This is a genomic window from Clostridium sp. (genome assembly GCF_050717515.1).
In the GTDB taxonomy this organism is placed as follows: Bacteria; Bacillota; Clostridia; order Clostridiales; family Clostridiaceae; genus Clostridium_AD.
The window spans coordinates 57,672-437,478 of record NZ_JBOITL010000032.1 but is presented as its reverse complement, the minus strand read 5'-3'; the positions used below and the strand labels follow the sequence as shown (position 1 = coordinate 437,478).

Below are 379,807 nucleotides of genomic sequence, written 5' to 3'. Positions count from 1 at the left end.
GTTCTCTGTGTACGCTTCGTATTGCTGTTACCAGCTTCAACGCAACACTCGATATGAGTGGTTGGTTAGACCTTCCTCAATAGGGACTTTCACCCTACAAGTAGATGCCAAGCTTTCTTGGCGCACTGTAAATAATCTTTTGTTGTCGGGTAGGTAAGGAGCCTTACGGCTCCTTTCCCCCCTAAGAACCGGACTTGTATGTTTCCACACATCACGGCTCAAGCCATCTTTTTACCTCAAACAAGTTGGTATATACCAACTTGTTCGGCACGAAAAATCCGTTGGTGTAATTTCCTCACATATTTTCATATTAGCAGAGGAGTATCCGACTGATAGCAATATCAGTTTTCATAACTGAACCTCTCTTTCACGAAGAAATTGCTTTCCGTTTTCTTTCGTGTTAATGACCATGTGGAAGTCTGCCCTCTTTCGAGTGAGTTATAAAACTCTATCTAGCGGGTTATGTTTTCCCCTGGACTTTCGTCCTACTGGCATTCGCTTTCTCCACTATCCCTTACCCTCTGGTATTGTAGTTCTCTTTCAATTACCCTACCTCTGTCGAGGAACTCAAAGGGCTTGCCAAGTTCCACTAATAGTAGATTCAAATGGTTAAGCATCATTCTATACTCCGATGGATATATGGGTTACTGCACGATTGGAAAACGATTCAATCTTTCCTATCCATATTAAGCTTGTTACTCCGTAGTACGCTTATCGTAAATGACGAAGATTACAAAGGTTCAACTTTCGTTTATACTTTCCATTTTTCCCCTAACCAAGTCTTGCTTCTACGTAAAACAATGACCTTAGGTACTTAACTCTCATGCAACCTACAATCCAATTACTCGGAGTGCAGTTTCAAGCGGGGATATGCTTAGTAACTAACGCAATTTCTTAAGAAACACTACTAATTAGCGACTTCTTGTCGCACCGTCATATTTTACCATTGTGACACAGTTTAAGGATATTCCGTCTTAAATAATAGACATAACCACTAATTTATAAGTGTTATAATTTGTACTCCAATTGAACATCAAAAGGCTCATGGTTAGCAATGTCATCATTAATTTCTTTTGCATCCACACATCCAACATCTTCATAAAATTGTTGGGTTTCCTCTGCTGAATGCCCTGATATGTAAAGTTTTTTTGCACCCCATTCTTTAGCTTTCTTAACACATAAGGCAAACATTTTTTTTCCAAGCCCTAATCGCCTATACTCAATCGAAATGTGTAACTGCATTAATTGTACGTATTGCTTTTGACTCCCAAAAAAGTTATGTAGTAATGATGAAAATGCTATAAGTTGGTTGCCATTATAAAACACGCCAAAAACAATTCCTCCACTATTTATACAATCGTTAAAATCTTCATAAACAATTTCTCGTTTTAATTCATTATCCCAATTTTCAATAAATGGGTTTTCTATCAATAACTTTTTACCATCAATTATCCTCCAAACATTTGAAATTTTCTGATAACGATTGAAATGTTCTAATAAATCTGGAACTAAATCAACATCTTTCAATTCCCTAATCACTATATTCATTGATTATTTTCTCCTTTTACATCAAATAATTTTCTTTATCATACAGTTGTATCGGAAATATCTATTTTAGTTGTAGCAGCGCATTAAATTACTAGGACGTCATATACCCATTATCCTATAACTTTCATTTTTTGAACTTCTCATTATAGACATTATAAGAATATTGGGAATTTGCAATTGTACTAACGTCTGCAATTTATGATACCTTTGATCTGTAGGGCGACTGCCCTTAGCCAAAAGTGGTTGGAAATTGCCTTATTAGTCCACATATCAAGTATTGTCACTCATTTCACCTATTTTCTTAGCATAAATAATTGTGCAGTATAACTGACTATATAGATAATACCAGTTTGTTTCCTACAAAAAATTATAGATTTTTACAAGATTTTTGCCATAAGTAATTCATTAAAGTAGCAATCTCCCACTTTTAATGCATGAACCTTTGTTCCTTCAATATCAAATCCCATTTTTTTATACAAGGAAATCGCATTATTATCAGACCTTACATAAAGTTCAATACGGTGAATATCATTATTTTTGCACCATTCAATAGCTTGGTCAAGTAACTGTGTTCCAAAGCCTTGACCTCTATACTTTTCTAATAATCCTATTATAAGAAATCCAGTGTGCTTAATTTGATTTGCCCAACCTCTTTCGATACTCAGGTGCCCAACAATACTAGTGCCCTCTTCAATGATAAGTTCAAGTGAATTACTCGATTTTATGAAGTCTATATAGCCCTCTCGTTCTTCAACACTATTAGGTCTTTCACCAGCCTCGAGCATCATTTTTTCACTTTCCTTATCGAGCTGTAATAACATATTTAAATATTCTGCTGCATCTAATTTTTCAATGTTTCTTATTATCATTTTATTTCCCCCTTGTTACTTTAATATATAATCATTTTTTTCCTGTTTTTAATCCTCACTAAGTCAACTACGGTATTCCCGACATTCATAGATTAACTGTTATTTTTTTTGTGTTTACATTATAGACATACTGTCAATATGGAATTTACATTCTTAGCAGCACTTACAAATTCCACTCCATTTTATCTACTATACAGTTATTCTACAAATATCTTGAATTACCTTCAAATATTTACAATTCTATGGCAAAGTACGGGTGTAAAATTGTTGAATAATCCTGGCTTCTGTCTTCGGAAAATAAATAAACACCCACAACAAAGTGAGTGTTTTAAACTAATATGCCACGGTATTGTCATTTATTTATTTTTCTCTCTTTTACACCCCAGATAACAACTAACCTTCTCCCTTATCTCTTCCCACACAACCACTTCATCCTCAATCCTAACCTTCTTACCATTCAATGTCTCAATCTTGACACCACCAACTAAAAAATACTCCGTTCTTCTAATAATCTTAGTTTTTTTCTCTGCACATATTTCTTTTAACACCTTATATAATTCAATTTCTAGCCTATTTTTAAAACTAAGTTCATGTATTGTTTCTGCATTTTTTAAAAGATATAATGTAGTATAAGTAATAAGTTCTACCCCATATTCAACAGTTTTTATAGGTCCTACAGAATATATTTCTTCTAGTTCAAATCTTAAATAGTCTTGTTCATCGTTTCCTCTTAAAACTGGAAGCTCAGAGCAATCCTTTCTTTTATATTTTCTTAATTGTTTTATTTTTGCATAATAGTATATACCAGCTGTATCTCCAAAAGAATTTTTCGACTGATAAAATGCTCCTTATTACTTATGTTAGCAATCATAACATTTGTATTCTTAAATCTTGGGTAGTCATCTTCTACTTCATAAGTCGGAAGCTTTGTTGTAGATTCAATATAGGATTCACTTACTATTTTACTAAGATGATTTTTTATCAAGCTAGTGCTTCCTGGTAACATAGGGAATGCACCAATATTCACTTTTTCTATACTTTTATAATACCGATGTTTTATAAATTCACTTTCATTACTATAAGGAAACATTACATATGCACCAAAGGTATCGTATTTAAATTGAAGACTATCATCCAATTCGCTTACTATAGCATCCCTATATCTATGCATTACATTTATATCTTCTTCCATTGGACCAATAACATTATTTGTATCTACTGATAATCGATATTTTGCATCAAAAATATATATTCTATCGCTTCTATCCATATTTCTAAGACATAAAACTGTGTCTAGTCTCTGATTAGTTGTTGGCAAATGAGAATAAGCCTTATTATACCAGAGCTCAAGATTCTTTCCTGTCTTATTACAGTAAGTAATCTTTGATTCTTTATTTCTTGTAAGCGATAAGGTTATTCCGTTATCCTTTGCTTCTATAATTCCGTTTTTCAAGGTGGTAAAACCTAATTCTTTTAATATCAATGTAGCTTTAAATAACACCATATTTCATATAGATTCCAATGCTGTTCGCTGGCAAGGAACTCATGAACGAGGATAAAGATGAGTTTTTTAGAATGATTTCAAAGCTTTATTTTGATGCCAAAAAGAAAAACAAGAAGAAGTACGGTAGAAATAAGAACAATGAATAGTTTTCTACTAAACAATTAAAATTCAACGTTTCAAATAATTTAAATCTAATTATTTCCATAACCCTCCCCCTTCCTCCATATATATAAGATAAAACCCCAAAGGAGGAATCACCACATGAACAAAACCCAAATAATAAAAGACCTCATCCCAGGAGCTTTACAATCCTATAACAAATACAACATCCTTCCCTCATTAACCATAGCCCACGCCATACTAGAAACAGGCTGGATGCAGCATGTTAAAGGTAATAACATCTTCGGAATCAAGTGGACAAAAGACTGTGGCTATGAAGTTCAAGAGCTTAATACTCTTGAATTTATAAATGGAGTTAAAACTCCCATGGTGTGCAAATTTAGAAAATATGTCTCGTTAGAAGATAGTTTACTAGACCATGGAAAGCTTTTAAGCCTTAGTAGGTACAAATCTGTAATGACCTCTAAAAATTACAAGCAGGCCTGCCTTAACATTTATAAATCTGGTTACTGCACTGACCATGAGTACCCTGAAAAACTAATATCTATAATTGAAGAAAATAAGCTTTATGTTTATGATGCTGCTCCTAGATCTGAAATCTCTAAAAACATTTCTGTAGAGGATATTAAATATGTACAGAAATGCTTAAACCCTATGAAAATAAGAGATGTAAATAATAATGCTTTAATTATAGATACCTACTTCTTTTATATCCTTCCTATAGGCACCATTATAATATGCTAGTCTTTTTATTTTACTTATTTGTTAATTTAACATTTACAAAAAACTTAAAATATTCTTCTTTCTCTGAAGTATGTTTATATGTAAATTCAAGAACTTCACTGCCTTCACTTTTGGCATCAAAATAAAAATATTGTCTTGCTTTAGAAACTCCTGTTGCTTTCTCGTTATTATTCTCATTTAGCTCTATCCAATTCATTTTTTCAAGCTTTAAAACATTTAAATCATCTTTCAACTCCCATTTAGCAGCCATTGTTTTATTTGCATGTAAAGATATTATGAATCCTTTATTTTTTAAAACAGGTATTTCTATTGTTTCATTTTCTTTCACTACATATTTTTTAAAATTATAATCAGTTTTATCTGATGTTATTAAATATATAACATTAACATTTGAATCAGTAGAAGTTTCGTAATCATATGTTATAATTGGATTTTCTTTTGTACTAGTTGTATAGTTAGTCTTACTAGTTGTATAGTGAGTCCTTTTGTAATAGATACTAACACTTAGAATTATTACGATTAATAAAATAACAGTTATTTTTGTTTTCATTTTACTTTAGTCTCCTATTTATGTATTTTTTTTATAATTGTACCATTATATTTAATTAAAATAAAGCACTACTTAATAATTATATATCTTTATTTATATTAAACTACATTCCAGAAATATATATCTTGTAGCTTATGGAAGACTAATATCTTAACGTTACTTTTACTTGAATTGCACTCAGCACCACACACACTTTAGATAGAATTTGATACACTTACCAGTCCACTAATAATAGCTTCTTATTGGCTACCTTGTCCTTAAGAGAGTCCTTCATAAACTCATATTCTTCAGCGTCATTTCCCTTCTGAATATAGTAGAATATCTCAGATTCCTTAACTACCGTTCCGTAAATTTTCTCTCCAGTATATAATTTAGATCCTATTTTGATATAAGCAAGCGGGTAACTTCGTGACCCACTAAGGTAACTGTGAAAGCTCCGAAAAAATATGCCTATTTTCGGAGCTTTCACTGTGACTTGGAAAAAATAGCAAATAAATTCTAGTCTAATGGACATAATATGACCAATATTGTAATAAGCACATCAAAAATACAGTGATCACCTGTTAATTCTTATCCCCTCAATTATTTCACCAACTCTATTCACAATTCTCTCAACTTCCCTCTGAGGACTTGTCCACCAATCCTTGCTCCAAATTCTAATAATATTCCAACCTCTACTTTCAAGATACCGCTGCCTATAAATATCCCGCTCTCTGGCAGACTTAGATGAATGGAAGGCTGCACCATCGCATTCAATCCCTAGAATATACTTAGAACTTAACCTGTCATATACTGCTAAGTCTATCTTATAACCAGATACCCCTATTTGAGTATCTACAATTAAGCCTTCTTTCTTAAGTGCATCACAAACTTGGTTTTCAAAATCTGAATCAAAATGATTTTCTTCATTTCTTGAAGTTCCAAAATCACATACGCTATAAAGTATCCCCTGTGCTTGTTTTTCATTACTTTCTGAAACTGCTTTTACATATTGAAGGTACTTTTTAAATAATTTAGGTCCATTTTTCTTTGATGAATCAACATTTAAATCCTCTGGTTCTATGGAAGTAACAAGATAAACCTTTTTCTTAGCTCTACTGATAGCAACATTTAATCTATTTTCTCCGCCATCTTGAGATAAGGTAGCAATACCTCAGAGGTTTTTATTGAAAATTTGAAAAACAAAGAATTTAAAGAAATGGTTGAAGATCTAATTCAGTTTGGTATAGATAGATATAAAAAGTTTTATAGTGCCCATTATATGAATACAAGCTTTGAATTATATCAAAAATATACATAATGGTGTTGAAATGAATTTATTTGTAAGAAAAGATAAGAATGATAAAACCTCTAAAGAATTTTATTATCTAGGGAAAATTAAGGCTATAGGAACCCCTAAACCTATTATTATGGGAAATACTAATAAGACTGCTGTGGAAATTAAATATCAATTATATACACCTGTAAGAGAAGATATTTATGAGTATATTATTTCATAATCTATAGTTATATCAATGTATTATCAATATTAATTTAAATTGTAATATTGTATAACTGGGTACTATTTTTTATTTGTAGTACCCAACAATAAAATTTGAACTTAAAACAAAAACACTTGTTAATAACCAGTACAAACTTCCGACCCTCAGATTCGAAAGAACTAGTTCTTATCAAGTTTAAAAGTCACCGAACCTTTATATATAGTCATTTTTCCTTTTAACTAAGTTTAAGTAATACCTGTTTAATTCTATTTATTTATATTTTATAAAGCGGTGGCAAACGATAAATTTGCCACCGCTTTTATTTAATTCTGTCTTTTTATTACTAATAGAACATTATCAAATAATCCTGAATATGAATATACAGGAATGTTTGCAGCGATTATGCTTAACTTGAGTCCAGAACTGGTCAAGTTAGAATAGCCGGTACCGAATTTATACCTCCAAGAACTGAAGAGCTAGAATGTATTTTTAAAAATGAATTACCTCAATTAATAAAAATATGTGAAAGTAAAACAGATTTAGCTTTTGAAATTTTTCTATGGGGAGCTTTAAATCAATTTTTCTATGATGGGAATAAAAGAACCTCTAGGTTAGTATCTAACATGGTTTTAATATCAGAAGGTCAAGGTATATTTAATATAAAAGCAAAAGATAGATTGCAGTTTAATACTTTAATGGTTGAGTTTTATAATACAAAAGAAGCTGACAATATCTTTGAGTTTTTATATACTAGTTGTTTGGAAATATATTAAGATATCTGAGGAGAGAACAGATATCTCTTGCCATGTAGAAATGTGTTAGGAGCTGTGAAAGGATGTTTCAATTATGAAATCAAAAACATCTAAATAATCTCTAGTTTCATTAACATCATTCAAAGTATGGATACCTGAAACTATGTTTTTATCTGCCAACTGATTGAATGCCTCTATAAAAAGTACTATTCTCTAATTTATTAGAATGAAGAAAAATCAATCCTTAAAATATAGTAACAAAGTTCGTATAAGTTTTAATGAGTGCTTGAATTTGTATAACCCAATAAACATGTAAAATATTGAATATTGGAACAACTTAAATTAATTGTCGAAAAAAGTTGAAATATGTTGGAATTAGTGATACAATATAAACATAATATTCTAAGTTTTCCGCAAATTTAAATTTGTGTAGTATTAGACGTAAAATTTAGGTATTAACGCCTTTTTTAAAAAAATACTTTATAAAGGAGTGATATTTATGGGATTCTTACGTTGGTTAGCAGGAATATTAATAATTTTCTGGTTATTGGGGCTTGTGCTTAATATTGGTGGTGGCCTGATACACACATTAATTGTGATAGCTGTTATATTATTCGTTTTTGATGTTATTGGTAGAAGAGGACGATAATAGAAAGTGTTATTTTAAATATAACACAAAGCCATTTTACGAAAAAATAAAATATGAAAGGGATGTTATTATGTTAAACAAGGCCAAAACACTAAAGAATTACAAATTAAGCTGTATAGACGGAGAAATAGGTAAGGTCAAAGAATTCTATTTTGATGACCACTTTTGGGCAATTCGCTATTTGATTGTAAACACAGGAAATTGGTTAACTGGTAGACAAGTAATAATCTCACCGTATGCTTTGGCCGGGGTTAATAAAGAAGAACAATCCATCACCATTAATCTCACCAAGAATCAGATTGAAAACAGTCCGTCTTTGTATAATGATGAACCTATATCACGACAATATGAAGAAGATTACTATAGATATTATGAATGGCCAAGATATTGGGGTGGACCAACCATGTGGGGAACAAATGGACTTTATCCTAGCATAGAGAGTAGTCAAGACCAAGAAAAATTAATGGGATCACCTCAAGTTAACGAACAGTGGGAAAACCATTTACACATAGCTAGTGATGTAATTGGATATGACATTCAAGCTACAGATGACACGATTGGACATGTTGATGATTTTATCATTGATGATAAAACATTGGCGATTCGTTACCTAATCATTGATACAAAGAATTGGTTGCCGGGTAAAAAGGTTCTTATTTCACCAAAATGGATAGAACGCGTTAGTTGGGATGAATCTAAAGTATTCATCACTCTTCTTCGTGATGACATAAAGCAGTCACCGGAATACACAGATGAAGTTCTGTTAACCCGAGATTACGAGAATGGACTGTATCAACATTATAATCAACAGGGATACTGGATCGATGAAGAGAATTTCAATGAACATTTACGCTAAAACCAGTGAGCGAGAATCTACATTTTTTTAATATAACTATATGTCGGTGTGAATGTGTATGTTGATAAGGAACTAATTAATTAAACGGCAATGGTATAAATTGTATTTACCATTGCCGTTTTTGTTTCATTGCTACAGAGACCTAAATATAGCTGAAATAGTATGGTATTAAAATGAGTAAGGTACAAAGCAAAGCCGTGAAATGCTCATTTCGCGGCTTTTGTTGTTTGCAGATTTATTATGTTGTATGGCACTTAATTCTTTTACCCTTAACTATATAATTACTTGTACTACTATGGTAAAGTTTATGGAAAGTTGAGCAATAAAAACCAAGACATGGATATATTCTTGAAAAGGGCGAACAAATTAGAATGTATAAATTAAAAGACGCTAGAGCAATGCACAATAATGATACAGGAGTAAAAAACATTTTATTTGATGGAATAATAATAGGCAACATATCTTTTGAGATTAATGATAATAGCATGCATGTAAATGATATAAACATAGACGTTAAATATACACATAAGAAGCATGCAACAAATTTATTAATACAATTAGTAAAAGAATTTAACATTGATATTATTGACGGTACTGGAACATATGATGAAGGAGAATACTTCTGGGAAAGGTTAGGAGCCAAAATGTCAGCGTATATATATACTAAAAATATTGTAGACGTCCAAGGTAACACTCCACACTGTTGTTGTTTAGGTAGGATTTTCAAATTAACAAGAGAACAGTTAATAAAATATAGTAAATTAAAATAGTAGATTTCGTCAATTAAGGATAAAAAGGAGTGTGAATTATATGCTAGGAATAATTGGTGGCGTGGTTGTTATAATTGTAATACTTAAAATACTCGGCGTTATGTAGTAAGATTAAAGGTAATTCATAAAAACTACATTTGTACATATGTTCAATTAAAATTGAGTATATCATTTAGTCTGGTGTATCAGTTAAAAATATTAAATGTGTATTTATAATGTAAAGGCGGTATTAAAAAAAATGAAAATAAAAGAAAAATTAAAAAAGTTACTTAGAATTTTAGGCCCGGGGTTTATATCAGGAGCATCAGATGATGACCCTTCTGGCATTGCAACATACTCTCAGACTGGAGCACAGTTTGGTTTCGGTCAATTAACAAGTGGGCCACTTCATGACCCACTACACTAAGGTAACTGTGACTTGTAAAAAATAGTAAATAGCTTCTAGTCTAATGGACATAAGATGACCAGTATTGCTAATAAGCCCATCAAAAATAGAAGTATCATCTATTATAGTAATACCATTACTTACTTTCACGTTTTGCTAATGTCACCTGATGGTTATTATGCTCTTTTCTTCTTCCTCATCATATTTGCCCCTAATTGTTGATGATGGTCTTAGCTGCCTATCATCTCCTGCAACTACTACTTTTTTACCTCTATATACTGTGGGCACTGCAGATTCAATGAATATTTGAGAAGCTTCATCAAATATAACTATATCGAATAAACCATTTACTAAAGGTAATACCTCTGAAACTGACTCAGGTGATAATAACCAGCAGGGATACAGCTCAAAGATCGATCAATCTAAGTGGAAGGTATATTCGGAGTTTTGAAGGAAAATTACGGATTTCGAAGATTTTTAACAAGAGGGAAACAAAGTGTGAAGGTTAAGTTTCTGCTTCTGTGTTTTGGCTATAACCTGAACAAACTTCACAAAAGTATCCAAACTCAAAGTTTAGGTGTCACCCTCTATAAAAATTCAATCGCATAGATTCGCAAGCTAACCCAGTTTTTTTTGTTATGCCGGAAACTAAAAAAGCATCAAGATTTCTGCCATAATCGGCTAAAATCTCGTTGCTTTTTCATCTGTGCTGTTAAAAAACGGAAGCTGTCTCAATTTTCATTTGAGATAGCCCCCTTTTATGATTAGGGTATGCGATTTCGCATTCACCGTCGGCATTAACAAGTAACTTTGATAGTTACTGTATTTACAAACAAATGCCTGTTATGCTTTTGGAGGTGTTCCTTCAGCGTTTGATACAACTACATCGATTTGGACTAAAGCATCTTTAAGTAAATCTGATACGCCAACTGTTCTCCGTGCAGGAACACCGCTTGGGAAGAATGTTGTGTAAACTTCGTCTACAGCATCAATATCTGCGATATTTTTAAGGAAGATATTTACTTTAACCACATCCTCCATAACGTGATCCACACTTTCTACAATTGCCTTGATATTTTTCAAACACTGTCCAGCCTGCTCTTTTACACCACCAGCTACCATTTCACCAGTTTGGGGGTCTAAAGGTAATTGAGCTGAAATATGATTGTAATGAGAAAAAGCTACAGTTTGTGTATATAGAGAACTTTTTGGTGCATTTTCCGTATTGTTTGCCTCTATGATGAGTCCATGCCTGTCTTCAACAAGTTGTGGAGGTGTACCATCTCCGTGTGACACCACTGCTTCAATTTGTACCAAAGCATCCATAGGCAGCGCTGAAGCTGCAACTATTGTCCGTGCAGGTACATAGGCTACGGCCCTGGCGATAGCCGAGTCTGGGAAAAATGTTGTATAAACTTCATTTACGGCTTCAATATCCAAGAGGTTTTTAAGGAATATATTAATTTTAACAATATCGTCAAAAGGAACATCGATACTTTCTAAAATTGCTTTGATATTCTTTAAGCACTGTCCAGCCTGCTCTTTTATACCACCAGCTACCACTCTACCAGATTTTGGATCGATAGGTAATTGAGCTGAAAGATTATTGTAATGAGAAAAAGCTACAGCTTGCGTAGATAGGGGGCTTGTTGGCGCATTTGCCGTGTTATTTGTAAGCTTTATGAGGTCGCCTGCTTGTGGTGCGTTTGGAATTGTACCTTCACCGTTTGAAAGAAGTGCTTCAATTTGCACCAAAGCATCCATAGGCAAAGCTGCAACTGCGACTATAGTCCGTGTAGGAAGATAGCTTGGGAAGAATGTTTTGTAAACTTCGTCTACAGCGTCAATATCTTTGATATTCTTAACGAATACAGTGATTCTAACAACATCGCTCATAACATGGTCGATGCTGTCTACAATTGCCTTGATATTTTCAAAGCACTGCTTCGCCTGCTCTTTTACACCACCAGCTACCAATTTACCAGATTTCGGATCGATAGGTAATTGAGCTGAAAGATTATTGTAATGAGAGTAAGCTACAGTTTGTGAATATGGACCGATACCTTTTGGAGCATTTTCCGTATTTCTTGCTAATACTGCGTTATAACCACTCATGATAGTATTCCCCTTTTGTAATATTTATTGATAGAATCATTAAAATTCATCTAAGTAAATCATAAACCTTTGACTAGCTCTAATGTCAATAGGTATTATTATTATTTTAAAAATAAAGAGAAATCACGAGAAAAACTTAAAGATACATTAAGAAATTTGATTTTGATAAATGATATGAGCAGGTCTAATGTCAATATGTTACATTCATATTTTTTAATAGCTTTAATGTTACTTAGTGGTTTATAATAATAGTGATAAATAGTTTAATATTTATCGAATGGAAGTGACATAATTGTGAAGGATACTTTTTTAATTGGAGAATTAGCCAAGCTTTTTAATATAAGCACAGATACCTTAAGGCATTATGACAAAATCGATCTTTTAAAACCTAATTGTGATGTTGAAAATAAATACAGATTCTATAGTGTTCGGAATTTTTTCAAACTAAGCAGAATCCTATTTTTTAAAAATCTTGATATTTCATTAAAGGATATTAAAAAATATATGAATAATAAAAATACAAATAACTTAATGACCTTACTAAAAAATAAGGAAGAGGAAATTGATGTAAAAATAAATAAGTTAGTCAATTTAAAAAACAAAATAAATACAAAACTTGAGCTACTTGGAAATATAAAACATGAGCTGAATATTGTAAAGATAAAGCGCTTGCCTCAAAGAATTGGAGTTGTTTTAGACATTAAAGATAGTAAAAACGAGTACGAACTTAAAGAATGCGTTAAAAAAAACGAAAAATATTTAAAGCTCAGTTCCTGGCTTATTGAAGGTCAAATATACACTTCTCTTTCAAGAGAAAACATGACAAGTGGAAATTTTAATAAATTTAAATATTTCATCGAAATCTTGTCAACTGAAAATATAATAGAGTTGGATTTGATAACGATTCCAGAAAATGAGTTTGCTTATGTTGTTTTTTTAGGACCCTATAAAGATATCGAAAATCACTATACCGTTCTTATTGAATGGATTGAAGAAAACGGATACGAAATATTGGGAGACTCTATCGAAAAAAATATAGTAGATTATGACTTTTCAGATTCTGAAAATGAATATATATCTGAAATACAAATACCTATTAGAAAACTGTTATAACTAGAAGTTAGATTCTTGCTAATAGCAAGTGGGCCACTTCATAACCCACTAAGGTAACTGAAGGTAACTGTGACTTGGAAAAAATATCAATTCCAATTAAGTTCTGTGATATTTACAAATCAGTAGCAAATTTGTTTCGCTAACGATAATTGAATTATTTCTTATATTACATAACTTTTTAGTGATTTCTCCTAGAATTTATTATTAATGTATACTTCTTTAATCTTATCTAATTTGGGAATTATTATATTAGCATACACATCTGCATGTGCATGAACATCACTAGTTTGTAATATTAGCAATCTTTCAAAATTCATTTTCCCAATGCTATCTACAACTAATTTTATACCATTAATTGTAGGTTTAATTTTTTCATCATGAATTTTTACTAAACTACATACATCATTTATTCTACTTTCATCATAACCAAGTCTGTTAAGCACAAGGTTAGTAATTACAACACTGATATCTCCATGTCCCCAATAGCTAACCTTTTCATTGACCTTTTTCTTAGCATAAGGTTTACCAATATCATGAAATAATGCTGCAAGCTTAAGTGTTAAATCACTATTTACTCCTGCAACTACGTGAAGAATATGCATATAAACATTATATTTATGTGCTCTATGTTCATGTTCGCATCTACTACAAACTATTAATTCAGGCACCAATTCTAAGATTTTATCTGCATAAGATAAAATCTCTTCTCCATTGTTATTAAGAAGTATATTAGTAAGTTCTTCTCTATCAATCATATAAACCATATGAATTCCCCCTTTGTCCGTACTGACATTGTATTTTTATAATATTACCTTCTCGTATTTTGCAGTTTCTAAATTTACAACCCAGCCTCTTGTTGTAATTTCATCACAATCAACGCTTAAAAACAAATGTATTATATGATTTTTTAAAACCAAAAGCATCATACACGTGTCCACAGAAAAAATATGCAGGCTTTTTTTTCTTTATCATATCTCTAATAGCTCCGCTGCCACAATATAACGGTCTGGAGCATTCCCAATAAAATAGAATGGATAGCAGGTAGTTAAAGTGAGAATAGCATTTTTCGTAGGTACAATCACTGTTTTGTGATCTTTATGAACAATTAGAGTGCTACTAACCTCATAGGTAAAGGTACCTGCTGATGTTGGGTCAAATTCCTCTTATACTTACTTATTCATATAATCCGTACAATCTTGAAACAAGCAGTATAACATATTCACGCATTTTTCAATGTATAAATCCACATCTTTTATTTCATCATCGTATATAATTTTATGGCATAGGTCATCAATTATAAAAAATGAGTAATGAAAAAATATCTTTTCTTCCCCTTCACCTTTAAAAGGTATAGATAAAACTCTGAAAATATCTCTCACGTTTTCATCTCTAAACCTCTCTTGTTCCTTTCTTATCATAGCTACATCCTCATCTAAAAGTGTTAATGCCTCCATTTCATCATGAAAGGTTTTAGAAAAGTCATGATGCTTTATCATCATTTTTATAAATATCCTAAAAAGACCTTTTGCCTCATCGGCATTATTAAGCTCTTTGTCGACATTCTCCAACCAAAAATTATGAGTTGGATGTATAAATTTTTCATTAATCCTTTCAATCACTCTAATATAAATATCCTTCTTATCTTCAAAATAGGCATATACAGAGCCAGTAGCAACACCCGCTTCTTTAGATATATCTGCTGTAGTGGTATTATAATAACCTTTTTCATTAAATAATTTATAAGCTGCTTCTAAGATTCTATTATACTTTTCTAAAGCTCTTTTTTGAGTTGGTATCCTTATTTTTCTTTCCATTTTCATCACCTACTCTAATAATAAAAGCTAAAAAAGCAAAAGTCAATAAAATATGAATTTCATTTCATGTATTGACATTCAATTTTTTTCAACGTATTATATGAACATGACGTTGGTTTCACATTCTAATAATAATAATTTTGGAGGTTATCATGAATAAAAAAGAAAAAGTATTAGCATTTATATCTCTATCAATAGCTTGCTTCTTAACAGTCTTAGACTCAACTATAGTTAATGTGTCTTTGCCATCTATGGCCAATTACTTTAAAACCGACATAACGGGAATATCCTGGGTAAGTACAGCTTATTTAATTCCTTTCTCTGCTCTATTAATAACTTTCTCTAAGATTGCAGATATTTTTGGGAGGAAGAAACTATTTATAATAGGTCTTTTAGTCTTTGGTTCTTCATCAATATTTTGTGGACTTTCAACTTCTCTTTCTATGATTATAATTTTTAGAATTATGCAAGGTATAGGAGCTGCGATTCTTACCCCACTATCCATTCCTTTAGGTATAGAATTATTCGGCAAAGATGCCATGTCAAAGCTAGGTATTTCCATAGGTATGATAATCTCTATTGCTGCAGCTTCTGGTCCTGTTTTAGGTGGAATTTTAAATGAAGTCTTTGGGTTTAAGGCAATATTTTATGTGAATATTCCTTTTATTCTTATTGCCTTACTCTTTGGAATAAGACATGTTAAGGAATGCTATGACAGAACAATAGAAAAGAAAATAGATTTTATTGGCTCTATATTACTAGCTTATGGAATTGGATCACTAATCTTTCTACTTGTTAAAGGAAATTACTACGGTTGGGCAAGTACAAGAATACTTATTTTAATAGTAACCTCAACAATTTCAATTACTACTTTCTTAATACACGAGGCTAAGTCAAAAAATCCAATGATAGAATTTAAGCTGTTTAAAATAAAAAGCTTTACTTCTTCTATAACTATAATTGGAGTAGTATTCTTTGCTTATATGCCTAGCTCATATTTGATGAATTTTTATCTAGAAAACCAATTAGGTTATTCAGTATTAAAATCTGGAATCATACTAGGTATAGTAAGCTGCATCTCCTTTATTACTTGCCCTATCTTTGGAATTATATCTGAAAAATATGGTGCTAGAGTTATTTCCCTATCAGCTGTAATTTTTGCATCTCTTGGTAACCTTATGTTTGTGTTTATGAATAATTCAAGCAATATCAAGATAATTTATAGTGCATTTATTCTATTAGGACTTGGACTTGGTTCAACTTCTCCTTTATATCGAAGTGCTTTTGAAGAGATCTCCCCAGATAAGAATGGTATTGCTTCAGGAATATTAAACAGCTTTAGACAATTAACTGCATGTTTGGCAATAGCTTTAGTTTCAACCCTAAGTAGTCATTACACTGCTCAAGCTATAGACAATACAAAAATCAGAATCATAGATACTGTTACTAATAATGTGGTGCTTGATCAACAAGTTAAATCTACTATATGTGATAAAATAAAGACTTCAAACACTAGCAAAAACACTGCCTTTACACGAGATATGGTTGATAAGTTAATTGAAGCTCAGGAAAAAACAGTATTAGCAACTGTTCCTAATAATATGAACCCATCTTTAAAAGAAAAGTTCAATATACAAGCAAAAGAGGTATATAATATCCTAGATGAATCAACTGTAATAAAAAATGATGAAACCAATAAAGTTTATAATAAGTGCTTCCTTTTCACAGCAATCATTGCAGCCTTAGGTCTAATAGCAGTACCTTTTAATAAAAAAAGTGAAACTGAATTAGAAAAAGTTAAAACAGAAATAGTAGCCTAGATAAAAAATAAGAGGTTGTTGCACTAAGTATAATTGTGCAGCAGCATCTTAACAAGTGGGCCACTTCATGACCCACTAAGGTAATTAAATCCCTTTGAGTAATATTAAAAGTAATTACACCAATAGTTTCATTTTCTTTTCTATTATTAAGAATATCCTTAACTAATCTAACAACTTCCATTGCCTCTTCAGCATTTGTTCTACTACACTTTGTGTTAATATATAAGTGTAGATTTTTTTTACTCAACTTCAGAATATGAGCCTATTCAAACTCTGTCTTAACTTTATAATACATCTTCTTCAATAATAATCATAACAGAATATTGAGTTGAAAACATAAGACTGCCTCCATTTGAACTATATTGAATGTCACTAATTTTCACTTTATTATTTTTGATAAAATCATTTACTTCTGTTACTAAACAAAATTTATTAGTATTATTAAATATCCTTATTTGCTTCAAATTTGTCATCACCTTTCTATTTTATCAAACTTTAATTTGCCAGTTGGCAAGAACACATCTTCGTTTTGAGTTACTTTTATGACACGAATGATTCCTCTTACCACTCCAGCTACATAACCTATAAAAAGCCCTAAGAAAGCTCCAATTAGAAGAACTATTTTAGGAGATAATTCAAAAAATGAAGGAGTACTTTCGCCAAGTAAATATCCACTAATCACCCCTAATAAAACTATTGAACCAATTATTAATGAACGCTTAAAAACAGATTTAAGCATAATATCACTTATCTTATTACCCATACTTATAATCACCTCCACTAAATTTAAAAGTCGTGCATCCATTGCATTAACAAATACATCAATTATTTCTTTAAATGAGAGCTTCCTTTTCTCTAAAATATATAAAAACTCATCTTCATAACGTTCTCGCCACTTTTTAGGATATAAATGAATAATCCATTTCATATCATACCCAACCTCTTAAAACCTAAGTTAGTAACATTCTCCATTTCTCTCAATTTTTCCTGTAGATATTCTCTGCCTTCAGGAGTAATTTGATAAGGTTTTCTCCTATCTTTAGAGGGAACACTCTCAATGTACTTTAGTTTTTCTATGCGACTAATAGCACCATATAGTGTACCGGGTCCAATTTTAATATCGTATGAACTTTCTATATCTTCCATGATCGCATAACCATGTTTGTTACTCTCTGCTAAACTAATTAAAATAAATAATGTGGGTTCTGAAAATCGTTCAATTGAGCTCATTATTCTTTGTTCATCTCCTCTAATTTATTACGTTGCATGATATATCACACAACGTAATAGTAAACCGCAAAAACCTATTTGTCAATGTTTATCATCAATCTTTAAAAAAGAAAAAAGGCATTACTGCCTTTGAGATTGTTAAACAATATATGAAATTTCCAAAATTATAATTATGTTGTTACTCTTAAATCAGTATTTTATTATTTGTCATTAGATGTTCAAATAATATATTTATATAAGTTTTCATTTTCCTCTTCATCAAAAATAGTCCCTAATAATTTACCATTATTCTTTTCAATAATTTTTCTTGAAAATTTATTATCTATGTTACAAGTAACCATTACCTCTTTTATACCAATTTTTTCTGCTTCAACTAATGCTAATTTTAAAATTTGAGTACCATAACCTTTATTTCTATACCCTGGTGATATATCATAACCTATATGCCCATCTGTACCTTCATCTTGATGCCTAACTCTTACTACTCCTACAACTTCATTATTATCAATTAACCAAAATGTTGAGGTTATAACCCATCCTTGCGGTAAATCTATTCCTTTAGAATAATTGTGTAAGTCGTTTAAATATTCATCAAAATTCTCCATTCCTTTTTTATATTTAGTAAAATAATAATTATCATCTGCATTTTTATATGCTATAACATAATCTTCAAAACTCTTTTTATATTCTTTGCTTGGCATAGATAAAAACAAATCTTTCATAAGATACACTCCTTTTTTACATATACTGATTCGCCATAAGTTACCAATTCGATTTAACTCATAAGAAAAGTATAAATTTAAATTTAAGTAGACACAATGGAAAGAAAAATTATAACTATTCTTTCCACTGGGGCCACTAAGGTAACTGTGACTTGGTAAAAACAGTAATCATATGTTATCATATGGAGGAAAGTTCTTATTGTCTCAAAAAAATCATACTTTAGTTATGGATTTTTCAAGATATTTTACTCGTACATCTCAAATTGTGTATGATGTTTTGTGAAAAAGTCTACTTTAGGTTCTAAAAACTTTAGGTTATGGTTATCAACATCTTCTATGAATGCATTATAATCCTCAAAGATGTAGGTCCAATCCCAAATTTTTTCATTTAAATTCATAAACTCCCTTATCTTTTCACAACCTATAGGTGCAAATGAATGCAATAAGGTTATTGCTACTCTTATGGCATAGAAACTATCCATCAATAGTTGACTTCTTAATTCTTCATTTTGGTCTTTATCCACAAGCTTACTACTATTCACCCAATTTTTATTAGCAGTTCTAATATAATCATCTAATATATCCGTTAGTCTATGAAAATCATGCTTATACATCTTACTCTCAAAATCAAGTATTGCCTCTTTAGATTTTTCTATAACAGAAAGGCTAATTGTTCCCTTAGGTATCTTACTTTCATAATATTTTTGCGCTGTATAAAAACAGGAACGAACTAACTTGTTTAAAATATTAGTCAATAAATTGCCTTCCTTTAGAACCATATCTATACCCTCATAAAAGGTATTGTCTCCCATTTTCTTTGGTTTAAAGCTTGCACCTTTATTTGCGAGTCCTAAACTTATAAAATGCATTCTAAGTTGTTCAGGAGTATAATAATCTAGTAGTTCAAAGGCACTAGGAGGTTTAATATTACTGCTGCTACTTGCCTTTTTATCCATAAATAAAAGATGATTGTTAGCTATAATATGTGGCAACTGAAATTCACCTTCCTTTGGATCTATTACTGGATCATTGTTTTGCAGAGCCATAAATAAGGCTGATTCTGCTATGCTATAAAAATAAATATTGTCTTCTCCTATAAACTGAAACACTTTACTATCTTTAGACTTCCACCAGGATTCCCATTGATTTTCAGGATTAGGCACAGTTTCTAAATAAGTTTTAGTAAAGGAAATTGGTGCCCACAAGGACTCAGGCCATACCCAAAAGGTTGCCCCTGACATTCCTTCCGCCTCAGGAACTGGAACTCCCCATTCAATATTACCTGAAATTCGAAAGGGAACTAAGGCTTTTCCCGTTCTAAACTTTAAGCCATTTTGTGATAATATAGTTCTTGATTTCTCTCTTAATTCAAAGTTCTCAAAAACTATAACTATGGAATTTTTGCCTTCATCCACTACAGTATGCTTTGGCAATTTACTTTTCATGCCTTCAAATATATCCATCTGATTTCTAGTTATATAAATTACCGGTTTCTTTAAAAATTCACTTATTGTATTAATTAAATATTTTCTACTCTCACCCTTATCTTTTAAAAGCTCCAAATAATTTTTTAATTTTTCCGTCCAATTTTCCAACCTAAAATACCAATTTTCAATGGACTTTAATTTTGGGGTTTCTCCTGACAAAGCACTAATTGGATCAATTAATTCATTGGGCATATATTGATGACCTAATCCACACTCATCTGCATAAGCCTTTTCTGAGGAACAACCCTGCACAGGACATTTTCCTACAACTTGACGCCCATTTAGCAAAACATCAAATTTTTCATCATAAAATTGCTCCGAAAACATCTTATTTATATAACCTTTATTATATAAATCTTCAAACACCATTTTCGATACTTCTTTGTGTACTTCCCCAACTTTTCCAAGTGCTGAAGCCCCATATAAATCCAAACTTATTTGGTAGGCATCCAATACTTCCTTTTGCTTTTCATGATAAAAACTCACAAACTCCTCTATGTCCCCACTAAATAAATTCCCTTGTTTTGCTTTACGGTAACTTTCTAAAATAGGTGAACCATAACAATCAGTTCCCGATACAAAAATAACATTTTCACTACCTATTCTATCCCTCATAAATCTAGCAAATATATCAGCATGGACAAACACCCCACCAATATGACCAAAATGCAATGCCTTATTACTGTAAGGCATACCTGCTGTTATAACAGCTCTCTTTGGAAAGGTTGGCCTTTCTGTACCCTTCTTATATTTCATTGAATCATTGTTAATCATTTAGACACCATCCTTTAATTATTAGTAAAAATAAAAAAAACTCCCACCCCCAAGATTCTACAATCTTAGGGACGAGAGCAATATTCGTGGTGCCACCCTAGTTTATTAATACGTTACCATATTAACCTTTTCGAGTACGGTACAATTAATACATATACTCTAGTTCTATAACGTGAACATACGTCACTTCCTCCCCTTAAGAAAGATTCGGAGTGAAGCTCAAAGGCTTGTTTCAATAAACAATTCTTTGCTCCGTTTCAGCTACAGGAGCTCTCTTTAAAAGAACTTATCTACTTACTCTTCTTATCACAGCAATTTCTATATTATTTTTACATTATATTACTTCACGAGATTAAAATCAATAGGAAAATTTTTGATTTTCGCTCCTCTAGGTAGAGCCCTCATAACCACCTTTTCCCATGGGGTTCCTATTACTTGGTCCATGACAGCTATTGCTCCACGGTCATCCTTAGTTCTAATTAATCTGCCACAACCTTGTTTTAACTTCAATCCCATTTCAGGGTAATCAACGGTTATAAGTGGATTAATCCCCTCTTCTTCCGCTTCCTTTCGCCTCATTTCAATCAAAGGGTCTAGGGAAGGAAAGGGAAGCTGCCAAACTACAACGAGAGATAAAGACTCCCCGGGCACATCAATTCCCTCCCAAAAGGTAAAACCTACTAATACAGATGTAACTTCCGCACGAAACTTTTGGACAAGGTATCCTCGCTCACCTTTATCCTCCCATAAAACTTCAAAAGGTAGCGCGTATCCACTAATTTCTTTTCTTATTTTCTTTACTTCCTTCAAAGAGCTCGCAAGTATCAACGCTCTTCCTCCATTTTCTTTCAGCAAACCTAGTAATTGTTTAATTTTGCGTGAAAACTTGGCACTGTCAGTTTCCTCAAAGGATGGCTGTTGTAAATAAACCACCACCTGCTGCTCAATATCAAAGGGACTTCCAACCGTTGATATTGCTGGATCTTTTAAACCAAGAGTCCTCTTAAGATAACCAAAATCCCCCTCATCACTTAAAGTTCCTGAAGTAAACACCACAGGCAATTTTTTCGAAAATAAATGTTTATCTAGCATATTGCTTAAATTCCGAGGAACTACCCAAAAGCTGCCGTCTGCCCTATCTACCCAAGTAATAACCTCTCTACCTTTATTCCTACCAAACCTAGCTAAGGCTGTAATTGCTAGTTCTATTTGAATTTCAAATGTATGTAACGTGCTTTCTGGTAGCGCGTCTATGTATAGCTCTTCCTCAATTTGTATCTCTAAGAGCAAACTATCTAGTGCCTTATGAAAAGTATCAGCTGCTTTCAGAAGTATATCATCGGTGCGAACCGCCAGACGCTCTGATTGCTCATCATCTATTAGGTTTTGATTAAGTTTTCCGAAAAAGTTAGAAGTGGCCTGGTCCACGGCATTTGCAATTACAACCAGTGAAGTTCTTGATCCCTGGATTTCCTCTATGGAAAGGATAATATTATCAATATCCTCTTTATGAATTTGTCTTCCAGCACCCATGGCTGCCGGCAGTATGACTTTATGCCCTTCATCAAAAATCACCATGGAGTAATCTGGAAGCATAGGCATTTTACCGTCTGCAATTCTTTCATCCCTTGTCCACAGGTCCTGAAAAAAGATACTATGATCTGCAATAATTAAATCCTTGGAAGATCTGTAATGTTCCCTTACCTTAACAAGCTTACAAAAGCCCCTTCTGGGACAGGCATCACAGGGCATAGTATCATCCCATCCAATCTGTCTCCATACACTATCGGATATATTCGGCATTTCTGAGCGTTCACCTTTTGTAGTCCTGGCTAACCATTGATTAATCTCATCAGAGGCTGTGGCATCGCCAAACAATCCCCCTATTCCACTAACTTTCTCATCACAAACATACTGACGAGGATCCTTTGCCATTGGCGCATCTATTTCTAATCCCAGTATTCGGGAAAGTGTTTGAATATCTCCCTTTGGCCCTGCCAGCTGTTCCTGAAGTGCTGCTTGGGCACATGCAATTACTACAGGTTTTCCACTAAATCTAGCGTAGGCAATTGCAGTGAGTAAGTAGGCGAAGGTCTTTCCAGTACCTACCTCAGCCTCAGCCAGATGAATTTTTTTATTACAAACTGCATCAGCAAGCTGAAAAGCAGTATATATTTGCTCATCACGTATCTCATATCCGTGTTTCGGAAGAATATCGTAAAAAACATCGCCAATCCAATCCATCAACTTACTTGGAAACTCTTTTTTTGTTTTATAATAAAAAGGGACCCCTATTTTCTTATACAAAATTTTATCCTCCTGTTAGCCTATGGAATACCATAGAAAATATTATTCGAAAAGGTACTGTAAGTTATGTACATGCACATAGTTTTTCTTTATATACTAAAGATAAACACCCTTACATTCTAAACTTTTTCAATAAGTATTATAACATAAAAAAATAAGGTAACTGTGACTTGGTAAAAATAGTAACTAGTTTCTATGTTGCTAAATACGTTCACAAGTTATTCTATTTGCTGCAATCTTTAGCAAATTTGCTTCGCTCATAAAGGTCCCTTGAAAACGCGAACAAATTGTAAACACAATTTATTTTGCTATTTTCCACTTATAACTCATTTCCAATAAACTCAACTGACTTATCCATATAAATTTTATCCACCAATTTATAAATATATCTATCTTGAAAATTCAAGTCATATTCTAGGTATCTATATTTAACATTTCCTTAGCAGCAAAAATTGGAACAGTTTTTGTTGCTATTGCTACAGAATATAATTTATTGACTTAAAATAATATTCTTAAAATAATTTTCCTTATCTACAATTACCTTATAGCCATCAGATAAAACTCTAAAAGTACCTACATCCAGAGGGCTTTCAATCCAAATAGGTGTAGTTATTCCAAACTCAACTTCTAATGCATTATTATCATACCAAACTCTAATTGAAGTAACTCTACCCCAATTTTCCTTTTGAGAATTTATTACTTTTCCAAAATTATCTGCAAAACAATTATTAATATATAAATCAGGATTTGTGGTTATCATCACTAAATCAACATCTGAATCTACTCTTGATTCTCCTCTTACATATGAACCAACTAAAATCAGTGATTTTATATCTTCATTATGGTTCACCCACTCTTCCACACTATTTAAAAAATACGAAATATCCATTTAACCCTCCACAGCTAATATATATTTTTTATTATTGTTTTAGTTAGCATTATTTTAGATTATTTAATTCTTGGTAAATTTCTTCTCTTGAAAAATTATTATTATTTAAATCTAAATCACTTTTTGGGAGCAAGGAATTATAAAACTCAAGTGATATATCATATACTTCTTGAGAATTATTTTCTTCTAATTCTTTAAAAATAAGATTTTCAGCTTTATTGTAATCGCTTGAATGAAATAGTTTGTTAAAAACTATTTTAAATAGATCAGTAGATGTCATTTGTTCAATATTAATTTTTTCACTAGATTTTTCTTGCTTATTAAAAAGACACATAATAAAGAAATCTTATTATGTGTCTTAATACGTGTACCCGCTATTGACGTTTCTCTTTAATAAGTAGTATTATTCCTAATATTATCACTATTCCAAATAGAATACTAATAATTAATAAAGTAAATAACGTAGTATTATCATTTAAAATATTTTGGTTAAATAAAGTACGTAATACAAATAATGATGCCATAAGTATTAATACTAATACAAGAAAAATATTTTTATTAGTACTTAATTTTTTATAATTAAATATGTTATCATCTGTGCTTTGTTTTTCATTAATGATACCTCGCAATTCAAACAAATTTAGACTAATATATATGTAGCCCCGATCTATTTAAAATTTTTAAGGCATATATGGCAACATACATTCTTGAACAATATCCTTTTCAGTAACAATCCTAGCAACAGAGCGGCTTTCATTGCAACGTTCTGAAAAATTATAAAAATCTAGTTCTATTGAATTAGTATAATTTATTTCTTCTGAATTAACTGAACGGTAATCTTGAAAATAAGCAAAGTCAGAAATTTGAAAAGTTTTTACTTCATGCGTTTCTTTTAGATAATAATCATCATCTACACTATTTTCAGATTCATCTATATAACCATCTTCTTTTGCTACTTTTATAGCCTCATCACCAACAAAAATTTTCACAAGCTCTACTTCTAAAAACTTTTTTCCATCAGCTTCATAAACCTTATTTATATATCCATCCTGTTCTAATACATTTCCTACTTTAACTTCTTTTGTTTGTATATCAACTATATTTTTATCTGCGTATTCACCATCAATAATATACTGTCTATTATATGTTTTTATAGAAGTAATATTATATTCTTTCATACAATTATATTTTTCAATTACATTTACCTTATATAAGTTTCTTTTCGCATTATAAGAATAATCAAGCACCATACAACTACGAAATTCTTCATTATCTGTGTTGAGAAAATTTCCGACTAAATTATTTTGTTTATTATATAAATTGCTATCTTTATTAAAGTAATCTTGTATAATTGAAAAATCTTTGTTCTTTACAGCTTCTGATAAACTTTTATTATAATTAAATATGGTAGAATTAATATTGTAATATGCATAATAGCTTCTTTTTATTTCTTTACTTTGTCCATCAAAATAACTGTCCGCTTTTATGCCTGTATATCTTATACCATTACTAAAATTTTTATCAGTATTTACATACTGTTGAACATAACTATCTTTAATAGTAACAATTACTGGTTTCTTTTTAGCAACAATTACTGGTTTCTTTTTAGTAACACCCCAAACATTTACACTACTTGTTAAACACATAGTTATTATTAATAAACTTGATACTAATTTTTTATTCATTCAATTATCCCCCTCGTTTTTAAATACTTACTCATTCGTTAATATTCTAAATACTTCATTTTATTTCAAGATATACTTTAACATTAAAATACATTTTAAGCGTACTCCGTTTATAACACAATAGTATTATACTATATTTAGGACTATATGTATAAATTTTATTTTAATGGTTATTTAATCCCTATTTACTTTTCACTTGTTTAAAATCATTATTTTATTTATTAATTTAGCAGCAAATATTGAAAGCTTCACTTACAAAAAAAGGACCCACTAAGGTAACTGTGACTTGGTAAAAACAGTAACTAGTTTCTAGTCTAAAGATCATAGGATCACCATTAATGGTAATAATCCCATCAAGAATAGGAAACAAGTTTTTCACTTCCAACCGTTGATATTGAGGGCTCTTTTAAACCAAGAGTTCTCATCAGATAACTAAAATCCCCCTCATCACTTAAAGTTCCTGAAGTAAACACCACAGGCAATTTTTTCAAAAATAAATGTTTATCTAGCATATTGCTTAAATTCCGAGGAACTACCCAAAAGCTGCCATCTGCCCTATCTACCCAAGTAATAACCTCTCTACCTTTATTCCTACCAAACCTAGCTAAGGCTGTAATTGCTAGTTCTATTTGAATTTCAAAGGTATGTAACGTGCTTTCTGGTAGCGCGTCTATGTATAGCTCTTCCTCAATTTGTATCTCTAAGAGTAGCCGTTCTAGTGCCTTATGAAAATTATCAGCTGCTTTCAGAAGTATATCATCGGTGCGAACCGCCAGACGCTCTGATTGCTCATCATCTATTAGGTTTTGATTAAGTTTTTCGAAAAAGTTAGAAGTGGACTGGTCCACGGCATTTGCAATTACAACCAGTGAAGTTCTTGATCCCTGGATTTCCTCTATGGAAAGGATAATATTATCAATATCCTCTTTATGAATTTGTCTTCCAGCACCCATGGCTGCCGGCAGTATGACTTTATGCCCTTCATCAAAAATCACCATGGAGTAATCTGGAAGCATAGGCATTTTACCGTCTGCAATTCTTTCATCCCTTGTCCACAGGTCCTGAAAAAAGATACTATGATCTGCAATAATTAAATCCTTGGAAGATCTGTAATGTTCCCTTACCTTAACAAGCTTACAAAAGCCCCTTCTGGGACAGGCATCACAGGGCATAGTATCATCCCATCCAATCTGTCTCCATACACTATCGGATATATTCGGCATTTCTGAGCGTTCACCTTTTGTAGTCCTGGCTAACCATTGATTAATCTCATCAGAGGCTGTCGCATCGCCAAACACTCCCCCTATTCCACTAACTCTCTCATCACAAACATACTGACGAGGATCCTTTGCCATTGGCGCATCTATTTCTAATCCCAGTATTCGGGAAAGTGTTTGAATATCTCCCTTTGCCCCTGCCAGCTGTTCCTGAAGTGCTGCTCGGGCACATGCAATTACTACAGGTTTTCCGCTAAAACCAGAATAGGCAATTGCAGAAAATAAGGTAACTGTGACTTGGAAAAAATATCAATTCCAATTCCAATTAAGTTCTGTTATATGTACAAATCAGTAGCACATAACTTTTCAGTAATTTCTCCTAGAATTTATTATTAATGTATACCTCTTTAACCTTATCTAATTTGGGAATTATTATATTAGCATAAAAAAGGCATGTTTTTTTAATCTTATATCAGCAGCATGAAAAAAGCACCCTATGTTAGGCTGCTTTTATAACACTATACTTTACTAAATAGAATAACAAATAAAAAATGAAAGCTTTGCAACAATTACTTGTAGAAAGTTCAGTCATACAATCTCTTAATTTTAACGACTTTCCTTCTGAAATGTCGTTAAAAAGGTGTATACAAATTTTATAATTTCCTATAAAGTAAAAAATACTAGATAATCTAGTATTAACATTTTTCTATTCTATAGCATACATGTAGCACGCTATCATATTTTTAATTAAAGTTTATACTATTACTATATCCAAAAAACTCTGACTTGTCAAGATAAATTTAGCATTTTTACAAAATAATGAGATTATATAACCTCTATAGGTTTTAGAGTTCTATACCTTCTTACAGTGATTTTACATTTTCACTCTAATCTAATAAAATTATATTTACCGGAATCTGTCTTGGATTAAAAATCAAACAAAACTTTAGGAGGTGAGGCTCCCATGCCTGCATACAATCATGCTAATTATAATGAAGAGCTTGAAAAACTAGACTATACCAAGAATTATTTAAGAAACTATAACGAGGAAATATCGGGCCATAAACTAAAAATTGATAAAGAGGTAGATTATGGTAAAAGTCATTATAACTCAGATAACGCAGAACAGTTTAATGAATTAATAATAAACACATCACTTCAAGATAGTATGAATAAAAAGCTCAAAGATGTTACAAAAGGTCTTTCTAAACCTTACTTTGCAAGGGTAGACTTTAATGAAGAAAATAGCAATAAACAAGGAAAATATTATATAGGGAAGATGTCCCTTATGAGAGAAGAGGACCACGAACTTATAATATTAGATTGGAGAGCTCCTCTTGCTTCTTTATATTATGAAGGTAGGCTTGGAAATGCATCATATACCTGTCTTGATGGCGAAATAAAAGGAGATATAAAATTAAAAAGACAGTACACCATAGAAAAAGGTGAACTTAAAGAAATTTTTGATGTAGATATAACAACAAATGATGATTTCCTTCAAGCAGCCCTGGGCTCGAATAAGGATAACAGATTAAAAGACATAGTATCCACAATACAATCAGAGCAAAACAGAGTAATAAGAGCTGATATGTGGAACCCACTTATAGTTCAAGGTGCAGCTGGAGGAGGAAAAACCACTATCGCACTACACAGAATAGCCTATCTAATGTATACTCACGAAAAAACTATAAGGCCCAAGGATTTCATGATAATAGCTCCAAATAGATTCTTTCTAAGCTACATTTCCGATGTTTTACCAGAGCTCGGAGTTGAAAATGCAACTCAAACTACCTTTGAGGATTTAGCCTTTGAAGTAATAGGTAAAAAACTAAAGTTAAATGAGCCTTATGAAAAACTCTCAACAATAATAGAAAACTATTCATCAAAGGATTCAAAACGCTCTAATAATTTAATTAAATCCTCCACTTTTAAATCCTCTTTAGAGTTTAAAGATATGCTTGAAAAATATATAAACCTTTTAGAAAATAATTTTATCCCTAAAATAGATTTTAAAATTCATGATTTCGTACTCTTTTCTTATAAAGAGCTTAACAGACAATTTTTGTATGAGTACAGTAATTTACCATTTATGAAGCGCATCAATGAGATAAAGAAAAGCTTAGTAAATAAAGTTAAATATGAAAAAAATAAAATACTCGATCATGTTGAATATCAATATGATATAAAATTAAATACTGTGCGAGACCAAATGCCTGATTGTCCTAAAAGGCGCGAAAAAATAATATTTCTTGCGGATGAACGTGATAATTTGCTTTTGAATATAAAAAAAGGTCTTAAAACCATGATAAGAGATTACATCTCTAAAATAACCACAAGTTCCGTACTAGACTACTATACTGATTTCTTAAGCTCCTTAGAAAAGTTCACTGAAAATACTTCTTTCAATGAAACTATGAAATATTTAAAAGATTACTCTCTTAATAACCTTTTAGATAAAACTGTAGAAATGGAGGATTTATCCCCCCTAATGTACCTTAAGCTTTCCATCTTCGGACTTGAGGATAAGATCTCTTTAAAACATGTAGTTATAGATGAAGCTCAAGATTTCAGCTTATTTCAGCTTTTCATGCTTAAAAAAATAATAAACAGCGGCTCTTTTACAATCCTCGGCGACTTATGTCAAGGAATATACAGTTACCGTGGAATAAATGACTGGAATGATATATCAAAATATATATTTGCACAGAACTCTTCAACTCATCTTTCCTTAGAACAAAGTTACAGAACTACCGTAGAAATAATGAATGCAGCAAGCTCAGTTATTGGAAGTCTTAATGACCCTCGTCTTCCAAAAGCTAAACCTGTGATACGTCATGGTGATGAAGTAACAGTTTATGAAAAAAACTCTTTAAAAGAAATTGCTGCTGATATAGAAAATAGAATCATTGAAATGAAGGAGGAAAACTATAAATCAATGGCTATAATTTGTAAAACACTAAAGGAATGTCTTGAACTGAAAAAATTATTAAAACAAGACAAAAATATATCAGTAATAACAGGTAAAGAAAAAGATTATTCTGGAGGAGTTGTAATTATTCCTTCTTACCTAGTAAAGGGACTTGAATTTGACATAGTAATAGTGTCTAATGCTTCAAAAGAAAATTATACCGAAAGGGATTTAGACGTAAAACTTCTATATGTAGCTATGACAAGACCACTTCACAAGCTTTATATTTATTCTGTGGGAGATAAATCAAAAATGCTATCCTTTTGACGCTCCTTGATGTACTAACAAAAGTTCATGAGGAAGAAAAGTAAGTAGAAAGAGGATAATCCGCTAGAATGCATTATTTAGGGCATTTTAGCGGATTATTTTCTTTATAGTGCTAATAATTTTTGACTAGGAACGAACTCTCCTATATCATTTCAACTATCTCCCTTAAAACCTCACATCCACTATAATCAAGCTTCTTTGCTTCCATTATACATTTAGCTAATTCTTTTCTCACAGAAGGTTCTCCTAGATTTCTTGCTTGTGTTTCTCTGGGCTGATTTTCTTCTATCAACTCTCCCATTTTTCTTGCTACAGTAAATTCCTGTTTAAAGTACTTGGCTGCTTTATAACACTTTTCTTTAATGGCTTCATTGTTATCTCCAAGCCACTCTAAAAATGCTGCTCCATAGTATCTTCCCTCGCCTATCATGCAGGTAGCATCACACTGACACATAATTCTTTCAAATAACATTGGCATTACAGCATTCCTTGGAAACTGTGTTTCATCAAGAAGTGAATTTGCCCAATGGTCATAGGCAGCCTGACCTCCTGCATAAACACCTATCTGTTCTTTTGTAAGTATATCAATGGCATTTTCAACAATCTCCTTTATAGGGGTTTGCTCGCCCTGTTCTTCACCTATGGACATTAGACCAATTGTGCATGGATTCTCCCACCAATTTTCACTTATAAAGTAGCCTGATTTATCTATCTCAATATCCTTTGCTACTTCATTATATTCCTGAAAAAAGTTCCATCCTAGAAGTGTATGTCCATTATTCCTATAACCTGTAACAATACATGCTTCTGGCGGTCCTATAATTCCTAGGGCTATAACTGGACGTCCCTCATCTATTTCAGCTTTTATAAAGCTTATAAAATCCTCTTTAGTTACTTTTTCAGTTCTTTCAAGAATATCATAAGCTCTTCCTGCTGCTTTAAAGGATTTTTTAAAGACTTGCGTAGCCTTTTCATAGATACACATTATATCAACATTACCGCCATCCCACTCTCTAGTATTCCATCTTAAACGGAAAGCACCACCAGATACCGCCATTAAATAGGAGTAGCTTATATCTTGTCCCATGTAATTAAGACATGCTTTTAAAGCTGATGGAAAGGGTGTACACTCTTCATAACAATATTTTACCCTTGGAACTCCATAAAGAATACAACTTTCTTCTGATTTTTTAATATCTTTCATCATATTAAATTCCCCCCAAAAATCAGGTGGATTATACAGTGAGTTAACATTTTTTATAACACCTGGTCCATAAACACCTGCCCCAAGCCTGATTCTCCCTATAGCAATTCTTTTTTTACGAAAGTCTTTAGGTGTCATCAGCATGTATCTCTTAAAAGCCCGCGTAAAAGTATCATAACTCTCAAAACCATATTCAGCTGCTATCTCTAGTATGGTTCTTTTTTTATCATGAGCAATTTCAAAGGCTGCATTGCATATTTTTCTATAAAGAATATATCTTGAAAGAGATATTTTTGTATTGACCCTAAAGATTTCTCTTATATGAGCAATAGAATATCCTAAATATTTCTCAAGCTCGGTATGATCAATATCATCAGTAAGCCTATTTTCCACAAAAGCAACCATAGATGTTATAACATTAAAATAATCCACTATATCCCACCTTAATATACATTTTCTTCCGGAATTAATTTAATTATAGCTTAGTTTTGTAATACATTCTCGACTTTTTTGAGGAACTAATAAATAAAAATAGGAAACCTGAAACCTAATCACTAATCTATAGGAGAAAATGTATAGACATCTGACAAACTTTAAATTCTATAGTAAAATAAATATGAAACTTAAAATTGAAATAATTTATATGCAAAGGAAGTATACAATGAGAGAAAATGTAGAAATACGATATCCAAGATATCTTAAAGAATTTAAATGTATAGGTGGAAAATGCACGGATAGCTGTTGTATTGGATGGGATATAGATATTGATAAGGTCACCTTCAGGCAGTATTATAAAGTTCAAGACAAAGAAATGAAGCTCATGTTACAGAAAAATGTACATATTAACGATTATTACCTAAGCCCTGATATAGATTATGGAAAAATAAAATTAAAAAGTGGAAAACGGTGTGCCTTTTTAGATGAAGAAAATTACTGTATAATTTATTCTAAAATTGGAGAGAAATATCTATCAAATGTTTGCACATCTTTTCCTAGAATAACAAATAAAGTAGATAGGCATTATGAAATATCCCTTGATGTAGCATGTCCCGAAGCTGCAAGAATTCTTTTATTAAAAGAAGAAGGAATTGAATTTACAGAAAGTTACGATCCACTCGGAAAACATATATTATCAAGTGATATTGAAACTACATCTACAGAATATAATAACTCACCCGTTAAATATTTTAAAGAAATTAGAGATTTAAGTATTAAAATAATACAAAACAGAGAATTTAATTTAAGTGAAAGAATGTACATATTAGGTGATTTTATAAACACATTAGAAAAAGAACTTAAACATAAGTATAATGATGTACCTACATTTATTAAACAATATAATATTAATTCAGTTAATGATTCTTACGAAAAAAATCAATGGAGTTATATTATGCAGATGGATTTTTTCAAAAAGATGATGGGTTTCTTAAATGTATCTAAAGAAGTAGACAGTCCTTCTTTTAAGGAATATACTAAGCAAATTATAAGCGGATTCAAGTTTGATGAAGGAGAAGACATTAACAAATATTCTGAATTGTATGTAAAAGCCTTTGAATATTATACTGAAAATTTTATAAATAATAATAGCTATATTTTCGAAAATTATTTAGTGAATTTTATGTATAACTATATATTCCCATTTACTGAATCGGAATCAATGTTTGATGGATATATTTTGCTTTTAGTAAGATATTCATTTATTAGATTTTATTTAGTCGGGAAATATCTATGTACTAAGCAAGATAACAAAGAAGATATGGTTGAATTTATCCAGTCTTTCTCAAAGACCATAGAACATCATAGAACATATTTAGATGATTCGCTAAATTATATAAAAGAAAATAAATTGGATAATATGGAATTTGCTAAGAAACTTCTATAAAAAAAGACTAGTGAACAGCAAATTCGCTTCACTCATAAAAATAGAGTAAGTATTGCTAGCAACAAATATTGTCCGTTTCACCCCCATTTTAAAGTCAATCGTGGAAATTATTCTATTGTCAAAACAGTTATGCAATATTTCATACCTTCTTTGCAACATGTAATATACATATGAAAATAACAACTAATGAAATGATTAACGTAGTTATAATTCCAGGATACTTACCTGCAAACCCACTTGAGGAAACATGTTTGATGAGTATACCTAAATAAGCCCAAAATATAACTATGCCATATGGGATATCTTTATTTTTTAATGTTGTAGTCATACCAATAATAAGCCCCACAAATAAAATAACTATTGTCCAAATTTGTTCAAATATGCTCCAACCATTCCAGCCTAAACTAACAAGCAGTGTGGAGGCATTAGCTATTGTTGCTACAGTAATCCACCCAAAATAAACACTAAAAGGAAGTTTTACAAATAATTTTTCCTTCAATGTTAGTTGTGTGGAGTTTATTTTGATATTAATTTTAATTAAGGAAACCAGTATTACAATCATTAAAATCATAGAAAGTGGAATGATTTTATACTGCCAACTGAATATCCAGGCTATATTGGCTATTGAAGATATAATAAAATAACCGCCAATAAGCTTAACTATAGCTTTAGTATCAGCCCTCTTAAAAAGGCCCAGTTGATAAACTACAAATCCAGCAAGCAATAGGTATATTAGTCCCCATATTGCAAAGGTAATTCCAGCAGGTGCAAATAGATTAGAATATGAATCTGAAACTCCACCAGTTGTTATACCATTAATGGGTAAAATGTTTGCTAATGCATTAACAGTAACCATGAGAATAAAACTAAGCACCGTGAAAATTTTTAGAACTTTTACGTATGTTTCTTGTGACATTATTAATTCACCTTCCAATTTTGTTATTATCTATAATAATACTCTTATTTTACTTAAATATACTATAAATATCATTCTTGCTTTTTAGCTTTTGGAATAACTGTTACACAACTTGAAGTAGTGAATATTATATAAAAGGGAAATATATGTAGGAGGAGGTATACAATATGAAAATCTTTATAAAGAAAAAATGGAAATATTGTCTATTTATTATTTCAATAATAATAGTTACAATAATTGCAATATATACAAGCAATTATTATAGAGCTATGCCTGAAGCTAAAAGTATGTTGCGTTCAACTGATAAGGTTGAATATAAAGATTCACCTTGGATTGAATATACCGCTAAAAACAAAACAATTACCAAAGGTTTAATTATATATCCAGGTGGCAAAGTTTCACCTGAGGCTTATGCACCACTAGCCGCGAAAGTAGCGGAGTCTGGTTTTGTAGTTGTAATTGTACCAATGCCCTTGAATCTCGCTGTACTTTCTCCTAATAAAGCTGAAAAGGTAATAGAAAAACATCCAAAAATTAAGCAGTGGTATATAGCTGGTCATTCCCTTGGCGGGGTTATGGCAGCTCAATTTACATACAAAAACCAAGATAAAATTAATGGTTTAATACTCTTAGCATCATATCCCCAGAAGAGTAACAATCTATCCTCAAGTGGAGTAAAGGTTTTATCAATGTATGGAACTAAAGATGGATTCGTCGGAAAAGATAAGATTGATGAATCTAAAAAATTATTGCCAACAAGTACAAAATGGATTCCTATCAGTGGAGGTAATCACTCTCAAAATGGTTGGTATGGATTCCAAAAGGGTGACAATACAGCAACTATAACAAGAGATCAGCAGCAAAATATTATAGGAAAATCTATAGTTCAATTTATGAGTGGAAATTAGGAAGTGCAAACTCAGGAATAAATCCCTCGGTATGTAATCTGCTATCTGCGGGTTTGTACCCAGGGATAATTGTGTATTTCTTTTACTTGCTGTAATTCCACCTTGAAGGGCTATCTACCCTTTTTCTATATGACTATCCCATCACAATGGTCTACTTCATGTTGAATAATTTGAGCAATCCATCCTGAGTATTTTCCCCTTTGCTTCTTAAATCTCGAATCAAAATACTCTACTTCTATCTCTTTGAATCTATTAGTTTTTCTAACACCTATAAGTGAAAGACATCCTTCTTCTGTTTCATATTGACCCGATTTCTTCACTATCCTAGGATTAATCATCGGAACATCCATATCGCCCATACTGATCACAATAATTCTTTTTTTAACACCAATCATATTAGCTGCCATTCCTACACAGCCTTCTTTATTTGCTTTAAGCGTATCAAGCAAATCCTGTATCACCTGAGCATCTGCTTTTGTAGCAAGTTCAGATTTTTGGTTAAGAAAGAATATGTCTTTCATAATTGATCTAACCATATGTTATCTCCTTTAATATTTGTCTTTTTTATTATGTTCTATTCTATACTAGAATCCACCATTCTTCACCTTCATTAAATAACTCAATTTCTTTTTCGTCAATAATGCATTTATATCTAACTGCATTGTTAAAAAGCTTCATACTTCTAATTGGATCTTTTATTTCAAACTCTTCATCGTTGTAAGTCAATTCAAAAGGGATATCCCATCCATTATTATCAAGCTTACTCTGAACCACAACTAACATTTTTTCATTCTTATTTCCCCAAGTCATAATATCAAACTCCTTTGTAAATTTTATATTCCCTTAATACTATTATAATACGCTTTAAATAAACTTAGAGCAAATAATAACTTCCAGTTATTGTTTGCTCTCCTAATATCGTTACATAAACTGGAAGTTTATATTTACTAATGTTAATTTAATAGTTACTACAGTTGACCGCCAGATAAAAGCGACTTATCTGGAGTTACAAGTATTTTTACATGTTTCTTCTTTTCTGCTCCGGTTAATGTTCCAAAACCTTCTTCTACTATATCATCGAGAGCTATTTTTTTAGTAATATATCCTTCTGCCTTAATCCTTCCATCACTCATTAATGCAATTGTTGCTGGAAATTCATGCCTATAAGCTAAGGTTCCTACTATTTTCTTTTCAGTAAATACTAGAACATTTGGGTTAAAGTTTATATCACCTTCCCAAATACTTGTTATAACCATGGTACCTGCATATTTTAAACTATCAATACCTATATCAAAACCTATTTTTGCTCCAGTAGTTTCAAAAGCTACATCTACCCCTACACCACCTGTAAGTTTTTTAACTTCCGCAGCTATATCAACTTCATTTGGATCAAGAACAACATTTGCCCCTGCTCTCTTAGCATATTCTTGTCTTATTGATTTTCTTTGTAATACTACAATAAGTCTTGCTCCTGCAGCTTTTAAACATTCGATTGTTGCAAGTCCTATTGGGCCTGAACCAAGTACAATTGCAGTATCTCCTGCATTAAAATCAGCCATTCTAATAGAGTGAAGAGCAACTGCTATTGGCTCTATTAATGCTGCTTGTTCATAAGACATGTTATCAGGTATTTTATGTACATATTCTTCTGGGAATACAGTATATTCAGCAAGTCCACCGCCACTTCCACAAAGTCCGTGAAATCCTAATGATGAACAAAGATTATATTTTCCTTCTTTGCAAGCTGGACATTTACCACAGGCTAAAATAGGTTCTACTGTAACTCTATCACCAATTTTAACATTAGTTACGCCTTCTCCAGTTTCTACAACTTCACCAGAAAATTCATGACCTAAAACAACTGGTGCAACGTTACCACTTAGAGGATGAGGTTGTCCAACTGGTATGAAAATCGGTCCTGCTAAATATTCATGTAAATCTGATCCACATATTCCACACCATTTCACTTTAATTTTAACATTTCCACTAGTAACCTTTGGTTCATCTATTTCCTCAACTCTAACATCGTTTTTATCGTACCATAATGCTGCTTTCATAATAAAATCTACCCCTTTATAATAAAATTATATTTTGATTGTTAATTCTCTCACATACTTATATAGCAATTAATATGCCAAAATATTAATTTTTGAAAACATTACTTAAAAAACATTTTTATCACTGCTTAAGGTCTCTTAAATCATTGATGACTTAGGGTTATCCTAGTAGAATACGCTTATAGGACATTAGTAACCCTTAGTTATAATGTAAAATCAATTATTTTTATATTTCTTCTAAAAAAAATTCTATAAAATTAAAAAAGCATCTCCAATGTCAAAATGACACACTAGTTAGTGTGTCATTTTGACATTTTACAAATATTCACTGTCTTTTTGATACATTATATAGCTAGTTACTCCTGATTTAAAAGTAAAATATAGTATATTTTCTTAAACATTGTTAATATTATATTTTTTAATTTTTCTATACATAGTAGATCTACTTATTTTTAACATTTGAGCAGCTTTAACTAGGTTTCCGTCACAAAATTTAAGAGCATTTATTATACTTTCAATCTCTAAAATACCTATAGGAATAATGCTACTTCCTTTATTTTCTTCTACATATTCACTTATTTCTCCTGTATTTAAGTATTCTACTCCAGTTATACTATCTTCACTTGAATAATAATCTCTTTCTATAACATTTCTAAGCTCTTTCACATTACCTGGCCATTCATATTTCTTAAGATTTCTAATATAAGATTTACTCATGACTTTGATTTTATCATTATTTTTTATATTTAGTATCTCTACAAAATGTTTTGTTAATACTTCTATGTCCTCTTTTCTTTCTACCAGTGGAATAGTTTTTATGTTCATTACATTTAACCTATAATAAAGGTCTTCTCTAAAGGTTTTCTTTTTAACTTCTTCCTTTAGCCTTTTGTTGGTTGCACATATAATCCTAACATTTAATTTTTTCTCATAGGTTCCGCCAACTCTAACTATTTTATTGTTATCTAATACTCTTAATAGTTTTGATTGAATATCTAGAGGAAGTTCTCCTAATTCGTCTAAAAAAATGGTTCCTCCATTTGCAAGCTCAAATTTTCCAGGGTGGCCCTCTTTAATAGCTCCCGTAAATGCACCCTTATCATATCCAAATAGTTCACTTTCAACCAATTCTCTTGGTATAGAGGCGCAATTTATAGCTACAAAAGGACCCTGTGCCCTTTTACTATAATTATGTATTGATTGAGCTATTAACTCTTTACCTGTACCACTTGCGCCTTCAATTAGTATATTACAATCACTTTTTGCAGCTTTCTTTGAAAATTCTATCAAACTTTTCATCTTTTCATTATTACTTATAATATCTTCAAATTTATAGGTAGCCTTATAGCCCACTACTTTATTAACCAATTTATGTACATATTCTGCTTCCCTAAAAGTTATAACCACACCTGAAAATTTATTATTACCCTTCATAGCAACTACATTTATTATACATTTTATCCTCTTATTTTTTATGTTGAAATCACATTCTATATTATTATAAGCTTGTAGAGAATTTGACAACATATAATTAAAATTTACATCTTTTAGTGTCTCTATTATATTCATTTTAAATATTTCACTTTGTGTTATGCCTAAAATATTTTTAGCCTTGTCATTTATCTTTTTTACATGAAAATTCTCATCAATTACTATCATACCTTCCACAATTGAATCAAATGTTATATTTAATAAATTATAAGAACTAATAAGCGCTAGCTGCTTTTTTATGGACTCCGCCGCCGCTGTAACAATTCCCAAGGTATGCAAGTGTGCATCATAATAAATTCCCGACATATTTATACACCCTATTATATTTCCCTCTTCATCATGAATAGGTGCTGAGGAACACGTCCAAGAATGTTGATTTTTTCCATAATGCTCAGCTCCTATAGTCTGCATAGGTTTATCTAAATAAAGTGCTGTTCCTATAGCATTAGTTCCCACCGCTTTTTCTGTCCAAAGAGCTCCTTTTACAAAATTTAGCTCATTTGCCTTTTGCATAATATTACTATCTCCAATAACCTCAAGTATATATCCATCTCTATCTGAAAGAAACAGTGCAAATCCAGAACCCGCTATTATATTATATATATCTTCCATTATAGAGCGGGATATGGAAACAAATTCTGCATTATCTTTGATTTTAGCTTCTAAGGGTACAAGGTAGTCATCATTACCACGCCCATCCATGAAATCTACACCATATTCCTTGCACCTTTTCCAGGAATCTGCTATTTCTAATTTTACCTCATTATTCATATATCCTTGTTCCACAAACTCTTTCCAAGCCTTTGAAATAAACTCCATATAACCTACCATAATCTTCATCTCCTTGCACCCTTAGCACTCTTAGTGGCATTTTATTATATTATACTATTTTATTGTAAAAATTAATACTCACTACTCACTGGTAACTGTGACTTGGTAAAAACAGTAAATAGCTTCTAGTCTAATGGAGATAGGATCACCATCAATTGTAATAAGCACATTAAACATAAAAATATCATCTAATATTGCATTAATGGAAATACCCTATTTTCCAATCTACATCATACTGATATAGCATTTTGCGTGGAAAGTTTCTCTCCCACAAATCTCTGTATTTAACATCAAGTCTACACATTTTCTATTTTCTTATAGTGAATCGTAAATCCATAAGGGCAATTCAAAACGTACCGTTTTAAGTGGGTCAACAATTTGCGATATTTGTACATTCCCGCTTAAACTAAGTAATGATATAGCTTCAGCTTCAGCCATACCTTTTGAAACTAAGATATTTACCATGTTTTTAGTTGCAGTTACGGCAGCACTATCCAAGGACACATCGGAAGCTATGGTATAAACAGCATCCTTTGTGAAAACTACTGGAAGACTAAATGGACGACCTTTAATAACTTCTACGGTAACAGTTACCTCTCCTGGAACTTCAGCACCACATACAGAAACCTCACCATCTCCCATAACAGCGTGCAGATCCCCCATTGCTAAAAGCGCTCCTGGTACCTCTACTGGTAAGTAAATTGTTGAACCAATTCCAATTATTTTGGAATCCATATTCCCACCATGCATTCCAGGTGTGCCACAGGATATGGTTTCTGTTTTTGGAGCAGTTCCGATTACTCCAATCATAGGGCATATTGGGAGCTTAATCTTATCAGAGAACTCAACCTGACCATTGACTATTGGTAGGATTTTAATAAAGTTTTCTTTTAAGCTACTACCTAAAACTCCTAGATTAGGACCAGTAAGCATAACTGCCTGGGAACCAACCTTAATGCTCTCAATTCTAACAATTAAGGTGTCTCCTGGCATTGCCTCATTTATAAATATTGGCCCAGTAGCTGGGTTTATCCTATTCCAGTCAAGGTTGTTCATAATAGTATTTTGTGATTGTATTTGATTTTCAAAGCAATCACATGTTTCAAATACTATTTGACTTCCTGCCGGAACCTCAGCAACTGGTGTATTGTATTTATTCATGGCAAAGACTACATTTTTACTTGATATTCTGTACATCTGACATTACTCCTTCTTTATAATTTTTTTTGTAAATGATGTTCTTTTAGCAAGTGGGCCACTTCATGACCCACTAAGGTAACTGTGACTTGGTAAAAACAGTAAATAAGTTCTAGCCTAACGAACATAGGCTCACCATCAAGGATAGAGGTATCATCTTATTGCAGTAATAGAAATACCATACCACTTACTTTCACGTTTTGCTAATGTTACCTGATTATTTATAGCAAATTCACTTCACTACCTCCTCTATAAACTTTTTCAGTTTTTTGTTAGCTAAAGTCCGTAGGCATTCCACTCTAAATTTCCACTACATAAAACCATTTCCATAAACAAAAACATTGGAATTTTTAATAACCAATCTTATTGAATGCTTTACTTAATCCTTCTAATTATAAATAAGGTTAATCAAATCGTTTTTCAAATGCATTGTTCTTTTTTAATAAGCTATTCCAAAAAAAGTTACTTATATTTAAATGTTTCATGAAAAACAAAGCAGTTTTTGAAAGGTTCTCTGGTTTTGAAATGATTATTTTATCAACTGTTTCATTTTTTTTGTATTTAGATATACTTAACGAACTTCCGGGAACCCTGAATGTATTATAAAAGAAATCGGTTTTCCAGTTAGAAATCCTTTATTTCTCTCCATATGTTCAAAAAAATCTTTAGTGATTCCTGGCATACTATCGATGTATAGTGGGAAAATAACGAGGATATATTCTGCAGTTTTTAGAACATCCATCTGCTTTACACTTCCTTACTGCCTTCATATTTTAAATATCTCTCAATATTTTCTTGATTAACTATACATATTTTATGATTAGGTTTGAAAAATTTCAGCCCTTTAAGATCTTCTTCTTTATCAATTAAATTATCCTGATATAATTCAATTGTATTGTACACCCTATCATCAGCTATGCCACCTATAATTGCATCATATTTCAAATAACCTTTACTAGCATTTCTAGAATCTAAAATAAAATATCTAACCACTCCCTATCATAACTCAAGAATTCTTTAATCTTATAATTTTTACTTATATCTTCTAAAGATAGGCTATAGATATTCAACTGCGCCTTATTCCCTCTTCTTTTAAATCTATTTGTCCAGTTAAAACCTATCAATTATGCTAGGATAAAACATTACCACCGCTCCGATTAGTGATAATGGCATTTATTAATATAAATTTTAAATGGTTCAACTGTTGACACCGTTTACTAAAATATAGTAAACTGAAAACAAACGAAATCAAGTGAAATAAAAACAAACATAAACAAACATAAATAAACGTTGGTTAAAAGATGCTTTTGTATTTCTATTAATTTTATGTTTTGTATTCTCACATCGAATAAATAGGTTGCACATTAAGCAACTATAAAATATAAAGAAAGGGATGAAAATATGACTAAAAAAATAAATCTAATTAAAAGACTAATTATATTTTTTGTAGGAATGAGTATTATACAGATTGGAGTAGCCTTGTTTTTAAAAACTAATATTGGTTCCGATCCATTTACTTTATTCACTCAAGGATTATCATTTTTATTAAATAAAACACCTGGAAATGCTAATATGATTATTTTATCTGTATTGTTTTGCATAATACTTGTAGTTGATAGACATCGTATAAAGATAGGAACAATTATATGCGTTGTTGGAGTAGGACCCATTATTGACCTTGGAGTAAAGGCTGTTTCATTTTTCCCAATTGCATCTTTAAATATTGGTATAAAAATACTTTTAGTTATAATCGGTTGTGCTTTAATTGCAATTGGATTTTCTATACTTAAAGCAAGTGATCTAGGTGTTGCCCCAAATGATATTATTCCATTTATTATTAAAGATAAAACCAATTTAGAATATCGTTGGATTCGTATGGCATTAGATATTAGTTTTTTAATAATGGGATTTGCCCTGGGCGGAATATTGGGAATAGGTACAATAATATCTGCATTGTTAATAGGTCCATTCATACAATTTTGTCTTCCCTATGGAGAAAAGTTCGTAAATGTTATTGTTAAAAATCAAACTGAAGATGAAGTTGAAAATGAAGAAAGGATATCTTTAAGGGCTTAAATTTAAAAGCTAACGTATCAGTAGCTATACCAAAGTTAAGAGGAAACTACTAGCAACATTGGATTCAATTAAACCATTGTGCTTTATAAAACAATATATAAAATCTATAATTAGCTTATAATTATGGGAAAAATAAGTTGGTATGTTTTATTGTATGCTCTGAGGCAGCTGGAAATAGTAATGCTGAAATTGATATAGATTTACTCTTAAAAGATGACGATTATAATTTTGAATAGATATATTATGTATATCTATAAGTATTAGTAAAGAGGGACTACTGAAATATATTTTAGTAGTTTTTTAATTGTTAAAAAATAATCTATAATAATGGAGCTGAAAATAATGATTTTACAAGATAGAATTAAAGTTTTAAACAACAAAAAAATAATTGATAATCCCTATGTGGTTTACTGGATGCAATGCTCTCAAAGAACAGAATATAACCATGCCCTAGAGTATGCCATAATGAAGGCCAACGAGCTTAATAAGCCATTAATTGTGTATTTTGGATTAACTGATAATTTCCCAGAGGCAAATGAAAGACACTATTATTTTATGCTAGAGGGATTAAAAGAAGTAAAAACAGAATTAGCTATAAGAAATATTAAAATGATTATCAGAAAAATATCTCCTGAAAATGGAGCTTTAGAAATATCATCTTTTGCAGCATTAATGGTAGTAGATAGAGGATATTTAAGGATAGAAAGAAAGTGGAGAACGCTTTTAGCCCAAAATGCGAAATGCTCTGTGGTACAGGTAGAAACTAATGTCATTGTACCCGTAGAAGTAGCTTCTATAAAAGAAGAATATTCTGCATATACCCTTAGAAATAAGATAAGCAAAAGATTAGAGGAGTTTGCATTGCCTCTTAATGAGAGAGTATGTAATGAAGTTTCTACTGATTTGGAGCTTCTACTTGATGAATATGATATAGACGATATTGATAAGGCTATTTCACAACTTAAAATTGATAAAACAGTTAAGAGGGTTCTCTACTATAGGGGTGGTACTAGTAATGCTAAGCTATTACTAGAAGAATTTATTTCCAATAAATTATCACATTATAGTGAACTTAAAAATGAACCCTCAAAGGCTTATTCTTCTAATTTAAGTCCATATCTTCATTTTGGTCAGATTTCTCCCTTGTACATATATATTAAATTAATGGATGTGTATATAGAAGATAAAAAAGCTTTTTTAGAAGAATTAATAATTAGAAGAGAATTAAGTATGAATTTTGTGTTTTATAATGATAAATATGATTGTTATGAATCACTTCCATCTTGGGCTCTGAATACTCTTGAAAAACATTTGGTAGACCAGCGAGAGTTTATTTATTCCCTGCGAGAACTAGAAACAGCCCAAACCCATGATAATTATTGGAATGCTGCGCAAAATGAAATGCTTATTACTGGCAAAATGCATGGCTATATGAGGATGTATTGGGGAAAGAAAATATTAGAATGGAGTAAAACTCCAGAAGAGGCTTATAATGCCGCTATTTATTTAAATAACAAGTATCTTTTAGATGGTAGGGACGCAAATGGATTTGCGGGTATAGCTTGGTGCTTTGGAAAGCATGATAGACCTTGGGGTGAGAGGGCTATCTTTGGATTAGTTAGATTTATGAATGATAAAGGATTAAAAAGAAAATTCGATATGGAAAGATATATGCATAAGATTGAATCAATGGTTTACAATTCTGTGATTATAAGTGATAATGAGAAAACTGAACAAACATCCTTATTTTAAATTAGAACTCATATAAATATATGAAAGGGTTTTACTTAAAACCAAATAAAAAGTCATGTCAAATGAGAGTTATAAATTACTCTTTTGACATGACTATAATTTTTTTACAATTATCGAACTATTCATAAAATTTAAACTTTTTCATAAATCCACGGTCAATAAAGTCCTTAAGTTTCCAGCTTAGACTTCCCATAGTAGCCATGCTCTTGTACTGCATAATTCCCTTTTTATTACCAGCGGATATAATAGCCAAATAATCTGTTTGAGGTATATATTCCTGTAATCCTTCATTCTTAATAAATTTCAGTATGTTATTAAGCAAGTATGGTGCTTCCCTTATAGCATAAACACCAACCTTCTTTACATATGTGAATTCAGAAAAAGAGATACAATCTCCTGCTCCGAAAATAAAAGGATAATCAACGGACTGAAGATAGCTATTTACCACCATATAACCAGCCTTGTCAACTGTAAGCCCTGAATCCTTGTATATTGGATTTGATGCTGGACCTGCAGCCCATACTAAAAAATCAAAATTTATTTGTTTTCCAAATTCCATGGAGAGATTATTTTCTAAAACCACTAATATTTTATGCTGGGATAAAACTTTGATTTTATCTTTCTTAAGCTTTCTTAGGGTCTTATCTCTTACATTTTCATGGTACCCCTTTAATATTAAATTTCCACTGTGCACTAAAGTTATTTTTACATTTCTCTTCATTTTGTCAGCCAAGGCTTTTAACGCAAATGCAATTTCAATCCCTGCAGCTCCCGCACCTGCTATTACAACATTTCTCACTTCAAATGTCTCATCCATAAAATTTTCACGTAGCTTAAATAAGTTTTCTAATGGCTTAACACAGCATGCATGTTCAATCACTCCTTCAACCTTTTTCCCTGCCATTTCAGACCCTGTATCAAGAGAAATCACATCAAAAGATACTGTTTCCTGATTTCCCAGTTTAACACATTTATTTTGCGCATCAATTCCCGTTACCCTACCCTCTATATATTTTACCCCACTCTTTTGGCACATTTTCTTTAAGTCAAAAGACATCTCTTCCCCTTTATAATTTCCTTCCACATATCCAGCAGCCATTCCTGAATAATACTGATATTGGCAGGCAGTTACAAGAACAACTTCAAGTCCTGGAATGTTTTTTAAACAAAACTGCTTTATAAGGAATACATGGGCATGCCCACCACCTACCAGCAGCAATTTTTTAGGTTTTTGCATAATATTGCCTCTCTTTCTACACTACACTAGGGTGACTGTCACTACTCGAAATTTGTCATAATAAAAATATCCTATAGAATAGACTTTTCAAATTATCTATTATATAGAATATAGTTTGATATTTTTATTGTGGCCATTTTATTATTTATATATATACTGAAAAATATTTTGTACTATTAATATTATTTTTGTTTATTATCTCTCTCAAATATAACTTTCCCTGCACAAACCGAAGACTGGCCAAACCACATACATTTTGCACAATTCAAGCATTTTCCTGTATCTTTGCCTTCTTTGGCATCATTTGCCCAATTGGGATTTATAAGAAATCCTTTAGCAACATCTACAATGTCTACATTTGTTTGATTTAATATTTCTTCTGCAATCTCCGCGGAATTAATTCCGTTAACTGCAAATACTGGAATTGAAATTTCTTCTTTAATTTTTTGCGCTGCATAAACAGCATTAGAGTATTTATACTCTTCATTTACATGCATTTCCTGTTCGCTCATAAATCCATAAGAAATATCAAGGAAATCTATTCCGTTTTTTTCTAATACTTTAGCATAATGTATTCCATCTTCTATGGTGGGTTCAAATCCTCCCAATCGGATTCCAACAATGAATTCTTTTGGCGTTACTTTTCTAATCCCATCTATTATTTCTATAACAAATTTTTCAGGATTTTTGCCATATTCATCAGTTCTCTTATTTACTTTTTTGTTTAAAAACTGGCTTATTAAATATGCATGGCATCCATGAAGTTCAACCCCATCATAGCCTGCTTCATATGCTCTTCTAGTAGCGGAAATATAATCATTTTGTATATGTTTTATATCTTCCCTAGTCATTTCATGTGAAGCGACGCTTCCATTATAATTTTTGTATTCATATGTACTTGGACACATTGGGTCTTTTGATATTCCAACAACTCCTGCATGATGAATTTGAATAAATATTGGACAGCCTTCTTCATGAACAACATCAACTATACTTTTTAGTCCTTCAATTTGATCATCTTTCCATATTCCAAGTTGCTTTTCTGATAGTTTTCCATCATCATTAACACAGGTAGCTTCTTGAATTATGAGTCCTGCTCCACCTTTAGCTAATTCTTTATAACGTTCTACATTTTCAGGTGCTACATATCCATCTTCTCTAAATCCAACAACCATGGGAGGAACACAAATACGATTCTTCATTTTTACATTTTTAATAGTAAAGTCTGTAAATAATTTTTTCAAAATACCACACTCCTATTTCATATACTCTTAAATTTTTATAAATGTTTGTCCAATAGTATTATTTTAATTTTAATGTTATCTTAATACAAGTACGCACTTTTTTTATTCTTAGTTTCAAAAATGATACTAATAGAAAAATCTCATGGTACCATTCACGTGGTAAGTAGCAATTTAGCAAATTAGCTGCTAATTTATAGGGTGAATAGTGATAAAGGACCATACTGCAAGAAGAAATATGCTTTAACAAGAAATGGTAAAGAACTTATTAACTCCGATAGTATTTTTAATAACTAGAAAAAGAAGGAAATATAAAAATTCTCCTTCTTTTTCTGAATAGTTAATATCTCTTATTTGTCGCTTAAAGCTTTTTTAAGGGCTTTAATTTCATCTTGGTGTATTTGCTTACTTTTCTTATCACTTTTCTTATCATCTATAGGTAATAGGCTCTGTAAGGCTTTAATTTGCCGCTTTATTTCATCTTTATCTTTGGGAATTTCAAATTTTGACATTTATTTGACCTCCTTAAAATATTCTTTAACAATATCTATTCTGCATTTGAGAGTTATTTCCTTCTAAATAATTGTTTTTTATTAGATAAATATAATAAGCAACTAATTTATTACCGCCTTCACACCTGTGATTAGCAAATTCGATTCGCTCATCCCCCCAATTACTGATATAGCATCTCGCGTGGAAAGTTTCTCTCCCACAAATCTCTGTATTTAACATCCAGCAGCTTTACTACCTTACCCTCCTTCATAAGATCAAAGTCAGATCTTAACAGAAATTAGAAGTTTATGTTTGCTATTTATTTTTGCATTTATATAAAATAAGATAATTAGGAGTTCTTATTTAGATTTCTTTTATAATCTTTGTAATTATCTCTTTGCAAGAAATACCGCTACAATTAATGTTAATATTTCTGATAGCGGAAAACTCAGCCATATGCCAATCATTCCAAAGAAATTTGATAGCAATAAAGCTAAGGGAACAATAATACAACCACTACGTAGAATTGAAATGGTAAATGCATGCTTTGGTTGGTTTATAGAACTTAATACACCTGAAATAATAATATTAACTCCTGCAAAGAAGAAACCGGCAAAATAAATTATCAAGCCCTTCGATGCGGTTTTTGAAAGAATTTCAATATGATCTCTATTGAATATTTCCACAAACTGATAATTAAAAATAACAATGAGAACATATAAAATAGTTGAAATTCCAAGTGATGCAAGTATTTCGTATTTAAGTAAATGTCGAATATTTTCATTGTTACCTTGTCCAAAATTTTTACTAAGTAAAGGCTGTGTTCCATAAGCAATGCCTGCAAAGATAGAAGTTGCCACCAATGCTAAATTAGCTACAATACCATATGCTGCCACGCCTATATTTCCAGCAATACTTAGGATACGTAAATTGAATACAATAAGAATAATACCAGAAGCAATCTCTGCGATGAAGTATGATCCACCTAAACCACAAACACGAGTTACTTGCTTTATTGTTAATTTTGATTTATGAAAGTGGAAACAATTTTTCTTTTTAATATAATGTATCATTAGAATACACATACTAATGATAGGTGCTAGCCCTGTTGCAAAAGCTGCTCCAAACATTCCCCACTGAAAGATGAAGATAAAAACATAGTCTAAAATAATGTTTGATAAACTTCCAATTAGCATTCCTGCCATTGACAACTTAGGGTTTCCATCATTTTTAATAAAAGCAATGAAAATATTATTAAGAATAAAAAATGGGGCAAAACATAAGATGGTTTTTAAATAAGTATTTGTCATATCAAAGGTGTTTTTATTTGCTCCAAGTAAGCTACTAAGCGCTGAGGAACCAAACAAGCCAATTAGTAAAAAAAGTATACCTGCTAAAACGCCCATTTTAATTGAGTTCGTAAAAGTAGTATTTGCTTTGTTATGCTTATTTTGCGCCTGATAAATAGAATATTTTGTAGCGGAGCCTATACCAATCATGAGTCCAGTTGCGTTAATAAAACTATAAATAGAAATAGCTAAATTCAGAGATGCTAATCCATCTGCCCCAAATCTTTTAGAGACAAAAAAAGTGTCTGCTAAAATATAGCATGAAAGTCCAATCATCCCTATAATATTTGTGTATACGTAACGTAAAAATGTTTTTTTAATACTCACTTCCATAACTCCTCTCAAAATAAACATAAAAAAATACCTAACATTTATTCCTACAAAGACCTAAAGGAATAAAGTTAAGTACCGTAAATGAGCTGCCCGGTGGCAACACACTAGTATTTAATATGAACTTTTTTTAATGCTATCATAGTGTGTTAATCATTGTCAAGAATAACTATTTTTTTATTAGAAGTTAATTTAATAAGAGAAATTAATTTTCCACCATTAATCTTCTCCATGGGTTAGCTCCCCCTTGGCTGCTATTAGCGAGCCTCCCGTGACTACTAATGTTTCAGCAACTCGCATTGCAGTAGGTCCAGTTGCACTGAATCATTGCTTCCCAAATCTTAGCCTACAAATTTATATGCTTATATTTTATAACTTTTGAGCCTTCGTTGCTATCCAAGTATCAATATATGTATCCAATATGTTTCCACTTGCCTTGTCCTCATAAAAACCCGAGATGATAAATCCAGCCTCTATTTGTCCTTGTATTTGATCTGTTAAAGAGTGTCCAAAACATATGCCCTCATTCTGGTCTATAATCAATTCTTTTAGCTCTTGTTCAGATAAATCTTTAATGTCTGAATATGGTATTTTATGCTTAACTATTAAATTTCCGTTATTAAACTCTTTTAAATCAAAAATATATTGAATTGGATTCGCAAATCCAGATATCAATGTACCACCTTTTTTTAAAACACGGTAAGCCTCTCTCCAAACTGGTAAAACAGTATCAACAAAGCAGTTTGATACTGGATGAACAATAAAATCAAAATAATTTTCCTCAAAAACAGATAAATCTCTCATATCTCCTTGAACTATATGTATTATCAATCCGTCTCTATCTGCAACATATCTATCTAGTGCTAATTGGCTAGGTGAGTTATCAAAAACAGTTACATCTGCTCCTGCAGCCGCCAATATAGGCCCTTGTTGTCCTCCTCCTGATGCAAGACATAAAACTTTTTTACCAGTAAGTGTTGATGGAAACCATTCTTTTGGTACAGGTTTAGTTGGAGTTAATACAATTTCCCAACTTCCCTCTCTAACCTTTTGAATTACATCTTTATTTACTACTCTTGTCCATATATTTTCAGCTTCAACCTCTCTATTCCAAAACTCTCTATTATGACTTAAAAAATCCATGATATCCCCCTTTGTAATTCATTTATTATTGAATTTTTTTTATTAACCGCTACTACCTTCTAATGTACTTTTCTTTATTATTATTATTATTATTATTATTATTATTATTATTATAGCAAGTTACATTTATAATAAACTATCTAATATTATTATAAAAGATAAATAACTGCTATAGTTGTTTTATGCACAAAACCTCTGCAAGTCTAAAACTTACAGAGGTCTTATTTATTACAATTTTCTTATATATACAATCTTTTTAATTGTATCATAAGAAAGATTGTACTTCAGCATAAGTTCATCAATGGTTTTACCATTTTCTTTTTCAAATCTAATTTGTTTATTTCTATTAATAATTTCTTGTTTTGTACCAGTTTTACTTCCCCACGAATTCTTTTGACCATTTGATTGTGGGATATATAGTAACTCACCAGCAATATATGTCTGAATCTCATTAAGTAAATCCGGAGGTAACACTTCTGTAGCATTTATATATTTCATTCTAATTTGCTCCTTCACTTCTTAAATGATTAAGGATGCAAAATCAGACTTATTAACGCTTCAAAATTAGAATGAATCCGGCGATTTGAATGATTCTCTATGCAGTTATCGCCATTGTCTATAAGACTGATTCTGCATAGAGTTTTGTTGCTACTTTTACCTTATTTCCATAAAAAATCACATTCAAACGAACCATTATTATTTTTCCACCTCCCCTAAATAAGTAATTTGTGCTATTCTATTTATTTCTCCTGGCGGTGAATAGTTTTGACGATTTATCTTATCTTTTGTTACCATTTTACCCTTTCCGCAGCAAGAACAAATATTTATATCTATTCCTGTGAATTTAAGAAGAAGCTCTGATGCATTTAATTTAACCTCTGAATCTTGCTTTTTACTTTGCACTGCACCTGTAAGTTCTTTGCATTTCTGAAGCTTAGTTGACCAATTTCTGTTACTCAATATCCCATAGTGTCTAATTTAAACAAACTTTCTTGGTAGAACGTGTATGATAAATCTTCCAATAAATTCATCTACTGTAAGTGTCATAAATTTTTCTTTATTATGATCTACTGTTTTTTAAACACCACCCTTTTTATTTCATATATATATTATACATGTTTTGTAATATTTGTTAAATGTTTTTTTTAATTGTTTTAAAACTGATGTTTGAAATATAACAATAGATAGAAAATACCATTAAAAAGGCATTCCCAAATAATGTAATTACATACGTTACCATAAAATCATCTTTGAGCAATACAATTCTAATCTGACATATGACTATTTTTCAAATATTGTATAATATAAAAACTGGGAATTCTAATTTACCCGAAGCAAATTTTGTTCCAGATCCTGTAACGTCTAATACATATAGTGATAGTATGAAGGTTTGCATTTCAGATCCTATAACAGATACAAAACCGCCTAAAACTAAAAGTACAAAGTTTTTTTGCTTTAATAATTTAATATTCATCTTCGTTTATAGCACATGCTAATTCAGACGAAACCACTGTTATTTCTTCATTACTAATAGAGGATTCATTATCTGCATTATTAGCATTTTCACTTAAATTCTCCATACCAGTAGTTTTATCATCACCACATAGAATTTTTTTGGAAATTATGCTAACTAAGAAGAATATTAATGAAGTTATTGCTACACACATCCATGCATCTATTTTATCAAATAAAAACCCAAATAACATAAGTCCTAGAGGCATAGCAGCCATTGATAATGAAGACATTACAGTTCCTACTCTTCCCATAATCTCTAAAGGAACTTCTTGCTGAAACATAGTACTTAATGCTATATTTCCAATAGAAATTATTAATCCAATCATAAAAGTAATTACTATTAAGCTTATATATGGTATTAGATTACTATTAAATAAATTTAAGTAAAAGGATGATGGGATTAAAGCCATAATCGCAGTTAATATTGATGTAATAAAAATATCCAGGAAGAATATTTTACCTATACTAAATTTTTTAGAAACTTTACTCATTATAAAAGGAGCAATAATCATAGAAGTTACAAGAATACATTCTAAAGCTCCATACTGATAATCAGTTACTTTCAGTATTTTTTTTGAAATAAAGGCTAATCCTATAGAACCTATAGGTGCAAAAGCAAAATTTAGTATACATGCAAAGGAAATTATAGTTACCATGATTTTTTTGCTCTTTATAAATCTGATACCTTCCGAAAAATCATTAAAAAACACATGTATATTTACTTTTTCAGGTTTTTTATTTAATTTAGGCACATGTATAAACATCTCACTTATTGAAGATAAAATAAAGCTTATTGAGTTTATAATTAATATTGTAAGCATACCGTAAATCCCGAATAAAACTCCTGCTACTGCTGGTGCTATTAAACTGCCTACACTCATTATAAGAGAGTTTATTCCATTTGCATCTATTAGATCTTCCTTTTTTATAATACTTGGTATAATAGTGCTAATAGCAGGCTGGAATAATAATGATATAAATGAAAGTAAAATTGAAAGTACATATATACTACCCATAGATAAGCTACCATTAATTATAAACAATATTGCATAGATACCAATTAATATTCCATTAAGCATATCTAAATAAACTACTATTTTTTTTCTATCAAACCAATCTACAAGAACACCAGCTATTGGTCCTAAAATAAGTTTAGGAATTATTGTTATAGCTAAAACAGATGCGAATTTAGCTGCTGAACCTGTGATTTTTAAGACGTATAAAGATAATGCAAATCCCTGCATTTCACTTCCGATAAGAGATACTAGTTTTCCTATCATTAATAGTGAAAAATCCTTTTGTTTTAAAAGACTTACTTTCATATTATATGTCTCTCCTCTATAATGTTATGTTTTATATAACCGTAATAATGCAATTTTATTTTTTCGTGTAAACTTAGTCCATCAGGTACAAGTCCGTTGAATATCTCTGGATTTTTATATCTTGAATATGTACATCCTCCCATACACATGGGCAATTGCACGCAATTTTTACATTTCTCACTATTCAATGGCGAAGTATTTTTAAATTTAAAATATGCTTCTTTATTTTCAAATTTTATATTTCCACATTCATCTAATTCACCAAATTGAAGACCATCTTCACTGGCACTTGAACATGGCGAAACTACTCCATTTGGTTCAATAATAAATGAATTCTTAAATGCTGCTTCACATGAACATGTAGCTGTAGAAAAATTTCTAAAAACTTTAAATCCTTTCTCTATACCAATTTTATAGAGTTCAAATAAATTTATCTTATTTTTATCTTGCATTAAATTACTTAATTGTAGGGCCACATTCTTTCTTTGATCCTCTGGTATAATATCAAATACTTTATGAAATTCGTCCATCATAATTTTTACTACTTCGTTTACTGACTCACTTGCACAAACTGCTGTAAATCCAAGAGTTCCCCTTTTTTCATAAAAACTCGTAAATGCACCTATGTTATAAGCAAGTCCTCTTTTCATTCTTATTTCTTGAACTAATCTTGATTCTAGGCTAGTGTCCCCAAGTATTTTAGCTATACTATCTATATTTGATTTTTCTGCATCCATATAAGATGGTGCTCTAAAGCCTATAGATATTACAGTACTTTTACCACTTCCACCAGAGTTAAAATAGATACCAGGCTCACTGTCTACTGTTTCTTTATAACTCCTAGTTTGTGTGTCTTCCCATCTTGAAAAGTTTTCTTCAATTATGTCTAATGTTTTTTGATAGTCTATGCCCCCTACAACTACAAGCGTTGCATTTTCAGGGGTATAAGATTTTTTTATAATATTTTCTATATCAGAAGCTTTAGCATTATTTATATTTTCTACATTACCTACAATTATTCTACCCACTGAAACATTTCCCCAAAGAGCTTGACTGGTTCTTTCTTTTATTTGATTAAATGAAGAGTAAAAAGATATAGTTTCTTGAGATACAACCTTTTTTTCATTTTCTATAAGCTCATTAGTAAAAGTTTTATTGTCTATGACTATGGTAGATAATGTTTCAATACATTTTTCTAACATATTTGATAACCCAGTAAAATAATAAGAAGTAGTTTCTTTTGTAGTTCCTGCATTATATACAATTCCTTCTGAAGACACTTCATTTATTAATTTTTCAAATCTTGGATTATTGTCATTTTCTATATTTATCATTAGATGTTCTACTAAGTGCGATAATCCATTATCATCATCCTCCTCATGCTTGCTTCCTTGTTTAATCCAAACTCCGCAAGACATAGTTCTTACATGAGGAATTTTATGCATTATAACCCTAAGTCCATTTTCTAGATAAACGTTTAATATATCATACAATTATCATCACCTACTTCTATATATTATATTTTTAAATGTGATGTGTTTTGTTTACAATTTTACAATAACACGCAATTTTAAAATTGTAAACATTTACTATTACTTTTTTGTACCTTTGGTTCAATAATAGTTGAACCACCTTCACTTAATAAATACGATTCAATATTTTGATTAGTTGTATTCCTAAATTTTATATCTTTTTTTGACACTCCTAAACCTACTGATAAAAGCAATCCAGCTATTATTGATAAACATATAATTTTTTTTCTCATAATAAATATCTCCTTTTAAACTGTAGTTTGTTTTTTTAGAAAAAGTAATAACCCTTTAGTATTGTTATTTAATTTACTTACATTTTTATAATAGCATTTAATTTTTAATTTGTAAATAAAAGCTTTAACTTTTTTTATATTATGTTATAATATATATATTGAAATAAATATTTCAAAGTAAATCTTTGAAATTTAACAGACTAAAGATAAAAATCTTTTTAACAATAAAGGAGAATTATATGGATAGTGAAATTTTATCACCAGGAAAGAAATTAAAGAAAATTAGAAAAGGATTTAAAATTAGGCAACATGAAATAACAGGATGCGAGATAAGCAGAGAGCTTATAAGCGTAATAGAAAATGATAAATGTGGACTTTCTCAAAAGGTAGCAGAAATACTTGCTGAAAACATAAATAAGATCTGTAAAGAAAGAAACATAGACTTTCACTTGACCGCAGCCTACCTATTAGAAGACGTAACAACTCAAGCCAATAGAGTTGCTGATGAATATATTAATTTCTTAAATAATAATGATGTTTCAAAAGATTTTACCGAAGACATTAGAAAAATAGATTTATTTTTAATGAATCAAGATATACCTGAGAAAAAAAGTTTGATTTTCGAGAAAATTGGGGATATACTAAAAAATCAAAAAGAATATTATAAGAGCCACACATACTATATAAAAGCTTTTGAACATCATAATAGATTATTTAATGATATTAGAATTTTTAATCTCCTTCAAAAGATAGGAAATGTATGCATAAGACTTACTAATTATAAAGAAGCTTTGGATTTCAATAGTTTAGCTCTTATTTATAACAATAATGTACCAGAAGATTTAAAATATAAGATATTATTCAATAATGCTCTATGCTATATTTATCTTGAAGATTACCGTAGTGCTTTAAATGAAATTAATCATATTGATAAGAACTTCAAAAATTTAACTAAACAAGATATATTCGAGCTTAATTCATTAAAAGTATCATGTTATAGATATAAGAAGTTTTTTAGTGATGCGTTAGAAATTAGTAATGTATTGTCAGATACTTTAAATGAAAATGAATACGAAAATACATTAATTGTTGTAGGTAATACTCTCGATATATACTCCATGTTAAAAGATACTAAGAACATTAAAATATATATAGATAAACAAATATACTTATTAAATAAAAACAATAAACTAGAAAGCCCTTATTTCTGTAATGTATACAAACAAATAGCTGTAGCCTGCAATCTAATTAATAACACTGAGCTATCAAAAGAATACTACAAAAAAGCTATTAAAGCATGTAAACAATATAGAAACAAGCAAATATTAGAATATTCATTGGATGAGTTTTTAGACATACTTATAAAAGAGCAAAATTCATCTGAAATAAATGATTTTAAAAATGAAATTCTAGAATTAATATCATTAGATATTATGCCACGCAACGATATGTCCGTATATAAGCTTATTAATTTTTATAACAGCATTAAAGACACTGAAGGTATCAGCAGTCTATTAGATTTTATATTGGATGAAAATAAAAAATAACAATACCAACTATATGTAACGTTGTTTAGCAATAAAATAAAAGCCACCGAAATCGAAGTAAAAGCCTTCACAACAGACATTAGAAACAAATTTTTCGATTACTTAAGGTGCCAGGATCTTCGGGATAAATGTAACAAATCAAACAAAAATAAACGGGGTGGAATAGAAAAAGAGTGGACTCCTTGTCTTTTTCTATTTCATATAGCGAACCTTTTCATTGACCTTTTTCTTAGCATAAGGCTTACCAATATCATGAAATAATGTTTAATACTGAAAGTATTCTAAAGTACGTATTGTTAAATATAATTTTTAGGAGGAAATGTACAATGCTTACAGATAAATTTTTTGATGTATTAAAAAATGAAGGCGTAGTTACAATAGTATCATAGGGGATAGATGAACCACATGTGGTTAACACCTGGAACTCATTTTTAGTTATAACATCTGATGAAAGAATTTTAGTTCCTGCATATGCAATGCGTAAAACAGAAAAAAATGTAAATCAAAATAATAAAATAAAGATCGCTTTAGGTAGTAAGGAAGTTTTGGGTTATAAAGATTACCCGGGAACAGGCTTCGTAATTGAAGGTACTGCAAAATACCTTGAGTCAGGTTCAGAATTTGATATGATGAAAGAAAAATTCTCTTTTTTAACTAGAGTGCTCGAGATAACAGTTAAATCAGCAAAGCAAACGCTTTAATTTTTATATATTCTTAACTAATTTAACCCATTTGAAATTTCAAGTGTTCATTAATGGAGGTCACTTTAATGAACACTTATTAGCTGCCATTTACAAGTACCTTGCAGTAATGGATTCACTACAGTTCTTCAGGTCAGCTGGTGTCCCTTCAAAAATAATTTGTCCACCACGGCTGCCTCCCTCAACACCCATATCAATGACCCAATCAGCGTTCCGAATGACATCAAGGTTGTGCTCAACAACAATAACCGTGTTACCCTTATCCACTAGGCGGTCAATGATTTTCAAAATACTCGTAATATCAGACATATGGAGACCCGTTGTAGGCTCATCCATTATATAAATATTACCCTTTTTACTCAACTCTCTAGCAAGCTTTAAGCGTTGAGATTCGCCACCTGACAGCGTATCCAACGGCTGACCCAATGTCATATAGTGAAGACCAACATCTGCGATATGCTTCAGCTTATTGATGACTTCTTTTTGCGTAAAGAATTCTACGGCCTCTGCTATTGTCATGTCAAGAACCTCAACTATGGACTTTTTATTACACTTGTAGTCTAAAACCTCTCTCTTAAACCTTTTGCCACCGCATTCTTCACAAATAGTTTCCACTGAATTCATAAATGAAAGATCTGTTTCGATAAAACCGCGTCCTTTACATGCCTCACAAGCACCTTCCGAATTATAACTAAACAATCCCGCACTAACTTTGTTTTCATCAGCAAATGATTTACGAATCATATCCATAATCCCTGTGAAAGTGGCTGGATTAGAACGTAGGTTAGCGCTTACTGCTGACTGATCAACAATAATCGCATCTTTATATTCATTCGCAAAGACACCATTAACCAGTGTTGATTTGCCAGAACCTGCAACACCTGATACAACCGAGAATATCCCTTTAGGTATCCTTAGACTAACGTTTTTCAAATTGTGTAGGTTACTCTTTTTTGTTTCATAAAAATCAGTACTAATTCTTGGCTTACTCTTAATCTGCAAGCTTCTTCCGATGTATTCACCCGTTAATGTATTTGAACTCAAAAGTTCATTGTATGAGCCTTCAAACATAACCCTTCCACCGTTAATACCTGCCTTTGGACCAACATCTACAATATGATCTGCTATCTTTATAACGTCTGGGTCATGCTCAACTACAATCACTGTATTGTCTTTATCCCTTAACTTGACTAATAATTCATTCAACCTATGGACATCTCTAGCATGTAAGCCTATGCTTGGTTCATCAAATATATACATAACATTAATCAGGCTGCCGGTAAGGTGCTTAACCATTTTAACACGTTGTGACTCACCACCCGATAAAGTGGATGTTTCTCTGTTCAAACTTACATAATCCAGCCCAATCTGAATCAAATCATTCAATCGCTCTGACAAATTATCAATTATAGGTTTTACTTTTTTGTCCTCAATCTTTTGTACCTGTTCTAAAAGTGAATCTACTTGCATTGCAGTAAAATCTGCGATTGTATAACCCATTATCTTTGATGATAATACCGTTTTATTATATCTTTTTCCACAACAATCATCGCATTGTCCTTCCGTTGTAAAAGGCGCAATTTTCTTTTTGGATGCCTCTGATTTCTCAAATTCAGTTTTAATGTTTGACCTGATAAATCGCTCAACTAGTCCTAAATATGTAGTATTAATGTCCTCCATTAATGGGGATTTTATTTTTTCTTCTTTGCAAAATACGAGCTTGTCGTATTCCTCTTTTGTATAATCCTTAATTTTTTTATCACAATCAAAAAAGCCTGTTGCTGCATAGGATTTCCAAATCCAATTTCCTACTTTAAAACCTGGAAGTAAAATTGCACCCTGGTTTAATGATTTTTCTTTATCCAAAGCCTTGTCAAGATCCAATGTAACTATCTTTCCAATGCCTTCGCAGGTCTTACACATTCCATTTGGATCATTAAAAGAAAAATAACTGGAAGGACCTATATGAGGCTGCCCAATGCGTGAAAATAATAATCGTATTATTGGATCAATATCTGTAATTGTACCCAATGTTGAACGGGAATTTCCGCCAATTCTCTTTTGCTGCACAATAATCGCCAATGATAAGTTTTTAATAGCATCAACATCAGGATGTCTATATTTGGGCATAAACACTTGAACGAATTTACTGAAGGTTTCATTTAACTGCCTTCCAGCTTCCTGCGCAATCGTATCAAAAACGATGGATGATTTACCAGAACCTGATACCCCGGTAAAAATTGTTATCTGCCCTTTTGGTACATTTAAATTGATGTTTTTCAGGTTATTTTCCCTTGCCCCTATAATTTCAATATATTCATATCCCATATTATCCTCCTGTTCAAATACATCCAAACTACTTCATATAAATTTCAACTAATTCATAGCATCTCTTTTTTGTGGTATCCGACGGTTTTTCTGTTGGTACTAATAACTGGATAACTTCGGTGCTTGTCACCATACTTTAACATCTTACATGTTTACGTTTAAATCCTAGTTTTCCTTTATCAACTCCATTTTGAATATATTCTATTGCAACGTTCGTCTGACAGAGTTTTTTGCCTATAAAGACATCTACCTTTCCTACCTCACGCGCAATTTTCTTTGCTTCTTCATGAAGCGGCAAATACGAAATGCCAACGGACATAATAAAATTGTTCATAGCAATTTTAGCACGGTTTGGCTGGTTGTGTATCGTGTCACGCACCCTATTAAGCATTGCCAAAAGCTTATCCTTGTCGAACTCACTGTCTTTACGAGTGCCTAACAACCAATCGTAGCAACTCCAGCCAGCCGCCACTTCTAATTCTTTTCCGCTATCAATCCAGCGGTCGGCGACGGAAAAGGCAATATCTGTTTCGGCAAGGGTTACTGCTACAATGAATTCCGAAATCATATAAAAATAAGCGCCATCTATCCATCTGTTAAAATCTTCTTCCACCATTTTTTTTGGCTCAGCTATCATACCGGCTAAATACATGGCATCATAATTTCTTGTTGCATATAGCTGCTCTGCCAAAGACTGATTGTATTTTATTTTCTTGAAAATCGGCTTCATATCTTTTATGGCTACGCCAAAAACAGGTTCTTTCGCTCCATTGCTCATGTAAATTTTTTTCATACGTTCTTTACCAAGGGACTTCAGTTCATCCATGATTTCGTTTAGTTGCATTTGTAACATCTCCTTCATATATCTAGTAAAATTCATAAATTAATAATGTCAACGACATCAGTTATTAATGACTATTATAGTACTATTGCAAATTTTAAACTATCAAAAACTTATCAATCAGTTTGCTTTTCATCCACTATCACCTAATTCTCTCTTATATAAATAACAATATGTGGTAAAAATCTCCTCACAAGTGCTTAACTGTTAACTATGAACTTTATCTGTCTTTAACCCCGTGTTTTTCATTAATTTCAAATATATTAATAGCGTAAATCATGGCTTTATTCTTAATATGAGTGAACCACATCTCACCATCACCAACCATAACTCCTTGATAATTTACAAAAGTTTTTGTAACCTCTTGATTTAACAATGCTTTTTTTACATCTTCAGTAATAATTGTATTGTAGCTTTTTATAAAATCTTCTTTGGATTTTATTTTTATCTTTTTATCTTTCTTGTTAACATTTAAAGGATAGCTAACATAATTAGCAACTTTTGATATTTCCTTATTCTGAACTAAAGATTTTATAATATTAAAAGACTTTTCGAATTCTTTCACATTAGTAATTCCTATAACTTCATATCTGTTTTTAACTTTTACATTTTGTTCAATGTTTTTACTATTTTCAGGTTGTATGCTCTTAGTTGCATATGAACTGGTAGTTGATCCTATAGCATATAAAGCCGTTAATGTTAAAACTATTATTTTTTTATTCATTTTAATCCCTCCTGAGTTTAGGTGATTTATTTTATTAGTTTCCCTCAACTAATAAGTTAATTATGCAACAATAGATAAAGATTTAAAATGCACTACATTTGATATAACTCCATTTAAGGACTTTTTTCTAATTGTCTTATCTTCAATCATTAATGACATTGCCCCGGGGGGCATGATCAAATTGTAAACACAATTTGATTTGCTGATGGTTAGATGCAAAAAGGGTATAGAACTTTTTCTTTATAAGAAAGTTCTATACCCTTTTTATTTTTTTTTGCTTTTACATTTCTTTACTGTCGTAGCTAAATTGCCATCCAATATCAAACTTATCTGTTAGACTACCGTAACACTTGCTCCAGAATGTTTCTTGAAGCTCCATGTCTACAGTGCCTCCCTCTTTTAGGTTATTAAATAAAGATTTAATTTCATCTATATTCTTACTACCTACTACAAGAGTTATGTTATTTCCGCTAGTAAAAGGAGTACCCGGAAAAACATCTGAAAACATAATATTGCTTCCAGTAATATTAAGCAGTGCATGCAACACAAGATTCTTTGCTTCTTCTGGGATAACAAATTTTGGGTCAGGTGGAGTCTGACCGTAAGTCATAATTTGTGGTTTTTCCGTTCCAAAAGCCTGTGCATAACATTTTATTAGTGTAGTCTATTTGCTTTGGCCTCTAACAAAATTAGAAACAACCGTTGTAAGTGGAACTGGTTCTACCTTAAATACACCATCATTATTTATTGTTATTAGAGTCCCACCTCTTTGGGTATATCTTTTACTAATACCTGAATATCCTAAAAAATCAATTGACATACCATATGTCATCATAACGCCCTGATAAGTTAATGAAAGAGTATTTAAATGATCATGACCAGTGAAAATCCCTTTGACTATTCCATTTTCTACTACCTTTTCAAAAAAATCAGGTTTATATTTTGATATTCCAAAATAATCATTATTTTCTGCAATACTACCAAAATTATATTCAACACTTTTATCTCCAAGTTTCATTTTCTCATAAGCTTGTTTAAATTCTGGTAACGGCATATGGAAAAAAGCTAAAGCGTTTAAATTGTGATTTTGTTCCTTAAGTTTAGATAGTTCTTCCATACACCATGCTGTTTGATCTTCACGAATGCAATCAAATCCACTGTAGAACCATCCATCTCTGTACATATTTGAATCTAAAATTACAAGTGCCATTATTAACTGCTCTTTATTGTGGAGTAACTTTATTATGTAATTACCTACACCCGTAACATTTTTATCACCTTTATCAAAAATACTATACTTCCCCTCTAAAATTATATCTGAAATTTGATTTTTATTACCTTTTGACCCCATTTCAACATCATGATTACCAAATAAGAATGCATAAGGAATCTTAAAGGAATCCATAAAATCAACTAATTTTTTAGCCTGTCTGATGTTATTTCTTGTGCCAGATTTTAATATGTAAGGAAAGATACTATCTCCTGTTAGCATAATTAAATCTGGTTTTGTTTCTTTTACTAATTTTGTTACAGCCGCCATACCTAATGCATCTTGCTTTTTAGATAATATACCAAATCCAAAATGCAAATCAGTTAATTGTAATATTTTATATGGTCTATCACCTATTTTTAAAACAAAATGATTATCTTTATCTTTGTAAAACATGGAATTATTGTACATACTCTAGTTCCTCCAATTTATTATGTTAATGGTATCATGGCTCCAACTGCACATATTATAGTAGATATTACCAATATAACTTGAAATGGTATTGTTCCAATAATACCACATATTGGACTAGCTCCAGCTTTTTTCCTTGATTTATTATATGTGAATATAAGCATAATCGCAACAAGTACTACTACTCCAGACATTATTCTTGTGAGAACAATAAAACTATTCACACCAAATATGGCAAATAATAAGGATGGGATTGTAGCTAATAACCAACAAGCCTTATTATTTTCTCCAATTTGTTCATGGACCACATCTCGAAGAGCTAGTGTATTTGACCAGAATGTGGTTAGAAGCGCAAATAATGAAAACATTCCCGCAAGAATGCCTGCCCAGCGTCCAATACTATCCCCTAATTGTACATAAGCGAGTTCTTTATCTAATATACCTTTTCCCCCTACCAAAACAGTTGTTGTTACAATTAACACAAGAATTGATGATATGGCAAAACCTAAGAAAATTGAAGTCCTAATTTTCGGTACATTACCATTTAATCCTTTTACAACCTGTATAACAGCTTGGTTCGCAGAAGTTGCGAACACAATTATACTGTATAGCCCTAGAAGATTATTTATGTGCATTTTAGACACTTGTAATTCATTTAGTGGCTGCATTAATGTTCCCACAGTCATAGCTACAACAATTACCATCAAAACAATTACTGCATATTTTTGGGCAATTCCTACAGCCTTCATTCCCATAAAAACAACGATGCCAGCTAAAAAATAATATATTAACTGAGCCACAGAAAATGGTACATGCATCCAATTCTCAATAATTTGAGCTCCACCATTAATGTTACCGCTGACACCAACAACAATTGCTAATCCATAAACCGTAAACATAGTCCAACTAAAGATTTTTTTAGCTTTACCATTAAACAATTCACCTTCAAAACTTTTAACAAGCTGAACACCACCATTATTATAGGATAGTTCAGCAATAATTAAATGTAAAATAACATTAATAAAATATGCTAATATCACCATCCAAACAACACTTTTAAGACTGTTTTTAGTTGCTAAATAAGGGACTGCAATAATACCCGTACCAATACTATTCCCAACAATCATACTAATTGCTTCAAACAGTGTAAAGTTAGCTTCACTTTGTATTTTCATATATATCCCCCCTGTAGTATGATTATTTCAATTGATTTATGGCCTTTTTCTTTATTATCAATATGAGAGTGTAAAGTCTACAAATTAACTTTTTTCGCCTTAATTTACAATATTCTACTTAATATTATAGCATTTTATATATTTTATTTCCATAATTAATAAATATATACAGAGCTGAACCACTAAGGTAACTGTGACTTGGTAAAAACAGTAACTAGTTTCTAGTCTAAAGACCATAGGATCATCAATGGTTATTCCATTTGATTCTATTTGCTGCAATCTTTATTATACTGGTCTTGACATGGGTACCCGTTTCTTTTTTTTGTCATTAATAGCAAGATTGTCACTTAGTCCCCTCTATCACCTCCGAGGTTTAGAAAGTTTTAAAGTATTCTGCCCTAGCAAAACCATAGCACTATTTTTAATATTAATTCATATACTAATGTTGAAAGTATTTAAAGGAGCTACTAAATGAACCGTTCAAGTCGTACTATAACAATTATTTTTTCAATTATGCTTGTGACTACACTTATTGGCTGCTCAAAATCTAAACAAACACCAGTTAATACCAATCCCCCCAAGGATACTGTAACAGTTAAGCAACCTCAACAGCAAGAACAGCAAAACCAACAAGAAGAAGCTCAAAAACCTGAACAAAAACCCCACTCACCTAAACTACAATTTAACAAAGCATTAGGAATAGAAGCACAAAAAATCACTAATGAAAATCCTGATATTGTAGTAAACAAGCTACTAGTGGATGATGTACCTTTCTATGAGATTTATAAAAAAGATAATTCTGTTAAACCACTTATAATTATGATTCATTTTGCAACTGGTAGTAAAGAATCAGTAGTTTGGAATGCTTTAGATTTTGCCTATAAGGGTTTTTATTGCGTAGTTCCAGATGCTTATGCTCATGGAGAACGTGTAAATAATCCAGCCATTAGAATGACACAAATCGAAGTGTTTACTTCAGATGAATGTAATAGTTTAATAGACTTCTATTCTAGCAACAAAAAGGTTGATATAAGCAAATTGGGCATAATAGGTTATTCTTTAGGTGGAAGTTCTGCATACCACTATGCAGCTTATGGAAAATATAAACCAAAAGCAATAGCCTCTTACGGTTCCACCCCCTATTGGGAACAGCTTGTAGATATTGGAGGAATCCCCATGATGACCTATAGTGTTGTTTCTGGTAATGGTCAAACCACTGATTCCCAAGATACAGTAAACAAGTACTTAATAAACAATTCTCCTTTTAAAAATTATGCAAATATGAAAAATATGACTGTTGTTATGTTTAATGGAGAAAAGGATACTGTAATTCCACCAGAGGGTGCTAAAAAATTATACGATGCATTAAAGTCACTTGGTTCTAAAAATGTTCACCTAATCTTATCAAAAGAAGGAGACCATGGTGAAGCCACTTCTGAAAATTATCTAAAAACTGCAAATGAATTGTTTTTAAAGGCTTTAAAATAGCTAGCAAATTCGCTTCGCTCATAAAAAAAACAGGGGTCATGAACAAATTGTGAACACAATTTGTTTTACTACACTTTATGTTAATATATAAGTGTAGGCTTTTTTGCTCAACTTCAAAATACGTGCCTATTCAAAATCAGCTAATTCCTGTTCATTTATATAACAGTAAAACCCTGGGCTTATTAATTAGTCCAGGGTTTTACTGTTATATAAATAATTCGAGATTAAATACTTTTCTTGTACATAAAGTTTCCTAACATTTGAATTACCTGCACCATAATTAGCAAAATAAAAACTGATGTATAAAGTACTGAGTTATTAAAGCTTTGATATCCGTAATTAAGAGCCACTGCGCCAATACCTCCTGCTCCTACTGCACCAGCTAAAGTTGTTGCGGTTAAAAAGGTAATTGTAGATAGTGTTGTACCAGCAATAATAGAGGGAATAGCCTCTTTTATCATAACTTTAAATATAATTTGCATATCTGACAAACCAAATGAGCGTGCAGCTTCAATTAGCTGATAATCAACAGCAAGTAGGCTGTTTTCTATAATACGCGCCATAAAGGGTGCAGCTGAAATAGTTAAGGGTAAAATAGCAGCCTTTTCACCTATTGAAGTTCCAACTACCATCCGTGTTATAGGTGAAATAGCTACAATCAATATAATAATGGGAAAAGAACGAATAGCATTTATTATGAAATCCATCACCACATAACCTCTTTTATTAGGTTTTAGTCCCCTTGGCCCCCATATAATGAGTAGTATAGCTAAACCAAATCCAATTATAAATGCAAAAATCATAGAAGCTGATAGCATTCGCAGTGTTGACCAAATAGCAGGCATAATTATCCCATTAAAATAGCGTAGCCATTCTGACCAAAAATCACTATTAAACATTGGCTTCTCCTCCTTCACTTGGTGATACCATATTCCAAACCACTTGTCTACTGCTTAAATAGTGTTGCACACTTTGGAGGCTTTCGCTTGAAACATTAATCATTACTGACCCAAAAACACGATCACGGAATCTGTCTGTTTTCCCGCCCAAAATGATAAAGTTAGTTTGTAAATCTATAGCCATTTGAGTGATAATTGGCATCTCAGAGTGTTGACTAGAGAGCATAATATTTAGAGTGACCCCCTTACTTGGAATTAAAAAATCTTTTTCGCCAATAAGACTCTTTAATGCAGGTGGCTGTTGTATAAATATTTGTTCCACAGAACCTTCTTCTGCAACCTTACCATCCTCAAGTATAACCATTTGCTCACAAGATGCTTGCAATACTGATATTTGATGGGTAACAATTATAACTGTTATTCCTAGCTCCCTGTTTATTTGAGTTAAAAGGTCGATAATAGACTTAGCAGTTTTAGGATCAAGGGCACTGGTTGCTTCATCACATAGGAGTATTTTAGGATCCATAGTCAATGCACGTGCAATAGCAACTCTCTGTTTTTGTCCACCTGAAAGCTCACCAGGTCGAGAATTAATTTTATCAGAAATACCAACCATTTCTAATAGGGATTTAACCTTAGTCTCTATATAACTTTTATCATATTTCCAAGCTTTAAGAGGTAGTGCAACATTTTCATAAACTGTTAGCCGTGAAAGTAAAGAAAATTGTTGAAAAATCATTCCAATTTCTTTTCTAAACTGCCTTAAATGCTTACCCGAAAGTGTCTGAACCTCTATTCCATCTACAACCAAGCTACCAGATTGATATGTCTCTAACCCGTTGATACATCTTAAAAGTGTAGACTTTCCCGTGCCACTGCGACCAATAATGCCACAAATCTTCCCTTTAGGAATATTCATACTAATGCCCTTTAGCACCTGCAGATTATCATAGGATTTAACCAAATTTTTAATTTCTATCATATAATTTTTCCCTTACTTTCATTTAAGATAGGCTCCTGTGTAGTAGTTTTTGTCGTACTCAATTGTAAAATCATCTCTTCCGGCTTGTTTAAGCTTTTCCTCTATTATAGCTTTGTCCTCATTAGGCTCCATAATATTTATGGTGCTGTACAGTCCCTCAATCATACCAACAAACTTATTATATGGAATTCCAAGAGCCATTTCATCCTTGCCCCAGCCAGCCATATGCCTAGTTCCAGCACACAATGTTGAAATATTTATATTATCACTTACAAATGGATACGCAGTACACTCTGAGCAAAAAGCCTGATTACCTATTAGCTTGAAATTGTTATATGTCCCGTAGGTGTACGTGTATCCTTGAATAAGCCTCATAATATTGTATGGATTTGTAACCATAATAACAACATCAGGTGAAGTGGAATATTCATCTAATGGTTTTAGTATTACACCATATACCTTTTGTTTAATATTGGTAGTATTATCAACAACCTTCTTCGATGTAATCAAATCATTATACATACCTTTATCATGATATTGGCAACCTGATAACCATTTCTCATCTGATTCTATAAAACCTAATGCCCGTGCAGATGAAAGACAAGCAAAATTATCAAGATTTGCTTTTATAGAATGTCCATGCATAGCAAGTTTAGCTAACACACAGTAAGTCATTTTGTTGTTAAGTGTTTGTTCATCACTACTGTTAAATTCCTCTTCAGAATAAAGAAATTTAACACCAATTATTTTACTCTTAAGTTCTAAAGAACAATTAGCCTTTGTTACCATTTCTGGTATCTTATTATAATTCATAGTTGCCTCCTTATTTGTAGCATGTTTGAACATATTCATAAATCATTTACATTGTATGAAATCAAAAACAATACCCTTACTCATGTATTCCACTCTTTAGTATAAAGAATGAAAAACCTTATAAAGAACTTTATTTATTACATTAATAAAATTCTTTATAAGGTTATGCAAATCCTATTCTTGAAAATAAAACTTCTTTTACACTAAATATCTACATTAATATAATCTAATTAAATAGTGTAAATGCACCTTTAAATGTTTCATTGAACTTTGCTTTATTTTCATCAGTCTTAAGAAGCTTCATAGCATCAACTGCCCATTTTTCATCTACATCTTTAGCTTTCACAAGAAGCCCCATTGGATAGTTTGATGATTGAGTATCTTCATAAAGATATACCTTAGGGTCAATTTTTCCAGCTTTTTGAGCAATGAATGCCATAGAGAATGCTGCATCAACATCTCTAACATTACGTGCTGTACTTGTTACTTCTACTTCAGTAAATTGTATTTTTTTTGGATTTTCAACAATATCTAATTTTGTATAGAAATTGCCCTTCTTTTCTCCAAGCTTAACTAGCTTACACTCAGACATCATTCGAATACTTCTGTCTTGATTAGCAGGGTCATTGGGTAAAATGATTTTTGCATTGTTGGGAAGCTCCTCTATCGATTTATATTTTGTAGAATATATTCTGAATGGTGAGTAATAAAAATAGGGTTGAACCATTCCTATGTCAGCATTATTTTCTTTATTGAAAGTTTTAATCCATGGAAGGTGATTAGCAAATACTGCATCAATACTGCCATCCTTAAGCGCTATTGCCGGCAAGTTATTGCCATCAAACATAACTAATTCTGCGGTGTTACTACCTTTTTCAATAGCCTCTTTGATTAATTGCGCAGCTGGCTGGGTTGTCGAAACACAGCCAATTTTAATATGGCGCGTCTCAGTTTTATTTGCGGTTTTTGTGTCTTCCTTAGGAGTTGTTTTTTGTGAGCATGCAATTAATGAAAATGAAAGAACCAGAATAATAGCTAAACAAATATTTTTTAATAATTTTTTCATATGTGTGTCCCCTCCTGAAAATATAATAATTTTAATCAATAGTACCTTTGTATATAGCCTACAAACATTAGCTAAATATCATGATTATTTCAACTATAATTGTTTGCAACATACGTTGTGAATCATACCATTATTTTATTCATCTTTCATCTATTATTAATATTTTCTATAAGATAGCGTTTATATATAATTTTTCCTGATACACTAGCAAACATAAACTTCCAGTTTATCTCACGACTTCGGGGGACGTAACAATTAACCTTTCTATTTTATCAAACTTTAATTTGCTTTAACCGCAATTCTTTTATTCTATTTTTCATAGAGTTCTCCTTATTAAAGAAAATGGCTATAATATTTTTTAGCAGTTAGAATAAATTTAGTAAGTGCTCAATGGCTAGTTGTTTAAAATACAATTCTTGGTTATAATATAGTATAAAGAAGTAAGAACTTGGTTATATAGGAGATTTTTTGAACGTTACTTTTATGGTCGCATTATGCTATAACATAGATAGACATACATTTAACTTTGGAATATGAAGAAGATGACATTTAGATTCAAAAGCAGTATTTTACTGCTTTTTTTTGCATAAAAATAAAACGCAAAATTTTATAGTGAAGTGGATAGGTTAACAGTAAGAACTTGCCACTTGCCACGTGGGTGGCACTTAAAATCAATCAGTGTACAAGCATGTACACTAGATATATAGAGGAAGAGGATAATATGGTAAAAATTTTATTTTTAGAAGATGAACCTACAATATCAGAGGTAACCACCGAATATATGAAAATGCAGAATTACGAAGTAGTTTGTGCAAGAGATGGAGCAGAGGCTCTAGAATTTTTGAAAAGCAATTATTTTGATTTAGCAATACTCGACATAATGGTGCCTAAGGTAAGTGGACTAGTTGTTCTTGAACATATAAAGAAAACAAATCCCCAAATGGCTACAATAATGCTAACGGCCCTTGAAGACGAACAAACACAGTTAAAAGCCTTTAATCTTTATGCTGATGATTATGTAGTAAAGCCATTTTCCCCCTTGTTATTACTTAAACGTATAGAAACAATATTGCGTAGGACCATGGGTAGTAGCACAAAAATGTCAGAAGTAAAAGGCTTATATATAAATGATGAAGCATATCAAGCCTACTACAATAACCAATCTTTAGAGTTAACATTAAGTGAATTTTTACTTTTACAAACACTGGAAAAAGAACCGAACCGAGTATTTACTCGTGAACAATTAATAATGAATGTTTTCAATGAGGAATATTTCGGAAGCGACAGAATAATAGATGCACATGTGAAAAACATGAGAAAAAAGCTGCCTAAAAAATACATAAAAACAGTAACCGGGGTAGGTTATAAGTTTGATAAGGAGGGTGACTTTTGAATTTATCAAAGAAGACCTTTGTGTATAGTGCAATTATATCAGGGACAATAGTAACCTTAATGATAGCATATTTTGTCCTAATGCTTCCTTCATTATATGTGGATTATATGAAAAAGAGTAATTTTAAATCAATAAAATCCATACAAGAAAGCTATATAAATGATGGGAATTATAAAAATATATCCTCAAGTAACCCAGCAGGAACAGCAACTATTAAAATACCAGCCACTGGCAATGAAGTTTTTATCGCAAATAAAATGTGTTCTATAAAAGTTACTATTAATGATAATGGGATATTTAAGGTTATTGAAAAAGTAAGATACTATGGTACTCACAGGGAAGAAATGGAAAATATAGATAAAGAGGATTTTGATTTTACGAGTAGTATAGGGGATGTTTTTAAGAATAAGTTATTTAAGGATAATTTGCCACTAACCTTTGAGTTCTTAGGAAATGATTATAAGAACATTTATAAAAAAATATCATCAAAGTTTAATGTAGTAGATGAGGATACGGTTATTTATGAAACCAACGTATCTGATGGAAATAATTATTACACTAACTATATGGCTATGAGTATTCATAATAGTGATATTATTGTATCAGTATTTACAGCAATGACTCCTAAAATAGGAGAGATACGTCCAATAATCCTTCAAAGTCTACCCATGATTATTGCCACAGCTATTTTATTAATATTGGTATCAACTATTTTATTTTCAAGAAAAATAGTGAATCCAATAGAAAAACTGGTAAATCATGCTGTGTTTATGAAAGAAAATACCAATAGGGATGTTGAACTAATGAAAATAGAAGGACGAGATGAAATTGCAGTTTTAGGTGAGACCCTTAATGATTTATACCTAAAATTAAATGAAAATTTTGTGGAGCTAGAAAAAAAGAACAGCTATCTTTCGGGCCAAAATAAAAGACAAGAGGTATTTATTCGCGCATCCTCCCACCAACTAAAAACCCCCGTTGCAGCAGCACTACTGCTGGTGGAGGGTATGATAAATGAAATAGGAAAATATAAGGATACAAAAGAGCATTTACCAAAAGTAAAGCTTCAATTACAATCCATGAGAAAAATAATAGATGATATTTTAAATCTTAACAATAGTATTGAAGCCATTAAAAAAGAAAACATAAATATTATTGAAATAATTGATGAAAGCCTGGTTTGCCATGAGGTGCAAGTGAAATCAAAGCGGCTGAATATAGAAAAGGAAATTAATTTTACGAATATAAATACAGATAGGAAGCTTATTTTTAAAATAATAGACAATCTAATAAATAACGCTATAACCTATACACCAAAAGAGGGGCATATAAAAATAACATTAACGCAGAAAGCATTAACTATTATTAATTATGGATCATTTATAGAGAAAGAATTATTACCACACATATTTGATCCCTTTGTTTCAAGTAATAGTGGAAATAGGGGGCATGGCTTAGGTCTTTATATTGTAGCCTATTATGCAAATCTATTAAACTATCAGGTAGATATTAGAAATATTAATGATGGAGTAGAAGGCAGCGTGCTTTTTGCAAATACTAAGGATTCTAAAACGATAAAATAAGAAACGGCATTCTTCACATTAATTTACATAGTTAGCACAATATTCACATGCAATCTTCACACGAAATTCACAGGGGTTTGGTATAATTTAACTATGATAAATTGTTAATCGAGGAGAGAAATTATGATAACTATAAAAAATTTACAAGTAAAATATGGCAAGCAAATTGCATTATCAATCCTATCACCAATAACCTTTGAGATTGGTGATAGGATTGGAATAATAGGCTCAAATGGAGCAGGAAAGTCTACCCTAGTTAAATCAATTTTAGGACTTACAAATTATAATGGAACCATTCACACAAGTTTAAAGCCAGAGGAAATGTCAGCACATATGCAGGAAAATAATTATGTGGATACCATGGCGATTAAACATATAATCGAGGCTATTTTGAATACAAAGATAAAAAGTAATAAGGTACTACAGGAACTAATTAGTTTCTTTAATTTTGAGCAGTGTCTTAACAAAAAATTCAGTACATTATCAGGGGGACAAAAGCAGCGTTTAACAATAATATTAGTTTTAATTCAAGATGCTCCTTTGGTATTCTTTGATGAAGTTACTTCAGGACTAGATTTTGAAACCCGCCAGCAATTAATGAGTAAAATAACTGAGTGGTATGAGAATAAAAGTGCCACCATTTGCATTGTATCTCATTATTATGAAGAGTTAGACAAACTAGCAAATAAGATATTAATTTTAGACAAGGGGCAAGTAGTTGACTTTGGCAGTAAGAAAGAGCTTTTCCAAAAATATTGTGGGAAATCAATAATAACCATTGAAAATAATAAAAGAAATGAAGAATTGACGAGGCCTTTTCCCAAAATAATGGCACCTAAGCATTTAATAGCTATCTCTTGCACAAGCGAGAAGAATGAATTAGAAATAGTAAAGCTATTAATAGATGAGAATATAAATTTTAAAAGAAGCAACAATGATATTGAAATCATGTCTATTAACGCTAAAGCAAGGTTTAAGGTCGAACTTGAGGGAGGGGCTAATGATGAATACAAAGCTGTTTAATTTGAGCTTAATAAAATATGAATTCAGAAATTTAATAGGGAATATTTTCACAATAATTTTCGGAGTATTCTTTCCCATTGGTATGACATTATTCTTTGGAACAGCAATGGTAGGTAAAGTTCCAGTGGATATGAAAGATATTTTTATAACAAGTATAGTTATCACTAACAGCTTAATTATTCCATTAGCAACTATTCTTATAGGGTATGCCGCTGTATTTTCACAGGAACTAGAAAAAAATATCCCCTTACGTTTTCGTTTGTTTGGCTATAGTGAGAAAACTGCATTAATGTCTAAAATATGTGCTAATTTAATTTTAATAACCTTGTCATTGGGTTTATATACAGTAGTAGTTTGCTCTGTGTTAAAAGTGCAGATGCCAAGCCTAAGCTCAGCACTTATTTTAATAGGTTCCTTATATTTATTATCTACATTTTTGTTTATATTAGCTCATGGAATAGCATTATTTTTTAAAAAATTTGGGCCAACTAATTCCATAACTATGACATTATATTTTGCAATAATGATTTTAAGTGGAATGTTTGGTGTGCAAGCAAAGGATTTTCCAGATGCAGTAAAGGCTGTGGCATATGTCCTTCCAACCACTTATATCAGTGGAGAATTTATAGATTTTTGGCAAGGTGGTAGTTATAATTTTGTGCCATATATTCAGTCCTTTATATTCTTTGCCGCAGTTTCATGTATTATATTATTTCTGTCAATACACCATAATAGTAGAAGAGTAAAGTAAAAACAGATTATTATAATATTAAGTCTCTAATTCAAGAAGGTAGTTCATGGGAAAAGATAAAATAAATACGGAGAATTTTTGACACTTACCTTATTTTATGCTTTTCCCAAACTTATCTATAAAATCTAAATCTTTATAACCTTCCTCTATATAATAACTTTTTTTCTTATTTTTACTGATTATCTCAATAACAGGTTCTTTCTTAGAAATATAGATTTCTACTTTATCTCCATCTAATTCATAAAGTGTAATTTCATATGCATCTTGATCTATAAAGCTATATTGGATGTCCTTAAATTGAATTTTCCTTATGTAAAATGAATTAAGATACTCCTTTACTTCATTTATCTTTTCTTCTTTTGATGTTGTAGACATATTAGCTATAGACATATTTTCATCTTTAACTTCACGCGGGTAATGAACAACTACAGTTGAAGTTTTATCATGATTAAACGCTTTTTCTAAAACAACTTCTAAGTATTTAGGTTGCAATAAATTATAAACACCATATGTAAAAATTATTGTTACAAAAATTAATGCTATAGCTATTACTCTTTTTAATCTATTAAGAGAATGTATTATATCTTCACTTTCCCAATTCCCTATGTTTGTAATATCTCGCTTACGCTTTAACGTATTCTCTAACACTAATTTTGCATCATCTCCTATATTAAAAGTCATTTTAGATATTTTACTATGTTGGTTATTTTTATAGTAACTAAGCTCCACTCCTTTCTCTTTTTTATAATCCAGGTTACTAATTTTACTCCATGAAATAAATCTTCCCTTTATTAATAAACCCTCATCTAGAATGAAATTATAATCGTATGCCCAAAATCCTTGTGCTATTGATATTATTCCAAAAAAAACATTAAGATTATTGCTAGATCTTAATGATGTAATTATAAGTATTAACGCAATAATAAATGCAAATACATATCTGAAATCGCTTTTTTTTATTCTTTTTTTAACTTTAAATTTTCTTACAGTAAGTAGCCTATAAGAGAAATAATAAATACTACCAAGTAAAAATATTATTGGAACTGAAAAGTACCAAAGTGGCAATATATATTCATTAAAATACATGTAACTTCCCCCCCTCATAAATATACTACTCTATTATTTAAGTTTCCTCATACTATAATTCTGCATTAACTTCCAATTTCCTTTATATAATATACTATTTATGTAAATAAGTACTATTCCATTCTCCCAATCAATTAGAGAAAGCCTACCCCATAGATTTCTCTATGAAATAAGCTACTGTTTTAAAATTAAGTGAATTTATCTGCTACTAATAACAAACAACTGGAGTACCTGTCTCTATATTATCAAATACTGTTTTTGCTACATCGTATGGTGAATTTATACAACCATGGGATCCGCCTGACTTATACAGCACTCCTCCAAACTTATCTCGCCAGCCTGCATCATGAATTCCTATTCCTCCATTAAAAGGTAGCCAATAATTCACAGGAGAAGCGTAGCCTTCACCTTTAAGCGTGGCATTTCTTTCTTTATAATTGATCATATAAATGCCACTGGGTGTTCTAGTCTTATCAGATCCATCATTACCTGTAACAACATCCCCTTGTGTTATCAGCACTCCGTTTTTATAAAACCATAAATGTTGCCTTGAAAGATCTATTTCTACATATGTATTTCCAATATCATCCTTGCCATGATACAATGCGGTTTGATAATATGCAGGTTCTTTTTCTATAGATTTCCCTTCCTTTATGATGGAAATTAAATCTTGGATTTCTTTAACCTTATTAATGGCCCAGCCATAAGTACCACCACCAATATTAATTACCTTTCCTGATGATGAAATAAAATTTCTCGTTTTTGCAACTGTATTATATTCACTAGCAAGTACGTCCATATAAATTTCAACTTCTTTTTCATTAAATGTTACTTCACTATTTTCATCAACTGTAACCCACTTGTTTATTTTAGAACCATCTAAAATTTCTTTATCTTTCCCAAAAGTATAGGTAATCTTTGAAGATACATATTTGTTTAACTTGTCCCTTGCGGCAACTACCTTTGGAGATTTTGAATTATATTTTGGCTTAACATAGTAATTAATTGATTCCAAATCTATTGTTGTTTCACCCTTAGTAACTGCATCAATGACATACTTATATAAATTGTCTTTATCACCCTTGTTTCCAATGACTTCATCCACAATCACATAACCATTATCTGTATACTTATAGCTAGCATTTTTAGGTTCAATTGCCTTACTACTATCAAAACAAGAGAGCTTATCCACTTGTTCTTTTAATATATCTTTATCATATTTAACTCCTACTATCATTTTAGAATCTTTTGTATTAAAAGCTGCTGAAATCCATTTATAAGGATTCTGTTTATCTTTAAGCTTCTTAAACTCCCCATTCATATCATACTTTAAGCCAATTTCTTTACCTCTAATTTGTTCATTTATACCGCCTCGTTCTTTTATGTTTAACTGATATTTTTGAATCTCAGATGCCATTTGTTCATTTACAGCCTCTACACTTTTACCTGAAACGCTAATTCTATTTATTGTAGAACCAAAATAAAAATGATTCATGAAATATATTGCCATCCCAAAGTATATAATAAGTAAAGTACAAATAGAAATTATAATACCTAAAACAATTTTCTTACGCTTTTTTATTGATCTTATTGTCGACTTTTCTACATTAGTTTCCATAATTGCACCCCCCTCTTTTATTAATCTATTATACCTCAAAACACTCCTTTAAGTAACATCTATTAACTAAAGTTACTGATATATTTCTGTTTTCACATCTATTTACTTCATTAACAACTTAATAGAAGTTTCAGGTGTAGACTTGAAAACTTATAATGAATTTTGGAATATCACTGGAGCTAAAGCTTGTCTTCCACTTAATGACGAATATGGATAAGTTTAAAGATTTGATAATAACAACTGTCTATGCTATATGCCCTTTTGGCAATGCATTAGATATATTGAAAATTTTATATATAAAGTAAAATAATTATGGATATTATTAATTGCGTGTTATTATTAATTGCGTGTTATTATTAAGTGATAAATCTCACTGAGATATATGTAACTATTATTTAGGCAAAGTTCATTAAAATATTAAAATGTATTAAAAATTTAAATTTACGAGGAGTGATGATTTTGAAAGGATATGTACATATATATACGGGAAATGGAAAAGGTAAAACAACTGCAGCTTTTGGAGTAGCCTTGAGGGCGGTTTGCAGTGGCAATAAAGTTTTTATAGGCCAATTTGTAAAAGGTATGAAATATAGTGAGGTTGGAATACAGCAACATTTTGACAATATAGACATTATTCAGTATGGAGAAAATTGCTTTATAGAGAAGTCACCAACAGAAAAAGATATAAAGCTTGCTCAAGCTGGTCTTGACAAAGTAAAAAATATAATAAGGGACAATAAATATGATGTAGTTATATTAGATGAACTTACCATAGCATTATATTTTAAATTGATAGATTTAGATAGTGTGCTTAATTTAATAAAAAGTAAGCCCGAAAGTTTAGAACTTATAATAACTGGCAGATATGCGCCACAGGAATTAATCGTTGTGGCAGATTTAGTCACAGAAATGAAAGAAATTAAACATTATTATACTAAAGGAGTTCTTGCAAGAAAAGGTATTGATTGTTAAAATGAACTAAATTGACAACTTCTATTAAATTAGCCATGCCCCACTATTGGTTTATATAATTTAATAATTAATATTAAATTATATAATATGCATTTAACACCTAAAAACATCCATAATAATATTCTATATTTGAGATAAATAGTAGCTATGAGAAGACTCCTGAATATCTATTCTTTTACAAACAACACCGAACACTTCGTTAATAACCTTTTTTTTCAAAATTTCCTCTGGAGTCCCATAGCTTTTTATTTCTCCTCTATTCATTACACAAATCCTATGTGAATGAATTAATGCTTGTACAATATCATGAAGCACAATAACAATGGTTTTACCCATTTTATTTAGATTTTTTATAAGTTCCATAACTTGAAACTGTTGATTAATGTCAAGATAAGTAATAGGTTCATCAAAAAAAATAACATCCGTATCTTGAGCTACAATCATAGCTATGTACACCTTTTGCCTCTCCCCACCAGAAAGTTCTAATAAATTTTTACCCCTAAATTTTGTAACCCCTGTAAGTTCCATAGCGTATTCTACCTTTTCCCTATCATAAATTGATAGCTTACGCGAGAACCCAAGGTAGGGAAATCGTCCATGCATCACAAGGCTACTGACAATAATATTCGTGGCATTTCTTATTTGTGGCAAAATCGATACTTTCTTTGCAAATTCCTTCTTTCCTATACTATTTATAGGAATATTATTTAGTAATATCTCACCAGAATAAGGAGGTATTAGCCCTGAAGCAACCTTTAACAAAGTTGTTTTACCACTCCCATTAGGTCCAATTATACTTGTAATACATCCTTTCTTTATTTTAATATTAATATTTCCTATTTTTTCGAGCCCATTATAACCACTATGAATATCCATTAATTCCATCATATGTTTAACCTCTTTTTTTGTTTTATTAAAATATATATAAAGAAGGGTCCCCCAATAAAAGACATAATAATCCCAACAGGTATTTCAAAAGGAGCAAATATTACTCTTGCTATTAAATCACAAGTTACAACAAATATTCCACCCATAATGCTTGATACTGGAATAACAAGCCTGTTGTCAGTACCCACAATTAGTCTTGTAAAATGAGGAATAATAAGACCTACAAAGCCTAATAAGCCTGAAAAGCTAACAGCACTACCAGCTAAAATTGCAGCAACTACGATAAGAAAAAATCTGTAAAAAGAAACCTTCAAACCAAGGGAGGTAGCTATTTCATCTCCTAAAGCCAAAATATTCATATCATAACTAAGAATGTAGGCTAAAATTAATCCTATAATTATATAACCTATAGCAAATTTCATTTTATTCATAGCAATTCCTGAAAATCCACCCACCATAAACGAATTATTACCTATAGCCGCCTCTGGATATAAGGTCATAATTGTCTGTATTCCAGCATTTAAAAAACTACTTACAGCAATACCTGCAAGTACAATAGTCCCCCTAGACACCCCGGTTTTATAAGCTATAAAATAGATAAGAAGTGATGCAAAAAGTGCTCCTAAAAATGCTGCTAGTGGAATATAGCTAATATATCGCGGGAAAAATACCACAAGCATAATGGTAAAAAGACCTGCTCCAGAATTCACACCAATAATATTAGGTGATGCTAGTGCATTGTTAAGCACTGCTTGTAATATCACACCAGATACCGCAAGCGCAGCCCCTGCAAATACTGCTGCAATGATTCTTGGTATACGTACATAAAAAATAATAATATATGTTTTAGATATATTATCACCATTTATGAACGCATTAAAGATATCTTTAATATTTAATGCGATGGACCCATAAAAAATATTTAGCAGTGACATTAATATCAATATAACTACTAAGCCTAAAATAATAGTAAACTTAAATTTAAAGCAGTTCTTATCTAGTGGTTTATGGATATAAAATTTTCGCAAGATATTCATAGGCATCTCCCCATAGAGCATTGGGCTTATAATGGAACATTTCTTTTGGTAGTATTATGTATCTATTATTTTTAACAGCGCTAAGTTTGCTCCAAGCAGGGCTTGATTGAATTAAAGTTTTAAGTCCCTCTAAGGCCTTATCAGAATCCCCCATTGTAGTAACAAGAATATATTTGGGATCCGCTTTAATTATTTCCTCTATGCTTAAATCCTCTAAAAGTGATGAATGACGTGAGGCTATATTATCTGCTCCTAAATCTTTAAGCATTGCTCCAGTAATATTATCATCGCCTTTCGCAGTAGCTCCAATAGATGCGGCTCTTATAAAAAGCACACTAGGATTTTCAGATAGGTCAACATTAGAAATCACCTTATTTATTTTACTCTTTACAGCTACCCCATTTTTTTCATACAAATCTTTTCTACCTGTAATGTCAGTACAACTCTTTAAAACATTAAGATAATCACTAAAGGTATCTTCCTTAAAGAAAGCGTAATTTATACCAGCTTTTTTTAAAATTTCAGATATTTTTATATCTGCATCTATATTTTCTGATAATATTACAAAGTCAGGTTCAAGCGCTATTATAGCTTCTATATTAGGCTGTTTTACTTTTCCAACTACTTTCACATTACCACTAAGTTTCATTTTTCTTTCTTCCACTACATCATCTGTAACTCCTACAAGTTCTCCTCCTGCTAGTAACCAAGTTTCAGAAAAAGAACCATATAGTGAAACCACTCTTTTAGGGCTTTCACTAAAAGTAACTTTATTTTTTCTTGAATCTATAACGGAAATTGTTTTATTTTTACTGGTATCTATAACCTTTTCACTATTAGCACAACCCGTCATTCCTAATATAATCATTATGCATAAGAAAAAAGACAAATTTTTTCTTAAATTCATATTTGTTCTCCTTTAATCTTTACAGTCGCATTTAATATTTCAGCTTTCCTTTTTAGAATTTCATTACTTAGTATTTCTGCTTCAACATAAACAAGTCCTAACCTATCAATGACACTTCCAAATCGTTCTCCTTTAAAAGCATTTTCCTTAAAAAATAGAATTGTTTTTAAAAGAATACTCATAATCTCTTCTTTTGTGAAGATTTTATTAATAAGGGATCCATGACGAATTGATTTTCCCCATCTACCACCGATATATATTTTATAACCTTGCATGCCTTTTTCCATTGCACCAAAATGACATTTATTTATGCACCGTCCACAATTATTACAAATTTCTTTGTCAATACTAAGAGTCCCATCAATAAATTTACCTGCTCCCATAGGACATGTACTTTCAACTAAACATTTTTTACACTTTACACATTTACAAACATTATACCTTGGTATCAATTGTCCTATAATCCCAAAATCATTTAATTCTGGCTTAACACAATTATTAGGACATCCTCCTACCGCTATTTTAAACTTATGAGGAAGAATAACATCATTGTATTTTTCGAAAAAGTTTTTATGTATTTCACTCGCCATAGCTTGCGTATCAAAAAGCCCAAATGTACATACTGTTCCTTTACACGCCACTACAGGCCTAACATTTGGTCCTGTGCCACCAGTTATCATTCCTTCTTTAGCTATATAACTTCTTAATGCCTCAATATTTTCAAATTCAACTCCAGGTATTTCCAGTGTAAGTCTTACGGTAAATGCAATTTCACCTTTTCCATACTTATCTGCAACTTCACTTAGATTTCTAAGTTGTCTTGAGCTCAAAACCCCATTTTCAGTAATAATTCTGGCTGAAAAATGTACTCCGTCATTATTTGCTAAAAAACCCATAGACTTTACTCTTTTTATTTCTACCTCACTAATTTTATTCATAATTTTCCCCCTAACATGATTTGACTTTATTTTAACACTTGAAAAATCCATTGTAAAATATTATAATCTTATTATAATCATAGGTATTTACCTATACATTGGAGTGATTAATATGACCATTCGTCTTCTTAAAATTTTTATTGAGGTAGTAGATTGCAATAACATGAGCATTGCTGCTAAAAATCTTTATATATCCCAGCCCTCCGTTAGCCAAGCTATTTCACAACTTGAAAATTTTTATGATATTAAGCTTTTTGAAAGACTTTCAAAAAAACTTTACATAACGGAGTCAGGAAAGCAACTTCTAAGCTATGCAAGACATATTGTAGCTCTTTTTTATGAAATGGAAGAAAACATTAAAAGCATATCTAATACACTATTAAAAATAGGTGGAACTATTACAGTGGGAACCTGTGTGATGAGTGATATAATAAGTCGCTTTAATATTAAATATCCAACTATCCAAACTCAAATTCTCATTAATAACACCAGTATAATAGAAGAAAAAATTTTAACTAATGAATTAGATATTGGTATTGTTGAGGGCGAAGTAAAAAGTAAAGAAATAATATGCATACCTGTTATTAAAGATAATCTAGTACTTATATGCAATAAAACTAACACTTTTGCAAATAGAGATACAGTAGAATTATGTGAACTTAATAACCAACCTTTTATTTTAAGAGAAAAGGGAAGCGGCACCCGTGAGCTTTTTGAAAATTACATAAAAAATGCTGGATTTATTATACAGGAAAAGTGGGTATGCAATAATTCTGATTCAATAAAACAAGCAGTAATAGCCGGACATGGCCTCTCCGTTATTTCAGAAAGGCTGGTTAGGAATGAAATATCTGCTGATATTTTAAAAATAGTAAAAATAAACAATGTTGAATTCAAAAGAAACTTCAGTGTTATATATCACAAAAATAAATATATATCCCAATATTTGAAAGTTTTTATTGAATCCTTAAGTAGCTGGCAAACATAAACTTCCGGTGGCTTTAGGATTGACCAAATATCCTAGGATGTTTGGCAAATCGGCTTCGCTCATAAAGACCTCGACGGGCATGAACAAATTGTAAATACGATTTGTTTTACTACTGTGGCATCTACCTTTAAATTATCCGCCTGAGTTGCTTTGTAATTTTTTGTAACATTTCCAGAATTATTAATGGGTGTGAATGTGTCGTTAACAGAGAATTTATTCGTAAAATAAAAAGCTCTGGATTTCTCTCCAAAGCTACATTTTATACCTAAGCACTTTAAAATAGTTAATTCAATTACTTTATTATACCCTTTTTAATAATTACACATCCATATAGTTTCCTTTCTGATGATGCAACTATTGCATAAGCATTTTTTGCTCTTTCATAGAATTTAAATGTATCTATATAGTCAATAGTTTCTTCTCCCCTATCATCATACTTTGATATTATACCATTTACTTCTGCATAAATTTCTGGCGCTGAATCATTTCCTGTTTCTATTAAAGTTACAGATTTATCAGTATATATATCCAAAGGAAATAATTTCAAGATTGCATCCAAAATTAAAGTCATTCTATTTCCATCACTTCTTACAAGTCTTTTAGCATTGCTAGCTGAAGGAAAATTGGCATCGCCTATTACCAATTCATCTCCATGGCCCATTTCATCTAATATTTTAAGTAATTCTGGAGAAATAACATCAGGAATTCCTTTTAACATATTATCACACCCCTTAATAATAAATTTATAACTCCCTATATCCTAATAAAACTTCTGACTCTTCGTTTCAAAGTACCTTTTTAAATCATAACTTGAAAAAATCCCTTTATCTGTTACAATACCACTAATTAAGTGAGGTGGTGTAATATCAAATGAGGGATAAATCCCCTTAACTCCCTTTAATGTGTTTTTCATACCGCCATAGGATAGTACTTCCTTAGGATCTCTTTCTTCTATAACAATATCAGAACCTTTTTCTTTATCTGCATCTGGTATCCCTGTTACAAAATATGGTATTCCAAAGTATTTTGCTAAAATAGCAATTTGGAAGGTTCCAATTTTATTTGCAATATAACCCTCTTTAACTATGGTATCTGCAGCAGAAGTAAATATGTCTATATTCTTATTCTGCATTGTATATGCAACCATATTATCAGTTATAACCGTTGTGTCAAAACCCATTTCACAACAACAACTAGCAGTTAATCTAGCTCCCTGTAAATAAGGTCTTGTCTCTGCGCAGTAAATTTTTATTTCATTATTTCGTTTTCTTGCTGCTCTTAGCATCGTCCCTATGATTGTTTCTCCAAAACACTGTGTCATGATGCTTCCATTCTTAGGGAACATATCAGCAAGATATTCCCCTACCTTATCCATAGTGGAATAGCGTCTATTTAAAGAATCTATGGTTGCATTAAAAATAGCCTTTGAGGCATCTTTGCCTTCTGATAGAGCTTTTTTAGCAGCCTCTAAACAGCCTTTTGTTATAATGCCCATGCGATTTGCCGTAGTAGGTCTGGCATGAGAAATATCATAGGCTGCTTTTTCAAGAAATTCTAATTGTACTGCCTCATTTTTTTCTCTTACCTCAAAGGCTGCAAGTGCCATACCCATACCTGCAGCAGTATAAGGACCTGCACTCTGAGTTACCATATCCTTAATTGCCTTTGCTACCTCTTTATAGGTATTACAAACAACAAATTTAATTTCTCTTGGATAAATTCTTCTATCTAGAATACTCACCCTTCCATTTTCATACCAAGCTACATTTTCATACTGTAACATAAAAGCCAAGTCTTTATCCATTCTTTCCATTTTATATCTCCTCTTTTATCTTTCAAGGCAACAGTAAAGCTGCCTTGAAATTTCCTTATATTTATATATTTAAGACACTATTAATTTAAACTCCTGGGTTATATCGCTTCCCGTAGTAAACTTGTATCTGTTCATTATTAAACTAATACCTATTTTAATTAAAGCTCTCTCTAAAGGAATTCTTTGCTCTAATTTTTTCACATTAGTTACCTCAAGCACTTTAGAATCTCCTACAACTCGTCTAATTATTTCTGTACCAGCATAACCAAGAGAATCCGCTAATACTTCACTTATATAATGCTCTTTAAAATAAGAGTTATATAAATTAAATGTAACTAAACTATCATACTTTTCTGAAAGCTTTTTCTCAAAAATATTAAGTGTATCTTTTATTGCCTCTTCAATCCAGTCTAAAAATTCTGAATTGTTGCGCTTTGTATAGTATTTATTGGCCCATGCAAAGAATAAATTACCTATTACATTACCCACGTCATATCCCATTGGTCCATAAAAAGCGAACTCTGGGTCAATCACTTTAATTCCTTTTTCATTGATAAAAATAGAACCTGAATGAAGGTCTCCATGAATGAGTGCTTGTGCATGATTCATAAATCCTTCTCTTAAAATACCAACTTCAGCCTTTAACCTTTCATTATTATACAAGTTATTTTCAACGAATTTCTCGTTTTCCTTTAGAATTATATTTCTATTTTTATAATTATAATAAGGTTCTGTGAATACTAAGTCTTCAGTAATATCACAAAGTTCCGTATTTGTACATCTACTAACGCTTTCCTTTTTATCTGCCCTGTCAATTACTAAATCTGTAGTTGGAAGTAAGGTATCTGCCAAAAAAGTAGATATATTATCAGCTAAATGGTGAAAGCTTTTCCCGCTCAAGAGCTCCGTTCTTAAATTTTTATATTCAGATATATCCTCCATAGAAAGAGCACACATAATTGCGTCATAATGGTAAATTTGAGGTACAAAAGATTGAGCCAAAGTTCCTTGTATTTTTAAAATTTCAGCTTCAATTCTATTACGATTAATGTCTAAGGGCCTTCCAGAGGATCTTAAAAACTTGTCCGCTTGTTTTATAATTAATGATTTACCAGTTTTAGGATTCCAAACCTTAAATACGTAGTTAATATTTCCATCTCCAATTTCCATAGCTTCTAGTTCTTCTTCATTGTTGAAATAATGCGTTACTTCTTTAGCATAAATTTTCACTTCATCCACATTCATTAAAAAGTGTTCAGAATATCTGCTCATCTTACAATCCCCCTTCTACACTCTTACTTTTTCCTTTAACTATAAATTTAGGCCAACCAATTAATATAAAGAAAGTTCCAAATACAATCATAAGCATACAATACCAAACATAAGGCATAATAGACATTGGTGATATCTTTGCAAGCCCACCTGCAACTAACATTTGACCTGCGTAAGGAAGCAATCCGTTAAAGGCTGATGAGAATAAGTCAAGAATACTTGCTACCCTTTCTCTTGCAATTCCAAATTGATCAGCTATATCCCTTGCAATAGGACCAGTTGCAATTATAGAAATTGTATTATTTGTAGTAGCAATATCCATTATGCTTACTAATGCTGCTATACTTAGCTCTCCTCCACGTGCTGTTTTAGTTCTTTTCGTTAATTTAGCGAGTAGCCAGTCAATTCCACCTAAGTAATTCATTATGGCTACCATACCTCCTACAAGTATAGCAATAATAGACATATCTTCCATCCATGTCATACCTTCATGAATAACCGCAAAAGATCCTACAAAAGTAAAGTCTCCATGAATAACTCCTATAACCATACCTGAAATAACACCTATGCCCATAACAAAGATAACGTTTATACCAATTAATGATAATACAATAACTAAAACATATGGGATAACGTTTACAATATTATAATTATATACAGCTGTTAGAGTAAGATTTGGTGCATTCTGCATAGCCAAAATAATTAAATTAACCACAACGGCAGGTAAGACCATAAAAATATTAGCTTTGAACTTAGCTTTCATAGATACACCCTGTGTACGGGTTGCAGCTATAGTAGTATCTGAAATAAATGAAAGATTATCGCCAAACATTGCTCCACCTATAACTATACCGCATACCAACGGTAACCCAAATCCAGTTTTAGTTGCAATATTAATAGCTATAGGAGTTAATGCTGCTACCGTTCCCATGGATGTTCCCATAGCAAAACTTAGTAGACAGGCTATTATAAATAATCCCGGCAAAATCATATTAGCAGGTAATATTGAAAGTCCAATATTTGTTAAAGAATCTACTGCATGCATCTTATTTGCTACACCGTAAAAAGCTCCAGCTAACATAAAGATAATTACCATTAAAATAAGTGTTTTTTCTCCGCCACCTTCACAGTACATATCAACTCTTTCACTAAATGTCGTTGGTTTTTTTTCTCCTGGTTTCTTAAAAGCGAGTCCAATACCTGAAGCAATTAAAATTGCTACCATAAGAGGCATGTTGTCAAAGCTCTTTGTGAAAATCCCCATGCTCATGTAAATAATTAAAAATATAACAAGTGGTAGTATTCCCAAAATATTTCCTTTTGGTTTTAAATCATTATTCATAATCTAAATCTCCTTTTCATATATATTTTTTTGTATTCATTTAACAATTAGTAAAGGTTCATAAACAACACTAGAACTCTTCTTAATAAGTATTACTCAAGTATTACTGGGGTACCTGAGGTTTTTGCATAATAGTATATTTTTGCAGCATCTTCTACATAGACACTTGCAATAGAGGCTTCTTCCATATTCTTACCGCAACTAATAGTACCATGGTTTGCTAAAAGACATGAATTAGACTTTTCTAAGTAAGGAATTATGGCCTGTCCTAATTCAAGAGAGCCTGCAGGCTTAAATGGTACTACCTTAATATCTCCGCCTAAGAAAGGTTTCATTTCAATTAAAATTAAAGGAATGTCTTGTCTATTTACTGCAAAACCTGTAGCAAAAGGTGAATGTGTATGAACAATGGCATTAATATTAGGGTATTTTTTATATATCTCCAAATGCATTCTCCATTCTGATGATGGCTTTTGACCTGGTTTTTTAGTTATACCGTTTACATCAATTTCTACAATATCCTCCTCTGCCATTAACCTATAAGAAAATCCGCTTGGTGTAATTAAAAAACTTTCATTATTCCCATCAATCTTCCTCATACTTATATTTCCGCTTGTTCCTGCTACCAACTTTTCTTCATATAACCATTTGGCAGTATTCAATACAATTTCTGCTTTTTTCATCGTCAATCCTCCTAGTAAATATATTACAATGACATCAATATACAACATATTAAATCAAAAGTCAACACGATTATGAGGTTTTTTGTGGTTTTTTATTGTTTTTTGAAGTTATTATCCAAAGGTATAAACTTCATCTTAGCTGTAAGTGATGGAGATGTAAAGACTTCCTTTAATGTAGTGAGTAATATAGAAAAAACATGCAAATAGGTATTATTACTGCCTTGTTGATATTTGTAGTTTTATGTGGTATATTTTATTTATTACTTCAATACATTTTTAGAGAGGAATTAAAGCTATGTTAAAAATCAACCGACAAAAGGCAATAGATGAAGAACTACATGCTCGTGGAAGTATTCTAATATCTGATATGAGTCAAAAACTAGATTGTAGCGAAGAAACAATTCGACGAGACCTAAAAGAAATGGAACAAGACAAGAAATTAACTCGCATTCATGGTGGAGCTTTTTTACCCGAAGAATACGACAAAAGTGTACCTATTCAATTAAGAGAAACTTTTTTTTCTGCTGAAAAAGAACGTATGTCTTCTTATATTATAAAAAATTACATTCAAGAAGACGATATTATTATGTTAGATTGTAGTACCACTTGTTTAACACTTGCCAAGCAATTGTTATTTTCCAATACGAAGTTAACGATTATTACTAATTCTCTTCGTATCTGCAATCTTTTTAGCAATATTTCAACGAATAAGGTGAAACTCATATGTCTTGGTGGCACCCTACGCCAGAGATCTAGTTCTTACATTGGATACCAAACCACCCAAGCACTCTCAGGATATCTTGCTGATAAATGTTTTATTAGTTGCCCTGCAGTTGATATGAAACATGGATTAGTTGATAATAATCTGAACGAGGGGCAGATACGAAAAGCCTATGTTCAACAATCACGCCAATGTTTTTTGGTTGCAGACCATACCAAATTTTCTGATAAATCCGATATTATAATTACTGGATTAGAAAACTTAGATGTCGTTGTTACTAATAAACGACTCTCCAAAAAATGGGAGCAAACATTTCAAGACTTAAACATCTCTATTGATTATTGTTAATATATTATATAATGTAGGAGGATTTTATGAAAAATTTTCATTATCATAACCCATCAAGAGTTATTTTTGGCGACAATTCTGAAAAAGAAATAAATACATTATTGCAAGAATATAAGGTGTCATCCTTTCTATTAGTTTACAGCGGTGATTTCATTAAAGACTTAGGCATCTGGGGTACTGTTAAAGATGCTTGCAATGAATTGAATATCGATTTTTACGAAAACTCTAAAGTAGTTCCAAATCCCAAGGTTGAATTAGTTCGTGAATTAGTAACACTTGGGAAAGAGCACTCTATTGATTTCATACTTGCTGTTGGCGGTGGTAGCTCTATCGATACAGCTAAGGCCGTTTCTCTTGGCATTCCCTATGAAGGCGATATATGGGATTTCTTTGATGGCTCTGTATCTGCTAGCAGTTCAATACCAGTAGGTGTAATTACAACGTTACCTTCAAGTGGTTCTGAAACTTCAAACTGTTCTATCATCTCTAATGGCCTATTAAAACTAGGATTCGAAGATGATATTATCATTCCAAAATTTGCTATTATGAACCCACGTTTCACCATGGGCTTACCTGCTTATCAAACCTCTTGTGGCTGTGCAGACATTCTTTCTCATCTACTAGAGAGATATTTTACTGATATAACCTATGTAGACACGACAGATTTCTTAATCGAAGGTGCTGCACAAGCGTTAATGTTGAATGCCCAACGTTTGATGAAAGATTCTAAAGACTACAATGCTCGTGCTGAAGTACAATGGTTAGCTTCCATCGCACATAACAATCTATTAGATACTGGTCGTCTTGCAGACTGGGGTTCTCATAGAATTGAACATGAATTAAGTTCACAGTACGGTATTACACATGGTGAAGGTATGGCTGTAATATTAGTTGCTTGGACAAAGTACATGGCACAAGAAAAACCAGCCAAACTTGCTCAACTTGCCAACCGTATATTTAATGTAGATTATCATGATTATACCGAAACTGAAATGGCACTTAAATTATCAGCTCAATTGAAACTCTTCTTTATTTCTTTGAATTTAAAGACCACTCTAAGCGAACTCAATATTGATGATTCTGCTTTCGAAGAAATGGCTATTAGAGCAACTAACAATGATACAACTACCGCTGGACATTATATTCCATTGCACAAAAAAGAATTTATAGAAATTCTTAAATTAGCATTATAATCCATAAAATTGTATTAAAAAGGGAATTTTACAAAATGAGCTGATTTGATAAAAATAGAAATATAGTTTAAACCACTAAAATTCAGATGCTTTTTTATCTTTTAAAAAAGCATCTGAATTTTAGTGGTTTTTATATTTTTTATGTCCATTAACAAACAAATCATATTCACAATTAGTTCATGCCTCTCGGAGGTATTTATGAGTAAAGCGAATTTTAATTTTCGTCATCGTTTACAGCACATGCTAACTCTTCATTACTAATAGAGAATTCCTTATCTGCATTATTAGACTTTTCACTTAAATTCTCCATACCAGTAGTTTTATCATCACCGCATAGAATTTTTTTAGAAATTATGCCAACTAAGAAGAATATTAATGAAGTTATTGCTACACATATCCATGCATCTATTTTATCAAATAGAAACCCAAACAACATAAGTCCCAGAGGCATAGCAGCCATTGATAATGAAGACATTACAGTTCCTACTCTTCCCATAATTTCTAAAGGAACTTCTTGCTGAAACATAGTACTTAATGCTATATTTCCAATAGAAATTATTAATCCAATCATAAAAGTAATTATTATTAAGCTTATATATGGTATTAGATTACTATTAAATAAATTTAAGTAAAAGGATGATGGGATTACAGCCATAATTGCACTTAATATTGATGTAATAAAAATATCCAGGAAGAATATTTTACCTATAGTAAATTTTTTAGAAACTTTACTCATTATAAAAGGAGCAATAATCATAGAAGTTACAAGAATACCTTCTAAAGCTCCATACTGATAATCAGTTACCTTCAGTATTTTTTTCGAAATAAAGGCTAATCCTATAGAACCTATAGGTGCAAAAGCAAAATTCAGTATACATGCAAATGAAATTATAGTCACCATAATTTTTTTGCTCTTTATAAATCTGATACCTTCCGAAAAATCATTAAAAAACACATGCACGTTTACTTTTTCAGGTTTTTTGTTTGATTTAGGCACATGTATAAACATCTCACTTATTGAAGATAAAATAAAGCTTATTGAGTTTATAATTAATATTACAAGCATACCATAAATTCCGAATAAAACTCCGGCTACTGCTGGTGCTATTAAACTACCTACACTCATTATAAGAGAGTTTATTCCATTTGCATCTATTAGATCTTCCTTTTTTATAATACTTGGTATAATCGTGCTAATAGCAGGCTGAAATAATAATGATATAAATGAAAGTAAAATTGAAAGTACATATATACTACCCATAGATAAACTACCATTAATCATAAACAACATTGCATATATTCCAATTAATATTCCAGTAAGCATATCTAAGTAAACTATTATCTTTTTCCTATCAAACCAATCTACAAGAACACCGGCTATTGGTCCTAAAATAAGTTTAGGAATTATTGTTATAGCTAAAACAGATGCGAATTTAGCTGCTGAACCTGTAATTTTTAAAACGTATAAAGATAATGCAAATCCCTGCATTTCACTTCCTATAAGTGATACTAGTTTTCCTATCATCAATAATGAAAAACTTTTTTGCTTTAAGATTTTAAATTTCATAATTTATTTCCCCCTTAACATTTTTTATAAAATAATATTTTATGCATTACAATTTTAAGCCCCTTTTCTAGATAAACCTTTAATATATCCTACCCTTATCATCACTTACTTCATTATAATATATTTCTTAATGTAATGTATTTTACTTACTATTTCTTGTTAACACTATATTTAAAAATAGTAAACACTTTTATCAACTTTATTTAGTTGATTTTTAAAAATAGAAACACTGGCTTCCTTATAAACATACATTGAACTTCAGTTTTTTATATTACTAAAAAAAGCAATAACTTTTAAAATTTGTTATTGTATCTATTTACATTTTTATAATAACATTACAGTTTTGTTTTGTAAACAAAAACTATAACTTTTTTTAATTTATGCTATAATATATATTAAATTTAATATTTAAAAGTAACAGCATATGTATACATTTTTAGAGTAGAATGTTTTATTACATTTTTAAAATAAGTCAAATCCAAAGATAAATATTTTATGAATTAAAAGGAGAAGTATATGAATAGAGAAATTTTATCGCCAGGAAAAAAGTTAAAAAAAAATTAGAAAAGGGTTTAAAATTAGGCAACATGAGATAACAGGAGGTGAGATAACAAGAGAACTTATAAGTGTAATAGAAAATGACAAGTGCGGACTTTCTCAAAAGGTGGCGGAAATACTTGCTGAAAATATAAATAAGATATGTAAAGAAAGAAACATAGACTTTCACTTAACAGCAGCTTACTTACTAGAAGACGTAACCATTCAAGCTAATAAAATTGCTGATGAATATATTAATTTCTTAAATAATAATGAAAATAATATTTTGAAAAATTTCACAGAAGACATTAAAGAAATAGATTTATTCTTAATGAATCAAGATATACCTGAGAAAAAAAGTTTGATTTTCGAAAAAATAGGGGATATACTAAAAAATCAAAAGGAATATTATAAGAGCTACACCTACTATATAAAAGCTTTTGAACATCATAATAGATTATTTAATGATATTAGGATTTTTAATCTTCTTCAAAAGATAGGCAATGTATGTATACGACTTACTAGATATAAAGAAGCTTTAGATTTTAACAGTCTAGCTCTTATTTATAACAATAATGTGCCAGAAGATTTAGTATATAAAATATTATTTAATAATGCCCTATGCTATATTAATCTTGGCGATTATAGTAATACATTAAATGAGCTTAATCATATTGAAAAAACACTTAAAAATTTAACCAAGCAAAATATATTTAAACTTAATTCATTAAAAGCCTCCTGTTACAGGTTACAGAATTTTTTCAATGATGCATTACAAATTAATAAAAATTTATTAGATGCTCTTGATGAAACAGAGCATGAAAAAACACTACTTATTATAGGTAATACACTTGATATATATACAACATTAAAAGATACTAAAAATATAAAAGTATATATAGATAAACTTTTATACCTATTAAATAAAAACACTACACTCGAAAGCCCTTATCTATGTGGTATATACAAACAAATAGGTGTAGCTTGCAGCCTAATTAATAACATTGAGCTATCAAAAGAATACTATAAAAAATCTATTAAAACATGCAAACAATATAGAGACAAACAGATATTAGAATATTCATTGGATGAGTTTTTAGACATACTTGTAAAAGAACAAAATTTATCTGAAATAAATGATTTTAAAAATGAAATTCTAGAATTAATATCATTAGATATTATGCCCCGTAACGATATAGTAGTATATAAGCTTATTAGATTTTATAACAATATTAAAGACACCGAAGGTATAAGTGGTCTATTAGATTTTGTATTAGATGAAAATAAAAAATAACAATAGGAACCAATGTAGCGTTGCTTAGCAATAAAACAAAGGCCAAAGAAATAGATAGCAACAAAAACTGGAACAGTTTTTGTTGCTATCTATTATCATTAATGCTTGAGATTTATTCATTTTAATGTATTACTTTTTGCAACAGTAATACATTTTTCTGTTCTTATATTTTAATAAGTATAAGTATAAGAATAAAAATAAAATAGATAGTATTATATAAGTAATAGGATAAATATTAATAGCAAAATGTAATAAATTTACTATTACTAGTAAGAGGTTAATAGAAATGTGGAGTAAAATTGATATTGTTAAATTATTTGTATAGTTATATATTAAAGCAAAAATTATTCCTGAAATCATAGCTAACAAGCTTTGTATAATATTTCCAGATAAGGCTCCATGACTAATCCCAAATATGAAAGATTGTATTAGAATTGCTATGAAATCTGGCATTATATATTTACATTTTGTAAATATAATTCCTCTAAAAAAAATTTCTTCACAAATAGGAGCTAAAAAAACTATGTGGATTATACTAGAAAAGCATAGCGGAATATCACTAAAGATATTATTTTCGAAAAATTGTATTAATAAAGTACCAAATCCTATATCAAAAAAAATGATACATATACTTAAAATTATTATGGATGGAATAATTTTAAAATTAATTTTATGTAATTGTAAAAATTGCATTGGTGATTTATGTTCCATCTTTAACAATAAAAAAAAGCAAATCGTTGATAATAATAATCCAAAAGAAAATCCAATATCATCATTAAATCCCATCATATCTTGCAAAAAGAATATAAACATTAGAGATATAAAAAATGAAAAGAAATATTTAAATAAATTTATAATACATGTACTAATAGATTTTAGAAAAATAATTTATATCACATCCTATTTTAAAAGTTCAAAGGATAGAAATGATATCCTTTGAACTTTTTATGTTATTGACCAGTTAAACCATCCCTAAATTTATTCATAATAAATTAAAAATGAAAGCTTTGCAACAATTAATTGCGTTTTATATATCTTCTACCAAATCGCAGTTACTAGCAACTTGTATTTCGCCCTCTAAATTTTGAATTTTTTCTCGATATACTTTAATTGCAAAGTACCCCGAAATTATTAAAGAAGTCGCTTCCGATATTGGAAATGATATCCATATTCCGGTTAATCCAATTAATTTACTTAGAATAAATGCCAATGGTATTAAAATAATAATCTGTCTTGCAAAAGATATAATAAGGCTTACTGCTGCTTTACCAAGCGCTTGAAAAACCGTAGAAAGAACTATTGCTATCCCAGAAAACGCAAAACCTACACTGATAATCCTCAAACACTCAATCCCAATTGCCTCCATCTGTTGTGTACTGCTAAATAGCATAAGCAATTGCCTCGGAAATATTACAAATACAGTTGTACCAACCAGCATTATTGCGCACGCAAATATGCAACCATACTTGACAGTTTCGAGTACCCTATGCTTATTTTTAGCCCCATAATTATAGCCAACTATAGGCATGATCCCCTGTGTCAAACCGAATACAGGCATATATATAAAAGACTGTAATTTGAAGTATGCACCAAATACTGCAACAGCAGTTCCAGAAAAACCTGCTAAAATCAAATTGATACCAGATACCATTATGGATCCCAACATTTGCATAAACATAGCAGGGATTCCAACTTTGAATATTTCACCTGTGATGTCGCTACTATAATGAAATTTCTTTAAATTTAGTTTTAGTCCATTTTTATTTCTAAGTACGAGTTTAAGTGCATATAGCATAGCACTTATTTGACCAATGACCGTTGCTATTGCTGCCCCCTTCACACCTAATTTAGGGAAGAATAACAACCCGAAAATAAGAATTGGATCAAGAACAATGTTGGTTATCGCACCTAATAACTGTATTTTCATAGAACTTAACATGTCACCAGTTGATCTTAAAATATTCATACACACTTCTGATATAATGCTACCAAATGAAAACAGCATAATAATCCTAGTATACTGTACTGCATATTTAATAACAACAGGGTCCTCAGTAAACAGCTTAGAAAACATTTCGGGTACAAATGCCGAACAAATCGCAAGGATAATCCACAATATAATACCTATTGCAAAACCATGTTCCGCCGTATTTATCGCATCATTTTTGTTCCCCTCGCCTAGCTTTCTTGACATAAATGAGTTAATCCCCACGCCAAGCCCCACAAATATTGATACTATTATAAGTTGTATTGGAAAAGCTATGGACAAAGCCGTAAGCGCCTGCTCTGATATTTTTGCTACAAATATACTGTCTACAACATTATATAGCGCTTGCACAATCATCGACAGCATTGCTGGCAATGACATTTTTATGATCAGCTTCTTTATATCCATATTCCCTAGTTTATACATATTTTCTTTCATTTTTAATTCTCCTTCAATGTCGTTACATTATCTACCATTTCGGCTAGTATGCTTCTTATTTTTTCAATATCAGAATTAGGAATGTTATCAATGAGAATATCTTCCCATCCCTTCAAGACTTCTGTAATGCTAGAAAATATATTTCTTCCTTTATCGGTTAAATATATTCCCTTTTCTCGTCTATCACTTTCACTAATTACTCTATTAACATAATTATATTTTTCAAGATGGGTGATTATTTTTGTTATAGTGGCCTTATTAAATAAAAACAATTCGTTTATTTCGGTTAGGTTAGCCCCATTATCATCCCTTAAAAATAACAATACTTCCGCTTGAACTTTATTTAGATTGTATTTTTTTAGCTTAGCATCTACAAAATTATTTTCATTTCTATATAATATTGAAATATTTCTTCCTATTATTTTACGCATATTTTCCTCCTCCCATAATAGTTGCCCAAGAAACTATTATACTTCATACTAGTTTCTTAGGCAACTATTTTTTACAAAAATCAATATAAGTAAGGCGTCCCGTTGTTGAAAAAAGCCCCCTTATTCATTACTGTACCTCTTTAAGAATATATTATAATAAATTCAAAAAAAGTAACTAACTTCTATTTAATATGATAAAATATTAGGTATAGGAGTACGGTTGTATTTACGTGACATTATTTAAGGGTAAATACTATCATGTAGCTGTTTTTTTAATTAATTGTTATCCTAAACCATATAAAAAGAGTAATTTATATAAGTTTTTGGGAGGGAAAGTGATTATGAAAAAATTTTTATCATTATTATGTATTGGAACTTTATCAATTGGAAGTTTAGTGGGATGTTCAAACACGAACACAAGTCAAACTGTTGAAGTTCAAAATAATAAGAATCAAATAGTAACAAAAGCTACTAAAAATAAGTTTGGAGTACTGGAAATAAAAAAAATTTTAGTAGAGGCTAATAGTTGGATGGATGATTGGCTTAATGGATCATTTAAGACAACTAATCAGACAATCGGCTTAGTTAATGGAAAATACATTGTAAAGAAAATAGAAAGTTCTAAATACCCTAATGGAAAAGAATTTAAAAAACTAAAAAAATATTATTCACAAGATGTGATTAAGAAAGAATTAGCAATGTTGGGGCTTGTTTATATAGATGGAGAATTAGGTAGAATACAGGGATTAACCTTTTGTGAGGCAACTTGTGTAACTGAAAATTCAAAAATGAAGTTATTAGTAGATGAGGAAAATAGGAAAGTTGTTAATGTTGAAAAAGTTAGTATTGATAATATTGACAATATTGATTCCAACTTTGATTTAGAAAATTGTGGAATTAAATATGAGTTATGTAAAGACGAAAAAGGACAATGGATTATCAGCAAAGAAGAAGGATATATGAATACTGATTATATTATAAAAAAAATTAATTAAAGAAAGAAATAGTAACTAAAAATATTGATTATGAAGTTATAAGTGAAGAAGAGATTAAGACAGTTGCTTTGCGGGTGGCTGATAATATAAAGAAAATACTTAGCACTATATCAACTAAGTATTTTAATGGAAAACCGTTGGAGTTAAAGACTATAGAAACAGTAAATAATAAAAAGATAGCTGTTATTACTTACTAAAAATTTATTTTACAATTATGCTCCATTTATAAACATTAAAAGCAGGTCCACTATTTTTGTTTTTCACAACAATTCTAAATATATATGAGCCTTTCTTTTTAAATAAATTACTATTTAGCTTTACTTTATTATTCTTTAAAATTTCAGGTTTTATATTTACATAATCATAATATGAATAATACATGCCAATATAAGGAGTTATACTGTTAGTTTCATCTGCGCGTTTAAAATCATAAGTGATTATACTATTTTTGGGTCTATTACTAAAAGGTAAAGTGATAATACAACTTTTACCTAATGATACTTCTAGCTTTATATCATGTCTTTTAGGTAGATATTTTTTATAATTTTCATTTAACTTGTAATTATCAAAAACATTTAAGTCAGTTAATTCAAGCATGTTTCCTATGCTAGCTGGAATGGAAGTCAGTTTATTATTAAATAAATTAAATGTTTTAAGCTTTTTTAAATTTCCAATATTCTTAGGTAATTGTGTAAGATTATTATGACTAATATCTAATTCTATAAGATTTGTTAAATTTGAAATACTTTCAGGGACGGAAGTTAAGCCAGTTGAATGAATATCTAATGTCTCTAGCTTTTTTAAATTTCCGATTTCCTTTGGTATAGAACGAATATTATTGTTAGAAAGCATAAGAAATTGTAAATTAATCAAATTTCCAATCTCTTTAGGTATCGATTCAAGTTGATTTAAGCCAAAACGTATATATTTTAGTTTTCGCAATTTGCCTATTTCAGGTGGTATATTTTTAACAGAAAAAGCTTTGCAAAAATCAAGAGCTTCTAAATTAGTTAATTTTCCTATTTCAGCAGGTATTGTTGTTACGTTATTTTTGTAGCAATTTAAACTTGTTATACCCGTTAAGTATCCAATCCCAGTCAAGATAGCCATATCACCAGGGTGGCAGTCAAATTCACCTTTAATCCCTGCGAGCTCTTTTTTAGTTACTATACCATCTACATTTTTCTTCAGCTTTTCTGCAACAATTTTTGCTAAAACAGGATCAGGAAACACTTTGGAAATCTTTGACGGAAAATTTATTTCCATAGAATTTTCATTGGATTTATTTGTTTTTGTTGCACTTAGGCAAACATTGGACTTATCTACATTAGCTATTTTTTCATAGGAATAGACTAATGTTGGCGAAAGAGAAACTAATATGCACAGTATAAGTACACTTACTTTATTTTTATTCACTATATTACCCCCTCAAAAAATTATATATAACTTAATTTCAAAATATATACTTATAAGATATAATTATACTATAACTAATTGTGTTAGGTAAGATGAATATTTTTAATTATCCTGAAAATTTTAATCCCAACAGTAATATACGACAAACTCCTTTTTATACTTATTCTATAAAAATTGTAATTGATGGTAAAGAAAAAAATATATATTGGAAAGATGAAAATGTTTCTGAAACTAAAGAGGTTATTCAATTTAGAGATTTATTTAAAAAAATTCAAGAAACAATAAATAACAAAGAAGAATATAAGAAGTTACCTCCTGAAAACGGAGGATATTATTAAATGTAATGTAATGTAATATATGAAGAATCATCTTAAAAGTATAAGCCACAATATTCTTATAAGTATTGAAATCTATTACTTTCAGATTAGGGCAAATGGATACCAAGTTTATTATCAATAATATGTTTTAGATTGAGTTCACTTTGAAGATTAACTTTCACAAATCAAAGATTTTGTTGCAAATTTGCACAATCGACCTCTTTTGATGATTTACTCTCCTTTATAAAAATCATATTATTGTTATAAATAATCCAATACAATTTTTTTGTACTAAATAAAAAACTTAGTACTGGATTACTATAAATAAACTTAAATTTTTAAATTAAAAGGAGATAGATTAATTGTGGTAAATTATGAAAGAATTAAAACATTAAAACCTGAAGGAATTCAAAATAAAAAAGCATATCTAATTGGTGGAGGTATCGGTTCACTGGCGGCTGCTGAATACCTAATTCGAGATGGTCATATGGAGGGTAAAAATATTACTATTTTAGAACAAAAAAATATTTTAGGTGGTTCTATGGACGGTTCTGGAAATGCAAAAAATGGATATGTTGCACTTGGCGGAAGAGAAATGGAAGAGCATTATGAATGTATGTGGGATTTATTCGGAAAAGTGCCATCATTAGAAGAACCTGGACGAACTGTTTTAGATGAATTTAGCGAATTAAATAAAGCTGACCCTAACTACTCTAACTGTCGAGCTATTGCTAACCGTGGAGAAAAACTTAATTTTTCAAGTCTTGGACTAGGAGAAAATCATGTTAAACAACTTACTAAATTATTCCTTGCTACAGAAGATTCTTTAGGTGCAGCTACTGTTCAACAATTTTTCGATGCTTCCTTCTTGGAAACTGATTTTTGGTTATATTGGAGAAGTATGTTTGCATTTGAAAATTGGCACGCTCTTGTAGAAATGAAACGTTATATGCATCGTTTTATGCATTTAATGCCAGGAATGAGTAAAATGGAAGGGTTAGTTTTCACTAAATATAATCAATACGATTCCATGATTCTTCCACTAAAAAAATTATTAGAGTCACAAGGAGTAGTCTTTGACTTAAATACTCAAGTAACTGATTTAGATATAGATATAACTGCAGATAAAAAAACAGTTACAGGAATTCATTTAACTCATAATGGAAAAAAAGAAGAACTTATTAAAACTACAGAAAATGATTTAGTATTCTTTACTAATGGATCTATGACTGAAAATGCTACACTTGGAAATATGGATAAAGCCCCTATACTCGATAGAAGTGAAGGTGGATGCTGGAGTCTGTGGAAAAAAATAGCTAAAAAAGATGACGCGTTCGGAAAACCAGAAGTATTCTGTAGTGATATTGATAAAACTACATGGGAATCATATACAATAACTGCTAAAGGTCCTAAAATGAGAAAACTTATGGAGAAATTTGCTGAAAGAGAGTTTGCTCCCCATCAAACTGCAACAGGTGGAATAATAACAGTTAAAGACTCAAACTGGTTATTAAGTGTTACTGTTAATAGACAACCTCAATTTACTGATCAACCTGATGATGTAATAGTTCTATGGGCATATGCACTATTCCCTAATAATGAAGGTGATTTCATTAAAAAGAAAATGAGCGACTGTACTGGAAAAGAATTATTACAAGAGCTTTTATATCATTTAGGAATTGGTGAAAAAGATATGCAGGAATACATTGAAACATGTATTGTAATTCCTTCTATTATGCCTTATATTACAAGTCAATTTATGCCTCGTGTTAGAGGAGATAGACCACAAGTTGTACCTGTTGGTAGTACAAACCTTGCATTTTTAGGTCAATTTGCAGAAATTAAAGATGATTGTGTATTTACTGTTGAATATTCAGTTCGTTCTGCTATTATAGCTGTATATACTTTACTCCGACTTGAAAAAAATCCACCTGAAATATATGCTAGCCAATATGATATACGTGTTGTTGCAAATGCAATTAAAGCACTAAATAGTGGAAGACCATTACCAGCTGAACCAATTATCAAAAAATTATTGAGCAATACAAGTTTAGAAGGCTTAATTTAAGCTTATTTATCTAAACAATAAAAAGCTATGAAATATGAGTATAAAACCATAATTTCATAGCTTTTATATATAATACTATTAAGGTATTTTGATTTCTAATAGTGCTTTATGGGTATCCCCACATAATATTTTACTAAGATTATCAATAATCTCCTCTGGATTTTCTATCATATTTTTTCTTATCCATTCAAGCAATAAACCAACAAGCGCAACCTTATAAAAATTCACTACAAATTCCTTTCCTTTTTCAGACACTTCTGTACCTAAGGTAATTTCATCTACAACATTTAAAACCAGGTCGTAAACTGCACTGTATAAGTGAGTTTCTAATTTATCTCGACCAATAGAGTTATAAGCATTTAGCACCATTTTGCGGTTTTTACTCAAATAATAAAATATTCTCAAAAACCCCTCTTGCCATGTTTTATAGGTTTTATTTTCTTCCATTACATCTGCAACTTCATTTTTAAAAATCCACTCTAAAAGTGCATAAATATCTTGAAAGTGATAATAAAATGTACGACGATTTACTTTACACACTTTAACAATATTATTAACTGTAATTTTAGCTAAAGGAGTAGTATTCATTAAACTTTTTAATGACTGTGCTAAAGCTTGTTTCGTGATCTCTGACATATTTTACACCTGGGTTCCTAAATCTAGACTAATCTGAACAAGTCAGAATATTCTATACTTAATCACCTTCTCCTTTCATTAGAATAAATTAACGCTTATTTAAAGTTGTTTTTCGGCCCTTTATCCATAACTATTTCTATGTTACCGTCAGCACCCTTCATTAACATTGGTCTGTTCTCTGAACCTTGTGTACTGTACATTTCAATAGGTTTTATTACGATCCCATCTGTTGTGTTTAATAACATTCCTGGTACACAGGTGTATATTCCATTATTATCATTTGCATTTTCTGCAGAAATCGTAACTACTGTACCTGCGTTGTTATCTATGCACATAGATACTTTATACTTGTGGAAAGAACCAGATCCATTTGACTGTGCAGAGTAAGCTACAGGAACTACTGCAATAATATCGTCATTAAAACGTATTTTAATTATTTCTGTTTTGCTAACTTCTTTTTTTGCCTTGCCCCAACCTAGTTTTTTACCTCTTCCTACATCTCCCATATGCTCTACAGTCCCGTTATCGAAATTTTGCAATACTGGTACACCTTTAGCGCCGAACATAGCTACATCAATTTGTTTACCAGACTTAGTGTATACTAGTGCATAAATATCATAGTCTGTACCAGAATCCCAAGAAACTGATGCTGTTATTTCGGTAGTTTTTTCAATTAAAATAGGCTTCTCGCCTTTGGATAAATTCACTTTACCACTGGTCTTCTTAAGGTTAACAACTGACTTAACAGGTTGTACAGACTTAACAGGATTCACAGGTTGTTTTTCTTCTGCTTCCACTTCTACTCCATAATTTAAACATAATCCATCTAGACCTGCTGCAAATCCCTTCCATATTGCCTTAGCTTTTGCACTTTCGTTTCTTAGATACAATTCAGTAACAACTATGCCATTTTCAGTTGTGAAACTTGAGGGTATTAGCTGAATAATGTCACTGCCTACATGTATTTCAGCTTTTAAGTTTTTCACACTTGCAAATCCAGTATTATTTCCCTCTGTCAATGTTACAGCTATTTTAGTTATACCTCCTGATGACTTGCTTAAATCAAAATCAATTTTATGTATTTTTGTACTTCCGCTGTCTACAGAAGGAATAAATGTAGCTATACCATTTGGTCCTTCCATCTGGTTGTAGAATACTATTCCACTATCACCTAAAACTTTTCCTGCGTCTGTCACAAGAAAAGCGGTTAAAGATACATCTGTATTTATGTCTATATCATGTGTTACAATAACACAACCTTTTGAAGAACTAAGAGATGTGTTACCACCTGTTTTTAACTCTTGAATCATATATATCCACCTTTCTTTTGATAAGTCTTGATAATTGAAACTTATAATAATGCTTTATATTATATTCTACTATGAACTGTTGCCCCTAAACAAGTAGAAGCAACAAAAAATAGTTTCGTAAGGAGAGTTAATAAAAAAACTATTATGTCCCTGTAAGTAATCTTTATAGTTTTTATGCAAAAGTTAAAATATGAAATATAGTGAAATTTTTCAATATATTGTATATAATAACATTATAGGGAGGTGAAGTTATGAAAAAAGGGTTCACAATAATTTTTACTAGAATGTTTTTGGTTATTACTCTCTTTACTCTCACGACATTAAATCAACAGGTAAATGCTTCAGAAAATAGAACCTATAATTTATCTGGGTATGATATTAATGTAATAGTAAATAAAGATGGTTCAGCTAACTTTGAAGAACGACTTACTTATAATTTCCATGGTAAGTTTAATGGAGTTACTAGAGATGTTGATTTTTCTCTTACAAAAGGCTTAAAAGATAAAAAAGTTTATGTAATGGAAAATGGTGATTTAAAAGAAGTTCAGCTAAATTCCAGTAATTCTCTTGATGAAGCAGGCAATCCAGGTACTTATAACTTTATAGAGGAAGGAACCTCGGCAGGATTCAAAATTTTTGAGGTTTCAGAAAATCAAGAAAAAACCTTTGTTATAAAATACAAATTAATTGATGCTGTTACAAAATATAAGGATACAGCAGAGTTTAACAGAAAGGTAGTTGGCACTGAGTGGCAAACTAGATTAGATAACATCAAGATAAAAATAACGCTGCCCCTAGGTGCTGCGAAAGAAGAACTTAAAGTCTTTGCTCATGGTCCGCTTATAGGCGAATCTTCCATATTAGATGGCCGTAATGTAGAATTTACCGTACCAACAGTGTCACCGAGTACTTTTATAGAAACCTTGGTTTTATTTCCTGTAAAGCTTGTTCCTGGATCAAGTAATATAGTAGCTGAAAATGCACTACCTAGAATAATGTCTAATGAAGCTGACCTTGCAAATAAAGCAAATATAGCAAGAGAGCAGGCAAGGCAGGACGTAAAACAGCAAGTTGAAATGCAAACTAAGAGAGATATCGATGTAGCACAGCGTAAATCTGTAGGTAGTCCTCTAGCAATACTTCTCTTACTATTATGGTTTCCAGTAATTATTTATATATATCAAAAATATGATAAAGAGCTTAAACCAAACTTTGAAGGAAAGTACTACAGGGAACTTCCAGGCGAGTATACGCCAGCAGAAATGAGTGTTTTGATGTCTTTTGGCACAGTAAATACTAGAGATGTAATGGCTACCCTTATGGATCTTACACGAAAGAAGAAACTGTTAATTTCTCAAAATAAGGTTAGTAAAAAGGGTTTCTTTAATAGTAAGGAAATAAATCAATATACGATTAGCTTAAATGAAAAAGCACCATCAATAATATTGAAAAAGCACGAAGAGTTTTTGATAAGCTGGTTTATAGGTAAAATAGGAAATGGAAATTATGTTGTACTTGATGAAATAAAGGATTATGTTAAAAAGAATAGCAAAGCACTAGAATTTAAGGCCGATTACGATAAATGGGTTACATTTGTACGGAAGGAAGCTGATAAAAATATTTTCTTTGATCAAACCTGTAAAAAGGGAACCGCACTTGGAGTATTAGCAGGATTTGCTTATTTATTAATTGGAGTAGCTATTACATTACTATTGTCTGCTCCAATTGCTGTAGCTCTTATAATCCAAGGTATTATACTAGTTGTTTTCGGAGTATTAATAAAGAGAAGAACAGCATATGGAAACGAGCAGTATGCAATGTGGCAGTCCTTCAAAAACTTTTTAAAGGATTTCAGCAGATTAGATAAAGCTGAAATCCCTTCTATTGTAATATGGGAGCACTATCTTGTTTACGCCGTTTCTCTAGGTGTGGCAAAGGAAGTTATAAAGCAGCTTCCTATTGTTTTCAGAGATGAGGATTTAAATAATAATCAGCTCACCTATATGTATGGAGCAAGCTATGGTTACTTTGGTGGCTTTGGTGCAATGTTTGATGATACTATCCATACCGTGCAGGGTGCAATTTCCACAGCGCAAAGCGTAGCAAGTTCCCAAGATTCATCATCTTCTGGCGGTGGTGGCGGCTTTAGTGGCGGTAGCTCCGGTGGTGGCGGTGGTGGTGGCGGTGGTGGTGCATTCTGATGCATTCGTGCATTTTGATGCATTCGTGCATTCTGATAGTTTCGCATATTTTAATGTCACATTATTTTAAAAATAAAGGAGTGATTTTATGTTAATTCCAATAATTATAATATCCGTACTAGTACTAATGCTGATTGCTCTTTATAATATCCTTATAGGCAAGCGTAATAAGGTGAGAAATTCATGGAGCCAAATTGATGTACAGCTAAAAAGGAGATTTGATCTTATCCCTAACCTTGTTGAAATTGTAAAAGGCTATGCTAATCATGAACGTAGCACCTTTGAAGCAGTGACCTCAGCCAGGACTAACTATCTTTCCTCTAATACACCAGACGAAATGATGAAGGCTAATGGTGAGTTAACACAGGTACTTGGAAAATTATTTGCTGTAGCAGAGGCCTATCCACAACTTAAAGCAAATACAAATTTTCTTGAACTTCAGGGAGAATTATCAAAAACAGAGGATAAAATTAGCTATGCAAGACAATTTTACAACGATGTAGCTATGGATTACAATAACTCTGTACAAATGTTTCCGTCAAGCCTTGTGGCAAGCATGTTTAGTTTCAAGGAAGAACCTTTCTTTAATGTGGATGCAGCGGAAAAAGCTGCTCCACAGATTAAGTTTTAGCAAGGACTCAGGCAATTATAAAGTATTTATACTATTTAGCGATATTTAAGAAGGACATTTAGACTCCCACTTTTATTTGAGTGGAATCTAAATGTCCTTCTTAAGTCGTTAATACTGCAGTATGGTGGATGATGATTTAGCCTTCAATTTCCTCAGTGAGCTTTATTATCTCATCAATTATATTACCAATATGCTCTATAGTATCAAGCAGTGGTTTTTCTGTGGTTATATCTACTCCAGCCATTTTCGCAAGCTCTACTGGTGTTTTAGTTGAGCCTGCTTTAAGTACCTCTCTCCAATCATCTATAGCTGGTTGTCCTTCTGTTAAAATCCTCTTGCTAACCTCTGTTGCTATGGTAAGTCCTGCACTGTAAGTATAAGGATAAAGTCCCATGTAATAATGAGGCTGTCTCATCCAAGTAAGTTCTGCTCCATCATTTATTTTCACGTCATCTCCCCAGAACTTTTCAAGTACACTTCTTTTTATTTCATTAAGTTTTGTAGCTTGAACGCTTCCGCCCTGATCAATTATATTGTATACCTCTCTTTGATACGCTGCTTCTAAGAGGTGCGTTACAAAGTTATGATAATAGGTATGTCCTATCATTGAGGATAAAACCCATCTCTTAAATCTAGAATCATCATTTTCTTTCATAAGATAATTTGCCATGAGCATCTCATTCATTGTAGATGGTGCTTCTACGAAATATGTTGAGACCTCTGTATCAAATATATTTTGGCTTTCATTGCATAAACTGAAGTGTCCTGCATGCCCAAGCTCATGAGCTAGTGTAAAGACCTCTGCCATTTTTTCAGTCCAAGAAATTAAAATGAAAGAATGACTTCCATAAGGACTTGCACAGAACGCTCCTGTAGCTTTCCCCTTGTTTTGTGCAAAATCAATCCACCTTTCATCATAAGCTCTTTTAACCATCGCACGGTAATCTTCACCGAGTATAGATAATGCCCCCTCAATATATTTCTTAGACCCTTCCACTGTTATATTAGGTTCGTAGCCTGGATCAACTGAAACCTTCAAATCCGCAAAAGTCATTTCTTCTATTTTATGTATCTTTTGAAGAAGCTTCGCATACTTTCTCATGTGAGGTGCGAGCTTCTCCATGATTAAGTCTATCTGCCTGTTATATAACTGTCTATCTACCTTTTGAGAGAATAATAAACTGTCTATAACGGAATCAAACCCTCTAAGTGTTGCCATTGTTTTTTCCTTTTGTACTTGAGTTTGATAAGCTGCTGCTACAGTGTGCTGATATTCCCTTAATTTAGAAGAGAAAGCTTCAAAAGCAGCTCTACGGAGCAATCCATCATTTTCAGATTCCCATTCTTCTTCAAAAAGTCCAAAACTAAGTGGATACTCCACTCCGTCTACAGTAAAGTTATTAAAATCCATATCTGCAAGCTTAGCTCGTTCATAAATGCTATAAGGAGCTTCTAATGTTCCCGCTAAAGCAGCTACTACTCTTTCTACTTCTGGATGGAGTGCATGTGCCTTATCTCTTTTTATATCCTTTAAATAATTGCTATTTTCCTTTGACTCACTTATTGCATCCTCAATAATTCTTTCATCAGCTTGTATAATTTCGCTTTTTACAAAGCTCAACCTGCTATCAATATCAGATGCCACATTCATATATTTCATAGCTCTGTCTTGGTTTTCATTGTTAGTATGATCCACTGAAACTGCAAGCTCTGCGTAAGATCCTGCACGGTACGAAATCTCGGCTATTTCTCTCACTTTATCCAAACATTGATTAATATTGCTTGCTGTATTCAGCTTTCCTTTATAACTTTTTTCTACCTCAAAAGTAAGTTCTTGAAGCTCTTTTACAGCTAAATTATACTGCTGCTCCGTTGCATAAATAGCAGATAAATCCCAAGTAAGTGATTGCTCTACATCTTTTCTATCCTTTAAAATTTTTCCCATTTTAAAGCCCCCTTTTAAATTAACATTGGTATTATTTATATTTTATACCTTATTATTGGTTTAGTCTATAGTCCAATGGAATATAGGATGTCTGCGTTAAGCCCTTTCAATATACTTTTCAGACCTATTTATTCACATATAATATTTAATACCTGTAATTGCAAGGCCTTGCGATTGGTTAGATAGCGCACTTAAGAATCTTAAAGCGCTACCTTCTGCTGGTATAAGTATCTCAAAGTGTGTAGATAAAGATGAGGCATTTTTGGAGTTTGCAACTGGAATAAAAGAAATAATTAAAGATATATTTCACAAAGTATACTCTAATGACCCTATTTATATATGTTTAACTGGGGTTATAAAAAGGATACATCCAACTCTTTTTACCAACTTAGTCTTATTCTAACAGGAATTTTATCCGAGAATCATTTTTTACAAAATCAAGGGTTTTGTCTTTTTTAATTGTCCCTTTTACTGCTATTTCATATTTATCTTTGTCCCAAGTTTTTGTCACATTAAATTTCATATGCTTATAAAGCTTTGACTTCATAGAATCGCCCATGCTACTTGCTTCATTTACCATATTTGTAATCATTTCTATAGCTTTTTCTTTATCCTGTTTTTCTTTTGCTAAAGATAACTCTAATTGATATTTATGGAATGCCCCTAAATCAAATACATCAGAAACCTTTTTAGCACGCTCTATGTATTCTTCTGCTTCACTAAATTTCTTTTCTTTATATAACAGCGCTATTATACAAGATAAAGTAGCAAATGTTTCATGTGAATTTTCCAATAATATGCCTTCATAAGTGCCATAAGCCTCATCAAATTTGCCGCTACTTTCAAATAATAATGCCTGTTGAATTTTTTTATCCACCTGTACTTCTGGAATTTTATCTAATGCTTCTTGAGCTTTTTTATACTCTTTTTTCGCCCTATACATTGCTGATAATTCTAATTTTGCCATAGAAGCTGTTTTTTCTTTACTACTTCCTGATACAAGTTCAAGCCAAGTAATAATTTTCCTTTCATATTTATCTTTTTCCTCAATTTGAGGCCCCAATAAATATATCCTTAATACTACTGATATCCAATATGTTAACTCATCACAACTTGGATATTGTTTAATTAAATCACCGGCCTTTTCAAAAGCCTTTTGGAATCCATCTTTTGATGCAATTTCACCTATCTCTTTTGTAAGCTTTTTTACTTCTACATCTGTTAATTCCTCATTAAATGCCAATAAAGTATTAATATCAATTTTTAAAACACGTGCAAGAGGTGCTAACAGTGCTATATCTGGACATGATATTCCTTTTTCCCACTTATTTACTGCTGGTGCACTTATATTTAAATAATTAGCAACTTGCTCTTGAGTAAGCTCTTCCTTTTTTCTATAATTTCTAATAATCTGACTTATTCTCATAAAATTAACTCCTCCATTTATTTGTACATTTAATTAACTTAGGACTTCGCTAAATAAATTATATCAAAGCTATATAATTTAAACAATTGAAGCATTTTCATCTTTTATTCATAAAAATTAACTATTAGTTAATTTAATTTTCAATAAATACAAGAAAACTACAAACACAAAAAAATGGTTTCCACTCCTTACTTACTTTAAGTTTTAAACTACGTTATTTATACTAAGTCATATGAAAAAGTCTTAAATAGCTCATTTTAACGTTGTTGCTATATGAACAAAGTGATGTATATTATTCCACTCAAATATGCTGATTTTATTGATTTGTCTCGTATCTATTTACACTATACAATATTAGTGTTTAAAATTGATATATTCTAGATATTAGAATATAATTAAAATATATATAATTTTATGTAATTTATAAAGAAATAAGATGCCATTGTATAATTATACGTAATAATTGAGAGGTGTTTTTATGAAGTATTTTAAATATGACCTATGGCGAGGGATTTTAATATATTTCAAAAATAATAAAATTTTATTATCTAAAGTAAATGATGATTAAGACATATTATTGTTCATCTATCGCAAAAATACAATTGATGAACAATTGTTATTTAAGATGAAATAAGATTACTGTAAGGATTATTGATAAAAACAACCAAAGCCATGGACATAGTTCATATCTTTATTAATTGGATAATTGGTTAAGGGTTTAATTTTATTTATAAAAAGGAGATATAAAATATGTGGAAAGTAATAATTAGATTATTGGTGCCGTTTACAGCCATATTTACCTATTTAACGACGAAATTTTATATGGTCAGAAAAAATTATTACAAGCTAACAGATAAATATAATAGTGTTTTTATAAAAAATTTAACGGATGAAGGAGTCCATAACTATATTTCAAATATTAACAAACTACCTAAAACTGCTTATAATCAAGTACAAAGTGATAAGATAAGAAAAATTTATATAATGGTTAATAAAAATAATAATATCAGTGAGGATTTAAAAGCACAATTAAGAGTTGCTTTAAAACTAAAAGGAATAGATAACATTTAACTTTAACCTTTGATGATGCGAATTAGACTTACCAAGTAAGCCTAATTTTGATATATTGTTTGATTTATCATTAGAATCATAGATTTCGGGTACTCTCATATCAAGACCAATAATATTATAAATTTCTTCAGGATACTGTTTAACCCAGTAAATTACTTCAATTCCTGACATGGAGTGAGGAAACAATATATAAGGACCACAACTATGAATTACCTTTACTGATTTACGGGATTACAATTTTTTAAAGATGATAAATAACAAAAACATTATATGTACACACAGGGATTGCTACTTACAAAGGTAGAGAACCAATTTTTAGATGTTTTAATCCCTTATACTTGAAAATTATGTTACAATTAGTATATAAGTAAACTATAATTTACTACACAATTATAGGAAATATGAACTAAATATTTCTTGTATTGAATGTAGCTGATAACTACAGAACAATTAAGGAACTAAGGTTGAAAGGAGATAATATGCGAAAAACGATTGAAAAGTATCCAGCAGTTTTATATTACATTTTTGTTCTTGTAATTAGTGGCGTATTACTTGTTCCGCAAAATGTTTTAAGTAAGGTTAGTGACTACTCGATATCATTTCCACAGTTAGCACCAACATTGGCTGTGCTTAGTATATACATTATTACAAAGAATAGAGATGTATGGATAAAAATTAAAAAGTCTTTTTCTCTTTTTGAAAAAAATTCGAAATGGATTCCGGTGATTTTAGTAATATCAATAACCTCAGTTGCTTTGACTGCGGGAGTTTTATCTTTTTTTGGTCTTTCATATCATCCATGGGAAGGGTCAATTACATTTCACATAGCAAATATAGTTGCCATGGTATTTGGGTGTATGTTTGAAGAAATAGGGTGGCGTGGTTTTTTACTCCCAACGCTTGGGAAAAAACATACTCCTTTTATTAGTACACTAATCGTTGGTGTCTTATGGGGATTTTGGCATATGTCTTTTAATCTTGGCATATTTGGATTTTTAATATTTATAGTGTCAGCAATGGAACTGTCTATTTTAATGACGTGGGTATATTACAAAACAGATGGAAATCTATTACTCATGACGATTTGGCATGTCTCAATAAATACAACTAATCAGTTCCTCTTAAGAGGACGATTAACTGCGGAAGGATTTACAGCATTTGTAGCTGTTTTAACAGTAATCTGTTTATTTGTAGTGATATTTAATAAAGATTTATTTATGAAAAAAAGACAGAATTTGAGCATAATTAGAAGTTGTGTTAATACGTAATGCATATATATTATGTTTGATGGGCGTATATTTGTTATCTTTTTACATTCTTTGCATTGATATTTAGTTGAATTTGAGCTACTTTTACCTCTTTGACTAATGTTTTCATCACTAAGAGGAGTACGTCAAATAATTTTAAAATCCTAAGAAGTCGCCAGTTTCATCGACTTCTTCATCTTTGAAATCCACCTCCATATCTTCCTTAAATATCAAACTCTCAATTTTCTTTTTATATCTTCTGGTTTTAAGCCATTCAACAAAGTCTTTTTCATCATTAATTATTTCAGACGCTATTGAATATTTTGTTTAGATTGTTATCATCAGCATTATAAATAAATTAGTCTTATAAAAAGTATTATTTTTCATGGCACAATTTAGAAAAATCCAAATCTATAAGTGGTTTTTTATTTTCTATACATTCTTTTCTGTAAATCATATATTTCTTTACCCATGGGCTGCAACTATCAAAAGTTTTCCAATTATATAGCATTGAATACATTATTATTTCTCTTAATTTTAAAAACAATGGCAATTTTGTAATCCAATAATTGTCTAAATGATTTTCCTTGTTATAACCTTCTAAAAAATATTTTATAAAGCATCTTGCATCTTTTTCTTTTTCATTAGAATCATAGTTTTCTACATAAAAATAAAATAATTGAACAGAAATATCATTTACAAACCAACCATATTCACAATCATCAAAATCAAAATATGTTATTACATTATCAGAAACGTTAAAATTTTTAAAGTGAATATCAGAATGAATAATTCCGTATGAAGAATAATTCTTAGGTAATTGATTTAATTCATCTAATGTGTTATAAAACTCTTTATATATAATCGTCTCACTTTTGTCAACAGTCACGTTTATGTAATTTAATAAATTTGAATTATACCATTGAGGTCTATGAAAATATTTTTTATTTAAATTGCATTGTTTTGATAAGTTATGCATTTCACCTGTGAGTCTTCCCATATTTTTAAATAATTCTTTATTTCTATATTGTTTTTTTGCATATATACCATATGCTTTTTTAAAAGCTGTTATAAAAAAATCATTGCCATCTACAGTTACAACTTCAATTAGTTTACCATTAAGAGATTCTATTGCACTAGACACAGAAACTTTATTATCAGATAAGAAACTAATCCAATCTAATTCTCCATATATGAACTTTAAATTTCTTCTTTTACTATTTGAAACTCTAAGAATATATTCTTTATTGTCTTTATAATAACTGTAGACAATATTTTGATGACTTATAAGCTTTTTTAGGCTGTTTCTGCTTATTCCATAGCGTTCCAAACACGCGTTTATAATCTTATTATTAAGCTCCATTATATCTTTATCTCCCCAATATAAATTATTCATCTGAATAATATAGTGCTATAATTACTAGCCGATTTTTTTAATAGCATCTATTAATTGAATTGGCTCATTTATTACAAATTTATTATTAGGATATTTACTTCTGTCATATCCCCAACCATATTCAACTAAAATTATATGTTCAATCTTAGCCTCTATTGCAGAACTATAATCAGATAATCTATCACCAATTACTATCACTTCATTAGTTTTAAGCTTATATTTTTCAAGTATAAGTTTAAATTTTTTAGATTTGTCGGTTGTACAATTACCATCTATAAAAGAAAAATATTTGTATATATTATACTTTATAAGCTTTTGTATAACTTCTTTTGTATAATTTGAAGATATTAAGATTAAATTGTAATAAGTATTTGCCCAACTTAAAACATCTTTAATTCCATAAAAGATTTCTGGATTTTGATTTCCAATCTCTTCCCCAAAGATTTTCATAGCTTTTTTTTGTTCATCTATGTCCATGCCAAGATTTTTGTAACATTCACTAAAATTAGCTCCATATGACTTTCTAAATTCGTCAATTGCATCAGGAATTTTAACATTAAGTTTATTTCCTATAGTTTTATATATATCGTAAACAGTAGGAAATGAATCTACTATTACACCATCGTAATCAAAAATTATTAATTTAATCATTTTTTATCTCCTCCCCCAATAATTTAGTATATTTTTAAAATCACTTATTTATTTGGGCATTGCATAACATACAGTATCCCATAGATTTGAGTTATAATGGACATTAAAATAAATAGTAAAAAACATCACAGGAATAAACCTATGATGGTTTTTAATTTTAGCAACTTACATATTTTGTTTATATTCAAAAATATCCTCTATAGAAACAACAGTCATATCATGTTTTTTAGCAAAATCAATTATCTGTGGCAATTTCATCATTGTTCCATCAGCATTTGTAAGTTCACACAAAATTCCTGTTGGTTTATGTCCTGCTAAACGCATAAGATCAACAGTACCTTCTGTATGTCCACGTCTAACTAAAATCCCTCCTGTACGTGCACAAAGCGGAAAAACGTGACCAGGGTGACATAAATCTTCAGGTTTACAGTCATCTTTTACAGCAGTAAGAATTGTAGTAACTCTATCAGCAGCGGAAACTCCTGTAGTTACGCCTTCTTTAGCTTCAATTGAAATAGTAAATGCAGTTTCATATTTACATGTATTATTAGGAACCATTTGAGGTAAATTTAACTCTTTAATTTTATCTTCTGTTAAACAGAGACAAACAATACCGCTGCATTCTCTAATTAACATAGCCATTTGAGGCACAGTAAGTGTTTCAGCAGGAAAAATAAGATCTCCTTCATTTTCACGATTTTCATCATCAACAAGAATTATACCTTTACCTTGTTTAAGAATACCCAATGCTTTTTCTACGCGTTGTAAATTATTACCAAATTGATTCAATAGTGATTCATTCATTAAAAACCCCTCCAAATTATAATAAATTTTACATAAAGCACCTAAAGTTTTATACTGTATGTGTATTATCTTTCTGTGGAATTTGGCTATGACTGCAATATCACACTAGCATGTCTATTTTGTATATGTTAAACAGTTATCTACAAATTAACTTTTTTGATTATATAATGATGGCTTGATCACTGATCATTATGTAATAAAGTTAGTTTTTATTTTTAACACATTTTCCTAAATTACACCACAAAAAATCCCCTTAAGCAGCCTTAAGGGGATTTGAGAACGCAACAAATATACATAATAAAAACTACGTATAATTGCATTCACCTTCTTTCATCCAGACTATACTGTCGGCTCCGGAATTTAACCGAATCTGCCTTACGGCTTGCGGGCTATACCGCCGATAGGGAATTTCACCCAACCCTGAAGGATACTTTATATAACTTTATTATTAATATACCATTCACATTATCCTTTGTCAAACCAAAAAATCAAATTATAACCATTGAAAAGAAACTTAAGTTAAAATAGTTTCTTTTCAATGGGACATTGGTATTAGGGGCACTAACTGGCATGTTTACAACGAAAAACTAATAATATACTGTAAAATAAAAATTTTATGATTATTAGTTTGTAAAAAAAAGATGGGATGGTATAATATTTCTAATGATTAAGTTGTAACTGTATTTTTATACAAAGTAAGGATAAATTTACAGGGCTTGTGTTGTTTGCATTCCCATTATCACTTGCTTTTGTCCAATTAGATGTGCTGATGTATATAATAGAATTAATAGTAGCATATTTCATGCTTTAGTAGATAAACTCCTTTGAGGTAGATTTGAGGTATCACATTTATAATTAATATTGTAAGGTGGCCACTTACCAAAAAAATTATAATAATACAAGGAGGAATAAATATGAATTGTAAAAAGAAAGTAATTAAAGTCATTGCATGTGGAGCAACGGTATTAGCTATAGGGCTAACTCCATTTGCAAACACCTGTGCATTTGCTGCAAACACTGAAGAGGTTGGTGCTATTGCTAGAGTAAACACTCAAACTAACGAAACAAGTTACTCAGTGGATAATGGCAAGACTTGGTCCAAAAATGCTCCTCAAGGTTTGAAAGACAAAAATGCAACACAAAATACAGGTAAAATGGTGTACAAAGTTTTAGCTGATGGTACAGCTGTAGTAGAACAGGCGAACCCTTCTGATATGGCTGGCAATGGCATTATGATTAAAATAAATGCTGAAACTAATGAAGTAGTCTACTCAACAGATGGCGGTAAAACTTGGTCCAAAAATGCTCCTCAGGGTTTGAAAGACAAAAGTGCAACAGAAAATACAGGTAAAATGGAGGTTATTAAAGTTTTAGCTGATGGTACAAGTGTAGTAGAACAGTTGAATCCTTCTGATATAGCTGACAATGGCATTATGGCTAAAATAGACGCTGAAACTAATAAAGTAGTCTACTCAACAGATGGCGGTAAAACTTGGGTAACAGAATTACCAGGTAAGCTTAAATAATATATCAATATTAATACTGATGTAATGTTTAATATTCAGTAATCTGCCCCAAGTGCCTAAAAATCGTTATTTTCGGTTTTTAGGCACTTTAGGTGCTATGGGAGGGTTTTATGAGGATTTTAATAGTTGAAGATGAACGGCAAATGGCTGATGCTTTATCGGATGTATTACGAAAAAATAACTATACAGCAGATGTAGTTTGTGATGGAGAATCTGGTTTGGATTTTGCTCTTTCGGGGATTTATGACATAATTGTTCTAGATATTATGCTTCCGAAAATGGATGGAATTTCCATACTAAAAGAGATTCGTAAAAAAGCATTGCCTATACCAATAATATTACTTACAGCAAAAAGCGAAACTGAGGATAAAGTAATTGGACTAGATTGTGGTGCTGATGATTATCTTACTAAACCTTTTAAAACAGATGAACTATTGGCTAGGCTTCGTGTGCTTTCCAGAAGAAAAGGAGAACTTATGCCTAGTAACGCATTGTCTTATGGGGATGTAGAAGTAAATCCCCATACATTGATTATATATTGCGGTAAAAAATCATTTAAACTAACACTAAAAGAAAGTCAACTTTTAGAATTATTTATTGAGACCCAAAATTCAACTCTTTCGAAAAATAAAATAATTGAAAAGGTATGGGGTTTTGATTCAGAAGCCGATGATCACTATGCAGAGGTTTATGTTTCTTTTCTTCGCAAAAAGCTTTTACAACTTAATTCCGAAGTAAGCATACAGACTATTCGAGGGGTTGGTTATAAACTGGTTTATGGGAAAATTATATGCTGATAAAATTAAGAAATAAGTTTATGCTATGGAATATGACCATTATTTCGGTTATTGTTTTAGCGTGTTTTTTTGTTATTTATACGACAACTGATTCAAATATACAAAAGCAAAATTATGAGAAAATTAAAAGTATTGCCACTAAAGAAATGCTTTCGGATGGAACAAATACTAAAACCGTAGCAGTTATAGGAACTACTGATTATTATACTTCATTTTCTCTTTTAATGGATAATAATGGTAATATTACAAAAGCTCAATCTTCTCTTAAGTTGCCCTCTGATGTATATAAGCAAGCCCTTCAAATAGTAAATAAAGAAGGCAAGGAAATTGGAATGGTAAGGCTTTTAGATAGACGTTGGATATATAAAATAAATAAAACTGTTCAGGCATCAATTAATGCTGATAATACTATTGGTAAAACAATAACACAAAAAAGAATCTCGTTTTTAGATGTCACAGACAGCTATACTGTTCTAAATGAGCTGTTGATTACTTTCTTCATTGTAGGTGCTGTTGTTCTAGTTATAATTTTTGGCATTAGTTTTGTATTTGCAAATAATGCTATTAAACCCATATCAACTTCGTTAATAAAACAAAAGCAATTTATATCTGATGCTTCCCATGAATTAAAAACACCCGTTGCTATTATTAATGCAAACGTGGATGCTGTATTGGCAAACAAGGAATATCCGCTGGAAGTTATTAAATGGACAAAAAACATTTTATCTCAAACTGAGCGAATGGAGAATTTGATTAAAAATCTTCTGTCTCTTGCAAAGGCTGACGAAGAAAATATAAAATTTTTTTTGGATAAAATTAACATAAGTGATGTTGTAAACGAAGTAATTATAGAAATAGAAGCTTATTTGTTTGATAAAAACATTGATTTTAAAGAAAAAATTGAATCTAATATTATTGTTTTAGGAAACTACGAAGTCATAAAACAGATTTTATTGATATTATTTGATAATGCAATGAAATATACAAGTGAAAAGGGAAGTGTTTGTGCTTGTCTGATGAAATCGAAGCAAGGTGCAATTTTTACTCTGGAAAATAGTTGTAAAGGAATCACGGAGGAACACTTAACCCACATTTTTGATCGTTTCTATCGAATAGATAAATCTAGAACCAATAACGGTAGCTTTGGATTAGGATTACCAATAGCAAAGGCAGGGGTTGAAAAAATGGGAGGTAAATTTTTTGTCCAAAGTATTGAAAATGAAAGTATAAAGTTTACAGTGGTTTTTAAGAAGCTAGCATAGCATTGAACATTTTTATGTATAAATATGTATTATATGCTATAATTTATATATAGTTAGTTCGCGGCAGATTTGATTGGTTTACTACAAAAATTATAGATTAACATTAAAATATTTGTTAAGTATACCCAATCCTTTAAATGAAAAAGGTTTAAGAATTGAAACAACAAATAATGTCATAAAATAACTTAAATTTCACGTAAAAAAAATCACGCTAAAATAAGCGTGTTCTTTTTATTAAACGTATAATTTGTGTATTATTTTTTATCTTTTTTTGACCATAATTTTAAACCTATAAGCAATCCAGCCCCAATTGTAGATGCAATGCCTGTATATATTGCTACTTTACCTGGGGTTGTTTTATTTTTGGATGTTTTATCTGTCTTATGATAATCTTCCATCAAATTTTCATACTGTTTCTTGTTGATATTTCCTATACCTATACCCATAACTTTACAATTCATACCTGCAAAATAATTAATTTTTTCTGATATGTAACAATTAAATGTATGTATTTTCTGAGGTGTTGAACTTCCATCATTCCATAATTCAACTCCAAACAATTCTTCATATATAAATTGATGTTGAAAAACAACTAAAGAGTAATTAGCGCGTTTTGAGTAATGTATATTAATATATCCAGCTTTTGCAATTATATTGTCAATATGCCCTTTGTATAAAACTAAGATGTTCTTAGATGAATTTTCATTCTTGATCTTATCAAATAATTCTCTGCCATCAAATGAATAAAATAATTGAACAGTAGTTATATTATTCTTCACTAAGGCTAGTTTGATTTTCTCTACATATGAATCAATGTATTGTATATCCTCAGGAAGTTTATTTTGGTAATCATTTATTACCTTTTGAGTTTTTTTATTAAATAGACCATTGATAAATTCCATTTTTATACACCTCTCTTCTTCCTTGTCAGTTTTGTTAGTCTTATTAGTTTATCATATTTTGCCCTCTTTGTTTGTTTAACATAACATATATTTTTTAAATTTAATAAAACACTTTACTTAGATATAAAATAATAGTCATTATTTTATATCTTAAATAAATTGAAAATCCATATTATTGTAATGTACCCTGTACAGTAATTTTTGCAAAGACTTCTTTTTCAAATGATATATTGAACTCTTTATTATAATGATTAAGTACAACTACAATGTGGAAAAGAGCTATTCCTAAATCAAGTTTTTTAGATTCTATAAGCCTATCAATCTTGATTATACCTTTATCAAGCAACAAATCTATCTCCTTTTCATATACTCTAAATTTCCACGGCTGCCTATTTATCGCAGAAGGTGCAATCCTAGCATACTCTATGCTCTTTTGTATATATTCAGGTACATTCAGCAATTTCTCGTGATTAAGGACTAATTTATCAACTGGTTTTCTATTAGCTGATTTAATAACTTTTTTAGCAAAATCAGATTTACTCTGATCCCTATATCCCACAGATATAACACAAAATACCTTTTCATTAGAATTTATTATTACTTCCCTCGGTAATTTTGATTTTTTAAATGTACCAGAAACCCAGCAGGTACTCATGTTTTTTGCTTGTACTTCTAGCACTAGATATTCACCTACATATCCTACAAGTGCATAAATATTTTCATTTGAAGTATCTCCTACTAGCAGGAAATAACTAGGTGCATTTTTTATCTTGCCATAAGAGCCTATTATGCCTGTAAATATATCTTCATTATCTTGGTTTATTAAATATGCCTTTACACCCATATTCAAACTGTTTATATATTCTAATTTCTGATTTAAATAATCATAATCCTTTTTTAATAGTTTCTGTTTTTTATAATTTCTTACAGATATTCTACTTGACATAGCCTGATATAAATTTTTTGAATCAAATTTTATATTTAACATAAAAACACTCCTTATTTTTATCTAATTATCACTTACTTTATCTTTTTCACTTCTTTCCATTTATCTGCCACATTACTAATGTTTATAGAATTATTATCTTTTAAGTTTTTATCAAAAAAACTTTGAATAAAGTCCTTTTGAATCGAAGAAGAAATTCTCCCATCTAGCTTTCCTGTTATATTAATATACTTAGTTAATGGGGAGTACATATATACCATTGTAAAATCTAAATGTGTTGTATCATTGATTTGATATAGTGATATTGGACCAGAGCTTTTATCTATTAGAGAACGTAAATTTTTATTATTTAAACCTACTTCCCATTCACCACTTCTTAAAAATAAAGCTGGTATTTTTAAGCCCTTATCAATATCTACTGCATTAATTGGTTCTACCCAGGCATCCATTCCAATAATAGCTTTTATTCTTTTATCTTTAAGTGCTATGGATACATCTGCTCCTCCTCCAGTGGAATGTCCTAAAAGTCCTATTCTTGATAAATCAAACTTCCCCTTAAAATTTGAATTTACTTCACCCTCATTAAATTTTTCAAGCTCATTTAAAGTTAAGTTTACATCCCCTGCATAGGTATTAACTAATTTATCTGCGTATTCTAAGAAATTGGGTGTAACCTCTTTTTTAGGAAGAGCCTTTTTGTTTAAATAAGCAATTTCTCCATCATTGAACACAGTCACCTCAGAACCATAAGTGTGGTCAATTCCTATAACGATATACCCATTGCTAGCAAGCTCCTCTGCTACATCTGTATGAAGATTCCTAAAGCCTGTCCAACCATGAGAAATAATTACTATAGGATATTTTTCTAATTCATTACTAATAGGTGCCTTTTCAAAGGAGTTAGACATAACAAGTGCAGTGTGCTCCAAAGCAAAAGAAGGAAGCTTCATATCCACAGCTAAAGCTTTTGCTACTACCTTACCGTCCTCAAGCCATGGTACTCTTTTATAATCTTTTACAGTTTCTGCGGGATACCAAATTTGAATTTTTATTTTTCTATTATTATTTAAATTATTGCTGTAAATTGCCTTGATTTGCGGATCTGTTATGTCAAAAGACTCAGTACCAATCTTATATTTACCCTTTGGAGTTGGTATTTTATAAACTGGGAAAGCATAGGCTGAAATACCTGAAATAATTATAAATAATATCATAATTGAAATTATTATTTTATTGATTTTAGGCCTGCTGCTTATATTTTCTATTTTTAAAATTGAAGTCATATATAATATTGTAAGTATAAAATATATAACAGTTATTAAATAAAGGGGATATAACTGCCATATTAATTTTTGAAATATTATATCAAATATGAAAAAACCAAAAGATATAAGTGGAATATACTTAGTAGCCTTTATTTTTTTAAATCTACCTTTTATTAATAAAACCGTGAATATAATATTAAGTAAAAATATAAAGCCATCAAGTAATCTCATTTAATCTCCTCCACAATATTCGTTATTTTTTATGTACATTAAAATTCCATTGTAACTTTCATACTTTTATAATTATCGAAGTATTAGCATAAAGTATATATATTATGAAGTGTAAAAAGATATTACCCTAAATTGCTTAATATCTTTTTCTCTTCATCGCATCAAAAACTTCACCTACTAATTCTTCATTAACTCTAGCCACTAAAAATTTACCTCGTTTTTCCGTGAATATCAATTCAGCATTGCTTAATTCTTTTAAATGATGTGAAATAGTAGGAGCCCCAATCTTTAAAGCATCTAGTATTTCGGAAATAAAACATTCATTATTCGCATCATAACTTTGCTCACTGTTTTTGACTATTTCAAGATAAATTTCTAATCTATTTTCATTAGAAAGTGCTTTAAATATTTTTGTCATTTTTTTTATATCCATAATACTCCTCTCATTTCGATAATTGTCAAACTATAATAAACATTACCCTATATCTTTCTTAATGTCAATATACTTTTAAAACATCCAGTCTTAATACTCTCTTGTGTATCCATTCTTTTTCTAATTGTTTCGGTAGATTCTAACTATTCCCTCGATTTATTAATGTTAAAACAAAAGACAGATACAATGCTGCATCTGTCTTTTGTTTTTTATTCATTTAATTGTTTTAGTATAGTGCCAAGTTGCTTATTATATTCTCCATATTTTGTCCACTCTAGATTTCTTTGAGCCTCAAGCGCTTTTAAATATAAATCATTTGCCTGCTTAATTAGTTCGATTTTAGCTTGGCTTAATGGATTTGTAGTAGTTCCACTTGTACCTGGCACTACTGCATTTGGCGCCTTATAATTGAATATCTGCGCAAGTCCGGTTTCAATATTATCAACCATCATTAGCTTGCTATCATAAGATAATATTATTTTTTTCATTTCAGGAATACTATTTTTCCCACTAGCTCTTATATATAGAGGTTCAATATATAAAAGCGAATTCTTTATTGGTAGAATTACTGTATCTCCATATTGTACTTTAGATCCACCTGTATTCCACAGTGAAAGCTGTGCTGAAATTGTAGTATCCTGACTTACCCTCTGATTAAAAAGGTGCGGACTGTAAACTGTTTTTTCTGCTGGAAATTTATTTAGGAACAATTTACCGTAGTTTCCCACATCCATTCTAGCACCTAAAATTGCGGTCATGTTATATTTTCCTTTTATATTAAAATATTGTTGTAATATCATTTCTTCACTGTCTGTACCTGGCAATTTCTGTATGAGGTATGGTGGAATAGTTGTTTTAACCTCACCCCCTACTTCGTTTGCATTCTTAGAAACATCCCAAATATCCTCCCCACTATAAAAGACTCCAGGGTCAGTTACATGATATTTCCCAAGGACCGCGCTTTGAATATTAAATATATCAGATGGATATCTAAAATGTGCTTTGAGGTCAGCTGGAATCTCTGACATATCCTTGAAAAATTTAGGGTAAATTTTTGCGTAGGTTTGCACAATTGGATCAGTTGAATCAGCCATATAATAATTTATATCCCCATCATAAGCATCGATTACAACCTTAACTGAATTTCTAATATAGTTTATTCCATTTTGTGGCTGAGAGTACGGATATTTGGCCGACGTAGTGTAAGCATCAAGCATATAATATACTTTCCCTTCACTTACAACAACATATGGATCTCCGTCATAACTTAAAAATGGAGCTATAGTCTTTGCCCTTTCAACTATATTTCTATTTATAATAATTTTACTTGTGCTCTTAATATCCCTTGATAGTAAAAAATTTAGTTCCTTTTTATTTACTGCAAATAAAATTTTATTCATTAAATTCATTTTGATTCCGGCTTTTCCAGCATAATTTGTTACTTTATTGGAATCACCTTGAGGATAATCAAATTCACTCACATTAGTATTTACTAATGCGTACTGATTTGTTTGTTCACCGAAATAAATTCTCGGATTAGTTAACTTAATATCTGTACTGTTTGCAATTGGCATATCTTTAATTACAAAATCAGGCTGACCTTCTGATGTAACAGCATTTACTTTACTCATTACAACTCCAAAACCATGAGTATAAATCATGTGAGTATTTTGCCAAGTATCTGGTGATAATGATTTTGAGTCTATTTCTCTTGCTGAAATAAATACCTGACTATATTTACCGTTTATTTTGTATCTATCTACGTCTATATCACTAAAATTATAGTAATATCTTAATATTTGAACTTGATTATAAAATTCAAGCGCCTGCACAGTTGAGTTTATCCTAATGTTATCTACCGTCTTCTGATTATCTGGAATATCCTCTTTTTTCAAATCATTTTTTACATTAAAAGCTTTTGTAGTGATATCTTCTATATTAAAGGCTTTTCTTGTAAAATTAATATTCTTTTGAATATAAGGTTTTTCAAGTTGCTTTTCATTTGGCTTTACAATACTGCTTTGAACTACTGCTCCTGATATTCCTTCTACAAAGCTTATCAAAACTATAGCACCAATTGAAATTATTATAGGCTTAAACTTTGATTTTAAAACACTCATAAATATTACTACTGAAGCAATTATACAAGTTACAATCAATACCTTATAAAAAAGTAATGTTACATGAATATCCGTGTAGCTTGCCCCATACGCAACTCCCCTAGGACTATACACTAAACTTAATATCTTTATTAAGAATCCAAGTGATAGGAAAAGTGCTATAAGCGAAGAGATAATTGCAATCTGCTTTCCTCCAAATGTAATGAGTTCTTTCCCAAGTTTTTTTGATCCTACAATGCCATTTTGTATCTTCCCTGCATGAAAAGTATCCTTCCATTTAAATACGAAGAAAACTACTATTTTAATAATAACTAAGCATACAAGTAGTGTCATTACAAGACTATATAAAGATTCAATTAAAGGAAATTTAAACACATAAAAAGATACATCCATATTAAAAATAGGGTCTTTCACATTAAAACTAACTGCATTTATGAATTGAAGAACCCTATTCGAATATTTAGATGCAATAGCAAAAGAAAATACAAATGAAACAACTAAATTACAAGCGATAAAAATCTTTTTCTGGGTAGCATCTTTCTGCGGATTTACCTCAACTACCTTTTTCAATTGTATGATACTCTTTCTTACGCCCTTATAGTATACCCATATACCAATATAACTAAGTATGAAAATAGGTATTATAAGTTTTGACATAGTAAGTATTTTTGTAAAGTATACTGAAAGGTAACCCACTTCTTTAAACCACTTAATATTAATAACAAATTGCACTATGCTTCCTAAAGAAAATAAGCATAGTATGAGAATTATAATTACAGAATATTTGACAACTTTCTTTTTAATTTTCATATAATCACCTCTTAATATTTTTCAAATTTTAATCTTATATACACATTATATCTTATATTACCCATATTTTGAAGTTAGTTTTAATAATTACCAAAATAGTATCCTTGTCATACTTTTTCTAATTATACCGCAAATAAAAATAAGAAAGGCTGGTGATTAACTCACAAGTCTTTCTTATCTAATAAAAATACAAATTATTATTTTATAGCATTTGAAACTTCAGTAAATATTATAGCAAGTCCCGTTGCTCCTGCATCTGGGTAGCCTAAACTTCTCTCTCCAACTGCTCCTGCACGACCCATACGTGCCACAATTTTCTCAGTTTTTTTAGCTCCCTCAACTGCTGCTTTAGCTCCCTTTTCAAAGGCTTCTTTGAAAGTTATGTTTTCTTTTGCACTTTTTATCAAAGAATCGGCACATGGAACTAATGCATCTATTAAAGTCTTATCTCCGACTACAGCTCCTCTTCCAAAAGAACGTTCTCCTACAACTTGAATTCCTTTGGCAGCGGCCTTCATCATTTCTGCAAAATCTAAAATTTTTAATTCAGTCTTTGTTCCAACCTGTTTACCTGCTGCTCTAAATGCTGATCCCCATATTGGGCCTGATGCTCCACCGCAATGTTCCATTATTACCAAAGAACAGGCATTTAAAAACTCTCCAATATTCATATGTTCTTCTGAAAGAATCTCTTTCCATTCTCTCTTCAATTGCTTAAATCCTTTTGCTACGCTCATACCAAAATCACCATCTCCGGCCTGAGAATCTAATTCGCAAAATGGAACTTCATTGTCAATAATAACTTCACTCATTTTATCAATAATATAAATCATATTATTAAAACTTACTTTTTCATTATTAAGCTTTGCAAATCTTTCATCAGTCTCTATCTTAAATGATACTGCCTCTGCATCGTCACTACAAGTATCTACGCTTACATATTCAACTTGGTCTACAGGACCTGTTACCTTAAATGCTGGAGTATCACTTTCTTTTGATAATAGCTCTTTAAGCTGATCATCTAATTTCATAATTGATACAGAAGCACCTTGCATATCTATACTTGTCATATAGTTTCCTACAAAAATTCTGTTTATTTTAACATTTCTTTTTGCTAATTTTGAAGCAACTGAATTATTAAACAAGTATAATTCTTGTAGTGGTGTTCCTCCAAAACCATTTATTAATAATGCAACTTCTTCATTATTTGTACCATCTATATTCATATCTTTTAAAATTGAATCTACAATTTTTTCTGCAAGTTCATCTGCCGAGGCCATTTTTTCTCTCTTAATTCCTGGTTCACCATGAATTCCAACACCAAATTCCATTTCGTCTTCTGCTATTTCAAAAGTTGGAGTTCCTTTAGCTGGTACAGTGCATGATGTAAATGCAAATCCTAAACTTCTAACATTTGCAATAGCTTTTTGCGCAATTGACTTAACCTCGTCTAGTGATAATCCAAGTTCCGCTGCAGCACCTGCTATTTTATGTACTAGTACAGTTCCTGCAACCCCACGACGTCCTACAGTATATAAACTATCTTTAACTGCAATATCATCGTCTACTTTAACATAATCAATTTTAATTCCCTCTTCAATTGCTAAATCAGCTGCATTCTTAAAGTTCATCATATCTCCACTATAATTTTTGATAATTAACAATGTTCCTTTATCACTAGCAGTAGCTCTAATTGCTTGATATACTTGAATTTGAGATGGGGAAGCAAATACATCTCCGCATACCGCAGCATCTAACATTCCCTTGCCTATAAATCCAGCATGAGCTGGCTCATGTCCACTTCCGCCTCCACTTATTAGAGTTACTTTGTTTTTATTAATAACTTTTTTCTTTATTATTTTATATTTTCTAACAAACTCTAATTCTGGATGTGCCAAAACTATACCGTTACACATTTCCATTACTACAGTTTCTGGACTATTAATTATTTTTTTCATTAGTTACCTCTCTTTTCTTTATAATCTCTACCTATTTTATCTGCAGTTATAATTGATGCCGCTACTGCTTGGGTAGTTATTGGGAATGGCATAGCATGAATTGATTCTTCTGGAATACATGCCTTTTCAGCCACTGCCATAAGTTCTTCGTTTGTGATACTATCTACTCCTATATCTGATAAACAAACTGGTAGTCCAATTTGCACACAGAAATCTAATACTTCATTTATTTCTTCTGTAGGTGCATTTTCCAGTACTAGCTGAACAATTGTACCGAATGCAACTTTTTCACCATGGAAGTATTTATGAGTTCCTGGTAAAATAGTTAATCCATCATGAATAGCATGAGCTCCAGCAAGTCCTGCACTTTCAAACCCAAGCCCTGATAAAAGAATATTTGTTTCTATAATATTTTCTAATGCTTGTGTTACTAAATTACAATCTGAAGCTGCCTTTGCTTTTACTCCATCCTTCATAAGAGTTTCATAACATACCTTAGCAAGTGCCAATGCTGCATTTGTTCCCCTTGCTGGACCACATAAACCTTCTCTAAAACCGCAAGGTAATCCTGCATTAACATTAGAATATGATTTTGAAGTTGCTCTTGCTTCAAAATATGTCGATAACGCATCGCCCATTCCTGAAACCAAGAAACGAGTTGGTGCTTTTGCAATAACTGATACATCAACAAGAACTACACTTGGACTTTGCTTAAAATAAGCATAATCATCAAATGCTCCTTCTGCAGTATAAAGTACCGCAGAGTGACTTGTTGGTGCATCTGTAGCCGCTATAGTTGGAACAATAATTAATGCTTCTCCCTCTGCAACACATTTAGCAGTGTCAATTGCTTTACCACCACCAAGACCAATTATGCAAGCACACTTATTACTTTTAGCAACCTCTTGTAATCTTGCAACCTCTTGCCTTGTGCATTCACCTATAAATTCACTTTCTACAAAAGTTATTTCAAATTTTTTAGCGGTTATATCTAATTTATCTTTAACACGTTCCACATCATCTTTATTAGCAATTAATAGAGCAGATCCTGCAAAACCCTTTACAAAGTATCCCAAATTTAATAATTCATCTTCACCTTGTACATATTTAGTTGGACAAATAAATGCTTTTCTCATATTAATTTCTCCTCATTTGTATATTTTTTTACTTTCGACTTATTTTCATTGTAACATCGTTTACATGATTATTCATTGTAATAGCATGTCAAAAAATTACGATTCTAAATCGTAATTTTTTGATGTCAATCTGTAAAATAGTAATTTTATGCTTTCAACAATCAAAAAAACTATTTGAAAATAGAATAAATCATCTCCATACATCTAATTCCCCTTAAAATATTTTCTATAAATAGCTGGTGTTAAACCTTCATACTTTTTAAATACTTTTATAAAATATCCCGTTTCGCTAAACCCAAGTTCATCACTAATTTCATTAATACTCATATTTTTTTCCTCTAATATACTTTTGGCCCATTCAACCTTTAATCTTGATGAAAAGTTAGAAAAATTTTCGCCTATTTCTTTTGCAAATAACCTACTAAAATAACTTGAGCTAATATGGCAAACCTCAGACATTTTTTCTATTGTAACATTTTCGCTTTTATTTTTATAAATGTAATCTATTGCTGGTTTTAAAGTATCACTTACTGTAATCTCAACATCATTACTATAAGTCTTTTCTCCAATATAAGCATTTAATAGAGCATTAGAAATTTCTTTTTTTCCATGTTCCATATTTTTTATTGTGTATCCTACAAGTGTATCTGAATCTATTTCGAACTCCTTTTTTATAGTTTTTTTATACATTTCTGAAATCAAGTTTTTATCTAGTGCTTCTTCTACTACATAGTTACATAAAGAAAATAACATATTTGCAATTTCCTTTACTTGCGCGTAGGATAAAACAGGCAGCTCTTCATAATACTCCTTCAAATCCTCTAAAACATTTTTAGCCATAGATTTTTTTGGAATTACTACCATTTGTTCTAATATATCTAAAGCATTATTATCTGATATCTTTACTTGACCTGCCATAATTGCTCCAATATATTTACCATCAATTATTATTGGAATAGCTATCTCTACTATATTAAAATGACATAAATATATATATGCACTATTTAAACGAACTGCTTCTAATCCACCTCTGGAATCACATTTTTGACAATATTTTTCAAGTTCCGGATTCGATCTTACTGATTTGCAGAATCTATTACACCCACTATGCCTCGTAACTGGATTACCTTTATAGTCAACAGTTATCATTGCGAGCTTAGTGGATATTGCAAGAAGTTCTTGTAATCCAACCCATTTTTCTAAATTTATTACTTTATTTAAGTTCAAATTTTAACTACCTCCTTACTACAACTAGTACCACACTATAGCTTACAGCTCTTCTACCCCAGCCTTCAGCTTCTCCATCAAGTATATTAATAACATAAAAAAACCCTCCTTTAATTTGGAGCGGATAATAATTTGCTTAAGTTTATAATTATCAATCTGCATCAAATGTGCAATTTAGCAAAAATTAAAAGCCCAACCCCATTGATACTTATCTCAATATAGCATTACTGCTTACCCTACCTTTTAGAGTTTATTTTCCTGCTTTGATTTAATGGAAACCATCCTTTTTTTACTCTCTGTTCCTGCTCAATAAGTTCATGAATACTCCACAGACAAGAAAATCCTAAAACACCCATGAATGCTGATAATATTTCATTCTTTAAATAAATAGAAATTATGATAAAAATGATTCCTGAAAATAAAAATATAGGCCAAATTTTCTTACCAAAATAATATTCTCCTTTAATAACAATTGGGTGAAAAATACCAATTATTGAAAATGATATAATTCCGATAATTATTCCATAAAAACTCATTACACTATCCCCCACTTTTATATCTAAATTCCATACTGCAAGTTACCATCAAGCTCTTATTTCCAATGGTCCTGAAGAACTATTTGTCATATATTTTAACTCCATATATCCCCTTCTTTACTTTTTGAGCGATTAATTCTTGAAAAATCCACCCTTGAGAAAACATAAGTTGATAATAATAAAAATACCAATCCGAAGATGATTACAATCGCCATGCTTATAGGAGGGGTAATTACAAAACTTCCTACTTTAAAAGCAAGCTGTTCCGCCACCAATTGATTCGTTGTTAAAGATGTCTTTTCCAGTATGATGGTTCTAAAAAACGCTGTTGTATATGTCATGGGATTGAGATAAGCAATATATTGCAATACTTTTGGTAACATTGAAAGCGGGATATATGCACCACAAAGAAATGTAAGTGGCATTGTAATCGCCGTTATTACAACTTGAAATGTTTGTGAATTCTTAACCAGAGTCGCTAAAAACAATCCAAGTCCCGAAAATACAAGACCAACCATAATCATCACACCGATTACCGCAAATGGTGTGATCCAGGATGTGAATTTAAGTCCTATAAAATAACCAATGATTAGAATAATAATGCCCTGCATGGTTGCTATTGTTGCTGCTGATAATAGCTGACCGGCAGCAATCTGGATTCGTTTAACTGGGCTTACCAATACTTCCTTCATAAATCCCGAAACAATATCTTCAATTGTACTTGTGGCAACGGTAAGGGAGGTTTGGAAGACCGTTGTTATAACAATACCTGCCAGCATATAGTTTACTGGATTTTGAATATTGTCATTTTTAAATATCGAACTAAACACATATAAAAAGAAGAATGGCATGATAATTGTGAAAATAAGCTGAACACGATTTCGAGCAAAAATTTTAATATTTCTAAACCATAAAGCTATTATAATATCCATAAATTCCTCACTTCCTTATATCTTTTCCGGTAATTTCTAAGAATACATCATTCAATGTACCTTTTTTAATTTCCAAATCTGTTATGGACTCTTTCTGCTCACTTATTATGTCCATCAATTTGGGTAAACTATTAACTTCAATTGAATAATATCCGGATTTTTTCTTATAAATAAAACCAGCCTTGTCTAGCAGTACCTCCAGCCCTTGCTCGTCAAGTGTTGTAATATTTGCTCTATCCTTGGTATATTGCTGTTTCAAATGATATGGAGTGTCTATGGCAACGATTTTCCCCGCATCCATAATTGCAACTTTGCTGCAAATCTCTGCCTCCTCCATGTAATGTGTTGTAAGAAAAATGGTAATATTCTTCTCCTTTTGCAGCTTTACAATATAATCCCACATGTGAGCCCTTGTTTGAGGGTCAAGACCTGTGGTTGGCTCATCTAAGAATAATACCTTTGGGTAGTGCAGCAGCGCTCTGGCTATTTCCACACGCCGTTTCATACCGCCGGACAGACTACTTACCATTGCTTTTTTCCAGTCTAGTAAATCCACTAAATCTAAAACAAATTGGATACGCTCATTGACTTCACTTTTGGGGATAGCATAAAAATGACAATGCATAATTAAATTTTCAAGAACGGTCATTTTATTATCCAATGTAGGTTCCTGAAAAACAACCCCAATAACACTTCTAACAGCATCCTTTTCATGGGAAATGTCTTTTCCGTCAATGATTAGGGTTCCTGAGGTCTTATCGAAGATGGTACACAATGTATTAATGGTTGTGCTTTTACCTGCTCCATTTGGGCCTAAAAATGCGAAAATGCTTCCCTCTTCTACCTCAAAGGTCACATTGTCCACTGCTGTAAATTTATCATATTTCTTAACGAAATCCCGAACTTCTATTATGTTTCTCATAGTATTGCTCCTTTCAAGTGTTTTCTAGCTTTTAGCGCCCACTTTATAATATGTTCAAAGCTGTATGATCTTTTGAAGTTTTTTAAGATCTGCAACTTTATCGCCATATTTAATTATTGATAACTTCATTATATATTGTTTAATAATTATTATCAATTAGTTTTTTATGCCGATTATCAAATTCCCACGCTCATAAATATCCTTGGGGTCATGAATAAATTAAACACAATTTATTTATTAATAGAATTTTTTAATTGATTTCTCTACTCTTCTATAAGCTCTCTAAGATTTATACTTAACAATTTACTAGTAGGAAACCATACCGCAGCAAATACTATTATTATAAACAATAGAATACCAAAAACAGTGGTTTTTGTAGTAATTAAAAATGGGAACTCTACTAAACCTTGTTTTGATAAAGCTAGTTCAATCATTTTAGGTCCTGCAGTAAAGCCTAAAATTATCCCTATCAAAGTTGCCAGTGCTGTGAGTGTCATAATTCTATTTATTATAGATAGTCTTATTTGTTTTATTGTAAAGCCTAAGGCTTTATAAATACCATAGTTTTTTCTTTCCTCGTATATATTTATTAATACAATATTGAAAATATTTATAAAGCTAATTATTATAAAAATTACACCTACCATAAGTATTGGCACACTAATATTTTTGCCGATATCATTGAATATTTTCCCGTTACGGTCTTTAGTTTTTTCAATGCTTATATCATTATATCTATTAGTAAATTCTTTTATAAATTCACTATTGTTGGACTTCTCTTTAAATACCACTGAATAAACCTTAGTGTCGAAAGTTGGATCCAATTCTATAATGGAAGCCTTTTGAGCCCTATAACCTTCTGCCTCATTAATCATAGCTTGATAAACTCCTGTAATTAAAAAGGTCCTTCCTTTTCCTGCTATAGTCATATCAATATAATCTCCTACAGTTTTTTTAAGCCTTCTACTAGTATTTATAGCTATTGATACCTCATTTTTTTCTTTAGGACTTTTACCGCTAATGTTTAACAGCCCTATGCTATCCATATCTCCATCATAACCAAATCCGCCTATTTGTTTAGCTGGTATACCTCCACTATCTATAGCATCTGTATAGGAACCTTCAATATAGTAGTAAGGAACTACGGCTTTTACTTTTTTATCGCTTTTTAGTGCATTAAATAATTCCTCATGATTTATAGAACCTTTGGTGGCACTTCTTACCACTTGATACTCACTGCCATCAAATCCCCAATATGCTAAATTATCACTTAGTTTAATAAGTGAATGTCTTATATTTATAGTAAAAGTTATCATAAAAACTGTAACTACCAAAGTAATAAATATAAATACTGATTGCTTCTTATTAGTAACAATTTGTTTTATAGCTAAAATTAAAGACAATGGCAAAGCTTTTAAATATATAATATTTATTTTAGGATTTTTCCTATAATTCTTTGATGGGGAACCATTTCTTATTGCTTCCGCTGGTTTAATTTTTGCTGCCCTTCCAGCAGTTATATAAGAAGTTATTGTTACGGTGCCCACTATAAAAAGAATAGTTATCATTATTTCTGTAATCATACTTTCATTAATATTTACTATACCCACTACTCTTATAAATGAATAGAGTAGGGCATTTATTAATATTTTTCCTAATATGAGGCTTGGAACCACTGCTATTACTGATAAAATAAAAAACTGTCCAGTATATATTGCTTTTATATTTGTATTAGATAAACCTTGTGCTTTTAACACTCCTATAGTTTTATAATCAGAAAATATAGAATTTTTTATAGTAAAACTTATTACTAACAGGGTTATAGCTAAAACTATTGTAGATAATACCATTAGTATAGAAGCTATTAACTTAGATAGAAAGGTATAAATAAACTCAACAAAGCTATATTGAAGTATACCACCTTTAAATTTTTCTTTTTGACTATTTAAAAAATCACTCCATATTTGCTCTGCTTTACTATAATCCTTATATATAACGCCTATAGAACCTATATTATTATCCACATCCTTAAAAATCTTATCCACTTCTCCACTTTTAATCCACATCCTTGTTGGATTAATCATAGCGCTGCTAAATTGTGGATCTACTACAATAGCACTAACTTTTAAATTTATATCTTTTTTATTAACATTTACTTTTAATATACCACCTACTTTTATATTTTCTTGGTAGGCTATACCTGTTGGCACCCATACTTCTCCGGCACCAGGTGTTTCCTTCTTATCTCCTTCTACTATTAAAAGCTTATCTTGTACTAATCCCTCTTCTCTTTCTGTAAAACTTACTTCATATCTAAAAGGGCTTTTATTATAACTTGCTTTTCCACTATAATTATAACCTTTATAAGTTTGAACACTCTTAACGCCTTCATTATTTTCCCACCAAGTTTTCAACTTATTTATATCATAAAGACTTTCTTTATATCCAATTACATCCTGAGAGGCATTTAGTTTTTGTTGCATCTTTATAAAAGGCTCTTTAGATTTTGTAAGTATACCTAAAGATATAAAAAACATTACACAGCTTACCATTATTATTAAAGTAATTAAGAAACTTTGAAGTTTTCTCTTTTTTATACTATTTAGGGTGATAATATATATACTTCTCATACTACCACCCCTTTTCTGTAAGGAAATCAAATAACGCCTTTTCTCTTTGTTCCCTAAATCTTACATCAAATTTATCGAATTTCAAATCACCACTAACACGTCCATCTTTAATAAATAAAACTCTATCTGCTCTAGAGGCAGCCTTTATATCATGAGTAACCATAACTATGCTTTGCCTTTTAGTATTTAACTCTGTTAATATATTTAGGATATTTTCTCCTTGAGAAGAATTTAATGCTCCGGTAGGCTCATCTGCAAAAATAACTTTTGGTTGATTTATAAGTGCTCTTGCTATAGCTACCCTTTGCTGCTCTCCACCAGATATTTTTGATGGTACTCTATTTAATTCTTCACTAAGTCCTACCAGATTTAAAAGTTCCACTGCTCTTTCATCTACTTTTTTTCTATCCTTATTTACTAAATATCCTGAAATAGCTATATTTTCAAAAATAGATAAGCTTGGTACTAAATTAATTCCTTGAAATACAAAGCCTATGCTCTTTCTTCTAAAACTCGCCATAGACTTTTCTTTAAGTTTATTAATAACTAAATCCTGAAAACATACCTCACCTGTGGTTATAGAATCCAGTCCACTTAAAAGATATAACAATGTTGATTTCCCAGAGCCAGAACTTCCCATTATAACTGTAAAATCACCTTCATATATCTCCAAATTAATATTTTTTATTGCATGATAGCTTTCACTATCGCTAATATAAGTTTTGCATAGGTCCTTTGTCTTTATAATAATATTTTTCATTTACTCTATCTCCTAAAAAATATATTATAGGATTTTTAATATATCCTATAATTTAATACTAAACACCATAACTTAGCTAAATCTTATCTATTTATTAAGAATTTATTAACTCTCCATTTTCACCTATATAGGTATAGTAAAAGAAAACTCGCTTCCCTCATCTTCAATGCTAACTACATTAATAATTCCACCATGTTTCTCTACAATATATTTACATATAGAAAGTCCCAGGCCTGCTCCTCCAAAATCTCTACTCCTTGATTTTTCTCCTCTATAAAACTTTTCAAATATGAAAGGCAAATCCCTTTGTGATATACCAAAGCCGCTATCTTTAACTATTATTTTTAAATACTTATCCTCTATCTCTGTACTAAAATATATATTTCCGCCTTCTGGCGTATATTTTATAGCATTTTGTATAAGATTCATTATAACTTGTTCAATTCTTATTTTATCTACAGAAATAATCACATTAGAAATAGGCTCTTTAATATAAAGCACTATAGATTTTTTTTGCGCTTCCAGCACCATAGGTTGTACTGTTTTACTTAAAAACTCTCCACTATAGCTTTCATCAAAAACCATCTTAAGCTCTCCCAGTTCTGCTTGAGAATGTTGAAATAAATCATTTATTAAATCTATTAAACTATCAGTTTTTTTAGCTATAACAGAAATATACTTATTCCTCTTTTCCGCGTCCACAGCTATTCCACTTTTAAGTCCATCTACATAAGCTTTTATAGAAGCTATGGGTGTCCGAAGATCATGAGAAACACAAGCTATAAGTTCTTTCCTGCTTCTTTCTAATTCTTGAGCTTTATTTAAAGCTGTCTTTAGCTCATCTCGCATAAACTCAAAATTATTACAAAACAGCCCCAGTTCTGTATTATTTCTATACTTTATTTTTTTATCATAATTGCCTATTGCTATACTGTCCGTGGCATCTTTTAAGTCTTTTAACGGTCTTATAAAGTCTGTAGTTATTTTGTAGTAAAGAAAAATAACAATAAATACTATAAATATAAATCCTATGATAACAGGTATTAAGCCATAAAAAACTGATAACCTTTCAGACAGAGTAAAATTCCCTTTAGAATTAACAACGAAAATGCTATTACCTATTTGTTTACCCTTTATAACTAAAGGTATGGTAAATTTGATCTTTCCTGGTTGCTGCTGGGTAAAACTTTTATCATAGGAAATATTGCTCTTAATATCTATATAAATATTATTTTTACTGGACTCTATATTTTTAGAATCAAATAATACTTTTCCTTCTAGATCAATTATTTGCAGATTCCCTTCTATTTCTTTCACCTTAGATAAAACAGTGGGTATAACTTGTTCTCTATTTTGGAGTAAATCCCCATAATTATTTTCTATATAATTTACTATGCTACTGGTTGATGTTCTTTGCTCATTAAGTACAAAACTATTTTTACTATTCTTATCTATATCCTTAGTAAAAATAATTGATAAACTGCTACTTAATATGAATATTACAAGTGCTAATATAAGACAAATATTTAAACTTTTTTTAAAATTACCGCTCATAACACTCACCATCAAATTTATATCCAACACCCCATACTGTTTTTATATATACAGGTTCTGAAGGGCTGTCTTCTATTTTCTCTCTTATTTTCCTTATATGTACCGTAACTGTATTTGTGTCGCCATATTCTTCAAAGCCCCAAATTTGATTAAATAGTTGCTCCCGTGTAAACACTTGACTTGGATGATGGGCCATGTAACTTAATACCTCAAACTCCTTTGCCGCTAAGTTAACAACTTTTGAATTTACATAAACAGCATAGGCTTTATCATCTATAACTAATCTGCCAAAGGTTAGAACCACCCTTTCCTCTACCGGCATTGAAAATTGTGTATATCTCCTTAATTGGGCCTTCACCCTAGCTATAAGTTCCATAGTGTCAAAAGGTTTCATTATGTAATCATCAGCACCGAGCCCCAGGCTTATAACCTTATCCGTATTGCTACTTTTTGCACTAAGCATAAGTATGGGAACACTCGAAATAGATCTTATAGTTCTGCAAATCTCCATACCATCAACAAAGGGAAGCATTATATCTAATATTACCAGTTGAGGCTTTTCTCTTTTAAAGCATAATAAACCTTCTTGTCCATTAACTGCACTGTAAACCACAAAACCCTCTGCCTTTAAAAAGTCACCAACTATCTCAGAAAGTTCAACCTCATCATCAATTATCAATATTTTCTCTCCTGACATATTTCTCACCTTCCTTATTTTAATTAAATAGTAATAGCAAGTTTGCTTTTTAAGTTTCCCCAAACTATAATTCTACATTAATTTTCAATTCCCTTTGTATAGTGTAACATTTTTGTCAATAAGCACTAATTAATTATCTCAATAAATTAGATAAAGCCTACCCCATAGATTTCTCTATGAAATAAGCTTCTACAGATACATATATTTATCATTATTCACAAATTATATTACAACTGCTTTAATGTTCGCTTTAAGAATTCCTTGGTACGTTCCTCCCTTGGATTATTGAAAATTTGCGCTGGACTTCCTTCTTCTGCTATGACCCCTTTGTCCATAAATACTACACGGTCAGATACTTCTTTTGCAAATTCCATTTCATGAGTTACTATTAACATAGTAAGACCAGACTGCGCAAGTTCCTTCATAACTTTAAGAACTTCTCCCACCATCTCAGGATCAAGGGCTGATGTTGGTTCATCAAAGAGCATAACATCTGGTTCCATAGAAAGTGCTCTAGCAATAGCCACACGTTGTTTTTGGCCACCTGATAATTGTTTTGGTTTTGCGTTAACATATTGCTCCATTCCAACCACTTTCAAATACTTCATAGCTACTTTTTCTGCTTCCTCTTTGGAACGCTTTAACACTTTCATTTGTCCCACCACGCAGTTGCTTAAAACATTATGATTATTAAATAAGTTGAATTGTTGAAACACCATACCAAGCTTTGTCCGGTATGCGTAGACATCATGTTTATCATCTAAAATATTTTCTCCTTTATAGATGATTTCACCACCACTTGGTTTTTCTAAAAGATTAACACACCGAAGAAGAGTTGATTTTCCAGATCCAGAGGAACCTATGACGCAGACTACTTCTCCACTATTTACTGAAAAATCAATGTCTTTTAACACTTCATGAGCTCCAAATGCTTTGCTTAAATGCTGTATATTAATTATTTTTTCCATACTTCTACTCCTTCGCCTAATATTTATTCTCGTCACTATTTCTTGTTCTATGTATCATATCTTCCGGAGTTTCTACCTGCATTTGATTAGCATACATAATATAATTGTCCGGACCATCTAATTTCCTTTCAATGTAGCGCAAAATTCTTGTTATTGTGAAGGTCATTATAAAATACAAAATGCATGCAACAAAAAATGTTTCAAAATATCTGAAGTTATTTCCTGAAATTGATTTTGTTTGGAAATATAATTCTGTTACCGAAATTACATTAAGTACTGATGTATCTTTTATATTGATTACAAATTCATTACCCGTTGCTGGCAAGATATTACGAATTACTTGTGGTATTATTACGTTCGTCATAGTTTGAATATGATTCATACCTATAGCATGAGCTGCTTCAAATTGTCCTTTATCGATAGAAACAATACCACCACGGATAATTTCTGACATGTAAGCCCCTGTATTAATTGAAACGATAAAGATTGCTGCATATAACCTATTCATATTTATACCAAATGCTAAAGCAGATCCGTAATAAATTACCATTGCTTGTACAATCATAGGCGTTCCACGGAATATCTCTATATAAACAAAAAGAATAGCATTAACAGCTTTAAGCAGGACTCTTTTTATTCCTCGCTGAGGCATTGGAATAGTACGTACAACCCCTATTAATAAACCAATTATGGAACCTATAATAGTACCAACCATGGAAATTAAGAGTGTCGTACCTGCTCCACGTATGAACATTGGCCAATTATTTGAAATGATTTTCACTACCCATTCAAAGCTCATTTTTCTCCTCCTTATATCATAAATAAATACTATTTAGCTGATGGTTGATTCTTTATTGCAGCATCCATAATGTTTTTACGATCTGCTTTTGAAATACCAGCTAATGTTTTATTGATTTTCACAGTTAAGTCACTACCTTTTGCAATCCCTACAGCAATTGACGTATCCGCGTCTGTTGTAGTAAATCCACTTTTAAATTCTACCATTTTAAAGTTATTATTTGCAGCCTCAGAACTAATGCCTTCAGGACGTTCTGATACGTACCCGTCAATCATTCCTGATTCAAGAGCAACTCTCATGGCAGGAAAGTTGTCCATAGCTGGTTCCTTGTTTACGCCTTGAATTTGATCTATTACTGAATAGTGGAATGTATTTAATTGAGCAGTTATTTTTGCTCCCTTAAAATCCTTAATAGAAGTAGCTGCATCATGTTTCCCACCCTTTTTAACAAGCATAACTAAATTTGATTTATAGTAGTTATCTGAGAAATCAATCACCTCTCTACGTTTTGCTGTGGGTGACATACCTGCAATAATTGCATCGACTTTGCCCGAAGCTAATGCTGGTACAAGACCATCCCATTCAGTTTTAGTAATAACCAATTCTTTTCCTAAATCTTTAGCAATCTTTTTAGCGATTTCTACATCATATCCGCCTGCATATTCTGAGCCGCCTTCAATTTTAACACCACCATTAGAAGCATCCATTTGAGTCCAGTTAAATGGTGCATATCCAGCTTCAAGACCTACTTTAAATGTTCCACCTGCCTCTTCTGCTTTTGCCTCTTTTGAATTACTGCTTGACCCACATCCTGTTAAAAGCATAACTACTGATAGAGATGCTACTATTAATAATGATAATTTCTTTTTCATAACTACTTCTCCCTTCTTTTGTACTAAATTCATATAATATATTTAAATTAAAAATGCCACCCTTAAATGTCGGTGGCACTATTTAATCCTCTTAGGAATTTTCCCAAACAAAAAAAGACCTGAGATAAACTCAGGTCTCAACATGCATAGTTGTCCCTAAACCTCTTCTTTTCCCAAATGAGATAGCACAACTCAATAAACCGGGAAGTTTATTGAGACAGTCCTGCAGCTCTTAACTGCAGACCCAGCAAATAATATTGAGATTATATTTGCTTCGGCGACCTTTCCTTCTCTTTAGTATCAATGCTTCTCAAACTCCACTAAAGACTGTTAAATGTCGCGCCTCTACCCCACATATAAAAGTGAGGTCTTATAAAATTATATTATTTAGTGTATAACAATATATTAAATTTGTCAACTTACTATGCCTTTTTTCATTGCTCCTTATTTTTCTACTCAATTGCAAAAGAAAAAGTTTGCGGTGTTATTTTTGTTCCTATGTGATAAAAAAGTGCGTACTTACAATTTAAATACACTGTGTTAAAATCATACATAGACAACGATAAGAAAGTTAGGAATAATAAATTCAAACAAGGAGATTAAAAAATGGATTTTATAACTGTAAATGAAGAAAAATGTATTAAATGCGAACAATGTATTAATGCATGTCCAGCATTTGTTCTAAAAATGGGAGAAAATGTTCCAGAAGAAGTAGCAAATACTACCTGTATTGCCTGTGGACATTGCGTTGCTATATGCCCTAGTGGAGCTATAGATAATAAAAAAACACCTCTTTCAAATCAAGTGGATGGGAAAGAGTTTCCTAAACTAAATGCAGAGCAGGCGGAGCATTTTCTAAGGTCACGTCGTTCTATAAGAAATTATCAAGACAAGTCTGTATCACGAGAGAAATTAACAAAATTAGTTGATATTGCAAGACTCGCACCTACAGGAAGTAATCGTCAAGGTATATCATTTGTGGTGGTTGAGGACAAGCAATTAGTTAAAAAAGCTGTTGAACTTATAATTGAAATGTTGGAAAACTCCCCATTAAATGCCTCATACAAAGGACTAATTAGTGTTTACAGAGAAACCGGAGTTGACCCAATTTTACGTGGTGCCCCAAACTTAATTATGACTACTGCAGACGAAGACTTTTCCAATGGAAGAGGTAATTCTATTTCTTCTTTGACTTATCTAGAATTATTTGCGCCTTCACTAGGACTTGGAACTTGTTGGGCTGGATATTTTGAGTATTGTGCATCCCTTAAGGGTTCACCACTTCTTAAGTTATTTAATATTCCTGAGGGAAAAACTATAACAGCTGCTGTTATGGTTGGATATCCTAAGTATAGCTATAAGAGATTAGTGGATAGAAATCCATTAGAAGTCACTTATCTATAATATTAGATATTTTTTATGCTTTTTTTAGCTAGAAAGTATAAACTCCTAGTTTTTACTATGACCTCAGAGATCATAATAAAAACTAGGAGATTATATCGTAAATAGAAAATTCATTAAAGGTTTTCTTTTAATAACCATAGGTATATGCCATACTAACTTTCCAATTACCTTTAACCTTAGATACAGCTATTTGCTTTCTATCCTTAATATTCTTTGCTTTATTTCCCGATATAGCCCTTTGTGTTAATTCTACATCATAATAATAATAATATACTTTGGTCTGCGTCTCCTCATAATATTTTTCAAGTTTTATACTTTTTACAGCTACATAATAGTTGTTTTCATTTGCTTCTTTACATCTTAAATAAGACATTCTATCAGTTATAATGGCTGCATATGCGGTATCAGTCATTAAATTTTCAAACTTTTTATCAGCCTTATTAGTATCACTTATAAGTTCATTTATATCTTTACTACCACCTACTATTTTTTTGTACAATTCTATGTCCTCTTTTGTTATTGTGTAATATGTGTTAATATACTCAGTTATAATACTCTCAGCACTAGTATTGTCATCTTTAGCTTTTTGAGCATCATTATTTGAAGAAGCCGTATTCCCCTCTACATCTGACTTACCATTAGATATAGTTGTAACTTCTTCCTTACCTTTATTATCATTTGATGGTTTAGTTATACTTGAACACCCTACCATTAGGACCAAAGACAAAGCTACTATAGTCCATGTTATAGATTTTTTACTAAATAATGTTATCATAGTTATTCTCCTTTTACTAAATTTATTAGAAAAACCAAGAGTACCCATAGCCAAATCGGATTTCGAAAGTATTTTAAGCATATTTATAATAGTCTGCCCATATTCTATAACCTCCTTAGAACTTAGAACCGTAAGTGCTGTTGCGTCGCAAGCTACTTCACAATCCTGCTTAAATTGATAAAGTGAATAGCAAATTAGTGGATTAAACCAATAAATAACTTGAAGAAGCATTATAATTACATTTATTACTAAGTCTTTCCTTTTTATATGAGTTACCTCATGTAAAAACACAAATTTAAGTTCTTCTGGGGTTAATCTATTAATGATATTTTCTGAAATTAATATTTTAGGCCTTATAATTCCATAAACCGCAGGTGATTTTAGATGCTTTTCATAAATAACAGATATTTTAGAATTTACTTTTAGTCTTAATTTAGCTACTTGTAATATTTTATCTATACCCGTTCTTTCACAACGAGGACTTTTCTTTATACTAATCCATAACATTATATTTACAATGATTATATATAATAGAATTGATAAAGCTCCAATCAACCAAATTAAAGCTCCAGTTTTATAATTAAATCCCAGTCTATTATTATCTACCACCCTGGTATTTTCAAAATTAGCCTTAACTACACTGCTTTCTTGTATTTTATTAATATTAGCATTATTATTTATATTTAAAGTTGTACTTCTTGCAAGATTTTGCTTTACTATTGAATATACATCGTATCTTTGTGATTCACCATTAATAAAATTAAATGGATTTAAGTGACTTTGAATGTTCAGTGGTATTATAATTTTGAGTACAAGCAAAAACCAAATATAGTAATGAACCTTTGCACTGAGCTTTTGTCTAAAAACAGCTTTTATAACCAGTATAGCTATTGATACTATACTGCCCATTATAGATAGTAATATAATTTGTTCAAACAAGTTGGCCCAATTCATTAGCTTTTACCTACCTTTCATTTCTTCTTCATCTTTTCATTAAGTAACCTTTGTAAGTCCTCAATTTCATCCTTAGATAGTTTTTCATCCTTAATAAAATTAGTTACCATAAGCTTAAGTGAGCCGTCATAAACCTTTTTAATAAATGATCTAGTCTCTTTCATTACACAATCTTTTTTTTCTACAAGAGGAAAAAATTGAAACTGAGAACAGTCCTTATTAACACCTACAGCTCCTTTCTTAACTAATCTACTAATTAATGAATGAATAGTTTTAGGACTCCAATTGGTTTGAGGACTTAAAGCCTCAATTATGTCGGTAGATGTCAGTGGAGACTTTTCCCACAATATTTTTATAACAATCCACTCCGCATCTGATATATTTAAGTTTATTTCATTCATATAACAACCGCCTTCCTACAAGTGTAGTCTTTAAGTATAGACTACACTTGTAGGAAGGAATTGTCAAGTATTTTATTTATGCTAGAGCAGCTTAGCTCTTCCCCTTAATGTAGCAAAAAATGCAACTTTGAGTGCATTCCAGAATCCGCAATTTATAAACCTTATTCTTATGAAGATTTTAACCTTATGGATGTTATAAGAGCTGTTGAACTTAGTATTAAGAGCCTTAAAATACCTTATGGTAGGGTTGAACTAGAAACTAAAATTGAAGAATTATAAATTTACTACAGTTTAAGCGTTAACCATTATATCATATATACTATCCCTTGAGTTTATCAAAGTATTTTTTCAACTCCAGCCTATTATTTAGTATTATTTCCAAGCATTGCTGAATCATTAAGTTGTCCTTTCCATTTGCAAAATTTCTAATATCAGTTTTATATCCTATAGTCCTCTTTCCTTTAGCGTACATATATCCCAATGCGAAACATGAACCATCATCAAGGGAAACACCATCCATTAAAAATATAATCATATCACATTCATTCATAGCATTTATATCCGTTAGAAAAACTTTTTTTTCAATAACCACTGCTTCTTCAGCAGTAGCATTTTCTATTAGTTTCGCTACATTTCCACCTTCTCGTTGAGGTAAATATGTATCAAACCCTAATTCTTCAATAATACTTGATACCTCTTGATTTCGTTTTAGCTCCATTTCATTAAACAATGGGGCTGCGATATATATTTTCATTATATGTGCTCCTTTCTAATTTTCACTACACTAAGGTAACTGTGACTTGGAAAATACTTCAAACAACAACAAACATAAATAATCTGCCAACGCACTCAATTTCTGTTACCTCTAAATTTTTTTTATAAATATTCAAAAAATATTGAAAGTGACTACATGATTTATAGCCACTTTTAACAACATATATTAAATATTTACATTCCTAATAGCTTGATAGTCTTTATGATTTGTATACAACTCATCTTTAAGAGGATTCTTCTTATTTTTAACAATTGTTCTAATTTGATAAATGGCAACTCCAACATTAAATACTAAAGCTATAATACTTACTGTATAATAAGCGGTTGAGCTGTGTGTTGAAGCTACTGCATATTTACCATTAACAAAGAAGTTTGGAATTGTTAACATAAGCATCATGTAAAGTGCTAATGTATGAACTCTATGTTGCGCCCAAGCACCTTTTTTGATTAGAAATGCAGGGATTGTACAGGATATAAGCAATGCTGCACTATAAAATGCACGGTCTGTTACGCAGTTGTAAACATAAGCAAAGTTCCAAAGATCATAAGCTATAATCCAGAACCACATCATATCAGGCCATACTAAATCATGATGCTTGTCCTTACTTATAACAATACCAAACCAACCGCAGAGAGCTAACATATTAATAATACCTGCTGTTGCATTCATAGCATTCCATGGTCCACCCTTGAAGAACATATCGTCTATGACGCCATTCATACCCATTACTTGAAATTCACGAACAACTGCTTCCAATATATTAATTGCAAGAATTGCAGGTGGCAATATGTAACACCATTTTTTACTTTGCATTTTTTTAGAAAAACGCATTCCCAAACCAATATAACATCCTATTAATGCAGAATAAACTTTGGCCCATGCAAACCAGTTAGCTGTTTGAGATCCTGTTCCTATCCCGGACGTTTTTGGCCAAATAAAAATTGTAAGTAAAATAGGTAATACAATAAAAAAGGCAATACCCGTTTGCATGTTATAGCGGGTTATTTCATTAAAAATCATAAGACCTGCTAAAATACATATCCAAACTAACCATGAATACAAAGGAATAGATTCAAATAAAAACATTATTATACCCCCTAAACTTTCATAAAAAACGATTGGTCACAAATAATAAATAAGTTAATTTTTTGTTAATCTAATTTCTATTATAATACCATAATAATAGTTCATTGTATATATTTTTACATATGAGTTTATAATAAGCATTTATGTTCTAATTAGGATAATAAAGCGTAAAATTTGTAAACTAAAAGGCAGCTTCTACTTATAGAAGCTGCCTTCCAGTCCATTATCTAAGCCAAGATGAAATAATTACTCCTAGCATTAGACGAACTATCCATATATACCTTTTTACCAAACTTAACTTTTTATATTTTATGATCTTTAATTGACTTTACAAATTTTGATAGGTACCTTATACAGTTACATCATTAGTTCCTTTTTCTTCCCATTCCGCAATTTGTTTTAACCTATCTATTATAGGAAGGTGTTGGGTGCATTCTTCTTCACACTTGCCACACTTAACGCATTCATTCGCAAATTTCTTATTACTCATAGAGTAATTCCAATATTCTAAGCCATAAACAGACTTAATCATTTCTTCATCACTTTTCTTAAACATTTGTTTTTCATTGTAAAACAACATGTATCCTGGTATATTAATTCCTTTTGGACAAACTTTACAATATCCGCAGCCTGTACAAATCTCATTCATATTTTCGCCTAATACATTTTTCAGCTTATTAATATCTCCTTTTGTAAAAGGCTTTGCTTCATCGGCTATCCTGCAAGCTTCATCAATATCGTGCTTGCTTCCAAAGCCAACTAAAGTTATAGTAATCTCAGGACTAGATATATTAAATCTCAATGCTAATTGTGTGGCTGTTTCGACCTCTTTTGTTAAAAAAGCTAATTCTTTTTCATGCCTGGGAATAGAACCCCCACTTAAAGGATTCATTGCTACAACACCATACTCATTTTTATAAGCATGAGTTACTCCCTTCCATCTATACGGGAAGTTCAGTAAATTAATTCCCATGGTAACTCCTTCAAACTTATTTTCATCTAGCACCTTTATTACTTCTTCACCTGGTTGATGGGAGGAAAAAACAATATGATCTATCAAACCCTCTTCTTTACATTTAAGTAATCCCTCGTATTGACCTCCACTTTTCATACACAATTCATAGTGTTCCATCTTTCTTATACACCAAACATGATAAAAATGAATTTTAGGAACTCCTAATCTCTTTAAAGAGGTCTTTACAGCATTAACTGCCTTTTCTGCAGTATCATACACCTTAGGTTTTCCCTTAGTAGAAACAATAAAATCTAATTTTCCTTCTTTTATCATTTCTCTAAAAGCAACACCAAATATATCCTCGCTTCTATCATCACAATATCCAGGAGCTGTATCAAAATAGTTTATTCCTTTACTATAGGCATATTTAATTAATTCTGCATTTTCTTCATTACTTTTACTTAAGTCAAATCTTAAGCCTCCAAATCCCACTACAGAAACCTTTTTTTCAGTTTTTCCATATTCGGTATACTTCACACCCGTATCCCCCTTTTGTGTAAACATTTATTATAATTTTCTTCTTGGTCAGCTAGCTGCTCTAATGCTTATATATTAAGTACCGCAAAATGTTCGATAAGGACGGGTTGATATCGCAGGCAGTGTAGAGTAATCAATCTGCTTTGTGGAGTGCGCATAGGGGTCTTTCAGAACATCTAAAAGATGCTCCATCACGCTATAATCTCCTTGTTTCACTGCAGCTTCTAGTGCAGCTTCTACCTGGTGGTTACGAGGGATTAGAGCTGGATTTGAACTCCGCATCAACTGATTGGAGGAGTCTTTCTGTTCTTTCTGTCTCCCTAGTCTCGCTTGCCACAACTCATACCAATTAGCAAATTCTATGCTGCCAAATAGGGCCGTATCCCCCCGTGTATCAAAAGTTAATGAGAGGAAGGTATTGGTATAGTCAGAATGATACTTCTGCATCAAACTAAGGAGGCCTTCAATAAGGACTTCATCCTGCAACTCCTCATTAAATATTCCCAGTTTTGCTCTCATTCCCGTGATCCAATTGCAGTGATACAACTCAGTAAAATCCGAAATTGCTTCCTGAGCTATTTTGATAGCCTGCTCCTGATTAACATGTAGCAGTGGCAACAGGGTTTCAGCAAATCGCGCAAGATTCCACTCTGCAATATTAGGCTGATTGCCATAGGCATATCGGCCTTGAATGTCGATGGAACTGAATACCGTTTCTGGGTCATAGGCATCCATGAAGGCACAAGGACCATAATCAATAGTTTCTCCACTAATGGCCATGTTGTCCGTGTTCATCACCCCGTGAATAAAGCCAACCAGTTGCCATTTGGCAATCAGCGAGGCTTGACGCTTAATTACTTCCCGAAGTAGGAAAAGATATTGGTTCCCACCCGCATCACCCTCTGGAAAATGTCTTTGCAATGTGTAATCAGCAATGGCCCGAAGATCCAGAGCTGTACCCCATTTTGAAACATATTGAAAGGTGCCGACTCTTATATGACTGGTAGCCACGCGAGTCATAATTGCACCAAGTTGCTCGGTTTCTCGTATTACTAATTCACCGGTTGTCACCACTGCTAGGCTGCGGGTGGTGTCAATACCAATCGCATGCATTGCTTCGCTAATAATGTATTCGCGTAGCATCGGTCCAAGTGATGCTCGACCATCTCCACCTCGGGAGTATGGCGTTTTACCTGAACCCTTGAGCTGAATATCAAATCTTTCACCTAAAGGCGTGATCTGTTCGCCAATAAGCATAGCCCTGCCATCACCCAGCATAGTAAAGTGCCCGAATTGATGCCCTGCGTAAGCCTGGGCAAGAGGCACCGTTCCTTTTGGAACCTGGTTACCAGCAAGCACCGCTATGCCATCATTGTTTTGCAACGCCTGGACGTTAAGACCAAGAGATGTTGCCAAGGAATAATTGAGAATGATCAACTTCGGTAAGCATACTGGGTTTGGTTTTATTATGTTGAAAAATGATTCTGGTAGACGAGCATAACTGTTGTCTAAGTTCCATCCTGTTTCTATTACTCTCTTTGTCTCTGTCATCCTTTCTCCTCTCCTTTCTTCTTATATCTTTTTATTTTACATAAAGCAAAATCATGCCATTCTATTATACTTTTAGTTATCTACTTTCTATACCAACACAAGGCAGCCACTTTTAGTGTCTGCTTCTGTCAATTTATTATACCCTTTTTTACATTGTAATATATGAAAACTCTTGTATTTATAATACTTGCAAATAAAAAAAAGTCCTGAATTAATTCAAGACTTTTTTTACAAATATTCTATTTTATAAGTGTTAAAGCATTTAAAAGATTTAAAAGTCTAGTTCCTAAAGTATTTAACTGTGTGTTTTTTTCTGTAGACTTTTGAAATACATTGTCTAATCTTTCATTTAATTTTTCTAGATAATTTTTCTCTACAGGTACTGCTGGTACTGTAGGATCAACTATTGGTATTACAGGTACTACAACTGTTGAAACTACTGGCTTTACACAAGCTTCCTTAGTAGTTGTATCTTTTACCGCTAACAAAACTGAATCAGCTTCAGTTTTTACTAATGGATCTAATACTATCTTACTATCTTCAATTCTTTTTAATTCTACCTTGGCTGCTTCTGCATTTTTAATAATTGTAGTTTTCAAGACTTTATTAGCATCTTTAATTGTTGCTATTTTATCTATTTTAACCTTTAAAGCTGCTTTATCTGCTACACTTATAACTGGCTTAATTTTGTCGTATTTATGTTCTTTTCCCTTTTTAAAGTCTTTGTGACACTTTTCAAAATTTTTCTTGTCTTCATGATTTTTAAGGAATTTTGCTTCCCATTTCTGAGTTTTTGCATCTTTGAAATCTATTTTTTGTGCTACAGAAGTTGATTTTACACCCTTAGTAGTTTTATTTTGTTCAAAAGCATAAACCCCAGATGATACACCCATTGATAATGTTAAAGCTAGTACAAATAAACTTAATTTTGCCTTTTTCATGCTAATTCCTCCTCTTATGTAAATAACAATTATTAATCATTATCCCATATTTATCATTTCACTTTTATATACGATACATGATATGATTTATTAGAGGGTTTTTTTCATTTTAATTGAATTGATATAATTACCATCGATGTATAACTTTAAAAATTTAATTTATTTTCAGATAGGATTTGTTTGTACTGTTTTAAATCTTTGTAAATCTCATCTTTAAATGGGTTTCGTTTATTTTTAATTACTCTACCAAAATGAAAAGTCACTACTGCAACATTAGCTGAAAGGGCTAATGCACTAACAACCAATAATGCTGCACCTGAATAGAATGAATGGTCCGGAATGCAGTTATAAACATAAGCAAAATTCCAAAGGTCATACGCAATTATCCAAAAAAATTTTACATATATTTTATTTTTTTACATAAAAAAATGACTACTGTACAAGACAGAAGCCACTTTTTTTATTATAAAATAAACTTGTTATACAACATTGATTTCTTTGGCTGGTTCTTCATCTTCCAGCAGTTTTATGAGCTTTTTGTCAAAAACAAACAACAATACTGCAAATACAAATAAAATTATTGGAATGACCACATATGCTTGTATAATCGGGAATTTGGAAGCAAAACCATACAGGTAACCATAGGATTTTCCCGCGATAAACGTAGCAAAAATCCAAACCCCCATAAGTACCGAGTAAATCTTGTTGGGTGCATATTTAGTAACAAAGGAGTTACCAAGTGGTGAGAACAGCATTTCTCCCATACTGAGGAGCACACCAAATGCTATGATCCAAATAATACTTGCTTTACCTGTGCCTCTTGAAATTTCTGCACCTACAAGCATTAAAAAGGACATCCCAAGTAAACTAAGACCTAGACCCAATTTTTTAAACAAGCTCAGATCCCCTTTACTCCTCTTTGACAGCTTGAACCACAGTATACCCAAAACTGGTCCCATAACAATACATACAAAAGCGTTCAATGAATCGAACCATGAAAGTGGCACTGCAAAACTGCCTAGGTTCAGATTAACGAACTTAGCACCGTAATCATAAACGGCCAGATAAGTCAGATACCAGAACACCCAAAACACAACAGAAAATATTGATATCAAGGCAATAGCAAAGACCTTTCTTTTTTCCACTCTTGTTAGGGGTTTAATTTCAGTTACAACTTTCTTTTCCATGTGCTTGCCTTCTTTGAAGGGTTTTTTACCTATTTCTCCAAGGTATTTCATACCGAACAGAAACCATACTGCATCAATTACACAAATGATACCACACAGTACGAACGCAGCTCTAAATCCCTGAACATCACCTTTAGAAAAAGTAGTAGCTATAAGAACACCAATAGCGGTTGTTCCTATAAGCGATCCCACATTTACAAAGGAGTACTGAACTGAAAATGCGGAATCCAGCTGACTTTTGTCTTCAAACAAAGCTCCACTGATTGCAGCATTGTTACCTTTAAAAAGTCCTGTACCGATGGATACAAGTGCCACCATTACATTCATAGTAAAGACATTCGTTGCAGATCCACCCACTATATACCCGACGGCCATCAAAACTAGCCCCACTGGAATACAGTATCTAGCGCCAATGTGCCTATCTGAAAGATATCCTCCAATAAGAGGCGCAAGATAGGTAAATGCAACAAGATTTGATTGAATAATTGCAGCCTCAACCACTGTTAGACCCAATCCGCCTGTTATAATTGTAGCCGAAACAAAAACAAAGATAAGATACTTAGCAGAATAATACGCCATCCTCTCGAACATGAACGCGATACAACAAACATAGAAGCCAAAAGGCCGCTTGTTTTTCACAACAATTTCACTCATAATTTTCCCCCTAAACTAATTTTTTCTTTTGTTTAACTTCTCTTGTTTAAACTTCTCTTGTATAGGATTTTAGCCAATCTCTCTCTTCATTACTCAGGTACTGGGCTAATTTTTCGTATACAAGTTTATGATAACTGTTTAAATACAGTTTTTCATCGCGGTTAAGGTCTTCTGCAGCTATGGCATCCAAATCGATTGGAGCATAAGTTACAGTATCAAAGTGCATAAATTGACCAGATTCGTTTTCAACGCCTTTTCTGATGATGAGCTCATTTTCTATCCGGATGCCATGGGATCCATCTATATAAATGCCAGGTTCATCGGTTATGACCATTCCCTCTTCCAATGTTTGAGTTTCATGCTTTGATGGTACGATGTACCATCTAAAGCCACTTGGTCCTTCATGAATATTTAGCAAATAGCCCACACCATGGCCGGTTCCGCATTTATAATCCAGGTCAAGACTCCACATGGGTTCTCTAGCCAATATATCCAAGTTGTAGCCTTTGCATCCATATAGGAATTTAGCACGAGCCAAATTCATCATACCTCTGGCCACGGCCGTGAAGTGCTGCTTAAGTTCTTTGCTCACCTGGCCAATGGCAAATGTTCTGGTGATATCAGTTGTACCTTCAAAATAGTTTCCACCAGTATCCATTAATAATAAGTGTCCCTGCGCAAGTTCCACATCCGTTTCAGTTGTAGCGGAGTAGTGCATCATGGCTGCATGTTCCTTGAAAGCGCTTATTGGCGCGAAGCTTTGCCACAAGTAACCCTCCTGCTGTTTTCTAAACTCTTCCAGTTTTTCGGAAGCACTGATTTCTGTGATTTTTGTTTTTGAAATATTTGTTTTCAACCAATACATGAATTTTGTAATTGCAACGCCGTCTTTAATGTGGGCTTTTTCAATATTGGCAAGCTCCACAGAATTTTTAACGGCCTTGAACAAGATAGTAGGATTGTCTGCTTGTATTTTCTTTGTCTCAACTGGAATGTTCTTATATAGCGCATAGTTAATCCGATCTGGGTCAATCAGCACCACATCTTCAACCGCAAAGCCCTTAACAAATTCATAAATGTCGTTATAAGGTCTGAACTCCACACCATCTTTGGCTAAAGCTTCCCTGACACTTACATCAATCCTACTTTCTTCAATGAACAAATCTACCTTCTCCATGGTAACAACCGCATAACATAGCACTAGCGGTGAATACATAACATCATTTCCTCGGATATTGAGAAGCCATGCGATATCATCCAAGGTTGTGATGATATGGTAGTTTGCTCCTGTATCTTTCATGGTGCCTCTTATCCTAGATAACTTGGACAATCTGCTTTCGCCTGAATACTTTTCCTCAAGAAGAAAAACAGGTTCATTTGCTATCTTAGGACGGTCTTCCCATACCTTACCTACGAGATCGTAGGCATACTCAATGGTAGCATTCTTATGGGCAAGTCCCGAAGCAAAATCTTCCCCTTCTTGCATCGCCATGAGACGTCCATCAAATCCAAGTTTTCCATTATTAGTCATTTCAGTTTCTGTGTATTGAAGTACAGTAGGAACTCCAGGATTCCCCATCTTAAAGAGCTTAATTCCACTCCCTTTAAGCTGATGCTCGGCCTGAAGAAAATACCTTCCATCCGTCCAAAGACCCACTTTGTCTTTTGTAATAACCGCCGTTCCGGCAGAGCCCGTAAAACCGGTTACATAGGATCTTGCCTTAAAGTATTCTCCTACATACTCGCTTTGATGATTATCTGCGGATGGAACAACATAGATATCCATTCCCTTTTCTTCCATAAATGCTCTCAGTTTTGAAATTCTTTCTTTTACACTTTCATTCATTACTTTCCCTTCCCTTCATAAAATTCACTTGTAAGTTACCGTTCCGTTTGTTCAACAAAAGTGCATATATTATACCTAGATCTAATACCCAATATTCTATTCTACAATAATTAAATCTTTTGTATAATGATTTAATATTTCACAACCATCTTCTGTTACTATTACCAAATCTTCTATACGAACTCCTACGTCTCCTGGCAAATAAATACCTGGTTCTATGGAGAATATTTGTCCAACCTGAACAACATCTGTATTAACGGAAGAAACATCACCGAAATCATGAACCTCAATGCCTATTGAATGTCCCAGTCTATGGGTGAAGTATTTTCCATAGCCTTTTTCTGTTATATAATCTCTAGCCGCTGCATCTATATCGCAAAATCTAACTCCTGCTTTAACTTTTTCAATTCCTCTTCTGTTTGCTTCTTTAACAATTTCGTAAACTTCTCTGCTGTGGTCTGATACACTTTTGTAGAAAACAGTTCTAGTCATATCTGAGCAATATGAATCCATTTTACAGCCTATATCAATAACTACACTATCTCCTGGCTTTACTGTTGACTTATCCATTACATGATGAGGGTCTGCTGCATTTGCACCATATCCTATAATTGGATCAAAGGAATGACCTTCAGTTCCCATTTCATCCCACATTTCACCCAGTAATTTCCCCATTTTTATTTCAGAATGCTTATCAGGCACGATTTTTATCATTTCGCCCATAGCACTATCATTTAATTTTGAAGCTGCTCTCATTAATTGTTTTTCATTTTCATCCTTACACATTCTTACTCTGTCAAGAATTTCAGATCCATTAACAAATGAGCTTCCGCCCTTTAATTGCATTAATTTTATTAAGAAATGTGCTGGCCAATTTTTATCTATACCCATTGGGCTTTCTTTATCAATATTGTCTGCAAGAATTTTTACTGGACTTTGAGTATCGTTAAACCATATTTTTTCTACCCCTAAATCTTCACTTATTGGAAATAACTCATTAATAATTAATTTGTTGTTTCCATCTAAATTAATATATAATGCAAGCATTCTCTCTCCTGGAAAAATCCATTTTCCTGTAAGATAAAATATTGCTGCTGGGTCAGAAACTATCATTTGAGGTATTTCCTTTTTGCTCATAATCTTTAGAACCTTATCAAGTCTTTGTTTTATCATTAAAAATCCCTCCTGAAATATTTTATTTATATAATTTAACTCTCTGCTTTCACATAGAATTAATAATAAACTTCTGAAGCAGTTATTTCTGCAATAGATAGTGCAAACATAATGCTGCAATGTTCAGAAAATTGCAATCTTTCTATTATATTATCATATTAAGTTAGTAATGTATACGTTTTTTTAATCAATACTGTAATTAATTAAATGTAACAGTATTTTTTTTACATACATTAAACTAATTTCAATAATCATCAAAATGAGGTATGATTGTCCATCATCTGTACTTTACTTTCGTTAGCAAGTGCGCCACTTCATGACTCACTAAGGTACCTGTAAAGAAATAATATAAAAAAGAATCATACGCTCTTACTTGAAAAGCTTATGATTCTTTTTTATTGCTTTTTTAAGGTTTCATCTCTCTAATCTTTAGCTGTTAGAACTAAATTGTTAGTAGTTTTTGTATGACTTGAATCTGTATACTGAAGTTTATACCAATCATACCATGTTTCTCTTTGAACGTAATAGGTTGTTAGTTTATTATTATAGAACAGAGTTGTTAATTGATTATTAGTACAAAACAAATCAGTTAATACTATATTTTTACTTACGTCTAAGGTTGTTAGATTATTGTTCTGACAATCTAAATTAGTTAATGCTGTATTTTTACTTAAATCTAAGGTTGTTAGTTCATTACCTACACAATCTAAATTAGTTAATGCTGTATTCTTACTTACATCTAAAGCTGTTAGCTTATTGTACTGACAATTTAACTCAGTTAATGCTGTATTTTTACTTAAATCTAAGGCTAGTTTATTATTATAGCATTCTAACTTAGTTAATGCTGGATTTGTATCTAAGGTTGTTAGCTGATTAGAATTACATTTTAACTTAGATAATGCTGAGTTTTTACTTGCATCTAAGGTTGTTAATTTATTACTATCACAATTCAAATAAATTAAGGCTGCATTTTTACTTACATCTAAGGTTGTTAGTTGATTATAAGCACAGTCTAATTCAGCTAATGAAATATTCTTACTTACATCTAAGGTTGTTAGTTTGTTACCACCACAATATAACTTAGTTAATGTTGTATTCTTACTCACATCTAAGGTTGTTAGTTGATTACTGATACAGTCTAACTCAGTTAATGATGTGTTCTTACTTACATCTAAGGTTGTTAGTTGATTATATCTGCATTCTAGCTTAGTTAATGCTGTATTCTTACTTACATCTAGGGTTGTTAGCCCAGGAGCTACATACGCATCACTTAAATCTCTTGCTACCTTATTAGAACAAACTAACTCAGTTAATGCTTTAAAATACTCAATTCCACATAAATTACTCATATTTTCACTATAGAAATTCAAGGTTTTTATGTCTTTCACATCAGAATAAAGTATTGGACTCGGACTAGTTTTTCCTATCAGAGAATATACATAACTTTTAAAATATTTATCAGTAAACTTACTGGTTATATCTGTGCCATTACTAATAGCACTTATTGTTCCGGATTTTCCTAAAGCTACAGATATTTCTTTAACTACTGTTGCACTAGCATCAAGTAATTTAACATTTACCATATTGCCTGCAACTTTTGCAGGATAAACTGTTGTAGCTGTCCCTAAGTCAACAATATCCGATATAGGCGTTGTGCCCTCAAATATTTGGTATTTTTTAGCTGTAGGGTAGTTTTTAACGCCATCAGCTGTTAAAGTTATACTTCCTATTGCTCCAAGCCCAGTATCAGCTGGTTTAATAGTAGATTTAAATATTTCTACTGATGAATCATTAACAGTTACCATGATTGTTTTAAAGGCTTCATACGCTCCCTTTGTTTTGCCAGCTATATAATTTTTCCAAGTTGGTGAATTAACTGTGTTTGCGTGTACGATAACCATATAAGTTCCCGCTTCTTTAAATATGTATGATGGAGTTTCTGTATATTCACTCGATGCGCTTGTCCATACTCCAGTTCTTGGATTATATATATGTAATTTATAAAGATATGGTCCTTTAATTCCACCTATGTTTTCGATTCCATTGAATTTAAACGTTAAACCATTAGTTTCAACTTTAGGTGCACCACCTGCATATACTCTGATTGCATTATCTTTAGTTACACAATTTAATGCTTCTGCATAGTAATTATCATAGCTTTTTTTAATACTGCCTGTTGTTCCTGCTCTTTTTACCCAAACTGACAACTTGTATTTTCCTGATTTAAATGCTGGTGTTTTTGGTAAGACATATGGAGTTTTAGCATCCACTTCAGCGCTATATCCGCTGGTTAATTCATTCCATTTTTTGCCGTCGAAAAGGAATGCCCTATATTGTACTTTACCTACAAACTTTGATGAAGTTACTGTAAAAGTTTCAGTATCTCCTACTACTAGTGGTGAATGATCTACCCCAACGTAATTTATTATTGGAGTAACTGGATTAACTACTTCAGCTTTTGCTACAACATTGCCTAAATTTCCAGCCATTACGGATATTACTGCTATAAATATGATTAGCGTTTTTTTGATTTGTCTCATGTGTTTTTGCCTCCTTGATTTCTTGTGTTTGGTTTAACATTTTTTTTATTAATTATCCCTAACAAAATATTGGTTAGGGTTCAAAGTGCTTTTAAAAATTGTAATAGACTACTATTATTTAATCCTTCATAAGTATATACGATATTTTAACAATATAGTTTCAATTTCCCATTTACAATCCGTCCACTGCAAGGAGAATCATACTAAATGAAAAAGTTCATATCCGTCTTTTTAATGAAGCACTTCTTAAGTATTTATCCAAGTGAAAAAGTTATAGTTAATCAAAAGAAACAACTATCTGAGCCCCAGATGGTTGTTTCTTTTTAAAATATAAAACAATACACATTTAAGCTATCGCCAACTTAACAAAAAATCTTATATTTTCATCTTTACATTCAGCCCATATTTCTCCCCCATGAAGATTTACTATACTTTTTGCAATAGCGAGACCAAGACCACTTCCCCCAGTTGAAGCTGCACGGGATTTGTCCTGTCTGTACAATCTCTCGAACAATTTTTCAAGATCTTCTTCTGGAATTTTTGCCCCTTTATTTTCAATAGAAACTATAACATTACTCTTATCTTTATATAATCTAACCTTAACTATACTAGGTTTTAAGCTATACTTTACGGCATTCATCATCAGATTTTCAAATACTCTTAAAATCTTGTTTATATCTAGATTAACCATTATTTTTTCTTTTGAAATTTCTCTTTCTACAGTAAGATTATTTTCTTCAAAAATAGGAACTAATTCTTCTGTAAGTTGGTCTAAAAGTTCATTTAAAGCTACCTCTTCTTTGTTAAGTGCAATTGTTTCATTGGTAAGTTTGGTATATTCAAATAAATCTTCAATAAGTATTTTTAGGTTTTCCGACTTATTGTAAGCTATATTCATGTACTCATCCATCTGGACCTCATCTACATATTTCTTATCTTTTACTAACCCAATATATCCCATTATAGATGTAAGTGGAGTTCTTAAGTCGTGGGACACGTTTGTTATAAGTTCAATTTTTGTTTTTTCAGCTCTTCTCTCTTTTTCAATTTTTTCATTAAGCTCAGATGCCATATAGTTGATATGTGTAGCCAGCCCAGCAAGCTCGTCGCTACCTTTTTGGGCTACTCTATAATTTAAATTACCTTTTGATATTTCAAGTAATCCATTTGATATTTCTTCTATATATTTCATTTTTTTTCGTGTTAATAATAGAAATATTATTATAAAAACACCTACGCCAAATATTACAGATCGTAATGCTGTAAATTGATTACTTCCTGCAATTATATCCAATTCAAATGATCTTTTAAATGATATTGCACCCAATATGAATGATATTATAAATGCTAAAATTAATTCTAATCTTAATCTTTTTTTTACATGTTTAAATACATTAATTTTCAATTTTATATCCTACCCCCCATACAGTCTTTATGTATATTGGCTTTCTAGGATTTTGCTCTATTTTTGCTCTTATTTTTCTTATATGCACCATGACTGTGTTTTCAGACTCCATAAAGGATTCGTTCCATACAAGTTCATATATTTTTTCTATGCTGAAAATAATACCTCTGTTTTTAGCAAGAAGCTTTAGTATCTCAAATTCTGTAGGAGTAAGTTTTACATATTTACCATTAACTTCAATTTCATGATTTGCTATGTTTATTACTAAATCATCCACCTGAATAATGCTAGTGTTTTTAACTATTTTTTCAAAATTGTTAAACCTGAAATATCTTCTAAGCTGCGATTTTACTCTTGCCACCAATTCTAAAGGGTTAAAAGGCTTTGTAATATAGTCATCGGCACCTGTTGTAAGCCCCATTATTTTATCTATATCTTCACTTTTGGCAGACAGCATGATTATAGGCATATTCCTTTCTTCCCTTATTGTCATGCAGGTTTGTATACCATCCATTCCAGGCATCATTATATCTAATATGATCAAATCAACATTTTCATTTTTAACAGCCTCTATAGCCTCTATCCCATTTTCTGCTAAAATAGTTTTGTATCCCTCATTTCTTATATATATATCTAATAAATTCCTAATTTCTTTTTCATCCTCCACAATAAGTATTGTTTCTTTTTCCATTTCGTAGCTCTCCCCCAAATAAAACTAATTTTTTTCAAAAACCACATCACATAACAATATAGCACATATGACATCTAAATTTACATGTTGTTTTGCAAATATGGTAATGTACTCCTCTATTTAGATTATTTATGAACGAGTATATTTATTAATAAATGGGATTGTTAACATAAGACTGAAGTTTTATTTTTGTTATAGTATGTGACTATCACTTATAGAAGTAGAGGCCTTTCCTTCTGACATGTCGTTAATCTTTTCCCATTTAAATTTAAAAACTATTTTACAAACTACCTCTCCTAATATTATGGCTCCTAATAAATCTAAAATCACATGTTGCTTTACAAATATAGTAGATATCATTACTAAAATGCACATAGAAGATATTACAAATCGAATAATTTTATTTTTTATTTTGCTTTCGCTTACACCTTTAAATATAACGTAGCTTGAAAAACTATGAGTACTCGGAAAACAATTAAAAGGATTGTCCGATTGATATACCCACCTAACTATATTTGTAAGAAAATCATTACCTGAAAGTACAGGTCTTGGAACCGTAGTTTGAAATAAAGCGTATATTATAAATGATATTAATATACAAACCTCATAGGTTAAAAGAGTTTTAAGATAAATTTCTTTATCCTTAAAATAAAGATAGACTAGTACGGCATATATAAAGCCATACCAAATTACATAAGGCACAATAAATGCATTGACAAATGGAATACTTCTATCTATATCTGTCATAAGACTATGTACTTTTACACTTGGATTATTAAGCATTTTGTATGTTATGTCAAGAATTGGTAGCGTTAACATAAGCGCAAGGTAGAGAAAATCTTTCACATAATTTCTTCGATGTAATAAACTTTTAATATTTATATCCACTTTTATCGCCTCTTTCAAAATATTTGCTATAAATAAAACTTCACAATAGATCTCCTTAATTGTGTTATCTATATTTAAAGTATATAATTTATTCCTTAAAAGAAACTGATATAAAACCTTAATAAAACCTTAATAAATATAATATTTGGTATCAAAGACAAAAAAAGAGGAAAAAGTAGTTGGAATAGAAATTCCCCAATCATAATTACTTACCCCTTTACCAAGATATTTTATAGCTGCGTCATTAGTCAATTATACCGTATCTAAATTTTTATGCCATGGAATAAAATATACAATCACAATTCCTATAAAAAGAACTATAGTTGCTGCGATACCAGCTTCAGGTCCAAAGAATCCACCTGTAAACCATTCTGAACCAGTTACTCTTAAATTTAATAAACTTCTCCAAATAATCCATTTTCATTTGAAAGCATATTTTCACTCCATCTTTAATTTAAAATAGTAACTCCAGCCTACTGAAATTGAAAGTAATTAAAGTATACAAAATAATTTATGTTTTAGACCAAAATCACTTAAAAAAAATGATATAATATCAAATAGAGATGAAAAAATTAACAAATAATGAAATATTATTTGCATTATTTTTAACAACTACAATACAATTTAATATCTCAGTTCAAGCCACAAACAACAATTGAAAAGTACATTATATTGTTGTTGTTGTCCAAGCTGATTCCATCTTTATTCAACAATGTAGCAATAAAAGTGTTTCTGTAACATGGGACAAGAAGGTTGATTATAATAAGGTAGGGCTACATCGGAGGTAAAATCTAAAATGCCAAGGGTGAAGGGTTTAATTCAGTTTGTACCTTGAGCGAAACGAAAGGAATGGTCGTAATTATGAAAAAAAAAGTGGCATTATTAACAACAATACTTACCGTTCTAAGTTGTCAACTAGCACTAGCATCTAGCGGGGTAGTAACTACCTCATCTTCATTAAACGTAAGAAGTAGTGCTTCATCCAGATCTTCCATCATAGGTTCACTGCCCAAAGAATCAAAGATAAACACTCTTGGAATTTCGAATGGATTTTACAAGATAAGTTATAAGGGTAAAACAGGTTATGTAGCAAGCTCCTATGTGAAAATAATAAGTTCAACTAACACAGAACAGTTTCAGCAAATACCAACGTTAATGTATCATAAATTAGCAGTTAACATCACAAAAACAGATGGTTTAATAGTATCACAGGCAGCGTTTATTTCTCAAATGAACTATCTAAAAACACATGGATATAATACAATAACAATGGATCAGTTTTACGCTAACTTATCTAAGGGAACAGTTTTGCCTAAAAATCCAGTATTAATAACATTCGATGACGGATATCTAAGTAACTATACACTAGCCTATCCAGTACTAAAAGCAAATAAGCAGAAAGCTACTGTATTTATGATAACAAAAGACATAGATAAAAATCCAGGTTCAATGACTTCAAAACAGTTAAAAGAAATGGATGCTAATGGATTTAGGGTAGAAAATCATACCAATAAGCATGAAATCTTAGGTACTTTATCTTACGCAAATCAACTAGCTACAATAACTACAGCAAATTCTATATTAGAAAAGCTATTAGTCAGAAAGGTGACTTATTTGGCATACCCATGTGGTTCATACAATGCTGATACCGTTAAAGCAGCCCATGCAGCCGGGATAACCTTAGGAATAACTACAGATACGGGATTTACTTCAAAACAAGATAACCCATATGGAATTAATAGAATATTTATGGGTCCACTAGACAATTTAACAACTCTAGCGCACAAGCTACAGTATGGCAATTAAAATCTAAAACAAGCTCACCTGCTAAAAGTGCGGCTGTTATGTATATAGTAGGTATACAACTACAGCTTTGCTTTAACACTGTTTATATATTCTAGCTTTTCATAAACTTTCTTTTCAAGACCTTCCTGAGTGGGCTTATAATACTGTCGATTTTTCAAATTATCAGGAAGACACTGCATGTTAGTAAGTTTTTCATCTGTGCTATGAGCGTACTTGTAGTCCTTTCCATAACCAAGAGAATTCATAAGCTTGGTAGGAGCATTTCTTAACTGAAGAGGTACACCCTCTGCAATGGTATTTAAGGCATCTTCTTTTGCACTTTCATAAGCAGTATAAAGTGCATTGGATTTCGGAGCCATTGCAAGGTAAACTACAGCTTGGGTAAGATTTACTGTACATTCTGGCATTCCAATATAGTGAGAAGCTTCATAAGCTGAGACTGTAATTTGAAGAGCATTAGGGTCTGCAAGTCCAACATCTTCAGAAGCAAATCGAATTAATCTTCTCGCAACATACAAAGGCTCTTCTCCACCCTCTAACATGCGGGCAAGCCAATAAACAGAGGCATTTGGATCACTGTTTCTCATAGACTTATGAAGAGCTGAGATTATATTGTAGTGTTCATCTCCTTTTTTATCATAAAGTAGAGTTTTTTTATTCAGACATTCTTCAATTATTTTTTTAGTTAAGGTTAGCTTACCGGACTCCATAGGCGTACTACTAATTGCCAATTCCAACAGATTGAGCGCTGTTCTTGCATCTCCGTTTGAGAACACCGCTATAATCTCAAGAAGAGAACTCTCAACAAATATTGGTAGCCCTGCATACCCTCTTTTGTCCAATAGTGCATTTTTTAAAACCTTGATTATATCATTAATGTCTAGAGGATTCAAAACAAATACTCTAGAGCGTGATAATAAGGCTGAGTTAACCTCGAAGGAAGGATTTTCAGTGGTTGCACCAATGAGAACTATATTACCTTTTTCTACATGGGGAAGAAAAGCATCTTGTTGAGACTTATTGAAGCGATGAATCTCATCAATAAACAAAATAGTTCGGATACCTTGTTGTCGATTTTCTTTTGCTTTTGTCATGACTTCTTTAATTTCTTTTATTCCTGAAGTAGCCGCACTAAAGGTTATGAAATTAGCACAGGTAATTTCTGCAATAATCATAGCAAGAGTAGTTTTTCCAACTCCAGGGGGACCCCATAAAATCATGGAAGAAACATTATCAGATTGTATAATATTTCTCAAAACCTTGCCATTTCCTATAATATGCTCCTGACCTACATATTCCTGGAGAGTTCTCGGACGAACTCTATCAGCCAGTGGAGCCTTATGTAACATCTTATCAAATATTGAGTTTTGCACATAATCCATTTTAACACCTTCACTTTTTTATTAATAAAATACAAGCACATAAGTTAAGATATTTTTCATTATAACTCTATATTAACTTAATGACAATATAGTTGAGACTCCATATGATTTTTTAGTGCAACAAGGATTTAGCAGTCATCAGGCACATCATCAAAGTTTGGAATAAGTAGCTTATTAGAGCTGAGAGTTAGGGCCAAGGTGGTAGCTTTTTTTATCTTAAGTTCAATTTCATCAATTCCTCTGGCTCTAATATAGATAATTAGAACATCATCTTCACTTGTAGTCCTTACACTAATAAATCCTCTGTCACTTAAATAATAGAGAGCTGCAATTATCTCACACTTGTTTCCACCTGAGATTTTGTATTCTTTCCTTGTAATATCTCTGTAATTGCAAATACAAAATAAATTTTCATATAGCTCAAATAAAATTTGAATTCTAATTAAATCTTTTTCTATTTGAAGCATAAATTAAACACCTACCTTTGATTAAGCCATTGAGTGAAGGTTAGTTTCGACCATTCACCTGCAGGCTCAGGAGCATACCCAGGATTAAATGGGACCTCGTGAATAATTGGTACAACTGACAGAAATGGGGGCCCAATATCAAGTGGTGCCTTTATGATTTCTAGACCGCCCACCACAGGTCCGCTAATACTCCAAGCTACAATCCTCCCATCTCTATCTAAAAGATTAGTACCTCTTAATCCACCAATCCATATTCTAGTTTTTTTTGCCCAAACATAACTGTTATATATATATGCTACCCATTTTAATTCCTTATTAAATACATTACTATGTTCTAATAGCCACCCAACAAAGTTAGCCTTCTTATCATATAAAGGCTCCATTATAATCGACATTAACTGTACCTCCACTCATTTCTTCTTTATTTATAACAGGTATTAACAAATTTTCAAATACATTTGAAACTACAAATTTACCAGTTTCAATAAAATAATTCTCCACTTCTTCAATGCCACGTCCTAAAACAAAAGCAGAAACTGTTTTGTCTCTTTCTATGTTAAAAAAAATCCATCTTTTATAGAATATGAAATAAAGAGCTGCAATTATTTCAACTCTACAATCACTCGGAATCTCATAATCAATATTACTGCACACTTCATAGCCGTAGGTAAAGAAGTCCCTATATAACTGAAATAATAAGTTATATCTAAGCAATCTACGTTTTTCAAATATTAGTAAATCCATAAAACACCTCATATAATTATTGGTTTAGGCATCTGACTAGTTATTTTTTTTGAAGACACCTTATATATAATATGCATATTGTATATAAAGTGCCTGGCATCTTTAAAATATCGGATAGCACCTCGCGTGGCAATTTCCTCTCCCACAAATCTCTATATTTAGCATCCGGTAGCTTTACTACCTCCCCTTCCTTCATAAGAGCAAAGTTTACATAATAATTATAGGTGGTGCTAAATTGGAAAATAACGCTCAAATATTAAAAGATATTTTAGAAGGATGTATTTTAAGTATAATTTTCAAAGAATAAACCTATGGGTATGAATTGTTAATTAAATTAAAGAATGATGGATTTGATGATATGGTTGAAGGCACAGTATATCCACTTTCATTACGACTTTTAAAAAAAATTTGATAATATCAGAAAAACGAAAAGAAGAGAATGGAATGATAAGAAAATAAATATCCTAGGTGTTGAAAATTTCCTAGGATATTTAGTCAATGATAATATTATGAAAGCAGCCAAATAAAATTTTGTTTTGCTAACAGTTATAACTTATAAAGATCCTGAGCCTCGGGTTGAAAAAGGACTTTTTTTACCTCAATCTGCACTGTTCCGTCTGGCACTTTCCATTCTATGATGCTACCTTCACAATAACCGAGAATAGCTGTCCCAATAGGTGATAATACAGAAATCTTATTTTTTGAAATATCAGCTTCATTTGGGTATACAAGATTAATTTCTTCTTCAGTATCTCCAACTAATAAGATAACCTTTGTATTCATTGTGATAACATCGCTTGGCAGTTGTTCAGGGCTAGTGACGTCAGCTCTATTTATTTCTGCTTCAAGCTCTTTTAGATTTTGTTTGTTTTTTAAATCTTCGTATTTATTAATTATTTCCAATAATTTATGCTTGTCTGATTTAGTTATAAATATTTTTCTAGACATTTGTAAATGCTCCTCCCACGTAGAATTATTTAATTATACCCTATTGATTTAATTTTATAGAGATATTCATCTTCGTTAAGTTTAGTTTTGATAATATCTCCTGGTTTGTTAAGCATTAAGGATTGCCCTAACGCATATAAACAAGATAATTCCTCTTTTGAAACCAAGTGCTTAAAATAGCTCAAAAGCATATGATGTCCGCTCATTATTTGATGCATAATAATTGTATATCCTTTATAATATATTAAATGAAATTCTATCAAATAGCATAAAAGACACTTCCCACAAATGCATAAGGGAGATGCCTAGAATATATAATAATAGCATAGCTTACTTTACAATGATTGTCAATAATGGCAGCATATCTCCAGAACTGAACATAAACATATAGCATATATTTTTAAAAATGAATATTTTTAATTAATAAAATTAATTCTATACAATATATAATAAATTTAAATTTGTGAGGAGTGTTCCCTATGATAATAAAAAGTGATTCAACCTGCTTAACCTGGCATGAAGTTTTAATAAAGAAAGGAATTAATCCGGAAATTGCAAAATCATTGATTGGGTTTACATCATGGAACCAAAAGGAGTTTCCTGATAAACTCGGAAAACATATTACAGATATGTTACAAGCGTATAGCGGAAATGTAATTGCAAAAGATGTTATTGGTACAATATATAATGATATCGGATTATTATTTTTAAATAATGATATTCCAGAGGATGTGGCAACTATGGTTTTTGATATAATTATGAAATATGAGCAAGAAGAAGTTTATGATATTTTATAAATAAATTACGTAACTTAATCCGATAACTAAAAAAGATTCCACCAAGGTAATACTTAGTGAAATCTTTTTACTAGGCTATTTCTCAACTATATAATTAAAAAATTTAGTAATGTACTTATAAGTTTAAGAACTCTCTCATATTATTGCTTATTTCATTGGCCATAGCTTCATTTTCCATTTCAGAAAATATTCTGAGTAGTGGTTCTGTGCCAGAGAATCTTGCTATAATCCATCCACCATTTCTAAAATATACCTTTACACCATCTTCGTAACTTGTCTTTTCTACTTCATAGCCAAAATTTGGAATTAACTTATTTACGAAAAGTTTTGTCCTAAGCTGATCTTTCACTTCATTGCTGAATTTATAATCAGATTCTGTCATATAGAAGTATCCGTATTGCTTATGAATTTCTTGGAGTAATTCTGATAAGCTTTTTCCTGTTACACTAAGCAATTCGATTAGGAGGCTGGCAGCAAATATTCCGTCTTTCCCCTTAATATGCCCACGAATAGTGAGTCCTCCACTGCTTTCTCCTCCGATTAATGCATTCTTTTCTTCCATTTTTGAGCTTATGTTCTTGAAACCAACTGGAACCTCGTAGCACTGCTCACCAAAGCCCGCTGCTATTTTATCTAGGAGGTGAGTGGTTGCAAGGTTTCTTACAGCGGCGCCTTTCCAACCCTTATACTTTAATAAATAGTAATATAACACAGATAGAATATCGTTTGGATGAATAAAGTTACCTTTTTCATCTATGATTCCAAGTCTATCCGCATCTCCATCTGTTCCTATGCCGATATCATATCCTTTTTCAACTACTAAGTCCTTTAAACGATGTAGTGTGTGTGTACTTGGGGAAGGTAATCTTCCCCCAAATAAGGTATCGTGTCTATTGTTTATTACTTCAACCTCACATCTTGCAGTTAAAAGTATAGTTTGAAGGCAAGTCTTTGAAACTCCAAACATCGGATCAAGAGCTACCTTTAGTTTACTACTTTTTATAGATTCCATATCTATCATGTCTATAATTGAATCTATAAATTCGTTAAAGGGATCTATAATTTCAATTAAACCATGGGTTATTCCGCTATCAAAGTTAACAAGCTTAACCTCATCTATAGTAATATCCTTTATAATTTCTTCAAGACTTCTTGTAACATCTTCATTGGCATCTCTTCCACCCCTGGTGAATATTTTGACCCCATTATAATCAGCTGGGTTATGGCTTGCTGTTATTGCAGCACCATAGTATGCGTCTAAAGAATTCACAGCGAACATTATTAGGGGAGTAGGTGCAGATTTTTCTACGAAAAAAACCTTTATTCCATTTCCAGCCATTACTTCTGAAACCCATTTTGCTGCTTTGTCAGATAAAAATCTGTTATCATAACCTACTACAAAACCACTGCCATCACATTTTTGATTTTTCATAAGGGTTGCAATAGCTTGAGAAAGAATTTGTACATTTTCTTTTGTAAAATCTTCTCCTATAAAAGCTCTCCATCCCCCAGTACCAAATTTAATCATATTTTTCACTCCTCTATTTAAATATAATTACTTTTGCTGCCCATTATAGCAACTATAGTATTATGCGTTCCAGCCTTTTGCGCTCTAATAGCACCTTCCACTACTGTTCCATTTAAAATTATTTCTTTAATACCCTTCTGAACTCCATTTGGATTTTGTATCTTTATATTATAAGTTGCGTCGCGCCATATGCGGGTAATTTCGAATTCTTTCCACTCTCCTGGTATGCATGGATCTATAATCATACCATCAAAGCTCAAACGAACTCCTAGCATGTAGTGAGTTGCTGCATAGTATGCCCAACCAGCACTTCCTGTAAGCCATGGATGCCTGGCTCTACCGTGAGCTGTATGTTCTTTTCCCATGACGAATTGACAGTAGGAGTATGGTTCAGCCTGGCGAGTCTCTATCATATCATTTTGATTATAAGGTAATAAGGCGTCGTAGAACTTCATAGCTCTGTCACCACGTCCAAGCATGCATTCAGCAACCCAAGCCCAGGGATTGGGATGACTAAAGATTGCCCCATTTTCCTTAACTCCCTTGTATACACGAGTTACAAAACCTATTCCATCATTTGGTTTGGTATAGGATGGTGATACTAAGTGTAGACCAAAGTCTGAATATAAATATTCATCTACTGCATCCATACAAGCCTTAGCCCTCTCTGGGCCTGCTACACCAGAAACAACTGCCCAAGTGTTTGACTCAAGGTGAACCTTTCCTTCTTCATCCTTTTGAGTGCCTATTTTTTCTCCATCTGCTGTAATTCCACGAATATACCATTCCCCATCCCAAAGCTCATTTTCACATACTTTTTTAACCTTACTCGCTATTGCACCATATACTGCTACATCTTCTGCTTTACCTAAGAAGTTAGCACATTCAACAAAGTTGTTTAGTGCCCAAAAATGTAGGAAAGATACTAGAGCACTTTCCCCTCCTCCAAGGTTTAAGCAGTCATTCCAGTCGGCTCTAAGACCTTTACAAATCCCTGTAGCTCCAACCTGTTCAGTGGAGAAATCAAGTATTTTCTTCATGTGATCATATACCGTGGCTTCTCCTCCATCAGCAAAAGTAACCATTAAATCAAAAAATTCCACTTCACCAGTTTCTTGTACATATTCACATATTGCTGCAATTAGCCATAATGCGTCATCTGAGCATGCATCCTTTAATCCATGTACTACATCCGACATACTTGGAGTTGGGACAACTGTTGGTGATTTTGAAGGTAAAATCTTAGAAGTCTCTGGATCAAACCATTCCGGCTCAAATAAGTGTAGGCCGTAGCCACTGCTTACCTGTGCACGAAGAAGTTCAATTATACGTTGTTTACACTTTTTAGGGTTTGAATGAGGAACACACATAACATCTTGAGCAGTATCTCTATATCCAAGTCCTGTTCTTCCACCTACTTCTATAAATGAAGCAAACCTTGAGAACACAACGTTTGTTTCTGCTTGATAAAGGTTCCATGTATTTATCATGGTATTCATGCCTTCATTTGGCGTCCTAATCTGGAATGATGATAATTTTCCTTCCCAGTATTCGCCAAGTTCAGCAAATGCTCCATCCACAGTATCAAAATTTGAATATTTAGCCTTCATTTTCATGCCTTCAGCTCTTGCACCAACACCAACCATAAATATAAGCCTAGTTTCTTCTCCTGGAGCTAAGGTTATTTTTTTATGCAGCGCACCACAGTGATTTCCGCCCAGTTCTGAACTCCCACTACAAATTCCATTTTCTACAGCTATTGGATTATCTTCAGTGTGGTAATTTCCTAAAAATTTATCTCTTAAACAATCATAGCTATCTGGTTTAAAACTTGATGCTATGTATTGATAGCCTGTCTCATCAGTATCATAAAAAAGATCATTTTCTATAACTCCATCTTCATAACTTGAACCTGATGCGTATAAGCTCATTTGGAAGTTTTCATTATCCATATCAATATTTTGGAATGAAAACTCTACGTAAGAAAATACACTTAATTTACGTGGAACTTTCCCATTGTTCACTATTTTTACATCCCATAATTCTACATCATCGTTTACTGGAATAAACAATACCTGCTGAGCACTTATATCGCTATATTCACAGGAAAATTTGGAATAAGATAGCCCATGACGACACTCATAATTGGCTTTTTTAAGGTCCTTGCCAACTGGCTGCCAAGAAATTGTCCAATAGTCACTAGATTCATCATCGCGAAGGTAAACATAGTGCCCAGGTCTATCTAGTGGTACGCCGTTTGGTCTAAACCGAGTTATTCTATTGTATTGTGGCTTCTTATGAAATAGGTACCCACCTGCGTTTTGAGAAATTACCCCGCACATATCCTTAACCCCAAGATAATTCGTCCAAGATACTGGCACATCAGGGCGCTTAATAACATATTCCCTGTTTACATTATCAAAATAACCATATTTCATTTTATCTTCTCCCTTTAGCTTTATTAAAATTAAAATTTAAATTTATTTATTAACTCAATGAGTCCGTTTGCTTTGTCATTCAACCCTTCAGCTAGTGAATTCATTAAATCATTCGAATCTGATTGATTTTGTATTGTTGCTGTGACTTCTTGTGTTGCAGCGGTATTTTCCTCCGAAATAGCTGAGATATTACTAATTGAATCGTATAAATAATTTTTATCTTCATCTATTACATTTATAGACTTCATAGTATATTCCATTGCGTCAGAAATACTTGAAATTGAAGCTTTAATGTCATCAAAGGATTTAATAGTACTACTAACTTGATTTAGTTCTTCTTTGAATAATTCCTTAGCATTGCTTGATATTTCTAAGGAAGCTCCTATTGATGTATTTACTTTGCTTATAATCTTTTCAATTTCAAAGGAGGCATTTTTAGACTGCTCAGCTAATTTTCTAATTTCAATTGCAACCACAGAGAAACCTCTTCCAGCATCTCCAGCTCTTGCAGCTTCTATTGAAGCATTTAATGCAAGGAGGTTGGTTTGTTTTGTAATATTATTAATTTTATTTAAAATGGTAAGAATACTTTTAGTGTTTTCATTTAATTCAACAATGGTATCCGATACCTTTGACATTGCACCAGAATTGTTTTCAGAAGTTTTGCTTAAATTGTTAATGGTATTTGAGCTTTTATTAATAACATCAATTGAATTACAAGTTGCTTTACTAACGTTATTCAATGACGCTATTGCACTTACAATTTCACCATTGAATTTATCTGATATTCTAGCACAACTTAGGGTTTCCTCTGTTTGTTTTGAAGAACCTATGGTTATTTCTCCCACAGCTAAAACCATGTCCTTTGAACTAATATTAATACTGTTTGATAAATTCAATATTTGATTTGAAGAATTTCTTGTTTCTTTTGAAAGCCCCGCAGTAATAGATAACATTTCCTTTAATTTTTCAGTCATGTTATTAAATTTACGGCTTAATTCATTAATCTCATAAATACGATAGCTATTAGTTTTAAAGGTAAAATCACCTTGTGATACTTTTTCCGCAACAAGGATTATATCATTTATTGGATAGGTAATCCTTTTGCTTATAACCATAGAAAATATAATTGTGAGAATTAAGCAAAGAATAATAATTGGAATAGATATAACCCCAATGCTATTGGCAGTGGAAGAAAGTTCACTGCCAGGAACTACGGCTATAAGCTTCCATTCACTTGTACTATAAGTTGAAACTACTCCATGCATCTTTTTTCCTTTAGTTGTATAGTCGAAGGCACCTTTATTTAGCAGTTTAATTTGATCCCAAATAGACAAGTCAACTTTTTTGCCACCAAAGGTAGTATCCTTGTGAGCAATAATGTTTCCATATTTATCTGAAATTAACATATATCCGCTTGTTCCTATTGCTGTATCTCTTATTGAGGAAGCAAAAATATCCGCATCGGCATTTATTACTATCATACCAACCGTTTTCATAGTTGATGGGTTTTTTAACACCCTCATGTAGCTAATGATTCGCTCATGTGAAGTTGAAAATGTATTTTCATGAACTTTAGACCATATGCCTTTTCCATCAGCGGAAACTGCGGCCTTATAGTCATCTGTTTTTTTAAAAGTAGAATATTTAGTTGCATCTTTAATATCTGAACTGGATGAGTCAGAATTTCTAGAGATGTCATTGTCCGAAAGAACATATATACTTTTAATAAAACTAGAACCCCCGCTCCCTACTAATGTAGCCAGGGTTTTGGAAAGATTATTAACAGACTCAATTTTCTCGAATTCATCAGTTGACGTTGTAGATAGTTCCTTGGGAAACTCTTTATTTGAAATAATTTGACTTGAAACCGCTTCAATGGAAGCATCAATTATCTGTATATAATTGATGTTTTGATTTAAAATTTGAGAAGTAGATTTCTCAAAATCTGCTGAAATCTTTTGTTTAGTAACTACATAGATTAATAGTGCAGAAATAGATAAAGTGAATAAAGATAGTAAGGTAAAAGTTATAACTAATCTCTTAAACAAACCACCCTTAGTTTTCAAATCCTTTAGGAATTTCAAATTAAATTTCTTGGATTCATCACTTTTTAAGGGCTTTGAGGAACCACTTGTTTGGATTGCTTTAAAATTAATTTTGCCCATTATAATTCCTCTCAAAATTTATTCTTTAGAAGTTGGACTTATTTTCTTTATCCCTTAACAGCACCAGCTGTAAGTCCCTTAATTACATATTTTTGAGAAATTACATAGAGTACTATCACTGGAATTATTGTTATTGTGAGCGCTGCCATCATTGCACCATAATCCGTATTAAACTGGCTTGAAATTTGGGTTAAAAGCACACTTATAGGTCTTAATTCCCCTGTAAGATATACAAGTGGAAGAAGTAAATCATTATAAGACCATAAAAAAATCATTATACCGGAGGTTGCCAGTATTGGAGTAGACAATGGAAGTATTATTCTCATAAATATTTTTGGTATACTACACCCATCTATTATGGCAGCTTCTTCAAGCTCAACAGGAAGAGACTTCATAAATCCTGTCATCATAATTATAGCAAAATTTAAAAATCCAGCAGTATGTGGTACTATTACAGCTAAATAAGTGTTATTAAAATGAAAAAACTGTAATATTTTAATATTAGGAATAATAACTGCAAACTGTGGAACAAGCATACTAGCAACTAAAAGTATCATTATTGGTCCATTTAGAAAAAACTTAAATCTTGACAATACAAATGCAGCCATTGCTCCAAGAATTAATACTAATACAACAACAGTACCAGAAATAACAAGACTATTAAAAAATCCCCTAGGAATGTCTATTTGAGAATATTTCCCCAGTGCATGGAAGTTATCTAAATTAAATTTAGTTGGAAAACTAAGAGCGCTAGAAATTATTTCAGATGAGCTCTTAAAGCTATTCATAATAACCCATACTATTGGTGCAATGGTTGTTATACCCCATGCTATTAATATAAAGTGTGTAATAACCTTCGATATCTTAAATTTTGATTTATTACGTTTTTTTTCTATATAAATATCTTTTGAAACTTTTGTATTTAACATACTCTAACATCCCTTCATAAACAACTAATAACTTATCGGCTCTTTCCTTGACATTAATGTAGTAATAATAGTCAAACCAATTCCTATAACAACCATAAGAATAGATAGTGCAGACCCATATCCTTGATTCATAGATTGGAATGTAGTTTGATATATATACGTGCTTAGTACCTGACTTGAATTCATAGGACCACCCTGTGTTATTGTAAATATAATATCAAAAACCTTTATAGCTGATGTAATTACCAGGGCAATAGTTGTAATTATTACATCTCTTATAAGTGGAAGTGTTATATATATTGATTTGGAGAATCCCGTTACACCATCCAAAGCTGCTGATTCATATATATCACTTGGTATTTTTGTAAGTGCGGTCATAAATATTACAAAATAAAAACCAGTCATTTGCCAAATATACGGCATCATAGAAAGTAATGCTGAAGATTTTTCAGTTAGCCACATTACCTTTGACATACCAAATACACCTAAAATGTTATTCAAAAGACCTGCATCATACTGATATGTAAGTGCGAACAAGAGTCCTATTGCGGAACCTGATACTACAACAGGAAAAAAGAAAACTGTTCTATAAATCTTAAAACCCCTCTTAACTCCGTCTATTAACATAGCAAGGAGTAGAGCAAATCCAATTTCAAATATAATACATAATAATATTAATAATAGTGTGTTTTTAATTGCTATCCCAACTACGGGGTCCTGTAGAAGTCTCTGATAATTTTCCAGGCCAATAAAAGTCTTTTTCATTGAAAAATTATGCCAATCAGTTAAACTAAAATAGAAGGTTTGGATTAGCGGATTGAATAGAAAAACCGTAATTAAAGTAAGAGCTGGTGCTAAAAATAAAAAAGCATATTTTTTATCCTTTAAAATCATATTCATTACTCCCTGAATCATTATTTTAAAATACACAATGAACAATACAATTTATTATATATTGAGCATTGTGTATTATTAATTTGAGATATTACTACTGAGTCTTGATTATTTTACTAATTTTTGTGCCTCATCAAGTACTTGTTGTGAAGTCTTCTTTCCAGAAACTATATATTGCATACCTTTCCATATAGCTGTAAAGGCTTCCTGATTCATATTATCTCCAGCAGGACTATTCATGCTAGTAGCATTACTCATAAATTCACTGATATTTTTTGCTAGTGCACCACCTTCAGTTGAAGCTGGTATATTTAGAAGTGGAACTCCTCCTTTTGCAGCAAATTTCGCAAGTTGTTCTGGCTGAGTCATAAACTTAACAAATTTCATACCCGCGCCATTTTTCTTATCATTAAGAGCCTTAGTTACATACCAACCTGTGCCTGTACCACCAATTATGTCATTAGCCTTAGCTTTTCCACCAGTTACTAGTGGGAAAGGTATTACGCTAACATTTTCTTTTCCCTGAAATGCTCCACCTGACCAAGAACCTGAAATAAACATTGCAGCTTTCTTATCAGCAAAAGCCTGTGCACAAGTAGCTTGTTTAATTGTTAAGGCATCTTTTGTAAATGCTTTTTTATCATAAAGGTCTTTAGCAAGTGCAAGTGCTGGAGCCCAGCTAGCATCAAATGATTTTTTATGACCTTCTACTCCACCTTGTGAAAGTAATAATGTTTCAATTAAATAATGTGGTTCTTCAGCAAAGGAACAAGCAATTGGGGTTATTTCCTTTGCATTAAGTACTGGAATAGCCTTTAAAATATCCTCATAAGTCTTAGGAATTTCAAGTCCGTTATTCTTAAATAAATCGGTATTTATCCATACTCCTTCAAAAAAGCCAATGTAGGGAAGTGCATAAAGCTTACCATCATACTTACCCGAATCCAGTCCCGCTTTCTTAAAATTTGCAGCCCAAGTAGGATCTTTAGCTAATTCATCTTCCCAAGAAATTACCTTACCTGAATCAACAAGTGGTTTTCCAGCTGCGCCATTAAATCCGTATGTTACATCTGGTTCATTACCTGAAGCAAAATCAGTATTTATTTTTGTTTTAAAAGCCTCACTTGCAGCAGACGTAGCTTCATCTATAACTTTGATTTTAGGATTTTTAGCTTGGAAATCTTTTAAAGCCTGTTGCCATACTTCTGTGTATGTGTCTGCACCAGTAAAAGTTGTTTCTACTCTAATTGTTACTTCCTTCTCCTCTACAGCTATTGCAGGTTTAACCGCCTCTTTTTTATCCTTGCTACCGCATCCAGCTAAAGCTGAAGCTAAAACAGTAGTTGTCATGAGCAGACAAATCAATTTTTTGGATTTTTTCATTTTGATATCCCCCTATTTTTTATTTCTACAATATTATTAATATATCAAAATATGAGCCTTACGCTTATTAATAATACTGATTAAACCTTTTTGAATTGTTATGTAAATGTTTTCATGTCAATATCAACTTACAAACATATTATAACACCCATATAAAAAACATTAAATCTGTTCATATTGGCATTTATTTGTTTATTTTGGCTTGTAAGCAAAATGTGGTGATATTGTAAAACAATTTCTTTTTTAGTATATAATTAGTTTTGGAATTCATTCAGTGTAATATAAGGTATACTTATAGAAAACCTATTAAAATTAAAATCAACTTATGAAAGGACTTTTATTATGACAAAACATTCTATGAAAACTAAGCTTATTATTATTGCAATTCTATTTATTCTTTATCCTACAATAATTATTGGATATTTAGGATATGTGAATTATTCAAAAATGATTAAAGAAAAAGCTATAGTGGACTATCAAAGTGCAGCAAATCAACTAACCCAATCGCTTTCAGACAGAATGGACAAGCTTACCCTTTTCTCAATACAGCTTTTTTATGACCGCAAAATAATTGATACAAACACTTTAATTAATTCTAATAATTTAGATTTTATATATGAAAATAGTTTCCAACAGTATTTACAATCTTTACTTTTCTCTAAATATGAGCTAAACGAAATTCTCATTAAATATTCTGTGAGCGAAAAGGTGTTTCAAGCAAATAGAACTTTTGTTGCTACTACAGATTGCTATGCTAATATGGATAAGTTAAATACGATCGCTCTAAAAGGAAAAGGAGCTCCGGTATGGTATGTAACAAGTAAAAATGGGAAAATAGATGGTATATACCTGGCAAAATCCATATATGGTTCCTTAGATGTGAATAAGGCAGTTGGTCTTTTAGCCTTTAAAATAGATAATCAATATTTTATGGAAGTATTCAACAATATACTAATTAATTCAAAGCAAACTTTGGGCCTCTATAACAGCCATGGCCAATTAATATTTATAAATAATAGTTTTGATGTAAATTCTAATAAATCCATACAATCTTTTATTGATTCTAATTTAGACAAAGGTGAAGAAGAGATAAAGACTAAAAATGATTCTATATATATGATATATGACACAATTAGACCAGCCAATTGGAAGCTTGTTGTTGGAATTTCAGGAAATGTATTATTTAAAGACCTAAGAAAGGTAGCTAAATTTAGTATAATTCTTTGTATCGCTACTCTTCCTATTTGCTTACTACTTATAAATTATTTACATAGTACAATAATACGTCCACTGAATCTATTAATAAAGAGAATGAAGGAAATAGAAAATGGTAACATGGGTGTAATAATAGAAAGTAATCGCAAGGATGAATTTGGTTTCGTGTTTCGTACCTTTAATAAAATGTCGGAAAATATAAAGAATCTAATTGATACGGTATATAAAGAGCAACTTGTAATGAAACAATCTGAAATTAATGCATTGCAAGCTCAAATTAATCCTCACTTTTTATATAATACACTTGAGTCCATTAACTGGAAAGCAAAAATTCACGGTGATGATGAGGTCAGTGAAATGATTTCTGCTTTTTCGTACATTATAGAAGCAAACCTAAATAGGAGCAATGAGAAATTTATTCCTGTTTATAAAGAAATCGAATACATCCAAAGCTATAAATTTTTAATCCAGAAACGATTTGGTAAAAAAATAGAATTTAATTTAAATATTGATGAAGACACCCTTAATAACAGGCTTCCTAAGCTTTTAATTCAACCCATAATTGAAAACACAATATACCATGGACTTGAAATGAAAAAGGGTGGAGGAACAGTAGATATTACAATAAAGAAGGAAAACAATCAACTAATTATTACTGTAGTGGATGACGGGTTAGGCATTGAAAAAAGTAAATTACTAGCCCTAATAGAAGATATGAGCGATGATAAATTTTCAGAATCTGAAAATATCTTGGATAATTCTAAGATAGGTATTATTAATGTGCATCGCAGAATTAGATTGCTTTATGGTAAAGAATACGGGGTAAAAATAGAAAGTAAGGAGGGTATGTGGACTATTGTTACAATTAAAGTACCCGGCAACATATAAAAGGGGGTGTATGTTAAATGTTTAAAGTACTTATTATTGATGACGAAGAAATCATAAGAGAAGGCCTAAAAACCGTTATTGATTGGGATTCATTAGAGTGCAAAGTTATAGGTGAAGCCGCAGACGGGGATGAAGGTCTAGAAATGCTTTTGTCAATTCAACCTGACATTGTCGTAACTGACATCAGGATGCCAGGTTTAAATGGTTTAGAAATGATTTCCAAACTAAAAAAACATAAACATGAATGTAAAATAATAATATTATCTGGCTTTAGAGATTTTGAGTATGCTCAGCAAGCTGTTAAACTTGGAGCCTTTAGATTTCTTCTTAAACCCACAAATACTAAGGAAATAATCCTTTCCATTAAAGAAGCTATTATTGAACTAAAAAAAGTAAAATCTAATGAACAAATCTTTAAAAATTTGAAAAGAAAAGTTAAAGAAGATTACAATTCAAGTGATACAGTTACAATTACAGAGGATAAATCATTAAATACTAATGAAAAAAATTCTAAGTTTCTTGTAGTTAAAGCCCTGTCTTTTATGAAGGAGAATGTAGCTATGGGTTTAACCTTAAAGAATGTATCAGCCTATTTATATATCAGTACCTGGTACCTTAGTAAACTTATAAAAAAAGAGACTGGTAGTACCTTTATTGATATTTTAAGTGAAATACGTATTGATGAGGCTAAAAAACTATTAGTTCAGCCTCAATATAAAATTTATGAGGTTTCAGCAATGATAGGTTTTACAGACGTAACTTACTTCAATAAACTCTTTAAAAGTATTACTGGTTTAAAACCTATGGAGTATCGAAATAAGATCTTTAATGATGAAAATATCAAATAAGCTTTCGATATTTAGGATTAGCATAATAGATTCAAAATACCTGCAAGACAAACAGCCTGCTCATTATTCGAACAGGCTGTTTGTCTATATTTATATATCCACTTAAAAAGCTAAGAAAAATTCTCTATTTTTATTTACTAAAATTTTTAACTAAAATATAAACTCCAATAGCGATAAAGATAATAGGTATTATTAAACTTGTATTTACCCAATAGAAAAGATTACCGAGTAACATAGTGGCAAATGCTATTACCGAAATAGTAGTTAAAATAAATACTGGAACAAGTAGTCCACGCTTTCTTCCACCAAACAAATATAGCTGAAATAATCCTATAGCAACAGCTAATGGGTATACAGGCCAGGTATATTCCGCAAAATGCCAATTAGTAAAGATTTCAAAGAAAAATAATGTTCCTATTGTTGTAAGAATTCCTCCTGGTACTAGTAAGCCCGGTTCTTTTCTTCTTGAAAAATAACTTGCTTCAAAGCTAAGCCCAGGAATAAGAACAAAGATAGGCCACAACTGACTAATTGTAAAAAAATGAATATTAAAAATATTATTTAAAATTGCCCCTACTCCTATTAAAATTAAAATTATTCCCCAAAAATAATTTTTACCCCTCATATGATTCCCCCTAAGATTTTGATTTTTTTAGATGTATGATATTCCCCCACCCTTATTTTACCACAAACATGTGAATTACGGTGTAAGCCAATGTAGGATTTTACATAAAATCATATATTTATTTTTCTAACCCAATTTACGGTAATAATGGTATAATTAAATAAATGATTTGTGTCTTACTTCATTATCATCACAAAATTCTCCTTTTCCATTCCACTTTATATTGAAACTCCAATTAAAGCTAATGGTGAAAATGTGGATACTTAAACAATATGACAATTATCGACTGAACAGGTAGGGAATCTTTAAAAGGGAGACGATGTTATGAAAGTAGAAGTTTTTAATGCACACAACAAGTATATGATATTAAAACATGCTTTAAAAGAAAATAACGTTTCAGGGACATGTGAATTGTTTGGAATTTCAAGAACGACTTATTACAACTGGAACAGAGCTTATGAAAAGCATGGCATGATCGGACTTGCAACCAAAGAGCCTAAAAAGCCTAAAATGCCAAATAAAGTGAATAGAACCATTGAATATGAAATTTTATCCCATATACAGAGATTCCCTACAGATGGACCCAAAAGAATTTACTATGACCTAAGAACGGAAGGGTTTAATATTGGGGAGTCAGGCATTTACAATGTCTTAAAACGGTACAATCTGTCAACGAAAGTTAAGCGGATAGAGTATTCTAAGACCAAAGGTATTTATGTAAGCGAAAAACAAAAAAACAAAAATTCAACGCTGTATTTTGAACACACAAAAGAATCTTATCCCGGATATGTGGTGATTCAACGAATTGATTTTTTGGGCACATATGATGGTATTGGGAAAATATATCAATACAGTCTTTATGACACCTATTCAAAATTTGGTGTTGTGAAACTATATAATAAAAAGCAAGATATTGATATTTGGTACTATTTTGAGCTCAAACTGGTCTACTTGATGAAGACTTTTAATTTAAACATTAAGAATTTAATTACCGAAAAAACAAAAGAATTTGTACCCTATTTTGTTAAAGGCGACAAGTATAAGGAAATTATAGAAAATTCCCACATCACCCATAAGTTCATCTCCCTTGAAAAAAATACTATTCTGGATGTTATGAGTGATTTTAATGAACTCTTAGTCAAAGAATTTTATAATAAAATTGGAACTGACAAGAACCTTAACTCCTTTATTAAGGTTGAACGTGCGCTTAACAAATTTTTAAGACATTACAATTTCTCAAAAGTAATCTCTAGTGGTTGTAATGCAGGAAAAGTACCAGCTAAAGTTATTCTTGAAAGAGCTGTCTACAATAATGCAGATTTAGACACGTTGCCACTTTGGCTTTTGGCTTTGCTGAGTCCCCTCAAAGAAGGTGATCAAGTTGAATAAAATGGACCATAAGATTGCTATTATTGGCGGAGGACTTTCTGGACTTGTAATAGCAGATGGTTTACAAAAAAAAGGGTATAAAAATGTTACTGTTTTTGAAAGAGACAATCGGGTAGGCGGCAAATTGCATACGATTTGGTATAAAGGTAAGTCCTATGAATTCGGTGCTCTTTTTAGTATGCATTCTCAGAAACATCTAAAAAAACTGATGAAAACCTTTAATATCAAAATTGATGGCCCCAGGTTATCGCGCGTTAATTATGATACAAGTGGCAATAAAATCATGCAAATACCGAAAGAATCATTGGGCGATTTTGTGGAAGAACTCGATAGACTTCCTGATGTTTTGGGGGAGTATAAATCTCTAGAAAAAGTTAACATCCATAACATAGAGGCTCCACTTATGCTTCCTTTTTCAAAGTGGTGTGATATAAATCAGTTAAGGGTTTTAAAAGCAGTTTATGCGCATTATTTCACCAGTTATGGATTGGGAGATATAGACGTTGTGCCAGCACTTTATGTTCTGCGAATATTGAATTATGATAATTTAATGTCTTTTATGGAATTGCCTGAATTTTGCATGTGGAAAGAAGGTGTTTCTGCGCTGACTGAATGCTTAAGGCAGGGAATCAAAGATATTAGGTTGACACAAAACGTAACAAAAATTTCACTGTCAAAACATGAGAAATTATGTGTTCATACAGATTTTGAGGTGCTTGAATTCGATAAAGTACTCATCACCGCCCCTTTAAATCAATTTTCAGATCTCTATGATGGGGATCACGAAATGAAACAATTTTTGAGCTCTATAAAATATCAAAATTTTAATGTTTACGCTTTTATAGTGGATAAGGTCCCAAAAGGTTGTGGTTGTGTGCTCGAAAACTTATCTATACAAAAAAGAGGCCATATCCTAATCTGGAGCTCACGGTGGGATTCAGTAAGTAATGAAGAGATGGTTATGGTTTATGCTTATAACAATCCCGAAAACTCTAAAGCGGCATCTCTAAAAATTATTGAAAGTGATTTATTGAAACTGGGCATTCAGAGTCCACGGCTCTATCAGTTTAAGCACTGGCAACAGTGTCCGCATGTAGATACCAGTGTGCTACAAAAAGGCTTCTATGAAAAAATGGAAGCGATGCAAGGAAAAAACAACATTTTTTTAGCTGGTGAAATTATGAGTACCGTGTCAATGGAAAACTGTATTCAGTATTCAAACTATTTAATCAATAAATATTTTTAATGGTATAAGTCTTGCTTAGATGATATTGGATCATTTAAGCAACTTTTTTGTTTTCAAGTATAGTTTACACTTATGTGCATCGTAATCTTTCTTATAAGCTTTTAACACCTCATTCGTTCCATCTGAAATATGTAAACTAGACTTGAAATTGAAAGTTGACAAACGTTGAAATTGAAAGTGTCTTACTTTTTTGACAATAATATCATTTTTCAAATATACTTAAAATGATATTATTATAACAATCTAATAAAAGTGCAGATTAGCACTAAAACGGATGATAAAACTTCTAAATGGGCCGGTTGGATTCCTACTGAAGTAAAAAATCGGAAGTTCTAATAGCATTATAGTGAAACTAAATATGGGGGGGACTATATATGGTAAATGAAAAAGTATTGGATCTTGCAAATAAGATTAGTAGGACAAAGCGTGGTTCAAAAACAGAAATTACGCCTGATCATCCGGAATATAAAATTCTGGAACCTGTTGTTACAGAAAAAATGGCAGAAGTGGCACTTTGTCTTGATCTTCGTAAACCGAAGAGTGCGAAGGAAGTTGCTGCGATCTGTGGTAAATCTGTAGAGGAAACAGCAAAACTCTTATGGGAACTTGCGGTTGCCGGTGCTTGCCTTGTTGGTGAAAAAGAAGGCGTTGATAAATACTGGCTTGAGCTTTGGGTTCCGGGCCACATGGAACTGATAGTTAACCACCCACATAGGGAAAATGTTAAAAACTTTAAGCAAATTGGCCAGGCTTTTGATGGTTACGGGAAAAGAAGAGCCCCCATGGCGGCTGGTCTTTTTCCTGTAGGAACAGGCGTCATGCGTGTAATCCCTATCGAAAAATCCATTGAAGGAGAAAGCAGAAGAGCATCCTATGAGGAAATTTCCAGTTATCTCAATGAAAATACTATTTTCTCAGTTTCCAATTGTTCTTGCCGTACAGCAAGAGAAGCTATGGGAGAAGGTTGCGGTCACTTGAAGGAAGATATGTGTATTCAGCTGGGCGATGCTGCAGAATTCTATATCCGTACAAGCCGAGGCAGAGAGATTACCCGCGCGGAAGCTTTTGAAATTATAAAAAAAGCCGAAGAAAATGGTTTGATGCATCAAATACCCAATACAGATGGTCCTGGAAAAACCCACGCCATTTGTAACTGCTGCGGTTGTTCCTGTTTATCTACGAGAAATGCCTCAATGTTCTTAAACAATGATTTTGTGCGTTCAAATTATGTTTCAAAAATCGATAAAGACAAATGTGTTGCTTGTGGGGAATGTGCTACGGTTTGTCCCGTTAATGCATTGAAATTAGGCCAAAAGTTATGTACTAAAACACCAATTACTCCAGACACTCGAGAGGATTTCCCATCTAATACAGAGTGGGGTCCTGAGAAATGGAATGTAGATTATCGTACTAATAGGCTAAATGTTGTTGAAACCGGTACAAGTCCTTGTAAAACAGAGTGTCCAGCTCACATATCTGTTCAAGGATATATTAAGCTAGCTTCTAAGGGAAAATATAAAGAAGCACTTGAACTTATCAAGAACGAAAATCCATTTCCAGCAGTATGTGGACGTATCTGTCCAAGAAAATGTGAATCCGCCTGTACAAGAGGTGATATTGATGATCCCGTTGCTGTAGATGAAATCAAAAAATTCATTGCAGAGCAAGATTTAAACATGGATAACCGCTATGTACCAAAACTAAGACATGACTACGGAAAGAAAATTGCCATTATCGGTGCTGGCCCTTCCGGTCTGTCTTGTGCTTACTACTTAGCTATTGACGGTTATAAGGTAACAGTGTTTGAAAAACAAAAAGCACTTGGTGGAATGCTTACACTTGGAATTCCATCTTATAGATTGGAAAAAGAAGTAATAAACTCAGAAATTGATATTTTGAGGGAACTGGGCGTTGAGTTCAAGACAGGTGTTGAAGTTGGCAGTGACGTCAGCCTTCGTGAACTTAGAAATGATGGGTATGAAGCATTCTATCTTGCAATCGGTGCTCAGGCAGGTAGAAACTTGGGTATAGAGGGTGAAGATGCAAAAGGCGTTATTACAGGTGTTGATTTCCTCCGTGATGTAAACCTTAGTAACGACATAAAACTTGAAGCAAACGTAGTTGTAATCGGTGGTGGTAACGTTGCTATTGACGTTGCAGGAACAGCTGCAAGACTTGGAGCCTCGAAAGTTGATATGTATTGCCTTGAAAGTCGAAAAGAGATGCCAGCCCTTGAAGAAGAAATTGAAGAAGCATTGTCAGAAGATATCGGTATCAACAATTCTTGGGGTCCAAAACGAATTCTTAAAGAAAATGGACGTGTTTTCGGCATAGAATTCAAAAAATGTGTTTCAGTTTTCGATAAGAATGGAAAATTCAGTCCTATATTTGATGAAAATGAAACTGTGATTGTTAAGACAAATCATGTTCTGATTTCAGTAGGTCAAGGAATAGACTGGGGCAAACTGCTGGAAAACAGCAAAATAGAATTAAATCCAAACAAAACCATCAAAGCAGATTCCTTTACGCTGCAGACAGGAGAGCCAGATGTATTTGCAGGGGGAGATGCAATGACAGGTCCCAGGTTTGCTATTGATGCTATTGCTATGGGTAAGGAAGCTGCGATTTCAATCCATCGTTATGTTCACCCAGGACAGAGCTTAATCATTGGTCGTGACAGGAGAGATTATCACGCACTTGATAAAGAAAACTTGACTATTGAGAGCTATGACCATATGCCAAGGCAAAGAGCACTACCTGTGGATGGAAAGAAATCAAAAGAAACCTTTAAAGATTTACGAAGTACATTTACAGAAGAGCAAGTGAAGAAGGAAGCAGAACGTTGCCTTGGCTGCGGTGCCACAACCGTAGATGAATACATGTGTATAGGATGCGGTGCATGTACAACCAGATGTAAGTTCGATGCTATTTCACTTGTCAGAAAATATGACGCTTCAAGCGTACCTATAGAAAAGCTTAAACCGATAATTATTAAAAATATGATAAGGCGTAAAGGTAGAATCTTTGTTCATAAGATTAAAAAATCCTTACACAAATAAAAAACATTGCTTGCTAAAATGATACTCAAAAGCTGTATCATAAAGACCTCTTTTTGTACAAAGTGTTGCTTAGATGATTTTGAATCATTTAAGCAACTTTTTTATTTTGGAGTATAGTTTACACTTATGTGCATCGTAATCTTTCTTATGAGCGTTTAACACATGGTTCATTCAATCTTCAATGTGTAAACTAGACTCCAAATAGAAAGCGTGCAAACGTTGGAATTGCAAGTGTGTTACTTTTTTGACAATGATATCGTTTTTAAATATACTTAAAATAACAAAAATAACAATCTAATAAGGGTGCGCATCATCACTCAGTGATTGCAAACATTTTTTTATAAAGGGAGGAAGCAGTATATGGATACATTTAAAGTTCTTGAGATCAAGAAAAGTGTTTTTGAAAACAACGACAGGCAAGCAGATTTGCTTAGAGAAGAATTGAAAAAAGACAAGACCTTTTTATTGAATTTGATGTCATCACCAGGTTCGGGTAAAACAACAACTGTTTTAAGAACCATTGAGGCTCTGAAAGATGAAATGAGCATCGGAGTTTTAGAAGCCGACATTGACTCAGATGTGGATGCTCGTACTGTTGAGCAGACAGGTACAAAAGTAATTCAATTACACACAGGAGGCATGTGTCATCTCGATGCAGATATGACCAAACAAGGTCTAGAAGGACTCGGAACACAAGGAATTGATTTCGTCATCTTAGAAAATGTAGGAAATTTGGTATGTCCAGCAGAATTTGACACTGGTGCATCAAAAAATGCCATGATTTTAAGTATACCAGAGGGAGATGACAAACCTCTAAAATATCCTTTAATGTTTTCTATTGTTGATGTTTTATTGATTAACAAAATAGATGCAATGGACTATTTTGATTTTGATTTAGATGCAGTCAAAGCACGTGTTAAAAAGTTGAATCCGAATATCAAAGTTATCCCAATTTCCGCCAAAACAGGTGAGGGAACTTCAGAGTGGGCCGACTGGATACGTACTGAAGTAAAAAATTGGAAAGAAAAATAGCATCATAACGAAAATTAATATGGGGGGGGCATTACATATGGTAAAAGAAAGAGTATTAGATCTTGCTAATAAGATTAGTAGGACAAAACGGGGTACAAAAACAGAAATTACGCCAGAACATCCGGAATATAAAATTCTAGAACCTGTTGTTACAGAAGAAATGGCGGAAGTGGCACTTTGCCTTGAACTGCGTAAACCAAAGAGTGCGAAGGAAGTTGCAGCACTCTGTGGTAAATCTGTAGATAAAACAGCGAAACTCTTATGGGAATTGGCCATTGCCGGTGTTGCTTTTGTCAACAAAATTGACGGTGTCGATAAATACTGGAATGATATTTGGGTTCCGGGACACATGGAAATGATGGTTAACAACAAGGAAAACGTTAAAAAGTATCCGCAAATTGCCAAGGCTTTTGAGGAATACGGAAGAAAAAAAGGCCCCATGAGTGTAGGTCTTTTTCCTATAGGCACAGGCGCTATGCGGGTTATCCCTATTGAAACAGCCATTGATGGAGAAACCAGAAGAGCATCCTATGAGGAAGTTTCTACATATCTCAATGAAAATACTATTTTCTCAGTTTCAGATTGTTCTTGCCGCACATCAAGAGAAGCTATGGGAGAAGGTTGCGGTCACTTGAAGGAAGATATGTGTATTCAGATGGGACATGCTGCTGAATTCTATATCCGTACAGGCAGGGGCCGAGAAATTACTCGCCCGGAAGCTTTTGAAATTATTAAAAAAGCCGAAGAAAATGGTTTGATGCATAGTATACCAAATATGGACGGTCCAGGAAAAACACACGCCATTTGTAACTGCTGCGGTTGTTCCTGTTTCGCTATGAGATTTGCCGGAATGTATCTTAACAATGATTTTGTGCGTTCAAATTATGTTTCAAAAATCGATAAAGATAAATGTGTTGCTTGTGGCGAATGTGTTGCGGTTTGTCCTGTTAACGCATTGAAATTAGGCCAAAATTTATGTACTAAAACACCAATTACTCCGGATACTCGAGAGGATTTTCCATCTAATACAGAGTGGGGTCCAGACAAATGGAATGAGGACTATCGTACCAATAGAGAAAATGTTGTTGCAACCGGTACAAGTCCTTGTAAAACAAATTGTCCAGCTCACATATCTGTTCAAGGATATATTAAGCTGGCTTCTATGGGAAAATATAAAGAAGCACTTGAACTTATCAAGAACGAAAATCCATTCCCAGCAGTATGTGGACGTATCTGCCCAAGAAAATGTGAATCCGCCTGTACAAGGGGTGATATTGATGATCCCGTTGCTGTGGATGAAATTAAAAAATTCATTGCACAGCAAGATTTAAACATAGATAACCGTTATGTACCAAAACTTAGACATGAATACGGAAAGAAAATTGCCATTATCGGTGCTGGCCCTTCCGGTCTTTCTTGTGCTTACTATTTAGCTATTGACGGTTATAAGGTAACAGTGTTTGAAAAACAAAAAGCACTTGGTGGAATGCTTACACTTGGAATTCCATCTTATAGACTGGAAAAAGACGTAATTAATTCAGAAATTGATATTTTAAGAGAACTGGGCGTTGAGTTCAAGACAAATATTGAAGTAGGTCGCGATGTCAGCCTTAAAGACCTTAGAAATCAGGGTTATAAAGCATTCTATCTTGCAATCGGTGCTCAGGCAGGTAGAAATCTCGGTATCGAGGGTGAAGATGCAGAAGGCGTTATTACAGGTGTTGATTTTCTGCGAGATGTAAACCTTGGTAACGACATAAAACTTGAAGGAAATGTAGTTGTAATCGGTGGCGGTAACGTTGCTATTGACGTTGCAGGAACAGCTGCAAGACTTGGAGCCTCAAAAGTTGATATGTATTGCCTTGAAAGCCGAAAAGAAATGCCAGCCCTTGAAGAAGAAATTGAAGAAGCATTGTCAGAAGATATTGGTATCAACAATTCTTGGGGTCCAAAACGAATTCTTAAAGAAAATGGACATGTTGTAGCTATAGAATTTAAAAAATGTCTTTCAGTTTTCGACAAGGATGGAAAATTCAGTCCTGTATTTGATGAAAATGAAACTAAGACTGTTAAAACAAACCATGTTCTGATTTCAGTAGGACAAGGAATTGCTTGGGGCAAACTGCTGGAAAACAGTAAAATAGAATTAAATCCAAACAAGACAATTAAAGCAGATTCCTTTACGCTTCAAACAGGAGAGCCAGATGTATTTGCAGGCGGAGATGCTATGACAGGTCCTAAATTTGCTATCGATGCCATTGCTATGGGTAAAGAAGGTGCAATTTCAATACATCGTTATGTTCAACCGGGACAGAGCTTGATTAATGGTCGTGACAGAAGAGAATATCATGCACTTGATAAAGAAAACTTGACTCTTGAAAGCTATGATCATACACCAAGGCAAAAAGCACTACCTGTGGATGGAAACAAATCAAAAGAAACCTTTAAGGATTTACGAAGTACCTTTACAGAAGATCAAGTTAAGAAGGAAGCAGAACGTTGCCTTGGTTGCGGTGCTACAACTGTAGATGAGTATATGTGTGTAGGCTGTGGTGCATGTACTACTAGATGTAAATTCGATGCTATTTCACTTGTCAGAAAATATGACGCTGAAAGCGTAGCGCTTGAAAATCTTAAACCGATAATTATTAAAAATATGATTAAGCGTAAAGGTAGAATATTTATCCATAAGGTTAAAAAATCCTTACGCAAATAGAAAAAGAAAAGCAATAAAAATTAATATTGCAACAAATGAAAGGCGGGGGCACAAATCCCCCCCATCAATCTTTGGATGCCAAAAAGTAGAGGTGAGTTCATTTGCATGAATTAGGCGTGGTGTTTGAAGTCATTAAAACAGTTGAGGACTTCGCAGAAAAAAATAATTTAACAAAATTCGATAAATTGGTTCTCCAAATTGGCGAGCTCTCATCCATGATTCCAAAATATATTGAAGCCTGTTACCCTGCAGCAGTGGATGGTACGTCAATGCAAGATATGAAATTAGAAATTGAAATATTGCCTGGTAATGGCCTTTGCAAAAAGTGTAATAAAGTTTTTAATATAATTGAACATAATCAAACATGTCCAAACTGCGCAGGTAAGGACTGGGCGTTATTAAGCGGAAGAGAGTTTATGATTAAAGAAATTGTCGCTTGCTAAATCTAGACTAAAAAAAGTTTAATTTAAAAACCCTACAAAATTTAAATTTTGTAGGGCTTTTGTTTTTAATGAAATCCTGTCAACTGCTTAAAAAAACGCAACGTATTTTTATAGACTCTAGTGGACTAAGCCGCTAATTCTCTATTTTCAGTAATTTTATTTATTTTTACTAAACGGTTAGATATTACAAAAGCAAGTACAGCTGGTATAACCCATCCAAATCCTGCACTGGATAGCGGAACATATTTAAAAAATCCAATACTATTTGCTGTTAAATTATTAATAGTATTTAAAACACTTACTATTAAAACTGTGTATGTAGTTATAGCAACTACCTTATTATTTTTCACTATATCACCAAGCAAAGTAGTAGCTATTAGAACAATTACAATTGGATATATAATTTGTAAAACTGGACTTGCCAATTTAATTAAACTATCAACATCCTTTGTAGCCATTACCCCACTTAATAAAGCCATACTAATAGCAATACTTTTATAAGATAATTTACCCTTAAAAAGCTTAGCAAAGAATTTCGATCCAGCTGAAAGTATTCCTATAGCAGTGGTTAAGCATGCAATAGTAACACATAAGCTAAGTATAATACTACCAACACTACCTAAGTCTAATCTAACAATTTCTGTAACCAGACTAGTTCTAGATATTTTTCCAGGGAATAAAGTAGTTGTTTGAGTTCCAAGATACATAAGTCCCGTATATACAAAAGATAAACCTATTAAAGACACTAAAGCCGATTTCATAGTTATTCTCATTATATCTTTTGAGCTTTTATAACCTTTTGCTCTAATAGATGCAAGAATTATTGATGAAAATATAACACCAGTCATAGCATCCGTTGTTTGATATCCTTCTATTAAAGCTTTTGAGAATCCACCTTGGTAAGATGTAGCTACAATTGGTCCAATAGGATCTATTATTCCTTTAACTATAATTATAGTTAACATTAATAAAAGTGCTGGTGTAAGTATTTTACCTATATTATCAATTATTGAAGAAGGTTTAAGCGCAAATGCAAGCACTACTGCAAAATACACTATAATTGATAGATTTTGTCCAATTGATGGGAATAAAGGATGTATCCCCAGTTCGAAAGTTGTTGCAGCTGTTCTTGGAATTGAGAGTAAAGGTCCTATAACAAGAATTAAAGCTATAGATACTATTACAGAAAATACTCGTCCTACTCTATCCGCCATTTTTTCAAAAGTACCATTAATTTTAGCACAGGCAATTATCGCACATATAGGGAGCCCAACTCCTGTAATAAGAAAGCCTATAATTGATGATAAAAATTTATCCCCTGCTGCTTTTCCTAATGCTGGTGGAAAAATTAGGTTTCCTGCACCGAAGAACATTGCAAATAATGCAAAACCTATAACTATTGAATGTTTTGTTGAATTTTTGATTTACATAACCTCCATCTTAATTTTTCTTTAGTTTTTATAACAAATAAATCAATACTTCTTTTAAAAGTGATTTATTTTATATATATTATCATAACTTTGACGTTAATATTCTTTTACTAAAAATTATAACAACGTTTTATTATATCATTTTTTTGGGTTTCTGCCAATAACATTTAATGTTATACCCTGAGGATCTAATCCATTTTTAGGTTCATCCAGTATAACTATATTGAGATTGTTTAAAAAAGCTCTTGCAATTCCAAGTCTCTACCCTTATATTCTTAGTTAAACCTTCAGTTTCTAATATTTTTTTGCGTCATATATAATCAGCTCCATTTCTGCTTAATGATTATATTTTACCAATTTTTTAGTCCTATATTGCTTAGCTCTTCCTAAGTGACATTTAATCCTTCATAAAAAAGCTTGTTTTTACGATAAGGCTTAAAAAACTAACGGTTATGAAAACTGAATAAATTCTCCTGCGCAAAAAAAACATCCACATAGGATGCTTTTCAAACATATTTTATCCACAATTCTTGAACAAACATCTTACCTTCTATGCTTGTATTTAAAAATGCATTATAATATTTTTTATCTATAATCTGTTTTACGCTGTACAAACCTAGTCCTCGTCTTTTCCCATTTGTGGAATAGCCTTCTTCATATATCTTATGAATCTTAGGTTTCTGTCCAAAAAAATTATTTTCAATAACTATGGTCACGTAGTTATCTTTGTTTACTAAGCAAACATAAAGCTTAGGATATTCGCATTTTTGTGCAGCTTCAATAGCATTATCTAGCAGTATACCTATTATTCTGCATAAATCCATTATGTTCATAGCTATATTCTTTATATCTTCAATTATTTCTACTTTTATATCAATGTTAAGTCCTGCTGCCTTTATTAGCTTTGTAGATAGTATTGCCTTAAGACCATCCACCTTGATATATTTTAGCTTATCAATATTGCTATTACTCCACTTTATGTCCTTGTCCATGTCAATAACATTACAGTAAAAAAACTCTCTTAATCCCTCTATATCAGCCTTATCTATGTATTCTTTAAGAGGGGTCAGCATATTCATATAATCGTGCTTAAATCTTCTGGTCTCTCCGTACATTTCCTCTATCATATTAGAATACTCAATTATTTCTTTCTTTTCTTCAGCCTCTCTTTTAAGCTTAACCCTATATTCTAAGCTCTTGTCATAGTTATACACAATTATGGTTATAAGAATAATAGCTATTAAAGGCAATACTGCTGGTATAAAGTTACCAGTAATAAAATGTATCTTATCACTATCTATTGCGCTAGCTGTTAAAAAAGGTAAAATTCCACATATCATCAAAGTTAAGGGTACACTAATAATTAAGATCATTCTAAACCTTAATTGATCTGATGCACGCTCCTTATAACCTTTTTTTCTTTTTACAAGACTCTTTATTATTAAACAACTTAAAATAACCACTGGCAACAATATAACAAATTCTAAAAAGCTATATTTAAGTGGTATTCTTTGTAAATTTTTACCTGAAAAGGTATATGCAAAAATATATAAAGTATGCAATAAATAATTTACATAAATTATTAGTAATGCTTTTATATTACTTTCATTGTTTCTTAGATGAAAAATAGTAATTATGCAAAATACAGGAAGGATGATTAAATAAGAACCAGTGCTAATAAGTATTCCTATTATGATAGAAATACAAAAATTTTTCCTTATCTCTTCTTTCCCTATAACTTCCTTATTCAAAATATATATAGAAATGCAGCATAAAATGCTCATAAGTAAGGCGGGGATAAGCATATAACTAAAAATCTCTCTTATAAAAGTCTCAAAGCTCATGTTAAAAGTCCCCTCATGTACCTAAAGGAAACATAACATTCCTCTCCGTTTTCCATTACTATTTTATTATTTTTCTTATCAACTTCTTTAATTTTATCCTTATTAACGATATAAGACTTATGACACCTGTAAAAGTTCGGAGTAAGCTTTTCGTTAATATCTTTTAGGTTACCATAAAATGCAAATTGCCTATCTTCCTCATGCACACATATCTTATGAGCTACTCCTGTAGTTTCAATAAATAAAATATCATAAAGCTTTATATTTATTATTCTGGATTCATCTTTTATGGATATATATCCTTTTTTATTATCTGATTTATAATAGGTGTTATAAGCCTTTAAAAGGCAGCTGTTAACCCTCTGTTTATAATCTTCCTCATCCTTTATTACATAATCCATAGCCTCCACCTTATATTTGAAGGCCAAATAGCTCATCTCTAAATGAGTTGTAACAAATATGATAAAGCCTAAAGAATCCATTTCCCGTATCGTCTCACCTAGCCTTATACCATTTATATTATTTTTCAAATCTACATCTAAAAAGTATATCCCTGTAGTTTGATTTTTTTGCACATAGCTTATCACTTCTTCAGGACTCGCTGTGCAAACTGCTACTTCAAGGTTCAGCTCTTCTCTCAAAATAGTATTTTCTATAAGATTCTTTAGTTTATCTCTGTGGACCGCATTATCTTCACAAATTATTACCTTAAGCATAACATTTCTCCTTAATAACATTTATATATTTCCTTATCTTCTAGTCAACCTATTAATACTATTCTTGCACATTACAAGTTTAATTGCTTGAAAGAAAATTTTTCATTTTTTATTCAATTCTATAAGCGGAATTATTAAATGATCAACAATATGTTCTACATAGCCCATTTTAATGGGTTTGCCAGTAATTATGAGTTGATAAAATAATAATGCTGGGCCCACATCTGCAAGAAGTTTCAATTGCTCCTTGTCTAATTTCTTATTTATGGCACACTCTATGGTATCACTAAATATACAGGTTTGATCCGTTATACAACCCAAGTGAATCGCTTCGGATAATAATTTATCTCTGTTTATTGCTGTTGCGATGGATAGCATTACCTTTTGCCTGACCTCGTCTCGTGTCCCAAAATATATGCTAAGTGATTCACACAAATAATCTCTTAAATTGTCTCCGCAACGCTGCTTATCAACCTTCTGCTCACAAGGCATCATAAATCTTATGGCTTCTGCTATAAGATAGGGTTTAGATTTCCATCTGCGGTATAAGGTAGCTTTTCCCGCGTGGGCTCTTACTGCAATAGAATCCATGGTGACCGAATCATACCCCTGCTCCGCTACGAGCTCCAAAGCAGCTTTCAGAATAGCAAGATCCCGCCGTTTATCTATCGGTCTTCCAATCTTACCTGGGACTTTTCCTTCAAATTTTTCACTGAAATCGGACTTATTTATTACATCCATCCCCTAGCCTCCATTCTCTGTTTTCCATAAATATAGCACACTGCACGCATCTTTTCAACATAACTGAACAGAATAGTTTTGAAACTGTTGTGTTTTACTATTTGCTATGATATACTCTCATTTATAAACGATAATAATCGAGGGGTGGTAGATTTATGATATTTTAAAAATGACTTTTATGGAAACTATCATTTCATGCAGTGAGATTATAAAGCCTCTTATGAAATCAATAGAATTTTTAGCAGGCTTAAGTATATAATAAGTGAAAGACTAAGAACGTAAAAGAGTTAAGTATATATTGAGAAAGAGAGGTGATCTCTGATGAAAAAGAAATCAAGTATTGCTGTTTGGGCTATAATTTTAGCTGTTATTGCAGTATTTATGCTTGCTAAACCAGATCAGACTTCAACAATTATTAATTTTAATCAATTTCAAAATGATTGGACAAATAATACTATAAAAAGCTTCGTGGTTCAAGATGACCAGATGTCAGTTTCTGGAACTTTAAAAGATGGAACTACCTATAAAACCATTGTTCCATCTGCTAGATTATTTCAGTTTATTAAAGACCATCCAAAGAATCCAGCTATTCAAGAAACATACCTAGCACCATCAAGTATGTTAAAGTGGTTACAGTTTTTGCCTAATTTACTATTCATACTAATGCTTGTAGGCTTTGGGGTTATATTCATAAAACAATCCAAAGGCGCCGGTGGAAGTGGTGGTGTAATGAAGTTTGGTAAAAGCAAAGCAAAACTTGCAGATCCTAATAAGAAAAAAGTTAGTTTTAATGATGTTGCAGGGGCAGATGAAGAAAAAGCTGAGCTTGCAGAGATAGTCGATTTCCTAAAACAACCTAAAATCTATATGGAAATGGGTGCCCGTATACCAAAAGGTGTTTTACTAATAGGACCTCCAGGAACTGGTAAGACACTTCTTGCAAGAGCTATTTCAGGAGAGGCCGGAGTCCCATTTTTCAGCATCTCAGGTTCAGATTTTGTAGAAATGTTTGTAGGCGTCGGTGCCTCCAGAGTGCGAGATTTATTTGAGCAGGCAAAAAAGAACGCTCCTTGTATAATTTTTATAGATGAAATTGACGCTGTAGGAAGACAAAGAGGTGCAGGAGTTGGTGGTGGCAATGATGAACGAGAACAGACATTAAACCAACTGCTAGTTGAGATGGATGGCTTTGGAGAAAATGAAGGCATAATAATGATTGCAGCTACAAATAGAGCAGATGTACTTGACCCAGCACTACTAAGACCAGGTAGATTTGACAGACAAATACTAGTTGGTGTTCCTGATGCGAAGGGTCGAGAAGAAATTTTGGCAGTCCATTCAAAAAATAAACATCTTGAACCAGAAGTTAAACTCAGCGTACTTGCGAGGCGAACACCTGGATTTACAGGTGCAGACATTGAAAACTTAATGAATGAATCAGCACTTTTAACTGTACGAAAAGATAAAAAGCTTATAGGAATGGCTGAACTTGAAGAAGCAGTTACAAGAATAATTGCTGGACCTGAAAAGAAAAGCAGAGTGATAATTGAAGCTGATAGAAGGCTTACAGCGTATCATGAAGCAGGCCATGCAATTGTAATGAATTTACTTCCAATGTCAGATCCTGTTCACCAGATAAGTATAGTTCCAAGAGGAAGGGCTGGCGGATATACTATGCGTCTTCCAGATGAGGACAGATCATATATGTCTAAGTCAAGACTCCAAGAGGAAATTGTGGGGCTATTAGGTGGTAGAGTTGCAGAAAAACTAGTTATTGGAGATATAAGTACTGGTGCAAGCAACGATATTGAAAGAGCAACAACAATCGCAAGAAAAATGGTAATGGATTATGGCATGAGTGATACTCTTGGAACCATCGCTTTTGGTTCCGGTGGTGATGAGGTATTCCTTGGAAGAGACATGGGTAAAAGTAAAAGCTTTAGTGAAGAAACTCTAAACAAAATAGATGTAGAAATAAAAAAACTTATAGATGAAGCATATAAAAAAGCATTGTCACTTCTAACTGAAAATAGGAGTAAACTTAATGCTGTTGCAGAAGAGCTTTTAGTACGTGAGAAGCTTGAAGCAGTGGATTTCCAAGAAATATTTGCAAGAAGCTAATTAACAAAAAAAGCACAGCTATCGCAGCTGTGCTTTTTTTGTTCAAGTGCCCCTGGGGTGTGATTTTTGGGAATCCTTTAGCCTCTTTACTATCATTCGTAATGTTAGTTATCCAAATATTGATACATATCCATTGGAATTCTATCAATGACTTCTCTCTCGATTATATAATTTATAAAATTACCATCCCTCTTTTTACGAAGCACCCCCGCTTCATACATTATTTTAAGGTGCTTGGATACTCCAGCTTCAGTGATGCCGAGCTCCTTAGCTATATCCTTCGTGGTACTTACTTTTTTATAAATACATCTTAAAATCTTTAGTCTTGTTTCATCACCAAGAGCCTTCATAGTCATAAACAGATCAAAGGGCACTTCCTCGCAGGCTCTTTCAAGGTTAACTCTAATGGTGAACTGCAAAGTTCTTTCATTATCTATACCTATTAGAAGATGTGGATCTATAAAGCTGCTTATGGCTATTATAATTTTATCAACTGAATCAAAAGGAACTGTAAACAGCTTGTATTTATGAAAAAGAAATGCCTTATCATTAACCTCAATTCTTGTATGAATTGTTTTTACAAATTCTTTTATGCATGTTTCATCACATATTGCTGCTTCTTTTTTAAGCTTTCTCACAAGCAGTGGTTCAAAAAATCTCAGCTCTTTTTCAAAATGTAAATAGTAATATTTTTTTAAACAAGCTACAAACCTTCTTCTAAAGCCTTGTGGATCCTTAAATATTTCTGCCTGCTCCTCTGTAATTTCTTGTGCTTTGAAATTATAGCTCCCTCTTGAAATATGATATTCAATGGCTTTCTTATTAAGCAATTCCGAAAGCATAATATATACAAAATCAACAATATTCATTTCATTAACATAATCTAAGGAAGCTGTGATATTCAAGTCATTTATTCCATGAAAATACTTGTAAAAATCTATTGCCGAACACCACTCAAAATAATGTGTTCCAAAGTACATTATTTCCTTATAGAGTTCATGATCCATATTTTCTTTTATATATCTATACCAATTAAGTCTATTTAAATGATGATCAGGTTTTGTAATAACATGGAGGCTGCACAGCATCTCAAAATATGGCGAGTACACAAATTCAATTTCCCACCCACAATCACTATATTCATATATTTTCACAGCTTCGCCTCCTCCCCATATAACTATGATTTTTACTGCACTCATTATCTTTATGTGTCCCTATAATTATTATAGATTATATCTACATTAGAACAAAGACATATTTCCAGTTTTTTTCGCATGTTTTTCTCCGGATTTCAAGAAAACTATAGTAAATAGAAGCATTAAAATCCCACTTAATACGCTTATAAATATATAATTTCTCAGTTCATATATACTCTCCGAATTTAGAAGTGCTCTTCTGAGTATGTCCGCAGTGTAGGTTAGCGGAAATATATAGCTTATTAGCTTTGCCCATAATGGAAATATAGCTGACGGTACTTTTACTCCACTAAAAAGCTCCATGGGTTCCTCTAATATGGTGAATAAAAAACCTGTATCCCTTGAATACAAAAATAGTGAATTTAAAAACATTCCCCAAATCAGTGATAACACTATAACAAGGGTAATTCCTACAAATGCTGCTGCTAGATTTATGCTAAAATACTTTCCCTTTATAAAAATAATTGTTCCTGAGAATATTACAAACAGCCATACACTTTCAAATACTGAAGATACCGCGTTACCCATAACAATAGCAAGCCTATTTGCAGGAGTTAAATAAATAAGCTCTAGAGTACCGTAGATTCTTTCAGTTGAGAATCTCCATGCAGACTGCACAAGACTTCTAAAAAAGCTCATACACATATAGCCTATAATCACAAATAAGATTATGTTATTTGTGTTTAGATATGGTACATACTGGCTAATGCCCATAATATCGAAGGGTTTATAGCCATAATAAGTGGATATAAATACAAGTATTGGCCATAAAAATAAGCTTATATATATAGTTTTATTGTAAAAATAATTCTTATGTTGCTTTATCATTTCAGCCTTTACCACTTTTAAAAAATATCCCATGTTTATGCTCCCTTCGAAAGCTTGATTATTGCATCCTCGAGCTTAGGCTCTTTTGTATAGAAAGTTTTAATTGGCATTTTATGCTGGAGTAAAACAGTAGCTATTTCATTACTAAGGTCATTCTTTGATTTTAAAGTGTATACCTTATTGCTTTCATCTAGCTCAACACTACAATTCCCTGCATTTTTACACACCTTAAGAATATCCTGGTGAAGCTTATTATTCATGCTGTATAACTCTACACAAAGCACCTTTTCTTCTATACCTATAAGCGCCAACTCCTTTGGTGTACCTTGCGCAATTATGCTCCCCTTATCCATAATATATATATACTGGCAAAGTTCTTCAACCTCTGGCATGTAGTGAGAAGTAAGAAGAATGGACTTGCCTTCCTCATGAGCAATTCTCTTCACATGCTCTCTTAATTCTTTTGAAATAGCAGCATCCAGTCCCAAAGTAGGTTCATCCATGAAAATATAGCTTGGATTATTAATAAGACCTCTTGCTATCTGAAGTCTTTGCTTCATCCCCTTTGAATACCTTTCTACAGGGATATTTTGACTTTCTTTTAAGCCTACTAGCTCCAATAAATAATCAATTGTCTTTTTAAGTTTATTATTTTCAATATTGTAAAGCTGTCCATAATACCAAAGGTTCTCTCTTCCCGTAAGCCTCCAGTAAAGCATTCTCTCTCCACCAGCCACCATGTTAATTTTTTTCTTAACCGTAGCAGAATTTTTCACAGCATCAATACCATCAATGGTTATATTACCTTCTGTTGGAGTTAATAATGTTGAAAGCATCTTTATGGTGGTTGTCTTCCCTGCTCCATTTATCCCAAGAAGCCCAACTATCTGACCCTCACCAATTTTAAAATTTATTCCCTTCACCGCCTCCACATAAGTCTTCTCTGTTTTGAAAAAGCCTTTTTTAATATTTGACACATATACTTTTTTTAAATTTTCAGCTATTAGCATATTAATTCCCCCTACTATATATATATTTTTTCTAGTGCTATTTTTTCAATTTTTTTAAGCATGGCAAAACCTGAAATACAGTACACTGTGCTAAGCATAATAAGATATATAAATGAATTTGACTGCTGCATTATGCCCATACCAGAAATAGCACTATTTCTTATAAGCTCAAGGGAGGTGGTTACAGGAATGAGCTTTGAAATATATTGAACGAATACAGGAAGGTACTTAATTGGGAAAGTAACCCCGCATAAAAGAAAGATTAGCATAAACAAAGTATTTTGCGATATATAGGTATCTCTAAAATAAAGCATTACTACTGCAAGTACCATAGATAGTGAAAAATATGCAAATAATGAAACTACAAAAGCTAGCAGAAAGGAAATAATATTCATACCAGAGAACTTAAGTCCAAAAGGAATTCCTATAAGAATTGTAACCATTATTTCAATACTGGTAGTAATGGTTTGCTGAAGCATGTTACCACAGAAGTACTGCACCCTACTAAAGGGAGCAATCATTAAACTTTCTAGAGTTCCCTCTCGGAGTTCTGTTATAAGACTTCTGCTCACATTTAAGCATGTCCTTACCACAAACAGATACATTGCAGAACCAACAATTACATAGCTCATGTAATCTCCTGTGCCTGCATATTCCTTAAAGGAACTGTTTAAATTACCTTTAAACAAAAGATGATACATGAAGTAAGCAGACAGCACCGTATAAATTCCAGTAAGCGTATTCCCAATAAAAAAATCCTTAGGATATGCTCTCATCTGCATTATAAAATTCCGCTTAAAGGTAGCACGTAAAGTTTTTAAATTCATTTAATAACCCCCTTGTATAGTTAATATTGTAAAACCCTAACCTTACCCATTAGATTTCTATCGTGTTTTGATTAACTGTTTAGTTAATCAAATTACCATTTTCCTTAGGTTACAGGTATTATAATTACACAGGAAGGTATTGTCAATGATTACTTATTTGCTGCCAATATGCCCCGGTAGTTTTTTTGAATAAGCTTGCAATTAAGGTTAAAATATAACTTACAGTTAGTTTTTTTCTAATAATCTTTCTAATATTTTACATTAAAGTAGACATATTATTGCATTTTTCATTAAAATATGCTAAAATTCGATTGTCAACGGATTAATTATAAATCTTTTTTATATTCCTTGATTTATGACTCCATGCATAATTTACTATAATAATAAAAATATAAGGAGATAAAAAATGAGAACAAATCTTTCTAAAAAACTTACATCTGTAGTTGTAACATTATTAGTTTCTGCTACATTATTTTCTGGTTGTAGCGGTAAAACAACTAAAGATAAAACAAGCAATACCAAGGTAACCAAAACTTCTGTATATAAGAGAGCCGAAAATGTGGTTGCAGCTGATGCAGAAAATTTGCTTAAAGAAGGGAACTCTAGATTTGTTGAGAACAAGGCTTTAGGCGATGATATCAGCACCGAAAAAATCAAAGGTCTAGCAACTAATGGTCAAAAACCCTTTGCTGTTATTTTTAGTTGCTCTGATTCAAGAGTTCCGCCAGAAAATATATTTGATCAAGGCCTAGGAGACTTATTCGTAATAAGGAATGCAGGAAATGTAGTTGATGATATAACCCTAGGAAGTATTGAATATGGTGTAGAACATGCAGCTGCTCCACTTATAGTTGTATTAGGTCATGAAAATTGCGGTGCAATAAAAGCAACAATTGATGGCGGAGAAGCATCACCCAATATTAGTGCAATATTAAGTAAGATAAAACCTTCTTTTGATAAGGTTAAAGGTTCAACAACTGACAAAAATGAACTATATGAAAACTGCGCTGATGAAAATGTAAAAAATAGCTTAGCTGTCATAAAAAGTAGCCCCGTAATAAATAAGCTAGAGAAAGAAAAAAAGGTTACTGTTATTGGTGCAAAATATCATATTGAAACAGGAAAAGTAACTTTCGAAGAATAAGAATAACTTGAAGCTATTGTTTGCTACTGCTTTAATAAAAGATTATTATAAATAATACCACCTACACCTGGCTTTGTGTAGATGGTATTATTTTTTAAGTATTCAACTTTTCAGCAATCTTTTTTTGAATATCTAAAACGCTGGCTCTATTAAGATTATAACCTGAGATGCTTAAAAGTGCTGCTATAAAGCTTAAACCTGATCCTATGCTTAGCATTAAGCCAAGAATAATTACGGTACTTTCAGTTTGAAGTGGAAGGCTTGCATCGAATTTTACTAAATCTAGTACAAAACCTATAAGTAGCAAGGTTATAGATTGAGAGAGTTTATAAAACAATGTTAGACAACCATAATAGCTCCCTTCAGCCCTTTTTCCAGTATTAAGTTCATCTAAATCAATGACATCTGCAATCATTGAAAAAGGCAGAGTAAATAATCCCCCTGTACCAAAGCCAGCAAGTACTGAAAATGGAATGAAGTAAAATGCATTACCCCTTATACTGTCCTTCATAAACACTAGTATAAGAAAAAGTAAGCTACTTATAATGCAAAGTATAATACCTAAAACCATGGATGGCTTCTTATCTAATTTTTCAGATGCCATGGACCATATAGGCTGGGATAATATAGAAACAAGAAGCTGTATTCCAACTATAATGGCAATTTGCTGACTACTTAGGGAAAATGTGTAGGTAAACACATGTAACCCTGTATTTGTAACCAGTGCTGAAGCTATGTTTGTAAACATAAATGCAAAAGCCACATATCTAAAGCTTTTGTTAATAAAAATCCCCTTAAAGGCTTGTAGCAGAGTTTTTAGCTTTGCATCGCTAACTCCCTTCTCAGCATGCCCACTTAGCATAGGAATATATTTTTTTGTAGAGCAAAAACAAACAAGTGCAAAGATAATAATTAAAATTGATGAAAAAACACCCATAGAACTATAGGAACTAGGGTTTAGTTGCCCTGAAGGAAACTCTGGAGTATAACGAAAAAAAACAAACATTCCAAAAACTGATACAAATGCGAGTCCAAGAAGAAAGAAAATAGTTTTAATACCTTGAATGCTAGTTCGTTCATTATAATCATTAGATAATTCAGCACCAAGAGCAGTATATGGAGTTACATAGATTGTGCTGAAGGTTTTGATTACTATTATTAAAAAGAATATAATAGCAAACTTTAAATAATCGGATAATCCTGAGCTTATATTCCATAAAAGGTAATTAGATATTCCTAATCCTATACCCCCTATAAGTATATATTGATGTCTTCTTCCAAAAAGTTTAGATTTAGTCATGTCTGAAAAGTACCCCATTAAAGGATCAGTGATGGCATCCCAAATTATACTTAGGCTTACAGCTAAACCAACTAGGCTACCAGGTATATTAAGAATAACCGTACAGTAAAAAACTAAATAGGTTCCTATAACTTGACTAGAAATACCTGTGCTGAAGTTTCCAGACCCATAACCTATTTTATCTAATAGAGGAATTTTTCTGTGGCTCTTGCTTTGAAATTTATTCAAGATAACACTCCTTGTTTTGTATTATTATTTTAGATATCTTAAATAAAATATTCAGTCAAATTTTTGCGTTAGAAAATAGCACTACTTTACAAAAATTGATGAAATTTTTTATACCTTCCACTCAAGTATCTTGTTTAAAAAAGCCTTTAATTGATCTGATTTTGGAGACTTAAATGTCTCGGTGCTCTTACCACTTTCAATTATTTTATTGTTTGCTAAGAATATTACATTTTCACAAGCATTTTTAGCAAAGCCCATTTCGTGCGTTACAATTATAGTGTTTAGCCCATCATTTTGAAGCTCACCTAACATATTAAGTACTTCTGAAGTATATTCAGGATCAAGTGCTGAAGTTGGTTCATCTAGTAATAAAAGCTTTGGTTTTATAGCCACGGCTCTTGCAATAGCTATTCTCTGCTGCTGTCCCCCTGAAAGTTGAAATGGATATTTATCCTTTTCTTCGGATAATCCAAACCTTCTAAAAAGCTTATTTACTGTTTCTATCGCTTCAGATTTATTGATACCAAAGGTGTGTATAAGTGGAAGCGTAACATTTTCCATAGCTGTAAGATGTTCAAAAAGTCCTTTAGACTGAAATACAAAACCAATATTCCTACGATAAATTTGTAGCAGTTTTTCATTGAAATTGATTTCCTGCCCATCAATATGCATTTCTCCACTATTTGGTAAAAGCAGTCCACCAATAATACGAAGCAAGGTGGACTTTCCTCCTCCTGAAGGACCGATAATGGCAATGGAGTTAATATCATCTTCAAAACATACATCCTGAAGTACTACCCTTTTGTCGAAATTTTTACATATGTTTCTTAACTCTATATTCATGCTTATATCTCCTTTCAAACCATGTAGATACCATTGATACACTAAAGGTAAGTATAAAATATAAGAACCCAACAAATATATAATTCTCAAACATTCTAAAGTTATCTGCGGATATTTCCTGTATTGTTTGAGTAAGTTCAATTACAGCAATTACAGAAAGTAGTGAAGAATCCTTTATTATAGATGAAAATTGACCTGCAAGTGCTGGTAATATTCTAGACATTAAAATTGGGAAGGTAACAAGCTTAAAAGTTTTTAAAGGTGTAAGTCCAATAGCTTTTGCTATTTCATATTGCTGACTATCGATGCTTTCAAGGCCCCCTCTTATAATTTCAGAAATATATGCCCCTTCAAATATAGACAGAATTATAATTCCAGCTAAATATCGATTGTTAATCCCCCAAGCTGTGCCAATAATATAGTAGAAGAAATAGATTTGCACCAAAAGTGGGGTTCCTCTTATTAAGTGTACATAAGTCTTACATAAATAACTTATTATTAGTATCTTTGAATTCTGAGCAATAGCAGTTAATGAACCAATAAATAAACTTATTATTAAACTTCCAATAGATATTGCTATGGTCATTAAAAATCCCTGCCATAACCGCTGTTTGTATTGAAGCAGAGTTGTAAAATCTAATTTCAACCCAATTGAACCTATAGATAACCACATAAAACAAATAAGCATTGCCAAAACACAAATGGCACTTAGAACTTTATTAATAACTGTTGGATTTTTGTTACTTGTATATTTCATATTTTCTCCTTAATCAAAAAACCATGGAAACCCAAGGTTGTCAAATATCTTCTTTTCCTCTGACATATATTTAGTTGTAAGCTTATTAAATCCACCATCTGCCTTATATTTTTTTATAAAATCATTTATTTTATTTAGCAGTTCAGAATTCCCCTTATTAACAGCCACACCCCAATTTTCACTTTCCTGGAATGGTATTAGAATAGCTTTTGTAGTTTTTTTATTAGATTGATTCTGACGGTAAATTGTTAGTTGATCATAAATAAAAGCATCTGCTTTACCTTGTACAATTTCTGTAACACATGCATTTTCTGATGAAAGTGCATTTATTTTTGCTTTTGTCAATTTTGCTGTAGCATATATATATCCTGTGGTACCTTTTTTAACATCTATAACTTTACTTTCTTGATTTAAGTCTTCAATCTTAGTTACATCAGAATTATTATTCACTAATAATCCAAGATAGGAGTGAGCATATGGCACAGAAAAGTCCACAACCTTTCTCCGCTCCTGCGTAATAGTCATAGAGGATATAACTGCATCTACCTTGCCAGTCTGAAGTGATGGAATAAGTCCATCCCAATTGGTATTCTCAATTTTTACAGGTCTTTTTAAATATTCACCCAAAGCTTTTGCAAAATCTACACTTACACCACTTGGATTTCCCTGTGTATCTTTTGTCTCAAAAGGTGGATATGCAAGTTCCATCCCTATTACTAAAGTTTTATCTTCAGTATTTACATTGTTTTTTTTTGATGTGCACCCTATAAATAGTGTTCCTATCAGTATAAATATTAATAAAAATGATAATGATTTTCTCATAAGCACATAACCCCCTATAGTAGTATCACTAGTTTTTCTTATAATCTATAAATTCCTCAACAGTTAAAAAAGTTTCTTTTACACCTAACCTTTGACACAATTGAGTTACGTTTGGCGCTTCCAAAGAAGCATGTTCAAGTTCTTCTTTATGTGAATATATCTCTCTTGTACTTCCATCTAACAAAATATTTCCTTTAGCAAAGACCACTACTGCTTCAAAGGTTTCGGAAACAAAGTCCATATCATGCGTTATGGCAAGTACAAGCGTGCCTTTAGCACTTAAATCCTTGATTATACTTTTAATTTTTTCTTTTCCATAATAATCTTGTGCAATAGTTGGTTCATCAAAAATTATTATTTCTGTATCCATAGCCAGAATAGACGCTATACTTATTAGTTTTCTTTCAGATAAACTAAGATCATAGGGATTTTCATCTATTTTTTCATATAATCCAACTGATTTAAGAGCCTTTATAGAATTTTCTTTAGCCTTTTTAGGTGTTTGACCTATATTTAATGGCCCAAATATAACTTCCTCCATAACTTTATTTTTAAATATTTGATCATTAGGATTTTGAAACACTAATCCTATGTATTTTGCAAGTCCTGCTACAGTAGACTTCTTGGTGTTTATACCATTAATTATTACATCACCAGAGGTAGGCTTAAGCAAACCTTTTAATAACTTTACAAATGTAGTTTTTCCAGCTCCATTTTGCCCAATGATAGCAGTAGACCTACTATCAAAGTCTAGATTTATTCCTTTTAGTATTTCTTCATTTTCCCCATAAGAAAATTGTAAGTTTCTTACTTCTATCTTATTCATTATAGTTCACCACCAAATCGTAAGCTTCATCTATGGTAATTGGGTACAGTTCTGTTATTTTGTTCTTTACCCCAAGGCCCTTACATATTTTAGTAAAGGCAGGAGCAGTTACTCCATAATCCTCTAAGTCTCCTCTTGAAAATATTTTTTCTGGTATATCAAAATCTACTATTTCTCCCTGGTTAAGTAACATGACCCTATCAGAATATTTAGCTATTTTCTCCATCTTATGTTCTACCATTACTACTGTCATTCCTTCTTTGCTTAAATTTTGAATGGCTTTAAATACTTCTTCTGAGCCTTGCGGATCAAGTTGTGAAGTTGGCTCATCAAGTACAATGATTTCTGGTTTCATAGCTATAATACTTGCTATAGCCATTCTCTGCATTTGACCTCCTGATAAATCAAATGGATTTCTATCCTTAAATTTATATATATCTAGAAGTTTAAGAGAATGTTCTATTCTTTCTCTCATCTCTTCTCTTGAAATACCCATATTTTCAAGTCCAAAGGCTATTTCTTCATAAACTGTTAGTTTAGAACCTGTGACTTGAGTAAATGGATTTTGAAATACAATTCCAACTTTTTGAGATAACTCACTTATTTCACTTTGTGAAACCTCAAGTCCATCTACAATAACACTGCCACCGTAAGCACCTTTATAGAAATGGGGTACAAGACCTACTAGAGCTTGACATAATGTTGATTTACCAGATAAATTCTTACCCACTATACCTATAAATTCACCTTTGTCCACTTCGAAGGATATTCCCTTTAAGGCTAGTTCATTTGTTAATGGATACCTATATTTCAAGTTTTCCACAATTATTTTCTTCATATCAAAACCCTCCAAACTACAGCTAATAAAAGTAAAAGTATTAAAACCACTTTTATTATTTTGTTATAACTACCCTTTTGTTCTTCATTTAAAAAAGTTTTGCTTGCTTTAGAATTAAATGCTCTAACTTCTAGTGCCATAGCTCTCTCTCTAGTATTTATTAGTGAATTCATAACTACAGGGCCTATTAATGGCAAAAACGCTTTCATTCTAACAGTTAATTTTCCCTCTGTTTCCATACCACGAGACCTTTGGGCATCTGTAATAGTTTCCATAGTTGAAGTCATTTGAGGTATTATTTGAAGTACAGAAGATAAAACATAACCTATTTTAGGAGATAGTCCTCTTCTTACTAAGCACTCAATTAAATCCGAAGGTTTAGTAGTTAATACTAAAATTGCAAAAGCACATAAAATATTTATTACCCTAATGCATATTTCTAAAGCAAATAAAAGACCTTCCTTATAGAAAATAGCCTTTCCTATATGAAAAGTGGGAGTCTTGTTTTCAGCGTTAAATAGCCCTTGTATAACAATAATTGAAAGTAGAATTATCATACTAAAACTTATAAGAGGTATTACTTTTTTAAATACCTTAGCTATTAATAGTAAAATAAGACTAATGCTCATGCATAATAGCCCTATTGTTTTATAGGGTAAAATTATAGGAATTGCTATAGATATAATTATATATAACATCTTACTTATAGGATCTACTTTATGTACTACAGTATCTTTTTCTTGATATAAACTTAATGCTTTCAAGATTTCTCACCATCCTTATGGTAGGAGTAAAATTAAATTAGGAATTGACACCACCCGTGATAAACATTATTTAATGTCAATTCCTAGTTATATTAGTTCTTATGATTTTATAATCGTTCTATGTTATTATCATTACTATATAATATGGTAAGTTTTTTTGGTAATACTTTAAATACACCATAGGCTACTATTACAGTTGCTATCTTATCAGGTACATCTACTATAAATTCATCTAAAAATGAAGCTAACCATACTGGAAAATAATTTGCAATTAAAGATGCAAACGCAGCATCTCCCCATATATTACCAGTTTGCCCTCCCCAAAATATTATGTTTATGGGCGTAGATACTATTGCAGATACACAAGCAGCAATCAGACCAACTACTATAGCCTTGCCAATACTTTTAATCCATCCCTTGTATGTCATAATACCAACAGTAAGTCCTATAGCAATACTTGTTAACGCATAAATAAATGATATAGGATCCATAGTGAGTCCATATATAATGTTATTAGTTGCACCAACTATAGCCCCTACAATAGGTCCTGCAAGCATACTTGCAAGTACTGTACCTATAGCATCAAGCCAAAGTGGCAACTTTAGAACTCCCGCAAACAACTTACCAATATAATTTATACCAACTGCTGCAGGAATAAGTACTATTGATGCTGTGGATAATTTAAAGTTCCACATACTATTTTTTTTCATAATTAACCCCCTAAAATTTTTTTTTAATTTCAGATAGCTTCAAGAACAGTATAAAACAGAAGTTGCCCAATAATTATTACTCATACAAATTCTACTTTATATTTTCATATGATTATATACTTTTAAATTATAGCTTGTTCATATACTAGTTATACCATAATTTATAAATATTAACACGTTTTATAATTTTCATATTATTTATTTTCATATTAATTTCACTTTAGAACTCTCAAAAAAAATAACAATTTTATAATATTTGTGCGATACAAAATATTTTATTTTTTGACTTATGACTTGATCATAAATCCTGATTTTGTTAAACTTATAACACAATTATGTCATTTTTTACAAAAAACAACATCAAATATATAAAATAATCCATAATTAGACCTGAAAATCTTAGTTATACTTTATTTTTATATAATTATTAGTTATAATGAATTGTATTTTATAAAATAATCTAACCATTATTTTAAATACATTAGACTAAAGGAGGAACTTTCAAATGAGTTTTCAATTACCAAAGTTCGCAGCAGTTGATTTCACACAAGATTTTCTTGTTAAAGCACCAGATGTTAGAATAAGTGAAGTTAAAAAAGATGGAGTTGCTCCCAAAGGTTTCTTAATAACTTCTATATTGCCTGAATATTTTAAAGTTAAAGGACAGTGGGTACTTCCAACCCAAACATCTATAGAATGTGCTGCTGTTGTTCGCGATGACAACACTGTAGAAATTGTGGAATTTAGAAACCTTAAGACTTACGATAAGGTTGTTTTAGGAAAATCTAAAGATGGAAATGAAGGTATATACCAGTATACTGGTGGTTTTGATAACTTACCAAATGTAGGCCTTGGGAGATCTGTTGAGTCTTCATTTTCAAGGGATTATAGTGAATTATATGAATTACTAGAATATGAAAAACAAAATAATGGATATATAGTATGGGTTCTAGGACCCGCTGTTGTTTTTGATTACGATACTCGCGCTGCACTATCCGCCCTTGCTGAAAATGGTTATGTAAACGCTCTTATGGCTGGGAATGCTATGGCAACCCATGATCTAGAGGGAGGGCTTTTGGGAACGGCCCTTGGTCAAAATATATATACTCAAGAATCTGTTCCAATGGGTCATTATAACCATTTAGATCTAATAAATGAGGCTAGACGCGCAGGTTCTATAGACGCATTACTGAGTGAAGGAAATATAAAAGATGGATTTATGAAAACTTGCATAGAGAAGGATATACCTATAGTTCTTGCTGGTTCTATAAGGGATGACGGACCACTTCCACCTGTTTATCATAATGTATCTTGTGCCCTAGATGCTATGAAGAAGCAAACAGATAAAGCAACAGTAGTAATTTGTCTTGCTACGGTTCTTCACTCAGTAGCAGCGGCAAACTTAGCTTCATCTTATAGGGTTGTAGATGGAAAAGTAAGACCGGTATATTTTTACTGCGTAGATATTGCTGAATATGCAGTTAATCAAGTATCTGTTGCTAGAGAATACGTAGGTGTTAAGACAATAGTTACTAACGTTCAAGATTTTGTGGTTAATCTTCAAAAAAACTTAAGTTAGTATACCAGCTTTAAAGAAGATGATTTAATTCTAAACGCACTAACATACATTACTATATTAGTAGGAGGAGATTTTAAATGAGTTTTATTTTACCAAAGTTTACACCGCCGGATTTCTCGCAAGATTTCCTTGTTAATGCTCCAGACTGCACACTTGAAGAAGTAATTAAAGACGGCGTTACTCATAAAAATTATCATGCATTATCAATATATCCTGAATATTTTAAGATTAAAGGCAAGTGGGTAATAGCGAGTGAAAGCCGTATGGATAGCGTTGCAGTTGTTACTGCAGATGATGACATAAATGTTGTGGAATTTAGAAATTTAAAGCTTGGCGATAAAGTTGTCGTAGGCAGAACGGAAGATGGAAGTGAAGGTATATATATGTATACTAGAGGCTTTGTTACTGATGATTCAGATGCTGATACCTTTGCATTTAGAAGTGGGAGATCAAGAGAAACAGCTTTCTCTAAAGATTACGATGAATTATATGAAATTATGCAATATGAAAAGGAACATGATGGAAAAATAGTTTGGGTTTTAGGACCTGCAATTGCATTAGATGACAAATCAAGAGCTGCCTTTGCCTCACTAGTGGAAAATGGTTATGCTCAAGCTGTTTTATCTGGAAATAACCTTGCTACTTATGATTTAGAAAACGGAATGTTCAAAACAGTTTCAGGTCAAGAAACTTTTGAGTCTCGTGAAAATGCTCATTATAACTATATAGCAACTATAAATGAGGCTAGAAGCGCAGGATCCCTTGAAGAGCTTATAAATTCAGGTAAAGTTAAGGATGGTATAATAAAAGCTTGCATAGACAATGATGTTCCTGTAGTCCTTGCCGGTAGTATAAGAGATAGATATACACTTCCAGGTGTTTATGATAATGTGTATGAATCTCAAAATGCTATGAGAAAACATACTAGAAAGGCAACTATGCTTATATGTTTATCATCAGTACTTCATACCATAGCTGCCGGAAATATGACTCCATCCTACACTGTAAAAGATGGGACTGTTAGACCAGTATATATATATTCTATAGATATACAAGAGTTCTCTGTTAACAAATTATCTGATAGAGGAACATTAGAAGTTAAGACCTTAGTTACAAATATCCAAGACTTTATAGTTAACGTAGCTGAAGGATTAATCAAGTAATTGAAAAAGCTATGATCATGCATGCAATTTAAATTAAGTCTATTTAAATTAAAAGACGTAGATAGTTGAGGATTAATTTTAAAACTTTCTACGTTTTTTTTTGCTATTTTTTAATAATTGATTATTGACAATACTTTGATATCAAAGTATAATGGAAATATGAAAACAAATAAAACAATTTACTTAATAGGAAGAATACGAGAAAAAGCAAATCAATTTATTCTGAAAGAGTTAGAACAGATAGGCTTTGTAGATATAGCACCCTCTCATGGAGATATCTTAGCCACTTTGTTTCAACATGGCGAATGTACTATGACTAATATTGCAAATAGTATTCATAGAGATAGATCTACTGTGACAGCGCTAGTAAACAAGTTGATTAAATTGGGCTATATTTCATCAAAGAAAGATACAACTGACAGCAGGTCAACAATTATTTTCTTAACGAAAAAAGGAGAAGAATTAGAACCGAATTTTAAAGAAATTTCACGCAAACTTTTTGAAGTTGAATACAAAAATATAAGTGAAAATGAGAAAAAAATTTTTGAAAGTGTATTAGAGAAAATTTATAATAACTTCTAAGTTAGAATAAATTTTTTTAGCTATATACTTGGACATCAAATTATATTGATAGTAAATATCGATGCCCAAATAAGTAATAATATAAGATTATAAATCTAGGAGGAATTAATTATGAATAATTTAGTAGTTTTTGCACATCCAAATTCAAAGAGTTTTGGGAAAAGTATAGTAGATGCCGTTGTAAATGCATCTGTAGAGAAGGGCGCTAACGTAAGAGTTAGAGACCTATATGAAATTGGATTTGATCCAATACTTAAACCAGCAGACTTTGAGGCTTTCCAAAGTGGAAAAGTTCCAGACGATATTTTAGCAGAACAAGAGCATATTAAATGGGCTGATGTTATTACTTTTGTTTATCCTGTTTGGTGGACATCATTTCCTGCTATGCTAAAGGGATATGTAGATCGTGTGTTTTCCTATGGATTCGCTTATGAGTATATAGATGGAGTCCCAAATGGATTATTGAAAAGCAAGAAGGGATTATTATTTTGTACTACAGGTACACCAAGTAAAATGTATTCTGCAAATGGAATGCATAATTCAATGAAACAAACTACAGATCAAGGTATATTCAATTTTACTGGAATAGAAGAAGTAAAACATACTTTTTTTGGAGCTGTTCCTACTGCATCTAAAGAAACCCTTGGGGATTATTTAAAGGAAGTATCTAATATAGTTAAAGAAACTTTATAATAAGAGCAAAAAAGTATCAAGAATATTAACATCTTGATACTTTTTTTATTGAATTTTATAACGTCAGGCTTTTGCAGTAATTTCCCTTGTTATTTATGATAATTTCCATTCTAAACATATAGATTATTTGCCATATAACCCTTGACCACCTGATGCTGGACTTTGTGATCCGTAAATCTTTGCTCTCTTAGTATTTTTTTGCTGTGAAGACTTTACTTTTTTCTCTTCAATAATTTTTTTCATTAGTTCCATGCTTTTGTTCATATCATTTTTCATATTTTTTACCTTCTTTTTTTTATTTTTTACATCTTTTACATTAAAAAACTAACTGATACCCTCTAAATTAATATTAGCAATAAATATTTGCAAGGTATGATTTGTTATTTTATTAATCTATTATACCCCAAAAACAGTCCTTTAGGTTACACAAATTAACTAATATATATTTTACTCAAAATACATATATCTAAAATATTATCAATAATCATAAATTTCCAGTTTATGTTGTGGAATATGCTCTCTATAATATACTAGTATTTATGGAATCATTTTTAAATTTACAATTAATTTTTAATTTAGTCACACTAACGACACATAAAATTGTTATTATAAATATATAGAAAGTAATTGATTTTTTTAATTAGAGTCCCCCTTTAATTAAATATAAATTTAATAATACCCCTTAAAAGAACTGGTGAATATAATCAGTTCTTTTTTATTGTATAAAAATTAGCAAGTAAAAAATTGTTCTCAGCTACTTATTTTTTTAATAAAAAAATAGCCATTTGAGTTCGATCATATTTTATTATTGCAGCACAAAATGGCCTTCTGATACTTCTACCAACTGACTTGTTTCTTCCAAAAGATCATCATTAATGGGATTATATTTGATACGAGTTCTCTTTTGGGCACACTGTGGATCTGGAACAAGTATTGACGAAAACAATGCTTTTGTATAAGGATGAATGGGATTTCGATATAATTCCTTAGTTTCGGCCAGTTCAACAATTTTCCCATGATACATAACGCCTACTCGATTGCATACATATTTCACCATAGCCAAGTCATGTGAAATAAATAAACATGTCAGACCCTTGTCTCTTTGAAGCTTTTTGAATAAATTAATAATCTGCGCTTGAATTGAAACATCTAAAGATGCAATAGGTTCATCCGCAATTATGAATTCTGGATCAAGGCTAAGCGCCCGCGCAATTCCTACACGTTGTCTCTGTCCACCTGAACATTCAAAGGGATAGCAATCCTGATAAATCTTATCTAGTCCCACTAAATTCATAAGCTTGTAAACCTTCTCCATGCGCTCTTCTTTATTCTTATACAATTTTTGAATTATAAGAGGCTCCTCAATAATTTCTTTTATTGTCATTCGTGAATTTAGAGATGAGGTTGAATCTTGAAATATGATTTGCATATTTCTATTTATAAACTTTTTTTCAGCTCTATAAATTTTACGATTTGAAATAAGCTTTCCCCTATAATAGATTTCTCCCCCTGTTGGCTTATAGATATTAATAATGCTTCTACCCGTTGTTGATTTGCCTGAACCAGATTCACCCACTAGTCCAAATATTTCTCCTTTGTAAATATCGAAAGATATATCATCAACCGCTTTACTTACAGTATTTCTATCTAATTTGAAATATTGTTTTAGATTTTTGACTTCTAATATTTTTTCAGTCTTCATTTTGCATCACCCTAAATTCTTGAAATCTAATGGGCGGCTTTATTTTTGGAGCATCTTTGTGTAACAGCCAAGTTGCAGCACTATGGGTATCGCTGATTTTAAACATAGGTGGCTCAGCCAGATAATCTATCTTTAATGCATATTTGTTCCTCTGTGCAAATGCATCACCTTTTGGCGGATTCAATAAATTAGGTGGCATTCCTGGTATGCAATTCAAATTTGCCTCATCAGAATCTATATTAGGTAAAGAACACATTAATCCTAAGGTATAAGGATGCCGTGGATCATAAAAAATATCTTTGCTAGTACCTATTTCAACGATTTTTCCAGCATACATAACTGCAATCCTTTGGGCTATTTTGGCAACAACCCCTAAATCATGTGTGATAAATATGATTGATATCCCAGTTTTTATTTGTAATTCTTGAATAAGCTCTATTATTTGTGCTTGGGTAGTTACATCTAAAGCAGTGGTTGGTTCATCAGCAATTAATACTTTTGGTTTGCAGGCCAGTGCAATTGCAATAACACTTCTCTGTATCATTCCCCCAGAGAGCTGATAGGGATACTGATGGAATCTTTTTTCTGCATGGTCAATCCCAACAAGCTCCATAAGTTCTATACTTTTCTTTTTTGCTTCACTTTTGCTAACCTTTTGATGAATCAATACCGCTTCTATGATCTGTTTGCCAATAGACATAGTAGGATTTAAAGAAGTCATAGGATCTTGAAGGATCATAGATATCTCCCTGCCTCTAACCTTATCCATAGACTTGCCTTCTAAATTTATTAAATCCTCTCCATTAAGAATAACTTCTCCACTTTTTATACAGCCATTCTCTGGAAGTATGCGTAAAATACTTTTACATAATACGGATTTTCCGCAGCCTGATTCTCCAAGTATGGCTAAAACTTCTCCTTTTTTCAGCGAAAAAGAAACATCTCTAACCGCTTGCACTTCACCTGCCTTCGTTAAAAAGCTTACAACTAAATTATTTACTTCTAACAAATCCTTCATAACCTCTCCTATTCTTTAGAAACCACAAAGGAGCCCTATGCACCATTGTGGTTTCACTTTGTTTTCTAAAGTTTCTACTCAATTATCCAATCTGAAATATTCCAGAATATGCCCACACCATGATGTCCCAAAACTGTTTCTGAGGTGATTCCTTTTATATTAGGCTTTGCACCATATAATGCATCGATGTATGCTATAAATGTATATGGCATATCCTTGGTTAATTCAATTTGGAATTCCTTATAATATTTTAATCTTTCAGCGTTCACATCAGTTTCTCTTGCCTTGCGTAATAACTCATCAACTTTAGTATTTGAATAACTACTGTAGTTATTCCCTTTACCCGTTACAAACACTTTATAAGTGTGGTCGTCCGGGTCAAAAGGACTTCCCCAGCCAATCAGGTACGCATCTTGATTTTCCCAATCAATTTTTGGCAATACGGCCACCTTCATATTTACACCAATTGCCTTAAGCTGTTGAGCACAGATATTCGCCATATCCACTCTGACCTGGTCTCCTTCTTGGCAGTTAATAGTAAATGATAATTTCTTAGCATTCTTTACATATATGCCATCCGGGCCAAGCTTCCAACCCGCTTTTTCCAACTCTTTTTTTGCTTTTTCTGGGTTATAGTCAAATTTGTCCATGTTCGGATTATTATATTCTCCAACCTGAATTGGTGAATAGGCTACTTTTCCGCGACCTAATAAAACGCTGTCTAAAATAGCTTTTCGATCAATAGCATAACTTAAGGCATTTGGCAATTCTCGATTTTCTTTAAATATAGGACTATTAAAATTATACAAAATACCTCTGTAGTCTGACGTTTTCATATCATAGACAGTAATATCCTTATTATTTTCAAATTGTGCTGCATCCTGGGGTACAATCTGTGCTAAATCCAATTCTCCAGATTTTAATTGCAAGGCTCTAGCTTTGGTGTCCTGCACAATTTTAAATATTACTTTATCAATTTGCGGTTCTTTTTCGTAGAAATCTTTATTTTTTTGGAGGGTAATGCTTTGTCCTTTGTCCCATTTTTCCATTTTAAATGGACCCGTTCCCGTTGGAGATTGATTAAATTTATCTGTTGCAATATCTTTCCCCTCTAATAGGTGCTTAGGTAAGATACCTATTGTTAAATAATCCAGCATGGCTATGTTTGGTGCTTTTAAAGTTATTTTTAAGGTAGTCTTGTCCACCACTTCAATCTTTGTGATATCTTCATAGTTTGATGCTATTTCCGAAGAATTCTTAGGATTCATAATTGTTTCCAGCGTAAACTTCACATCTTCCGCCGTAAAAATTTTACCATCATGCCATTTAACATCATTTCTTAATATAAAAGTATATGTATTTGTAACTTTATCACTGGTCCAGCTTTTTGCAAGTCCGGGAATAATCTTATTGTTTTTGTCATGGGCAGTAAGTCCACTGAAAATCAGGGAATTAATTTCTCCATGTTCATATAATGCTGGATTAATACCTGAATAATCCCCACTTCCATAAACTAAAACCTTTTCATTGGATGCGGCTTTCTTCTCACCACTCCCACCACAGCCAATAAGTAAAGCCATACTCATTGCCAGTGTAAATCCCCAAATAATCGTTTTTCTAAATTTCATCATTCTCCCCCTAAATGTTTGTTATGTATATTAAATTTCAATATTTATATTGCGTATTGCAAATAATATTGACACTTTATATCTTTATAAGTTGCTAAATTCTTTATTGTTTTTCTTCCTTACATAATTCCCTATATTTGTGATGCAAACCAATGTAACCACCAAAAACATACCTGGAATCAAGATAATCCACCAATAATTTGATAATAGTGCTTTTTCCGAAAGGGAGAGCATACTACCCCATGAGATAATTTCAATGGGAAGACCTATTCCTAAAAAGCTCAAAGTTGATTCTATTGCAATGGCGCTTCCAACATTGGTTACCACCATAAACATTATTGCTGAAATGAAATTTGGTAGCAGATGTCTCTTTAAAATATAAAAAAATTTACCCCCTGCACACTTTGCTGCTAAAATGTAACCACTATTTCTAATTTTCCTTACCTCGCTTCGTACAATTTTAGAAACATTCATCCAACTAGTAATTCCAATTACAATGGCAATGGATACTGGACTCGCCTTACCTATCATTGCTTGAATGAAAATCACGGTCAAAATGGATGGTATACTAAGTAGGATTTCAGTAAATCGCATCATCATATCATCTATAAGTTCTGAGGCAACACCACTGATGCTTCCATATACAACTGCCATTGTAGTTGATATTATTGTAGCAAAAACCCCGATAAATAAAGAGATTTTACCACCATACCAAATCATAGTAAAAATGTCTCTGCCCAAAGAATCCGTACCAAAATAAAAGGTGAAGCTCGGAGGCACATTAATATTATTTAAGTCCATATAAGCAGGATCTAATTTAACTATTTTCCCATAAAAAACACATCCAAGGATTATTATCAGCAATACTCCTATTGAGATATAAGGTTTTTCTTTCAGGGTTTTTTTAAAGCTTTTTTTTTGCGCTACTTTTATCTCCTCTGAAAGATAATTTTCTCCAACTATTTCAAAGTCGCTACCTTCTATTGCCAATCCTGCTCCCCCCCATCATGTTTCATTCTAGGATCTATTTTATCGTTAAGTACTTGTGATAGCATATTTACGAAAACCACCAATATCCCCGTTATAAGGCAAAGCAACATCAACATATTATAATCATGATATTTAGCACTCTCAAAAGAGAGGGAACCGAGTCCAGGGTAAGAAAAAACTTTTTCTACCACATAAGTTCCTCCTAAAATATGAGGAACGGATATTGCCATAACACTAATATAAGAGGGCATAATATTTTTCAAACAATGTTTATATACAATTTTCTTTTTACTTAAACCCTTGATTTTGCATAATAACACGTAATCTTGTCTGATTTCTTCCACTAATTTATTTCTAATCATATAGGTATAATACCACAGGTGGCTAAGTATCAGCACAGTTAAAGGCAAGACAAGATGCTCTATTCTACTTACAAGGCTATCTGACTTACCCATTGCATATGCACCACTTGAAGGTAATATCCTTAAATTAATACTAAAAACCAATATTAATATTAGCGATAACCAAAATGCTGGAATACAGGTAGTTATAACACCTACTTTACATATAATTTTGTCAATGATCTTATCTTCATGTAGTGTGCAAAAAATTCCTAAAAGCAATGCAAACAAAAATGTGAATATATAACCAAGCCCACCCAGTATAATTGTATTTTTATAAACATCTCCAATTACTGTGGTAACGTCCTGTTTATATTTATAAGATATACCGTATTCTCCATGAGCTGCATTTGATAACCAGCTAATATATTGTTTATATATAGGTTCATTTAGTCCCAACTTTTCCATTGCATCCAATTTTTCTGTAGTATTCATCCTTTCAGCACCTTCCCCATAATAAGACATCAGAGGGTCCCCAGGTGACAACCTTGCCATATAAAAAACAATTATAGACAACAGAAATATAACAAAAATAAACTGCATTACTTTTTTCCCCATGTAAATTACATCATTCACAACATCCTATCCTTTCATTAAGGTACATAAAAAATATAAAAACCACGAAAGTTCTGGTGCTTTTTCAAAATATAAAAAAAAGCAGAACCTTCGTGGTTTAACTTAAATAGTTATTAAATTGTTTTTCAAAAAAAAATTGCCTTATCCCTAAATTCTTACACAATATTTGTGTTGTTCTTACATATGCATTTTAAACTATATTTCTATTTTTGTCAAATAAACTCATTTTAATTTTCATAAATTAAATTGCTCTTTTTAAGGATAGCTTATGTTCTTTTATTGGATTTAATGCTAGTACATATGGTATTTCCCAGTTTTTTATTCCATTGGTAAATTTCTGTGGATACTGATATTGATGTGCCTTGTGCACCCTTTTTCGATTATATATTACCTCTTCCCCAAACATATACTTTACTTCATTCATAAACTGATTATTAATATTAATTTGTTTAAAATTAAAATCATTGATAATTTTCAAAAATCTGTCTACTTCATTTTGAAAAACTTTAGCAAAAAAAGCATTTTCATTATTGCCATCGCAAATTAATATTACGTTTAGTTGGCTTTCATTAATAGTAGCTTTTAATTTATATATGCTTCTTTTGTTCCTCCCTATAAAATAACCATAATTAATATAATTAGGATCCTCATCTGTTGGAAATATTACATTATATAATAATTCTTCTTCTTTCATTTTAATCCTCACCTTTCTAATAAATTATTAGATTAATAAAACTAAAATTTTAAAAGCCACCTTATATAAAATACGTTTCTAAAATATATTCGTTTCAATTATTCTAACAGTTCATTGTAAAGTGTATGTTATGAATTTGGTCAGAATTAGTTAACAACAGAAGGTAACTGCGACTTGTTAAAAAATTCAAATTATTGATTATTGAAAAAAAAAGATATATATGAGAAATTTCAGAGCTAAATCTAAATAAGGTATATAATAGATAATATACTAGTCTTTATGTAAATTTCACATTACATGAATACAAACTATATGGAAGGTTTGAAACATAATAATTAATAGGAGGAAAAATAGAAATGAAAATCACAATAGCAGGTGCAGGAAATGCTGGTAGTACAATAGCAGCGGATTTATCATTAAAAGGTCATGAGGTTACAATATTAAAGACTTCTAAAATGCTTCATAATGAACATTATGAAGCTATGGTTGACAATGGTTATAAAATTGAATTTATTAGAAAGGGTAAAAGTAAAGAAGCAAAGATAAATTTAATAACCACTGACTATGAGTCAGCACTAAAAAATTCGCAGCTTATAATATTATATGTACAAACTAATTATCAAGAAGATGTTATTAAAAAAATGGCACCATATTTAGATAACCAAGTTATATTAATTGAACCAGGATATTTAGCAACAATGTATTTCTTAGAACATTGCAAGAATAAAAATTTAACTATAGTAGAAGCAGAAAGTTCGCCAATGGATTGTAGAATAACTAAGGCAGGTCAGGTAACAGTATTATTTGAAAATGTACGAAATCCAATAGGGATATATCCAGAATCAAAAGCTCATGAGACTCTTGAAATGTTAAAAGCTTTAGGATATAATTTTGTAAAATCAAAATCCGTTATTGAGGCTGCCTTAAACAATCCTAATTTAATAGTTCATACTATTGGCGCATTTATGAGTATACCAAGAATAGAATATGCTAATGGAGAATACTGGATGTATAAAGAGGTATTTACAAAATCAGTATGGAATATTGTATGCGCTTTAGATGGAGAAAAAATTCAAATATTAAACAAATTAGGTTGCAAAGGAAATACATATGTGGAAGAATGTAAATTCAGGAATTCCTTAGATACTAGTCTAGATGCCACTGAAGTGTTTTTTGATTATGCTAATAACCATTCCTGCAAAGGTCCATTTGTTTCTAATTCTAGATACATAACAGAAGATGTACCTGAGGGATTAGTACTAATGGAATCTATTGGTAAACATTTAGAAATACTCACCCCAATATGCTCCTCCCTAATAAATATGTCTTCTGCTGCACTTAACAGAGATTTTAGAAAAGAAGGTAGGACATTAGAGAAATTGGGACTAGAAAACTTTAAATTATTAATTGAAAATATTCTTTAAATGTGAACTGAGGGAATCCTATAAAAACATAATTGTTAACCATATTATCAATAAGCCTTAAATTTAAATAACAAAAAACTATAATACATCATATACTGTAATTGTAAATACTTTTAGGAGTTAATTAAATGTATATTGATGAAGATTCTATTAGACTTTATAATCAAAGCTATATTTATGAACTAGAGGCTGAATATTTTCCACTCACTTATCAATACAGGCAAATAGGTCCTTTCCTACAAGGACCTCAAAGTCCTCAGGGTGCCCCACCTTCTGGTCCTCCAAACTTTACACCATCGGAACCTAAATCACAACAATTCGGTGCTACCCCTCTAGCTATAGACCCAGGTGCAATTAGACCTTGCATATATAGATTTGTCTATATATGGCCAAGAAGAGGGAACGGATTTTGGGCATGGCTTGTATTCGTAGGCCCTAGGTCTGTAGCAGGCTTTCGCTTTAATAGAAATGCTTGGAGATATTTTGGAATGGATCTGAGAGATATTCGTAGTTTCCAATGCTTTTAAAATATCATAGATCAGGAGTTTAAATAGGAATGGAGGGTGAAAATGATAAAGTTTAACTCTTTTACTGGTTTCATTACCATGATTAATGATTTTTGGACAAATGAAAGTGGAGAAGGTCTAGGCTGTTATAAATTAATGTCTGTAGAAGACGAATTTGGAACTATAGTGAATTTCGTGGTGACACCGGCAACTTATTTTGTAGACCATGTAATGGTTAGATTAGGAGATAATGTAACTGGATTTTTTGATGCAAATGCGCCTGTTCCTCTCATTTTTCCGCCACAATTTCAAGCAATTATTATGACAAGAAATACACCATATAAAAATGTGAAAGTAGACTATTTTAACAATCAGTTGGTGAGTAGCGATAATTATTTAAAATTAAACATTGCCCCCTATACTCAGATAGTACTAGAAAACGGGCAAGCCTTTACCAAAAACCCCGCAAACCGAAATCTAATTGTTGTCTATGGTGCTACCACAAAGAGTATCCCAGCCCAAACCACCCCCTATGAAGTTATTGTTATATGTCCGATGTCCTAAAGAAATTTACTTATTCTTTTTCCTTATTAGCTATCCTTATTTAAATCAATTAAGCCTTTATTAATTTTATATTTTTCTCAAGGTGCTCTATTAATTTAAATTTCATAGCGGGGTAATAAAGTGAAGCTCTTTATTACTCCGCTATTTCTTAAGTAAGTGAATCAGCCTTTTTTCTATATTCGGAAGGAGTGCAGCCTACGTAGTTTCTGTAGGTACGCAAAAAATACGTATTGTTATTAAATCCCGATTTATATGCCACTTCAGATATAGTCAAATGAGTATCCCTAAGTAGCATAGAAGCTACTTTAATTCTAAGCTTCACTAGGTAATCTATTATAGACATACCAGTAGCATGACTAAAGTTATTTGATAAAGTTGTTCTGTTAATGTGAAAAATATCTGTTAATTGCTTAATGGTTATTTTTTTATCATAGTTAGTGTGTAAATATAAAATAATATCATTTATATCAGATGATTTATAACTTAACTGCATATTTGACTCTACTTTAGAATCTGTATATGAATACTGTATTAGAAATAAAATTTCCAGAAAAAAAGAACGGGTTCTGCAGGCCCAATACAAATTATCAATTCTAATAATTTCAGCTTTTAACAGTTCAAAAAGATGGCTAATTTTTTTTGCCATAACAGTTCCAATTTCAAAATTGCCCGTAAAATTATTTACTCTACATATAAAAGGTAGTATGTAAAAATAATCCTGAATCTCTGACATTGTTAAAGTCTCTAAACTTTTTTTTATATTATCTATAGTTAAAATACTATTAATTATTTGTGGTTTGAAAAATATCGCCTGTACTTTTAATTTGCATTCCTTCTCTAGCGCAACAATTTCATTTTCATTTAAACAAAATATTGACGGAGCCATAAACACTGTTGATTTCTCATTGATGTTAATTATTCCAGTTCCCTCTTCTATAAAAATAATCCTAAACATAGAGTAATGCTCGGGCAAAAACGCTTCATCAGAAGTAATTACTATAGGCAGTGCCACATTAGTTTCTATATTAATAGTATATTGTTCCATATATTCTTCCCCCTCGGCTTAAGTTTACAAATATTAATAATGTATTTTCAGTATGTAATTAATATTTTACCATAAATTACATTTTAAGGAGTGATGATTGTGAAAATATATAAATTAAATACATCTCAACATACTTATCCTTGCATTAAGCTTTAATAAAGAAAAGAATTATTCATAATCTCTTTTTTTTATGTTTCCGTCATAATTACTAAAAATTAAACAATATCGTTGTATTTATACGTTAATTATAAGTCTTATGATAATCCAATAATATTTTAATGAATTTAGGACTTTTTCCTCAAAGAGTTCATTACTTTTTTTGTATATTATTTAGAAAAATATAATTTAGTTAAATTCTCACTAAAGATAACTTTGAATTAATCGATAAATAAATACAGAAAATAATTTATTTAATTAAAGTAGAGGGGGACTAACTTTGAAAAATCTTAAAAACCTAAAAATTGTTAATAGCATTATTGCAATGTGGATTATATCACTTATTTGTTCACTCGTGATAGGGGTAAATGGATTTATTAACATGAAAAAATTAAATGGAAATGTAGAAACAATCTATTCACAGCAGCTGATGGCTATCTCCATATTAGCAGAATTTAATGGTGAACTAGGGCTAATAAGACAAAATTTTACTAAGCTAATCGATAGACCCTTTAATCCCGCTATTATAAGTATTCTAGATGAAAATGACAAATTATTTAAAGAAAATACAGCTAAAATCGAAAAATATTGTACTACATCAACAGCAAAGGAAACTTTAAGTGCTCTTAAGAAAAATTATGAGGATTACTTTGCCGGTATAAATGTAGTAAAAGAAAAGAAGAAGCAGGGACAAAATCCTACAAATGAAGAAGTTGCACAATATGGTATATCAGGAACTGAATTATCTAAAAACATGCTTGAACTTACTAAATTGAATCAAAAGTCAGCAAAAGAAATATATACTCAGTCATTGCAGCAATATAATAGCAGTAGAAATACCTTTATTGCAATGGGTATAATTCTTTTCATAATTTTAACATCAATATCCTTAATAGTAATATTCTTAGTTAAATCTTCTATTAAAGAGTTTTCAAATGCATTAGCTATTGTATCAATTGGAGATTTTACTATTAAGTTAGATAAAAGTGGCACGAATGAATTTGGTAAAATGAAAAGAGAATTCGCAATAACTATCGCTGCAATAAGTCAAATACTAAAGACAATAAAAGAAAATACAGATACTATTAGTGAACAATCATTATCCTTGTCTGCTATATCGGAGGAAATGACATCTTCAACCCAAGAGGTTGCAAGTGCTATACATGAAGTTGCAGAGGGGTCAACTTCTCAAGCAACGGATTTAATTGAAATGTCTTCAAATTTAAATGCTTTTGGTAATGCTATAGATAATATAGTATTATCTGTTGAAGCGGTTGAAGTTAACGCTAAGAGTGTTAATAATATGGCTACAAATAGTAATGAGAAGCTAGAGGACTTGGTGAAGTCTGTTGGTAATATTAGTGGTGCATTTAAGGATGTAAGTACAAAAATTGCTAAACTAGGTACAAGTATTAATAAAATAAATGAAATTACTACTTTAATAAACAACATTGCAAATCAGACAAATTTATTAGCACTTAATGCAGCTATCGAGGCAGCTAGGGCTGGAGAATCAGGAAAAGGCTTTGCCGTTGTTGCTGATGAGATTAGAAAACTTGCAGAGCAAAGTAAAAATTCTTCTACAGAGATAGATACTTTGTTAAAAACTATTTCATTGGAAACAGAAGGGGTTATAGTTACTACTAATAAAGTGGATTCTGACCTTGTAGATCAAGTTGATATAATTGATAGTTCAATATCTGTATTTAAGGATATTATTACTGCTATCGAAAAAATGCTACCTTTAATTGAAACTGCAAATTTAGAAGTAAATAAAATTAATAGTGACAAAGATTCTATAATAGTTAAAATTGAAAATGCTTCTGCAGTATCAGAAGAAAATTCAGCATCTTCAGAGGAGATAGCCGCTTCTGCACAGGAAATGAGTGCATCCTCAGAGGAAGTGGCGATTAGCGCAGAAAAGCTAACGTCAATTGCAACAAGAACTATCGAAGAAGTAAATAAATTCAAACTATAGTCATAAGGAGCAGGTACACAACCAATTTTTGGTTAGGTACCTGCTCCTTATTATTTACAAACCACCTTTAGTAGCTCTTATCCTAAGAGCTACTATAACTATCGTTAAATGAAGTTTCCTATAGTATACAACTATACTATTTACAATTTAAATGTACTTATTATCAAGTATTAACTATCTTGGGTTTTAATAACATAATAAAAATGATATATTTTTATTATGTTATTAAACACATTACCACAAATTACATTTTAAGGAGTGATAAAGTTGAAAAAAAATACCTTAATTACCTTACTTATCGTTTGTATCATAGTAATAGGAGGCGGTGCGTTTTACTACTTTAATAAATCTGAAAATTGTTTATCTCTTGACTTAAAAAATCAAACAATAACATTTAAAGCCAAAGATAAAGTTGAAATTACAGCTGATTTATATATGACTGAAAATAAAAAAGCACCATTTATTCTTCTTTTTCATCAAGCAGACGCTAGTAGAGGTGAGTACCTTACAATAGCTCCAAAATTGAATGAGCTAGGTTTCAATTGCATGGCGGTTGATCAAAGAGCTGGAAGCTCCATGAAAAGTGTTGATAATAAAACATTTTCAAGTGCACTAGCCTTGGACAAACCTATAGAATATGAAGATTCGTATTTTGATTTAGAGGCTGCATTACACTTCGTAAAAGATAAAATTAAACCTGATAAAATTATAGTTTGGGGCAGTTCTTATTCAGCATTATTAGCTTTCCCCTTAGCCGCAAATAATGCAAAAGATATTGATGGAATCTTAGCCTTCTCTCCAGGAGACTATTTCTACATTAATGATAAATCTGTTTTTGAATATAGTAAAAATTTAACTTGTCCCATATTTATTACTTCAGCTAAGAATGAGCATTCTGCTTGGCAATCTATTTTTGATAATCTCACCTCTAAGAAAAAGGTAGGCTTTATACCTGAAACTGAGGGTTGTCATGGTTCTAGTGCATTATGGAGTACTACACCAGGCAATGAAGAATATTGGAAAGCAGTACAGAATTTTTTAAGTAACTTCGCTACTAAATAACAATTATGTCCAATTGATAGTGTATACAAAATCTGTTTTTGATGCTGTATACACTATTGTTGAAACTCAAATAATATTATTCCCTTTCACTTTATATATCAATAAATATTTACATTTTTGTTTTTATTTTACATTTTATTGCAATCGAAATATAGTTAGTAAAACTATTTTCAGTTTATATAATATCTTTATTATGATATTACTTTCGCATCTTTATATATAACATTTTTCATTACTATAGAATTTTCTAAATGCGTGGACATAATATCATATTTAAGTTCAGGAACTTCAATTTTTTCTCCTAAAGCAAGTTTTACAGCTAAGTATGGAAAATTTGCTCCTGAGAGTGCTGATATATATAATCCACCTGACATTCTTGGGTTAATTTCAAGGAGTTTACATACTCCATCTTTCATCTTAAACTGCAAATTAAACATATATGGAAGTTTATATATTTCAGCAAACTTTCTAGCCATTTTAATCAATTCTGGATTACCATCAATATATTCTAATCTCCCCAACATTTTCTTTCTAGGTACTGCCGCATATAATTTTCCATCATAAGCAAGACAATCTATACTGTACTCATTTCCTTGTAAGAATTCCATAACCATTAATGGTTTAAATGATTTCTTTGTTCCTAATAAATTAATTGATTTTTTTAAAGATATTCTATGATTTATAGGCTCAAAGATACTTTCAAATGTATCATCTCTATCATCAATAACCCTAAAACCCTCTCCACCTATTCCAATCACAGGTTTAAAACATACTCTGTGTCCCTTTTTTATTAAACTTTCATAAGCTATTTTGAAATCTTTAACATTATCTACTACAAAATAATCAGGTATATTTATGATATTATAGGGTCTTACGCTTTCATAGAATTTAGCCTTATCATCAATTGTTTCCATAAGTTCCATATCTGAACACACCATTACCTTAGTCCCTATATTTTCAAACTCTTTAAGGTGTGGTGCAATTGATACCATATCATACTTGGGTATGAAGAGATCAATCTCATTTCTCTTGCAAAAATCTAAGCAATAATCCACATACTCCTTACCTATTAGCAAAGGTTCTATTTCAGCATGATCTGCATTTTGCAGTACAATACTTTCTTTTATCGCGTGTGTAACATAGACCTCAAATTTTCTACCATCAAGGTTGTTTCTTATCATATCTATGTAAATATATGCAGTTGAAAACCATCTATTAAACCATATTTTCGTGTTTTTCATTAACTTCCTCCTATGTTTTTATTTCGCTGACTATCTATTTTTTTGTTAAGTAATATTGTTATACCGGCATTTGCTTAAGGGTCTATTAGACACTACATCTGATATTGGACGCACTATAAAAACCGACTTATCTTTTTAAGACAAGTCGGTAATTTTTATGATATTATTGCACCGCATAATCCCAATGTGAGGCAAAGCATATTTTATATTTACTTTATTTAAATAAAAAACCTGTCATAAATAATAGCTTGTTTATAATCTATTATAACATAAATTTTAAGTATTAGGATTTAATTTGGCTAAAAATTGATTTTACCCTTGTAAATAACAATTTAATAAGGCATGTTACATTCGTTATGGCATAACAACTAATTTATAAAGTTGATTTTATTTAATAATGAGACCTAGTATGCTCGATAGAGAAACTGCTTGTATAGGAGTAACTCTTGCGCCTTTAAGATCAGCAATATTTACTCCTATACCTTCAATATCGCAACTAGTAAAATCTATTCCTTTAAGACTTGTAAAATTCATCTGAGCCTGGAGTAGATTAGACTCTTTAAATTCAACCTTTAAAAATTTCGAATTTTGAAAATCTGAAGAACGTAATTGACATTGAAGGAATGCAACTTGTTTACAATTAGAATAACTAAAGAAAGCAAATTGACCATTACAATTTTCAAAAGTCACATCTCTCAAGGTAGCTTCATTTAAATTAATACCAATAATTTTACAATTTACAATTTCTACTCTATGTAGTGAAGCCTCATTAAAATCTACATTTGATAAATCACAATTTTCAAATCTCACATCCACAAGCTCTATACGTCTAAAAGTTATTTTATTAAAAATAACTTTTTTGAATATTACTTGCTTAAAATTCACCCTGTCTGCTTGATGGTTTTCTAAAGTGCAATCACTAATTATCCCATAAGAAAATATAGACTCATCCACTATATTTTCTTTAGATAACTCTATGACATCTAAATCGCTGTCAAATTTAGGTCTTAAAACTTTCGTTTTTATTTTATTATTTTCCATAGTACTTACCTCCATTTTAACTTGTGCTTTGCAAAATTCACCCACCCTTTTGATGGAGAATAATTCACTCTAAAAAGAAATCTACCTATACAAAAGCATCCTCTAAATAAAACACTTTACTTAATCTTTCCTTTATAATCACAAATACAATTATACCATTTTTTCACTAATAAGATTCAAAAAAAAGACCAACAAAAAAATTCAATTTTCTTTGTTGGTCTTTTACTATGTCTAAAATAGAATTACTCCACTTTAGCTATTTTCTTTGCATTTTTTTTTGCAAGACGCCTTTGTTTTCGCTTTTTTCTTGTCACAATTCTTACAATAGCCAAAGTAAGGAGGGTAATAATAACTATAACAAGGGTATACGCTACAAGTGCAATACCATTTGGATTCTTAAGTAATTGGAACACATTATGATTATTGTCCACCAGCTTCCTAGCTTGATTTTGACTATAATACTGTGGAATTTGTGCAACGCCCTCTACTTTATCAAATGATTTGAGATATTGCGCAATTGCTAACCATTCTTTAACTTCGGTCTCACTTCCATTTGCAGTATTAGTAATTATCTGAGCTTCAAAATCGGTAATAGGTGCACCATTCTTAGTTTTTGGCACAATTGATAAAATACCGAAAGATTTTTCGCCCACAACGGAAAGCATCTGTGCCGAGTATAATCCAGCCACAGCACGATATAGTTTTGTATCATTAATCACTTCAAAAGTACCATCTGGTTTTTGAAATGTAGTATTCGTAACCTTGTTTAAAATTAATCTATTTGGGTTAAATTTAAAATTTACACCAGACATATAAAGCTGTGCACTAGTCATTATAGGAGAAATTGAAGCATCAACCTCACAGGCTGTCTTTAATTCTTTACCAGTAAGATATACAGAAATTAAAGGATAACCCGAAACTTTATCTGCGCCTATACCCAAGGAACTTGATATGAAAGCATCGGCTACAGTTATATTACCTTTCACAAATGAGCCTCGTATTGTACCACTAGGCACAAGCGCCACTGCAATTGGCTCGTAATTCACACCTTCTGCTTTCTTTACAGCGTATACATATGCATCACTAATAAGGTTACCTAATGTATCCTCAGCATGCACAAGCCCTATCTCTGATGTTGCCACAAAGTTAAAAGGTGAATTTGCTAGTACTTGATCAAATTTCATATCAAACTTATTAAGATATTTTTGTTGAACAATTTTCTTATAATTATCTATAGTTCCAGAAATTTTTGTATCTTCTGGTAAACTATTATCGATTTGTCTAAGCTTATAGGCATCTAGCTTCCACTCTTTATTTGATGACTGTGAAAGATTAATAACCCCTAAATTTTGACTGTATTCTCCACATGAACCTATAATAGTCTTGCCAACCATAATAGGTTTAGTTAACTTGGTGTGAGTGTGTCCGCTTATTATCAGATTAATTTCAGGAACCTTTTTTGCAAGTGTTTCATCTTCAGATTCCGACCCATTTATTGATATACCTGAATGTGATAGACAAACAACAAGGTCTACCTTCTCTTCTTTTTTTAATATATTAACTACACTCTTAGCCTTTTCAACAGTGCTTGCAAACTTCACTTCCGACATAGGTGCATTTGAAGCAGAATCCGTTCCCATTAAACCAAAAACGCCTATTTTTACGCCTCCACGTTCTATTATGGTATAGTCCTTAACACCATACTCATCCATAGCCTGCTTTAGATTTGTCAATGTTGCGCTTAGCTTTCCATTTTTATCCGTTGGAAATAAAACATTTGACTGTACAATTTGAGGTAATTTATCCCCACTGTTTTTTGCAGCATTTAAACTCCCTGCCAAACCATTGGCCCTAAAATCATACTCATGGTTTCCTAGGGTTACTACATCATAGCCCATCTGTCCCATTGTTCTAAGCTCAGGTGCATCACTTGCATATATGGATTGAAATAGAGTACCCATGGAAAAATCCCCAGCATCAACCAATAGTAAATCCGAATCCTTTTTCTTTTCCTCATTAATAGCACTTTGTAATCGTGCATATCCTCCTAATTGCAAAATTTCTTCATTTTGCTTAACATTAAAGGGAAGAAAATGATCATGCATGTCATGAGTAAAAAGGATAGTCATAGTTTTTTCTGCTTTTCCTGCAAAAACCTTAGACCTATTAATTGACAGTATCATTATTATGGTCATTACCATACAAACCAGACTGAAAAATCTTTTCATACTATCTACCACCTTTAATTTGTTGTTTACAATCCATATCAATATTTACTTTTTTACCAAAATGGAATAGTTGCAATGAATTTTGCCACTACAGGTTATTTAGATTAGTATTAAATAATCATTAAGTTAATTTAGTGGTTAATTTCGATACACTGCTAAATATTTCATTTAAATTTACTTTTGATTCAGTTACATTCGCAAGCTGCACTTTTGTTAAAGCATTTACTTCTTCAATTGATGCAGTAGAATTTTGAGATGCCTGTGATATTTGTGAAAATGTGCTAAATAAATCATTTATTTCTTTTAATAACAATTCATTATTCTTTGAAACAACTTCAGATTCACTCTCAATTTTGCTTACATTTTTTAAAATGTCATAGTAAGAATCGATTGCTTCATTTGTAAATGTAACTCCTTCATTAGTTTTGTTTACGCTGTCTTCAACCGTTAACATGGCATTTTTTATACTCAGCTGGATTAGGTTTATTGATTGTTCTATTTCTTTAGCAGATTGCTCTGATTGCTCTGAAAGATTTTTAACTTCATTTGCAACAACAGAAAAACCTTTTCCTTGTTCTCCAGCACGGGCTGCTTCTATAGAAGCATTAAGACTGAGTAAGTTTGTTTGATTTGCTATATTTTTAATAACTTCTACTATTTTTACTATTTTATTGTTGTGATTATCAACCTCATGCATAATTTGAGATAAATCCACAACTGTTTGTCTAATTTCTTTCATTTGAACATTCATTTGTTGCATTTTGATATTACTGTTATTTGATATACTTTGAGTGTTTTTAGCACTTGATTTTACTATTTCAAATTTATTTGTAACATTATTAAATTCAGCCACTAAGTTTTGCAATGTATCCAATGATGTATCTACAGATATGCTTTGAGATTCCACATTTAACGAAATAACATCCATGGAACTTGAAATATTATCAGAAATACCTATTAAATCAGATGATTTTTCATTAAGGCTATTTATAAATGTTTTAATATCCTTAGAGGCTAAAAAAACTGATGCAAGGGTCATTTCATTTTTTGAATTTGCTTTATCTAAATCAAGCATTTTGTCATTAACTTCTTTTATAATCTTTGCACCTGACCTACATTGCATATAAGAAACAGCTCCAAAGAGCGTAATTAAAATTACAAATGTAATAATATGAAAAGGCTTAACAAAGGCATAATATTCATAAAAAATTTTATCCTTTGCAAAATAGTAAATAAGTATTAGGTATAAAGAACTTATTACTGAAACAATTAGCGATGCATTTGCATTGTGATATAGAGTTGATATAAAAATTGTTAATACAATTAACAGCAACATTAAAATACTGAACCCATCAATATAAATCATAAAACAGGTGTAACCTAATATACCTATGGGAATTATATAAGGACTATACTTATCCAGCTTTTTTATAAAAATTGCTGAACTACATAAAATTAAGGTTATTATTCCTGCCGAAACAAAAGTGATCGCTGTTGTTCTTGAAGGAGTGATTAAAAATCCCAATACACTGACTAATAAAATAAGAATTATTTTTCGATTAAGTTTGTTATACATAATAAGACCTCCATAAAGCATTTTTACTTTGTTTTTTATATTCGACGCATTTATGTACTTTCCTTCAAAATTTAACATTTTTTTTGAAATAATTACCTTGACTTTAAAAATTTAGTAAATAGAAAAATCAACAAGGGAATTTTTTAAAATTCCCTTGTTGATTTTGATAACTTTTATAACATTCTAAATTGCAATAATTAAGCCTACAATTAATGCACTTAATATACTTACACAGAAACCACCTATCATTCCCCTAAACGCAAGTTTTGATAATTGTCCTCTCTTATCTGGACAAAATACTGATATTCCCGATACACAGATTCCCATACTTGATATGTTTGCAAAACCTGTTAGGGATACTGCTAGCATAAGGCCTGTTCTATAATCTAATGTGCTCATTACTTTACCAAGTTGTCCAAATGCTACAAACTCATTTAACGCCATCTTACTTCCAAGTAATTGCCCTGCAAGTAATACTTGTCCACTCGGCACCCCCATTAAATAACCTATTGGTGCAAATGCATATCCCAGTATTCCTTCTAGTGATACTCCAAAGATTCCAAGAAGTCCATTAACCATTGCAACTAGTGCTACTATTGCTATAAGCACTGCACCAATTCCAAGAGCCATATTGAGTCCTGCAGATGCTCCTTCTGAAATAGCTGATATTAAGTTTTCATTATCACCCTTATTATCTATTTTCAAATTATCTATTTCATTAACCCCTTCCACCTCCGGAACTAATATTTTAGAGATAATTATACTTCCCAGGGGCACTAAAGTACTACCAATTAAAAGATATTCCATAGGTATTCCAAGACCAACATATCCCATTATTACACTAACAGACATGCTCCCCATACCTGATATTAGCACTAACATTATTTCACTTTCAGTCATTTTAGGTAAATACTTGCTTACGAGTAATGGTGAATCTGTTTGCCCTAAAAACATATTTGCTACTGCCACAAAACTTTCTACTTTGCTTGTCCCAATAACCTTTTCTATTGCTCCACCTATTATTTTAACCACAAACCCTATAACTCCTAGATAAAATAGTGCTCCAACCAATGCTGATACGAATATTATGTTACCTAATACTTGTATACCAAATACCATTCCGGTTGGTGCGCTGCCATCCGCTAATGATCCGAATACAAAGTTTAACCCCTGGCTGCCATAGTTTAAGACATTACTAACCCCATCTGATACATTTTGTATAACTATTCTTCCTAAAGGAACTTTAACTAATAATAATGCCAGTACAACTTGTATAGCAAATGCTTTAATAATTAGTTTCTTGTTAATAATGGACTTATTATTTGATATTAGATATAAAATACCAAATAAAATTACAATCCCTAATAAATTTCTTGTTATTATCATAAATTACCTCCTTTTTTTAATACGCATGTTTAGATACTTATTTTTTCATATTCATTTCGCTTTAGAAATCTTCAAAAAAAAATAACAAGTCAATACGCTAATCTATTTTTTAAAATGCCTTATTAGATTATTTTATACACCTATTTTTATAATCTTATAACATTATTATACCTTAGGTTAGTGCTACTAATGTCTTTGTTTGAATATTTTGTCGAATTTAATTATAATTTCTTAATAAAAAATTATATTCAAAAAAAAGTAGCCTTATGCGCAGGCTACTTTCTTATGCTAGTTTATTATTTCGTGAATTTTTTAAAACTCAAATAGGTGTTTCTGTGGGAACAATCCAAAAGCTCCTCCAGTATGAATAAACAGGATATTTTCACAGCTTTTAAAGCTTCCCTTTTTAATTTCTTCTACCAATCCATACATGGCTTTACCCGTATACACAGGGTCTAAAATTATCCCCTCTAGTTTTGCAAAGTCATGAATAAAATTAAGCTCTTCTGGTCTGCTAAGTGCATATCCTCTTCCCACATATCCATCCATAATATGAATTTCATCTTTTGAAATATCTAAATCCATATCAAGGTATTTCATACTTTCATGCAATATTTTATAAATCTCATTTTTGAAGTGCTGCGCATCATCACAAACATTGATACCACATATTTCGCCAGTATACTCTAGCGTCTTGCTTGCTAGTAATAGTCCCGAATGAGTTCCACCAGATCCTACTGCCAGTACAATTTTATCAAAATGCACACCCATCTCCTTTTCCTGGCAAATAATTTCCTCCATGGCATTATAGTATCCAAATCCACCAATTCCATTAGAAGCACCTTCTGGTATAATATAAGGTTTAAAGCCTTGCTTCTCTAATTTTGCCTTGATTTGTTCCATAATTTCTGCTTTACTATTTTTATATTGTTCTGGAGTAATAAATTGAATATCCGCTCCCAAAAGCTTATCTATAAACAAATTGCCATCTGATTCTGTTTTTGGGTCCCCTCTTAAAACAAGGACTGATTTCATTCCAAGCCTTGAAGCCACTGCCGCCGTAGCCCTGCAGTGATTAGATTGAATTCCTCCACAAGTAATAAGTACATCACAGCCTTGACTAAGCGCTTCCTTTACAGAAAATTCAAGTTTCCTTATTTTATTACCGGAAACTTCTGTTCCTGTTTGATCATCTCTTTTTATATAAATATTAGGTCCACCCAGTTTTTGCGACAATCTTTCTAATTTTTCTATCCTTGTTGGTAGATTTGCAAACATTATTTTTTCTGGAATTTTAATCATTAAATAAATCCTCCTTCTTTATGTAACTATATTTTAATTTTTAAAAATTCATCCGATGTAAATTTCACTTATAAGATAAGTATATTTGCAAATGCACTTATGTTATAAGCAATAACTATGCCAATGTATTAGAATAAGGTTTAAATAAAAAATTCTACTATTTTATATATAATCTTGTATATCACTTCTCATTACTTCATTGGAAGGATTTCCTTTGTAATATTGAGCAAAGCAACAGGTCTTAGCCTTTGATAGCGGATGATAGTGTTTGAACACTCTTCTTCATCCAGTCTTTACCTTCCACCAATCGAGTAACAACCATAGATGTTACAGCATCACCAGTGCAATTTATCCATGTTGCAGCAGGATCTACAAGAAAGCCAAGAGTTGCAATAATTGGAAATGCTTCTGCTGGAAATCCAAATAAATTTACAATCAACATTTCACCGATGAGTCCACCACCTGGAACACCCGACATAACTACGCCGCCCATAACTGAAATTGCTAGTGCAGCAACGTAGGTTCCTATTCCAGAAAATTCTTGTCCAAATATCCCAAACAGAAATGAAATTTTTAATATAGAAGAAATAACAGTACCGTCCATATGCATGGTTGCACCAATTGGCAACACAATCTCGCGAATATCCTTTGGAACTCCCATATTCTCAGTAGCTTTTAGGTTAACAGGTAGAGTTGCAAGAGAGCTCTGTGTTGCAAGCGATGTAATGGAAGGCTCTAAAATATTTTTAAAGAAAGTTTTTATGCACTGAGTACCACCAGCAAAATATGAATATCCAGAAAATGCAACAAAGAAATATATAATACATAATGGATAATAGATAACCATAGCTCTTGCATAAGCACCCAAGAGTTGAGGTCCAAACTCACCAATGAGGCTTGCAAAATATGCACCCAAACCGATTGGAGCGTACAACATAATGATGCTAATAAATTTCATCATAACTTTTGACATAGCATCTAAACCCTTTGCTATAATATTGTTTTCAGCGCCAAGGGAGCTAACACATAATCCAAAGAAAATAGAGAATATAATAAGAGGCATCATATTAGAGCGAGAAAATAAGCCACCAAAATCTGTTACGGTTAATGTCTTAACAATTTGATCAGAAAGTTTGACTGTTTCCAAAGCCTTTGCGGCCTCAAATGTTAGTTTAACGCCAGCAGCAGGTGGAAAAACCTTTACAACAGTAATTATGATAAGACCAGCAATAAATCCTGTAGCAAGGAACGTCAAGAACATATTACTTATAATTTTTCCTAGTCTTTTCATATTAACCATATTTCCTACCGCACCAGCTATGGTAACAAATACTAGAGGGGTTACAACTGTAAACATTAAGTTAAGAAATATATCACCAAAAGGCTTAAGTACTGTTGCTTTTTTACCAAAAACAATACCAATGATACTCCCTACTATAATAGATAGAATTAAAATAATGGGGAAACGATAATTTTTCCATACATTTTGTTTTTTTGCACTCATTATAATACTCCCTTTCTTTCTTTGGTATTGTTAAAATTTAAAAAAATTTTAACAATCCTAGACTTTATACCTTTTTATAATTGTTAATATGCGATTACCGGCTATACTACCTGTGAGATAAATAATAATAATATGGATTATTGATGATGATTTACAAATACGGTATCGTTTACTTTGTTAAAAATAATTGCCCTTTCATTTTTTCTATTTATTTTATATCAAGCTTGTTATAATAATAACTAGCAAATTCCATGCCAACAAGTAACTTTTTGTTGCTTTTTTCGACTTAATTTGTTAATTAGATACTTTCCTTGACATGTTTTTTAAAAAGAATTAACATTATACTAATTAAACTTAAGAGGGTGAGTCCTATAAAAAAAAGAATCGCTGTTGTGGCATTGGATTATACAGCTGCAAAATTTTACGAAAATCAGATAAAAGAGCTCTTTGGTGAGCTAGTATCCACCTGTGCTTATAATGTACTAAATGGATCCGTGAAGAAAATAAAGGAGGCTGATTTATTTGTAGTTTCAACCGATGCCTTTGAAAGCATTACAGATTTTCAAGAGTGCATCCCCATTGATGTTCCTAAAGTAGAAATTGCAGTAGCCTTTACTAATAAATCTCTCGATACTTTAAGAAGGATTCCAAGTGGAAGCAAAGCTTTGTTTGTCAATCTCAGTGAAAAAATGGTGCGTGAGGCTATAACTAGACTCAGCCAATTGGGTATTAATCACATAAATTTTACTCCCTACTATCCTGGAGCTATGTCCATTAGTGGTTTCCAGTTAGCAGTAACACCAGGTGAATCCCGTTATGTACCAAAAGACGTAAAGAACATTATTGACCTTGGACAACGTGTGCTCGATTCCAGCACCATGGTGGAAATAGCACTGCGACTAAAATTTGATTACCTATTAGAGAGGGTAAAATTCAAGGAATATTTTCGGTCACTGGCTGTCAACAATTATAGCTTTAACCAACTGTTTGGTAGGTCTCTCCAAATGGAAAGTCAATTTGAACTTTTGATGGAAATTATGGATGAAGGAATTATTGGTGTTAATGAGAATGATGTTATTTTTGCTTGTAATTCAAAAGCAGTAGAAATTACAGGTGTTACCAAAGAACAATCCATAGATCATCCTGCTATATCGGTTTTCTCATTTTTACCTTTTGAGGAATGCAGAAGCACAAGAAAAAAGATAAATAATCGTTTAATTAGAGTGAGTGATGTGGACATTACAGTAACTGTTACTCCTGTAATCCGTGGTGATGAATATCTCGGATCTTTTGCTACTATACAAAAATTTACGGAAGAAGAGTATAAACAACATAACTTACGTATTCAATTACTTAATAAAGGACACAAAGCTAAATATACTTTTGATGATATCATAGGCGAAAGCGATGTGCTCAAAAAAGCCTGTGCCATCGCTAAAAAAATGGCAAAAACCCATTCTACTGTCCTAATTACAGGTGAAAGCGGAACAGGCAAGGAGCTTTTTGCACACGCTGTGCATAACGAATCAGATCGTCATAACTATCCTTTTATTGCCATAAATTGTGCAGCAATGCCAGATAATCTACTAGAAAGTGAACTATTTGGTTACGATGAAGGCTCTTTCACCGGTGCTAAACGTGGAGGAAAGTTGGGACTTTTTGAATATGCTCACAAAGGAACAATATTTTTAGACGAAGTGGAGGGAATGAGTCCAGCCCTCCAAATTAAGCTACTTCGTGTTATTCAAGAAAGAGAGATTATGCGAATTGGTGGCAATAAAATTATTAGTATTGATGTACGAATTGTAGCTGCAGCCAATGAAAATCTTGAAGAGCTAGTATCTAAGGGAAGTTTTCGTAACGACCTCTACTTTCGCCTAAATACCTTGCCAATCCAGCTTCCTCCATTGCGAGAGCGGGGCGAAGACATTATGCTCTTATTTAACTACTTTAAATGTAAATTGGGAGGTTGCTTCACCTTATCTCCTGAAGTAATTAGTGCATTGCTCTCTCATAACTGGAATGGCAATATTCGTGAACTACACAACTATGTAGAATATCTCACCTATATAGATAAAGATATAGTGTATTATGATGATTTACCACCTGGCTTCCACAATAATTCTCTATCCACATTAAAATGTAGTTCTGACAGCTCTACTAATATAGATGCTAAACTTTTGGAGCAATTAGCAGGTAACCAAATAGATGACTACTTTTTTGTGCTAGATAGGCTACATGTGGGATTTATTAACCAAGTTGCTATGGGTAGACTATCAATTTCTGAGGAAGCAGAAAAAACAGGACACTACCTAACCCAGCAAGAAGTTAGGGGGATTTTAAACGACTTAAATAATTTAGGTTTAATTAAAATGTCTCGTGGCAGAGGTGGTAGTAAAATAAATAATCGGGGCATCAAAGTTTTTAGCAAGCTTCAATCTCGACTAAAATAGACAATATTATGCAATCAAATGGTTGAAGTTGTATAACTTCAACCATTTGATTTATTTAAAAATACTTTTTTTAATGAAATCTATATATATATAATGGATGTCTATCTGAAAACCAATTCAAAAGTTCAATCATAAATTTGGCATCATTTTTGCTTTATTTATCTTATAGCAAGTATTTCTTGCATAAATAAGTATAAGAAGGGTGTAAATTATGAAATATAATTTTGATAAAATAGTTGACCGTAGCAACAACTTTGCTGCAAAATATGATGAAAGAGAAAAAAAATTTGGAACTTCTAATGTAATACCATTATGGATAGCAGATATGGAATTCCAGGTAGCCAGTCCTATTAATGAAGCTATCCTAAAAAGAGCTGAGCAAGGAATTTATGGTTACACATCTCGTCCCGCTTCCTATTATGAAGCCTTTTGCGATTGGGAAAAAGCTAGAAACAATTGGATAGTTAATAAAGATCTAATTAGTTTTAGCCCCGGTGTTGTACCCTCTCTATCAGTTATTGTAAGGGAATTTTCTAATAGTGAAGATAAAATCTTGATACAAACTCCAGTTTACCCAGAATTTTATGAAGTAATAGAATCTTGGGGCAGAGTGGTAATTGAAAACCAATTATTAGAAGAGGATGGAGTCTATTCTATAGATTTTAAGGACTTCGAAGAAAAGTTAAAACAAAAACCAAAATTATTTATTTTATGTAGCCCACACAACCCAGTAGGCAGAGTATGGCGTAGAGAAGAATTAGAACGTATTACTGAGCTATGTCTACGCTATAATGTTATGATTATTTCTGATGAGATACATTCAGATTTGATACTCTGGAATAATAAACATATTCCTACTGCAACTATATCAAAGGAAGTTTCTGGCATTACTATCACTTGCACTTCATGTACAAAAACTTTCAACTTGGCAGGTCTACAAGCCTCTGTAGTAATTTTTCCAAATGCTGAAATTAAAGAGACATTTGATGTTTTCTGGAGAGGTATGGATATCCATCGCAATAATTGTTTTAGTCTTGTGGCTATAGAAGCAGCTTATAGGCATGGTGGAGAATGGTTGGAACAGTTGATAACATATATTGAGGGAAACATTGATTTCATAGGAAATTTCTGCAAAGCCAAGATACCAAAAATCAAACCTAGCAGACCTGAAAGTACTTATCTAGTTTGGCTAGATTGTCGTGAATTGCGACTTGATAATGATGAACTACAAAAATTTATGCTTAATGAGGCAGGTCTAGGACTCAATGCCGGCAATGACTTTTGTCGCAGCCTTTCTGGATATATGCGTCTAAATGTTGCATGTCCACGTTCAACACTTGAAAAAGCTATGATACAGCTTGAAAAAGCTGTTAATTCATTGGAAAATTAAAGTACCTCCTGAGGTGATGCAATTCAATAAAAAATGTCCTTAGAATAAATATTATTTATTCTAAGGACATTTTTTTAGCTATGTATCCTTTTAATTTAATACTTTTAAGATTTTTTTAAATTAACCAATTATCATAGCTCCAATTAATCCACCTATTAATAAAGTAGTATCATAAAATACAAATGTCGGTACGCAAGTGTCCCAAATATGATCATGTTGTCCATCTACATTTAATCCTGATGTAGGTCCTAAAGTACTATCTGATGCTGGCGAACCTGCATCCCCAAGAGCTGCTGCAATTCCAAGTAATAATATTATGGCTGCTGGGCTAAACCCTAGCTTTAATCCTAGTGGACAATATATTGCTGCTATAATTGGGATTGTTCCAAAGGAGGTTCCTATGCCTATTGTTACTAGAAGTCCAACTATAAGCATTAAGGAAGCTCCTCCAAATTTCCCTCCAACCATTCCAGCTGTGGTAGTAACCAATGTCTCAATTGCTCCTGTCTCTCTTAAAACGTTACCATATCCTGCTGCAATAAGCATTACGAAAGCTATAAAAGCCATCATTTTCATTCCGCCATCCATAAGGCTATCCATTTCTTTCCATTTTATGGATCTAGTTAAAATCATAACTACGAGTCCAGCTAGTGCTCCAAGTGGTAATGATTTTGTTATAAGCTGAACTGCAAAGGCTGTTAAAGCTCCCAAAAGTGCTAACCAATGTTTTCCTGTCATTTTAATTTCTTCATCATTATCATCTGTAAATTCTTCTAACATAATTTCCTTATATTCTCTTGGTTTTCTATATACTACAAGTACAGCTAAAAGTAAACCAACTATCATTGCTACTGCGCCTATCCACATTACACTGGAAATTTGGCTAATGCTTACCGGGATTCCATTTTGACTCATTTGATCTTTAATAATGGTAAAGAATAAAAGTCCAAATCCAACTGGTAATGATATGTATGGTGCTTTTAAACCAAATGTCAATGCACAAGCTACTGCTCTTCTGTCTATCTTCATTTTGTTCATTAGTGGTATAAGTGGCGGTATTAAAATTGGAATGAAGGCTATATGAACTGGTATTAGATTCTGTGAAAAGCATGCTACAAAAGCTATAAGCAAAGTAAATATAATAGCATTGCCTTTAACTACTTTTGCAATTTTCTTTGCAAGTATATTAGCAAGACCAGTTTTACCTATTGCTACGGCTAATGCTCCCAGTAAAATATAGCTTAATGCTGTTTCAGAATTCCCTCCCATACCGGAAGTTAAAACTGACATAGTTTCAGGAATTGGCATTCCAGCAGCTAAACCTGCAACTATTGCAGCTACTAAGATTGCTAAAATTACATTTAATTTTAGTAGACACAGTACTGACATTAGCACTACTGATATTATAACCGGGTTCAATAATAGCATTTTCAGTCCCCCTTTTTACTTAAATTATACATTATTTCGCACTAATTGCAATGTTTTTTTTATACTAATTCATTTTTACAATTATTCCGACATTATTGTTTTGCTATTTCTTGAATAATAATAATTATAATTATAATTATAACAAAATTATTGTTTGAATCAATTAGCAAAAGCCTACCCCATAGATCCTTCTATTGGGCGGGCTTTTGCTACTAAATTTTCAGCCACATCTAATAATAAAAGCATTTTTTAGATAAAACGCCTTACCACTTTGTAAAAACAGCTATTTAGGTATTATTACAACTTTAGTCTTGCTCATTTTCTCATAAAATAATTCCTTATCCTTACTAAAAATATGAAGTAAAAGATGTATAAAAACTACCAAGTTAAAAACAAATAACATAATCAATAATACTATTGTTACCGGCAGATAATATGTACTGTCATATCTGTTTGCATTAAAAGTTTTTGATAAAATATAATTAAAACCAAATACTCCATAATAAAGTGTTCCATACCTTTTGATTAATTCTAAAAAAGTTATTTTTTGTTTTTCACCCTGGACTTTAATTTTAACAAGCCAACTACCAAAAGTTTTTCCATTTGTAAAATAAACCAATACAATAAAATATAAAAATATAATTATTGCATCTACTACCATGTCTCTACTTATTGGCAATATATTAACCGCAATTCCAATAATAAACCAATCTATTTGAAATGCTAAAAACCGTCTGATATATCCTACTGGCATAGACTCTAGGTTAATATTTTCATCTAACTTGTCAACTTCGGGTAAAAAATAAGTAAATATAGGAGCTATTATATATCCTATAAATCCTCCAAAGGTATTTAGCATTAAGTCATCTATATCAAAAAGTCTATAGGGTGCATTATACATACCATAAACACCGGTTAATTGCGTTAATTCAAAAAACAAAGAGTATAAAAAACATATTACTACTGTTTGCTTTAGACTTTTTTTAAAATAGTATCTTAAATAGATTCCAAGTGGTGCAATCAATATTGCATTAAAAGCCACCTGTAAAAATGTCCTTTCTCTTAAAATTCTAATATAAGAAGAAGGGGAATTAAATACAACATGTGTTTCTTTTAAGAAATCATGTATAAATGTAAAAGGTATTAAATTATAATTTTGAGTGCCTAGGACCTGTAGACTTTTCACATCATGTGTCTTCGGAAGCGGCAGTATAACCAAGTAGTAGGAAACCATTAAAAACAATAAAAATGAATATAAAACAAGTGCCCTAAATTTGTTTATATATCTATATTTTTTATACTGGTGCATTAAAAATGGTACCGTAAAAATAAAGGCCAAAACTGGAAATGTTATAATTGCTATTTTAATAGGAAACATATATGAGTTCATAATATCACCTTTCTCTATATATTTTTTTGATTTTATATAGTAAATTTATCTACTATTTTATCTAATATAACCGCTAATTCTTTTAATTCTTCTACGCTTTCTGATACATTTTTAATTGCAGCTTCTTGCTCTTCCATAGTTGCAGCCACTTCCTCTGTTGATGCTGCAGCTTCCTCCGTTATTGCAGATATCCCTTGAATAGCGTCGACTATATCATCTTTTCCACTATCTACTGTATTCATACTAGACGCAATGCACTGTATTTTTGATTTAATATTATATATTCCTTCTCCTATAGCTTCAAAGGCTTCTGTGGATGTTATCATTACAGCATTTGCTTGTTTAACAGTAGCTTTAGCTTCATCCATATTGTTTTTTCCTAAACTTATTTCGCCTTGAATTTGCTTTACTATTTCATCTATTTCTTGTGTAGATGTAGCTGTTTTTTCTGCAAGCTTTCTAATTTCCTCTGCTACCACCGCAAAACCCTTCCCACTCTCACCTGCTCTTGCCGCTTCAATTGCTGCATTTAAAGCTAGTAAATTTGTTTGACTTGCAATAGATTTAATGGTACTTATAATCTCTCCTATTAAGCTTGATTTGTTTGATAGTTCATCAATATTACCAGCAACTTTTTCAGTAGCTTCAAGATTTACCCCGAGTTTTACATTGAGTTCCTTTATTGCTTTACTACCCTTCTCTTGCATTTTTTCCATTTCTATTGAATACTCCTTAAGACTATTACTACTTGCCACAACTTCTTCTATCTCCCCTGCAAGTATACTCAGTTTATATGAGCCATCTTGCGCCTCCTTTGCTTGTTCAACAGCTCCTTCAGCTAATTCTTCAACAGTTTGCGCCACAACAGTAATAGAGGCTGCTGTTTCCTCAGCATTTAATGATATAGTATTCGAATATTGCAATACCTTTGCAGAATCCTTTTTCAACTCATCAATAACCTTTATTAATTCTTCCCTTAGTTCTATTAAACTATTTCCCATAACACCTATTTCATCTTTGCTTAAGAGCATCTGGTTAATGTTCTTATCATTATAAGTTAAGTCTAGCTTAGCTAATTTCCCTATAAATTTTGTAGCAACTTCTATTGGTCTAGATATTCTTCTACCAATAACTAATGCAATAATTATTGAACCTATAATTCCTAGTACTATAATTAAAATAATAATATATATTGAATTATTTAAATTATTGAATACTTCTGAGCTAGGCACTTTCACCCCCATAATTTGACCATTATTCAAAGTATAATAACTCATCATCTGCTTATGACCTTCAAAGTTTATTTCTGTCGCCATGGATTTTTTATTTTTTAATTCCTCAGTTATAAATTTATATTTTCCATTTTCTAAGGCATCTAATTTTTCAGTAGCTTTTTTGCTTACATCCACTACAAAACTATAATCCTTATCTAGCAAAAATGCAGAACCAGTGTCATATATCTTTGTGCTTAAAATCATCTTTTTTAGACTTTCAAAAGAAATATCAATACCTGCAACTCCAACTAATTGATTATTTGCATATACAGGCATAGTATAAGATATCATATTTATTTTGCTTTCTGAGTCTATATAAGGTTTTGACCAGACTCCTTGCTTTGCTTTTACAGCGTTATAGTACCATGCTAACTTTTCATTGTTTTCTTTATAATCTTCTAGTGAATATGAATTGGAATTAACATTGCTATCTTTTTTTTGCTCATCATACTCATAAGCTACATCGTATACCATACTTCCCTTTGTGAATTTAGGATCGAAATTTATGTATAGTCCTACAATACCTTTATTGCTCTCACCTACACTCTTCATTAGAGAACTTAACTGTTTTTCATATGTATTTATATAGCTTGAATCTTTGGCCTTAGAAACTTGTATTGTACTTAAAACTAGTGCAGCTAGTTCGTTTACAGTGTTTTCCACAACAGTAGTTTGTATTGTGTATTCATTTCCTCTACTAGAAGCTAAATTTATTAGTTTCTCTGTGGCTTCCTGCTTAACAATACTTGTGGATTTAGCAATACTTGTAATTCCCACAATTGCTGATACTAAAATTGAGCAACTCACTATGGCAATAATTATTTTAGTACTAATCTTATTTTTCAAAAAATCTCCTCCTCAGCATAATTGTAAGTTATTTTAAATAGTTTAATTATTCTTTCAATACATTTCAATAAAATACAATATTATAGTACCTTATCGACTATTTTTGCGAATTGTTTATAGGTAAAAAAAAACAAGGTAGCCCTTATTCTAATTGAGGAAGTTTTTTAAATTTTAAATGTAGCATAAATTTATCTATAGCTAGAATATTTAAGGTATTCAAGTAGAAACTACTAAACCATATCTTTAGAATTATATAAATAAATTTTTACTACATTTTCATAATATTATTTAAATTTTTACAAATCAATTTTTCTTTGTTTTTCTCCATCTTTAAATTTTATCTCACCTTTAGATATACAGTTGTCTACTGGACATACTAAAGAACATAAGTGACATCCTACACATTTTTCCCTGTCTAGTGAAGGTCTTCTATTTTCTTCATCCCATATAATTGCTTGATGACCTCCATCAAAACAAGATACGTAACATCTTCCACAGCCTACACAATTTTCATGTTTGAAATTAGGATATACTATGTATCCACGATCTAATTCCTCTGCTGGGATTGTATTTTCAAGTGCTACTCCTACTAAATCTTGCAGTTTATCAATTCCCTTTTCTTCCATATAGTATGAAATTCCACTTATTAAATCTTCAACTATTCTATAACCATATTGCATAATTGCTGTTGTCACTTGAAGATTAGAAGATCCAAGCATTATAAATTCTAATGCATCCTCCCAAGTTTCTATCCCACCAATACCGCTTATAGGAATATTTTTAAGTTTTGGTTCTTTTGAAAGCTGAGCTATAAATCTTAGTGCTATAGGTTTTACAGCTTTTCCTGAATATCCGGATATTGATGATTTCCCATTTACTATTGGCAATGCTACTTGCTTATCAAAATCTATTCCAGTTATACACTTTATTGTATTTATAGCTGAAATTGCTGTTGCTCCACCTTCAATAGCTGCTATTGCAGGGGTTTCCATGTTACCTATATTAGGAGTCATTTTTGCAATTATTGGAAGATGCGTTCCTCTTCTTACTGCTGCTGAATATGACTTAACAAGCTCAGGGTTTTGTCCAACGTCTGAACCCATAGCATGAGATGTCATCTGTGGGCAGGAGAAGTTACATTCAATAATATCCGCACCTATTTCTGTAACACGTTTTGCCAGCATAGTCCATTCTTCTTCATTACTTCCCATTATTGAAGCAATAAGAACCTTGCTTGGGTAGTTTTCTTTTAACTTTTTCATCTGCTCAATATTCCACTCAAGTGGATGCTCTGCTATCTGTTCCATATTCTTAAATCCTGTAAACGGAGTAGCCTCTTTTCTTTGAGCATCAAAACGTGGCGATACTTCATTTGGTATAAAAACCCCGATTGTTTTAAATACTATACCACCCCAACCGGACTCTAATGCCTTTGAACACATTTCATAATTATTTCCAACTGGTGATGATGCTAGAAAAAATGGATTTTCACACTTTACTCCACAAAATTCTATTGAAAGATCTTTCTTTTTCATAACTTAAACCTCCTTAGTTGATGCTACCTGTCTATTTGCTTGCCTAGACTCTCTTTTTGCAGTCAAATATCCTTCAATTTTTTCTGCAGCTAATTTACCCGTTGCAACAGCCTGTACAACCGTCTTATCGCCAGGAACTATATCTCCCGCTGCAAATATATCTTCAATATTTGTTCTACAATTTTTTGTAATAACTATTCCTTTTCCACCAATGTTTACATCTGCAATATTTTTTATGTCTTCTGATTCTTGTCCTACTGCAAATATGACCATATCTGCTGTAAGTTCTAATAGAGATGAATCGAACATTCCTTCGGCCTTGAAAACAGAAACCATACCATTGTCACCTTTAATCTCTAATGGCTTAAACCCTGTAAATATTGGAATATTCAATGATTGGATATATTCTCTTTCCGCTACATCCGCAGGCATTTTTTCTATAGTTCTTCTATATACTATTTTTACATCTTCACAGCCAAGCAATTTAGCAGTTGAAGCACAATCTAAAGCAACATCTCCACCACCTATAACTATCACATGATTACCTATCTTAATGTTACCTTCATTAGTTTTTGCTTTTGAAAGAAAATCTACTCCATTTAAAACGCCTTTTAGTTCTGAACCATTAACGTCTATATCTTTTCCCTTTTGCATTCCACATGAAATTAAGAATGCTTCATATCCCTTAGTTCTAAGGTCTTCTAGCTTGATATCTTTTCCTATTTTACAATTTGTCTTAAACTCTACCCCTAAGTCTTTTACATAATTTATTTCTGTTTCTACAACTTCTTTTGGAAGTCTTTGAGGTGGTATTCCATAACTTAACCATCCGCCTAATATGTTTTTTTCTTCGAATACCGTTACTTTATATCCTTTTGATGCAAGTGCTGCTGCTGCTGCAATTCCACTTGGACCTGAACCTATAACTGCTATTTTTTCATTTATAGCTTCTACTTTATTTAAAACTTTCATATTTATACTTTTTTCATAATCAGTTACATATCTCTGCAGATCTCCTATTCTTATTGGCTTGTCTATACCACATCTGCTACAAGCCCCTTCACAATATTGAGCTGTAGGACATACTCTAGCGCATATTCCACCTAAAATATTATTTGTTCTAATGGTTTCGACAGCACCCTTTGTATTTCTAAAACGAAGTGATCGGATAAATTTTGCTGGTTCTGTACCAGCAGGGCACGCCTTGCTACAAGGTGCATCATGGCATAAAAGACATCTCGCTGCCTCTTCCATTGCTAAAAGAGGTGTTAAACCAATTTTTGTTTGTTCTAAGTATTTTTTGTTTTCCATTTAAGTAGTTATCCCCTTTCTATACCTTATATATTTACTAATTCGTCAACGCCATAACATGTTTGGCATTGTTTTAACAGTGAATGTATTTTTTTCTGCATGATTTTCATTGATATGCTTTATATACTCATTATTTACTCAACAAAATCTAAACCTATTTAACAAATTATTTTATGAATTTAATCATAATATGTGGAAATTTTATAATTATTTGTATATAATTACTATATGAATTATATACAAAAATAAAAAGCAAGGTGGTAATCACTATGGAGCTAAAAAATATAAGCATATATAAATTTATTGATAAAATTAAACATTATGTGTTTTATGATATACCTATAATCTATAGAGAAGACTTTGATAAGAAAATATTACAAGAAAATAATAACAGAACTCCTATTGTATGCCTTATTTTAATATTTGTAAACCTTATTCAGTTATTATTTCAAAATACAAAAACAATTAATAATGAAATCGTTACATTAGCATATAGAAATTTAAATTATATTTGTTTATTAACTATATTATTTAGTGCCATATATTTGATTACACTTTATAATAATTTTTCCAATAATAAAAGTGTAAAGTTTTCTCGGAGAATACTAGTTATATTTGTTTTTTCAAACATAGTAATAGGTACTCTTACTTCTATAAATGCTCAGTTATATGGAGGGGAAATTACGGCATATATTATCGCCATGTTTTGTTTTTCAATTCCAGTAATACTAAGTCCTAAAGAATATATAATTATTCACTTTACTAATTTTATACTTCTAATCATAGGATTAAAAGTATTTAATTTATATCCAATTAAATTTTATGCTCAGCTTAATAATGCTTTTATTACAATGTTACTTGCTATTATATTATCTATTATGAATTATAATTTTTCAGTGAAAAACTATATTCAAAAAAAAGAAATATATAATAAAGCTATTGAATATGAAAAACTACGTTCAGAATTTTTTGCAAATATTTCACATGAATTAAGAACTCCTTTGAATGTAATATTTTGTGCTCAGCAAATGTTAGATATGATTTTAAAGACAAATGATACAGAAATTAATAAAAATTTAAAAACAGACAAGTATTTGCATACAATAAAGCAAAATTCTTATAGGTTGCTTAGGTTAATAAATAACTTGATAGATATAACCAAAATGGATGCGGGTTACTTCGAAGTTAATTTATCAAATAACGACATTGTTAAAGTTGTTGAAGACATTACCTTATCCGTAGCAGAGTATGTTGAAAATAAAAATATCAACTTGATTTTCGATACCGAAATAGAAGAAAACGTCATTGCCTGTGATCCAGATAAAATAGAACGAATAATACTTAATTTGCTTTCTAATGCTATTAAATTCACTCCTTCTGATGGATATATATATGTAAATATATATATCCGTCAAGATAAAACAATAATTTCTGTTAAAGATACAGGTATTGGTATAAAAGAAGATATGGAAAAATTAATTTTTCAAAGATTTATACAAGTTGATAAATCTACTTCCAGAAATAGAGAGGGTAGTGGTATAGGTTTATCTCTTGTAAAGTCTCTTGTTGAATTACATAATGGTAAAATAGACCTTATTACTTCTATTGGAAATGGTAGCGAATTTATAATCGAGTTACCTAACGAGCAAGTAGAAACAGTTAATACTAATCAAGATACACTTCAACTACCTGAAAATAATAAAAATATAGAATTAATTAATTTAGAACTTTCAGATATATATTTTTAGTCACATTGAAAAAGTAGCCTTCTAAGAAGGCTACTACCTACTCAGAGGATTTATAAATAACTCTATAGAGTAATATTCCTTTTAAAACCCACATATGTAGCCACAAAATAAATACAGTAAACTATTAAAAATAGAATCAATGTTGCTCCATAGAAGGTAAAGGTGTTTGCTGCAATCTGTGTTCCTCTTAAAAGCTGCCTATTTAACTTCATTGAAATAGTGAAACTAACTATGATAGGAATTACTAGCGGCCACATAAAGTAAATTAACAGTTGCTTAAACACCAATCGATTTCGCTGCTTCTCATCAAGCCCTAATTGATTTAATATCCTATATCTATACTTGTATTTTTCAGAATCACTTAACTGTTGAACAGCCAGCACTGTCAATGCAACACTTACAAATACCAATGCAACATAGAAAATAGATGAAACTACTGTGATTATCGCAGCCTTAACCTGATAATCAAGTCCTCCATTTTTCACCATAATATTGTCGTAAATCATATAGACACTATCTACTCCAGTTCCATGATCGATTTCGTTAGCTCTATGAGCAGAACTTGCCCAATTATCTGCATCCTGTGATATATAATTCTTAAGATCATTATAGAGTTTTTCATTTGCTTGCCTTTTCGTACTTGCCGCATACTGTGAATAATATACTTCCATTTGATTTGCCGCTTCATCTGGCACTACCAATACAAAGCCAGCACCATTTTGTCCATTTTGCGAAAAATCCTCTGAATATATTCCCTTGCATGAATACTTTATATTATTTATATCCAGAATTGGATTTTTTTCAATATATTTAGCATAGCAATCTGCTACGGAAGAAACCGCATGAATTGTAAACTCATTACCACTAAGCGTTATTTCATTTAGGCCTAAAAGTCTTCTTAAAATATTATAATCGCTTACTTTCAAATAGGTATCATGCTTAAAATATCCACCTGAAATCTTATTCTGAGATAATACCTTCGTAAATGTACTATTTTTGCCCTTATAAATACGATAAACAATGCTTTCCTTTGCCCAATCATTTTTATCCATATAAGCAGATACTTTTTCAAATTTTTCGTCCTTATTAAGCACTGAAATACAAGTATCAAAGGGGACACACTGCTCTATTTCGCCCTTAAAGCTACTTAGTCCAACTGCATAATTGCCGCTTAGTAATGTTAGGGTAAATAGTAGTGCTAAAGTCCCCATAGTAAATCCCATTGTATTAATCTTAGAGGATAGTTCACGGAATACAAACAAATTACTTTTCTTATATTTTAAACGTTTAGATTTTAAAAATATCATAACAATAAAACCTGATATTCCCATATAAAAGCTATAGATAAAAAATACGATACAAATCAAAGTAACAATAACAGGTGCGCCACTAAGTGCCACAATTCCTGCAATCAAAGATAGTACAAACATAAAACAGCTTTTCTTAATGTTTGTGATTTTAATTACTTGATTTCTTTTATCTGCGTAAAGTAAATCATATATTTTCATTTTCTTTAGCCTTTTGTTGTTTGTTAATACAACTAGAAACATGATTGCACCATAGTAAACAATTGTTAGCAATAATGCCTTAATATTAAATGCTATTATAATATTATATTCTTTTCCAAAGAACTTTGTAATAACAGCGGTTAATAATTGAAATATAAAACTCCCCAAAATAACACCAAAAATAAAAGAAATGATTCCAAGCAAAAGATTTTCACAAAGAAATAATTTGGATATTTTTTTGTTTTCCATACCAAGCAATAAATAGGTTCCAAACTCTTTGCTTCGTTTATCAAGCATAAACATAGTCATATAGTTAATAAGCCAAGCAACAATAATGACAACGATAATGGAAAAGAAAACAAGTAAAAACATATAATCTGTCATATGACTATTCATTCCGCGAATCATATCAGAAAACATCATAGAATTAAATGCAAACATTAAGGATACAACAAATGTAATAGTGATAATATATATAAAATAATCCTTAATAGATCTTTTTACATTACGATATGAAAGTTTAGCTAGCATGGCTCGTGTCACCTCCGAGGAGTGATAAAACATCCAATATTTCACTATAAAACTGATGCCTATTTTTCTCTCCACGTACTAACTCATTGAATATTCTTCCATCTTTTAAAAACAGAATCCGAGTGCAATAACTAGCAGAAAAAGGGTCATGTGTAACCATCAAAATGGTTGCCATCAGGCTTTGGTTCATAGTAGTTATAGATTCCAATAACATTTGAGCAGATTTTGAGTCAAGAGCGCCAGTTGGCTCATCTGCCAATATAAGTTTTGGATTATTAATAAGTGCCCTTGCACATGCACATCTTTGTTTCTCTCCACCAGATACTTCATATGGAAATTTCTTTAATATCTTAAATATACCCAATTCATTTGCAATTTTTTCTATCTTATTGTCAATTTCATTTGCTTTTACATTGTTGATTGTTAAAGCCAAGGAAATATTTTCTTCAATGGTAAGTGTATCTAATAAATTGAAATCTTGAAATATAAATCCTAAGTTCCCTCTTCTAAAACTTGCAATTTTTGTATCTGCAATTTCTGTAATATCAATATCATCATAATAGATATGTCCGGCGGTTACTGTGTCAATTGTTGATATTACATTTAGCAAAGTGGTTTTCCCAGAACCGGACGCCCCCATGATTCCTACAAATTCCCCTTTCTCTACAACAAAACTTATGTTTTCTAATACTTTAGTAACAATCCCCTCTTTCCCATAGTATTTTTCAATATTACTAATTTTAAGAATTTCATTCATCGACCTTCATCTCTTCCTTTCAAATAATATAAGCCACCTCATAAATCATTACAGTTGAATTCTTCTGCAAAACCTAAGCTTATCTTATTATAAAACGAATTTTTAAATTATTGTATCTAACAAGATTACATTTATCTTTCAGTTTTGTAAGATAAACTCTCCTTTTGGAAAACTTATTGTAATTTTGGTATAATTATTCACTTCAGATTCTGCATAAATCTCTAAGCCAAGTTTATAGCATAGCTTTTTACAAAGATATAACCCCATCCCCGTTGACTTCTCTATTTTCCTTCCATTACTTCCAACAAAATTTTTATTAAAGATTCTATTAATTTCACTTTCTTTTATTCCTATTCCGTTATCGTAAATAACCAATGCTATACCACTATTCAACTCTTGTGTATATATCTTTATCATAGAGTTTCCAGGCTTCTTATATTTCACTGAATTGACTAATAACTGATTGACTATAAAATCTAACCATTTCCCATCTGTGTAGACATAAGTGTTATGGCATGTACTTTCTATTTGAATTCCATTTTGAATAAAGAACTGTATATTTTTACTGATTGTGTCTGCTACAATCTTATCCATATTTATTTTTCGAATCATATAATCTTTCCAAACCTCATTGGATCTGGCATAATAAAGAGTTTTCTCCACATCATTTTCGATTCTTCTAAGTTCTAAAAGAATTCTGCGAGTTACTTCAGTCTTATTATTTTCACACATTAACTGAATTGATGTTATTGGTAACTTTACCTCATGAATCCAGATTTCAATGTATTCTTTATATTCCTCACTATCATTCTTAATACTATTCACCTGTTCTGTCATAGATTTCAAAGCTTTTCTCAAAATTGAAACATACTCTTTATCTTCTGATCCACGTGTTTTTCCAATCATCTCAGAAATTAAGTACTTGTGCTCTAATTTATCTAACATACTCTTAATTCGATTAAAATATTTATTTCTACTTATATAACTTATAATATTATATCCAATGAACACAATTGACCACGCTACTAAAATAAGAGCTATTACATCTATATTATTTCCCATTGCATACAAAAACACCGATAAGGCAAGGCCACATGATAAGTTCAGTAAAATCATTCCAATTTTATCTTTCAAATAATCTCCAATGTTCATAATTCCTCCAAGGTACCTATACAAAATCTTTTCTCATACTTTATATCCGAGGCCCCTTTTTGTATGTATGAAATCCGCGGCACCAATTTCTTCTAATTTCATTCTTATTCTTTTTATATTGACACTCAAATTATTATCATCAATATACATTTGGTTATTCCAAAGATATTCTATAATCTCAACTCTGGGTATTATTTTCCCTGTATTTTGAAACAAATAATACATTATTTTCAATTCATTTCTCGTTAATTCTATAGATTTTCCATTATATAGAGCCGTGGCAGTTGCTATATTTAACACAAGATTTTTATATACTAATGAATGGCTTTCTTTATTTAAATGTCCATAAACTCTCTTTAGCATTGTAGAAATTCTAGCCAATAATACAGCTGAATTATATGGTTTTGTAACATAATCATCTCCACCCATATTAATACAATCCAGTTCATTCATAGAAGTGTTACAGCTAGTGACAAATATAATCGGCACCTCAGAAAAACTGCGGATTTCTACACAGATTTTTAGTCCACTAGTTTCAGGCAGATTAACATCTAATAAAATCAGATCTGCCTTTTCATGTTTAAATATATTAACAACATTCGTAAAATCAGTCACAGTAACAACTTCATACATCACATTACGCAATAGTACTGTAAGTTCATCCCGGATGCACTTGTCATCCTCAACAACCATAATTTTAAACATTCACACCCACCTTGCTATATTATTACTATTTTTTATACCATTCTACACAAAATTCTATTATCCTTTAAATTGACTACGCTTTCCCTTTTTAGTAATTTTATAGTTTCTTTACTATCAACGTTTAAAGAAACTAATTTTATGTATACCCTTTCTTTAATTAGATCAGTTATCAAATTTGTTATAGACCTCTTATATTAGATAATATTAAGAAAGTAGAGGTTATAAAATATGTATTGTATTTTCCTTTTTAATAAGAATAGAATTCGATACAATATAATTAGAAACAGTGAGTTTAAATTTATTGAAATAGATGAAAAAAGCTCCTGTCGGTGCTTTGACTTACGAAGTTCACTATCGTCCTTCGAAAGATTAGAATTTCATCAGAAATGTAGAAATATAATTACTATAAGATTAAATATGTAGATTGCATTATAAAATACCCTAAGCTCAATAAGGAGTTTAGGGCATTTATAATTTTATAATTTTTTTCACAAAGAATCATAATATGACTCCATTCAATTTAAGTTAATGTATACCCACCATCAACTAAAATTGTTTGACCTGTAATAAATCCACCAGCTTCAGAGCAAAGCATATTAGTAATTCCTTTAAAGTCTTCAGGGAATCCCCAACGTCCTACTGGACATTTTGCAGCAACTACTCTATCCATCATTAATTTTTTCATTGGTGGGTTTGCAGTCATTTTAGTGAAAATAGGACCTGGAGCAATTGCATTTACAGTAACTCCATAAGGAGCTAACTCAAGTCCAAAGGATCTAGTAACTCCTCTTATTGCATGTTTTGTAATGACATATGGCGACATTCCAGAACGCATTCCTAAATAACCAGCAATTGAAGATACATTTAAAATTCTTCCACCATTTCCGGTTTTTATAAAGTACTTTCCAGCTTCTGCGATAAGTGCAACAACTTGATTTAAATTTATTTGCAAACAACGTTGATATTCTTCTTCGCTGTAAGTATCTCCGATAGGATTATGTGACTCTACTCCTGCACCATTAATAAGTATATCAAATTTTCCATATTCTTTAAGAGCTGCAGGTATTATAGTCCCTACTTCTTCTGGTTTAGCTACATTAGCATGTATTGGGAAAAACTTTTGTCCTGCTGCTTCAACAAGCGTTTTAGTTTCTTCAAAGGATGTACTAGAATATGTGCCAGCAATATCTACACCAGCTTCTGCAAGTCCAACTGCGATTGCTTGACCAATTCCAGTTGCTGAACCCGTAACAATAGCTACTTTTCCTTTAATATTTGATAAATCGTTTACATTTTTCATAATATTTTCCCTCCCATTTTTAATATGTTGTTAATATAACACAGTGTATCATGCTGAAAAATTTGTTACTATATTAAAAAATCCAAAAGCTATTGTCTTAGTTGTGCGAAATGCACTATAATAGATTTGAGGTGGATTATGAGTATTAATTTTAATGTATTACGTGAATATTTTATAAAAAAAACTAAAGCGGTTTACTTTGATATGGAATCTGATATCAATTTTGTTGATACAGAGTTAGTTACAGAGGAAAAAACAGTTTATTTAAAAGATTATGTATATGTTGCTAATACCTCTATATTTAAAGGAAATTTAGATAAAATAAATGATACCTGCTTTATTTTAATAAATGATGATTGTACAAAACTTGAAAAATATATTGACAATAAATTAAAAATAATCGAGATAAATCAGAATGAAAATATATTAGAAATTTTTAATGAAGTAAGAGCTTTTTTTCGTAAAGATATAAAATATAATCAATTTAAAATATCATTATTAGAAGCTTTTCTTTCAGGAGAAGGCCTATGTAAAATAATAAACACTGCTTCAAAACTAATTGGTAACCCTCTAATTGTTATTGACCTTAGTTTCAAAGTATTAGCTAGTTCACCCATAGAAAACATTACTGATTTATTGTGGATGGATAATGTAAAAAAAGGCTATTGTTCTTATGAATTTATCGCTGAATTAACAAAATTAGAAACTCTAAAAAACGGAAGAAAAACAAAACGTCCCTTCCTCGTGACATGCCCTATAAGTCCCATCGAAAAAATTGCATTTAAAATACAAGTAAATAATAAAACTATAGGGAATATTTTATTACTCCAATGTGAAAGACAGGTAGATCCTGCTGACTATGATTATCTGATATTTATAAGTGAAATAATTTCCAAAGAATTAGGAAAAAAACAGTTTTACAAAAATACAAAAAACGTTCTAAGTGAAGAAATATTATATGATTTATTAGAAAATAATATTGAAAATAAAGCAATAATTGAAGAAAGATTAAAAAATTGTTCTTTAATATTTAGCAAGCATATTTTCGTCATGGTAATTGATATATCAAATTTTGAACTTAAACAATCTGTATATTCCAGATATTTAAGTCCGGCGCTACTTAATCTTTTTCCAATGAGCAATTCAATTTATTATAATGGAGCTATTGTAATAATTGATGATAGGGAGGAGTACATAGAAACTGGAAATAAAACTGAAAGCGTTAAAAAATTTTTATTGGAAAATAATTTAAAGATGGGAATAAGTAGTGAGTTTTCTTCAATAGAAGATTGTAGCATTTACTATCATCAAGCAATAAGGTCCTTAGAAATAGGCACCCTCCTTGGTGAAAAAAAATGTATATATAAGCATGAAGATATCGTGCCTTATAATTTCATTTATATTGCAAAAGATCATATATTAAAGGAAGATTTTTATAATAATTCTATATACATATTAAAAAAATTTGATTATAAAAATAGTTCAGAGTTGTATAAAACATTATATACATATTTAAAAAATAATCATAATATGACAAAATCATCTGAGGAATTGTTTATACATCGAAATACGCTCAGATATAGATTACAGCAAGTTGTAGACTTAATAGGGATGGATTTAGATGAAAATGATAATAGTTTTAAACTATATTATGCTTGCAAAGCAATAAGTTTTTATAAAAAACTTATTCATTCACAAAATTAATAAAAATAAAAATGATCTCTGATTTTTCAGAGATCATTTTTATTTGTTCTATATTATTTTAATTAACAACTAATAATTAAAGCTATAGTGCATAACGCACAATGATTATAATAGTTTTTGGATTTTCATCCATAGCATGCGATTTTCTACAATGCTATACTTCAATTAATCTAAAAGACAAGCAAAAAGTGTATGGGAGGGTAATATACAATGAAATATGAAAAGCTTTTCACCAAAGGTAAAATAGGTAGCTTAGAAATAAAAAACAGGATAGTAATGCCTGCAATGGGAACAAATCTGGCTTCATATACTGGGGAAGCATCTAATGAAATCATTCGATACTATGAGGAAAGAGCAAAAGGCGGATGTGGACTAATAATTACTGAAATAACTAGAATAGATGATGAAACAGGAGTCGGAATGCCCAATCAATTGTCCGCAATGAACTTAAAACAAATTCCAAGACTAGAAATATTAGCTCGCACAATGCACAAATATAATACAAAGATATTTTTACAATTACATCATCCAGGTAGAGAAAATCACGCTATGATGATAGATGGTCGTCAAATAGCTGGGCCAAGTCCCATAATGTCATCAGCTATTGGTGAAATGCCTAGAGAGATGACAATAGATGAAATTGAAGGACTAGTTGTAAAATTTGTAAAAGGTGCTGTGTTTGCAAAAATGGCTGGTATAGATGGAGTAGAAATCCACGCTGCTCATGGATATCTTGTTGCACAGTTTTTGAGCCCACAATCAAATCATAGAGAAGATAAATATGGCGGCAGCTTTGAAAAAAGAATGAGACTTATAACTGAAATAATAATGGGCATACACGCAAAATGTGGTCCTTCTTTCCCAATATCAGTGAGAATTGATGGAAATGAATTTGTTAAAGATGGTATATCTTTAGAAGAAGCAATTCAAGAAGCAATTTATTTAGAAAAATTAGGCGTAGATGTTATTAATGTAAGTTCTGGAACCTATGAATCCGTTACTACAATTATTGAACCAATTTCATATCCTCAAGGATGGAAAAGACATTTAGCTAAAGCTATAAAAGCAGCGGTTAATATTCCTGTAATCGCTTGCGATGTAATTAGAAAACCTGATATGGCAGAAACTATATTAAACGAGGATAATTTAGATTTTGTTGCACTAGGTAGAGCGCAATTGGCAGATCCAGAGTGGGGCATTAAAGCAAAAGAAGGCCGAGAAGAAGATATTAGACCTTGTATTTCATGCCTTAACTGTATAGAAAGCGTTATGAAATGCGAAAACATAAAATGTGCAGTTAATCCAAGGGTGGGAAGAGAATTAGAATATCCAGATTTTCCAAAGACCGGCGAAGGTAAAAAAGTAGTAATTGTTGGTGGTGGACCTGCGGGGATGGAAGCAGCTAGGGTTCTAGCACTAAAACAATTTGTACCTATAATATTTGAAGAAAAAGAATATCTAGGTGGAAATGTATATCTAGCTACTAAACCTCCATTAAAAGAGAAATTGGATTGGTTCCTAGAATATCAAAAATTAGCAATTAAAAAATTAAATGTGGACGTAAGATTAAATGAAAAAGCAACTTTAACAAAAATTAATGAAATTAAACCATATGCAGTATTTATTGCCGCGGGTTCAAACCCAATGGTTCCACCAATTCCAGGAGTAAGCCAAAGTTTTGTTTATACATCAATTGATATTTTAGAGGGCAAAGTTATATTAGAAAACAAAAATGTAGTAATTGCCGGTTCAGGAATGACGGGCCTTGAAATAGCTGAACTATTAACTTCTAAAGGAAATAAAGTAACAGTAATTGAGATGGCAGATAAAATTGGACCTGCTGGATACCTACCTAATGTAATTGATATAAGTATGAGACTTGCTAAAGAAGGCGTATCACTTATGCCTTGTAGCAAACTTATAAATATCAAAGAAGGCGAAATAGATATTGAAAACACTAAAGATCAAAAAGTGACTTCACTAAAAGCTGATGCAGTAGTATTGTCTTTAGGGGTTAAATCCAATGATGAAATGGTAAAAACTATAGAAGAAAATTATAATATTGTTGAACTATTAGGAGATGTTTGTAAACCAGGTAGAGTTGTAGATGCAGTGTTAAATGGATTTGAAAAAGCATATGTGCTTTAGTAAGATATAAAATAATTAAAAACTAAAACAATTTAAACGAGGGGGCTTATATTATGTATAGTTTTACAAAGACAATGGATCAAATAAAGTCATTACAAGGAAAACAAACAGTATTTTATGGTGCCGAAACCTTAAACACAGTTTGGGAAACAAAACCAGAAATTATAGCAAAATTACTCCCAGCTCCATTGAAAGCAGTAAAAAACAAACCACTAGTTTCAACTTTTGTAGCCAATTATCCTGAAACAAGCTTTGCTCCAGGGTACAAAGAAGCTGGACTATTTATTCTTGCAGAATGTGATGGAGTAGTGGGTAGATACTGTTTATCTATGCCAATAACAGATGGAATGGCAATGTCAATGGGAAGAGAAGTTTGTGGACTTCCAAAAAAAATGGCAAGTATAGATTTTGAAGTTAAAGACGGCACCGCTGTAGGAAAAATTAGTCGTAATGGGATAGAATTTTTCACAGTTAACGCTGATGTTTCAGGAAAATTAAATAAAGATGGTAAAACTTCCGAGCTTAATGAAGCCCTAACTGAATTTATGTATAATGTAACATATGCAAAATCAGCAGATGGATGCGGTTTCTTATTAAGCCCTACTTTAATAAAACAAAAATTAGCAATAGCTGAGATAACCGAAAATAAATTAGCTACATCTACTGTAGTTATGACAGATTCTCCACATGACCCTTGGGCAGAACTTGAAGTAGTAAGAATGATAGGTTCTCAATATATGGTTAGTACAAATACATTAGAGCCTGGTGAAAATTTGTATTTCAATAAGATTGATCCTATGGGATTTGTTCCATACTCATTCACAAAATGGGATTGGTGGGCTAAATAGTAATAAATATCTAATATAATTTGATTACAAGTGAACCACTCCCACCTACTCTGTAGATATGGGAGTGGTTTATTTTATATAAAAGGTGCCACGCAAGTGGCAAGTTTAAAATAAGTAATAAATGCTGGTTCAACTAATTGATATACTTCATAATTATTCACAATTGGAACTTTTTTATATTAAGCGTAATATTATATGCTAACAAAAGAAATATTAGTGGGAAAAACTTAGGAAAAATAAATTTGAATGTGAAAAAAAAATGTTTACCTTCAGAGAGGGGGGAAATATATATATGTGCTGTTGGTGGATACTATTATTATTACTATTTGATGGCAATAATTGTAATAACAATAATTGTTGTAACCGTAATCGTTGCTGTAATAAAAAACGTCGTTGCTAAAATTTTCATAATGAGGCTTCTGATGTCAATATTTATAAAACTAAATTAAGCATTTAAAATAACAGAGACTTTAGCTCATTATGCTAGGGTCTCTTATTTACTCTATGGCTAACAAGAAAGGATTATTGAACAAACATAAACTTTCCTGCAGAAATAAAAATGCTCTACTTTTTTAAAGTAGAACATTTTTATTTATATGCATATTTTAATTTTCCCTATTCTTCTTTCTTTAACTTCCTCTATTGTAAATACTACATTACCATATTCAATAGTTTTATTTTCATTTTTCTTTGGAATACAACCCAATAGACTAACTAAAAATCCTCCTATTGTATTGTAATTTTCTGACACTAAATTCAAGTCTAGATTATCATTTAATTCGTCTATTGATAGCAAGCCATTCACTATATAAGTATTGTTATCAACTTTTTTTATATCAGGTTCGTCATAATCATATTCATCTTCAATATTTCCCATAACTTCTTCTATAAGATCTTTAGTAGTAACTACCCCTGAAAATCCTCCATACTCATCTATCAGTACAGCCATATGATTTTTAGCTTTTTTTAATTCTCTAAATAATTCATCTATATTTTTACTTTCATTAACAAAGTAAGGAGAATGTAATATATTCTTAATGTTTACATTTTCAAAACCATTTGTTCGAGCCTCTATTATAAAATCTTTCATGTGAAGTATTCCTATGATATTATCAATATCACCGTCATATACTGGCACTCTAGAATGTTTCCCCTCTAATAACTCGTCTAAAAACTGGGAAGCAGGATCATTTATGTCAATCAAAAACACTTCAGTTCTGGGAGTCATGACTTCTGTAGCCGATTTATCATCAAATTCAATAATGTTATTTATCATTTTTTTTGCAGTTTCGTTTATAGTTCCGCGTTCTTGTCCCACTTCTATAAGTGATTTTATTTCCTCTTTTGATAGTTCTTCTTCTATTTTTTTACTGCTAAGACCAGTAATCTTAACTAAAAAATTAGTTGATGCTGAAAGTAGCCATACAAAAGGAACAATCAATTTAGATATATAAATAATAGGTACTATTGAAAACATTGCAATAGCTTCTGATTTTTGCTGTGCTATATGCTTTGGAAACAATTCACCAAACACAAGCATTACATAAGTTAATCCAATTATTATGCTAGCTAATGCAATTCGTTGACTATAAGGTACATTTAACCCATTTAAAACTCCTGCAAAACTATTAGATATACCCGTAGCAGCAGAAGCAATAGCACAAAATCCAACAACCTTAATTACAACTTGAATAGTTGACAAAACTTTTGTTGGTTCCTCAATAAGTTTCACTAAAAGCTGAGCTTTTTTATTGCCCTCCTGCGCAAGATGTTTAATTTTCTTTTTGTTCAATGATACTATTGCCATTTCTGCTGATGCAAAGAATGCATTTATCAGTGTTAAAATACCAATTAGTATAAATTGCGCCATTATATTATTGGGCGCGGGGTCAGGGTTTGAATCCATTAAAAATTCCTCCTCTTAAATAATAAATTATCATACTATAATAATAACACTAATCTGAATACTTTATTGATAATATAAAAATTATTTTTTACTTCTTGATTTATTTCATAGTTAATAATAAATTCTTTAAGTTTATATCTTAAATTTTTGAATTAATCCATTAAGTTTTTCAGCTAATTCATTTTGATCCTGTGCAGACTTTGCAACCCCCTGAATAGCTGTTGTTGTTTCATTAATACTTGCTAATATTTCCTCTGTACTTGCCGTAGATTCTTCTGCCGTTGCTGATACAGTTTGAATAGCACTATTTACCTGATATATAGTTTCTGACATTTGTTTTGTAGCTAAAGCAATATCTGCAGCCATTTCATTTACAAAGTTTGCATCATCTTCATAACGTATACCCGTGTCATTAAGAAATTTATAATCCGGTTTCACTTTATCATCCATAAATTTCAATATATCTCTTCCACTTTGAGATAAATTATCAAATGCAGATTTTATTTGACTTACCGAGTTTTGAATATTCGTAACTGCCTGAGATGATTGCTCAGCTAATTTCCTTACTTCTTCAGCAACAACTGCAAACCCTTTTCCACTCTCTCCTGCTCTAGCTGCTTCAATAGCTGCATTTAATGCAAGAAGATTTGTTTGGGAAGCTATATTTCCAATGGAATCTGCCATTACTATAACTTGTTCTACTACCTTGCCTTCTTCTATAGCTTTAATTATACTAACACGTTGTTTTTCATATATCTCATTACTTTCTTTAATAGCCTCCATTGCATTCTTCTTTACGTTAGTAGCACGATTTTTTATTTCTTTAGCGGCTACATTTGAATCCTCAGCCTTTTTTGCAAGAATAGCAGTTGTTGAACCAATTTCCTCTGTTGAGGCAGACACTTCTTCAGTTGTTGCACATAAATCCATAGAACCTTTGGATATTTGATCAATAGATTCGTTTACCATTTCCATTGTAGCAGAAATTTCTTCAGTAGTAGAAGTTAAGTGCTCAGATGATTGTACAAAATGATCAACTGTACCACGAATTTCTTTAATAAGATTTTGTAGATTAGATATCATTTTATTATATCCAATTGCGATTTGACCTACTTCATCTTTACTTTTAATTTCTAATCTTGATGTTAAATCCCCTTCGTTATTTGAAAGTTCGGTCAATTTAGTGGAAATAATTAGAAGTTTAGAGATTTTAACAAATAGTATAATGAAAGCGAAAATTATGCATATAGCTAGTACTGCTATTAAGCTGTCAGTAATTATAAGGTCATTACTTACATTGCTTTTTGCGTTTTTAGCTTCTTTATCTGCTCTTATATTCATCATTTCTTGAAATTGCTTAATAGGTTCCATTATTATACTTTTGTTTTTATCATAATTACTATCAAACATTAGTTTTCTTGCACTATCTAAATCTTTAGCCTCCACTGCTTTCATTGCTGCTTCTTCCGTCTTAATTAAAGCATCGGAATTTTTTTTTGCTTTTTCTATTAAATCTAATTCCATTTGTGGTGCATTAAGTTCTTTTAGTTTTGTTACCACTCTATCACGTGTCTTTGTTTCATTAACCTCTTTCCAATAATTATCATAAAACGTTTTATCTCCATCAATTACGTATCTTCTTGCCTGATCAGTTAAATAGTTTGAAGCATCAGCTAAATCTAAACCTAACTGTTTAAATATAGCCTGGTTATTTACGGCACTGGTTGCTTTTGCAAAGTTTTTATTAAGAAAATATACAGTCATAACAGTACTTAGAATTAACATAATAAGAATTGCACTCATTAATTTTAAAAACTTTGATAAATACATTGCTTTCACCCCTTTTTAACATTTTTTTAATTAGATTATAATTACGCTTAAATCTGATAAATTAATAATAATGTAATCTTACATATCTGTCAACATTTTTTAACAAAAATTACTATATAAAGACAAAAATTTGTTATATGTAAAGTTATTCTATGTTTAAGCCCAATATATTTTCTCCAGTTGGCTTTAGCAATTCTTCATGTCAGCATATTTTCTGAATGTTTAACACAATAAAAACGCCACAAACTTTATAGTTTGTGACGCTTAACATGAAGCATATGAATAAATAAAACTTATTGAACTATCTATTTCTATATTAAAATATCTTTTCTTGTAAATACTATATGGGATATCAAATAACAAACTATAGATGTAACTATTAAAGTACCTATTCCAAATGCCGTAGTTACATTAGGGTTATTATATCTCATTACAACCTCACCTGAAAGAACTGATCCTACCGGTCCATAGGAGGTAAACATATATTGTGCTAACTTTTTAAGTGCTGGCATTTCTAGTAATATAGTAAGAGCAACTACAATAACTATGCTTAAACTTACTGAAACCATACTACTCTTTACTATGGAAGATAGCATAAATGAAACTGACACACAAGTTATTATAAATAATGTCTGCATTAAGAACATTCTAAATACAAATTCTCCAGTGGATATTATATAAGAGGAACCTACCATTGCTACCAAGGGATGCCCTCCATAAGCGCTCTGAGCTAAATCCCATTTGTAAGTTGTCCCAGCTATAATTGGGTAGTTTGCATTTCCAAATCCGAATATCAATCCCATTATTAAAAATGCTAAAAGTTCCACAACTAGTATTAATAAAGTCGCTACTCCCGCCACTGCTATAAACTTAGAAGCCAATACTTTTGCCCTTGAAACTGGCTGAGTAAGCAATATCTTCATAGTAGGTGGTGTAAATTCCCCTGAAACCATATCTCCAGTAAATACCATTACACCCACTGCTATAAAGATAGTTCCCAGAACCATGAAGAGTGTTTTAATAAAATTAAATCCATTAAGTCTATATTCATTTTCAGGTTTTATATTGTTATCATATAAATATTTAGACTTCTGTAAATCTAATTTCATTCTATCTTTCTGACTGGCATCTATCCCAGCATTAGTATCATTTAAATTTTTTTCTGCATTATTAATTTGTTCCTTTAACTGTATTTTCCAATCCACAACTTTACCACTTGCCTCAAGTTTAATTCGAGGTAATTCTTGCTCCATACTCTCAAGGTTTTCTTTGATACCTTTCTTCTCTTCCACTGGTATACTAGTATCAGTCAACCTTTTCTTTTGGTGGTTTATAGACTCTTCCATGTTTTTCTGTCTAAATTCAGGACTGTCCCATTTCTTTCTGTTTAACTCTTCCCTGTATGTTCCATAGCCTATTGCAATTGTTAATAATATAAAAGCTACAAATACAATAATTGTCTTTTTGCGCATCATAAGCTTTTTAATTTCATTTGAAATAAGTCTGAATATCATCATGCTCTCATCCCCCCCTCAACAAGCTCCATATACCTTTCCTCAAGCCCCTTATACTTCTTGTATACCTCTGTTACTCGGATTTTATTTTCTGCCAGAGAAAAAATCAATTCCGGAGTTGAATTTTCGTCAAGCTCTACCACTAGGGAATCATTATCTCTATGATTTCCATGGACAAAGGCTAGAGTTTTTAATAGCTCTTCGCACTTTTCAATGTCCTTAGTAATGACTACTATAGTATCCTTGTCCCTCTTTATATCTCCTCCTGTAATGCTTTCTACTGCTTTTATTAAACCATCATTTATAAAAGCAACTGTATCACAGAGCTGCTGAACCTCACTTAACATATGAGAAGATATAAATACTGCTGTTTTTAATTCTTTGGCAGCCTTTTTAACTATATCTCTAAAATCCATTATGCCTGTTGGATCAAGACCATTTGTAGGTTCATCTAAAATAAGTAATTTAGGTTTTGAAATCAGAGCCGCCGCAAGACCTAATCTCTGCTTCATTCCAAGAGAATACTTTTTTACCTTATCGTCTATTCTATCCTTTAAATTTACAAGTTCAATTACTTCGTCTACATCATTTTTGCTAATTTTTCTTATGGCTGCAATTTGCATTAAGTTTTGCCTTCCAGTTAAATATGTATATAATTCTGGATTTTCTACTACAGCGCCAATATTACTTAATGCTTTTTCTCTTTCACGGCTTATCTCATGCCCCATAACTGTTATAGATCCTTTATTAGCAGCTATTAGACCTACCATCATTCTAATAGTCGTTGTTTTACCAGCCCCATTAGGCCCCAAAAATCCAAATATCTCTCCCTCTTTTACAGAAAAAGTAATTCCTTTAATGATTTCTCTTTTACCAAGACGCTTGTACACATCTTTTACTTCTAATACATTCACTTTATGCACCCCTTACTTACTTTTTATAACTCTTAAGCATGTTAATGTTATAACATAATTTTCTAAATATCAAGTAATTTTACAATTCGTAATAAATTTTTAATATTTTCTGCCCTCTTAATGCCATCCACGCAGTCTTATAAATACAAAAATCACGCTATTTCCAGCGTGATTTTTTTGTTATTTCATATACTATTTTATATGAGAATTCTTGCCTTCACACCTCAAAGTGGAAGCTGTTGATAAACGACTTATCTCTTTTTTAAGATTATCCGCTATTAATTTCTCTTCAATTGAACAATTGTCTTCATGTATAAAACCTTCAATAAATGCTTTATTTTTAAATTCATCCTTTATATTCTCAATCATAAGTCCTTCAGCATCTTTAATAGTTAACTCACCATCTCCATCTAGTACCTTACATAATATTATCTCTTCTCTAATATCATTTTCAGTTAATGCCATGGTAAAAATAGGCTTCATAACTTCAGCATCATCCTTGGCAAATGTATCTGTCATAAATACTGCATATTCTGTTTTTTCCACTGTATTATAATTTTCATCACGTCTTCTAGATTTAAGTGCTGACATACCCACAACACCAACAGCTGCCACCATTATAAATATATAACTATATTTCATTAATCTCTCCCTCTCCATATTATTTATAAATTCTCTATGTACAAACTAATATCGGTCCTTTGCTGATTTCTCAACATTTTATGTTACTATTATTGCTATTTTTCATATCTTTTAGTGCGAATTATACATTCATTGGTCTGTTTTTTTTGGTAGGTGCAATCCAAACCTCACCGGTTCCGACAAAAGTATGTAAATATCCTTCACGCTTTGACTTTTCTATTTTTGTTTCTATTTTACCTCTTATGACAACTGAAAAATTACCATCGATTTTTAATGTCTCATTATTTAGCTCATAAATAAGGATTTCATCGAAGGGAACATCACTTTCTAAAATGGCAATACCACTTCCACTTAGTTTCGGTTGTCTAAAGCCATCACTGCTTAACATACCTGTGGCAATGTCCTTATTTGTGTGTACAGAAAGCTCAATACTGTCTTCACAGCAATAAAACATTCCATCGCCTAAAATAATTTCTTCATTAGACAATTCTAAAATATAAAAATACTTATATGAAGGGTCTAAATATATTTCACCGTATTTTCCGTAATATCTTGATGTAAATGAGGCTTCTCCAGTACCCACATTTTTAAAAAAACCCTTAGATGCAGAAGGTGCGTTTTTCTGAATCTCTATTTCGATTGGTCCCTTCATAAATTGGAGCTCCCCAGGTTGTACTAGTACCCCGCCGCCGTTAATGTTAATTCTAACTTGACGGAGCTTTTCTCCACCATATTGTGTGGGGTATGGATTTACAGCAGTAGCGTTAAAAACGCTTCCATTTCTTGGCTTTATATATTCAACTACTTCGAATATGGTATTATTTCCACCTGTTGAACTATCTATTACCCTTACTGCATCTGAAAAATCAGGATTAAACATAATTAATTTCCTCCAATTATTTATTTAAATTTTCCAATGTATCAATTTCTTGATTTCCATTTTTTCGCATTTTGCTTGTTATAGAAGCTTCTTCTTTTGCTAGTTCTTGTACATCAGTTATAAATTGATTATATTTAGTCATGTCGTCATCTGAAGAAAAATATATCATATTATTTTTCACTTCATAATTTTCTTTACTCTTTAACATAAAGCTTATATTCTCATCCACCTTTTTAATAAAGTTTTTTTCAAACAGAATATAATTTTTTATTATACCACTTGATTTAATTTGTCCTTTTTCCACTCCTGCAACAACATCTTGTTTATAACGTATTGGAATATCGAGGTTATTTAAATCTACCTTCATAGTTTTTGTGATTTTATCAGCATTTGATTCAAATCTATCAAGCGACATAAGTAAGGTTCTTACTCTTTTCTGAGCATCATTCATTTTATCTGAACTACTATAGGTATCAGTTCCTAAAATAGTTACAAGATTAAATTTAAGCATTTCTGTATTCATATCTGAACTCAATTTTTTGAAAGAAATGAAATATTGATTAGATAAATCTAAAAAAGGCGCTATGCTACCATACTTAGATTTATCTAATTTCTGAGAGTTTAAATCTTTTCCTCCTGCATAATCACGGCATATAGTTATTAATTTGGCCATAGCAACCTTATTTAGCCTGTTTTCCTTGCCTCTCGCAGCAAATGCACTAATTGTTGTTATACCCGAAACCATTAGGAAAACAATTGATAATATCATTAGTGACCGGCCTTTTTTCTTTTTAAAAGCAAATCGAGCTAGGCATACGAGAAAAGCAACTATGAGTATCCTTGCAATTATACTACCAATTATATATCCTGATTGTCTAGCTAGATTAGTTGTTTTTAAAGAAATATTGTCATTCACTAATAGCTGCAATAAGGATATTAGTGTTCCTATTACAAAAAATATTATTGCTAGAATTGTGAATATTCTACTTTCCTTATGTTTTTCTTTTGGATCATTTTGAATTTCATTCATATCTTTAGCATCCCCTTTATTCTAAGTACAATATTACCATTAACTATAGGTATTCGCAACATAAAATCGACAAAATTGTAATAAATAAACATTAAACTGAGTTTTTTTTTATGAGATATCAAAAAAGCACCAAAAAAGTGCCACCCACGTGGCAAGTGGCATGTGGATAGTAAAAAAATAAGGATGGAATTAATAACTAAATTCTTAAGTATATAGCAAAATGTCACATATTGTAGTAATATGTTATAAGTGATAAGTAATTTTAAATTATAGTAGAATTTTTGTAAGGAGCTGGCATAATTATTATGAGTAAAAATAAAAGTAGACGGACTATGGTATTGGGATATATTTCAATTGCCTGTCTATCATTAATAATAATATTATTTAGTATTTATAGTATGAATAAGGTATGTAATGAGTCTGATTTTATTATAAAAAAAATACTTCCAGCAAAAACATTTTCAACTGAAATTTTAACGTCACTAGTTAATCAAGAGACTGGTATCAGAGGCTATATTATTACAAAAGATAAAAGTTTTTTAGACACCTACTATTTAGGAAGTAAACAAGTACAAGGATACTATAATTCTATGGATAATTTAAAATATACACCATTAGGAATGGATACTACTAATCAACTTACTGATCAGATGAAGTACATTGAAACATTTTTCAAAGCGCAAATCGCATTGGTAGATAATGATAATTCATATCAGGCAAAATTAAATCTAAACAAAGGAAAAAGTTTAGTTGATAAATTTAGGGCAACTGATAATATACTAATAAATAAAATTAATTTAGAGGTAAATATCTCACGTAATAAAGTTATAAATGCTCAAAAGTTTCAAAGGTATCTATTGATTTTTTTAGGTAGTCTACTTACCTTAGTTAATCTTATGTTTATTCGGTATATATGGAATTATACCTATGAAGAAGTTAAGAAAAAAAATGAATTGAACAAAGAATTACAAAAATTGCTAGTTTCACACGAAGAATTTATGGCAAATATTTCACATGAGCTTAAAACGCCATTAAATGTAATCTTTTCTGCTATACAATTATTTCAAATGTACTGCCAAAACGGCTCATTAGACCAAAGGCGGGAAACAATTATTACATACCTTGACTCAATGAAACTAAATTCCTATAGACTATCTAAACTTATAAATAACATAGTTGATTCATCAAAAATTCAAGCAGGATTCTTTAAATTGAACTTATCAAATAACAATATAGTAGAGGTTGTAGAAGAAATCGTTATGTCTGTAACTAATTTTACTGACATTAAAGGTTTGCATATTATTTTTGATACAGATGTAGAAGAAAACATTATTGCTTGCGACCCAGAAATGATACAGCGAATAGTATTAAATCTTATATCAAATGCCATAAAATTTTCAAAAATCGGTGATGAAATATTTGTAGATGTAAAAAATAAAAATAAATTTGTTGAAATCTCTGTTAAAGACAATGGCATTGGCATTGAAGAAAAGAACTTAGATATGATATTTAATAGATTTAAACAAGTAGACAAATCGCTATCAAGAAATGCAGAAGGCACGGGGATTGGCCTTAGTTTAGTTAAGTCTATTGTAGAATTACATGGTGGTAGTATCTATGCTGAAAGTGAATTTGGGAAAGGAAGTAAGTTTACAGTCATTCTCCCTTCAGACAAGGTACTTAAGGAAAATATGCTATATAGTAGCAAAGTACGAAGTGAAGATGAAAGTATAAAAGTTGAACTTTCAGATGTTTATTCGTAGTATTTACATAGTTTAGTTATTAACACAAATGGAGGATTATGAACATGAGAAACATATTTTACATTAAATTCAAGTGGTTAACTGTTTCTGTTATTTTTCTATTTAGTATTAGCCTTCTTGGTTATAGTTCTGCAGAAAACACAGCATCAACAAGTGCAGCAAATCAAAACTTAGTAAGTGTCCAGATTACAGAAAGCACAGTTATTACATTTTTAGATAAGAATTTAGAGCAAACAATACGGAATGAGATACAATGTCCTACCGGAGATATTTTAAAAGATGATGTTGATAAGATAACCAAACTCCAAAGCACTCAAAACAAACATATTACAAATCTTTCTGGAATAGAAAATTTGACTAATTTGGCTTCATTAAATTTAAGTAATAATCAAATAAGTAATATAGAACCTTTAAAAGGATTAACTAACTTAACTGATTTGAATTTATCTACTAACCAAATGAGTAACGTGGAACCTCTGAAAGGCTTGACTAGCCTAATTCATTTAAATTTGGCTACTAATCAAATGACTAACATAGAACCTTTAAAAGACTTGATAAAATTAACTAATTTGAATTTAGCTGCCAATAAAATGAGCAACATAGAATCTCTAAAAGGCTTAACTAACTTAACTAATTTGAATTTAGCTACTAATGAGATGACCAACATAGAACCGTTAAAAGACTTGACTAACTTAACTAATTTGAATTTAGCTACTAATCAAATCAGTAATATAGAACCTCTAAAAGGATTAACTAACTTGACTAATTTAAATTTAGCTACTAATCATATGAGTAACATAGAGCCTTTAAAGGGACTCGTGAGCTTAACTAATTTGGATTTGGCTACTAATCAGATGAGCAATATGGAACCTTTAAAAGACTTAATTAACTTGACTGATATAAATTTAAATGCTAATAAAATCGAAGATTTTTCTCCAGTTAACGCCTATTGTAGAAATCTAAGCAAAACAGATATTGCGAATACAGTTATTACATCAAAAAAAACATTAACAAGTACCAGCAATCAAGTTTCAGATATTCCAGTTGCTACATTTCCAACTGGAGATTTATTAAGAGATACAGTGCAACATCCTACTGACGATATTTTAAAGTATGATGTTAATAATATAATAAAATTTCAAACCGACGGTGACCAAAATAACAGTAATCCATCAGCGAAAGAAGATTCCACTAATTTAGATTTAGATATTAATAATCAAATTACTAATGTAGAACCTTAGCTCCTGTCACAGTTTAAACTCCGTTTTCATACTTTAATATCATAATATATAAAGCGCAACTCACGTGGCAAGTGGGCTGTTAGAATTAATAGCACTAAAGATTTAAATAAATCTTTAGTGCTATTAATTCTATTTCTTATTTGGTGATTTTTGATTTTCTTTTTTTTCTCTTTCTTCCTTTTCAACTTTTTTCGGAAAAACAAAACTAAAATAAACAAATCCTACAATTAATGCTCCAACAGTAATTACTATCATTATATCTTGACCATTCATATCATTACCTCCTCGTATTTGTAGATAGTGTTAACACGATTTATTATCATTTACAAATAATTTTATCAAAAAACAAAAAAATGGGGAACTTAAATAAGAGTTTCCCACCCTAGAAACAAATTTCTTGGAATCAAACCTAAGTTTGTCCAACCGATAAAAAGTATTATATTAATATAATACTACAAAACTTATATTAATTCAATTTTCGACTAAAATCTTTGCTTTTTAATTTTCTTTTTATCCTCATACATTCTTTTGTCAGCAAGAGCAATTATGCTATCAATTTTTCTCTCAGAACATTTTCTTGTAGCATATCCGAATGCTGCGGACATTTTAATAGTTTTATTCTTATCAACTATTAAGCTTTTTTCTGAAATAATCTTTTTAACCTTTATTATGTCACGTGCCACCTGTTCTTCATTTGTATTGTCTAATATTAGATGAAATTCATCTCCACCCATTCTTAAAATTAACCTACAGTCTAAAAAAACTTGTCTCAGAATATCAGCATAACATTTTAATAACTCATCCCCAATAAGATGTCCATAATTATCATTAACGATTTTTAAATTGTTTATGTCAGAAACAATTATTGTCTGAGGATATTCATAGCCGTCTAGTTTATCCTTTACTTTATCATTATAGTAATTTCTATTGTAAACATTTGTTAATGCATCTATATATAAAAGATGTTCCTTTTCCCTTAGAATTGATGTTTTAGTCTTTTCATTTAACAAATCTTTAAATAACTTAATTGCAAATAATATTATAACAAGTATTAATACAGCTAAACCTAAAATAATAAAAATAAGCCTCTTATAATTCTGATTGCTTGTTTGATGGGGTACCTCCGCATACCCTGCATTGAATAATTCATCTATATCCAGAAGAGGGATAACCTTATCAATTATACTTGCAAGTTCAGGGCTATTCTTTGAAATTCCATAATATAGGTATGAATCTGTGCTTGTTGTACCTTTTTGAACAATATCATATAGTTGCATATTCTCAACATAAAACCGTAGTACACTTGGATTCTCTATAAGATAATCAGCTTTCCCTTCATGAACTATCTTTAGTGATTCTTGAATATTGTTAGTTTCTATAATGTTTACACTAGTAAGGTTCTTCAGGAGATATTCATTATGCCAAAAGCCTTTTATAACAGCAACATTTTTACCTTCAAGACCAAAAACATCCCTAGCATCTTTGACTCCTACTTTTCCAAGGATTATATCCCTTTCTGTGCTGTAAGGCCTTGGATATAATATGGTTTTTAATCTATCATCAGTTTTGGCAATATTTAAAACATTTATCTCACCTTTCATAAGCTTTTGTTGAAGTGCATCAAACTCATCATAAATATATTTAAATTTTATGCCGGTTTTAACAGTTATATTTTTTATAATTTCTCCACTTATGCCTCCATAAATACCATCTTTATAGTAATCAAATGGAAGATAATCCTTTGTTATTCCTACAATTGCCTCACCATTATTCTTAAGCCAGTCCCTTTCCCTTTCCGTAAGGCTCATAATTTTCATGTTATATTCAATCTTGCTTTGGTTCATCAATTGAGGCAACTTACTACCCAATAAATTACTTATTTGCTTATCTAATATTGATGCCAGAATCTTGTCATCTTTTCTTGTGGAAAAAGTTCTGTCAGATGTGATTTTATCTATCTTAAATGTATAATTTAAGTCTGGAAATTCATAAATATAATTGTATACCGCATCGCCACCTGATACTATAAATGCATCGATTTTATTATTATTTAGAGCTGAAATCAAGTCTATTTCAGAGTTATAGATTTCTTTGTCATACTTTATATTCTTATAGAGCTCAGGCAATAGTTCCATTACAATATCATTTTTAATAAATCCTATTTGTCTTTCATCAATGTCACCTATGGTATGTATATCTCCATCTTTTTTAGCTATTAGTGCATATGGCGACTTACTTACAGGCTTAGTAAAAGTCATGAATTTATCTCTTTCAGCGGTTTTATTTGCTCCAAAAAGAATATCTACACTGCCATTTTGAAGTCCTGAATAAACTTCTCCCCAAGACTTTGATGCTTCAAGTCTTATATTTATCCCTAAGTTTTTATTAATAATTTTTATAATAGGAATTAAATAGCCTTTTTCTTCACCATTATATTTGAAATACTCGCTTCCAGAATAAGGATCTATACCAAGAGTTAAAACCCTATCCTTATTTTTAGTTAACCACTGCTGCTCTTCGTTAGTTAAAGCCACTGTACTATTTGATTTAGAGTATGCAAAACTTTTGGAAGATAATAGTATAATTAAAACAAATAAGCATATTCTCGAAAATTTCTTCAATAGTATCACCCCCACCCCAAATAACAATTCCATATTAAACCTCAAGAAGTAACATAAAGGTATAATTAATCTGTTTTATTATAATTCTATAAACTAGCTAAAATTCCTCTAAAAAAATAACAGTCATATCAAACTATTGATATAACTGCAATATCCATTAAATTTCAGGTGCCACCCACGTGGCAAGTGGCATCTTAGCAACGCCTTTTAAAACTTCTTGTACCTATAATATAAATTTTTCAATAGCTTTTGCCACTCCATCATTATCATTATCTGAAGTAACATATTCAGCTGCATCTTTAAGTTCTTCTATAGCATTTCCCATTGCAATTCCAAGACCTGCATAAGTTATCATTTCAATATCATTTGCCTCATCTCCAATGCATATTATCTCATCTTTTTTAATCCCTAACATATCCCCTAAAACTTTTACACCATATCCTTTATTACAATCTTTATCCATAACTTCTAAGACTATAGGCATAGTCTTTACCACATTATATTCACTATAAAATTCTTTTGGTATTTCAAGCATTTTTTTTGCAAGAAGTTCCTCGGTCTGAGAAAATAATATCTTTGTAATCTCATCCCCATCATTAATATCTCTATTAAAATCAAGAATTTTAACAGGGTTTCCAACGTATTCTGTCTCAAACCTTGTAAACTCATTTTCCTCTGAGGCAATAGATCCTTTATGAGTATACGCAATCATATTAAGTCCAATTTCCACACTTAAAGCATGAGCCTTTACTAAGTCTCTACCCCTTAATCCCTTATAGCTAATACATTCAAAATCACTGGTTCTATATATAGTTCCCCCATTGTTTGCAATAAGGTACTCATTTTCTCCTCTTAAATTGACTTCATCTAAAAATTTTTCCAAACCGTTAAGTCCTCTTCCAGATGTTATAACAACCTTAACACCTTTTTCTATAGCCTTTTTTATTGCTGCTTTGTTCCCTTTTGAAATAATTTTATTACTATTTAGTAATGTTCCATCCATATCTATAGCTAATAGCTTGTACATACTTTTCCTCCTAGCATTTTCACTTTAATTTTTATTTATTAATTAGGCATCTTCAAAAACTAGCCATTATAAATAGTTTTTATCAGATGCCTAAATATATAAAATATCACGCTAGGTATTACCCTATGACGCTAAATTATACCATCTTTAAAATACTTTCTCTGACCAACTCCAGTTATTCGGTATTATTTCTTATTGTTTGTTATCATTGTATACTATTTAAAGCTTTTTTTCAACATGTTTTGTAAATTCAGATAGTAATGTTATAATATTAATCACTAGCAACACTAAATGATAATGATTGATGAGGTGCTTAAATGTTTACTGAAGAAAGACTAGAACAAATCTTAAGTATACTTAATAAAACTGGTAGAATAAAAGTAAAAGAACTAAGTCAGCGATTTAATGTTTCAGAAGGTATGATAAGGAAGGATCTACAAAAGCTAGAAAAAGCTGAAGCTCTTCAAAGGACCTATGGCGGAGCTATCCTAAATAGAAAAATTTCTAAAAATAGTTCTATAGCTACTAGAATGAATGTAAACTTAAATAGCAAAGAGTTAATATCCCAAAAAGCTTTTGCCCTTATAGATGATGGAGATGTAATTTTTTTAGATACCTCAAGTATCAATTTTTTGTTAGCTAAATTGATATCTAACAGTACTAAGAAGTTAACTTTAATAACCAATATGTCAATAATACCACCCCTTTTTAATGATAATGAAACCGTTAAGCTAATTTGTATAGGTGGAGTATATAATAATAAATCTGGTGGAGTTTTTGGTTCTGAGGTTACTAATAGTATATCTAAATATACCTTTAATAAAGGTTTTCTAGGAAGTTCAGGCATAAATTTAATAACAAATAGCGTAGGCACTGTTACCTTAGAAGATGGTAATGTTAAAGAAATTATAGTCTCTAATAGTAAAGAGGTATTTTTACTTGTAGAAAAAGAAAAATTCAATGTAGATGGCACCTATAGATTTGCTACTTTAGAGGACATAGATTTTATAATCACGGATTCAGATCTTGCTGATGAGATTCGAGAAAAGCTGGAAAATTCAACTATAAAATTAATTTAGCCATATTTATAAATTTATCCAATAATTTTTCTCACCTAATATATTAAGAGAGTATCTTAATAAAAATGAAATTACAATAAAATAAAATGCACTAAACTCAATTAAAAGTTTAGTGCCTCTATATTTTCAATTATTTCTGCATATCTATGAGCGTTAACCTAGAAATTTGCCATAGCTTCCTGTAGTTCACTAATCTAAGTATTAGCCTTCCATAAACATCTTTATATCATCATCTACACTAGTTATTCCAGCAATTCCGAAGTTGTCAACCAATACATTTACCACGTTTGGGGATAAAAAGGCTGGCAGAGTTGGTCCTAAACGAATTTTTTTAACCCCTAAATGCAGTAGTGCAAGTAATACTATAACTGCCTTTTGTTCATACCATGCAATATTGTAGGAAATAGGCAGTTCATTTATATCCTCCAAGCCAAATACTTCTTTAAGTTTAAGTGCTATTACTACTAATGAATATGAATCATTACATTGTCCTGCATCCAATACTCTTGGTATTCCGCCAATATCACCTAAATTCAATTTATTGTATTTATATTTTGCACAACCTGCTGTAAGTATAACTGCATCCCTTGGTAGTTTTTCAGCAAAATCTGTGTAGTAATCGCGACTCTTCATTCTTCCATCGCAGCCCGCCATTACGAAAAATCTCTTTATTGCTCCAGTTTTAACAGCATCTACAATCTTATCCGCAAGAGCTATAACTTGATTATGAGCAAAGCCTCCTACTATTTCACCCTTTTCAATTTCTTTAGGTGCCGCACATTTTTTAGCTTGTTCAATTATTGAAGAAAAATCTTTCGGTTTTCCATTTATCCCATCTGCTATATGCTTAACACCTGCAAAGCCTGTTACTCCTGTAGTGTATATTCTATCTTTATAAGATGCTTTTGGCGTTACAATACAGTTTGTAGTCATAAGTATTGGTCCGTTGAAGCTTTCAAATTCCTGATTCTGCTTCCACCATGCATTTCCATAATTCCCTACCAAGTGCTTATACTTTTTAAATGCAGGATAATAATTAGCTGGAAGCATTTCGCTGTGAGTATAAATATCTACCCCAGTACCTTCTGTCTGCTTTAATAACTCTTCCATATCCTTTAAGTCATGTCCACTAATTAATATACCAGGCTTGTTTTTAACTCCTATATTAACTTTTGTTATTTCAGGATTTCCGTAACTAGAAGTGTTTGCCTTGTCTAGTAATGCCATGGCGGAAACGCCGTACTTACCACATTCAAGAACTAGTGCTACAAGTTCGTCTACTCCTAAACTATCATCCAAAGTAGAAGCTAATCCCTTTTGAGTAAATGCATGAAGTCCATCTTCCTCGTATCCAAGATTATCAGCATGCTTAACATATGCAGCCATACCCTTAAGTCCATAAGTAAGTAATTCTCTTAAGGATCTTATATCTTCATTTTCTGTTGAAAGCACACCAACTTTCCCTGCCTTTTCATCAAAGGCTTTTAAGTCGTTAGAAAACCAAACCGCTGCATCTGGCACGTTTAATTCCTCTTCTTTGCCAAATCCAAAGGTATTTAATATTTTACTAAGCCAACTAGCATTTTCGCCTTTATCACTTAACTTAACACCAGCTTTAATAAGCTGCCCTTTTATTTCTTGCCTTAAGCTTAATCCTTTTCTGATTCTTTGAATAAATATATTTTTATCGAAATTTGCATTAGTTATAGTTGCAAATAAACTTTCCATTATAAAATTATCTACTTCCTTATTAACTATACCATTATCTCTAGCACGAACACTGTATACAGATATTCCTTTAGTTATATAAATTAGCAAGTCCTGAGCCTTTGCAAGGTCTTCAGTCTTACCACAAACTCCCTTTACCGTACAGCCCTTACAATTAGCTGCTTCTTGACATTGATAACAAAACATAGACATACAAATCATCCTCCATTTTCTCTTTTGTAAGCACTATTTGCGCTTGTATTATGAGATTAGTATACAGATTTATAATTATATTGTCAGTAACATACGTTACCAGTTAATATGTTTCTTAACCTCTGCTTTTTCTCCGAGGGTTACGTCTTTTAAGACCCACTGCTTAAACACTTGATATCCTGTTCTATCAACAATATAGCCTATGTGCTCTTTTCCTCCTGGAGCATCTCCATCCATATATTCCTCTATATAAGAATAAGTGTTTTTTATTATTTTAATAATACTTTCCTCATCCACCCAAGTTATAAAATCCTGAGCAAGTCTAGGATTTTTTTTACCAGTTCTACCCATTATCACAAGTTTATAATATTTCTCAAGGCTTCTACTCCATGCACCTGTTGGACATTTGCCTATACATTCTCCACATCCAATACACTTGTCCGGGTCTCGTACTACTTTGAAGTTCTCCATTTTAAGCGCACCAGTAACTCTTTTTTTACAGTTATTTACGCAGGATTTACAACTGATGCATCTATAAGATTCATATTGAGGCTCTGTCATTCCTATAATCCCGAAATCTTGTATTCTAGCTTTGATACAGTCATTAGGACAGCCTGTTAGTGCTACCTTCACATGATAATCATTAGGGAAGATTTCCTTTTCAATCTTTTTTGCAAAATCAGTAGTATTGTAATTTGCAAAAGGACAGACATTTGCCCCTATACAAGCTGACACATTTCTAGTACCTGCAGCAGAGTATCCAGTACTAGGAGAAATTTGATTTATTTCAAGGCCTTCTATTACCGATTGAATCATCTTATTAACTTCTGGTATTTTATTTATATCAATATTGGGTATTTCAAAACCTTGTCTTATAGTTATATGAATATTCCCATCTCCGTAAGTTTCTGCTACCTTTTGCAGAACTTCTAAATGTTTAGCTTCAATATGCCCCCCAGGCACCCTTATTCTTATAGCTGTTTTACCTCTTTTCTTAGTTATTCTGTATGCATTTTTCTTGAGCAATTTAGTATTTATATCCATCATTTCTCCCCCTTAATCTACTAGATGAACTGCATCCAAATAGTTAAAAACAGGTCCTTCTAAACATATATACGTATCATCAATTTTGCAGTGCCCACATTTTCCAACTCCACAACACATCTTTCTCTCATAAGATACCCATATGTTTTTTTCTTTTACTCCTTTTTTTATAAATCCAGCTACTGTAAACTTAAGCATCATTGGAGGACCTACTACAATAACTTGTACCTCATCCATATTTTCTACTGGAATATCCTCAATGTATTTTGTTATGAGTCCTACAGTTCCAATATAGCCCTCATCGGCACTGTCCACAGTTAAAGTTACATTAATACTCTTTTCCCAAACTTTGAAATTTTCTTTAAATAAGATGTCACTAGGTGACTTAAATCCTGCCATTAGATTAAAGGCCTTACAGTTCATCGGATTTTTTACGAAATAATCTACTATTCCCTTTACTGGTGCCAGTCCAGTTCCACCTGCCGCTACAATAATTTCTTTATTTTTATAGAGGTTTACATCAAATCCATTTCCATAAGGTCCTCTTAAAAACAAGGTTCCCCCTACAAAAAAACTATGAATTACATCTGTAACTGTTCCTACACGTCTTATTGTAAAATCTACATAACCCTCACCTATCTCACTAACAGATATAGGTGACTCTCCAAATTTCGGTATAGATACTTCAAAAAATTGTCCCGGCTTTACTTCGCCTTCGAACTCCATTCTAAAGGTATAATCCGTTTCTGTGTGCTTACTTATTTTAAGTATTTTAGATTTAAAAGGCATGTATATATTTTTCATTTATTCCACCTCATCCATTGCAGTATTTAATTTGTTTACACAATTTGAGAAAGATATATATTCAGGGCATATATCATCACATCTCCCACAACCTATACACATATGGTATCCAGCTCTCTTTTTAAAATCATATACCTTGTGCATAACTTTAAATCTCATTCTATCTTTTTTGTCTTTTCTAAATCCATGTCCGCCTGCCATGTCACTGTATCCGTCTACATGACAAGACGCCCAAACACGCCTTCTTTCCCCTTGGTTCTTATTTTCTTTATAAAAGATGTCCTGCATAGTAAAACAAGAACAGGTACCACAGACAAAATTACACCTACCACAAGCAATGCATCTTGAAGAATATTCATCCCACATCTTTGATTTAAAAACTCTTTGATCTAAATTTTCTGGTATAGTGACCACTATTTCATTAGCCTCCACAAATTCAGGTGTTACTTCTACCTGGTTTATTTTATCTATATTAAAGTAATTCATTAATTCATCTGATTTACAATTCACAAGAACCTCATGGTCTTGAATTTTAGTGTACATCTCATAATCTTCGGTCTTATTGGATCCCATACTGGCACAAAAACAGTTTTCAAAGCTTTCACTACAGCCCATAAGCACAAATTTAATTTTATCTCTTAAAGTCTTATAGTAATAATCCTCATTTCCATTTCTCAAATATACTTCATCGAGACGCTTCATTGCATGAATATCACAACTTCTTAAGAATATTAATATTTTCTTCTCATCTTCTTTTGGCTCCACGCAATCATCTTCAGTAAAATAAAATAATGTTTGAGTAATGGGAAGTATTATTTCTTTAGGCGAGAAGCTAGATTTCTGTTTAAATTCTACTTCCCCTATACTCTCTATTTCCTTATACCTAATAGTATCTGTGTCCGCAAAAGTTCCTTTTCCCTTTATAATTACTGGTGCATATACCACATATTCCTGCCTTAATGTCTCAAGATACTCATCAAATTTCTCTATTGTAAGCTTAAATTCCATAAATGCACACCCTCCATTATAATAAATATTACTTATTCATTAAGTATTGTTAATTAGCTCACTAAAAACGTTAAATTTATAACTAACTATACATAGTTTATTTTAAAGAATAAAAAAAATATGTGATTTTCATCACACACCTTTAAAATACTTGCTTAATTTTTCTCTATTAACCATAAATTTTCTATTTTTCACTTTAACCATATCCATAATTTCAAGTTCTTTTATTGCCCTTGAAATAGTTTCGCGAGAGCTCCCTAACATATCTGCCAAATAAGTTATGCTTATCTTAATATCTATTAAAACCCCCTCCTGCGTTTGTACACCGTAATCTTTAGACAATTTCCAAAGCTTTGCGGCTACCCGCTTATCCATTTTAGTAGGAACTGTGTTCTTAAGCTGTCTATAAAGTCTTCTTATTTTTTTACTCATAGAACACAATATAACTTCTGTAAGCTTAAAATCCTGCTTCATTATGTTTAATAAGTCTACTTTTGCTATACTTATAATTTCACTGGCTTCAAAGCCTTCGCAATTAATTGAGGCTGCACTATTATCGAAAATTACCTCATTTATAATCTCACCTTTGTTTAAGATATAGATAACCCTCTTTTGACCCTTTTCCGATAATCTGTACATGGTTACCTTTCCCTCTAGCACTAAATATATATTGTTTGTAATTTCTCTCTCAGCAAACAACATTTGTGATTTTTTCAATTTTTTTATTATAACACTTTCTCTTATTAAATCCAAAGTTTTATCCTCAACACATTCAAATAGTGGAAGATCTTTTAATTGTCTAAGCGGTATTTGTGCCATCTTAACTTCTCCTTATGAGCTCATTTTAGAATCTCACTATTATAAAAATACTAATATGATTATTATATAGCAATGGTTCCTAAAATTAAACAAAAAAAGAAAGCTATATATTACTTAGCTTAGTTAATCTAGCCTTAGAAATATATACCTTTTATATTTATTTCTCTTTTGCTATATACCAATATGCTGCTCCAATAAATACAGCACCACCTACAAAATTGCCAAATGTAACCCAAATCAAGTTATGAGTTAGCCCCCCTATGGAAATTGCCGCGGTGTGAGGAATAAGTAGTGCCGTTGTAAGCAAAGTCATGTTTGCAATACTATGTTCAAACCCTGTAGCTATAAATGCAAAAAGGCACCAGAAAATCATTATAAGTTTAGCCGTTTCTTCCTTTAATTTAATAGCACACCATACTGCTAAACAGACTAACATAACCATCTCCTTCTATAAATCATACCCACCCTTTATCATTAAAAAGCAAGAAAATATGTGACTAATATCACATATTTTCTAAAATTATAGATAAATTTTATTCTTCTACTTTTTCAAAATCTGATTTTGGTACCCCACATAGTATCCATTAGTACTGTTCCAGTGTATACCTCCTGTTTACCTACAATATTATAGGTAACACATGTTACTAGATCAATTTCTTACTATAGGAGTTTAGTTGTCTTTTAGTTTCTTCCAATTGCTGGTCTACAACGCTTGCCTTTTCTATGTGGCTTATTATACTTTGAGATGTTATTTTTAAGATTTCATCAACATCTACTATTTCTTTACTCATGTTTTCAATGTGATGCTTTTGGTCAGTTAAAATCTCCATTACTCCCCTTACTTCCTGTTCCACTTTTGATATAGAGGATAAACTTCCGTCTACTTTTTCTGCAGCATTATTAGAAGCCCTAACTCCACTGGCAATAACTTCATTAGATTTATCTGAATTATTTAGAACTATCTTTGTTTCATCTTCTATCCCACCTATTAAATTTGATATATCTTTAGTGCTTTGTTTAGTCATTTCTGCTAGTTTTCTTATCTCACCTGCCACTACTGCAAACCCCTTACCGTGTTCTCCTGCTCTAGCCGCTTCAATTGCTGCGTTTAAAGCCAAGAGATTTGTTTGCGTTGCAATGCTCGTTATTAACTGAACAACTTCATGTACTTGGCCAAACTTCCTTGCCAATTCATTTATACTTTGGGTATTATTCCTATTTTCACTTTCTAAAGACTTTATTATTTCCACCATTTCGTAAATGGCATCCTTACCTTCATAAGATTTTTTAACTGTGTCTTCTGTACTTTCTATAAGCTTATTTCCTTCTAAATATAGATTATCCGTTAAGTCATTAGTATTTTTTGTTAAATGAGAAATTTCATTCATATGTACCTTCACCTTACTCGCAAGTTCGCCTAATACATCATGTTCACTATCTACAATGTGATGCTGTTTTACAATCTCACCTAGCAACTTGCTCATATCTTGAATAAAACCCTTAGTTTGATTATAAAATTGAACTTCCTTCTGTGCTGTTTCTTCGCCACACTTCTCCTGCTTACTTTCTAATTCTGTGGATTTTCTATTTTTAAATAAATTCATTTGTTATCTTCCTCCTAATTTTTCTCTACCATTAGAATCCTTCTAAAATTTTCTTAAAACTTATAGTTTATGTCACCTTAGTATTTAAAGGCTTAATCTATATTAATATACTATAAAATATGTATAGATAAAATATATTTATTTTTATATTTTGATCTGAATCATATTTTTTCATCAAAAATAAACATAGAATAGAATCATAGGAAAGCAAGAGCATTGAATGAAATTATTGTAAGACTTTCTTGATTTTTGTTAAAGTGACTTGAATGATTATTACAACTAGATTTAAAGGAACGAATATTAAGCTTCAAAAGTAATAATAATAATAATAATAATAATAATAATAATAAAATATAAGGAGGAATAAATATGAATGGAAAGTTTTTTAAAAATATTGAAGTTGCAAAGGCATTAGGACTAAAAAAAGAGGTATTATATGTAGAAAAACAAGTTGTGAGTAAAACACTAACACAAACAAATAACGTTAGTATAACACTATTTGCTTTTGATAAAGGAGAAGAAATAAGTACACATTCAGCACCTGGAGATGCCTTAGTATATGTAACTGAAGGGCAGGTTACAATAACAATAGGGGATAATGAGCCTGTTATAGTTAAGGAGGGTGAAATAATATTAATGCCAGCCAACATACCTCATGGATTAAATGCTCATGAGAAATTCAAAATGATGTTAGTTATAGTTAAAGGGTAACCTTTTATGTATTAATGAATACAATGATAGCGAGGAAAAATTTTTATATTAAGGAGATTTGACTATGCTATCTAGTACTGAATTCATACGACAATCACTGGAATTACATCTTTTTTTTGCAAGAATTATGAAGGAACACTCATTTTTTTTAGAAATAAGTTTTACACAAAAGGACTCAAATTATATAAATCAGGCGGATAATTTCAGAATAGAGTTTGATAGACTTTTAGCAGATGCTATATCACTTTCTAATGGCGTTGTTAGTACTAGTATATTACAGTCTGGTGAAGTAGTAACACCTTTTACATTAAACGCCGAAAAGGCTTCATCGTATTTTACAGGAGTGAATATCCCAATCAATTTGACGGAATCAGAAGTGCGATTAATGGGCAACGATGCATTAATAATAGGTAATCCTATGCTTGAACAAAGAGTATTTATGCTTAATCAGAGAGCGCTGGGATTAACTAAAGCTTTATCACAGTTTAAGAATATGATTTTATCAGAGGTTATATCCTGTAGGTTATTTACAAGTAATTATCCTTTACTTATAGACCATATTTTAAGAGAAGCAAGATTTTATTTTCAGATAGTTCAAAGACTACAAAATCGTGAGGAAATCAACTTGGTGAGTGCTACTTATGAGCAAGAAATATTTTGGAATAGAATTATGGCTGAACATTCAAAATTTATTCGTGGACTTCTTGACCCCACTGAAAACCAGCTTATGATAGCAGCAAATAACTTTGGAAATCAATTTGATAAGTTGACAAGAGAATCAAAAGAAGCCATGGCTAAGACAATCCCAATTTCAAAAGTTACGGAGGACAGCCTTAAAGCAACCATGGAAATAACTAAATTTAAGACGCAAGGTACTCAAGGATTGCTAGAATGTAAAATCAAGTCCATAATAATACCATTGTTAGCTGACCATACCTTACGTGAAGCAAATCACTATTTGCGTCTATTAAAAATATTTTCAAAAAACATATAAAAAGTTACTTTAAACTCGAAAATTCTTAATCTAGGCTAAGAATTTTCGAGTTTTTACTCTTTTATTATATATGATTCAGTAAGTACTATAACATTTCTGTTTTTATATAGCATACTTTTTATCAAATCATATTTGAATCAATTGTATTTTTACTTTCTTTATAGTGATTTAATCTACAAACGGCTGGTCCTTCTATAATATCACCTTCAAAAGTAAATCTTGACCCATGGCAAGGGCAATCCCAAGATGATTCTGCACTATTCCATTTTAGTTCACAGCCTATATGTGTACATGTTATATCAACTATATGAAGCTCACCGTTTTTATCTCTATATGCCCCATATCTTTCTCCATGAAGTTCTACTACCTTTCCCTCATCATTTTTTAAATCAATATTGTGTTGCCCAATTTCAAGTTTTCCTTTTATTAACTCCACTGCAACATCAAAGTTTTCCTTAACGAAATTCGTAATTCCATCAGTTGAAATATGGCGGGACGGATTGTATACCTCCTGATAAGGGCTTTTATTCTTAACTATAATATCCCTTAATATATTTGCAGCTGCGGTTCCATTTGTCATTCCCCATTCACCATAACCTGTAGCTACATAAATATTTTCAGATTTAGAAGTAAGATTACCTACATAAGGTACACCATCTATTGTTATATAATCTTGAGTTGACCATCTATATAAAAACTCCTCAACGTTAAAATTTTCTTGTGCAAACTTTTTTAAATTTTCATAATGCTCCACCATGTCGCCACCATGAGCAGTTTTATGGTCTTGACCCCCAATAATTATCATTTGACCATCTCTATAATTTTGTGAGCGAAAATACCACCCTGCCTCTCCTGAATCTACAAATGTACCTTTTGGCAACTCATCTTTTATTTTAGCAGTTATTACATATGACCGCTCTGGCCGAAGTCTTGCAAAGTATAATCCTAGCCCATCATAAAATGGAAAATGTGAAGCCAAAATAACCTTTGAAGCTATTACTTTAAATCCTGTATCAGTTATTACAGTATATAAATTATCATGCTTTATATCTACAGCTCTTGTATGTTCATATATTTGACTTTCATTACAAGATATGTTTTCTGCAACTTTAAGAAGATACTTTCTAGGGTGAAATTGAGCTTGATTTTCAAAGCATAGTGCACCTTTTATTGAAAATGGCAAATCTAACTTTTCAACATATTTTGCTTTTATCCCTAGGCTTATAGCTGCCTTTGCTTCTTCCATAATAGTATTTATATAGTTTCCATCAGTTGTATAGATGAATGCGGGCAATCTACAAAAATCACAATCAATGTTATATTTTTTTACGGTGTTTTCTATAAAATCTATAGCACTTTCATTAGCATCTGCATACTGCTTAGCTTTTCCAAATCCCATTCTTTCGATTAAGTCATTATATATTATATTGTGTTGTGAAGTAACATACGCTGTGGTGTGCCCTGTAGTTCCCTGAGCTATTTTATCTGCTTCTATTAATGCTATTTTGAAACCTTCGTTTTTTAAAAGAAGAGCAGTTGTAATTCCGGTAATACCACCTCCTATAATTACTATATCAACATTAATATCTTTTTCTAACGTAGGATAGTTTGTTCCAGGAGTTGAATCCAGCCAATAAGATTTAGCGACTAAGTCCTTTTTAATACATATATTATTTTTTTCATTCATAAAGTTACATCCTTCCTTAAATCATCATCTGCGATGCTGCAATTAACGACTTCTGAAATGTCGTTAAAGAATAAATGGATGTATTTATTTTGTGTCTATATTACTAAAAATATGTATATTATTAATACTGCTTTTAAAGCTAATAATGAATATTCAAATTATCAATTAAGGGAACTCAAATGAGTCCCCTTAATTTACTATAAAATATATTACTTAAAAGCCATATTAGTGGAAATCTCATATTAATCCTAGCATTTACACCTTTTACTAATTCTTTCTTCCCACCAACCAAAAGCCACTCTGCCTGAAGTTAAAAGTTCGGGTGTTTCTGGATTTGATAAAAACACTAAAAAATCACCACCCTCACCAATAATTATTTTTCCATTTTCACTTTCCACCAATGTTGTTTCGGGAAGGGCACGTCTTACAAATGCCTTGACTCCTCCAGTTGGTTCACCTGTAACATTAGATGCATACTCTAATCTCACCTTTGCTATAGGTGGTGGTTTAATAGTTAAATTTGTAGGAGTTACAGGTGCGTATTTAATATCTGACTCAGGAGGAGTTGAGTTAAACCAAAACTGTGCACGGAAAGGTGAATCTGAAACACCAGTTACAGTCCACACATTTACATATAAAATGACACCTGAATTAATTGGATTGTATAACCTTGCCCAGGCATTTTTTTCTTCACCAAATACTAAATTATCAGCATACCCAATAAAATATTGTCCAAGCATAGACTCATAGAGTTCTACGGGAATATTAACGCTTTTCATGATTGAATCGTGTATATGGTTAAATTTATCTGACTTCATTATATTACCACCTCACTATATTATATTTGAATCAATAATATATAGTGACATGATAAATTAAAAAACAGGTGCCATCCACGTGGATGGCACCTTACTATTTCTGGTTAAAGTTTAAACTTCTGTACCAATTCATTAAGCTTTTGTGCAAACTCTGCTTGAATTTGTGAGGTTTGTGCTACTTGCTCCATAGCTTTTGAGGTTTCATCAATACTAATTTGAATATCACCTGTACGTTCTGCAGAAAGCTGTGAATTTTCTGCCAAAGTTTGAACTGCAGTACTAACTTGATTTACTGTAGCTTCCACCCCTTCTGACATCAATGCAATTTCTTCTGACATGGCGCTTATAAAGTCACCATCCTCACCATATTGTTTTCCTGATTTTGAATACTGTTCTAAAACAGGTTTAATATTTTCTATAATGAATTTAAGTATATCATTACTATTCACCGATAAATTCTTAAATGCATCTTGAACTTTTACTATTGTGCTTTGAATGGTATTTACAGTTTCTGAGGATTTTTCTGCAAGCTTTCTTACTTCATCTGCAACTACTGCAAAACCTTTACCCTGTTCTCCAGCTCTAGCGGCTTCAATAGCAGCATTTAAGGCAAGCAAATTAGTTTGTGCTGCAATTGCTGCAATTCCATCAGCCATAACTTTTATTTCATCTACAACTTTTCCATCTTCTATAGCTTTTAATATATTCTTTTCCTTTTCTTCATAGATAATATTACTTTTTTCCAATGCGCTTTTAGCATATTCCTGAACTTTTTTGGCTCTGTCTTTAATTTGAACAGCATTACTGCTACCCTCCATAGACTTTGAAGATAGTTCTTCCATACTTGCATTAACTTCTTCAACTGATGCAGTTATTTCCTCTGATGTAGCACTGGCTTCTTGAACCGAACTATTTATTTCTGCCGTTGAACGGTCTATAACTTCAATTCTAGATGTTATTTCCTGAGTTGTAGCTGAAAGTTCTTCAGAAGATGCACTCATATCAGAAGAATTGTTCATTATCTCTTTTACTAAGCTACTGACATTTTCCTGTGCAGCATTTAAAGCTAAAGCTGTTTGTCCAAACTCATCTTTTCTTGTAATAGTAATTGGAATGGAGAAATCATAAGAAGATAATCTCTGCGCTAAATCTTTTATTTTGTTTAGTGGCCCCATTATATTCACACTTAATATGTACCCCATAAGAATTATGATTAAAAATGCTATGGTTGTATAAATTATAATTAAATTTCTAGCATTATTAAATTGGGCTATATTATTTGAATTTACCTGCTCCGCTGATTTTGTATTTATAGCAATTAATTTAACTAAGGCATCAAAAACGGGTTGTCTTATTGATGCTTCCTGTGTGTTATAAATTTTAACTGCTTCCTCATAGTTTCCTGCTTTCACAAGTTCAATGCTCTTAGTTTTTAACTCTGTATATTTTACTAATTCATTTTTAAAATCGTTATCGATTTTTGTCATTTCTTTTTCTACATCAAGATTTAATTCAGCTGGCAAACCATTATATGTTTGATGTATCTTTTCATTTTCATCTGTTAAATCATTATTGATTTTTATTTGTTCATCTAATTTAGACTTATCTCTTTCAAAAATAATTCTAAGCATATTAGCACTACCATAATTTAATTTTCCTTTAATTTCCTCCAAATCTTCAATAGCTCTTAAATTAGTGCTATATATTATCTTAGAACCCTTATTTATCTTTAATGAACTTGATATACCTTCCGCTCCTATTAGAACTATAAAAATACAAATTACTGAAAATACTAATATAAGCTTTTTCTTTACACTTAAATTTATAAAAAACTTCATTTTATCTCTCCCCTTTTTTATATGATATTCTTCTAACTCTCTACACATAATTTTTTACTATAGTAAAAATTTAAGCTATCAACTTTTTATTTTTAAGTCTGTTCTGAAATCATTATAATCATATACCTTATTATCGATTAAATTACTATTTTCTTTATACATATATCCACTATTTATTAGCATTTTTTAACTTTTTTTGTAATTTGAACTTATTAATAACATATTTCAACCTTTTGTCTTTTTGTTTTTTTTAAAATATCCGTTATTTTTACAAATTTAGTCTTAATAAAACTCATGCCCTATTATAATTAACGCAAAAACTAAATGCGCTGGTTCAAGAATTTAAATTCTATCTACCAACGCATTAAGTATATTATATAGGTACCACCCACATGCCACTTGCCAGGCGGGTGGCACCTTTTATTTTAAATTTATTAAAAGTTCTCCAGCCTTTACTTGTTGCCCTTCTTTAACACTAATTGACTCAATTACACCTGCTACGCTTGCACTTACCCTTGTCTCCATCTTCATAGCCTCCACTATCATTAATGGTTGATTTTCAGTTACTGTATCTCCTTCTACCACTAAGATGGCCGAAACAGTTCCAGGTATTGGTGAGCCAATCTCTAAAGGATTTGATGTATCAGCCATTTCCGACGCTTGGAACTCTTGAAGCGTCTTGTTGTTTCTATCTTTTATTTTTATTTCCCTTCTATTTCCGTCCACTTCGAAAGCCACAACTTTGTTGCCTTCTAAATCCAATTTACCTATTTTAAGCAGCTTTATCATGTAAGCTTTTCCATCAGCAATTTCAGCTTCACAGGTTTCACCTTCGCTGAGCCCGTGGAAATAAACATCACTTCCAATTCTACTTAAATCTCCAAATTCCTTAGTGTATTTTACATAGCCATCGAATACCTCAGGGTATAAGGAATAGCTTAATAAATCTTTTTTATCTGGAACAATATTAAATTTTTCTATTAGGTGTTTTTCTATTTTACTAAAATCTTCATCAGGAAGTAATTCTCCAGGTCTTGTTGTAATTGGATCCGCGCCTTTTAAAACTAATTTTTGAAGTTTTTCTGGAAATCCTCCCATTGGTTGACCCATCATTCCTTTAAAGTATGCTACAACGGAATCTGGGAAAGACATATTAGTTGCTTTCTCGTATATATTTTCTGGTGTAAGATCATTTTGGACCATAAATATGGCAAAATCTCCTACCATCTTAGATGATGGAGTTACCTTTACAATATCCCCTACCATATCATTTACGACCTTATACATTTCTTTAATTTCATTGAATTTATGGGAAAGACCAAAACTTTCTACCTGAGGTTTAAGATTAGAGTATTGACCTCCTGGAATCTCATATCGATAAATTTCAGCAGAACCGGATTTGAGTCCCGATTCAAACTTAGAATAAACCGGTCTTACTGCATCCCAATAATCTGAAATTCCTTGAATTCCCTTGAGTTCTATACCAGTATCTCTGTCAGTATTCTTAAGTGCTGCAACTACTGAGTTTAAAGCTGGTTGACTAGTAAGTCCTGACATGCTATTAAAAGCAGTATCTACAATATCCACGCCAGCCTCTGCCGCCATAAGTACTGTGGCAACTCCATTGCCTGTAGTATCGTGGGTATGAAGATGTATAGGCATTCCTACTTCTTTCTTTAGTGCATCAATTAGCTTAAAAGCAGCATGAGGCTTAAGTAAAGCAGACATATCTTTTATTCCCAAAATATGAGCCCCTGTTTTTTCAATTTCCTTTGCCAGCTTTATATAATAATCTAAATTATATTTATCTTTTTTATCATTTAAGATATCCCCGGTATAACATATGCATGCTTCAGCAACCTTTCCACTTTTAAGAACTTCCTCTATTGAAACTTCCATTCCTTTTAACCAATTTAGAGAATCAAAAATTCTAAAAACATCAATTCCAGTATCTGCAGATTCTTTAATAAATTCCCGAATTATATTATCCGGATAATTTTTATAACCTACTGCATTTGCTCCACGTATAAGCATCTGGAAGAGCACATTAGGAATTTTCGATCGTAGCTGCGAAAGTCTTTCCCATGGGGATTCATTTAAGAATCGGTAGGCTACATCAAAAGTAGCTCCTCCCCACATCTCAAGGGAAAATAAATCTCCTCCATAAACAGAAGTTGCACTTGCTATCTTTAACATATCCTTCGTTCTCACTCTAGTTGCCATTAAGGATTGATGAGCGTCTCTCATGGTAGTATCTGTTAACAATAATTTGTTTTGATCTTTCACCCATTTCAAAAGACCTTCTGTCCCTTGCATATCTAAAATCTGTTTTGTTCCACTTAATTTTTCCGGCATTATAATTTTCGGAACTTGTGGCACATCATAAAGCTTTTTAATGCCATTAGTTTCATTTACCACTTTTTCGCCAATGAATTTTAGCACTCTGCTTTCTTCATCTGCCTTAGGTGCAATGGATATTAACTCAGGGTTTTCTTCAATAAAGTCTGTATTACATTCTCCCTTTAAAAAAGTAGGATGATTCAATACATTAATCAAAAAACCAATATTTGTCTTTACTCCCGTAATTTTGGTTTCCTCCACAGCTCTTATAGACTTCTTTATAGCATCTTGAAAAGTTCTAGACCAAGATATATTTTTTACCAAAAGACTATCATAATATGGACTAATTATTGCTCCTGCAAAACCATTACCACCATCAAGCCTTATTCCAAAACCAGAACCTGTTCTATATTCTTCTATTTTTCCAGTATCCGGTGCAAAATTATTAGAAGGGTCCTCTGTTGTTATCCTACACTGAATAGAATAGCCGTTAACTTTAACATCTTCTTGACAAGAGATTCCAATATTTTCGGAATTTAATGCGTAATCTTCTGCTATAAGTATTTGGCTTTGAACTATATCAATACCTGTTACCATCTCTGTAACAGTATGTTCAACTTGAATTCTAGGGTTCATTTCTATAAAAAAATGATTTCCATGGGTATCTACTAAGAACTCCAAGGTTCCAGCACTTCTATAATTTACTGATTTAGCTATTTTTATTGCGTCACTACAAATTTCATTTCTTTTTTCCTCAGGTATTGAAAAGGCAGGAGTGTATTCTACAACCTTTTGATGCCTTCTCTGAATAGAGCAATCTCTTTCATGCAAATGAACAATATTACCAAACTTATCTCCGAGAACCTGTACTTCTATATGTTTAGATTTTTCAAGATATTTTTCTATATAAAGATGGTCAATACCAAAGGCTTTTTTTGCTTCACTTTTAGCGCTTCTATAAGATGTGGCAAGTTCCCCTTCATTTCTTACAATTCGCATACCGCGACCACCGCCACCGGCAACCGCCTTTATCATAACGGGATATCCACATTTCTCTGCCAATTCCTTTGCCTGCTCAATTGTTTCAACTTCTTTTTTATCTCCAGGTATGGTAGGAACTCCCACTGCATTTGCTACAATTTTCGATTTAATTTTGTCCCCCAGTTTATCCATCATTTCCGCGGTAGGTCCTATAAATTCAATACATGCGCTAGCACATTTTTTCGCAAATTCAGGATTTTCTGATAAAAAACCATAGCCTGGATGAATGGCATCTACACCTTTTTTAAGCGCGAGACTTATTATCTCCTCAATGTTTAGATATGCCTCAACAGGACTTTTGTTTTCTCCAATTAAATAAGCTTCATCTGCCTTAGTTTTGAAAAGTGAATATTTGTCCTCATTAGAATAAATTGCCACCGTACGAATTCCAAGTTCATGACAGGCTCTGAAAATTCTTATGGCAATTTCTCCTCTATTTGCTACTAGTACTCTTTTAAATTTTTTCACTGTTTATACCCCCTGTATTAAGCTTTTGTGCACTTTATTATTCATTATTCATTACCAACTAGAATACAGTATTTTTATCCAAAATGCAATTTATTTTTATCTATCCGTCAAAATAGTGCCACCCACGTGGCAAGTGGCATATGGGTGGCAGCATAGTATTTATGTCTAGTGTATTTTCGCTCTAAAAAGGATGAATCTTGGTTTTTGAGTCATTGGGGATTGAGTAGGCTTTCAAAAAAAACGCTCAGATAAAATTGTTAAACAATATGAAGAGGAATAACAAGCGTAGTTTCCACCTAACATATATTTTTAAACAACATAAGACCAGCCATTTTAATGGCTGGTCTTATGTTTCCTAGTTATTAAAATATATGATTTAAATATCCCGTTTTTGAAATGCAAAATAACCTGCAAAGCAGAATATTATAGAATATATAGCCGCTATTCCAATAGAAAAAGCAAGTGTTGTTCCCTCAATGCATGCTCCTGTATTAACAACACTAGAAAAATCAGAAGTTCCAAATGGAAGATATTTACCCCAGCTGAAAAATATAGCTAACATTTGTATCATACCACTACCTGCTAAAAGCAAAAATAGTGAAAATCCAGTTGCAATTGAACGAGAACGTGATATTGCTGAAATTACAAAAGCTACAATTACATAAACAAGCACATTAAGAAAATCAAGGCCGAAAATAATAATTGTTTTTAATACGGCAGGTATATATATTATTTTATTAGTTGTCCACATCATTTCCTTAGCTCCTATACCATTAAAGCCATAAAATATACCCATTAATATAAAGTTTAACAAAAACGTTGTTAACAAAAGTACTAGACCGTAAAGTATTGTTGCAATTAGTTTTGCAGTAAGAATCTCAGACCGCGTGTAAGGACGCGATACCATCATTTTCATTGTGCCCTCTGAAAACTCTCCTGCAACTAATGCTGAACATGATATTATTAGCAAAAGTGCAATGATTAAACTATAACGAGCATTTGTATCAAATTCCATTACCCTTTTCCAAATGCTGTTTTGAGATTCTGGCTTGATATTGTTATTAATTCTATATTCATCTTCTGCTATACTCTTTTTTATTGATCCTATAGATACTTTTAACACTTTATTTGTACCATTTTCAACTTGTTTTAGCTGAATTTTTTGTAATTCAACATTTTGCTGTAACTCTTGTTTCCAATTATCAGAAACACTAACAGTATTTGTAGCCTTGTGAGATGCATCGTAATATTTCACAATACCAGTTGCTGCAATTATAATTACAATCATTATTATTAACATTATTTTTGTAGAAAGTCTTTTCCATAACTTTGTATTTTCTATTGAAACAAGTGTAAAAAAACTACCCATATTATTTTCCCTCCCCTGTAAGCTTCATAAATACATCTTCAAGTGATTGACTCTCTTGTTTATCCATACCCAAAATAGGTATACCTGCTGAAGATATGATTTTAACTATTTCAGGAACACGCTCCTTGGTTGTTTCAATATGTACCCCATCACCCAGGATACTACAATTTATGTTCACGGCTGTTAAAAGTGAAACTGCCTTGTCATTATCATCAGTTTTTAATATTAAAACTGTTTTATCATCCTTCTGCGTCATGTTAAGAAGTTCTTCAACGGATTTTATGGTTATAATTTTCCCTTTACTAATTATACCAACACGGTCACACATCTGCTGCATTTCACCTAAAATATGACTAGAAATAAGCACTGTAAGACCAGTTTCTGATGCCAGCTTTCGAAGCAGTTCACGCATCTGCTTAATTCCTGCTGGATCTAGACCATTTGTAGGTTCATCAAGTATAAGAAGTTTAGGACTATGAAGTAGTGCTTGGCCAATTCCTAGACGTTGCTTCATACCTAGAGAGTACGTCTTCACCTTGTCATTTATGGCTCTCTCAAGATCCACAATTTTCACTACTTCATGGATTCGCGTCGCGTCTACCCCTTTGTATATTTTTGCAAACATTTTAAGATTATCCATGCCAGACATGTACTTATACATATCCGGATTTTCAACTATGCAACCAATGTTGCGCATTGCTCCTTTAAAATCCTCTTTTACTGAGCATCCCCCAACATAGATATTTCCCTCAGTAATTTTTGACATGCCCACAATCATCTTAATAGTAGTGGATTTACCAGCCCCATTAGGTCCTAAAAACCCAAATATTTCTCCTTTTTTTAGTTCAATGGAAATATCTGAAACTATTGTACGCTTACCAATTACTTTTTTTAACTTTTCAATTTTTAATACATCATCAGTCATAATATACCTCCAAAATTAATATTTTAATTTATATAAAAATACCATAAGCATGAATTTTCCTATAAATATTTTTGACCCAATCTATAAAAAATAACACAAAATATAAACTATGTAAGCAATTACGTATGAAAAGCAAAAAAACAGTCATAATCGGAATAATATATTATAAAAACTTGAATGCATAGGTAATATATAGTAAAATCAAACCAAGTAATTACAATAAATAAGATATACATCCTTTCATTGTCAAAATATAAAATATTTTGTGTACTAGCTAAAAGTAGCATTTTGCTGATTAGCGAATAGGGGGAAATGCGGATGAATGTGCTAATAATCGAGGATGATAAGCTTCAAAGAAAATGTTTAAAGAAAATGGTACAGCAAATAGATAAAATTATAAATATATATGAATGTGAAGATAAAAATGAGGCTCTAATCATTGCAAATGTGAATAATATAGATATATTTTATGTGGATATTTCACTAAAAACTTCTTCAGGATTAGATTTTGCAATAGAACTACGACAAATACCAAGATATGAGTTTAGTTTAATTATCTTTTTAACAACTCATATTGAATATATAAATCAAGCATTTAAACAAGTACATTGTTATGATTATATCCTAAAGCCCTACGATATAGATGATTTAATGAATATGACAAAACGATACATATTAAATGGTAATAATATAGTGGAAACTCAAAAGGATAAGTGCTATACAGTTTTTGAAGTTAAAAAAGGTATTAAGGTAAAGGTATTTGTTGATGAGATAATTTTTATAGAAGTAACCCTTCGAATATGTCTTATTCATACAGTAAATGGTGTTTATAAAATAAATAATTTAGCTCTAAAGAACATTATTAAGTTTATAAATTGTGAAAATATACTTCAGTGCCACAAATCCTTTGCTGTTAATATTAATTATATAAGGAAAATACAACATATAGATAGTAAATTAAGCGAAATTTACTTTGAAAATTATGATAAAAATGCTCTTTTAGGTTACAAATTTAAAAATGCAATAATGGAAAAATTTCAATAATCATATCAAATTAAATTTGTCATACAAGGAGCTGAATAAATGATACATATCCTACAACAGCTTTCAATTAACTCTATAGAATTAACTGTATTTATGGTATTATGGTCAAAGTTTTCTTTAAAAGATGAAAACAATTGGCTTAAAAATATCTTTATAATTTTAGTAGTCTCTATGATATCCATGGCAACAATTAGTACAAATGTTTACTTAAGTGTACTTATTTCTTTCACCAGTATAATACTTTTAATTAAATTCACTTATAAAAAACTGCTTATCAAAACCACATTAGAATTTATTATATTCTTTTCTGTAAATATGGTGTTGCAAACAATTCTTATTGCTTTGGTAACTTTAGTTGGATTTACATATTCAGATAAATTTATAATGAATATTACTCTTCTTTTTATTGAATTAGCTTTTGTCATTGTTATATTAAGATGCAATTTTGCTGAAAAAATAAAGAATTCTCTGGAATTAGAGTCTAAGATATTATATTATTTTGTAATCAATTTAGGTTTATACACATTATTCTCTAAGTTTATATTAGAATACAATAAAAACTTAATATTTGATAATTTGCTAATACATATTTTCAACGTAATATTTATGTTATCCACAAATATATTTTTATATTATTATTTCATTAAAGTAAGTCAGGATAAAAAGGTTTTAGAAGTACAAAATAAGTATTCTCCTATATTAATTGATATAGTGGAGGATATAAGGCGAAAACAACATGATTTTAAAAACCATTTAAATACCATAAATGCAATAGTAGAAGTAGCAAGTGAAAAAGAAGTTAAGCATGAATTAAAGAAGTATATAAGTTCATTGAAATGTTCAACTAGCCTTATAGAAGATATTCTATATATAGATAATATTATAATTAAAGCTATAATATATAATAAAATGTCTGAAGCTGATAGATTAAATATAAAATTGTTATTTAATGTGACAAATAATTCATTAGAGCATAGTTTAAATGATTATGAAATCTCTGATATACTAAATAATCTCTTGGATAATGCTTTTGATGCAATTAGAAATGATACCAATGATAAGATAGTTATATTAAACATCTTTACAAAAGGAAATAGTAATATTCTAGAGGTTAAAAATAGTGGAATGACAATAAAACCAGCTAATATTGGAAATATCTTTGAAAGCGGATTTTCTACTAAAACAGGAAAAAATAGAGGCTATGGTCTTTACAATATAAAAAAAATAGTTGAAAAAACAGGAAGTGATATTCAGCTATTTTTTGAAGATAATTACACTGTTTTTAAAATATCATTTAAGCAACCTTTTAGGAAGAGTAGCTTCTCCACGAAAAACAGAATAAAGAACATAAAAGGCAGTGTTAATGATTAAATTTCTTTTCATGCTATTAAACAGGTGTTTTGTGCATTTATCCTTGTATTAAACTAAAAAAATCATATAATGTGAGCTAACAATACATATAACAAATTTATCTATTAAAGGAGATCAAACTATGCTTATGGTTCAAAATCTAAGTAAAAAGTATTCTAAAGAATTAGTTGTAAATAATATTAGCTTTCAAGTTAATGAAGGTGAAATTGCTATTCTTTTAGGTCCAAATGGTGCTGGAAAAAGCACCACAATAAAATGCATTACTGGACTATTAAAATATGATGGATATATTGAAATCTTTGGTCACAAAAATAAAAGTGTTGAGGCAAAAAGGTTATTTTCCTATGTTCCAGAAGTTCCAGCTATGTTTGATTTACTCACAGTTTATGAACATATAGAATATATGGCTGCAGCTTATGGAATAGAAGACTATAAAGAGCAAGCTGAAGAATTACTTGAAAGATTTGATTTAAGTGATAAAAGAGCTAAACTTGGGAAAGAACTGTCCAAGGGGATGATGCAAAAGGTAAGTATTTGTTGCGCCTTAATAACAAGGCCCAAGGTAATATTATTTGATGAACCCTTAATGGGACTAGATCCTAAAGCAATAAAAGAACTAAAAAAAGCACTTATAGAACTTAAAGAAAATGGCTCTGCTATTTTAATAAGTACGCACATAATAGACAGTGTTGATGAAATTTGGGACAAGGTATTGATAATGAAAACTGGAAATATTGTTCTTTCCGGAACCAAAAAAGAGCTTATGAATAGGAATGAGAGTCTAGAAGAGTTATTCTTTGAAGCCACGGAGGGTACACTATGAAGCCACTAATCTATATACTAAAAAAATCCATAAAAAATGGCTTATTAGAACTAAAGAGAAAGCCCTCAAAGCTAATTGGCTATATTGTATTTCTTGGATTTTTATCTCTAAGCCTTATTTTTAATAAAAGTGATAGCACCCAGCAAAAGATTCTAGATCCCGCATTATTCAATACTATTGTAGGAGTTGTTATTTTACTTTTCACCGCACCGGACCTTTACTCATCAATAAATAAAGGAGCCACTTTTTTTCGTAGTGCAGATATAAATTTAGTATTCACCTCCCCCACTAGTCCTCAAAAAGTTTTAATATACGGATTTTTAAAACAAATATATACTTCATTTATAGCAGTATTTTTTCTTATATTTCAAGGACCTTTCCTTTATGCTTTTAGTAATATCAAGCCTCATGGACTTATAATAATCATATTTGGCTTATTCCTTATGCTCATTTTTAACTCTATACTAAAGATATTATTATATTCAATAGGTTCTAAAAGTGAAAGAAATAAAGTTATGCTTAAAAATATTTTTAAAATTTTAGGAGCAGTTGTAATTATAGGCTACTTTATACAATTGAATATAACTAGGTCACCAAGTAAGGCTATTATATCCTTACTAAATATTCCGGCTATTTCTTATATTCCTGTGTACGGCTGGGTAAGGTCGATTATAATGTCTTCAATGAATGGTATACATCCAACATTCTTTATTTATTTAGCTGTGATTGTTGCCTCTGGCTGTCTTTGCAGTTATATAATTTACTCTATGAAACTTGACTATTATGAAGATGTGTTAGATTCAACCCAGCTAAAAGAAACAGCTATCTCCGCCACCCGTCGTGGTGAAAAAGCATTTATGCAAACTGGCAAAAAAACTAGAGTAAGAAAAGTTAAGTACACTAAAAAAGGAAAGTTTGCCTCTGCTATATTTTGGAGACAAGTATTAGAGTATAAAAAGACTGGTTTTGCATTTATAAACATAGGGTCTATTATTTACGGAGTTATAGCCATAACTGCTGGATTATTTAGCCCTAAAAAGGATTTAACATTGATCTTAGGTGGTATGATATACCTTCAATTGATTTTTACCTTTGCTAGCAAGTGGCAAAAGGATTTATCAAACCCATATATTTATATGCTACCAGCCCATGCCTTTAAGAAAGTTATCTATGCAACTTTAGTAGATAATTTTAAAAACCTTATTGATGGAACTATCGTGTTTGTAATAACAGGATTATTATTTAAAAGTAGTATACTTCTTATTTTTCTTAATATATTAGCCTTTGTATCCATAGGTTCTCTTTTCATCTATGGTGGAATTCTCACTAGAAGGATTTTAGGTAGTGGTAATAACATAGTATTTACATCCCTTATAAGAATGGCAATCTTAATTCTAATAATAGCGCCTGGTATAGTTCTTCTGATAGCATTATATGCTTCTGTGGGAATGTTCCTATCCTACATTGCATTTATAACCTATAACCTTATATTTAGCAGTATAATAATATTTCTCGGCAAAGGAGTATTTGAAAATATTGAACTATAAAATAAAAAATAATAAAATGTAATAGTTATCATTGAATATTTGTTAGAAAAATGTTGAATTATAATAATAATGCTATTGTAAAACATCTACAATAGTTTTATTATTATACATATATACTATATTTATTATTAATCATAAGAAGAGGTGCACCAACAATGTTGTCAAATACTATTGCAAAAACAGAGAAAAAAAAGAAAAAAAGAAAAAAACCAGTATTTATTATACTTGGAATTCTATTATGTATACAGGGAATTAGTATGTATTCTAGCATAAGAAAATACAAATTAAAAATATATCCAAAGGTATGGGTAGAAAATATATATGTAGGCGGAAAGACAATTGCTGAAGCAAAAAAGGCTATTATTGAAAATCACAATAAACTCATTGCGCAAAAAAATATAACAATAAAAGTTAATAATAAACAATATACTATTAATACATCAAAACTTGATATGAAATATAATTATATCAAAGTACTTGATAGTGCCTATGATATTGGCAGAAAAGATAATATATTTAAAAAATATTTTGCTATAAAGTCACATGGTAAGAAAGTTTTTAAGCTTAAGCATACTTACAATTATGCTATTGTAGATACAGTTATTAAAGAGATTATTAAAGAGAATAGTAAGAAGCTAACAGATGCAGCTCTAGTAAAAAACAATTCTGATCAATTGATTATAACTAAAGAGGAATATGGCTATACAGTTGATTATGCAATTTTAAAACAAGCTGTAGTTAACAAAATTAATAATATTGAACAAGAACAAACTTTAGTAGTCCAATCTGAATTAAAAAAAATCGAACCCAATATTAAAGAAAATGATTTAAAAGGTATAAATACTATAATATCTACCGTTACAACTGACTTTGTGAATTCAGGTGAAAATCGCTCAGAAAATATTAGAGTAGCTTCAAAGGCTATAGATGGAAAAATTCTTATGCCAGGTGATGTTTTCAGCTTTAATGATGAAGTGGGTGAACGGTCTATTGAAAGAGGATATAAAACTGCAAAAGGAATTATAGATAATAAAATTGTAGATGACATAGGTGGTGGAGTGTGCCAAGTGTCAACTACACTTTATAATGCTATTTTAAGAACTAAAATAGCTTCCGTGGAAAGGTATCCTCACACTTTACGTTCTTCCTATATTGGTCAAGGATTAGATGCTACAGTTGCTTACGGACTTTTGGATTATAGGTTTAAAAATACATATTCTTACCCAATATATATAGAATCTATAGTACAAGACAAAACTGTAACATTTAATGTGTATTCAAATTCAAGCCTCAATAATAAAAAGTATGAGGTTGTTAATGAAGTGGTGGGAGACAAAGTAAATGTGTTTAGAGTTACCTATGAGAATGGCAAGCTATTATCAAAATCTTTGCTTTATACCGATGAGATTACTTTAACATAGTCTTTTAAAACAAATGGACAATAATGATGCAAAATATTCTGCATCATTACTGTCCATTTTTAAAATTCACTATTTAATTATTTATCCACAAAAAACTTCTATAAATAATATTTATACACATTTACTTAACTTTATTTAAGTTATCTAATAATTCATTGAAATTTCGCTTAGCTTTTACTTCTCTATCCTTATAACTTCCCATCTTTTGTTTATGTAGCTTTTCATTTTTATCTAAATTTATTAGCTCCTCTAGTATAGTTTCTCTAAAACTTGGGATGATATTTATTATCTTTTTTAGTCCATAAATATATTCGTCATCATAAAGCTTAAAACACTCAAATAAACCTGATGTAAGTCTCCCATCTGAAAACATGTAAATATATCTATCACTCATTTTATCTGATAAATCAACTTCAATTTTATGCTTATATAGCCTAAATATAACATCATTCTTTTCAACAAATAGAGGAAATATCATAGAAAAAAGCACTACTAATTCTTCTTCTTGTTCAACCAACCCTGTAAAATCATTCTCATTAAGTTTAACAATTATGTCATCTGTAAAAATAGACTTGCGTATCTCTTTTCCCAATTTACTTCTTAATTTTTGCTCCTTCTCATCAGATAATAGATTGTCTATTGAATCAAACAATTTATTTAGTGGCCCTTTATTTTCATTTTTTTCCATAAAAATACCTCCTTATCAAATATATATTATGTTTGTAGGCACAATTTAATTGCCGCTTAAAATATAGTATATTAAATAAATTATTTTAAGAATGCAAGAAATGTTTTCCACAAAACCGGGTATAAAAGAACAGCAACAATTCCTGAAATAGCCATAGTTAAGCCACTCATTGCCCCCTCAGTTTCCCCTATTTCCATAGCCCTTGCTGTCCCAAGCGCATGAGCAGAAGCTCCCATAGCAATTCCTAAGGCAACCTTATCTTTAATTTTAAAAATACTATATAAAAACGGACCCATAATAGAGCCTATAATTCCTGTCATTATTATAGCTACAACAGTAATTGATGGAAGTCCACCTAACTGCTTTGATAAAGCTATTCCTATAGGTGTTGTTATAGACTTTGGTATCAAAGATTCAATAAGTACATGATCAAGCCCAAATAATTTTGAAAGAAACACTACACATACAAAACCCACAATAGCACCACTAAAAATCCCAATAAGTATTGGAATAGCATTTTCTTTGAATAATGAGAATTTCTTATACATAGGCAAAGCTAATGCCACGGTAGCCGGAAATAAGAAAAACGAGATTATTTGCCCTCCGTTATTATAGTCTTCATATTTAATATGAAATTTTGTAAGGAAAACTATTAATATAATAATTGCTATTAAAAGTGGATTAAAAATTGGAAGTTTTCCTTTTTTCTTTATATAAATTCCAATTTCATAAGCAATAAGGGATATTAGCACACCAAAAACTGGTGAAGTAATTAAATCATTCATATTTACGTCCACTCCTCAAAATTTTAACTACAAATGCTGTTACAATCCAAACTAAACACGTGGAAATAACAACTATAATGATAAATGGTATCCATTTTCCTTTTAACACCCCGAAGGCTGTCATTAGACCTACTCCAGCAGGAATAAAGAAAAAAGACATATTTGATAAAAGAAACTCACAAAGTTCTTCTATCATTTCAACTTTAATTATTCCTATTTGTAATCCTAAAAACAATAAAATAAGTCCAATTACTGATCCTGGAATTGGAAAATTAAATATTAACTGTAATACGGTTCCAATAATATATGGAATCAAAATAATCATTAATTGTCTTAAATACTTCATTATTTCACCTACTTCTTATATAATATTGACACATACAAAATGAAAAAATCTATCTATTTGATTTTATTATTAAATATCATAAAACAATTACCTATTTATACATATATTCTCTTGTGCAAGGCAAATCATTATTTACACCTTTTGCAAATAATATTTGGTGAAGATTTATATTACCACAATTAAAAGATGCTGCACAAGAACTTAAGTATAGTCTCCACATTCTTATAAATGTTTCATCTTTACTCTTTTCTATTATAGGAAGAGCATTCTCAAAGTTTTCAGCCCAATGTTCTAATGTTTTTCCATAGTGTCTTCTAAGATTTTCTATATCTATTAATTCAAATTTTCGTTCTGCTATATAAGTAATTATGTTTTTAATTCCAGGTATATTTCCACCAGGAAAAATATATTTATCTATCCATGTGTTTGTACCGCTTTCATTTACTCCTGTTATACAATGAAGTAAAGAAAGACCTTTTTCCTTTAGAAGATTATTTACTATATTAAAGTATTCAGGCAAATTTTCTTTTCCTACATGCTCCAGCATTCCTATGCTAACTATTCTATCAAAACTCATATTCTTCAATTCTCTATAATCTACAAGCCGAACCTGAACTAGCTCCTCTAATCCTTCCGCTTTTATTCTTTCATTAGCCTTTTGAAGTTGTTCTGAACTTAAGGTAATTCCAGTAGCCTTCACTTTATATTGTTTAGCTGCTGAAATTATTAGTTCACCCCATCCACAACCTATATCAAGTAAGCTTTGACCTTGCTTTAAGTTTAATTTTCTTAAAATGTAATTTATTTTGTTCTTTTGAGCTTGATTTAAAGAATCTGTATCATTTTCAAAATATCCGCAAGAATAGGTCATATTATCATCTAACCATAATTTATAGAAATCATTACCAATATCATAATGAAATTGTATGTTATCTTTGCTTTTTTTCACAGTATTTTTTACTATTTTAATTAGTTTTTGATACATCTCACTTTTTCTCAAAAAACTTTCCTTATTATTATATAAGGATTCTATAACAGACTGCAGACTACCTTCTACATCTATTTTTCTAGTCATATATGCTTCTCCTAAGGCTATTGATGGATCATTTATAATATCACCTTTTGGTATTGGCTCATTAAAAATAATCTTAAATTTAGCCTCACCTTCACCGTAGTTTTCTTCACTGCCATCCCAAAACACAATTCCAAATGAATCAGAAAACATGTTTTTTAATAAAGCTTTATAAAACAGTTTATCCGCAACCAAAATCTATCACTCCCTATGTAAATCTTAAAAATAATCCACTAATAGTTACTTATGCACCTCATAATAATAACAACCAGCCTAGTTAGGTATAACATTTTTTCATGTATCAGTCAAAAGCGAAACACAGAAGAATAGGTCTTAGTAAACGATAATCATATTTTTATAGATATTAAATTGTCTCATTTACTTAGATTTTCTAAAAAAACAGTGCCACCCACATGGCAAATGGCATGTGGGTGGCACTTTCGCTCTATTCTTTTGTTAAATTACTATCATAAATACTCCCCAGAAATTCACTCATCAACTTCAAATAGATTTCTTTTCTATCCTCAGTTGTAAACTTCTTATCATCAATAGGTACTATACTTTTAATATACTCTTGCTCTAAATCTTTTAGAATACTTTCCATTTCTGCCTTATTAAGCCCTTTAAGTCTATCCTCAAGTTCTCTAGACCTTAAAACCCTGGCTCCTACTGCTCCAAATGCCATTCTTACATCCACAATTCTCTCATGTTCCAATATATAAAACCCAATAAAAGATGCTTTTGCAAGCGAATTAGATCTTTTTGTGCCTACTTTCTTATAATAAAATGATTTTAACATATTTGTAGGAATTCTAATTTCCACTAGAAGTTCCTCTGCTCTTAAATCCTTTTTACCCGGCCCCAAAATAAAATCCTCTATTGCTATTTCTCTTGTTCCACTTAAGGACTCTATTATTAATATAGCGTCTAAGGCATATAAAAGGGGTAATATATCTCCTTCTGATGCCACATTGCATATATTTCCTCCTATAGTAGCAGCATTTCTAATAGCTGGAGATGCTATAGCTGATATTATTTCACTAAAGTAGTTCCGTAATAATATAGTTTCTTCTAATTCAGCAAATGTACAAGCAGCTCCAATGGATAAATATCTATTATTTATTCCAATATTTTTAAGTTCTTGCAAATGCTTTATGAGCACAATATCACTTTCAAATTCAGACATTCCCGCAGACCATTTCTTTGTTTTTACCATTAAGTTAGTGCCACCCGCTAAAATTATGTGTTTTTTTTGATTTAAGAGCCCTAGGGCTTCTTCCTTGCTTTTAGGTATAAAAGTTTCTGTCACGGTACTTCCCCCTTTTTGAAGCTAGAGAACTTGCTTCTATAATACTATTATTATATCACGCATATCTACATAAATCGCCTAATATTTATCCCCATATTTCTCCTTTATCTTGTCTATGTTTCTGCCAAATAAAGCTTATGCTTTCATTGCCCTCACTGAAATACAACTCTACCTCAAAATACCAGGCACATAATTACAACTTATGCACTTTAAAAATGCTTAAGTTAAATAATATATCTGGCATCACAATTTTTTACTCCCTAACAGCCTTTTGCTGAAATTTTCTATATAATTTACATAAATTTATATAATCTTCAGGTGTGTCCATATCATTTAAGATATTTTCATCCATAACTTCCACCTGGGTTGCAACCTTCTGATATTGTGAAAGTAAAACTCGCAGACCTCCACAACCATCCCAGTTTTTAATTGCAGGGAAGAGTCTAGATGAAATCAATGGAGGATGGCCACGCTTCCCCTTATATTCAGGATATATAATATCATACTCTTTGCTATTATATACCTTTAACAGCTCTTCAATTGTCTCCTTCTCTATAAGTGGCATATCCGCCGGAAGAAGGAAGAATCCCTTTGTATTATCTGGCAATGAACGTACTCCTGCTACAATTGATGAATACATTCCCTCCTTATAATTCTGGTTATATACCCACTTTACTCCCATACTGTCCAGTAAATTTCTTAAATCATTTGCTTGAAATCCTATAACTACCGTAATGTCGCACACTCCAGAATTTCTGAATACATTGACGGTATTTTCTATAACAGTTGAATCTCCCAAAGGAAGAAGCGGCTTAAACTGCTTCATTCTCATGGAATATCCCCCTGCTAAAATAATGGCAGATACGCTCTTAGTATAAGACTTTATCTTTAAAAAACTCTCTGGCATTTTTACACCATCCCTGATTTTACTTTCCCAGTTCTTTTGCAATGGCAAGTGCAACATTTTCAGGAGAGAGAGGTAGTTTGTAGAAATTAATACCCAGCGCATCATAAAGTGCATTTCCAATAGCAGATGGCACTGAAATCATAGGGTGTTCACCAATCCCTCTTGCACCAAACGGACCATCTGGTTGAGGATTTTCAATTAAAATAGGAATAATCTCTATTGGAATATCCTTTGCTGTAGGTATTTTATTGTCTGTAAAAGAAGGATTCATAAGCCTTCCCTCTGGACTAAACTTATAGCCTTCAACTATTGCAGATCCAATTCCCTGGAGTACTCCTCCCATAATCTGACCTTCAACAAGCTTCTTGTTTATAGCCTGGCCTATATCAAAAGCAGATGCTATTTTAATAATTTGAATGTCTCCTGTCTCAATATCAACCTCTATTTCCACCCCATGAGCTCCAAAAGTCCAGTCAAGAGCTGGAAATCCCTGTCCTGTTACTGGGTCTAGAAAAGTAAGTCCATCAGCCATATAGGTGCCCTTTGCTATAAGCGGACCTCCTATTCCATTCCCATTTTCGAAGGCATAACCAAGTGCAAGGTCCTTGTACTTTATTCTTCTATGCTTATGATGGATATGGTAAATATATTCATCTCCATGTGCCAGATCCTGGGTTGAAGTTCGGAGTGCTTGCGCCGCCATTTCCTTCATTTGCTGGAGCATATTTTCTGCACATTTTTTTACTGCATTGCCACCCATAAAGGTATATTTTGAAGCAACAGTAGACCAGTCATAAGGATGACTGCTTGTGTCAGTGTCCCCTATTACTACTACCTTTTCTATTGGCATATCAAGTACTTCTGCTGCAATCTGGGCCATTATTGTATTTGCTCCCTGGCCAATATCGATAGCGCCAATCATTATACGTATATTACCATCATCATCCATCTGCATAATTGCAGAGGTAGAAGTGTGAGGAGGCATAGCAGGCGCTTTCTGAAGGCAAGCAAGGCCCTTTCCACGAATCTTCCCTGTATTAAAATTTTCTTTGCGTCGCTTCTCTGATTGGTATCCCGTCCAGCCGATTTCCTTTGCAACAGCTACTAGACATTCCTCCGGCCTCCCTGAATTTTCATTTATAACCTCACCACTTATTGTATGAGATCCTGGCCTTAAAATATTCACCCTTCGGAATTCATAAGGATCCATTCCAAGTTTCTGTGCCACCATATCCATCTGGCGTTCCATAACCCAGTGTGTTTCAAGATGCCCAAATCCTCTATAAGCTGTGCTAAAAACTTTGTTTGTATAAAGTGTTCTAGAGTGGAGCTCAATATTAGGTATCTCGTAGGGGCCCGCACCGGAATAGGTTGCTGATTTCCCAACATTTACACCGTAATCTGCATAAGCTCCACTGTCCCAATCATAATAAATTTCAACAGCAGTAATCTTTCCATCTTTCTTTACACCGGTTTTAACATGTCCACGCATACCAGCCCTTGTAGGAAGTTGATTAAATTCTTCTTCTCTTGTTGCAGTTAACTTCACAGGGCGGCCTTTACATGCACGAGAGAGAACTGTTACCAGTGGTTCTAAGTGTATGCCTGCCTTTCCTCCAAAGCCTCCACCAACATAGGGTACAATTACCTGTATATCAGCAGTGGATATATTAAGCGCCTTTGCAAGCAGTTTTCGTACGCCAAAGGGAGATTGAGTTGAGGACCATATTTTAACCTTGTTTGTATAGGTGTCAGCTTGGGCTATTGCAACATGAGTTTCCATAGGTGCATGGGCAACTGCAGGCAAAGTTAGCTTATTTTCAACAATAAGATCAGCCTCCTCAAAACCACTTTTAATATCACCCTTTATTGTCTTGTTCCAACTAGCAATGTTGGAGTCAGGCTGCGGAAAAAAAACACCTTTAATATATTCAAGGTCGTTTATATCTTCATGAACAAGAATCTTGCCTTCTAATGCTTCATCAATAGTTTGTATGCTAGGTAACTTCTTATATTCTATTTTTATTTTAGATACTGCAATTTCAGCTGTCTTTTCATCTACTGCAGCAACTGCAACAACGGGTTCTCCCTGATATCTAACAGTACCTCTTGCAAGTATGCGCTTGTCAACCATATAGAGTCCCACAAGATAAGGTATGTCATCACCTATAAGAACAGCTTTAACACCGGCTAAAGCTTTAGCCTCACTTACATCTATAGATACAATTTCCGCTCTTGCATAGGGAGAATAAAGACATTTAGCATACAACATTCCTGAAAATTCCAGGTCCGCCGTATAGTTTGCCTGTCCTGTTACTTTTTCCAGTGCTTTAGCTCTATTAATAGGTTTCCCAATATAGCGGTACTCTTTATCACTCATTTATCATTTCCTCCCTTTCTAGCTTTGCAGCTGAAGTAATAGCCTTTATAATGGGAAAATACCCTGTGCATCGGCAAAAATTACCTGCAATGGCTTCTATTATCTCCTTCTCGTTTGGGTATGGATTTCTATCTAAAAGAGCTCTTGCAGACATTAGCATACCTGGAGTGCAAAAACCGCATTGAAGTGCATCATGGCTTATGAACTCTTGCTGGAGTATTGAGATTTTTCCGTCTTTATTAAGTCCCTCTACTGTTATTATTTTTGCGTCCATAGCTTCCAAAGCCAGTATGATACATGAATTTACAGCACAACCATTCATTATAATTGTGCAAGCTCCACATTCACCCTCACCGCAGCCTTCCGTTGCACCAAAGAGTTTTAACTCCACACGTAAAAAATTAAGTAGGGTCATGGTAGGATCAATATGAGCGCATACACTTTCTCCATTTACATTGCAACTAAGTTGCACTTTTTCAAGTCCTGAATCAATATAACTAAAGCAGTTTCCTTTATTATGGTTTCCGCACATATTATTTACCTCCCATTTCTAATAAATGTAGCAGAGCACGTTTTACAAGAACTCCAGATACATGAATACGATACTGAGCGGAGGACCTAACATCAGAAATTGGCTTTATAATATTGCGTACTTCTTTTTCAGCCATATCTGCAAGTCCTGCAGTTAATACCTTAGAACTAAGGATTTCTTCAAGCTCTATTATTCTAATTGGTGTTGGTGCCACAGCAGTGATAGCTAATTTTATTTTTTTATCTACTGTCCTTCTTGCAGATACACCAACTATAGCAAGATCATGTCCCTTTATTCTTGCCTGTTTTAAAAATATACTGGTATCTCCTTCTGAAACCTCTGGAAGAGATACACCAATAACAAGCTCGTTTCTCTTAATCACTGTCTTCTTAACTCCAGTAAAAAATGAATTGATATTAACTGTTCTAGTGCCTTCTGCACTTGCAATATGAACCACTGCATCATATACCATAAGGGGACCTGCAAGATCTGCGCCAGGTGATGCATTACAAATATTCCCTACAAGTGTAGCACGGTTTCGCAGTTGATAAGAAGCAAGACAATTTGATGCTTGTACCAATGCAGGATACTTTTCAATAATCCATTTTGATTCTGCAACTTGATTAACAGTAACGCAAGCACCTATAAATAAGCCTTCATCTTTTATATATTCCAACCGGTTGGTTTCAGGTATAGCCTTGATATCAAGAATATGCTGGGGCATTTCTGCATTATGACGAAGGGCAATCATTAAATCTGTTCCACCAGCCATGATTTTAGTGCCATCCTTCTGCTCTAGATAATTCAAAGCTTCTATTAACAATTGTGGTTTTACATAATCAAACTTACTTAACACTTTTGGCCTCCTTATTGTACTGCCAAAAGGCTGTACATTAATTTTTTAATATTCACAAGCTTACCCTTTAAATTAAAAATCCCCCCCGAACTATAGGTTCGAGGGATGATAAGATCTTATTTATTAAACAATATATTTAACCCATTTAATTGTTTTTTAATGGTTTATTTCTATTTAACAATGCATTTAATATAATTCCAACTATTGCAGCAAGGCTGAGTCCCGAAATTGTAACATCTTTATTTATAGGGATCCCTATATTAATTCCTGTATATTTTTGTAGATAGGTTGTTCCAAGACCTATAATTAACATCGTAGCTATAACTGTAATAATTCCAGCATCATATTTTTTAATATTAGTTTTCATATTTTTAACACCAATAAGTGCAATCATAGTAAAAAGCATTAAACTTATCCCACCCATTACTGGTACTGGAATTGACATTAGGAAGCCTCCAACCTTTGCAACAAATCCAAGAATAATTGCAAATATAGCCGTAAGTCTTAAAATTGATGGATCATAGTTTTTTGTAAGTGCTAAAACTCCTGTATTTTCACTATAGGTTGTATTTGCGGGTCCACCTATAAAACCAGCAAGCATTGTAGCTAAACCATCTCCAAGTAGTGTACGATGTAAGCCGGGGTCCTTAATAAAGTCTTTGCCTACTACCTGACCGTTAGTTGTTATATCACCAACATGCTCCATGAAAACAGCGAGAACCACTGGAGTAATGATTAAAATAGCACCAATATCAAACTTAGGGAAAGTAAAGTTAGGTATTGCAACTATAGCCGCTTTACTTATTATTGAAGTATCAACATAGCCCACTGCAAGACACACTAAGTATCCTACAACAACACCAGATAAAATTGATATTTGCTTAAAGAATCCTTTACCTTTAAAGGTTATTAATAGTGCTGTACCTAGCGTTATAGCTGCAAACCATATTTTAACCTTGGCCATATCAATTGCAACTGGAATTAAATTAAGTCCTATTAGTATTATCATTGGACCTACTACTTGTGGTGGCAATATATTCTTGATTTTATCAACGCCAACTTTTTTAATGAGTATGGACATTATTACATAAATAAAACCAGCTACTACAATCCCCCCCTGAGCATAAGTCAGGTCTCCATTGTACATTCCCTTTACTGTAATTATTACGGGGATAAATGCAAAAGAAGATCCTAAAAATACAGGTACCTTGCCCTTAGTGCATAAATGGAATATAAGAGTACCTACCCCTGCAGCAATTAATGCTACTGATGGGTCTAGTCCAGTTAGTATGGGAACCAAAACTGTAGCTCCAAACATTGCAATTAAATGTTGAATAGCTAAAATAGTTTTTCTAGATATTTTCAGGAACTTTGAATTTTCTTTCGCCTTCATATTGTTGGTTTTTTTCACCATACAGTATTCTCCTTATATATTAGTATGTAACTTCTCTAATTTAAAGAGTTGCCTAATTAATATATATGTATTTTTTTTACTAAATATGGTTATTTGTTTGAAAATATTTAAATATAAGGGGACAGTTAGTAATAAATTAAACAGCTGTCTTTTTTAAAAGACAAAACTTACTAACCGTCCCCATGAATTCATCTATAGTTAATTAAAAATAAATCCGTAATAATCCTTTCCTATACCTTCTTTTACAACTCCAACTGTTGACATAAGTTTCATTCCTATTTGAGGATTTTCTACTTCCAGTTGTCCACTCACAACAAGACCATTTGTGAATTTAACAATTCCAAAACCCATATATGGTTTCATATACCCCTCTGGGAGATTATATACTTTTGTATAGGTTACAAGAGTTACCTCTCCACCTAGTGGAACCTCATCAAACTCTCTATTTCCACAGCATTTACATACATAATGCTTAGGATGGTGAAGTTTCCCACAAGCTGTACATTTATAAGCATACATTTCTTTTTCCATAATTATGATTCCTCCACAGTGAGAATAGTTGCAACAACATTATTACCGAAACCACCAAAGTTAACACAAAGGCCAGCTTTAGCTCCCTCTACTTGACGTCCTGTAGCTTCTCCCCTTAGTTGTTTTACGATTTCTACAACCTGTGAAACGCCAGTTGCACCAAGTGGATGTCCCTTTGCCTTTAATCCTCCTGAGGTGTTAATAGGAATCTTACCACCAATCTTTGTTTCACCATTTCGGGCAGCTATATGACCCTCACCCCTTTCGAAAAAACCAACCTCTTCTGATTCAACTATCTCAAGTATTTGGAAAGCATCATGAAGTTCTGCAACATCAATATCTTGCGCTGTAAGTCCAGACATCTTATATGCCATTTGTGCTGCAAGTCTAACAGCAAGTAGATCAGTAGGCACTTCTCTTTCAGCCACCGCATGAGTATCCGTTGCTTGCCCTATGCCTGCTATTTTTATTGGTTTTCTAATAAATCTGTCTGCTTTGTCCATAGCACATAATAAAACTGCTGCTGACCCGTCAGATACAGGACAACAATGATACATCCGAAGTGGCTCTGCAACATAGGGATTCATTATATGTGCATCCTCATCCTCTGTTATGCAATAAAGATTGGGCACCACGTGTATATGTGCTACTGGATTATGGATTGCATTTTCATGATTTTTAACTGCTACTATTGATAAATCCGTTTCAGTTATTCCATACTTCTCCATACATAATTTCGTAAAGAGTCCTGCGAAGGCTGGTAATGTTAGCCCATAATTATATTCAGCTTCTGGGTGAAGCATTGTAGCAACGAAATCCGTTCCTTCCCATCCACTAACAACCCTCATCATTTCTCCACCAACCACCAGCACACAGTCGCACATACCACTAGCTATAGCCATATATCCAAGTTTTATAGCTGATGCACCTGAGGCTGGACCATTTTCTATAGTTTCGGCCATTGCGGGTCTTAAATTTAAATAATCCACAAGTGCTGAGGCAATGCCGCTTTGTTTATTAAGAATACCCGCACCCATTGTTGATACAAAAACCTGATCCACACCATGTCCTATACCTGTTTTTACACCAGCATCATCTAATGCCTGCACAGCTGCCATACTTAGCATATCAGTAAATGTTCCGCCTGACATTTTACCGAATTTACTATGGCCTACACCCACAATACCAACTTCTCTCATCTTTTATACCCTGGAATTTGAGCATATGTGGATGGAAGAATTGGATGCTCGCAAGTTTTAAGTAGTTGATCAGATACTGGACGGCGGCCACCCAGTTTAGCCCCTTTGTGTTTTTCCCACAAGGCTTTAGTTAACACATATGTTGGTACTCCCCCTAGCTCATGCCAAGTTTCTGGTCTTGACTGGAGTTCATATTCAATCATCCATCTTTTAAATCCATTTGGACTCTCAGCAACAATCCAAACTTCTTCTTGATTCAGAAAATCTAGATGGTATTCCATTTTTGCTGCAAATAATTGCGCTCCAATTCTAAGTCCTTGCTTTAATGTCATGGTATGATAGGACATCCCTACCTTATCATTAACCATGCGCCCATTAACAATACCAACCAAAACTCCATCTATAGTTCCAATTAGGCAATATTCATCCTTTACTCTATATCTGTAGTAACCTAAAAGCTCTGAATATATTCTAGCTGCAACAATATCATAAAAATCAGCTTCTACACTCATAAGTGGCTTCACAGCTTCTAAAATATGTGGTACTTCTTCTCTTTTTATTTGACGAATTACTAATTTTTCTCCAGTGGCCATAGTAATATACTTAGGTGGATATGGCACCATTACTGACTCCACTGGCCTCAAAGACTGTTCCATTTTATCTACTATCATAATTTATCATCCCTTCAAATCTATATTTTTTATCAGCACCTACTGCTAATCAAAGACTACTCTTTGTCAAAGCTACTCTGCACCAATCCTATTCTGCGTCAAAGGCAACTATACGGGATATACAAGATTCTCCGCCCTCGAATCTCCATGGAAAACACCCTATTATTAATCTCTTGCCCAGTACTTTATCAATATCTCCACCAATATTTTCAGCATGAATAATATTAATAGGGAATAAGTCATAATGCATTAACTGATAATCATCCTCTGGCCAGAAATCTTCGATACCTTTACCGTATTTAGCTTTTAAATATCTATCGGCACGTTTTGCTTCCTTTGGAGCCCATTCGCGAATCTTTGTATTCATTGGGTGATCCGCAGAACCACAATCAACACCTATCCATTTAAATTCCATCTCTTTACACCAATTTGCAAACTCCTTTGTAGGACCTGGATGTCTCATCATTACCCTTTCCTCATCTGCTTCTGGCTCATCCCAGCCATATTTATGATAGCCAGTGTGTATAATTAAAATATCACCTTTTCTAACATCTGCTCTGTCCATTATGTCCTTTGAAGTATAGATTCCATAATCCTCAGCTATATCAGATATATCCACAACGACTCCGGGTGCCACAAGTTCTTCTAGTGGAATACTTGCTATATCCCGTCCATGTGTACAAAAATGTAGTGAACCATCAAGATGAGTACCAACATGGTTTGAATGGGTTAGTACCTGCCCATTTGCACCATTGGATGAAAGTCTTTTAAAAAATTTAATTTCTAGTGGCTCATAGGTTGGCCATGCTGGTGTTAAATGACTAATTTTCTGAGTCAAATCATACATTTTCACATTTTTAAAAGCATCAATAATATTCATAATAACCCCCTGATTAAATTAAATTATTTTATTAATAAAAGAGGTAAGCGCATCTTCAAAACATTTCATTGGAGGATGAACTATGCCTGCCCCTACTTGGCCAACACCTGCTCTGTTACATGCAATTCCAGTATTTATTACAGGTAATATCCTTGTTTCTATTACTTTCCTAAAATCAATTCCAGTTGGTGTTCCCCTGAAATTTATATTTGGTATTTTAAAAGAATTATTTTCTGCGCAGGTTATCTCGTACATGCTTTTGGTGTAATTTATGGCATCCACTGGTGTTCCCCCTACAAATTGAACAATTGCCGGTGCAGTTGCCATAGCAAATCCACCTATTCCTGCTGTTTCTGTTATACAACTATCTCCAATATCAGGATTGGCATCCTTCTCCTCAAAACCTGGAAAATAAAGACCCGTAACCAGCGCGCAAGGTGCAGTAAACCATTCATCCCCTGTGCCAGATACCCTTATACCAAAATTAGTACCATTCCTTGACATTGTATAAACCACAGTACTATTTGGAATATCACTTAGTGGATCTAAACTACATTTACAGGCTGGCATAGATACATTTAGGAAAAAATGATCGTTTTTATCTATAAAAGTTAATACATCAGCCTTTTCATCATTTGAAAATTTAGTTTTGACAATGCAGGGTGCAAGTTCCCTAAATAAAAGTGAGGTTCCTGCTTTATTTCTGTTATGTCCTTCATCACCCATTTGAAGACTTTGAGCTATTATAGTTTTTAAATCTATACTTCCCTTAATTTCCATAGCTTCCTTAAGTACCGCTGCAAGTACCCTCTCCATCCAGTTAAGTCTGTCAATGACTTCTGGACTAAATGCTCCAAACCTAAGTACCTTACCTAATCCTTCGTTCAAAGTGCAGTAGGCAAAATTTCCAAAGGCCTTATTTTGCAGAATCCAAACTGGCATTGAATTTGTAACCACCCCTGCCATAGGTCCTACTGTGGAATGATGATGGCAGGAATCGAATAATATCTCCCCTGAACAAGCAAGTTTTCTTCCATCCTCTTCATTTGTTACTAATTTTTCATATATTAGTCCACCAATGATTGCCCCTTTAAGCGGTTCACTCATTTGTTCCCAAGCTATAGGTGGCCCTGCATGAAGAATTGTGTTTTTTGTCATTCCTGGTATATGAGTTCCTGCTGTACCTATACCAACAATTATTGGCTCAGCTGCAAGCAGTCTTAAAATCGCCTCCTTGTTTGCAATATCAATTTTTTCACTTATACTGCTTTCTTCTAAAACAGAAAGCATTTTACTTGCCTTGCTTGGTGGGCTCCAATTAACATGCATACTTTCTACATTTTGAGCCTTTAAATCTTTATCAAAAGACTCCAGTCCCATATCTATAACAATAAGCTTCTCACTGAATAATTTATTTATATCTGGCAATGTATACACCTCCACTATATTTCATTTAATCTTCCAAGAATTAATGAGCATAGTTTAACAGCTTGAGCATTAGATGGCATTAGTATAACTCCTGCTTTTTCTAATTTTTCACTTTGCGATTTGTAATTTTGCGGGTCCGCCTGGGTACCACATATGTACCCGATTACACATAAATATTTATTTTTATTATCCATGGTTTTTTTTGCATCTATTATGGAGTTAATCATTTCTCCCGCTGGGTCTATGTTTGATCCATAACCAAGCACAAAATCCATAAGTACTATGGCAACTTCACCATCCTCGGCTTCCACCGGAAGTCTTTCTACCCTAGCCACTGGATCTATCATAGGATGTGGCTTTCCAACAGTGAACTCATCGTCACCTAGGTCAATGCAGGTATGTTCAACGCTAATTCGCACATCCACTAGCTTAAGTTCGGGTGACAAGGGAATATTAGAGTGTATTTTATATCCCTCCTTGCCTAACATTTTCATTGCTTCATCAGCCAAGGTTCCACCGGTATATAATGCTCTTAAATATTTCTGGTCACTACTAAGTTTTTTACATTCAGCTTGGACAATCCCTTCAATTTCTATATCTGATAATGTAAACCCAGTAAAATCATCTATTTTATTTCCCTTTGATAACAATACTGCCTTTCTCCCTGCATCCTCTAGATTTAAACATGAACATGCACCCTTCTTTTCAATTTCGCATCTATCGCCACCTATAAAGCATGCTACAACTGGCTTATTTGTGGTTTTTACCATATTTAATATTTTTTCTGCTACCTCTGGTGCTGGAGGTTTAGAAATTAACACTATAACCTTTGTTCCTTCATCATGTATTAAGGCTTTAAACCCCTCAATCATCATAATTCCGCCAACGGCGCTTTTAAGATCTCTTCCTCCTGTTCCAATAACCTGCGATACTCCCCCACCCATTTTATCTATAATGACACAAACCTCCTGAGTTCCCGTACCAGATGCTCCTACAATACCTATGTCACCTCGCCTCACAACATTTGCAAAACAAAGTGGAATTCCATTAATGATTGCCGTACCACAATCTGGTCCCATAACTAGGAGTCCCTTATCTCTTCCTATTTGTTTTAGCTCAATTTCTTCTTCTAATGTTACATTGTCACTAAATAACATTACATTAAGATTATTACTTAATGCTTTTCTTGCTTCATGGGCAGCATATTTTCCAGGTAAAGATATAATTGCCATGTTAGCTCCCTCTAAATGGTTAACTGCAGCACTAAGTGTTGTTGGCTTATACTCGCTAGACAAATCATGGTTATCACCCTTAGTGTTTAATAGTTCATCAACTTTTTTAACTATGATTTCTATTGCATTTTCCTCATCACTTTCAGCCGCTATGAAAAAATCACCAGGTGTAAGTTTTCTTATCTCATCATTTGATAAACCTAAATTTTCTACTAGCTCTATATTTAGTTCTGTTCCCATACCAACTATTACTTGTTTCACCTTTAGTAACTTTTTAATTTCCTTAGTTATTAGCATGAGTGCCACAGAATCATAATAAGTATTTTTTCTAATATCCACGCAATCATTCATTTATCCAAACCCTCCTATACCTTAAATTAGTCAAAATACTAAGTCCCAAGTAAATCCCATATGCTGTATCTGTTCCTGATGTATCACCATACTCAATAACTTCTATTAGTGATTTAATAATACATTTATGGTTTTTATCATAACTATCATCATGAAAATTTAAAATTACTGCCATTAAATTCCGAACACCCTCATTTATCTCTCCAAGGGATGAATGCATTAACATTTCAGAGCTAACTCTAGTTGTTTTTTGCAGCCCCAAGCTAATTATTTTACTATTAAATTGGTATAAGCCATTAATATTTATTTTATAATAAGTTCCCATATATATGTATGCAATCATTAAACCGCTAATAAAATCATCCATTGCTGGTGTAAGTCCGCAGCCAAAACCTATAACAGACTGTGCTATATATCCTATGCCATCCATATCTGCTTTTATTACAGTATTGATAAAATTCATAAATCTATCTTTTATAAATTCAAAACTTTTATCAAAAGTACATTGAGGAAAAGTAGCTAATTCAAGCTCTGTATATTTATCTGCAAGCATATTTATAAGTGGACCCATACCATAGTGCTTTCCATATTTAACTAACCCTTGTCCAATAATTTTAATATTTTCTAGAAGTTGATTTTCAGTGCAATTTGAAACATTTATTTCAACAAAGGGCGACCAAGTTTTAACACCATTCATGTCTATATTTAGATTCGCTTCTGCGCAATATATTTTACTTTCACTAAATTCAAATTTCAAACCTTGTTTTATATTTAAACCATTAAAATCAACTTGTTCTACTCCCTCCACAATTACACTCATTGGAGACATTTTTTTACCACTACTTAAAAGTGTTATAAATAAATCATCACATTCAATATTACAAGCGTTTTTAAATACACAATGAACTTGTCCACATAATATTCCCCTTTTCAAAATCATTTTCTGGAGAAGATCGCATATAAATAATCCCTTCAATAAAATCATCCCTTTATATCTCAAATTTATATTTTTATTCATCAATTTCTTTATATGCAATTTTATAAAATTTTATAACTTATTTCTTAAAATTCTAATTTTACTTGAAAACGTAAAAAGCACCGTAAAATTTAAAATTTTACGGTGTTAAGATAGATTATTCAGTTTTTAGAATTAACTGTTTTTTCTTAGATTATGCTAACAAAAGTATATATTGCGTAGAATGCATTTGAATAAGCCCTAGTAATTCAAAATTTATTTTATTTGTAGCTACGCACCGAAAAATTCATGTTTGAGCGATAGCGAGTTTGAATTTTTTAGCAGATACAAATAAAATAAATTTTAGAATTACTTGGCGCAGTGAAAGCATTCCAGCAATATATACTTGACCTTATAGGCTAATCTAATAAAAAAACTCTTAATCTTAATATTTAAGTTCTCGACTCAAATATTCACCCTTTCCCCCTATGAAAACACCATCTTTAACTACAAATTTGCCCTTAGAAATAGTTGAACAAACTTTTCCTGTTAGCTCCATATCTTTGTATAGATTGTAGTCTACATTTGAATGATTTTCTTTTATAATATAATGTTCATTGTGATCAAATATAACTATATCTGCATCTGCTCCTGGGAGCAAGTTTCCTTTTTTAGGATACAAACCATGCACAATTGCAGGATTTTTTGTAAACTTATCAATTACTTTTTCTCCAAATTTTTCGTACATAAGTGGGAAAGAATATTCTACTCCCCCTATACCCATAGGCATCTCATCAACAAATTCTCTATTTTTATCCGTGGAATTAAAGGGACAATGATCCGTACCTATTGTAAATATATTATCTATTTGATCATTTAATTTTTTCACTTCCCTATCACTTCGAAGGGGTGGGGTCATGGTGTACAAATACCCATCCCTCTGTAAATATTTAGAAGATGAAAAAATAAAGTAATGTGGACAACTTTCAAGGATAAAATCAGTATTGAGAATGGACTTATAGTTTTCTTTAAGTCTCTCAACTGTTGTCCCACAATTTGTATGCACAATATACATTCTTCCATCTCTATATTTAGTCATTTCAGCAAGCTTTATAACCTCACTTATTTCTGCTATTGCAGGTCTTGAGCTCTCATGCTGAATCACAGGTATTTTACAACCTTCAAGTATTAGTCCATCATTTTCTGAATGTGCTAGTAAGAGGGTTCCTGTTTCTTTAGTATGGCTTAAAAGTCTATCTATAGTTCTATCCTTTGTACGCCTATCAGAACTTGAATAGGTGGTAAATAGTTTTATTGTGGGAATTCCTAAGGTTTTAGCTTCATTTATAAAGCTAATAGGCTTCTCATCTAAATCAGCAATAGTTGCATGGAATGCATAATCAATTACACTATTTGTAGCCAAATCCTTTCTTAGAGTAAACGCTTTTTTTAATGCTAGGTTGTTTTTTACTGGGTCTAAGAAATCAATATATGTTGTAATACCACCAAAGGCCGCAGCTCTTGAGCCCTTATAAAAATCATCCGCTGAGGTGCGCATGCCTACTGTAAGTTGAAAATGAACATGCGGATCAATAAAGCCTGGTAATATATCTCTTCCTTTTGCATCGTATTCTTCTTTAGCTTCTAGTACTTCATGGGAAATTGATGATATTTTATTATCTTTTATATACAAATTTCCTTCATACCAATTCCCGTCTATATATATCCTTCCATTTACAATCCCTAAATCAAACATCTAATATCCCTTCTCCTTTTTTTGTAAAGCATTTATTAGAAATATTTATCTTTCATCTATCTCTTAATTTCTATTCTCTGACTTGTTATTTAATGTGCCTTAATCTAAGCTTGGCAGTTCATACATTCCATCCCAAAGTATATCTCTATAGTTAATGGGATCTGTGTCTCCTTCAGTACTAAATAATAACACAATGGAATTTTTATCTAATCTAAGCTGTTTTCTTATAGTTTCTGTATGTTTTTTTTGCATAAGAATGGATAATAACCCTATACCAACAGCCCCTGATTCTCCTGAAACAATTTTTTCATCTTGTCCTATGGGGTTTGCAAGAATTCTCATACCTCTTGCAGTTACATAATCAGGGCATGTACAAAAGCAATATGCAAAATCTCGTATTATCTCCCACCCGATAGGAATAGGTTCTCCACAAGCTAGTCCTGCCATAATAGAGTTAAGTGATCCTTCTACGCCGTGAGGTTTTCCATCATTAATGGATGCGGACTTAAACATACAAGCTGCATTAGTGGGTTCCATAATTGTTACAATTGGGTGATTATCCTTATATAAATTTACATATGCCCCTAATACCCCTCCTGCCATAGCTCCTACACCGGCTTGCAGAAAAACATGAGTGGGCTTCTCAATTTCTAAATCATTAAGTTGCCGAAAAGCCTCATATCCCATAGCAGAATATCCCTGCATAATCCACATAGGTATTTCAGTATAGCCTTCCCAAGATGTATCTTGCACCATTTGCCAACCATTCTCCACTGCCTTTTGCAATGCATATCTAACAGTATCATCATAGTTTAAATCTGTTACTTTAGCTTCTGCACCTAGATCTTTGATAGCTTGTACACGCCTAACTGCTGTACCCTTTGGCAAGTATATTACTGCCTTTTGACCTAATTGTCTAGCAGTCCAAGCTACACCCCTACCGTGGTTACCATCTGAACAAGTAACAAAAGTAATTTCTCCAATCTTTTTCCGTAACTCCACAGACTTTAAATCTTCAAAGCTACAATCTTCAATATTTACACCTAGCTTTTGGCATAAAAACTTACCAATAGCATAGGAGGCCCCTAACATCTTAAAGGAATTTAGATCTATCCTTTTAGATTCATCCTTAATAAAAATACCCTTTACCCCAAGCTCTTTGGCTAACCCTTTTAAGTTTACTAATGGTGTAATGTTATAGGCTTTAATAGTCTCATGGTAAGCTCTTACCTTTTGTAATTCCTGCTGAGATAAAAATGCTGGATAATTAGATTTTTTATCCCGATGTGTATTTTTAGAAAAAATAGCTTGTATTTTATTTTCGAGTAATAAATTCATAAATATCACCCACTCCTTTTGTATTAAATCATCACCTACGGTGTTGTTCATCATCTTCGAAGTTACAATATCTAGTCCATATATTACCAACAATTATATCATACTTTTCTTTTTGCATTGTGGTTTTACATTTATTTTTTTACCACTTCCAATACCTTATTTGTAAACATAGAACAAAATCTCCCTAGGGTGGAGTAGTGCCACTCGCGTGGCAAGTGGCAAAAGTGACAAGCTCTATCGTATAGATGTTATCCACAGCCATTTGCGCAAGCTGTTTCCTATATAATAAAAACAAGGCACTAGTATACAAATTCAATAAAAGTACTTTGCCATACTTAGGAAGTAGGTTACTTTCATTCTGAAATGTGGTTAAATCCATATTTTTTAAAAATATTCTGAGCTTCTTCACCTATTAGGAATGCATAGACTTTTTCAATATACTGTTTTTCATTTTTATTGGTAAGTTTACCAATGAAGTACTCAGCACGTACATTATACTCCGGTTCAATTTCCAGCACTTTAACCTTATCCTTCACACTTTGTGTAATATCTGATGAATAAACAAATGCCGCATCCGATTCTCCCATTACAACCTTATTTACCACCTGTTTTACGTTATTTTCTTCTGACACAATATTATTTAGTACCTTTTTCTCAAATTCTGATCCGATTTTTCCCGATAAAGAGTGAATTATTTTTCTTGCATAGTCTCCGGCAGGTACCTCCTTCAAGGCTAAAACAAGTTTACATTTATTTTGCAGATCCTCTACTTTTTGAATATGTGCTGGATTATCCTTTGGCACAATAACAACCATGGAATTATATAATAAGGCTTGTCCTTTAGTGATATATCCCTCTTCTTTTAATGCATCATAATGCTGTTTGTTTGCTGAAAAGAAAACATCCCCTTCTACTCCCTGCTCTATTTGTAATCTTAATCTGCTTGTGCTGTCCAAATTCAGCTTTACCTTTACCTCTGGATTTTCTTTCTCAAATAACTTTATTATTTCTTTAAGGCTTTCTGTTAAAGAAGATGCTGCAAATACAGTAATTTCTTGTTTCACTGCATTATCTACTTGTTTTGATTTACATCCTCCACTTAACATAATTAATAGCAGGCTCATTATAATTGACATTATTCTAATATACCTGTTTTGCATCTTTTTTCTTCTATATCTATCAAACATTGCTATCCTCCTCCGACCTTACAATACACTTTAATATGATCAAAACTCCAATTGATACCACCACTAGGCATACTGAAATCCCCATGGATATATTTAAATCTACTTCCATTGCTGTATAAATAGCAAGAGGCAAGGTCTGTGTTTTCCCCGCTAAATTACCTGCAAATAACATAGTTGCTCCAAATTCCGCAAGTGCTCTTGCCCAAGATAAAATAGCACCAGTTATCAAGGAATTTTTTGATAGTGGCATAGTAATAAGGTGAAATATTTGTAAATTAGAAGCTCCCAAAACCGCTGCTGAATTCTCTAGTTCCCTATCAACCTTTTCAAAACCAGTCCGTGCTGACTGGATAAATATAGGCATTGCTATAAACACCTGCGCTATAACCACCGCTATAAAAGTGAAAGGCAATTGAATACCAAAGGGAGCTAGATGCTTTCCAATAAGTCCATTTCTACCAAAGGTAACTAGTAATAGTAACCCCGCTACTGCTGGAGGCAATACAAGTGGTAGTTGCATAAGGACTTCAACAAATCCCTTTCCCCAAAAGGAATATCTTGCCATATAGTAAGCCGTAGGCATACCCACTACTACAATTATTAATAGTGAAAGAAAGGTACTTTTCAAGCTAATAATAACCGCCTGCAACACAAAGGAATCCAAAATTAAATTCAGTGACTTCCCCCAGGGAAAGGTGAAAAGTGCAATGATAGGAGTTATTAAGAATAAAACACATATACCACATATTAAAGCTAAAATTATTTTGAATACTCCTTTATCCTTCATATCAGCCCTCAATTCTAAATTTTCTAACCTAAACTCCTTTTCCAAAGGCACAATCAGGATATTTGCACTCCTCACATTCATTGCAAAGTCCACCATGTCCATAAGCTGCAAAATCAGCAAAGCTCAATCTTTCCTTTGCCAGTATCCTCGGGAAAACTAAATCAAAAATAGTTGTTCTACTGTACATCACACACCCTGGAAGTCCGAGTATTGGAATATCCCCTTTATAAGCTAATAAAAACATTGCTCCTGGAAGCACTGGTGCCCCATAAGTTATAAGTTCTGCTCCTGTTTTTACAATTGCTGTAGGCGTAACATCATCAGGATCCACTGACATGCCACCCGTGCAAATCACCATTTCAGCGCCCTTGTCTATCCATGCCTGAATTGCTTGCGTTATCTTATTCTCGTCATCAGAAAGTATAGATTGTCCAAGCACTTCACAACCATATTCCTCCACTTTCCTTCTTATTACCGGACCAAAGGCATCTTTTATTCTACCGTGATATACTTCGCTACCAGTAGTAACAATTCCAACTTTCATTGGTGAGAAAGGTATAATACTTACAATTTTCTCATCACCTATTAAATCCTCTGCTTTTTTTATCTTATCCTCATCAATTACAAGAGGGATAACTCTTGTTCCTGCAACTTTTTGTCCTTTTTTTACAGGGTAGTTATTGTGTAGTGTAACTAAAATTATCTCCCCTAAGGAATTAAGCTTATATAATAGCTTTGTATTAATTGCAAGAAGCCCATCGTAATCTGCTATGAAATTTATTTTGCCTTCTTTTACTTGACTAAAAGTAAGGCCCTCTCCTGCTGTAAGTGCTCTTAATCGTTCTGCAGCATCATTTTCATGAAGATATCCTTCTTTTTTCTCCCATACAAATAGATTCTCTTTACCTATGGAAAGTAATAATGGTATATCTTCCTCTTTAACTATATGTCCTTTTTTAAATGCTATATCCTTTACTACCCCTGGAATAATTTGAGTAATATCATGACATAAAACGGACCCAACTGCATCTTTTACAGGTATTTTTTTCATATTATTCACCCCTAACTAATATTTTTAATCATATAAAAATTCAGCTTTTTAAATGCTGCAACGTCCCTTTATTTTTCACTAAAACTATTTCTGACAATATGCTTAATGCCACTTCTTCTGGAGTTTCCCCACCAATTCCAATTCCTATTGGTGCATATACACTTTTCAAACATTCTATATCAACATTTTGACTTAACAAGTTATCCATTATAGCTGAACTCTTCTTTTTACTTCCAAGCATTCCTACATATGCAGTATTTCTAGTTATAACTTCCTTCAATATATCTTCATCAGATTTAGTTGAGCCACTTGCAATCACCACATAAGAGTTTTTATCTAAATCATAATCTTTTATAGTATCTGAAATTTTTCCGTATATTAATTTTGCCGCCTTTGGGTACCTAATTTTTGTTAACAGCTCTTCTCTATCATCAAAAACGCACACAGAAAAACCTGATAAAAGGGCAAATTTATAAAGACAATATGCCACATGCCCCGCGCCTGCTATTATAAGCTTTTTTTGTGGTATATACGTCTTAATAAATATTTTAACCTTACCTGTACATGTTTTTTCTCCATTCTGTTCAACATAGACATCTAAAGAAATTGTCTCACTAGTTTCTTCTTTAATACACCTCTTAGCTGCAGCTATAGCTTTAAATTCTACTTTTCCACCTCCTACGGTGCCAAATATTTCCCCGTTTTCTTTTATAACCATTGAAGTGCCTACACCTCGAGGAGTCGACCCTTCTTGTTCAATGATAAAAGCATAACAAATTTTTTTATCTTCCATAAGTTCATTTTTTATAATAGTAAGCAATTCTAATTCCATATTTATCTCCCTATTTTATAAACTAACAAAGTTTATACCATTTTTTGAATCCAAAACTTCGAATTTCATATCATATACCTCTAGTAGACTCTGCTGAGATACTATTTCTTCAGTTTTTCCACAATGTACAACTTTACCATTTTTAAGTAATACCGCCTCATTGCAATATCTCATTGCAAGATTAGGGTCGTGAATGGAAAGTAGAATCCCTATGTTCAAATCTACTGATATATTTTTTATTTTTTTTAGTACATCATGCTGATTTCGAATATCCAAATTAGAAACAGGCTCGTCCATTAAAATAAATTTTGTGTTTTGCACTAAAGCTCTCGCAATTAAAACCAATTGTCTTTCTCCACCACTAATTTCAGAGTAGTTTTTCTGCATTAAATTTTCTATACCAAGGTTTTTAAGAACTTTTTGTGCTATTTCATAATCTTTGTAAGATGGCATATCAAATAATTTTAAATAAGGATTTCTCCCCATTACCACTAGTTCAATGACTTTAATTCCATAGGTTGCTTCCTCATTTTGTGGAACATAAGCGATTAATTTAGATAACTCATTACTTCCGATTTTTTTGGAATTCTTACCCTCAATGGTAATCAAACCACTCTTAAAATTTAGTAGACCTAAAATTAATTTTATTAAGGTAGTTTTCCCTGAGCCATTTCTGCCAAGTAATGCATACATATTTCCTTTTTTAAATTCTAAATTAATATTCTCTAATAAATACTTATCGTTATAACCAAAATAGAGCTCTTCTACTTTTATATTCATAGGATCTCCTAACTATATTGTTTTCTTAAATATTAATAAATAACCTAAAATAGGTGCACCAATGGCCGCAGTAAGTATACCAACAGGAATTTCAGTAGTACTTATAGATCGTGCAACATCATCAAATAAGATTAAAGTTGTTGCACCAATAATGCTAGTAATTAAATAAATGTGTTTATTTTTATATCCAAGAATTATTCTTGTAATATGAGGTACTATAAGTGCAATCCAGCTGATTGTTCCACATATACTAACGCAAAAACAAACTACGAAAGAAACTAAACACAAAATACAATTTCTGAATTTTGAAACCTCCATACCCATGGTTTTTGCCATATCATCATTAAGTAAAAGCATTTTTAATTTAAATCTTAAACTATTTAAAATAAAAATACTAGGAATAACAACGAGGCCACAACCAATGGCATTTACCCAATTTGCTTTATACAGACCACCCATTGACCAAAAAACAATGGATGGTAATTGCTGGTAAGGATCAGCTATATATTTTATCATTGAAAGTAGTGCAGAAAAGAAAGCAGAAACAATCATTCCCGACAATACCAAATACAAGATATTATTATCTTTTGAAGCCTTTTTTAAAACATAAACAATACCAATTGCAAGTATTCCAAAAATAAATGCAAATATTTGAACTATCCCAGGAAACTCCCAAGGTAAAATGATTCCTAGTGCAGCACCAAAACTTGCCCCTGAAGTAACACCTAATATATCAGGAGACGCAATAGGGTTTTTGAATACCTGTTGAAAAATCAGCCCCGAAACCGATAATCCAGCACCCACAAAAGATGCAAGCAAAATTCTTGGAAGCCTAACATTATATAGTATTAAAATACTTGGATCCACGATTGGTTCTCCGCGAATAAACTTACCTAAACATAAAAATACATTTTTATACTCATTAACACTTATTTTATATCTTCCTAAAAAAATCGATAAAATAAAAACTAAAACAAAAACTATAAAAAACAAAATGCATTTATGATATAGTATTTTCTCAAAAATATTATTTTTTGCTTTCACCTTCTTCAAGCAAATTTCCTCCTAACTCATCGAAAGACTTACCGTAAAAATTCTTATAGAATTCATTTACAACTAGGTGAATGTCTAAATCACTAAATTCTTCTGGATATAAAATTTTACTCATCCACAATATAGATAATATACTACTAGGCTGAGGCATATCCCAAGCTGCAATATTTGAAGGTATCTGATAAACTTTTTTATTTTTTATAGCACTTATTGTTTGAAGATTCTTATTTTCTTTAATCTCCTTAGGACTCCCCTCTGGGCAATACATAACTGAAGTGATTACATCAGGATTCCATGCAATTACTTGCTCAACAGAAACATCATTCCATCCACCTTTTAACTTAGCAGCAACATCAATTCCACCAGCAGTTTCTATGATTTCATGTTGCAAAAAATCTCCTGAGCAAGTCGAAAGAACACCATGAGCACCTGCTAAATACACTGTTTTTTTATTTTTAACTGAAGTAAGTTTTTTAGTTACATCTGCAATTTTCTCTTTATAATATGATATCATTTTTTGTGCATTTTCACTTTCTCCTATAGCATCTCCCACTTTAATAATATCAGACTGAAGTGAAGCTATACTTTCAGGATTAATACTAACAACTTTTATATTTTGAGCGGCTAATTTTTTTGCTGTGTCATCGGATTCCTTAGTAGGGTATAGAATAACTACGTCAGGTTTTAAAGCAACTATTTGTTCAATATTGACACCATTTTTTTTCCCACCAATTTCCACTAATTTACTTGCCAAATTTCCATCAAGCTTCAGAATAAGAGGGTCTTTCTTGCCTTTATCACTGACTCCCACTAATTTATCTTTCCCCCCTAGTGCAAGAACAATATCCGTTGCTGGTTTATATGTTGTAATAACTCTAATACTTTTATTTGTTTTCGTATCTTCTTTTTTTACAGTTGCTTGTTTAGAGCAGCCTGTAAGTAACACTATCAAAGATAAAAATAAGACAAAACTTTTTTTTACAATTTTCATAATTAATCACTCCCAATATTTATTAATTTCCTTTGCAATACTATCTCTATTTTCTAGGGTAACCTTAATCACTTTAACATCCGCCCTAGCTGCAATAGAATTTAGAAATTCATTTGTCTTTTCTTTTAATACTCCGAGTACTCTATGCTTACTATCAAGGGTTCTATGTACTTGCGCCTTAAATTCCATAGCATCCTTCTCAAAAAAACCAAGTTCATCCATAAGTATAATTGATTTAGGTATTTTTAAAGATTGACATAATATTTCAACACCTTTTTTTTCAAATACTTCTGGAATACCGTAACAACATTTTCCTTTGCCAAAATCAGTATTAATGCCAACCATATTTTCTGAAATATTAGAGATCCTAGGTTGAATCTGGTTTTCTATATAATATCCTTTTAAATATCCATTTTCATAAAATGCTTTTGTTTTAAAACCTGCAATACTACTGGAATTTGAAATATACTTATTTAGAAAACTAATAATAGCAGTAGATTTTCCAACATGAACGTCTCCTGTTAAAAAAATATTTTTATTACCCAATATCCTGTCCTCCTTCTTGCGTTTTCAAATTTTCTTTACTCCCTTTAGTACTTGTCCACAGCAGTTTAATTTCACACTATAATCCTAAGTAGAAAACAGGTTATGTTTTTTAATACATAACGGTTCCTATAATGGATCCTTTTATTACAAATAATATCAATATAGGTTACAATTTTTAAACTCAATATATTTTATTCCTTGAATTTTTTATTAAATAATTCTGTAATGCACTCTCCTACTTCCATTTCAAGTTCATCAAATTTTTCAATCAAAATTCTAACTTCCTGGGTAAGTATAGACCCACCTCCATTTTTACCACCAATTTGCTTTTCAAGTACCTTTATACCAGTGCCCTTTTCTAAATTTAAAATCATAGTCCAAGCTTTTGTATAGGAAAGTTTCATAGAAATTGCTGCCTTTCTTATAGATCCTAATTCATCAATCTTTAAAAGCAACATTTTAGGACCCTTGCCAAACACCTTTATATTGTCTTCTTTCAAGTAAATTCTCCAATTTACATTCATTTTACTTCTCCTAGTTATTCTAAAATTTTAGCTACATATTCCTATGATATATCTAAAAATCCACCTTTTTTATATCCTTTAAATGTTGTAGTGATCCTTTGTTCTTAACCATTAATATTTCATTCATAATTCCAAAAGCAATTTCATTTGGCTCTTCTGAAGAAATGTTAATTCCTATTGGCGCATATACTTTTTTAAGTGCTTCCCTTTCAATTCCTTCACCTATGAGATTCTTCATAACAAACTCTGTCTTTTTCCGGCTTCCAATCATTCCAATATATGAGGCATCAGATTCAGCTGTAACCTTAAGGGCATCGGCGTCACATTTATGACCTCTTGTTACTATTATAATATAGGTGTTTTTATCAATGGGATATTGTGAAACCTTGACCCCAATGTCACCTACAATTATCTCATCGGCTGCATCAAATCGCTTAAGGTTTGCAAATTCTTCGCGATCATCGAATATTACAGTATAAAAATCTAATATCTTTGCTAGCTTAAAGAGTTCTACTCCTATATGTCCTGCCCCTATTATAAGTAGCTTTGATCTAGGTTTAAATATCTTTACATATAAAGTAGCCTTTCCTCCACATTGCATATGCAAATCTCCTTCATCATTCAATTCAAATTCAAATTGACCATCACTTTCACTCTTAATACACTCTATGGCTTTTTCTATGGCCGCATACTCAATATTACCTCCCCCAACACTTCCCTGAATTCTTCCATCTTCCCAAACTGCCATAAGAGATCCTTTTTTCCTAGGTGTAGAGCCCTTTATATCTGTAATAGTTACTAATGCTGCCTTATGCCCTTTTGCTAAACTCTCATAAATTTCTTTTAGAATTTTTTCTTCCATAACATTAACCCTCCTTAGATTGATTCATCAAATAAAGTACCGCTTCTAATACTCCCCCTGCTATACTTCTCGCTTTATCAGAAATAGTATAACAATTCATTTTTTCTGATAGCCTTGGGTCAATATCTGCTATTTTAAATCCCGCAACTACTGGGCTTCCACTATGCAAAATCCCCCGTAATAATCCTGATATTGTTGCTTTTATTTGCACATCTCCTATATAGGCAATTACATCCCCTTTTTCAACCACATCGCCAATATGAAGAACATTTTCCATTATTCCGATGCAAGGTGAATGTATAACTCTTTCTTTAGAATAACCCATAATGCTTCCAGGAATCCCTGTGTTTTTCGCAGCTCCTCCATGAAAAATCAATCTACCAAGGTTATGCCCTCTAGTAGTTTCTATCACCACATCTACATCTTCGCCTGCTATAAATCCAGGTCCAAGAGCAATGGTCATTTCTGCCATGGCCTTAGTTGTTCCCATATTTCTCTTAGCGATAATAGCATCAACTACAATTTTAGGCTTTATTATTTTAATATATTTACCTTCTTGATCTATAATCACTGGAATTTTTTTATTACTCCAGGCATCTTCTATTTCACTTAAACAGCATACATGTACAGCTGTAATTCCTTCAATTTCTACTTCTCCCTGATATACAGCTTCACTAAAAGAAACATCCCGTCTAATAGCAGTAGGTTTTGGCACCTCTAAAACTAATACTCTAAATCCACTTCTATATAGTTTTTGAATTGTACCAGATGCTAAATCTCCTCCACCACGTATAATGACAATATCATTAAACATATTCATTATTCTCCTCTAGTTTTAGAATATACTCATAATTTTCATTAGTATCAACATCAAATAGTCCCCAACTATCACTTATTTCTACAAATTTAACTTTGTCCAAGTTTTTATTTATTATTAATTTTCCACCAATATCCCCCTGTAACTGTAAAAAGTCTTCTTTAAAACTGTAGGGAAATATTACAGGATTTCCACGCCTGCTATCACAGCGCGGAACAATTATATAGGATGGATTTTGTATAAATTCACGAATTAATCCCTTAACTGTATCTACATCTAAAAAAGGCTGATCTGCCGTAAAAAACATATATCCATCTGTTTGCACCGCTTGCATTACACCCAGTTTAATAGATTCACTTATCCCTTTATTTGCATTTTGATTTTTAACAACCGCTAACCCATATCTATTGCCAGTTTTTATTATTTCCTCCTCTCTCCCTACAAGAATCACCTCTGAAAATCCACACTTTTCAATAGTCTCTATAGTGCGTTCAATTAGTGATTTCCCCCTATATTTTAAAAGAAGTTTATTCTTGCCCATTCTCCTTGAGTACCCCGCTGCTAGTATTATTGCACTTACCATTATTATAGCACCTGCCTTTGTCCATAACTTCATAGAGTTACCTAAAATTGATTTTTTCAATTCGTACTTTAAATATAAATTATAATGATGAAATTTTTCCGGAGTGATTTGCAATAAGAAACGACAAACAATTGAAATCTGATTTAGAAATTCTTCTTTTGCGAATATAAAATTCTCGTGAGCCTGCCAGGACGGCAGGCTAGAGAACCTGAGGCAGGACGCCGAATGTGAGCGCTAGAGAATTTTATATTCGCAAAAGATTAGAATTTCTTAATCAAATTTTTTGTTTGGAGTTCGTTTGCAAATCACACAGGAGAAATTTCATACTTTATTGAAATAAACACTAGTTTTTAAACTTCCAATAATTACACTATTTAATAATTCCTTATTCTTTGAATTTAATTCTTCAACTAACAACTCAGCTAATCTTAAATCCTTGGGATCTTCTACTTTATTTATATATAATATTCTTTCCCCTATGGCTCCCTTAAACAATCCTCGTGGATTCAGTATTATCTCAGATAGGTGCTCAGATTTAACAGTTTCACCTTCATGTGCCCCAGTTATTTCTCGAAATATTTTACTTCTATGAACACTATCCTCATTTATTACCATACCTAATGATTGTATATCCATAATGCCTATAGTTTTCGTAGTTTTTCCGTATATAACTGGCTCAAATTCATTCCATGCTTTTAGTCGCTTTTTCTTTGCTCCATCTGCTTCTATTAGTATATAGTCAAAATAGGGTGCTAGCGCATCTAATTCTTCGTAGCGGAGTCCCAGTATTTTATTTTCATCATTTATTCCAAGTCCTAATACATAAATTCCATTTTCCTTCATATTACAGTATTTTAAAAAATCATTTTTATCAGTACAGATAAAATCATATTTATTTAATGCTGGAGTATATATTTTAGTTGTTGTAGTTACTAAAATCTTATTACTCCCTCTAAGTTCCTCTGCAAGCTTAAACATCATGGTGGTTTTCCCACCCGCCCCAACAATGGACAAAATATCCTTTTTAACTAGTCCAATGTAATTGCTTAGCATCATACTATCACCTACTCATTGCATATTCAAAAATAACTAGCCAGTGTACTAGTTATTTTTTTCACATGCCTAATTTAAATCATGTCACTGTTAATTTATTTATTTTTGTTAACAGTGAACAATAATCTATATTTTTATTTTTTCTTACTATATGGTGTATTCCGAAGAGGTAGCACTGTTCTAAACTCTCTATCATAATTATAATATGCACCTGCCACTGCAGGAGCAGTAGGTATTGAACATATCTCTCCTATGCCTTTTGCACCATAAGCAAGATTAGTATTTCCTCTACCTAGTATAATACATTCTATTTTGGGTGTTTCTGTAGCTTTAAAAAGTCCCAGTGTTCCAAATTTTGCAGTTGGTACGCTACCACTAAGTGGATAATCTTCTGTTAGTGCGTATCCAAGACTCATAACAACCCCACCCTCAATCTGACCTTCAATATTTTTAGGATTTATAGGAGTTCCAACATCATGAGCTGCAATAACCTTTTCAATTTTGCCTTCATCATTTAAAATAACAACATGTGTAGCATAGCCATAGGCTACATGACTTACAGGGTTTTGTTTATTTGAGTTCATTTTATCAGTTATTCCTTTAAATTCACCCTCGAATTCTTGATCCTCTAAGTTATCTAAGCTTTGATAGCTTAATACATCTAGAAGTTTTCTAGCTGCTCTTTTTGCTGCCTCACCTGTGAATAGTGTTTGACGTGAAGCTGTTGTATTTCCAGAATCAGGGCAAGTCAAAGTATCTGGTGCTGCATGTACAACTTTATCTGGTGACATATTAAGCGTTTCACAAACTATTTGCGTTAATATAGTTCCAAGTCCTTGTCCAATACAAGCTGCACTGGTATAAATATTTACCTTACCATCCTTTATAATCAGTTTACAACGTCCAATATCAGGAAGTCCAACCCCCACCCCACTATTTTTTATAGCACAGGCTATTCCGGCTTTAGGATTTTGGGCACATATCTCTTTTACTGCATCTAGTGTTTCCACAATAGATGTTGATGAATCTGCAATTTGACCATTAGGCATTACTTGTCCAGGCCTAATTGCATTTCTATATCTTATTTCAAAGGGAGTTATTCCTGCCATTTCTGCAAGCTGATTTAAATTAGACTCTATTGCAAAGCAACTTTGTGTTACGCCAAAACCTCTAAAGGCACCAGCTGGTGGATTATTTGTATATATCGCTTTCCCAATTATATCAATGTTTTGATAATTATAAGGGCCTGCTGCATGAGTACATGCCCTTTGTAGCACAGGTCCTCCTAGTGATGCATAGGCTCCTGTATCAGCTATTATAACAGCTTTCATAGCAGTTAAATATCCATTTTCATCACAAGAAGTTGTAACCTCCATCTCCATAGCATGACGTTTTGGATGTATCATTATACTTTCACTACGACTTAATGCAAATTTTACAGGCTTGTTAGATAAAAAGCTAAGAATTGCTGCATGGTGTTGAACGCTCATATCTTCTTTTCCGCCAAAACCACCACCAACTATTTTACTTATAACTCTTACTTTACTTTGATCCATTCCCAGAGCTTCAGCACATTCCTTGCGTGTTTGATAAATTCCTTGGTCTGCGCAATATATTATTATCCCACCACTACCATCTGGCGTAGCAATTGCTGCTTCTGTTTCTAGAAAAGCATGTTCTGTAAAAGGTGTACTATATTTATTTGTTACAACATATTTTGAATTTTTTATATGTTTATCAGCATTACCAAATACTAAATTTTCAGTTGTAAGGATATTACCACTTTCGTGTATCTGAGGAGCATCGCCCCTTAGTGCCTCTTCTGGGCATGTAACCGGTGTTAATTCTTCAAAATCAATTTTAACTAATGATTTAGCTTTTTCTAGTATTTCTGGCGATTCTGCAGCTATTAGAACTATAGCATCTCCAATGCAATGAGTTATCTTTCCCGCTGGTATTAATACATCCCAGTCCTTTACAATATGACCAAGCTTTTGATTTCCTGGAAGTTCATTTGCTGTTACTACTGCATGAACCCCTTCCAAATTTTTAGCTTCGCTAATATCTATAGACTTTATTAAAGCACGTGGATATTTAGTTCTAACTGCTCCACCGTAAATTAACCCATCTATACGCATATCATCTACATACTCTGCTATGCCAAGCACTTTGTCCACAGCATCAACTCTATTTAATTTTTCTCCCACTATTCCTTTGCAAGTACAGCTAGGCACCTCTGTATTTTCTCGTATAAGTTTAGCAGCTAGCTTCACAGCTTCAATTATTTTTACATATCCAGTGCAACGACAAATATTATTTTTTAAAGCATTTTTTATCTCAATCTCAGTTGGATTTTCTACCTTATCAATAAGGCCTTTTGCACTTATAACCATTCCTGGAGTACAAAAACCACACTGAACTGCTCCTGCTTCCATAAAAGCATATCCATATACGTCTTTTTCTCTTTCACTTAGACCATCGACGGTTATAATTTTTTTATCCACAAGCTTGCTTGTTTTTAACACACATGCCTTTTTTGCCACGCCATCAACTAAAACCATGCAAGTTCCACAGGCACCCTCAGAGCAACCATTCTTAACTGATGTTAAATTCAAGTCTTCTCTTAAAAAAGAAATTAATTTTTTATCTTCTTTTGCATAAACCTTATCCCCATTTACAACAAAATTAAACATTAATACCCCCTCCTTATATATTTTTTCCAAAAAGGATCACTTTAAACTTATAGTGATCCCTTTTGAAGTTACAATACTTCCAGCTTTTATTATGATTGGCCTCTAATTTCACCCAATCAATTTTTAAATCATATAATTATAATCTGTTATTACAGCCCAAATCATATTTTCAATTTCTTTAGGTATTTCTGTATTATTGGCAGTAAGATTAACTTCTAAAACCTTATCTTGTAATCTAACCCTTACAATTTTTTTATCACTATCTATTAATACAAATCCCATGTTTTTGCTATTTTCAAAGTCTGAAACTTTAGCAAATAATGTGAACTTTTCTTTGTATGGAGGACTATCATAAGGACAGAACATTTCACAGTTTCCACACTCATTACACATTTTATCAACGTGAATTATCTGATGCATACTATTTCCTTTTACTTTTATAGCAATATTGGCACGGTTAGGACATACATCAACACAGGCTTCACATACTGTTGAACATTGAAGACATCTTTCACATTCTGCTTTACCACTCAGGGACATTTTCAGTATACCTTTTTTAGCTATTATGGCTTCAATATTTTTGTTTGCCTCCGGTAATTCCACTTCCAAATCATGGTTTTTTTCTTGTTTAACTACAGCTCTTGCAACTTTTGTTGCATCTGCTATTCCTTCTACTACAGTAGCAGGTCCGTGTAGCCCATCTCCTGCCACATATACCCCTTTAATATTTGTTTCTAATGTTATAACATCTACAATAGCTTGATCTTTTTCATTTACATTAATATTATTTTCTTTAAATATTACAGCATCTACCTTTTCACCAACTGCTGATATAACAATATCTGCTTGTATATCTATCATCTTGCCACTTGCAACTGGTCTTCTTCTACCACTTTCATCTGGCTCAGCTAGTTCCATAATCTCACAACTGAGAACACCTTTTGTAATTTTAACTGGTGCTAGTAATTCCTTAAATTCTACTCCCTCTTCAATTGCTAGCTGCAATTCTTCCATATCCGCAGGCATGTATTTTTTAGTTCTACGATAAACTAAATATACATTTTCTACTCCTTCTGCCCTTTTAGCTGCTCTAGCTGCGTCCATAGCAGTGTTACCACCACCTACTACAACCACATTTTTTCCAAGTTTTAATGTACTATCTTTACTTCTTAATCTCTCTAAGAATTGTAGTACATTGATTACATTTTCACCTTCAATGTTTAACTTACCTGGTTTCCAGGCACCAATGGCAAATAAGACATATTTATATCCAAGTTTTTTCAAATTCTCTACAGAATTCTGCTCTGAATTTAACTCAACTTTAACTCCCAGGCTACAAATAAGATCGATGTCTTTTTGCACAGTCTCATGTGGCAGTCTAAATTCTGGAACAATATGGCTGACTATTCCGCCTAAAGCATTTCTTTTCTCGAAAATAGTTACATCCATTCCTTCTCTTGCAAGGAAATATGCTGCTGCAAGACCTGTAGTTCCTCCACCAACTATAGCTACTCGTCCACCACTCTTTTCAGTTTTCACAAGTTCATTTAATAAATCCTCATATGCATTTTCTGCTGCTTGTAATTTTATATTTCTTATATTAACAGACTCATCACAGAAATTTCTAGTGCATTTGCCCATACATGCATGGCTACATATTGTTCCCGTAATAAATGGGAGTGGATTTTTTTCTACTATAACCCTTAACGCTTCAAGATGTTTACCTTGATCTACAAGATTTATATATTCTGGAATATCTTGAGATATAGGACATCCCTCTTCACAGGCTGAAATAAAACAATCAGCTAGTGGTACTTTTTTATTTATTTTGCCAGTATAATTTGGTTTTATAGGTTTTATATGATGAATATCTTTTACTGATTCATCTTTTAACTCATTTAATTTTGCATTATTCATAACATATTTATTTGCATATTCTAACTTACTTAATTTTTCAGCAATTTGAACACATCTTTGATATCCGCCAACCTTTAACATTGTTGTTGCTATAGTTATAGGCCATATTCCGGTTTCAAATATACTATTTATATTAAAAAAGTCTGCTCCACCTGAATAAGATATTTTTAATTTCCCATCAAATTCATTTGATAACCTAGATGCCATCGCTATGGAAAGAGGATATAGAGATTTTCCTGACATATACATCTCATCGCCTGGTAATTCTGCATTTTTAATAAGCGCTGGAAAAGTATTAGTTAATTTAACACCAAAAGACAATCCCTTTTGGCTTGCTAAATCTTGCAGTTTTCTAAACATAACAATAGCATCATCAAATTGTAAATCCTCCTGGAAATGATGCTCATCAAATGAAACATAATCAAATCCAATACTATCTAAGGTTTTACGTACAAAATCATATCCTAATAATGTAGGGTTACATTTTACATAAGTATTTAACCCTTTTTCATTTATTAGGTGTGTTGCAATATGTTCAATTTCTTGTGCAGGACATCCGTGTAATGTGGATAAAGTTATTGATCTACATACTTCAGATGATATACCTTTAACATATTCACTATCTATATTTTTAAATCTTTTTATATTATCTAATACGTAGGAGGTGCATTCGCTCCATATATCACTTTTAGAAGCATCTTTAAGCCCCATAATATATTTATCTATTTTAGGTGATGCAATCCCTTTAAAATCATAACCTACACTCATATTGAAAATGAATCCGTCTGGGCTTCCTAGTTCTAACTCTTTTGATAATATTTTTATTGCGAACCAAGCTTTTACATATTCATCGTAAGCCTCAGTTACTCTAAGCTCTGTTGACCACTCCACATTGTAACATTCATCCTCTGCTATTATGCAAGGCTTTGATACTGGTAAATCTTCTCCATCAAGAGTTTGTACTGTCTTAAGTTCAAAGAATCTACATCCAGAAACATAAGCTGCAATTATATTTTGTGCTAACTGTGTATGTGGACCAGCTGCTGGTCCAAAAGGAGTTTCAATTTTTTCTCCGAATATTTCAAGCACCTTATCATCAGTTGTTTTGAAATATTTGTTTACTCCAAATATCTTACCGTACTTCGTATTCTCCTCAATTATCCATTCCATTAATTCTTTAAATGGAATAGGTGTCATTCTATCACCCATAGTTAATACCCCCCCGATTTAAATTTATTTTTAACTATTTATTTTATTCCATAGTTTACTTGATACTTCTCTTGATTTTGCCATGATTTTCTCAGAATCAGCAACCATAATTTTACGGTCCTTCATAAGAACTTTACCATTTATCATAGTAGTTGTTACACATCTTCCATTAATTCCAAATAAGATATGAGAGTTTGCATTATCCGCATTTAATGGTGTTAATGGATCATATTCTGCTACTATAATGTCAGCATAGGCTCCTTTTTCTATAACTCCAACAGGTTTTTCAAAAAATCTATTGGCAATCTTTGCATTGTTATCAAAAATCATTAGTGGTACTTCTCCCCATGCAACCGTTGGATCACAGTTATGGTGCTTTTGCAAAATATTTGCAACCTTCATGGACTCAAACATGTCGCTTGTGTACCCATCAGTTCCAAGCCCTACAGTCAATCCTTTTCGTACAAACTCTAGAACAGGTGTGCATCCAACAGCATTCCCCATATTAGATTCTGGATTATGTACTACCATTGTGTCTGTTTCCTTCAATAAATCGATTTCAGCAGGGTTAATGTGTATACAGTGAACAGCAATAGTTTTGCTTCCCAAAATATCAAGGTCAAATAAATGATTCACTAATCTTTTATTGTATTTTTTTAATGAATCGTATACATCATCTATACCCTCTGCCGTATGCACATGATATCCTGCATCATAAGGCATATTTTGCGCGCAATATTCAAGGGTCTTATTACTTAATGTAAATGATGCATGAAGTCCCATCATACCCTTTTGCATATCAGAAGAATCATTTTTAGCAGCCTTCATGAATTGAACGTTTTCACTAACAGCTTGTCTCATTTTTTCCTGTCCATCTCTATCAGAAACTTCATAACATAAGGATGTACGAATACCAAGATCCTTAGCTACATCTGCTATCTGAAATAAACTTCCTTCAATACTACCGTAACTTGCATGATGGTCAAAAACAGTTGTAACACCATTTCTTATACAATCTATATAGGTTGAATATGCACTATATTTTGTATCTTCTAAAGTTAATGTTCTATCTATTTTCCACCACATTCCGGAAAGTATATCTCCAAAGTTTTTAGGGTTATAACCTTTAATAGAAAGCCCTCTTGCAAAAGCACTATATATATGATGATGAGTATTAATCATACCTGGCATAATTAAACCATTTTTAGCATCTACAAACTCAGCACCCTCATACTTTTTCTTCATTTGCTGCGTGGTTCCCAGATCAACAATAATATTAGCATCAATACATACACAACCATCCTCAATAAATGTATTCTTAGCATCTCTAGTCAATAGCTTACCATTACCTATTAATATCATATTACCCCTCCTAAATATATTTTTAAAATAATACAGAATTAATATTTAATTAATTATTCTAATTATTTTTATTATTCTATAATTATTCTACCATTTTTGCCAGAGCTTAGTCAATTTTTTTTTAAAAGTTTTTGCAAGAATAAAAAAAAATTGTATTTTTTCATTGATTTTTAAAAAATATACTGATATACTAAATTTATAAAATATTTGCAAAATTTAAAAATTTGTGATTTATTACCTGACTAATGATAAGTTAATTATGGATATTTAAAATATTCAGTCTACAATTACATAAGTATAAAAAAAATAAAATTTTTGGAGGTTTTATTATGAATAAAACAAAGTGGGTTCGAAATGAACTACCTAAAACTAATAATGATATGCTAAAAATAATGTCACATGAAAAAATTGCTAAGGCAGCTTCTTTTCATAAGAGTTTTCCAGAATATACTAAAACGCCTTTAGCTAAACTAGACAATATGGCTAAATTCCTTGGTCTTAAAAATCTGTATGTAAAAGATGAATCTTATAGATTTGGTTTAAATGCTTTTAAAGTCTTAGGTGGTTCTTTTGCTATAGGTTGTTACATAGCAAAAAAATTAGGTAAAGATATATCTCAGCTTCCTTATAATGCTATTACATCAAAAGAAGTTCTTAAGGACTTCGGTCAGACAACTTTCTTTACAGCAACTGATGGAAATCACGGTAGAGGACTTGCCTGGGCAGCTAATAGATTAAACCAAAAATGTGTAGTTTATATGCCAAAAGGTTCATCAGAAATTAGACTTAAAAACATTCAAAAGGAAAACGCTATAGCTACAATAGAAGAAGTAAATTACGATGAATGCGTCCGCATTGCAATGGCAGAATCTGCAAAAGTTTCTGGTTCTGTAGTTATCCAGGATACAGCTTGGGAAGGTTACGAAGAAATTCCTACTTGGATTATGCAAGGTTATGGAACAATGGCAATGGAAGCGAACGAGCAACTGCATGATGATAATTGTGATGCACCAACTCATATTTTCATACAAGCAGGCGTAGGGTCTCTTGCTGGTGCAGTTCAAGGATATTTTGCAAACGTTTATCCGAATAATCCACCAATAGTTACTGTGGTAGAACCAAATAAAGCAGATTGTATATTCCGTTCCGCTTCAGCTAAAGATGGTGATATAAGAATTGTTACTGATGATATGCAAACAATTATGGCAGGACTTGCCTGTGGTGAACCAAATACAATAGCATGGGACATTTTAAAAAATAATAGTTCATTCTTTGTATCTTGCCCAGATAATATTTCTGCTAAAGGTATGAGAACATATGCTGTACCTCTTAAGGGAGATCCTAAAGTTATTTCTGGTGAATCTGGTGCTGTAACAATGGGTGTTCTTTTTGAAATCATGAAAAATGATGAGCTAAAAGATTTAAAACAAGCTCTAAAGCTTGATGAAAATTCAAAAGTTCTATTGTTTTCAACAGAAGGAAATACTGACCCAGATTTTTTCCGTGAAATCGTTTGGAATGGTGATTATTCATCATTATAATATATATTAATATTAGATAAAAAATTTATAATTTATACTAATTATAGGAGGAATGTATTATGGATTTTAACGCTATTAAAGAAAAATCAGAGGGTTATAAAGCACAAATGACAAAATTTTTACGTGACTTAATTGCTATCCCTGGCGAAAGCTGTGGAGAAGAAGGTGTTGTTAAAAGAATAGAGAAAGAAATGATTTCTCTTGGTTTTGACAAAGTAGAAATTGATCCACAGGGAAATGTTTTAGGTTATGTTGGAACAGGTAAAACTCTTATAGCTTTTGATGCTCATATTGACACTGTTGGTCTTGGAGAGCTCAGTAACTGGACTTTTGATCCTTATATAGGTTTTGAAACTGAGGAAGAAATTGGTGGACGTGGTACGTCTGACCAACTTGGTGGTATCGTATCAGCTGTATACGGCGCTAAGATAATGAAAGATCTTTGCATGTTAAGCGAAGAATACACAGCTCTTGTAGTTGGATCAGTACAAGAAGAGGACTGTGACGGAAACTGCTGGCTTCAAATCATAGAACAAGGCAAAATCAAACCTGAATTCGTTGTAAGTACAGAGCCAACTGATAGCGGTATCTACAGAGGACATAGAGGACGTATGGAAATTCGTGTTGATGTTAAGGGTGTTTCATGCCACGGTTCAGCTCCAGAAAGAGGAGACAACGCAATCTACAAAATGGCTGAAATATTAATGGATATCAAAAACCTTAACGCAAATGATGCTGCTGATTCTACAGAAATCAAAGGTCTCGTAAAAATGTTAGATAAAAAATATAACTCTAAATTTGAAGAAGCGAACTTTTTAGGACGTGGTACTGTAACTACATCAGAAATATTCTTTACTTCACCAAGCCGTTGCGCTGTAGCTGACTCTTGCGCGATTTCATTAGACCGTCGTATGACATCTGGAGAAACTTGGGAAAGTTGCTTAGAAGAAATTCGTCAACTTCCAGCTGCTAAAAAATACAATGCTGAAGTTACTATGTATAAATATGACAAAGAAAGTTGGACTGGACTTTCATACCCTCAGGATTGCTACTTCCCTACATGGGTTATTCCTGAAGATCATGCTGTTGTTAAGGCCATGGAAGAATCATACAAGGGAATGTTTGGAACAACAAGAAGCGGTTCTAATAGCACTGATGAAATGAGAAAAGCTCGTCCGCTTACTGATAAATGGACATTCTCAACAAACGGTGTTGCTATAATGGGTCGTCATGGAATACCATGCATAGGATTTGGACCTGGTGCAGAATCTCAAGCACATTCTCCAAATGAAGTAACTTGGAAAGATGATCTTGTTAAATGTGCTGCTGTATATGCTGCTCTTCCAACAATTTATTGCAAAAATAAATAAAGTCCTATGTTGCTAGAAATGCTATTTCTCTTCACTAAGCAATGAAAATAAATAATCTTAAATAAAAAGGGGACTATTAAAATGGCTTTAATGGATAAATACGTAACCAAACTTGACTCATTAGATTTTAAAAAAATGTATAATAATGATTTTCTACTTACATGGGAAAAATCAAAAGATGAATTAGAAGCAGTTTTCACTGTTGCAGAAGCTCTTAAAGAATTAAGAGTAAATAATATATCATCAAAGATTTTTGATAGTGGCCTTGGAATTTCACTATTCCGTGACAATTCAACTCGTACAAGATTTAGCTTTGCTTCTGCTTGTAACCTCCTTGGTCTTGAAGTTCAAGATCTTGATGAAGGAAAATCTCAAATTGCACATGGTGAAACAGTAAGAGAAACGGCTAACATGATTTCTTTCATGGCAGATGTTATAGGAATCCGTGATGATATGTATATCGGAAAAGGCAATACTTATATGCGTGAAGTATCTAAATATGTACAAGAAGGTAATGATGAAGGCACTTTAGAACAACGACCAACTCTTGTTAGCTTGCAATGTGATATAGATCACCCTACTCAATGTATGGCTGATGCTCTTCATATTATAAATGAATTTGGCGGAATTGAAAATTTAAAAGGTAAAAAAATAGCTATGTCTTGGGCATATTCTCCATCATATGGTAAACCACTTTCAGTTCCTCAAGGAATAATAGGACTTTTAACTCGTTTCGGTATGGATGTTGTTCTTGCACACCCTGAAGGTTACGAAGTTATGAGTGAGGTAGAAGAAATTGCAATGAAAAATGCTAAAGAATCTGGTGGTTCATTTACAAAAACAAATTCTATGGAAGAAGCATTCAAAGATGCTGACATAGTTTATCCTAAAAGCTGGGCTCCATTTATTGCTATGGAAAAACGTACAGATTTATATGCAAAAGGTGACCAAGCTGGTATAAATTCACTTGAAAAAGAGCTTCTTGCGCAAAACGCTGAACATAAAGATTGGCAGTGTACTGAAGAACTTATGAAAACAACAAAAGATGGAAAAGCACTTTATCTTCACTGTCTACCAGCTGATATCACAGGACTTAGCTGCGAAGTTGGAGAAGTTGATGCTTCTGTATTTGACCGTTACCGTAAACCGCTTTACAAAGAAGCTAGTTATAAACCTTATGCAATAGCTTCCATGATCTTCTTAAGTAAAATTAAAAACCCACAGGGAGTTTTATCTATGCTTGAGAAAAACAATATAAGCCGTAAAATAAAATAATTTTTCAAATTACTTTTATATTAAAAGGCTAGAGTGGATTACAACTTCTACCTAGCCTTTTGCTATATAAAATTAAATTTTTTTAGGGGGACGATATTATGAAGAAAAAAATAGTAATTGCCTTAGGTGGTAATGCTCTTGGAACTAATTTAGAGGAACAAATGGTGGCTGTAAAATCTACCGCTATAGCTATAGTTGATCTTATAGAAGAAGGAAATGAAGTTGTTATATCTCACGGAAACGGGCCTCAGGTTGGTATGATTAATATTGCTATGAGTGAACTTCATAAAAATAATCCTAAGTATTCACTATGCCCTATGTCTGTATGTGTTGCAATGAGCCAAGCCTATATTGGTTACGATTTGCAAAATGCGCTTAGAGAAGAACTTCTTAGCCGTAATATAAACAAAAATGTTTCAACAATAATAACGCAAGTCCAAGTAAACCCTAAAGACAAAGCCTTTGAAAATCCAACAAAACCTATCGGAAGTTTCATGACAAAAGAAGAAGCTGATATTGCTGTTAAAAATGGTAAAGTGGTTATTGAAGACGCCGGTCGTGGGTATAGAGAAGTTGTTGCTTCACCAAAACCAGTAGGTATTGTTGAAATTGAAACAATAAAATCACTAGTTGAAATGGGACAAGTTGTTATCGCCTGTGGTGGTGGTGGTATACCTGTTATAAAAGAGGGAAATCATCTAAAAGGTGTAAACGCTGTCATAGATAAGGACTTTGCTAGTTCCACTCTTGCAAAAGAACTCCATGCAGATTGTCTTATTATTTTAACAGCTGTAGAGAAAGTTGCTATAAACTATGGCAAACCAAATGAAAAGTGGCTTGATAAAGTTACTACTTCTGAAATTAAACAGTATGCAAGTGAAGGGCACTTTGCACCTGGTTCAATGCTACCTAAAGTGGAAGCCGCAATTGATTTCGCCTCATCAAAAGAAGGAAGATATTCACTTATAACATTACTTGAAAAAGCTAAAGATGGTATAGCAGGTATTACGGGGACTATTATAAAATAATTCAAATTAAATCCTGAGGGGGAGTTTTTATGAGTTCTAATCAAAAGTCTTTATTATTCCAATATGACGGCAAGCCAACACTCAAAGAAATTATACCACTTGGCATGCAGCACGTTGTTGCTATGATTGTGGGCTGTGTTACACCCGCCCTCATAATTGCTGGAATTGCAAACCTTACTGCTGCGGATAAGATTTTGCTTGTGCAGTCCTCACTATTTTTTGCTGGTATAGCAACTTTAATTCAAATATTTCCACTAGGTAAATATATTGGTTCCAGGTTACCTGTAATTATGGGAGTAAGTTTTGCATACGTTCCAACCCTGGTAGCTATTACTGGAGAATTTAATATTGCCACAGTTTTTGGGGCCCAAATAATAGGTGGAATAGTTGCAATATTTTTCGGAATATTCCTTAAAAAGCTTATAAAATTCTTTCCACCACTTGTTACTGGTACAGTTATATTCTCCATAGGATTATCCCTGTATTCAGTTGCTATTAAATATATAGCTGGAGGTGTTGGTTCTCCAACTTTCGGTTCTCCTAAAAACTGGGCTGTTGCTCTAATAACACTTGCTGTTGTAATGTTTTTAAATTTCTTTACTAAGGGAACTCTCAAACTAGCATCTATTTTAATAGGTATGGTAGTAGGATATATTATTTCTTATTTCCTTGGAATGGTATCCTTTGATGCATTTGCTGCAGCTGGACTTTTTCAAGCTCCAACCCCACTACACTTTGGTATAAATTTTAATGCTACTGCTATAATATCTATGGCTATAATGTACATTGTAAATTCTGTTCAAGCTATAGGTGATTTATCAGCCACAACAGGTGGTGGTATGGATAGAATTCCTACTCATAAAGAGCTTTCCGGTGGTATCATTGGAAATGGATTTTCAAGTGTAATTGGTGCACTATTTGGTTGTATGCCAACTGCAACATATAGCCAAAATGTTGGTATAGTAATTACAAATAAGGTTATCAACAAGTGGGTATTCGCTTTTGCTTCTTTTGTTGTAATTTTAGCAGGTCTTATTCCTAAATTTGCTTGTTTACTTACAACTATTCCTCAATGTGTTCTTGGTGGCGCAACAATCTCTGTTTTTGCAACAATAACAATGACAGGAGTTAAAATGATTGCTTCAAATGATCTTACAATGAGAAATTCAGCGGTGGTAGGCATTGCAATTGCACTAGGTCTAGGTATTGTTGAAGTTCCTAATGCATTTGCTCTATTCCCAACATGGTTTATATCTATATTTGGTAAATCCTCCATTGTTGTTACAACATTAGTTGCAATAGCATTGAATCTTATCTTACCTAAAGATAAACCTGAGGATGTTATTATTACTAATGCTAAAGGTCAATCAAAGGACATGTAAATAAGAATTAATTAACTTTTACACAATAAAAAACAATTCGTTATATAAATATTACGAATTGTTTTTTATTTCTGATTTAGTATATTTCTAATATCTTTATTATTGTCGGCCAGTAAAATATAATTTAGCAATGAATAATCCTGCCAAAATATAAATTACAATTGAGACCTTCTTCCTCTTACTGTGGTCCTTAGTGAATATATTATTTATAAAATTTATCACCGCATAAGAGAGAATCCCCATTGTTAATCCGTCTCCAATACTATAAGTTAAAGGCATTAGTGCGATAGTTAGGAAAGCAGGAACTCCCTCTGTAAAATCGCTAAAATCTATTTTAACTATGTTCTCCATCATGAAAAATCCTACAACTATCAGTGCAGGTGCAGTTGCACAAACTGGTATTGCAACGAACAAAGGTGAAAAAAACATTGCTATTAAAAATAATATTCCTGTTATAACTGATGCAAGTCCAGTCCTAGCACCTTCTGCAAATCCCGCTGAGCTTTCTACATAAGTAGTTACAGTTGAAGTCCCAAGTACGGCTCCTACAGTAGTACCTACAGCATCTACTAGTAGTGCACGTCCACAATTTTTCACGTTACCATTTTTATCAACCATTCCAACCTTTGAAGCAACCCCTACCAAAGTCCCTAGAGTATCGAAAAAATCAACAAATAAAAAAGTTAGCATTATTACTAAAAATTGCAATATCTTAGTTGAATCAGTTAGGTATGAAAAATTCAGTTTAAATGCAATTGGTGATATTGATTCAAATTTAAATATACCTTTTGGTGTACTTATTCCATAAGTAGTTGCCGCTACTGGTGATATTATTGCAAATAACCAAGCGAGTAGTGTGCTTGCGGCTATTCCCCATAATATAGCTCCTCTAACTTTTTTCTTTGACAACACTACTATTATAATTACTCCTATGACAGTTATTAATACTGTTGGCTGTGTAAAGTTACCCATAGCTACCTTTGTAAATTTATTACTAACTACAATACCAGCATCTACAAATCCAATAAATGCAATGAAAAGTCCAATTCCTGCGGTAACTGCCAATTTTAAAGTTGTTGGTATAGCATTAACTACTGCTTCACGAACATTAGTTAATGATAATATAATAAAAACAATTCCTTCTAAAAAGACCGCTGTTAATGCCACTTGCCATGGAACTTTTCCCACTATAACTACAGAAGCAAAGAAAGCGTTTAATCCCATTCCTGATGCTAATGCAAAAGGAAGATTAGCATATAACCCCATAAAGATTGTAGTAAGTCCTGCTGTTAAACAAGTTACCGTTACTATAGCCCCTGACGGCATTCCAACAGCAGGATCCCCTAATATGTTTGCATTAACTGCAATAATATATGCCATAGTTAAAAATGTGGTTATTCCTCCAATAACTTCTTTTCTTACGTCACTTCCATTTTCTTTAATCTTAAAATATTCCATTTAGTTCCCCCCATGTTTTTTATTATTAAGCTCTAGGAATTATTCGCAGAGCAAAATTTTAAATATAACATATAAAATATATAACTAATTGGGTTTAATTTACCGGAAATCGTTTTCTTTTTTAAAAAAGCACTTATACTTTACTTTTTTCTATGCGACTCATTAAATATGACCTCCATTTCTTTAGATTACCACCCTACTAAATGAAAGTCAATAAACTTGCAAAATATTTTTCAAATTCAAAAAATACTTCGCAAAGCTAATTATAGCTTCTTCAGCCTTAGGGCATCTCATAGGAATAGGTCCTACAACACCGAAGGCAAGGTGTACATTTTTTACTAAGTTTGCAAGTTACACTACATCCAAGGGTTGCAATATCCGCACTTGTAACTCCAATTGTTCCAATGTTTCTTACATAGAATACTTTCGATTAATAACGCTTCTACTTCTTGACCTAATTAAATAGAATCTTTTTATATTCAGAGTTTTTACTGCTTGCACTTAATCTTTAATTTACCTTTCAACCTCCATAATCTCTGAGCTAATTTTTCTTTTAGCTAATGATATAGACAATGGAACAAAAATAATTATTGCTAATAATATCATTGCTACTAGTACATACACATTCATCATAATATTAAATTTAAAATACGAATTTGGCTCCATTAAAGCGGTAACTAAATAAAACATATTCCCTAGTATTAATCCCATTATTCCCCCAACTAATATAAACACTAATACTTGGGTCATAATTACCTTTACTAACCCCTTTTTACTTATTCTTAAGGTCCTTAATATTGCATACTCTTTTCTTTTTGAATTTATATTATTAATTAAAGAATTAAACACGCCTAAAACCACCGATACTATTATAAGAAATAGAGCTATAAGAAATATTGACCATCTTTGGATAACGAACTTATCTATTTCTTTAAGAGCTTGATTTAATGTTTCCCACTGCAATTCTTGATATTTATCATTAACTGAGGGCAACTCCGATAATACTCCCTTCTCATTATTGGTAAATATTAATAACTTATATAATCTGGTATAACTACTAATAAACCTTTCATTTTGCCAATCAATAATGGCATGAGAATCATTTACTGAACTCTTATCCATTATTGCTACAACTTGTAATTTACCATAGTCAATCCCCTCGCCTGAGCGTATGCCATGAATATATTTAGAGACTGCTATTTCATCTCCCACTTTGATATCATTCTCTGTGGCAAAATTTTTAGACAGTATAATTTTATCCATTATACCACTATTAAATTTAGGTATTAAACCTTCTTGTTGTAGCTCTTTAACATCTGCCATAATATAGTTAAGGTATTCTTGCGACCCTCTTATATTTGTAAAAACCAAACTATCATTATAGCTTAATATAGAAGACCTTCTTACATCCTTTAATTTGTCTATATCTTGTTTAAGATTATGTGATAACATTGTATTTGCCCCGTTTTTACTTGTTACTATTATATTGGAAACATATTCTTCCCTGCAAATCTGTTCATTTGTCCCTTTTATGGTATTAAAAGCACTACCTCCAAAGGATGCAATAATTGCCATAGTAGATATAGATAATATAATTACTGTATTTTTTTTCACTTGAGGTATAAGATTTTTAATAGCAACATAAGATTCATTTCCTCCTAGATATTTTAGAGGTATCAATAATAGATTTAGTAGCTTCTTGCTATAATAGGGAAATACTAAATATACTAAACTAATGACAATTAGCATACCTGTTGCTCCAAAAGAAATATCATGTCCGATAACAAAACCATATAAAATAATACTTATAGCTGCGCCACCCAGTAAATTAACCATTGCCTTATCAGGCTTTTTATTGCCATAATCTAGTTTCTCATTTTTATTTGTTATACTAAGAGGTAATATTTTTTTGCTTTTTAAAGCTGGTCCAATCGTTAGTAACTCTAATATAAGAAATGAAATAATTGCAACATACAGTGCAACGGATATGGAAAATTCATTTTTAATATTATCTAATAAAAAAGCTTTGTTGAAGGTAGTAAGTAAGTAGCTATTTGTGACATATGCAGATAATATCCCCATTACTACTCCAATAATATTTATAAATGTACATTGAGCTAAAACAATATAAAAGGCTTGTTCTGCACTTCCTCCAATAGACCTAATTACTGCAAACTGCCCCCTATAATTATATAAAAATGTCTGAAAGCTCCCCAAAATAAACAGCCCACTCATCACAAGCACTAAAACTGCTAAAACTTTAATAAACACATCTAGAGCTTGAATATTTTCTAAAGAAAGTGAATCATTCTCTGCTATATCAGTGTTTATATCCCTATCAATTTGTTTTATTTGATCTATTATTTCTGAATTAAACTTTCTATCCTTTGTTTTAATCATTACCGATGTAGCCTCAGTATTGCTACTTATAATCTTTTTTAGAGTTTGTCTATTCACAAGCATAATTTCTGGCGGTGCCTTGTCACCAATTGAATAATTCAATATCTCAACAATTCTAAAGTTATGATCATTTAATTTAATATTACCTCCGACCTTAAATTTCATGCTTTGCGCAAGTAATTTACTTATAATAATATCATTTTCCCCTATGTCTTCCGTATACTTATATTTACTTTTCATTATATATCCATTATCAATTCCTAATGTCATAACATCTCTGTCAGATAATTTCACAATACTTAGTAATACTTTTGAAATTTCTTTAATATTTGGTATTAATGATATTTTGCTAATTAGACTCTGATCAATACTCTTGCTTAAATCAGCATTGTAACTTACTATTATATCTACAACTCCATACTTTTTGATATTTTCTTGTTCTAGCGACTTCCTAGCACTAGTTGTTAAGTTGAACATACTTAATATTAAGCAAACCGATAACATTATACTAAAAATAGAAGAAAAGGTAATAATCTTATTAGATCTTAAGAATCTAAATGGAATAGCTTTTATTGATCTAATCATTCCCTTACCTCCAATATTTTTTTAAACTTATCTAGTATAATGTTTATATCACCCTTTTCATTATTTTTATTGTATTGATCCACTATTTTTCCATCGTGGAAAAATAGAATTCTATCAGCATAAGATGCCACCATTGGATCATGGGTAACTATTATAATACTTTGATTTAATCTTTTCTTAGCTTGTACTATAATTTCCAATATTTCCATAGATGTATTGTAATCAAGATTCCCTGTTGGCTCATCTGCCAGTAATACTGGTGGCACAGTTATTAACGCTCTTGCTATAGCAACCCTTTGTTGCTGACCTCCTGATAACTCAATAGGCCTATGTTTTCTCCATCTATGTAGACCAATTAATTCTAATTGTTTCTGGGTTAATTCTGATACCACCTCTTTACTTTCTCCTTTTAATATAAGCGGTAGAGCTATGTTTTCTTCTACAGTTAAATCCTTAAGCAAGTGAAATGATTGAAAAATAAAACCTATATTCTCACTTCTATATTTTGTTGCATATGGTTCTAGGTGGTAATCCTTTATTTCCTTATTATCTATAAATATTTTACCTTCTGTGGGGGAATCTAAAGCACCAATTACATTTAAGAGTGTGCTCTTTCCTGATCCACTTGATCCCATTATCGCTAACATCTCGCCTTTGTATAGACTTAAACTTATTCCTTTTAGAGCTTCTACTTTGCTATGCTTGCTCGTAAACGTCTTGTATAAATCTTTTATTGATAATACTTCATTTCTATCCAATTTGTCGCCTCCATTTTGATTATAAATATCTTATACATACCAATTGGCTTGCGCTAAATACATCCTCTTGTACACTCCATTTAATGCCATAAGTTTATCATGGCTACCTTGCTCTACAATTCTCCACTTCTGTAACACTATAATTTTATCAGCATATCTTGTTATTCCTAATCGATGTGATATCATTAAAGTGTAAGTCATTGTAATTCTATCTGTTTTAATTTTACTATATATTGACTAAAATTAAAAGTTTTATAATATATAGTTATATTTTCCTTATACTTACCCCTTGTTTTTATTTCTGGAACCACTGCGGGTTAAATCCTATGTTCCTTCTAAATGTATGCACTACTCCAATCATTCCAATTTGCCAAAGTACTCCTCCCTTTTTACTCCTTTTCTTTTTCTGATAATCTTCTCTATTTTTACGGTTTACACCATTTGCAAACTCATTTATAACCTTATGCACCATGTCTTTCAGATTCTCTCTATTCCAAAAAAAATATTTCCTGTACTCAGCAGGTATTGTAAATACACAATGTCTATGTGGTACATCTAAAATTTTACTCACTTGTTTCTCTACCCATTCATTTATATATTTTTTACTGCATTTACTGCAAAATCTACTTTTGCATGTAAATCCTACTTTAAATACTTCTAAACATTAAAGCATATATATGCCACAAAACATAAAGCAATATCCCCGCATCTTATCATTTTCATTCCTTCGATATTCATGTGTTCTCTCATTTTTTTAGGATACTTTTCTTTATTCATTTTCCAAAACTTTGGATAATTATCTTCAAATATTTGTTTTATAGTAATCTTATTTTTTTCATGATTTAATCTTCTCATATTTATCCTTTTTTTCTAACTATTTGTTAGCTAGAATGTTATCCACAGCGGTTTCCGCAAGCTGTTTCCTATATAATAAAAAAAAAACAATTCGCATTATTAGATAAAGCGAATTGTTTTTTTATTTCTGTTAATTATATCAATTTATTATACAAAGCATTTCATTATAATTCTTAATTTTTACAATCTTTACAACGATGCTTTTTAGTTTTTTCTACAGCATTTAATATATTTTCATAACCTGTGCAACGGCAAAGATTACCAGAAAGCTCTTTTTTAATTTCTTCTTTTGTATACTCCTTACTGTCTTCAAGAACAGGTATGGATGACATAATAGCTCCACATGTACAGAACCCGCATTGAACAGCTGCTTCGTCAATAAATGCTTCTTGAATATCTGATATATTCCCATCAGCGTCCATAAGTCCCTCAACTGTACGAATTTCTTTACCTTCTGCCCAAATTGCAAGATAAATACAAGAATCAAATGCTTCACCATCAATAAGAACAGTACAAGCTCCACATTCTCCAACCTCGCAACCTTTTTTAACACTTGTAAGGCCTAGCTGATTTCTTAGAACATCCGTAAGCGACTCTCTATCATCTATCATAATTTCTTTAGGTTCACCATTTACTGTGCATTTTAAAATTCCATTAGCCATTGATTACGCCTCCTGATTTTCTTATTGACTCCTTTAAAGCCCGTTTGCTGAGTTCGCATACAAGCTGAAGACGAAAGTCTTTAGATGCACGCCAAGAAGAACGAGGGTTAACTTCGCTTTTTGCAACCTCTGCAAAAATATTGAACATCTCCTCAGAAATTTTCATTCCCTTTATAGCTTCTTCAGCCCTGCGGCATCTCATAGGAATAGGTCCTGCAACACCGAAAGCAAGATGTACATCTTCAATAGTATCTTTTTCTTTACTAAGTTTGCAAGTTACACTACATCCAAGGGTTGCAATATCCATTGCATTACGCATAGCATATTTAATATAATTACCTGTAAAATTCTCATAATTTTCTTTTGTAATATAGATAGCTGTAAGTAATTCACCATTTTTCAAACTAACTTTTCCTGGACCTACATAGTATTCTGAAATAGGAATAACTCGAAGACCATTGGGCCCTTCAATTTGAAGCTTAGCATTCAGAGCAAATAACGTGGATGCACTATCCGCACTTGTAACTCCATTTGAAATGTTTCCTCCAATTGTTCCAATGTTTCTTAATTGTGGCCCTCCTATATCATCAACAGCTTCCCCAAGTACTGGAATATATTTTTGAATAATAGGATTTTTTGTTATATGTGAAAAACTTGTAATGGCACCTATCTTTATACTGCCATCTTCACCAAGTGTTATTCCTCTTAGTTCCTCCAGTCCATAAATACTAACAAGGGAGCACCCTGCAAGCTTGCCATGACGAATGCTTATAAGTACATCACTTCCGCCTGCAATAATTATGGATTTAGGATCAGCTGCAAGATGCTCTATTGCATCTTTAACTGAAGTTGCTTGATATATTTTTTCTATATCATACATTGTTATTTCACCTCTACCTTTATATTAAATTTTCCTGTTTAAATTTTTCTACAAGTCTTTGTGGCGTTAAAGGTGCAGTATTAAAATTAACTCCTGTGGCACACAGTACCGCATTTCTAATTGCAGGTGCAACTGGAATTGCAGGTGGTTCTCCTAGTGCCTTGTTACCAAAAGGTCCTGACACATCGTAAGTTTCCACAAACTGTGCTTCCAAATGTGGTGTATCCATAGTAGTTGGAAGCTTATAATCAAGTAGATTATCATTGAGCATTCTACCTGTCTTTTCATCAAATAAAAGTTGCTCAGTTAAACCATAACCCAAACTCATGCTCATGCCACCATGTACCTGTGCTGCAGCAAGTGCAGGATTAAGAATTGTGCCACTATCATGAACATTAATAACCTTAATAACTTTAATTTTACCCACAGGGATATCAACTTCAACCTCAGCAAAACATACTCCAAATGCAAATGTATTTGATTTGCATTGATTTGTTACCTCCGATGTAATGTGAACGGATTTTTCAGTATTATAAAGTGCATGCATAGAAACTTCTTTAAGTGAAGCTAAAATTTCACCTGTTTCACTATTTATAATATTATTATCTTTAAGATCAATATTCCCTATAGGAAGTCTTAACATAAAATTTGCATGTTCTATTATTTTTTCTTTAAGTTCCATAGCGGCTTTTTTAGCAGCCATACCTGATACATAAGATTGTCTGGATGCATAAGCACCGGTGTCAAAGGGTGTAATATCAGTATCTTGAGTTGAAATTGTGTGTACGTTTTCAATAGGAATATCAAGAACCTCTGATACCATTTGTGCAAATACCGTATCTGCTCCTTGACCTATCTCTGTGGCACCCATTTGAACCTGAACAGATCCATCTTGATTAAGTACAATCCTACAAGCTGCTGTTTCCAGTGATATTGGGAAAACGCCTACCGCATAACTAAATATTGCCATACCAACACCACGCCTTACAGGCCCTGTTTGATTTTGGTACTCTATAAGTTTATTATCCCAATCAATATATTTTCTACCTTTCTCAATGCATTCTGCTAGGCCATTACTATTACATTTAACCTGATTATCAACAAATCCTAATTTCATAGCATTAAGTTTTCTCATTTCAATCTTATCTAGACCCAATTTACTTGCTACATCATCAACATGAGATTCAAGAGCAAAAGTAATTTGTGGTATACCATAAGCACGCATAGCACCAGAGGCAGGCATATTTGTATAAACTGAGTACATATCACCTTTAGTTGCTACTTCATCTTGATATATCTGTTTAAATGCATGACCTGATTTATTTGTCACACTATGACCATGGGATGCATAAGCCCCTTTGTTACCATACATTTCTAACTTTCTTGCAACAAATCGTCCATTTGCTCTCACATAACTTTTAATTTTAATTTTCATAGCAGTACGCAGACGAGTATTTACAAAATCTTCTTCTCTTGAAATATCAAGTTTAACACATCTTCCGCCAATAACCTTACATAAATAAGCATTAAGTGGCTCATAAAGAACCTCTTGTTTATTTCCAAATCCTCCACCTATATATGGTTTAATAACTCTTATTTTACCCCAATCAATACCAAGAGCTTGCCCAATTACACGTCGTACAATATGAGGAATTTGAGTTGATGTTACCACTACTAACCTTTTACCCTCAGCATAGGCATAGGATATTGGATTTTCAAGATGACAATGTTTAACAGGAGAAAGTTCATACTCTCCTTCAAAAACAATAAGTCCTTCTTCTTTTATAGCATTATCATAATTACCAATTTCATAGCTTGTGTGTGCAAGGATGTTTCCTGGATACTCCTCATGAATCCTATTTGCTCCTTCTTTTAAAGCAGCATCAATAGAAATTATAGGCTCATATTCCTCGTATTCAACTTTTATAAGATTAATAGCTCTTGCGGCAGTTACACTATCTGTAGCAACTACAGCTGCTATATCGTCACCATAATATCGAACTATTTTATTTAGTAATTTCCTATCTGCAATATCCATATGGGCAGGATCTAGTGAATATGGATGCCCTGCTGTTGGATATTGAATATCAGGAACATCAAAGCAAGTTACAATTTTCACAACTCCCTTAAGTTTCATAGCCTCCGAAATATCAATGGTTTTAACCTCTCCACTTGCAATAGTACTATGAAGAACTTTAGCAACAAGCGCATTATTTAATTTAAAATCATCTGTAAATTGTGCACGCCCAGTTACCTTATCAAAAGCATCAACCCTATTAATACTTTTTCCTATACTCATTTTATGCCTCCTTGTATAAATCTTTTTGCCACAGCATGGCTTTCATTATAGATTTTTTCTTCATCAATATTTATAAGTTTACCATCTTTCACAACAATCTTACCGTTTACAATTGTATAATCCACATTACCTTTAAAGCCAACAGTACTAAGTAAAGCTTTAGGGTCAAGACCCGCACCTACAAGCTCCAATCGGTTAAGATTTATCATAAATAAATCTGCTGCCATTCCAACAGATAACTTTCCAATATCATCACGTCCAAGAACTCTTGCACTGCCTTTAGTTGCTATTTTAAGTATGTCATATCCTGTGGGTGCACTTTTACCTGAGTTTAATCTATGGAGTAAAAATGCAACTCTCATCTCTTCAAGCATGTTTGAGCCGTCATTGCTTGCACTTCCGTCAACCCCAAGCCCAACAGGCACATTAAGCTTTAACATTTTGGGAATCTCTGCAATCCCTGATGACAATTTCATGTTAGATACGGGACAATGGGTAACACCTGTGCCAGTCCTTGCAAGTGTTTTCAATTCATCATCGTTAAAGTGAATACCGTGTGCAAACCACACATCAGGACCTACCCATCCCAAGCTTTCCATATACTCCAGAGGTCTCATATTAAATTTTTCTAAAGTAAAGTTTTCCTCGTCCACTGTTTCTGCAAGATGTGTGTGGAGTCTAACCCCCAGTTTTCTAGCAAGCACTGCTGATTCGCTCATTAAAGTTCCCGTAACACTGAATGGTGAACAAGGAGCAAGTGCAACTTGCCTCATAGAAAAACGATTTTTATCATGAAATTTTTTCACTAACCTTTCACTGTCTTTTAAAATCTCATCAACAGACTGAACCACAGTATCTGGTGGAAGCCCACCATCTTTAACACTTAGGGACATACTTCCTCTAGATGCATACATTCTCATACCAAGTATTTGCGCCGCCTCAAATTGGGCTTCAATGAGATTATTTTGATTTTCAGGAAATACATAGTGATGGTCAAAACAGGTTGTACAACCCGTTTTTAAAAGTTCCCCCATTCCACAAAGGGAACTGTGCATAATAACATCACTGTTTACATTTTTCCAGATTTCATATAAATATTTTAACCATGGAAATAATTCCATATTTTGAACCTCTGGAATATTTCTACTAAAAATCTGATAAAGATGATGATGTGTATTAATAAGCCCTGGATACACTACCATATCTGTTGCATCTATAATCTCATCGGCCACCTTAAGATTTTTTCCAATATATTTAATTTCACCATTTTCAATATACATATTTATATTTTCAAATAAATTTTCATTATCGTCACATGTTACAAGATATTTAATATTTTTCAAAAATATTGAATTTTTCATAATTCTCTCCTAACCTACTCTTCTAATAATAGCATCTAAATGTAATGAAATTAGTACATAAATATAAATTTAGTATATCATTACAAAAAAGTAAGTCAATATTGTTTTGCAATTTTTTTTTAATTTTGCAATTTTTTTTAAATTAGGTATACCTAATTTCAGCAGCCAAGAGAGTTAATTCAGAAATTTAAAATTATGTATATGCTTATAAACTGGTAAGTTCAAATTTTATAACATCAAATAAGCCTTTATCAGTAATCTTAAGTTTTGGAATAACTGGTAATGCCATAAATGCTAAGGTCATAAAAGCATTTACATTATCATTAATACCCAATTCCTCCATGGCAATTTTATTAAGTTCTTCATGACCTTTTGATACAGTCTCTAAATCACTACTAGACATAATCCCTCCAATATCTAAAGGTAAACAACCTTTTACCTCTCCATTTTTTACAATTACCAGGCCTCCACCAATTTCTATTATCTTTTTGACAGCTATTTTAACATTCATTGGACTATCACCTATAACCACCAAGTTATGTGAATCATGCGCTATAGTCGAGGCAATAGCTCCATTCTTTAGACCATATCCTTCAATTAAACCTTTACCAATATTACCGGTTCCACTATGTCTTTCAAATACATAAATAGGTAAAACATCAACTGCTTCATTATATATGTAGTATCCATTTTCATCTACATTCACTGCCCTAGTTACATTCTCTGTAAAAAGACTGTGATCCATAATTTTAATTACTTTTGCAGATTCGGAAGATAATTTTATTTTTAAATCCTCCTCTGTAAACTCTTTTATACTAACACTGTTGGATACAATTTCTAAAAGTTTTTTATCTTCCTTTATAGACTTATACCAATCATCCGCTATGTGTTTACCTTTTTTAAAAGTTTTTAACACATTAAAGTCCGTCAAATTATCAACTATTATAAAATCTGCTATATAACCAGGAGCAATAGCACCAAGATTTTTAAGACCGTAACATTCTGCTGAATTTAATGTGCCCATTCTAATTGCAGTTATAGGACTAACCCCCGCTCTTATAGCAAGTCGAATGTTATTGTCTATATGACCCTCATGTAAAATATCCTTAGGATGCCTGTCATCCGTACAAAAGGTAAATCTACGCTCATTAAAGGGATTTACAGCACCAACTAAATCCAGTAAATTCTTTGCCGCTGAGCCCTCTCTTACTGCAATATAAATGCCATTCCTAAGTCTGTCTAATACCTCTTTATGGTTCATACATTCATGGTCTGTTTTAACACCGGATAATGCATAGGCATTTAACTCTTTTTCTTTTATAATAGGCCCATGGCCATCTACTATTTTATGATATTTATCAGTAAGTTGTAGTTTTTTCATGATGCCTTCATCTGTAAAAACAACGCCTTGATAGTTCATTAGTTCCCCAAGGCCCAATACTCTTTCATGTTGCATAAGTTCTTCTAAATCTTCTGCTTCTAATATTGCACCTGATGTTTCAAATATGGTAGCTGGAACACAAGATGGTAGCATTATATACACATCAAGAGGAAGATTTTCACTAGACTCAATCATGTACTTTATACCCTCAAGACCTTTAACATTAGCTATTTCATGACAATCAGAAATAACAGTGGTGGTCCCCCTTGGTAGTACAGCTCTTGCAAATTGATATGGTGAACCCATAGATGACTCTATATGAACATGGGAATCAATTAAACCCGGAACTATATATTTCCCTTCACCGTCAATTACCTCTGTAGCTTCATAATCACCAATACCAACAAATATACCCTGACTAATGGCTAGCTTACCATATATTATCTCCTGTGAAAAAACATTTACAACATTGCAATTTTCAATGACTAAATCTGCTTTTTTTCTACCTGTAGCTACCTGTATTAAACTTTTGGTTTTACTTGATTTCATAGCAAAACATTCTCCTTTATGGTGCTTTATTTCATCAGATTACCATTTAAGAAAATAAAAGTCAATAAAGTTTACAGAATGTTTTATCAATTTTTTCTTCATAGCATTAAAAAAATTTTGTAAATTAAAATTTTTTTTCATATATTATGTTGATTTTAAAAATAAACATTGATATACTTAATTCATGTAATATTTGTAAGTTTCTTTAATTTTACACTTTATAATATGAATTGTGAGGTTTTGTATGGAAAACGATTGTAGTTTAGATTTTCTAAAAAGATTAGCAAAAGGTATTTCAACTCAATTTGGACGAAATTGTGAAGTAGTTATTCATGACATATCATCTGACCATGTAGATTACCCAATTATATTTATTGAAAATGGTCATGTTACACACAGAGATACAAGTACTAGCGCTTCCCGGATTGTTTTAAATGCTTTAAAACATGTTTCTACATCACTGGAAGATAAATTAAACTATATTACCAAAACTCATGATGGTAAGGTTTTAAAGTCAAGTACCATCTATATACGAGATAGTGAAAATAAGCCTACTGGGATATTTTCTATAAATTATGATATTACTGAGCTTACTATAGCTAAAAATTGCTTAGACTCAATGATTAGTCATAAAGAGGATCCTGAAGATGTAAGTAACATTCCTCAGAATGTAAATCAACTACTAGATGACTTATTAGATGAATCGGTAAAAAAAATAGGGAAACCTGTGGCACTTATGAGTAAAGATGAAAAAATACAAGCTATTCAATTTCTTAATGATGCTGGGGCTTTCTTAATTACAAAGGCTGGCGATAAAACAGCAAATTTTTTTGGTATTTCAAAATACTCTATATACAATTATATAGATATTAAAAATAAATTTTAATATCATTTAAAAATAAGGCGGTATGAAAATAGCTGTAGATGAAGCGATTGTCGGAATGGCAAATAATGATGGCCTTCCTTTTGGAGCAATTCATTGGGCAAAAATAAAAAAACTTTATTAGGGTTCAATATTAGACAATAAAGCAAAGGCACTCCTATTCACTCATCTGAATGGGGGTGCCTTTTTATCTACATTATTTTAACACTTCTATATTAACACAAGTATTAGGATTCTCACCCGAAAGAACTTTAATAATATTATTAGCAGCAATTAGTCCCATATTCCTTCTGGTTTCCATAGTAGCTGACGCAATATGCGGAACAATAACAACATTATACATATCTAAAAGCTCTTGCTCAATCTCTGGTTCATTTTCATATACATCAAGTCCAGCTCCCCATATTTCACCTTGCTTGAGGGCTTTAACTAATGCTTTTTCATCAATTACTGAACCTCTAGATGTATTAACAATAACTGAAGTTTTTTTCATCATTGAAAATTCTGACTCACCAATATAGTGAGTAGTAGAAGGTAAAAGTGGTACGTGTAATGAAACAAAGTCCGCTTCCTGAAGTAAGGTTTCTTTATCCACATAAATAGCACCTAATTCATTTTCTATTTTATAATTATGCCTTAGACCAGTGTAAAGAATTTTCATATCAAAAGCCTTAGCTTTTTTTGCAAAGTTAAATCCAATCCGTCCTGCCCCTATAAGTCCTAGTGTCTTACCAGTAATGTCCCGTCCAAGAAACATCATAGGATCCCAACATTGAAAAGCACCATTTCTTGTAAATTTATCTGCTGCCACTATTCTTCTAGATACCGCCATCAGCAATGTCCATGCAAGGTCAGCAGTTGCATCATCTAACACTCCAGGGGTGTTTGTAATTATTATTCCTCTTTCAGTAGCTGCCACTGTATCAATATTATTATAACCCACACCATAATTAGCAAATATCTTACACTTAACGCCAGCTGCCTCAAGAACCTCACTATCAATATTATCAGTTATAAGACATAAAACTGCATCCATACCTTTTACCTTTTCTAAAAGTTCTTCTCTTAATAAAACTCTATCTTGCGAATTTACTTCTACATGGAAATGTTCTTCTAAAAGTTCAATAGCCTCATCTGGTATTCTTCTTGTTATGTAGACTTTTTTCTTATCCATTATATTTCACACTCCTTGTATTTCTCTTGAATAGAGTCCTTTAATTACAAATATATTTTTTACTATGTTTAAATAAATTCAAACTATTTTGTTTCTATTATTATATCACCTTTATAAGCTTCATCACCAACAGCTTTAATTATATATTCATTTTTATCTGAAAAATTCAACTCTATGTTTTCCTCTTTATTTGCTTCTAATACCTTTAAAGTATTACCCGCTGAATCTAGAATTACTACATCTAACTTTCCTTTTTCAATATGAGATTTATAACTAATCCTACAATTTTTCTTTATCTCAGCTACTGTGCGTGTACCTGAAAATTTATGAAAGAAAAACTTTGCATAGCCTTTTTTAGTGTTTAATCCTGACATTGTAGAACTATAGCTATCTTCTTTATCCGCAATTTTAAACTTACTCAAATCCACATTAGTTTGTTTAGCACTAGTTGTATTTTCTTTTACAATGATTGTATCTTTTTCAGCATTAACCTGGTTAGTTTTAATTTTGCATCCTAAAAAACTTACTCCTATTATAATGCACATAGCCCCAATTGCTATTGTTTTTTTTATAATAAACACCCCCATGTCTACTAATGTTATGTTTTTTCTTTCAACAAAAATACTAATTATGCTTTTGAATTAAATATTATTTTAATTATTCACAGATTTCCACAAGAGTATTCATTTGAGCATATTCCCAAATAATCTTAATATCATCATCTGATAGAGCGATGCATCCAGCGGTCCAATCCCCTAGAGTTCCCCCACCATGTATGCCTATTGTACCACCTAAAGCAGTACTCCAATCCGGTCTTTTACCACTTTCAATTTGAATATTTATTTCTTTAAATGCATGTTCCTCTATTAACCCATTTTGAAGTCCTCTTTGAGCATCCTGTACATTCGGATAATCAAGTCCTAAAAATAAGGTGTATTTACTTTTATCATTTCTTGTGCAAATATGATATTTGCCTTCAGGAGTTTTTCTATCTCCTTCCATATGTTTATCACCAATAGGAGCTCCCCCTATTGCAATTTTAAATTTACCTATTAGATTACCATCTCCATATAATTCTAATATTCTTATACCTTTGTATACCTTTATACCTACCTCTTGTGGTTCTTCTTCAGGCTTTGTAAAAAACAATCCTTCTCCCTCTAGAGTCCATACAAATTGTTTATCTGCTTCATTTACTTCACCAAGATTAGAATCACAAGTTTTAAAATTGCTTTTATAAAATTCATAGGCTCCTACTACTCCAACTGCAAGCAAGGCTCCAATAACTATATTTTTTTTTCTCACTTATATCTTCCTTTCTATCTTTTATAATATATATTTTTCACTATTTTATATTAAGTCTAATTTATCATATAGTTCCACATATATCAAAGTTTAAATTTTATACTTCCCTGCTTAATTACATTTATATAATTATAAATAAAAATAAAAATTTATTTCTCTTATTTATTGCCTCTCAAATATGAGTTCATTTCGCAGCTTTCCTACTTCTTTTATAATCTTCATTTTCCTTAAGCAATAAGTTACTTTTCTTGTCTTATATACAGTAACTTTCAATATTTTCGCTAAATCTTTATTTGTAAAATTTTCTGGCAGGTCTTCTGGTAGAAACATTAAAAAATCTTTTCCTTCTTTAAACGTTACCTTTTCTACTACCTGTACTAACTTTCTGTCCACAATGCTAATACCCTTTCTTCTCCAGCTTCCTTTTCCATCCTTACATCTTATTTCTTCCTCTTTGGTCATTAAGATTTCCAGTATAAAATTTTCTTCATCTATTAAATCCGGTATCCTAATTAACTCATCAAACAAATCCACTAATTTACCTTTTTTAGGGGATTTTCTTCTACTAATTACTTTAGCCGAATCATCCATTGTTACTATATATTTTTCAATAGCTATAGGGTGCACTAGCGTAACCATATTGTATTTAACCAGGGCTCTTAGCTTATTTCCAATGGCACTGAAATTTCTAGTTTGAATTTCTATTAATGAATCTTCCCTTACTAAATCAATTATATACTTATCCACTTTTACTTCTAATCTGTCGCCTGGCATAGCATACCATTGCTTAATGGATGAGTGCAGTGATTTCTCGTTGTTTATATTTATTCCTGATTGCTCCAAAACATAGACTACATCTTCTGTTTGTCCCATTTTTTCTCCTCACATATATTAAACTTCTCTTTCAAAACTCTTATATCTAGTGCCTTGAAATGTAAGCTTTCCAACATCACCTTCTGCTAATAAGCCAAATTCACCGCCACTTATTTGAAATTCCATCCTATCTCCACTCTCTACTTCAAAGGTTACATGATAAAATGTAGTGCTTCTATGGACCGGCTGACTATCATTAATGCTACTATTACTGGTCGTATGTGTCCTTTTAGTTACTGCCTTTGCTTTTACTGATAAAACAGGTTGTTTATTATTCTTTGACCATTGACTTATGCCTTTCATTATGCTGAATATAATTATACCAAATACTAACAAAAATATAACAGGAACCATAAATTGGATAATGTTAAACATAAACATTAATTTGCATCCCCTCTTATTTAGTTATACTATACTATATTATATTATAATCATACCAAAAATGTTATGATAAAGGAATTAATTTGAAAATGTATTTTATACTTAAATACTAATTGTGTATCAAAGCATAATATATGCATAATATACTATTAGAAGGTGATGAATATGAAAATTGCAATATTGTCTGATACTCATGTAAAAAAACATAGCGATAAACTTTTCAAATTCATAGATAATATATCTAGAGAATCTGATATGATAATTCATGCAGGTGATTATGTCTCCTCTAGTGTGGTATCAAAATTAAGAGAGCATAAAAACTTTATTGGAGTATGGGGAAATAATGATAAGGGCTACATCAGAGATTTATTAAAAGAAAAAATAATTATACCTGTGGAAGGATATAAAATCGGTTTGTACCACGGTCATGGTAATGACAAATCTACACTTGAGAGAGCTTACGCGGAATTTAGTGATGACAAAGTAGATATAATCATCTTTGGCCACAGTCATCAACCACTGATTATAACTAAAAACAAAGTCCTTATGATAAATCCCGGTTCACCCTCTTACAAGCGGCGGGAACCATGGTATTCTTATGTTATTTTAGAGATTGAAGATAAGAAAATAAATGTTCAATTGAAATTTTTCAATTAATAATTATAGCTGCACCGTTACAATTTTAAATAGCAAAGAAAGATTTGGTATACAGAGGAAATACATCAATAGCATTTTTTTTAATACAGCATATATTATATGGAATAAATAATCTATTGGGATTATTCATTCCATATTTATGATTGTCTATTATTAATGGAGATGAAAAAATGCACAAGAATGACTTCTTGTTAAAAATATTTGGAGTATCTGGAATCTTAGGTTTCCTTTGCGAGATCTTTAATAGCATGCAAACCTCCTATATTATTCTTTTGGTGCTTATTATTTTAGATACTATTACAGGAATATCTACTGCTATAAAATATAAAAGGTTTTCCAGTACAGGATTACGTAAAGCTACTAAAAAGATTATCACGTATTCCCTTTGCGTAATTACAGTTAGATTGCTAGAGACTATTTTAAATTCACTAATAACCACCACCATGTTATCCCAAATTATAATAGCTTTTCTAGCAATTACAGAGAGTGTTAGCATTTTAGAAAATTTAATCCTACTGGGAGTGCCTATACCTTCTAATATACTGCCTATTTTAATTAAGACCTTAAATATACCTGGATTAAATGCTATGTTAATAACTTCGAAGGACAAGCATAGTGAGTTTTCTGATATTGATGATATAATAAATTATCAAATTCCCGCTTTTGAGGATAAATATATTCGAAACTTTTTAGAAATTAAATGTGATGTGATGAAATCTACTATTAATCAAATCATTCTTATAGATGAAACTACTAATGATAATCCAGATATATTATTTTATAGGATACTGTCCACAGTAGAATTAGGCCTTAAGGATATGAACAAAAAATGGTCAGAAGAAAAGATTCCCATAAAATATATTGAAAATTTTTCTAAAATAAATCAACCTAACGTAGATAAGTGCCTAGAAAAACTAAAAGTTATTTGTTATTCCTCAAAAACAACAAAAGAGAAAAAAACTCAAATTATAGATTGTATTGTAATAATTTTATATCAAACAATAATTGATGCACGTAAAACCATATAATTGACTTTGCCCCTGTCCAATATAAATGAACAGGGGCAAAATTAATTGTGTTAATCTTCTTCTATTTCAGTAACTTCATAACCTACTTCTTCAATAGCCTCTGTAATTTCACTATCATTTATCTCATCATCAAATTCTGCTATAGCAAACTTTTCTTCTAAATCAACTCTTACTTTATTAGCACCAATATCCAACAATGCTTCCTTAACATGACTTACGCAATGACTGCAACTCATTCCATCAATATATATCTTTTTCTTCATTTATAATTTCCCTTTCAATTGTTAATTTATATTATTATATATGTTTCATTTTAGATTATATAATCAATAAGTCAACTTAATTTTATATAATTACACAATTTTTTTTATTTTATATTTAAAGTATTATATCCAAAAACCCAAAATAAATTCTGTTTTATATATTTTACCTCTTATTTTAATTTTAATTTTGATAACTTCTTCACTAATTCTAAAGTAAAGTTGTCTAATTCTTTTAATACAAGTTGCAAATTTGTTATCTCATCTACTCCATATTGAATGCTAGCTGCTACACTTTCCGTAGCATCATTATTTTCTTTTGAAATATTCACTAAATTTTCAATCTGATTATTTATAGTAGATGCATTTGCAGACATTTCCTCCGTAGCTGATGATACCTCTTCTACCTTTTGTGAAACATTGCCAATAGCACTAGCTATTTTATCAAACTTGCTGGCTGCAATATCAACATAACTATATACCTCTTTAACCCGATTTGCCACACCTTCCATTGAACCACCTGCAGCTGCTATTCCCCTTTGAACTTGTTTAATAAGCTCAGATATTTCTTCAGCAGATTTTGATGATTGTTCTGCTAATTTCCTTACTTCATCTGCAACTACTGCAAATCCCTTACCTTGTTCTCCAGCTCTTGCCGCCTCTATAGACGCATTTAGTGCTAATAAATTGGTTTGCTCAGATATAGCCGTAATAGCATCTACTATACCATTTATTGCTTCTGATTTTTCATCTAACTCTTTAACTAATTTTGAAGTATTTCCTACTTCCACAACTATTGCTTTTGACTTACTTGCAAGTTCCATCATAGTTTTATTTCCATCACTTGCAGTATCTTTAGCCTCAATTGCTTGCTCTGTAACCATTTGTGAATTATTAGCAATTTGACCTACTGCATCATTAATGTAATGAATACTGTCAGCAGAACTATTCAATTCTTCCGTCTGTTTATCTATCCTTAAAGCAATATTTCCAGTTAATGTATTCATTTCTTTAAACCCTTCTACATTTCTGTGGAAGGCATCTGTGAATTTTTCTTCAACATCATAAATTTCCTTAGAAGTTTTAGTAATGTGGACTAAAAGTTCTTGGAATGTATCTAACATTTTATTGGTGGATTGTGCAAGTTCTCCTATTTCGTCATTACTATCTATTTCGATTCTTTTTGTTAAATCCCCTTCTAGATTAGACATATCACTCATTTTTTCTACCAATACATTTATTGATTTAGTTTGGCTTTTAGTAATTTTCGTCACCATAAACTTTATGATTAAAAGAACTATAACGGAAAATATAAATGCACCTATCAAAATTAATATTTGCGCTTTCAATATAGTATCTAACTTGATTTTCAATACTACTAAGGTATTCATTCCCTTTTGTGTCTTCATAGGTATATATGTAGTCATGGAGGATGTCCTATCAATTACGTCTCTTTGCACCTCCGAAGTTGTTGATTTGCCAGTATTTATAGCTTCTTCAATTATTTTTTTATTAGCAATATCTTCAAACGCATCTCCAAATTTGGAAGGACTTTCTTTAGCTTTATCTACAATATATGTCCACTTATTATCTGCATTTAAAGTGACTATAGATATTTCTTGTATGAAATCCACTCCTTTGTCACCTAGATAATTTATTCCATTATTAAGCTCCTTATAAATTTCACTATTCTCTTTTTCACTTAAAAACTTATCATAATCCACTTTTTCTAACCTATTACTAATTGCTGTAGTAACCACCGGTCCTATTCCCACTACTACTTTTTTAACAGTTGATTGAAGCAATAAATATGTAGCAACAATTATTATTAAAAATATAGAAATTATTAGCAGCATTATTCTTTTGCTCAACTTATCACTTATAGATGTTTTCTTTTTCCCATTTATCCCTGGTCTCATGTTAGTTTTCTCCTTTTGTAAAATAAATTTTTGTTGATTCTATAACAAAAACACTAATTTTTAGCTGTTTTAGCTGTTTTTTTCATTCCCGTAATTATAAATAGCATCAGTCCTATCACTGCAATAATATCCCCAATACTTATGGCAAAATTCCTTAGGAAAGTTAGTGGAATAATATCTCCTAAAAACCATACCCTAGTATTTTCATTTATTAAGGAATAAAGTCCTTCTTTGCTCATATTTAAAGTAATCCCTGCTGTTTTTGCTGCTTTAGCACTTACTGGCATTGCTCCCCCATTTAAAAAAATCGGAATAGCATTTAGCAAAAATCCTAAGCCCATAAGTACAATATACTTATTCTTTCTGTTAAAATAAATAAAAATTATTAATAAAATATACATGATTGAATCTAATATATATGTAAAGATACCTATATTAAAAAAACCTTTTCTTATGGAAATCACAATAAAAAATTCTATAAAAAAAGCTATAAAAACAAGATATGTCACTTTTACATCTACATTCTCTAAATTTTTTATATTTCCTTTTAATATGTATCCAATAATCAATGCAAAAATCAAAGCTTCAATAAACATTTAAATCCTCACTTTACTTTTTTTGTTTTTCTAGAACTTTAAAATATGCTTCCACTACCTTTGGGTGAAATTGAGTTCCAGAATATTTTTTTACTTCTTCTATTACCACATCTGGACATAAGGCTTTTCTATAAGGTCTATCTGTAGACATAGCATCTATAGAATCTGCAAGTTGCACAATAAAAACATCAAGGCTTAACTCTTCTACTTTTTTGCCATCTGGATATCCATTTCCGTCATATCGCTCATGGTGATTTCGTATAATGGGTAGTATATTTTGAAGATTTTTAATATCTTTTAAAATATTATACCCTATCTGAGGATGGGTTTTTATGATATCAAATTCTTCCTTTGTTAGCTTCCCAGGTTTGTTTAAAATATGATCATCAATCCCAATTTTTCCAACATCATGAAGTAAAGCTGCCATATTTAATAGTTCGATTTTCCAGTCATTATATTTTAATTCTTTAGCTATACTGGCTGAGATTTCCGCAACCCTTTGAGAATGTCCTTCTGTATACTTGTCTCTTGCCTCCATAGCAAGCATTATTGCATTTACAGTTTCCACATATTGGGATTTAGATTGTATATATAAAGAAAAAGTGTATCTTGCTAATACTATGGGAAATAACACAAGCATTACACCACCATAACTGTATAAATTGAATACATAAGCTAATAATATTCCAAAAGGAGTCATAGCAAAAGTATTTAATAATACCAGTTTAAAATTGCCTAAAAATGAATACATAATGCCTTTTTTATTGGTCATTGAAAATACAATTGATATAATAAAAGTATTAATTATATAAAATGCAATTCCAAATACAATAATTGGTAATACGTTGCTATCTAATTTACCATTATACATAGTTCCACCTACTAATTTGTAAAAGTAACTACCATATAAAATAGGCAATGTAAACCCACAACAATTAAATAATGTTCCATAAAAAGGGGTATTAAATACATGCTTATATTCATTATTATTTTTAAGCACTCTAAATAAAAAACCTAATACTAAAATTATTACTGCATTAAATGTACCAAATAGAATAAAAGAAGCAACTGTAATTGCAAAACTTGTACTAAAAGAAATATTTCTGTAGATTATTGTAAAGCTTTCTGTTAGTGCTGTTAAAATTATAAAAAATATAAAAACATCAAATTTTATTGTGGAAAAAATTATATATTCTATTTTAAAGAAAGCGAGGAAAGATATAAAAGTTATAATATATATAGTTACAATATATATTTTTAAATTTAGCGGCAATTTCTTCATTATTTTCCTCCTATATATTAAAGGCCGATAGTCCTAATTTACCAAATCCAACTAGCTGTTGAACCACCAGCTATAGCAAGTGCTAATATAGCTAATAATATTGTAGTTAATTTTTTCATTATTAAAATCCCCCTTTGATATAAATTAATAGGGCTACGCTATAACCTATCATAATTTCTCTCCGCTAGGGCAAATAATTAAAATAATAATTTTATAACTAATTTTAAAACAGTAATGTGGTATCGGCCCTTAAAGCAAGTTCATAAGCCACTTAGTGGCTTTTTAGAAACTCTAACAGTTATTAAAATTTGTTTTTTGTACTCTTCTATTTATAGCTGCTAGGGTGGCTTTTGCAATAGCTTCATTTATATCATTTTTAACAATTGCAGATCCTACCATGGTTTCTTCTGATTCATTTATAACCATATTTACGAGCACTGATATAAAGGTTATATCCCTATTAGTAGTACTAATTACATCTTGTACATCAAATATAAAGGTTTGTCCAAGAATTTTTTCTACAGCATCAATAGTAGCTTTTGCTACTATTTTTTTTCTATTGGCTGCAGTTTTAATGCCCACTTGTGTTACAAAAAATTCTTGTTCCTCATATAAGAGCTTAACGCTACACTCTAAAATATTTGCTTGTACATCTAAGGAAATACCCCCAAATTTTATTCTTTTAATAGGGTCACAATCATCTGTTTCAATTTGTGCAATGCTAATAACTTTTCTATCTATTCTATAATCAAAAGAGGTTAAAATAATAGACTCAATATCTCTAACTATTTGCTTTGGTGCCCTTAAAGTATTAGCCAATATATGTATCTCTTGAATATCATTATCTTGATGTATTATTTTTGTACTAATAACACCATTTAATTTATTTATCATTTCACTAAAAATATCAAAATCCATAATATACACCCCTTTCCTTCAACAATAAGCAAATTATAGCACATCCAGTATTACTATACAAGATTTTACATATTCTTTATTATAGCATTACTAATGATCTAATATTATCATATTGCTGTCAATTAATATATAAATTTTCTCCTAAATTATACTATTTTTTTCTAGATTTCACAGGTACAATTCCATTCAATATGATTTATATTTTACCATAATTGGAGCTTATTTTATTTTTTTTTACTATACTTTTCCTTATATTTATAATAATCAAAATTTACTAATTATTTACTAGATTTTTGACTAAAATTCTATTATAATATATTTGATGCAGTATGCTTGAAATTTTATGAATATATGAATAATAAAATTCACTTTGAAATGTATAACGATGTGCCTCTTTAATTTTCACGTATATTTCATACATTAATGACATTAGTTCATATATTCACAACAAAAATAATTATAATATTATTTGTTAAAGTTTAATTTTTCACAATATTCAAGTGTACTACAGGATTATATAGATGAGTTAAAATTTATAATGCATCTATATGTGGTCATAGATTTTAAAGGAGGTATGTTGTAGTGTGTTCTAATTGTTTAAGCGGAGAAAATTTCAAAGTTTTAGAAAAATTTATTATTGACCTTCCAAGTAAAGAAGGTGCCCTTATCGAAGTGCTTCATAAAGCACAAGGTCTATTCGGCTACTTACCTCAAGAGGTACAAGCTTTTGTAGCAGAAAAATTAAATATTCCAGTTTCAAAAGTTTATGGTGTTGTGACTTTCTATTCTTACTTCACCATTAAACCAAGAGGGGAATATGTAGTTAATGTTTGCATGGGAACTGCTTGTTTTGTTAGAGGTTCTGGAGATGTACTTGATGAGTTTCAAAAGAAGTTAAAAGTGAAAAATGGCGAAACTACAGTTGATGGCAAATTCACATTAGGTTCATTAAGATGCGTAGGTGCTTGTGGTCTTGCACCTGTAGTAACTGTAAATGATAAAGTTTATGGCCATGTTACAGTAGATCAAGTAGATAAAATACTGGCTGAGTATGCAGAATAGGAGGGGAAATAAATTGAAAATAATTAATTCTTTTGATGAACTTAAAGAAATTCAAAATAGATATAATACATTACTAGAACTAAGGAAAATAAACGAAGAAAAAGAACTAGCTTCTGAAGGTAGTAGATGTACAAGGTATTTATCAGTTTGTGGTGGTACTGGCTGTAAATCCGCTCAAAGTGATGAAATACTCGCAAATCTACAAAAGGAAATCACAGCTGCCGGACTAGCTGATGAAGTAACTGTTGCTATAACTGGTTGTTTTGGATTCTGTGAAAAAGGTCCCATCGTTAAGGTTTCTCCCGATAACGTATTTTACGTTACTGTTAAACCATCAGATGCAGAAGAAATAGTTAAAGAGCACTTATTAAAAGGCAAAGTTGTTGATAGACTTTTATTCGAAGACCCAAGTGCATGCATAAAAATAAAAAAACAGGAAGATATGCCTTTCTATAAGAAGCAAGTAAGAATTGCGCTTAGAAACTGTGGCCTTATTAATCCTGAAGACATAAAAGAATACATAGCTGAGGATGGTTACTTAGCTTTAGGTAAAGTAATTACAGAAATGTCCCAAGATGAGATTATAAAATTAATGATTGATTCAGGACTTCGAGGCAGAGGCGGCGGTGGCTTCCCAACAGGCAAGAAATGGGCTTTTGCTAAAATGTATGATGCTGATCAAAAATATATAATTTGTAATGCTGATGAAGGAGACCCAGGTGCTTTCATGGATCGTTCTATTCTTGAAGGTGACCCTCATAGTGTTTTAGAAGCTATGGCAATAGCAGGTTACAGCATTGGTGCTTCAATTGGAGATATTTATATTAGAGCAGAATACCCTCTTGCAATTAGTAGGCTAAGAACAGCTATAAGCCAAGCTCGGGAATGCGGACTTCTTGGAAAAAATATTTTAGGAACTGATTTTAGCTTTGACATAGAGATTAAATATGGTGCTGGTGCTTTCGTATGTGGGGAAGAAACTGCTTTAATTCAATCTATTGAAGGTTCACGCGGAGAGCCAACTAATAAACCACCATTCCCAGCTCAAAGTGGATTATGGAATAAGCCAACTTGTGTTAACAATGTTGAAACTCTTGCAAATATTCCAGCTATCATTAACAAAGGTGCCGCTTGGTATAGTTCTATAGGAACAGCAACATCTAAAGGAACAAAAGTTTTTGCTCTTGCTGGTAAAATTAATAATGTTGGACTAGTAGAAGTTCCAATGGGTACTACACTAAGAGAAATCATATATGACATTGGTGGTGGAATTAAGAACGGCCGTGAATTTAAAGCTGTTCAAACAGGAGGTCCATCCGGTGGATGTATTACAGCAGAATTCTTAGATACTCCAATAGATTATGAATCACTAAGTGCTATAGGATCTATGATGGGTTCTGGCGGTATGATTGTTATGGATGAAGATAATTGTATGATTGATATAGCTAAATTCTACTTAGAATTTACTGTTGAAGAATCTTGTGGTAAATGTTCTCCCTGTAGAATAGGAAATAAACGTCTTCTTGAAATGCTTGAAAAAATTTCAAAAGGAAATGGGACAAAAGAAGACCTGCATAAACTAAAATCACTTGCAAATACAATTAAGGATACTTCATTATGTGGCCTAGGACAAACTGCTCCAAATCCAGTATTAAGCACTATTAAGTATTTTCTTAGTGAATATGAGGCTCACATATATGATAAAACTTGCCCAGCTGGAGTATGTAAGCACTTATTAAAATATAATATCACGGATAAATGTATCGGTTGTACAAAATGTGCAAGGCAATGCCCAGTTAGCTGTATTAGTGGAAAAGTTAAAACATTACATGTTATTGATCAATCAAAATGTATTAAGTGTGGTGCATGTCAAACTGCATGTCCAGTTAATGCAATCATTAAAAAATAACATCTAAATGAATTGTTTCTTAAATATAAATATAAGAAAGAGGTGCACGCTGTGAGTTTGATTACTCTTACTATAAACCATCAAGAAATTCAAGTAGAACAAGGCACAACTATTCTACAAGCTGCTAGAATGTTAAATATAAATATCCCAACATTATGCCATTTAAATATGCATGATGGAAAAACTACAAACCATCCCGGTTCTTGTCGTGTGTGTGTCGTTGAAGTTGAAGGACGCAGAAACTTAGCTCCTGCATGTTCAACTCCCGTTGCAAATGGAATGGTCATTAAGACATCTTCAATTAGAGCTATTAAAGCACGTAGAACTGTGCTTGAATTAATTCTATCTGACCATCCTCAAGACTGCTTATTATGTGAGAAAAATACTGTTTGTGAATTACAAAGATTAGCTGCTGAACTAGGTATTCGTGAGATTCGCTATAAAGGTGAAATGTCAACTTATCCTATAGATAATTCAAGTAGTTCTATTGTTAGAAATCTAGATAAATGTATATTATGCAGACGTTGTGAAACTATGTGTAATGAAGTTCAAACTGTTGGAGTTTTATCCGGTGTAGGCCGTGGCTTTCAAACTGTTGTATCTCCTGCTTTTTCAATGCCAATGGGAGAAACGACTTGTACTTTCTGCGGAAAATGTGTTTCTGTATGTCCAACTGGTGCATTAACAGAAGTTAATAACACTTCTAAAGTTTGGAATGCTCTAGGTCAAAACGAAAAAGTTGTTGTTGTTCAAACTGCTCCTGCAGTTAGAGCTGCACTAGGTGAAGAATTCGGACTTCCGCGTGGAACTTCTGTTACCGGTAAAATGGTTGCTGCACTAAGAGCTTTAGGTTTTACTAAAGTATTTGATACGGATTTTGCAGCTGATTTAACAATAATGGAAGAAGCTAGCGAATTTGCTCATAGATTACAACACGGTGGAAAACTTCCAATGCTTACAAGCTGTTGTCCTGGTTGGGTTAAATTCTTTGAGCATCAATTTAATGATTTATTAGATATTCCCTCTACTTGTAAATCACCACAACAAATGTGGGGTGCTGTTGCTAAAACATACCTTGCAGAAAAAATGAATGTAGAGTCAAAAAATATGATAGTTGTATCTGTAATGCCTTGTCTTGCAAAAAAATATGAAGCAGCAAGGCCTGAGATGGCTACAAATGGAGTACCAGATGTTGATATAGTTATAAGTACAAGAGAACTTGCTAAAATGATTAAAGAAGCTGGAATTGATTTCAATTCATTACCAGAAGAAGAATTCGATAATCCCCTGGGAGAATCTACTGGTGCTGGAGTTATATTTGGTACATCTGGCGGAGTTATGGAAGCTGCACTTCGTACTGCTTATGAGTGGCTCACAAATGAAACACTTGAAAATGTAGATTTTGAAGAAGTTCGAGGTATGGAGGGCATAAAAGAAGCCTCTGTAAAAATTAATGATCTTGATGTTAAAGTTGCTATAGCTAGTGGACTTGGAAACGCTCGTAAATTATTAGAAGCTATTCGGGCAGGAGAAGCTAACTATCATTTAATTGAAATCATGGCTTGCCCTGGTGGATGTATTAATGGTGGTGGACAGCCCTATTCAAATGATTATGAAGATATATTATCTAAGAGAATGTCTGTTTTATATAGTGAAGATAAAAACAAGACTCTAAGAAAATCTCACGAAAATCCATACATTAAAAAAATATATGAAGAATTTCTTGGAGAACCATACGGCGTTAAAGCTCACGAACTTCTTCATACAGAATATGTAAAACGTAAATAGTACTAAATATAAAAAACAGCAGATAAACTGCTGTTTTTTTTATAGATAATTAATATTAACATGCTTACCTAATTTTTTCATATGATCTGCTAGTTCATTCACGAGTTTAAGCTTAATACTCAAGTCTATTGGAAAATTCGGATTTTGATGTGCTGGATTTATAGCCTTTCCTACCCATAAATTAAAATGAGTACAATCCTCTATTAACATTTTAACAAGTCTGCTAGCTCCGTCTTTACCATCTAAATCACTGTAAGATTCTTGTTTTGAAAAACTCGCTTCATATTTACTTAACTTTTCTAACGCCTTGCTTAAAGTTAAAACCCCTTCAGTAATTAAATCTATTCCCTCCATAGTTGCCGTAGGTGGTACATCTTTATCATAAAAGTCTAAGTTTACTTTAAGTTCACGTCCAAGTTCTCGCTTTACAATATTAGATGTTGTTCCCCCACAAATTACCTTCTTTCCAGGTCCGCTCATGAACTCTTTAATAACATAGCTATCATTTCGCTCATCCTGAGGCGGGCCAGTAAATAGATCAATAACTTCTGGCTTTCTGGCTTTTACGCATACAACAGTAGTATCATCTCCAGGTTTTCCTCCATATAAATCCCAACATACCTGAATTAAATCTTTTTCTATGTTTTTTGCACTCCTCCTACATTGTGTATTCCGAGTCAAATAATTTTGTACATTATCCCAACTCCAGCCTAAATTTAATATATTCCCGATGCCAGCATGAATACACCCATCGCTGACTACTGTAATTACATCCCCCTCTTCCAGTATAAATTGACTTTCAACTACTTTTTTTTCATTAATGATACTTTCCTTTTTATCCACTTCAATGCCCTTATTATTCCTTAATAAAAAGAAAGGTGGATTATCATATTCAGCAATATAAGCCCTTCCATCATTATAAATTTTCATTAAAGTGAAGGTGCAATAGGCAATCTCACGGACCTTACACACAGGTAATGTGTTTACTATAGTATCTACAGTTTCATAGATGTCCGCTCCTTCTTTAAGCATAGTACTAGCAATTTTAGATGTTAATGAAGCTAGTATATTAGCCTTCACCCCACTACCCAGCCCATCTGCCATAACAATTATAGTACTATCCTTAAGTCTTATTATTTCCACTCTATCCCCACAGAGTTCCTCATCTTTTTTTATCAAACTATCGTAAGCTACATCAATAAATAAATCCATCTTATTCAATATCTTCACCTGCTACTATTTTCTTTAGCTTAGTCAAAATAATCTTAGTTTCTGCAGTGGTTTCACCAAGTAGACTTGCTATTTCTTGGGCAACCCTCATTTGCTTTTCTATAACCTCTTGAGCCGCATTTAATGTATTTTCTTTAACCTTCATTAATTCTTTTTTATTTTTCTCTTCGGTCATAATATTAATCATACTTGCAAGGACCATGTCTTGCTTAGGGAGATATACTATATTCTCTATAAACACTACTCCATACTGTGGATAAGCAACTTTTTTACCTATTATATTTTCTCCAGACTCTCTTACATTTTTAAAATCCGTATCATCAATAAGTAGGGATATAGGTTTTCCTATGATATTTTGAGATTGTATTTTAAATATCGCCTTAGCAGCTGGATTCATCTCTCGTACATTCATTTCTCCATCTAATAGAATTAGATTACTTGCAGTGTTTTCAACAATTTCATTAGAAAGACTTTCTGCTTTAGTTCTCATATAATGAAGACACATAGTCGTCTCAGCCATACCTTCAAAAACAGCTTGGGCTTTTTCTCTACAAGAATTATATCCACACACCCCACAATTAAGTTCATCTATAAGTTCATATTTACCCATTTTTTTCATAATAGCTATAATTTCTTCTTCTGTGGCTATAGCCTTTATAATAGATTTTTCAGTAAATATCCTGTTAAAATTTATATTATTTGGTATCTGCGTATTTATTGGATCATTATAGTTTTTACGACTCTTTATGTAGTTTTTAACTTTTCTTAATTTTGTATAATAATTTTCACCATTTTTAACCATGACTGGTCCACCTATGCAGCTCCCCTTACATGCACTAGCTTCAATCAATACGTCCTTTAAATCGCCATTCTTAATGCTATTAAATACTTCTATGCACTCTTCCATACCACTTACAGTAATAACACTAAGTGACCTTTGCTTTAACTCACTCCCCATTGCCTCAATAATACCTCCACCCATAGGAAATCCCTGACCTTTACTATATGGATTAATGTTAAAATTCTCTTCTTCTAACTCATGTATTTCTATACCAGCTTCAGTAATCCAAGAATTCAATTCATCAAAAGTTAATACTGCATTAATCACATTATCTTTTAAAAAATACTCAAACTCAGATTTTTTTGCTAGGCACGGTCCTATAAATACAATAAAGCTATCTTCACCAAATTTATCCTTTAGTAATTTACCGTGAGCTATCATAGGAGATACTATAGGCATCAAGTATGGAATTATTTCTTTGAAATATTTTTCTACTAAGTAATTAGCTGATGGGCATGCTGTGGTTATATAAACATCTCTCTTATTCTCCACAATATAATCATTATATAAATCGGCTACTATTTCCGCCCCTACTGCAGTTTCTTCTATTATACTAAATCCTAACTTCTTTAAAGCCGCTACCACGCGTCCTTGCTCCACATCAAAATAACCAGCAAAGGATGGTGCTAAACTTGCTATGATTTTTTTTCCTGAATTTATAGCAAGTTTAACAACCTCCACATCACTTTTAATTTCTCTAGCGTTTTGCGGGCATATAGTAAGGCAATGACCACATTCTATACATCTTTGTTCATCTATAGTAGCCTGTTCATTCTCGAACTTTATTGCCTTCACAGGACATGAACGAAGACATTTATAACAATTTTTACAATATGCTTTAGAAAAATTTATATTACTCATTTGATATACCTCTCATAATAGTTTCATGAAAGAATGAATCTACATTGTTCTCATTTAAGGAAAAAAACTCATCATCATTCACAGTTACTGAAACTCCCTCGGTGCATCTGCCAATACAAAATGCCCCCTTAATTTCTATCTTATTTTCAACTTTATTTTCTTTAATTAACTTTTGTAACCCTTCTATTACTTTATAAGACCCTTTTAAATGACAGGCACTTCCAACACAAATACTAATAGTTACCATTATTATCATCCCTTCAAGTTACCTTATATTTATTTTATAATTTGCTATTTCTTATTTTTCCATAATTAAATTTTACACCAATTATTCGAAAATTAATATAGGGGCTTTGATTTTTTTTTAACAATGCCTTTGATTTTTTTAATCTACAGAAGACTAATGTTGTATATATATTGTATTAATTATTCATTGAAAGTTACCATATTGTATTTTATAATGTGCTTAATTGTTTCAATTATTAATTTTTAGTAATCTATTCTAACATTTTAATAAATGTATTTTTATAATCCACATATTTTTCTAATATATCTTTGTTACTTTTAAAAAAATTATATAAAATTTGCATATTCTTTACTGTATCAGTGCTGATAATATG

The 379,807-nt window shown here is 31.8% G+C and carries 333 protein-coding genes, 7 pseudogenes, 3 riboswitches and 2 other annotated features (1 of these 345 running past the window's edge); of the genes and pseudogenes, 89 read left to right on the top strand and 251 right to left on the bottom strand.

Annotated features, from left to right (window positions below):
• Window positions 1-1,008: 1,008 nt before the first annotated feature.
• The 4 genes from ACREV6_RS18025 to ACREV6_RS18010 form a co-directional block, all read right to left on the bottom strand.
• On the bottom strand, window positions 1,009-1,548 hold the full coding sequence (locus ACREV6_RS18025; RefSeq protein WP_431579421.1) for a GNAT family N-acetyltransferase: 540 nt from the start codon (window positions 1,546-1,548) through the stop codon (window positions 1,009-1,011).
• Between the two features lie 377 nt (window positions 1,549-1,925).
• Window positions 1,926-2,417, bottom strand: coding sequence for a GNAT family N-acetyltransferase (locus tag ACREV6_RS18020; protein ID WP_431579420.1), 492 nt, complete (start codon window positions 2,415-2,417; stop codon window positions 1,926-1,928).
• A gap of 356 nt (window positions 2,418-2,773) precedes the next feature.
• Window positions 2,774-3,202, bottom strand: a complete 429-nt coding sequence (locus ACREV6_RS25730) for a DUF8743 domain-containing protein (protein WP_503417273.1) — start codon at window positions 3,200-3,202, stop codon at window positions 2,774-2,776.
• A complete protein-coding gene (locus ACREV6_RS18010; RefSeq protein WP_431579418.1) occupies window positions 3,199-3,921 on the bottom strand; it encodes a nuclease domain-containing protein in 723 nt (240 codons plus the stop codon). The genes ACREV6_RS25730 and ACREV6_RS18010 overlap by 4 nt, the downstream gene beginning before the upstream one ends.
• A 261-nt stretch (window positions 3,922-4,182) precedes the next feature.
• On the opposite strand from ACREV6_RS18010, the gene ACREV6_RS18005 reads away from it, so the two are divergent.
• Window positions 4,183-4,785 carry a glycoside hydrolase family 73 protein gene (locus ACREV6_RS18005; RefSeq protein WP_431579417.1) on the top strand — a complete coding sequence of 201 codons (603 nt, stop codon included), beginning with the start codon at window positions 4,183-4,185 and terminating at the stop codon, window positions 4,783-4,785.
• 10 nt (window positions 4,786-4,795) lie between these two features.
• Here the strand turns inward: ACREV6_RS18005 and ACREV6_RS18000 are convergent, their stop codons facing one another.
• From ACREV6_RS18000 to ACREV6_RS17990, 3 genes are all read right to left on the bottom strand, one after another.
• A complete protein-coding gene (locus ACREV6_RS18000; RefSeq protein ID WP_431579416.1) occupies window positions 4,796-5,335 on the bottom strand; it encodes a protease inhibitor I42 family protein in 540 nt (179 codons plus the stop codon).
• A gap of 214 nt (window positions 5,336-5,549) precedes the next feature.
• The gene (locus tag ACREV6_RS17995; RefSeq protein ID WP_431579415.1) at window positions 5,550-5,849 is read right to left on the bottom strand and encodes a hypothetical protein; all 300 of its coding nucleotides are present in this window, start codon (window positions 5,847-5,849) and stop codon (window positions 5,550-5,552) included.
• Window positions 5,850-5,891: 42 nt separating this feature from the next.
• Window positions 5,892-6,281 carry a PDDEXK-like endonuclease domain-containing protein gene (locus tag ACREV6_RS17990; protein WP_431579435.1) on the bottom strand — a complete coding sequence of 130 codons (390 nt, stop codon included), beginning with the start codon at window positions 6,279-6,281 and terminating at the stop codon, window positions 5,892-5,894.
• Between the two features lie 207 nt (window positions 6,282-6,488).
• On the opposite strand from ACREV6_RS17990, the pseudogene ACREV6_RS17985 reads away from it, so the two are divergent.
• The 6 genes and pseudogenes from ACREV6_RS17985 to ACREV6_RS17960 form a co-directional block, all read left to right on the top strand.
• A pseudogene (locus ACREV6_RS17985) lies at window positions 6,489-6,834 on the top strand (DUF3427 domain-containing protein); the annotation flags it as partial.
• 605 nt (window positions 6,835-7,439) lie between these two features.
• Window positions 7,440-7,589: a hypothetical protein gene (locus ACREV6_RS17980; RefSeq protein ID WP_431579414.1), complete on the top strand. Its 150-nt coding sequence runs from the start codon at window positions 7,440-7,442 to the stop codon at window positions 7,587-7,589.
• A gap of 478 nt (window positions 7,590-8,067) precedes the next feature.
• Window positions 8,068-8,217, top strand: a complete 150-nt coding sequence (locus tag ACREV6_RS17975) for a lmo0937 family membrane protein (RefSeq protein ID WP_431579413.1) — start codon at window positions 8,068-8,070, stop codon at window positions 8,215-8,217.
• Window positions 8,218-8,287: 70 nt separating this feature from the next.
• Window positions 8,288-9,073 (top strand): PRC-barrel domain-containing protein, encoded by a 786-nt coding sequence (locus ACREV6_RS17970; RefSeq protein ID WP_431579412.1) that lies wholly within the window; start codon window positions 8,288-8,290, stop codon window positions 9,071-9,073.
• 371 nt (window positions 9,074-9,444) lie between these two features.
• Window positions 9,445-9,843: a hypothetical protein gene (locus tag ACREV6_RS17965; protein WP_431579411.1), complete on the top strand. Its 399-nt coding sequence runs from the start codon at window positions 9,445-9,447 to the stop codon at window positions 9,841-9,843.
• A gap of 202 nt (window positions 9,844-10,045) precedes the next feature.
• Window positions 10,046-10,249, top strand: a complete 204-nt coding sequence (locus ACREV6_RS17960; RefSeq protein ID WP_431579410.1) for a hypothetical protein — start codon at window positions 10,046-10,048, stop codon at window positions 10,247-10,249.
• On the opposite strand, the gene ACREV6_RS17955 is transcribed toward ACREV6_RS17960, so the two are convergent.
• Together ACREV6_RS17955 and ACREV6_RS17950 are read right to left on the bottom strand one after the other, a co-directional pair.
• Window positions 10,241-10,378 carry a hypothetical protein gene (locus ACREV6_RS17955; RefSeq protein WP_431579409.1) on the bottom strand — a complete coding sequence of 46 codons (138 nt, stop codon included), beginning with the start codon at window positions 10,376-10,378 and terminating at the stop codon, window positions 10,241-10,243. The genes ACREV6_RS17960 and ACREV6_RS17955 overlap by 9 nt on opposite strands.
• 12 nt (window positions 10,379-10,390) lie before the next feature.
• The gene (locus ACREV6_RS17950) at window positions 10,391-10,633 is read right to left on the bottom strand and encodes an AAA domain-containing protein (protein ID WP_431579434.1); all 243 of its coding nucleotides are present in this window, start codon (window positions 10,631-10,633) and stop codon (window positions 10,391-10,393) included.
• Between the two features lie 21 nt (window positions 10,634-10,654).
• Between ACREV6_RS17950 and ACREV6_RS17945 the strand changes: the two genes are divergently transcribed.
• Entirely contained in the window at window positions 10,655-10,837 is a 183-nt protein-coding gene (locus tag ACREV6_RS17945) for a transposase (protein WP_431579408.1), read from the top strand.
• Window positions 10,838-11,071: 234 nt separating this feature from the next.
• Here the strand turns inward: ACREV6_RS17945 and ACREV6_RS17940 are convergent, their stop codons facing one another.
• Window positions 11,072-12,343: a RidA family protein gene (locus ACREV6_RS17940; protein WP_431579407.1), complete on the bottom strand. Its 1,272-nt coding sequence runs from the start codon at window positions 12,341-12,343 to the stop codon at window positions 11,072-11,074.
• A 294-nt stretch (window positions 12,344-12,637) separates the two neighbouring features.
• On the opposite strand from ACREV6_RS17940, the gene ACREV6_RS17935 reads away from it, so the two are divergent.
• Window positions 12,638-13,456: a MerR family transcriptional regulator gene (locus tag ACREV6_RS17935; protein WP_220321565.1), complete on the top strand. Its 819-nt coding sequence runs from the start codon at window positions 12,638-12,640 to the stop codon at window positions 13,454-13,456.
• A 191-nt stretch (window positions 13,457-13,647) separates the two neighbouring features.
• Here ACREV6_RS17935 and ACREV6_RS17930 read toward each other — a convergent pair whose 3' ends face one another.
• The 4 genes and pseudogenes from ACREV6_RS17930 to ACREV6_RS17915 all read right to left on the bottom strand — a co-directional run bounded on the left by ACREV6_RS17930 (window position 13,648) and on the right by ACREV6_RS17915 (window position 15,270).
• A complete protein-coding gene (locus ACREV6_RS17930) occupies window positions 13,648-14,220 on the bottom strand; it encodes an HD domain-containing protein (RefSeq protein WP_431579406.1) in 573 nt (190 codons plus the stop codon).
• Window positions 14,221-14,256: 36 nt separating this feature from the next.
• Window positions 14,257-14,382, bottom strand: a complete 126-nt coding sequence (locus ACREV6_RS17925) for a hypothetical protein (protein ID WP_431579405.1) — start codon at window positions 14,380-14,382, stop codon at window positions 14,257-14,259.
• A gap of 42 nt (window positions 14,383-14,424) precedes the next feature.
• A pseudogene (locus ACREV6_RS17920) lies at window positions 14,425-14,586 on the bottom strand (sortase domain-containing protein); the annotation flags it as partial.
• A 39-nt stretch (window positions 14,587-14,625) separates the two neighbouring features.
• Window positions 14,626-15,270, bottom strand: coding sequence for a TetR/AcrR family transcriptional regulator (locus ACREV6_RS17915; RefSeq protein WP_431579404.1), 645 nt, complete (start codon window positions 15,268-15,270; stop codon window positions 14,626-14,628).
• Between the two features lie 152 nt (window positions 15,271-15,422).
• Between ACREV6_RS17915 and ACREV6_RS17910 the strand changes: the two genes are divergently transcribed.
• Window positions 15,423-17,090: a DHA2 family efflux MFS transporter permease subunit gene (locus tag ACREV6_RS17910; protein ID WP_431579403.1), complete on the top strand. Its 1,668-nt coding sequence runs from the start codon at window positions 15,423-15,425 to the stop codon at window positions 17,088-17,090.
• Here ACREV6_RS17910 and ACREV6_RS17905 read toward each other — a convergent pair.
• From ACREV6_RS17905 to ACREV6_RS17855, 11 genes are all read right to left on the bottom strand, one after another.
• Window positions 17,068-17,337 (bottom strand): hypothetical protein, encoded by a 270-nt coding sequence (locus ACREV6_RS17905; protein WP_431579402.1) that lies wholly within the window; start codon window positions 17,335-17,337, stop codon window positions 17,068-17,070. The two genes, ACREV6_RS17910 and ACREV6_RS17905, sit on opposite strands and share 23 nt — an antisense overlap.
• Window positions 17,338-17,374: 37 nt before the next feature.
• On the bottom strand, window positions 17,375-17,554 hold the full coding sequence (locus tag ACREV6_RS17900; protein ID WP_431579401.1) for a hypothetical protein: 180 nt from the start codon (window positions 17,552-17,554) through the stop codon (window positions 17,375-17,377).
• Window positions 17,555-17,562: 8 nt separating this feature from the next.
• Window positions 17,563-18,018 carry a hypothetical protein gene (locus ACREV6_RS17895; protein WP_431579400.1) on the bottom strand — a complete coding sequence of 152 codons (456 nt, stop codon included), beginning with the start codon at window positions 18,016-18,018 and terminating at the stop codon, window positions 17,563-17,565.
• Complete coding sequence (locus ACREV6_RS17890) at window positions 18,015-18,320, bottom strand: PadR family transcriptional regulator (RefSeq protein WP_431579399.1); 306 nt, start codon at window positions 18,318-18,320, stop codon at window positions 18,015-18,017. The genes ACREV6_RS17895 and ACREV6_RS17890 overlap by 4 nt, the downstream gene beginning before the upstream one ends.
• Before the next feature lie 218 nt (window positions 18,321-18,538).
• Window positions 18,539-19,042: a GNAT family N-acetyltransferase gene (locus ACREV6_RS17885; RefSeq protein ID WP_431579398.1), complete on the bottom strand. Its 504-nt coding sequence runs from the start codon at window positions 19,040-19,042 to the stop codon at window positions 18,539-18,541.
• Window positions 19,043-19,287: 245 nt separating this feature from the next.
• Entirely contained in the window at window positions 19,288-21,303 is a 2,016-nt protein-coding gene (locus tag ACREV6_RS17880) for a class I tRNA ligase family protein (RefSeq protein WP_431579397.1), read from the bottom strand.
• A 64-nt stretch (window positions 21,304-21,367) separates the two neighbouring features.
• Window positions 21,368-21,622, bottom strand: a binding site (T-box leader).
• A 20-nt stretch (window positions 21,623-21,642) separates the two neighbouring features.
• Window positions 21,643-23,547: an ATP-dependent DNA helicase gene (locus ACREV6_RS17875; protein WP_431579396.1), complete on the bottom strand. Its 1,905-nt coding sequence runs from the start codon at window positions 23,545-23,547 to the stop codon at window positions 21,643-21,645.
• A 553-nt stretch (window positions 23,548-24,100) separates the two neighbouring features.
• The gene (locus ACREV6_RS17870) at window positions 24,101-24,499 is read right to left on the bottom strand and encodes a nucleotidyltransferase domain-containing protein (protein ID WP_431579395.1); all 399 of its coding nucleotides are present in this window, start codon (window positions 24,497-24,499) and stop codon (window positions 24,101-24,103) included.
• Window positions 24,500-24,548: 49 nt separating this feature from the next.
• Window positions 24,549-24,833 carry a DUF6483 family protein gene (locus ACREV6_RS17865; RefSeq protein ID WP_431579394.1) on the bottom strand — a complete coding sequence of 95 codons (285 nt, stop codon included), beginning with the start codon at window positions 24,831-24,833 and terminating at the stop codon, window positions 24,549-24,551.
• 346 nt (window positions 24,834-25,179) lie between these two features.
• A complete protein-coding gene (locus ACREV6_RS17860; RefSeq protein WP_431579393.1) occupies window positions 25,180-26,184 on the bottom strand; it encodes a TcaA NTF2-like domain-containing protein in 1,005 nt (334 codons plus the stop codon).
• A gap of 353 nt (window positions 26,185-26,537) precedes the next feature.
• Window positions 26,538-27,539: an ATP-dependent DNA helicase gene (locus ACREV6_RS17855; protein WP_431579392.1), complete on the bottom strand. Its 1,002-nt coding sequence runs from the start codon at window positions 27,537-27,539 to the stop codon at window positions 26,538-26,540.
• Window positions 27,540-28,365: 826 nt separating this feature from the next.
• Here ACREV6_RS17855 and helD point away from each other — a divergent pair.
• Window positions 28,366-30,636 carry an RNA polymerase recycling motor HelD gene (gene helD, locus ACREV6_RS17850; RefSeq protein ID WP_431579391.1) on the top strand — a complete coding sequence of 757 codons (2,271 nt, stop codon included), beginning with the start codon at window positions 28,366-28,368 and terminating at the stop codon, window positions 30,634-30,636.
• Window positions 30,637-30,778: 142 nt separating this feature from the next.
• On the opposite strand, the gene ACREV6_RS17845 is transcribed toward helD, so the two are convergent.
• Window positions 30,779-32,272, bottom strand: coding sequence for a helix-turn-helix transcriptional regulator (locus ACREV6_RS17845; protein WP_431579390.1), 1,494 nt, complete (start codon window positions 32,270-32,272; stop codon window positions 30,779-30,781).
• 229 nt (window positions 32,273-32,501) lie between these two features.
• Here ACREV6_RS17845 and fliB point away from each other — a divergent pair, with 229 nt between their 5' ends.
• Complete coding sequence (gene fliB / locus ACREV6_RS17840) at window positions 32,502-33,722, top strand: flagellin lysine-N-methylase (protein WP_431579389.1); 1,221 nt, start codon at window positions 32,502-32,504, stop codon at window positions 33,720-33,722.
• A 139-nt stretch (window positions 33,723-33,861) separates the two neighbouring features.
• Here the strand turns inward: fliB and ACREV6_RS17835 are convergent, their stop codons facing one another.
• On the bottom strand, window positions 33,862-34,638 hold the full coding sequence (locus ACREV6_RS17835) for a TspO-related membrane protein (protein ID WP_431579388.1): 777 nt from the start codon (window positions 34,636-34,638) through the stop codon (window positions 33,862-33,864).
• Window positions 34,639-34,805: 167 nt separating this feature from the next.
• Here ACREV6_RS17835 and ACREV6_RS17830 point away from each other — a divergent pair, with 167 nt between their 5' ends.
• Window positions 34,806-35,546 carry an alpha/beta fold hydrolase gene (locus ACREV6_RS17830; RefSeq protein WP_431579387.1) on the top strand — a complete coding sequence of 247 codons (741 nt, stop codon included), beginning with the start codon at window positions 34,806-34,808 and terminating at the stop codon, window positions 35,544-35,546.
• A 125-nt stretch (window positions 35,547-35,671) separates the two neighbouring features.
• Here ACREV6_RS17830 and ACREV6_RS17825 read toward each other — a convergent pair whose 3' ends face one another.
• The 7 genes from ACREV6_RS17825 to ACREV6_RS17795 form a co-directional block, all read right to left on the bottom strand.
• A complete protein-coding gene (locus tag ACREV6_RS17825) occupies window positions 35,672-36,082 on the bottom strand; it encodes a peptide deformylase (RefSeq protein WP_431579386.1) in 411 nt (136 codons plus the stop codon).
• A gap of 43 nt (window positions 36,083-36,125) precedes the next feature.
• Window positions 36,126-36,356: a hypothetical protein gene (locus ACREV6_RS17820; protein ID WP_431579385.1), complete on the bottom strand. Its 231-nt coding sequence runs from the start codon at window positions 36,354-36,356 to the stop codon at window positions 36,126-36,128.
• A 158-nt stretch (window positions 36,357-36,514) separates the two neighbouring features.
• On the bottom strand, window positions 36,515-37,603 hold the full coding sequence (locus ACREV6_RS17815) for a 2,3-butanediol dehydrogenase (protein ID WP_431579384.1): 1,089 nt from the start codon (window positions 37,601-37,603) through the stop codon (window positions 36,515-36,517).
• A gap of 393 nt (window positions 37,604-37,996) precedes the next feature.
• Window positions 37,997-39,925 carry a sigma-54-dependent Fis family transcriptional regulator gene (locus tag ACREV6_RS17810; RefSeq protein WP_431579433.1) on the bottom strand — a complete coding sequence of 643 codons (1,929 nt, stop codon included), beginning with the start codon at window positions 39,923-39,925 and terminating at the stop codon, window positions 37,997-37,999.
• A 315-nt stretch (window positions 39,926-40,240) separates the two neighbouring features.
• Window positions 40,241-41,122: an acetamidase/formamidase family protein gene (locus ACREV6_RS17805; RefSeq protein ID WP_431579383.1), complete on the bottom strand. Its 882-nt coding sequence runs from the start codon at window positions 41,120-41,122 to the stop codon at window positions 40,241-40,243.
• Window positions 41,123-41,693: 571 nt separating this feature from the next.
• Window positions 41,694-41,864: a flavodoxin family protein gene (locus ACREV6_RS17800; protein WP_431579382.1), complete on the bottom strand. Its 171-nt coding sequence runs from the start codon at window positions 41,862-41,864 to the stop codon at window positions 41,694-41,696.
• Between the two features lie 5 nt (window positions 41,865-41,869).
• Entirely contained in the window at window positions 41,870-42,115 is a 246-nt protein-coding gene (locus ACREV6_RS17795) for a DUF3990 domain-containing protein (RefSeq protein WP_431579381.1), read from the bottom strand.
• A gap of 408 nt (window positions 42,116-42,523) precedes the next feature.
• Here ACREV6_RS17795 and ACREV6_RS17790 point away from each other — a divergent pair, with 408 nt between their 5' ends.
• On the top strand, window positions 42,524-43,198 hold the full coding sequence (locus ACREV6_RS17790; RefSeq protein WP_431579380.1) for a YczE/YyaS/YitT family protein: 675 nt from the start codon (window positions 42,524-42,526) through the stop codon (window positions 43,196-43,198).
• 342 nt (window positions 43,199-43,540) lie between these two features.
• Complete coding sequence (locus ACREV6_RS17785) at window positions 43,541-44,950, top strand: deoxyribodipyrimidine photo-lyase (RefSeq protein ID WP_431579379.1); 1,410 nt, start codon at window positions 43,541-43,543, stop codon at window positions 44,948-44,950.
• A 118-nt stretch (window positions 44,951-45,068) separates the two neighbouring features.
• Here ACREV6_RS17785 and ACREV6_RS17780 read toward each other — a convergent pair whose 3' ends face one another.
• The 11 genes and pseudogenes from ACREV6_RS17780 to ACREV6_RS17730 all read right to left on the bottom strand — a co-directional run bounded on the left by ACREV6_RS17780 (window position 45,069) and on the right by ACREV6_RS17730 (window position 55,344).
• Window positions 45,069-46,187 (bottom strand): FAD-dependent oxidoreductase, encoded by a 1,119-nt coding sequence (locus ACREV6_RS17780; protein ID WP_431579378.1) that lies wholly within the window; start codon window positions 46,185-46,187, stop codon window positions 45,069-45,071.
• A 182-nt stretch (window positions 46,188-46,369) separates the two neighbouring features.
• Complete coding sequence (locus tag ACREV6_RS17775) at window positions 46,370-47,431, bottom strand: NADH:flavin oxidoreductase (protein ID WP_431579377.1); 1,062 nt, start codon at window positions 47,429-47,431, stop codon at window positions 46,370-46,372.
• A 347-nt stretch (window positions 47,432-47,778) separates the two neighbouring features.
• Window positions 47,779-47,940 carry a hypothetical protein gene (locus tag ACREV6_RS17770; protein ID WP_431579376.1) on the bottom strand — a complete coding sequence of 54 codons (162 nt, stop codon included), beginning with the start codon at window positions 47,938-47,940 and terminating at the stop codon, window positions 47,779-47,781.
• Window positions 47,941-48,309: 369 nt separating this feature from the next.
• Window positions 48,310-49,596: an MATE family efflux transporter gene (locus ACREV6_RS17765; protein WP_431579375.1), complete on the bottom strand. Its 1,287-nt coding sequence runs from the start codon at window positions 49,594-49,596 to the stop codon at window positions 48,310-48,312.
• Between the two features lie 372 nt (window positions 49,597-49,968).
• Complete coding sequence (locus tag ACREV6_RS17760) at window positions 49,969-50,742, bottom strand: class I SAM-dependent methyltransferase (RefSeq protein WP_431579374.1); 774 nt, start codon at window positions 50,740-50,742, stop codon at window positions 49,969-49,971.
• Window positions 50,743-50,970: 228 nt separating this feature from the next.
• The gene (locus tag ACREV6_RS17755; protein WP_431579373.1) at window positions 50,971-51,240 is read right to left on the bottom strand and encodes a CD3324 family protein; all 270 of its coding nucleotides are present in this window, start codon (window positions 51,238-51,240) and stop codon (window positions 50,971-50,973) included.
• Between the two features lie 198 nt (window positions 51,241-51,438).
• Window positions 51,439-51,810: pseudogene (locus ACREV6_RS17750) on the bottom strand (transposase); the annotation flags it as partial.
• Between the two features lie 220 nt (window positions 51,811-52,030).
• Window positions 52,031-52,216, bottom strand: coding sequence for a hypothetical protein (locus ACREV6_RS17745; protein WP_431579372.1), 186 nt, complete (start codon window positions 52,214-52,216; stop codon window positions 52,031-52,033).
• Window positions 52,206-53,579, bottom strand: a complete 1,374-nt coding sequence (locus ACREV6_RS17740) for an MFS transporter (protein ID WP_431579371.1) — start codon at window positions 53,577-53,579, stop codon at window positions 52,206-52,208. Before ACREV6_RS17740 ends, ACREV6_RS17745 begins: the two co-directional genes overlap by 11 nt.
• Complete coding sequence (locus ACREV6_RS17735; RefSeq protein ID WP_431579370.1) at window positions 53,576-55,072, bottom strand: insulinase family protein; 1,497 nt, start codon at window positions 55,070-55,072, stop codon at window positions 53,576-53,578. The genes ACREV6_RS17740 and ACREV6_RS17735 overlap by 4 nt, the downstream gene beginning before the upstream one ends.
• A 77-nt stretch (window positions 55,073-55,149) precedes the next feature.
• On the bottom strand, window positions 55,150-55,344 hold the full coding sequence (locus tag ACREV6_RS17730; protein WP_431579369.1) for a hypothetical protein: 195 nt from the start codon (window positions 55,342-55,344) through the stop codon (window positions 55,150-55,152).
• Between the two features lie 239 nt (window positions 55,345-55,583).
• Here ACREV6_RS17730 and ACREV6_RS17725 point away from each other — a divergent pair, with 239 nt between their 5' ends.
• Both ACREV6_RS17725 and ACREV6_RS17720 read left to right on the top strand, forming a co-directional pair.
• The gene (locus tag ACREV6_RS17725) at window positions 55,584-56,891 is read left to right on the top strand and encodes a helix-turn-helix domain-containing protein (protein ID WP_431579368.1); all 1,308 of its coding nucleotides are present in this window, start codon (window positions 55,584-55,586) and stop codon (window positions 56,889-56,891) included.
• Window positions 56,892-57,217: 326 nt separating this feature from the next.
• Window positions 57,218-57,592, top strand: a pseudogene (locus tag ACREV6_RS17720) (pyridoxamine 5'-phosphate oxidase family protein).
• A 90-nt stretch (window positions 57,593-57,682) separates the two neighbouring features.
• On the opposite strand, the gene ACREV6_RS17715 reads toward ACREV6_RS17720, so the two are convergent.
• The 6 genes from ACREV6_RS17715 to ACREV6_RS17690 form a co-directional block, all read right to left on the bottom strand.
• A complete protein-coding gene (locus tag ACREV6_RS17715; protein ID WP_431579367.1) occupies window positions 57,683-59,920 on the bottom strand; it encodes an ATP-binding cassette domain-containing protein in 2,238 nt (745 codons plus the stop codon).
• Between the two features lie 136 nt (window positions 59,921-60,056).
• Complete coding sequence (locus ACREV6_RS17710) at window positions 60,057-60,764, bottom strand: DNA alkylation repair protein (RefSeq protein ID WP_431579366.1); 708 nt, start codon at window positions 60,762-60,764, stop codon at window positions 60,057-60,059.
• 217 nt (window positions 60,765-60,981) lie between these two features.
• A complete protein-coding gene (locus tag ACREV6_RS17705) occupies window positions 60,982-61,485 on the bottom strand; it encodes a hypothetical protein (RefSeq protein WP_431579365.1) in 504 nt (167 codons plus the stop codon).
• A 280-nt stretch (window positions 61,486-61,765) separates the two neighbouring features.
• Window positions 61,766-62,095, bottom strand: coding sequence for a VOC family protein (locus ACREV6_RS17700; RefSeq protein ID WP_431579364.1), 330 nt, complete (start codon window positions 62,093-62,095; stop codon window positions 61,766-61,768).
• Between the two features lie 54 nt (window positions 62,096-62,149).
• A complete protein-coding gene (locus tag ACREV6_RS17695) occupies window positions 62,150-63,166 on the bottom strand; it encodes a metallophosphoesterase (protein WP_431579363.1) in 1,017 nt (338 codons plus the stop codon).
• A 20-nt stretch (window positions 63,167-63,186) separates the two neighbouring features.
• Window positions 63,187-64,341 carry an aromatic amino acid transport family protein gene (locus ACREV6_RS17690; RefSeq protein WP_431579362.1) on the bottom strand — a complete coding sequence of 385 codons (1,155 nt, stop codon included), beginning with the start codon at window positions 64,339-64,341 and terminating at the stop codon, window positions 63,187-63,189.
• A 471-nt stretch (window positions 64,342-64,812) separates the two neighbouring features.
• Here ACREV6_RS17690 and ACREV6_RS17685 point away from each other — a divergent pair, with 471 nt between their 5' ends.
• Window positions 64,813-65,829, top strand: a complete 1,017-nt coding sequence (locus ACREV6_RS17685; protein WP_431579361.1) for an alpha/beta hydrolase family protein — start codon at window positions 64,813-64,815, stop codon at window positions 65,827-65,829.
• Window positions 65,830-66,053: 224 nt separating this feature from the next.
• On the opposite strand, the gene ACREV6_RS17680 is transcribed toward ACREV6_RS17685, so the two are convergent.
• The 4 genes from ACREV6_RS17680 to ACREV6_RS17665 form a co-directional block, all read right to left on the bottom strand.
• Window positions 66,054-66,728 (bottom strand): methionine ABC transporter permease, encoded by a 675-nt coding sequence (locus ACREV6_RS17680; protein WP_431579360.1) that lies wholly within the window; start codon window positions 66,726-66,728, stop codon window positions 66,054-66,056.
• Window positions 66,721-67,710 carry a methionine ABC transporter ATP-binding protein gene (locus tag ACREV6_RS17675; RefSeq protein WP_431579359.1) on the bottom strand — a complete coding sequence of 330 codons (990 nt, stop codon included), beginning with the start codon at window positions 67,708-67,710 and terminating at the stop codon, window positions 66,721-66,723. Before ACREV6_RS17675 ends, ACREV6_RS17680 begins: the two co-directional genes overlap by 8 nt.
• Before the next feature lie 18 nt (window positions 67,711-67,728).
• Entirely contained in the window at window positions 67,729-68,523 is a 795-nt protein-coding gene (locus ACREV6_RS17670) for a DUF169 domain-containing protein (protein WP_431579358.1), read from the bottom strand.
• A gap of 226 nt (window positions 68,524-68,749) precedes the next feature.
• Window positions 68,750-69,589: a MetQ/NlpA family ABC transporter substrate-binding protein gene (locus ACREV6_RS17665; RefSeq protein ID WP_431579357.1), complete on the bottom strand. Its 840-nt coding sequence runs from the start codon at window positions 69,587-69,589 to the stop codon at window positions 68,750-68,752.
• Window positions 69,590-70,277: 688 nt separating this feature from the next.
• On the opposite strand from ACREV6_RS17665, the gene ACREV6_RS17660 reads away from it, so the two are divergent.
• The 4 genes from ACREV6_RS17660 (at window position 70,278) to ACREV6_RS17645 (ending at window position 74,339) form a co-directional block, all read left to right on the top strand.
• The gene (locus ACREV6_RS17660; RefSeq protein ID WP_431579356.1) at window positions 70,278-70,982 is read left to right on the top strand and encodes a response regulator transcription factor; all 705 of its coding nucleotides are present in this window, start codon (window positions 70,278-70,280) and stop codon (window positions 70,980-70,982) included.
• Window positions 70,979-72,565, top strand: a complete 1,587-nt coding sequence (locus tag ACREV6_RS17655) for a sensor histidine kinase (protein WP_431579355.1) — start codon at window positions 70,979-70,981, stop codon at window positions 72,563-72,565. Before ACREV6_RS17660 ends, ACREV6_RS17655 begins: the two co-directional genes overlap by 4 nt.
• A 123-nt stretch (window positions 72,566-72,688) precedes the next feature.
• Window positions 72,689-73,588 carry an ATP-binding cassette domain-containing protein gene (locus tag ACREV6_RS17650; protein ID WP_431579354.1) on the top strand — a complete coding sequence of 300 codons (900 nt, stop codon included), beginning with the start codon at window positions 72,689-72,691 and terminating at the stop codon, window positions 73,586-73,588.
• Window positions 73,566-74,339 carry an ABC transporter permease gene (locus tag ACREV6_RS17645; RefSeq protein ID WP_431579353.1) on the top strand — a complete coding sequence of 258 codons (774 nt, stop codon included), beginning with the start codon at window positions 73,566-73,568 and terminating at the stop codon, window positions 74,337-74,339. The genes ACREV6_RS17650 and ACREV6_RS17645 overlap by 23 nt, the downstream gene beginning before the upstream one ends.
• A gap of 90 nt (window positions 74,340-74,429) precedes the next feature.
• Here ACREV6_RS17645 and ACREV6_RS17640 read toward each other — a convergent pair whose 3' ends face one another.
• Together ACREV6_RS17640 and ACREV6_RS17635 are read right to left on the bottom strand one after the other, a co-directional pair.
• Window positions 74,430-75,425, bottom strand: a complete 996-nt coding sequence (locus ACREV6_RS17640; RefSeq protein ID WP_431579352.1) for a hypothetical protein — start codon at window positions 75,423-75,425, stop codon at window positions 74,430-74,432.
• A 208-nt stretch (window positions 75,426-75,633) separates the two neighbouring features.
• Window positions 75,634-77,043 carry a L,D-transpeptidase family protein gene (locus ACREV6_RS17635; protein ID WP_431579351.1) on the bottom strand — a complete coding sequence of 470 codons (1,410 nt, stop codon included), beginning with the start codon at window positions 77,041-77,043 and terminating at the stop codon, window positions 75,634-75,636.
• Between the two features lie 459 nt (window positions 77,044-77,502).
• On the opposite strand from ACREV6_RS17635, the gene cobO reads away from it, so the two are divergent.
• The gene (gene cobO / locus ACREV6_RS17630; protein ID WP_431579350.1) at window positions 77,503-78,015 is read left to right on the top strand and encodes a cob(I)yrinic acid a,c-diamide adenosyltransferase; all 513 of its coding nucleotides are present in this window, start codon (window positions 77,503-77,505) and stop codon (window positions 78,013-78,015) included.
• A 123-nt stretch (window positions 78,016-78,138) separates the two neighbouring features.
• Here the strand turns inward: cobO and ACREV6_RS17625 are convergent, their stop codons facing one another.
• Genes ACREV6_RS17625 through ACREV6_RS17610 form a run of 4 tightly spaced genes read right to left on the bottom strand, consistent with a single transcriptional unit; the run spans window position 78,139 to window position 81,785 of the window.
• A complete protein-coding gene (locus ACREV6_RS17625; RefSeq protein ID WP_431579349.1) occupies window positions 78,139-78,903 on the bottom strand; it encodes an ABC transporter ATP-binding protein in 765 nt (254 codons plus the stop codon).
• Window positions 78,900-79,940 carry a FecCD family ABC transporter permease gene (locus tag ACREV6_RS17620; RefSeq protein WP_431579348.1) on the bottom strand — a complete coding sequence of 347 codons (1,041 nt, stop codon included), beginning with the start codon at window positions 79,938-79,940 and terminating at the stop codon, window positions 78,900-78,902. The genes ACREV6_RS17625 and ACREV6_RS17620 overlap by 4 nt, the downstream gene beginning before the upstream one ends.
• Complete coding sequence (locus ACREV6_RS17615) at window positions 79,909-80,847, bottom strand: ABC transporter substrate-binding protein (RefSeq protein ID WP_431579347.1); 939 nt, start codon at window positions 80,845-80,847, stop codon at window positions 79,909-79,911. The genes ACREV6_RS17620 and ACREV6_RS17615 overlap by 32 nt, the downstream gene beginning before the upstream one ends.
• The gene (locus tag ACREV6_RS17610) at window positions 80,844-81,785 is read right to left on the bottom strand and encodes a ferredoxin-like domain-containing protein (RefSeq protein WP_431579346.1); all 942 of its coding nucleotides are present in this window, start codon (window positions 81,783-81,785) and stop codon (window positions 80,844-80,846) included. Before ACREV6_RS17610 ends, ACREV6_RS17615 begins: the two co-directional genes overlap by 4 nt.
• Window positions 81,786-81,897: 112 nt before the next feature.
• Between ACREV6_RS17610 and ACREV6_RS17605 the strand changes: the two genes are divergently transcribed.
• Window positions 81,898-82,773 carry a LysR family transcriptional regulator gene (locus tag ACREV6_RS17605; protein WP_431579345.1) on the top strand — a complete coding sequence of 292 codons (876 nt, stop codon included), beginning with the start codon at window positions 81,898-81,900 and terminating at the stop codon, window positions 82,771-82,773.
• 292 nt (window positions 82,774-83,065) lie between these two features.
• Here the strand turns inward: ACREV6_RS17605 and ACREV6_RS17600 are convergent, their stop codons facing one another.
• The 5 genes from ACREV6_RS17600 to ACREV6_RS17580 all read right to left on the bottom strand — a co-directional run bounded on the left by ACREV6_RS17600 (window position 83,066) and on the right by ACREV6_RS17580 (window position 87,883).
• Window positions 83,066-83,491, bottom strand: coding sequence for an RbsD/FucU family protein (locus tag ACREV6_RS17600; RefSeq protein WP_431579344.1), 426 nt, complete (start codon window positions 83,489-83,491; stop codon window positions 83,066-83,068).
• Window positions 83,492-83,533: 42 nt separating this feature from the next.
• Complete coding sequence (locus tag ACREV6_RS17595) at window positions 83,534-84,586, bottom strand: S-methyl-5-thioribose-1-phosphate isomerase (RefSeq protein WP_431579343.1); 1,053 nt, start codon at window positions 84,584-84,586, stop codon at window positions 83,534-83,536.
• A 69-nt stretch (window positions 84,587-84,655) separates the two neighbouring features.
• Window positions 84,656-85,858, bottom strand: a complete 1,203-nt coding sequence (gene mtnK / locus ACREV6_RS17590; RefSeq protein ID WP_431579342.1) for an S-methyl-5-thioribose kinase — start codon at window positions 85,856-85,858, stop codon at window positions 84,656-84,658.
• A gap of 1 nt (window position 85,859) precedes the next feature.
• Complete coding sequence (locus tag ACREV6_RS17585) at window positions 85,860-87,200, bottom strand: Na+/H+ antiporter NhaC family protein (protein ID WP_431579341.1); 1,341 nt, start codon at window positions 87,198-87,200, stop codon at window positions 85,860-85,862.
• A gap of 92 nt (window positions 87,201-87,292) precedes the next feature.
• Entirely contained in the window at window positions 87,293-87,883 is a 591-nt protein-coding gene (locus ACREV6_RS17580) for a class II aldolase/adducin family protein (protein WP_431579340.1), read from the bottom strand.
• Between the two features lie 295 nt (window positions 87,884-88,178).
• On the opposite strand from ACREV6_RS17580, the gene ACREV6_RS17575 reads away from it, so the two are divergent.
• Together ACREV6_RS17575 and ACREV6_RS17570 are read left to right on the top strand one after the other, a co-directional pair.
• Window positions 88,179-88,952, top strand: coding sequence for a DeoR/GlpR family DNA-binding transcription regulator (locus ACREV6_RS17575; protein ID WP_431579339.1), 774 nt, complete (start codon window positions 88,179-88,181; stop codon window positions 88,950-88,952).
• 26 nt (window positions 88,953-88,978) lie between these two features.
• Window positions 88,979-90,145 (top strand): iron-containing alcohol dehydrogenase, encoded by a 1,167-nt coding sequence (locus ACREV6_RS17570; protein ID WP_431579338.1) that lies wholly within the window; start codon window positions 88,979-88,981, stop codon window positions 90,143-90,145.
• 214 nt (window positions 90,146-90,359) lie between these two features.
• Here ACREV6_RS17570 and ACREV6_RS17565 read toward each other — a convergent pair whose 3' ends face one another.
• Window positions 90,360-91,712, bottom strand: a complete 1,353-nt coding sequence (locus ACREV6_RS17565) for an MFS transporter (protein WP_431579337.1) — start codon at window positions 91,710-91,712, stop codon at window positions 90,360-90,362.
• 664 nt (window positions 91,713-92,376) lie between these two features.
• On the opposite strand from ACREV6_RS17565, the gene ACREV6_RS17560 reads away from it, so the two are divergent.
• Window positions 92,377-93,543, top strand: coding sequence for a tetratricopeptide repeat protein (locus ACREV6_RS17560; RefSeq protein ID WP_431579336.1), 1,167 nt, complete (start codon window positions 92,377-92,379; stop codon window positions 93,541-93,543).
• A 129-nt stretch (window positions 93,544-93,672) separates the two neighbouring features.
• Here the strand turns inward: ACREV6_RS17560 and ACREV6_RS17555 are convergent, their stop codons facing one another.
• The gene (locus ACREV6_RS17555) at window positions 93,673-94,020 is read right to left on the bottom strand and encodes a CPBP family intramembrane glutamic endopeptidase (RefSeq protein WP_431579432.1); all 348 of its coding nucleotides are present in this window, start codon (window positions 94,018-94,020) and stop codon (window positions 93,673-93,675) included.
• Between ACREV6_RS17555 and ACREV6_RS17550 the strand changes: the two genes are divergently transcribed.
• Window positions 93,959-94,483, top strand: coding sequence for a hypothetical protein (locus ACREV6_RS17550; RefSeq protein WP_431579436.1), 525 nt, complete (start codon window positions 93,959-93,961; stop codon window positions 94,481-94,483). The genes ACREV6_RS17555 and ACREV6_RS17550 overlap by 62 nt on opposite strands.
• An 87-nt stretch (window positions 94,484-94,570) precedes the next feature.
• Here ACREV6_RS17550 and ACREV6_RS17545 read toward each other — a convergent pair whose 3' ends face one another.
• Both ACREV6_RS17545 and ACREV6_RS17540 read right to left on the bottom strand, forming a co-directional pair.
• Entirely contained in the window at window positions 94,571-95,968 is a 1,398-nt protein-coding gene (locus ACREV6_RS17545) for an MATE family efflux transporter (protein WP_431579335.1), read from the bottom strand.
• A 2-nt stretch (window positions 95,969-95,970) separates the two neighbouring features.
• Window positions 95,971-96,399, bottom strand: a complete 429-nt coding sequence (locus tag ACREV6_RS17540; RefSeq protein ID WP_431579334.1) for a MarR family winged helix-turn-helix transcriptional regulator — start codon at window positions 96,397-96,399, stop codon at window positions 95,971-95,973.
• Window positions 96,400-96,740: 341 nt separating this feature from the next.
• Between ACREV6_RS17540 and ACREV6_RS17535 the strand changes: the two genes are divergently transcribed.
• A complete protein-coding gene (locus tag ACREV6_RS17535; RefSeq protein ID WP_431579333.1) occupies window positions 96,741-97,394 on the top strand; it encodes a hypothetical protein in 654 nt (217 codons plus the stop codon).
• Between the two features lie 74 nt (window positions 97,395-97,468).
• On the top strand, window positions 97,469-97,591 hold the full coding sequence (locus ACREV6_RS17530) for a hypothetical protein (RefSeq protein ID WP_431579332.1): 123 nt from the start codon (window positions 97,469-97,471) through the stop codon (window positions 97,589-97,591).
• 4 nt (window positions 97,592-97,595) lie between these two features.
• Here ACREV6_RS17530 and ACREV6_RS17525 read toward each other — a convergent pair whose 3' ends face one another.
• Entirely contained in the window at window positions 97,596-98,810 is a 1,215-nt protein-coding gene (locus ACREV6_RS17525) for a leucine-rich repeat domain-containing protein (RefSeq protein ID WP_431579331.1), read from the bottom strand.
• A 92-nt stretch (window positions 98,811-98,902) separates the two neighbouring features.
• Here ACREV6_RS17525 and ACREV6_RS17520 point away from each other — a divergent pair, with 92 nt between their 5' ends.
• Both ACREV6_RS17520 and ACREV6_RS17515 read left to right on the top strand, forming a co-directional pair.
• Window positions 98,903-99,148, top strand: a complete 246-nt coding sequence (locus tag ACREV6_RS17520) for a hypothetical protein (RefSeq protein WP_431579330.1) — start codon at window positions 98,903-98,905, stop codon at window positions 99,146-99,148.
• A gap of 343 nt (window positions 99,149-99,491) precedes the next feature.
• Entirely contained in the window at window positions 99,492-101,195 is a 1,704-nt protein-coding gene (locus ACREV6_RS17515; protein ID WP_431579329.1) for an oleate hydratase, read from the top strand.
• Between the two features lie 78 nt (window positions 101,196-101,273).
• On the opposite strand, the gene ACREV6_RS17510 is transcribed toward ACREV6_RS17515, so the two are convergent.
• Together ACREV6_RS17510 and ACREV6_RS17505 are read right to left on the bottom strand one after the other, a co-directional pair.
• Window positions 101,274-101,831: a TetR/AcrR family transcriptional regulator gene (locus tag ACREV6_RS17510; protein WP_431579328.1), complete on the bottom strand. Its 558-nt coding sequence runs from the start codon at window positions 101,829-101,831 to the stop codon at window positions 101,274-101,276.
• A gap of 95 nt (window positions 101,832-101,926) precedes the next feature.
• A complete protein-coding gene (locus tag ACREV6_RS17505) occupies window positions 101,927-103,141 on the bottom strand; it encodes a TerD family protein (protein ID WP_431579327.1) in 1,215 nt (404 codons plus the stop codon).
• 251 nt (window positions 103,142-103,392) lie between these two features.
• On the opposite strand from ACREV6_RS17505, the gene ACREV6_RS17500 reads away from it, so the two are divergent.
• Both ACREV6_RS17500 and ACREV6_RS17495 read left to right on the top strand, forming a co-directional pair.
• Complete coding sequence (locus ACREV6_RS17500; protein ID WP_431579326.1) at window positions 103,393-105,342, top strand: DUF2207 domain-containing protein; 1,950 nt, start codon at window positions 103,393-103,395, stop codon at window positions 105,340-105,342.
• Window positions 105,343-105,430: 88 nt separating this feature from the next.
• Window positions 105,431-105,973 (top strand): LemA family protein, encoded by a 543-nt coding sequence (locus ACREV6_RS17495; protein WP_431579325.1) that lies wholly within the window; start codon window positions 105,431-105,433, stop codon window positions 105,971-105,973.
• Window positions 105,974-106,109: 136 nt separating this feature from the next.
• Here ACREV6_RS17495 and pepF read toward each other — a convergent pair whose 3' ends face one another.
• Together pepF and ACREV6_RS17485 are read right to left on the bottom strand one after the other, a co-directional pair.
• A complete protein-coding gene (pepF, locus tag ACREV6_RS17490) occupies window positions 106,110-107,918 on the bottom strand; it encodes an oligoendopeptidase F (RefSeq protein ID WP_431579324.1) in 1,809 nt (602 codons plus the stop codon).
• Window positions 107,919-108,312: 394 nt separating this feature from the next.
• A complete protein-coding gene (locus tag ACREV6_RS17485) occupies window positions 108,313-109,344 on the bottom strand; it encodes a helix-turn-helix domain-containing protein (RefSeq protein WP_431579323.1) in 1,032 nt (343 codons plus the stop codon).
• Window positions 109,345-110,094: 750 nt separating this feature from the next.
• Here ACREV6_RS17485 and ACREV6_RS17480 point away from each other — a divergent pair.
• Window positions 110,095-110,415, top strand: a complete 321-nt coding sequence (locus ACREV6_RS17480) for a hypothetical protein (RefSeq protein ID WP_431579322.1) — start codon at window positions 110,095-110,097, stop codon at window positions 110,413-110,415.
• On the opposite strand, the gene ACREV6_RS17475 is transcribed toward ACREV6_RS17480, so the two are convergent.
• On the bottom strand, window positions 110,392-110,586 hold the full coding sequence (locus tag ACREV6_RS17475) for a hypothetical protein (RefSeq protein WP_431579321.1): 195 nt from the start codon (window positions 110,584-110,586) through the stop codon (window positions 110,392-110,394). The two genes, ACREV6_RS17480 and ACREV6_RS17475, sit on opposite strands and share 24 nt — an antisense overlap.
• Window positions 110,587-110,894: 308 nt before the next feature.
• Between ACREV6_RS17475 and ACREV6_RS17470 the strand changes: the two genes are divergently transcribed.
• Window positions 110,895-111,683 carry a CPBP family intramembrane glutamic endopeptidase gene (locus ACREV6_RS17470; protein WP_431579320.1) on the top strand — a complete coding sequence of 263 codons (789 nt, stop codon included), beginning with the start codon at window positions 110,895-110,897 and terminating at the stop codon, window positions 111,681-111,683.
• A gap of 355 nt (window positions 111,684-112,038) precedes the next feature.
• Here ACREV6_RS17470 and ACREV6_RS17465 read toward each other — a convergent pair whose 3' ends face one another.
• The 3 genes from ACREV6_RS17465 to ribB form a co-directional block, all read right to left on the bottom strand.
• A complete protein-coding gene (locus tag ACREV6_RS17465) occupies window positions 112,039-113,025 on the bottom strand; it encodes a phosphotransferase enzyme family protein (RefSeq protein ID WP_431579319.1) in 987 nt (328 codons plus the stop codon).
• Window positions 113,026-113,082: 57 nt separating this feature from the next.
• A complete protein-coding gene (locus ACREV6_RS17460; protein WP_431579318.1) occupies window positions 113,083-113,709 on the bottom strand; it encodes an HAD family hydrolase in 627 nt (208 codons plus the stop codon).
• 165 nt (window positions 113,710-113,874) lie between these two features.
• Entirely contained in the window at window positions 113,875-114,513 is a 639-nt protein-coding gene (gene ribB, locus ACREV6_RS17455; protein WP_431579317.1) for a 3,4-dihydroxy-2-butanone-4-phosphate synthase, read from the bottom strand.
• A 318-nt stretch (window positions 114,514-114,831) separates the two neighbouring features.
• Window positions 114,832-114,945, bottom strand: a riboswitch (FMN riboswitch).
• Window positions 114,946-115,427: 482 nt separating this feature from the next.
• Between ribB and ACREV6_RS17450 the strand changes: the two genes are divergently transcribed.
• The 3 genes from ACREV6_RS17450 (at window position 115,428) to ACREV6_RS17440 (ending at window position 118,098) form a co-directional block, all read left to right on the top strand.
• A complete protein-coding gene (locus ACREV6_RS17450; RefSeq protein ID WP_431579316.1) occupies window positions 115,428-116,039 on the top strand; it encodes a sialidase family protein in 612 nt (203 codons plus the stop codon).
• 110 nt (window positions 116,040-116,149) lie between these two features.
• Window positions 116,150-116,836 (top strand): response regulator transcription factor, encoded by a 687-nt coding sequence (locus tag ACREV6_RS17445; protein ID WP_431579315.1) that lies wholly within the window; start codon window positions 116,150-116,152, stop codon window positions 116,834-116,836.
• Entirely contained in the window at window positions 116,830-118,098 is a 1,269-nt protein-coding gene (locus tag ACREV6_RS17440) for a sensor histidine kinase (RefSeq protein ID WP_431579314.1), read from the top strand. The genes ACREV6_RS17445 and ACREV6_RS17440 overlap by 7 nt, the downstream gene beginning before the upstream one ends.
• 254 nt (window positions 118,099-118,352) lie before the next feature.
• On the opposite strand, the gene ACREV6_RS17435 is transcribed toward ACREV6_RS17440, so the two are convergent.
• The 18 genes from ACREV6_RS17435 to ACREV6_RS17350 all read right to left on the bottom strand — a co-directional run bounded on the left by ACREV6_RS17435 (window position 118,353) and on the right by ACREV6_RS17350 (window position 139,796).
• Window positions 118,353-119,000 carry a hypothetical protein gene (locus ACREV6_RS17435; RefSeq protein WP_431579313.1) on the bottom strand — a complete coding sequence of 216 codons (648 nt, stop codon included), beginning with the start codon at window positions 118,998-119,000 and terminating at the stop codon, window positions 118,353-118,355.
• 172 nt (window positions 119,001-119,172) lie between these two features.
• Complete coding sequence (locus ACREV6_RS17430) at window positions 119,173-119,988, bottom strand: nitroreductase family protein (protein ID WP_431579312.1); 816 nt, start codon at window positions 119,986-119,988, stop codon at window positions 119,173-119,175.
• Window positions 119,989-120,020: 32 nt separating this feature from the next.
• Entirely contained in the window at window positions 120,021-121,442 is a 1,422-nt protein-coding gene (locus ACREV6_RS17425) for an alpha/beta hydrolase family protein (protein WP_431579311.1), read from the bottom strand.
• A 136-nt stretch (window positions 121,443-121,578) separates the two neighbouring features.
• Window positions 121,579-121,875 carry an ArsR/SmtB family transcription factor gene (locus ACREV6_RS17420; RefSeq protein ID WP_431579310.1) on the bottom strand — a complete coding sequence of 99 codons (297 nt, stop codon included), beginning with the start codon at window positions 121,873-121,875 and terminating at the stop codon, window positions 121,579-121,581.
• A gap of 209 nt (window positions 121,876-122,084) precedes the next feature.
• Complete coding sequence (locus tag ACREV6_RS17415; protein WP_431579309.1) at window positions 122,085-124,805, bottom strand: UPF0182 family protein; 2,721 nt, start codon at window positions 124,803-124,805, stop codon at window positions 122,085-122,087.
• Between the two features lie 197 nt (window positions 124,806-125,002).
• Window positions 125,003-126,763 carry a dihydroxyacetone kinase subunit DhaK gene (dhaK, locus tag ACREV6_RS17410; RefSeq protein ID WP_431579308.1) on the bottom strand — a complete coding sequence of 587 codons (1,761 nt, stop codon included), beginning with the start codon at window positions 126,761-126,763 and terminating at the stop codon, window positions 125,003-125,005.
• The gene (locus ACREV6_RS17405) at window positions 126,763-127,899 is read right to left on the bottom strand and encodes a glycerol dehydrogenase (protein ID WP_431579307.1); all 1,137 of its coding nucleotides are present in this window, start codon (window positions 127,897-127,899) and stop codon (window positions 126,763-126,765) included. Before ACREV6_RS17405 ends, dhaK begins: the two co-directional genes overlap by 1 nt.
• Before the next feature lie 204 nt (window positions 127,900-128,103).
• Window positions 128,104-129,126, bottom strand: coding sequence for a PocR ligand-binding domain-containing protein (locus tag ACREV6_RS17400; RefSeq protein ID WP_431579306.1), 1,023 nt, complete (start codon window positions 129,124-129,126; stop codon window positions 128,104-128,106).
• Between the two features lie 236 nt (window positions 129,127-129,362).
• Window positions 129,363-129,662, bottom strand: coding sequence for a DUF4491 family protein (locus tag ACREV6_RS17395; protein ID WP_431579305.1), 300 nt, complete (start codon window positions 129,660-129,662; stop codon window positions 129,363-129,365).
• Window positions 129,663-129,757: 95 nt separating this feature from the next.
• Complete coding sequence (locus ACREV6_RS17390; protein ID WP_431579304.1) at window positions 129,758-130,594, bottom strand: ABC transporter permease; 837 nt, start codon at window positions 130,592-130,594, stop codon at window positions 129,758-129,760.
• 7 nt (window positions 130,595-130,601) lie between these two features.
• Window positions 130,602-131,516, bottom strand: coding sequence for an ABC transporter ATP-binding protein (locus ACREV6_RS17385; protein WP_431579303.1), 915 nt, complete (start codon window positions 131,514-131,516; stop codon window positions 130,602-130,604).
• Between the two features lie 263 nt (window positions 131,517-131,779).
• The gene (locus ACREV6_RS17380; RefSeq protein WP_431579302.1) at window positions 131,780-134,146 is read right to left on the bottom strand and encodes an ABC transporter permease; all 2,367 of its coding nucleotides are present in this window, start codon (window positions 134,144-134,146) and stop codon (window positions 131,780-131,782) included.
• A gap of 1 nt (window position 134,147) precedes the next feature.
• Window positions 134,148-134,906: an ABC transporter ATP-binding protein gene (locus tag ACREV6_RS17375; RefSeq protein ID WP_431579301.1), complete on the bottom strand. Its 759-nt coding sequence runs from the start codon at window positions 134,904-134,906 to the stop codon at window positions 134,148-134,150.
• A gap of 123 nt (window positions 134,907-135,029) precedes the next feature.
• The gene (locus ACREV6_RS17370) at window positions 135,030-136,460 is read right to left on the bottom strand and encodes a HAMP domain-containing sensor histidine kinase (RefSeq protein ID WP_431579300.1); all 1,431 of its coding nucleotides are present in this window, start codon (window positions 136,458-136,460) and stop codon (window positions 135,030-135,032) included.
• Complete coding sequence (locus ACREV6_RS17365) at window positions 136,450-137,157, bottom strand: winged helix-turn-helix domain-containing protein (RefSeq protein ID WP_431579299.1); 708 nt, start codon at window positions 137,155-137,157, stop codon at window positions 136,450-136,452. Before ACREV6_RS17365 ends, ACREV6_RS17370 begins: the two co-directional genes overlap by 11 nt.
• A 227-nt stretch (window positions 137,158-137,384) precedes the next feature.
• Window positions 137,385-138,125, bottom strand: a complete 741-nt coding sequence (locus tag ACREV6_RS17360) for an amino acid ABC transporter ATP-binding protein (RefSeq protein ID WP_431579298.1) — start codon at window positions 138,123-138,125, stop codon at window positions 137,385-137,387.
• 16 nt (window positions 138,126-138,141) lie between these two features.
• Complete coding sequence (locus tag ACREV6_RS17355) at window positions 138,142-138,924, bottom strand: amino acid ABC transporter permease (protein ID WP_431579297.1); 783 nt, start codon at window positions 138,922-138,924, stop codon at window positions 138,142-138,144.
• Between the two features lie 29 nt (window positions 138,925-138,953).
• Complete coding sequence (locus tag ACREV6_RS17350) at window positions 138,954-139,796, bottom strand: transporter substrate-binding domain-containing protein (protein ID WP_431579296.1); 843 nt, start codon at window positions 139,794-139,796, stop codon at window positions 138,954-138,956.
• Window positions 139,797-139,971: 175 nt separating this feature from the next.
• Window positions 139,972-140,152, bottom strand: a riboswitch (Lysine riboswitch).
• Between the two features lie 250 nt (window positions 140,153-140,402).
• Between ACREV6_RS17350 and ACREV6_RS17345 the strand changes: the two genes are divergently transcribed.
• Window positions 140,403-141,200 (top strand): nitroreductase family protein, encoded by a 798-nt coding sequence (locus ACREV6_RS17345; protein WP_431579295.1) that lies wholly within the window; start codon window positions 140,403-140,405, stop codon window positions 141,198-141,200.
• 127 nt (window positions 141,201-141,327) lie between these two features.
• Here ACREV6_RS17345 and ACREV6_RS17340 read toward each other — a convergent pair whose 3' ends face one another.
• The 16 genes and pseudogenes from ACREV6_RS17340 to ACREV6_RS17265 form a co-directional block, all read right to left on the bottom strand.
• Complete coding sequence (locus ACREV6_RS17340) at window positions 141,328-142,929, bottom strand: M56 family metallopeptidase (protein WP_431579294.1); 1,602 nt, start codon at window positions 142,927-142,929, stop codon at window positions 141,328-141,330.
• Window positions 142,930-142,946: 17 nt separating this feature from the next.
• Window positions 142,947-143,330: a BlaI/MecI/CopY family transcriptional regulator gene (locus ACREV6_RS17335; protein WP_431579293.1), complete on the bottom strand. Its 384-nt coding sequence runs from the start codon at window positions 143,328-143,330 to the stop codon at window positions 142,947-142,949.
• Between the two features lie 319 nt (window positions 143,331-143,649).
• The gene (locus tag ACREV6_RS17330; protein WP_431579292.1) at window positions 143,650-144,084 is read right to left on the bottom strand and encodes a nucleoside 2-deoxyribosyltransferase; all 435 of its coding nucleotides are present in this window, start codon (window positions 144,082-144,084) and stop codon (window positions 143,650-143,652) included.
• Between the two features lie 186 nt (window positions 144,085-144,270).
• Complete coding sequence (locus tag ACREV6_RS17325) at window positions 144,271-145,191, bottom strand: DUF5692 family protein (protein WP_431579291.1); 921 nt, start codon at window positions 145,189-145,191, stop codon at window positions 144,271-144,273.
• Window positions 145,192-145,540: 349 nt separating this feature from the next.
• Entirely contained in the window at window positions 145,541-146,683 is a 1,143-nt protein-coding gene (locus ACREV6_RS17320; RefSeq protein ID WP_431579290.1) for an aldo/keto reductase, read from the bottom strand.
• 75 nt (window positions 146,684-146,758) lie between these two features.
• Window positions 146,759-148,234 (bottom strand): protein adenylyltransferase SelO, encoded by a 1,476-nt coding sequence (locus ACREV6_RS17315; RefSeq protein ID WP_431579289.1) that lies wholly within the window; start codon window positions 148,232-148,234, stop codon window positions 146,759-146,761.
• 239 nt (window positions 148,235-148,473) lie between these two features.
• On the bottom strand, window positions 148,474-149,175 hold the full coding sequence (locus ACREV6_RS17310) for a hypothetical protein (RefSeq protein WP_431579288.1): 702 nt from the start codon (window positions 149,173-149,175) through the stop codon (window positions 148,474-148,476).
• A gap of 146 nt (window positions 149,176-149,321) precedes the next feature.
• Complete coding sequence (locus ACREV6_RS17305; protein ID WP_431579287.1) at window positions 149,322-149,480, bottom strand: DUF5692 family protein; 159 nt, start codon at window positions 149,478-149,480, stop codon at window positions 149,322-149,324.
• An 18-nt stretch (window positions 149,481-149,498) separates the two neighbouring features.
• Window positions 149,499-149,558, bottom strand: a pseudogene (locus ACREV6_RS17300) (DUF5692 family protein); the annotation flags it as partial.
• Window positions 149,559-149,654: 96 nt separating this feature from the next.
• Window positions 149,655-151,016 (bottom strand): peptide MFS transporter, encoded by a 1,362-nt coding sequence (locus tag ACREV6_RS17295; protein ID WP_431579286.1) that lies wholly within the window; start codon window positions 151,014-151,016, stop codon window positions 149,655-149,657.
• Window positions 151,017-151,062: 46 nt separating this feature from the next.
• Complete coding sequence (locus ACREV6_RS17290) at window positions 151,063-152,862, bottom strand: aminopeptidase P family protein (RefSeq protein WP_431579285.1); 1,800 nt, start codon at window positions 152,860-152,862, stop codon at window positions 151,063-151,065.
• A 96-nt stretch (window positions 152,863-152,958) separates the two neighbouring features.
• The gene (locus ACREV6_RS17285) at window positions 152,959-154,035 is read right to left on the bottom strand and encodes a M24 family metallopeptidase (protein ID WP_431579284.1); all 1,077 of its coding nucleotides are present in this window, start codon (window positions 154,033-154,035) and stop codon (window positions 152,959-152,961) included.
• Window positions 154,036-154,457: 422 nt separating this feature from the next.
• Window positions 154,458-156,575 carry a leucine-rich repeat domain-containing protein gene (locus ACREV6_RS17280; protein ID WP_431579283.1) on the bottom strand — a complete coding sequence of 706 codons (2,118 nt, stop codon included), beginning with the start codon at window positions 156,573-156,575 and terminating at the stop codon, window positions 154,458-154,460.
• Window positions 156,576-156,921: 346 nt separating this feature from the next.
• The gene (locus tag ACREV6_RS17275; RefSeq protein WP_431579282.1) at window positions 156,922-157,980 is read right to left on the bottom strand and encodes a sensor histidine kinase; all 1,059 of its coding nucleotides are present in this window, start codon (window positions 157,978-157,980) and stop codon (window positions 156,922-156,924) included.
• Window positions 157,970-158,671 (bottom strand): response regulator transcription factor, encoded by a 702-nt coding sequence (locus tag ACREV6_RS17270; RefSeq protein WP_431579281.1) that lies wholly within the window; start codon window positions 158,669-158,671, stop codon window positions 157,970-157,972. Before ACREV6_RS17270 ends, ACREV6_RS17275 begins: the two co-directional genes overlap by 11 nt.
• 192 nt (window positions 158,672-158,863) lie before the next feature.
• The gene (locus tag ACREV6_RS17265; RefSeq protein ID WP_431579280.1) at window positions 158,864-159,559 is read right to left on the bottom strand and encodes a phosphatase PAP2 family protein; all 696 of its coding nucleotides are present in this window, start codon (window positions 159,557-159,559) and stop codon (window positions 158,864-158,866) included.
• Between the two features lie 861 nt (window positions 159,560-160,420).
• On the opposite strand from ACREV6_RS17265, the gene ACREV6_RS17260 reads away from it, so the two are divergent.
• Window positions 160,421-161,365: a polysaccharide deacetylase family protein gene (locus tag ACREV6_RS17260; protein ID WP_431579279.1), complete on the top strand. Its 945-nt coding sequence runs from the start codon at window positions 160,421-160,423 to the stop codon at window positions 161,363-161,365.
• 59 nt (window positions 161,366-161,424) lie between these two features.
• On the opposite strand, the gene ACREV6_RS17255 is transcribed toward ACREV6_RS17260, so the two are convergent.
• The 6 genes from ACREV6_RS17255 to ACREV6_RS17230 all read right to left on the bottom strand — a co-directional run bounded on the left by ACREV6_RS17255 (window position 161,425) and on the right by ACREV6_RS17230 (window position 165,112).
• Complete coding sequence (locus ACREV6_RS17255) at window positions 161,425-162,747, bottom strand: replication-associated recombination protein A (RefSeq protein ID WP_431579278.1); 1,323 nt, start codon at window positions 162,745-162,747, stop codon at window positions 161,425-161,427.
• 128 nt (window positions 162,748-162,875) lie between these two features.
• Complete coding sequence (locus tag ACREV6_RS17250; RefSeq protein ID WP_431579277.1) at window positions 162,876-163,214, bottom strand: hypothetical protein; 339 nt, start codon at window positions 163,212-163,214, stop codon at window positions 162,876-162,878.
• 11 nt (window positions 163,215-163,225) lie between these two features.
• On the bottom strand, window positions 163,226-163,609 hold the full coding sequence (locus ACREV6_RS17245) for a 4-fold beta flower protein (RefSeq protein WP_431579276.1): 384 nt from the start codon (window positions 163,607-163,609) through the stop codon (window positions 163,226-163,228).
• On the bottom strand, window positions 163,581-163,958 hold the full coding sequence (locus tag ACREV6_RS17240) for a hypothetical protein (RefSeq protein ID WP_431579275.1): 378 nt from the start codon (window positions 163,956-163,958) through the stop codon (window positions 163,581-163,583). Before ACREV6_RS17240 ends, ACREV6_RS17245 begins: the two co-directional genes overlap by 29 nt.
• Before the next feature lie 546 nt (window positions 163,959-164,504).
• Entirely contained in the window at window positions 164,505-164,906 is a 402-nt protein-coding gene (locus ACREV6_RS17235; RefSeq protein WP_431579274.1) for a GreA/GreB family elongation factor, read from the bottom strand.
• A gap of 29 nt (window positions 164,907-164,935) precedes the next feature.
• Window positions 164,936-165,112: a hypothetical protein gene (locus ACREV6_RS17230; protein ID WP_431579273.1), complete on the bottom strand. Its 177-nt coding sequence runs from the start codon at window positions 165,110-165,112 to the stop codon at window positions 164,936-164,938.
• Window positions 165,113-165,385: 273 nt separating this feature from the next.
• Between ACREV6_RS17230 and ACREV6_RS17225 the strand changes: the two genes are divergently transcribed.
• The gene (locus ACREV6_RS17225; RefSeq protein WP_431579272.1) at window positions 165,386-165,703 is read left to right on the top strand and encodes a hypothetical protein; all 318 of its coding nucleotides are present in this window, start codon (window positions 165,386-165,388) and stop codon (window positions 165,701-165,703) included.
• A 115-nt stretch (window positions 165,704-165,818) separates the two neighbouring features.
• On the opposite strand, the gene ACREV6_RS17220 is transcribed toward ACREV6_RS17225, so the two are convergent.
• The 6 genes from ACREV6_RS17220 to ACREV6_RS17195 all read right to left on the bottom strand — a co-directional run bounded on the left by ACREV6_RS17220 (window position 165,819) and on the right by ACREV6_RS17195 (window position 175,043).
• Window positions 165,819-167,231, bottom strand: coding sequence for a phosphoglucomutase/phosphomannomutase family protein (locus ACREV6_RS17220; RefSeq protein WP_431579271.1), 1,413 nt, complete (start codon window positions 167,229-167,231; stop codon window positions 165,819-165,821).
• A 17-nt stretch (window positions 167,232-167,248) separates the two neighbouring features.
• A complete protein-coding gene (locus ACREV6_RS17215; protein ID WP_431579270.1) occupies window positions 167,249-169,669 on the bottom strand; it encodes a glycoside hydrolase family 94 protein in 2,421 nt (806 codons plus the stop codon).
• A gap of 29 nt (window positions 169,670-169,698) precedes the next feature.
• Window positions 169,699-171,837, bottom strand: coding sequence for a methyl-accepting chemotaxis protein (locus tag ACREV6_RS17210; RefSeq protein ID WP_431579269.1), 2,139 nt, complete (start codon window positions 171,835-171,837; stop codon window positions 169,699-169,701).
• Between the two features lie 47 nt (window positions 171,838-171,884).
• Window positions 171,885-172,766 (bottom strand): carbohydrate ABC transporter permease, encoded by an 882-nt coding sequence (locus tag ACREV6_RS17205; RefSeq protein ID WP_431579268.1) that lies wholly within the window; start codon window positions 172,764-172,766, stop codon window positions 171,885-171,887.
• 24 nt (window positions 172,767-172,790) lie between these two features.
• Window positions 172,791-173,660, bottom strand: coding sequence for a carbohydrate ABC transporter permease (locus ACREV6_RS17200; protein ID WP_431579267.1), 870 nt, complete (start codon window positions 173,658-173,660; stop codon window positions 172,791-172,793).
• A 108-nt stretch (window positions 173,661-173,768) separates the two neighbouring features.
• Window positions 173,769-175,043, bottom strand: a complete 1,275-nt coding sequence (locus tag ACREV6_RS17195; protein WP_431579266.1) for an ABC transporter substrate-binding protein — start codon at window positions 175,041-175,043, stop codon at window positions 173,769-173,771.
• A gap of 342 nt (window positions 175,044-175,385) precedes the next feature.
• On the opposite strand from ACREV6_RS17195, the gene ACREV6_RS17190 reads away from it, so the two are divergent.
• Both ACREV6_RS17190 and ACREV6_RS17185 read left to right on the top strand, forming a co-directional pair.
• Entirely contained in the window at window positions 175,386-177,146 is a 1,761-nt protein-coding gene (locus ACREV6_RS17190) for a cache domain-containing sensor histidine kinase (protein ID WP_431579265.1), read from the top strand.
• Window positions 177,147-177,163: 17 nt separating this feature from the next.
• Complete coding sequence (locus ACREV6_RS17185) at window positions 177,164-177,994, top strand: response regulator transcription factor (RefSeq protein ID WP_431579264.1); 831 nt, start codon at window positions 177,164-177,166, stop codon at window positions 177,992-177,994.
• A 130-nt stretch (window positions 177,995-178,124) separates the two neighbouring features.
• Here ACREV6_RS17185 and ACREV6_RS17180 read toward each other — a convergent pair whose 3' ends face one another.
• Window positions 178,125-178,619 carry a LiaI-LiaF-like domain-containing protein gene (locus tag ACREV6_RS17180; RefSeq protein ID WP_431579263.1) on the bottom strand — a complete coding sequence of 165 codons (495 nt, stop codon included), beginning with the start codon at window positions 178,617-178,619 and terminating at the stop codon, window positions 178,125-178,127.
• Between the two features lie 324 nt (window positions 178,620-178,943).
• Here ACREV6_RS17180 and ACREV6_RS17175 point away from each other — a divergent pair, with 324 nt between their 5' ends.
• The 6 genes from ACREV6_RS17175 (at window position 178,944) to ACREV6_RS17150 (ending at window position 188,504) form a co-directional block, all read left to right on the top strand.
• On the top strand, window positions 178,944-180,008 hold the full coding sequence (locus tag ACREV6_RS17175) for a helix-turn-helix domain-containing protein (protein ID WP_431579262.1): 1,065 nt from the start codon (window positions 178,944-178,946) through the stop codon (window positions 180,006-180,008).
• 1 nt (window position 180,009) lies between these two features.
• Window positions 180,010-181,254 carry an FAD-dependent oxidoreductase gene (locus ACREV6_RS17170; RefSeq protein WP_431579431.1) on the top strand — a complete coding sequence of 415 codons (1,245 nt, stop codon included), beginning with the start codon at window positions 180,010-180,012 and terminating at the stop codon, window positions 181,252-181,254.
• Between the two features lie 374 nt (window positions 181,255-181,628).
• Window positions 181,629-184,313, top strand: a complete 2,685-nt coding sequence (locus ACREV6_RS17165; RefSeq protein WP_431579261.1) for an FAD-dependent oxidoreductase — start codon at window positions 181,629-181,631, stop codon at window positions 184,311-184,313.
• 360 nt (window positions 184,314-184,673) lie between these two features.
• Window positions 184,674-185,345, top strand: a complete 672-nt coding sequence (gene hypB / locus ACREV6_RS17160) for a hydrogenase nickel incorporation protein HypB (protein WP_431579260.1) — start codon at window positions 184,674-184,676, stop codon at window positions 185,343-185,345.
• A gap of 37 nt (window positions 185,346-185,382) precedes the next feature.
• A complete protein-coding gene (locus ACREV6_RS17155) occupies window positions 185,383-188,061 on the top strand; it encodes an FAD-dependent oxidoreductase (protein ID WP_431579259.1) in 2,679 nt (892 codons plus the stop codon).
• Between the two features lie 101 nt (window positions 188,062-188,162).
• Window positions 188,163-188,504 carry a hydrogenase maturation nickel metallochaperone HypA gene (locus tag ACREV6_RS17150; RefSeq protein ID WP_431579258.1) on the top strand — a complete coding sequence of 114 codons (342 nt, stop codon included), beginning with the start codon at window positions 188,163-188,165 and terminating at the stop codon, window positions 188,502-188,504.
• Window positions 188,505-188,629: 125 nt separating this feature from the next.
• On the opposite strand, the gene brnQ is transcribed toward ACREV6_RS17150, so the two are convergent.
• From brnQ to ACREV6_RS17125, 5 genes and pseudogenes are all read right to left on the bottom strand, one after another.
• Complete coding sequence (gene brnQ, locus ACREV6_RS17145) at window positions 188,630-189,928, bottom strand: branched-chain amino acid transport system II carrier protein (RefSeq protein ID WP_431579430.1); 1,299 nt, start codon at window positions 189,926-189,928, stop codon at window positions 188,630-188,632.
• 180 nt (window positions 189,929-190,108) lie between these two features.
• A pseudogene (locus ACREV6_RS17140) lies at window positions 190,109-190,195 on the bottom strand (ABC transporter ATP-binding protein); the annotation flags it as partial.
• Window positions 190,196-190,440: 245 nt separating this feature from the next.
• Window positions 190,441-191,778: a sensor histidine kinase gene (locus ACREV6_RS17135; protein ID WP_431579257.1), complete on the bottom strand. Its 1,338-nt coding sequence runs from the start codon at window positions 191,776-191,778 to the stop codon at window positions 190,441-190,443.
• Window positions 191,775-192,494, bottom strand: coding sequence for a LytR/AlgR family response regulator transcription factor (locus tag ACREV6_RS17130; protein ID WP_431579256.1), 720 nt, complete (start codon window positions 192,492-192,494; stop codon window positions 191,775-191,777). The genes ACREV6_RS17135 and ACREV6_RS17130 overlap by 4 nt, the downstream gene beginning before the upstream one ends.
• 102 nt (window positions 192,495-192,596) lie before the next feature.
• The gene (locus tag ACREV6_RS17125) at window positions 192,597-193,235 is read right to left on the bottom strand and encodes a TetR/AcrR family transcriptional regulator (protein ID WP_431579255.1); all 639 of its coding nucleotides are present in this window, start codon (window positions 193,233-193,235) and stop codon (window positions 192,597-192,599) included.
• Between the two features lie 321 nt (window positions 193,236-193,556).
• Between ACREV6_RS17125 and ftsH the strand changes: the two genes are divergently transcribed.
• Entirely contained in the window at window positions 193,557-195,356 is a 1,800-nt protein-coding gene (gene ftsH / locus ACREV6_RS17120) for an ATP-dependent zinc metalloprotease FtsH (protein ID WP_431579254.1), read from the top strand.
• Between the two features lie 104 nt (window positions 195,357-195,460).
• Here the strand turns inward: ftsH and ACREV6_RS17115 are convergent, their stop codons facing one another.
• The 4 genes from ACREV6_RS17115 to ACREV6_RS17100 all read right to left on the bottom strand — a co-directional run bounded on the left by ACREV6_RS17115 (window position 195,461) and on the right by ACREV6_RS17100 (window position 199,217).
• Complete coding sequence (locus ACREV6_RS17115) at window positions 195,461-196,510, bottom strand: ArsR/SmtB family transcription factor (protein ID WP_431579253.1); 1,050 nt, start codon at window positions 196,508-196,510, stop codon at window positions 195,461-195,463.
• 87 nt (window positions 196,511-196,597) lie between these two features.
• On the bottom strand, window positions 196,598-197,413 hold the full coding sequence (locus ACREV6_RS17110) for an ABC transporter permease (RefSeq protein WP_431579252.1): 816 nt from the start codon (window positions 197,411-197,413) through the stop codon (window positions 196,598-196,600).
• Window positions 197,414-197,415: 2 nt separating this feature from the next.
• Window positions 197,416-198,390, bottom strand: coding sequence for an ABC transporter ATP-binding protein (locus tag ACREV6_RS17105; protein WP_431579251.1), 975 nt, complete (start codon window positions 198,388-198,390; stop codon window positions 197,416-197,418).
• 14 nt (window positions 198,391-198,404) lie between these two features.
• Window positions 198,405-199,217 carry an ABC transporter permease gene (locus ACREV6_RS17100; RefSeq protein WP_431579250.1) on the bottom strand — a complete coding sequence of 271 codons (813 nt, stop codon included), beginning with the start codon at window positions 199,215-199,217 and terminating at the stop codon, window positions 198,405-198,407.
• Between the two features lie 406 nt (window positions 199,218-199,623).
• On the opposite strand from ACREV6_RS17100, the gene ACREV6_RS17095 reads away from it, so the two are divergent.
• A complete protein-coding gene (locus tag ACREV6_RS17095; RefSeq protein WP_431579249.1) occupies window positions 199,624-200,361 on the top strand; it encodes a carbonic anhydrase in 738 nt (245 codons plus the stop codon).
• 94 nt (window positions 200,362-200,455) lie between these two features.
• On the opposite strand, the gene ACREV6_RS17090 is transcribed toward ACREV6_RS17095, so the two are convergent.
• The 8 genes from ACREV6_RS17090 to ACREV6_RS17055 all read right to left on the bottom strand — a co-directional run bounded on the left by ACREV6_RS17090 (window position 200,456) and on the right by ACREV6_RS17055 (window position 207,449).
• A complete protein-coding gene (locus ACREV6_RS17090) occupies window positions 200,456-201,889 on the bottom strand; it encodes an MFS transporter (protein ID WP_431579248.1) in 1,434 nt (477 codons plus the stop codon).
• Window positions 201,890-201,997: 108 nt separating this feature from the next.
• Window positions 201,998-202,732 carry an amino acid ABC transporter ATP-binding protein gene (locus tag ACREV6_RS17085; RefSeq protein WP_431579247.1) on the bottom strand — a complete coding sequence of 245 codons (735 nt, stop codon included), beginning with the start codon at window positions 202,730-202,732 and terminating at the stop codon, window positions 201,998-202,000.
• Complete coding sequence (locus tag ACREV6_RS17080; protein WP_431579246.1) at window positions 202,704-203,489, bottom strand: amino acid ABC transporter permease; 786 nt, start codon at window positions 203,487-203,489, stop codon at window positions 202,704-202,706. The genes ACREV6_RS17085 and ACREV6_RS17080 overlap by 29 nt, the downstream gene beginning before the upstream one ends.
• Before the next feature lie 9 nt (window positions 203,490-203,498).
• Window positions 203,499-204,311: a transporter substrate-binding domain-containing protein gene (locus ACREV6_RS17075; protein WP_431579245.1), complete on the bottom strand. Its 813-nt coding sequence runs from the start codon at window positions 204,309-204,311 to the stop codon at window positions 203,499-203,501.
• Window positions 204,312-204,339: 28 nt separating this feature from the next.
• Window positions 204,340-205,137: an energy-coupling factor ABC transporter ATP-binding protein gene (locus ACREV6_RS17070; RefSeq protein WP_431579244.1), complete on the bottom strand. Its 798-nt coding sequence runs from the start codon at window positions 205,135-205,137 to the stop codon at window positions 204,340-204,342.
• Window positions 205,130-205,975 (bottom strand): energy-coupling factor ABC transporter ATP-binding protein, encoded by an 846-nt coding sequence (locus ACREV6_RS17065; protein ID WP_431579243.1) that lies wholly within the window; start codon window positions 205,973-205,975, stop codon window positions 205,130-205,132. Before ACREV6_RS17065 ends, ACREV6_RS17070 begins: the two co-directional genes overlap by 8 nt.
• Window positions 205,972-206,739 carry an energy-coupling factor transporter transmembrane component T family protein gene (locus ACREV6_RS17060; RefSeq protein ID WP_431579242.1) on the bottom strand — a complete coding sequence of 256 codons (768 nt, stop codon included), beginning with the start codon at window positions 206,737-206,739 and terminating at the stop codon, window positions 205,972-205,974. Before ACREV6_RS17060 ends, ACREV6_RS17065 begins: the two co-directional genes overlap by 4 nt.
• Window positions 206,740-206,846: 107 nt before the next feature.
• On the bottom strand, window positions 206,847-207,449 hold the full coding sequence (locus ACREV6_RS17055) for an ECF transporter S component (protein WP_431579241.1): 603 nt from the start codon (window positions 207,447-207,449) through the stop codon (window positions 206,847-206,849).
• 505 nt (window positions 207,450-207,954) lie between these two features.
• Between ACREV6_RS17055 and ACREV6_RS17050 the strand changes: the two genes are divergently transcribed.
• From ACREV6_RS17050 to ACREV6_RS17035, 4 genes are all read left to right on the top strand, one after another.
• Window positions 207,955-209,028, top strand: a complete 1,074-nt coding sequence (locus ACREV6_RS17050; RefSeq protein ID WP_431579240.1) for a putative NPN-dependent ornithine cyclodeaminase — start codon at window positions 207,955-207,957, stop codon at window positions 209,026-209,028.
• A gap of 77 nt (window positions 209,029-209,105) precedes the next feature.
• Window positions 209,106-210,191: a putative NPN-dependent ornithine cyclodeaminase gene (locus tag ACREV6_RS17045; RefSeq protein ID WP_431579239.1), complete on the top strand. Its 1,086-nt coding sequence runs from the start codon at window positions 209,106-209,108 to the stop codon at window positions 210,189-210,191.
• A gap of 117 nt (window positions 210,192-210,308) precedes the next feature.
• Window positions 210,309-210,773 carry a MarR family winged helix-turn-helix transcriptional regulator gene (locus tag ACREV6_RS17040; RefSeq protein WP_431579238.1) on the top strand — a complete coding sequence of 155 codons (465 nt, stop codon included), beginning with the start codon at window positions 210,309-210,311 and terminating at the stop codon, window positions 210,771-210,773.
• A gap of 111 nt (window positions 210,774-210,884) precedes the next feature.
• The gene (locus tag ACREV6_RS17035; protein WP_431579237.1) at window positions 210,885-211,466 is read left to right on the top strand and encodes an NAD(P)H-dependent oxidoreductase; all 582 of its coding nucleotides are present in this window, start codon (window positions 210,885-210,887) and stop codon (window positions 211,464-211,466) included.
• Window positions 211,467-211,589: 123 nt separating this feature from the next.
• Here the strand turns inward: ACREV6_RS17035 and ACREV6_RS17030 are convergent, their stop codons facing one another.
• The 7 genes from ACREV6_RS17030 to ACREV6_RS17000 form a co-directional block, all read right to left on the bottom strand.
• Window positions 211,590-211,742 (bottom strand): hypothetical protein, encoded by a 153-nt coding sequence (locus tag ACREV6_RS17030; protein WP_164949478.1) that lies wholly within the window; start codon window positions 211,740-211,742, stop codon window positions 211,590-211,592.
• Window positions 211,743-212,271: 529 nt separating this feature from the next.
• Window positions 212,272-213,168: an ATP-binding cassette domain-containing protein gene (locus ACREV6_RS17025; protein WP_431579236.1), complete on the bottom strand. Its 897-nt coding sequence runs from the start codon at window positions 213,166-213,168 to the stop codon at window positions 212,272-212,274.
• Window positions 213,158-214,186 (bottom strand): ABC transporter ATP-binding protein, encoded by a 1,029-nt coding sequence (locus ACREV6_RS17020; protein WP_431579235.1) that lies wholly within the window; start codon window positions 214,184-214,186, stop codon window positions 213,158-213,160. Before ACREV6_RS17020 ends, ACREV6_RS17025 begins: the two co-directional genes overlap by 11 nt.
• 74 nt (window positions 214,187-214,260) lie before the next feature.
• Window positions 214,261-215,766: an ABC transporter substrate-binding protein gene (locus ACREV6_RS17015; RefSeq protein ID WP_431579234.1), complete on the bottom strand. Its 1,506-nt coding sequence runs from the start codon at window positions 215,764-215,766 to the stop codon at window positions 214,261-214,263.
• A 132-nt stretch (window positions 215,767-215,898) separates the two neighbouring features.
• Window positions 215,899-216,804 (bottom strand): ABC transporter permease, encoded by a 906-nt coding sequence (locus tag ACREV6_RS17010; protein ID WP_431579233.1) that lies wholly within the window; start codon window positions 216,802-216,804, stop codon window positions 215,899-215,901.
• Window positions 216,795-217,748, bottom strand: a complete 954-nt coding sequence (locus ACREV6_RS17005; protein ID WP_431579429.1) for an ABC transporter permease — start codon at window positions 217,746-217,748, stop codon at window positions 216,795-216,797. Before ACREV6_RS17005 ends, ACREV6_RS17010 begins: the two co-directional genes overlap by 10 nt.
• Window positions 217,749-218,022: 274 nt before the next feature.
• The gene (locus tag ACREV6_RS17000) at window positions 218,023-218,475 is read right to left on the bottom strand and encodes a hypothetical protein (protein WP_431579232.1); all 453 of its coding nucleotides are present in this window, start codon (window positions 218,473-218,475) and stop codon (window positions 218,023-218,025) included.
• Between the two features lie 356 nt (window positions 218,476-218,831).
• On the opposite strand from ACREV6_RS17000, the gene ACREV6_RS16995 reads away from it, so the two are divergent.
• The 3 genes from ACREV6_RS16995 (at window position 218,832) to ACREV6_RS16985 (ending at window position 220,969) form a co-directional block, all read left to right on the top strand.
• Complete coding sequence (locus ACREV6_RS16995; RefSeq protein WP_431579231.1) at window positions 218,832-219,899, top strand: NAD/NADP octopine/nopaline dehydrogenase family protein; 1,068 nt, start codon at window positions 218,832-218,834, stop codon at window positions 219,897-219,899.
• 128 nt (window positions 219,900-220,027) lie between these two features.
• Window positions 220,028-220,426 carry a hypothetical protein gene (locus ACREV6_RS16990; protein ID WP_431579230.1) on the top strand — a complete coding sequence of 133 codons (399 nt, stop codon included), beginning with the start codon at window positions 220,028-220,030 and terminating at the stop codon, window positions 220,424-220,426.
• A gap of 42 nt (window positions 220,427-220,468) precedes the next feature.
• Window positions 220,469-220,969 carry a hypothetical protein gene (locus ACREV6_RS16985; protein ID WP_431579229.1) on the top strand — a complete coding sequence of 167 codons (501 nt, stop codon included), beginning with the start codon at window positions 220,469-220,471 and terminating at the stop codon, window positions 220,967-220,969.
• A gap of 148 nt (window positions 220,970-221,117) precedes the next feature.
• Here ACREV6_RS16985 and ACREV6_RS16980 read toward each other — a convergent pair whose 3' ends face one another.
• Window positions 221,118-222,014 (bottom strand): helix-turn-helix transcriptional regulator, encoded by an 897-nt coding sequence (locus ACREV6_RS16980; RefSeq protein WP_431579228.1) that lies wholly within the window; start codon window positions 222,012-222,014, stop codon window positions 221,118-221,120.
• Between the two features lie 436 nt (window positions 222,015-222,450).
• On the opposite strand from ACREV6_RS16980, the gene ACREV6_RS16975 reads away from it, so the two are divergent.
• The gene (locus tag ACREV6_RS16975) at window positions 222,451-224,148 is read left to right on the top strand and encodes a methyl-accepting chemotaxis protein (RefSeq protein ID WP_431579227.1); all 1,698 of its coding nucleotides are present in this window, start codon (window positions 222,451-222,453) and stop codon (window positions 224,146-224,148) included.
• Between the two features lie 267 nt (window positions 224,149-224,415).
• The gene (locus ACREV6_RS16970) at window positions 224,416-225,210 is read left to right on the top strand and encodes an alpha/beta hydrolase (protein WP_431579226.1); all 795 of its coding nucleotides are present in this window, start codon (window positions 224,416-224,418) and stop codon (window positions 225,208-225,210) included.
• A 191-nt stretch (window positions 225,211-225,401) separates the two neighbouring features.
• Here the strand turns inward: ACREV6_RS16970 and ACREV6_RS16965 are convergent, their stop codons facing one another.
• From ACREV6_RS16965 to ACREV6_RS16935, 7 genes are all read right to left on the bottom strand, one after another.
• A complete protein-coding gene (locus tag ACREV6_RS16965) occupies window positions 225,402-226,451 on the bottom strand; it encodes an ATP-grasp domain-containing protein (RefSeq protein ID WP_431579225.1) in 1,050 nt (349 codons plus the stop codon).
• Window positions 226,452-226,838: 387 nt separating this feature from the next.
• Window positions 226,839-227,492, bottom strand: coding sequence for a pentapeptide repeat-containing protein (locus ACREV6_RS16960; protein ID WP_431579224.1), 654 nt, complete (start codon window positions 227,490-227,492; stop codon window positions 226,839-226,841).
• 242 nt (window positions 227,493-227,734) lie between these two features.
• Window positions 227,735-229,720: a bifunctional metallophosphatase/5'-nucleotidase gene (locus ACREV6_RS16955; protein ID WP_431579223.1), complete on the bottom strand. Its 1,986-nt coding sequence runs from the start codon at window positions 229,718-229,720 to the stop codon at window positions 227,735-227,737.
• Between the two features lie 121 nt (window positions 229,721-229,841).
• Window positions 229,842-231,296, bottom strand: a complete 1,455-nt coding sequence (locus tag ACREV6_RS16950; RefSeq protein ID WP_431579222.1) for a methyl-accepting chemotaxis protein — start codon at window positions 231,294-231,296, stop codon at window positions 229,842-229,844.
• Between the two features lie 183 nt (window positions 231,297-231,479).
• Window positions 231,480-232,682: a NupC/NupG family nucleoside CNT transporter gene (locus ACREV6_RS16945; RefSeq protein ID WP_431579221.1), complete on the bottom strand. Its 1,203-nt coding sequence runs from the start codon at window positions 232,680-232,682 to the stop codon at window positions 231,480-231,482.
• Between the two features lie 312 nt (window positions 232,683-232,994).
• Window positions 232,995-233,984, bottom strand: coding sequence for a D-cysteine desulfhydrase family protein (locus tag ACREV6_RS16940; protein ID WP_431579220.1), 990 nt, complete (start codon window positions 233,982-233,984; stop codon window positions 232,995-232,997).
• 241 nt (window positions 233,985-234,225) lie between these two features.
• Window positions 234,226-235,488 (bottom strand): dicarboxylate/amino acid:cation symporter, encoded by a 1,263-nt coding sequence (locus ACREV6_RS16935; RefSeq protein ID WP_431579219.1) that lies wholly within the window; start codon window positions 235,486-235,488, stop codon window positions 234,226-234,228.
• A gap of 362 nt (window positions 235,489-235,850) precedes the next feature.
• Between ACREV6_RS16935 and ACREV6_RS16930 the strand changes: the two genes are divergently transcribed.
• Window positions 235,851-237,941, top strand: a complete 2,091-nt coding sequence (locus tag ACREV6_RS16930) for a sigma-54 interaction domain-containing protein (RefSeq protein WP_431579218.1) — start codon at window positions 235,851-235,853, stop codon at window positions 237,939-237,941.
• 211 nt (window positions 237,942-238,152) lie between these two features.
• Window positions 238,153-239,331: a MalY/PatB family protein gene (locus ACREV6_RS16925; RefSeq protein WP_431579217.1), complete on the top strand. Its 1,179-nt coding sequence runs from the start codon at window positions 238,153-238,155 to the stop codon at window positions 239,329-239,331.
• Between the two features lie 120 nt (window positions 239,332-239,451).
• Here the strand turns inward: ACREV6_RS16925 and ACREV6_RS16920 are convergent, their stop codons facing one another.
• From ACREV6_RS16920 to ACREV6_RS16900, 5 genes are all read right to left on the bottom strand, one after another.
• On the bottom strand, window positions 239,452-240,759 hold the full coding sequence (locus ACREV6_RS16920) for a Na+/H+ antiporter family protein (protein WP_431579216.1): 1,308 nt from the start codon (window positions 240,757-240,759) through the stop codon (window positions 239,452-239,454).
• A 283-nt stretch (window positions 240,760-241,042) separates the two neighbouring features.
• Window positions 241,043-242,149 (bottom strand): VanZ family protein, encoded by a 1,107-nt coding sequence (locus ACREV6_RS16915; RefSeq protein WP_431579215.1) that lies wholly within the window; start codon window positions 242,147-242,149, stop codon window positions 241,043-241,045.
• Window positions 242,150-242,181: 32 nt separating this feature from the next.
• A complete protein-coding gene (locus ACREV6_RS16910; RefSeq protein WP_431579214.1) occupies window positions 242,182-244,269 on the bottom strand; it encodes a methyl-accepting chemotaxis protein in 2,088 nt (695 codons plus the stop codon).
• Window positions 244,270-244,444: 175 nt separating this feature from the next.
• A riboswitch (purine riboswitch) is annotated at window positions 244,445-244,546 on the bottom strand.
• 19 nt (window positions 244,547-244,565) lie between these two features.
• Complete coding sequence (gene preA, locus ACREV6_RS16905; RefSeq protein WP_431579213.1) at window positions 244,566-245,804, bottom strand: NAD-dependent dihydropyrimidine dehydrogenase subunit PreA; 1,239 nt, start codon at window positions 245,802-245,804, stop codon at window positions 244,566-244,568.
• A 3-nt stretch (window positions 245,805-245,807) separates the two neighbouring features.
• Window positions 245,808-247,115, bottom strand: coding sequence for an FAD-dependent oxidoreductase (locus tag ACREV6_RS16900; RefSeq protein ID WP_431579212.1), 1,308 nt, complete (start codon window positions 247,113-247,115; stop codon window positions 245,808-245,810).
• A 269-nt stretch (window positions 247,116-247,384) separates the two neighbouring features.
• Between ACREV6_RS16900 and ACREV6_RS16895 the strand changes: the two genes are divergently transcribed.
• On the top strand, window positions 247,385-248,863 hold the full coding sequence (locus ACREV6_RS16895) for a sensor histidine kinase (protein ID WP_431579211.1): 1,479 nt from the start codon (window positions 247,385-247,387) through the stop codon (window positions 248,861-248,863).
• A gap of 62 nt (window positions 248,864-248,925) precedes the next feature.
• Here ACREV6_RS16895 and ACREV6_RS16890 read toward each other — a convergent pair whose 3' ends face one another.
• From ACREV6_RS16890 to ACREV6_RS16870, 5 genes are all read right to left on the bottom strand, one after another.
• Window positions 248,926-250,902, bottom strand: a complete 1,977-nt coding sequence (locus ACREV6_RS16890) for an ABC transporter permease (protein WP_431579210.1) — start codon at window positions 250,900-250,902, stop codon at window positions 248,926-248,928.
• On the bottom strand, window positions 250,892-251,659 hold the full coding sequence (locus ACREV6_RS16885) for an ABC transporter ATP-binding protein (protein ID WP_431579209.1): 768 nt from the start codon (window positions 251,657-251,659) through the stop codon (window positions 250,892-250,894). Before ACREV6_RS16885 ends, ACREV6_RS16890 begins: the two co-directional genes overlap by 11 nt.
• Before the next feature lie 138 nt (window positions 251,660-251,797).
• Window positions 251,798-252,811, bottom strand: coding sequence for a sensor histidine kinase (locus ACREV6_RS16880; protein ID WP_431579208.1), 1,014 nt, complete (start codon window positions 252,809-252,811; stop codon window positions 251,798-251,800).
• Window positions 252,812-252,844: 33 nt separating this feature from the next.
• A complete protein-coding gene (locus tag ACREV6_RS16875) occupies window positions 252,845-253,516 on the bottom strand; it encodes a response regulator transcription factor (protein ID WP_431579207.1) in 672 nt (223 codons plus the stop codon).
• Between the two features lie 520 nt (window positions 253,517-254,036).
• Window positions 254,037-254,816 carry an SDR family NAD(P)-dependent oxidoreductase gene (locus tag ACREV6_RS16870; protein ID WP_431579206.1) on the bottom strand — a complete coding sequence of 260 codons (780 nt, stop codon included), beginning with the start codon at window positions 254,814-254,816 and terminating at the stop codon, window positions 254,037-254,039.
• A 138-nt stretch (window positions 254,817-254,954) separates the two neighbouring features.
• Between ACREV6_RS16870 and ACREV6_RS16865 the strand changes: the two genes are divergently transcribed.
• The 4 genes from ACREV6_RS16865 to ACREV6_RS16850 all read left to right on the top strand — a co-directional run bounded on the left by ACREV6_RS16865 (window position 254,955) and on the right by ACREV6_RS16850 (window position 259,965).
• A complete protein-coding gene (locus ACREV6_RS16865) occupies window positions 254,955-256,520 on the top strand; it encodes a PucR family transcriptional regulator (protein WP_431579205.1) in 1,566 nt (521 codons plus the stop codon).
• 210 nt (window positions 256,521-256,730) lie between these two features.
• Window positions 256,731-258,668 (top strand): oxidoreductase, encoded by a 1,938-nt coding sequence (locus tag ACREV6_RS16860; RefSeq protein WP_431579204.1) that lies wholly within the window; start codon window positions 256,731-256,733, stop codon window positions 258,666-258,668.
• A 53-nt stretch (window positions 258,669-258,721) separates the two neighbouring features.
• The gene (locus ACREV6_RS16855) at window positions 258,722-259,516 is read left to right on the top strand and encodes an acetoacetate decarboxylase family protein (protein ID WP_431579203.1); all 795 of its coding nucleotides are present in this window, start codon (window positions 258,722-258,724) and stop codon (window positions 259,514-259,516) included.
• Between the two features lie 248 nt (window positions 259,517-259,764).
• Window positions 259,765-259,965 (top strand): hypothetical protein, encoded by a 201-nt coding sequence (locus ACREV6_RS16850; RefSeq protein WP_431579202.1) that lies wholly within the window; start codon window positions 259,765-259,767, stop codon window positions 259,963-259,965.
• Window positions 259,966-260,108: 143 nt separating this feature from the next.
• On the opposite strand, the gene ACREV6_RS16845 is transcribed toward ACREV6_RS16850, so the two are convergent.
• The 7 genes from ACREV6_RS16845 to ACREV6_RS16815 form a co-directional block, all read right to left on the bottom strand.
• Window positions 260,109-261,422, bottom strand: a complete 1,314-nt coding sequence (locus tag ACREV6_RS16845) for a hemolysin family protein (protein ID WP_431579201.1) — start codon at window positions 261,420-261,422, stop codon at window positions 260,109-260,111.
• A gap of 132 nt (window positions 261,423-261,554) precedes the next feature.
• Window positions 261,555-263,252 carry a methyl-accepting chemotaxis protein gene (locus ACREV6_RS16840; protein ID WP_431579200.1) on the bottom strand — a complete coding sequence of 566 codons (1,698 nt, stop codon included), beginning with the start codon at window positions 263,250-263,252 and terminating at the stop codon, window positions 261,555-261,557.
• Between the two features lie 311 nt (window positions 263,253-263,563).
• Window positions 263,564-264,769, bottom strand: a complete 1,206-nt coding sequence (locus ACREV6_RS16835; RefSeq protein ID WP_431579199.1) for an ABC transporter permease — start codon at window positions 264,767-264,769, stop codon at window positions 263,564-263,566.
• On the bottom strand, window positions 264,766-265,680 hold the full coding sequence (locus ACREV6_RS16830) for an ABC transporter ATP-binding protein (RefSeq protein ID WP_431579198.1): 915 nt from the start codon (window positions 265,678-265,680) through the stop codon (window positions 264,766-264,768). Before ACREV6_RS16830 ends, ACREV6_RS16835 begins: the two co-directional genes overlap by 4 nt.
• Before the next feature lie 192 nt (window positions 265,681-265,872).
• Window positions 265,873-266,322 (bottom strand): hypothetical protein, encoded by a 450-nt coding sequence (locus tag ACREV6_RS16825; protein ID WP_431579197.1) that lies wholly within the window; start codon window positions 266,320-266,322, stop codon window positions 265,873-265,875.
• 121 nt (window positions 266,323-266,443) lie between these two features.
• The gene (locus ACREV6_RS16820) at window positions 266,444-267,202 is read right to left on the bottom strand and encodes an AIM24 family protein (protein ID WP_431579196.1); all 759 of its coding nucleotides are present in this window, start codon (window positions 267,200-267,202) and stop codon (window positions 266,444-266,446) included.
• Between the two features lie 16 nt (window positions 267,203-267,218).
• On the bottom strand, window positions 267,219-268,232 hold the full coding sequence (locus tag ACREV6_RS16815) for a hypothetical protein (RefSeq protein WP_431579195.1): 1,014 nt from the start codon (window positions 268,230-268,232) through the stop codon (window positions 267,219-267,221).
• A gap of 305 nt (window positions 268,233-268,537) precedes the next feature.
• Between ACREV6_RS16815 and ACREV6_RS16810 the strand changes: the two genes are divergently transcribed.
• Together ACREV6_RS16810 and ACREV6_RS16805 are read left to right on the top strand one after the other, a co-directional pair.
• Window positions 268,538-269,995, top strand: a complete 1,458-nt coding sequence (locus tag ACREV6_RS16810; RefSeq protein ID WP_431579194.1) for an ATP-binding protein — start codon at window positions 268,538-268,540, stop codon at window positions 269,993-269,995.
• Window positions 269,996-270,033: 38 nt separating this feature from the next.
• Window positions 270,034-271,236, top strand: a complete 1,203-nt coding sequence (locus ACREV6_RS16805; RefSeq protein WP_431579193.1) for a leucine-rich repeat domain-containing protein — start codon at window positions 270,034-270,036, stop codon at window positions 271,234-271,236.
• A gap of 129 nt (window positions 271,237-271,365) precedes the next feature.
• On the opposite strand, the gene ACREV6_RS16800 is transcribed toward ACREV6_RS16805, so the two are convergent.
• From ACREV6_RS16800 to ACREV6_RS16790, 3 genes are all read right to left on the bottom strand, one after another.
• Window positions 271,366-271,509, bottom strand: coding sequence for a hypothetical protein (locus ACREV6_RS16800; RefSeq protein WP_431579192.1), 144 nt, complete (start codon window positions 271,507-271,509; stop codon window positions 271,366-271,368).
• 98 nt (window positions 271,510-271,607) lie between these two features.
• Window positions 271,608-271,661: a sequence feature (sodium ion sensor (DUF1646 type); this cis-regulatory element may regulate processes involved in with the transportation of sodium ions), on the bottom strand.
• Between the two features lie 57 nt (window positions 271,662-271,718).
• On the bottom strand, window positions 271,719-273,857 hold the full coding sequence (locus ACREV6_RS16795) for a transporter substrate-binding domain-containing diguanylate cyclase (RefSeq protein ID WP_431579191.1): 2,139 nt from the start codon (window positions 273,855-273,857) through the stop codon (window positions 271,719-271,721).
• A 223-nt stretch (window positions 273,858-274,080) separates the two neighbouring features.
• Complete coding sequence (locus ACREV6_RS16790; protein WP_431579190.1) at window positions 274,081-274,884, bottom strand: Cof-type HAD-IIB family hydrolase; 804 nt, start codon at window positions 274,882-274,884, stop codon at window positions 274,081-274,083.
• 317 nt (window positions 274,885-275,201) lie between these two features.
• Here ACREV6_RS16790 and ACREV6_RS16785 point away from each other — a divergent pair, with 317 nt between their 5' ends.
• Window positions 275,202-275,963 (top strand): DeoR/GlpR family DNA-binding transcription regulator, encoded by a 762-nt coding sequence (locus ACREV6_RS16785; RefSeq protein ID WP_431579189.1) that lies wholly within the window; start codon window positions 275,202-275,204, stop codon window positions 275,961-275,963.
• Between the two features lie 201 nt (window positions 275,964-276,164).
• On the opposite strand, the gene hcp is transcribed toward ACREV6_RS16785, so the two are convergent.
• From hcp to ACREV6_RS16750, 7 genes and pseudogenes are all read right to left on the bottom strand, one after another.
• On the bottom strand, window positions 276,165-277,883 hold the full coding sequence (gene hcp / locus ACREV6_RS16780; RefSeq protein WP_431579188.1) for a hydroxylamine reductase: 1,719 nt from the start codon (window positions 277,881-277,883) through the stop codon (window positions 276,165-276,167).
• 96 nt (window positions 277,884-277,979) lie between these two features.
• On the bottom strand, window positions 277,980-278,927 hold the full coding sequence (gene asrC, locus ACREV6_RS16775; RefSeq protein ID WP_431579428.1) for a sulfite reductase subunit C: 948 nt from the start codon (window positions 278,925-278,927) through the stop codon (window positions 277,980-277,982).
• A 12-nt stretch (window positions 278,928-278,939) separates the two neighbouring features.
• Window positions 278,940-279,731, bottom strand: a complete 792-nt coding sequence (gene asrB, locus ACREV6_RS16770; protein ID WP_431579187.1) for an anaerobic sulfite reductase subunit AsrB — start codon at window positions 279,729-279,731, stop codon at window positions 278,940-278,942.
• On the bottom strand, window positions 279,732-280,739 hold the full coding sequence (asrA, locus tag ACREV6_RS16765; protein WP_431579186.1) for an anaerobic sulfite reductase subunit AsrA: 1,008 nt from the start codon (window positions 280,737-280,739) through the stop codon (window positions 279,732-279,734). It abuts the gene before it with no gap.
• Between the two features lie 132 nt (window positions 280,740-280,871).
• Window positions 280,872-281,558: a Crp/Fnr family transcriptional regulator gene (locus ACREV6_RS16760; protein ID WP_431579185.1), complete on the bottom strand. Its 687-nt coding sequence runs from the start codon at window positions 281,556-281,558 to the stop codon at window positions 280,872-280,874.
• A gap of 157 nt (window positions 281,559-281,715) precedes the next feature.
• Window positions 281,716-281,994 (bottom strand): annotated as a pseudogene (locus ACREV6_RS16755) (formate/nitrite transporter family protein); the annotation flags it as partial.
• A gap of 208 nt (window positions 281,995-282,202) precedes the next feature.
• Window positions 282,203-283,162: a methyl-accepting chemotaxis protein gene (locus ACREV6_RS16750; protein WP_431579184.1), complete on the bottom strand. Its 960-nt coding sequence runs from the start codon at window positions 283,160-283,162 to the stop codon at window positions 282,203-282,205.
• A 369-nt stretch (window positions 283,163-283,531) separates the two neighbouring features.
• On the opposite strand from ACREV6_RS16750, the gene ACREV6_RS16745 reads away from it, so the two are divergent.
• The gene (locus ACREV6_RS16745; RefSeq protein ID WP_431579183.1) at window positions 283,532-283,873 is read left to right on the top strand and encodes a cupin domain-containing protein; all 342 of its coding nucleotides are present in this window, start codon (window positions 283,532-283,534) and stop codon (window positions 283,871-283,873) included.
• A 64-nt stretch (window positions 283,874-283,937) separates the two neighbouring features.
• A complete protein-coding gene (locus ACREV6_RS16740) occupies window positions 283,938-284,867 on the top strand; it encodes a DUF2935 domain-containing protein (protein WP_431579182.1) in 930 nt (309 codons plus the stop codon).
• Between the two features lie 121 nt (window positions 284,868-284,988).
• Here the strand turns inward: ACREV6_RS16740 and ACREV6_RS16735 are convergent, their stop codons facing one another.
• From ACREV6_RS16735 to ACREV6_RS16710, 6 genes are all read right to left on the bottom strand, one after another.
• Window positions 284,989-286,554, bottom strand: a complete 1,566-nt coding sequence (locus ACREV6_RS16735; protein ID WP_431579181.1) for an FAD-dependent oxidoreductase — start codon at window positions 286,552-286,554, stop codon at window positions 284,989-284,991.
• Between the two features lie 248 nt (window positions 286,555-286,802).
• On the bottom strand, window positions 286,803-287,372 hold the full coding sequence (locus ACREV6_RS16730; RefSeq protein ID WP_431579180.1) for a DUF6143 family protein: 570 nt from the start codon (window positions 287,370-287,372) through the stop codon (window positions 286,803-286,805).
• Between the two features lie 104 nt (window positions 287,373-287,476).
• The gene (locus ACREV6_RS16725; RefSeq protein ID WP_431579179.1) at window positions 287,477-289,210 is read right to left on the bottom strand and encodes a methyl-accepting chemotaxis protein; all 1,734 of its coding nucleotides are present in this window, start codon (window positions 289,208-289,210) and stop codon (window positions 287,477-287,479) included.
• A gap of 420 nt (window positions 289,211-289,630) precedes the next feature.
• A complete protein-coding gene (locus tag ACREV6_RS16720) occupies window positions 289,631-293,059 on the bottom strand; it encodes a pyruvate carboxylase (RefSeq protein WP_431579178.1) in 3,429 nt (1,142 codons plus the stop codon).
• 376 nt (window positions 293,060-293,435) lie between these two features.
• A complete protein-coding gene (locus tag ACREV6_RS16715; protein WP_431579177.1) occupies window positions 293,436-294,428 on the bottom strand; it encodes an ABC transporter permease in 993 nt (330 codons plus the stop codon).
• A gap of 1 nt (window position 294,429) precedes the next feature.
• On the bottom strand, window positions 294,430-295,353 hold the full coding sequence (locus tag ACREV6_RS16710; protein ID WP_431579176.1) for an ABC transporter ATP-binding protein: 924 nt from the start codon (window positions 295,351-295,353) through the stop codon (window positions 294,430-294,432).
• Window positions 295,354-295,671: 318 nt separating this feature from the next.
• On the opposite strand from ACREV6_RS16710, the gene ACREV6_RS16705 reads away from it, so the two are divergent.
• From ACREV6_RS16705 to ACREV6_RS16685, 5 genes are all read left to right on the top strand, one after another.
• Entirely contained in the window at window positions 295,672-296,397 is a 726-nt protein-coding gene (locus tag ACREV6_RS16705) for a LytR/AlgR family response regulator transcription factor (protein ID WP_431579175.1), read from the top strand.
• A gap of 39 nt (window positions 296,398-296,436) precedes the next feature.
• Window positions 296,437-297,768 (top strand): sensor histidine kinase, encoded by a 1,332-nt coding sequence (locus ACREV6_RS16700; RefSeq protein WP_431579174.1) that lies wholly within the window; start codon window positions 296,437-296,439, stop codon window positions 297,766-297,768.
• A 121-nt stretch (window positions 297,769-297,889) separates the two neighbouring features.
• Complete coding sequence (locus ACREV6_RS16695) at window positions 297,890-298,591, top strand: ABC transporter ATP-binding protein (protein ID WP_431579173.1); 702 nt, start codon at window positions 297,890-297,892, stop codon at window positions 298,589-298,591.
• Window positions 298,588-300,138, top strand: coding sequence for a putative ABC exporter domain-containing protein (locus tag ACREV6_RS16690; RefSeq protein WP_431579172.1), 1,551 nt, complete (start codon window positions 298,588-298,590; stop codon window positions 300,136-300,138). Before ACREV6_RS16695 ends, ACREV6_RS16690 begins: the two co-directional genes overlap by 4 nt.
• Window positions 300,139-300,293: 155 nt before the next feature.
• Window positions 300,294-301,559, top strand: a complete 1,266-nt coding sequence (locus ACREV6_RS16685; protein WP_431579171.1) for a VanW family protein — start codon at window positions 300,294-300,296, stop codon at window positions 301,557-301,559.
• 121 nt (window positions 301,560-301,680) lie between these two features.
• On the opposite strand, the gene ACREV6_RS16680 is transcribed toward ACREV6_RS16685, so the two are convergent.
• The 35 genes from ACREV6_RS16680 to ssnA form a co-directional block, all read right to left on the bottom strand.
• The gene (locus ACREV6_RS16680) at window positions 301,681-302,247 is read right to left on the bottom strand and encodes a hypothetical protein (protein WP_431579170.1); all 567 of its coding nucleotides are present in this window, start codon (window positions 302,245-302,247) and stop codon (window positions 301,681-301,683) included.
• Between the two features lie 80 nt (window positions 302,248-302,327).
• Window positions 302,328-303,032 carry an LrgB family protein gene (locus tag ACREV6_RS16675; protein ID WP_431579169.1) on the bottom strand — a complete coding sequence of 235 codons (705 nt, stop codon included), beginning with the start codon at window positions 303,030-303,032 and terminating at the stop codon, window positions 302,328-302,330.
• Window positions 303,025-303,378, bottom strand: a complete 354-nt coding sequence (locus tag ACREV6_RS16670; RefSeq protein ID WP_431579168.1) for a CidA/LrgA family protein — start codon at window positions 303,376-303,378, stop codon at window positions 303,025-303,027. The genes ACREV6_RS16675 and ACREV6_RS16670 overlap by 8 nt, the downstream gene beginning before the upstream one ends.
• Window positions 303,379-303,469: 91 nt before the next feature.
• Complete coding sequence (locus tag ACREV6_RS16665; RefSeq protein ID WP_431579167.1) at window positions 303,470-304,645, bottom strand: class I SAM-dependent methyltransferase; 1,176 nt, start codon at window positions 304,643-304,645, stop codon at window positions 303,470-303,472.
• 250 nt (window positions 304,646-304,895) lie between these two features.
• Window positions 304,896-305,759, bottom strand: a complete 864-nt coding sequence (locus ACREV6_RS16660; protein WP_431579166.1) for an FAD binding domain-containing protein — start codon at window positions 305,757-305,759, stop codon at window positions 304,896-304,898.
• A 253-nt stretch (window positions 305,760-306,012) separates the two neighbouring features.
• Window positions 306,013-306,708 (bottom strand): nucleotidyltransferase family protein, encoded by a 696-nt coding sequence (locus ACREV6_RS16655; RefSeq protein ID WP_431579165.1) that lies wholly within the window; start codon window positions 306,706-306,708, stop codon window positions 306,013-306,015.
• On the bottom strand, window positions 306,686-309,046 hold the full coding sequence (locus tag ACREV6_RS16650; protein WP_431579164.1) for a xanthine dehydrogenase family protein molybdopterin-binding subunit: 2,361 nt from the start codon (window positions 309,044-309,046) through the stop codon (window positions 306,686-306,688). The genes ACREV6_RS16655 and ACREV6_RS16650 overlap by 23 nt, the downstream gene beginning before the upstream one ends.
• Window positions 309,039-309,578 carry a (2Fe-2S)-binding protein gene (locus tag ACREV6_RS16645; RefSeq protein ID WP_431579163.1) on the bottom strand — a complete coding sequence of 180 codons (540 nt, stop codon included), beginning with the start codon at window positions 309,576-309,578 and terminating at the stop codon, window positions 309,039-309,041. Before ACREV6_RS16645 ends, ACREV6_RS16650 begins: the two co-directional genes overlap by 8 nt.
• 1 nt (window position 309,579) lies before the next feature.
• Window positions 309,580-310,434, bottom strand: coding sequence for an FAD binding domain-containing protein (locus ACREV6_RS16640; protein ID WP_431579162.1), 855 nt, complete (start codon window positions 310,432-310,434; stop codon window positions 309,580-309,582).
• Window positions 310,435-310,579: 145 nt separating this feature from the next.
• Window positions 310,580-311,848 (bottom strand): uracil-xanthine permease family protein, encoded by a 1,269-nt coding sequence (locus ACREV6_RS16635; RefSeq protein WP_431579161.1) that lies wholly within the window; start codon window positions 311,846-311,848, stop codon window positions 310,580-310,582.
• A 198-nt stretch (window positions 311,849-312,046) separates the two neighbouring features.
• The gene (locus tag ACREV6_RS16630; RefSeq protein WP_431579160.1) at window positions 312,047-312,379 is read right to left on the bottom strand and encodes a Zn-ribbon domain-containing OB-fold protein; all 333 of its coding nucleotides are present in this window, start codon (window positions 312,377-312,379) and stop codon (window positions 312,047-312,049) included.
• 2 nt (window positions 312,380-312,381) lie between these two features.
• Window positions 312,382-313,578, bottom strand: a complete 1,197-nt coding sequence (locus tag ACREV6_RS16625; protein WP_431579159.1) for a thiolase C-terminal domain-containing protein — start codon at window positions 313,576-313,578, stop codon at window positions 312,382-312,384.
• Window positions 313,575-314,249 (bottom strand): hypothetical protein, encoded by a 675-nt coding sequence (locus tag ACREV6_RS16620; RefSeq protein ID WP_431579158.1) that lies wholly within the window; start codon window positions 314,247-314,249, stop codon window positions 313,575-313,577. The genes ACREV6_RS16625 and ACREV6_RS16620 overlap by 4 nt, the downstream gene beginning before the upstream one ends.
• 88 nt (window positions 314,250-314,337) lie before the next feature.
• The gene (locus ACREV6_RS16615; RefSeq protein WP_431579157.1) at window positions 314,338-315,129 is read right to left on the bottom strand and encodes a cyclase family protein; all 792 of its coding nucleotides are present in this window, start codon (window positions 315,127-315,129) and stop codon (window positions 314,338-314,340) included.
• Window positions 315,130-315,147: 18 nt separating this feature from the next.
• Window positions 315,148-316,557 carry a YlbE family protein gene (locus tag ACREV6_RS16610; RefSeq protein WP_431579156.1) on the bottom strand — a complete coding sequence of 470 codons (1,410 nt, stop codon included), beginning with the start codon at window positions 316,555-316,557 and terminating at the stop codon, window positions 315,148-315,150.
• Between the two features lie 14 nt (window positions 316,558-316,571).
• The gene (gene fdrA / locus ACREV6_RS16605) at window positions 316,572-318,140 is read right to left on the bottom strand and encodes an acyl-CoA synthetase FdrA (RefSeq protein WP_431579155.1); all 1,569 of its coding nucleotides are present in this window, start codon (window positions 318,138-318,140) and stop codon (window positions 316,572-316,574) included.
• Window positions 318,133-319,080 carry an oxamate carbamoyltransferase subunit AllH family protein gene (locus tag ACREV6_RS16600; protein ID WP_431579154.1) on the bottom strand — a complete coding sequence of 316 codons (948 nt, stop codon included), beginning with the start codon at window positions 319,078-319,080 and terminating at the stop codon, window positions 318,133-318,135. Before ACREV6_RS16600 ends, fdrA begins: the two co-directional genes overlap by 8 nt.
• A gap of 460 nt (window positions 319,081-319,540) precedes the next feature.
• On the bottom strand, window positions 319,541-320,851 hold the full coding sequence (locus tag ACREV6_RS16595; protein WP_431579153.1) for a dihydroorotase: 1,311 nt from the start codon (window positions 320,849-320,851) through the stop codon (window positions 319,541-319,543).
• Between the two features lie 99 nt (window positions 320,852-320,950).
• Window positions 320,951-322,189: a diaminopropionate ammonia-lyase gene (gene dpaL, locus ACREV6_RS16590; protein WP_431579427.1), complete on the bottom strand. Its 1,239-nt coding sequence runs from the start codon at window positions 322,187-322,189 to the stop codon at window positions 320,951-320,953.
• A 353-nt stretch (window positions 322,190-322,542) separates the two neighbouring features.
• On the bottom strand, window positions 322,543-323,376 hold the full coding sequence (modA, locus tag ACREV6_RS16585; protein ID WP_431579152.1) for a molybdate ABC transporter substrate-binding protein: 834 nt from the start codon (window positions 323,374-323,376) through the stop codon (window positions 322,543-322,545).
• The gene (locus ACREV6_RS16580) at window positions 323,369-324,208 is read right to left on the bottom strand and encodes an ABC transporter permease (protein ID WP_431579151.1); all 840 of its coding nucleotides are present in this window, start codon (window positions 324,206-324,208) and stop codon (window positions 323,369-323,371) included. Before ACREV6_RS16580 ends, modA begins: the two co-directional genes overlap by 8 nt.
• Window positions 324,192-325,214, bottom strand: a complete 1,023-nt coding sequence (locus ACREV6_RS16575; RefSeq protein ID WP_431579150.1) for a molybdopterin-binding protein — start codon at window positions 325,212-325,214, stop codon at window positions 324,192-324,194. The genes ACREV6_RS16580 and ACREV6_RS16575 overlap by 17 nt, the downstream gene beginning before the upstream one ends.
• Before the next feature lie 40 nt (window positions 325,215-325,254).
• Window positions 325,255-326,046 (bottom strand): XdhC family protein, encoded by a 792-nt coding sequence (locus ACREV6_RS16570; protein ID WP_431579149.1) that lies wholly within the window; start codon window positions 326,044-326,046, stop codon window positions 325,255-325,257.
• 15 nt (window positions 326,047-326,061) lie between these two features.
• The gene (locus tag ACREV6_RS16565) at window positions 326,062-326,826 is read right to left on the bottom strand and encodes an ABC transporter ATP-binding protein (RefSeq protein WP_431579148.1); all 765 of its coding nucleotides are present in this window, start codon (window positions 326,824-326,826) and stop codon (window positions 326,062-326,064) included.
• A 12-nt stretch (window positions 326,827-326,838) separates the two neighbouring features.
• Window positions 326,839-327,870, bottom strand: coding sequence for a FecCD family ABC transporter permease (locus ACREV6_RS16560; RefSeq protein ID WP_431579426.1), 1,032 nt, complete (start codon window positions 327,868-327,870; stop codon window positions 326,839-326,841).
• On the bottom strand, window positions 327,854-328,870 hold the full coding sequence (locus ACREV6_RS16555) for an ABC transporter substrate-binding protein (RefSeq protein WP_431579147.1): 1,017 nt from the start codon (window positions 328,868-328,870) through the stop codon (window positions 327,854-327,856). Before ACREV6_RS16555 ends, ACREV6_RS16560 begins: the two co-directional genes overlap by 17 nt.
• A 6-nt stretch (window positions 328,871-328,876) precedes the next feature.
• The gene (locus tag ACREV6_RS16550; protein WP_431579146.1) at window positions 328,877-329,416 is read right to left on the bottom strand and encodes a nucleoside-triphosphatase; all 540 of its coding nucleotides are present in this window, start codon (window positions 329,414-329,416) and stop codon (window positions 328,877-328,879) included.
• A gap of 191 nt (window positions 329,417-329,607) precedes the next feature.
• The gene (locus ACREV6_RS16545) at window positions 329,608-329,940 is read right to left on the bottom strand and encodes a winged helix-turn-helix domain-containing protein (RefSeq protein ID WP_431579145.1); all 333 of its coding nucleotides are present in this window, start codon (window positions 329,938-329,940) and stop codon (window positions 329,608-329,610) included.
• A gap of 52 nt (window positions 329,941-329,992) precedes the next feature.
• On the bottom strand, window positions 329,993-330,802 hold the full coding sequence (locus ACREV6_RS16540; RefSeq protein WP_431579144.1) for an XdhC family protein: 810 nt from the start codon (window positions 330,800-330,802) through the stop codon (window positions 329,993-329,995).
• A gap of 4 nt (window positions 330,803-330,806) precedes the next feature.
• On the bottom strand, window positions 330,807-331,616 hold the full coding sequence (yqeB, locus tag ACREV6_RS16535; RefSeq protein ID WP_431579143.1) for a selenium-dependent molybdenum cofactor biosynthesis protein YqeB: 810 nt from the start codon (window positions 331,614-331,616) through the stop codon (window positions 330,807-330,809).
• Window positions 331,609-332,262, bottom strand: coding sequence for a molybdenum cofactor cytidylyltransferase (gene mocA / locus ACREV6_RS16530; protein WP_431579142.1), 654 nt, complete (start codon window positions 332,260-332,262; stop codon window positions 331,609-331,611). The genes yqeB and mocA overlap by 8 nt, the downstream gene beginning before the upstream one ends.
• Before the next feature lie 261 nt (window positions 332,263-332,523).
• Window positions 332,524-333,258, bottom strand: coding sequence for a selenium cofactor biosynthesis protein YqeC (gene yqeC / locus ACREV6_RS16525; protein WP_431579141.1), 735 nt, complete (start codon window positions 333,256-333,258; stop codon window positions 332,524-332,526).
• Between the two features lie 131 nt (window positions 333,259-333,389).
• Entirely contained in the window at window positions 333,390-335,948 is a 2,559-nt protein-coding gene (gene xdh / locus ACREV6_RS16520) for a selenium-dependent xanthine dehydrogenase (protein WP_431579140.1), read from the bottom strand.
• Between the two features lie 123 nt (window positions 335,949-336,071).
• Window positions 336,072-339,074, bottom strand: a complete 3,003-nt coding sequence (ygfK, locus tag ACREV6_RS16515) for a putative selenate reductase subunit YgfK (RefSeq protein WP_431579139.1) — start codon at window positions 339,072-339,074, stop codon at window positions 336,072-336,074.
• 30 nt (window positions 339,075-339,104) lie between these two features.
• Window positions 339,105-340,436 carry a putative aminohydrolase SsnA gene (ssnA, locus tag ACREV6_RS16510; protein WP_431579138.1) on the bottom strand — a complete coding sequence of 444 codons (1,332 nt, stop codon included), beginning with the start codon at window positions 340,434-340,436 and terminating at the stop codon, window positions 339,105-339,107.
• A gap of 329 nt (window positions 340,437-340,765) precedes the next feature.
• On the opposite strand from ssnA, the gene dpaL (ACREV6_RS16505) reads away from it, so the two are divergent.
• The 5 genes from dpaL (ACREV6_RS16505) to ACREV6_RS16485 all read left to right on the top strand — a co-directional run bounded on the left by dpaL (ACREV6_RS16505) (window position 340,766) and on the right by ACREV6_RS16485 (window position 347,032).
• Complete coding sequence (gene dpaL / locus ACREV6_RS16505) at window positions 340,766-341,977, top strand: diaminopropionate ammonia-lyase (RefSeq protein ID WP_431579137.1); 1,212 nt, start codon at window positions 340,766-340,768, stop codon at window positions 341,975-341,977.
• 59 nt (window positions 341,978-342,036) lie between these two features.
• Window positions 342,037-343,347: a YgeY family selenium metabolism-linked hydrolase gene (locus ACREV6_RS16500; RefSeq protein ID WP_431579136.1), complete on the top strand. Its 1,311-nt coding sequence runs from the start codon at window positions 342,037-342,039 to the stop codon at window positions 343,345-343,347.
• Between the two features lie 81 nt (window positions 343,348-343,428).
• Window positions 343,429-344,622 (top strand): knotted carbamoyltransferase YgeW, encoded by a 1,194-nt coding sequence (gene ygeW / locus ACREV6_RS16495; protein ID WP_431579135.1) that lies wholly within the window; start codon window positions 343,429-343,431, stop codon window positions 344,620-344,622.
• Window positions 344,623-344,720: 98 nt separating this feature from the next.
• A complete protein-coding gene (gene arcC, locus ACREV6_RS16490) occupies window positions 344,721-345,650 on the top strand; it encodes a carbamate kinase (RefSeq protein WP_431579134.1) in 930 nt (309 codons plus the stop codon).
• A gap of 29 nt (window positions 345,651-345,679) precedes the next feature.
• On the top strand, window positions 345,680-347,032 hold the full coding sequence (locus ACREV6_RS16485) for a uracil-xanthine permease family protein (RefSeq protein ID WP_431579133.1): 1,353 nt from the start codon (window positions 345,680-345,682) through the stop codon (window positions 347,030-347,032).
• A 99-nt stretch (window positions 347,033-347,131) separates the two neighbouring features.
• Here ACREV6_RS16485 and ACREV6_RS16480 read toward each other — a convergent pair whose 3' ends face one another.
• The 11 genes from ACREV6_RS16480 to ade all read right to left on the bottom strand — a co-directional run bounded on the left by ACREV6_RS16480 (window position 347,132) and on the right by ade (window position 360,220).
• On the bottom strand, window positions 347,132-348,490 hold the full coding sequence (locus ACREV6_RS16480; RefSeq protein ID WP_431579132.1) for an NCS2 family permease: 1,359 nt from the start codon (window positions 348,488-348,490) through the stop codon (window positions 347,132-347,134).
• A 513-nt stretch (window positions 348,491-349,003) separates the two neighbouring features.
• The gene (locus ACREV6_RS16475) at window positions 349,004-351,475 is read right to left on the bottom strand and encodes an ABC transporter permease (protein WP_431579131.1); all 2,472 of its coding nucleotides are present in this window, start codon (window positions 351,473-351,475) and stop codon (window positions 349,004-349,006) included.
• The gene (locus ACREV6_RS16470; protein WP_431579130.1) at window positions 351,472-352,233 is read right to left on the bottom strand and encodes an ABC transporter ATP-binding protein; all 762 of its coding nucleotides are present in this window, start codon (window positions 352,231-352,233) and stop codon (window positions 351,472-351,474) included. The genes ACREV6_RS16475 and ACREV6_RS16470 overlap by 4 nt, the downstream gene beginning before the upstream one ends.
• Window positions 352,234-352,263: 30 nt before the next feature.
• On the bottom strand, window positions 352,264-352,419 hold the full coding sequence (locus tag ACREV6_RS16465) for a hypothetical protein (RefSeq protein ID WP_431579129.1): 156 nt from the start codon (window positions 352,417-352,419) through the stop codon (window positions 352,264-352,266).
• Window positions 352,420-352,528: 109 nt separating this feature from the next.
• Window positions 352,529-352,804, bottom strand: coding sequence for a hypothetical protein (locus tag ACREV6_RS16460; protein WP_431579128.1), 276 nt, complete (start codon window positions 352,802-352,804; stop codon window positions 352,529-352,531).
• A gap of 86 nt (window positions 352,805-352,890) precedes the next feature.
• Window positions 352,891-353,088, bottom strand: coding sequence for a hypothetical protein (locus ACREV6_RS16455; protein ID WP_431579127.1), 198 nt, complete (start codon window positions 353,086-353,088; stop codon window positions 352,891-352,893).
• Window positions 353,089-353,261: 173 nt separating this feature from the next.
• On the bottom strand, window positions 353,262-353,750 hold the full coding sequence (xdhC, locus tag ACREV6_RS16450; RefSeq protein WP_431579126.1) for a xanthine dehydrogenase subunit XdhC: 489 nt from the start codon (window positions 353,748-353,750) through the stop codon (window positions 353,262-353,264).
• Entirely contained in the window at window positions 353,743-354,630 is an 888-nt protein-coding gene (xdhB, locus tag ACREV6_RS16445; protein WP_431579125.1) for a xanthine dehydrogenase subunit XdhB, read from the bottom strand. Before xdhB ends, xdhC begins: the two co-directional genes overlap by 8 nt.
• A 19-nt stretch (window positions 354,631-354,649) precedes the next feature.
• Entirely contained in the window at window positions 354,650-356,929 is a 2,280-nt protein-coding gene (gene xdhA / locus ACREV6_RS16440; protein WP_431579124.1) for a xanthine dehydrogenase subunit XdhA, read from the bottom strand.
• Window positions 356,926-358,290 carry an 8-oxoguanine deaminase gene (locus ACREV6_RS16435; protein ID WP_431579123.1) on the bottom strand — a complete coding sequence of 455 codons (1,365 nt, stop codon included), beginning with the start codon at window positions 358,288-358,290 and terminating at the stop codon, window positions 356,926-356,928. Before ACREV6_RS16435 ends, xdhA begins: the two co-directional genes overlap by 4 nt.
• 205 nt (window positions 358,291-358,495) lie before the next feature.
• A complete protein-coding gene (gene ade / locus ACREV6_RS16430) occupies window positions 358,496-360,220 on the bottom strand; it encodes an adenine deaminase (RefSeq protein WP_431579122.1) in 1,725 nt (574 codons plus the stop codon).
• Window positions 360,221-360,464: 244 nt separating this feature from the next.
• Between ade and ACREV6_RS16425 the strand changes: the two genes are divergently transcribed.
• Window positions 360,465-361,106 (top strand): helix-turn-helix transcriptional regulator, encoded by a 642-nt coding sequence (locus ACREV6_RS16425; protein ID WP_431579121.1) that lies wholly within the window; start codon window positions 360,465-360,467, stop codon window positions 361,104-361,106.
• A 193-nt stretch (window positions 361,107-361,299) separates the two neighbouring features.
• Here ACREV6_RS16425 and ACREV6_RS16420 read toward each other — a convergent pair whose 3' ends face one another.
• The 5 genes from ACREV6_RS16420 to ACREV6_RS16400 form a co-directional block, all read right to left on the bottom strand.
• Window positions 361,300-362,277: a 2-hydroxyacid dehydrogenase gene (locus ACREV6_RS16420; RefSeq protein ID WP_431579120.1), complete on the bottom strand. Its 978-nt coding sequence runs from the start codon at window positions 362,275-362,277 to the stop codon at window positions 361,300-361,302.
• A gap of 83 nt (window positions 362,278-362,360) precedes the next feature.
• Complete coding sequence (locus tag ACREV6_RS16415) at window positions 362,361-362,858, bottom strand: hypothetical protein (protein ID WP_431579119.1); 498 nt, start codon at window positions 362,856-362,858, stop codon at window positions 362,361-362,363.
• A gap of 76 nt (window positions 362,859-362,934) precedes the next feature.
• Entirely contained in the window at window positions 362,935-363,582 is a 648-nt protein-coding gene (locus ACREV6_RS16410) for a L,D-transpeptidase family protein (protein ID WP_431579118.1), read from the bottom strand.
• A 162-nt stretch (window positions 363,583-363,744) separates the two neighbouring features.
• Entirely contained in the window at window positions 363,745-364,455 is a 711-nt protein-coding gene (locus ACREV6_RS16405; RefSeq protein WP_431579117.1) for a DUF8091 domain-containing protein, read from the bottom strand.
• Between the two features lie 18 nt (window positions 364,456-364,473).
• Window positions 364,474-364,836, bottom strand: coding sequence for a DUF2500 domain-containing protein (locus ACREV6_RS16400; RefSeq protein ID WP_431579116.1), 363 nt, complete (start codon window positions 364,834-364,836; stop codon window positions 364,474-364,476).
• A 159-nt stretch (window positions 364,837-364,995) separates the two neighbouring features.
• Between ACREV6_RS16400 and ACREV6_RS16395 the strand changes: the two genes are divergently transcribed.
• Both ACREV6_RS16395 and ACREV6_RS16390 read left to right on the top strand, forming a co-directional pair.
• Entirely contained in the window at window positions 364,996-365,493 is a 498-nt protein-coding gene (locus tag ACREV6_RS16395) for a metallophosphoesterase family protein (RefSeq protein WP_431579115.1), read from the top strand.
• A gap of 170 nt (window positions 365,494-365,663) precedes the next feature.
• Window positions 365,664-366,521, top strand: coding sequence for a phage holin family protein (locus ACREV6_RS16390; RefSeq protein ID WP_431579114.1), 858 nt, complete (start codon window positions 365,664-365,666; stop codon window positions 366,519-366,521).
• A gap of 50 nt (window positions 366,522-366,571) precedes the next feature.
• Here the strand turns inward: ACREV6_RS16390 and ACREV6_RS16385 are convergent, their stop codons facing one another.
• The 5 genes from ACREV6_RS16385 to ACREV6_RS16365 form a co-directional block, all read right to left on the bottom strand.
• Window positions 366,572-366,784 (bottom strand): heavy-metal-associated domain-containing protein, encoded by a 213-nt coding sequence (locus ACREV6_RS16385; RefSeq protein WP_431579113.1) that lies wholly within the window; start codon window positions 366,782-366,784, stop codon window positions 366,572-366,574.
• A gap of 170 nt (window positions 366,785-366,954) precedes the next feature.
• Complete coding sequence (locus ACREV6_RS16380) at window positions 366,955-368,700, bottom strand: methyl-accepting chemotaxis protein (protein WP_431579112.1); 1,746 nt, start codon at window positions 368,698-368,700, stop codon at window positions 366,955-366,957.
• A gap of 53 nt (window positions 368,701-368,753) precedes the next feature.
• Window positions 368,754-369,296, bottom strand: coding sequence for a DUF5317 domain-containing protein (locus ACREV6_RS16375; protein WP_431579111.1), 543 nt, complete (start codon window positions 369,294-369,296; stop codon window positions 368,754-368,756).
• Between the two features lie 13 nt (window positions 369,297-369,309).
• The gene (locus tag ACREV6_RS16370; RefSeq protein ID WP_431579110.1) at window positions 369,310-370,578 is read right to left on the bottom strand and encodes an HD-GYP domain-containing protein; all 1,269 of its coding nucleotides are present in this window, start codon (window positions 370,576-370,578) and stop codon (window positions 369,310-369,312) included.
• A 291-nt stretch (window positions 370,579-370,869) separates the two neighbouring features.
• Window positions 370,870-371,496, bottom strand: coding sequence for a hypothetical protein (locus tag ACREV6_RS16365; protein ID WP_431579109.1), 627 nt, complete (start codon window positions 371,494-371,496; stop codon window positions 370,870-370,872).
• A 582-nt stretch (window positions 371,497-372,078) separates the two neighbouring features.
• Here ACREV6_RS16365 and ACREV6_RS16360 point away from each other — a divergent pair.
• Genes ACREV6_RS16360 through ACREV6_RS16350 form a run of 3 tightly spaced genes read left to right on the top strand, consistent with a single transcriptional unit; the run spans window position 372,079 to window position 376,255 of the window.
• Window positions 372,079-372,558, top strand: coding sequence for an NADH-quinone oxidoreductase subunit NuoE family protein (locus tag ACREV6_RS16360; RefSeq protein WP_431579108.1), 480 nt, complete (start codon window positions 372,079-372,081; stop codon window positions 372,556-372,558).
• A 13-nt stretch (window positions 372,559-372,571) separates the two neighbouring features.
• On the top strand, window positions 372,572-374,467 hold the full coding sequence (locus ACREV6_RS16355; protein ID WP_431579107.1) for an NADH-ubiquinone oxidoreductase-F iron-sulfur binding region domain-containing protein: 1,896 nt from the start codon (window positions 372,572-372,574) through the stop codon (window positions 374,465-374,467).
• Window positions 374,468-374,518: 51 nt separating this feature from the next.
• Window positions 374,519-376,255, top strand: a complete 1,737-nt coding sequence (locus tag ACREV6_RS16350) for an NADH-dependent [FeFe] hydrogenase, group A6 (RefSeq protein ID WP_431579106.1) — start codon at window positions 374,519-374,521, stop codon at window positions 376,253-376,255.
• 39 nt (window positions 376,256-376,294) lie between these two features.
• On the opposite strand, the gene ACREV6_RS16345 is transcribed toward ACREV6_RS16350, so the two are convergent.
• The 4 genes from ACREV6_RS16345 to ACREV6_RS16330 form a co-directional block, all read right to left on the bottom strand.
• Window positions 376,295-377,467: a SpoIIE family protein phosphatase gene (locus tag ACREV6_RS16345; RefSeq protein WP_431579425.1), complete on the bottom strand. Its 1,173-nt coding sequence runs from the start codon at window positions 377,465-377,467 to the stop codon at window positions 376,295-376,297.
• A 1-nt stretch (window position 377,468) separates the two neighbouring features.
• Window positions 377,469-379,187: a [Fe-Fe] hydrogenase large subunit C-terminal domain-containing protein gene (locus ACREV6_RS16340; protein ID WP_431579105.1), complete on the bottom strand. Its 1,719-nt coding sequence runs from the start codon at window positions 379,185-379,187 to the stop codon at window positions 377,469-377,471.
• Window positions 379,180-379,434 carry a (2Fe-2S) ferredoxin domain-containing protein gene (locus tag ACREV6_RS16335; protein WP_431579104.1) on the bottom strand — a complete coding sequence of 85 codons (255 nt, stop codon included), beginning with the start codon at window positions 379,432-379,434 and terminating at the stop codon, window positions 379,180-379,182. The genes ACREV6_RS16340 and ACREV6_RS16335 overlap by 8 nt, the downstream gene beginning before the upstream one ends.
• 250 nt (window positions 379,435-379,684) lie before the next feature.
• Window positions 379,685-379,807, bottom strand: partial view of a metal-dependent transcriptional regulator gene (locus ACREV6_RS16330; RefSeq protein ID WP_431579103.1) — the 3' portion only. 360 nt of this gene lie beyond the right edge of the window; only the last 123 of its 483 coding nucleotides appear in the window; its start codon lies beyond the right edge, outside the window; its stop codon occupies window positions 379,685-379,687.

Excerpts from the sequence above, each read along its gene's own strand:
- ACREV6_RS18025 (WP_431579421.1), bottom strand. The coding sequence starts at position 1,548 with ATGAATATAGTGATTAGGGAATTGAAAGATGTTGATTTAGTTCCAGAT.
- ACREV6_RS18020 (WP_431579420.1), bottom strand. The coding sequence starts at position 2,417 with ATGATAATAAGAAACATTGAAAAATTAGATGCAGCAGAATATTTAAAT.
- ACREV6_RS18010 (WP_431579418.1), bottom strand. The coding sequence starts at position 3,921 with ATGGTGTTATTTAAAGCTACATTGATATTAAAAGAATTAGGTTTTACC.
- ACREV6_RS18005 (WP_431579417.1), top strand. The coding sequence starts at position 4,183 with ATGAACAAAACCCAAATAATAAAAGACCTCATCCCAGGAGCTTTACAA.
- ACREV6_RS18000 (WP_431579416.1), bottom strand. The coding sequence starts at position 5,335 with ATGAAAACAAAAATAACTGTTATTTTATTAATCGTAATAATTCTAAGT.
- ACREV6_RS17995 (WP_431579415.1), bottom strand. The coding sequence starts at position 5,849 with ATGTCCATTAGACTAGAATTTATTTGCTATTTTTTCCAAGTCACAGTG.
- ACREV6_RS17980 (WP_431579414.1), top strand. The coding sequence starts at position 7,440 with ATGGTTTTAATATCAGAAGGTCAAGGTATATTTAATATAAAAGCAAAA.
- ACREV6_RS17975 (WP_431579413.1), top strand. The coding sequence starts at position 8,068 with ATGGGATTCTTACGTTGGTTAGCAGGAATATTAATAATTTTCTGGTTA.
- ACREV6_RS17970 (WP_431579412.1), top strand. The coding sequence starts at position 8,288 with ATGTTAAACAAGGCCAAAACACTAAAGAATTACAAATTAAGCTGTATA.
- ACREV6_RS17965 (WP_431579411.1), top strand. The coding sequence starts at position 9,445 with ATGTATAAATTAAAAGACGCTAGAGCAATGCACAATAATGATACAGGA.
- ACREV6_RS17960 (WP_431579410.1), top strand. The coding sequence starts at position 10,046 with ATGTGTATTTATAATGTAAAGGCGGTATTAAAAAAAATGAAAATAAAA.
- ACREV6_RS17940 (WP_431579407.1), bottom strand. The coding sequence starts at position 12,343 with ATGAGTGGTTATAACGCAGTATTAGCAAGAAATACGGAAAATGCTCCA.
- ACREV6_RS17930 (WP_431579406.1), bottom strand. The coding sequence starts at position 14,220 with ATGGTTTATATGATTGATAGAGAAGAACTTACTAATATACTTCTTAAT.
- ACREV6_RS17925 (WP_431579405.1), bottom strand. The coding sequence starts at position 14,382 with ATGATGCTTTTGGTTTTAAAAAATCATATAATACATTTGTTTTTAAGC.
- ACREV6_RS17915 (WP_431579404.1), bottom strand. The coding sequence starts at position 15,270 with ATGGAAAGAAAAATAAGGATACCAACTCAAAAAAGAGCTTTAGAAAAG.
- ACREV6_RS17910 (WP_431579403.1), top strand. The coding sequence starts at position 15,423 with ATGAATAAAAAAGAAAAAGTATTAGCATTTATATCTCTATCAATAGCT.
- ACREV6_RS17895 (WP_431579400.1), bottom strand. The coding sequence starts at position 18,018 with ATGAAATGGATTATTCATTTATATCCTAAAAAGTGGCGAGAACGTTAT.
- ACREV6_RS17890 (WP_431579399.1), bottom strand. The coding sequence starts at position 18,320 with ATGAGCTCAATTGAACGATTTTCAGAACCCACATTATTTATTTTAATT.
- ACREV6_RS17885 (WP_431579398.1), bottom strand. The coding sequence starts at position 19,042 with ATGAAAGATTTGTTTTTATCTATGCCAAGCAAAGAATATAAAAAGAGT.
- ACREV6_RS17880 (WP_431579397.1), bottom strand. The coding sequence starts at position 21,303 with ATGATTAACAATGATTCAATGAAATATAAGAAGGGTACAGAAAGGCCA.
- ACREV6_RS17875 (WP_431579396.1), bottom strand. The coding sequence starts at position 23,547 with ATGGATTGGATTGGCGATGTTTTTTACGATATTCTTCCGAAACACGGA.
- ACREV6_RS17870 (WP_431579395.1), bottom strand. The coding sequence starts at position 24,499 with ATGGATATTTCGTATTTTTTAAATAGTGTGGAAGAGTGGGTGAACCAT.
- ACREV6_RS17865 (WP_431579394.1), bottom strand. The coding sequence starts at position 24,833 with ATGTGTCTTTTTAATAAGCAAGAAAAATCTAGTGAAAAAATTAATATT.
- ACREV6_RS17860 (WP_431579393.1), bottom strand. The coding sequence starts at position 26,184 with ATGAATAAAAAATTAGTATCAAGTTTATTAATAATAACTATGTGTTTA.
- ACREV6_RS17855 (WP_431579392.1), bottom strand. The coding sequence starts at position 27,539 with ATGGCAAAGGATCCTCGTCAGTATGTTTGTGATGAGAGAGTTAGTGGA.
- helD (WP_431579391.1), top strand. The coding sequence starts at position 28,366 with ATGCCTGCATACAATCATGCTAATTATAATGAAGAGCTTGAAAAACTA.
- fliB (WP_431579389.1), top strand. The coding sequence starts at position 32,502 with ATGAGAGAAAATGTAGAAATACGATATCCAAGATATCTTAAAGAATTT.
- ACREV6_RS17835 (WP_431579388.1), bottom strand. The coding sequence starts at position 34,638 with ATGTCACAAGAAACATACGTAAAAGTTCTAAAAATTTTCACGGTGCTT.
- ACREV6_RS17830 (WP_431579387.1), top strand. The coding sequence starts at position 34,806 with ATGAAAATCTTTATAAAGAAAAAATGGAAATATTGTCTATTTATTATT.
- ACREV6_RS17825 (WP_431579386.1), bottom strand. The coding sequence starts at position 36,082 with ATGGTTAGATCAATTATGAAAGACATATTCTTTCTTAACCAAAAATCT.
- ACREV6_RS17820 (WP_431579385.1), bottom strand. The coding sequence starts at position 36,356 with ATGACTTGGGGAAATAAGAATGAAAAAATGTTAGTTGTGGTTCAGAGT.
- ACREV6_RS17815 (WP_431579384.1), bottom strand. The coding sequence starts at position 37,603 with ATGAAAGCAGCATTATGGTACGATAAAAACGATGTTAGAGTTGAGGAA.
- ACREV6_RS17810 (WP_431579433.1), bottom strand. The coding sequence starts at position 39,925 with ATGGTAGGTTATATGGAGTTTATTTCAAAGGCTTGGAAAGAGTTTGTG.
- ACREV6_RS17805 (WP_431579383.1), bottom strand. The coding sequence starts at position 41,122 with ATGTACAGAATATCAAGTAAAAATGTAGTCTTTGCCATGAATAAATAC.
- ACREV6_RS17800 (WP_431579382.1), bottom strand. The coding sequence starts at position 41,864 with ATGGATGTTCTAAAAACTGCAGAATATATCCTCGTTATTTTCCCACTA.
- ACREV6_RS17790 (WP_431579380.1), top strand. The coding sequence starts at position 42,524 with ATGACTAAAAAAATAAATCTAATTAAAAGACTAATTATATTTTTTGTA.
- ACREV6_RS17785 (WP_431579379.1), top strand. The coding sequence starts at position 43,541 with ATGATTTTACAAGATAGAATTAAAGTTTTAAACAACAAAAAAATAATT.
- ACREV6_RS17780 (WP_431579378.1), bottom strand. The coding sequence starts at position 46,187 with ATGCAAAAACCTAAAAAATTGCTGCTGGTAGGTGGTGGGCATGCCCAT.
- ACREV6_RS17770 (WP_431579376.1), bottom strand. The coding sequence starts at position 47,940 with ATGTCAAAATTTGAAATTCCCAAAGATAAAGATGAAATAAAGCGGCAA.
- ACREV6_RS17760 (WP_431579374.1), bottom strand. The coding sequence starts at position 50,742 with ATGGATTTTTTAAGTCATAATAGAGAGTTTTGGAATAGAGAGGTTGAA.
- ACREV6_RS17755 (WP_431579373.1), bottom strand. The coding sequence starts at position 51,240 with ATGAAATATATAAATGCTACAGAAGTGTTACCTCCGGATTTACTTAAT.
- ACREV6_RS17745 (WP_431579372.1), bottom strand. The coding sequence starts at position 52,216 with ATGAATATTAAATTATTAAAGCAAAAAAACTTTGTACTTTTAGTTTTA.
- ACREV6_RS17740 (WP_431579371.1), bottom strand. The coding sequence starts at position 53,579 with ATGAAAGTAAGTCTTTTAAAACAAAAGGATTTTTCACTATTAATGATA.
- ACREV6_RS17730 (WP_431579369.1), bottom strand. The coding sequence starts at position 55,344 with ATGAGAAAAAAAATTATATGTTTATCAATAATAGCTGGATTGCTTTTA.
- ACREV6_RS17725 (WP_431579368.1), top strand. The coding sequence starts at position 55,584 with ATGGATAGTGAAATTTTATCACCAGGAAAGAAATTAAAGAAAATTAGA.
- ACREV6_RS17715 (WP_431579367.1), bottom strand. The coding sequence starts at position 59,920 with ATGGGATATGAATATATTGAAATTATAGGGGCAAGGGAAAATAACCTG.
- ACREV6_RS17710 (WP_431579366.1), bottom strand. The coding sequence starts at position 60,764 with ATGCAACTAAACGAAATCATGGATGAACTGAAGTCCCTTGGTAAAGAA.
- ACREV6_RS17705 (WP_431579365.1), bottom strand. The coding sequence starts at position 61,485 with ATGAATAAAAAAATAATAGTTTTAACATTAACGGCTTTATATGCTATA.
- ACREV6_RS17700 (WP_431579364.1), bottom strand. The coding sequence starts at position 62,095 with ATGACTTACGGTCAGACTCCACCTGACCCAAAATTTGTTATCCCAGAA.
- ACREV6_RS17695 (WP_431579363.1), bottom strand. The coding sequence starts at position 63,166 with ATGTACAATAATTCCATGTTTTACAAAGATAAAGATAATCATTTTGTT.
- ACREV6_RS17690 (WP_431579362.1), bottom strand. The coding sequence starts at position 64,341 with ATGAAAATACAAAGTGAAGCTAACTTTACACTGTTTGAAGCAATTAGT.
- ACREV6_RS17685 (WP_431579361.1), top strand. The coding sequence starts at position 64,813 with ATGAACCGTTCAAGTCGTACTATAACAATTATTTTTTCAATTATGCTT.
- ACREV6_RS17680 (WP_431579360.1), bottom strand. The coding sequence starts at position 66,728 with ATGTTTAATAGTGATTTTTGGTCAGAATGGCTACGCTATTTTAATGGG.
- ACREV6_RS17675 (WP_431579359.1), bottom strand. The coding sequence starts at position 67,710 with ATGATAGAAATTAAAAATTTGGTTAAATCCTATGATAATCTGCAGGTG.
- ACREV6_RS17670 (WP_431579358.1), bottom strand. The coding sequence starts at position 68,523 with ATGAATTATAATAAGATACCAGAAATGGTAACAAAGGCTAATTGTTCT.
- ACREV6_RS17665 (WP_431579357.1), bottom strand. The coding sequence starts at position 69,589 with ATGAAAAAATTATTAAAAAATATTTGTTTAGCTATTATTCTGGTTCTT.
- ACREV6_RS17660 (WP_431579356.1), top strand. The coding sequence starts at position 70,278 with ATGTACACTAGATATATAGAGGAAGAGGATAATATGGTAAAAATTTTA.
- ACREV6_RS17650 (WP_431579354.1), top strand. The coding sequence starts at position 72,689 with ATGATAACTATAAAAAATTTACAAGTAAAATATGGCAAGCAAATTGCA.
- ACREV6_RS17645 (WP_431579353.1), top strand. The coding sequence starts at position 73,566 with ATGATGAATACAAAGCTGTTTAATTTGAGCTTAATAAAATATGAATTC.
- ACREV6_RS17640 (WP_431579352.1), bottom strand. The coding sequence starts at position 75,425 with ATGTATTTTAATGAATATATATTGCCACTTTGGTACTTTTCAGTTCCA.
- ACREV6_RS17635 (WP_431579351.1), bottom strand. The coding sequence starts at position 77,043 with ATGGAAACTAATGTAGAAAAGTCGACAATAAGATCAATAAAAAAGCGT.
- ACREV6_RS17625 (WP_431579349.1), bottom strand. The coding sequence starts at position 78,903 with ATGATGGAATTAATGGATATTCATAGTGGTTATAATGGGCTCGAAAAA.
- ACREV6_RS17620 (WP_431579348.1), bottom strand. The coding sequence starts at position 79,940 with ATGAATATCTTGCGAAAATTTTATATCCATAAACCACTAGATAAGAAC.
- ACREV6_RS17615 (WP_431579347.1), bottom strand. The coding sequence starts at position 80,847 with ATGAATTTAAGAAAAAATTTGTCTTTTTTCTTATGCATAATGATTATA.
- ACREV6_RS17610 (WP_431579346.1), bottom strand. The coding sequence starts at position 81,785 with ATGAATAAAATTAGTGAGGTAGAAATAAAAAGAGTAAAGTCTATGGGT.
- ACREV6_RS17605 (WP_431579345.1), top strand. The coding sequence starts at position 81,898 with ATGACCATTCGTCTTCTTAAAATTTTTATTGAGGTAGTAGATTGCAAT.
- ACREV6_RS17600 (WP_431579344.1), bottom strand. The coding sequence starts at position 83,491 with ATGTTAAAAGGAATTCCTGATGTTATTTCTCCAGAATTACTTAAAATA.
- ACREV6_RS17595 (WP_431579343.1), bottom strand. The coding sequence starts at position 84,586 with ATGGAAAGAATGGATAAAGACTTGGCTTTTATGTTACAGTATGAAAAT.
- mtnK (WP_431579342.1), bottom strand. The coding sequence starts at position 85,858 with ATGAGCAGATATTCTGAACACTTTTTAATGAATGTGGATGAAGTGAAA.
- ACREV6_RS17585 (WP_431579341.1), bottom strand. The coding sequence starts at position 87,200 with ATGAATAATGATTTAAAACCAAAAGGAAATATTTTGGGAATACTACCA.
- ACREV6_RS17580 (WP_431579340.1), bottom strand. The coding sequence starts at position 87,883 with ATGAAAAAAGCAGAAATTGTATTGAATACTGCCAAATGGTTATATGAA.
- ACREV6_RS17575 (WP_431579339.1), top strand. The coding sequence starts at position 88,179 with ATGTTAAAAATCAACCGACAAAAGGCAATAGATGAAGAACTACATGCT.
- ACREV6_RS17570 (WP_431579338.1), top strand. The coding sequence starts at position 88,979 with ATGAAAAATTTTCATTATCATAACCCATCAAGAGTTATTTTTGGCGAC.
- ACREV6_RS17565 (WP_431579337.1), bottom strand. The coding sequence starts at position 91,712 with ATGAAATTTAAAATCTTAAAGCAAAAAAGTTTTTCATTATTGATGATA.
- ACREV6_RS17550 (WP_431579436.1), top strand. The coding sequence starts at position 93,959 with ATGAAAGATTGTATTAGAATTGCTATGAAATCTGGCATTATATATTTA.
- ACREV6_RS17545 (WP_431579335.1), bottom strand. The coding sequence starts at position 95,968 with ATGAAAGAAAATATGTATAAACTAGGGAATATGGATATAAAGAAGCTG.
- ACREV6_RS17540 (WP_431579334.1), bottom strand. The coding sequence starts at position 96,399 with ATGCGTAAAATAATAGGAAGAAATATTTCAATATTATATAGAAATGAA.
- ACREV6_RS17535 (WP_431579333.1), top strand. The coding sequence starts at position 96,741 with ATGAAAAAATTTTTATCATTATTATGTATTGGAACTTTATCAATTGGA.
- ACREV6_RS17520 (WP_431579330.1), top strand. The coding sequence starts at position 98,903 with ATGAATATTTTTAATTATCCTGAAAATTTTAATCCCAACAGTAATATA.
- ACREV6_RS17510 (WP_431579328.1), bottom strand. The coding sequence starts at position 101,831 with ATGTCAGAGATCACGAAACAAGCTTTAGCACAGTCATTAAAAAGTTTA.
- ACREV6_RS17505 (WP_431579327.1), bottom strand. The coding sequence starts at position 103,141 with ATGATTCAAGAGTTAAAAACAGGTGGTAACACATCTCTTAGTTCTTCA.
- ACREV6_RS17500 (WP_431579326.1), top strand. The coding sequence starts at position 103,393 with ATGAAAAAAGGGTTCACAATAATTTTTACTAGAATGTTTTTGGTTATT.
- ACREV6_RS17495 (WP_431579325.1), top strand. The coding sequence starts at position 105,431 with ATGTTAATTCCAATAATTATAATATCCGTACTAGTACTAATGCTGATT.
- pepF (WP_431579324.1), bottom strand. The coding sequence starts at position 107,918 with ATGGGAAAAATTTTAAAGGATAGAAAAGATGTAGAGCAATCACTTACT.
- ACREV6_RS17485 (WP_431579323.1), bottom strand. The coding sequence starts at position 109,344 with ATGAGAATAAGTCAGATTATTAGAAATTATAGAAAAAAGGAAGAGCTT.
- ACREV6_RS17480 (WP_431579322.1), top strand. The coding sequence starts at position 110,095 with ATGTGGAAAGTAATAATTAGATTATTGGTGCCGTTTACAGCCATATTT.
- ACREV6_RS17475 (WP_431579321.1), bottom strand. The coding sequence starts at position 110,586 with ATGTCAGGAATTGAAGTAATTTACTGGGTTAAACAGTATCCTGAAGAA.
- ACREV6_RS17470 (WP_431579320.1), top strand. The coding sequence starts at position 110,895 with ATGCGAAAAACGATTGAAAAGTATCCAGCAGTTTTATATTACATTTTT.
- ACREV6_RS17465 (WP_431579319.1), bottom strand. The coding sequence starts at position 113,025 with ATGGAGCTTAATAATAAGATTATAAACGCGTGTTTGGAACGCTATGGA.
- ACREV6_RS17460 (WP_431579318.1), bottom strand. The coding sequence starts at position 113,709 with ATGATTAAATTAATAATTTTTGATTACGATGGTGTAATAGTAGATTCA.
- ribB (WP_431579317.1), bottom strand. The coding sequence starts at position 114,513 with ATGAATGAATCACTATTGAATCAATTTGGTAATAATTTACAACGCGTA.
- ACREV6_RS17450 (WP_431579316.1), top strand. The coding sequence starts at position 115,428 with ATGAATTGTAAAAAGAAAGTAATTAAAGTCATTGCATGTGGAGCAACG.
- ACREV6_RS17445 (WP_431579315.1), top strand. The coding sequence starts at position 116,150 with ATGAGGATTTTAATAGTTGAAGATGAACGGCAAATGGCTGATGCTTTA.
- ACREV6_RS17440 (WP_431579314.1), top strand. The coding sequence starts at position 116,830 with ATGCTGATAAAATTAAGAAATAAGTTTATGCTATGGAATATGACCATT.
- ACREV6_RS17435 (WP_431579313.1), bottom strand. The coding sequence starts at position 119,000 with ATGGAATTTATCAATGGTCTATTTAATAAAAAAACTCAAAAGGTAATA.
- ACREV6_RS17430 (WP_431579312.1), bottom strand. The coding sequence starts at position 119,988 with ATGTTAAATATAAAATTTGATTCAAAAAATTTATATCAGGCTATGTCA.
- ACREV6_RS17425 (WP_431579311.1), bottom strand. The coding sequence starts at position 121,442 with ATGAGATTACTTGATGGCTTTATATTTTTACTTAATATTATATTCACG.
- ACREV6_RS17420 (WP_431579310.1), bottom strand. The coding sequence starts at position 121,875 with ATGGATATAAAAAAAATGACAAAAATATTTAAAGCACTTTCTAATGAA.
- ACREV6_RS17415 (WP_431579309.1), bottom strand. The coding sequence starts at position 124,805 with ATGAAAATTAAAAAGAAAGTTGTCAAATATTCTGTAATTATAATTCTC.
- dhaK (WP_431579308.1), bottom strand. The coding sequence starts at position 126,763 with ATGAAAAAAATAATTAATAGTCCAGAAACTGTAGTAATGGAAATGTGT.
- ACREV6_RS17405 (WP_431579307.1), bottom strand. The coding sequence starts at position 127,899 with ATGAGAAAAGCATTTATTTGTCCAACTAAATATGTACAAGGTGAAGAT.
- ACREV6_RS17395 (WP_431579305.1), bottom strand. The coding sequence starts at position 129,662 with ATGAGTTTTTATGGAATAATTATCGGAATTATATCATTTTCAATAATT.
- ACREV6_RS17390 (WP_431579304.1), bottom strand. The coding sequence starts at position 130,594 with ATGGATATTATAATAGCTTTATGGTTTAGAAATATTAAAATTTTTGCT.
- ACREV6_RS17385 (WP_431579303.1), bottom strand. The coding sequence starts at position 131,516 with ATGAGAAACATAATAGAAGTTCGGGATTTCGTTAAGAAATATGATAAA.
- ACREV6_RS17380 (WP_431579302.1), bottom strand. The coding sequence starts at position 134,146 with ATGAGAAGTATATATATTATCACCCTAAATAGTATAAAAAAGAGAAAA.
- ACREV6_RS17375 (WP_431579301.1), bottom strand. The coding sequence starts at position 134,906 with ATGAAAAATATTATTATAAAGACAAAGGACCTATGCAAAACTTATATT.
- ACREV6_RS17370 (WP_431579300.1), bottom strand. The coding sequence starts at position 136,460 with ATGAGCGGTAATTTTAAAAAAAGTTTAAATATTTGTCTTATATTAGCA.
- ACREV6_RS17365 (WP_431579299.1), bottom strand. The coding sequence starts at position 137,157 with ATGTCAGGAGAGAAAATATTGATAATTGATGATGAGGTTGAACTTTCT.
- ACREV6_RS17360 (WP_431579298.1), bottom strand. The coding sequence starts at position 138,125 with ATGGAAAAAATAATTAATATACAGCATTTAAGCAAAGCATTTGGAGCT.
- ACREV6_RS17355 (WP_431579297.1), bottom strand. The coding sequence starts at position 138,924 with ATGAGCTTTGAATGGGTAGTGAAAATCATTTCAAATAATTGGCCAATG.
- ACREV6_RS17350 (WP_431579296.1), bottom strand. The coding sequence starts at position 139,796 with ATGAAAAAGAAATTATCATTATTAATAGTAGCATCTCTATCAGTAGTT.
- ACREV6_RS17345 (WP_431579295.1), top strand. The coding sequence starts at position 140,403 with ATGGATTTTATAACTGTAAATGAAGAAAAATGTATTAAATGCGAACAA.
- ACREV6_RS17340 (WP_431579294.1), bottom strand. The coding sequence starts at position 142,929 with ATGAATTGGGCCAACTTGTTTGAACAAATTATATTACTATCTATAATG.
- ACREV6_RS17335 (WP_431579293.1), bottom strand. The coding sequence starts at position 143,330 with ATGAATGAAATAAACTTAAATATATCAGATGCGGAGTGGATTGTTATA.
- ACREV6_RS17330 (WP_431579292.1), bottom strand. The coding sequence starts at position 144,084 with ATGAAAATATATATCGCAGCCCCATTGTTTAATGAAATGGAGCTAAAA.
- ACREV6_RS17325 (WP_431579291.1), bottom strand. The coding sequence starts at position 145,191 with ATGTTTTTATTTGAATCTATTCCTTTGTATTCATGGTTAGTTTGGATA.
- ACREV6_RS17315 (WP_431579289.1), bottom strand. The coding sequence starts at position 148,234 with ATGACAGAGACAAAGAGAGTAATAGAAACAGGATGGAACTTAGACAAC.
- ACREV6_RS17310 (WP_431579288.1), bottom strand. The coding sequence starts at position 149,175 with ATGAAAAAGGCAAAATTAAGTTTATTTGTACTAGCTTTAACATTATCA.
- ACREV6_RS17295 (WP_431579286.1), bottom strand. The coding sequence starts at position 151,016 with ATGAGTGAAATTGTTGTGAAAAACAAGCGGCCTTTTGGCTTCTATGTT.
- ACREV6_RS17290 (WP_431579285.1), bottom strand. The coding sequence starts at position 152,862 with ATGAATGAAAGTGTAAAAGAAAGAATTTCAAAACTGAGAGCATTTATG.
- ACREV6_RS17285 (WP_431579284.1), bottom strand. The coding sequence starts at position 154,035 with ATGATAAAACAAAGACTTGATAAGGTTCTAAAGATTATGAGCAAAAAG.
- ACREV6_RS17280 (WP_431579283.1), bottom strand. The coding sequence starts at position 156,575 with ATGAGACAAATCAAAAAAACGCTAATCATATTTATAGCAGTAATATCC.
- ACREV6_RS17270 (WP_431579281.1), bottom strand. The coding sequence starts at position 158,671 with ATGGAAAAAGAAACAATACTTATTGTGGAGGATGAAAAAGAAATTAGG.
- ACREV6_RS17260 (WP_431579279.1), top strand. The coding sequence starts at position 160,421 with ATGAAAAAAAAAGTGGCATTATTAACAACAATACTTACCGTTCTAAGT.
- ACREV6_RS17255 (WP_431579278.1), bottom strand. The coding sequence starts at position 162,747 with ATGGATTATGTGCAAAACTCAATATTTGATAAGATGTTACATAAGGCT.
- ACREV6_RS17250 (WP_431579277.1), bottom strand. The coding sequence starts at position 163,214 with ATGCTTCAAATAGAAAAAGATTTAATTAGAATTCAAATTTTATTTGAG.
- ACREV6_RS17245 (WP_431579276.1), bottom strand. The coding sequence starts at position 163,609 with ATGTCGATTATAATGGAGCCTTTATATGATAAGAAGGCTAACTTTGTT.
- ACREV6_RS17240 (WP_431579275.1), bottom strand. The coding sequence starts at position 163,958 with ATGGATTTACTAATATTTGAAAAACGTAGATTGCTTAGATATAACTTA.
- ACREV6_RS17235 (WP_431579274.1), bottom strand. The coding sequence starts at position 164,906 with ATGTCTAGAAAAATATTTATAACTAAATCAGACAAGCATAAATTATTG.
- ACREV6_RS17230 (WP_431579273.1), bottom strand. The coding sequence starts at position 165,112 with ATGAGCGGACATCATATGCTTTTGAGCTATTTTAAGCACTTGGTTTCA.
- ACREV6_RS17225 (WP_431579272.1), top strand. The coding sequence starts at position 165,386 with ATGATAATAAAAAGTGATTCAACCTGCTTAACCTGGCATGAAGTTTTA.
- ACREV6_RS17220 (WP_431579271.1), bottom strand. The coding sequence starts at position 167,231 with ATGATTAAATTTGGTACTGGGGGATGGAGAGCTTTTATAGGAGAAGAT.
- ACREV6_RS17215 (WP_431579270.1), bottom strand. The coding sequence starts at position 169,669 with ATGAAATATGGTTATTTTGATAATGTAAACAGGGAATATGTTATTAAG.
- ACREV6_RS17210 (WP_431579269.1), bottom strand. The coding sequence starts at position 171,837 with ATGGGCAAAATTAATTTTAAAGCAATCCAAACAAGTGGTTCCTCAAAG.
- ACREV6_RS17205 (WP_431579268.1), bottom strand. The coding sequence starts at position 172,766 with ATGTTAAATACAAAAGTTTCAAAAGATATTTATATAGAAAAAAAACGT.
- ACREV6_RS17200 (WP_431579267.1), bottom strand. The coding sequence starts at position 173,660 with ATGATTTTAAAGGATAAAAAATATGCTTTTTTATTTTTAGCACCAGCT.
- ACREV6_RS17195 (WP_431579266.1), bottom strand. The coding sequence starts at position 175,043 with ATGAAAAAATCCAAAAAATTGATTTGTCTGCTCATGACAACTACTGTT.
- ACREV6_RS17190 (WP_431579265.1), top strand. The coding sequence starts at position 175,386 with ATGACAAAACATTCTATGAAAACTAAGCTTATTATTATTGCAATTCTA.
- ACREV6_RS17185 (WP_431579264.1), top strand. The coding sequence starts at position 177,164 with ATGTTTAAAGTACTTATTATTGATGACGAAGAAATCATAAGAGAAGGC.
- ACREV6_RS17180 (WP_431579263.1), bottom strand. The coding sequence starts at position 178,619 with ATGAGGGGTAAAAATTATTTTTGGGGAATAATTTTAATTTTAATAGGA.
- ACREV6_RS17175 (WP_431579262.1), top strand. The coding sequence starts at position 178,944 with ATGAAAGTAGAAGTTTTTAATGCACACAACAAGTATATGATATTAAAA.
- ACREV6_RS17170 (WP_431579431.1), top strand. The coding sequence starts at position 180,010 with ATGGACCATAAGATTGCTATTATTGGCGGAGGACTTTCTGGACTTGTA.
- ACREV6_RS17165 (WP_431579261.1), top strand. The coding sequence starts at position 181,629 with ATGGTAAATGAAAAAGTATTGGATCTTGCAAATAAGATTAGTAGGACA.
- hypB (WP_431579260.1), top strand. The coding sequence starts at position 184,674 with ATGGATACATTTAAAGTTCTTGAGATCAAGAAAAGTGTTTTTGAAAAC.
- ACREV6_RS17155 (WP_431579259.1), top strand. The coding sequence starts at position 185,383 with ATGGTAAAAGAAAGAGTATTAGATCTTGCTAATAAGATTAGTAGGACA.
- ACREV6_RS17135 (WP_431579257.1), bottom strand. The coding sequence starts at position 191,778 with ATGAGCTTTGAGACTTTTATAAGAGAGATTTTTAGTTATATGCTTATC.
- ACREV6_RS17130 (WP_431579256.1), bottom strand. The coding sequence starts at position 192,494 with ATGCTTAAGGTAATAATTTGTGAAGATAATGCGGTCCACAGAGATAAA.
- ACREV6_RS17125 (WP_431579255.1), bottom strand. The coding sequence starts at position 193,235 with ATGGATGTAATAAATAAGTCCGATTTCAGTGAAAAATTTGAAGGAAAA.
- ftsH (WP_431579254.1), top strand. The coding sequence starts at position 193,557 with ATGAAAAAGAAATCAAGTATTGCTGTTTGGGCTATAATTTTAGCTGTT.
- ACREV6_RS17110 (WP_431579252.1), bottom strand. The coding sequence starts at position 197,413 with ATGGGATATTTTTTAAAAGTGGTAAAGGCTGAAATGATAAAGCAACAT.
- ACREV6_RS17105 (WP_431579251.1), bottom strand. The coding sequence starts at position 198,390 with ATGCTAATAGCTGAAAATTTAAAAAAAGTATATGTGTCAAATATTAAA.
- ACREV6_RS17100 (WP_431579250.1), bottom strand. The coding sequence starts at position 199,217 with ATGAATTTAAAAACTTTACGTGCTACCTTTAAGCGGAATTTTATAATG.
- ACREV6_RS17095 (WP_431579249.1), top strand. The coding sequence starts at position 199,624 with ATGAGAACAAATCTTTCTAAAAAACTTACATCTGTAGTTGTAACATTA.
- ACREV6_RS17085 (WP_431579247.1), bottom strand. The coding sequence starts at position 202,732 with ATGAATATAGAGTTAAGAAACATATGTAAAAATTTCGACAAAAGGGTA.
- ACREV6_RS17080 (WP_431579246.1), bottom strand. The coding sequence starts at position 203,489 with ATGAAATATACAAGTAACAAAAATCCAACAGTTATTAATAAAGTTCTA.
- ACREV6_RS17075 (WP_431579245.1), bottom strand. The coding sequence starts at position 204,311 with ATGAGAAAATCATTATCATTTTTATTAATATTTATACTGATAGGAACA.
- ACREV6_RS17070 (WP_431579244.1), bottom strand. The coding sequence starts at position 205,137 with ATGAATAAGATAGAAGTAAGAAACTTACAATTTTCTTATGGGGAAAAT.
- ACREV6_RS17065 (WP_431579243.1), bottom strand. The coding sequence starts at position 205,975 with ATGAAGAAAATAATTGTGGAAAACTTGAAATATAGGTATCCATTAACA.
- ACREV6_RS17055 (WP_431579241.1), bottom strand. The coding sequence starts at position 207,449 with ATGAAAAAAAATAGTATGTGGAACTTTAAATTATCCACAGCATCAATA.
- ACREV6_RS17050 (WP_431579240.1), top strand. The coding sequence starts at position 207,955 with ATGAGTTTTCAATTACCAAAGTTCGCAGCAGTTGATTTCACACAAGAT.
- ACREV6_RS17045 (WP_431579239.1), top strand. The coding sequence starts at position 209,106 with ATGAGTTTTATTTTACCAAAGTTTACACCGCCGGATTTCTCGCAAGAT.
- ACREV6_RS17035 (WP_431579237.1), top strand. The coding sequence starts at position 210,885 with ATGAATAATTTAGTAGTTTTTGCACATCCAAATTCAAAGAGTTTTGGG.
- ACREV6_RS17030 (WP_164949478.1), bottom strand. The coding sequence starts at position 211,742 with ATGAAAAATGATATGAACAAAAGCATGGAACTAATGAAAAAAATTATT.
- ACREV6_RS17025 (WP_431579236.1), bottom strand. The coding sequence starts at position 213,168 with ATGAAGACTGAAAAAATATTAGAAGTCAAAAATCTAAAACAATATTTC.
- ACREV6_RS17020 (WP_431579235.1), bottom strand. The coding sequence starts at position 214,186 with ATGAAGGATTTGTTAGAAGTAAATAATTTAGTTGTAAGCTTTTTAACG.
- ACREV6_RS17015 (WP_431579234.1), bottom strand. The coding sequence starts at position 215,766 with ATGGCTTTACTTATTGGCTGTGGTGGGAGTGGTGAGAAGAAAGCCGCA.
- ACREV6_RS17005 (WP_431579429.1), bottom strand. The coding sequence starts at position 217,748 with ATGCAGTTTATTTTTGTTATATTTCTGTTGTCTATAATTGTTTTTTAT.
- ACREV6_RS17000 (WP_431579232.1), bottom strand. The coding sequence starts at position 218,475 with ATGAAAGAAGAAGAATTATTATATAATGTAATATTTCCAACAGATGAG.
- ACREV6_RS16995 (WP_431579231.1), top strand. The coding sequence starts at position 218,832 with ATGAAAATCACAATAGCAGGTGCAGGAAATGCTGGTAGTACAATAGCA.
- ACREV6_RS16990 (WP_431579230.1), top strand. The coding sequence starts at position 220,028 with ATGTATATTGATGAAGATTCTATTAGACTTTATAATCAAAGCTATATT.
- ACREV6_RS16985 (WP_431579229.1), top strand. The coding sequence starts at position 220,469 with ATGATAAAGTTTAACTCTTTTACTGGTTTCATTACCATGATTAATGAT.
- ACREV6_RS16980 (WP_431579228.1), bottom strand. The coding sequence starts at position 222,014 with ATGGAACAATATACTATTAATATAGAAACTAATGTGGCACTGCCTATA.
- ACREV6_RS16965 (WP_431579225.1), bottom strand. The coding sequence starts at position 226,451 with ATGAAAAACACGAAAATATGGTTTAATAGATGGTTTTCAACTGCATAT.
- ACREV6_RS16960 (WP_431579224.1), bottom strand. The coding sequence starts at position 227,492 with ATGGAAAATAATAAAATAAAAACGAAAGTTTTAAGACCTAAATTTGAC.
- ACREV6_RS16955 (WP_431579223.1), bottom strand. The coding sequence starts at position 229,720 with ATGAAAAGATTTTTCAGTCTGGTTTGTATGGTAATGACCATAATAATG.
- ACREV6_RS16950 (WP_431579222.1), bottom strand. The coding sequence starts at position 231,296 with ATGTATAACAAACTTAATCGAAAAATAATTCTTATTTTATTAGTCAGT.
- ACREV6_RS16945 (WP_431579221.1), bottom strand. The coding sequence starts at position 232,682 with ATGATAATAACAAGAAATTTATTAGGGATTGTAATTTTATTTGGTATT.
- ACREV6_RS16940 (WP_431579220.1), bottom strand. The coding sequence starts at position 233,984 with ATGATTAAAATTCCAGAAAAAATAATGTTTGCAAATCTACCAACAAGG.
- ACREV6_RS16935 (WP_431579219.1), bottom strand. The coding sequence starts at position 235,488 with ATGAGTGCAAAAAAACAAAATGTATGGAAAAATTATCGTTTCCCCATT.
- ACREV6_RS16925 (WP_431579217.1), top strand. The coding sequence starts at position 238,153 with ATGAAATATAATTTTGATAAAATAGTTGACCGTAGCAACAACTTTGCT.
- ACREV6_RS16920 (WP_431579216.1), bottom strand. The coding sequence starts at position 240,759 with ATGCTATTATTGAACCCGGTTATAATATCAGTAGTGCTAATGTCAGTA.
- ACREV6_RS16915 (WP_431579215.1), bottom strand. The coding sequence starts at position 242,149 with ATGAACTCATATATGTTTCCTATTAAAATAGCAATTATAACATTTCCA.
- preA (WP_431579213.1), bottom strand. The coding sequence starts at position 245,804 with ATGAAAAAGAAAGATCTTTCAATAGAATTTTGTGGAGTAAAGTGTGAA.
- ACREV6_RS16900 (WP_431579212.1), bottom strand. The coding sequence starts at position 247,115 with ATGGAAAACAAAAAATACTTAGAACAAACAAAAATTGGTTTAACACCT.
- ACREV6_RS16895 (WP_431579211.1), top strand. The coding sequence starts at position 247,385 with ATGGAGCTAAAAAATATAAGCATATATAAATTTATTGATAAAATTAAA.
- ACREV6_RS16890 (WP_431579210.1), bottom strand. The coding sequence starts at position 250,902 with ATGCTAGCTAAACTTTCATATCGTAATGTAAAAAGATCTATTAAGGAT.
- ACREV6_RS16885 (WP_431579209.1), bottom strand. The coding sequence starts at position 251,659 with ATGAATGAAATTCTTAAAATTAGTAATATTGAAAAATACTATGGGAAA.
- ACREV6_RS16880 (WP_431579208.1), bottom strand. The coding sequence starts at position 252,811 with ATGAACATTGGAGATTATTTGAAAGATAAAATTGGAATGATTTTACTG.
- ACREV6_RS16875 (WP_431579207.1), bottom strand. The coding sequence starts at position 253,516 with ATGTTTAAAATTATGGTTGTTGAGGATGACAAGTGCATCCGGGATGAA.
- ACREV6_RS16870 (WP_431579206.1), bottom strand. The coding sequence starts at position 254,816 with ATGAAAAATGTAAACGATTTATCAAATATTAAAGGAAAAGTAGCTATT.
- ACREV6_RS16865 (WP_431579205.1), top strand. The coding sequence starts at position 254,955 with ATGAGTATTAATTTTAATGTATTACGTGAATATTTTATAAAAAAAACT.
- ACREV6_RS16860 (WP_431579204.1), top strand. The coding sequence starts at position 256,731 with ATGAAATATGAAAAGCTTTTCACCAAAGGTAAAATAGGTAGCTTAGAA.
- ACREV6_RS16855 (WP_431579203.1), top strand. The coding sequence starts at position 258,722 with ATGTATAGTTTTACAAAGACAATGGATCAAATAAAGTCATTACAAGGA.
- ACREV6_RS16845 (WP_431579201.1), bottom strand. The coding sequence starts at position 261,422 with ATGGATTCAAACCCTGACCCCGCGCCCAATAATATAATGGCGCAATTT.
- ACREV6_RS16840 (WP_431579200.1), bottom strand. The coding sequence starts at position 263,252 with ATGTATTTATCAAAGTTTTTAAAATTAATGAGTGCAATTCTTATTATG.
- ACREV6_RS16835 (WP_431579199.1), bottom strand. The coding sequence starts at position 264,769 with ATGATGATATTCAGACTTATTTCAAATGAAATTAAAAAGCTTATGATG.
- ACREV6_RS16825 (WP_431579197.1), bottom strand. The coding sequence starts at position 266,322 with ATGAAATATAGTTATATATTTATAATGGTGGCAGCTGTTGGTGTTGTG.
- ACREV6_RS16820 (WP_431579196.1), bottom strand. The coding sequence starts at position 267,202 with ATGTTTAATCCTGATTTTTCAGATGCAGTAAGGGTAATAGATAGTTCA.
- ACREV6_RS16815 (WP_431579195.1), bottom strand. The coding sequence starts at position 268,232 with ATGAATGAAATTCAAAATGATCCAAAAGAAAAACATAAGGAAAGTAGA.
- ACREV6_RS16810 (WP_431579194.1), top strand. The coding sequence starts at position 268,538 with ATGAGTAAAAATAAAAGTAGACGGACTATGGTATTGGGATATATTTCA.
- ACREV6_RS16805 (WP_431579193.1), top strand. The coding sequence starts at position 270,034 with ATGAACATGAGAAACATATTTTACATTAAATTCAAGTGGTTAACTGTT.
- ACREV6_RS16800 (WP_431579192.1), bottom strand. The coding sequence starts at position 271,509 with ATGAATGGTCAAGATATAATGATAGTAATTACTGTTGGAGCATTAATT.
- ACREV6_RS16790 (WP_431579190.1), bottom strand. The coding sequence starts at position 274,884 with ATGTACAAGCTATTAGCTATAGATATGGATGGAACATTACTAAATAGT.
- ACREV6_RS16785 (WP_431579189.1), top strand. The coding sequence starts at position 275,202 with ATGTTTACTGAAGAAAGACTAGAACAAATCTTAAGTATACTTAATAAA.
- hcp (WP_431579188.1), bottom strand. The coding sequence starts at position 277,883 with ATGTCTATGTTTTGTTATCAATGTCAAGAAGCAGCTAATTGTAAGGGC.
- asrC (WP_431579428.1), bottom strand. The coding sequence starts at position 278,927 with ATGGATATAAATACTAAATTGCTCAAGAAAAATGCATACAGAATAACT.
- asrB (WP_431579187.1), bottom strand. The coding sequence starts at position 279,731 with ATGAAAAATATATACATGCCTTTTAAATCTAAAATACTTAAAATAAGT.
- asrA (WP_431579186.1), bottom strand. The coding sequence starts at position 280,739 with ATGGAATTTAAGCTTACAATAGAGAAATTTGATGAGTATCTTGAGACA.
- ACREV6_RS16760 (WP_431579185.1), bottom strand. The coding sequence starts at position 281,558 with ATGGCACAAATACCGCTTAGACAATTAAAAGATCTTCCACTATTTGAA.
- ACREV6_RS16750 (WP_431579184.1), bottom strand. The coding sequence starts at position 283,162 with ATGAATTTATTTAAAAATAGAAAATCCACAGAATTAGAAAGTAAGCAG.
- ACREV6_RS16745 (WP_431579183.1), top strand. The coding sequence starts at position 283,532 with ATGAATGGAAAGTTTTTTAAAAATATTGAAGTTGCAAAGGCATTAGGA.
- ACREV6_RS16740 (WP_431579182.1), top strand. The coding sequence starts at position 283,938 with ATGCTATCTAGTACTGAATTCATACGACAATCACTGGAATTACATCTT.
- ACREV6_RS16735 (WP_431579181.1), bottom strand. The coding sequence starts at position 286,554 with ATGAATGAAAAAAATAATATATGTATTAAAAAGGACTTAGTCGCTAAA.
- ACREV6_RS16730 (WP_431579180.1), bottom strand. The coding sequence starts at position 287,372 with ATGAAGTCAGATAAATTTAACCATATACACGATTCAATCATGAAAAGC.
- ACREV6_RS16725 (WP_431579179.1), bottom strand. The coding sequence starts at position 289,210 with ATGAAGTTTTTTATAAATTTAAGTGTAAAGAAAAAGCTTATATTAGTA.
- ACREV6_RS16715 (WP_431579177.1), bottom strand. The coding sequence starts at position 294,428 with ATGGGTAGTTTTTTTACACTTGTTTCAATAGAAAATACAAAGTTATGG.
- ACREV6_RS16710 (WP_431579176.1), bottom strand. The coding sequence starts at position 295,353 with ATGACTGATGATGTATTAAAAATTGAAAAGTTAAAAAAAGTAATTGGT.
- ACREV6_RS16705 (WP_431579175.1), top strand. The coding sequence starts at position 295,672 with ATGAATGTGCTAATAATCGAGGATGATAAGCTTCAAAGAAAATGTTTA.
- ACREV6_RS16700 (WP_431579174.1), top strand. The coding sequence starts at position 296,437 with ATGATACATATCCTACAACAGCTTTCAATTAACTCTATAGAATTAACT.
- ACREV6_RS16695 (WP_431579173.1), top strand. The coding sequence starts at position 297,890 with ATGCTTATGGTTCAAAATCTAAGTAAAAAGTATTCTAAAGAATTAGTT.
- ACREV6_RS16690 (WP_431579172.1), top strand. The coding sequence starts at position 298,588 with ATGAAGCCACTAATCTATATACTAAAAAAATCCATAAAAAATGGCTTA.
- ACREV6_RS16685 (WP_431579171.1), top strand. The coding sequence starts at position 300,294 with ATGTTGTCAAATACTATTGCAAAAACAGAGAAAAAAAAGAAAAAAAGA.
- ACREV6_RS16680 (WP_431579170.1), bottom strand. The coding sequence starts at position 302,247 with ATGGAAAAAAATGAAAATAAAGGGCCACTAAATAAATTGTTTGATTCA.
- ACREV6_RS16675 (WP_431579169.1), bottom strand. The coding sequence starts at position 303,032 with ATGAATGATTTAATTACTTCACCAGTTTTTGGTGTGCTAATATCCCTT.
- ACREV6_RS16670 (WP_431579168.1), bottom strand. The coding sequence starts at position 303,378 with ATGAAGTATTTAAGACAATTAATGATTATTTTGATTCCATATATTATT.
- ACREV6_RS16650 (WP_431579164.1), bottom strand. The coding sequence starts at position 309,046 with ATGAGTGATAAAGAGTACCGCTATATTGGGAAACCTATTAATAGAGCT.
- ACREV6_RS16645 (WP_431579163.1), bottom strand. The coding sequence starts at position 309,578 with ATGTGCGGAAACCATAATAAAGGAAACTGCTTTAGTTATATTGATTCA.
- ACREV6_RS16635 (WP_431579161.1), bottom strand. The coding sequence starts at position 311,848 with ATGGTGAAAAAAACCAACAATATGAAGGCGAAAGAAAATTCAAAGTTC.
- ACREV6_RS16630 (WP_431579160.1), bottom strand. The coding sequence starts at position 312,379 with ATGGAAAAAGAAATGTATGCTTATAAATGTACAGCTTGTGGGAAACTT.
- ACREV6_RS16625 (WP_431579159.1), bottom strand. The coding sequence starts at position 313,578 with ATGAGAGAAGTTGGTATTGTGGGTGTAGGCCATAGTAAATTCGGTAAA.
- ACREV6_RS16620 (WP_431579158.1), bottom strand. The coding sequence starts at position 314,249 with ATGATAGTAGATAAAATGGAACAGTCTTTGAGGCCAGTGGAGTCAGTA.
- ACREV6_RS16615 (WP_431579157.1), bottom strand. The coding sequence starts at position 315,129 with ATGAATATTATTGATGCTTTTAAAAATGTGAAAATGTATGATTTGACT.
- fdrA (WP_431579155.1), bottom strand. The coding sequence starts at position 318,140 with ATGAATGATTGCGTGGATATTAGAAAAAATACTTATTATGATTCTGTG.
- ACREV6_RS16600 (WP_431579154.1), bottom strand. The coding sequence starts at position 319,080 with ATGATTTTGAAAAGGGGAATATTATGTGGACAAGTTCATTGTGTATTT.
- ACREV6_RS16595 (WP_431579153.1), bottom strand. The coding sequence starts at position 320,851 with ATGTTTGATTTAGGGATTGTAAATGGAAGGATATATATAGACGGGAAT.
- dpaL (WP_431579427.1), bottom strand. The coding sequence starts at position 322,189 with ATGAATTTATTACTCGAAAATAAAATACAAGCTATTTTTTCTAAAAAT.
- modA (WP_431579152.1), bottom strand. The coding sequence starts at position 323,376 with ATGTTTGATAGATATAGAAGAAAAAAGATGCAAAACAGGTATATTAGA.
- ACREV6_RS16575 (WP_431579150.1), bottom strand. The coding sequence starts at position 325,214 with ATGAAAAAAATACCTGTAAAAGATGCAGTTGGGTCCGTTTTATGTCAT.
- ACREV6_RS16570 (WP_431579149.1), bottom strand. The coding sequence starts at position 326,046 with ATGGAATTAGAATTGCTTACTATTATAAAAAATGAACTTATGGAAGAT.
- ACREV6_RS16565 (WP_431579148.1), bottom strand. The coding sequence starts at position 326,826 with ATGAATATAAAAGTAGAAGAGCTCTATTTTGGTTATAACGATAAGTAT.
- ACREV6_RS16555 (WP_431579147.1), bottom strand. The coding sequence starts at position 328,870 with ATGAAAATTGTAAAAAAAAGTTTTGTCTTATTTTTATCTTTGATAGTG.
- ACREV6_RS16545 (WP_431579145.1), bottom strand. The coding sequence starts at position 329,940 with ATGAATGTAAATTGGAGAATTTACTTGAAAGAAGACAATATAAAGGTG.
- ACREV6_RS16540 (WP_431579144.1), bottom strand. The coding sequence starts at position 330,802 with ATGGAAGAAAAAATTCTAAAAGAAATTTATGAGAGTTTAGCAAAAGGG.
- yqeB (WP_431579143.1), bottom strand. The coding sequence starts at position 331,616 with ATGTTTAATGATATTGTCATTATACGTGGTGGAGGAGATTTAGCATCT.
- yqeC (WP_431579141.1), bottom strand. The coding sequence starts at position 333,258 with ATGATGCTAAGCAATTACATTGGACTAGTTAAAAAGGATATTTTGTCC.
- xdh (WP_431579140.1), bottom strand. The coding sequence starts at position 335,948 with ATGTTTAATTTTGTTGTAAATGGGGATAAGGTTTATGCAAAAGAAGAT.
- ygfK (WP_431579139.1), bottom strand. The coding sequence starts at position 339,074 with ATGGGTGATAGAATGACACCTATTCCATTTAAAGAATTAATGGAATGG.
- ssnA (WP_431579138.1), bottom strand. The coding sequence starts at position 340,436 with ATGATATTAATAGGTAATGGTAAGCTATTGACTAGAGATGCTAAGAAT.
- dpaL (WP_431579137.1), top strand. The coding sequence starts at position 340,766 with ATGAATAAAACAAAGTGGGTTCGAAATGAACTACCTAAAACTAATAAT.
- ACREV6_RS16500 (WP_431579136.1), top strand. The coding sequence starts at position 342,037 with ATGGATTTTAACGCTATTAAAGAAAAATCAGAGGGTTATAAAGCACAA.
- ygeW (WP_431579135.1), top strand. The coding sequence starts at position 343,429 with ATGGCTTTAATGGATAAATACGTAACCAAACTTGACTCATTAGATTTT.
- arcC (WP_431579134.1), top strand. The coding sequence starts at position 344,721 with ATGAAGAAAAAAATAGTAATTGCCTTAGGTGGTAATGCTCTTGGAACT.
- ACREV6_RS16485 (WP_431579133.1), top strand. The coding sequence starts at position 345,680 with ATGAGTTCTAATCAAAAGTCTTTATTATTCCAATATGACGGCAAGCCA.
- ACREV6_RS16480 (WP_431579132.1), bottom strand. The coding sequence starts at position 348,490 with ATGGAATATTTTAAGATTAAAGAAAATGGAAGTGACGTAAGAAAAGAA.
- ACREV6_RS16475 (WP_431579131.1), bottom strand. The coding sequence starts at position 351,475 with ATGATTAGATCAATAAAAGCTATTCCATTTAGATTCTTAAGATCTAAT.
- ACREV6_RS16465 (WP_431579129.1), bottom strand. The coding sequence starts at position 352,419 with ATGATATCACATCGATTAGGAATAACAAGATATGCTGATAAAATTATA.
- ACREV6_RS16455 (WP_431579127.1), bottom strand. The coding sequence starts at position 353,088 with ATGAGAAGATTAAATCATGAAAAAAATAAGATTACTATAAAACAAATA.
- xdhC (WP_431579126.1), bottom strand. The coding sequence starts at position 353,750 with ATGGCTAATGGAATTTTAAAATGCACAGTAAATGGTGAACCTAAAGAA.
- xdhB (WP_431579125.1), bottom strand. The coding sequence starts at position 354,630 with ATGTATGATATAGAAAAAATATATCAAGCAACTTCAGTTAAAGATGCA.
- xdhA (WP_431579124.1), bottom strand. The coding sequence starts at position 356,929 with ATGAGTATAGGAAAAAGTATTAATAGGGTTGATGCTTTTGATAAGGTA.
- ACREV6_RS16435 (WP_431579123.1), bottom strand. The coding sequence starts at position 358,290 with ATGAAAAATTCAATATTTTTGAAAAATATTAAATATCTTGTAACATGT.
- ade (WP_431579122.1), bottom strand. The coding sequence starts at position 360,220 with ATGAAATCAAGTAAAACCAAAAGTTTAATACAGGTAGCTACAGGTAGA.
- ACREV6_RS16425 (WP_431579121.1), top strand. The coding sequence starts at position 360,465 with ATGGAAAACGATTGTAGTTTAGATTTTCTAAAAAGATTAGCAAAAGGT.
- ACREV6_RS16420 (WP_431579120.1), bottom strand. The coding sequence starts at position 362,277 with ATGGATAAGAAAAAAGTCTACATAACAAGAAGAATACCAGATGAGGCT.
- ACREV6_RS16405 (WP_431579117.1), bottom strand. The coding sequence starts at position 364,455 with ATGGGACAAACAGAAGATGTAGTCTATGTTTTGGAGCAATCAGGAATA.
- ACREV6_RS16400 (WP_431579116.1), bottom strand. The coding sequence starts at position 364,836 with ATGTTTATGTTTAACATTATCCAATTTATGGTTCCTGTTATATTTTTG.
- ACREV6_RS16395 (WP_431579115.1), top strand. The coding sequence starts at position 364,996 with ATGAATATGAAAATTGCAATATTGTCTGATACTCATGTAAAAAAACAT.
- ACREV6_RS16390 (WP_431579114.1), top strand. The coding sequence starts at position 365,664 with ATGCACAAGAATGACTTCTTGTTAAAAATATTTGGAGTATCTGGAATC.
- ACREV6_RS16385 (WP_431579113.1), bottom strand. The coding sequence starts at position 366,784 with ATGAAGAAAAAGATATATATTGATGGAATGAGTTGCAGTCATTGCGTA.
- ACREV6_RS16380 (WP_431579112.1), bottom strand. The coding sequence starts at position 368,700 with ATGAGACCAGGGATAAATGGGAAAAAGAAAACATCTATAAGTGATAAG.
- ACREV6_RS16375 (WP_431579111.1), bottom strand. The coding sequence starts at position 369,296 with ATGTTTATTGAAGCTTTGATTTTTGCATTGATTATTGGATACATATTA.
- ACREV6_RS16370 (WP_431579110.1), bottom strand. The coding sequence starts at position 370,578 with ATGAAGAAATTGCCGCTAAATTTAAAAATATATATTGTAACTATATAT.
- ACREV6_RS16365 (WP_431579109.1), bottom strand. The coding sequence starts at position 371,496 with ATGGATTTTGATATTTTTAGTGAAATGATAAATAAATTAAATGGTGTT.
- ACREV6_RS16345 (WP_431579425.1), bottom strand. The coding sequence starts at position 377,467 with ATGGATTTATTTATTGATGTAGCTTACGATAGTTTGATAAAAAAAGAT.
- ACREV6_RS16340 (WP_431579105.1), bottom strand. The coding sequence starts at position 379,187 with ATGAGTAATATAAATTTTTCTAAAGCATATTGTAAAAATTGTTATAAA.
- ACREV6_RS16335 (WP_431579104.1), bottom strand. The coding sequence starts at position 379,434 with ATGGTAACTATTAGTATTTGTGTTGGAAGTGCCTGTCATTTAAAAGGG.